Below are 449,595 nucleotides of genomic sequence, written 5' to 3' on the forward strand. Positions count from 1 at the left end.
TCATCTGCGTGCGACCCGCAACGCGCCGTCGATCCTGATCGGTCACAGCCTTGGCGGCGCCGCGATCCTGGCAGCCGCGGGAAGGATTCCGGAGGCCAGGGCAGTCGTGACGATCGCCGCACCGTCCGATCCCGCGCACGTCACCGGCCTGTTCAGCGGGCATCTCGACGACATCCGCACACGGGGCGAGGTCGACGTCTCGCTCGCAGGTCGCCCGTTCCGGATCAAGCGCGAATTCCTCGACGACATCGTCGAGCACGCGCTGATGAAGGACGTCACCGATCTCCATAAAGCACTGCTGATCATGCAATCTCCAGTCGACGATACCGTGGGCATCGATAATGCCACCAGGATCTTCGTTGCGGCGAAGCACCCCAAGAGCTTCGTCTCGCTCGATCACGCCGATCATCTCCTGACGAAACCCGCCGATGCGCTCTACGCCGCGGACGTGATCGTTGCCTGGGCGAGCCGCTACATCGACATCGCAAATCCGGTCAAAGCGGTGGATCTTCCGGAAGAACCTCGCAGGGTGGTGGTGCGGGAGACCCGCAAAAGCAAGTTCAACCAGATCATCACGGTCGGGCCTCATCATCTCGCGGCGGACGAGCCGGTGGCTGCCGGCGGCGAGGATGCGGGTCCAGGGCCCTATGATTTCCTGCTTGCCGGCCTCGGCGCCTGCACCTCCATGACCATGCGCCTTTATGCGGACCGCAAATCGCTGCCGCTCGATCGCGTCACCGTCACACTGAAGCATTCGAAAATCTACGCCAAGGACTGCGCGGAGTGCGAGACGCGGGACGGCATGCTCGACCAGATCGAGCGCGATATCGCGATCGACGGCGCGCTCGATGCCGAGCAACGCAAGAAGCTGATGGAGATCGCCGACAAGTGTCCGGTGCACCGGACCCTGACCTCGGAGATCCGCATCGTGACCAGGGCCGTGGACTAGCGCGCTAGAAGCACGACGCCATCGTCCGCAGCGCTGCGCTGATCTCGCTCTCGCGCCAGGCCGCAAAGCCGAGCAGCAGGCCATGATCACGCGGCCGTCCCAGCGCCAGACTGGATAGTGCCCGGGTTTCGACGCCTGCATCGACCAACCGCCTGACCACCGCTTGATCGGCGCGACCACGCCTGAGACGCGCGACGAGCTGGATACCGCCCGAGGGCACCTCGATCGAGAGCACCTCGCCGAGATGGCGCTCCAGCCCCGCGACGAGATGATCGCGCCTGAGGTGATAGAGCCGGCGCATCCGGCGCAGATGCGCGAGGAAATGCCCGTCGGCAATGAACTCGGCGAGCGCCTCCTGAATGTGGCTGGACGCGATCAACCCGATGTGCCGCTGCGCGATCTCCAGGGCACTGACCAGCGCCGGCGGCGCGACGAGATAACCAAGCCGGATATCCGACGTCATCGCCTTCGAGAACGTGCCGACGTAGAACACGCGGCCGTGGACATCGAGTCCCTGCAGGGCCGGCACCGGACGGCTGTCATAATGGAATTCGCCATCGTAGTCGTCCTCGATGATCCATGTCTTGCCGGGCCTGCTCGATCTCAAGAACTCGCTCCGGCGCGCCAGCGACATCAACCGCCCGGTCGGATGCTGGTGCGAGGGCGTCACGAAGATGAGCTTGGGCGCCGTCATTCCCGGCATTCGCTGCATACCCTGCTCGTCGAGCCCGATGCCGGTCACCCGCGCGCCCGACGCACGGAAGGCGGCTGCGGCACCGGGATAGCCGGGATCCTCGACCCAGACCTCATCGCCTGGCGTGATGAGCACGGCCGCGATCAGCGTCAGTGCGGCCTGCGCACTCGGCAGGATCATGATCTGGTCCACTGTGGCGCGAACGCCTCTGCTGGCCGCGAGATAATGCGCCAGCGCTTCACGCAGGCGCATTCGGTTGACCGGGCCAAGCTCTCGTCTGGCAGCGCGCACGGCGCTGCGGCGCAGGCAGCGCGCCCAGACCTCGTTCGGAAACTCGCGCGCATCGCCATGCCCCGGACGTAGCGGCTTGAGCGGCGCCTGGTAGGACATCGGCCAGTCGGTCTGCGTGAGCTTCGAGGCCCAGGGTGACAGCGGCACTTTGCCGGGACGGAGGCTCGAGCCGCCCCCGCGCGCCGCTGCAAAGCGCTCACCGCCATCGACTGTCACCACGGGACGGCGGCCGTGCGACGCCTCGAGATACCCTTCAGCGGCAAGCTGCTCGAATGCATAAGTCACGGTGTTGCGGGAGACGCCAAGCTCGCTCGCAAACCGGCGGCTCGACGGCAGCGCGCTGCCTTTGGCGAGGCGCCCGGCCGCAATCAGCCTTCGGAGCTGGCCGGTCAATTGCGCCACCAACCCCTCTTCATCAGCCCGGCCGAGTTCGACCAGGCCGGCGATCATGCTCTCCGAAACTGGCACCTTCATCTTCTCCGATCTGGCACTTTTTCGGGTGCCAGGCGAGATGCTATCCACCGGACCGGACTGCTTCAAGGATTTTGCGATGAACTCTTCCCTGTCACCCCGTGCGGCGATCGGCCTGTTTCTCATCGTCGTGCTTGCCTGGGGCGTGAACTGGTCGATGACGAAGCAGATCGTTCAATTCCTTCCGCCGCTGTGGACCTCGGCGATCCGCAGCTGGATCGCCCTGGCTGGACTGTTCGTGATCCTCGGATTGAGCAACAATCTGGTGATCCCGGAGCGGCGCGATATTCCGGTGGTGCTCAGCGTCGCGTTGCTGCACATGACGATATTCTCCGTGCTGGTTGCGGCCGGTGTGCGCTTCCTGCCCGCGAGCAAGGCCGTCGTGCTCGGCTACACCACGCCGCTCTGGGTCGCGATCGCGACGCCTCTGCTCGGAAAGGATACGCTGACCCTGGCGAAGCTTGCCGGCGCCCTGTTGGGATTGATCGGGCTTGCCGTGATCCTGAACCCGGCGTCGATCGACTGGACCAACAGCAACGTCGTGCTCGGTGCCGGCATGGTCATTCTGGCCGCGATCTCCTGGGCTGCGAACATCATCTATATCCGCGCGCACCGCTGGATCGCATCCCCGCTCCAGCTCCTGATCTGGCAGGTGCTCGTGGCGACGATCGTGCTGACAGTGTCAGCTATGGTCGTGGATGGCCTGCCGCATGCGGCATGGTCGTGGAAGCTTGTCCTGCTGTTCCTGTATTCCGGCCTGATCGGGACTGCGCTCGCTTATTGGGCGATGTCGATGGTCAACAAGAGCATCTCGGCGCTGACCACGGCGCTTGGCACCACCGCGACGCCGCTCGTCGGTATTGCCAGCGCGGCGATCCTGCTGGGCGAGCCGATCGACAGGAGCCTCGTCACCGCCGCGGCACTGATCGTCACCGGCATCGGCCTGGCGACGCTGGGCGACCGGCTGCTGCGCCGTCAGGCGACCGCGAGCGGTTGAACGCGCAAGCTGCCGCGCAGACCTGCCGCGGTGCCGAGCACGATGCCGGCGACCGCAACGAAGGAGCCCAGCGCGAGCGTCGACACGCCGGTGAGTCCCTGCCCGATCGAGCAGCCAAACGCCATCACGCCGCCGATGCCCATGAGCGCGGCGCCGCCGGCCGAGCGCAGCATGTGGCGCGGCGACGAATAGCCTTCGAGCCTGAAGCGGCCAGTGACGAGCGCAGTGACGAGGCTGCCGGCAAGAACGCCACCAACCGTCGCGATGCCAAAGTTCAGCGTCAGGCCGGTCGAGAGCATGGCGTATTGCAGGCTATCGGCGATCGGCGCGATGAAGGTGAGCGAGGTGACCGGGACGGGATTGAAATCGTCGGCGCCGACATAGCCGGTCACGTACCATCCGCCGGCGACGAGCAGACCGACAATGACCCCGGCCGCGATCTGGCCCGGAGAGCGGCGGAACGCCGTATGCGCGAAGGCAAACAGGATCAGCGCGAAGGCGATCACGGCTGCGGCCAAAGCTCGCGAAGCCCCCTCAGCGAGACCGAGCGTCGCCAGCACTGAGGGCAACGAATTGACGTTCACAGTTGTTTGCGAAGCCTGAACCAGCGCAATGCGAGCCGGCGCGATCAGGCCCTTGAGCGTCATCTGCGCGGCAATGGCAAGCACGGTCACGACGACGAACGAGCGGAGATTGCCGCGGCCCAGCAGCACCAGCGCCCGCGAGCCGCAACCGTTCGACAGCACCATGCCATAACCAAACAGCAGGCCACCGAGGAACAGCACAGGCAGCGAAAAGGTCTGTTGCAGGTAGATCGACTTGCCGAGATCGACCATGCCGGCGCCGGCGAGGAACTGGCTCGCCGCAATCGCCACCGCAATCGCCAACGCGTAAGACCGGACCAGCCGCCCGTCTCCCTCTGCCAACCAGGCGCGCATGCTGCTCATCAGGCAGAAGCCGCTGAGCAGGCCGACGGAGCCATAGACGAGGCCGATAACGAAGCCGGCGAGGATGACGGGATGGGTGGATTCCATTGAACGTTCTCAGACCTCTCGCCATTCTCCCGTCATTGCGAGCGCAATGACGAGCTTCATGGCCGCAGGATTACCCTATCGCGCGACGACCCGGCAACGGCGGCATAAGCCTCCTTCGCCCGCTGCAATGGGTAGATCGCATTCGCCCTGATCGGGAACGGCTTCAGGTGACCGCTCGCAAAGCCGGGGCCGAGCTCACGCAGCACCGCGCCGGTCGCAGCCGAGGACAGTCCAAGCGTGTCGATGCCGACATAGGTGTGTTGCCCGCGATAGAATTCGAGGATGTTGAACTGCACGATGCGGTCGATCGCGGCGATCAGGATCTGACGGCCGCGCAACGCGAGCGACTTGTGCGCAGCCTGGAAGTAGGGATCGCCGACGGTATTGAAGACGATGTCGGCGCCCTTGCCGCCGGTCAATTCGCGCACGCGCGCGGCGACGTCGACCGCAGAGGCGTCGATCACCTCGATCGGCGCATTGCCGTGGCCTTCATAGGCTTCGGACTTGCGCACCACGCCGATGACGCGTGCGCCGTGCCAGGTTGCGATCTGCACCGCGGCCTGACCGACCTTGCCATTGACCCCGAACACGAGAACCGTCTCGCCACTCTTCGGCACGCCGGCACGGCGAAAGCCCTCCATCGCGGTGACGAAGGGCACGCCGATGCCGGCAGCTTCTTCCCACGACAGCGCCTTCGGCTTCTCCACCGCCGCATCCGCCTCGACCACGAGATGGCTGGCATGGCTGCCATCGCGGCGGATGCCGAGATCGCCGGAAGAGCCGAACACCTCGCGGCCCATCGTGCCGGCCGGGCCATCGATCACCATGCCGGCATAGTCACGGCCAGGTGTGCGCGGGAACACCGCATAGGGCATCAGGCCGGTAGCGGCCTTGACGTCGGACGGATTGACCGCGGCCGCCTTCACCTCGATCAGCAGGTCGTTCGGGCCACGGCTCAGCCTATGTTGCTCGACCACGGGCGTAACCGCCGCGGCGCTCTCTGCCTTGGCATTGAGGCGCACGCAACGCGCTTCGACGGTTTTGCTATCGGATGGCGACATGAAAAAGACCCGCGATTTCTCGCGGGCCTTGTCGCCTCTGGAGGCGGTCGAGTCAATCGGTCAAGTCAGTCCGTCAAGTCAGTCCGTCAAGTCAGTCCTTGGGCCGCTTGTCATAGAGGCGCTTGGCCTTGCCGAGCGAGCGTTCCAGCGTGGCGGGCGCAACCACCTGCACCCTCGAGCTGATGCCGATCGTGTTCTTGATATGGGTCGAGATCCGGTCGGCATGGTCGATCAGACCACGGCCGTCCCAGCTTTCGGGTCGCGCCTCGGCGATGATGGTCAGCTCGTCCATGCGGCCTTCGCGGGTCAGTTCGAGGATGAAGTGTCCACCGCACCAGTCGGTCGCGAGCAGCACCTCTTCGATCTGGGTCGGAAACAAGTTGACGCCGCGCAAGATGATCATGTCGTCCGAGCGGCCCGTCACCTTCTCCATGCGCCGCATGCCGGGGCGCGCCGTGCCCGGCAGCAGCCGCGTCAGGTCACGGGTGCGGTAACGAATCACCGGGAACGCTTCCTTGGTCAGCGAGGTGAAGACCAGTTCGCCTTGTTCGCCATCCGGCAGCACCGCACCCGTTACCGGGTCGATCACTTCAGGATAGAAATGGTCCTCCCAGATGTGCAGCCCATCCTTGGTCTCGATGCATTCCTGCGCGACGCCCGGCCCGATCACCTCGGAGAGGCCGTAGATGTCGGTGGCATCCATGTCGAAGGCGTCCTCGATCTCGCTGCGCATCGCATTGGTCCAGGGCTCGGCCCCGAAGATGCCGACCCTGAGCGAGCATTGGCGCGGATCGAGCTTCTGGCGCTTGAACTCGTCGAGGATCGCCAGCATGTAGCTCGGCGTCACCGTGATGATATCAGGCCTGAAGTCGTTGATGAGCTGCACCTGCCGCTCGGTCATACCGCCGGAGATTGGCACCACCGTGCAGCCGAGCTTTTCGGCGCCGTAATGGACGCCGAGCCCGCCGGTGAAGAGACCGTAGCCGTAGGCATTGTGGATGATCATGCCGGTGCGGCCGCCGGCAGCACGGATGGAGCGCGCCATCACCTCCGACCAGGTGTCGATGTCGCGTTGCGTATAGCCGACCACGATCGGCTTCCCCGTCGTTCCCGAAGAGGCGTGCACGCGCACCAGCTTTTCGCGCGGTACGGCGAACATGTTGAAGGGATAATTATCGCGCAGATCCGTTTTCACCGTGAACGGAAACTTCGCGAGATCGGAGAGCTCGTGAAAATCGGCTGGATGCACGCCCGCCTTGTCGAAGGCCGTGCGATAATGCGCGACGTTGTCGTAGGCGTGCTGGAGCGACCAGGCCAGCCGCTGCTTCTGCAGCGCCATGATCTCGTCGCGCGACGCGCGCTCCTGCGCATCCATCTCGGCACGATAGGTGTTACCACCTTCCTTGCGCCTGGTCAGAGCCATTCTCGTTTCCCCACATCGGTTCGTTCTGTTATTTGTCTTGCTGCGGCAGCCATGTGCCGGGAACGACACGCGAATGCCCGCGGAATTCAGCAACGACGGTATCGCCGGCCGTGACGCGCACGTCATAGATGCCGGACCGACCGCCGCGCGTGACCTCGCGCGCCTTCGCCACCAGGCGGTCGCCGAGCTTGCCAGGTTTGATGAAGCTGATCTGGCCCTGCGCCGCAACAACGCGATCGTTGTGCGAGTTGCAGGCAAAGGCGAAAGCGGAGTCGGCGAGCGTGAAGATGAAGCCGCCATGGGCGATGCGTTGGCCGTTGACCATGTCGGGCCGCACCGTCATGGCGAGCGTCGCAAAGCCCGGACCGATCTCGACGATCTCCATTCCAAGTCCCTTGGAGGCATCGTCCTCCGCCCACATCGCCTCAGCGCAGGCGCGGGCAACATCTTCAGGCGACAGGGCGGCTTTGACGTTCACGCGCTTCTCCCGGCGAATTGCTTGCACATGATGTTCTGCCTGATGGTCAACACTGTCAAACGTGGTCGTAGTCGACCACGACGCGCTGGGACGATGGCTTGGCCTGGCACGTGAGGACGAATCCGGCCTTCAGCTCCCAGGGTTCCAGCGAATAGTTGAGGTCCATCGGCGCCTCGCCCTCGACCAGCTTGGCGCGACAGGTCGAGCACATGCCGCCTTTGCAGGCGAAGGGCAAATCGACGCCGGCGCGCAGCGCGGCATCGAGGATCGCCTCGTCCTCGGCGACCGGAACATCGCGGCGCTTGCCGTCGATGATCAGGGAGGCGATCGACTTCGGGGGCGCGTCGGGCGCAACGGCCTTCTTCGGTCGCGGCTTGCCGCCAAACTCCGAGACGAAGCGTTCGACGTGAATGCGGTCGTCGGCGATGCCGAGATCGCGACAGGTCGCCTCGATGTCTTCGCTCATGCCCGAGGGACCACAGACGAAGACGTGGTCGACGCTTGCGGCCGGTACCAGCGAGCGCAGCAGCACCCTCACCTTGTCGCCATCGAGCCGGCCATGCAGGATCGGAATGTCCTGCTCCTCACCGGAGATGACGTGGAAGATCGAGAGGCGGTCGATGAAGCGGTCCTTGAGCTCCTCGAGCGCCTCGAGGAACATGATGTTGTCCGTGGTACGGTTGCCGTAGAACAGGAAGAACCGGCTGTCGGGCTCGCGCGTCAAGACGCCCTTGACGATCGACAGGATCGGCGTGATGCCCGAGCCCGCGGCGAAGCCGACATGGATGCGTCCGGCATCATCAGGCGGGAGCACGCCGAAGCGGCCGGTCGGCGTCATCACATCGAGTTCGTCGCCGCGTTTGAGCTCGTCCGCCGCCCAGCTCGAGAACGCGCCACCGTCGACCTTCTTCACCGCGATACGGATTTCGCCATCATCGGGGCCGGAGCAGATCGAATAGGAGCGACGCACCTCTTCGCCATCGAGCATGGTGCGGAGCGTGAGATACTGGCCGGGCGTGAAGGCGTAGTCGCCCGCGAGTTCGCCGGGGATGGCGAAGGTCATCGAGACGGCATCAGACGCCTCGCGGCGGAGATCGTTGACGGCCAGGCGATGGAAGCGCGGTGCGGCTGCAGACATCTCGAATACCCTAGATTTGAGCCACAGCCGTCATTGCGGTCGGGTTGGCATCGTGCGCCTCAATGGCACTTGAAGTAGTCGAACGGTTCGCGGCAGGACTTGCACCGCCACAGCGCCTTGCAGGAGGTCGAGCCGAATTCCGACAACAGCTCGGTCTTCTCGGAGCCGCATTGCGGACACGCGACGGCTTGCTCACCAAACAGTGCGCGGCGCGAACCTGAAGCCTGCGGCGGTGCGATGCCGTAGGCGCGCAGCTTCCGACGGCCCTCCTCGCTCATCCAATCGGTGGTCCAGGCCGGCGACAGCACGGCGCGTACTTTCGGGCGACGGAAGCCGGCGCGCTCCAGCGCGATCTCGATTTCGAGCGCGATCATGTTCATCGCCGGGCAGCCCGAATAGGTCGGCGTGATCACGACCTCGGCATGGTCGCCGTCAACAATGACATCGCGGAGCACGCCCAGATCGGCGATGGTCAGCACGGGGATCTCAGGATCGACCACGCCCGCCGCAGCATCCCAGGCTCGCCGGCGCAGCTCGCTGTCGCGATCGAGCACCGTCACCATGTCTGCCCCGGAAACGTGCGCTGCATCGATTGCAACTCCGACAGCAGATGGCCGAGATGTTCGCTGTGCCGGCCGGAACGGCCGCCCTGCTGCATCCAGTCGTTCTGCGGCAGCGTCAGGGTTGCCTCGCTCACGACATCGGACAGCGTCGTCATCCAACGGCCGCGCAGCGTGCCTGGATCGACGGCAATGCCGGCCTCGATCAGGGCGCGCTCGCCGTCGTCGACGGCAAACATCTCGCCGGTGAAGGCCCAGAGATGATCGATCGCGCCTTGAGCGCGCGCGTGGCTCTCATCCGTGCCATCGCCAAGGCGGATGATCCATTCCGAGGCATGACGCAGATGATAGGCGCTCTCCTTCTCCGACTTCGCAGCAATGGCCGCGAGCGTCGCGTCGCGCGAATTCATCATCGCGCGCCAGTAAAGATCGGCGAAGGCGGAGTAAAAGAACTGCCGCACCAGGGTCTGGGCGAAGTCGCCATTGGGCTGCTCGACCAGCAGCAGATTGCGGTACTGCCTGACATCGCGCAAATACGCGAGCTTGTCCTCGTCGTTGTCCCCGCCTTCGGCCTTGGCGGCGTAGGTGTACAGTTCGCGCGCCTGGCCGATCAGGTCGAGGGCGATGTTGGAGAGCGCCATGTCCTCTTCCATCATCGGCGCATGCCCGCACCATTCCGACAGGCGGTGACCGAGGATCAGCGCGTCATCGGCACGGCGCAGCGCGTAGAGCACCAGCGGTGTTTCGGAGACGTCGATGTTGGCAACCGGCATCACATATGCCCCACTTCTTCCGGCACCTCGTAGAACGTCGGATGCCGGTAGATCTTCGATTCCGCCGGCTCGAACATCATGCCCTTCTCGGCGGGGTCGCTGGCGGTGATCGCGGTTGACGGCACGACCCAGATCGACAGGCCCTCGCCGCGGCGGGTGTAAATGTCGCGGGCAGCCTGCAGCGCCATGGTGGCGTCGCTCGCATGCAGCGAGCCGACATGCTTGTGCGCGAGCCCGTTGCGGCTGCGAATGAAGACTTCCCACAGCGGCGTATTCGGGGTGGCCATATCGATCTCCTTATTCCGCGGCTTGTGCGGTCTGACGCTGTGCGCGCTTGCTGGCGTAGGCGGCAGCGGCTTCGCGCACCCAGGCGCCCTCATCGTGCGCCTTGCGGCGCGCCGCCATGCGATCGCGATTGCAAGGGCCGTTGCCGGCGAGCACCTGCTTGAACTCGGTCCAGTCGATCCCGCTGTAGCGCCAGTGGCCCTCGGCATCCTGGGTCATGCCTGGATCGGGAATGGTGAGGCCGAGATATTGCGCCTGCGGCACCGTGGCATCGACGAACTTCTGCCGGAGTTCGTCATTGGAGAAACGCTTGATCTTCCACTTCGTCGATGTGTCGCTGTGCTGGCTCGTGGCGTCCGGCGGACCGAACATCATCAGAACCGGCCACCACCACCTGTTCAGCGCATCCTGCGCCATCGCCTTCTGCTCGTCCGAGCCGCGGCACAGCGTCAGCATGATCTCGTAACCCTGGCGCTGATGGAACGATTCCTCCTTGCAGACGCGGATCATCGCGCGCGCATAGGGGCCGTAGGAGCAACGGCACAGCGGGATCTGGTTCATGATCGCGGCGCCGTCGACCAGCCAGCCGATGGTGCCGATGTCGGCCCAGGTCAGCGTCGGATAGTTGAAGATGGAGGAGTATTTGGCCTTGCCCGCAAGCATGGCGTCCACGAGTTCCTCGCGCGAGGTGCCGAGCGTCTCGGCCGCGGCGTAGAGATAGAGCCCGTGGCCGCACTCATCCTGCACCTTGGCGAGCAGCGCGGCCTTGCGGCGCAGGGTCGGCGCGCGCGTGATCCAGTTGCCTTCGGGCAGCATGCCGACGATTTCGGAATGGGCGTGCTGGGAGATCTGGCGGGTGAGCGTCTTGCGATAGGCCGCCGGCATCCAGTCGTTCGGCTCGATGCGCTCTTCGGCATCGATACGGGCCTGGAACTGCGCAGCCTTGGCCGCATCCTCGAGACCGCGATCATCGCTCTCGGCCATGTTCAGCGCCTGGGTATACATGCGCATTCCTCCCGTCTCGTTGGGAAGCAATATATAACAGAATTTAAGTCATGCAAGATATTTCTGTAACATAAAAATCAGGCGCCGAATCTCCGTTCCAGGAGCTTTCGCGCCGCCGGCAACGCGCCCTTCTCATTGGTTCCATGGCTATCAAGCCATTGTTCGGACGGGACAAGCAGCGCCCGATAGATCTCGCCGCAGAGTTCGCGGGCAGCCTTGCCCGGCCAATCCGCCGGCAGCAGGCTCTCGGGAAGCAGCGGATCGCGCAGCACGACGCGGCGGTAATAGTGGATCAGCAGAATGCGCGCGGTGAACGCATCGGCCTCGGACAAATCCGTGCCGCGCGCGATCGCGGCGCGTAACGGCTCGAACGTCTTCATGAATTTCAGATAAGCATCGGCGGTGCGCCCCAGCGGCCAGCTCGCGCCGAGCAGTCGACGCCCATTGTCATCCTCGGCCGAGACCTCGAGACGGATGGCCCCTGCGGCCTGCTCCGGCACCGGCACGCCTGATGGTGCCACCCACACGCCCGGCAGCGGGCTGCCGAAACCGGCATTTCGCAGCGCCTCGCGTGAGACATCACGGTCTTCACCATTGCCGATCAGCAGCAACTCGAAGCGACCGGTCCAGTTCGACGGCGGCGGATCGTAGATGTGGCGTGTCGCCGCTTCGAATGTCTCGCGGCCCTTCTCGGCGAGGCGGTAAAAGCTGTTGCGGCCGACCTTTTCGCGCGTCAGCCAGCCATCGGCAGCCAGGCGCGACATCGCCGTTCGCACCACGCTGCCATCGATATCGATGCCCTCGAAAAACGCCAGCAACGTGCCGAGCCACACCGACCCGCCGCGCGGCACGATGGCATCGCCGAACATGGTGATGACGATGGAGCCGGTGCGTGACGGCTCACGCTTGAGCTGATCGATGATGCGAGAGAGCGGATGCGCCATGGGCGAGGCATAGCGCGTTTGGTGCGGGCGCCACAATGAGGGAGCGACGGGTGCCTCTCACGATGCGGCGGCATCGGCACTGGGCTCTCTCCCGCTTGCGGGAGAGGGTTGGGGAGAGGGTGTCTCCGCAACGGGACAATCCCCAACAGGAAACAACCCTCACCCGCCACGCTCTGCGAGCGTGTCGGCCTCTCCCGCAAGCGGGAGAGGCGAAGAAAGAGAGATCACCGATGCGGATCGGGATACACCAGGCTGCGCCAGCCGCTGCGATCGAACGGGCGCCACTGGCCTTCCTTCTGCGCGAGGCGGTCGGCTACGGCGTAGACGACGGCGGGGTGATGACCCATGCCGCAATGGCTGCTCTCGACCTCGATGCTCTCGGTCTGTGCGCCGGTCTTCTCCATGCAGCCCTGCCAGGCGCAGACGCCGTCGGTGCGGCTGAAGATGGCCGTGGTCGGCACCGGCGGCGGGGCGGCGAGCTCGCCGCCGAAGCGCGGATCGACCTCGTCGGACTTCCGCCCGCTCACCCATTCATAGACGCGCCAGGCATTGGTCGAATGAGGATTGCCTGCGAAGGGGCTGCCGAGCGTGATCACCTGGCGGACGCGCTCGGGCATCATCTTGGCGAGCTGGCGCGCATAGAGGCCACCGAGGCTCCAGCCGACCAGGCTGATCTTGCGGCCATGCTTGTCGTTGAGCTCCTCGACAAGATCGAGCATGGCATGCTGCACGCCCTCGCGGAGGCCGTAGTTGCGTCCCTGGCGCCAGCCGCTGACCGCATAGCCCTTGCTGGTCAGAAAGGTTCGCAGCGCGCGCGTGGAGCCGTCGGAGGCGACGAGGCCAGGCAGCACCAGCACCGGATGCCCGTCGCCACGCGGCGCCAGGCTCAGCAGCGGTAGCGCGCCGAGGAATGCGCCGAACTCGTGGATCGCACGTCCTTCGAGAAGCATCAGAGTCCGGGACGGCGGACGCAGCGTCTGGGCTGTAGCGGTCATCAATGGTTCCCCTGAACAGGCGCCGGCCGCGATGCCGGCAATGGGCATGAACTCCAACACGCCGGCGTCTTGATCGTTCCGCAGCGCAACATGAATCAGCTAGGCGGCCGGTTCCACACATTCAAGCGGGCGAGAGGCGAAGCGACAATAGGCCCGCGCGTTAATGCTAACGGCCGTGACGCAAAAGTCACAACAATCGGAGCAGGAATTCGATGGAGTAGAGCGCAAGACCAGCCAGCCCGCCGATCAGCGAACCGTTGAAGCGGATGTATTGCAGGTCGCGCCCGATGTTGATCTCGATCAGCGAAATCAGCTGCGCCATGTCCCACGCCTTCACCTGGTCGGAGATGAAGGTCGAGACGCCGCTCTTCTGGTCGGCCACGAACCTGCGCAGCACCGTCACCAGGCCCATGTTGATCTCGCCGCGCAGCTCGGCATCGCCGGCGAGCGCATCGCCCGCCGAAACGAACATGCCGGCGAGGTGATGCTGCAGCACCTGCGTCTCGCCGCTCGCGCTGCGCTCGATGAAAGAGCGCGTATTGGCCCAGACGGTCCGGGCGAGATCGGCAAGCTCGGGCCGCGCCAGCAGGTCGCGCTTCAAGCCGTCGATGCGGTCGATGTAGGCCTGGTCGGTGCCGAGCCGGTCGACGAAGGTCAACACCATGCGGTCGAACTCGGCGCGGAATGGATGCTTGGGATCGCTGCGCACCTCATTGAAGAAGGCGGTGGCGGACGAGACGATCTTGTTCACCAGAAACTTGTCGGCGCGGTAGAGATTGAGCAGGGTCGGCAACTCCGCGCGCACCTTCTCGCGGATCATCGCCATCGTCTCTTTCTGATTCAACGTCTCGTGCATCACGCGCAGGAGATCGTCGAACAGGATCTGGTGCCTCCCCTCGGCAACAAACCCGCGCAGCGTGCCGGCGGCGAGCGGCGCGAGGTCGATCGCCTGAAGCTGCGAGGACATGCGGCGGATGATGAAGGTCATCAGGCCGGAGCTTTCGGTCGCGGACACCGCTTCCGGCAGCAGGCGCAGCACAAAGCGCGCGAGGTCGTCGCTGCGCTTGCGGTCGCGCAGCCAGTCGGCGACGAAAGAGCCGAAATCGATCTCCTTCAGCTTGGCCTCCACCGGCCCTGCCTCGAGGAAATGGACCTGGATGAATTCGCCGAGCTTGTCGGCGATCCGGGCCTGGTTGCTCTGGATGATCGCGGTATGCGGGATCGGCAGGCCGAGCGGCCGCCTGAACAGCGCGACCACGGCATACCAGTCGGCGAGGCCGCCGATCGTGGCGGCCTCTGCGAAGGCCGCGATGAAGCCGAACACGGGATGCACCGGCAGCAGCCATTTCGCGGCGACGAACAGCGTCAAGGTCGAGGCCAGCACCAGCGTCGCCAGCGCTTTCACGCGGCGCAGCTCAGCCGCCCGTTCGGCATCGCCAGGGGTGTCGAAGGAGAAGGTGGCCGGTGGGGTCATCACGCGATCACAGTACTCGTCCTTGCGAGCGAAGCGAAGCAATCCAGAGTCTTTCCAAGAAGACAGACTGGATTGGCTCGCTTCGCTCGCAATGACGGCGGCGGCGCAAAACAAAAGGCCCGCCGAAGCGGGCCTCGAATTTCAGTTTGCTCTCGGATCGCCAGATCAGGCGGTCTTGTAGACCTTGGCAAAATTGTCCTGAGCGGACTTCGCACCGTTGGCAGCAAGCTTGCCGAGATAGTCGGCGGTCGCCTTGGCGCGCGAGACGAACACTTCGCCGCGGGTGCGGAGCAGGCTCGACTGGATCTCGACGGCTTCGCTGACCGACTTGGCGGAGGCGAGCTTGTCGATGCCCGAGAAGAAGGCCTCGGCGTCTTCGTAGATCGCCTGCTGGATGTTGCGGCTGATCTTGCCGGCTTCAGTGACGGACTCCGTCACCGCGTTCTCGACGGCGGCGGTCACGCGCTCGGAGCCGGCGAACACTTCAGCGGCGCGGTCCTTGGCGGTGTTGGCGGTCTTCTTGACGAATTCGCGGGCCGCCTCGGGAACTTCCAGGTTCTGGATGTTCTTGAAAGCGTCTTTGAAGCCGTCGAAAGCGGAGTTGGTCTCGGTGGTCATGGGGTTCTCTCCATCCTCAGGGGTTGAGCTATGGGCTCACCCCGTCCTCAATGGCCCGGGGCACAACTTATATGGCATAGTTGATTGTGCGATGCAATATTCATTGCTGCACCGCGATATCACGAAATCGTGAAAGCCTTATTTGGGGGCAATCTGCCGACGTCCTGGCCCGCCGCCTTCTGTGCATGGGGTTGATTTCCGGTTTCGATCGGCCCCTAGCGCTGGACGGCGTCCGGCAGCCCATAGGCCTCCATCTGGGCCTGGACCTGCGCGATGTTGTGGCCGAGCACGACGATGTCGTGGGTCTTACCGCCGACATCCCGGACATGGTCCCGCAACAGGGCCTCGGCCTTGAAGCCGAGGCTCTCGAACAGTGCGATCGCCGCCTGCTGGTCGACCGTCATCTGGACCGAAAGCTTCTCCAGCCCCGCCCGGAGGGCGAGCGCAAAGGTTTCCTGCGACAGCGCCTTCCCCACCCCCTTCCCGCGCACGTCCTGCGAGACCACCATGCGGATCTCGCCGACATGGGGCGACCAGGAGTGAGGATCGCGCACCAGGGTGCCGCAGCCGACCACCCTGCCATCTTTCACCGCAAGCAGACTCTGAATCGCACCGCGCTCGATCTCCTTGACCCAGGCGGACAGCACCTTCGGCTCGCTGATGTTGCGCGGCAGGAACAACAGATCATGGGTCGGCAGGCCCTTGCCGAAGGCGAGCACCGCAGTTTCGTCCATAGGCGACATCAGGCGGATCTCGACGTCGCCCGCGTCGGTTCTGACGTGGCGTGGATAGGAACGCTGCTCACTCATGTCGATCTTGTCCCCAGCCAGGAATCCAGTTTCGGCCACAGCCGCTTGACCGCGTTGGCGCCTGCGACCAGCGAGACGTGACCGCCTTTCAGCATCACCTCTTCCTTGTCCGCGGAGCCGATCTTCGCGATCAGATGCTTTGCCGCGTCATAGGGCACGATGTGATCGTGCTCGGCGACCGCATGCAGGATCGGCACCTTGATGTTCTCAAGCTTCGCCGTACGGCCACCGACCGACATGGTGTCGTTGTAGAGCTTGTTGTCCCACATCAGGTCCTTGGTGATGGTGCGGAAATACTCGCCCGCCAGCGGCAGCGTGTCGGTCGCCCAGCGGTCGAACATCCGGTACGACTTCACGAACTCGTCGTTCCAGATGTTTTCCCAGAGCTGGATCTGGCTGACCGTGCGCGACGCCGGACGCAGCATCTCGAACGAGGACAGGATCATCTCCGGCGGCACGTTGCCGACGCTGTCGACGAGGCGGTCGACGTCGAAATAGCGGCGGTCGGAGAAATTCGAGAACAGCTTCATCTCGCGGAAGTCGATCGGCGTGGTGAAGCAGATCAAATTTTTCATCGGCCCCTCCGGGAAGATCGAGCCGTAGAGCAGCGACAGCACCCCGCCAAAGCAATAGCCGATGAGGGAGACGTCCTGCTCGCCGGAATCGGCCTGCACGCGGCGGACGCAATCCGGGATGAAGTCGAGGACGTAGTCCTCCATACGCAGGCTCTTCTCCTCCGGCCGCGGTGCACTCCAGTCCAGCATGTAGACGTCGTAGCCGCGCTTCAAGAGGAACTCGATGAAGCTCTGGCCGGGCACGAGATCGAGAATGTAGCCGCGATTGGTGGTCGCCATCACGACCAGCACGGGCACCCGGTAGATCTCGTCCGTCATTGGCCGGTAGTGATAGAGGCTCATCGTGCCGCGCGAATGCAGCACGTCCTTTGGGGTCGATCCGAGCGTCGGGCCGGAGGTCGAGAAATATTCGACGCCCTTGATGCTGCGCTGGATGGCGCGCTGCACCTCGGCCTGGATGCGCTCCGGGATTGCTGCGAAATCAACTCCCGTCGGCGCGTTCATTTTGGCCCTCCGCTTTCGGACGGCGGGCGCTTTGTGCGCGGCGGCCGCGGCACGGCATCGATCGGCGCCCCCGTGGAATTGGCCGACATCTTGCTCAGCATCGAGCTGATCTCGCCGAGCTGCGCCTCGATCGACTGAAGCCGCTCGGCGATGCCGGTCATTTGCTCGCGGCTCGGCAGATTCATCGAGAGCAAATACTTCTCCATGAGATCGCCGAATTGCTTCTGCGCACCTGCAGCCGCGCCGCCAGCCCGATTCATGGCCTGCGAGAATTCGGGCGTCTCCATCGCCTTGGTGGCAAGCGAGTTGAACCCCTTCTCCATCTCGCCGACCATCTTCTGCCACAAGGCGACGGGGTCGGTGATCTTGTCGGTCATCGGCGTCCTCCAGGTCACGAGGGCTTCTTGCGCCCCTCTTTTGTCTCCATACCACACCGTTGCGACGGGCCGGTCAACGGCTAAGCGACAGGTCGATGTCGCACGCATGGCTTCTTTGCGGCGGCAAACCATGCAATACAATTCCCGCCTGGAAGCCAAGGGAGCACGCCGGTGAACGCCTCCGCCCATCAGCCGCCACAGACCGTCCGCGCCAACGGCATCGACATCTGCTATGAGATTTTCGGCAACGACAATGCCGAGCCGCTGCTGCTGGTCATGGGGCTCGGGGCGCAGATGATCCACTGGGACGATGGGTTCTGCGAGCAGCTTGCAACGCACGGCTTTCGCGTGATCCGTTTCGACAACCGCGATATCGGCAAGTCGAGCCATCTCACGGGCGGCAGGCGGCTGACGCCGCTCGAGCTGCTGAAGCTGCGCTTGCTCAGGATTCCCGTCGCCGCGCCCTACAAGCTGATCGACATGGCCAGGGACACGGTCGGCCTGATGGATGCGCTCGGCATCAAGTCGGCGCATCTCGTCGGGGCGTCGATGGGCGGCATGATCGCGCAGGAAGTGACGCTGTCATTTCCCGAGCGCGTGCGCTCGCTGACCTCCATCATGTCGACCACGGGCAATCCGCGTGTGCCGCCGCCGACGCGCGAGGCTGCCGCCATGCTGATGGCGCCGCCGCCGCGCAGCAAGGAAGAATTCATCACCCGCTTCGGCCAAACCTGGAAAATCCTGCGCGGCGGCTCCTTTCCGGAGGAAGAGGCGCTCGATCCTGATCGTGCCGAACGCGTCTTCGCCCGTGGGCTCAATCCGGCCGGCGTCGGCCGCCAGCTCCGCGCCGTGCTCGCCTCGGGCAGCCGCAAGGAAAGGCTGCACCACGTGACGACGCCGACACTGGTCATTCACGGCACTGTCGACCCGCTGGTGCGTCCCGAAGGCGGCAAGGACACAGCGGAGTCGATTCCGGGCGCAAAGCTGCTGATGATCGAGGGCATGGGCCACGCGCTGCCGATGCGGTTCTGGCCCGAGATCATCGGCGCCATCGACAAGCACGCGCATGGAGCGGCTGCAAAGGCGGCCTAGATCGGCGCAGCCGGTCTCCTCACGGTGACCATGTGAACTGCCGGTGACTCTCTTAACGCGAGCCGATGCAGGAGCTATAGAGGCTTCCCTCGATTACGATGCCTCTCGGAGTTCCCATGCATCTCATCGCTCGGTCGGCCGCAATGGCCGCCGTTTCGGTCCTCACGCTTTGCCTCGCCGGCGGCACCGCTTTTGCGGGTAGCGCGCAAGAAGAAGCCAATCGCAACGCCGTGCTGGCCTTCTACGAGAAGGGTCTCAATCAGAAAGACGTCGACGCAGCCCTCGCCTATGTCGGCGACCGTTACGTCCAGCACAATCCGAACGCGGCCGATGGACCGGAGGGTTTCCGAAAATTCATCGGCTTCCTGCGCGAAAAGTTTCCGAACTCGCACAGCGAGATCAAGCGCTCTTTCGTCGACGGCGACTACGTCATCCTGCACGTCAACGCGGTTCGCGAGCCCGGCACCAAGGGCAATGCGATCGTCGACATCTTCAAGCTGGAGAACGGCAAGATCGTCGAGCACTGGGACGTGGTTCAGCCGATCCCGGACAATCCGGCGAACAACAACACGATGTTCTAGCTTTTCTTCGCGATCCAGATCACGTGGCGAGCGCCGCCGCCTCTGCCGGTGGCGCGCACATTGACCTCGTTGACGTCGAAGCCGGCACGGCCAAGACGCTTGGTGAAGGCGGAGTTGGGTCCCGACGACCAGACAGCAAGAACGCCGCCGGCTCGCAGCGCCGCCTTCGCGGCCGTCAAACCGCTCGCACTGTAGAGCGCATCATTTCCCTTGCGGGTCAGCCCTTCCGGCCCGTTGTCGACATCGAGCAGGATGGCGTCAAACGCCGAGCTCTTGGCCCGGATCACTTCGCCGACGTCGGTCTCGCGGATGCTCACCCTGGCGTCATCGAGACTGTCGCCGAAAACTTCCGCCATCGGGCCTCGCGCCCAGGTGACGACCGCGGGCACCAGCTCGGAGACTACGATCTTCGCTTTGCTTCCGAGCACGGCAAGCGCCGCGCGCAGCGTAAAACCCATGCCGAGACCGCCGATGAGGACAGCCGGTTTTGCGACCTTCTCGATCTGTTTCGCGGCCAGCGTTGCAAGCGCGGCCTCGGAGCCCGACAGACGGTTGTTCATCAGCTCGTTGGTGCCGAGCTTGATCGAAAACTCCTTGCCGCGCCGCATCAAGCGGAGCTCTTCGTCGGAGCCGGGGATTTTGGCGGTGTCGATCTTTTCCCAGGGAATCATGGGAGTGCTTTAGCACGATCGGAAGAACAGTCACCCTCCCGCCCAGACGTCCAGCACATAGCGGTTGTTCGCGCCCATCTCCTCGATCCAGCGCGTGGCTGCGGCCGCATCGCTGCCGTTCTTTTCGCGATGGATCGCAACCAGCGCCGCCTTCACATCGGGCTCCATCTTGCCGCCGTCGCCGCAGACATAGATGATCGCGCCCTGCTCGATCAGCAGCCAGACCTTGTCCTTCTGGGCCGCGAGGACGTGCTGGACATAGGTCTTCGGCCCATCGGCGCGGGAGAACGCGGTGAAGAGCTCGGCGATGCCGCTTGCGGCGAGCGCCTTCAATTCGTCCGCGTAGAGAAAATCCTGGTCGGGATGGCGGCAGCCGAAGAACAGCATGGCCGGCCCAAGGCCGGCACCCATCGCCTTGCGCGCGGCGCGCTCCTGGAGGAAGCCGCGGAACGGCGCAAGTCCCGTGCCCGGGCCGATCATGATGATCGGTACTGATAAATCGTCGGGCAGCCGGAAACCGGCCTTGGTCTCGCGCACCGTGGCGTACATCGTATCGCCGGGGCGCCGGCTGGCAATGTAATTCGAGCAGATGCCTTTATAGACGCCGCACCCCGAAGCGGCTGGTCCCTCGACCACGCCAACCGTAACGCTGCAACGTGCCGGGTCGACCGAAGGCGAAGACGATATCGAATAGTAGCGCGGTGCCAGCAGCGAGAGCATTTCCAGATAGATGTGGAACGGCAATTCGCAGGCCGGATACTCGAGCAGCAAGTCGAACACCGATTTGCGTTTGCCCAGGATCTCACTACGGTATCGTTCGAGCATTTCAGGCTCTTCGCCAACGAAAGCCAGCAGCTTCGGCTTGGTGACCGGGCAGCGGGTGTGCTCAGCCATGATCTGGATCTGCTTCCGCGTCGCCACCTGCTGCAGCTCGACGAACTCGCTGAGCAGTCTGCCGACCGACACGGCTTCGCCGACCGGCAATTGCGCGCGGCGGCCCTCGGCGACCTTAAGCTTGATCTGATCGGCCGGCAGGAAGCCGAAGCGGCGGGCGACGGAATCCACCAGTGTCGGATCGTTGCGCGGGACGACGCTCAAGTGATCACCGACGCGGTAGCTGATATTGAGCGGCAGCCGCACCTCGATATGGCGTGTGGAGCGCTCCGATGGATTGGGGCCTGACTTGTTCTGAAGCTCGTCATTGACCAGCACTTTCATCGCGACAGCGCCGCCCTGGGCCACGATGGTATTGACAGCAGTGACCGCGACAGGCTCGATCGCATAGAGCGGATCGTCTTCGGCGGTGCGGGTGAAGTTCCAGTCGATGCCGAATTCCCTGGTCGCGACCTGGGCCGCCGCCGGGAACCACTTCTGGAACTGGCCGTCGAGATCGCTGCGCGCATCGCCCTCACCGCGCGGATAGACCGCGCGTGCGCCGTGCTTCGATAGTTGCTCGTCGATGAAGCGCGGCACCGATTGATAGGTCGCGGCCCAGTCACTGTTGCCGCAGCCGAACACGGCGTAGCGCACATTGACAAAGGCATCTTGCGGCAGATCTTCACCGAGCCACTTGACGAATTGCGTCGCATTGTCAGGCGGCGCGCCATTGTAGGAGGCGCAGATGATCAACACGCCGCCCTGCTGCGGCAGCTTGCCGACGAAATCGTCGAGCGGTCCGAGATGCACGGCAAAGCCGTTGATCTCGGCAAGATCAGCCATGCGCGTCGCGAGTTCCTCGGCCGTGCCCAGATTGGAGCCGTAAAGGACGAGCATCGGCGTGTTATGGCCGGGACGCGTGGTCGGCCGACGCGGCGCCCGCGGCGCAACAGCCACGGCCGCGACAGGCCCGCCATAGGCGCCGCGCTCGCGATCCGCCCGCGGCCGCACCTTGATCTTGAAGCCTTCCGGCTTCATCGTCAGCGTTTCCTTCAGGTGCATCTGATAGCGCCGATGGTCGATCAGCTTGAAGCGCTGGAGGATCATGCCGAGTGCAAGCGCCGCTTCGTGCATGGCGAAACCGCGGCCGATGCAGGCGCGCTGGCCGTTGCCGAATGGCTTCCACGCGTTGATCGGCCGCTTGGCCTCCGCTTCCTTGCTGAAGTTCTCGGGATCGAAAGCATCGGGATTGGGTCCCCAGACGGTGGGGTCGCGATGCAGCGCGGTTACCAGGATCGTGGTGAACGTGCCCTTCCTGAGCCTGTACTTGCCGCCACCGATGATTTCGTCATTCAACGGCGAGATGCCGTAGGCCGGCGCAGGTGGCCACAGCCGCAGCGCCTCTTTCAGGATCTGCGTGACATAGGTGAGCTCGGTCACCTGCTGGTAGGTCGGCTTCGCATTGACGTCGGGGCCCAAGACGCGATCGACCTCGTCATAGGCCTTTTTGAGAATGTCCGGGTGCTTCAGCAACGCATAGAGCGTGCAGGATAAGAGGCCGCTGGTGGTCTCGTGGCCCGCGATCAGGAACGTGTTGATCTGGTAACGGATGTTGACATCGTCCAGCTGCTCGCCGGTCGAGCGGTCGACGCCGGTCATCATCGCGGCCAGCATGTCCTTCTTGTGATCGATGGCTTCGGCGCTCTTGCGGCGCTCGGCGATGATCTCGTCGACCATCCTGTTCATGAAGTTGACGTCCTCGCCCAGTGTCTTACGCCGCTTCTGCATCCAGAGCTGCTCGAACGGCAGGCCGCGCGTCATCATGATGGTTTCGAGCGAACGCACCAGTGACTCGACGAAGGGGTGGTAGTCGCGCCGGTAGAACGAGTTGAAGCGGTAGTCGAAGCCGCAGAGGCCGATCGTGTCCAGCGTCAGCGCGGTCATGTCGTGGACGACGTCGATCTCGTCGTCGGCGTTCAGCCGCTCCCATTTGTGGACGAGCTGCTCGGCGATGTCGACCATGCTCGGATGGTAGGACTGCATGGCGCGGTTGCCGAACGGCTGCAGCAGGATGTTATGCGCCTTGCTCCAGTTCGGCTCCTTGGTGTCCGCCGTGAACAGGCCATCGCCGCCGACCGCACGCACACGCCGCAGCGCCCCGCGCACCGTCTTGTCGAAGCGCTTTTCGTCGGACAGCTCGTCGACGAGACCGTGGCCGGACACGACCACGATCGGTGAGCCCATCATGTCGAGCCAGAAGATCGGCCCGAGCTCCTTGGCCAGCCTCGTCAGATGCTGGACAGGCGCGGCCGAATCCAGCGACAGCATGTTTCCGATCACCGGCTTGGTCGGCGGCTGCGGAATCGGATCCAGACGGTTCTTGGATGACATTAAAAGTGCTTCCCCTGCCTCGGTCTTCAACGTCTTGCGAGGGAAGCGAAGCAATCCAGAAATCCGTCCGTGGACACTTTCCTGGATTGATCCGTCGCTTCGCTCCTCGCAACTAGCCAAACCGCCTTCTACGCCATTCGATCAAGACGGCGCTGACTTCTTCCGGCTTCTCCTGCTGCGTCCAATGGCCGCTATCCTTCACCAGGTATCTTTCGAGGTCCGCCACCAGCCCCTCCATGCCGTCGGCCGCCGACGGCGGCAGCACCGCGTCGTTCTCGGCCATGATCATCAGCGACGGCACGGTGATGTGGTGGTCGAGCCCTTGCGAGCGCTCCCAGTTGCGGGTGAAATTGCGGTACCAATTGATGCCGCCGGTGAAGCCGGTTTTCGTGAACGTGTCGACGAACACCTGCTTCTCCTCCGCCGTCAGGATCGGCGTCCGCGGATCGACCTTGGCATCGTAGGCCGCGATCATCTGGGGAAACGCCAGATTGGTCCTTGACGAGGCGCCGACGCCTGCGATCGGCGGCTCTCCTGATTTCTCTGCCGGCCGCGGCAGCGGCTTGCGCATGAAGGCGTCGAACGTCTGCTCGACACGGCTGCCGAAAATCCTGTCCGGTTCGCGCGCGGGATCCTGGAACTGGACGATGTACATCTGGTCGCCGAAGCGCTGGCGGAACAGCGCGATCGGATCCATCGGCGCACGGTCCCAATGCGGCGTGTTGACACCGACGACGCCGGCCGCGCGGCTGGGGTGCCGCAGCGGCATCTGCCAGACGACGAAGCCACCCCAATCGTGGCCAACGAAGATCGCCTTGTCGATGCTGAGATGATCCAGCAGGCCGACCAGATCGCCGGTCAGGTGCTCCATGTCATAGGCCTCGACCGGCTCGGGCCGATCGGTCGCCCCGTAGCCGCGCTGGTCCGGCGCGATCACACGGATGCCGGCCTCGCTCAGCGCCTTGATCTGGTGGCGCCAGGAGAAGGCGAGCTCCGGCCAGCCATGGCACAGCACCACCGGCGGCTTGTCGGTGACGGGACCCGCCTCGTAATAGCCCATGCGGATTCCGTTCGTCTGCGCGAACCTCAGCGGCGGCATTTCAATCATTGCGAACTTCCTGACAAACGACTTATTCGGCTGCGCCCTTGATGTCGGCCGCAGGCGGCGCGTAGGCCGCTTCGAGCGCGGCAAACTCCTCCGGCAGCATGTCGCACATCACCTGCACATGCGGAATGATGTTGGCACCTACGATGAAGCCGAAATCGAGCTGGTCGCGGTAGCTCTGCACGGTGATGTTGAGCGCCTGTCCGTGCGTCGAGATCGAAACCGGGAAAATGTGCAGCAGCTCGGCGCCAGCGGCGTAGAGCGTCTGCCTTGGCCCCGGCACGTTGGACACGGTGATGTTGGCCGCAGGCGGCAGCACGTCCGACAGGTCCGAACGGCTGTAGAGCAGTGCCAGGATCTGGACGATGATCGGCGCGCCCAGCATCGAGATGTTGGAGACCTGCGGCATCAAGGCTCGCAGCGGATGCGACATCTCCTTGGACTTGGTTGACTGCGCGATGATGGCCTCGAGCCGCGCCTTGGGATCCTCGATATTGGTCGCGATCGAACAGATCATGCCGAACACCTGGTTGTTGGCTTCGGTATTGCCCTCCTCGCGCAGCGAGATCGGCACAGCGGCGGTCAGCGACTTCGCCGGCAGCGTGCCGTATTGCAGGAGATAGCGCCGGACCACGCCGGAGGCGAGCGCCAGCACGACGTCATTGAGCTTGCCGCCCGCCGCCTTGGCCAGCGCCTTGGATCGCGACAGCGAGATCGACACGCCGGCAAAGCTGCGCTCCGACGAAATCGCCTTGTTGAGCATGGTCGGCGGCGACACCATGCTGGCTAGGCTCTCGCGCGACTTCGGGTCGGAGATCTTGCCGAGCACGTCGGAGACGCTCTTGACCACGGTCGGAATGTTGCCGGCGAAGCGCACCGCGCTTTCGATCTGATACATCGCGTTGTCGAACAGGATCGAACCGATGTCGCTCTTGCCGGTGCGCGGCAGTCGCAGGTTCTGGGCGGCCTTGCCGGCGTCGAGTGGCTGGTTGAACAGCTGCGCATAGGAATCGAGCAGATTGGCGGCGATGTCGCGCGGCTCCTGCCCCGGCTTCGATCCGCCGGTCGGCGGCTCGACCTTCCGCGGAATCGGCGAGATGTCGTAAATCATGTTGGTCAGGGCCGCACCGGCGCCACCATCGATGGCCGCATGATGCATCTTGGAATAGAGCCCGACCTCATTGTCCTTCATGCCCTCGAACACGTAGAACTCCCAGAGCGGGCGGGCGCGGTTCAGGAGCTTGGCATGCATCCAGCCGACGATGCGCTCGAGCGTGGCGCGGTCACGCGGCGCCGGCAGGCTGGCGCGGAAGATGTGACGGTCGATGTCGAACTGGTCGTCCTCGACCCAGGTCGGATGATCGATATCCAGCGGCGCCTTCTCGAGGCGCGCTTTCAGGATCGGCGCGATGTGCAGCCGCGAGACGATCATCGCCTTGAAGTCTTCGAAGAAGTCGCCCTTGTAGTCGTCAGGCAGACGAAAGATCGCCATGCTACCGACATGCATCGGCATCTCTGGCGTTTCCAGATAGAGAAACGACGCATCCAGCGACGAAAGCTTCTTACCGTCAGCCATAGTTCCCTCCGCTTGTGTGTGACTGGCGCCTTTGCTGGCGCTTCTCGTCAGGCCGATACTGCCCGCTCTGGCGGGGCATATGCAATGGCAAACGGCCCTGCCCGGTCGAATGGCCAGAACTCTCCCTCCGGTTGAGCCAGGCGATCTGCAACGGCCCACAACGCAGCCGGGTTCACCCCGAGCCCGACATGGCTCGCCAAATGCACCTCGATGTTCTCGGCCCGACCGGAGGCGTGCAGAAGGCAGGTACGCCAATTCACGACGCCGTCCGTGCGCGAATAGATCGAGGTCGCGGGCACGTTGAGATCGCCGGCAATCGCTGCGCGCTGCTCGGCGAAATCCTCGACCCGCTCGCCTGACAATGCCTCGTAGAGCGCGGTCGCGTTGGTCGCCCGCACGTCATTGGCGAAGGGGCTGCCAAGCGTGATCACGGACCGGACCATGTCCGGCGCATGGAGCGCGAGGTCACGGGCATAGACGCCGCCGAGACTCCATCCGACCAGGCTGACTTTCCTTCCACTGGCCGCGTGGATTTCGACGAGGCGGGCGCGAAGGACGTCCCGCATCCGCGCCAATCCGCCGAGATTGCGGCCCATCCGCCAGGCGTGGGGCTCATAGCCGAGTTCGCCGAGATAGCGCCGCATCGGCGCCATCGAGAGATCGCTGGCAAGAAAGCCCGGCAGCGCCAGCACCGGATGGCCGTCGCCCCTTGGCGCGCGCATCAGCAGCGGCGACAGCAGGAGGCTGGCGTTGAGTTCAAACAGCCCTCGGGCCTCGGCAAGCAACAGGCCAAGGCTCGGCGGACGAAGCCGGCCCGGCGGCTGCGGCCCGTCCGGCCCTGATGTCATTACTTCTTCTTGTCGCCGCTGCGCGGGCCACCGAGACCGGCCATGGTCACGAACATGTCCTGAAATCGTTCCGCGAGCTTGGGATCAAAGGTAAACCAGCTCTGGATCAGCGATTCCGGCGAGACCTTGTCGATGTTGCTCAGGACCTGCTGCTGCAGCTTGTCCATGACCGCCGTCTGCATCGGCGATACATCGGGCAATCCGAAGAACTGGCGGGCCTCGAGGGGAGTGCAGTCGATTTCGATGTTAACTTTCATGTCCCCTCCGGATGAGATTCGAGTGGCCTTACACAGTATCGCCGCGACATGGTCTGCGACGCAAGCGACCTGAGACGCGGGGCTGGGCGCCGTCTTCCGCAATCAGGGCATATGGTCAATCAAATCGCTCCGCCCCGATCGCGCGCCGCCGGGCCGCCGCAGAGGCTATTCCCGCCCCATTTTCGAGACCTCGCGGTCGAAAGTCGAATGTCGCCCGCGCGCCTCTCGCGCCAAAATGCCTGTCAGCATTGCTGCACAGCGGTGCAACTTGGCGCGTTCCTTGCTGGAATGGCGCTTGCACGGGTCGAGAACTCTGGGCAACATGGATCGATCAGCCCCGCCGAACAATCAAAAATGACGGCGCGGGTGAGTGGAGAGGGTCAAGAATGTCAGTCGGACGAAGTCTTTTTGCGGCGACGCTCGCCGCTGTGCTTGCGTTGGCAGTTTCGCCGGCGTCGAGCCAGACGCTGCGCTACGCCAACCAGGGCGAGCTGAAGTCGCTCGACCCCTACACACTCAACGAGTCGACCACCAGCGCGCATCTGGGCCACGTCTATGAGGGCCTGGTCGCCCGCGGCAAAGACCTGAAGGTCATCCCGGCGCTGGCCGAAAGCTGGGAGACGCCGGAGCCGACGCGTTGGCGCTTTCACCTCCGCAAGGGCGTCAAATTCCACAACGGTGACCCCTTCACCGCCGATGACGTGGTGTTCTCGGCCGAGCGCGTCCGAGCGAAAGGCTCGAACTTCCAAAGCCGCGTTCCCGCCGATGCCAAGGTCATCAAGGTCGACGATTACACCGTCGATTTCGTCCTGACCTCGCCCAACCCCATCCTGACCGCGCTGTGGGCGACCTGGTATATCATGGACAAGAAATGGGCAGAGGCGAACGATGCGGTGGCACCGACGCCCGCAGCCGCGACAACCCCGAGCTATGCCTCGCTGCATGAAAACGGCACCGGTCCCTTCACGATCGAGAGCCATCAGCCGGGTGTGAAGACCGTCTTCAAGGCCAACCCGAACTGGTGGGGCAAGCCGGAACATAATCTGAAGGAAATCGTCTTTACGCCGATCGCAAACCCCGCCACGCGCGTTGCGGCGCTGTTGTCCGGCGAGGTCGACGTGATCGAGCCGGTTCCTGTCCAGGACATCGAGCGCGTCAAAGCGAGCCCCAACGCCACCGTGCTGACGGGGCCTGAACTCCGCACCATCTTCGTTGGCATGGACCAGGCGCGCGACGAACTGCTGTACTCCAACGTCAAGGGCAAGAACCCATTCAAGGACGTTCGCGTTCGCGAAGCCGTCTACCGTGCGATCGACGTCGACCTGATCAAGAATCGCGTCATGCGCGGGCTGTCCACGCCGTCCGCGTTGATGGTCGCACCCGAGATCTTTGCGATGTCGAAGGACTTCACGCGACCGAAGCTCGATCCCGACGCCGCCAAGAAGCTTCTGGCGGACGCTGGCTATCCGGATGGTTTCGAGGTGACGATGGACTGCCCGAACGATCGCTACGTCAATGACGCCGCGATCTGCCAGGCCATCGTCGGCATGCTTGCCCGCATCAACATCAAGGTAGATCTGCTGGCGCAGCCCAAGGCCCAGTATTTCGCCAAGGTGCTGAAGCCCGGTGGCTACAAGACCTCGCTGTACATGCTGGGCTGGACTCCGGATACGCTCGACTCCCATAACGTGTTGCACGACATCATGGGCTGCCGCGACGATCCCAAGGATCCTAACCGTGGCGAAGCCAATCTCGGCGGCTATTGCAACAAGCAGTTCGACGAGCTCGCCGACAAGGTGCTCGTGGAATCCGATCCGACCAAGCGCGATCTCTTGATCAAGCAGGCCTTCGAGCTCTCCATGAAGGACTGGGCCTACATCCCGCTGCACCAGCAGGCGCTCGCCTGGGGCGTGTCGAAGAAGGTGAAGCTGACCCAGCGTGCGGACAACATGGTCATGCTCTACTGGGCGACCAAGCAGGACGAGTAGGTGTCGACATGTTGTGAAGTCCCGGAAGCCATCGCTTCAAGGTCCGGCTTCCGGGACTTGCTATTTCGAGCTAACGCAATGACGCGTGCTGCTGAAGAGATGTGAAAGGAACAGATGCTCGCTTTCACACTGCGCCGGGCCATCCAGGCCATCGGCGTCATGATCGCCGTCGGAATCATCGCGTTCTCGATGTTCCGCTTCGCCGGCGATCCCGTGAACCAGATGGTCGGGATGGATACGTCGGGCGCCGAACGCGCCGCGATCCGTCAATCGCTCGGCCTCGACGATCCCGTGATCGTGCAGTTCGGCCGATATATCGGCAACGCCGCGCAATTCAAGTTCGGCGTATCCTACCAATTTCGCCTGCCGGTCACCAACCTGCTGATGGAGCGGATGCCGGCGACGCTCGAGCTGGCCATCGTTGCCACCATCTTCGCCATGGTCAGCGGCATCCTGATGGGGGTCTATTCGGCGCTTCGCCGCGACAGCTGGCTCGCGCATGTCTTCCAGGCCGTCTCGCTGATCGGCATCTCGCTGCCGACCTTCCTGATCGGCGTCCTCATGATTTACCTGTTCTCGGTGACCCTCGGCTGGCTGCCGTCCTTCGGGCGGGGAGACGTCGTGCATATCGGCTGGTGGACGACTGGCCTTCTGACCTTGTCCGGCTTGAAAGCGCTGATCATGCCCGCGATCACACTTGGCCTGTTCCAGATGACGCTGATCATGCGCCTCGTCCGCGCCGAGATGCTCGAGGTGATGCGCACCGACTACATTCGCTTCGCCCGCGCACGCGGCCTCACCACGCGGGCGATCCATTTCGGGCACGCGCTGCGCAACACGCTGGTTCCCGTGATCACCGTGGCCGGCCTGCAATTTGGCTCGGTCATTGCTTTCGCCATCATCACCGAGACGGTGTTCCAGTGGCCGGGCATGGGGCTGCTGTTCGTGCAGGCCGTTCAGAACGTCGACATCCCGATCATGGCGGCCTATTTGATGATGGTGTCCCTGATCTTCGTCACCATCAATCTCGTGGTTGATATCCTCTACACCATCGTCGATCCGCGGCTGCGCTCGACGGTCAGCCGGGCGCACTAACATGAGCGAAGCCGTCGTTCCGCACACAACCGAGCGCCCTGCGGCCCCACCCGGCTGGTTCAGGCGCGCGCTCGACAGCGACCTGTTCTATTCGTTCCGCCGGTCCAAGGTCACCATGATCGCGGCGGCCGTGACGCTGCTGTTCTTCCTGGTCGCGATCTTCGCCTCGGTGCTGTCGGTACAAAATCCGTTCGATCCGGCACAACTCCAGCTGATGAATTCGCGCATCTCGCCGCTCTGGACCTCCGACGGCCAGAGCCCATTCCTGCTCGGCACCGACGAGCAGGGCCGCGACGTGCTGTCCGCAATTCTCTATGGACTGCGCATCTCGCTGCTCGTCGGCGTGCTCGGCGTGGTCCTGTCCGGCGCGATCGGCATCCTGCTCGGGTTGACGGCCGGCTATTTCGGCGGGGCCCTCGACGGACTGATCATGCGCATCGCCGACGTACAGCTTTCGTTTCCGGCTATCCTGATCGCGCTGTTGATCAATGGCATCGCCAAATCGGTCTTGGGCAACAAGCTCGACGAGATGAGCATGTTGGCGGTCCTGGTCTTCGCGATCGGGCTGAGCTTTTGGGTGCAATACGCGCGCACGGTGCGTGGCTCGGTCCTGATCGAGAAGAACAAGGATTATGTCGCAGCCGCGCAGTTGATCGGCCTGCCCGCCCCCGTGATCATGCTGCGCCACGTGCTGCCGAACACCACGGGGCCAATCCTCGTGATCGCCACCATCAACCTCGCGCTTGCCATCATCACCGAGGCGACGCTGTCGTTCCTCGGCTCGGGCATGCCCGAGACAATGCCGTCGCTCGGCACGCTGATCCGCATCGGCAACGGCTATCTGTTTGCCGGCGAATGGTGGATCGTCGCCTTCCCCGGAATCGCGCTCGCGGCGCTGATCCTGTCGATCAACCTGCTCGGCGATTGGCTGCGCGATGCGCTCAACCCCAAACTCCGATGAGCATGCAGCGTTCATGACCGAACCCGTTCTCTCCGTCCGCAATCTCCAGGTCGAGTTCGCCTCACGACGCGGCACGCTGCGCGCCATCAATGGCGTCTCGTTCGACATCGCCAAGGGCGAAGTGCTGGGCGTCGTCGGCGAATCCGGCGCCGGCAAATCCGTCACCGGTCTTTCGGTGATCGGCCTGATCGATCCGCCCGGCCGCATCGCCGGCGGCGAGATTCGCCTCGCGGGCCTGCGCATCGACAATCTGCCTCCGGAGGAGATGCGCCGCGTTCGTGGAAAGCGCATCGGCATGATCTTCCAGGATCCGCTGACCTCGCTCAATCCGCTGTACAAGGTCGGCGACCAGATCGTGGAGACGATCCGGACCCATCTCAATCTCTCCGAACAGGCCGCCCGCCGCCGGGCCATCGATCTGCTCGCCGAAGTCGGCATCCCCGCCCCGGAAAAGCGCATCGACGGCTATCCCCACGAATTCTCCGGCGGCATGCGCCAGCGCGTGGTGATTGCACTCGCGATCTGCGCCGAGCCGGAGCTGATCATTGCGGATGAGCCCACCACCGCACTCGATGTCTCCGTGCAGGCGCAGATCATCTCGCTGATCAAGCGGCTCGGGCGCGACCACGGCACCGCCGTGATGCTGGTGACCCACGACATGGGCGTGATCGCCGAGACCTCCGACCGCGTCGCGGTGATGTACGCCGGCCGGGTCGCCGAGATTGGCCCCGTGCAGGACGTCGTCAGGAACCCGCTGCATCCCTATGCCAAGGGCCTGATGGGCGCGATCCCGACACTGGCCGGCGACGACAAGCGCCTGGTGCAGATCCCGGGCTCGATGCCGCGCCTGTCGGCGATCCCGCGTGGCTGCGCGTTCAATCCGCGCTGCGACTCCGCCTTCGATCGTTGCCGGGTGGAACGGCCGGAGCCGCTGTCGCACGGGACGCAATCGGTTGCCTGTCATCTTTATGACAGCGAGCCGGCGGAGACCGCAGCATGAGCACGCCTTTCGTCCAGGCCACAAATCTGCGCCGCGTCTTCGACGTCTCTAAACCCTGGCTCAACCGCGTCCTCGAAGGTGGGCATCTTGAGTATCTCAAGGCCGTCGATCACGTCACCTTCGACATCAAAAAAGGCGAAACCTTTGCGCTGGTCGGCGAGTCCGGCTCGGGGAAAACCACCGTGGCGCGCATGGTCGTCGGGCTGCTGCCGCCAAGCTCCGGCGACGTCCTGATCGACGGCGTCTCGATGACCGATCCGCGGCAAGGCCACGCGCGCCGAAGGCTGCGCCGCCGCATCCAGATGATCTTCCAGGATCCCTATGCCAGCCTGAACCCGCGCTTCCGGGTCGACGCCATCATCTCGGAGCCGATCCGTGCCTTCGACCTGATCCAGGGGGAGCGCGACGTCCAGGCGCGCGTCGGCGAGCTCCTGACTCTCGTCGGCTTGCATCCCGACGACCGGTTGAAATTCCCGCACGAGTTCTCGGGCGGCCAGCGCCAGCGCATCGCGATCGCGCGCGCTCTTGCCTCCGACGCCGAATTCATCGTCTGCGACGAACCGACTTCGGCGCTCGACGTCTCCGTGCAGGCGCAGATCCTGAACCTGATGCGCGATCTCCAGGACAAGTTCGGCCTGACCTATTTGTTCATCAGCCACAACCTCGCCGTGGTCCGCCACATGGCGAGCCGGGTGGGTGTGATGTATCTCGGCCGCATCGTCGAGATCGCGGAAGGGCGCGAGCTGTTCACCCGTCCGCGCATGCCGTACACCAAGATGCTGCTCGGCGCCGTGCCTGATCTTGCCATGAGCGGCCGCCAGCGCATTCCGGTGAAGGGCGAGATCCCGAACCCGATCAATCCGCCGCCTGGCTGCGCCTTCAACCCGCGCTGTCCGCTGGCGTTCGACCTCTGCCGCAAGGAGACTCCGGAATTGATCGACGGCGTCGCCTGCCATGCGGTGAACACCGCGCCGGTCCCGGCATAACGCGCCCGTGCCATGCGGCGCACGCATTGGCGGCACGGCATGGCCTGTGATCAATTGCGCGCCGCAGATGAGGTAGCCCATGGCCAGCAACGTCAATCCGGATCCCTTCACAACGCGGCCCGAGATCGAGGGCACGTTCGGCGTCGTTGCCACGACCCACTGGATCGCGACCGCCATAGGCATGTCCATCCTGGAAAAGGGCGGCAACGCATTCGACGCCGGGGTCGCCACCGCGTTCACGCTTCAGGTGGTCGAGCCGCATCTGAATGGCCCCGGCGGCGATGTGCCTGTTATCGTGCATGACGCGAGGCGCGGCTGCACCGAGGTGATCTGCGGCCAGGGCCCGGCGCCGGCGCGCGCCACCATTGCCCATTACAAGAGCGAAGGCCTCGACATGGTGCCCGGCACCGGCCTGCTTGCGGCCTGCGTCCCCGGCACTTTCGAATCCTGGATGATGCTGCTGCGGGACTACGGCACGATGCGTGTGCGCGACGTGCTGGAGCCAGCGATCTCCTACGCACGCGACGGCTATCCGCTGGTCGAGCGCGCTTGCGCCACGATCCGGACCGTCGAGCAATTGTTCCGCAAGCACTGGCCGACCTCCGCCGCGGTCTACCTGCCGAACGGCGAGGTCCCGAAGCCCGGCACGATCTTCACCAACAAGACGCTGGCTGCGACCTACACCCGCATTCTCAACGAGGCCGAGAGCGGCGGCGGTGGGCGCGAGACCGAGATCGAGCGCGCGCGGAAATCATGGTCGCAGGGTTTTGTCGCGGAAGCCATCGACAAATTCTGCCGGACGCAGGAGGTGATGGACGTCAGCGGCTCGCCGCATCGCGGCGTGCTCTCGGCCGACGACATGGCGCGCTGGCAGCCAACGATCGAGGCGCCCCTCACCTACAACTATGGCCGTTACACCGTCTGCAAGGCCGGCGTCTGGAGCCAGGGGCCGGTGACGCTGCAGCAGCTCGCGCTACTCAAGGGATTCGCGCTGGACGGGCTCGACCCGACCGGGCCGGAATTCATCCATCTCCAGATCGAATGCGCCAAGCTTGCCTTCGCCGACCGCGAAAAATTCTACGGCGATCCGAAGTTCTCGGACATCCCGATAGAGACACTACTATCGGATGGCTACAACGACCAGCGCCGCAAGCTCGTCACCGAGAAGGCCTCGCTCGATTTCGTCCCCGGCACCGTCGAAGGCTTCGGCGGCGTGGTCAAGCTGCGCCGCGCCGACGGCCAGCGCGAAGCGGTCGGCGCGCTCGGCGCCGGCGAGCCGACCGTCGGACGCTTCGGCGAGGTGCGCGGTGACACCGTGCATTTCGACATCGTCGACAAGGCTGGCAACATGGTGTCCTCGACGCCTTCGGGCGGTTGGCTGCAATCCTCGCCAATCATTCCCGAGCTCGGCTTCTGCCTCGGCAGCCGTGCGCAGATGTTCTGGCTCGAGGAAGACCATCCCGGCTCGCTCGCCCCGGGCAAGCGGCCACGCACCACGCTGTCGCCGACCATGGCATTGCGTGACGGCGAGCCGTATCTCGCCTGGGGGTCGCCCGGCGGCGACCAGCAGGATCAATGGATCACGCAGTTCTTCCTGCGCCATGTCCATTGCAACCTCAATCTCCAGGAGGCGATCGACGCCCCGGCCTGGCACTCCGAGCACTTCCCGACCTCGTTCTGGCCGCGCACCGCACGTCCGGGTGTGCTCGTGGTCGAGAACCGCGTGCCCAAAGCGACGGTCGAGAACCTTCGCGAGCGCGGACATATCGTCGAGGTCGGCCCCGACTGGTCAGAGGGCCGCCTCACCGCGGCCTCGCGCGTCGGCGTGCGCCGCCGCGCCGCCGCCAATCCGCGGGGCATGCAGGGTTACGCCGCGGGACGCTGAAGGCAACACATGACCTGGTCGATCATCGCGCGAGACCCTGCCACCGGCCAGTTCGGCATCGCCGTTGCGACCCGCTTCTTCGCCGTCGGCGCGCGCGTGCCCTATATCGCGGCGGGCTTCGGCGCGATCGCGACCCAGGCCTTCGTCAACCCCTATTACGGCATCGACGGCGTCAAGTTGCTGCGCGAGGGCCTGAACGCTCACGATGTCCTCGCCACACTGCTCGCGTCCGATGACGGCCGCGAAAGCCGGCAGATCCACATCATGGATGCGAGCGGCGCGATCGCCGCGCATACCGGGCGCGACTGCGTCGATTGGTGCGGGCACATACGAGGCAGCGGCTTTTCGATCGCCGGCAATATGCTCGCGGGCCCCGACGTCCCAGCCGAAACAGCGAAGACTTATATCGCCAATGACAGCCTGCCCTTTCCGCGCCGGCTGCTGGCGGCGATGCGCGCGGGCGAAGCTGCCGGCGGCGACAAGCGTGGCAAGCAGTCCGCGGCGCTGCTGATCCATGGCGAGGAGGAATGGCCGGCGCTGGACATCCGCGCCGACGACCATCCCGACCCGCTCGGCGAACTCGACCGCCTCGAACGCGTCAGTCACGAGCTCTGGGTTCACTTCCGCTCGTCCATGCCGACGCGGCAGAACCCGGCCGGCAATACCGACCGCAGCGTCATCGAGGCCCGCATCAAAGCGGCGCAGGCAAGGCAAGCATGAGCGCGAGCCCCCTCCTCGAGATCAAGGATCTGCGCATCCGCTTTCACGGCGACGACGGCCGCATCACCCATGCGGTCGACAGCCTCGATCTCAGCGTGGCCAAGGGTGCGACGCTCGGCCTTGTCGGCGAATCCGGCTGCGGCAAGAGCGTGACTTCGCTGGCAATCATGGGCCTGCTGCCGAAGCACAGCGCCGAGATATCGGGCGCGATCCGCTTCGACGGTTTTGACCTGCTGAAGACACCGGACCAGACGCTGCGCGGCTTGCGCGGCAACCGGCTCGCGATGATCTTTCAGGAGCCGATGACCTCTCTCAATCCGAGTTTTACGATCGGCGACCAGATCATCGAGACGATCTTGCGCCACCGTGGCGGCGCCCGAAAGGGTGCGCGCGAGCGGGCAATCGAGCTGCTGCGGCGGGTCCATATCCCCTCGCCCGAACGGCGCATCGACGAATATCCCCACAAGCTCTCAGGCGGCATGCGCCAGCGCGTCATGATCGCAATGGCGCTGGCCTGCGACCCGCAACTGCTGATCGCGGATGAGCCAACCACCGCGCTCGACGTCACGTTGCAGGCCCAGATCCTGGAGTTGATGCGCGAGCTGAAGGCGGCGAGCGGCGCCGCCATCATCCTTATCACCCACGATCTCGGCGTCGTCGCCGAAGTCTGCGACGAGGTCGCGGTGATGTATGCCGGCGAGATCGTCGAGCGCGCCCCTGTCGACGAATTGTTCGCGGCGCCGCAGCATCCCTACACCGTCGGCCTGCTTGGCTCGATCCCGCGGCTCGACCATCGCGCCGAGCAACTGGCGACCATTGAAGGCATGGTGCCGAACATGGCACAGCCGCCCGCCGGCTGCCGCTTCGCCGCGCGCTGTCCCTTCGTGCTGGAGGCCTGCACAAAGGCGCCGCCGCCACTGATGGCCGTCAGCCCCGGCCACGTCTCGCGCTGCATCCGCGCACCGCTCGAACTGCTGGTGACGTGATGGCGCTGCTCGAAGTCGACGGCCTGGTCAAGCATTTCGTCGCCGGGCGCTCGTTGTTCGGCCGGGCCCGGGCGCATGTCAAAGCCGTCGATGGCGTGTCGTTCTCGCTCGAAGCCGGCAAGACGCTTGCCTTGGTCGGTGAGTCCGGTTGCGGCAAATCGACCGTCAGCCGCCTGGTGCTGCGGTTGATCGAGCCGGATGCAGGCAGCGTGCGGTTCGACGGCCGCGACCTGCTCTCGCTCGACGCCGATGCGCTCCGAAAATTCCGCCGCGAGGCCCAGATCATCTTCCAGGATCCCTACGCCTCGCTCAATCCACGCATGACCGTCGGCCAGGTCCTGACCGAACCGCTCGCGCTCCACGATCTCGTGCCGCCGGCACAGCGGCGCGAGCGCGTCGCGGAGCTATTGCGGCTCGTCGGCCTGGAGCCGCGGCTGGCGCGGCGCTATCCGCACGAGTTCTCCGGCGGCCAGCGCCAGCGTATCGCCATCGCGCGCGCGCTGGCGGTCGAGCCAAAACTGATCATCTGCGACGAGCCGGTCTCGGCACTCGACGTCTCGATCCGTTCGCAGATATTGAATCTCCTGCGCGAACTACAGGACCGGCTCGGCCTCGCCTACATCTTCGTCTCGCACGACCTCGCCGTGGTCAAGCACATCGCCGACCGCGTCGCAGTGATGAATCTCGGCTGTATCGTAGAAGAGGCCGATGCGGACGAGTTGTTCGCCGAGCCACGCCATCCCTACAGCCGTGCCCTGTTGTCCGCGATCCCCCTGCCGCAACCTCGCGCCAGGCGCGCGAAGGCCGTGCTGCAAGGCGAGATCCCGAGCGCGCTCAATCCGCCGGCGGGCTGTCGTTTCCATACCCGCTGCCCGTTCGTGATCGCGCGTTGCTGCACCGAGGCGCCCCCGTTGGCGGCCGACGGCGCAGGCCACGCCACCGCCTGCCATCGCGTCGATGAGTTGCCCCCAGCCGACGCCATCCTGCCGGCTGCGGCCGGATTTACGCCGGCGCTGGCGAAATTGGTCGCAGCTTTCAGCCGAAAGACGGAAGGCGCGGCCCCCTCGGGTGTTGGTATACAGAGTGCAAGGCCTACGACGACGTAGCCGGAGCAATGGGGACTGTCTGATGAAGAAGTTTCGCCTGGCCGCAGCGGTGGCCGCGTTCCTCCTGTCGCTTGGTGCCGTCCAGGCCCAGACCACGCTGCGCATCGGCCTTGCTGAGGACCCTGATATCCTCGACCCATCCATGGCGCGCACCTATGTCGGCCGCATCGTGTTCGCCGCCTTTTGCGACAAGCTGTTCGACATCGACGAGAAGCTCAACATCGTGCCGCAACTCGCGCTGTCCAGCGAAACGGTCGACCACGGCAAGGGCCTCGTCATCAAGCTTCGGCCCGGCGTGAAATTCCACGACGGGGAGCCGTTCGACGCGGAAGCGGCCAAGTTCTCGCTGGAACGCCACCTGACCTTCCCCGGCTCGTTCCGCAAGCCGGAGCTTGCCTCGGTCGACCACATCGACGTCGTCGATCCCCTCACCATCAAGCTGGTGTTGAAGTCGCCATTCTCGCCGCTGCTCGCCCAGCTTACCGACCGCGCCGGCATGATGGTCTCGCCGAAGGCGGCGAAGGCAGCCGGTGATAAGTTCGGCCTGCACCCTGTCTGCGCCGGCCCCTACAAATTCGTCGAACGCGTGCAGCAGGACCGCATCGTATTCGAAAAGTTCGCCGACTACTGGAACAAGGACAACGTCTTCATCGACAAGGTCGTGTTCCAGCCCATCGTCGATGCCACCGTGCGGCTGGCGAACCTGAAATCCGGCGGCCTCGATCTGATCGAGCGCGTGCTCGCCACCGACCTCAAGGAGGTCCGCGCAGACTCTCGTCTGAAGGTCGCGACCGCGATCGAACTCGGCTATCAGGGCGTCACGCTCAATATCGGCAAGGACAAAGCCAAGGGACCGCTCAGCCAGTCCGCAAAGGTTCGGCAGGCGCTCGACCTTGCCATCGACCGTGAAGCAATCGACCAGGTCGTGTTCAACGGCGAGTTCCAGGTCGGCAATCAATGGGTCAATCCCGATCATCCCTACTATCAAAAGGCCTTTCCGGTCCGCGCCCGGAACGTGGAGAAGGCCAAGGCGCTGCTGAAGGAGGCCGGCGTGACTCTGCCGGTCAGCATCGATTTCCTGGTGCCGAAGGGCGCGGAAAACGAGACACCCGCGCAGGTGATCCAGTCAATGGCCGCAGAAGCCGGGTTCGACATGAAGATCCGTGTCACCGAGTTTGCGACCGGGCTCAAGCAGGCCGAAGCCGGCGATTATCAGGCCTTCTGGCTTGCCTGGAGCGGCCGTATCGATCCCGACGGCAACACCTTCGTCTTCCTGCATAGCGGCGCACCACAGAACTACAGCGACTGGAATAATCAACAGGCCGACAAGGCACTGGAAGACGCGCGTCTCGTCACCGACCCCGCCAAGCGCAAAGCCACCTACGAAACCCTTGCAAAGCTGGTCCAGGACGAGGAGCCGATCCTCTACCTCTACCATCGCCGCATCATCATCGCGCATACCACCAAGCTCGAAGGCTACAAGCAGATGCCTGACGGCCTCGTGCGCGTCGTCGGCCTCAAGCTGAAGTGACACGGCGGGAATGCTGAACTTTCTCACCCGGCGACTTGCGCAGATCGTACCGACCTTGTTCTTCGTCTCGGTGCTGATCTTCTCGCTGCAGCAATTGCTGCCGGGCGATCCGGCACTGGTGATGGCGGGCGAAGAGCGCGATCCCGATGTGATCGAGCAGATCCGGCACCAATACCGGCTCGACCAGCCCGTTCCCGTGCAATACGCCTACTGGATCAAGGGCGTCCTTGTCGGCGACTTCGGCGAGTCCTTGCGCAACAAGATGCCGGTGCGCGAGCTGATCGCACAAAAGCTGCCGGTGACGCTGCAGCTCGGCTCGATGGCCATCATCATTGCCTTCCTGATCGGCATTCCTGCCGGGATCGTCGCGGCGGTGAAGAGAGGAACGGCCTGGGACTACGGCGCCAATTTCTTCGCGCTATGGGGCATCTCGACGCCAAACTTCTGGCTCGGCATCATGCTGATCTTCGTGTTTTCGATTGAGCTCGGTTGGTTGCCGGCCTCGGGCTACGTGCCGCTCACCGAGAACTGGCGCGCGAGCCTGGCTGCCACCATCATGCCCGCCTTCGTGCTCGGCAATGCCATTGCCGCGGTCCTGATGCGGCATACCCGCAGCGCCATGCTGCAGGTGCTGGAGAGCGATTATGTTCGCACCGCGCGCGCCAAGGGACTCTCCGAGCGCTCGGTCATCCTCAAGCACGCCATGCGCAACGCGCTGACGCCGGTCATCACGCTCGGCGCGCTCGAACTCGGCACGCTGTTGTCCGGGGCGGTGCTGACGGAGCAGATCTTCTCCATTCCAGGTTTCGGCAAGCTGATCGTGGACGCTGTGTTCAACCGCGACTACGCCGTCGTGCAGGGTGTCGTGCTGGTGACCGCCACCATCTACATCGCCCTGAACCTGGTTGCCGACGTCGCCTATATCCTCGTCAACCCGCGGCTGAGGGGCTAGGCCATGACCGACGCCGTGCTCACGGCCGATCCAGTCACGGATCCAGGCGAACTGGACAGCCCGGCGCGCCGGGCGCGGCGCCGCCTGTTCAAGCGCAAGGCGGCGGTTGGGGGCCTCGTGGTCCTGGCCATCTTCATCCTGCTCGCGCTGTCCGCGCCGCTTCTCGTGCCGTACGATCCCATCGCGACGAGCTGGGGCCTGGTGCGCAAGCCCCCTACCGCAGCGCACTGGTTCGGCACCGACGAGCTCGGCCGCGATATCCTGAGCCGCGTCATCTACGGGGCGCGCGCCTCGTTGCTGGCCGGTCTGATCTCGGTTGCGATCGCCCTCGGGATCGGCGTGCCGCTTGGCCTCGTCGCCGGCTATCGCGGCGGATTTGTCGATGCGCTGATCAGCCGGATCACCGATGCGATGCTGGCCTGTCCGTTCCTGATCCTGGCGATTGCACTGGCGGCGTTCCTCGGCCCCAGTCTCGGCAATGCCATGATTGCGATCGGTATCTCGGCCACCCCCGTCTTCATCCGTCTCACGCGCGGACAGGTGCTGAGCGTCAAGGCGGAGGACTATGTCGAGGCCGCCCGCGCCCTCGGCAATCCGCCCTGGCGGATTGCGGTCTCGCACATTCTGCCGAACATCCTGCCTGCATTGCTGGTGCAGGCCACGCTGTCGATCGCAGCTGCCATCATTGCGGAGGCCGCCCTATCGTTCCTGGGGCTCGGCCAGCAACCGCCGGCACCGTCCTGGGGCAGCATGCTCAATGCGGCGCAACGCTTCCTGACCCAGGCGCCCTGGATGGCGATCTGGCCGGGGCTTGCGATCTTCCTCGTCGTGCTGTCGCTGAACTTGCTTGGCGATGGCCTGCGCGATGCGCTCGACCCGCGCCAGCGCTAGATGACGGTCTCGCGCAAGACGCGGCGGCAATCCATTTCGTATTCGAGATCGACCACCGGCGGTCGTGCAAAGTGCCAGGTGAGCCCCGAGCGCAATGCGCCGCGCCTGACCAGCTCGTCGACCAGCGCGTGATGAAAATCGTGCACGGAATAGGCCTGCACGCCGGTCGTGTCCTTCCAACCGAAGCCAAAAGCCGTCATCCGGCTCTCCATCTGCGACGTGGTGGTGAACCGCACTTTCTCGCGCAAACCCTCGGGGCTGAGATCGCGGTACCGTACCGTGCGCTCGACGTAGGTGCCGCCGCCCTCGCGCGCCTCTGCACCGCCCGCAATGACAAAGGACGGCGCGCTGGAGCTCGTCGGCCGCGTGAAGGAGAACGCGTAGAATGACGGCTCGGGGGGCGGATCGACCTCGGGACAGACGTTGCTGCGCGCCACCGGATTGGTCGAGCCGTCGAAGATGCCCCATTCCGACAGCGTCTTGACGTAGTGCAGATTGAAGGCGCGAAAGCCCTCTTCGCTGAACGCCGCCGGCGAGCGCAACTCGCAGGCACAGAAGGCGGTCAGCGGACGTCCGACGCCCTGGATGTACTTTGCAGCCAGCGCAAACCCTTCGGCCAGCGGCACCAGACGATCGAACCGGACGCGCTCGATCTCGTAGCCGTCATCGGCGGCAGCGCCAGCGGAATACTGGAAGACGGAGGGAATGAACCGGTAGTTGCCGGTCGAGAATTCGCGCGTCATGTGGCCTCTAATCCAGTTGAATGCGGGCGCCCTTGCCGCCGTTGAGCAGGCGCTTCAGGTGAAAGCCGGCGAGAGGATCGTCGGCGTGCATACCGACCAACGCAGCAAAGGCCGGCATGGCGGCGGCATCGCCCGCTTCCATCCTGGCAAAGGCCTCGGAATATTGCGCTGTCGCGGGCGCCTCGAATTTTTCCTGCGGCAGCGGCTCGAATGCGCGGAGCGGCTCGCTGCGCCCGCGCAGCATCAGCTCACCCACCGGACGTCCCTGAAAATTCTCGGCGGCCTCGGCGACACTGGAGCTGACGCAGATGCGGGTCCCCAGCTGCTTGTTGGCAGCCTCCAGCCGCGCCGCGATGTTGATCGTATCCCCATACGCGGTGTAGTCGAAGAAGCGGTTGCCGCCAAAATTCCCGACCAGCGCGGAGCCTGCGTGAATACCGATGCGGGTGGCACCGAAATTCACGCCCCTGGCCTTCTGACGCACGCAAAAATCCTGCGCCCAGCGATCGAGGTCATGGGCGCACGCCACCGCACGTGTCGCATAATCAGGCTGATCGCCGGGCGCATTGAACAGCACATGGAGCGCATCGCCGATGATCTTCGCGACCGTCCCCTCATGCGCGAAGACGACCTCCGTCATGCCGCCAACATATTCGTTGAGGAGCGCCCCCAGCGTCTCGGGCGGCGCGCTTTCGACCAGCGAAGTGAAGCTGGTGATGTCGGTGAAGATGGCCGCGACATCGCGCCACTGGACCTCGATACCCTCACCCTCCCTGCTTGCCGCCAGGCGTTTGGCAAGCTCCGGCGAGAAGTGGCGCGACAACGCGGCGTGGGCCCGCTCGGCCTCTGCCTGGCGGCGCCGCACCTCGCGCAGCATCTCGATGTGGCGAAGGGTCTTCTCGATCGTAGCTTCGAGATCGGCGAAATCGATCGGCTTGGTCAGAAAATCGAACGCGCCGCGGTTCATGGCGGTGCGGATATTGCTCATGTCGCCATAGGCCGAGACGATAATGGTCGACTTCTTGTCCTCGGCTTCCTGCAGCTTCTGCAGCAGCGACAATCCGTCCATCCGCGGCATGTTGATGTCGGAGACCACCATGTCCACCTGCGGATTCTGCTCGAGCGACTCCAGCGCCTCCAGGCCGTCCCGCGCGAACATGATGGCGACGACCCCGTCGCGTATCTGCCTGCGGAATTTTTGCAGGATCAGCGCCTCGAGGTCGGGCTCGTCATCGACGAAGAGGATGGTCGGGGTCATGCCGCCTGCTCGAGCCTGGTATCGATCTCCTGGCGCAATTGCGCAAAGTCGATCGGCTTGGTGAGAAGCTTCGCGGCGCCGCGCTCGATCGCGGTCCTGCGCGTCTCGGCATCGCCATAGGCCGTGATCATGATGACCGGAACATGGGGATGATCGGCGCGTACCTTGGGGAGCATGTCGAGCCCGCTCATGCCGGGCATGTTGATGTCGGACAGGATCAGGATCAAGGAAGGGTCGCGAACTTCGGCCGCGCGCCTGATCGCATCGGGCGCCGACGGCGCGAACTCCATCTGGAATCGGCCGGCGCGCAAGTCGCGCCGGAACTGCTGCCGGAACAGCGCCTCGACGTCGGGCTCGTCATCGACGACCAGGATGTAAACGTTCAAGTCCTGCCTCCGGATGTGCCGCCAGCCGCCATCGTGCGCGGCAGCGTGATGATGAATTCGGTGAATGCACCGGGCGTGGTATTCACGTCGATCGTGCCGCCGTGCTGCTTCACGACGATGTCATGGCTCATGGACAAACCAAGCCCGGTCCCCTCGCCCGCCGGCTTGGTGGTGAAGAAGGGGTTGAACATCTTCTCCTTCACCTCCTGCGGAATGCCCGTGCCGTTGTCCCGGATCCGGATCTCGACGCTGGCGCCGATATTCTTCGTCGATGCGCTCAGGGTCGGCTCGAAGTCGGCAGCAGCGCTCTCCTTGTGCTTGGCCGCCGCATAGAAGCCGTTCGAAATCAGATTGAGGAAGACGCGGGTGATTTCCTGTGGATAGACATCGGCCATACCGGCGGCCGGATCGAAGTCGCGCGCGAGCGTCACGTTGAACGACGGCCTTTCCGCGCGCGCGCCATGATAGGCCAGATTGAGGCTCTCCTCCACGATCGCGTTGATGTCGGTGGGGCGATGCTCGCCGGAGCCTTCGCGCGAATGCAGCAGCATGTTCCTGACGATCGAATCGGCACGCTTGCCATGCTGCACCACCTTGTCGAGATTGCCCTTGAGCATGCCGGTGAGCTCGTCGACCTCTTCCTTCGTCTTGTCGTCGAGCGAAGCTGTTTGCAGGACCTCGTTGAGCTCGTCGATCAGCTCGGTCGAGACCGAGGAGAAATTGTTGACGAAGTTGAGCGGGTTCTTGATCTCGTGGGCGATGCCTGCCGTGAGCTGGCCGAGCGATGCCAGTTTCTCGGTCTGGATCAGGCGGCCCTGAGCCGCGCGCAGATCGTCGAGCGACTGCGACAGTTCTCTCGTGCGTTCCTGAACTTCGTCGAACAACCGCACGTTCTCGATCGCGATCAGGGCCTGATCCGCAAAGGTTGTCGCAAGCTCGATCTGTTTCTCGCTGAAGGGATGCACGACATGCCGAGTCAAGACGAACACCCCGATGGGCGTCCCCTCTCGAAGCAGAGGAACACCTAGCATCGTACGCACATTGGAGCGTCTTCGTGCAGACGAAGGTGCATATTCCGGATCGGCCTGCACATCCGGAACATGAACCGTCTTGCACTCGAGCAAGGTGCGTCCGACGACACTTCCGCGCTCCGGTACCGAAGCAAATGTCCGAAGCTTGGTCTCCTGCTCGGCATCAAGGCCGCAGCTTGCTGCCAGATAAAAGACGCCATCGCGGGGCCGAAAGATCGTACCTTCGTCCGCGTCGCACAGGCGGGCCGCCGACCCAACCAGGGTGTCGAGCACGGTCTGCAGATCGAACGTCGAGCGGCTGATTACCTTCAGCACATCGGCGGTGGCGGTTTGCTGCTGTAGTGCTTCCCGCAATTCGGCAGTCCGCTGCTCGACCTTGCTTTCGAGGCCGGCGTAGGATTCCTGCAGGCGCTCGCCCATGTGGTTGAACTGGTCCGCGAGCTCCTCCAGCTCGTCGCCGGTCTTGATCGCGATGCGTTGGGCGAAATCGCCGCTGCCGATGCGCACCGCGCCGCTGCGCAGTGCCTGGATCGGACCGACCATGCGGCGCGCGAGGAATACTCCGGCGAGCACCGCGAAGATCGAAGCTGCGAGCAGCACGATCGCAAGCCGTTCCAGCGAGGCATAGAGGGTCGCGTAGGCTTCCTCGACCGGCAGCTCGACGAACATGGTCCAGCCGAGCGGGGCAATCGGCGCGGACGCCGTCAGAACCTTCTGTCCCTGGATGTTGGTCGCTTCCTGCAAGGAGTCCGGCATGGCACCGCCGCCGGCGAGCGCCGCACGCACCTGCGCCAGGCCTGACAGGTCGGTATTGCGCAAGACCAGGCTGATATCGGGATGCGCGATCAGGCGGCCCTCTGGGCCGACCACATAGGCGTGCCCGTGCTGGCCGACCTTGATCTGGGAGACGACATCCCAGATGAGCTTCAGGTTGACCTCCGCGATACTGACGCCGGCGTCCTTTCTCGCGCCGGCCAGCGCCAGTGTCATGTAAGGTTCCGACTCGCGGCGGAAATACACCGGCCCGTAATAGACCTTGTGCGCAATCGCCTGCGTAAATTTAGGATCGTCCGACAGGTCGATGCCGCTGTCGATCGCATCCATCGCCAGCCGCGAGACACGAAGGCGCTCTCGGCCGGTCGAGTCGACCTGGGCGAGTTCGGTGATCGCAGGCACCTGACGCAGCAACCGCAGCGCGTCGAACCGGCGCGGCTCGATCGAGGCTTGGTCGCTTTTGTCCGGCTGGTGGCTCACCGACCACGGCAGTTGCGTGGTCCAGCCCAGCTGGCTCTCGATCTCTTTGACGAACTGGCTGATCTTCGCGGCGGCCGCCTCGGCCTGCTCGTGCTGGACCCGGATCAGCGCGGCCTTGTGCTCCCGGTAGTAGAACAAGACCTCGAACAGCCCGTTCGCCAGCAGGGCAATGGCGACCACGGCCACGAACAGCGCGACATATTTGGTGAACAGCCGGGTCTTGATCCCAGGCCCCGCCTCGCCGGACGCGACGCCGCCCTCGGCCGCACTCGGCAAGGTCCTGGTTTGCGGGGTATCGGGATGGACGGAAATGCTCATTCCCCCAAGCCTAGCAAGAAGGCCGGAGCTTGTCTCTCGGTGCAGCGCACAAGGCTATTCAATGACCCAGTCGGCAATTGCCAGCAAGGTGGGCGGAATTTCAAGCCGGTCGCCTTCGCCGTCTTGAGATCGATCGCCAGGGCATAGCGGGTCGGCAGCTCGAACGGCACATCCTGGGGTCTGCCCCATTGAATATGCGGCCCGCCAGCGCGCCGGTCCGCTCGAAGGATTCCGAGAAGTCGGCGCCAAACGAGATGAGCCCGCCGCCGCGGGCGAACTCGTCGAATTCATCGATCGCCGGCAGCTTCGCTCAAAGCCTTGGGTCAGGTCGGGCGCAGCGCCTTGGCGTCGAGGTCGAGCTCGTTGACCTGTTTGTTGCGCTCGGAATCTGCCGCCGCACGATGGTCGGTCGCCAGCACGACATAAACGGCGGGCAGCACGAACAGGGTGAACAGCGTGCCGATCGACATGCCGGCCACGACCACGAGGCCGATCGAGAAGCGGCTGGCCGCTCCTGCGCCCGATGCGGTCAGCAGCGGGATCAGGCCGGTGACCATCGCCGCCGTCGTCATCAGGATCGGCCGCAGACGGATGCGGGCCGACATCTCGATGGCCGAGCGGCGGTCGAGCCGTTCGTTGACCTGGAGCTCGTTGGCGAACTCCACCATCAGAATGCCGTGCTTGGTGATCAGGCCGACCAGCGTGAGCAGACCGACCTGGGTGTAGATGTTCATGGTGGCCACGCCGAAGAACAGCGGGATCAGCGCGCCGACAATCGCCATCGGCACCGAGATCATGATCACGAACGGGTCACGCAGGCTCTCGAATTGCGCCGCCAGCACCAGGAAGATGATGATCAGCGCGAAACCGAACGTGATCGCGAGCTGGTTGCCTTCCTGCACATACTGCCTGGAATCCGCGAGATAGTCGTGGCTGAATCCCTGCGGCAGCTTCTTGGCCTCACCTTCGAGGAAATCCACCGCAGCACCAACCGTCACGCCGGGCATCGGCACGGCCGAGAAGGTCGCCGAATTGAGCTGATTGTAGTGCGTCAGCGAGTTCGGGTCGGTCTTGGTCTTGATCGAAACCACGGTCGACAGCGGGAGCTGCTGCCCGGTGTTGGTCGTCACATAGTAGTCGCCGAGCGATTCAGGCGACAGGCGCTCGCTGCGCGGCACCTGCGGAATCACCTGGTACGAACGGCCCTGGAGATTGAATCGGTTGATGTAGTTGCCGCCGAGCAGAACCGCGAGCGTGGAGCCGAGATTCTGCATGTTGATGCCGAGGTCCTGCGCCTTGGTGCGGTCGATCGTGACGTCGACGTTCGGCTGGTTGTAGGCAAGGTCACTGTCGGAGACGATGAACATGCCGCTCTTGCGCGCGGCGTCCTTCAGCTTCTCCATCTGCTCGTAGACTGTCTGGAAGCCCGCGGTCGAGCTGATGACCATCTGTACCGGCAGACCGCCCGGTCCGCCCGGCAGCGGCGGCAGGTTGAATGCGAACGCCTGCACGCCTTCAATCTTGGAAAGTTCGGCCTGGACCAGCGGCTTCAGCGCGATCGACGAGCGCTTGCGCTCGTCCCACGGCTTGAGCAGCATGCCCGCGATGCCGCCCTGCGGACCGTTGATGCCGTTCAGCACGAAGCGCAGGTCGGTTTCGGGGAATTTCTGGAACTCCTTGTCGAGCTTGTCGCCGTAGAAATCGACATAGTCGATGTTGGCGTATTTCGGCGCCTTGGTCACCGCGAACACGATGCCCTGGTCTTCCTCCGGCGCAAGCTCTTTCGAGGTGTGCATATAGAGGAAGCCGACGAGCCCGAGGATCGTGATCGCGAACAGGCCGGTGATGGCCTTGTAGTCGAGCGAGCGGTCGAGCCTCCGCCCGTACCATCGCGTCACGGCGCCAAATACCCTGTTCACCAGTTTGGCGAACCGGCCTTCTTCCGTGTTCTTCAGCAGCACCGAGCACATCATCGGGGACAGCGTCAGCGCGATCACGCCCGACACGATCACCGAGCCCGCGAGCGTGAAGGCGAATTCGCGGAACAGCGAACCGGTGAGGCCGCCGAGGAAGCCGATCGGGGCATACACCGCCGCGAGCGTGATGGTCATCGAGATGACGGGGCCGACGATCTCGCGTGCGCCTTGCAGCGAAGCCTGAACCGGTGTCTTCCCCTCCTCCAGATGGCGGTGGATGTTCTCCACCACCACGATGGCATCGTCGACCACGAGACCGATCGCGAGCACCATCGCCAGCAAGGTCAGCAGGTTGAAGCTGAAGCCCAACGCCAGCATCAGGGTACAGACGCCGATCATCGACAGCGGGATGGTGACGACAGGGATAATGACCGATCGCAGCGAGGCCAGGAACAGGAAGATCACCACGATCACGATGATGACGGCTTCGCCCAGCGTCTTCTCCACCTCGTCGATCGAGGATTGGATGAACTTGGTCGAGTCGTAGGCGACCTTCATCTTCATCGACGGGGGCAGATTGCGCTCGAGTTCCGGGAACAGCGCCCGGACGCCCTTGACCAGCGTCAGCGGGTTACCCTGCGGCGTTGCCTGCACGCCGATGAAGATCGCGTGCTCGCCGTTGAAGGCGACGCTCGCGTCCGTGCTCTGAGCCGCAAGCTCGACGGTGGCGATGTCCTCCATCCGCACGAACCCGCCGTCCTTGGCTTTGACGATCATCTTCTTGAACTGGTTGACGTCGGTCAGGCCCGTGTTCGTCGAGACATTCGAGACGATGAGATAGCCCTTGGTCTGCCCCGCGGCGGACTGGAAGTTGTTGGCGGTGATCGCGGAAGCAACGTCCGCCGGCGACACGTTGCGGCCGGCCATCTTCACCGGATCAAGCCAAAGCCGCATCGCAAAGGTCTGGCCGCCCAGGATGTCGGCCGACGCAACACCGTCGACGGTGGACAACACGGGCTGCACCACGCGCGTCAGATAGTCGGAGATTGCCGAGCCCGACAACTCGTCGGACGAGAAGCCCAGATACATCACGGCCGTGGTCTGCCCCGTCGTCTTGGTGACGATCGGGTCGTTGGATTCCTTCGGGATCAGGTATTTGACCGAGTTCGTCTTCGCCAGCACCTCGGTGAGCGCCTGGTTCGGATCGAAGTTCAGCTTGATGTAGACCTGGATCGTCGAGGTGCCGAGCACCGAGGACGAGGTGATGTAGTCCACGCCTTCGGCCGAGGCGACCGCCTGCTCGATCGGTGTCGTGATGAAGCCCTGGATCAGGTCCGCGGACGCGCCGGGATAAACGGTCGTGATGTTGATGACCGTGTTCGACAGCTTCGGATATTGCCGGATCGGCAGCACCATCGCCGCGCGCAGGCCGATCAGCAGGATCAGCAGGCTGACAACGACCGACAGAACCGGGCGCTTGATGAAAATATCAGTAAAGGCCATCGCGGCGATCTCGATTTCTATGTCTCAAGAGACGTGATCCGGCCAGGCCCGATCACGTGCGTGTCTTGTCAGTAACGCGGCGGCTGCGCGGGGATCGGAGGAGCCGGGTCGGTCGAAATCGCAACAGCGGCGCCCGACTGCAGCTTGAGCTGACCGACGGCGACGACCTTGTCGCCCGGCTTCAGGCCCTTGATGATCTCGACGCGGCCGTCGACCCGGTTGCCGGTCTGCACGAAAGTTCGCACCGCGCTCAGGCTGGTTTTGCCATCGTCACCCTTCTTCTCGGCGATTACGAACACCGAGTCGCCGTACAGCGTGTAGTCGACCGCCGTCTCCGGCACGGTGGTTACGGCCGGCTTGTCCGGCATTACCACCGTGGTGCTCACGAACATGCCCGGCTTCAGGATCTTCTCCGGGTTGGCGATGGTCGCCTGCACACGGATATTGCGGGTGTCGGTCGCGATCTGCGGCTCGATCGTGGTGATCTTGCCGTCGAAGGTGCGGCCCGGATAGGCGTCCACCTTCAGCCGGACCACTTGTCCGACCTTCAAATTGGCCGAGTCCTTTTCCGTCACGGTGAAATTCGCCCACAGCTCCGAGAGATCGGTCAGCGAGACGATCGCGGTGCCGGCTGTGAGATATTGTCCAACCTCGACCTTGCGGACGCCGAGATCGCCGGAGAACGGCGCGCGCACCAGCTTCTGCGAGATCAGCGCTTCGGTCTTGGCGATGCCGGCCAGCGCCTGGTCATAGGCGGCTTGCGCGGAGTCGACGGTCGCCTGCGGACCGAACTGGCGCGATGCCAGCTGCTTGGCGCGATCGAGCGAAAGCTGCGCGACCGTTGCCTGCGCCTTGTAGTTGGCGAGGTCGCCCTGGTCCGGTCCATCGAACAGTTGAACCAGCGGCGTCCCGGCCTCGACATGGGTGCCCGGCTCGAACTTGATCTCGGTGACACGTCCGTTGACGTCGGCGCTGACGTCGACCTGGTGCACGGCAACGAGGCTGCCGACTGCGGTGAGCAGGTTCGGTACCACTTCGGACTTCGCGTCGGCCGCGCTAACCAAGGTCGGGGGCGGCTTGTTGTTGGCGAAGAACTGCTTGATCATCTGGCCCCGGAAATAGTTGAACCAGACGAGACCGCCGACCAGCGCGCCGAGGAGCGTGCCGACGATGATGAACCAGAGCACCGGCCGGACCGGACGCTTGGGAGCCTTGCTGTCGATCGGTTCGCCCGAAATCTTGTGTTCGGCCACGATGTTCATTGTCATGCGCTTTCTGCAATCGCCCTCTTGCCGGCATCCGCGGCCTGATCGTGGCCGAGATGCAAAGCAATTGCGGCGTCGTTAATTCCGATACCCCTCAAGAGAAACTCACAAAGCTGCCGCTCCAGATCGTTCGCCCGGCCATAAGCGAGGCAGGGCACGGAGGGCAGCCTGGTTAGCGCAGCGGTCATCACCGTATGATGCGCAAACCAGAACAGGTTGAGCGGCTTGCTGCCACAAGCCCGCGCATCGCCGGCCTCGACCGCGCGTTCGAGCGAGGCGACGAAGACCGCTCCGATCAGCGTCTCGATCTTGGCATATAGCAAACGCGCGAATTCGCCATCATCCAGATGACTAGTGGCCATCAGTCGCAGGCGCTGGGCCTCTTCCTGGTCGGGACCGTCGGCGATCTGCACGAAGTGCTCGACCATGCCGCGGATCAGCTCGACCAAGGTGGCCGTCGACGGCTCGCGCTCGAGCAGTTCGGTCAACGCCGGGTCCGCCTCGCACTCGTCGCTGAGGATTTCGGCATAGAGCGCCGCCTTGGACGGAAAATGCTTGAACAGCAACGCCTCGGAAATGGCAGCAGCGGCCGCCACGCTCTTCGTCGTGGTGCCGTTATAGCCGTGTCGTGCAAAGCAGCGTTTCGCGGCTCCGAGGATCAATTGACGCCTCAGGTCGCTCGTCATACGCAATGAGCTCATGCTAGTGAGTAATCACTCACCCACGCCAAAGTCAAGCAAATTGCTGCGTCGCAACCTAAGTGCGTGAGAATCCATCGGAAATCGGTCACAGGTTACCGCGGCGGGGCGCCCCCAGAGAGCCAAATCGACGGTCGGCCTCGGATTGGCTGGGAGCCGAGGTCGCCACAACCGCAGGATGGGAATCAGCGACAGAGTGCCATGCGATTGCCGCCGCCGGTCGACTTGCTAATCACCACATGACCGTAGACGGTGGTCAGCAGAGCTCGAAAAAGCGAAAACAGCATATCGCTGTCATCAGGTGAGTATGGCGCATGAACGCAGATGCGAACGAATTGGCGGCCAATTTCGATCTGGCGAAGCTGACGAGCGAATTCTACGACGATCCCTATCCGACCTATCGTGCACTGCGGGAGAACGAGCCGGTCAAGCGGCTCGCGAGCGGCACCGTATTCCTGACGCGCTACGACGACCTCGTCACCACCTACAAGAACACAAAGTCGTTCAGCTCGGACAAGAAGCGCGAGTTCGCGCCGAAATATGGCGACACCCCGCTGTACGAGCACCACACTACGAGCCTCGTTTTCAACGACCCGCCGGCGCACACCCGCGTGCGGCGCCTGATCATGGGCGCGCTGTCGCCGCGCGCGATCGCAGGGATGGAGGGCGATATCGTCAAGCTGGTCGACGGCCTGCTCGACGCCATCGCCGCCAAGGGGGCTTGCGAGCTGATCGAGGATTTTGCCGCCTCGATTCCGATCGAGGTCATCGGCAATTTGCTCGACGTTCCCCACGACGAGCGTGCGCCGCTGCGCGATTGGTCGCTGGCGATCCTTGGCGCACTCGAGCCTGTCGTATCGATCGAGGCCGCCACGCGCGGCAACAGGGCTGTGACGGATTTCCTGGCTTATCTCGAAACGCTGGTCGCGCGCCGACGGCAGAAGCCGGGCAACCCTGATCGCGACGTGCTGACCCGCCTGATCCAGGGCGAGGAGAACGGCGAGCGGCTGACCGAGAAGGAGCTGCTCCACAATTGCATCTTCCTGCTCAATGCCGGCCACGAGACCACGACCAATCTGATCGGCAACGGCCTCGTCGCGCTACATCGGAATCCTGACCAGAGGGAACGTTTGATCGACAATCCGGATCTGATCAAAACTGCTGTCGAGGAGATCCTGCGCTACGAAAGCTCGAACCAGCTCGGCAACCGCATGACGACCGAACCTGTCGAGCTCGGCGGCGTCATGCTCGAAGCGGGCACGTCGGTGACACTGTGCATTGGAGCTGCCAACCGCGACCCGGCGCAATTTCCCGACCCTGAACGCTTTGACGTCGCGCGCACGCCGAACCGGCATCTTGCCTTCGCCACCGGCGCGCATCAATGCGCCGGCATGGCGTTGGCGCGGCTCGAAGGCGCGATCGCGATCTCGCGTTTCCTGGCGCGCTTCCCCGACTACGCCGTGAGCGGGCAGCCGGTGCGCGGCGGCCGGGTGCGGTTTCGCGGCTTCCTGAGCGTCCCCTGCTCGATCGGCTGAGGCGTCATGAGCATCGATCAATTGCGCTGACGGCGATCCTGCGGATCAGATCCAAGGTCGACGAATATCGCCGGTCCGAAGACTTCCGGGCGGGCAGTCCGATACCCACATCGATTGAGTGCGGCCGGCGCAGTCGGTCAACGCCGGCGCCCAGCAATGGAGTGACGAAGATGAGCGCGTCGGTCATTGATGTTCTCGCAACGGAACGGCGCCTCGGCACCCACAATTACGAACCGATCGGGGTCGTCCTCTCGCGTGGCGAAGGTGTCTGGGTCTGGGACAGCGAAGGCAACCGTTATCTCGATTGCCTCTCCGCCTATTCCGCAGTCAGCCAGGGCCACTGCCACCCCAGGATCTTGGCGGCGATGGTGGAGCAGGCACAGCGGCTGACGCTCACCTCGCGCGCGTTCCACAACGACCAGCTCGCCCCCTTCTACGAAGAGATCGCGGCGCTCACCGGCTCCCACAAGGTGCTGCCGATGAACAGCGGCGCCGAGGCGGTCGAAAGCGCGATCAAGTCGGTCCGCAAATGGGGCTATGAGGTGAAGGGCGTGCCGGACGGCCAGGCCGAGATCATCGTCTGTGCCGACAACTTCCACGGACGTACGCTGGGCATCGTCGGCTTTTCGACCGACCCTGAGACCCGCAAGCACTTCGGGCCGTTCGCGCCGGGCTTCAAGATCATCCCGTTCGGCGACGCCGCTGCCCTCGCGGCGGCGATCACGCCCAACACCGTCGCCTTTCTGGTCGAGCCGATCCAGGGCGAGGCGGGTGTCATCATTCCCCCGGCCGGCTACTTTGCGAATGTGCGCCAGCTCTGCAGCACCAACAACGTGATGCTTGTGCTCGACGAGATCCAGACCGGGCTTGGCCGTACCGGCAAGCTGCTGGCCGAGCAGCACGAGGGAATCGAGGCGGACGTAACGCTGCTCGGCAAGGCGCTGTCCGGCGGCTTCTATCCCGTCTCGGCCGTGCTCTCGAACAACGAAGTGCTCGGCACGCTGAGGCCCGGGCAGCACGGCTCAACCTTCGGCGGCAACCCACTTGCCTGCGCGGTGGCGCGCGCCGCCATGCGCGTGCTGGTCGAGGAAGGTATGATCGAGAACGCGGCGACGCAGGGCGCACGCTTTCTGGAAGGCCTGAAAGACATCCGCGCCAACACGATTCGCGAGGTCCGCGGGCGCGGCTTGATGCTGGCGGTCGAGCTGCATCCCGAGGCCGGGCGCGCACGGCGCTACTGCGAGGCGCTCCAGGCCAAGGGCATCCTCGCCAAGGATACCCATGAGCATACGATCCGCATCGCGCCGCCGCTGGTGATCACCAGCGACCAGGTCGACTGGGCCCTGGAGCGGTTCGCCTCCACCCTGACGCAGGATTTCTCGTGAGGCTGCTTGCGTCGGAACACCGCAAGGCGGCGGCAATCAACAAACCAACGACTTCGCCACCTGCGCGTTTGCTTCCTATGGGCTGACGCCACGCGGCCGCCTGCGCGCCATGACGAACCGCGTCAGCACATCGGCTCACGCGTGCAGACTTCTTGGGCCATCTTCAGCAACCGCCGTGCGGCCGAATTCGCGATCAAGCAGCGCGGGGACACCGGCGGCCGGGACGGCATCACTGAACAGGTAGCCTTGTCCTTCTGTGCAGCCATTGGCCAACAGATAGGCCAGTTGGCCTGCGTCTTCGACGCCCTCGGCCGTGGTCGTCAAGCCAAATCCTTTTGCAAGGCCAAGGATAGCACGAACGATCACCCGGCTGTCGGTACTGTCGTCGAGATGCGACACGAAACTGCGATCTATCTTGATCTTGTCGAGGCGAAACGAAAGCAGCTGGCTAAGCGTCGCATAACCTGTTCCGAAGTCATCGAGCGCGATGCGGACACCGGCTTGACGGAGTTCATCAATCACAGCCTTCGCAACCCCGGTTTTTTCCACGAACGCGCTCTCGGTGATTTCAATTTCCAGGCGGCGCGGACTGAGCCCGGTTTGCCCAAGGATCGATAAAATGCGCTGTCCAAGCGCGGGATCACGCAATTGAATGGGCGAGATATTGAAGGCAAGCATAAACGCCTCCGGCCACGCATTGGCATCGAAACAGGCGCGGCGAAAAAGCTGATCTCCAAGCGCGTTGATGAGGCCCGTTTCCTCTGCAATCGGAATGAACACGTCTGGTGGAATACGCCCCAACGTCCTGTTTTCCCAGCGCGCCAGGGCCTCGAACCCGATGATGCAATTACCTTTGAGCGAAACCAGCGGCTGGTAGTGCGGTTCGATAATATCCGCCGTGATGGCGCTGCGAAGCTCTCGCTCGATCTGGATGCGCCGCTCGACATGCATGTCCATCTCTGGTTCGAAAAAGCGAACACACGGCCTGCCACCGCCTTGTGCGCGATAAAGTGCACGATCTGCGCGCCGGACCAATTCGCGGAGATTGACCCCGTTAGTCGGAGCGATGGCGATGCCAATTCCAACGCCAAGCTCGGCTGCCCCGGTCTCGATCGCGAAAGTGTCGGCGGCGGACGCCACAATACGGCGCGCCAGATTGGTGGGAACGTCGAGGGAGCTGATGTCTGGCAGGACAATCCCGAATTCGTCCTCCCCGATCCTCGCCAGCACGCCATCCTTGCGCAAGATGTCGGCGACCCTGTTGGCAAATTCGCACAATGCCTTGTCCCCTCCTGCGTGGCCATGCGTGTCCTTGATCCTCTTGAAGCCATCAAGGCCAAGCATCAGAACGGCCACCCGGTGCGTGTCGCTGGCGCGGCTGAGGCACGCGTCGAGTTTTTCATCAAACAGGCGGCGGTTAGGCAGCCCGGTCAACGGATCGTGTCGCGCCAGATCGCGCGCCTCTCCTTCAGCAGTGGCTCGTGCTTTGGTTTCGCAGACGAGCTCCCGATAGCGGCGAACACTGAAGATTGTCAGCGCAAGGCACAGGAAGAACGCGACGAAAATGATGAAAACGATGTCGTCGGGTGCCGAATCCGCATAGCCCAGGCCTAGCTGAAACAGACGAGGACCAAGCTCATAGACATGCGCCAAGATCGAAGCGAGAACGACGCCGCCAAAGAGAGCCATGAAATCCCTTGCGGCGGAGCTACGCCAATCGAACCAAACGGCGTGTAGTACGCGCGATCGTGGCGTTGACTTCATCACAGTCGAACCTTTGCCGACGCCGGCTGTTCCAGTGATGTTCTTAAAGGTAGCATAGATCTCAGCTTAATACCACATGTTGTGCGCTCGTGCGCCGATCGTCGGAACTCGATTGACGCTTCGCAAAGCCGCGACGGTAAAGGCTTGGCCGGATTGCATGGTCGTTCCGGCAAAAGCGTTGCAGCCTCCATCGGCACGCCTCAACCAGGAGCCGTGCTACCGGTGATCGCTACCGACCTCCCGTGAAGGTTGTAAGTTCTGGAATTAACGGTCAAGGCGTGTTAACGTTGACGCTATAGATCTTCCTCGACCGGCTGTGCGACTCCCGAACATCGTCCCGGTTTGACCGCGCTCTCGCGGCCGGCGAGCCACCGACAGTCCATCAAACGACTGCAGGTATCACCATGGGAGACGGTAGATGCATATGAGCACCGATCTTGCGGTATCCGAGCCGCCCAACGCGCTCCGGCTGGCCACACAGGCGTATACGAGCCTTCTCCTCATCGCCTTCGCCCTGATGCCTGCCCTGTTCATCGCCTACCTCTATTTCCAGCAGGATCCCACGCTAAAATTCGAAAATCATCTGTTCCACGAATTCGCGATTGCCGTCGCCACCCTCGAAGGGCTGTTCGTCACCTACGTGACATGGCGTTGCTACCGGTCTTCAGGCGAACCTCTGTTGCGTTGGATGACCCTGGGTTTTCTCGGCTTCGTGCTGATCTATGCGCCGCACGGCGCCTTCACGGGGATGGCACACCGAAATATATGGCTGTTTCTGCTCTATGGACCGGCGTCGCGTCTCGCGATGTCGATTCTGCTTTTCGTTGGGCTGCTCAGCTACAACCAGCCGTCGGACAAGGTCGAGAGGCGTTCGGATGCGCGCGCATGGCTGATTTGGATTGGCCTGTTCCTGACGATGGACATAGCCGTCGCTCTGATCGCCTACTCCCCCTTTGCCGGACACCCGGTGGTCCGCTTGTCCATGGAGGGCGGCGCACTGGTGTTCAACGCACTGAACGTCGCGGTCCTGCTCATGCGACGGATTCACTCGCCGCTCATGCTCATTTTCGGCATTTCGGTCGCGTGGTTTGCGCTATCGTCGCTCGCGTTCATTCTGGCGGCGCCGTGGAATCATATGTGGTGGCTCGCCCACGCGATCTTTGCTGGCGGCTTCTTCCTGCTCAGCTATGGCGTTGTCCAGGCTTTCCGAACGACGCAATCATTCTCGACTATCTATAGCCAGGAAGAAAATGGCGGCCCGCCTGGCCGCGTCGATGGCAGACACTCAAAGAGCCCTACAGCAGGTGCAGCTGAGCAATCAAAGACTGGAACGCCTGGCTGCCACCGACCCGCTGACCGGTGCCGGAAATCGGCGCCACTTCATCGAACATATCGGCGCCGAGATCGCGCGGGCCAGGCGAAGCGGTGCTCCACTATCCCTGCTGTCGCTCGACCTCGACCATTTCAAGGATATCAATGACTCGCGTGGTCACAGCGTCGGCGATGAGGTCCTCCGCGTATTCGTGCGCAAGTGTCTGGAGGCGATCCGCCCCTACGACTCCGTCGCGCGCGTCGGCGGTGAAGAGTTCATGGTGTTGCTGCCGGGGGCGACCCTCGACGCGGCTTGCGCTGTCGCGGAGCGCCTTCGATCGGCCATTGAAGGCACTGCATTCGACGTCGGCGCCCAGCCGTCGGTCGGCGTCACCATCAGTGTTGGAGTGTCGGAGTTCGGGCGCGATGGAGACACGGTTGACGGAATCCTGAGCGTCGCCGATCAGCGGCTCTATCGCGCAAAACATGAAGGTCGCAATCGTGTGATCGTCGCGTAGGGGCCATCTATGGAGGGCGCACCCTTCCGGTTTGAGCCGGCCAGCGACGGCATCTACATCGCACCGCCGCTGGTGATCACCGCTGACCAGGTCGACTGGGCCCTGGAGCATTTCGCAACGACGCTGACGCAGGATTTCGCGTGAGACTGCCTGCGTCGGAAGATCGCAGGGCGACAATCAACAACGAACCAATCCGCCATCTGCGCGTTGAAAGTTGTGGGCGATTACGAGCTGGGAGCGACAATCATGCTTCCGCGTGGCGTGTGCCTTTCGGCGTTTTTGGTTGGTGCTTCGTTGATCGCGGCGAGCGTCAACGCGGCCGCCCAAGACCACCATGGAAGGGGGGGACCACCGGCACCGGCTGCGCGTCCAGCCGCGCCACCTGCGATGGCTCGTCCGGCGGCGCCGCCGGCCATGGCCCGTCCCGCCGCGCCCGCGTTCCATCCACCGGCGATGGCGCCGCATCCGGCGCCGCACTTTGCCGCACCGCCACCGCGTCCGACCCCACACTTTGCTGCACCGCCGCCCCGTCCGGCCCCACACGTCGCTGCCCCGCCGCCGCGGGCTGCCCCGCACTTCGCGGCGCCGCGGCCCGAATTCCACCGGGCGCCGGCAGCGCCGCAACGTCCGGCCACGGCCTCGCGACCGATGCCGCATATCGCCGCCCCCTCACACCCGAACGCGGCACCCGCGGTGAGCGCACGGCCGTCGCGGCAGGAGCAGACGGAACAGCGCGCGCAACAGCATCAGCAGCAGACCGAGCAGCGACAGCAAGTCGCGCAGCAGCGGCAGCGCGAGATGCTCACACGCCAAAGCGCGGAACGGCAGAGCCGTATCGACCGGCTGCAACAGCGCGTGCAGCAATTGCAATCGCAAAAGCCGGAAGGCGCGCGGGCGCAACGTGCACAGGGGCGGATGCTGCAGACGCAGAACCGCCTGCTCCAACGCGAGCAGAGCATGCAACAGCGCGATCAGGCGCGGTTGCAGCGGCTGGGCCCTGAGCCGGCCACAGTCGGGCGAGCCGCCGCTTCCGCGGCCGGGCAGGCGGCTGAGCGCGGGCGATTTGCCGCGCACCTCGGTCAGCAGGCGAATGCACAAACCCAGGCTGCGCTCACCACCCGCGAGAACGGCTGGGCTCCCCGGCAAGCCTGGCGACACCGCCATCCCGCGGTGTTCGTGGCGTGGCTCGGGCCCGTGTTCTGGCCTTACGCCTATTCCGACATTTTCGATTACACATTCTGGTCCTATGCTTACGAGCCTGACTACTGGGCGTACGCGTATGACGACTTCGTCGATACCGTGTTCTGGGGTGGCGACAGCCCCTATTCCGCCTATGCCAGCACCAACTCTTATGACTATCCGCAATCCGGCGGCAGTCGCCGCCCGCATGCGCGCGCCAGCGTGAACCCGCAAACCCTACAGCAGATGTGTGGCACCCCGGACAAGGGCGTCACCGCCTGGCCGCTTGGCGATATCGAGAGGGCTGTGCAGCCGACGCCGGAGCAACGCGCGCTGCTCGACGAATTGAAGGCGGCGGCGGCCAAGGCTGCCGACGTATTCAAAAACTCCTGTTCAGAGACCTATGCGTTGACGCCGCCTGGCCGGTTGCGGGCCATGATGAACCGCATCAGCGCGACGCTGGAAGCGGTCAAGATCGTGCGACCGGCACTGGAGAATTTCTACAACTCGCTCAGCGACGAGCAGCAGGCGCGCTTCAACGCGCTCGGCCCCAATGTCGGCGACCGCGCGCAGCAGCAGCAAGCCAACGCCGAGAACTGTGGCGATCCGAAATCCGGCCTGACCCAATTGCCGATCCAAAGGATCGAGGCTGTGCTCCATCCCGCCGGAAAGCAGAAGGACGCGCTCGATCGCCTCAGTGAAGCGACAGCCAAGGGCGTTGAGGGCCTGCAGGCGGCCTGCCCGAACGATAGACCGCTGACGCCGGTCGGGCGGCTCGAAGCGATGCAGCACCGGCTCGAGGCCATGCTGACGGCCGCCAACCTGGTCGAGCCCGCGCTGGACGAGTTCTATGCCACGCTGAGCAGCGAACAGAAGGCGCGCTTCAACACGCTGCAGCAGGTTGCAGGCCCGTGAGGGCAGCGGCGCATTGCTTCGCGGCTCATGCCGAATCTCACGCGGCGGAGTTCGTTTCCCCTCGAGCGTCATTCGCGTTTGCGATCGCTTGAGGCCGTTCTATCTCATTCGAACCAGAGGCGTTGCATTGTTGGAAGTGAGCAGACAACTCAAGCTCAGCCAGATGATCCCAATATTCTGCTTCTGCGAGCAGCTTCCATTTGTTCATGCTGTTGTACGCGGCCTGTTGGCGGCACAGTGAGCCCATTGCACGCAACCGTTTCACTCTTTCCACTGCGAACCTCCCTTTGCGCTTGCTCGTTAACAGGCGCATTTGTGTTCTCGCAGTTTCGCAGGTCGGATCGACGACTGATAGTCCGATGTTTGCCGGTGATCGATGATAGCGCAATCGTCTGACTTTTCAGAGAATGGCCGGCCCGAAACGGCCTTGGATGGACGCTGCACCGGACCGGGGCCGACAAGCCGATCACAACAATGGCCCCGACGATTGCACGTCGGGGCCATTCAAGATCAACAGGCCCGGGTACATCCGCCGCGCCTGCTGATCGTTGATGCCAAGGCGCGCGCGCCGGGCGCGCGTGCCGTGATTACCGCATCCGATCCGGCACAGAGTGTGGCGAGGTGCGGCATCGGGACGACGATATTCCGCCCGAAAGCTGATGGCTGTCCACCTCATCATTGGTGGTACTCCAACCAGTTCGGTGCACCGCACGAGCTAACCGCTTCGGTGCCGTATACGAGATAGCCTCCCGTCCGCCGAGACATGACAATCCTCGCGTCCGGCCGCCGGCAAGCCGAAGGGTCGCTTCAACTCGCCGCAACTGGGTCGCAGGCCCGCGAGGGCTGCGCGCGAAATTTAAACCACGGTCTTGTGACGTTCGATACAGGTGCGCAGCACCTCATCCATCGGCTTTCCCCACCAGTCATTCGAAAAGATTTCGATCTCCGAATAGCCGGCAAAGCCCTGCGCCTCGACGGCGGCGCGCGCGGATTTGATGTCGATGACGCCGTCGCCCATCATGCCGCGGTCGTTGAGGATGTCCTTGGTCGGCACCAGCCAGTCGCAGACATGGAACGCGAGCAAGCGGTCCTTGCCGACGCGGGCGATCTGGCCCATCAGCTCCGGATCCCACCAGATATGATAGACGTCGAGCGCGACGCCGAGCATACCGGTGCGATCGGGGTCGAGCCGGTCGCAGATGTCGAGCGCCTGCTTCGTGGTGTTCACGCAAGCGCGGTCGGCGGCGTAAGCCGGATGCAGCGGCTCGATCGCCAGCGGAAGATTTGCCTGCTTGGCATAGTCGAGCAGCTCGGCGAGAGCTTCCTCGACCTGCCCACGTGCGGCCACAATATCCTTCGACGCCTCGCTGCCCGGGCGTGAATATTGCGGCAGGCCGCCGACCACGACCACAATGCAGGGCGCGCCCAGCGCCTTGGCTTCATCGACGCAGCGCCTGTTGTCGTCGCGCACTTCCGTGCGGCGCGAGGCGTCCGAGGTGAGCATGCCGCCGCGGCAATAGCCCGAAAGATCGAGGCCCGCATCGCGCACCGCGCGCGCGGCACGCTCCAGACCGACGGCGGCAACCTGGTCGCGCCAGGGATCGATGGCGCGGATGCCGTGACGTGCGCAGGCATCGATGATCTCGACGAGATCGCCCTGCTTGCGCACTGTCGCCGTATTCAGTGAAAGCCAGCGATGGTCGGACGAAAAATCGCGCATCAGGATTCGACACCATGGCTGGCGAGCACCGTCTTCATCCGCTGCGTCGCGAGGTCAGGATTGGCGAGCAGGCCGGCCTTGTCGGCCAGCCGGAACAGCTCCGCCAGATGCAGCGTGGAGCGCGTGCTCTCCTGGCCGCCGACCATGGTGAAGTGATCCTGGTGACCGTTGAGATACGCCATGAAGACGATGCCGGTCTTGTAGAAGCGCGTCGGCGCCTTGAAGATGTGACGCGACAGCGGCACCGTCGGCCCCAGCACGTCGTGGAAACCTGGCTCGTCGCCGGCCGCCAGCCGCGACATTGCGTAGGACGCCGCCGGCGCGATCGCATCGAAGATGCCGAGCAGCGCATGCGAAAAGCCTTCGCCGTCGCCGGCGATCAGCTCCGCATAATTGAAGTCGTCGCCCGTATACATCTTGATGCGCTTGTCGAGGCGACGGCGCATGTCGATCTCGCGCTGCTTGTCGAGCAGCGAGACTTTTACGCCATCGACCTTGGCCGCATTGCCATTGATGATGGCCACAGCCGTGTCCATCGCCTTGTCGAGATCCTTGGTGCCCCAATAACCGGTCAGCGCGGGATCGAACATATCGCCAAGCCAGTGGATGATCACGGGTTCGCGAACCTGCGACAGCACACGGTCATAGACCCTTGCGTAGTCGTCAGCGTTGCGGCCGAGCTTTGCCAGCGCACGCGACGCCATCAGGATGATGCGGCCGCCGACCTTCTCGACTGCCGAAATCTGCTCCTCATAGGCGCGGATCACATCGTCGAGGCTCCTGGCGTCCTCGACTGCGAGATGATCCGTACCGGCACCGGAGAACACCAGCGCGTTGCGGCGTTTCGCGGCGCTGACCGAACGCGTGATCAGCTCCAGCGAGGTCGGCCAGTCCAGTCCCATGCCGCGCTGCGCGGTATCCATGGCTTCGGCAACGCCGAGGCCGAGGTCCCAGATATGCTCGCGGAAGGCAATGGTCTTGTCCCAGTCGACGGCGACCGACAGCCAGGGATCGTTGTCGGCGAAGGGATCGGCCACCGTATGCACGGCCGAGAAAGCGATGCGGTTCAGCGGGCCCTCGAGCTTTGCGGGAAAAGTGCGCGAGGCAGCTAACCGGTAGGTCTCGATCGAGCGGTCGGGTTTCGGCAGCTTGAGCGACAATGACGATATCGGCTGGACGGGCTTATTCATGGTTTCGAACCTCTCCCCGTCATTGGGAGCGAAGCGAAGCAATCCAGCGACTGCCTCTGCGGAAAGACCCTGAATTGCTTCGCTTCGCTCGCAATGACGAAATTACTGGCATCGGAATATCAGGCCTTGATCGGGGCGACGTCGATCCAGCGCCGCTCCTTCCAGCTCTTCAGCGCGCATTCGGCGAGTTGCACGCCCTTGGCGCCTTCGAGCAGCGTGAACTTGTAGGGCGCATCCTCGTAGACGTGGCGGATGAACATTTCCCACTGCTCTTTGAAGCCGTTGTCGTAGATGACGTTATCAGGCAGCTTCTGCCAGTCGCCGTAGAAATCGTGCAGCCGCTTCTCGTCGGGATTCCAGACCGGCCTCGGGGTCGCCTGCCGCGCCTGGATCATGCAGTCGGTAAGGCCCGCGACGGCCGAGCCGTGAGTGCCGTCAACCTGGAAGGTGACGAGGTCGTCGCGATAGACGCGCGTGACCCAGGACATGTTGATGTGAGCGATGACACCGCCCTCGAGCTGGAACGTCGCGTAGGCGGAATCATCTGCGGTCGCCTTGTACGCCTTGGCCTGCTCGTCGAAGCGCTCGGGAATGTCGGTGTTGCCGATGCAGACCACGCTCTGGACGTTGCCGAAGAGATTGTCGAGCACGTAGCGCCAGTGGCAGACCATGTCCAGAATGATGCCGCCACCGTCCTCGCTGCGGTAGTTCCAGGACGGCCGCTGCGCCTCCTGCCAGCCCCCTTCGAACACCCAATAGCCGAACTCGCCCCGCACCGAGAGAATGCGGCCGAAGAAGCCGCTGTCGCGCAGGAAGGCGATCTTCTTCAGACCAGGCAGGAACAGCTTGTCCTGCACGGTGCCGTGCCTGACGCCCTTGGCATTGGCGAGCTTGACGACTTCCAGAGCTTCCCCGAAGTTCGTCGCGATCGGCTTCTCGCAATAGACGTGCTTGCCGGCATTGATGGCCTGGGTCAGCAGGCCGGGCCGCGCCTGGGTGGTCGCGGCGTCGAAGAACATGGTGTCGTTCTTGTCGGCAAGCGCCGCGTCGAGGTCCGTGGTCCAGCGCGTGATGTTGTAGCGCCTGGCGAGCGCCTCGACCTTCTCCGCGCTGCGGCCGACCAGGATCGGATCGGGCATAATGCGATCGCCGTTCTTCAGGCGCACGCCGCCCTGGTCGCGGATCGCAACGATCGAGCGGACCAGATGCTGGTTGAGCCCCATGCGGCCGGTGACGCCGTTCATGATGAGGCCGAGGCGTTGGGTGGTCATGCCGGATACTCCTGAAGTGATCTTGGCCGTTCGAGCGGGCGGAGCGCCGACCAGTCCGGATGGACCGAGGTCGCAAAGCCCTCGCAGTGAAGCGACCCCGTCAGGAGATCGCCGTTGTGAATGCTGAGGCGGATGCCCTGCCCGGCATCGGCGTAGAGATCGGGATGCGCGGCTGCGAAGGCCGCGGCTTCGGCGGCCGGCGCCTCGCCGAAGCCGTCGACATAGTGATGACCATTGCGCTCGGCATGGGTGATGCCGATAAAGGTGCCGAGCGCGAGATCTTGCTGCACGGCAAGGCCGGCCTGGCAGGTCAGGTCCTCGCCGGTGACGAAGAATTTCTCTCCGCTCGCGCTCCATTTCGCTGCACGCGTCGCGTTGACGATGGACTTGTAGAGCCCCTTGCAGGATTTCGAGGAGATGCCGCGATAGCCAAGCGCGCGCGCCGCGGGAAAGGCATCGTAGGAATCGTCGGCCTCGTCGATGATGAATCGGCGCGCGGCGAGCGAGCCGAGCGGCGCTTGCCTGGTGGTGTCTCGCGGCATCGGTTGCTCGACATAGAGCAATCGCGACGCGATCGACCGCAATGCGGGTTCGCGATCGAGCTGGTCGATCAGCGCCTTCAGTGCGGCAAGGTCCGCATATTGCTCATTGGCATCGAGCGACACCTTGCAGTGGCGACCAAGCCTATCGAGCTCTTTGCCGATCCGCGCCAGCCGCGCCGCATCGCCGGCGGGATTGCCCGACAGCTTCAGCTTGAAGTAATTCGCGCCGGCGTTCACGTCTGCGTCGGCGACGCCGCCCTCGCCTTCGATGGCATCATCGAGACCGACGGTATGCCTGATCGCAACGCGCGGCAGCGGCTTGCGGCCGGAGAGAAATGTCGTGAGATCCGCGTCCTTCAGGTCGGGCGAGAGCCGCACATCGATGCCGGCGATATTGCCGGCCATTCCGTCGAAGAAATTGGTCTCCGCAGCCCGAAGCAGCGCATCAAGGATCGCCTTGTCGATTTCCGCAGGACCAAAGGCCGCCGCGAGGGGCGGGATGTTGTTCTTGGCACAGGCCGCGACCTGCGCGCCAATGCATTCGGCGTGCAGATCGAACGCCGTCAGGAATCCCGTCTGCGCCAGATAAAGCCCACGCGCGATCTCCAGCGATCGGCGCAAGCCGTCGACGGTCTGCGCCGGCGACAGTTCCGGCCGCTTGTCGAACCATTTCGGCACCAGCAGTTCTGCGCTGGCGCCGGCCGAGGCTCCTCTGCCCTCGACCTCGATCTCGACCCGCACGAACAACTGCGGCGTCGCGTTGATCGTGATCGCGCCGAAGCGGAACGGCCGCGCGAACTGCACGGCACGTTCGAAGAAGGTGATGTCACTCAGCTTCAGGCGCGGGGACATGGTGTTACAGCAACGCGAGGTAATTTCGACAAGATCGGTGTAGCCGCGGGCGACTTGCCTCTCCTGCTCGCAGGAGAGGTCGGCGCGCAGCGCCGGGTGGGGGTACTCTCCTCTTGGGATTATCCCGTTGCAGAGGCAGCCTCTCCCCAGCCCTCCCCCGTAGGCGGGGGAGGGAGCGCACCTTTCGCGCGGTTAAGATCGGAAGTCTCACCAGGCCTAATCCAATGCACCTTGCGAGAAGAAGTGCTTGCGGATGCGTTGCACGAGTTCCGTAAACACAGGGTCGGCCATCACGTCGAGCGAGCGCGGACGCGGCAGCGGCACGTCGTAGATCGCGGCGATTGCACCGGGCCGCTCGGTCATGACAAGCACACGGTCGGCGAGGAACACGGCTTCGGGAATCGAATGCGTGATCAAGAGCACGGTCTTCCCGGTCTCGCGCTGGATCCGCATCAGCTCGACATTCATGCGCTCGCGCGTCAGTGCGTCGAGCGCGCCGAACGGCTCGTCCATCAGCATGATCCTGGGATCGTGCACCAGCGCACGGCAGATCGAGGCCCGCTGCTGCATGCCGCCGGAAAGCTGCCAGGGCAGCTTCCTCTCGAACCCTTCCAGCCCGAACCATCTTCAACAGCGCCTTGGCGCGCGGGAGATATTCGTCGCGGGCGAGGCGCTTCATGTCGATCGGCAGCATCACGTTGGACAGGATGTTGCGCCAGGGCAGCAGCAGCGCGTTCTGGAAGACGATACCGACATTGCCGTGCGGCTTCGTTACGGTCTCGCCCTCGACCAGCACCTCGCCTGATGTCGGCGGCAGCAGTCCGGAGATCAGCTTGAGCAGCGTGGACTTGCCGCAGCCTGATGGACCGACCACGACGAAGAACTCGCCGTCATTGATGTGGAAGTCGAGCGGCCGCAGCGACGGCACGTCGCCGTCGCGCGTCCGGTAGGTTTTCGACACGCCGGACAGTGTTATGCCCGACGCATCGCCGGCCCGATCGCTCACCAGTCTCAGATGCGCGGCGGGCTGCACGTCGTCACGCGATACAGTCGCAGGTTTCACGTGCCACTCTTCGGCAGGAAATCGTTGGTGTAGAAGGCCTTCGGGTTCTCCTTGGCCTTGGCGTCGAGCCCGCCATATTCGACCATCAGGTTGACCGAGTCCGTCATGTTCTGGTCGGTGACCTGGAACGGCCGCTTGTCCTTGGTCTCAGGCGTCCGGTACAGCGGAATGGTCAGCTCAAAGCCTTGGGTCAGCGTGTCGATCTTGCCGCCCTTGGGGTTGGCATCGAGGATCGACTGCGCGGCCGCCTTCGGCTCCTTCTCGGCAGCTTCGACCGCCTTTGTCGTCGCCGACATGAAACGGCGGACGAGATCGGCATGGGCCTTCACGTAGTCGGTGTTGGCGATGATGCCCGAGGAGACCATGTTGATGCCGTAGTCGGCGAACTTGATCGGATAGACGTCCTTGCCGGTGGCGTCTTTGATCTTCATCGACTGGTCCATGACGTAGCCGAGCAAGAGATCGGCCTGGCCGTTGATCACGGCGTTGAGCTTGGTCTGGCCGTCGCCGGCAACGGTCTTGAAATCGCTTTCCTTGAGGCCGGTCTTCTTCAGGAACAGCGGCCAGATCTGCGTCATGGAATCGGCCGGCGTGATCGCGACCGTCTTGCCCTTGATGTCTTCGGGCTTTCGGATGTTCTTGTCGACGAATCCCATGACGGACATCGGCGAGGTCTGGAGCAGCACGCCGGTCGCAATCACCGGCGCGCCCTTGATCGCGGCACGCATCATGGTGGGAACGTCGACATAGCCGAAATCGGCGGTCTTGGCGGCGACGGCCTGCGTGGTCGCGGCCGAGCCACGGCCCTCCTGGATCTCGAGGTCGATGCCTTCGGCGGCATAAATGCCCTTGGCCTTGCCGTAATAGAACGGCGCGTGCTCGCCATAGACGTACCAGTTGAGCATCAGCACGACCTTGTCGGCCGCCTGGGCCGGCGAAACTGCAAACGCCATCAGCGCCACGGATGCAGCCCCAATCCACCGCTTCATCGTCACTCTCCCTGTCGTTGTTTCGGCCATTGGTGGCCGTTCTCCTTACGATGCGAAAATCACGTCCTCGCGCTGGCTGACATGCCAGGGAATCACCAGCTTCTCGACGCTGTCGACGACCCAGAACAGGATGACGCCGAGCAGCGCGAGGATGACGAGCGCTGCGAACATCGTCGGCAGGTCGAACGTGCCGATCGAGCGCTGCATCACATAGCCGATGCCGGAATTGGAGCCGACGAACTCGCCGACCACGGCGCCGACCACGGCGAGCGTCACCGAGACCTTGAGCCCGGAGAAGATCGCCGGGAGCGCATGCGGCAGGTTCACCGCGCAAAACACCTGGAAGCGGCTGCCCTGCATGGCGCGGGCGAGATCGACCATGTCAGGATCGACCGACTTGAAACCCTGCACGGCGGAGACCACGACGGGAAAGAAGCCGAGCAGAAAGGCCGAGATGACCTTCGGCAGGATGCCAAAGCCGAACCAGACCACGAACAGCGGCGCGATCGCGATCTTCGGCACGGACTGGGAGAACACCAGCAGCGGATAGATATAGCTCTCCACCGTCTTCGAGCCCGCGATCAGCATCGCCACGGGAATGCCGAACAGCGCGGAAAGCGCGAAGCCCCAGATGGTCGCGTAAGTCGTCGGCCAGGACTGGCGCAGCAATTCCGGCCAATCATCGCGCAGCACGGCGAGGACATCGGCCGGCGCCGGGATCTGATAGGCGGGGATCTTGAACAGCCGGATCGAGAGATCCCAGGCGATGACGATGAACACCAGGAACAACAACGGCCGTACCCAGGCCGCATTCAGCATCTTGGACACTGCACCTTGGGGCTTCAGCTCGGCCACGCCTCTCTCCCGGACGTCTTCTTTGTTCGGGGGAGAAATTAACCCGTTGGATAAATACTGTCCAGAGCTTTCCCTGTGACGTTTTGTGCCGGTTCCCGGGAGGGGCGGTAAGTGGCGAGACAGACGTCTCCCGGAACTGGATTGGCGCGGGTCGGCCCTCGGCCGGTGCTGACTCGCAGTGAGGGAGGAAAAGCGGGCCGGGAAACTACGCCGTCTGCACCACCGCGGCGCGCGACTTCGATGCCTTGGCGATCTCGAACAGCGCGGCCGACTGCCCGGTCAGCGCAGCCAGCACGAGGCCGACCATGTGCGCGAGACGTTCGTCCTTGGCGTCCTTGGCGAGCAGGTCACGGCCGAAGATCACGCTTAAGGTCGCCGAGTTCGAGAGATAGAAGAAGCAGAGACCCGCGATCGAGATGTAGAGCTGCACCGGATCGACCGCGACCTGGAAATCGCCGCTGTCGACGCCGCGCCTCACCACGGTGCGGATCATCTCGACGAACGGGGAGTGCATCGACTTGACCCTGGTCGAGCGCTTCAGGTGCTTTGCGCGCGCGAGGTTCTCGGTCTGCAGCAGCGACAGGAATTCGGGATTGCGCAGGAAGTAATTCCAGGTGAATTCGATCAGCCGCTTGATTGCCTCGGGCGGATCGAGATGTTCGAGGTCGAGTCCCCGCTCCTCGCTGCGGATCTTGTCATAGGCGCCTTCCAGCACCGCGAGGTAGAGGTCGTCCTTGTTGCCGACATGGTAGTACAGCATCCGCTTGTTGGCGCCGGCATTCGCCGCAATGCGGTCGACGCGGGCACCGGCGAGCCCGTGCGCGGAAAACTCCTGCTTGGCAGCCTCGAGAATGCGCAGCCGCATCCCCTCGGGGTCGCGCTGCCATTTCTGAGTTCGCTTTGCCGTTGCTTTCGCCAAACCCGGTGCTCGCTTTGTGGTTTCGCTAGGGCATGTACCACGCCCCCGCCGTCATTGCGAGGAGCCCTTGCGACGAAGCGATCCAGAGTCTTTCCGGGAGCCAGCCTGGATTGCTTCGCTGCGCTCGCAATGAGGAGCGGAGAGCGGCGTCCTACTCCACCGGTTTCGGCGAGCGCTCCAGCAGCACGGTCTGGATGCCGCAGGTGCCATTGCGCACGGTCATGATCCGCGTGCCCGGCTTGCGGCCGTTGCGCACATCGCTGAGGTCGAGACCGGCTTCGAGGAGGCGCGCGCGCGTGGCGTCGATGTCGGCGACGCGCCAGCTCAAGCCCCAGAGACGATCGTGCCCGACATCCCCGCCCGCGACCGGGCGGCGCACCACCTCGACGATGAGATCGCCGCAGCGGAAGAACATCAGCTGGCCCCAGTCATGGTGGGAGCGGTCGAGCGCCAGATCGAGCCCGAGCCGCGCGCCGTAGAGCGCGGCGGCACGATCGGAATCCTCTGTGGTGATCACGACGTGATCGAGCCCCTGGATCGGCGCGACGTCCGAAGCGAGCGACTTCGGACGCTCCTCGGCCAACTCAAGGAAGAACATGCGCACGCCGCGCGTCAGCTCGGTTGCGGCCCGCGTGCGCTGCCAGTGCAGGGCCGCACCTGATACATCGTCGCGGCTCTCGACTGCGGCGACGGCATCCGGCTTCAGCGCCACCCGGTCCAGCCGGCGGTGCGTCTTGTTGATATCGGCGACGCGAAAGCACAGGCTGGCGAGCAGGCCTTCCTGGTCGGCGAGCAACGCGCGCATGCGGTCAGCGGTTGCGGTAAAGCCGCTCGGCGCCATCAATTCGAGGGTCGTGTTCTCGAGGGTGAACAGGACGCGATCGGCGCCCTCGCCGGAGTTCTGCCAGGCGGGCGCGCGCCCCAGCAGCGTCTGATAGGCCGCCTTGGCCGCACCGATATCCTTGACCAGAGCAACGATGTGATCGAGGCCGGTGATCATGTTTTTCCCTTTTTGATCGACTTGGAACCATGGATCGAAAAGCGGCATTTGTCCGGGCTTGGCATGGACCCGCCATGGTCGTATTCCCGCCATAGGCCGGCCTCAAGCGCTGCGGGGCGGTTTTGCGAATAATTTCAGCGTCAGAGAAGCGGAACCGGTGTTAGAATAAGCTGGTCGGCCGGACCACCACGCGCATCACGGACAAGCAATGCAGGCTCTCTTTATCGGACAGACCTATATCGACGTCGTCTTCATCACCGACCACATGCCGACCGGCGACGAAAAGCACGTGGCGACCGACTACGCGGTCTCTTTCGGCGGCAACGCTGTTACGGCGGCGTTCTGCTGCGCCAAGCTCGGCATCGTGCCCGACCTGATCGCCACCGCGGCGAATGACTGGCTGGGGCGCATGTTCCAGGACATGTGCGCGAAATACGCGATCTCGCTGCACGGGCGGAAGGTCAACCAGTCGTCGCTATCCTTCATCATGCCCAAGGATGGCAAGCGGGCCATCGTGCGCTGCCGCGACGACGAGCACATCCATCCCTTCCCGATGCTCAATCTCGGCGGCTGCCGCGCATTGCATGTCGACGGCCACCAGCCGGATGCGGCGATCCACTACGCAAAAGTCTGCCGTGAGGCCGGTATCCTGACGTCGCTCGACGGCGGCGGCCTGCGCACCAACACGCATGAGCTCCTGGAATTCATCGACGTCGCCATCGTCGCCGAGCGTCTCTGCGAGCAGATGGACCTGACCCCGGAGAAGATGCTCGACTACCTCAAGGGCCGCGGCTGCAAGATCGGCGGCGTCACCATGGGTGAGAAGGGCCTGCTCTGGTACGACGAGACAGGGACGGTCCAGGTGATGCCGGCGATGCCGATTCCGCGGGAGCGCGTGATCGATACCAACGGCGCCGGCGACGTCTTCCACGGCGCGTACGTCTATTCCTATCTCGCCCATCCGGGCAAAAGCTGGCGCGAGCATTTCGACTTTGCCCGGGCAGCTTCGACGTTCAAGATCCAGCGCCTCGGCAACGAGGCCGGCCTGCCGACCCTTGTCGACATCGCCAAAGTCAGGCACGAGTTCGAAGTCAGGGTCTAGGGATTTCATAAGGGCGGATCATGGGGCGTGTCTTCGTCGCCGGCAGCATCAACATGGATGTGGTGGCGACCGCCGATCGCCATCCGAAGGTGGGCGAGACCGTCGCCGGCCGGCAAGTGCTGTATTTTCCGGGCGGCAAGGGCGCGAACCAGGCGGTCGCATCGGCGCGTCTCGGCGTGAAGACCACGCTGATCGGGCGGCTGGGCAAGGATGCGTTCGGGGCGGAACTGCGGGCGTTCCTGGGCGACCAGGGCATCGATCTCGGCGGTGTGCGCGAGGCGGACACGCACAGCGGCACGGCCATCATCACGGTTGCGTCCTCCGACAACACCATCGTCGTCATTCCCGGCAGCAATGCCCTGGTCAGTGTGGATGACGTCGCGGATGCGCCGCTGGCAAAGGGTGATGTCGCGGTCAGCCAGTTCGAGATTCCGCTGCCGACGATTGCCGCGTTCTTCCAGCGGGCGCGTGCCGCCGGGGCCACGACGCTGCTCAATCCGGCACCGGCGCAAAAGATGTCCGGCGAGCTGCTCGCGCTGGTCGACATCCTCGTGCTGAACGAGACCGAGCTTGGCTTTCTCGCAGGTCGCGAACTCACCGACGAGGACGAAGCCGCAAGGATCGTCGACGTCGCCCGACAGCTTCAGGCGCGCGCGGACCAGACCATCTGCGTCACGCTGGGAAAACGCGGCGTGCTCGCGCTCGCCGGAAGCGAGGGATTTGCCGTGCCCGGGCGCGCCGTGAAGGCGGTCGACACCACAGGCGCCGGCGATTGTTTCGTCGGGGCGCTCGCCTCACAGCTGGCCGAGGGTGCCGCCTTGCGCGCCGCCCTCGCGTTCGCCAATGCCGCCGCCTCGATCAGTGTGCAGCGCATGGGCGCCGGGCCGTCGATGCCGACGGCCGCGGAAGTTAAGGCCGTTCTATAAGACAGAGCGGGCTAGTCTCCGCGAGTCTAACCGTCACCGTCGCCGTGGAGAGTCCCCCTCACCCCGCCCCTCTCCCCGCAAGCTGGGCGAGGCAGAAGAGACTCAGGCCAGCGCGCTCTTCAGGTCGAAGCTTTCGTCCGCGGCCTGCTCCGGCGTGATGGAGCGATCCATCGCCTGCAAGCGGCGGCCGAACATGTGATCGCCGGCGCGGTTGATCGATTCGATGCCGAGCAGTCTGTCGCCATGATAGCAGAACACGGAAAACGCCTTCTTCGCGGAATCGCCGCGCAGGACGACACGGTCGTAGCCGGTGGTGAGGCCTGATATCTGGAGCTTGTCGTCGCCCTGATCGCTCCAGAACCAGGGATGCCCGTCATAGGGTTTCTTGTCGCCGGTCAGCCGCGCGGCGAGGCAGCGGGCGTGATCGGTGGCGTTCTGCACCGATTCCAGCCGCAATGATCCGCCGAAGCGCGGGCTGGCAAACAGGGCGCAATCGCCGATCGCGGAGATGCCGGGATCAGCCGTCGCAAGATGTTCGTCGACGATGATGCCGGCCGCGACCGGCAGCCCGGCCTCGGCCGCCAGCTCGATGTTCGGCAGCACGCCGACGCCGACTACGACGAGGTCGGCAGGCAGATGCCGTCCATCGCTCAAGGAGACGCCGGTCACTTTGCCGTTCTCGGCTTCGATCGAGGTTGCCTGCACACCCAGATGAATGCGGATGCCGGCCTCGCGGTGCCGCGCCTGGAAATAGTCGGACACTTCCGCCGTCACCGCGCGCGCCATCACGCGCGGCGCCAATTCGAGCACGTCGACCTCGAGGCCTTTGATCCGCGCGGTCGCTGCGAATTCGAGGCCGATGAAGCCGGCGCCGATCACCACGACCCGCGTCTTCGATGGGATGATGCTGCGCAACGCCTCGCTCTCATCGAGGATGCGCAGATATTTCACGTCGGGCAGATTGGCGTTGGGCAGATCGAGCAGCCGGTTCCGCGCTCCGGTCGCCAAGATCAGGTGACCGTAGGACAGCGTTTCGCCCGAGGCGAGCAGCACTTTTCGCGCTGCGCGATCGATCGAGACGGCGCGGCCGGCGATCAGGTCAATCTTCTGGTCGTGATAGAATTTCTCGGGGCGGAACATCAGGCTATCAGGCCCGGCCGAGCCCTTGATGTAGGCCTTCGACAACGGCGGCCGCTGATAGGGCAGATGCGCCTCGTCGTTGACCATGCGGATGGGCTCCGAAAAGCCCGCCTGCCGCAGGGATGCCGCGACCTGGTAGCCACCATGGCCGGCACCGACAATGACCACCGGACCATCAGTCATCGGACAGGCCTTTTCTGCAAGACACGAGCGTACCCATGTCGTCTCCTCTCTCATACTGGCTTGGCTAGCCCAGGAGGAGCCGGCGCTCGTGTCCGTCCAACGAAGGCGCCCCATTTGAGCCTATGATTCCGCTCCGCGCAAGGGTGGCACGCGGGGATTGTCACCCCTCGCCTTCTGAGATTTAGTTGCAAAACGAACCTCATGCCGGGGATATTCACATGCCAGCTCCCGTCTCAAAGCCCGACGATCCCGCGCTGCTGCGGATCGACGGCCCGATCGCGACCATCACGCTCAACCGTCCCGCCGCGTTCAACTCGGTCAATCTTGCAATTGCGCAGAAGCTCGAACAGCTCGCGGCTTATATCGAGGGCGATGATGCTGTCCGCGTCATGGTGCTCGAAGGCGAAGGCCGCGCCTTTTCGGCCGGCGGCGATCTGCAGACGATCGGCGCAGCGGCCGAGGCCAACAATGTGACGGCTGTCGTCGGCGAGTTGCTCAAGCATTATCATTCGTTCATCGAGATCATCAAGCGTATGCCCAAGATCTCGCTGTCGAGCGTGCACGGCTCGGCCGCCGGCGCCGGCATGGGCCTCGCCTTCGTCACCGATCTCTGCATTGCCGCCGATGACGCCAAGTTCACGCCGGCTTACGCCAAGATCGGCGTATCGCCCGATGGCGGCTCGACGGTCGGAATCGTCGGCACGGTCGGTTCGCGCCGCGCGCTACAGATCTTCCTCGCCGAGGACAATTTTACAGCGCAGCAGGCCTATGAATGGGGCCTCGTCGCCCAGACCGTTCCCGCGACCGAGTTGAAGGAGGCCACGCGAAAACTCGCCGAACGGCTGGCACAGAACCCGCCCGCGGCCATATCCGGCACCAAGTCGCTGGTCTATGCGGCAGCGACGACGCCAGTCAGGCAGCAGCTCGATGCCGAGGAGCACAAGATCATCATGGCGATGAACACGGAAGAGTTCCGCGTCGCCGTGAAGAAGTTCACGAGCAAGAGCAAGTGACGTCTATTGCGGACAGATGTAGCCGGTCCCCGCCGGCGACTTGAAGCAGCCGACCGATTCGGGGAGAACCTTCTGCGGCAGCCACAGCACCACGCTCGGGAAGTAGATCACGAACGCGATGGTGGCGAAGAACACGACATAGATCGGCAGCGCCGCGCGGAGCGCCTTGGCAAAGCTGATGCCGACGAATTTCGACGCCATCAACAGCACCAGGCCGTAAGGCGGCGTGATCAGGCCGAAGGCGAGCGTGGCGATCAGCACAACGCCCATGTGCACGCCATTGATGTCGCCCGCTTCCGTCAGCGTGTTGACCAGCGGCATGAAGATGATGATGGTCGGCACCGGCTCGATGAAATCGCCGACCACGGTGAACAGCAGCACCATCAGCAGCATGATCAGATGCGGATCGTGCCCTGCGATCGAGGTGATCATGTCTGCGATGTAGCTGGCGCCGCGCAAATAGGCGAGCATCCAGCCGAAGGCGTTGGCGGCACCGATCGTGATCAGCGGTAGCGAGAAAATCAGCCCGGCGAGGCAGAAATCGTAGGGGATCTTCCTGAAATGCCCGCGGTTGAGCGCGGGGATCACGACCAGGATGATCCAGACCACCGCGACGACGCCGGCTTCGGTCGGCGTGAACCAGCCGGTCAGGATGCCCCCCAGCAGGATGACGGGGATCATCAGCGGCAGCGCCGCATCGCCCGCGGCGAACACCACCTGCCGCAGCGGCGCACGCGGCTTGCGCAGGCCCGAGGGGCCGAAGAAATAGCAATAGATCATCAATCCGAAGCCGATCATCAGGCCCGGCACGACGCCGGCCATGAACAGCCCGGCGATCGAGACGTTGCCGACGGCGCCGTAGACGACAGCGGTGATGCTCGGCGGCACCAGCGCGGCGATGGTCGAGGCCGACGCGATGATCGCGGCAATGAACGCCGGCTCGTAGCCCTCGCGCTTCATCGGCCCGCCGAGCGCGCGGCTCATCACGGCGACATCGGCCGTGGTCGAGCCCGACATCTCCGAGAAAAACATACTGAAGACGACCACGACCTGCGACAGCCCGCCCCTGATATGGCCGACCAGCGACACCGAGAGATTGGCTATTCGCACCACCACATTGGCCGAGCTCATGAGCTCGCCGACCAGCAGGAAGAACGGGATCGCCAGCAGCGCCTCGGAATCGACGCCATCGAATATCTTCTGGATGATCGCGGCGAGCGAAACGTCGGACAGGAACGCACCGACGAACACGCCGGCCATCAGCGAGAACGGCACGGGCACGCCGAGATAGCCGAATGACAGGAAGCAGATCGACATGATCGCGAGGACAACAGGTGCGCTCACGGCTGCGTCCTCGCCTGCGCCTCGGTCACGTCCGGCGGCGCATCCTGGTCCGGCGGCTCGGGATGGTCGAAGCCGTTGCGCAGACCGTTGACGAGCTGCTCGATGGTGAAGAGGCCGACCAGGATGCCGGACAGCGGAATGATGGCGTAGAGCGAGGCGATCGGCGTGCCCGACGGCAGGCGGAAACTGCCGAAGCCGCGAAGATAGTTCTGGTAGCCGTACCAGACGAGGCAGACGGCGACGCCGAGCACGATGAGGCGGATGATGATTTCGACGATGATCCTGGGCGTGCCGTGCATCGCCTCGGAGATCGCGGTGAGATAGAGATGATCGTTGCGCCGGGTCGCAGCCGCCATGCCGACGAAGATCGCATAGATGAACAGCGTCGAGGTGACCTCCTGCAGCCACAGCCAGGGATGACCGATGGTGCGGGTGACGATGTCGGCCGTGACCGAGAGCGAGAAGCCGAAGCACAGCACGCCGCAGAGGATCATCAGCGCGAGCTCGAGCCAGTCGAGCCAGCGCCATTTGAGATGACGTTGGCGTTGCAGGACGAGCTTGTCGGCGATGGGCATTGTTGTCGTCCCGGTTGGGGTTGGCTGCGCCTCTCCCGCTTCGGGAGAGGTCGGATCGCATCGAAGATGCGATCCGGGCGAGGGCTTTCTCCTCGCTGGAAATCCCTCTGCGGAGAAACCCTCTCCCCTACCCTCTCCCGCAAGCGGGACAGGGAGCGCACCGTCTTTCGGAATCGCTCTAGTTAATCGACCGGATCAGATCCTTGATCTTCTCGGCGTGCGGGCCGAGGTCCTTGGCGAGCTTGTCGAGATAGGGATCGGCGATCGCCGCAAAGCTCTTCTTGTCGACGTTGTCGACGATCTTGACGCCCATCTTCTTCAGCTTCTCCGCCGCGGCGCGCTCGAGATCGAATGCCTTCCCGGGCTCCTTGGTGCTGATCTCGTTCGCGGCCGCGAGCACCCAGCCCTTCTGCTCGGCCGAGAGGCTCTGCCAGAGCTTGTCGGAGACGAACACCAGTGCGTTGTTGGCCTCGTGCTCGGTGATATTAAGCACCGGCGCGACCTCGTAGTGCTTGTTGACGAGGTAGACGTTGATGCTGTTCTCGGCGACATCGACCACGCCGGTCTGCAAGCTCGTATAGACGCTGCCGAACGGCATGTGCACGGTCTGGGCGCCATAGGCCGGGAACATGGTGTCTTCGGTGGCGGTTGCCTGTACGCGGACCTTCAGACCCTTGATGTCTGCGACATTGTGAATCTCCTTCTTGGAGTACATGTGGCGGACGCCCTGGGAGCCCGTGCCGATGAGATGCAGGCCCTGCGTGGTCTCCTCGATCATGGCCCTGAGCGCTTCGAACACTTTTGGATCGGCGAGGCCCTTGATCACATGGTTCTCGTCGCGGAACAGATAATGCAGCGACATGACGCCCGCCTGCGGCGAGATCGTCGCGGTGTTCGCCGAGGAGACGATGGAGAATTCGACGTCGCCGGACTTGACGAGCTGGAGCACCTGCGGCTCCTGCCCGAGCTGCGCGCCGGGATACTGGTCGATGATCATGGTGCCTTTGCTCAATTCCTTGAGCTTGTCGGCAAAGAGGTCGCCGGCGATGGAATAGCCGGTGTTGCGGGGCTGGTCATAGGCGAAGCGATAATGCTTCACCTCCTGCGCCCCCGCGCCCGTGACGAACAGCATGGCGGCGCCTGCCACCAATGCACGCATGGATCGTGCAATCATCGTCTCCCCCTATGTTTTATCGCCAGCCGCGTTCAGCGGTCTCGGCGCTCGTTGGTGTTGATCAGCCCTTTTCAGTTCTCTGCTCGGTCTTCTTCCCAGTCCTCTGCATGAAGTCGAAGTCGCAGCCCTCATCGGCCTGCATGATGGTCTCGTTGAACAGCCAGGCATAGCCTCGCCGCGCTTCATCGGGCACGGCAGTCGGCTTCAAGGCGACACGCCGCCGCTCCAGCTCGGCCGCATCGACCAAAAGCTCGATGCTGCGCTTGGCCACATCGAGGCTGATCCGGTCGCCGTTCTGCACCAGCGCCAGCGGCCCGCCGACGGCGGCTTCCGGCGTGATGTGCAGCACGATGGTGCCGAACGCGGTGCCGCTCATGCGCGCATCCGAAATGCGCACCATGTCCTTGGTGCCGCCGCGAGCGAGCTTCTTCGGAATCGGCAGATAGCCCGCCTCGGGCATGCCAGGCGCGCCCTTGGGGCCAGCATTGCGCAGCACCAGCACATCGTCGGCCGTGACGTCGAGATCGGGATCGTCGACCCGCAAGGTCATGTCCTCGACGGATTCGAACACCACCGCGCGTCCCGTGTGCTGCAACAGTTTAGGGCTCGCAGCCGATTGCTTGATGACAGCGCCACGCGGCGCGAGGTTGCCGTGCAGGACGGCAAGGCCGCCCTCCTTCTTGATCGGATTGTCGCGCGAGCGGATCGCGTCCTGGCCGGGCACGTCTTCTGCATTTGCGACGACGTCGCGCAGCGTCTGGCCGCTGATGGTCTTCGCATCGAGATCGACGAGATCGCCGAGCTGTGCCAGCAATTTCGGCACGCCGCCGGCGTGGTGGAAATGCTCCATGTAATGTTCGCCCGACGGCTTGAGATCGACCAGAACAGGCACTTCACGGCCGATCTGGTCGAAGACTTCGAGATCGAGCCGGTGCGGCGAGCGATGCGCCATCGCGGTCAGATGGATCAGGCCGTTGGTCGAGCCGCCGATCGCCTGCAGCACGACCTGCGCATTCCTGAACGACGCCGGCGTCAGCACCTCACTCGGCTTCGGCCCCTTCGCCTTGGCCATCTCCGCCGCGACCTTGCCGCTGGCTTCCGCCAGACGGAAACGTTCCGCATGCGGCGCCGGAATGGTCGCACTCATCGGCATCGACAGGCCCATGGCTTCGATCATGCAGGCCATGGTGGACGCCGTGCCCATCACCATGCAGGTGCCGACCGACGGCGCGAGACGGCCGTTGACCGCCTCGATCTCGGCATCGTCCATTTCACCGGCGCGATATTTGGCCCAGAGACGGCGGCAATCGGTGCAGGCGCCGAGCACCTCCCCCTTGTGATGGCCGACCACCATGGGCCCGACGGGAATGACCACCGTCGGCAAATCGGCGCTGATCGCGGCCATCACCTGCGCCGGCAGCGTCTTGTCGCAGCCGCCGATCACGATCACCGCATCCATCGGCTGGGCCCGGATCATCTCCTCGGTGTCCATCGCCATCAGATTGCGCAGATACATCGAAGTCGGATGCGCAAAGCTCTCGGCGATGGAAATGGTGGGGAATACGAACGGCATCGCACCGGAGAGCATCACGCCGCGCTTGGCGGCCTCGATGATCTGGGGGACGTTGCCGTGGCAGGGATTGTAGTCGCTATAGGTGTTGGTGATGCCGACGATCGGGCGCTCCAGCGCGTCGTCGGAATAGCCCATCGCCTTGATGAACGCCTTGCGCAGGAACAGCGAGAAGCCGGCATCGCCATAGCTCGTCAGACCCTTGCGCAAGCCACCCGTCATCATGCCACTCCTTCTCGCTTGCCATTGTGCTACAGCCTGCCCCCTGATTGTCAATAAGACAGGCGTCTATCCTGCTTCTTTCTGGACCTTCGCACCGTTAAACAGTCGGATTATTGACAATCTGTCCCTTCCCTGCTCCACATCGCGGACCGGCAGACGCCGGAGGCCGAGGGCATGTCCGACATTCGCACCGCAGACGCCATGCCTGTCAGGCGCGACGATCCTGATGACGTCGTCGCGCGGCTGGAGGACGACATCATCTTCGGCCGCATGCCGCCGGGCGCGCGCCTGACCGAAGACGCGTTGATGTCGCGCTACGGCACCTCGCGCCACTTCGTGCGCCAGGCGCTGGTGGATGCGGAGCGGCGCGGCATCGTCCGCCGCGGAAAGAATGTGGGCGCCACCGTGCGGTTCTATTCCGCCGAAGAGGTCCGGCAGATCTACGAAGTCAGGGAGATGCTGACGCGGCAGGCCGCGCTCATGATTCCCCTGCCCGCGCCGCAAAGCCTGATCGACGAACTGACCTCCTTGCAGCGCGAGTATTGCGCCAAGGCTGACGTGAGGGACTTGCGCGGCATCCACGAAGCCAACGACGCCTTCCACCTCGCGCTGTTTTCCGCCTGCGGCAATCCTTATCTGGTGCGCTCGCTGCAGGACTACATGAACCTGACGCTGCCGATGCGCGCCAAAAACCTCGCCGATCGCGACGGGCTCGCGCAGTCGCGCCGCCAGCACGAGTTGATGATCGAGCTGTTGAAAGGCCGCGATAGCTGGGCATTGGCGCAGCTGAGCGTGGACCACATGCAGTTCAGCAAGAAGGATTACCTGGCGCGGATTGCGGGCGACGAGAGCTAGCGCGGCCCTCCCTTCGCCTATCCTCGTTTGCAGGGGACAGGAAGCGCGCACCTGCGGCGCGAGCGCGACCTGACGATCGGGCTTGTCGGCAAACCTCCTGCGGTAGCCGTCCATCACGGAACGCCGCTGCTCCGGGCGCGTTGGAAGGCGAAACCTTAGCCCTCGGTCTTGCTTCGGACGCGGCAGGTGGCCGTTTCGCCGACCATGTCACGTCCTGGGGAGTCCGACCGAGCAGCTTGAACAATGAGGGTCTGCGGAGCGATGCGGGCCGGTTTGTTCATCGCACTGGTTGCAGCGGCCTGGCTCGGCGGACAGGTCCAGGATTCCCTCGCGCAAAATCGGCCCTCCGCTGCTCGGAGCGAATCCACGAAGGTGTCTCCGAGAAAGGAAGCCCTCCTCAGGAAGGAAACGAGACGATCTGCGGACCCATTCACGGTGGGATTCGTAACCGGCTCTCCGCAATGCACCGAATTCGCGATGGCCCAGGACATTGCAACCACGCTCGCCGCCGGCCAAGAGACAGGCCCTCATGGCGAGGTCGCCCTGCGGGTTCTGCCCATCGTGGGAAACGGCGGCATTCGCAACGTCGTTGATGTGCTCACGCTCCCTGGTGCAGATGTGGCGATCGCGCCCGTCGCCCTCGTTGACCGGCTCCGGGAGGCAAGGACCTTCGGAGATATCTCCGAAAGGCTGACCTACATTGCCCCGCTCCATATCGAAGAGTTCCATCTTCTCGCGCGGCCGGAGATTGGAAGCCTGACAGAGCTGGCGGGCAAGAGGGTCAATCTCGGGGAGGACGGCAGTGCCAGCGCCATCCTCGGCCGCGACGTGTTCAACCGTCTGGGCGTCAAGATCAGCGAGTCGAACCTGGGGCCGGAGGCCGCGCTGGATGGTCTGAGGAAGGGAGATCTCGCCGCCGCTCTGTTGGTCTCGGGAAAGCCCGTGAGCTTGCTGACGCAGGTCTCGCAGCTCGATGGTATTCGCCTCCTGCCCATCCCCTACTCCAAAGAGCTGCTGCAACAAGAATACCTGCCATCGACGCTTCGCCATCAGGATTACCCGAATATCGTCGCGGCCGAAGCTAGCGTCGACACGATCGCGGTTAAATCCGCTCTCTTCGCCTACAACTGGCCGATCGGCAGCGAGCGATATCGGTTGCTGGATTTGTTCGTCCAGACATTCTTCACGCGCTTTCCCGAATTTCTCGGCGGAGCGCATCATCCCAAATGGCGCGAGGTGAACCTGGCCGCGCAGCTCCCCGGATGGCAACGATTTCGAGCGGCGGAGCGCTGGCTCCGGCAACAATCGGGAGGCGAGGCCGCGCTTCGCAAGGCGTTCGGCCGGTTCCTCGAGGAAAAGCCAACTGCCAATCCGCCCGACCGCGAAGAATTGTTCCGGGACTTCCTGCGCTGGAGAGAACGCAATCCGGCCAAGTGAGCAAACTTCTTGAGCAAACTTGGGCAGACAAAGCTCGGGAGATGTCGATGCGCAAATCGATCGTGAGCGCGACCCTTATCGCATTACTCGCCTTGATCGCCGACGTGAGGCGTCCCGCCGCCCAGTTTGCTCCCTTCTGGCCATCGGCGCCGCAGCAGCTCCCACCGGCCACCGCGGCACCGGCCGACAATGTCGAGCAGACCAGGACAGCTCCTCATCGAGGCCGCAAGGCGCACAGAAAGCATGAAGTCGTTCGTCCGCCGCCAAATCAGCGGGTGGTCGCGGAGAAAAACGGATACAAGCGGGTCAGCGATCTCGTGAACTTCCCGAAGTTCTTTCCGGGTCTGGGCATCATCTTCGTCAAGCCCGACACTTTGCCGCTGGGTCCGTTCCTGTGCTTCGACCGCAGGGATCGACCGGTCGCGACCGTGTACATGGTTCCGATCAAGGACATCGACGATCACAAGTCGTTGGAGGCGGCGGGGTCCGCGTGGCCCGTCGACCACGTCAGCTTCTACTTCAACCCGGGTCACCCCGGTGTGGATGTGCCACATTATCATGTGGTGCTCTGGCATGTGACCAAGAAGCAGGAAGCGCGCGTTGCGCAATGACGACTGGTCAAGAACGAAGCGCGATGGCTTCCCTTCGCTTCACCGATCCTGCGAGGCGCATCAGTACCGCCTCAGCAGACCACGATCGACACTGGCACTGCCATAATCGGCGCAGGCCCTTTCCGGATTCCTGATCAAGTCCGTGCGGACGCGGCTGAATGTTTTTCCGGCCGCGTCGGAAACCTCGGGGCGAAACTTGCCGGGATCATAGCTCTCGCCATTGCGGGCTGTGATGGCCGCCGAATAGGCGTCGATCATCGCCATCGCCGCATTGGGGGTGCCGAGCAGCCGCGCGCCGAGTTGAACACCGCCCGCGCCATCGGCCTCGTAGCCGACACATCGCTGCTCGAGCACAGCGGATGCGGTGACGAGCTGGTCGAGGAACGTCGCCTCGGCGTCGCTGAGTGTTGCGGCCTGCGACGATCCTGATACGAGCGCCGCGAGCGTTATGACGACTGACAATTTGATTTTCATTGGCGTGATTCTCAATTCCGAGCCGCTCGAATCGAGAGCCAGACGACGTCGGGCGTGAGTTGATCTGGATCAATGACGGCGAACCACAGGCTCGCTGGCGAGCAGTCGCGCCTCCAACTTTCACCAATCCTCTCAACGCGAGCGGTCGGGCGATTTGTCGCAGTCGCCCGCCGCTTAACCGCTCGTTAGAACCCGCCACCGTAAATGGTTTCGGTCACAAACAACAACCATGCCGGGTTCCATTACCCGGAACATTGACATGAATGTACCCGGTTTCCTGATCGCAGCCGCCTTCGGCGGAGCATTTTTCGCCGTCGAATACGGGTTGTACTACCAGCCAGACTTCATCAACGCAGACGTTCTGATCAGCAGGTTCTCCACGGAACATAAGCGGGCCCGAGCGGCGGTCCGACATGCGCTGATCAATCCGGACTCGGCTCAATTCGGCACATTGCGTTCGGTCGACGCCGACGCGGCGCGGTATGTCTGCGGCACCGTCAGCGCGAAGAACAAGTCCGGACACTCGGTCAGCGCCGCTTTCGTCTACAACGTGGCCGCCGATTTTGCGCGCATCGATGACGACGGACGGATCACGCAGTATCAATCGGGATACAGGCCCTGCCCCGCCGGAGAGGACAAGGCCAAGCAGCGACCGGCCGTATCGCCCGGCCTGACGTCGGTCGCAACGGCCGTCCAGAAAGTCGCCCCTGAAGCGCTGACCTCGGTTGCGCCCGCGCTGACGACGTCCGCGCCTTCGACGGGCGGATCGTCGTCCGGGGGGACGATGGAACAGCAGGTTCGCGAATTGGCCGGCCGGACGGTTCCGCCGGATGCGGCCAACAGGCAGCAACCAAATCCGCGTGCCACGCGTGAGGTTGCCAACACGCATGAGATTCCCAACGAGAGTGAATGGCAGGCCGAGCAGCCTCCCACCGCGTGGCCCAAATTCCGTGCGGATCACCCGCTTGCAAAGCCAACCCGGAAACGAACTCCGTCCGAAGCGCTGAAGCTCGCGAGAGACGTGGAGGACCGCTGGAAGCAGGCGGAGGCGTCGACCGACGTCTCGATGCGTCCTTCGGCGGAAGACGTCAACGAGGCCTGCCGCGCGCTGCTCATGATCGATCCAAAGGACGGCGACTATCCCGAGGCGTGGGCAGCTTTCACGCGATTGCAGAAGATGAGTCGCGATGTCGCCGCCGGTTGATGTCGATAGCGCTCGCGGGCATTCCGGGTGAGCGGGAGTCCCCGCGAGCCCCATGCCTGCTGGCGAGCAGGCGCTCCCTCAACACGTCGAACGCTACCGCTTGTTCCAATCGATGATCCGGCCCACATCGCCGTCGAACTCGTTGCTGCAGAACGCGCCGCCCTGGAAATGGTCGCCGACCGGATCGGGCTCCAGCTTGGCCTGCTCGGCCATGGCGTGCGCCACGTGATCCTCGGAGCGGCCGATGGGGCGATAGCCGAATTCGTAGGCGCGGTGGTTGTCCCACCAGGCGCGCTCGTTCAGCGACACACCATAGAATATCTCGAAATGAATGTCGGGATGTTCGAGGCCGATCCGGCAGAGCTGCACCAGATCTTCCGGCATCAGCCACATCGCGATGCGGCGATGGTCGAGCGGCCGCTCGTCGCAATTGCCGATGCGGATGCAGGTGACCTTCAGCCCGTGCTTGTCGGCATAGAGCGAGCCGACGGCTTCGCCGAACACCTTGCTGACGCCGTAGCGTCCGTCGGGGCGCACGGTGACGTCGGTGTCGATCCTGCGGTGACGCGGATAGAAGCCGACCGTGTGGTTGGACGAGGCGAATACCACGCGCTTGACGCCCTTGCGATACGCGGCCTCGAACAGATTGTAACCGCCGATGATGTTGGCCTGGAGAATGTCGTTCCATGGGCCTTCGACCGAATAGCCGCCGAAATGGAGGATGCCGTCGATGCCTTCGCAGATCGCTTCGCACTGCGCGAGGTCTGCCAGGTCCGCCGCCTTGAACTGCTCGTTCGGCCCGAGATCCTTGGGCGGACGGATGTCGCTAAGCAGGAGGTCCGGATAGATCGACGGCAGCAATTTGCGCAGGCGCGTTCCGATCCCGCCCGAAGCTCCCGTCATCAAGATGCGCGACATGTTTTTCCTCGTCTTTGGCGACCGATTTGCGGTCACGTGTCCCTAATGATAGCAGGATTGTCCAGAGGGAACGAAACGAGAGAACCGACATGAATGGGACATCGTCCCACACCCAGGAGCGGCCAGTCTGGCAGCCGGCGACCTATTACCCTGATCCCGCCATAAAAGCGCTCGACCCCCGCTTCGAAAAATACTGGTTGAAGCTTTCGGCGGTGGAGCGGCTGGCGAGCGGCCTGCGCTGGGCCGAGGGCCCGGTCTGGTTCGGCGACGGACGATATCTGCTCTGCAGCGACATTCCGAACCAGCGCATCATCAAATGGGAAGAAGAGACCGGCGCGGTCTCGAACTTTCGAAAGCCCTCCAATTTCGCCAATGGCAACACCAGGGATCGCCAGGGCCGGCTGGTCACTTGCGAGCACGGCGGCCGTCGCGTCACCCGCACCGAATATGACGGCGAGATCACCGTGCTGATGGATCAATTCAACGGCAAGCGTCTGAACTCGCCGAACGATGTCGTTGTTAAATCGGACGGCTCGATCTGGTTCACCGATCCCACCTTCGGCCTGCTCGGCAATTACGAGGGCTACAAGGCGGAGAGCGAGATCGAGCCGAACGTCTACCGGCTCGATCCCGTGACCCGCAAGGCGAGCATCGTCGCGGAGGGCGTGCTCGGACCGAACGGGCTGTGCTTCTCGCCCGACGAGACGATTCTTTACGTCGTCGAATCGCGCGGCGTGCCGAACCGAAAAATCCTCGCTTATGACGTCGCGGCTGATGGGACCACGATCTCCAACAAGCGCGTTCGCATCGATGCAGGGCCGGGCACGCCGGACGGCATGCGCTGCGACGTCGACGGCAACCTCTGGTGCGGCTGGGGCATGGGCGATCCCGAGCTCGACGGCGTCGTCGTGTTCGCGCCCGATGGCGTCATGATCGGCCGCATCGCGCTGCCCGAGCGCTGCGCCAATCTCTGCTTCGGCGGCGTTAAGCGCAACCGCCTGTTCATGGCGGCGAGCCAGTCGATCTACGCGTTGTATGTGAATACGCAGGGCGCCGTGGGGGGATAGGCGCGCCGCAGGCGATGCTCTCGTAGGGTGGGTTAGCCGAAGGCGTAACCCATCAACGCCTGCATCGCCGGCGAGAGAAGCGGTGGATTACGCCTTCGGATGATCCACCCTACGAACTACGAAGGACTGCAATAAAAAACGCCGGAGCAGTCTCCCGCTCCGGCGTCGCGTCGTTCAGCCGCGAAAACTTACGCCGCGTTGAAGCCGGCGACGGCCTTCACTTCGAGGAAGTCCTCGAGGCCGTACTTGCCCCACTCGCGGCCGTTGCCCGACTGCTTGTAGCCGCCGAACGGCGCGGTGCGATCGTTCGGCACGCCCTGGAGGTTGACGTTGCCGGCGCGGATCTGGCGGCCGATGCGCTTGGCGTCCTCGACCGAAGCACCGGAGACATAGCCGGCGAGACCATACGGCGTGTCGTTGGCGATGTGCACGGCCTCGGCTTCGTCCTTGGCACCGAGGATGGTCAGCACCGGTCCGAAGATCTCTTCGCGCGCAATCGTCATCTCGGGGGTGACGTCGGCGAAGATGGTCGGGCGGACATAGAAGCCCTTGTTGACGCCTTCGGGCAGGCCCGGGCCGCCGGCGACGAGCGTTGCGCCCTCGTCGATGCCCTTCTTGATCAGCGCCTGGATCTTGTCCCACTGGCCGCGGTTGACGACAGGGCCGATGGTGGTGCCTTCGGCGCGCGGATCGCCCGCCTTGGTCTTGTCGGCGACAGCCTTCGCGATCGCGGCGACTTCCTTCATCTTCGACAGCGGCACGATCATGCGCGAGGGCGCGTTGCAGGACTGACCGGAGTTGTTGAACATGTGCATCACGCCGCCGGTCACCGCCTTCGTGAGGTCGGCGCCTTCGAGGATGATGTTCGGCGACTTGCCGCCGAGCTCCTGGCTGACACGCTTCACGGTGGGCGCCGCGCGCTTCGCAACATCGATGCCCGCGCGGGTCGAGCCGGTGAAGGAAATCATGTCGATGTCGGGGTGCTCGCTCATGGCGGCGCCGACCTCGGGGCCGAGGCCGTTGACGAGGTTGAACACGCCCTTCGGCACGCCGGCTTCATGGAGGATTTCCGCAAAAATCAAAGCCGAGGTCGGCGTGAACTCGCTGGGCTTCAGGATCATGGTGCAGCCGGCGGCGAGCGCGGGCGCGACCTTGCAGGCGATCTGGTTCAGCGGCCAGTTCCATGGCGTGATCATGCCGACGACGCCGATCGGCTCGCGCAGCACCATGGCGGTACCGATGGGTTCCTCGAAATGATAGTTCTTGAGCACGTCGAGCGTGGTCATGAGATGGCCCAAACCAGCGCCGGCCTGGAGCTTCTCCGCCATCGGCAGCGGCGCGCCCATCTCGTCGGAGACGGCGGCGCCGATCTCCTTGAGGCGGCCCTTGTAGACTTCGATGATCTTTGAGAGCAGCGCGACGCGCTCCTCACGGCTGGTCTGGGAGAAGGTCGCAAAGGCGCGCTTGGCCGCAGCAACCGCCTTGTCCACGTCGGCCTTGGAGCCGAGCGCAACGTCGTACATTGCCTCTTCGGTCGCCGGATTGACGACCGGAGTCGACTTCTTGACGGCGGGATCGACCCAGGCGCCGTCGATATAGAATTGCATGCGATTGACCATCGTTAACCTCTTTTTGGGGGCTTGGGGCGTTTCGGCAGGCATCCTTGCACGAAAGCGCCAGCAATTGAACCCGCCATATGCAGGGCCAGCGTTGCGGAGGAGGAAGGCTATGTCAGCCGATGGCGGGAACGCGGCAAGGTGACCCTGCCGTCATTCCCGGGGCGCGCATTATCGCTCCGGTTACCTCGACTACACCGCCATCTTGCGATGGAGCACCGGTGCGCCGGTGGTGAGGCTTTCGGCCGCATCGATGATCGCATTCGCGTCGATGCCGTAGTGGCGGTAGAGGTCGGCGATGGTGCCGGTCTGGCCGAACTGCTCGACGCCGAGCGCCTCGACGCGGTTGCCCCGGACGCTGCCGAGCCAGCCGAGCGCGGAAGGATGGCCGTCGATCACGGTCACGATGCCGCAGTCGCGCGGTAGCGGCGCCAGGAGCTTTTCGACGTGGCTGAGATGCTGCACGCCGCGGCGGTCGCGCCGCAATTTCCGCGCGGCAGTCCAGCCCGAGTGAAGGCGATCCGCAGAGGTGATCGCCAGCAGGCCGACGTCGCGCCTGTCCTCGCCGATGAACCCGGTCGCCTCGATCGCTTCGGGCGCCACTGCGCCGGTATAGGCGATCACGACTTCGGCATTTGGGCCGGGCTTGCGCAACCAATAGGCGCCGTCGGTGATGCCTTGTTGCAGTTCCGGCGTCATGATCCGCTGCGCCTGCTCGATCGAGCGCGTCGACAGGCGGAGATAGACCGAGCCGCCCTCGCCCGGATCACGCTGCATGTGCTCGAAACCCCAACCCATGATCACCGCGAGCTCGTCGACGAAAGCCGGCTCGAAGGAGGCGAGCCCGTCCTGCGCCATGCCGATCAGCGGTGTCGCGATCGACTGGTGGGCGCCGCCCTCGGGCGCCAGCGTGATGCCTGACGGCGTCGCCGCCACCATGAAGCGCGCATCCTGGTAGCAGGCGTAGTTGAGCGCATCGAGCCCGCGTTCGATGAAGGGATCATAGAGCGTGCCGACCGGCAGCAGCCGCGCGCCATTGATCTGGTGCGACAGGCCGAGCGCCGAGAGCATGATGAACAGGTTCATCTCGGCGATGCCGAGCTCGAGGTGCTGGCCCTTCGGCGAGAACTCCCAATTGAAGGTAGACGGAATTTTCTCGCTGCGGAATAAATCCGCCTTCTCGCCGCGCGCGAACAGGCCGCGCCTGTTCACCCAGGGACCGAGATTGGTCGAGACCGTGACGTCGGGCGAGGTCGTGACGATGCGTTGCGCCAGCTCGCTGTCGCCGCGCGCGATCTCGTTCAGCACCAAGCCGAAGCCCTGTTGCGTCGACATCTGCGGCGACGGCTTGAACGCGAGCTGCTGTGGGACGTCGACAACGGGCGCGGTGAGCCTGCGGCCGTCCCTATTGAACGGTACGCGCGCGAGGAAGGCGTCGAGCTCAGCGGCGTCCTGCGTCAGGCCTTCATACTTGTCCCATTCGTGGCCGGGGCGGATGTTCTGGCTGTCGCGATATTTCTCCATTTGCGCGACCGTCATCAGGCCGGCGTGGTTGTCCTTGTGCCCCTGGAACGGCAGGCCGACGCCCTTGATGGTGTAGGCGATGAAGCAGACCGGGCGATCGTGGTCGATGGACTCGAACGCCTCGACCATGCTCGCCATGTCATGGCCGCCGAGATTCGACATCAGCGCCAGCAGCTCCTCGTCGCTGCGCTTGTCGATCAGCGCGGTGATCGGGCCCTGGTCGCCGATCTCGTCGTGCAGATGCTTGCGGAAAGCGGCGCCGCCCTGGAAGCACAGCGCGGCGTAGAGCGCGTTCGGGCAATTGTCGATCCAGCCCTTCAGCGCCTCGCCACCGGGTTCGGCAAACGCCTCGCGCATCAGCCGGCCGTATTTCACGATGACGACGTCCCAGCCGAAATTTCGGAACATGGTCTCGAACTTTTCCCAGAGACCTTCGCGCACGACGGCGTCCAGCGACTGCCTGTTGTAGTCGACCACCCACCAGGTGTTGCGCAGGCCATGCTTCCACCCCTCCGCAAGCGCCTCGAAGATGTTGCCCTCGTCCATCTCGGCGTCGCCGACGAGCGCGATCATCCGCCCCTCGCCGCGATCCCTCATCCAGCCATGGGCCTTGACGTAGTCCTGCACCAGCGAAGCAAACAGCGTCTGCGCGACGCCGAGACCGACCGAGCCAGTGGAGAAATCGACGTCGTCGACGTCCTTGGTGCGCGACGGATAGGACTGCGCGCCCTTGAAGCCGCGGAAATTCTCCAGCTTCTCGCGGCTCTGCCGGCCGAACAGATATTGAATGGCGTGGAACACCGGGCTCGCATGCGGCTTCACCGCGACGCGATCTTCCGGGCGCAGCACATGGAAATACAGGGCCGACATGATCGTCGCGAGCGAGGCTGAGGAGGCCTGATGGCCGCCGACCTTCAGCCCGTCCGTGTTGGGCCTGACGTGGTTGGCGTGGTGGATGGTCCAGGACGACAGCCACAGCGCCTTGCGGGCCAGCGCGGTCAAGGTATCGAGACGGGCGGAATCAACGGGCATGGCAAATGCTCCCGGAAAACAGGTCCGGCGATGATACCCCTGTGCGCGGCACCAGTTTTTTCAATTTTTCGCGCCGTACGCCCCGATATTGGGATACCTTACCAAGAACTTCGCCAAACCATGGGTTTTGTTCCAATGACCGAGCTCGACGCCATCGACCGCAAGATCCTCGCTTTGCTGCAGAACGACAGCCGGCTGACCATGCAGGAACTCGCAGACAAGGTCGGGCTCTCGGTCTCGCCCTGCCATCGCCGGGTCAAGCTGCTGGAGGAGCGCGGCGTGATCTCGCGGTACATCGCGACGGTGGATCAGAAGGCGCTGGGGCTGCATGTCAGCGTCTTCATCTCGATCAAGCTGGCGCGGCAGAAGGAGGAGGATCTCAATCGCTTCGCGCGCGCCATCTCGAAATGGGACGAGGTGCTGGAGTGCTATCTGATGACCGGCAACCGCGACTATCTCCTGCGCGTCGTCGCGGCCGACCTCGCCTCCTACGAGACCTTCCTGAAGACAAAACTGACCCGGCTCGACGGCATCGCCTCGATCGAATCGAGCTTTGCGCTCAGCCAGGTCAAATATTCGATCGCGCTTCCGGTATGAGGCGACGCTCCTTCCTCGTCATTGCGTGCGCAGCGAAGCAATCCAGACTGTCGGTGGAACAATTCCGGATTGCTTCGACGGACCAGCGCAAAATTGCTACGCAATTTTGTCGCGGGCTCCCCGCAATGGCGGTGCACTACCGCCACGGCTGCACGATGATCTTGGTGTGCGCCTCGGGATTGGCGAGATCGGCGAAGGCCTTTGCGACGCCGTCGATGCCCACTTCCGCAGTCACCATGGCGGCAGCGTCGACCCGCGATCAGGCGCAGCGATGCCGCAAACTCCTCCGGCGTGTAGCCGAGCACGTACTGGACGTTGAGCTCCTTCATGATGCCGAGCATGGGCTCGTTTCTGTCGTTCTCCATGCAGACGCCGACCACGACGATTTTGGCATCGCGGGGCGCGCCCTCGAACACTTGTTGCAGCAGGCCGGGTATGCCGACACATTCGAAGATCAGCGCAGGCTTCAGCGCCGGCAGCATGGCCTGGAACGGCGGCCGCGCCGCTTTCTCTGCCTCCGACATCTGCGCGTGCTCGGCCCAGGTCGCATAGGGCTGCGATAGCAGGGGATCGACGACGATGTCGGCACCGAGCTTTGCGGCAAGCGCACGCCGCGTCGGCGAATAATCGGCGGCGACGATCGGGTGCAGACCCTTGATCTTCAGCGCCGCAATCACCGCGAGCCCGACCGGGCCGCAGCCGATGACCAGCGGCACCTCACCGCCTTGGATATTTGCCTTCGCCACCGCGTGAACGCCGACCGCGAGCGGTTCGGTCAATGCGGCATGTTCCGGCGCGAGGCCATTGGGCACTTCCAGCAGCAACGGCTCGCTGAGCAGCATCGCTTCCGCATAGCCGCCGACAAAGTCGTTGGAATAGCCGATGCCTTTGATGCCATCCGGCGTCAGCAGCGCCGGGAGCGAGCACACATGCGTGCCCGGCTTGAGTTTTCGCGCTGTACCCGGGCCGTAGTCGACGATCTCGCAGCAGAACTCGTGGCCGAACACGACGTCGCGCGACAGATCCATCGGCGTACGTCCGGTCTTCCTGGCCATCTCCACCATCCGCGCCGCATGCTGGCGCGCGTGCAGGTCGGAGCCGCAAATGCCGCAAGCGAGCGTCTTGACCAGCACCTGGCCGGGGCCGGGCTTCGGCTCGGCCATTTGGCCAACCACAATCTCACCGTTCCTGAAAATCGCAGCCCGCATCCGGCTCCTCCCGTTACGTTGGTACCGTTGATACCACGTATCGGGACGCGCAATCTTGCGTCAGGGATTTGGAGAACGCGCGGCCTGCACCAGCAGCTGGGCACGGCGGATGCGCTCGCGATGGGCGATGTAGAGACCGCTGGCGACGATGAAGGCGGCGCCCGTGACGGTCCAGACATCAGGCACTTCACCGAACAGGAAGAAGCCCAGAATGCTGACCCAGAGCAATTGCGTATAGGAGAACGGCGCCAGCACCGAGGCATCGCCGTAGCGATAGGCCAGCACGATGATCCACTGGCCGACCGTGGAGGCAACACCGATCACGATGCCCAGGCCAATGCCGGTCCAGGTCGGCGTCACCCAGACGAAAGGCACCATCACGCTGAGGATCGCAACGCCCGTGAGCGCCGAGTATGCCATCGTAGTGAGAACCGCTTCGCGCCCGCTCATCATGCGCGTCATGATCAACGCGGCAGCCCAGCAGAAGGCAGAGACGATCGGAAAGAAGGCGGCGACGTGGAACGCGCTCGAGCCCGGCCGCAGGATGATCATAACGCCCACGAGGCCGATCGCTGTTGCGATCCAACGCCGCATCCCGACCTTCTCGCTGAGGAAGATGATCGACAGCGCGGTGACGAACAGCGGCGAGACGAAGCCGGTGGCAGACGCTTCCGCGATGGGAAGGAAACGCAGACCAGTGATGAAGAACAGCGAGGAGCCGAGCAATGCGACGCCGCGCATCAATTGCAGCCCTGGGCGTTCGGTGCGCATCGCATGCAGCGGCGAGCCCGGCACCATCACCGGCGCGAACATCAGCGCGAAAGTCAGGAAGCGGATCCAGGTGATCTCGATCGACGGCAGGCTCGACGAAAGATATTTGGCTGTGACGTCGGAGCAACCGAGGAACACGGTCGACAGCAGCACCAGCGCGATACCTTTGAAGGGATGATCGACGCGCGCAGGCGCACGGCGAGCCTTCTGCTTCTTCTCCTGCACGGCAGGCATGGCAATACTGTCGAGCCTTGCGGCTGCGGCGGGCGGCGGTGTCACGGCTAAACCTGGGAACTTCGATTCGGGAACGACTGTAAAAAACGACAAATAGGCCGCCTTCACAACTTCCGAAAACAGGATGCCGATATGCGCTCACGTCCGCGCGCGTCAATACTCCATTAATAATGCAGGATTGTGCACTACAGCATGGGCAGGCTGCGCGGCTTCGGACCGCGCGGAAACGCCGCCTCCAGCGCCGAAATCTCTTCTTTCGTCAGCACGAGATCGCCGGCGGCCGCATTTTCGCCGGCATGTTCCGCCGACGACGCCTTCGGGATCGCAAACACCGTACCGGTACGGGTGAGGAAACTCAGCGCGACCTGACGCGGGGTAGCGCGACGCGCCTCCGCAATGTGCGCCAGCACGGCACCGCCCTTGCTGCGCTCATCGGGAAAATCATCATGCCCGAACGGTGAATAGGCGACGACAGCGACACCGTTCCGCTCGCACCACGGGATCACCGCATGCTCGATCGCGCGCTCCCTCAGATGATAGAGCACCTGATTGCAGGCGATCTTGCCTTCGCCCGAAACCTCCAAGATTTCGTCGAGGTCTTCGGCGTCGAAATTGGAGACACCCCAGGATTTGATCTTGCCTGATGTCACCAGTTCCTCGAATGCGGCGACGGTATCTTCAAAATCATACGAACCGCGCCAGTGCAGCAGATAGCAGTCGAGCCGATCGGTGTTCAGCCGCTTCAGCGAGCGCTCGCAGGCCGTGATGGTGCCGCGGCGCGAGGCGTTGCTCGGCAGCACCTTCGAAACCAGGAACACCTCGTCGCGGCGGCCGGCAATCGCATCGGCAATGACAAGCTCAGCATCGCCATACATCTCGGCAGTGTCGATATGGGTCATGCCGAGATCGAGCCCGCGCCGAAGCGCCGCGATCGCGCGCTTGCGGTCACCGTGATCGAGATACCAGGTCCCCTGCCCGATGACGGAGACGTTGGCGCCCGGTTTTGCCGAACGGGTGCGTGTTCATGTTTGTCTCCGATCCCAGCTGCCCACGTCCTCCTGGCATAAGCCAGGATCCACAACACAGGAAAATGCTGTTGCAGTAGATAGTGGCCACACTGCGCTTCGACAACGCGGATCGAGGTCATGGGTCCCGACTTACGCCAGGACGACGATCGGCAGATACCGCATTCGACTGCCTCGGCACCGTCATTGCGAGCGCAGCGAAGCGATCCGGAATCTTTCCGAGGTGGGCCGGGCCTACCCTGCCGCGCCAGCGAGCTTGGCCTCTTTCACCGGCATTGCCTCCGTGGCCGCGATCAGGCGCTTCAGCTCGGGAATGCAGGAGCCGCAATTGGTGCCGGCCTTGAGCTTGGCTCCGATCTCGGCGGCGGTGCGCGCGCCTGATGCGATGGTATCGCAGATGGTGCCGCGGCCGACGCCGAAGCAGGCGCAGACGATCGGGCCGGTCGCCGCGGCGCCCTCGCCGGACTTGCCTGACAGCAGCATGCGGCGCTGATCATCGGTGACGCGATCGGCCGCGAACAGGCTCTTGACCACCTCCCAGTCGCCGGCATCGTGCGCCGGGCCGACGAACAGGCAGGTCTCGATGCGATCTCCCGCGAATGACGCCGCACGATAAACGCCGCCACCGAAATCGCGATAGTCGGCCACGTCCTCGCCAGCGAGGCCGTCGAGCCAGGCCGGCCAGCGCGACAGGTCGGCGTTGTCCGCGAAGAGATAGCCGAACCCGCCCGCGACGGTTGCGCGGGTCCACAGCAGGTTCGGCGGCAGTTCGAGCTGCTTCCGCGAGAGCGCAAAGCCGCGGAACACGAATTCATACGGCGCGATCGCCGCAGGTGTCGCCTTCGATTCCGGCTGACCGGAAAATGGATCCGTGAACGATGCGACCAGCGCACCGACGCGGCCGTGCGAGGCGTTCATCGCGCTCCAGTGGATCGGCACGAACAACGCGCCGCGCTGCTGCCCCTCACTGACGACGGCTTTCAAGATGCACTGGCCGCAATCGGTGGTGATGCGGGCATAGCCGTCATGGGCAATGCCGTATTTTGCGGCATCGTTAGGATGAATCTCGACGAACGGCTCGGGCAGGTGCGCGCCAAGCCGCTGGCTCAGCCCCGTGCGCGTCATGGTGTGCCACTGGTCGCGGATGCGCCCGGTGTTGAGCCTGAGGGGACGCGACGGCCCGGTCTCGCTGCGCAGCGCCGGCACTTCAGGCGCGACGAAGCGGCCCTTGCCGTCGTTCGTGAAAAAGCCCCCGGTCGCAAAGAAGCGTTCGCCCGGAGCCTCGCCCTCGCGCGCGGGCCACTGCACCGGCGTCAGGGCATCGAAGGCTTCATCGGACAGCGACGTCAGCGCGCCAATGTCGAAATCGCGGCTGCCATTGTTCTCGAACGCCGAGAGCGCGGCGTGCTCGCGGAAAATCTCGGCGGCGGATTTGTAATTGAAACTGTCGCCGAAGCCGAGCCGCTTGGCGGTCTCACTGAGGATCCACCAATCGGGGCGCGCCTCACCCGGTGCAGGCAGGAACGAGCGCTGGCGCGAGATGCGGCGTTCGGAATTGGTCACCGTGCCCGACTTCTCGCCCCAGGCGAGCGCCGGCAGCAGCACATGCGGGCCGGCTTCGACCGTGTCGTTGGAGAGCACGTTCTCGGAGACGACGAACAGCTCGAGCTTCTTCAGCGCCTCGCGCACGAAGTCCGCGTCGGGCAGTGACACCGCCGGGTTCGTGCCCATCACCCATAGCGCCTTGACCTCGCCGCGATTGATCGCCTCGAACAGCTGCACCGCCTTCAGCCCCTCATGGGTGGCAATGCGGGGCGCCTTCCAGAACCGCCTGACGCGGTCGATATCCGGCGGCGTGAAGCCCATATGCGCGGCCAGCATATTGGCGAGGCCACCGACCTCGCGCCCACCCATCGCATTGGGCTGACCCGTGAGCGAGAACGGCGAAGCGCCCGGCTTGCCGATGCGTCCCGTCGCGAGATGGCAGTTCAGGATCGCGTTGACCTTGTCGGTGCCCTGCGCCGACTGGTTGACGCCCTGCGAGTAGAGCGTGACGACGCGCTCGGTGTCGCGGAACATCCTGAAGAAGGTCGCGACGTCCTGCTCGGAGAGGCCTGTCGCCAGCGCAGTCGCCGCAACGCTGCCCGCGATGTTGCGCGCGCGTGCGAGTGCGTCGTCGAAGCCCGACGTGTTCTGCGCGATATAACGCTGATCCAGCGCGCCGCTGTCGGCGAGGTGGACGAACAGGCCCGAGAACAGCGCGGCATCGGTTCCGGGCTTGAGCCCGAGGAACAGATCGACGTCGCTCGCAGTATCGGTGCGCCGCGGATCGACCACGATCATCCGCGCGCCGCGCTCCTGTCGGTTCTTCAACATGCGCTGGAACAACACGGGATGGCACCAGGCCGCATTCGAGCCGACCAAGACCAGCAGATCGGCCTGGTCGAGATCCTCATAGCAGCCCGGCACGGTGTCTGCCCCGAAGGCTCGGCGGTGGCCGGCGACCGAGGACGACATGCAGAGCCGCGAATTGGTGTCGACATTCGCGGTGCCGACAAAGCCCTTCATCAGCTTGTTGGCGACGTAATAATCCTCCGTGAGGAGCTGGCCGGAGAGATAGAACGCGACCGCATCGGCGCCGTCGCGCGCGACGATGTGCTGCATGCGATGGGCGACGTGATCGAGCGCATCGCTCCAGGCAACGCGTTCCAGCACACCCTTGCAACGGATCATCGGATGGAGCAGCCGGCTCTCGAGTCCGACGGTCTCGCCGAGCGCGGAGCCCTTCGAGCACAGCCGGCCGAAATTGGCGGGATGGTCAGGATCGCCGGCGATCGCCGCACCGCCGGCGCCGTCGGGCGTTGCGAGCACGCCGCAGCCGACGCCGCAATAGGGACACGTCGTCTTGGCGGTGCGGAGCGCCGGATCGATCGCCGTCATATCAGGCAGCTTTCGAAGGAAGCGCGAGCGCGCGGCCGAACATCATGTCGGCGCGGAACGTCGCGATCTTCTCGCGGGTGCGGATCAACTCGAGATACCAGAGCGCTTCCGCAGTATCGCCGATCAGCACGGCGCCGGTCAGGCATCCGTCGGCGATCACGAGCTTCTTGTAGGTCCCGCGCCTGCGGTCCGACAGCACGAGGCTCTCGCTGCCGTCGGCGCCCATGAAGTCGCCGGCGGAGAACACGCTGACACCGGACACTTTCAGATTGGTCGAGACCACGCTGCCCGGATAGGCGGCGGGTCGGCCACCGAGATGCCGGGCCAGTACGCGCGCCTGCTCGTAGGCCGGTTCGACCAGGCCATAGCAGGTGCCGCGATGTTCGGCGCATTCGCCGAGCGCGTAGATGCCCGGTGACGCGGTCTGCATCTCGTCGTTGACGACGATGCCCCGGTTGACCGCGATGCCGGCTTCCCTGGCGAGCGCGATGTTGGGCCTGATGCCGGCAGCGAAGATCACGGCGTCCGCCTCGATCCGGCTGCCGTCGGCAAGCTCGACGGCCTCGACATGGCGCTCGCCGTGAATGCGGGCAGTCGAGGCATTGAGCATGATGCGGATGCCCTTGCGCTCGACCAGCGTCTTGAGCAGGCCGGCAGCCGCCGCATCGAGCTGGCGCTCCATCAGCCGGTCCATCAGATGCAGCAGCGTCACGGGCGCGCCGGCCTTGGCGAGACCATAAGCCGCTTCAAGGCCAAGCAGGCCGCCGCCGACCACGACGACGCGCTTCTTGGCCGCTGCAAGCGTCAACAGCAGATCGACATCGCGGGTGTCGCGAAAGGTGTGTACGCCGGCGAGATCGGCTCCGGGCACGTTCAGCCGCAGCGGCGTCGATCCCGTGGCGAGAACGAGCTTGGAGTATTCCATGCTCTCTTCGCCAGCGATCTTGAGCTCGCGGCGGCCGGTGTCGATCTCGGTGACGCGATAGCCATAGCGCACGGTGACGCCGCGATGGCGCCACCAGTCCGCAGGTCTCAGCTCGATCTCGTGCGAGCCGGTCTCGCCGGCCAGCACGGATGAGAGCAGCACGCGGTTGTAGGCGAGCCGCGGCTCATCGCCGATAACGGCAACCGCGTAGCGGCCGAGCGCGGTCTTGGCGAGTTCGTCGACCAGACGCGCTGCCGCCATACCGTTACCGACGATGACCAGCGGTTCACTCACGAGGCATCTCCTATTCGGCGGCCTGCGCCTGTGAGCCGTAGGCCTCGGATATCATGAAGCCGGACAGCACGCCGTAAGCGTCGGTCCAGGCGGTGGCGAGCTCGGGCGTCCAGGCCTCGCCAAGGCCCTTCTCCAGGGTCCACAGCAAGGTCGCGCCGACCACGGGATAGTGCTCGGCCTTGGCGCCGTAGGCGACGTGACGCTTGGCGAGCGCCGACGCCGCCGGAAGAATCGTTTCGAGATTCGACAGGCCGCCGACGACGGCGGCGAGCATGCCCATCAGCTTCTTGCGCTGCTCGGTCATGTCCTCTGGAAACATCGCGCGCACCGAAGGGGCAACTTCGAACAAGCGATCGTAGAACACCTGCGAGGCAGTTTCTGAAATCGGCGCGACTTTGGAAAAGCTTTGCTGCACGAGGGCGATCTGCTGAGGAGTCATGATGTTGTCCTGTCTGTTTCGGTCTGCCTTCGTCCGCGCCGCTGCGGAAAAAGTTCGTTGTTCAAACGTCATCAGAGCGGCTTCTCCCCGCGTACGGAGAGAAGCGATTTTGGTGCCGAGTGTCAGACCCGAGCCTCGGCGAGGCTTGGCGCGCCTGCAGCCTGCGGGCTGCGACGCAGATAGAACCACCAGGTCAATCCAAGGCAGACGGCGTAGAAGGCGAGGAAGACGGCGAGCGCGACCTGCGGTCCGCCCGTCATCGCGATCGACTTGCCGAAGCTGCTCGGGATCAGATAGCCGCCGACAGCACCGACCGCGCCGATGAAGCCGACAGCGGCACCGCTCTCGATGCTCGCGGTCTTCAGCGCCATCGCGCGCGCTGCATCGCCCTTGCCGCGTACCTTGAACAGGTTTTGTTCGCGGAAGATCGAGGGGATCATGCGGTAGGTCGAACCGTTGCCGATTCCCGTCGTCAGGAACAGGATCAGGAACATCGCGATGAATCCGGTGAAGTCCTTCTGCCCGACGAAGTAGAGCACCCCGATCGTAGCGGCCGCCATCGCGATGAAATTCCAGAAGGTGATGATGGAGCCGCCAACCTTGTCGGCGAGCCAGCCGCCGAACGGACGCGACAGCGAGCCAACCAGCGGACCGAGGAACGCGATCGAGATCGTGACCGTGGGAAACTGGGTCTTGATCAGCAGCGGAAACGCGGCGGAGTAGCCGATGAAGGAGCCGAACGTTCCGATGTAGATGAAGGCCATGATCCAGGTGTGCTTGCGCTTGACGATGGCAAGCTGGTTCTTGATCGACGACTTGGCCGAGGTCAGGTTGTTCATGAAGAACACGGCGCCGAACACCGCGATCGCGATCGGCAGCACCCACATCAGGCCTGCGTTCTGGAGATAGACGCCGCCGACCGGCGTTGCCTGGAACAGGTTGATGACGGCGAGCGTCATCAGGATCGGCGTCAGAAGCTGCACGCTGGAGACGCCGATATTGCCGCCGGCCGCGTTGAGGCCGAGCGCCCAGCCCTTCATGCGATCCGGGAAGAAGAAGGAGATGTTGGTCATGCTGGAAGCGAAATTGCCGCCGCCGAGACCGGCAGTCGAAGCAATGAGCAACATCAGCCAGAACGGCGTGTCGGGCTGGCTCACGAAGTAAGCAAGCGACAAGGTCGGAATGAACAGGATCGCCGCGCTGAAGATGGTCCAGTTGCGACCGCCGAAGGTCGTGACCGCGAAGGTATAGGGAAAGCGCATCAGCGCCCCGATCAGGCCGGGGACGGCGACAAGCTGGAACAGTTCGTCGGTCGAGTAGTGGAAGCCTGCCTGCGGCAGCTTGGTCGCGACGATGCTCCAGATCAGCCACACCGAGAAGCCGATATGCTCGGCAACGATTGACCAGATCAGGTTACGCCGGGCCACGGCTTTGCCGCCCGCGTTCCAGAACGCCTCATCTTCGGGGCGCCAGTCGGAAATCCACGTCTGACTCAGAGACGGATCCTTCGTCATTGATAATCCCTTTTGGTCGCACCGCTGCGTCGTTGCAGTCTGGGCCTACACGCGCGGAAGCATGCTCCGAGGCTTCACCCCGGCGGCGAGTTCACGATGCTGATTGATGATGTCGAGTGACGGCGTCGGTGGCGTCAGAGCCTGCTATTCAAGCTCTGTGCCAGCTCTCTCACTCTTAAGAAACACAAGAAATACAATCACTTGGATCGCCTGATGAAATCCTAGGCGCGCCTATAATTGCATCAAAAAGTCGCGACACGCCCAATTCTTGAATGACGATTCGCTCACTCCCTGTGCGGCGCACAACAAATGAGCGATTGCCTAAAAAGTGTCGTCAGGCGGGCTCGGCGGCCCTGGTTCCGAGCGGCTTGGGCGCGATGCCGCCGCCCGGCTTGAGATGGAACTCGTAGGTCATCAGATGCCATTGCCCGTTCGCCTTGGCACCGTCGGGCATCTCAGGGTCATTGCGCGGCTCGACCTTGGCGATGAGATCGTCCTTGACCCCGAACACGACGTCGGAATCGAGATATTTGTCGCCGTCCATGAAGACGTGCGTGATCAGCGGCTCATAACCGTTTGCATTGACCAGGAAGTGCACATGCGCCGGGCGCATCGGGTGGCGCCTGGTCTGCACGATCATCTCGCCGACCGGCCCGTCGGTCGGGATCGGATAGCTGCACGGCAGGATGGTGCGGAAGAAGAAGCGGCCGTCGCCGTCGGTGATGAAGCGCGCCCGTGCCGAGGCACCGACCTCGGCATAGTTCGCCTTCTGCGAATCGTAGAAGCCGTCATCGTCGGCATGCCAGACATCGACCGGAACGTTCGCAAGCGGCTTGCCCTGGAGATCGGTAACGCGGCTCTGCACGAACATCCGCTCGCCCGTGAGATTGTTCGGCGAGATGTCGGTGCCGTGCGCGGTCACCTTGTGCTCGCCGACATAGAACGGGCCGAGCACGGTGGTCTGGGTGGCGCCATCGCGGTCGCGATGGTTGACCGCGTCGACCAGCATGGAGACGCCGAGCACGTCGGAGAGCAGGATGAACTCCTGGCGGGTGTCGGTGCATTTCTGGCCGGTGCGGGTCAGGAAATCGATGGCGTATTCCCATTCCGCGAAGGTGAGACCAGTCTTGCTGACGTAATCGTGCAGCGACTTCACCAATTCTTGGAGAAGGAATTTCGCACGCGGATCTGGCGTGTTGTCGAAGCTCTTGACGACCGCTTCGGTGAGTTCTGTCTCGTTGAACTGGGTCATGGTGCGTTTGCCCTGATTTTCTCGTTGGCCCGGTCGGGCTCCTTGGCGTTCCCGGCTGAAATCTACACCTCGGGCAGCCCAGCGTTAAGCGCGACCGCTTGGAATGGGGCCATCATTTCGGCTATCAACGTGCGAGAAAAACAGCCTGGAGGAACCAATGCTCGCCCCGACCCCTGCCTCGCCCGAATCCGTGGGCATGTCCAAGGCCGCGTTCGACCGTATCGATGCGCATCTGAAGCTCAGGTACATCGATGCCGGCCGCTTCCCGGGCACGCATCTCCTGGTCTACCGCCGCGGCAAGATCGCCCACAGCTCGGTGCAGGGCCTTGCCGATGTCGAGCGCAAGGTACCCGTCAAGGACGACACCATCTATCGCATCTATTCCATGACCAAGCCGCTCACCAGCGTCGCTTTCATGATGCTGGTCGAGGAAGGCCTGGTCGCGATCGACGAGCCCGTCGCCAAGTACATTCCGGAATGGAAGAATCTGGGCGTGTTCGTCGCTGGCACCCACCCCAACTTCCTGACCCGGCCGCCGTCCCGGCCGATGCTGATCGTCGACCTGCTGCGCCACACCTCCGGGCTGACATACGGCTTCCAGCAGCGCTCCAATGTCGATGCCGCCTATCGCGCCGAGAAGATCGGCGAGGTCGAGAAATCGGGCACGCTCGATGGCATGATCGAGAGCCTCGCAAAAATTCCGCTGGAGTTCTCGCCGGGCGAGTCCTGGAACTACTCGGTCTCGACCGACGTGATCGGCTATCTCGTCGGCAAGATCTCGGGAATGCCGTTCGAGCAATTCCTGAAAACACGCATCCTCGATCCGCTCGGCATGACCGATACCGATTTTCATGTGCCGGCCTCGAAGGCGCATCGCTTCGCCGCCTGCTACAACGCCGATCCCGGCGGTGGCTTCACCATGCATGCCGGCCAGCGCCGGGAAGGGCTGACGCTCCAGGACGACCCGACCAAGAGCTCGTTCCTGTCCCCGCCATCCTTCATCTCCGGTGGCGGCGGGCTGTGCTCCACGATGGCTGACTATCTCACCTTCTGCCGCGCACTGCTCAACGGCGGCGAGCTTGGCGGCGTTCGCTTGATCGGACCGAAGACCCTGGCGCTGATGACCAGCAATCACATTCCCGGCGGACAGGCTCTGCCTGATGTGTCGCGCTCACTGTTCTCGGAGGCGACCTACAACGGCATCGGCTTCGGCCTCGGTTTTGCGGTGACGATGCGTCCCGCCGAGACCCTGATCGCCGGCAGCCCCGGCGAATACAATTGGGGCGGCGCGGCGACGACCTCGTTCTGGATCGATCCGGCCGAGGAGCTGATCACCATTTTCATGACGCAGGTGCTGCCGTCGAGCGCCTACCCGCTCCGCCGCGAGCTGCGCAGCATGGTCTACGCCGCCATCACCGACAGCAATCTCTGAGAATCCCGACATTTGTTGCAACAGGCTTTGCGAGCGATCGCGAAGCCTGTTGCTATTTTCCTAAAGCGCGATGAGATCGGGTCGAATCGTCATCGCGCTTCAGCTCCTTGTTTGAGCACGATCTTTTCGGAAAACCGCTTCACACTTTTCCGGATCATGCTCTAGTGGAAATGGCCAATCAAATAGATGCCGCCGCCGATCACCAGCACGGCGGGGACGGCCCACAAAATCAAAACCGGCATTTTTGTCGTCCTCCTCAGTTTGACGTGCAGACCTTGACGGTCTTCATGCTGCTCTCAGCCTCCGAGCGCGACTTGTAGACCGTGCCCGAGGGGCTGACGACGGTCATGCTGGTGTCGGTCGGCTTCTTGTCGACGACCGTGCACTTCTTGGTCTTGACGTCCTGCACGACGTAGAATTCGTCGGCCGCGAACGCCGGCACGGTGAATGCAGCAATCATCACGGCTGCGGTTGCGATCCTCAACTTCATTCTCTCCTCCTCCAATTGCCGGACATTCTGCGCCCGGTCGATCTACAAACGGGAAAAACTAGCAATTTGTTCCTATCGGCCGGGAACGTCATCTGCTGTGAGCTGTTGGTGCGGGGCTTATTCGTGAGGAGGACAAAATGAAGAAGCTGTTCCTGCTATCCGCAGCAGTGATGATGATCTCGACCGGCGCGTTCGCGCAATCGACCGTGGTCACGACGACTGGAACCAGTCATGCCGCGGCGGTTCAAATCGAGCCGCAATACCGGACGCGGATCAAATCCTACGTCACCGAACATCATCTGCGGCCGGTGACGACCAAGGAGAAGATCGTCGTCGGCGCCACGGTTCCGAGCGACGTCACGCTCGAGGCGGTTCCGGAGGATTGGGGTCCGGCTCTGACAAGGTATCGCTACGTCTATTCCGGCGATCGCGTGATGCTGGTGGATCCCGGCACGCGAGCCGTCGTGCAGGAAATTGATTAAGGCCTGATGCAGGGGCGGCCGCCCGCGAGGGCGGTCGCTCCTGCGGAGTTCATCACATGACATCGCATCGAGAAGCCCGCATCGCCGGGCTGAGCCTGGCAGCGGTGTATGCCGTGTGCCTGCTGCTCACCGCCGTAAGTATGAGCTGAAGCGCGGGCGACTGCGCTGCAAAATGTCGCCGATCCGCTACCCGGAGACGAAAATTCGTGGCGCCGCTCACACACTGACCGTATGGTTTGACAAAATCATAATCCGGCGCCACAGCGCCGGAACCGGGACGCCCGCTTTTGTCAAAGCTCTCCCTGCCGGTCCGGCTCGCTCTCCTGGTCACGGGAACGATGTTGCCGCTGATCGCCTTCGCCGTCGGCCTCGCTTATTCCAACTACCGTCAGGACCGCAGCGATGCGACACGCCGGGTGCTCGAGACGGTGCGAAGCATGCGCCTCGTGCTCGATTCCGAGGTGCAGCGGATGACGGGCGGACTGCAGGTGCTCGCGCTCAGCGAGTCCTTGCGCAACGGAGACTTCGAGGGCTTCCGCCGATTGGCCGTCGGCTTCATCAGTCAGTATGGCGAGGACAGCGTCCTGCTGCTGGCCGACCGGTCCGGGCACCAGCTGTTCTCGACGGCGACGACCGAAACGATGAACCTGCCGCCACGCAACAACCACGAGATCGTCGAGCGGGTGTTCGCGAGCAAGGCGCCGCAATATTCCGACCTGTTCGTCGGGGCGACGAAGAAACGGCCCATTGTGACGGTCGAAGTCCCCGTGCTGCGCGATGGCGAAGTCGCCTATGCGCTGTCCTTCAGTCCACCCATTGCGATATTCCAGAAGCTTGTCGAGCGGCAGCGGCCGAATGATCGATGGACCGTGTCGCTTCTGGACGCAAAAGGCCTGGTATTTGCTCGGGCTCCCAACCCGGCCGAGACGTTCGGCAAGAGGGCGTCGGGCGCGCTCTACGACACCATGTTTCGCACCCCGGAAGCCACCCTCTCGACTGTTTCGCTGGATGGTGTCGCACTGTCCTCCGCCTATACGCGGTCGCGGCTGACGGGCTGGACGGTCGTTGCCGGCGTCACCGAGAGTTCGCTGATCGCGCCATTGTGGCGCAACATCGCAATCACCAGCCTGATCGGCGGCGTGCTGCTGCTTGTCGGTCTGACCTTTGCGGTCCGGATGGCGACAACGATCGCGCGCGGGGAGATGCTGCACAGTCTCTTGATCGAGGAGCTCAACCACCGCGTCAAGAATACGCTCGCCTTGATGCAGGCCATCGCGGTGCAGACGTTTCGCAGCGCAAGCCGCGACGAGCGAACAAAGTTCGAGGGCCGCCTTGGCGCGCTTGCCGAAGCGCACAATCTCCTCAGCCAGGAGAAGTGGGCCGGCTCGGAGCTGCGGGACGTGATCGCGCGCGCGCTCCAGCCGTTCCTGCTCGCAAATCCCGATCGAATCCGGATCGCCGGCCCCGCGGTGCCACTGTCTCCACGGCTTGCCGTGGTGCTGTCGATGATCGTGCACGAGATCGCCACCAATGCCGCGAAATACGGCGCGCTGTCCAACCAGACCGGCCGAGTGACGCTGCAATGGGAGGTCATCGCCGACGCGCCGAAGCCGCGGTTGCGGCTGATCTGGACCGAGCTCGGCGGCCCGTTGGTGACGGCGCCCGTGCAGCGCGGCTTCGGCTCGCGCCTGATCGAGCGCAGCGCACGCGATCAGCTCGGCGGCGAGGCAACGGTGGACTTCTTGCCGCGCGGCGTGATCTGCACGGTCATTTGCGCGCTCGATGGGGAGCGGTGAACGGAGGATGTCGGCGATGAAGATCACGGGGATTCGCGGCCACTTCCTCGAGGCAAAGCTCTCGCAAGCTTTTGCCTATTCGCGGGCCTGGTACGACACCCGCACCGCGATGCTGGTCGAGATCGAGACCGATACGGGCCTGACCGGCTGGGGCGAATGCTACGGCCCGGCGCGGATGACGGCGGCCGTGGTGAACAACGTCGCATCCTGGCTGATCGGCAAAGATCCGCTACGCACGGATGTGTTGTGGCAGACGATCTACGCGCGTTTACGCGACCACGGCCAGAAGGGCGTCGTGATCCAGGGCCTCAGCGGCATCGACATCGCGCTGTGGGACATCAAGGGCAAGCATTTTGGCGTGCCCGCGCATCAGCTGCTCGGCGGCGCGGCGCGTAACGAGGTGCAGGCCTATGCCACCGGACTTTACCGGCGCAAATCGGGCGATCCGCTCGAATACCTGCCGGATGAAGCGGCCTCCTATGCCGGGGAAGGCTTTCGCGCCGTGAAGCTGAAGGTCGGCTTTGGCATCGCTGAGGACGCCGCGGTTACGCGCGCCGTGCGCGAGGCGATCGGTCCTGATGTCGCGCTGATGGTCGATGCCAACCACGCCTATGACGCCGTCGCCGCGATCCGGCTCGGACGGCTGATCGAGGCCCACGACATCGGATGGTTCGAGGAGCCGGTGCCGCCGGAGGACGTTGCGGGCTATCGCGCGGTGAAATCCGCGCTGACGATCCCGATCGCCGGCGGCGAGTGCGAGTTCACGCGCTTCGGCTTCCGCGATCTGTTCGCCTCGCACGCGCTCGATATCGCCCAGCCCGACACCTGCGCGGCCGGCGGCCTCACGGAATGCAAGAAGATCGCCGACATGAGCGAGGCCTTCGGCATCCGCTACAATCCGCATGTCTGGGGCACCGGCATCGCGATCGCGGCCTCGCTTCAGCTCCTCGCCGTGCTGCCCTCGCACACCCCGACCTCGCTGGCGCCGCTCGAGCCGCTGCTCGAATTCGACCGTACCGAACATCCGATCCGGCAGGAAATTCTGAAACAGCCGATCGAGCATGTGAAGGGCCTCGTTCGTGTGCCCGACGCTCCCGGCCTCGGTGTCGAGATCGACCGCAAGGCGCTGGCGCGATTTGGGGTGAGCTGGGACTGCAGTTAACGCTCATTGCGATTCGACCGGTGCGCCACAACGAAGGGACTGGAACCTTTTTGGAACTTTCCGGACCTCTCGCCAATCAACGGTCAGTGAAACCTGCCACGTCCTGGGAGGCGTCCCCTTGCCCACTGAGCCAGAGGCAGAACCCGATCCCCGCTGGCGTCCGAGTTCGAACTGATAGCGCTGGCCTCACTCCTGCCATGGTGCTTGAGCCTGCTCCTCGCCTCCCACGATGCCGTCATTGCACACGCATTTCTGCTCACCGCGCAGCTCGGCTGATCAGGCGCGCTCGAGGCGTTTCCGTTGGACCAGACGGACAATCGCCCGAAGCAACTTCCGGAGGCCGCCACGGGGAGAGCCGCGCGCCTACCCGATCGTCTGCAGTGCCGGAAACGTCTCCAGCAGCCAGATGCTCACATTGGAGACCGCGCCGGTGAGGAAGCCGATGCCGGTGATCACCATCAGCACGCCCATGGCGCGCTCCACATTGACGAGTTGGCCCTTCATGCGGGCGAATAGTTTCGAGAACTGCTCGATCATCAGCGCTGCGATCAGGAAGGGAACGCCGAGACCTGCGGAATAGACCGCGAGCAGCCCTGCGCCCTTCGTCACCGTCGCTTCAGCCGCGGCGATCGAGAGGATCGCGGCGAGGATCGGGCCGATGCAGGGCGTCCACCCGAATGCGAAGGCGAGTCCCATCACATAGGCGCCCCAGAGGCCGACGGGTTTTGGCGCGCTCAAGCGGCCCTCGCGCATCAACAGGCCGATCCGCGTCAGCCCGAGGAAGTGCAGGCCCATGATGATGATGACGATGCCGGCGAGGATCGACAGTTCCGCCGACCAGGCGCGGATCATCGAGCCGATCAGAGAGGCGCTGGCGCCGAGCGCCACGAACACCGTGGAGAAGCCGAGCACGAACAGCAGCGCCGCCATCATGATCGCGCGCTTCGAGGCCGTCTCCGGCTCATTGCTCTCGACATGCTCGATCGTGGCGCCGGTGAGATAGATCAGATAGGGCGGAACCAGGGGCAAGACGCAGGGTGAGAGGAAGCTGACGAGACCGGCAATCAGCGCGGCCGTAATCGAAACATGTTGCATGATGCAGTCGGAGCCATCCCGGGCCCTCGGGCCGGGCGCGGGGAATGCGCGCGGGACCGGAGCCGAACCGGCTCTGGTGTAGCCGATGCCGGGGAATGCGCAACAGAGGCGCAATCAAACCAGGGCTCCTCCCGATGCCGTCTGCGATCACAGATACGGCATCGGGACGCGCACAAATCTCGCCAAAAAGCGAGATCAGGCGGCGCGGCTATTTCACCACGCGGAGCAGCGGACGCCGGGGCTGGTCCTGCGTCTGCTTGGAGGGGGATAGCGGCTCGCTGGCAGCGCTCCGCAGCATTTCGTCGCACAGCGCCTTGAGGTCGGCACTGTCAATTCCTTTGAGCTTCATCCTCACGTCGAGGATGACGATCGAAAGCAACTCAGCCGATTCACGGCTGTTGCTCTCCTTGAGAACCTTGCGGCACTCCTCGAGCGTCTCGAGCACGGACTGCAATTGTTGGTCTGAATGCGACACCGGAGTTCTTTCAGTTAATTCGAGCTACGAGACGTGCTTGAAGCGATCCCCTCGGCCCCCAAAGCGAACCGAGGATAGCACGGAGAGTCCGTGCTCTCGAAGACGATTTCAATGCGTGTTCGCGTGGAAACTGCGGTTCCAGACAGCATCGCTCTGCGGTTGACGCGGCGAACGTCGCAACGGTCAATGACAAAACATTCGGCCGGATGCGATTGATCGATTCCGGGGACACGCCCAAATCCCGCACGCCGCCCTGCGGTCCGCATGGACCACGCAATTCCCGCAGCCATTCCTGGGCTCGCAACGGAATGCACGTCTACCCCTCTTCCGGGCAAGAATTAGCCCGATTCCCAGCGCCAGACACACCCCAATACCGTCTCGGGCGCGGTAAGTATGGCGTTCAAAACTCGCCACCCCGCAACCCGCCGTGGTTGTGGTTTGCGCTGGATTCTGCCAGTTTAGCAACCCGAAGGGACTTGTATGCACTCCTTAGCGGAAAGGGGCGTTCCACAGGAAGAACGCCTAAAGACAAACATCAGCGGCCTCTCCGATTGGGACGCGGCCCGCATTTTCCTGGAAGTCGTTCGACGCGGAAGTTTTCGCTCGGCGGCCGAACGCCTGTCCCTGTCGATCAATGCTGTACGCCGGCGAATCGACGATTTCGAACGCCAGACCGGCACAACCCTTTTCACCCGCGACGTCCACGGCACTCACCTCACCGATGAAGGCGCACTGGTCGTCTCCGCCGTCGAGCGCATGGAGGCGGCGGCCTTCGACGTGCTGCGCACCAGCGATTCGACGGCCAACGCGCTCACCGGCGAGGTCCGCGTCGCCGTCACGGAAGGGTTGGGCACGTTCTGGCTCGCCCCGCGGCTGGTCGAATTCCAGCAGGCCTATCCGAATGTCCTGGTCGACCTGCACTGCGCGATGCGCTCGGCCGACGTTTCCCGCCACGAGGCCGACGTCGCTATCCATCTGTCGCGTCCCTCGGCGCTCGACGTCAAGCTGGTGCGGCTCGGCCGCATGCATTTGATGTTCTGGGCCTCCAAGGGTTACGTCGAGAAATATGGCGCGCCGCGCTCGGCTCTGGAATTGATCAAGCATCGCCTTGTGCTGCAATTCGCCGATCAGATCGCCGCCAAGGAAACCTTTGAGAGCTTCTTCCCGGGCGTTCCGGAACGTGACCTTCTGGTCATGAAGACCAACGTCTCGAGCGCCAACTATTGGGCTGTCGCCAATGGCGCCGGAATCGGCGTATTCCCGAGTTACGCCATTGCGCTTGGCGGGAAGCTGATTCCACTGGAGGTCGAGTTGAACCGACCGCTGGATATCTGGTTGTCGTACCATCCTGGTAGTGGCCGGATTCCTCGCGTGCGGCACATGATTGACTGGCTGATCGAAGCTTTCAATCCGGCTCGCTTCCCGTGGTTTAAGGAAGAATTCGTGCATCCGCATGAATTCAAGGACTCTTATATGGGCGAACCCCTGACCCAGCTCTTCGGGGGATTTTCAACCGAAGAACAAAGGTGAAAACGAAAATGAAAGCAGCGGCGAAGAGAATGAAGCAGCGCAGCGCCGGCAAGCCGGACATCGAGCTTGGCAAGCGCATCCGTCTGCGGCGCGTCGAGATGAAGATCTCGCAGGCCGAGCTCGGCGAAAAGCTCGGCGTGAGCTTCCAGCAGGTGCAGAAGTACGAGAAGGGCGTCAATCGCGTCGGCGCGGCTCGGCTTCAGCAGATCGCCTCCGCCCTCGACGTGCCGGTGACCTTCTTCTATGACGGCGACAACAAGGCCCGCGAAGTCGAAAGCCTCCTGTTCCTGGACTCGGCTTTCAGCCTCCGCCTGCTGCGCGCCTACAGCAAGATCAAGGATCAGACGGTGCAGCGTCAGCTCGTCTCGCTGATGGAATCGATCGCGGCCAACGAGAGCTGAGCCGGTCGAAGGTCCGGCCTTCATGGCCGATGTTCAATCCGCCGCGTCGCGGGGGCGCGGCTGGATTGGCGAGACCTGATGCCTGAGACATGATGTCTGGGAGCATGATGTCCGGAACATGAGGAGATCAGATTTGGTCCGCGCCACGTGTGCGCGAGCTTTGGTTGTTGGGGCGGCGTGGCCGCCTTTTTTTTATTGCCTTCATTCGCTTTTGACGGCCATCGATCGCTGATTTCGCGAACCCGCCCCAGCCTTGCTGCGACCCAGTCGAGAGAGGCCCGGCGAGCACGCCCGGGCGCTTCGAGACGACTTGCTTAGTGGGACCGTAACCCCGATGCCCTAGCGTCCCGCCGATTTCAGCGAATCGGCGTTGGCCGCATGGGCTGCCGAACATTGCCGATGCGAGCGCCCGACGGGGCCTCGACCTCATGGGAAAGACCAGACAGATGCCGAAATGCCATGCCTTGATCATTGCCGTGGGCCTCCTCGCCGGCGCGTCCGCATTCGCGCAGTCCGAGACCACCGGTCAGGCCGGGCCCAAGACGGCCGCCCCGTCCGGCACTGTCCCGGCCGCCGCCAACCCGGCCCACGCTGCCGTCCCGAAGACCGCGGCTGCGGCATCGGCGTCGACGCCCGAGAGTCGCTCGGCCGCAGCGCTGGCGCTGACCCATGAGCCGACCTTCGACGAGGGCACCGCCCAGCGGATCAAGGACGCGGCGCTGAGCTATTCCGATCTCGCGGTGCGCGGCGGCTGGCCGACGATCCCCGCGGACGCCAAGTTCGCACTCGGCGTCCAGGGCGCCAATGACGATCTGCTGCGCAAGCGCCTGATCCTCACCGGCGATCTCGCGGCCGAGAAGGCGAGCGGTGCTTTCGACCAGGATCTCGCCGACGGCGTGAAGCGCTTCCAGGCCCGCCACGGTCTTGCGCCGACCGGCCTGATGACGCCGCGCACCTTCGCCGCGATGAATGTCCCGGTGCAGAAGCGCATTCGCCAGCTCGAGGCTTCGCTGGAGCGGCTCGAGAACACCAATTTCAGCTTCGGCCGGCGCTATGTCGTGGTCAACATCCCCGCGGCCTTTGCCGAGGCGGTCGAGAACGACGTCGTGGTGCGGCGCTATCGTGTCATCGTCGGCAAGACCGAAAAGCCCTCCCCCACGCTGACGGCGGAGATCACCGGCGTCGTCCTCAACCCGACCTGGACGGTGCCGTCCTCGATCGCCCAGACCGAGATCTCCGCGCACATGCGCAAGGACCCCACCTATCTGTCGCGCATGCACATGGAGGTGCTCGACGGCCACGACAATCCGATCGATCCGCATTCGGTCGACTGGTCGGGCACGCACACGCCTAATTTCACCGTGCGCCAACAGAACGGCAGCTTCAACGCGCTAGGCGCCGTGAAGATCGACATGCCGAACTCGTACTCGGTCTATATGCACGACACCAACCAGCGCAGCCTGTTCAGCGACGATTACCGCTTCGATTCCCACGGCTGCTCCCGTGTCGACAATGTGCGCGATCTCGCCGCCTGGCTGCTCAAGGACCAGCCGAAATGGACGCGCGCAGCGATCGACGCCGAGATCGCGACCGGTCAGCATCAGGAGGTCGCCATGGCCAGGAGGGTGCCGGTGACCTGGATTTATCTGACGGCCTGGATGACCAAGGACCAGACCATCCAGTTCCGCAACGACGTCTATAACCAGGACGAGCAGTTGCTGGAGGCGACGGCCGAAGAAGCGGCGTTCTTCAGCAATGCCGGCAACCATCCGCTGACCGCGCACATGGCCCAATAGGATGCCGCAATAGGCATGCAATGGCGGCACGGCCGGATGCAAGCCCGCATCCCCGCCACGATTGACCCGGGCCTCGGCCTGACAGCACATTACGCCTCGCCAACCGAGGAGCGAGCGCGCGATGCCTGATCTGTCCCAAGAAACTCCCCACGCCGACGGCAAGATCCTCAAGCAGGTGACCGACGGCGTCGGCATCATCACCTTCAACAATCCCGACAAGCGCAACGCGATGTCGCTGGAGATGTGGGAGGGATTTGGCGAAGCGCTGACGGCCTTGCGCGACGACGACGCGGTGCGCGTCGTGATCCTGCGTGGCGCCGGCGGGAAGGCGTTCGTGTCAGGCGCCGACATCAGCCAGTTCGAGAAGGTCAGGCACAACGCGGCAGCCTCCGAAGAGTATGGCAAGCGCAGCGCCGCCCAGCGCGCGCTGCTCGCCGATTACCCGAAGCCGACGATCGCATGCATCCAGGGCTTTTGCCTCGGCGGCGGCATGCAGCTCGCGATGCTCGCCGACATCAGGATATCGGCGCACGACAGCCAATTCGGCATTCCCGCTGCGAAGCTCGGCATCGCCTATGGCTATGACGGCTTGAAGCACCTGGTGTCGCTGGTCGGTCCGTCCTGGGCACGGCTCCTGATGTACACGGGCATGCGCATCGATTCCACGGAAGCGCTGCGCATCGGTCTCGTGGAACGCGTGATCCCGGACGACCAGCTCTGGGGCGAGACCATGGCGATCGCCATCACGATCTCGCAGAACGCGCCGCTCGCGATCAAGGCGGCCAAGATCACCATCGCCGAGGTGCTGAAGGACGAGAGCGCGCGCGACATGGACGCCATCAAGGCGATCGGCACGGCATGTATGGACAGCACCGATTTCCGCGAGGGCCGGCAGGCCTTCATGGAGAAGCGGAAGCCGCAGTTTTCGGGGAAGTGACGCCGAGAAGCTGAACCTTCATTCACGAAGATTAAATTCCTCGCCGCACAGCGCCGCGATTGCAACCAACTGATTTGCCGCAAGTTCTCCCGGCACCAACGAGGGAGATCGCGATGAAACTCAAATTGGCTGTTCTTGGTCTGGCTGCCCTCGGCAGCGTGGCGCTGGCGTCGGGACAAGCGCTCGCGGCGATGCCGAACGGCATTCCGCAGGCCGACAAGGTCGCCAGCGGTCCGGCCGCCCATGTCGATCAGGTGCGCTGGGTTTGTAATCCATGGGGCCGCTGCTGGTGGCGCCCGAACTATTACGGCGCCTACGGCTTCTACGCCCCTCGGCGTTTCTACGGCCCGCGTCCGTGGGGCTGGGGCCATCGCCACTGGCGCCGCTGGTAACGACGAAGGGGCCGCGAGGCCCCTTTCTCTCGCGGGGGCGGCTACAGGGCCGCGAGCACGGCCTTCGTGATGTCGGCCGTGCCGTTGCTGCCACCAAACTCCATCGGCTTGAGCCCGTCGGCATAGACCTGATCCACCGCGCGCTCGATTCTTTCGCCCGCCTCCATCGCGCTCTCGACGCCGTGCTTGTCGGCAAGCCAGTCCAGCATCATCGCCGCCGACAGGATCATCCCCGTGGGATTGGCCTTGCCCTGTCCCATGATGTCGGGCGCGGTGCCGTGGCACGGCTGGAACACGGCGTAGGTGTCACCGATGTCGGCTGAGGGTGCCATGCCGAGGCCACCGATCAGGCTCGCGGTGATGTCGGACACGATGTCGCCGAACATGTTCTCCATCACCATCACGTCGAAATCCCAGGGACGCTTGACCAGCATCGCCGAGCACGCGTCGACATAGAGCCGATCGGTCTTCACACCAGGATGTTTCTTCGCGATCTCGTCGAAGATGCCGCGGAAGAACGCGAACGCCTTGAACACGTTCGCCTTGTCGACGCAGGCAAGCGAGCCCTGCTTGCCGCGCGCCTTGCGCCGCTCGGCCAGGCGGAACGAGAAGTCGAACAGGCGCTCCGAGGTCTTGCGCGTGATCACCATGGTCTCGCGCGCATCGTCATGAGTGACGACGCCTTTGCCCATCGAGGCGAACAGGCCCTCGGTGGATTCGCGGATCACGACGAGATCGATACCGCGCTTGTCGGCACCGACGATCGGGCTCGGCACGCCGGGTATCAGCCGCGCCGGCCGCACGCCGGCATAGAGATCGAAGATGAAGCGCAGCTCGATCTGCGGCGCGATCTCGGTATTGTCGGGGTAACGCACCGACGGCAGGCCGCAGGCTCCGAGCAGGATAGCATCCGCCTCCTCGCAGAGCTTGATGGTCGAGTCAGGCATCGACTTGCCGGTCGCCAGATAATTGTTGGCGCCGGCGGGCGCCTCGGTGAAGCGGAAGCGCAAATCCGACTTCGCCCCGATCTTGCGCAGGACTTCGAGCGCGGGCGCCATGACTTCGGGACCGATGCCGTCACCGGCGAGCACGGCAATGTGGAAGGCGTTGTTTGCGGACATTTAAGAGGCCTCGAGGAAGGAGCGAGCATCATTGCGAGGAGCCCGCGACAAGATTGCGAAGCAATTTTTCGCTGGCGACGAAGCAATCCAGACTGTCTCCGCGGAGGGATTTCTGGATTGCTTCTTCGCTTCGCTCCTCGCAATGACGGAGGAGAGAGTGCGCAATTACGGCGTCAGCACGGTGCGCCCGACCACTGCGCCCTGCTGCAGCTGCAATAGCGCATCGTTGGCTTTGCTCAGCGGCGCCGTCGTCACCGGGATCGGCGCGACGTTCTTGGCGCGGACGAGGTCGAGCAGCTCCTGGGTCTCGCGCAGGTTGCCGACATAGCTGCCCTGGATCGTCACGGCCTTGATCGGGATCAGCGGCAGCGCCCAGGTCGCGCCGCCGCCGAACAGGCCGACGATGACGAGCTTGCCGCCTTTGGTCAGGCAATCGAAGCCGAGCTGCGTCGTTGCGGCATTGCCGACGAGGTCGATCACCGCGCGGATGGGCCCGCCCGCTTTCTTGGCCAGTTGCTCCAGCGCATCGCCCGCCTTGGGATCGACGGTCGCAAGCGCGCCGGCCTTCTCGGCGGCTTCTCGCTTTTTGGCGTCGATGTCGACCACGATCGCGCCCTTGCCGCCCATTGCCTTCAGCAGCGACAGCGCCATCAGGCCGAGGCCGCCGGCGCCGAACATCACGATGGGCGTGTCAAAGTACTGCTCGACCTTCTTCAGCGCGCTGTAGGTGGTGACGCCCGAGCAGGCGTAGGGCGCGGCCGACGCCGGATCGAGCCCTTTGAGATTGAGCAGATAGCGCGGATGCGGCACCAGCATGTGATCGGAATAGCCGCCGTCGCAATAGACGCCGAGCGAGCGCGGTGTCAGGCACATGTTCTCGTCACCGGCCAGGCACGTCGTGCATTTGCCGCAGCCGATCCAGGGATAGACCAGGCCGGTATCGCCGAGCCTGAGCTCGCCTTGATCGGTCGGCTTCACGTCCGGACCGAACGCCAGCACCTCGCCGACGGTTTCATGCCCCATGGTCAGCGGCAAATTGATGCCGCGTTCCTTCAGCGACAGCGGCTTGCGGCCATGGCCGAGATCGTAGCCGCCTTCCCAGATGTGGAGATCGCTGTGGCAGACGCCGGCGGCCTTCACCTTGATCAGGACCTGCGTGCCCGAAGGTTGCGGCGTCGCCTCGTCGAACTCCTGCAGCGGCGCCTTGAAATCGGCGACCTTGAAACTCTTCATCGGAATCCTCCCGGCATGCTTCTCGTTATCGCTACCACCATGCCATGGCTGGTGGAACGAGACAAACCCGTTAGCCGCGCCGCTTAAACTGACGGGGCCTCGCGGAGGCCGATCTCCTCGCGCAGTGCGCGCGTATGCTCACCGAGCTCGGCCATGGTCTTGCCTGGCGTGGTGTCGGCTCCCGTCATTCGGAATGGCAGATTGATCACCCTGAACGCGCCGCCTCCATCCTCCACCGATGAGAGTGCCTGCCGGTGCGCGAGCTGCGGATCATCAAGGGCTTCCTTGATGGTGCGATAGGCCGAGGCCGGCACGCCGGCTGCGCTCAGCGCGACAAGACATGTGTCGGTCGACAGTTGTCGCGACCACGCTTCGACGCCGTCCATCATGTCGGCCCAGTTCTCGCGCCGCGAGGCATAGGAAGAGAAGCGTGGATCGGAGATCCATTCGGGCCGGCCGATTACGCCCATCAGGGCCCGGAACGTCTTCTCGCTGGCGACCGTGATCATGACAAAACCGCTGGCGGTCTCGGTCGGGCCGAACATCGGGCGCGGCGGCGGCTTCACCGCGAATTGCGAGCTCTGCAATTCGATCACCGTCAGCGTCAGCATCGATTCAAGCATGGAGACGTCGATGTGCTGGCCGAGCCCGGTCGCCGTGCGCTGGTAGAGCGCGGAGGCGATCGCGCCAAAGCCGTAGGTGCCGGTGACGACGTCGGCATGGTAGATGCCGCAATAGTCCGGCCTGTTACGGCCGGGCTGGTAGGCGAGATGCGCCATGTCGTAGCCCGAGGCGGCATGAATCACCGGCGCATAGGCCGGCAGCTCGGCGGACGGACCGCTCTGGCCGTAGCCGGAGATCGAGCAGTAGATCAGCCTCTCGTTGGCCGAACGCAGGCTGTCGTAATCGAGCCGCAGGCGGCGCATCACGCCCGGGCGAAAATTCTCGACCAGGATGTCTGAAGTCGCCGCCAGCCGGCGCGCCGCCTCTCGTCCGTCCTCGGACTTGAGATCGAGCACCACGCTCTTCTTGCCGACATTCAGCTGGCCGAACACGGTGCTGCAGCCGTTGCGCAGCGGGGGCCGGGTCCGCATCGTCTCTCCGCCATCGGTCTCGATCTTGATGACCTCGGCGCCCATGTCTGCCAGCATCCGGGCGCAGTGGGGGCCGGCGATGGTGGTCGAAAAATCCAGGACCCTGAGGCCCGCAAAGGGCTTTGTCGTCGTCCCCTCATGCCTATCTGCTGGCTGCATGCCGGCCACGTCTCCCCTTGTGTCCCCGTAGGAACCATCGATGTTCCCCGTCGTTGTCGCCCGACCCTAAAGGGCGGCGGCTGAGTAGGAAAGTCTTTACCGAACCGATGCGTCTCGTGGGGGGCTTGGGACAACTGGACCCGATCTTGCATAGCAGCAATCGGGATCAGCAGGGGGCATTTGTTCTTGAGGGTCTTATTCGTCACGACAGAGATGGACGACTTCGTCCGCGTCGGCGGACTCGGTGCCGTCTCTGCTGCCCTTCCCCGAGCGCTACGCCCCTTCGCCGATATCCGGATCATGCTGCCCGGCTATCGCGACATCATCGAACAACTCACGCATATTCAGGTCGTTGGCCGCTGTCCGGCGTTTGCGGAGATGCCGGCCTGCTCGCTCGGCCGGGCCGCGACCAAGGACGGAATGCCGGTCTATGTGCTGTTGTGCTCACAGCTCTACGACCGGCCCGGCAACCCCTACGGCGACGAGTCCGGACGCGACTGGCCTGATAACGATATCCGTTTCGCGCGTTTTGCCTCGGCTGCCGCCGAGCTTGCCATGGGCAAACTGGACAAGAATTGGGCAGCAGACCTGATCCATGCCAATGACTGGCAGGCTTCGCTCGTGCCGGCCTATCTCGCCTGGCGCGGCAGCAATCTGCCGTCGGTCCTGACCATCCATAATCTCGCCTATCAGGGTCTCTTCCCGAAGGAGTCGCTGCGCCGGATCGGTGTCCCCGAAAGCTCATTCCACATCGACGGCGTCGAGTTCTACGACCAGCTCTCCTTCCTCAAGGCAGGGCTGGTCTATGCCTCCCACCTCACTACCGTCAGCGGCACCTACGCCCGCGAGATCACCACGGCGGAATTCGGCTGCGGCCTGGAAGGCCTGCTGCGCGTCCGTTCCGATGCGGCCGAACTGACCGGCATCCTCAACGGCATCGACGAGAGCTGGGACCCGCGCTCCTGCGCCCAACTCGCACAGCAATTCGGCGCCGGCGACTGGGTCGGCAAGCAAGCCAATGCGGATTATGTGCGCAAGCAGTTCGGGCTCGCGGTCTCGCGCGGGCCGATGTTCGCGATCGTCGCGCGTCTCGTGCACCAGAAGGGGATCGACCTCGTGCTGTCGGCCGCAGACGAGATTGTCGACGCCGGCGGGCAGATCGTCGTCACCGGCTCCGGCGAGCCCGCTCTCGAGCAGGCGCTGGTTGAGGCCCATCGCCGCCGCCCCGACGCGATCGGCGTCACTATCGGCTTCAACGACGCCCACGCGCGCCGCATTTTTGCCGGCAGCGATTTTACGCTGATGCCGTCGCGCTTCGAGCCATGCGGACTCAGCCAGATGTATGCGCAACGCTTCGGCTCGCTGCCGATCGGCCACCAGACCGGTGGCCTGGCCGAAACCATCACCGACGGCGAGACCGGCTTCCTGTTCAAAAAACCCTCACACGAATCCTTCCTGGGCGGCGTCCGTCGCGCCTTCGAGGCTTTCATGACGCAAGATCAGCTCGACACCATGCGCCGCAGCGCCATGGGCCGCTCGTTCTCGTGGAGCATCTCGGCAGGAAGCTATAGCAAGCTGTATCGGAAACTGGCGACGGTGTGAGGCCGGCCCGAGGCGCCTCCGCACGCTCCGTTGCGAGCGCTTATCCCTCACCGTCACCCTGAAGGTGCTCGCCTCTTCGGCAACCCTCGAAGGGCGACGGCCCGGTTACAACAGCGGCGCCGTACATCCTTCGAGGCTCCCGGCGCGATGCTTTGCATCGCGCCACTCGCACCTCAGGACGACGGAGCTGAGCGCGAAAACCCTCACTCCTTCCCGCGCACATCCATTTGCGGCCGGCCGATCCAGGCGCGGTTCAGGCAACGTGTCATCCAGTCGGGCTGAGCCTCGCCTCGCAGGCGCGCCTGCGCTTCCTGATACGGGCCGACGTAACGCAGCCGATCCGGCAATTTCGGATAGACACGCTTGATCCACCGCAGCGCGTTGTCGGCTGCCCTCTTGTCGCGCGGGTCGAGCTCAAATCCAAAACCTGCTCGCAGGCGTTCCGGCAAGAGGCTTGCCGTCAGCGCGCCGTACCATCGCGGCGGCCGCAACCACGGTCGCGCGCCGCCAAAAATCTGCGCGGCGATCTCCCGCGCGGCCGGGCTGACGGTCAGCGTGTCCGACCGCGTCATCGCTGCGGTGTACGCTGCGAAGCCGGACCAGTCGGCGGGTAGATCATTCGGCGTCAATCCGAACAAGGCGCCAAACGTCCGGCTCTCGACCCAATAGCGCTCGCGCTCCTCGGCCGAGAACGGCGGCAGGACCAGATCGTGCGCCATCAGCGCGGTCTCGACCAGCGTCGCGTGAACCCAGCGCAGCGACGGGATGTCGTTGGCGCAGTAACGCGAGCCGGCCGCGAATGGGCCAACGGTCTCCGGAATCTCGCCGACTATCATGGCGTGGCGCCGGTGCAACTGCCGCGACGACAGCATGGCCCGATCGAGCGACCCGAACACCATGGCGAAGACGATGTCGAAGGTGCGATGGAAGCGGCCGATCGGATCGGCAAAGGTGTTGGAATGCTCGGCGATGGCAGCGGCGACCCAGGGATGCGAGAGTTGCAGCAGCAGCGCACGACCGGCGCCGAGGAAGATCACGGCCTCCCGATCGATCCGCCAGGTCATCGTGTCAGGACCGAACACGCCCGGCACCGGCCCTGCCGCGTGAGCGCAGACCCGATCGAGAGCCGCTTCCAGATCGTTCGCGGATACCACTTGCAGAGCCTCGCGACGGCGGATCGGCCACGACAATCCGCACGGCCTGTGGCAATTCGATGAAGCGGACGCTATTCCGCGGCCAGCTTCATCTCGTCGATGTACTCGTGCAGCACCACGCCCGACAGCGGATCGAATTCGCCGATCCACGGCGCGCGCGCCAGCACCGACCTCGTATGCGCATAGCCGGCGTCCCAGCGCTGCATGATGCCGGACGGGCTGAAGTCGATGTCCTTGGTGTGGGTCTCGCGGTCGAGCTGCGGGGCCAGCATTCGGACCACATGCATGCGCGTCGAACAGCCATAGCCGATCAACTCCCTCACCGCGGGATCATTGCGCTCGCCCTCGGGCAATCGCGCCGCAAGCTGGTTGATGACGTGGCGCAGCCGATGAGCCTGCTGCTGGCGCTCGATCTGGCTCGCAATCCGGCTGGAATATTGCACGTCCTTGTGGCGGGTCAGCACCTCTCCCATCGTGGTCGGCTCGGCGCCGGCGGGATTCCACAAATGCACCGAGAAGATCAGCGAATCCCTGCGCGGATTGTCGTCGAACACGGCTTCCGTCGGTGAGTTCGACAGGATGCCACCATCCCAATAGAGCTCGCCATCGATACGCACCGCCGGAAACGCCGGCGGCAGCGCGCCCGAGGCCATCACGTGCTTCACCGTCAGCTCGTCATCTCGGCTGTCGAAATAACGCATCCGGCTGGAGCCGACATGCGCAGCACCAACCGTCAGGCGCGGCGCGCCGCGATTGGCGAGGCCGAAATCGACGAGTTCGCGCAGCGTGCTCTCCAGCGGCGCCGTCGAATAATAGCCTGCGCGATCGGCCCCGAGCGGGAAGGACCAGCCGGCATGCGCCAGCGGATTGGGCTGGAAGAAGCCGGCAATGCCGCGGGCGATGGTCGACCAACATGCAAGCATGTCGTCGAGGCCGGGAATGCCCGTCGGTAGAGGCCAGGCCGGCCTCTGCTCCATCCGTTTCCAGAATTCCCTCAGGCGCGCGAGCCGATTTCCAGGCGTATTGCCTGCGATCAGGCTCGCATTGATGGCGCCGATCGAGGTGCCGATCACCCAGTCGGGCTCGATCCCCGCCTCGAGAGGGCCTGGTAGACGCCCGCCTGATAGGCGCCGAGTGCGCCGCCCCCTTGCAGCACCAGGACGATCTGGCCCGGCAGGTTGTTGGGCCTGCACACCCCGGCATTTGCCTGCATGCCTGTCGCACTCCCGCTCCTGAGAGCCTTACGCAATATCCTCAGGCATTGTTACGCCCGAGGACCATCGGCCGTCCAGCAAACATGGTCCGGGAGGGGGTGCGGAAATGTGAGCGCTTCCGACGTGACCGGTCTTGGAGACCTGATATTTCACCGAACCCGCGAGACCAGCGCCGGCTGACCTGGCTCAGCCGGCCATTTCTTTTGTCGCGATCCCCATGCGCCGCGTCTCCGGCATGACGAAAAGGATCAGCAAAAGCCCGGCCGCCGCGATGCCCGCGAGCCCCAAGAAGGCGGTGGCATTGCCGAACTTGTCGCTGACATAGCCGCCGAGCGCGGTGCTCAATGACGCACCGATGCCGGTCGCCGTGCCCACGATGCCCTGCGCCAGATTGAAGTGCCCGCTGCCAAAGGCGATATCAGCCACAACAAGCGGTATCATCACCGCGAACACCGCGGCCGTGAACCCGTCGAACACCTGCACCAGCACCAGCAGATACGGATCGCGCACCGTCGCGAACAGCAGGCCGCGAATCGTCAGCGCGCCGAGCCCGATCAACAGCAGCGGCCGCCGACCCCAGAGCTGCGCCTTGCGCCCGACCGAAGGTGACAGCAGCGCCACGATCGCCTGGGGCACGACGATGCAGAAAGCAACCAGCACCGTCGCCCACTGGCTCGAACGCGCCGTCACCGCGCTTGCCATCAGTGGCATCATCGAGGCGTTGGCAAGCTGCAGCAGCAGGACGCTGAGCGCAAAGACGATGAGCGGCCGCTGTCTGACCAGATGCCAGACATTGGTGTCGCCGGGAACAGGCGCCTCGCGCGGCATCTCGCCGTGACACCGGGCGATGTCGACCTCCTCCTCGCGGATGCGCGACAGCGCGATCAAGGTCGGAATCGCGAGCACGAAGGTGACCAGGAACACCGAACGGCTCGAGAGCAGATAGCCGGCGGTGCCCATGACCGCGGCCGCGACGCCGTTTCCGAGCGAGGCGAAGCGCGCATTGCGGCCGAGCCGCTCACCGATCGCGAGCGGGCCGACCAGGCCCAGGCTGATGGCCGCAATCGCCGGCCCCAGCACGCAACTCGCCGCCGCATGCAGCGCGGCTGCGGTCACCACGACGGGGAAGATCGGCATCGCCGCATAAGCGAGCGCGCAGCAGCCGATGGTCGCGATCGCAAGGCCTGCGACCAGCCGCTCGGATTTCGCAGCATCGATGATGGCCCCGCCTGGCATCTGCCCGATCAGCCCGACGATGCCGCCGATCGAGAGCACGAGTCCGATCTCGACCTGGGTCCATTTCTGCGTGGTCAGATAGACTGCGATGAAGGGGCCGAAGCCGGTCTGCACATCGGCGAGAAAGAAGATGAACCAGTCAAGGCCCCGGAGACTCCGGCGGGACGGCGCCGGAATGCCCGCAAGCACGGCCGCGGCGACGTTGTCCTGTTCAACGCGTCCCCGGTGCTTTTCATGATCAGGCTTTCTCGACACGAGCACAGGCGGTCAGCCCTCCCCCCTCCTCACTGGATGGCTTGCAGCGGTTGAAGACTGCCGGACGCTCCCAGCACGACCATCGGCGTGTCTTCCTTGTACTCCGGCGCGGCCGCGACCTGGGCCTTGGTCAATTCCAGCGTGATGCTGTCCTTCTTGTTGGCTATCTTGCCGAAACGAAGCGCATTCCAGTCGACCACGATCTTGCGACTTCCGACGCCGAGGAAGCCGCCGAAATCGATCACGGCGGCACGGACATGACCCTCGCGATCGACGATGACGTCGACGATGCGTCCCATATCCTCGTCCGCGGCGCTGCGCACGTCGCGGCCAAGCACGCCGTGGGCATCGCTGGCGCCAATAATGGTCACAGACGGCGGCGGCGCGGCATCCTTCGGCGTCACCGGCACGACCGAGGCCGGCGGCTGCACCGGCGTCGGCGCCTTCGCCTCGCTTGTGGCCGCAGGCGGCTCCTCGGCGGCCCGCGATACCGTAACCGTCATTCCCGCGACCAGCGCCGCGCTCAAAGCCAACCACCCGGCGGTGCGCATGAACTCCTCCTTGCGACGCGCCGCTAGCGCGCCAGCACGATCGACACCTGGATCTGGCCGCGCGTACGCAGCACCTCCAGCGCCACGTCATGGCCATGGCGGCTGACGCGCAAATCGACGCTGGACTCGCCCAGCCGCAGATCGCGCAAGATGACCTCGTTCAAGAATGCCGGCAGATGCGGATTGCGGAGGCGTATCTCGCAGCGTGCGACGTCGAACTCGATGCCGAGCGCGGCCTCCAGAAGCGTGAACGGCGTCGCACTGGCCCAGGCCTGCGGCGCGCAGGCCACCGGGTAGAGTGTCGGCCCGCGCCGTTTCTCGCGGCGGAAGCCGCAGAACAATTCGGGCAGGCGGCGCAGATCCATGTAGGTCGCGGCGTCGAACAGGCCCTTGAAGACATGCGCGACCGAGTGCTTGAGACCGTAATGGGCAAGCCCGAGCGCGATCAGCGCGTTGTCGTGCGGCCAGACCGATCCGTCATGGTACGACATCGGGTTGTAGCGCACCTCGCCGCGCGCGACCGTGCGAATGCCCCAGCCCGAGAAGAAGTGCGGCTGCATCAGATCGGCGGCAACGCGACGGGCGCGGTCCTCGCGGATCATCCCGCTGAACAGCACCTGACCGGCATTCGAGGTCCGGACCTCGCACCGCTGCTTCTGGCCGTCGAGCGCGAGCGCATAGGTGCCGAGTTCCTCGCACCAGAACGCCTTCTCGAACCGCTCTGCCAGCGCCTTGGCCTCCGTCTCGAGCTTCCTGGCGACGTCAGGCTTGCCGAGCCGCAGTGCGCATCGCGCGGCGAGTTGCTTGGCCGCGTAAACGTAGCCCTGGACTTCGGCGAGCGCGATATTGCCTTCGGCCAGCTTGCCGTCGGCATGGAAGATCGCGTCGTAGGAATCCTTCCAGCCCTGGTTGGCGAGGCCCTTTTCGGTGGCGCGCTGGTATTCGACGAAGCCGTCATGATCGGGGTCGCCTGGTCCATCGATCCAGGCGAGCCCCGCCTCGATCGCGGGCCATAGCTCGACCAATGTCTTCTCGTCGCCGGTGCGCTCGAAGTAACGTCCGGCAAGCATGACGAACAAGGCCGTCGAATCGACGCTGCCGTAATATTGCGAGAACGGCACTTCGCCCAGCGCGGCCATTTCGCCGCCGCGCATCTCGTGCAGGATCTTTCCTGGTGCAGCATCCGCTGACGGATCGGCGGCCTTGGCCTGGAAATGCGCGAGCCGCCGCAGCACACCCTTGGCGACGCGGGGATCGACCCACAGCATCTGCAGCGCGGTGATCAGGCCATCGCGGCCGAAGGTCGTCGAGTACCAGGGAATGCCGGCATAGGGATAACGCCCCTGCGGCGTCGCGGTCATCAGCATGTTGAGGTCGGCCATGGCCTGGCACAGCACCTCGTTGAAGATGTTGTTGGAGGTCTCGATGCTGGCCGTGCCGATCGTGGACTGCCGCATCTCGCGGCGATGCGCCAGCAGTCCCCTGAAGAAGCGCGCCGGCTTCTCCCCGACGGGACGGTTGCAGGACGCCGCCACGAACAGCGATTTCGACTCATGCGGCTCCAGCTCGAGCTGCCAGGTCGCGGCATTGACCGAAAGCCGCGTCGGACGCGGATCGAAATGCAAGCCGGTGGTGCGCTCGGCATCGTCGAGACCACGATACTCGAACAGCACGTCGGTCGGCCCGAGCAGCTTGCTGGTGCCGGTGCCGCGCCGCGCCCGCCGCTCGCCGCGCACTTCGAACAGATCGGCAAAGTCGTTGTCGAACAGCAGCGTGAGCTCGAAGGCTGCCGCCTGCTCGCCGTGGTTCTGCAGCCCGATGCGTTGATAGGCCGTGCCGCGCCACAGAAAGATCGTGCGCACGATGTGCAGCAGATCTTTTTGCAGGACGATCCGGCCCTCGCGATAGATATCGGGGTTGGTGAGATCGACGGTCAATCCCGAATTGTCGTCGCGCAGGTTCGACCCGAGCAGCAACGGCTGGAGATCGTCGAGCACGAGCTCCAGCCGCGCCAGATAGCGCGTGTCGTGGTTGAACAGGCCATCCGGGCCGCCGGCGGAAGCGCCGATGTCTCCGTGGCTGTCCAGCACGATGAAGGTGTCGTCGTGCTTGAGCGACCGCCGCGGTCGCGCGGCGGGACCGGTCATCGGAATGTAGAACGGCTGTTCCGCGACGGGCTCCATCGCCTGCGGCACGGATTTGATCTTGGTTGCGGCTTCGGCTGCCATGAGCTGCTCCCCTGCGGCTTGTTTTTCGAACGCGACCAACGCAAACGCGACTGTTGGGTTTACGCGGCGAACTTCGCGAGCCGGCTCATTTCCTGCGTCACCAGTTCACGGTACGGACCATGAGCCTGCATCAGACGGTCAGGCGCGCCGTCCTCGATGATCTTGCCGTGCTTGAGCACGATCACCCGGTCGAAATTGCGCAAGGTCGCCAGGCGGTGCGCAATCGCGATCACGGTGCGCCCCCGCATCAGCCGCGTCAGCGCCTCGCGGATGGCTTCCTCGGACTCACTGTCGAGCGCAGCCGTCGCCTCGTCAAGCAGCAGGATCGGGGCGTCCTTCACGAAGGCGCGCGCGATCGCGATGCGCTGGCGCTGGCCGCCGGACATCTTGACACCGCGGTCGCCGACCATGGTGTCGAGACCTTCCGGCAGGCTGTCGATGAAATCGCAGCGCGCTGCAATTGCCGCCCGCAGCACCTCGTCGTCGGTCGCATTGGGCCGGCCGTAGCGGATGTTCTCTCTGATGGAGCGATGGAACAGGGAAATATCCTGCGGCACCACGGAGATCGCTTCGCGCAGGCTCTGCTGCGTCACCATGGAGATGTCCTGGCCGTCGATCGTCACGCTGCCCTCGTCCACGTCGTAGAACCGCTGCAGCAGCGTGAACAGGGTCGACTTGCCGCCGCCGGACTGGCCGACCAGTCCGACGCGCTGGCCAGGCTGCAGCCGCAGGCTGAACCGCTCGAAGATCTTCTCCGCCCCGGGGTAACCGAACGTGACATTGTTGAACGCGATCGCCGCGCCGGTCTTGACCAGGGGCCCGGCCGCGGGATGATCGCGCAACTCGTGCGGAACGAGCAACGTCGCGATCGCCTCGGTCAGTCGGGCGACATGCTGGGTCACGTCGACCAGCGCCACGGCGAGGTCGCGCGTGGCATTCAGAATCGAGAGGCCGAGCGTGCAGACCAGCACGACGTCGCCGGTCGTCGCCTCGCCGTCCTGCCAGAGCACGATGGCCCAGGCCATCAGCGCCACCGTCAGCACGACCGTGATGGCTGCATGCGTCAATCGCAGCTTCTCGAGATAGCGCAGACTGCGGCTGCGTGCGGTGAGTTCCCGGTTGACGGTAGCGTCGAACCGCTCATGCTCGTGGCCGATGCCGCAGAATGCGCGGACCAGGGGCATGTTGCTGATGACGTCGATCATCTCGCCGTCGACGACGGCGGCCTTGTCGGCGAAATCGTCATGGAGCGGTTTGCCGGCTGCGGCCAGACGGAACATCGCGAATACCATGCCACCGGCGATCACGATCAGGCCGAGCGCCATATAGGGACTCACGGTTCCAATCAGCGCAATGGCCGCCACCGTTGCGATGCAAGGCGGCAACACATTCCAGACGAACATGTTCTCGACGGTGAACACGGCGTTGGAAGTGGCCGTAATGCGGCTCGTCAGCATCCCCGGCATGCGGTCAGAGAAATAACTCGGTGCGTGACCGGTCAGATGACGGAATATGTCACGGCGTAAATCGCCCGTGACCCGGACGAACGTGAAGCTCGCGGTCCAGCTCGCGATCCGCCACAGAAAATTGTCGGCGGCGATCAGCGACATGAGCAAAATGAATGCCAGCCATACGCTGCCGCCATGCGAAGTGCCCGCAGACAAGCTGTCGACGAGAGATTTGACGCCGTACTGCGTGCCCACGGAACAGGCAACGGCCGCGGCGACGGCGCCGAGGATCACCAGATGCGACGCCCATCGACGTCGCAGGTAGCGCAACACAAAGGCAAATGGCCTGCGCGCATATCCAGAAAGATGATCCATGTGACACCGACCCCGTCGTGATGATTCAACTGTTCTGCTGATCGACTGAAACATCGACCAGTTCGCCTCGGTTCCCGGGCAAGCTCATCACGACATGCGGATGCGGACGATCTGAGAAGATCAGATGGCAGCATCGAGACACGCGCGATCGAATAAGTAACGTTTGAGAAAAGGAACTTCGCAACTGCGGGAACGTTCCCTTGTCGGCATGCCGGTGCCGAGACACGGCGGGGGTTTCAACGTTCATGATCGCAGAGGAGATGGTGAGATGCGCATCGCGCAGGTAGCTCCGTTGACGGAGGCTGTTCCACCCAAGCTGTATGGCGGCACCGAGCGGGTGGTGCATTGGTTGACGGAAGAGTTGGTTGCCCTCGGACACGACGTCACCCTGTTCGCCAGCGGCGACTCGCAGACCTCGGCAAAACTCGATGCATTATGGCCGCGGGCGTTACGCCTCGACGGTTCCGTGCGCGATCCCAATGCGCTCCACATGGTGCTGCTGGAGCACGTGCGGCAGAAATGTGACGACGAGGAGTTCGACTTCGTCCATTTCCATCTCGACTATTATCCGTGGTCGCTGTTCTACCGGCAGCCGACGCCGTTCCTGACCACGCTGCACGGACGGCTCGACCTGCCGGAGCATCAGCCTGTTTTCAACACCTTCTCCAAGATGCCGGTGATCTCGATCTCGAACGCACAGCGGCGGCCGGTGCCACAGGCCAATTGGGTGTCGACGATTCATCATGGGCTGCCGGAGCGTTTGCTGACGCCGAAGCCGGCGAAACAGGAATATCTCGCCGTGCTCGGCCGCATCGCGCCGGAGAAGGGCGTCGACCGCGCCATCAAGATCGCGATGCATTGCGGCATTCCGCTCAAGATCGCGGCCAAGGTCGACCGCGCCGACCAGGACTATTATGACGAGCTGATCAAGCCGATGATCGCAGGCAATCCGCTGGTGGATTTCATCGGCGAGATCGGCGACCATGAGAAGTCGGACTTCTTGAGCGGTGCGCTCGGCCTGCTGCTGCCGATCGACTGGCCGGAGCCGTTTGGTCTCGTGATGATCGAAGCCATGGCCTGCGGCACGCCGGTGGTCGCCTTCAACCGCGGTTCGGTGCCCGAGATCATCGACGAAGGCCTCACCGGTTTCGTCGTCGAGGACATCCTCAGCGCCGCCGGCGTCGTCGGCCGTCTCGCGCAATTGGACCGCTCTGCCATCCGCAAGCAGTTCGAGCGGCGCTTCACGGCGCGGCGCATGGCGCTGGACTATCTCGCGGCCTATCGTAGCCTGACCGAGGCCCAGGCGCCGCGGATCAAGCTGGTGAGCAGCGCGGAGTAGCAGGCCTTTCGAAGGCGATTTGCGTCGTGGCCGGGCTCGTCCCGGTCATCGACATTTTGGGCCTGCTCCAGCGACCGGCTTCATCGCACCGGCGCAAATTGCTCCGCAATTTTGTCGCGGGATCCTCGCAACGACGGAGGATGCGGCGCGTCGCGTCGACCTACACCACCACCGACCGCTTCGGCTCCACGATCTCGAACATCCGCGGAAATTCGTCCATCAGTCCCATGAGCTCGGCGAGCTTCATCGGATTGCCCGACAGCTTGACCTTGCCGTCGGCGACCGCTTCCGGAAAGCTCGTCAGCTTTGCGATCACCTCGTCCAGCGTCGCCCGCGCGAGCGTGAAGCTGGCATCGGCGTTTCCGGCCTGCACACCTTCGGTGTAAGTCAGCGCGCTGTTTTCGAGGTTGAGCACGAACGTCTCGCCGGTATCCGAAAAGCGCCAGTTCAGCACGATGTGCTTGCCTTCCGCCTTCGGTCCGTTGAGGCGGATGCCGAGCACGTCCCAGAGCTGTGAGGTGCGAAGAGCGGCCAGCGTCTCCCGCGGCATCGGTGCGCGGGGCGGCGTCCGGGGCATGCCTTGGCGGAGCTCCTGGGCGCCGAACAGATAGGCGTTGCGCCAGGTCGAGCTCTCGGCGGCATAGCCGAGCTGCTCCAGCGTGTCGGCGAGCAGTGCGCGCGCCGCCGCATTGTCCGGCTCAGCGAAGACGAGATGGCCGAGCGCCTGCGCCACGAAGCGGAATTCGCCCTTGTCGAAATCCGCGCGCGCACGCGAGAGGATCGCATCCGCGCCGCCCATATACTCGACATATTTCTTGCCGGACTCGACCGGCGGCAGCGGATCGAGGTTGACCGGATTGGCGTCGTACCAGCCGAGATATTTCTGGTAGATCGCTTTCACATTGTGCCTGACGTGACCGTAATAGCCGCGGCCGTGCCAGGCACCGTCGAGGCTGCCAGGCAACCGGATCGCCTCGGCGATCTCGGCGGCATTCAGGCCGTGATTCATCAGGCGAATGGTCTGGTCATGCGTGAATTTGTAGAGGTCGCGCTGCTCGCGGATCATGGTGTCGATGCGCTCGCGCCCCCACACCGGCCAGTGATGCTGGCCGCACATCGCCTCGGCCTTGCCGCCCCAGAGATGCAGGGCTTCGTTGAGGTACTTCGACCACGCCAGCGCATCGCGCACATCGGCGCCGCGGAACGGCAGCAGATTGTGGAAATTATGCGTGCAGTTCTCGGCGAGGTTCAACAGCTTGTATCGCGGCAGGAAGAAGTGCATCTCCGCAGGCGCTTCGCTGTTGGGCGCCATCTGGAATTCGAACGCGACACCGTCGATCACGCGCTTGTCGCCGGTCGCCATGATCAGATCGGTCGGGCGCAGCAGCGCGACCGTGCCCGCGGCCATGGTCTTGCCGAGGCCGCAATCGACATGGCCGCGCACGCCTTTGGCGAGGAACGGTCCGAACTGGTATTGCGCCCGGCGCAGCATCGCGGGACCCGCGATGATGTTCTCGGAGACGGCGTGCTCCATGAACAGATCAGGGGCGATGATGGGCACGCTGGCACTGGCGAGCGCATCCGCTTCCAGCACGCCGCGCGCGCCGCCCCAGTGATCGGTGTGGGTGTGGGTGAAGATCACGGCTGCGACCGGCCTCATGCCGCGGTGCTTGTAATAGAGATCGAGCGCGGCGCGCGCGCCTTCGATCGAGGTCAGGGTGTCCACGACGATGACGCCGCTGTCGCCCTCGATCAGCGTCATGTTGGCAATGTCGAGCCCGCGCACCTGGTAGACGCCCGGTACCACCTCGAACAACCCGTGCTGCATGTTGAGCCGTGACTGCCGCCACAGGCTGGGATTGACGGTCGGCGGCGCCTGATCCGTAGACAAAAAGCCATAAGGCTCGAGGCTCCAGACCGTCCGTCCCTGCCTGTTCACGATCTTCGCATGCTCGATCGTGCCGAGAAAGCCGCGCGCAGCGTCGTCGAAATCCCGCGTATCGGAAAACGGCAGCGCATTCAGCACCGCCTGATGCTGCGCAATGACGGACGGCGTTGCGCCCTTCGGCTCGCTGCTGGAGATCTCGGTCATCGGCTGGCTCCTCCCCTGCTCAGGTTGCAGCCATCTAAACCCATTCGTGCATCGGTTCCAACAGCCAACGGCCGGCTCCGCCGGTCGCTTGAAGCCTCAATGCATCCCCAGCACCCGCGGCAGCCACAGCGTCAGATCGGGCCAGTAGGTCACGATGACGAGGAAGCCGAGCATGGTGAGCAGCCACGGCATCACCGCGCCTGCGAGATCCGTGATGCGCATGCGTGCGATCATCGAGGCGACGTAGAGGTTCAGGCCGACAGGCGGATGGCAGAGGCCGACCTCCATGTTGACGTCCATGACGATGCCGAAATGGACGAGGTCGATGCCGAGCTTCTTGGCCGCCGGCGCCAGGATCGGCGCCATGATCAGGATGATCGAGTTCGGCTCCATGAAGTTGCCGGCGAGCAGCAGCAGCACGTTGACGACCAGCAGGAAGCCGACCCAGCCGAGATTTTGCGCCGCGATCCAGTCCGCAAGGATCGTCGGGAGGTTCTCGTTGGCGAGCACGAAGGAGAACAGCACCGCGTTGGTGACGATGTAGAGCAGCATCGCGCTGGTGTTGGCGGCGCGCAGCAGCACCCGCGGCACGTCCTTCATGCCGATCGCCTTGTAGACGAACACCGCGATGATGAAGGAATAGACCGCGGCCATCGCGGCGGCCTCGGTTGCGGTGAACAGGCCGCTGTAGATGCCGCCGATGATGATGACGACCAGCATCAATCCCCAGACGCTCTCGCGGAAGGCACGGATGGTCTCGCCCCAGGTCGCCTTCTTCAATCGCGGATAGTCGCGCGTTCGCGCGAGCCACCAGGTGACGATGCACAGCATCGCCGTCAGCAGGATGCCGGGCAACAGGCCTGCGACGAACAGCGCGCCGATCGAGGTGTTGGTGGACACCGCGTAGACGATCTTCGGGATCGACGGCAGCATCAGGATGCCGAGCGAGCCGGCGACGGTGATGATGCCGGCGCCGAAGCGCATGGGATAGCCGTGGCGGACCATCTCGGGCAGCACGATGGCGCCGATCGCAGCGACGGTGGCCACGCTCGAGCCGCAGACCAGGGCGAACATCGCGCAGGCGACGATGCCGGCGAGCCCAAGGCCGCCGTGCCAATGACCGATCAGCGAGGTCGCGAAATTGATCATGCGCCGGGCCACGCCGCCATGGGTGAGGAAGTTGCCGGCGAGGATGAAGAACGGGATGGCCATGATCTCGAAGCCTTCGATGCCCGTGAACAGCTTCATCGAGACGGCTTCGATCGGAACCGCGGTCAGCGTGAACAGGAACGTCATGACGGTGAGACCGAGCGCGATCGAGACCGGGATGCCGGTCAGCATCAGCGAGATCAGGAGCCCGAACACCGTTGCAGCGCGCATCCATTGCGGCAGTGCGAACACGCCGAACTTCTCGGCCAGGCACATCGCGAAAATCAGGACCGGCGCCAGGATCAGGATCACGCCGAGCGGCGAGACTTTTCGCGAAGCCGCTCTGGTTGCGGCGCCGGCGGGCTGCGGATGCAGCGCCGGAGAGACATCGGCCTCCACGCCCTCGACGTGGGTCTCGTCGTGATGCGGCAGCTCGCCGGTCCGGAAGTAGGACCATGAGACCTGGAGGAAACGGAAGCACATCAATCCGGAGCCGAGCGGGATCGCCAGATAGACGAACCACATCGGTGCTTCCAGATCGTTGGACTGCTGCCCGGTATGGAACATCTCTCGCACGAAGGAGGCGCCGAAGGCGGCGATCATGCCGGTGAAGAGCGCGCCGCACAGCAGCGAGAACAGGATGACATGCTTGCGCGAATGTTCGGGCAATCGGTTGACGAGCAGATCGACGCCGACGTGGATGCCGGTTCGCACGCCATAGGCCGCGCCGAACTTCGCCATCCAGATGAACATGTAGATGCAGAGTTCCTGCGCCCAGGACAGATCCAGCTCGGACATGAAGGTGAACACGGCCATCGACGCCGATGCCAGCCAGGTCAGCCCGTGAGCGGCGGCCCATCGCGACAGATTGATCGATTCGCCCGCACCGTAACGGTGCACGACCGCAATGAAGATCAGTCCGGTTGCAGCCGCAATGAGCGTCGCGATCAACCATTCTTCGAGATGGTTGAGCAGCTGGTTGAGCACGCGCAGCAAATCAGAATCCCCCTATCGATACGAAACGGTCGGGAGCCTTCACTCCCGACCGTTGGTACTGTTCTCCACGAAGGCGCGTCAGTTCATCTTGACGTCGAGTTCCTTGGCAATGACATCGAGCACTTCCTGCCCGACGCGGCCTTTTGCCCATTTATAAGTCGGCTGCATCGCTTCCTGCCATGCCTTGCGGTCCGCGTCGCTCAGATAATGCAGCTGCGTCTTGCCGGTTTTCTTGATCTCGGCCAGCGCATCATCGTTCTCCTGGTGCGCGATCTGGTTGGTGTAGTCGGTGGCGTCCGCCATGGCCTTCTCGAGCTGGGTGCGGATATCAGGCGGCAATCCGGACCAGAATTTCGAATTGACGATGACAGCGTATTGCAGATGCGCGTGATAGGACACGGTGATGTCCTTCTGCACCTCGTAGAATTTCTGCGTCAGATAGTTCGACGCGGTGTTCTCGCAGCCGTCGACCACGCCGGTCTGCAGCGCCTGGTAGACTTCGGAGAATGCCATGATCTGCGGGATCGCGCCGAGGATGCGGAAATACTGGTCCGCGATCTTGGACCCGGATATCCGGAATTTCAGGCCCTTGAAATCCTCCGGCTTGATCAGCGGTCGGTTCGACGACACCATGTGGAAGCCATTGTCCCAATAGGCGAGCCCGGTGATGCCCTTGGTCTCCAGCTTCTGGAACAACCACTTGCCGACCGTGCCCTTCATCGCGGCGGAGTAGGTCGCTTCGTCCTTGAACAGCCAGGGCAGGTCGAGTGCCTCGAACTCCTTGATACCGAGCGGGGCGAATTTCGCAGTCGAAGGCGCGAGCATCTGCACCGAGCCGAGCTGGAGCGCCTCGATCTCCTCCTTGTCCTTGTAGAGCGAGGAGTTCGGATAAACTTCGACCTTGACCTTGCCGTCCGTATACTTCTCGGCGAGCTCCTTGAACTTCAGTGCGCCCTTGCCTTTCGGCGTATCATTGGCGACGACGTGGCTGAACTTGATGATGATCGGGCTCTGGGCCTGGGCAACAGCCGGAGCCAAAGCGAACGCGGCCGCAGCGACCGCAAAGAGCAATTTGCGCATGAAGGACCTCCCCAACAACCCTGGAAACCAGGTTCTTTTTTTGTTTTGCAGGTCAGTAGTGGCAGCAATCGGCACCCCGAACAACTAGACCTAAGCCCAATTTGCCGCGGCGGTGCCATGCCGCACCGAGGCTATCTCGGCGGCAATCGCATGCGCAACCCGGGGCCGGCTTCCGGTTGGTGAAGCGAGCGCTTATGTCGCATCGCCGAAGCGCGTTAACCCTTGCGCTGGGCGACCATGAACAGGCGCCGGAACGGAAATAGCGTCTGCCCCGCCTCGTTCTTCGGATAGGCCTTCGCGACCCGCATCCCGTAGGCCGCTTCAAACTCGATCTTCTCGGCGCCCTCGAGCACGTCGAGATAACGCGTCAGCCAGGTGCCCTTGGTCCATTCCTTCACGGGATTGTCGCCTTCGAGCACCTGGAGATATTCGGTCTCCCAGATGTCGATATTCGCAGACAGCGGTGCGAGTACATCGTGATAGAAGGCGGGCCCCTCCACCGGCGGCGGCGTGACGAGGTGCTCGACCTTGGACCGCCATGGCCCGTTCAGGGCCGTCTCGCCGATCAGCACGTGCGATGGCGCCAGGAAGTTGCGTGGCATCTGCACTGCCAGCATGCCGCCGGGCGCGACCTTCTCCATCACCGAAGGGAAGAGCGCCGCGTGATGGGGCAGCCAGTGCAGTGCGGCATTGGAATAGACGACGTCATATCGCTTCGCGGGATGCCAATGGCCGAGGTCTTCATGTGACCATTCCACATCAGGCGCGGCTTTGCGCCCGGCAGCGACCATCTCGGCCGAGCCCTCGACAGCCGTGACCGCAGCGGACGGCCAGCGCTCCTTGATCAGTTTTGTGACGTTGCCGGCGCCGGCGCCGAGATCGGCGACCGTGCGCGGGCCGATGTCGGGAATGCGCATCAGCAGGTCGACCGCGGGCCGGAGCCGGTGACCGGAGAATTTCAGATATTGCTGCGGATCCCAGACCATTGGTCGAGCCTTTTCTTTTTGGTGTTTCCTTCGCGAGGCGACTTGGTTACCACTGCTCGTCCCGCTCAGGCAATTCGCTAGAGCTGCAGGACGGGCGGGAAGCGAAAGCAAGAAGCAAGAACCGATCAAGAGAGCGTGTCACCATGGATCTCGGGCTGAAATCGAAAACCGCTGTTGTCACCGGCGCCAGCATCGGCATCGGCCGCGCCATCGCCAAGGGCCTCGCTGCCGAAGGCGTCCGCGTGGTGGGCGTGGCGCGCCGCACCGACCTGCTCGCCGAGCTGGTGAAGGAGGTCGGCGGTGGGCTGATCACGCCGTTCGAGCAGGATGTGATGGCGACAGACGCGGCGGAGAAGATTTCCGCTTTCGCGCTGAGGGAGCTCGGCCATGTCGACATCCTCATCAACAATGCCGGCGGCAGCCGTCCCCTCCCCATCGATGCGCCCGACAGCAAATGGGACGAGGCCATCGCGCTGAATTTCACCAGCTACCGCCGCATCGCGCATGCGCTGCTGCCGCAGATGATCGAACGCAAATGGGGCCGCATCGTCAACATCACCGGCAAGTCCGAGCCGGAAGGCCTCAACGCCGCGTTCGCCGCGAAGGCCGCGGTGCACGCCTGGGCCAAGGGCCTGTCGCGCGAGATCGGCGAGCACGGCATCACCATCAACTGCATCCCGCCCGGCCGAATCATGAGCGAGCAGATCCGCCGCAACTACGCGCCTGATTATCGCGAGCGTTTTGCCGAGGAAGAGATTCCGGTCGGCTACTGGGGCGAGCCGGAAGACCTCGCCGCGCTCGCCGTGTTTCTGGCGTCACCGGTGGCGCGCTACATCACGGGAACGGTGATCCCGGTGGATGGCGGGTTGAGACGGTATCAGTTCTAGGAGGCTGCTGATTCCGATGCAGCCCTGCGGCTCGCCGACATCCCATCACGCGACATCGCTGGCTTAACCTGATCTGTTGATGGAGCAGACGGGCGGCTGCATCGGATCCAAAGACGGCCCCTGAATTCGCCCAAACATCCGCCGAAATTATCGCTGTCACGCCACGTTGCCCAAGCGGAACTCCGGGGAACATGGGTCGTTTCCTCCCCTGGTTCGAACCGGGGAGATCCAAGCGTGAACCGCCGTCAACTTCTTCGCGCGTCGGCTGCTGTTTCAGCTGTCACTATACTGCCGCGTGCAATGGCGGCCGAGACGGGCTCCACCCCGTCCTTCAGTCCTTCCTACGTACGCGAGCTTGCCCGCGCGCTTGCGGCCAAGCCGTTCGCGCCTGCCGACGAGAAGCTGCCGGATGCGCTGACGAATCTCAACTATGACCAATACCGGTCCATTCGTTTCGCGCCGGAGAAGGCGCTATGGCGTGATGAGAAACTGCCGTTCGAGGTGCAGTTTTTTCATCGCGGCTTCTTCTACAAGAACAGGGTCGAGATCTTCCAGGTCGCGGACAAAAGCGTCATGCCGATTCCCTATCGGCGCGATGACTTTTCTTTCGGGGACGGCCTGGGGCAATGGCCGGATCTCGACATCGGCTTTTCCGGATTCCGCGTCCACGCTCCCATCAACCGGCCGGATTACTACGACGAAGTTTGCGTATTCCTGGGCGCAAGCTACTTTCGGGCCGTCGCGAAGGGCCAGACATACGGCCTGTCGGCGCGCGGGCTGGCGATCAATACCGGCGAAAGCAAGGGCGAAGAGTTTCCGGTGTTCAAGGCGTTCTGGCTCGAAAAGCCCGCGCCCAATGCCTCCTCCCTCGTGGTGCATGCGCTGTTGGACAGCAAGAGCGCGGCGGCAGGCTACCGGTTCACCATTCGACCCGGCCAGACCACGGTCTTTGACGTCGAGATGGCCCTCTATCCGCGGGTCGACGTCGAGCATGCCGGACTCGCGCCGATGACCAGCATGTTCTTCTTCGGGCCAAACGACCGCAAGGATTTTGACGATTTCCGCCCGGCGGTTCACGATTCGGATGGACTTGCGATCTTCAACGGCAGGGGTGAGCAGCTCTGGCGCCCGCTCAACAATCCGCACGATCTGCAGGTCAGCACCTTTGCCGATCGCAATCCAAGCGGCTTCGGCCTGATGCAGCGGGAGAGGAATTTCGCCGCCTATCAGGATCTCGAATCCAGCTTCGAAAAGCGCCCAAGCCTCTGGTTCGAGCCGATCGGCGATTGGGGCGAAGGTGCCGTGAAACTGTTCGAAATTCCGACCAAGGAGGAGGTTCACGACAACATCGCCGCGCTTTGGCAACCCAAGCAGCCGTTGATGGCCAAGAGCGAGCACATCTTCACCTACCGGCTCCACTGGGGGCCCGACGCGCCGAAACCCGAAGCGCTGGCGCGGTTCACGCGAACCGGGATCGGCAGCCGGGGCGACGACAGCAAACTGTTTGTCCTTGAACTGATGGGCGAACAACTCAAAGGCGTGGATCCCAAGACCATCAAGGGCGTGGTGACCGCTGAAAAGGCCGAGATCAGCAACATCGTCACCCAACCGAATCCCATGACAGGCGGATGGCGTCTGAGCTTTCAATGTGCGGTCAAGGGGCAGACGGCGATCGAACTGCGAGCCTTCCTGGCGCAGGGCGATGCGCCGGTCTCCGAGGTGTGGATCTATCGATGGACGCCGTGAAGCAGTTCCCGCCACCGCGGAGCGCCCTCGGCAGCCCGTTCCTGCCGCCCGAAAGTCCGCTCCCGATGTTGCCGTGCCGACTGGGCCGCGCGGCAGACTCCGGCCGGGATCCGGTTCGTCCCGGGGCCGCCCTGATCGTTCGACGCCTCTTCATCTTCGTCGGCACGGCCTTGCTGACGGCTGCCGGCGGCTACGGCATGTACGACGTGGTCGAAGTGGGTGGCGTGACCTTTCTCGAAGCGGTGCTGCTCGGCCTTTTTCTCGTGCTGCTCGCCTGGGTCGCGTTCTCCTTCATGTCCGCGCTTGCCGGATTTTTCGCGCTGCTGACGCGTCGGCCTGCCGGATTGCCGCTCGACACCACCGGCTCCCTGTCAGCGGTGACGTCGCGCACGGCCATGCTGATCCCGACCTATAATGAGGATCCGCATCATGTCATGGCGCGACTGCGCGCGATGTATGAATCGGTCGACGAGACGGGATATGGGGAAAAGTTCGACTGGTTCCTGCTGAGCGACACGACTGACCCGGACATCTGGATCTGCGAGGAGATGACCTTCATCCAGCTGCGCCGCGCCTGCGGCCTGGATCGGTTGTACTACCGCCATCGCTCCGACAATACCGCACGAAAATCCGGCAACATCGCCGACTGGGTCAGCAGGTTCGGCGCAGCCTACGATCACATGATCGTTCTCGACGCAGACAGCCTGATGGAAGGCAATACCATCGTGCGCCTTGTCCACGCGATGGAAACCGATCCCCTTGCCGCGCTGATCCAGACGCAGCCGGTCATCGTCAACGCGCGGACGCTGTTCAGCAGGCTGCAGCAGTTCTCGGGGCGCGTATACGGCCCGATCGTCGCAGCCGGTAACGCCTGGTGGCACGGTGGCGACAGCAACTACTGGGGCCACAACGCCATCATCCGCGTGCGGGCCTTCGCTGCGGAGGCCGGCTTGCCGGAGCTGCGCGGCCGCAAGCCTTTCGGAGGCCACATCCTCAGCCATGATTTTGTCGAGGCTGCGTTGATGCGCCGCGCCGGCTGGAGGATCTATATGGCACCGAACATTGGGGGCAGCTTCGAAGAGGTCCCTCCGTCGGTGCTGGACTTCGCGGGGAGAGACCGTCGCTGGTGCCAGGGTAACCTGCAGCACCTCGCGGTCCTGCCGGTGCGCGGGCTATACTGGGTGTCGCGGCTGCATCTGCTGACGGGCATCGGCTCTTATCTCACCGCGCCGCTGTGGCTTCTGTTCCTGGTGCTCGGCCTGCTCATCTCATTGCAGGCGCACTTCATCCGCCCCGAATACTTTCCGAAGGGATTCAGTCTGTTTCCCACCTGGCCGCAACAGGACCCGGTGCTCGCGGCCCGGGTCTTTGCCGCGACGATGGGACTTCTGATCTTGCCCAAGCTGCTGGCCTATGTCTTGGTGATTGGCCATCGCGAGGGACGCATGGGTTTCGCCGGAAGCGTTCGCCTGCTGCTGGGGGTGTTTTGCGAAACTGTTCTCGCGGCACTGATCGCGCCGTGCATGATGATCTTCCAGAGCAAGGCGGTCGTGGAAATTCTCGTCGGGCGGGACGCGGGATGGCAGGTGCAGCGCCGAAGCGATGGAGAGCTTGCGCTCGGCGAGATCTATCGCAAGTTCGCCGGGCCCACCCTGTGCGGCCTGGTCCTTGCGCTCAGCGCCTATGCGGTCTCCTTGCCGCTGCTGCTTTGGATGTCGCCTGTGGTGCTGGGTCTCCTGCTTGCAATTCCGCTGGGAATAATAACGTCGTCGCGGTTGAAGGCGCCCGGAGTCTTTGCAACGCCGGAAACCAACAATCCCCCCGCTGTGGTGCTCCGCGCGAATGAATTGGCCGCATCGGAGCCCATCGAAACGACCAAAGCCCTGCACCAGCTCAGCCGGGATCCGGAGTTGCTGGGCGAGCACCTGGGTTCGCTCTCGCTTGCGAGCCCCCGCAAGTTCGGCCCTGTCCATGTGCCTCTGGCGACGGCGCGCGCCAAGGTCGAAGAATGCGAAAGCTTCGAGGATGCGGCCGCGTGGCTCGACAAATCTGAATTGCACGCGGTTCTCAGCCATCCCACGCTGCTCCGGAGAGTCCTGGAGATGCCTCGTGGCAGGCAGGGATAGGGCGATGGCGAGATCGGCGAGCACGGCATCACCATCAACTGCATCCCGCCCGGCCGCATCGTGAGCGCGCAGATCCGCCGCAACTAACAACAGCCGCCCAGGATCGATTCATGTCATCCGCACCAACCATGTTCGCGCAATCGTTCTTCCACGGCACACGCGCCGATTTGAAGCCCGGCGACCTCATCGTCGTCGGCCATCCCTCCAACTTCACCGACATCAAGCCGCTGTCCTGGGTTTATTTCACGGCCACGCTGGACGCGGCGATCTGGGGCGCGGAGCTCGCCGCAGGCAGCGGACCGGGGCGGATCTACGTCGTGGAGCCGACCGGGCCGATCGTCGACGATCCGAACGTGCCGGACAAGAAGTTTCCCGGCAATCCCACGCAGTCCTATCGCTCCCGCGATCCGCTGCGGGTGATTGCCGAGGTGACGCAGTGGCAAGGCCACGCGCCCGAGCGGCTGCAGCAGATGACGGACAATCTCGCCCGCCTGAAGGCGGAGGATATCGACAACATCGTCGACTAGCGTCGCGAGGGTGGCCGCTCAGCACGAGCTGGCTTTGCCGCCATGATGACATCGTGCCGGTGTTTTGCCCGACGTGTCAACTTGTCCGGCGCCGCTGAGGTCGCAACCGAGCCGGCTGAAAAACCCCTTCTCCATCAAGGGGCCTTCTACGGTGCATGGGGTTGTTTTCGAGCGCGCGGCTCACGCGGCCTGCAATATCCCGGCGATCGCAGCGCCCTTTGCGCATACAATGCATGCAAGCATATGCCTGTGGAAGGCGCCGCAAGCGTAGTACACGCCAGAGATCATCGACGCCGATCGCCGGAGCAAAGCGCAAGGCATGACCATCACGTTACCTGCCGCTGCGCGCGAGCCCGATCATCTCAAAGCCGATGGCCTGCCGGCCGAACAGCGCCGCTGGGCGATCGCGGCGATCTTCACGGCGTTGGCGATGGCCTCGCTCGATACCGCGATCGCCAACATCGCGCTGCCCGCCATTGCCGCGAATCTGCATGTCAGCCCGGAGCAGTCGGTCTGGGTGGTCAACGTCTACCAGATCGCGCTGGTGGCCACGCTGCTGCCGCTCGGGGCGCTCGGCGAGATCGTCGGGCACCAGCGCATCTATCTCGGCGGTCTCATGCTGTTCACCATCGCCTCGCTGTTCTGCGCAGTGGCGTGGTCGCTGGACAGTTTGCTGGTCGCACGGACGCTGCAAGGCCTGGGTGCCAGCGGCATCATGAGCGTCAACACGGCGCTGGTGCGTTTCGTCTATCCCGGCCGGATGCAGGGCCGCGGCTTCGGCCACAATGCGCTGGTGGTCGCAACCGCCTTCACCTTCGGTCCCTCGATTGCGTCTGCGATCCTTGCGGTCGGCCCATGGCCGTGGTTGTTCGCGGTCAATATCCCGTTCGGCCTCGTCGCAACAGGCATCGGCTTCACGATGCTGCCGAACACGCCGCGCGCCGATCACGGCTTCGATTTCCTCGGCGCGCTGCTCGCTTCTGCCTGCCTCGGCCTGTTCATTACAGGCATCGGCAGCGCCGCGCACGATATGTCGCCGGTCGTCGTGGCCGTCGAGCTCGTCACGGCATTCGCACTCGCCTTCATCCTGACGCGGCGTCAGGCCGATCATCCCGCGCCGATGCTGCCGATCGACTTGTTCGCCAGGCCGATGTTTGCTCTGTCGGCGGCGACCGCGGTCTGCTCCTTCGCGGTGCAGGGTCTCGCTTTCGTCTCGCTGCCGTTCTATTTCGAGGACGTGCTCGGACGCTCGCAGGTCGAGACCGGCTTCTTCATGACTCCGTGGCCGCTGGTGGTTGGCATCATGGCGCCAATCGCGGGCCGCCTCTCTGATCGCCATCCGGTTGGCCTGCTGGGTGGCATCGGTCTCATTCTGCTAGGCCTCGGCATGGCGCTGCTCGCATGGCTTCCCGCGAGCCCGAGCATCCCTGACATCGTCTGGCGGATCATGATCTGCGGCATGGGGTTCGGTTTCTTCCAGGCACCGAACATGAAGGCGATCATGTCGAGCGCGCCACCGCATCGCGGCGGCAGCGCCTCGGGCATCGTCGCAACTGCGCGACTGACGGGGCAGACGACCGGTGCTGCGCTGGCCGCGGCCTGCTTTGCCATGGCGGGCCACAACGGCGCCACCGTGGCGCTGACGTTGGGCGCAGGCTTTGCCGCACTCGGCAGTGTCATGAGCTTCCTGCGGCTGGCGGTGAAGTAGGACGGCGGGGCGCACACGACACCGCCCGCTTCATAACGTTCCTGGAGATGCGAGAATCTTCGCTAGCTGCCCCTCAGACTCTTGATCTGAACGGTTCCGGTTTGGCGGACACATTGCGCCGCTGTGCCGGCGCCGCAAGGCGTCTATCGCGGCATCGCGCAGGTCATGGGTTATGGCAGCTACGTTGCCGGCGCCGCCGAAATCTCGGTGGCGGACGGCAACAAGATCAAGGTGCTTCGCATCGTCGCCTCCACCGACCCCGGCTACGTCGTCAATCCGGCCCAGGTGGAGCGGCAGATCGCAGGCTCCTTCGTCTATGGCCTCTCGGCGCTGTTCCATGGTGGCTGCACCGTGAAGGACGGCCGCATCGAGCAAACCAACTTCGACACCTTCAAGTCGATGCGCATCAACGAGATGCCGAAAGTGGAAGCGCGCAACGAGGTAATCGCGGGCCTGCGTGACATCGAAGCGCAGCAATTTGAATATGACAGGCTCGCCGCCTAGGGCGTCGCCGTGATCGGCCAGGCGGTGTCCGCCATCGAACCACAGCTGCGCAGCTGCCATTCCGGCCCGTTCCCGGAACGCGTTTCCAGGGCGACCTCGCGCCGGATCTCAGTGGCGCCGGGAACCGCTGGACGGTCAGCCAGTTGCGGCTTCGAATGGTTGACGCCTCGCGCTTCAACCCGGACACCATCGTGCCGTCCTATTACCGTGCGGACGGCCTCGTCCGCGTCGGACGCGGTTTCATGGGCAAACCGATATTGTCGGCCGCAGAGATCGAGGACATCCTGGCCTTTCTTGCAACGCTCCGAGACTGAGCTTTGCCGGAGGCGTTACGGCGCGCCCGAGCTGGTCGCGCTCGAACTCCATCTGATGTCGCGGGCCCGCGGAATGCCGATGGAAACGCCGGCGGTGCGACCGTAACGCCCAAATTAGGGCTAGGCAGGCGTCGAACGGTCGCTAGTATCCCCCCAAATTGAGTCACAGGGAGGAATTAAGGTGACTGACCACAAAATCTCGCGCCGTACGCTTTTGACCGGCACCGCGGCAGCTGGCGCGCTCAGCCTGACGGGATGGCCGGCGCGCGCCGAGGTCAACTGGAAGAAATATGCCGGGACCAAGCTCGAGGTGATCCTCGCCAAGGGCCCACGCGGCGATAATCTGCAAAAATACGTCAAGGAATTCACCGAGCTCACCGGTATCGAGGTCGAATCCGAGCAGATCCCGGAGCAGCAGCAGCGCCAGAAATGCGTCATCGAGCTCACCTCCGGCCGACCAAGCTTCGACGTCGTCCATCTCAGCTATCACGTGCAGAAGCGGCAGTTCGAGAAGGCCGGCTGGCTCGCCGACATGACGCCCTTCATGAAGGACCCGACGCTGACGGCGCCCGACCTCGTCGAGAGCGATTTCTCGGCCGCCGGCCTGCAATACGCCAAGAATGACAAGGGCCAGATGCTGTCGCTGCCCTGGTCGGTCGATTATTTCATCCTCTACTACAACAAGGAGCTCTTCCAGAAGAAGGGTGTGGCCGTCCCCAAGACCCTCGACGAGATGGTCGCGGCCGCCGAAAAGCTCACCGACCCCAAGGAGGGAATCTACGGATTCGTCGGGCGGGGTTTGCGCAACGCCAACATGGCGTTGTGGGGCAATTTCTTCCTGGACTACGGTGGGGAATTCCTGGACAGCAAGGGCAACATCCTCACCGACGGGCCGGAAGCCGTCGAGGCGACGAAACTGTACCAGACCCTGCTAACCAAATTTGCTCCACCCGGCGTCGCCGGCTTCAACTGGATGGAGTCGATGGCCTCTTTCACGCAGGGGCGTTCGGCGATGTGGATCGACGGTGTCGGCTGGGCCCCACCGCTTGAGGATCCCGCTGCGTCGCGCGTGGTCGGCAAAGTCGGCTACACCGTCGTGCCTGCAGGCCCGAAGGGGCACTATTCGGCCACCTATGGTGACGGCGTCGGCATTGCCGCTGCGAGCAAGAACAAGGAAGCGGCCTATCTGCTCTGCCAATGGATCGTCTCGAAGAAACAGGGTGCGCGGTTGTTGCAGGCCGGCGGCGGCGTGCCGTTCCGCAACTCGATCCTCGGTGATTCCGAGGTGCAGCAGGGTGTGAAGATGCCCAAGGATTGGCTGCAGTCGGTGATCGATTCCAGCAAGATCAGCAAGCTTGGTCTTCCCGTCGTGATCCCGGTCGCCGAATTCCGCGACATCGTCGGCGCAGCGCTCACCGCAACCTTGTCCGGTGCCGATCCCGCCGCCGAGCTGAAGAAAGCGAACGATCAATTTCGTCCGATCCTGGAGCGTAGCGAAAAGGCGTGAGTGCGTTGACACAATCGACTCCGGCCGCGGCACGGTCTGATGCCGGGCCGGAGAAGGAGCTGCGGCCGCCGTCCTATTGGCCGTTCGTGGTGCCGGCGTTGCTCGTCGTGCTCGCGATCATCATCTTCCCGTGGGTGTTCACCATCTGGATGAGCCTGAACGAATGGAAGGTCGGCTCGCCGACGACCTTCGTCGGATTCTCCAACTATCTGCGATTGACCAGCGATCCCCGCTTCATCGAGGCGATCGGACACACGCTGGTCTACACGCTGCTGTCCGTACTGTTGCCGCTCGTGTTCGGCACATTCGCAGCCGTGGTGTTTCACCAGAAATTCGCCGGACGCGGTTTTCTGCGCGGTATCTTCATCATGCCGATGATGGCGACGCCGGTGGCGATCGCCCTGGTCTGGACCATGATGTTCCACCCGCAGCTCGGCATACTGAATTACCTGCTGTCGCTGGTCGGACTCCCCCCGCAGCTGTGGGTATTTCATCCGGCAACCGTCATTCCGTCGCTGGTGCTGGTCGAAACCTGGCAATGGACGCCGCTCGTAATGCTGATCGTGCTCGGCGGTCTGGCCGCGATCCCGACCGAACCCTATGAGAGCGCCCAGATCGATGGCGCCAATCTCTGGCAGGTGTTCCGCTTCATCACGTTGCCGCTGATCATGCCGTTCCTGTTCATCGCCGGCATGATCCGCATGATCGACGCGGTGAAAAGTTTCGACGTCATCTTCGCGATCACGCAGGGCGGACCAGGCACGGCGTCGGAGACGATCAACATTTATCTCTATAGCGTCGCCTTCACCTACTACGATCTCGGCTATGGCTCGGCGATCGCGGTCATATTCTTCCTGCTGATTGTCCTGCTTGCTGCGGTAATGCTCTACGCCCGGCAACGCATGTTGTGGACCGAAATCGCGAGCGACGCATGACGCCACGTCAAATCATCGGCAAGATCAGCCTGTGGTTCGCGGTACTCGTCATCGTGTCGCCGGCGATCCTGTTCTTTCTCTGGATGGTGTCGCTCTCGCTGAAATTCGAGGTCGACAATGCGGCCTACCCACCGGTGTTCATCCCCGAGCATTTCGCCTGGAAGAACTATGCTGACGTGCTCGCCTCCAACCGCTTCGTCACCTATTTCTTCAACAGCCTGATCGTTACCGGCAGCGCGACCGCGCTCGCGCTGATGGTCGGCGTCCCCGCCGGCTATGGTATCGCGCGCATGGCCGCCCACAAATCCGCGATCGTGATCCTGATCGCCCGCATCACGCCCGGGCTGTCCTATTTGATCCCGCTATTCCTGCTGTTTCAATGGCTGGGACTGCTCGGCACGCTGGTGCCGCAGATCATCATCCATCTCGTGGTGACGGTGCCGATCGTGATCTGGATCATGATCGGCTATTTCGAGACGACCCCATTGGAGCTGGAAGAAGCCGCGCTGATCGACGGCGCCACGCGCTGGCAGGTGTTCCGGCATGTCGCTCTGCCGATCGCCAAGCCCGGCATCGCGGTCGCTTTCATTCTCGCGGTGATCTTCTCCTGGAACAATTTTGTGTTCGGCATCGTGCTGGCCGGACGTGAGACCCGCACCCTGCCCGTCGCCGTCTACAACATGATCTCGTTCGACCAGCTGAGCTGGGGCCCGCTTGCCGCCGCCGCGCTGATCGTCACCCTCCCGGTGCTGTTGCTCACGGTGTTCGCCCAGCGGCAGATCGTGGCCGGGCTTACGGCCGGCGCCGTCAAGGGCGGTTAGAAAATGAAACCAGCCGGGCCATCAAACATGGCCCGGCCGCTTTTTATGTTTTGCCTACCCTACTCCGCCGGTGCGGCCTGCATCTCCGGGGGCGCGGCATAGCGTTCGGTGGCGCCGAGCTTGCTGGCTGCGAACAGGCCCGCTGCCATGACGGCATAGGCGAACGCCACCGCGGGCGTCACGCCGAAGCCGCCACCGACGCCAACAGCTTCACCATGCATGAAGCCGAAATAGGTCAGCACCGCGCCGACGAGCGCGAAGGCTGACGCCTTTTCGAAGTCACGCTCGATGATGAAGACGCCGATCGCACCCAGAATGAGCCCGCCGAGGATGGAGCCGCCGCCCATGACCTCGAGCCCGTGATAGAACACGCCCTGCTGCGGCAGAGCGGCGATCGCTGCACTCTTCACTGCGGCGGCCTTGTCGGCGGCCATGCCGCCGACGGTAGCCGCAGCATTCACGGTCGAGCCGAGCATGGTGTCGATCTGGAGCTTGGCCCATGCGGCGAGATGCGGCGTGAAAGCCAGCGCCACGGCGGGCGCGTGCTTCGACGGCGTGGTCTGGAAAGCCTGGGCGGTCATCAACATGCCGATATAGAGCAGGATCGGCGAGATCGCGACGACAGGCACCAGGGCCAGCAGCACCGAGATGACACCGAACCAGGACAGCACCACAACCATGATGCCGGTTGCGGCCGAATAGCCGATCCGGCCGCCCATCGCCTTCCAGCCGGGATGGCCGATATAGACCGCGTTGATGAAGGGATTGCCCATCAGGCAGCCGATCAGGCTGACGACGCCGTCGGCGGTCAGCACACGCGTGGTCGGATATTCGTCCCCCGCGGCTTCCGCGCTCTCGACGTTGTCCATGGCCTCGACGAGATCATAGATGCCGAAGGGAATCGCGGTCACCAAGATGACGCCGAGATATTCGAAGCCGGAGAAGACATGGTTCACCGCAGGGATCGGCACCGAGAAGCCGAAATTGGCGAAGGCATCACCGACGCCCTTGACGCTCAATCCCCCGAGGCCGAGACCGAACAGGTTCGAGCCCCATGCGATGATCATGCCGACCACGATCGCGATCAGACCGGCCGGAACGCTCTTCGGATATTTCACGCCGCCGAACCAGCTCACCAGAATGATGGCGAAGCAGACCAGACCGATCTGCGGAGTCATGTACATCTCGAGCGCCGGGCGCATCGCAATGAAGGTGAGCGAGACGCCTGCAAGCGTGCCGAGCAGCGCCGCGCGTGGCGTGATCTTGCGTATGAACGGTGCGATAAAACCGCCGATCATCAGGATGAAGCTCTGGAAGAATACCCAGACCAGACCCGCCGACCAGCCCTTGAGCGGGTCGCCGGTCTTCAGGGTAACAGGCAGCATGATCACGAAGGTGACAATGAACATGTGCGGCACGCTGACGCCGGACGGCAGCGCGCAGACATCGCTGCGGCCGGTCTTCTGCGCGAGCCGGTAGGCGAGGTATGCGTAGTAGAAGGTGGAGAGGCACATCATCAGCCCCAGCGCGGGCAGGATACGGCCGAACACGAGACTATCAGGCATTTTCAGGACGAAGCGGAGCAGGCCCGTGAGCACCAGCATGTTGACGAGGATGTTGGTGCCGAAGCCGAAAAACGCGTTCCAGTCACCCGATGTCCAAAGTGCCGGCTTGAACTCGGACTTGTTGATCTCAGATTTGGCGGCCGTCCCCGTAAACGTGCTCATGGTCATACCCCTATGTGGTCGAAGTCTTCATCGCCTCCAGAACTGCGGCCGAGTCTGCGACCCAGCCGAAGATGCCGCCCTGGGCCTTGATCATCTTCAGGCCCATCTCGTGGAATTCGGGGAAGTAGGACGCGCAGCCGTCCGAAATGACGACGCAGCGATAGCCGCGATCATTGGCCTCGCGCACAGTGGTGTTGACGCATACCTCTGTGGTGACACCGCACACCAGCAAGTTCTCGATGCCGTATTTCTCGAGCACGTCTGTCAGCTCGGTGGCGTAGAACGCGCCCTTGCCGGGCTTGTCGATCACGACCTCACTGTCGAGCGGATAAAGCTCGGGGATGATGTCGTGACCGGCTTCACCGCGAATGAGAATGCGGCCCATCGGACCGGGATCGCCGATGCGCAACGACGGCGCGCCGCGCTCGACCTTTGCAGGAGGCGCGTCGGAGAGGTCAGGCAAATGGCCCTCGCGCGTGTGGATCACCAGCATGCCGGTGTCGCGCGCGGCCTTCAGCACCGCACCGATCGGCTTTACCGCGCGCGCAAGCTGGCTGACGTCGTTGCCAAGCGTCTCGCCAAAGCCCCCGGGCTCCATGAAGTCGCGCTGCATGTCGATGATCACAAGCGCCGTCGACAACCAATCGAGCTTGATCGGCTCGGGCTCGGCGCTGATGACGCCCAGTGTCGGCTTGGTTGAGTTCAACATGACGAGGCCCCGCGAGAACTCTCTGTCTCAGGAGTTCTGCAAGCGCCGTGCCATTGTGTACAATCGCGGGAGCGTCAGGGAGACAAGGGAAATCGCTGCGCACTCAGAAGGTTACGCCAGAGATCGACGTCTGCTTATTCCCTGTGCGTCGGCTTTTGCGACGTGCATTTGCTCAAACGATGAGCGGCCGTGAGGCGCACTTCTTAGCGGCCAGTATCTCCATACAGCTGTCGATACTCCTCCTCATACCGCGCATAGGAGTCCTTCAGTGTCGCCATGTTGAGCAGCATCGTCGCGACCATTGTGCCTGCCTTGTCGAACACGCGTGTCTTGACCCACGCGCTCTCGGTGCGGCGGCTGCCGGACAGCGCGACCACCTCGCGCTCCACCTCGTACTCCTCGCCGACGAAAAGCGGTCCCCCCACGAGCCGGATCTCCTGGTCGGCGAACAAGCCGACGGCCGGCCCCTTCGCCGGCAACGGATCGTCCTTGGAGCGGTACTGGAACAGCACGCTCAGCATCTCCATCGGAATGATGGCCTGCCCCCACGGATTTTCGGCGCCCGAATAATAGGCCGAGCTCTCGGTGATGACAGCGAGCTTCTGCCGCAGCGAAAACGGATAGAGGTCGCCCATGTTCTGATCGAACGCCATCCGCACCGTCTGTCGCGTGCTGGTCTGCGCCACCTTGACGTCGCGCAGGATCACGGGATCGACGAGCGGCTTGAGTTCGGTCAGGCGCGCCTCGAGCGCTGTGGCAATGCCGGGATCGCCGACCGACGCCGTGCCCCGCAGCACCTCGGTGCCGTCGCGCTTCACCATCTGGATCTGGCACTGGCTCGTTCCGGACAAAGGCTTTGACAGGATCGCCTGCACCTCCTCGCCCTCATAGCAGACGCTGCGATAATGCGCGGAGAGACAGCCGCTCTCAAACCACGCCTGGCCCCAGAGACGCGCACCGAGCGGCGCAAACTGGCTGAAATGCGTCGGCCCTTCGATGGTGCCCCCCTTGAAGCCGAGCTTCTGCGCGGTGGCATCGTCGTGGATGGAGGCATGCGCATCGTAGACTTGCTCGTGCAGCATCTGGCGCGGCTGGCGCCACGGCCCGATCAGGGCCTCGGCGGTCTCCGTGATCTCAGTCTTGAACGCACTTGCAGTCATGGGCTCCTCCACGGGCAGCCATGACTAGCAGGCCCGCCACCGATGCGGCCAGCGATATTGACTTCGGTGCCCCATGCTTTTGAGTGCCAGCACCCGCTTCGCAAGTCGCCCCCTCTTTCCGCGGCGCAAAATTCCTCCCGGACACGACGACAAGGACGCCTGAAATGACGCTGTTGCAGGTCGAGCTGGACGACAAATACCGGCTCGAATCGAAACGGATCTTCCTGTCCGGCACCCAGGCCCTGGTCCGCTTGCCCATGTTGCAGCGCGAACGCGACCGGCTCCAGGGGCTCAACACCGGCGGCTTCATCTCGGGTTATCGCGGTTCCCCGCTCGGCATGTACGACCACGCGCTGTGGCGCGCCAAGTCGCACCTCGAGCAGCACGACATCGCTTTCGTCCCCGGCCTGAACGAGGACCTGGCTGCGACCGCCGTCTGGGGCAGCCAGCAGGTCGGGCTGTTTCCGGGCGCCAAGGTCGATGGCGTGTTCGGCATCTGGTACGGCAAGGGCCCCGGCGTGGACCGGTCCGTCGATGCGCTCAAGCATGCCAACGCAGCCGGAACCTCGCTCAATGGCGGCGTACTGGCGCTCGCCGGGGACGACCATGGCTGCCAGTCCTCGACGCTGGCGCATCAGAGCGAGCAGGTGTTCGCGGCGGCAATGATCCCCGTGATCAATCCGGCCACGCTGCAGGATTACCTCGATCTCGGCCTCTACGGCTTTGCGCTATCGCGCTTCTCCGGCTGCTGGGTCGGCTTCAAGGCGATCAGCGAGACCGTCGAGAGCTCCGCATCGATTGACAGCGACCCTGAACGTATCAAGATCGTGCTCCCGGACGATTTCGAGATGCCGCCGGGCGGCCTCAACATCCGCTGGCCCGATCCGCCGCTGGAGGCGGAGAAGCGCCTGTTCGGCCCGAAGATGGCGGCGGTGCAGGCCTTTGCCCGCGCCAACCAGCTCGACCGCATCGTGCTCGATTCCAAGCCGGCGCGGCTCGGCATTATCGCGACTGGCAAGGCCTATCTCGATCTGCGCCAGGCACTCGCTGAGTTAGGCATTACCGACAAGGATGCGCGGGATCTGGGCTTGCGCATCTACAAGGTCGCGCTGACCTGGCCGCTGGAGGAAAGCGGTGCCAAGCGTTTTGCCGAAGGGCTCCAGGACGTGCTCGTGGTCGAGGAGAAGCGCGGCTTCATCGAAGACCAGCTGATGCGCATCCTCTACAATATCGATGCCTCAAAGCGTCCGACGGTCACAGGCAAGCGCGACGAAAGTGGTGCGCCGCTGCTCCCGGGCGAAGGCGAACTGACGCCGACGATTGTCGCCGGTGCGCTGGTCGCGCGGCTGCGCAAGCTCGGGCATCACAGCCCGGTGCTGGAGCAGCGCCTCGCCCGGCTCGAAGCGTTCGACAATCCCGTCACCACCGGCACGCAGATCAAGCTCGCGCGTACGCCCTTCTTCTGCTCCGGCTGCCCGCACAATTCCTCGACCCGCGTGCCCGAGGGAAGTCGCGCCATGGCCGGCATCGGCTGCCACGCCATGGCCCTGAGCATGCCGACCCGCCGCACCGATCTGATCTCGCATATGGGCGCCGAGGGCGTGAACTGGATCGGCCAGTCGCCCTTCACCACCGAGAAGCATATCTTTCAAAACCTCGGCGACGGCACCTACACTCATTCCGGCCTGCTGGCGCTGCGCGCGGCATCGGCCGCCGGCATCAACATCACCTACAAGATTCTGTACAACGACGCGGTCGCGATGACCGGGGGCCAGCCGGCCGAGGGCGCCTTCAACGTTGCGCAGATCGCGCATCAGGTCTGGGCGGAGGGCGTCAAGCGGCTCGCGATCGTCTCGGACGACCCGACCAAATACCCTGAGGGCAACTACTTCCCGCAAGGCGCGACCATCCATCACCGCCGCGAGCTCGATGCCGTGCAGCGCGAGCTGCGCGATATCAAGGGCCTGACGGTCGTGATCTACGACCAGACCTGCGCCGCCGAAAAGCGCCGGCGCCGCAAGCGCGGGCTCTATCCCGATCCCGCCAAGCGCGCCTTCATCAACGAGCTCGTTTGCGAGGGCTGCGGCGATTGCTCGCAGGCGTCCAACTGCGTCTCTGTGCAACCGCTGGAGACTCAGTTCGGCCGCAAGCGGCAGATCGACCAGTCGAACTGCAACAAGGACTTTTCCTGCGTCGAAGGCTTTTGCCCGAGCTTTGTCACCGTGCATGGCGGCTCGCTCAAGCGCATGAAGAGTTCGGCGGTCGATTCCGGGCAGCTCTTCGCGGACCTGCCGCTGCCGCCGGCGCGTGAGCTTGACGAACCCTACAACATCCTGGTCACCGGTATCGGCGGCACCGGCGTCATCACCATCGGCGCCCTGCTCGGCATGGCCGCCCATGTCGACGGCCTCGGCTGTTCGGCGCTGGACTTCACTGGTCTGTCGCAGAAGAACGGCGCGGTGATGAGCCATGTCCGCATCGCGCGGAAGCCGGAGGATATTTCGGCGGTCCGCATCACCACCGGCGGCGCCGACGTCATCCTCGGCTGCGACATGATCGTCTCGGCCGGCCCGACGGCGCTGAGCCGCGCCGAGCGTGGCGTGACCAGGGCCTATGTCAACGCCGACCTCCAGCCGACGGCGAGCTTCGTGCAAAATCCAGACATCGATTTCGAGATGGGCGCGATGCAGGCCGTGCTGCGCGACGCCGTCGGCGACAAGAACCTCGACATCATCGACGCGACAGGCATTGCCGCGGCGCTGATGGGCGACAGCATCGCGACCAATCCATTCATGCTCGGCTTCGCCTTCCAGAAGGGCGCGATCCCGCTCTCGCTGGAGGCCCTGCTCCGCGCCATCGAGGTCAACGGCGCCGCGATCGAGATGAACAAGCTCGCCTTCACCTGGGGCCGCCTCGCCGCCCACGACATGTCGCGCGTGCGCAGCGTGCTCCAGTTCAAGAGCCGCGCCTCCGTTTCGACCCCGTCGCTCGACGACATCATCGCGACGCGCGCGGAATTTCTGACCGGCTATCAGGACAAGGCCTACGCGGACCGCTATCTCGCGGCCGTTGCCAAGGTCCGGAAGGCGGAGAGCGCCGCCTCGCCTGCGTCCACGGAGCTGACCGAGGCGGTGGCGAAGAACCTGTTCAAGCTGATGTCTTACAAGGATGAATACGAGGTCGCGCGGCTCTATACCGACGGCAGCTTCGCCAAAAAGGTGTCGGAGAAATTCGACGGCGATTTCACGTTGAAGTACCATCTCGCTCCGCCGATTTTTGCGAGGCGCGACAAGACGAATGGCCGGCTTCAGAAGCAGGAGTTCGGCGGCTGGATGATCCACGCCTTCCGCATTCTAGCAAAGCTGAAGTTCTTGCGCGGCGGGGCGTTCGACCCGTTCGGCCGCACCGAGGAGCGCCGCAGCGAGCGGAAATTGGTCGCGGATTACCTTGAGATGATCGATCGGCGGATCGTTGGGCTGAAGCCCGAGCAGATTCCGCTGCTGGCGCGGCTCGCCCGCGTGCCAGAGACGATCCGCGGCTTCGGCCACGTCAAGGAAGCCAACATCAAGCTGGCTGCGGCGGAGAAGGCGCGGCTGGAAGCAGAGCTGGAGAACAGCCGGTTTGCGGCGGCCGCGGAGTAATAGTTAGGGCTCGCCCGCCCTCCGCGCATCATTGCGAGAAGCCCTTGCCTTCGCGGCACTTGGCAGGGTCACCACCCCCTCGGCCAAATGCCGTCCCGCGATATACCCGAACGTCAACGCCGGCCCGAGCATGATCCCCGGCGCCGGACAGTTCAGTTCATGATCGAGCCCATGTCATTGCCGCAGGCGTAAAGCCCCGCAATCGGCGTGCCGTCCTGGCGCAGCACGCGCGCCTGCGCATCGACCTTCATGCCGATCGCCGTGCCGAGATCGGCGGGGTAAATTCGCAGCGCGAAGAAGGGTGCCTCAAGGATCGGCGCGACGCATGGATTGGGCTTGTGGCTGGTATCACCGAGATGCCGCTGATAGATGGTGCTGCCGCGACCGAACTCGGGATCGCGCCCCTCCTTCGCATCGGAATTGTAGCTCGCAATCGTCGCTGCGAGCACGGTCGGCTTGATGCCGGTCTTCGCCGCGAGCTGTGCGATGTCGGGCGCCTCGATCAACTCGCCGTTCGCCACATGGCGCCGGAAATTGCGCATGAACGGCTTGATGCGACCAAGGCCGTAGGTCCACAGGAACTGGCGATCGCAGACCAGATAGAACGGACGGTCCGGTTCGTCACTGCCATCGCGTAGCATCGCGAGCACGAACTCATGGTAGGACAGCGCCTCGTTGACGAAGCGGCGGCCGGCAGCGTTGACAGCGATCACGCCGGGCTTGGCGCGATCGGTGACCGTGTGCGGAAACACGCCGCGGCTACCGTCGGCGCGACGGAACAGCGAGACGGGCACCCAGTAGGCCGGGCTCGTCGCGTCGACGTTGAGCGCAGCGCCCACTGCCGTCGCGAGGCGAAGACCATCCCCCCTGGCTGACGTGTTCGTTGCCGAGACAAATCCAGCAGCAGGCGGGAAGCAGCGCTTGCGCAGGGTTGCATCGTGCGAGAAGCCGCCAGTTGCGACCACCACGCCGCGGCGCGCCGCAATCCACCGGTCACGTGAGCCATGGCGGATCACCACACCGCTGACGCCATCGCCCTGCACCGACAGATCCTCGACGTCGGCGCTGAAGGGGATCTCGACCCGCCGCGTCAGCAGCGAGGCATAGAGCCGCGCCGCGAGCGCATTGCCGAGATGCAGCGTCGTTCCCCGCGGGCTGCGCAGCCGCTGCAGCGCGTATCCGGAAACGAGCCGCGCCGCGCGCAAGGTCGAGCGCAGCGATTTTCCGGCCCGGCGCAGATGCAGGATGTCACGTCGATCGACCATCATCCCGCCGAATATCGTCGACTCCGGCATCGGCGCGCGCAGTCGCGCGAAATGCGCGCCCAGCCGCGTGCCGTCGAAGACGACCGGCTCGAGCACACGCCCGGCCGACGTCGCGCCCAGCCGCTCCGGATAATGATCCGGACAGGCCTTTAACGGTTGAAGGCGCACTTCGGTGTTGGCCTCGAGCCAGGCGACCGCCTCCGGCCCGCGGGCGAGGAAGGCAGCGCGCAAGCCGGCATTGGCCGGCTCCGGCACCGTGCTCGACAGATAGCGAACGGCATCCGTAATGCTGTCAGACAGCCCTGCCTCTTTCATCTTTGGATTGGCGGGAATCCACACCATGCCGTCGGACCACGCCGTGGTGCCGCCGACAAAGGCGGTCTTCTCGATCATGAGCACGCGCAGACCTTCGGTGGCGGCGACCGCCGCAGCCGTCATGCCACCGGCGCCAGCGCCGATGACAATGACGTCGTAGGTCTCATGCGCCGGCATCATGCGGCGGGTTTCCGAGGACAAGGCATGGCACCGTCATACCTCGCCCGAGGGCACCCACGCTAGCGGGCCGGCTTGCGCTCGATCGGATCGATATCGATCGCCCGGAGGCGGCCGAGCCGCAGCACGTCCATGGCGAGGCTGCGGCCGATGCGGTCGCGGTCGAGCACGCGGATCAGATCGTCGACGCCGTTGATGTCGACGCCATCGAGCTTGATCACGACGTCACCGGGCAGCAGACCCGCTTTCGCCGCAGGTCCATCCGGCTCGATCTGCATCAAGAGTGCGCCCATCTTGTTCTCGACGCCGGCCAGCACCGCGTGCCGCCTCGGGACCGGCGCGGTCTGTCCGGCGACGCCGATAAAGGCGCGGCGGACGTAGCCGTGGCGGATGATTTCCGACAGCACGAATTGCGCGGTGTTGCTGGCGACGGCGAAGCAGATGCCTTGCGCACCATTGATGATGGCCGTGTTGATGCCGATCACCTCGGCATTTGACGACACCAGCGGTCCGCCGGAATTGCCGGGATTGAGCGCGGCGTCGGTCTGGATCACGTCCTCGATGGTGCGGCCGCTGACCGAGCGGATCGAGCGCCCGAGCGCCGACACCACGCCGGCGGTGACGGTCGATTCAAAACCGAGCGGATTACCGATTGCGATCACGAGCTGGCCGCGCCGCAGCGTCTTGGAATTGCCAAGCGCGGCATAAGGCAGGTCGCGTACGCCGTTGGCGCGCAACAACGCGAGGTCCGTATCAGGATCGACGCCGAGCACCCGGGCGTCGCCCACGTTACCCTCGACGTCGCGCAGCCTGATCTCCTTGGAGGCGCCAACCACATGGCTGTTGGTGAGCACCAACCCGTCCGGCGAGATCACGATGCCGGAGCCGAGCCCGCCGCGCCCGCGGCCGTTCGGCGTCTTTGGCCCGGTCTCGACACGCACGACGGCGGGGCCGACGCGGTCGGTCACGTCGATCACGGCATTGGAATAGGCGTCCAGCAGGGTCCGGTCATCGACCGGAGCAGACGCTGTCGTTCGCGATGACGGCGCGTCATCGACGATATCTGAAGTGAAATCCAGCATGGTAGAAGCCCTTGAGGCTCACACAGATGGTGGCCTGTTCCCGCCTGCGCAAGGTGCCTGCCCTGGACGCCGGGCTGGACTGCCCAGATGGCTAGGGCGGTCGCCGCAGCGTGCCGCCCCTTGCCTTGACGGGATCGAGCAGCGACCAGTCGCCGTCCGGGAGCACATGGCCCCTCGGGAACGGTGCACGCAGCTCGAGGCCGAGCGAGCGCAGCACGCGGTCGTCGCGATAGTAGCATTGCAGAACGACGCGAACGAGCGTTGCCGCGGCCGCGCCGCCGTGGTTGCGAAACTCCTGCGCCACTGCATCGCGCCCCGCGCTATCGAGATCCGCGAGCGGCTGACCTGCGAGCCGCGCCAGATGGTCCAGCGCCGTCGCGACCAATTTGGTGTCGCGGCCGAGCGTCGCAAGGATATCGGCCTGGATCGCGGCGTCGTCGGCGCCGGGCACCTTGTACTCGTCGCTGGCGGGAACGATCATCCCGGCGACGGTGCGGAGGTCGTCGCGCTGCGCGCGCGTGAGCTGAAGACTTTCAGACATGACGGCCTCAGTCGAACAAATTGGCGAGACGCTGCTTCATCTGGTCGGCGATGTAGAGCGCGAGGGCCTGGATGGTGGACGTCGGGTTCACGCCGCCCGAGGTGACGAAGATGCTGCCGTCGACGATGAACAGGTTTTTGACGTCGTGCGTGCGGCCCCACTCGTTGACCACTGAGCGCTTGGGATCGGTGCCCATCCGCGCGGTACCGAGCAGATGCCAGCCACCCCAGGGGATCGGCGAGTTGACGCAGATGTCGGTTGCCCCCGCCGTCTCGAGGATCTCGCGTCCGCGGGCGAGCGCATGGTCCATCATCCTCCGGCTGTTCTCGCTGATGGTGTAGTTGATCTTCGGCGCAGGGATGCCGTGGCTGTCCTTCAGCACGGGATCGAGCGTGACCTGGTTGTGCTCCTCCGGCAGATCCTCGCAGATCGCGGAGAAGCCCAGCCGATGGCCGTTGAGCTTGCGGAAAACGCGGTGATGGTCCTCGCCCCACGGCAGAATACCCTTCTGCTCGCTGACGACAGCCTCGAACACCGGCCCAGCCCCGCGCACGAACTGGACGCCATAGCCGCGCACGAAGCCGCGCGACAGGTCCGTGTCGTACCACTCCTTGCTCCACAGGCAGGTCGGCGGTGCACGGTTGGAGTCGGTCGGCTCCTTCACGTAGCCGTAGATCTGCGCGTAGGGATGGAACATCAGATTCTTGCCGACGAGGCCCGACGAATTGGCAAGACCGTTCGGAAAGCGGTCGGACTTCGAGTTGAGCAGCAGCCGCGGCGTGCCGACGCCGTTGCAGGCGATGATCACGACATGCGCCGGCTGGAACTGCTCGACGCCGTCCTTGTCGTAATAGACCACGCCGGTGGCCATGCCGTTCTCGTCGGTGGTGATCTCGCGCACCCGGCAATGCGTGCGCAGCTCGACGCCGGCCCGGATCGCATGCGGCCAATACGTGATGTCGGTCGAGGACTTTGCGCCTTGCGCGCAGGCTGGTGTGCAATGACCGAGATTGATGCAGCGCGCGCGGCCCTCATAGTCCATCGTCGCCACCGTCGTGTCCGACGGCCACCAGTGCCAGCCGAGCTCGTTCATGGCCTTGGCGATGATGGCGCCGGACAGTCCCAGCGGCTGCTGCGGCATCGGCGGATGCGTCAGGGGCGATCGAGGATCGCCTGACAGGCCTGATGTGCCCATCATGCGGTCGTTCTCTTCGAAGAACGGCGTCAGCGTGTCATAGTCGATCGGCCAGTCGTCGGCGACGCCGTCGAGCGTCTTCACCTTGAAGTCAGAGGGATGCAGCCGCGGCCAGTGCGCGGTGTACATCACCGTCGAGCCGCCGACCGCGTTGTAATTGACGAGCTTGATCGGCGAATTGTCGTCGTTAACAGGATAGTCCTCGGGCCGGCCGCGGACGTTGGGGCTCGACGACCATTCGCCGTAGAACTTGGCCTCCCAGTCCCGGCCCGTGCTGGGGTATTCCGCCGGGTTCATCCAGCCGCCCTGCTCCAGGCAGAGGATGTGCATCTTGGTATCGGCCAGCGACCACGCCGCCGCAGCGCCCGAAGCGCCGGCGCCAATGATGAGGACGTCCACGGGGTCTTTCATCGAAACGCTTTCCTCCCGCCCTCGCCGTTTCCCGGGCGATTCGGCCATCACGGCTCACAAGCTGGCCAAACGATAGGTGCAGATCGGGCGGCGAGTAAAGGCTGGCGCGCGAATGTCGCACTTCGCACAGCGCAGACCATTGGTCTCGCGACGACCGGATGCTAGGAACAAGGGGGTAAGAGCAATCATAGCGAGAAATTATGTCCTCGAGGAATTCGTTTGCCACCGCCCGCGCGTTCGCCCTTGTCTCGTTTCTCGCTCTGTCCGGATTCCTGGAGACTTCCAGCCCCGCCGCCGCGCTGACTGCGGCTGCGACGGTTCGGGATGCCAATTCGATCCAGCTCGGCGATGTCACCTACCGGCTCGACGGCGTCGACGCGCCTGAGCTGGACCAGGTCTGCATCGACGACCACGCCGATCCCTGGACATGCGGCATCGAGGCCCGCGAGCAGCTCACCAAGCTGATCGGTGGCAAGCCCGTGCACTGCGACGATGTCGGGCCCGAGAAGAACTTTGGCAAACGCCATCGCGCGATCTGCACGGTGGAGGGTGACAAGGTCTCGTTGAACGAGCAGCTGCTCAAACTCGGCTTTGCCATCGCGCGCGAGCCGATCAAGGCCAACGTCAAGCCGGCGGCCGCTGAGGCGAAAGCCGCGTCAGCCGGCATCTGGAAAGGCTGCTTTATTGCACCGCAAGAATTCCGCACTGGCAAGAAGGACGGCCAGCTGCTCGGCAGCGCCTGCCGCTCCGATCGCGACAAGGAAATCCGCGCAGTCCTGTTTCCGGAGGACCTGACGGCCCCGCCGAGTTGCGCCATCAAGGGCAAGCTCGCAGTGCGGGCGCGGGTCACCGGCAATATCGGCATCTATCATTTGCGGGGTTGTCCGAGCTATGCCGCGACCACCAAGCCGGACCGCTGGTTCTGCTCGGAGGATGACGCGCAGGCCTCGGGCTTCCGCAAGGCCTACAATTGCCGTCGGCCAAAGTGAACATTTGGCTCACGCACTCTTGAGTGGTAGTCCGAGACCGTATTGATCCGGAATTGAACCCAAACGGGAGTTGCTGCACCTATATGTGTACGCAAGCGCTTTGCGCGAGCGTTTCCTTGGCGACGATCCGGGCTTCGGTCCGATTGTTTTGCTCAGGCGTTTCCTCCCTAGACTTGGGCCGCTTGTCAGAAACAAGCGGCCTTTCTTTATGGCCCGGCGCATCGCGATCGATCCCAGCCATTCGGCTCTAGCGGCTCAAGCCCGACCGCGGATGAAGCGGAATGCGAGAGCAAGCATGACCTCGACGACGACAATGCCGATGATGGCGGTGGAGGCCGCCGCCGACGGATCGATATGACTTTCGCGCAAACCATAGCCCAACATCAGAAAAGGCGCGTTCCAGGCAAGAGCCCCGACGAAGGTCGCCGTCGTGAAGCACGTCAGTGGAATGGCCACCACCCCGGCAGGGAAAGCCATGTAGACACGGACCAGGGGAATGACCTGGGAGCTCGCGGTGATCCGGAACTGGTTGCGGTGGTATGAGCCCGTCAGCTGGCGATATTTTTCAACCCGAAGGCTCAGATAGCGTCCGGCGCTTTGCACGAATGCCTCACCGCGCCGAGGGCCGAGCCACCGCCCCGCGGCGTACCAGATCAGCGAGCCGAGCGTAGAGCCGGCTGTCGTTGCCGCAAGGGCCCAGGGCAAACCGGCCAAATCCGGAACGACGAACATGCCGAGCACGATCAGCACGCCATAGGACGGTACGATCGGGACAAGCTTTTCCATGGCCGCACACAACGTCAAGCCAGTCAGCCCCCAACCGGCCAGATCGGAGACGAAGACCGGCAAATCGGACAGGCCGGTCATATTCGGCCCTCGCGCGATGGCAGCCGTTTGCGCCGGACGATCTTGTAGACCTGGGCGGGCGGAAAATTCCGCAGCACCCGGCCATGGAGACTCGCCTTGAGGCCGAGACGGTCGAGCAAGCGCCGCGGCACCGGGCAACGAACCCCATAGGTGAACTGGTAAAGTGCGCCGCCGTTGCGCAGCAGAGAAAACACGCCGATCAGGATGGCAGTGACCTTTCTGGCCGACATGTTCAGCAACGGCAGTCCGCTGATCGCGCAACCCAAAGGCGCGTTGCCGAGCAGGCGGCTGACGCCTAGCCGCGCTGCATCCATCCGGAGCACGCGGGCTTCGGGGAAGCGCAATCGGAGGACACGGGCAAAATCGGAGCCGGATTCGATCAGCGTCAAATCGGTCTGACGGACGCCGCGCGCGAGCAGGGCCTCGGTAAAGATTCCGGTGCCGGGCCCGAGTTCGAGGACTGGTCCATCCGACGGATCGACCTCCCTCGTGATGAGATCTGCAAGCACCGGCCCCGAGGGAGCGATGGCACCGACCATCAACGGATTGGACGCGAGCGCCTTGAAGAAAAGAAACGTATTGGACATGGAACTCCATCCGCGCACGCCGATCGATTCGGCAGCCTCAGCCAATGAGGGTTAAGGTGAGCGGATTGTGAGAACATTGCGCTTCTGCGCCACTTCGCCAGCCGGCGTCCCCAGCGCCCGGGTCTGAACTGTTGAGCCGGTCCGCGCTCTCGCCTCTTGTCGTGGTCGGGAGAGACGACATTCCGGATCGCCATGGCTTAAACTTCAGCGCGGCATCTGCATGATCTGGTCCATCGGCGGCATGTTCTGGTTGAGATGCGCCATGATCCAGACGGTCCCCCCGACCACCAGGAAGACGACCAGAAGGCCGAAGGCCAGCGCCAACACGTTGTTGGTGTTGTCGGGCCCCGTGGTGATGTGCAGGAAGAAGACGAGGTGCACGCCCATTTGCGCGATGGCCAGCACGATCAACGCGACGGGAATCGAAGGCTGCCAGACCAGATCGGTGCCGGCAATGAAGAACGAGGTCGCGGTGAGCAGCAGCGCCAGGCCGAGACCGACGACATAGCCGAGAATGCGCTCGCGGACACTGTGTTGCTCTTCATCGCCAGGCGCGATGTCGTGTTCGACGTGCATGTGCGCCTGATCGCTCATGCCCCACCTCCAAGCAGGTAGACGACGGAAAATACCCCGACCCAGATGATGTCGAGCGCATGCCAGAACAGCGCAAAGCACTTCATCCGGCGCAGGACGTCGGCGCGAAAGCCCTTTGCGAATACCTGGGCCATCATGGTGAGCAGCCAGAGCACGCCAGCGGACACGTGCAATCCGTGGCACCCGACCAGCGAGAAGAATGCAGTCAAGAAGGCGCTACGCGAGGGGCCATAGCCGCGGGCGACGAGATCGGCGAATTCCTTGAACTCGATGGCCAGGAAGATGAGGCCAAGCACGCAGGTGACAGCCATACCGAGATAGAACCAGAGCCGGTTGCGAACGTCGGCCGCGATGCTGGCCATGCCGCAGGTGAAGCTCGACAGTAGCAGGCAGACGGTCTCGATCGCGACGTTGCGCTGCTCGAAGATCTCCGAGCCCTTGGGGCCGCCGGCGGTCTGGTTGACCAGCACGGCATAGGCCGCAAAGAAGCAGGAGAACATCACGATGTCCGAGAGCAGGAACACCCAGAAACCGTAGGCGGTGACGATGCGCTTCGGCGCCGGCCCCGGATGCTCGGTGGCGCGGCCAATATGATGCGGGTCGGCGTGAGCGTGCCCGAGAGTCGCGGTCATCGTCATCAGAGCGTCCCCGCCAGGCTTACGAGGTTGCGACGCTCCTCGATGTTGACGCGATCAATTCGTTCGACCTCGGCTGCCGGTATGACGTATTCGTCGTGATCGCGCCACGCGAACACGACAAAGGTCGCGAACGCACCAACACCGCCAAGAACGACCATCCACCAGATGTGCCAGATCAACGCAAAGCCCATCACGGTGGCAAAGAATGCGCAGACAAAGCCGGTCGGCGAATTCTTGGGCATCTCGATGTCCTGGTATTCCGGCCCGGAATGATCCTCGAGCTGCTGCTCCTTGGCGTGGTGCTTCAACGCCCAATAGGCATCCTCGCCACGAACATCGGGATAGAAGGCGAAGTTAAAGACCGGCGGCGGGGACGACGTCGCCCATTCGAGTGAACGGCCATCCCAGGGATCCCCGGTGCGATCCCGCAACGCTTCCCGGTTCCGGATACTGACGACGATCTGAGTGACCTGCGCCAGCACGCCGATCGTCAGCAACAACATGCCGAACGCGGCCACCAGCATCCAGGGCCGCCACTCCGCCACGTCGTAATGCTGCATGCGCCGGGTCATGCCCAACATGCCGGCGATATAAAGCGGCATGAACGTGACCCAGAAGCCGATAAAGGTGAACCAGAATCCCACCTTGCCCCAGCGCTCGTCGAGCCGGAATCCAAACGCCTTCGGGAACCAGTATTCGAAGCCCGCGAAAGCGGCGAAGAGGACGCCGCCGATGATAACGTTGTGGAAATGAGCAACCAGAAACATGCTGTTGTGAAGCATGAAATCGGCTGGGGGTACCGCGACCAGAACACCCGTGAGTCCGCCGATGATGAAGGTCACCATGAAGCCGACAGACCACAGCATCGGCGTCGCGAAGCGGATTCGACCGCCATACATGGTGAACAGCCAATTGTAGATTTTCACGCCCGTGGGCACCGCGATGATCATGCTGGCGATGCCGAATATGGCGTTGACGTCAGGCCCAGCCCCCATCGTGAAGAAGTGATGCAGCCAGACCATGAAGGAGATAATGCAGATCGCCATGGTGGCGAGCACCATCGAGCGATAGCCGAACAGTGGCTTGCTGGAGAAGGTCGATACCACCTCCGAATAGACCCCGAACGCCGGCAGCACCAGGATATAGACCTCGGGATGCCCCCAGGCCCAGATCAGGTTCATGAACATCATGACGTTACCGCCAGCTTCGTTGGTGAAGAAGTGGAAGCCGAGATAGCGATCGAGCAGCAGCATCGCCAGCGTCGCGGTGAGGATCGGGAAGGCCGCAACGATCAGGAGGTTCGAAGCCAGCGTAGTCCAGCAGAACATCGGCATGCGCAGATAGTTCATGCCCTTGGTGCGCAGCTTCAGCACGGTGGTGACGAGATTGATGCCGGCGACCAGCGTGCCCACGCCGGAAATCTGCAGCGACCAGGCGTAATAGTCGACGCCGACGCCCGGCGAGTAGGACAGCTCCGAAAGCGGCGGAAAGGCGAGCCAGCCGGTCCGGGCAAACTCACCGATCACGAGCGACAGATTGACCAGCAGCGCACCGGTCGCAGTCAGCCAGAAGCCGACGGAATTCAATGTCGGGAACGCGACGTCGCGTACGCCGAGCTGGAGCGGCACCACCAGGTTCATCAGCCCGATCACGAACGGCATCGCCACGAAGAAGATCATGATGGTGCCGTGCGCCGAGAAGATCTGGTTGTAGTGCTCCGGCGGGAGATACCCCTGTGACTGGTAGGCGATCGCCTGCTGGATCCGCATCATGATGGCGTCGCTGCCGCCGCGCAGCAGCATCACCGAGGCCAACAGGATGTACATGACGCCGATGCGCTTGTGGTCGACGCTCGTGATCCATTCGTGCCAGAGATAGGGCAGATGCCCCTTCACCACGACCCAGGCCAACACGCCCAGGATCACAAGGAGCACCACGCCGCCCGCCGCAAGCGGAATGGGTTGATCGAATGGGATGGCCGACCAATCGAGCTTACCGAGCATCGTGGCCTCCGGTGTGGGGACGGCCGGCATCGGAGACGAGCTCCGGTCCCGGTCCTGGCGGAATGTGCTGGGTGGCGATCAGGTCGAACAGGCGCGGGTCTTCCAGGCGATAGGTCGGTCTGCCCTTCTCGATTCCCTGCTGCATCAGCTTCTTGTAGCTATCTTCGTTCAGCACGGCGTCGGTCCTGGCCGTGGTCGTGACCCAGTCTGGAAAGGCCAGCGGCGAGACGACGTTGACGTCGAACATCATGTCCGGAAAGCCGTCGCCGGAGAAATGCGCCGACAGGCCCTGCAGCTTGCCCTGATTGTCGGCGCGCAGGTTCAGCTTCGTCACCATGCCGTTCATGGTGTAGATCATGCTGCCGAGCTGCGGGATGAAGAACACGTTCATTACGCTCGACGACGTCAGCTGGATGTTCAGTTCGGCGCCGGCCGGCACCGTCAGCGAGTTGACCGTGGCGATGCGCTGGTCCGGATAGATGAAGAGCCATTTCCAGTCGAGCGAGACGGCCTGGATGCGCACGGGGCTGCCTGTGCCGGGAACGGGCGCTGCGGGATCGAGCTGGTGCGAGCCGATCCAGGCCACGCCACCGAGCAGGATTACGGTAAGCGCGGGGATCGCCCACACCACCATCTCGACGCGGCCGGAATAGACGAAATCAGGCCGGTAGCGCGCTTTCGTGTTCGACGCCCGAAACCAGAACGCAAAAGCCAGGATCGCGAAGATGGTCGGCACCACGATCGCGAGCATGATGAAGACGGAATCAACCAATATGGTGCTGTTGGCCGCAGCCACGGGGCCTTGTGGATCAAGCAGATTCATCGGCAAGCCACTGGTGGTTGGGGATCCCCGGGATGGAGCCTAGCGCAGGACAGGCTCCGGCAGCAAACGCGGTCGCGTGAAGTCGGTTCCTGCGCGGCAGCAAGTCGTTGGCCCGCATGTGCTTTCAACGCCGTGACACAGCCATGCATGGTCAGTCGGACGGCCTGCGCCTGCCGGCCATCCCGCCGCATGATCCGTCTTCCGCTGCGATCGGCCCGTGCTATCGTGATGAAAAAGCAGGGAGAAAACGTAATGCGTCTGAAAGACAAGGTTGCGATCGTCGTCGGTGCCGGCCAGAGTCCGGGCGAAGGCATGGGCAATGGCCGCGCCACCGCGCTCACCTTCGCGCGCGAGGGCGCCAAGGTGCTGTGTGTCGACCATCATCTGGAGTCGGCCCGGGAAACCGTCGATCTGATCGCTGCAAATCGAGGCACCGCCGCGGCCTTCAAGGCCGACGTGACGAGCTCGGCCGACATCAAGGCGATGGTCGCCGATGCCACATCGCGTTGGCGCCGCATCGACGTGCTGCACAACAATGTCGGCGTCAGCCTGTCGGGCGGTGATGCCGAGCTGCTTCAAATCACCGAGGAGGCGTTCGATCGCGTCGTCGCCATCAATCTGAAGAGCTGCATCTTCGCGGCGAAGGAAGTCATTCCGATCATGCGCGCGCAGAAGAGCGGGGCCATCATCAACATTTCCTCGATGGCTGCGATCACGACCTATCCTTACGTCGCCTACAAGGCGACGAAATCAGCGATGATCGCCTTCACTGAACAGCTCGCCTATCAGAACGCCGAATACGGCATCCGCGCCAACGTCATCCTGCCCGGACTGATGAACACGCCGATGGCTGTGGACACCCGCGCCCGCGAATGGTCCAAAACCCGCGCCGAAGTCGAAGCCGAGCGCGACAGCAAGGTGCCGCTGCGCAAGAAGATGGGCACCGCGTGGGACGTGGCGAATGCGGCGCTGTTCCTGGCGTCGGATGAGGCCAATTTCATCACCGGCGTGACGCTGCCCGTCGATGGCGGAGCGAGCGTCAGGCGGGGGTAACGCTCATCTATTCCCTCGCCCTCGCTAATGAGTCACGCGCCAGATCGTGCCGCTGGTATCTTCCGAGATCAGCAGGGCGCCATCCTTCGCGACCGCGATGCCGACCGGGCGTCCCCAGACCTGGATCTCGTTCACGACGAAGCCCGTCACAAAGTCCTCATACTCGCCGGTCGGCTTACCATCCTTCATCCTGATACGGATCACCTTGTAGCCGGTGCGCTTCGAGCGGTTCCAGGAGCCGTGCTCGGCGGCGAAGGCGTCGCCCTGATATTCCGATGGAAACTGCGTGCCCTGGTAGAAGGTCAAGCCGAGCGAGGCCGAATGCGGCTGCACCAGCACATCAGGTATGGTCACCTTGTCCTTGAGGTCCGGCCGCGCGCCTGAAAGGCGCGGGTCTTCGTTGTTGCCGATGTAGAACCAGGGCCAGCCGTAGAAGGCGCCCTCCTTCACGCTGGTGACATAGTCGGGCACGAGATCGTCGCCGAGACCATCGCGCTCGTTGGTCGAGCACCAGGGCAATCCCGTCTGCGGCTGGATCGCAAGGCCGACGCAGTTGCGGATGCCGGTGGCGTAAAGCTTGCGATCCTTGCCGTCGGGGTCGAACGATAGCACCGCCGCGCGCCCGGCCTCATATCCCCAGGACGCACCGAGCGCCTGCGTGCGCGACCAAGCCTCTAAGCCGCCTGGCGGGCTGCCCATGCCTTCGCCAACATTGCTGGCGGAGCCAACCGACACCAGCATGCGTTTGCTTTCAGGCGTGAACACGATGTCGCGGGTCGAATGGCCCGATCCCGGCGCAAGGTTCGCGACGACGAGGTCAGGCTTGGCCGACGCCTTCAAGTCACCGGTGCGATACGGAAAGCGAACGACATTGCTGGCATTGGCGACATAGATCCATTGCGGATTGTCCCCGTTCGGGAAGAAGGCGATGCCGAAAGGACGGGTGAGCCCGCTGGCAAAGACATCGTTGGTCGCAACCTCGCCGCCCTCCCCGAGACGCAGCACGCGAATGCGCCCGGGTCCGGTCTCGGCAACGAAGATATCGCCATTCGGCGCGACGCGCAGCACGCGTGCGTCGGAGAGGCCCTCAGCCAACAGCCCGATCTTGAATCCCTCCGGCACGAGCGGCGTCATACGTCCGCGTGCGGTCACGCGCCCCGGGTTTGAGACCGACCGCGAGGCGCCGGGTTTGGCCAGATCCTGCGGGCGGATCAGCCTGACCGTGCCGGGCTTGTCGGCCTGCCAGCTGCCATAGGCGTCCCTGCCCAGCAGAACGGGTTCGGCTTGCGCGCCGGCGCTGGCGACCAAGAGCCATGCCGGCACCATCATCTGCGAAACACGAGATATCACGTCGCCTTCCCCCCCGGACTTCCCTGCCAAATCCCACGTCAGCTCGTGCCCGCACGATGTGCATTGGGGATGGCCCATCGTACTGGAAAATGGCGCGGATCGGTGCAACACATTGTGAGGGCACGGTCGCCGGCTGCATCATCAAGCTGGCGCATCGACACCACGATTTGATGGGGTGATCATGTGGGGATCGATCGTATCCGAATGGGCGAGCCTGCTGCTGCGCTGGCTGCACGTGATCGCTGCGATCGCCTGGATCGGCAGCTCGTTCTATTTCATCGCGCTCGACCTCAGCCTCAAGCAAAAGAGCGACCTGCCTGATGGCGTACAGGGCGAGGCCTGGCAGGTCCACGGCGGCGGCTTCTACCGGATCATGAAATATCTGGTGGCACCAAGCCAGATGCCGGACGAACTGACCTGGTTCAAATGGGAGGCCTACACCACCTGGCTGTCCGGCTTCGCTCTGATGGTGGTGGTTTATTATCTCGACGCCGATCTGTTCCTGATCGACAAGTCGACCCTCGACCTCACGCCATTCCAGGCCGGTCTGTTCAGCTTTTCGAGCCTCGCGCTGGCCTGGCTGCTCTATGAGGCCGCGTGCCGCACCGGGTTGGCGCAGCGGGAGCTTCCCTTCGCCATCGGCGGCTATCTGTTCCTGGTAGCGCTGACCTACGCCTTCACCCATGTGCTGAGCGGGCGCGGCGCCTTTAACCAGATCGCGGCGATCATCGGCACCATCATGGTCGCCAATGTCTTTGCGCTGATCATCCCGAACCAGAAGAAGATCGCCGCCAGCCTGATCGCGGGACAGGCGCCTGATCCCAAACTCGGAAAAGCCAGCAAGGAGCGCTCGGTCCACAACAACTATCTGACCTTGCCGGTCGTCGTGCTGATGATCAGCAACCATTATCCCCTGCTCTACGCCACCCGCTTCAACTGGATCATCGTCGCGATCGTGCTGGCATTGGGTCCCGTGATCCGCCATTTCTTCAACGAGGGCCATGCCGGCCGCAAATCGCCATGGTGGGTGTGGGGCGTGGCAGCAGCGGGCGCGATCGCGATCCTCTTTCTGTCCGCGGCCGGGCCGCGCGAGGTCACGACAGGCGCGCTGTCGGGACAGCCGACGGCGTCCGACGTCGAGGAGATCGTGATGTCCCGTTGCAGCATGTGTCACGCGGCCGAACCGGTATGGGCGGGCATCGTGACCGCGCCGAAAGGCATCTTGCTCGACGCGCCCGAGCACATCCATCGCAACATCCGCCTGATCGGCCGTGTCGCCGCATGGTCCAACGCGATGCCGCCGGGGAACGTCACCGAGATGACCGGCGAGGAGCGCGCCGTCCTCGCCGCCTATATCGGCGAGCAGGATCGCTGACGCCACAACGCGTCACGCGGCGTTTCGCGGAATGAAATTCCCTGATCTCCCGCCGAATTGAAAATGACTTGATCGCCTATCCGGCGTAGACAGGGCCAGCGGTCGCTCAGGCCGTCCAACGTCATTTGCATTCGGGGAAATCACAGTGGCGCTCAAGAACGTCATCGGTATCGACCACGCGGTGGTCATGGTGCGGGACCTCGACAAGGCCGCCGAAAACTACAGGCAGCTCGGTTTCACCCTGTCGCCGCGCGGCACCCACAGTGCACATATGGGCACCGGCAACTACACCATCATGTTCGACCCTGACTACATGGAGCTGCTCGGCGTGCTGGTGCCAACCGAACACAACGCACCTGCACGCGCCTTTGTCGAGCGGCACGGCGAAGGCATCGAGCGCATCGCTTTCACCGCGATCGATAGCGCCGCCGGCGCCGAAGAGATCCGCGCGCGCGGCTTCCCCCCGATCGGTCCGACGGATTTCGAGCGGCCGGTAACGCTGCCCGATGGCACGGTCTCGGCCGCGAAATTCCGCACCTTCATGTGGCCGACCGCGGAGGCGCCCGGCGGCGTGCGCATCTTCGCCTGCCAGCACAAGACGCGCGAGACGGTGTGGATCCCCGAGCTGATGAGGCACGCCAATGCGGCGAAGCGGATCAGCGAGGTGCTGATCGCAACACCCGAGCCCGCGAAGGACGCAGCGCATCTGGCGCGGCTGATCGATCGGGAGCCGAAGGCAGAGGCCGACGGCGCGGTGACGGTGCCGTCGGGCAGCGAGCGCGCCGCCTTCGTCTATCTGACGCTGGACCAGCTCGGCAAACGCTATCCCGGCGTGCCGCTCGCAGGCCTGTCCGAACGCGGCGGCGCGGCGCTGGTGCTCGTCAGCGGCGATCTCGCCGCAACCGAGAAAGCGCTGGGTCCGGCGGGTGTCCGCAGCGGAGCCGCGATCGTCGTGCCCCCGGCCAGGGCCAACGGCACCCTGCTCGCCTTCATTACCTGATGATTTGAACCAATTCTTCAACGCGCGTTTACCCGGCGACCCTAGGATGGCCCTGAAGTCCACGCCGCCTGGGGCACGCGCATGTTCAAAGAGGGATCGCCGATCGCTTACGACGCGCCGGCGGAGCTGAAGAAGTGGCCGTCGCTGAAAGGCGAGCGGCAGAAGGATCGCGGTCCGCCCTATCTCGTCTACAACGGCACGCTTGCCGACTGCGTCCGCGAGCTCATGGGCAAGCCCATCAAAGGCATCTCGCTCTACGACATCATGACGACGCCGCAAGCAGCCTTCGACCAGACCGTGCTCTCGCCGGGCGACGCCGCAGAGATCGCGATGCGCAAGGATTTTCCCAAGGCGTAAGCGCCGTCGGCCTCCGGCGATCCCGAGCTTCCCTTCGGTTCCCGCAGAAGCGCGGGACCGACACCGCATGGCAGCGCCGGGAACACCGTACTAACACCGGCGGCCGCCCGCAATCGCAGCTTCGCCGCAATTACGGTTAAGAAGTCCTTGTCCCCGGCACTCCGCCGGTCGTTCCCCACAGTTCGAGGACTTTCACCGAGATGCGATTTCTCGTCGCGGCTTGCGCTGCGTTCCTGATTCTGATGTGCGACGTCAGCGCACCGCCATCCCCGCCAACCTCCTATTTCGACAATGCGACAGCAAAGTCCGATCGCGCGCCCTCGCTGGTTCCCCTCGTCGAACTGTTCCTCGCAAGCGTGCAGGCCATCGAGCTTGCCAATGCGCGCGCCTCGTACGAGGAGACGATCGAGCCGCCGCTCGCAACTGAAACCGCCGAGCAGGCGCCGGTGTCGCCTTCGGAGCAATTCTGCCGCGCGCTGAAGCAGGCGGCCGAGGAGAGCGGCATTCCCGTGCCGTTCTTTGCCCGCCTGCTCTGGCAAGAGAGCCGGTTCAAGTCCAACGAGGTCAGCCAGGCCGGCGCGCAAGGCGTCGCGCAATTCATGCCGGAGACCGCCGCCGAGGTCGGGCTCGACGATCCCTTCGATCCCATGAAGGCGCTGCCGGCGTCGGCAAAATTCCTGCGCAAGCTCCGCGACGATTTCGGCAATCTCGGCCTCGCCGCAGCCGCCTACAACGCGGGTCCCGGGCGCATCCAGAAATGGCTCGCCAAGGAGAGTGAGCTGCCGCGCGAGACGCGCGACTATGTCCGCATCATCACCGGCACCAAGGCCGAAGACTGGACCGAGCGCTCGCAGGCGCTGGCGATCCGGATCGACCTGCCGCGCGAAGCGCCGTGCGAGGGTGTCGGCAGTCTGTCCAAGACCAAGGACGTCGCTTGGGTCCCGGTGAACCTCACGCCGTCGACTGCGACCACCATCCGGAAGGCCGAACAGCTGGCGGCGCGGCTGTCGGCAAACCGCGCCCGCAAGCGCCTCGTTGCCCTGCTCCACAAGAACGGCACAGCCCACGGCAAGGCGCGCAGCATGATCGCCGCGCGCGCAAAGGGTGCGAAGGCCCACGCGATCCGCGTCGCGGCGCGCGAGCGCTCTTCGGGCTAATGGAGAGACCAGGAAGCCGCTCGATGGAGCGGCTTCCTGCGGCGGCTAATCGATTTCCTCGATCACGCGACGCTCGTGCGGCTCGATGACATAAGTCCTGGTGTCGCGATGGATGTAGCGGTACTCCCGCAGGTCCGGCGCATCCCGGTAGACGGTGCTCGGCAGTTCCTCGACTTCGACGCTCTCAGGAACGCGATCACCGACATGGATCTCGGTGCGCGCGGAGCTGCCGGTGGTCCGCGGTTCGCGCCGCTCCTCTATGCGGGCCTTGGCATGCTTGCGGATCACCTCGCGATCGCGATCGGAGAACTTGCTGGCGCTGCGCTCGCGAGTCGTCGTCGTCGCGGTGGACTGCCCCGAATATGGAAGCACCGTTACGATCTTGTAGGTCGAGGGATCGACCACGACGATCTCGTCCTTGACCAGCGCAAAGCTGTAGCCGCGATATTGCGGCGCGATCTCGACGACATCGGGCGGCAGCGTCGACAGCTGCACGTCGCGCGGCACCACCGTGCCGACGCTCAGCGAGAAATTCACGTTTGTCAGCGGCCGTACGTTCAGGTGCGAGATCGACGCACTGATCTTGGTCTCCTGCTGCCGATCGAGCTTGGCGTCGGGTCGGGCAGCCATTTGCGAATTGGTCCCTGTCCGCTCGCCCTGCGCCTGGTTGCCGGCCGGCGCCTGCTGCGCCTGATTGGCTCCGGTCGCGCTCGGCGCCTGCTGCGCCTGATTGCTGGTGGCGGGGGATTGACTGGAGCGATCCTGCGCCTGGTTCGTGCCGGTCGCCGGCGGATTGGCGCTCTGCTGGGTCGCGGGCGGATTGGTCGTGCTCGAGCTTGCCGTACCGTTCTGCGGCCGTGACTGATTGTCCGCACTGTTGGCAGCATTGGTGCTGGAACCGCCGGCTCCCGACGATGGTGCGGTGCTCTGCGTATTCTGCGCCGATGACCCCGACGTCGAGGATTGCTGCGGCTGCGACGGGGTCTGCTGCGACTGCGCCGCACCCGATGGCGCGGTGGTCGACGGCGTTGCCGATTTGTCCTGGGATGGCGAGGATTGCTGAGACGTCGTGTTCGCGCTCGGCGACGATTGCGCGAAGGCGGCGCTCGCCAGCACAAGTCCCAATGCGGTGGTTGCCAGCAGGCGGATCATGGTTCACTCCCTTTTGTCCGATCAAGCGTTGGCTACTAACCTGCGCTAAGAGGCGCGGTTCCATTTTTCGCGATCGCTTGACGCCTCGCCTGCACGGAACCTTGCGATGCCTTCGAGAAGCGCCGGAATCCTTGCCTATCGAAAACGTCGCATATGCGAGGTGCTCCTCGTCCATCCCGGCGGCCCCTTCTGGCGCAACAAGGACCTCGGGGCGTGGTCGATTCCGAAGGGCGAATATGCCGACGACGAGGACGCAGAGCTTGCGGCCCGACGGGAGTTTGCCGAAGAGCTCGGAGTTGAGGTGTCCGTGCCGCTGATCGCGCTCGGCGAGGTCAAGCAGCGCGGCGGCAAGATCGTCACCGCCTTCGCGGCCGAGCTCGATGTCGAGGCGACCGAAATCCGCAGCAACAGTTTCGAGATCGAATGGCCGCCGCGCAGTGGCAAGCGGCAACGCTTTCCCGAGGTGGATCGCGCCGAATGGTTCACCCTCGAGGAGGCGTACGCGAAGATCAACGAAGGCCAGCGCCCGCTGCTCGCGCGCCTGCCCCGCAGCAAGTGAGCGCGGCCGATCGGGCCAAACGACGAAAACAACCCCATGCACAGTAGCCGGCGCCAGGGGGACCGAGGCTTCGCACGGGTGAAGATGCTGAATATCAGAAATTTCGTTTGACCCGTCGGGCAAAACAGGTGCATGGTGGCATCATCGCGCGATCAGCCTGTGGTCACCGCACGCCTCCCGGGCGTCCCTCGACCTGGCTTGCACGAAAATTCCTCGCCGAAATCTGAAAATCAAAACCGCCGCGTCAGCAAGCGCGCGATCGGCTTCGCTCACGGCGAGCCTTCGCGCTTTGCGCCGGCAAAGGACCCATCGCATGACGACATCCCTGACGACCACCGAAGCCATGCCCATCGTGGCCAACGATCGCGCCCCGATCACCGCAGTCCCACAGGTCAAGCTCCGTCGCAGGCGCGTCGTGATCGACCACGCCGATCCGCACACCGGCGAGAAGCTGCTGGCCGAGGCGCTCGGCGCCCCCGACCGCGACGCGCTGCACGGCCTGCTGAGCCAGCTCGTGAAAGCCAGCGCCGTCGCGCTCAAGCCCGACCAGGGCAATCTCTCCTTCATGGTTTCGATGCTGAAGAGCATCGCGCCAAAGGATTCGCTCGAGGCGATGCTGGCGGCGCAGATGGTGAGCATTCAGGTCGCGACAATGCGCTGCGCCTGCCGCCTCGCCTGCACCACCGAGGTGACGCAACAGGAAAGTCTGACGCGCGCCCTGACCCGGCTGTCGCGCACCTTCGCGAACCAGATGGAGGCCCTGAACCGCCATCGCAGCAGCGGCGCGTGCGCGATCACGGTGCAGAATCTGTCGGTGCAGGATGGCGGCAAGGCCGTCGTCGGTCATTTCGCACAACACGCGAACCTGATCGCCGCGCAGCCGGGCCTTGTGGACGCCGTCGGCGCATGAGCCACGCCCGCAACACCGCCGCGATGCAAGCGAGCCGGCGCTGCGGCGCGCAAACACGCGACGGTCAGACCTGTCGCGCGCCGGCATTGCGCGGCAAGGCGCGCTGCCGCATGCATGGCGGGGCATGGGGATCGGGAGCGCCTGATGGAAACGGCAATGCGGTCAAGCACGGCTACTATACCGGTGAGGCCATGAACGAGCGCAGGCAAATCCGCGACTTGTTGCGCGAAACGCAAAAACTTCTTCGGGAGCTGAAGTGAGCGGCGTCCGATGTTTCAGACAGGACCATGGGAGCCCGGTGGGACCAGGTAAAGTGTCATCGCGAAGATGGCATAGATACACAATAGCAGCGCACCGACAAACCAGGCCGACCGTCCACCGTTGGTGACGAAGCATGCGACGACGCTGGCGATCATCACCATGGTCACGGCGCCCGGCCAGAATTGCAGATCCATCGGCTTCGGTCCGACGAGATAGCTGAGGAGCACAAGGAGGGGCGCAACGAACAAGGCGATCTGGGAGGCACTCCCCAACGCAATGCTCACGCTCATGTCGAGCCGGTTCCGCCGAGCGGCCGAGAATGCCACGGCCATCTCGGCTGCCGCGCCGACAAGGGCGACGACGATGAAGCCGACGAACGCCGGTGTCATACCCAGTGTCTCGGCCGCCTTCTGGACCGACTCGACGAATACCTCGCTCACGAGCGCGACCAGAACGGTCACGACCAAAAGCGTCGGAACAGCTATCGAGATCGGCAGCACGAGGCCAGCCGCTTCGGCGTGCTCGCCGCTCGCAAACAGCTCCTTGTGCGTGCGCAGCGAGAACAACAGGCTGAGACCGTAGGCAACAATCAGGAGAACAGCCAGCGCTGCGCTCAGACGATGAACGGCGGCCTCGCTTCCTTGAAAGTTGAGGTCAGCGACCGCGGAGGGCGAAAGCAGGGCAATCGTGGCCATCAGGAGCAACGCGGAGTGCAGCCGTCCCCCTGCGCGGTTATAGTCCTGCACGTGATGCCTCAGTCCGCCCAGAAGCAATGATGCTCCCAGCATGAACAGCGAATTGGTGACGATGGCGCCGGCGATGGACGCCTTGACCAGCATGTACTCACCGGCACGCAAGGCAGTCACCGCAATGATGAGCTCCGTCAAGTTCCCAAGCGTCGCGTTCAACAGCCCGCCGATGGCGTCACCGGTCTTCTCGGCAACGGCCTCGGTCGCGTGGCTCAACAGGCTTGCGAGCGGAACGATGGCGATCACCGCCAGGACGAACAGCAGCGTGTGCGCGTTCGGCATGAGGTGGGCCAACACGATGACCACGGGAACGAAGACCAGCAGCCACAGCAGCGGACTGTGCCGGATTTCCTTGAGCAGCAGGTTCATGGACCGCCCTCCTGCGCTATCCTGGCGACTGTGACCTGCCGGACGTTGATCTATCTCAACCGGCCGTTCCGGGAGGTTTGGACCGGACTCTCGAGACCCGAAACATTTGCAGGATCGCGGTTCGAGCAACTCGAGCCGGGTGCTGCGGAACATATTCGCCGCCTTGCACTTAACATTTGTTACGAAGCGAGGTGCAACCATGGGCCAATCGAAGCCGATCCGCCCGACCGCAATCGTCGTCGAGGATGACGACATCCAGCGCGAAATGCTGGCGATGCTGCTCGAGGACAACAACTTCGACGTGCTCCAGTGCGAGGACGCAGAGACCGCCGCTCTGGCGTTGAAAGCGCGGCATCCCAGCCTGATGGTCACGGACATCAATCTGGTCGGAAAGATGGACGGGGTGGATCTGGCGCACTTCGCCAAGCAGCATCATGCCGACGTGCGGATCATCGTGATCTCCGGCCGTCCGCTGCCCCGCCCCTTGCCGCCTGGTGCAAAATTCCTCACCAAGCCGGTCTATCCGGCAGCCCTTCTGACGGAAGCGGCGCCGTAGAAGAGGCATCCGCCGAAACCCTTCCCGCGTCGTGGTCCGCGGCGCGCGCAACATCGCGCCGCTGCTGAGCCGTCACTCCGCCGCGAGGACCCGGCGGTGACGGCAACGCTGATGATCATGTGAGGCGCGCGATGAGGAGCAATCAACCGAACCTCGGAGGAAAGAATCGCCTAACGGGCGTGCGGCGTGGCGACCTCGACCACATAAGGAACGGGCGCCCGCCCATCGTAACCAGGCAGTCCGACGCTGCCGGGATTGACGATCATTCGCGAGCGGCGCCCATGGAAATGACGGCCGCGGGCGGAACTTCCCGCGACTGCGCCACTTCTCCTCGGCAACGGGAAGTCGTCCGATGAACGCAGAAACGGAACTGAAATTCCAGCTTTCACCGGGGAAATTGTCGTCCGTGCTGCCCGACGACGCTTCGCGTCAGCGGCGCCGCGACACGTCGCGGCACACGCTCGTGTCGACCTATTTCGACACCCCCAAGCGCAAGCTCAGACGACATGGCCTGACGCTGCGGGTCCGCGAGGTCGACGGCCAGTTTGTCCAGACCGTGAAAGCGGGGGGCTCCGGCGGCATGACGCGCGGCGAATGGGAGGACGCAATTGCCGGCATGAAGCCGGACCTCGCCAAGACGAAGAATTCCCCGCTCGGTGACCTCGCCCGCAGCAAGCAACTTGCTCGCAAGCTGAAGCCGGTGTTTCGGACCGATGTTCATCGTACGACCCAGGCAAGGCGGGTCCGAAGCAGCCGGATCGAGCTTGCAATCGATCGCGGCCGCATCGAGGTTGGGCGCCGCTCGCGTCCCGTTTCCGAGCTGGAGCTGGAATTGAAGTCCGGACAGCTCGCCGATTTGTTCCGTCTGGCGCGGACTCTCGAACGCAGAACGGGTGCCGAGCTCGATCTGCGCTCGAAGGCTGATCGCGGCTTCCAGCTCGCGACCGGAACCGGTTTGGGTGCGCAGCGCGCCGAGCCGATCACGTTGAAGGGGGCGCTGTCCCCTCGCGAGGCGTTTTCCGTCATCGCACATTCGACGATGCGGCAGATCACGGCGAACGCCGATCCGGTGCGCACGATGCAGTCCGAAGGGGTCCACCAGATGCGTGTCGGCTTGCGGCGGCTGCGAGCCGCCATCTCCCTGTTCAAGGACGTGCTGCCGCGCGCGAGCACCGCGCGCATCAAGGCCGAGCTGAAATGGCTCACGAACGAGCTGGCGCCGGCGCGCGAGATCGACGTATTCCTGAAGGAGAGCATCCAGCCGGTCGCCGACCAGGGCGTCCCGAAGCGCGGCCTTCATGCGATCCAGCGGAGGTTCGCCGGGCGGAGAGCGGAAGCCTTCGACCGCGCCCGCAACGCGGTCGCATCCGCCCGGTACCGCCGCATGCTGATCGACGTGCTGCAATGGATCGAGGCCGGACGTCCTCACACCGGCGACGATCGATCGATCGCCGCCTATGCCGCCGACGTGCTTGACCGGCGGATCCGGAAGGCGCGGAAGCAGGGCAGGCAATTGGCCGAGCTTGACCCGCGACAACGCCACAAGCTGCGCATCCGGATCAAGAAAATCCGCTATGCCGTCGATTTCTTCGAGAGCCTCTATCGCGGTCGCGACCAGAACGAGCTCGCGTCCCTCTCGGGTGTGTTGAAGCGGATCCAATCCGCGCTGGGATCGCTCAACGACTTCATGGCACACCGCGAGCTGGCGACGCAGGCCGCCTTGACCGCGCCGCCGGCGAACCGGCGCGCGCAGGCTTTCGTGTCAGGCTTCATCGCCGGCGAGGAACGTGAGGCAGCACGTGGCCTGATGAAGGATGCCGCAAAGGAGCTGCATCGGTTGCACCGGCTGCGCATCGCGCCGGCCGGATGATCTTGGAGAACCGGCATGGCAACCGTGGGGTCCTCTCCGTGGCAAGTTTGATCCCGCTTGCCACTCCCCACCGGCGCAAGAAAGGACATCCGGCGGCGCCAGCCTCGGGCCAGCAGCCGAAGTGCAATCTTACTCCGAAATGGCGACGGATGACGCCGCAGCGATCTTCGGCGCGTTCCGCGCGATTACGGACTTGATCTTGTTGAACACATGGATGGCGATACCGATCGGGGAATGGCGCAGGAAGGCGATCTTCCTCACATAGCCCTGAACGTGCCATTTGGCGTGCGCGCCTCTGCGAAAAATGAGCACATCGCCAACCCCATAGCGCTTCGGCGGCATCCCCTCGCTCTCAAGCATTATCCATCCTTCGAGGATCACGCTCGTCTCGTCACGATCGTAGTACCAGTTGAATTTGCCCTCGGTGCACGACCAGATCACGGTTTTGGCAGTGTTGCATGCGTTCGCCGACAGCAGGCGCAAGCGGGCTTCCGGATTGCCTTCAATGATCCAGGATGGCTCGATCGGCGACGGCGCCAGATCATCCATTCTCCAATTCCAAATTTCAATTGGCACAGGCATTGGTCCAACACCTCCGAATTCATTCACATGACTTCAAACATGCCCGTAGCGCTGGCTGCCGACTTTTCCCGGGCGCCTGCATCATTGGATTTTAGGCGAAAGGCGTGAAGAGCCAAGTTGTCGCAAGAGAGCCTTTCATCGTCGCTCTGAAGGGGTAGTCATTCTCCGCTCAAAAAAATAGGAACCAAACTACAAATCCGTTTCGCCAAGCCGAGGCAGAAGAGGAGCCGCTGCCTGCTCTGGCGGATCATCACCTTGGAACGCGCGTCTGCCAGAGTTCCCTGCTCCTTCATGTCCGCTTTGGATATGTCCGAGCGGATCACAACCGCGGATTTAGTCCCGTGCGCAACTCGAACAACGGCGAAGTCGGTCGTCTGTCGTGGACCTCTCGATGGGGGGTACTCCTTCTGACTGGTCATTCCCTCGCGACTTTGCAGTAGACTCTTCGAGGACCGGAGGTGGACCTGAGTGCGGCGGCCCGTCGTGGCGGGCGTTCTGGCTGCGCGCGAACTGAAGCGACATCGGGTGCCCAGGTGCAGAACATGCGATCCAGACCGGCAAAATCGTGGATCGGCTTGGCCTTTGCAGCCAACCTGCTTTTGGCGGCTATCATACTCGTGGTCCGCGGCGCCGACGTTCACGGCACCAATGCCGCACTTTTCGCGACAGGACGCCTCCAGTTCCTTTGGTTCTTGGCGGCATATGCTGGAGGGCCATTGACGACGCTGTTTGGTGCGACGTTTCTGCCGCTGAAGCAGCGTGGGCGCGAACTTGGCCTTGCCTTCGCAGCCGCACTCATTGTTCATCTCGCCCTTGTCAGCTGGCGTTGCTGGATTGGCGCAGTCCCGACCCTGGCCGTGTTCATCCGTTTCGGAGCCGCCGCGGCTTTGACCATTCTTCTTGCAGTTCTCTCCTTTGGAAACCTGCACGCGCTGCTCGCCCCAAAGAGCTGGAAATTACTGCGAATCATCGGAATGAATTACATTCTCTACGTGTTCCTCGTCGACTTCCAAGATCCGTTGAATCGAGGAATCATCCTGTATTTGCCGTTCGACGTGATGGCCACCGCTGCCGCCTTGCTGCAGCTGGCCGCTTGGGGCGTCCAGCTACGCTCCGCTCGAGCGACGGTCGGAGCCGTGACGCGGGACCCGGCACAGCCTTGATGACATTGCGACGAGCGAAGCAGGTCGAGTCAGCGCCTTCAAAACCGCAGGCGAGATCAGCGGCCAGATGATCTGCTCGAATGCCGGTTGCCGGCCTGTCAAGCCCGGGTGTCATGTCGAGCAGCGGGAGCATTCCAGCACATCCGTTAACGCCGCTACAGACGTGTGCGACTAGCCCTTGGCGACGGCCGCATTTCAGAACTCGAGCCAAAGCTTGAAGCGTGGTCAGCGAACTGGGGTGTGTACTGATTAAGCGACGGGCCGACGGAAGTCGCAGAACGGACAGGCGCAGACATTGGCGCCGAGCGGCGAGTTGGGCCCAAGCCTACGCCGTCGTATCGAAAACGGCGGGATTTTTCCGTACAGCGACTGACGAAACTGGCAGTCGGATCGAGGCACGGCACGCTTGGCAGTTGATCTCGCCTCCTCAAGGCTCAGGCAGATCTAGAGTTCTTCCAAATCCTGAATGCGAGTGCAGAGCGTAGCTGCGTTGTGCTGAGCTTCCCTAGATCGTTGATCGCGCTGGCTTTAGCGAGCGCGATATTTGGAAACGCGCTTCAGCGGATGTCTCGACAATTAGATTGATTCCAGGTGAGCTATATTGTCTCAGGCAGCCTCTACAGTTTATCTCCATCAGAAGTCGAGCTGATTGCTCGCGGAGTCGAGTTGCGAACTCCACCGGGCAACCAGTGGCGCGACTGAAGAATCTGAGATTGGACGGACACGTCCGGCCGACGGGTTTTCGCGATCGCGTCGGTGGCCGAGATGTCTGTTGGGTGACGAATGTGCGCGGGACGCCAATGACCGACAAGCCACCTCACGGCGGGGGATTGCTCGCTGTGCAATTTTCACCACCCGCGCCGCGCACGATCAGCAGCCGCGACCTCCTGCAAGGCGCGAGGCTACTGATCATTAGGCATGACGAGGAGATCTATCGCCTGCAGTTGACGGCGGCGGGCAAGCTCATTCTGACGAAGTAGAGGCCGCCGGCCGTGAATCGGGAGATTCCGAGCCGCCGCGGACAAGGCAATTCACGTTCCCAGCCAGCCACCTCTGCGCGCAGAGGAAGCCAGCCACAGAACAAATCTTGGCAAGAGCCCAAAAGGGGGTGGCGATGGTTGGAAGACTGCACCTGGATTCATTTCGAAAGTCGACGGCGCAATCCGGCAGGGAGGCGCGACGTGGGTGTCGGTCGAAGCCGGCGAGACGCAGGAGCGTTCCGGCTCGCCGCTACGTACGCTGCGCATTGCTCGCGACGACACTGTGGTTGGCCGGTTCAGCCGCGTTCGCCGAAGAATCCGCTTTCGCCTTCGTCTACACCACCGATCTCCTGCCGCAGGGTGGCAAGGAGGTCGAGCAATGGGTGACGTGGCGGCATCAGAAGAACAGTGGCACCTATGACCAGATCGAGGGGCGAACTGAATTCGAATATGGTCTCGCCAGTAACTTGCAAGCCGCGATCTATCTCAACTATGCCTGGACGCAGGCCTATCACAACGGTCCGTTCGGCGCGACGACACCACCGGAACAGTTCTCGGATTACGCGGCCGGGCCGGACGATTTCTTCAATGCAAAGCGCTTCACCGGTGTCTCGGGCGAGTTGATTTACCGGATCCTCAGTCCCTACACCGACGGCATCGGGCTTGCGCTGTACACCGAGCCGACGGTGGGTCCGAATTTCTTCGAGGTGGAAAACAAGATCATCGTCCAGAAGAACTTCATGGACGATCTCCTGACCGTGGCGTTCAACTTCACCTGGGCGCCAGAGTTCCGCAACACGTTGGCTGATCCAATTGACCCTACTTCTGCCAAAAGCTGGGGCATGGAGACCGACATCAATTTCGGTTTCGCGGCCTCCTACCGATTTATGCCGAACTGGTCGGCGGGCTTCGAATTCATGAACGAACACGAGGTCAATAGCTTTTGGTTCAATCACGAGTCGAACAACGGCTACTATCTCGGCCCCACCTTGCACTATGGCGGCGAACGCTTCTTCCTGACGGCAACCGCGCTCTGGCAGATGCCCTGGGCAACCAATCATACGGACACAGTTCCGGGCGCTCTGGTAAACGGTTACATCGGGGACAACGATTTCGAAAGATTCCGCTTCCGGATGAAGGCCGGCTATACGTTCTGAGGGGCTGAGTTATGAAAGCGAGTCATTGGGTTTGGCTTCCGGTCGCAGCGATCTCCACGCCTGCCTATGCGGCGACCTATTTCTCCGTCGAGCAGGCGCAGCATGCGATTTTCCCGGGGGCGACGTTCTCTACCACCGGGCAGCCGAACACGTGGCGCACGTCCGGCGGCGGCTATTTCGTCGTCGAGCGCGTGGTGGGGAAGCACGAATACATCACCGTCGCAATCGGCATCAATCCGAACGGAACGGTCAAGCAGATCGAGATCATGGACTACCGGGAGTCCTACGGCTACGAGGTGCGCGACGCCTCATGGCGCGCGCAATTCGTCGGCAAGAGCGCAAGCTCACCGCTGCAACTCGGCGCCGACATCAAGAACATCAGCGGCGCGACGCTGTCATCCAAGCACATCACCGATAGCGTCAAGCGAGTCCTGCAGAATTTGAAGGCCAAAGGATGAGCAGGGAATGAGCATCCGATGAGACGCGCGCGTCCGCTGCTGGGAACGTTCGTCGAGATCGAGGCCACTGGCCTGGCCGAGCCGGTTCTGGAGCGTGCGGTCGACGCCGCATTCGCGGCGATCGAGCGGGTTCATCGCCTGATGAGCTTCCACGATCCGGACAGCGACCTGTCGCGTCTCAACCGCCATGGCGTATCGGGGCCGGTGGCTGTCGATCCCTGGACGATGAAAGTCCTGCATCGGGCGCGCATTCTGTTCGATGCGACGGAAGGCTTGTTCGACTGCGCTGTCGGCTACGAGGCGATGCGACGCGGGCTGCTACCGTCGCAAGGCCTCGATGACATCGAGGGTGGAACGTTCTCGGCGGTCTCATTCCTGTCCGACAACAGGATCAGATTCTCGACGAGGGTCGGCCTCGATCTCGGAGGCATCGCGAAGGGATTCGCGGTCGATCGCGCCATCGCGATGTTGCGTGCCCACGGCGTGCGCGGCGCGTTGGTCAATGCCGGCGGCGACATGCGCGTCATCGGCGAAACGGCGCAGCCCGTCTACATCCGCTGCGGACGCGATGATGGTCATGTCATGCAGGCAGGCTTGCTGCGCAACGCCGCGATCGCGACATCCGCGGCCGACAGGACCGTGCGCAAAGGCCCCCTGCCAACTTCGGAGCTGTCGCCCCCGGACGCAGCCTATTCGGTGGTAGCGCGAACATGCCTGCTGGCCGACGCGCTCACGAAGGTTCTAGTCCAGATCGGACGCACGGATGCGAATTGCTTCGCCAGGTTCGGCGCACTGGCCTTCATCACGTCGGGCGGTGCGGTCGTCGAAAAGGCGGCTTGACGGATGCGTCTTGGATTCTGGCAGAGAACGGCGGTGTTCGCGAGCATGACAGCTGTCAGCCTGTCCGGCCTGGCCTGGTTCTTCCTGCATGATATCGCTACCGGTGATTTCAGCGGTGCCGCGCACCTCCTGCTGACGTTGCACGGCATTTCGTCCTACGCCGTGCTGGTCGGCGTCGGCTCGCTGCTGCCGCTGCACGTCCGGGCGGGATGGCGGAGCCGGCGCAACATTGTCACCGGCACCTTGGTGACCGCAACCATGACGGTTTTGTGCGTGACCGCACTGATGCTGTACTATGGTGAGGAAGAGACGCAAGGAGTGGCGAAATGGGTCCACCTGGTGTTCGGCTTTGGTTGTTTGGTCCTTTTTCCTGCGCATGCCTTTCTGAAAGCAAAAGCAAGGGAAGCCGAGTTGCGGACTGAGCCGACCTGAGGGCGATCGCCGGAATTGGTCGCGAAGGGCGATGTGTGGACGAACAGTCGTACAGCATCAGGCGGCAGAGACAAAGGCTCCCTGAGCAAGCGTTGGGTAGAAATTGTCGACAACGACGCCGTGATCCGACCCAACCAGTGCCGCCGGGACCCCGCCTTCACTTTAGGATGAAGGAGGAAGTGTAATATGGATCATCTGATCGTATAGTTGATTCAAGCGAATGCCGGACACCCGGTTGGAGCAGGGTTGCATCGGCGCGTGATGTGGGACGAGAGTCCTCACTGGTAAGGACCAACTGCATGACCAAGATAGTGAATTTGGCTCTACTCTCGTCCATGGCATTGTTGACGCCGAGCATGCGGGGACCGGCGGAAGCCCAGCAAAGCAGCATGGGTTTCTTCATAACCAGTGTCGGTCTTGGAAAGGGCGGCGACCTCGGTGGGCTCGACGGGGCGGATCGACATTGCCAGACCCTCGCCCAGGCCGCAGGCGCGGGCGGCAAGACATGGCATGCCTATCTTTCGACGCAGGGGCCGGGCGCGATCAACGCCAAGGACCGGATAGGTAGCGGTCCTTGGTCCAACGCCAAGGGCATCCAGATCGCGGCAAACGTGGCCGACCTGCACAGCGACAACAACAAGATCAACAAAGAGACCGGACTCGACGAGAAGGGCATGGTGGTCAAGGGACGCGTCGACAATCCCAATCAACATGACATGCTCACCGGCACACAACAGGATGGCACGGCCATTCCCGGTGCCGACGCGACTTGCAGTAACTGGACCAGCAGCACTGACGGACAGGGCAGCGCGATCGTCGGACACCATGACCTGATCGGCAACACTCAGGGTCCCAATTTGTGGAACTATTCGCACAAGACGCCGGGTTGTTCCCAGGCGAACTTGCAGCGCGTCGGCGGCGCGGGATTGTTTTACTGCTTCGCCACCAACTGAGCGGCTGGATCGCGATCCGCACATCACTCGTGCCAACGCCTGAGGCTGAGCACCCGGGCATCCGGCCCGGTCCGGCTTGCCGAGCCGACCGAGAGGATCGGAAAAGCAGATTACGTGCCGCCTGATCCTCGCGCCATTGTCGTTGCCGCTCGCACCGTCTCGACATTGGCACGTGGCAACGTCGCCCGCCTCTCGGCGATGGCGTTGCGCAACAGATCGAGAACCAGCCCGAATGCCGCGAGCTCCTCCTCCTCGATTGCGCCGTCGTCGTAGCACGCGAGTGTTTCACGGATGATCTCGTCGGCCTCATGCTGCAGAGTCAGGAGCTGCTGGTTGGACTCCGCGGTCCGCGCAGTGGAAACCATCGCCAGGATTTTCTTGCGATGGCTGGTGTTTTCCTCCCTTTCGTCGCGGTTCAAATAGCGGCGCAGCCAGGCGGCCGCCGAGCCGATGCCGGAGAGAAGCAGGAGCCCGAACCAGAAGTAATCGCCGTAGCGGTCGAGAAAGCTGCGTTCATTGCCGTCGATCACGGCCGCCGCTCCCCGATGCACCGGCAACTCGGTGTCCTTCTCGAGGTCGGGCTTGGTGATGTGAGAGGCGCCAGGAACCTGCTTCGCGATCGCCTGACGAACGGCAAAGAGCTGCCGGAAGAAAGCGGCGACCGTCGTTTCGGACAGGGTCTTTCTCGCCACGATGAGGTGGCTCACGCTGACCGTCTCGACCTTGTCATCCGGCCATGCCGGGTCCGCATTGAAGACGCTCGGCGGAATTTCCTCGGATTCATACCGGGGATGCTTCAAGGCGATCGCTTCCGATGTCTCGATGGCGAGAAACTTCGGCTCGCCTCGTATCCGCGCCGTTGCGGCGATGGCATCAGATGTGATTTTGCTGTCGAGCGGCCCGACCGCCATGAATGCATCGAGCTGGAGGTCGCGCGCCAGTTCGTCGAGGTGGTCCGTGCCAAAATGCGTCACGGTGACCTTGTCCGCCTCGATCCCGGAGGCGCTCAGGATGACTCGCAGCAACGCGGCATTCGCCGCGGTTTTCCCGATGATACCGATATGACGCCCCGCGAGATCGGCAACCTCCTTGATTTTCGGCGTCTGCTTTCTTTTCGAGGTCCTGGTTCCACGTCCGGACGGTGTCCACAGAACGGCGAAGTTCTTGCGCAAGACCGCGACGGTCTGTGCTTCGGCGGGCATGTCCAGGTCGCCGCGGCCAACGGCCAGATCGGCCTTGCCAGCTCCAAGCAGGGCAAGGGACTCCACCGCTCCCGCGGTTTTGATCGGCGACAGCCTGACGGTCCGGCTCTCGGTGCTGAAGGCATCGGCCATCGCCTGAATGACCTTGTCGTCGTCGCTGCCAGCCGGTCCAACGGCGATCCGGAGCGTGTCCGGCCGCAACACGAAATAAAGTGCACCCGATGCCACGGCAAAAACAAGAAATCCAACCCCGAGAACCAACAATAAGGAATTGCGTCTTCTCCGCACTCGGCGGGCCGCGTCACTGGCTGTCTGGCTTGCACTCTCGGATACAGACATCACCGCTGCCAATCGCAGATGCTTCCCGTCACGCCACCTTCTCCCGAGTACAACGTCCTGACGGCCGCCGCGGTTCATCGGCCCGAGGCCTGGAATGGCCGCCACCCGGGATGGCGGCACGTGGTGGACGGCTCTCAAGCCCCTCGTGATCTGTCCCCAGGTCTGGTCGGCCCTGCGCCAGCGCCTCGCCCCCAGCTGTTGGCATGGGCCGTCCGATCGTGTAACGGCACGAAAAAGCGCGTTGGGACGGGACGCTGATGAGTGCGGTTGCGACTGAAGAAGTGGGAAACGGCACCCGCGCACTGATCCTTGCGCTGCTGGCGCTGGCCTGCGGGCACATGCTCTCGACCTTGCTGCGCACCATTCCGGCGGTCAGCCTCGACCTGATGGCCGCGGATTTCCGGATGGAGCCGCAGGCACTGGCGAGCCTGACCTCGGTCTATCCCTTCGCCTTTGCCGCCGCGCAGATTCCGGTTGGCGCTGCGATGGACCGCTTCGGCGTGCGGCCGGTGTCGCTGAGCCTGCTTGCGGGAACCGTGATCGGTGCGATCGCCTCGGGCTTTGCCACGGGGCCTTCGAGCTTCGCGATGGGGCAAGTGCTGCTCGGCATCGCCACCTCAGGCATGCTGATGTGCCCGATGACGCTGGCAGCCAAGCAATTGTCGGCGGCGCGGTTCGGGCTGTGGTCGGGCGCGATCCTCTCGATCGGCAATATCGGCATGCTGTTGTCGTCGAGCCCGCTGGCCTTCGTGGTCGATCATTACGGCTGGCGCGCCGGGTTCTGGATCGCAGGCCTCGGCGGCGTCCTCGTCGCGCTCGCCGTCTTCACGCTGGTGCCGAGCCAGCCGGCCGAGCACAAGGACGATTCCTCAGCCCTGTCGCAGATGATCGCGGTGCTCAGGCTCGGCTTGTCGCGGCCCTTGCGCGGCCTGATCGCGCTGGCGCTGGTGTCGCTGTCGAGCTCGCTGGTGCTGCGCGGCCTGTGGGGCGGCCCGTGGCTGATGGACATCAAGGGATTGTCGCGGGTCGAGGCCGGCAATCAGCTCGGCGCGTTCACGCTGGCGATGATCGCCGGTCCGCTTCTCGTCGGCATGATCGACCGCAAGCTCAGTCGTCGCCGCGAGCTGGTGGCAAGCACGCATATGATCGGAGGTTTGCTGCTGGCCCTGATGGCGCTCGGCGCGCCGCATGATCTGGTCTCGATGCTGTTCGGCGTGGCTGTAATGCCGCCGCTCTATGATCTCGTACTGTTCGTGCTCATTGGCATCGCGACCTCGGCGCAGCCATTGCTGTTCGGCATGTCGCGGCAGCTGGTCGACGCGCAGACCGCGGGCAAGGCGCTCGCGGCGATCAACCTCGCCTTCTTCCTCGGTGCCGCCTTGATGCAATCGGTCACCGGTGCGGTGGCGGCATTCGCGGGGCTGCCGGCGGTGCTGCTGTTCATGGCCGCGGCGCTGCTGCTGGGTGCAACGATCTTCCTCGCCTCTACGCGCAGCGTCTGAGGCCCTTGCACAACGCATCGGCGCGGGAGATGCTGGCGCAACCGTCCAGCAAGGGAATGATTTTCATGCCTGTCGACACCAAGGCCGCGACCGACCGCCTCATGCGCTTCCTCTCCGTGGAAGGCATCACCGGACAGGAGGCGGCGATCGGGCGGGAGCTCACGGCCGCACTGAAGGACAGCGGCGTGCCGGCAAAGGCGATCCGGCTCGACGACGCCAACACCCGCATTCCCGTGCCGACCGAAACAGGCAATCTGATCGTCGACCTGCCCGGCCGCGGCGCGCTGCACAACCAGCCGCGCATCATGTTCATGACCCACATGGACACCGTGCCGCTCTGCGCCGGCGCCAAGCCGAAGAAATCCGGCCGCAGAATCGTCAACTCCGCCAAGACCGCGCTCGGCGGCGACAACCGCTGCGGCTGTGGCGTGCTGGTGACGTTAGCGGCGGAGCTGGAAAAGCAGAAGCTCGATCATCCACCGATCACGCTGTTGTTCTGCGTGCGCGAGGAAAGCGGGCTCTATGGCGCGCGCCACGTCAAGCTGGACGAGCTGGGGTCACCGGTGATGGCGTTCAACTATGACGGCGGCTCGGCCTCCAACGTCGTGATCGGCGCCGTGGGCGCGGACCGCTGGACGGCCGAGATCATGGGCCGCGCCTCGCATGCCGGCGTCGCGCCGGAGCGCGGCATTTCCGCCACCATGATCATGGCGCTCGCGCTTGCCGACGTGAAGGCCGGCGGCTGGTTCGGCAAGGTGGTGAAGGGCAAAAGACAAGGCACCAGCAATGTCGGCCCCGTCACCGGCGGCGCAGGCCGTCCCGCGGGCGATGCCACCAACGTCGTCACCGACTATGTGCATGTGCGCGGCGAAAGCCGCAGCCATGACGGAAAATTCTTCAAGGAGATCACCAAGGCCTACAAGGCCGCCTTCGAGAAGGCGGCGAAGAAGGTGACGAACGCCCAGGGCAAGTCCGGCAGGGTCAAGTTCAAGGCCGAGACCGATTATTATCCGTTCCGCATGAAGGACAGTCAGCCCGTCATCAAGCGCGCGGTCGAGGCGGTATCTGCCGTCGGCGGTACGCCGAACGTCCGCACCGCCAATGGTGGCCTCGATGCCAACTGGATGGTTCGTCACGGCATTCCGACCGTGACCTTCGGCGCGGGGCAGAACGAGGCGCACACCATCGACGAGTGGATCAATCTCGACGAATATGACCGGGCGTGCGCGCTGGCCGTGCAGCTCGCGACGATGCGGTGAGCTGCCTGAGAGGCCGTCATGCGCAGCCGATCGGCGAACGGCTTGAGCTCAATCCTCAGCGCGACCGGCGGTATCGCCCGCCTCGCCTGCGCCTATCTGCGCCGCAAAGGCAGGGATCCGGCGCCGGTGCTCGAGCAAGCGGGCCTCACGCTCCAGGACATCGCGGATCCCAAGTGCCGCGTCGCCGCCGCAGCGCAGGTCAGGTTGCTCGAGCTGGCAGCCGCGGAGCTGGAAGACACGCATTTCGGCTTGCACCTCGCGCGCGACTTCGAGCTCGGCGAGATCGGTCTGGTTTATTACGTCATGGCGTCGTCCGAACATCTGGCGGACGCGCTTGCGAACGCTGCGCGGTATTGCGCGATCAACAATGAGGGCGTGCGATTGGAGGTGTCCGCCGGCCGCACGCTTTCGATCGGGCTGGAATACCTCAACCTCGATCGTCGCTTCGGTCGTCATCATGCTGAATTCTGGGTGGTGACCCTGGTGCGCATCGCGCGTGCGTTGACCGGCGGCAGGGTCTCACCAAAACAGATCACATTGAGATACGGCAGGCCACAGCTCCGCCCCGGCATCGACCTTGGCTGCGCCATCGACTATGGCGCCAATCGGGACGAGATCGCGTTTCCCGAACAGAGTGCCGCACTGCGGGTCGCGGGCGCTGATACCCATCTGAACCGGATACTGCTTGAGTATGCCGATGAGGCCTTGGGCCGACGCAAGGCGCAGCGCAGCAGCTTGCGCTCGCGCGTCGAGGACGAGCTGATCCAGCTGCTCCCCAATGGCAAGGCCCACGTGTTGGAGGTGGCGCGCCGCACAGGAATGAGTGGTCGCACGCTTGCCCGCGCTCTCTCGGACGAGGGCACGACGTTTTCCGCCGTGCTTTCCGAGTTGAGACAAGCCCTCGCCAAGCGCTATCTGCGCGATCAAGACCTGCCGATCTCGGAAATCGCCTGGCTGCTGGGCTATCGGGAAGTCAGCTCCTTCAGCCACGCCTTCACCGGCTGGACGGGAGTGACGCCGCGGCAATTCCGGACTGCGGGCTCCTGATGTCGCGCTGCTTGGCGCGAAATCCCAAAATATGGGCGGAAACCGACAAGAAAGCCCGGGGTGAAGGCTCTATTGAGTTGGCCGTGTTCTGAGGTCAACGGCGGCGGCGCGGGTTCATGCACCAATCTCTCGAAAGAACGCCGCCGCGATGTTCGCGCTGCGGCTCCGAAACGCTCCGCCTGATCGTACGCTACAGCGATCCGCGGACGGACCACATCGTGCGCCTGTTCAAGTGCCGGTGCGGCAACGAAGTTCGAGACGAAGGGGCTTCGACATGAGGTCCTGGGACGCCTGGTTCACGGCCTCGCTCGTGTGGGTCTTGCTTCTGCTCGCCATGGTCATCTGGATCGCAGCGGCAGTCTGACGAACGGAACGTTCGCATCGAGATCGGTCATGAAGGATTTTGTCAGTTCGCTGGAGAAGCTGCGCAAGGACGCGGCCGAGGCGGCCTTGATCCGCGACCTCGCCACCCAGACCTCCAAGCGAGACCTGTTCGACCGGTTGCATCGGCACTTCAGCCGGCTGGCCGACGAGGTCGAGCGGGCGATGAAGCAGGCGCGCCGGCCGTAACGGATCGATCCGGGCGCCCGCGCGGTTCCCGCGCGCATGAGGACGCAGCAGCATTGCCGCGAACGCAGTTGCCCGAGGCTCCACGTCAGCCTAGCCTGCAACGAAAATGCAGGGAGCAAACATGCCGCGCATCGCTGATATCGAATCCGGGCTCTACCGGATCCCCCTCCCCGTTACGCTGTCGGATTCCACCCATGGCGACATGTCGGCTTTCGAGCTGATCACCTGCCGCGTGCGCGATGCCGATGGCGCGGAAGGCACTGGCTACACCTACACGGTCGGGCGCAACGGCGGCGCCGTCGCAGACATTCTCAAGCGCGAGATTCCGCCGCTGGTCGAGGGGCGCGAGGCTGAGGACACGGAAGCCCTCTGGCATCACGTCTGGTGGGGCCTGCATTATGGCGGGCGCGGCGGGCCTTCCGTGCTCGCGCTGTCCGCGCTCGACATCGCGCTGTGGGATTTGAAGGCGCGGCGGGCGAAGCTGCCGCTGTTCCGGCTGCTCGGCGGTTTCGATGCGCGCGTGCCGTGCTACGCCGGCGGCATCGACCTCGATCTGCCGGTCGAGGCGCTGTTGAAGCAGACCGACGGCAATCTCGCAAAGGGCTTTCGCGCCATCAAGATGAAGGTGGGCCGGCCCGACCTCAAATCCGACCTCGCACGCGTCGCGGCGATGCGCCAACATCTCGGCGACGGCTTTCCGCTGATGGCGGACGCGAACATGAAATGGACGGTGGAGGAAGCGATCCGCGCCGCCCGCGCCTTCGCAGCCCACGATTTGACCTGGCTGGAAGAACCCATCATCCCTGATGATGTCGCCGGCCACGCGCGCATCGTGCAGGCCGGCGGTGTGCCGATCGCGGCGGGTGAGAATCTGCGCTCGCTGTGGGAGTTCAAGAACTACATCGCATCAGGCGCGGTGTCCTATCCCGAGCCCGACGTCACCAATTGCGGTGGGGTCAGCGCCTTCATGAAGATCGCGCGGCTGGCGGAGGCCTTCAACCTGCCGGTCACCAGCCACGGCGCGCACGACATCACCGTGCATCTGCTCGCCGCCTGCCCGAACCGCTCTTATCTCGAGGCGCACGGGTTTGGGCTCGACAGGTACATCGAGCATCCGCTGCTGCTCGAAGACGGCAAGGCGCTGGCGCCGGACCGCGCGGGACACGGCATCAGCTTTGACTGGAAGGGGCTAGCTAAGTTGGCGGCGTAGGGCGGCTCCGCGGCCGGAGGTGCGCCCCCTCTCCCGCAAGCGGGAGAGGTGAAGTGGAGGACGCGGCGCGGTCGTCTGCCCAGCAATCATCGAACCTGCCGATGCACGCGAGGCATTCCGAGGCACTTGATGCGGCACGCGGATAATCGGCTAGAGTGGTGACGGCCGTCATCATGCGAGAGATTCCTGCCTTGACCCCAGAGTTGCACCAGACACTGACCACGTGGCGCCGGCATCTGCATGCCTGCCCCGAACTGTCCTTGCAGGAAAAAGCGACCGCGGCCTTCGTGCAGGAGCGGCTCACCGAGTTCGGCATTCCCTTCGAGGCCAATATCGGCGGCCACGGCGTGGTCGCGACGCTGACGCGCGGATCGGCGCAAGGGCGCGTCGGCTTGCGTGCCGACATGGATGCACTGCCCATCACCGAGCATACTGGGCTGGCCTACGCCTCGAAAAATCCGGGCGTGATGCATGCCTGCGGGCATGACGGGCACACCGCCTCGCTGCTGGGTGCGGCCGCGCTGCTGGCGGCGGACACGGACTGGAGCGGCACCGTCGATTTCATCTTCCAGCCGGCCGAGGAAGGTTTTGGCGGCTCGCGCGCGCTGGTCGCTGCCGGGCTGTTCGAGCGCTTCCCGATGGATCGCGTGTTCGGCTTCCACAACTGGCCCGGATTGGAGGCCGGCACCATCGCGGTCCACGACGGCGTGGTGATGGCGTCAGGCGGACGCGTCACCATCACCATCGAGGGCCATGCGGGACATGCCGGCATGCCGCATCTGACGCGTGATCCGGTGGTGGCGGCCGGCCATCTGATCGTGGCGATGCAGGGGATCGTGTCGCGCAGCGTCGATCCGCTCGACACCGCCGTGCTTTCGCTGTGCACGATCGAGGGCGGCACCGCGCCCAATCAAATCGCGGGCAAGGTCGTGATCCGCGGCACGCTGCGGCATCATCGCAACGACGTGAAGGACGTCATCCTGGCGCGGATCGGCGAGATCTGCGCCGGCATCGCCACGAGCTTCGACGTCAAGGTCACCCCTGATATCGTCATGGGCGTCGGCGCCACGGTCAATTCGACGGAGGAAGCGGGCCTCGCGCGCATGGCCGCTGAGAAGGTGCGGGCACCGGTCAGGCGCGATCTCGCACCCAGCATGGCCGCCGAGGATTTTGCGTTCTATCTCCAGCACCGGCCCGGCGCGTTCGTGTGGATCGGCAACGGGCCCCTGCGCGACGGCGCCGAACTACATGGCCCGCGCTACGATTTCAACGACGCGATCCTCCCGGTCGCATCGAGCTGGATGGCGGAGGTCGCCAAGACGGCGCTGTCGGCGAATTAGAGCGGCGCGTGCTCACGCCGGTGCGGACCAGGAGATTGCGTAAGTCGTTCATCGTTCGGCTCCCCGAAGGGCGGGGCCCGCCGAGTCTCTCGGTAGTGTAAATGCGGCGGGAAGAGCCTCGGCAGCGAGAGCTTGGAGGGCGGCCTGCTCCTCGGCAAGGCGCCGCTCGATGAATTGACGTTCAAGCTCCGACAGCTTCGTCTTCAGCAGGCGTCGATAGCGGGAGATGTTGTTTCGGTGCGTGCGAATGCGGGCCAATTCCAGATCGAGCATCGTCGTCGCTCCTGACGGTCTTTCAAAATCCTTTTCGATTGTCCGGGGTGGAAGGGCAGACTTCCGGCGCAAAAAAATATTCGCGCCTCTTGTGCTGTCAAGATTCTCTCACATCGCTCGTTCGGGTTCCCAAGCCGCCTCTCAATTTTTTTTACTGCCCCCTCTTGCAAGGCTCTTCCGTCGCTCTAAGTCGTTTTTCGCCGCGAGAGCGGTGTGCCGGATGCCCGCCAGGGGTCCGGTGCGGGCGCCGGGCCGGGGTCCGCCGGATTCGGTCTGAACCCCGTCTTGCGCTCCTTCTTAACCATCTTGCTCCTAGGAGGACTTGGTATGAGGACCACCTTTGACTTCGCGCCCCTCTGGCGCTCCACCATCGGCTTCGACCATCTTGCCGACCTCGTGGACAGCACGTTGCGTCAGGCCGGCGAAGAGAACTATCCCCCCTACAACATCGAGCGCTTCGGCGAAGACCAGTACCGGATCACACTTGCCGTGGCAGGCTTTGGCGCCAACGACATCACGGTGACTGCCGAACAGAACACGCTGACCATCGAGGGCAAGAAGCCCGAGTCAGCCTCCGGCGAATATCTGTACCAGGGTATCGCGGCGCGGCCGTTCCGTCGTGTGTTCAATCTCGCCGACTACGTTCAGGTCAAGCAAGCCGCTTTCCAGGACGGTCTCCTGGTCATCGATCTCCTGCGCGAGATTCCAGAGGCCATGAAGCCGCGCCGCATCCAGATCGCGAGCACGCCGCCGCAGATTGACCAGCAGAAGGCGGCCTGAGCGTCGAAAGCTCTGCCATTACGGACCAGCATGGCGGACGGCGCGGCTCGCCGTCCGCCGGTGACGGCATCCCTTTTCGAAAGGAGTGGTGAGGGAGACGACCGATGAATGCCAAAGCGCCAATGAATGCCAAAGCGAACGTGACCGGTTTCAAGCCGCTATTCCATCCCGCAGCACACTATGCCTCTGCGAGCGCCGTTCTCGACGACGCCGGTCTTTCAACGCCGGAAAAACGGATCATCCTGTCGTCCTGGGCTTCGGATATGTACGCCGTCGAATCCCAGCCCGCGCTACGCGAGATCCCCGGCATGGGCCATCCGATCCGACTGACGGACATCCTCGCTGCACTGCGCAAGCTCGATGACGACGATCCGCCGCCGCGCGGCGGCGCGGCCATGCGGTTGCGGCGGCCATCGGCCGCCGCCTCGGGCACTGAGCCGGCTCACGTCGGCACGACGTAACATCCGCCTCGCTGGAACCTCATCAATATCAGGAGGAGATGACCGTCCGCCGGGTCGCCGCCCCGCGGGCGCGGACGCGTGCGCTTGACGCACCGCCCGCGGCCGGGTTTAATGAACTCCAACAACAATTGTTCGCATTCCGAACATTTTGCACGCCGGGCGAAAGCGGGCCTCGACACCGCGTCCCGCGCCACCAGAGGAAACGTTGGAGATGCAAGCCCTGCTCAACGGCGAAAGCACGCTCATCGTCACGATGATCGTAGCCTACATCGCCTTCACGTCCTGGCTCACGCTGAAGCTGCGCAGCCGAACCAGCGATCAGTTCATGACCGCGTCGCGCGCGATGCCCGCCGTCGTCGTCGGCGTGCTGATGATGAGCGAATTCGTCGGCGCCAAATCGACCGTGGGCACGGCACAGGAAGCGTTCCAGTCAGGCATGGCGGCCGGATGGGCCGTGCTCGGCGCCTCGATCGGCTTCCTGCTGTTCGGCCTCCTGATGGTGAAGAAGCTCTACAATTCCGGCGAATACACCATCTCGGCTGCGATCGCGCAGAAATACGGCAGGTCGACCATGCTCACCGTCTCCGTGATCATGATCTACGCGCTGCTGCTGGTGAATGTCGGCAATTACGTCAGCGGCGCGGCTGCGATCGCCACCGCGCTGCATGTCAGCCTGCCGGTCGCGATGTGCGTCATCGCCGTGGTCTCGACCTTCTATTACGTGTTTGGCGGGTTGAAGGGCGTCGCCTGGGTGACGATCCTGCACAGTGCCTTCAAGGTCGTCGGCGTCATCATCATCTTCGCGGTCGCGATGTCGCTCACCGGCGGCATCGCGCCGATGCAGGCCAAGCTGCCCGCCTATTATTTCAGCTGGGACGGCAAGATCGGCTTCACCACCATCTTCGCCTGGACGTTCGGCACCGTCGGCGCGATCTTCTCGACGCAATTCATCGTGCAGGCGATCTCCTCGACCCCGAGCGCCGATGAGGCCCGCAGGGCGACCTATTACGCGGCGGCGTTCTGCCTGCCGCTCGGCTTCCTGCTCGCGCTGATCGGCGTCGCCGCAAAATATCTCTACCCTGACATGAACAGCCTCTACGCGCTGCCGGTGTTTTTGGAAAAGATGCCGCCGCTGGCCTCCGCCTTCGTGACGACGTCGCTGGTCGCCTCGATCTTCGTCAGCGTCTGTACCGTCGCGCTCGCGATCGCCTCGCTGGTGGTACGCGACTTCTACGTGCCCTATTGGCAGCCGACGCCGGAGCGCGAGCTGAAGATGACGCGTGTGTTCTCGGTTCTGATCGCGATCGCGCCGCTGCTCTTCGTGTTCTTCATTCCGGAGATCCTGAAACTGTCGTTCTTCACGCGCGCGCTGCGCCTGTCGGTCACGATGGTGGCGATGATGGGCTTCTATCTGCCGCTGTTCGCCAGCAATCGCGGCGCCACCGCGGGCCTGATCGGCGCCGCAATCTCGACCACGGTCTGGTACCTGCTCGGCAACCCCTTCGGCATCGACAACATGTACATCGCCGCCGCGACCCCGCTGCTGGTGATGGCGATCGAGCGCGTGGCGATGGGCCAGGCCCCCGCCATGCCGCAGGCCGCGCAACCAAATGCATTCGTCGAAAGGACTTCGACATGATGGCCGACCTCGAGATCGCCGCCGACGGCGCCGTGCGTCAGGCCACCGGCGACCCTGACAGGTTCGACGCTTTCATTCCCTCGCCCTGCGTGCAGAACCACGCCGCCAATCTGATGCCGCTCGCCAATGGCGATCTCGCCTGCGTCTGGTTCGGCGGCACGCAGGAGGGCATGTCCGACATCTCGGTGTATTTCTCGCGGTTGCCCCGCGGGGCGACAGAGTGGTCAGCGGCGGAAAAGCTGTCCGATGATCCCGGCCGCTCGGAGCAGAACCCCGTGCTGTTCCCTGCTCCCGGCGGCACGCTGTGGCTGATGTGGACGGCGCAGCTGGCCGGCAACCAGGATACCGCCATCATCCGCCGCCGCCTCTCGCACGACGACGGCAAGAGCTGGAGCCCGATCGAGACGCTGTTCCCTGAATATCGCGGCCGCGGCACCTTCATCCGCCAGCCGATCGTCGTGCTCGACAATGGCGACTGGCTGTTGCCCGTATTCTATTGCCACAGCACGCCGGGCCGGAAATGGAACGGCGACGGGGACACCAGCGCGGTGAAGATCTCTTCCGATGCGGGCGCCACCTGGCGCGACATCGAGGTGCCGGGCAGCCGCGGCTGCGTGCATATGAGCATCGCGCGCCTCGACGACGGCTCGCTGCTGGCGATGTATCGCAGCCGCTGGGCGGACAACATCTATCAAAGCCGCTCCACCGATCACGGCCGCAGCTGGTCGGCGCCCGAAGCGACCGCACTGCCCAACAACAACTCCTCGATCCAGCTGACCCGGCTCGACAACGGCCATCTCGCGCTGGTCTTCAACGATTCCAGCGCCAAGGATGCGACCGGCCGCCGGCTCTCGCTCTATGACGAAATCGAGGACGATCTTCCGCCCGTGCTCGCCGGCGACGGCGGCAACGCGGACGGACGCACCGCGTTCTGGGGCGCGCCAAGAGCGCCGATGACGCTGGCGATCTCGACCGACGGCGGTCGCTCGTGGGCCAAGCGCGATGTCGAGACCGGCGACGGCTATTGCATGACCAACAATTCGCGCGACCAGACCAATCGCGAGCTGTCCTACCCTAGCGTCAAGCAGACCGCCGATGGCGCGATCCACATGGCCTTCACCTTTCATCGCCGCGCGATCAAACATGTGAGGGTGACCGAAGCATGGGTGAAGCAGGGCTGAGGCGATGGACAAGAGGCCGCACGCGCTCGTCACCGGCGCCAGCTCAGGAATCGGCGCGGCGATCGTCGAGCGCCTGCTGCGCGACGGCTGGCGCGTTACCGGTATCAGCCGGCGCGCTGTAACGTTCGATCATCCGGCATTCGAGCACTTGTCGCTCGATCTCGCCGATGTCGATGCGATTGCAGCCGCCGTCGCCGATCTCGCGCCGACCGCGCTGGTTCATGCGGCCGGCATGCTGAAAGTCGCCCCGCTCGGATCGCTCGACCATGACGCGGGCGCCGCGATGTGGCGGCTGCATGTCGACGCGGCCGAACGCCTCGCCGATGCGCTGGCGTCACGCTTGCCGCAGGGCGGCCGCATCGTGTTCATCGGCAGTCGCACCGCAGCTGGCGCAGCCGGCCGCGGTCAATATGCCGCGACAAAAGCCGCGCTGGTCGCACTCGCGCGATCCTGGGCAGGTGAACTGGCGCCCCGCGGCATAACAGTGAATGTCATTGCGCCCGCAGCGACCGAAACGCCGATGCTCCACGATCCGACGCGCGCCAACGTCACACCAAAGCTGCCACCGATCGGCCGCTTCATTCGGCCGGAGGAAGTCGCGGCTGCCGTCGCCTTCCTGCTTTCGGCGGATGCGGCCGCCATCACCGGGCAGCAGCTCGTGATCTGCGGCGGCAGCTCGCTTTGAGCCAGGGCATGTACTCCTCAAGCGGCAGGCCGACTGATGTTCAACTTCGAACACCGGATCGAGACCGGACATTCCCTGAGCGTCGCAACCGGGCCATCAACGGAAGTCGCTGGCCTATTCGATGACTTCGTCCGCGAGCGCCGCCAGGGTCGACGGAATTTCGAGCCCTATCGACTTCGCAGTCTTCAGATTGATGACGAACTGGTAGCGTGTCGGCTGTTCCACCGGGAGGTCGGCCGGTGTCGTACCCTTGAAAATGCGAGCGACCATCGCTGCAGCGCGTTCGAAGGATTCGCTTGAATCGGCTCCATAGGACATCAAGCCGCCGTCGCGAACGATCGATTCTGCCTCGTAGATCGCCGGCAGCCGGTGTGTGGCAGCATAGTCGATCACTCGCTTGCGATTGAGCAGAGTTAGTGAATCCGAAACCATCAAAATGGCGTCGGGCGGATCGCGCGTCATCGCCTCGAAAGCTTCGTTGAAGTCATCGGGTTCCCGAACGCCAAGCGGCTGAACTGTAATTCCGAGCCCCTGCGCAGCCTTTGCTGACGTCTCGTAACGCATGGACATGCCGAGATCATCCTTATTCCAAATCATCGCGACGTGGTGAAGTCGGGGCAACAAGGCCGTCAGCAAGGAAAGGCGTTTGGTGGAAAGTGTCGATGCGTCATCCGCTATTCCTGTCACGTTCCCGCCCGGATGCGCGAGACTTTCGACCAGGCCGGTCTTGACCGGATCGCCGGAGCCGGACGCCAGGACCGTCGGAACGCCCGATACTTTGGCGGCGGATGCTGCCGGATAGCTGATCGTGACAACAACGTCCACTCCCGCGGCCTTGAGCTCCTGCATCAGCTGCGGAACCAGCTCAAGCTTGCCCGACGCGCCACGCGCCTCGTGGACCAAATTGCGTCCAATCACGTAGCCACGTTTCGCCAGTTCGTTGAAGAACACCTCACCACGGTCCGCTGCAGCAGAGATTGGGGGGCCCGCAGTGAGTGTCCCAACGCGATAAATCCTCGCGGTCTGAGCACGCGCGGCAAGGGGGCAAGCTGCTGCCACGCAGCTTACAAGAGCAAGGAACTCCCGTCGTCGCATGTCCGCCTCCCAGGTACGAACGGCCAGTGTATCCGTCTGAACTTAGCAGGTGCGGTAGCCATCGAGCGAAATATGTCTGGTGCTCGCCGACTACACGCCCTGGCTCACGACTCGTCGAGAAGCTCCAGCAATTCGTCGACCCGCTCAAACGGCGCATCCCGCATCGGGCTGTGATAGACGACGCGATCGCCATCGCGCTGCAGCGACTTGCCCTTGGACTTCCGCAGCCGTCCCGGCAGGAACGTCGCGGCGACGGCGCTTTGGCCGACGTCCAGGCGAATGATGCCCCGGCGTTTGCAATCCAGCCTCAGTCGCGCAGCCGCAAAGACATCGCGGGCGGCCTGCGGCAATGGCCCGAAGCGGCGGGCGGTTTCCTCCTCGAGATCGTCGAGCTCGTCCTCGCTGGCGCAACGCGCGGCGCGGGCATAGAGCTCGAGCCGTACGGGCGCGGATTGCACGTAGCTTGCGGGAAGCATGTCCGCGACCGGCAAGTTGAGATCGGGCACCCACACCACGGACATGCCGTCATCGACCTTCTCCGAGGCCATCTTCAGCAGATGACTGTAGAGCACGGGGCCGAACACCTGGACGTGGCCGGATTGCTGCTCCGAGAACAGATCGCCCGCGCCGCGGAGGTCGAGATCGCGCTCGCTGATGGCGAAGCCCGCGCCGGGCCGGCTGAACTCCTCCAGCACGGCGAGTCGCTTCTCTGATTGCCCCGAGGTCGATTCCGTCAGGAGATAAGCGAAGGCGCGGATGCCGCCGCGGCCGACGCGCCCGCGCAGCTGATGAAGCTGGGCGAGACCGAAATTTTCCGGCCAGCACACCACGATGGTGTTGGCGCGCGGGATGTCGAGGCCGCTCTCGACGATGTTGGTGGCAAGCAGCACATCGGCCTTGCCTTCGACGAATGTCATCATGCGCTCGTCGATCTCGTCGGCCGGCAGCTTGCCGTGCAGACAGACGATCTTGAGATCGGGCGCGACCGCCTGTACGCGCGCCAGCATCGGCTCCAGATCCTGGATGCGCGGGCAGATCAGGAAACTCTGCCCATGCCGTCGCTGCTCGCGCAGCAAGGCCGAGGCGATGGCGGCATCCGACAGCGGCGCGATCTTGGTCGCGACCGGAAGACGGTGAACCGGCGGCGAGGCAATGACGCTGAGATCCCTGAACCCGGCAAGGCCCGCGGCGAGCGTGCGCGGGATCGGCGTGGCGCTCATCCAGAGCGTATGGAGATTCTTGGCGAGACCGGAGAGCTTTGCCTTCTCGGCGGCGCCGAAATGCTGCTCCTCGTCGATGATGACGAGGCCGAGATCGTCAAACTTGACGTCCTTCGAGGTCAGCGCCTGCGTGCCGACCACGACCTTGATCCGGCCGCTGCGCAAGCCTTCCTTGGTCTCCCTGACCTCCGCAGCCGATGTCGCGCGCGACAGGCTGCCCACCTCGATATCAACCGCCGCGAAGCGCTTGCGGAAGGTCGCGACGTGTTGTCGCGCCAGCACTGTGGTCGGCACCGCGATCGCCACCTGCTTGCCTGACAGCACCACGGCCGCCGCCGCCCGAAGCGCCACCTCGGTCTTGCCGAAGCCGACGTCGCCGCAGATCACCCGGTCCATGGGATGGCCGGATGCCAGATCATCGAGCACGTCGTTGATGGCCTTGGCCTGATCGATGGTGGTGAAATAGGGAAAGCGCGACACGAATTTTTCGTAGGCCGAGCCAGGCGGCACCAGCTTTGCCGCCTTCCGCCGCTTGCGCTGGCTGATGTGCTTGGCAAGCACCTTGCCCGCGACCTGGATCTCCTGCTCAGCCTCGCTGCGGCGGGCCCACCATGTGCTGCCATCCGCCTTGTCGAGGGCGAGCTTGCCGAGTTCCGTCGCATAGGGCCACATCAGCGCCAGATCGGGCGGCGGCACCAGGACCGCGTTGTCTCCCGCGAAGGACAGCCTGACCATCTCGCGCAATGCGCCGCCGCCGGTGTTCACCGTCTGCAGGCCATCGAGCACGGCGAGACCGCGCTGAAGATGCACCACCACTGTACCCGGTTCCGGCACGTCGGCATGGTCGAAGGCCGCGCTCCAGCTTCGCGCCATCGGTTGCGGATGATGCGCACGGCTGCCGAGCACGTCGGTTGCCGTCAGAACGACCGTGGATTTCCTGCCTGGAATGACGAAGCCGCCGTCGAGATCGGCCAGCAGCGCCACGTCGCGATGGCGCGCGTCCTCGGCCTCCGCCCAGTCCGCGACGCGCTCCACCCGCACGCCGCTCATGCGCTCCATCGCACGCAAATCCTCCTCCTGCGCCGCGGCGAAGATCAGGCGCGAACCGTCGTGCCTGACATCCTCGACGAAGGCGCGAAGCGCTTTCCGGGCGGATGACAGTTTTGAGAATTCCGGCGTCGGCTGGAACGGAGCGTTGCGCGGCAGCACCTTCATGCCGCGGGTCGCCTGCTTCCAGTCAGGGCGTCCCAGATATTCGCGCTCCCTGTCGGCGCGGCCCGCGGCCTCCTCGATCGTGCTCAGCCAGGCATCGGCATGCACCGACACGCCGGCATCCGCGATCCACTTGGCCTTTCCGCAATAGTCGAACAGCGTCGCGCGCCTGGCCCGCGCGCCTGACAGGGCTGTTCGTTCCGACATGGGATCGACGAGAAGCTCACTGGTCTCGAAGATGATGTCGTGCTCCTGCGGATCGAACGCCACGATCCGCTTGATGGTGCGCGCCGAATGCTCCACCCGGAACGGACCCAATGCGCCGGCCGGAAATATCTCGAAGGTCTGGCCGTGAAACAGGGCGCCGCCCGGATAATCCGGCTCGTCGTCGAGGTCATAGCCCAGTTCTTCGAGACGAACGCGAAGCTCGCTCTCGGAGAAGGTGCCGCCGACTTTCAGAGCCGTGTTCAGCCGCAACAGGCTCGCGGGCGGCGGCAAGCGCTCCATCACGGCTTCCGCGGTCGAGACGAGAAAGATTGGATGCTTCGATTTCGCAAGCCGCCGCAGCACCGAGGCTCTGCGGCCGGCGATCTCGCGCGATGGTTCCAATTGATCGAACGGCAGGGTGTTCAGCCGCGGAAACACCAGAACTTCGCAGGACGGGTCGAGCGCATGAATGACGCTGCCGAGCCGCTCCGCCCTGTTCTCGCTTTCAGCGAGGAACACGAGACCATTGCGGCCGGACTCCTTCCACTGCCCCAGCAGATGCAGGGCCATCATGCCGAGCGGCGATGACGATGCGATGGTGGCGCGTTGCGAAGCCTTGCCTTGCTTCGGCGCCGCCTTGCCTGGCGCGCGTCTGCCTGTCGAGCTCTTGGCCGGCGCGCGCTTCTTCGGCGAACGCCTGACTGACGAATTCTTCTTGAGCGCGCTCTTGTTCGGAGCACCTTTGGCCGCTGGCCGCGCTTTTTTGGAATGCCGCACGTTAATCCGTTTCTGGTCGCATACAGGCGTCAAAAGGCGCGCCGGATCCATCGCGATTCGGCTGCGCCTCGTCATCCATAGGGGATTTGCCGCGCGAACGCACGTGTCCAGACTTCACATCGGAACCCCAAACCGCCCCCGCGGCCTCGGCCGGGCACCTTCTATTCCTGCCAAAACTCCGTCAGCTCCTCCGCGGTCGCCAGATCGACCTGACCGTGGAATCGGGTGCGGTACATCGTCATGAGTGCGTCGTGGCCGACGTCGGACGAGCTGCATAGCGCGTCCTGCACGATCACGACCCTGAAGCCGAGATCGACGGCGCTCAGCACCGTCGAGAGGACGCAGACATCCGTCTCCGCACCGGTGATCACCACCGTGCCGACGTTCTTTTCCATCAGCAGGCTGCAGAGGCCCGGATTGCTGAATGCGGAATAGGCCGGCTTGTCGACCATGCGGGCCGGAGGAACGTAGCGCGCGAGCGCCGGCACCAGTTCGAGCGCGGATGCCGGGAGCTGCCGGCGGGTTGCCTGCCGCCAGTGCCGAAAATAACTCTGCCACTGTCCGGGACGATCTTCGGGATCCTGCGGCGTGATGAAGCGCGAGAAGACGGTCCTGATCTGATGGCGGGACACGATCGAGACGATCGTCGGCAACACCCTCTCCATCCACGGCGTTGCCCAGAGACCGCCGGGCGCAAAGATATTCTGCATGTCGACGCAGAGGTGAACGGCATCACTGATCGGAGCGATCTCCGAGGTGCTGTCTCTCATCGCCCACCACCATTCGCTGATTTCTGCGCCAGCTGATCCATGCGGCATTGCGAGGGCTTCTTGTCGGGGCGCCAGCGCACGATTTTCGTGCCGTGGCGAAACCGGCCACCGCTGACGTGGTCATAGGAAACCTCGACGACATGAATGGGGCGCACCGGCTGCCACTCGGCGGACCGCTTCGTCGACCATCGGCTCGGACCGCCGGGCGTCTTGCCGGTAAAGCTGCTTCCGCTCGCGATGGCCTCGAACGTCTCGGTCAAGCCCGGCCGATCGGCCGTTTTGATGGCCGAGGTGAAGCCGACGTGGTGCAGCAGTCCGGAGTCGTCGTAGAGTCCGAGCAGCAGCGAGCCGATCACCTTTCGCCTCCCCTGCTTTTTCTCGCCATACCTGAAGCCGCCGACCACGCAATCGGCCGACCGCATCAGCTTGATCTTCTGCATTCCGTCGCGCGCACCGCCGCGATAGGCGAGATCGAGACGCTTCGCGACCACCCCGTCGTGACCTTCCCTGACGGATTGCAGCCACTTTTTCGCGCCGGCGAGGCTGCGGCTGGCCGGCGACAGCGCAAACACGCGGTTGCCCCTGAAATAGCGCCGCGCGAATTGCTCGAGTGCGGACCGTCGCTCGTCGAGCGGAAGCCCGGTGAGGTCCCTGTCCTCCGATCGCAGCAGGTCGAAAGCCATGAAACTGGCCGGCGTCTCCACGGCCAGGCGCTTCACGCGGCTGGCCGCCGGGTGGATGCGTTGAAGCAAGGCATCGAACGAGTATCCGCCCTCCAGCTCAATGATCAGCTCCCCATCGAGGATGAACGAGCTGGCGGATAGAGCTGATGCCGCGGATGCGATTTCAGGAAAATAGCGCACGAGATCGCGACCACCCTTCGACTGCATCCTGACGCGCCTGTCGTCACGGACCAGCAGGCAACGGAAGCCATCCCATTTCGGCTCGTATTGCCATTGCGTCCCGCGGGGAAGCTCGGCGACAGACTCGGCTTCCATCAGCTCCATGTTCGACACTCGACGCAGGCTTGAAACGTCAACGCGCGTCCGCTCCTCTCAGGCCGGCTTGGCGGGATGGGCCGTCCGCGGGTGGCGATCATGCAGCAGCCGCGCAAGGGCTTCGCGCTCGGAGGCGCGGCCTTTCATCGCCGTCTCGAACAGCGCCTCCTGAACCTCGCGCGGCATATCGCCCCAGACGTCCATGGCGGCGCGGCCCAGCAATTCGGCAAAGCGGTCGTCGGCCATGTCGATACTCCCTGTGTGCGCGCGCGCGCGCCTCGAGTGTAGGAACGGCAAGCGGCCGCCTGTGTTCCACGGCTTTATCGGGCGATCGACGGACAGAGAGGGATCGGCGGCTGCGCAAGCAGCGCCGCTCGCGCGGCTAGATGATGCCGCTCTGCCGCAGCGTTGCGATCGCCGCCTTGTCGTAGCCGAGTTCCGCCAGGACGGAATCGGTGTGCTCACCGAGCGTCGGCGGACGCGATGCGATCTCGCCCGGCGTTTCCGACAGCCGGACCGCGGCGCGCGCGACGGGCGCCTGTTTCGGCAGACCGGGATAGTCGACGTCCTGGAGGAAGCCCGCGGCGCGGATGTGCGGATGATCGAGCGCCTGCTGCGGGCTCAGAACAGGCCCGGTCGGAATCATTGCCTTGCCGAGCGTGTCGACCGCCTCCTGCGTGCTGCGCTCGGCGCACCAGCGTGCCATCCGCTCGCTGATGACAGGGCCATTGTTGCCGCGGCTGATGTCGTCGGCAAAGCGCGGATCGTTCAACCACAGCTCCTCCTCCCCCATCAGCCTGGCCCAGCGCTTGAAGAGCGGATGGCCCGTGACCTGGCACAAGACCCAACCATCCTTCGTGCGGTAGATATCCGCAGGCGCCGCAGTCTGGCCGAGATTGCCGGTCGGGACACGATTGACGTTGATGACGGCCTGCTCGATCAGCGTCGCATTGGTGAAGGACAAAGCGGTCGCCAGCAACGCGCCCTCGACGATCTGCCCGCGCCCGGATTTGCCGCGCTCGATCAGGGCCGCGAGCGTTCCGAACGCGCAATGCAGCGCAGTGCCGAAATCGACCCAGTTCACCGCCGCGCGGTAAGGCGGGTCGCCGGCACCGGTCATGTAGACCGAGCCCGACATGACCTGGCCGACGCCATCGAAGCCGACGCGATCGGACCAGGGGCCAGGCCCGCCGAATGCGGTGGCGGTGGTCAGGATGATGTCCGGCTTGATCGCTCTCAGCGAGTCGTAATCGAGCTTCATCGCATGAAGCGTCTGCGGCGGCAGATTGGCGACGACGACATCGGCGGTCGCCACAAGCTTGCGCATCACCTCCTGCCCCTCCGCCTTCATCGGATCGAGCGTGATGCACTTCTTGTTGCGGTTGACCTGCAGGAACAGGGCGCCCTCGCCGCCTTCGCCGACCGGCGCCACGAAGCGATCCTCGCTGCCGTCGCGCTTTTCGACGCGAATGACCTCGGCGCCGAATTCGGCCAGCAAGGTCGCGCAATACGGCCCCGCGATATAGCGCCCGAAATCAAGGACGCGCACGCCCTGCAGTACTCCCCCCATCGACCTCATTCCCTATCTGTTTCCGTCGAGATTACAGGGAATTGGTGCGACGGCAAGGTGGCAGCACTCGCCACGCCCTGCCGACAAGATCTGATCGGCCAAATGTTTCGGCTGGCGGAAATTCTGCTCTAGTATGGCGCCAGCAGTCCCTCCAGCGAGAAGCGCACAGCCATGCCGCAACAATTCGATCGATCCGCAGAAGATCTCGGCAACGCCATCCATTTCGAGCACGTCAATATCACCGTTCCGGACCAGCGCCTCGCCACGCTGTTCTACGTCACCGGACTCGGGCTGACGCGCGATCCCTATCTGATGGTGTCGGACACCAACATGTGGGTCAACGCTGGCCGGAGCCAGTTTCATCTGCCCCAGGGCAAGCCGCAGGTCCTGCGCGGCCATACCGGGCTCGTCATCGAGGGCCGCGAAGCGCTGCTGGCACGCCTGGCTTCGGTCAAAAACAAGCTCGAAGGCACAGCCTTCGCGTATGCCGAGCATAACGATTATGTCGAAGCAGTCTGTCCCTGGGGCAACCGGATCCGCGTCCACGAGCCCGATGCGGCGCGCTTCGGGCGCATCGCGCTCGGCATCCCCTATGTCGAGTTCGACGTACCGCCCGGAGCGGCGCAGGCGATCTGCGTCTTCTATCCTGAGATCATGGGCATGCCCGCGACCCTTCGGAACGGTGACGGCAAGGTTGCGGCGGTGCAGACCGGCCGCGACCAGCATCTCCTGTTCCGCGAGACCGATCGGCCACAGCCCGATTACGACGGCCACCATGTGCAGATGTACATCACCGATTTCTCCGGCCCCTATCGCAAGCTGCTGGCGCGCGACCTGATCTCCCGCGAGGACAATCAATATCAATACCGCTTCTGTGACATCGTCGATCTCGACAGCGGCAAGCCTCTGTTCACGGTCGAGCACGAGGTGCGCAGCGCGACGCATCCGATGTTCATGCGGCCGATGGTCAATCGCAATCCTGCGGTCAACAACCGCAACTATGCCTACGGCCACGATCAGGCATTCTGGGCGATGGGGCCGGATCAATACGAAGGGTAGGACTGCGGCCGCAAAACCGGCACCTCAGTTCAGGCTCCAGATCGCGGCATTCAAGACGCCGGCGAAGGCAACCCAGGCGGCATAGGGCACAAACAGTGCGGCCGCCAGCCTGTCTCGTGACAGCTCGAGAGCGATATAGGCGACGATCGCTGCGAACAGACCGCACAGGATCGCGAGCGCAGTTCCGATCCGGTGCATGGTGAACATGAGAGGAGACCAGGCGAAGTTCAGGACGAGCTGCGCGATCCAGAACGCCATGGCTCTCCCTCGGGGCTCGCGTCGGAGCGTTCTCCAGCCGGCGACGGCGATCAGGATGTAGAGGATGGTCCAGGCGACCGGAAACGCCCAGTTCGGCGGCACGAAGGAAGGCTTTGCCAGTTCCGCATACCAAGGACCAGGAAGATTGGTGACGCCGATGAGCCAGCCGAGTCCGACCACGACGAGGACCAGGACCAACAGCTGAAGCACGGGCCACCTCGCGATTCTCTCGGCCGGATTGTATCATTGGCGTATGAGAGAATCCGGCATCATGGAAGGCGAGGCAGCGCGCGTTCGCAAGATCATCCATATCGACATGGATGCCTTCTACGCGTCGGTGGAACAACGCGATCATCCTGAGCTGTGCGGCAAGCCGGTCGCCGTCGGCGGCTCGGCCGAGCGCGGCGTGGTCGCGGCGGCGAGCTATGAAGCGCGCAAATTCGGCGTTCGCTCCGCGATGCCGTCGGTCACCGCGAAACGGCAATGTCCCGACCTGATCTTCGTGAAGCCGCGCTTCGAAATCTACAAGGCGATCAGCCGGCAGATCCGCGCGATTTTCGCCGAGCACACCGAGATCATCGAGCCGCTGTCCCTCGACGAGGCCTATCTCGACGTGACGGAGAACCTGCAGGGCATTCCCCTCGCTCGCGATATCGCGCTACGAATCCGCGAGAAGATCAAGGCCGAGACCGGCCTCAACGCGTCGGCGGGCATCTCCTACAACAAGTTCCTGGCCAAGCTCGCCTCCGATCACCGCAAGCCCAACGGGCAGTTCGTGATCTCGCCCGAGATGGGAGCCGCCTTCGTCGAGACGCTGCCCGTCGGCAAATTCCATGGGATCGGACCGGCGACGAGCGCGAAGATGAATGCGCTCGGCCTGTTTACCGGTCTCGACATCCGCAACCAGACGCTGGAGTTCATGAACGCGAATTTCGGCAAGTCGGGCGCCTATTACTACTGGATCTCCCGCGGTGTCGACGAACGGCCGGTGCGGGCCAACCGGATCCGCAAATCCATCGGCGCGGAGACCACGTTCTCGACCGACCTCGACGACTTCGACACGCTGGTCGTCAAGCTCAGTCCTCTCGTCGACAAGGTCTGGCGCCATTGCGAGACATCAGGCAGCCGCGGCCGCACCGTCACCTTGAAGATCAAGTTCGCCGATTTCGAGATCATCACGCGCAGCAGGTCCGTGCCTGCGCCGGTCGGAGGCCGGGACGAGCTGGAGCGCCTCGCCTGCGGCCTGCTCGAAATCGAGATGCCGTTGCCGAAGCGCGTCAGGCTCCTGGGGGTGTCGCTGTCGTCCCTGCAGGTCGGAGACGATGCCGAGCCGCAACTGACCTTCGGCATTTGAGCGAAACCGGGGCGCCAGGCGCAAATCGTGCTGCATCGGCGGATTGCTTTCGACGTGGCACTGATCACGATGGATCATCAGGCGAATAACGACGCAGCGCGGGAGTGGCAGACCACCGAGTGCTTCAACACGGCCCCATGGAATTACCGAGCGATTTCACGGATTTGCGAGTCCGTGGCTGGGGCGGGAGGGTACTCAGCTAGAAAGCGACTGCTAGCGGGCTACCTAAATAACTCAGAAAATCCGCGCGACACGACGGATGTGTAGGCCGGCTCCATAGCTTGAGCGTCATGCTGTATGTAGTTGTCAGTTGAAGCGGGAGGATTGGAGAAATGCGGCGAGGCGCTCGGTCTTCGGGGCCGCGAACATCTCGCGCGGGTTCCCCTCCTCGCCGATGCGCCCGCCGTTCATGAAGATGACGCGGCTCGACACCTCGTAGGCGAAACGCATTTCGTGGGTGACGAGAAGCATGGTCATGCCGTCCTCGGCGAGCGAGCGCACCACCTGCAGGACCTCCGCCACGAGTTCGGGGTCGAGCGCCGAGGTCACCTCATCAAACAGCATCAGGCGCGGGCTCATGGCTATGGCGCGCGCGATGGCCACACGCTGCTGCTGGCCGCCGGAGAGCTTGGCGGGGTAGTGGTCCTTGCGCTGGAGGAGACCGACGCGGTCGAGCCATTTTTCGCCGAGGGCGCGCGCCTCCTCGCGGCCCATCTTGCGCACGAGCGTCAGGCCGAGCGTGACGTTCTCCAGCGCCGTCATGTGCGGGAACAGGTTGAACTGCTGGAAGGCCATGCCGGTGAGCGCGCGCTGGCGGGCGATCTCCTTCTCGGCCTTGCGCTTGCGCTGGCCGCCGGCGGTGGAATAGCCGATCTCCTCGCCGTCGACTCGGATTGTGCCGCCATCGAACTCCTCCAGCATGTTGACGCAGCGCAGAATCGTGGTCTTGCCGGAGCCCGACGAGCCGATGATCGAGATCACCTCGCCCGCCCGTACGTCGCAGTCGACGCCCTTGAGCACCTCGACCGGACCGTAGCTTTTGCGTAGGTCCCGGATTTCCAGAAGGTTCGCGGTCATGGAATCGCCTTTCACGCGAGGCTCACGCGGCGCTCGACGTACCGGCCGAGGCGCTCGATGGCGAAGTTGACGAGGAAGTATAGGAAGCCGGCGAGGAGATAGAACTCGAGGCTGTGGAAGGCGCGGCTGATGACCCTCCTGCGTGCGCAGGAGAAGCTCGGCAACACCGATGACCGAGAGAAGCGTCGACGCCTTCACCATCTCAGCCGCTGTGTTGATGAGCGGCGGGAGAGCCAGACGCAACGCTTGCGGGCCGAGCACGTAGCGAAAGGTTTGCCCGAACGTCAAGCCGATCGCCTTGGCGGCCTCCGTTTGTCCCTTGTGCAGGGTTTGCAGCGCCCCGCGTGTGATCTCGCCGACATGCGAGGCGCAAAACAGGGTGAGCGCAAGGACGCCAGCTTGGAAGGCGGACAGGTCGAGGCCGACCGTGCCGAGAATGTAGAAGCTCGCAAGCACCAGGACGAGGACCGGCGTCCCCCGGATCACGTCTGTGTAGACGCGGGCGATCCCCCGCACGGAACGGTTGCCATAGGTGAGAGCGAGGCCAAGGCCGGTGCCGAGCACCGTGCCGCCCAGAATGGCGAGGGCGGAGATCGCGACCGTGGTGCCGAGGCCATAGAGCAACGGCCAGCGCGCGAGCCAGACGATCTCGAAGAAGGAGAGAGGAGGGTTCACGCGGCCTTACCTCGAAACGGCGAGCCGCACTTCGGCGCGGCGCAGAAGGGCGGCCAGGATCGAGCAGGTCGCGATGTAGAGCCCGCTCGCCACGATCCACGTCTCGATCACGCGGAAGGTCTCGACGTTGATCTTGCGCGCCTCGAAGGTCAGCTCGGGCACCGCGATCGCGGCGGCGAGCGAGGTGTCCTTGAACAGGCCGATGAAGGTGCTCCCCAGCGCCGGCAAGACGGCTCGGAACATCACCGGCAGGACCAGGTGCCAGCGGATCTGCCCTTCCGTCAGGCCGATAGCGAGGCCCGCCTCGCGCAGGCCCTTGGGGACGCCCAGAAGGCCGCCGCGGAACACCTCGGCCAGATAGGCCGCCGAATACAGGGCCAACGCCAGCACGAACGAGTTCCCCTTCGACAGGCGCAGCCCAAGCTGGGGCAGCGCGAAGAAGGAGAACAGGACGATCACGAGAAGCGGCAGGTTGCGGAACAGGGTGACGTAGGCGCCCGAGGGCACCGACAGGAGCCGCGATCGGCTGATCCGCCCGAAGGCGAGTATCAGGCCGAGGGCGCAGCCGATCCCGATCGCCACAAAGGCCAGGGTGAGACTGAGGCCCAGACCCCAGAGGAGGTCGTCAAAGTTCCGCCAGACGGCGTTGAAGTTCAGGGTGTATCCCATCGGGATCACTCGCTCGGGCGTGGGGGCGGTGCGGGCGCGGAGCCTGGACCTCCGGCCCAGTCGGTTACTTGAACTCGACCGGGAAGCCGATCGCCGGGGGAGGCAGATCCTTGCCGAACCACTTCTTGAAGGAGGCCGCATAGGTGTCGAACTCGACGCCCGTCATCGCCTCGTGCAGAGCGGTGTTGACGAAGTTCAACCAGTCCTGATCGCCCTTGGCGACGGCGCAGGCGTAGGTCTGCGGGCTCCAGCCGTAACCGGCATCCTTGTACTGGCCGGGGTTCTGCGTGACGTACCAGGCGATGGACGACTGGTCGGTGGCGGCGGCGTCCGCGCGGCCCGACTGGAGCGCCTGGTAGAGCAGGTCCTGCGATTCGTATTGGTCGACGCTCGCCTCGGGAAGCGCCTTGTGGACGAGTTCCTTGGCATAGACGTTCTGAAGAACGGCGATGGTCGCGGACGAGCCGGCCGCCTTCAGTGCGGCATAGTCGGCGTACTGGCCGCCTTCCCTTAGCAACAGGCCAACGCCCTCGCGGTAGTACGGGATCGTGAAGTTGACCTGCTGGGCGCGCTCGCCGGTCACGGTCATGAATTGGCAGGTCATATCGACCTTGCCGGTGGTGATGTTGGGGATGCGCGCGTCAGACGACTGGTTGACGAACTCGACCTTCTTCGCGTCGCCGAACAGTGCCTTGGCGATGATCTTGGCCATGTCGATGTCGAAGCCCTGAAGGGTATCGGACGCGTCCTTGAAGTGCCAGGGCGCGTTGGTCGAGCCGGTGCCCACCACGAGCTTGCCGCGTGCCAGCACGTCGTCGAGCTTGGCCGCCATCGCGCCGTTCGGGAGAAGGGCGACGGACGCGGTCGCCATGAGACCCAGCACTACTGCCTTCACATTCATTGCCATATGTCACACCTCTATGTCCATTATAGCAGACACATAGCCGCTACAGCAGATTGCCTTATCAATGGTCATGCCTTGATCTTTGTCAACTGCTTTGGGCGCACACGGTGGAAGCTGAAGTTGACACTCGGCGGTGGGTGATCGATCTCGCCGTCGCACTGCGGAACATCGCCCGCGCACAAGGTCATTTGACCGAGCAGGTCTGGCCGTTCGCCCCCACATCAAAACCTACAAGCTGGCCAAGCTCGCCGAGGCGAGTTCATCCAACGCGGTGCGATGGGGTTCGAAATAGGCTTGCGGCGGCGGGACCTGAACGTAGTCTTCGACTGTTGCAAAATGCGCGATCCGACGAGCACCAGATCAAACAACTCTAGCGCAGGTCAGGAACGTCGTCGTACGCTGGCGCACCCCACAGGAATTTCGTGTTAAAACACCGCCAGTGGCGACATTGAAGGGTCGGGCGTCTTTATTGCTTGTTGCGGTTCCTGCTCGCTCCCTTCAGAGGACTCGTCGGCGACAACGCACTTGCCGTGTCGGCCATCTCGATGCAGGTGAGAAGGTCGACATAGCTCTGGAAGCCGCCGGCCGTGGCCTCGCCCTCGCACCGATTGCGGAGTGCAACGGACGTGGCCTGCCAAATGGAATCAAGCTGTTGCTTGGCAGCGGTCTCGTCCCGCATGCAATTGGCTGCGCTTTGAGGCTCGGCAAGGTTCATCGCCTTGTCAGTGTCGGCTGTCGCCTTGCAAAGCGCCTCGACATTCAATGAAGGAACGCGGTCGGAAACAGGTGTCACGGGCACACTTGCTGACAAAGCGGTGGCAAACAGCGCAAGTAGCATTTTACTCTCCCTTGACCAGAGACGAAATGCGTCGTGATGATGTTATCTGCCCAGACGCCGCAGAAGTTGACCTAGCGCAAACGAACCATCGGAAAATCACGACACTCCGCACGCACGCGGAGACGCGACGAGCAGCGCCGTTGACTTGCATCAACGCGCGACATGTTTCGCAGGCCTTCACTACAAGCGTGCAGTTACGCGCCAGGTCAGCGTGCGCCTACAACGAATGAAAGTTCGCTCGAAGACCTCAGGTCTGACTCTCTCATGCCGTATCTATAGTCAAAACACCGGAGCAAGCTCATGCATTTCACACGCCGCCGTCTTATGACCGCTGCTTTGAGCACCGCGCTTTCCACTCTCGCGCTATCTTCGAGCCGCGCCGACTTTGAAGGTCCGCTACTTCGTGCGATCGAGGGCGGTGAAGACTTCTGGCTCGCCACCGATGCCTATGTCTATGGCTATCCGCTGGTGACGATGGAGGTGACCCGCCGGGTGATCACGAACGTCTCCGCGGTCGAGGGCACACGAGGTCCGATGGGGCAATTCATCAAGCTCCGCTCCTATCCCGATGCCAGCTTCCGGGATGTCACAGCTCCGAATGCCGACACACTCTACACCACGGCATGGCTCGATGTCGGAGACGAGCCGTGGGTCCTGAGCATGCCCGACATGAAGGACCGTTATTTCCTGTTTCCGATGCTTGATGGATGGACGAACGTCTTCCAGGTCCCCGGAAAACGAACCACGGGCACCAAGGCTCAGACGTACGCAATCACGGGCCCCGGATGGAAGGGGACGCTTCCGGCAGGCGTCAAGGAGTACAAGTCGCCGACCAGCATCGTCTGGATTCTGGGGCGCATCTATTGCACGGGCACACCCGAAGACTATGCGGCCGTTCATGCTGCGCAGGATGAGTTCAAGCTCGTGCCGTTGAGCTCCTATGGCAAGATGTTCGCGCCGCCAGCGGGCAAGGTCGATCCTTCCATCGACATGAAGACGGCGGTGCGCGATCAGGTGAACCGCATGGACGCTGTTGCCTATTTCACGCTTCTTGCTCAGTTGATGAAGCGCAATCCACCCGCCCCGGCTGATGCAGCGGAAATGGCGAAATTCGCGGGGATCGGCCTGGTTCCCGGCAAAGATTTCGATGCCAGCAAGCTCGACGCCGCATTTGCCAAGCGCATTCCGCAGGTCGCCTTCGACCGGATCATGCTGCAGTTCAAGGCCAACAAGGCGGTCAAGAACGTCAATGGCTGGATGTTCGACACGGAAACCGGCATCTACGGCACCGAGTATCTCAATCGCGCCTTCGTCACGGCAATTGGTCTCGGTGCCAATCGCATTCAGGACGCCTGCTATCCGACGTCTCAGAAAGGGGCCGATGGTAAGGCTTACGTCGGAAGCAACAGGTATGTCCTGCGTTTTCCCAAGGGACAACTTCCGCCGGTTGGCGGCTTCTGGTCCCTCACAATGTACGACGAGAACTATTTCTTCGTGGCGAATCCGATCAACCGCTACTCGATCAGTGCCCGGCAAAGCCTCAAGCCCAATGCAGACGGTTCCACGGATATTTACATTCAGAAAGAATCGCCTGGAACTGACAAGGAATCGAACTGGCTGCCGGCGCCAGCCGGCAAGTTCGTGTTGATGTTGCGGATGTACTGGCCGAACGAGAAGTCGCCATCGATCATTAACGGCAGCTGGTCGCCGCCCGGCGTTCAAAAGGTAGCCGGCACTTAGGCTCAAGCATGTGAGCCCGAACAGGCCGAAGCGCTCATCGGGCTCACTGCGATTTCGATTATCATGGAAGCGGCGCGAGACCCGGATTTCGTTGCACGAGTATGAGATGCATAGTTGACGCCGGACGATTGAACATTGTCGTCCCTTATCGACGAACTTCGCCGACAAGCATCAGGCCGCTGACGGTCGCGCGCGCTCAGTTGCGCACGAAATAAAGCGGCGTCCTGAAAGTGACTTGGTAGGCCGGCTTTGGCACCCACATGATCTCTGCGGTCACGCCGAACAGGCGGTTGTCATTGTCATCCATACGATCGAGGTCGAATCGCACGACGGGCTCGGTAAAGGACCGTACACGTACGAGACTCAGAAGCTCAGCGCCCCCGAACGACTGTACACCGACGCGGCCGATGAATTTCCAGTTGTTGGGCCATTGGTAGTAGCCGCCGACATAGCCAGTGATGCTCGGATGGATGCGAGCCAGTTGGCTGCCGATTGCAACATGTACATCTTGAACTCCGGCGAGCAATCCGCGGGTCTCGTCCTTGTCGAATGCGTAGTCGAACTCGAAGATGTTGTTGAACGTCGTCGTGGCTAGCGGCCCGTTGGGGATCGCCTGTGTGATGGTTGATTGCCAAGTCAGGGTTGGAATGGCCCCACCATTCTGCTTGTGGAGATCGGCCTGAAACCCGATGTTCCAGCTGCTTAATGTCAATGGCGACCAGCCGGCCAGGTCGGTACTGGTCGAACTGGCTGACAAACCGGCATAGAGTGAGACGCCATCAGTTACATCAACGGTCATCGGAAGATCGACCACAGCGCTCTGAGCCGACGGCAGCGAGAAGGCGCCTAGGGGCGCCGAACTGTTGGCTCTGGATAGCGCAAGTGATTGCAGTGCCGTGACGAGAGCAGGGTTGCCAAAACCGATCGGCAGCGCGCCGGCAGGTACGCGAGCGTACGACGTTCTCAGATCTAGGTAAATGTTGGGGGTCTTCGCGGCGCCATCGCCATCATCGTCATCCTTGGCAAGGACAAAGCCTGTTGAGCAGAGGCAGATTGCGCCGGCGAGGGCCGCCTTCAGGCAGGCCGAAGATTCGGCACCTCTTCGGCCTCGGCGTGCCGCGGCAACCTGCATGACGCTTCTCCCAGATGCGATTCCAGCGAGCCAATGGATGCCAAGGACGGAATCTACTGCCACCAGCCCATGTCCGCAATCGGGCGGGACCGTTCGTCCAACGCTCACCCTTCAGGCCCGATGCAGCCTAAGATGATTTCGGATCGGGAATCGAAACCTCCTCCAAATGCGCGTCAAATGTTTGGCTGAAATTCACCTGTTTCGACAATGAATCGAACCGCTTAGAATCTGGCTGGGGCGGGAGGGATCGAACCTCCGAATGGCGGAATCAAAATCCGCTGCCTTACCGCTTGGCTACGCCCCATCAGGCCACGAAGGGCACTGCGGACGGACCGACACCCGCAGAATCCCTCTGGTCGCAGCCGGTCTATAGGGTGCGACGCGGCATTTCAACCGCCTGGACGGGCAAAATACCACGGGGCCGGGGCCGGCCCGGCCACACTCATCACGGCCCGATGCCGCCGCCCGCGCCTGCCCTGCCCGGCCCATTGAGACATCCCCCGTTTCATGGGAATACGGCGCCAAACCTGTCCTCGGGAGTGAGCCATGACCTACCGCGCGCCGATCTCTGACATGCTGCTGTCGCTCAACCACGGCGCCGGCCTCAAGGCCGCGATGGACGCCGGCCATTACGGCGATTTCGACGGCGATATCGTCGCGGCCGTGCTGGAGGAAGCCGGCAAGTTCGCGACCGACGTGCTGGCGCCGCTCAACAAGGTCGGCGACGAGCACGGCATCAAGCTCGATGACGGCAAGGTCACGACCGCGCCGGGCTGGCCCGATGCCTACAGGCGCTGGACCGAGGGTGGCTGGAATGCGGTCTCGGGGCCTGAGGATTTCGGCGGCCAGGGCCTGCCGCTGGCGATCAACGCCGCCTGTACCGAAATCTGGAGCGCCTCCAACATCGCCTTCGGCCTCTGCCCGCTGCTGACGGCCTCGGCCATCGAAGCGCTCGAGGCGCATGGCAGCGACGAGCTCAAGTCGATCTATCTCGAGAAGCTCGTCTCCGGCGAATGGACCGGCACGATGCAGCTCACCGAGGCGCAGGCCGGCTCCGACGTCGGTGCGCTGCGCACCCGTGCGGAAAGGCAGGCCGACGGCACCTATCGCATCAAGGGGACGAAGATCTTCATCACCTATGGCGAGCACGACATGACCGACAACATCGTGCATTTCGTGCTGGCGCGCCTGCCGGACGCGCCCGCCGGCACCAAGGGGATCTCGCTCTTCCTCGTTCCGAAATTCATGGTCAATGAAGACGGCTCGCTCGGTGCGCGCAACGATATCTTTGCGAGCGGCGTCGAGCACAAGCTCGGCATGCACGCTTCGCCCACCTGCACCATGACCATGGGCGATCATGGCGGCGCGATCGGCTTCTTGATCGGCGAAGAGAACCAGGGCATGCGCTGCATGTTCACGATGATGAACCAGGCCCGCCTCGGCGTTGGCCTCGAGGGCGTCGGCATCGCCGATCGCGCCTATCAGCAGGCGCTGGCTTATGCGCAGGAGCGCAAGCAGGGCCGCGCCGTTGGGAAGAAGGGCGACGGCTCGGACGCGATCTTCGTGCATCCCGATGTCAAGCGCATGCTGATGCGGATGCGGGCGCAGACCGCCGCCGCCCGCACCATCTGTTACGCCACCGCCGTCGCGCTCGACGTCTCGCTGCGCGCCAAGGACCCCAAGGTGCGGGCTGACGCCGCCGCGCGCGCGGCGCTGCTGACCCCGATGGCCAAGGGCTATTCCACCGATATCGGCAACGAGGTCGCCTATCTCGGCGTGCAGATCCATGGCGGCATGGGCTTCATCGAGGAGACCGGCGCCGCGCAGCATTATCGTGATGCCCGCATCACCACGATCTACGAGGGCACCAACGGCATCCAGGCCATCGACCTCGTCACGCGCAAGCTTGCGGCCAATGGCGGCGCGTCGGTGTGGACGCTGATCGAGGAATTGTCGGCAATCGTGAAGCAGGTCGAAGCCTCAAACGATCCCGCCTTCGGCACCACGGGCGTGAAGTTGCGCGAGGCGCTGGAGGCGCTGACGCGCACCAGCAAATGGCTGCTCGAACGCGTCACGACGGCACCGAACGAGGCGCTCGCCGGCGCGACGCCCTATCTGCAACAGTTCGGCGCGACGCTCGGCGGCTGCATGCTGGCCTCCGAAGCACTCGCCGCGAAGTCCGACGGCAACACCCATGCCGCGCGCTACGTCGCGCTGGCGCGCTTCTTCGCCGAGAACATCACCGTACAGGCCGGCAGCCTCGAGCGCACTGTGACTGAGAGCGCGGAGTCGGTCGCGGCGGCGGATGCGGTGCTGCTGGGGTAAGTTGCAGCCGCGTCGCGCAGCGTCGTTCGGCTACGAGGCTGCGAGCTTCGCGCGTTTCCCCGGCCGCCACAGCACAATGCCGGCCGCGATCACATCCAGCACCACGCACATCGCGAACGCCGTGGTGTAATTGCCGGTCATGCTGTGCACGAGGCCGACGATGCCGGGTCCGAATGCGCTGACGATGCCGCTGATCGACGTCCCCAACCCCATCGCGGCCGCGAAGGTCGCGCTGCCGATCTCGCGCTGGATGATCAAGGGGGGAAACGTGATCATGTTGCCGATCGAGAAGCCATAAGCGGCGCAGCAGGCGAGCAGAACGATCGGGTTCTGGCTTTGCAGGAGAACGAACAACGCGGCCGCCTGGCTCGTCATCGACGCGGCACACGCGAGCCGCGGTTCGAGCCGGTCCACGAACGCGCCGAGCGTCAGCCGGCCGACCACGGCCATCGTCGCCATGACGGTGACCGCGAGACCTGCACTGGCGCGGCCGATCAGCGGTTCGAGGAACGACACCTGATGGATGATGAAACCCATCTGCGCCAGCAGCGCGATCGCGATCGGCAGCACCATGGTCCAGAAAGACGCGCTGGCGAGCAAGGCCTTGCGGGAATGTCGGGCTGCCCGATCCCCGGGGACAGTTGCCGCCGCATGCCGCGGCGCCTCGACCGGCCAGCTGGTGAAGACGACAATCACGGGCAAGACCAGCACCACCATCACGGCGGTGGCCGCCAGCATGGCGGAGCGGAAGCCGATACTGGCGCTCAACGCCAGCAAGGCGGGAACCAGAATGATGCCCCCGCAGGTGGCGCCATTGAAGGCAAGGCTCAGCGCGAGCCCGCGGCGCCGCTCGAACCAGGAGTTCAGCACCGTCGCGATCACCACCGAGCCCATTCCGGTCCAGCCCACCGACATCAGCGCATAGGCGAGATAAAGCTGCCAGGGCGAGTGCATCAGCCCCAGCAGCGCAGTCGATGCACCGAGCGCCGCCAGCCCGAACAGGATCAACGCCCGCAGCCCGATGCGGGCGAGCAGATCGTCGGTGAAGATGACGAGCACGGAGGTCAACAGGAACGAGAATGTGCTCGCCGCCGACACCAGCGTGCCGGGCCAGCCATGAGCGCGCTGCAGTTCGGCAAGATAGACGCCCTGGCCGTAGAGGCCGAAGCCGAACATGAAGAAGGCCATCAGGAAACAGGCCAGCACGACGCGCCAGCCGCGATAATGCAGCGAGGATTCGTCGGCCTCCGTTGCGACAATCATCGATCAAGTATCGGCATAATGGAACGAGACGCTGATCGTGCCGCACAACCACCGGTTTTTCAAATGAAAGATGTAGCCGATTGTTGCAACGCGCAAAACCTCACGGACTATGCGACCCCGTTTGGGCCGCAGTTCGCCGGGACGAAATGCAATCTTCGCGTGGGTGTCATGCAACCGCTCACGGGTGTGACGGCCGAAATTGGTCAGCCGCAGGATTGGCACGCCTGACGGATCATGTAGGCTCAACATCGCAAGACTCGCCGTTGGCAGGCGCCGCGGCGGCCCGCAGGGAGTGCTCATGCCGAACGGCAACATCATCGTCACGGAGGAGCGCGCGACCCGCGTGATCACCCTGCGCCGTCCGGGCAAGAAGAACGCGATCACGCAGGACATGTATCGCGAGATGAGCCGCGCGATCGATACCGCGCAGAACAATCCCGACATCCGCTGCATGATCATCACCGGCGGCTCGGGCGTGTTCACGGCCGGCGACGACGTCGACGATTTCATGAGGGCCGACGCCTCGCGTCCAGAAACGTTGTCGGACGGCGTCAATTTCCTCTATTCGCTGGCGCTCAACGTCAAGCCGATCATCGCAGCCGTCGACGGCGCCTCGATCGGCATGGGCACCGTGATGCTGTTTCACTGCGACTACGTGCTCGCCTCGAACGCCGCGACGTTCTCGGCGCCCTACATCAATCTCGGGCTGGTTCCGGTCGGCGCCGCCAGCCTGCTGATGCCGCGCACCATGGGCTACCAGCGCGCCTTTGCCATGCTGGTGATGGGCCGCAGCTTCACGGCCGCCGAGGCCCATGCCGCCGGCTTCGTCAACACCGTGGTCTCGCCTGGACATACCGAGGTCGAGGCCCGCAAGGTGGCACGCGAGATCTGCCGGCTGCCGGCCGAAGCGGTCGCGACCTCGCGCAAGCTGCTGCGGGCTCCGCCGGAAGAGCTCACCCGCCGCATCGACCAGGAAGGCCATCTGTTCGGCGAGAAACTGAAATCGGGCGAGGCCGTCGCTGCGTTCAATGCGTTCGCGAACAGGAAGAAGCGGTAGACAACGAGAACTTCGTGAAATCTTCGCGCGGAACGACTAATCTGGTTCCATGCGACATCTTCTCCGCCTGTCCGGCTTCGCTTTCGCGCTCGCCGCCCTCCCCGCCGCGGCCCAGACCGCAGCACCCGTCGAGTTGCGCATTCTCGCGATCAACGATTTCCACGGCAATCTCCGTCCGCCGCCGGGCGGCATCCGCATCAATGACCCGGAAGACAAGAGCAAAAAGGTGATGGTGGCCGCCGGGGGCGCCGAATACATGGCGACGCTGGTGAAGCAATTGCGCGAAGGACACAAGAACACGATCTTCGTCGCGGCCGGCGACCTGATCGGCGCGAGCCCATTCCTGTCGGCGATGTTTCACGACGAGCCGACCGTCGAGTCGCTCTCGATGATGGGGCTAGCGATCACGTCGGTCGGCAACCATGAATTCGACGAGGGCAAGGCCGAGCTGCTCAGGATGCAGAACGGCGGCTGCCATCCGGAGGACGGCTGCCGGGGGCCGCACCCCTTCACCGGCGCAAAATTCCACTATCTCGCGGCGTCCACCGTGGAGACTGCGACCGGCAAGAGCGTGCTGCCGCCCTACGAGATCCGGGAATTCGAGGGCATCCCGGTCGCCTTCATCGGGCTGACCTTGAAGGAGACCGCCGGCATCGTCTCGCCCAAAGGCATTGCGGGACTGGAGTTTCGCGACGAGGCCGAGACGGTGAATGCGCTCGTGCCGCAACTGAAGGCCCGCGGCGTCGAGGCCATCGTGGTGCTGATCCACCAGGGCGGCGAGCCCTCGGGCGACTACAATGAATGTCCTGATATCACCGGGCCGATCGTCGACATCGTGAAAAAGTTCGACCGTGCGGTCGACCTCGTCGTCAGCGGTCATACGCATCGCGCTTATGTCTGCAATATAGACGGGCGGCTCGTCACCAGCGGCGACAAATACGGCACGCTGGTCACCGCGATCGACCTCAAGCTCGATCCTGTGACCCGCGACATCGTCGGCGCGAGAGCCGAGAACATCATCGTCGCCACCGCCTCGCTCGCCAGGGATCCCGAGCAGACCGCGCTGATCGACGCCTATGACAAGCTTTCGGCGCCGATTGCCAACCGTCCGGCCGGATCGGTGACGCAGACGCTGTCCCGCGTGCCTGATGACGCCGGCGAAAGCGCACTGGGCGACGTGATCGCCGATGCCCAGCTGGCCGCGACCAGGGACGCCAAGGATGGAAGCGCCGTCATCGCGTTCACCAATCCCGGCGGCATCCGCACCGACCTCGTCCCGAAGGAGAACGGTGCGGTGTCCTACGGCGATTTGTTCGCGAGCCAGCCCTTCCGCAACCGCCTTGTCACCATGACGCTGTCAGGCGGCCAGCTCAAGGACCTGCTGGAGCAGCAATGGCTCGATCCGAAGCGGCCGCGGATCCTCCAGGTGTCGAACGGATTCAGTTATACCTGGGACGCATCGAAGCCGTTCGGCGAGCGCGTCATGGCCGACAAGATGATTCTCAACGGCAAGCCGATCGAGCCGGCCGCAGGCTATCGCGTCACCCTCAACGACTATCTGGCCGCCGGCGGCGACGGCTTTTCGGCCGCGAAACAGGGCGTCTCGCCGCAATATGGCGGCTATGACGCCGACGCGCTGTTTGCCTTCTTCAAGGCACACGGTCCGATCGGTCCGCTGCCGCCGACCCGCATCCTGCGCGTGAATTGATCCGGATCAAAGGGGCCGTTGCCGACCACTCTTTGCCATTCCCGTGGGAACGCCTAGATTGGGTTTGGCATTGCGTTTGGACGCCGGATGCGCCAAGCGACGTCGAGAGTTCGTTCCCTGTGAGGCCGACCTGATGAGCACGCTTCTTCTCTCCCACAAGGCTTGCCTCGACCATGTCACGCCGCCGGGACACCCTGAGAGGCCCGACCGCCTGCGCGCGGTGGAGGAAGCGCTGTCGCACGAACGCTTCCAGTTCCTGGCGCGCGACCTCGCGCCGGAGGGCGACCTCGATCTCGTCACGCTCTGCCACAACGAGCATTACGTCACCGAGCTGCGGCACATCGCGCCGACCAGCGGCCAGGTTTATGTCGACGGTGACACCTCGATGTCCCCTGGGACGTGGGAAGCGGTGATGCGCGGCGTCGGCGGCGCGGTGGCGGCGACCGAAGCCGTGATGAATGGCGAGCACCGCAACGCCTTCGTCGCGGTGCGACCGCCCGGCCATCACGCCGAGATCGGCAAGCCGATGGGCTTCTGCTTCTTCGACAACGTCGCGATCGCCGCCCGCCACGCGCAGCGCAAATACGGCATCAAACGTGCGGCCATCGTCGATTTTGACGTTCATCACGGCAACGGCACGCAAGACATCTTCTGGTCGGACCCATCAGTGATGTACTGCTCGACGCACCAGATGCCGCTGTTTCCGGGCACCGGCGCCAAGGGCGAGCGCGGCGATCACGACACCATCGTCAACGCACCGCTCGCCTCCGAGGACGGCGGTCCCGAATTCCGTTCCGCGTTCGAGGATCTGATCCTGCCGCAATTGAGGAAGTTCAGCCCGGAGCTGCTCATCATCTCAGCCGGCTTCGACGCGCATTACCGCGATCCTCTCGCCTCGCTGAACCTGCGCGCCGAGGATTACACCTGGGTCACGAGGAAGCTGATGGAGCTCGCCGACAAGAGCGCGGGGGGCCGCGTTGTTTCTGTGCTGGAAGGCGGCTACGACCTGCAAGGATTGAAAGAATCTGTTACGGCGCATGTCGGCGCCTTGATGGGCGCTTGATCGACCCGCCACATTAAGCCCGCAAAACCCTGCTGTTTTGCAACAGCAGCGAAACGGGCAATCGGAAACTTATATGGCCGAAAACACCCAAATCGACGTCTCCAGGCTCACCTTCGAGCGCGCGATCGAGGAACTCGAAACGATCGTGAAGCGGCTCGAAGACGGCAAGGTGCCGCTCGAGGAATCCGTGACGATCTACGAGCGGGGCGAAGCCCTGAAGCGGCGTTGCGAGGAGCTTTTGCGTCAGGCCGAAGCCCGCGTTGACAAGATCACCACCGATGCAAGCGGCCAGGCCGCCGGCACCGCACCACTCGACGTGCAATAAGGACGCGAGCAGCCACCCGTCCTGCGCATCGGCAGCCCGCAATTTCCGAGATCACACGCCGCGTTTCCGGGCTCGGACCGGGCGAGCCGGCCTCAGGACTGAAGGATACCCGCGCCGGCGGCCTTTATCGTCCGAATCCCACCAAAAATGCTGTTCTTCCCGCCAGAATCCTGCCAAGGAACCTGGCAGGATTGGAACTTCCCCTCCGGCGCCGCGATTAACCAACTTGGCCCGCCGGTTGCAGGTGCATACCCGTAATCGGCCGGGCGGGTTGGCTTTGGGCAAAGCTTTGGTGTAAAGCTGCGCGCAGTGTGGCTTTTTGTTAGCCTTGCGTAGGCATTGAACTCCGACGACAAGCGCTTCAAATTGCTGATGAAATTGGCTGGGACGGACGAAGCCGATCTAAATGGCTGGGATCACACAGGGATCACAGAGACTGAACCGAAGCGCACTTAAGCTCACCTAAGCTTGAAGACGGGGCTCTGCCCCATGCAGGTGGCTCCGACGGTTTAAGGACTCGCGCTGCGCCGATATTGTGCAAACCCATCGCGCACCGGAACGAACTTCCGGCGCTGACAAATTGGAAATCGCTGTGAACGCATACAGTAAAACGCCGCTTCTCGACACCATCCGGACACCGGAAGACCTGCGCAAGCTCAAGATCGAGCAGGTTCGCCAGGTCGCCGACGAGCTGCGTCAAGAGACCATCGACGCCGTCTCGGTGACCGGCGGTCACTTCGGCGCGGGCCTCGGCGTGGTCGAGCTGACCACCGCGATCCACTACGTCTTCGATACCCCGCGTGACCGGCTGATCTGGGACGTCGGCCATCAGGCCTACCCGCACAAGATCCTGACCGGACGGCGCGACCGCATCCGCACACTCCGCACCGGCGGTGGCCTGTCCGGCTTCACCAAGCGCACCGAGAGCGACTACGATCCGTTCGGCGCCGCGCATTCCTCGACCTCGATCTCGGCCGGCCTCGGCATGGCGGTCGCGCGCGACCTTTCCGGCGGCAAGAACAACGTCATCGCCGTGATCGGTGACGGCGCGATGTCGGCGGGCATGGCCTATGAGGCCATGAACAATGCGGGTGCGATGAACTCGCGCCTGATCGTGATCCTCAACGACAACGACATGTCGATCGCACCGCCGGTCGGCGCAATGAGCGCATATCTGTCGCGCCTCTACTCCGGCAAGACCTATCGCACGCTGCGCGATGCGGCCAAGCAGATCAACAAGCGCCTGCCCAAGATCCTCGCCAACCGCGCCAACCGCGTCGAGGAATATTCCCGCGGTTTCATGATGGACGGCGGCACGCTGTTCGAGGAACTCGGCTTCTATTACGTCGGCCCGATCGACGGCCATAACCTCGACCATCTTCTGCCCGTGCTGAAGAACGTTCGCGACATGGAGACCGGCCCGATCCTGGTTCACGTCGTGACGCAGAAGGGCAAGGGCTACGGCCCGGCGGAAGCGTCCACCGACAAGTACCACGCCGTCGCCAAGTTCGACGTCGCCACCGGCACCCAGGCGAAAGCCAAGCCGAACGCGCCGGCCTACCAGAACGTGTTCGGCCAGAGCCTCGTCAAGGAAGCGCAGAAGGACGACAAGATCGTCGCCATCACCGCGGCGATGCCGTCAGGCACCGGCGTCGATATCTTCAACAAGGCCTTCCCCGACCGCACCTTCGACGTCGGTATCGCCGAGCAGCACGCGGTGACCTTCGCCGCCGGCCTTGCGACCGAGGGCTACAAGCCGTTCTGCGCGATCTACTCGACCTTCCTGCAGCGCGGCTACGACCAGATCGTCCATGACGTCGCGATCCAGAACCTGCCGGTGCGCTTCGCCATCGACCGCGCCGGCCTCGTCGGCGCCGACGGCGCGACCCACGCCGGCTCGTTCGACAACGCCTATCTCGGCTGTCTGCCCAACATGGTGATCATGGCCGCGGCTGATGAAGCCGAGCTCGTGCACATGGTGGCGACCCAGGTCGCGATCAACGACCGTCCTAGCTCGCTGCGCTATCCGCGCGGCGAAGGCCGCGGCATCGAGATGCCCGACGTCGGCGTTCCCCTTGAAATCGGCAAGGGCCGCATGATCCGCCAGGGCAACAAGATCGCCCTGCTCTCCTTCGGCACGCGTCTGGCCGAATGCGAGAAGGCGGCCGACGAGCTCGCCGCACACGGCCTCTCCACCTCGATTGCCGACGCGCGCTTCATGAAGCCGCTCGATACCGAGCTGGTGCTCAAGCTCGCCCGCGACCACGACGTCCTCATCACCATCGAGGAAGGTTCGATCGGCGGCTTCGGCTCGCATGTCGCGCAGTACCTGACCGATCAGGGCGTGCTCGATACCGGCCTGGTCAAGTTCCGTACGATGGTCCTGCCCGACGTGTTCCAGGATCACGACACGCCGACCGCGATGTACGCTCGCGCCGGCCTCGACGCCAAGGGCATCGTCGCCAAGGTGTTCGAAGCGCTCGGCAAGGACGCCAAGGCCGAGACGGTCAAGCTCGCCTGATCTGGTCACCTCTCCCGCTTGCGGGAGAGAGCTCGGCGCAAAGCGCCGGGTGAGGGTTTTCTCCTCCGGGGGTCTCGCGAGCGGAGATGCCCCCTCCCGCCCCTCCCCCGCGACCGGGAGAGGGAGCAGAGCACGCGATGCGGCTCGCACCTTGATCCAAACTTGTCCGGCTTAGCTCCATGAAAATCTATCTGGCAGGTCCTGACGTGTTCCTGCCGGATGCGGTCGAGATCGGTCGCCGTAAGGCCGCCATCTGTGGCCGCTACGGCATCACCGGCCTCTATCCGCTCGACAACACGGTCGACCTCACTGCGCCCGACGCCTCGCGGCAGATCTTCTGCGGCAACGAGGCGATGATGGATGCAGCCGACGCCATCATCGCCAACCTCACCCCGTTTCGTGGCGCCGGCGCCGATCCTGGCACCGTGTACGAGCTCGGCTACATGGCGGGCCGCCGCAGGGTTTGCCTGGCCTATTCCAACGATGGCGCCACCTATGCCGACCGCGTCGGCCGCTTCATGCATGTCGCCTTCGAGGAGGGGCGGCTGGTCGATGCGCAGGGGCTGACGGTCGAGGATTTCGGCCTCGTCGACAATCTCATGATGATCCATGCGCTGGAGCTGCATGGCTGCCCGCTGGTGACGCCGGCCAGGCAGCCGGTCGACATCTGGCACGATCTCGCCGCGTTCGAGACTTGCGTCCGGATGGCAGCCGCGCGATTGATCGCACCATAAATCGTTCAGTCGGAGATCCGATGTCCCCTGCCCGCAAGCGCGCGGATGTTCTGCTGGTCGAGCGTGGCCTGTTCGAGAGCCGGGCGCGGGCGCGCGCGGCGATCGAGGCCGGGCTGGTCACGGCTGACGACAAGCAGGTGGCAAAGCCGTCGGAGACGATCGCCGAGGATGCTGTGATCCAGGCTGAGCCAGCGCACCCCTATGTCTCGCGCGGCGGCGTCAAGCTCGCCGGCGCGCTGGAGCGGTACCCGATCGAAATCGAGGACCATGTCTGCCTCGACGTCGGCGCCTCCACCGGAGGCTTTACCGAAGTGCTGTTGGCGAATGGCGCGAGCCTGGTGTTTGCGGTCGACGTCGGCACCAGCCAGCTGCACGCTTCGCTCCGCGGTCATTCAAAAATCGTGTCGATGGAAGAGACCGATATTCGCAGCTATGAAGGCAAGCGGCTGCCGGCACGGCCCGATGTCGTCGTCATCGACGTCAGTTTCATCTCGCTCAAGGCAGTGCTGCCGGTGGCGTTATCGCTGGCTGCCGCCCCGATGAGCCTGCTGGCGCTGATCAAGCCGCAGTTCGAGGCTGACCGGAAGCACAACAAGAAGGGCATCATCCGCGACGCCGCCGTGCAAAAGGAGATCTGCGACGACATCGCGGCCTTTGCCGCTTCGCTCGGCTGCAGCGATATCGAGGTGTTTCCCTCCTCGATATCAGGCGGCGACGGCAACATCGAATTCTTCCTGGGCGCGCGCCGTGGTTGAACGCGTCACGATCGATCACGTCGGCCATCGCGGCGACGGCGTCTCGCTCACGACGGGCGATGCGGTCTATGTGCCCTATACGCTTCGAGGCGAGATCGTCGAGGTCGATCACGTCGCCGGTCACCATCCTGACCGCCGCAAGCTTCTGGCGGTCGACGTGGCAAGCCCCGAGCGCGTTGAGCCGTTCTGTCCGCATTTCGGCATCTGCGGCGGCTGCGCGATCCAGCATTGGGCCGCGGAGCCGTATCAAGCCTGGAAGCGCAACATCGTGGTCGAGACGCTGGCGCAGGCCGGCATCGCATGCGAGGTGACGCCGCTGGTCGATGCCCACGGCGCGGGCCGCAGGCGCGTCACGCTGCACGGACGGTTCGGTACGCATGACGTGCTCAAGGTCGGCTTCTCGGCCGCGAGCTCACACGACGTCATCCCAATTCATCGCTGCCCGATCCTCGATCCTGCGCTCGAAGGCGCCCTCGATGCCGCCTGGGCCCTCGCCGAGCCGCTGACGTCAAAAATGCCGGTGACGAAGCCGCTCGACATCCAGGTCACCGCGACAGCCAACGGCCTCGATGTCGATCTGCGCGGCTCCGGCCCGCTGCCGACGCCGATGGTTACGGCGCTGTCGCGCGTTGCCGAGCAGCATCGCCTGGCGCGGTTGACGCGGCATGGCGAGCTGGTGCTGCAGCGGCTGCCGGCGACGGTCACGATGGGCCGCGCGGAGGTGGCGCTGCCGCCGGGCTCGTTCTTGCAAGCGACCATTGCGGGCGAAGTGACGCTGGCGGCACTCGTTGCCGAACGCGTCGGCAAGGCCAAGGACGTTCTCGACCTCTTCTGCGGTGTCGGTCCGTTTGCGCTCAGGCTCGCAGAGAAGGCGCGCCTCACCGCTTACGACAACGATGCCGGCGCGATTGCCGCGCTCGCAAAGGCGGCGCGCACGCCCGGGCTGAAGCCGATCAGGGCCGAGCCGCGCGATTTGTTCCGCCGCCCGCTGGTGCCGCCGGAACTACGCGATTTCGACGCCGTGGTATTCGACCCGCCGCGCCAGGGCGCACAGGCGCAGGCGCTGAAACTCGCGGCGAGCAAGGTGCCTGTGGTGATCGCCGTGTCCTGCAACGCCGCCACTTTCGCGCGCGACGCGCGGCTGCTGATTGACGGCGGCTACAAGATCGAGAGCGTCGTGCCGGTCGACCAGTTCCGCCACACGCCGCATGTCGAACTGGTGGCGAAGTTCACGCGCTAGCGCCGAAGCACGCCAAGCGCCGGCGACTCGCCGGGCAGCATGTCTGACCTGATATCGCTGTCCATGCGGCCCGAGTCCCGCTGGGTGAATCCGGCACCGAACGACAGGCTGAGGTTGGAGGTCGGCTTGAACTCGACGCCCGCAAATGCGCCGTAGCCAGGCGCGGCCGCGGAGGTCAGCGGCGCGACCGAGCTGCCGATGCCATTGCCGTATTTCATGGTGTCGACCCCGGCAAAGAACGTCACGGGCGAGCCGCCCGCGGTCTTCATGTTGTAACCGAACCGCGTGCTGTCGTAGGAGAGCGCGCTGAAATTGCCCGAAAATCCTGCCTGGCTGAAACCGCTCGAGGCGAGATCGGCGTGTTGGCTTCCGACAAAGAAGCCGGGGCGGAATTCATAACCGCTGTTGGCGTCGCCCGTATTGAATCCGGGAAAATTACCGTAAGTGTCGGCGCTGCCGCCATAGCCGAATGCCCCGCCCGGAATCCAATATTGCAGGGGCGCGACCTGCGCATGAGCCGGTGTTCCACCGAGGCAGAAGCAGAGCACTGCGAGAAGGGTTGCAAGACCGCAGGGACGAAGAAGGCCGGGCATTCAGGTAACCGTCGGAGTGAGCGCGAATTATACTCTCAGCCCCGTGCGAATGCCAGCGTTTGCGATCATGCCGATCACGCCTCAGGTTCCGGATCGGTTCTTGCTGGGGGCTTGAACCTCCTTCCGGGCCGGACTGACACATCGAAAGGACGTGCAAGCTGAGGCCGGCTTTGACCGCAGAGGGCCTGGCACAGTCCGACCACGCGCAATTGCGCAGACCTTTGAAAATGCCTGACATTGCATGGAGGCTGTCATGGAGGTCAATTCCGACAGGTTGAATGCCTTTATGGGCAAGATGGTCACCGAATTCGGTGCGGCGATGAACGCATCGCTGGTTCTGCTCGGGGACAAGCTTGGCCTGTACCGCACTCTCGCCGCCAAGGGGCCGATGAGTTCGGCCGAACTCGCGAGCGCCACCGGAACGACGGAGCGCTATGTTCGCGAATGGCTGTCGAGCCAGGCGGCATCCGGCTACATCGAATACGATTCCGGATCGCGAAAGTTCTCGATGCTGCCCGAGCAGGCGATGGCGCTCGCCGACGAGGACAGTCCGGTCTTCCTCGGCGCCTTCGGCAACCTCATTGCTTCGACATTTCTCGACGAGCCGAAGATCTCGGATGCATTCAAGAGCGGCAAGGGCGTCGGATGGAACCGCCGCAGCGAATGCCTGTTCTGCGGCACCGCCCGCTTCTTCCGCACCGGCTACATGCATCACCTCGTGCAGGAGTGGCTGCCCGCGCTCGACGGCGTCGTCGACAAGCTGAAGCGCGGCGCCAAGGTCGCCGATGTCGGCTGCGGGCACGGCGTCTCGACGAGATTGATGGCGGAGGCTTTCCCGAACTCCCGCTTCTACGGCTTCGACTACCACGAGGGCTCGATCGAGGCGGCACGCAAGGCGGCAAGCGAGGCCAAGCTCGGTGATCGAGTCAGCTTTGCCGTTCATTCGGCCAAGACCTATCCCGCCGAGGGCTACGATCTCGTCTGCTTCTTCGACTGCCTGCACGACATGGGCGATCCCGTCGGCGCCATCAGCCATGTGCGCCAAACGATGGCGAAGGACGGCACCTGCATGCTGGTCGAGCCGTTCGCGGGCGACCGTCTCGAGGACAACCTCAACCCGGTCGGGCGCGTCTATTACGCGGCGTCGACGATGATCTGCACGCCGGCCTCGCTCGATCAGGAGGTGGGCCTCGCACTCGGCGCGCAAGCCGGCGAAGCGAGGCTGCGCAAGGTCGCCAGCGAAGGCGGCCTGTCGCGCTTCCGCCGCGCCGCGGAGACACCGTTCAACCTGATCCTGGAAGCACGGATCTGATCCCCACCGGACGCCGCGGTCTGACCATGTCAGGCGGCGGCGCCCGTCGCCATCCCAAATGTGACCCGGTTGCCGTCGGCATCGACCGCGTCGAAGTCGCGCATCCCATAATCGCGATCCTGCGGTTGGCTGATCAGCTTGGCGCCGCGTCCAGACAACTCGGTGTAAAGCCGGTCCACGTCCCGGACGAAGATGCAGAGGCCGCCGTGCCCGGGCAAACGTTTCGTTGCCGCAGCCGCGAGCAAATGCAGGGCCACCTCGTCGCGGCACAGGCAACTGTAGGACAAGGGCGCGCCATATTCGAAGGTGACCTGAAAGCCGAGCACATCACGGTAATAAGCGAGACTCGCTTCGATGTCGGAGACGACGAAGACTGTCGCGGCGCCGACCATCATAGCAGGCTCGTTCGTCATGAAATTCTCCATCTCGCAAGCGTTCTCGTTTTGACACCATGATAGATATCATGGGCCTGATCGGCTCATAAGTTCTGGTCTCGATGACACTGATCGCGAAGCAAGCGGAAGCACGGAAACGACAGCGTGCCGCCGCTGGCGGCGAGATAGTCGAACCCACACCGCCCATGCCGCCGTGGATCGTCGACGCCGCGTGGCTTTCGGTTGACGGACACAGGCACGATGAGGCGAATCGTCCTATCGGGATGGCCTCAGCGACCCGAGCGGTCCGACCAGATCTTCTCGCCGATCAAGCAGCTGACGCGCGGCTCCTTGTCCGCGACGCGCATCACCGGTCTCTCGGGCATGCGGCCGGCAACCTCCATCAGCAGCTTGGTGCGGATCGCCTCCTTGAACTTCTCGCGATCCTTGATCGGAATCACGAAGGAGCCGGGACCGCCGATGACGCAATCCTCGTAGTAGTAATCGAGATTGTCGATATCCATGGTCGAATAGGACGGCTCCTTCACCATGATCGGCAGACCGTTGATGATGATGCCCTTCTCGATCGCGAGATCGCGTGCGACGGTGACCGGACCACCACTGTTGTTGGGGCCATCGCCTGAAATGTCGATGACGCGGCGGAGCCCGTGATAGGGATCCTCGTCGAACAGCGGCATCGCAAATCCGATCGCACCTGATATCGAGGTGCGCGAGGCGCGGCGGATCGGCGTCTTCAAGATCTCACCGGCAACCGCGTCCGCGCTCTCCGGCCCGTCGATGAGCCGCCAGGGGATGATGATCTTCTGGTCGCTGGATGCGGCCCATTCGAAATAGGTCACCGCGATCCTGCCGGTGGGCCCGGCCTTCAGCGCCTGCAAGAATTCCTTGGACTGGATCGCCTGCGCGTAACCCTCGCGCTGGACCGCAAGCTCATCCATGTCCATGGAGTAGGAGACGTCGACCGCGAGGATCAGCTCGATATCGACCGCTTGCGCATCACGGTCGGCCGCCTGTCGCGGCTGTATTGGCGGTTCGAATTTCGGCGGTTCAAGTTTGGGACTTGGTGCCGCGACGCCCGCGACGTCCCCTCCGGCAAGCATGCCGGCCACCAGCACAGCCCCGATCGAGAACAGCAACCGCATCGCAGTCTCCCGTCGTATGACGCGATGGTGACATGCAAACGCCTTGCCGCAAAGCGCGAAGATCGCCCTTGCTTCACATTCGAGTGCATCACTGCCGCACGTTGCCCGTCGTTTGGCCATAGCGATGACGCGGAAATATGCGGGCAAAACACGAGCACCGTCATTGCCCGCGATACGCCGCATCGATCCGAACGACATGCGGAGACAGATCCCCCGCCATTTATTCCCCGCCAATTCCATGCTACGTTGACGACACAGATGGGGATGGAGTCCCCCGATAACCGCCCGGCGGTCGAATGACTGTGATGGGCTGATGACTCCTGCTCGAGGTGAGGCCATCGGCCTCTCTTTGGCGGGAGCATGGACAAACCCGCAGCTGGCGGGTTTTTTGTTGCCTGAAAGCGTAGGCGAAGGAGAAGTCTGCGAACGTGACGACCACATCGAATGCTGCGCGCGCGGGGCTGCCCAGAGCAATCTGGGTGCTCGGCCTCGTCTCGATGCTGATGGACATCTCTTCCGAGATGATCCACGCGCTGCTGCCGGTCTATCTCGTCACCGTGCTCGGGGCCTCCACCCTCGCCGTCGGCTTCATCGAGGGCGTCGCGGAGGCGACCGCCTCGATCACGAAGATCTTCTCCGGAGCGCTGTCGGACCGGCTGGGCCGCCGCAAGCTGCTCGCCGCGCTCGGCTACGGACTGGCCGCGGCGACGAAGCCGCTGTTCCCGCTGGCCCCCAGCGTCGGCTGGCTGGTCGCGGCGCGTTTCATCGATCGCGTCGGCAAAGGCATTCGTGGCGCACCCCGCGATGCGCTGATCGCCGATATATCCCCTGCCGGCCTGCGCGGCGCGAGCTTCGGCCTGCGACAGTCGCTCGACACGATCGGGGCCTTCATTGGGCCGCTCGCCGCGATCGGCCTGATGTGGTGGACGTCGGATCATTTTGCGACCGTGTTCTGGGTGGCCGTGCTGCCCGCGTTCCTGTCCTTCGGACTGATCGCGTTCGCCGTGAGCGAGCCGGAGCCGGACGCGGACCGAGAGCCTGCGAAGAACCCGCTCAACACCGCCGCGATGCGGCAACTCGGGCCCGTCTACTGGCGCGTCGTCGCGGTGGGCGTCGTCTTCACGCTCGCTCGTTTCAGCGAAGCCTTCCTGATCCTGCGCGCGCAGAACATCGGCCTCAATGCGATGTGGGTGCCGGCGGTGCTGGTGCTGATGAACGTCACCTACGCGCTCTCGGCCTATCCGGCGGGCGTGCTGTCGGACCGCATCAACCGGACCGCCCTGCTCGCGCTAGGCCTCGTCTGTCTTGCCGGCGCCGACCTCGCGCTGGCGCTGCTGCCTCATCTCCCCGGCCTCGCCCTCGGCGTCATCCTGTGGGGCCTGCACATGGGACTGACGCAGGGCTTGCTCTCGGCACTCGTCGCCGATACTGCACCGTCGGCGCTGCGCGGCACCGCGTTCGGCTATTTCAATCTGTCCACTGGCCTTGCAATGCTGGCCGCGAGCGTGATCGCCGGCGCGCTATGGGATGCCTTTGGTCCGGCGGGCACGTTTCTCGCCGGGCTCGGCTTCGTGCTGGCGGCATTGGCGGGACTGCTTACCGTCGGCAACGGGCTGGCGATGGAGAACAAGTCATGACGGGAGACCATTCATCGTGCTGAGCGGGGTGATCGCCATCGTGATCGGCAGCGTGCTGGGCGGCTGCGCCCGCTATTTCGTCTCCGGCGCGATCGCGCGGCGGCTGGGCGAGACGTTTCCCTGGGGTACCATGACGATCAATGTCAGCGGCGCCTTCCTGATCGGTATTTTCGGCGCGCTGGCGACACATCCCGGCTCTGTATTCGCCTCGCCCAATCCGTGGCTGTTCGCGGTAACCGGCTTCCTCGGCTGCTACACCACGGTATCCTCGTTCAGCCTGCAGACGCTGACCCTGGCGCGCAACGGCGAGCCGCTTCACGCGCTCGGCAATGTCGTATTCTCCGTTGGACTGTGCCTCGCGGCGGTGAGCTGCGGTTTCCTCCTTGCAGACAGTCTCGGGGGATAGAGGCAAATGAAGCCCTCCTCCGCCGACCGCTGGCGTACCGCAATCCTCTATGCCTGGGTCTCTGCCGGCAGTATCGTCGGCGGGCTGACGCGCTATCTGGTCGGGCTTGCCCTCGATACCGGCCCCGGCTTCCCATTCGCGACGCTGTTCATCAACGCGACGGGCTCGCTCGTCATCGGGTTCTACGCGACGCTGACCGGCCCCGACGGCCGCGTGCTGGCAAGGCCGGAGCACCGGCAGTTCGTGATGACCGGCTTCTGCGGTGGCTACACCACCTTCTCGACCTTCAGCCTCGAGACCTTCCGCCTATTCCATGGCGGCATGAAATATACTGCCCTCGCCTATATCGCCGCGTCCGTCGTCTGCTGGCTGGTGTCGGTATGGGCGGGGCATATGATGGCCAACCGCTACAATCGCTTGACGAGGAGCTGACCATGCAAATCCCCAATCAGGCTCTTTCGCTCCGGATCTTCATCGGCGAGAGCGACCATTACGGCGGCAGGCCGCTCTATGAAGCCATCGTGACAACGGCGCGCGAGCGGCATCTCGCCGGTGCCACCGTGCTGCGCGGTCCCATGGGCTTCGGCAAGTCGAGCCGGCTTCACACCTCGAAAATCCTGCGGCTCTCGGAGGATCTGCCGCTCCTGATCGAGATCGTGGACAGCGAAGACAACATCAACGCATTCCTGCCCATCCTGGATGGCATGATGTCGAGCGGGCTGATCACCTTGGAGAAGGTGAAGGTCCTGCAATATGGTACGAGGGCCGTGAGCTGATCGCTTCGGCCCGGAACCGAGCCCCGCCGTATCAAGGAGGCGGAATGAACGACACCGTCACCACACCCAAGACGCGGACCAGGACCAAGGTCGAGCGGCCGAAGCTGCACAAGGTCATCCTGATCAACGACGACTACACGCCGCGTGAGTTCGTCACGATGATCCTCAAGGCGGAATTCCGCATGACCGAGGACCAAGCCTACAAGGTCATGATCACCGCGCACAAGCTAGGGGCCTGCGTCGTCGCCGTGTTCACCAGGGACGTCGCCGAGACCAAGGCCACCCGCGCCACCGACGCCGCCCGCACCAAAGGCTATCCGCTGTTGTTCACGACGGAGCCGGAGGAATAGCCGCACCTCTCAAGACGCTGAGGGGTCGTTGCTCCGGCCGGAGCTTTCAATGACATGGCGGATCATGCGCTACCGCCCGATCTGCCCGCGGTCCCGCAAAAAGTGGTCGGCCAGCACGCAGGCCATCATGGCTTCGCCGACGGGGACCGCGCGGATGCCGACGCAGGGGTCGTGACGGCCCTTGGTGAAGATCTCGGTATCGGCGCCCTTGCGATCGACGGTGAGGCGCGGCTGCAGGATCGACGAGGTCGGCTTCACCGCGAAACGCACCACGATCGGCTGTCCCGTGGAGATGCCGCCCAGAACGCCGCCGGCGTGATTGGACAGGAAGCGCGTGCCGTCATTGCCGGTGCGCATCTCGTCGGCGTTCTCTTCGCCGGTGAGCTCGGCGGCGCCAAAGCCGGCGCCGATCTCGACGCCCTTCACCGCGTTGATGGACATCATCGCGCCCGCCAGATCGGAATCGAGCTTCGCATAGATCGGCGCGCCAAGTCCTGCCGGCACCCCCTCGGCGACGATCTCGAGCACCGCGCCGATCGAGGAACCGCTCTTGCGGATGCCGTCGAGATAGGTCTCGAAGAAAGCCGCCTTGTCCTTGTCAGGACAGAAGAAAGGATTGTTCGCAATCTCGTCCCAGTCCCACTTCGCGCGGTCGATCTTGTGCGGGCCGATCTGCACCAGTGCACCGCGCACCTTCACATCGGGCAGCACCTTTCGCGCGATCGCACCGGCCGCGACGCGCATCGCCGTCTCGCGCGCCGAGGAACGACCGCCGCCGCGAAAGTCGCGCAGGCCGTACTTCGCCTCATAGGTGAAGTCGGCGTGACCGGGGCGAAACTTGTCCTTGATCTCCGAATAGTCCTTCGAGCGCTGGTCGGTGTTCTCGATCAGAAGCCCGATCGGCGTGCCCGTGGTCACCTGCACCCCGGTCTCCGGATGCGCCATCACGCCAGACAGGATCTTGACCTGGTCCGGCTCCTGGCGTTGGGTCGTGAAGCGCGACTGGCCCGGCTTGCGGCGATCAAGGTCCCGCTGAATGTCGGCCTCGGTGAGCGGGATCATCGGCGGGCAGCCGTCGACCACGCAGCCAATCGCCACGCCATGGCTCTCGCCAAAGGTGGTGACGCGGAACATGTGGCCGAAGGTGTTGAAGGACATTGCTGCTCGCTGGCTCGTAAGTCAGTTCTGATTTGTGGTAGCGCCGGGAAACACGGCGTTCAACCCCTAGCATGACGGCCAATTGACCTGGCTGAACTTCTCCAGCCGGCCGTCACGGAACACGTAGACGACGCCCTGCTCGATGTAGAGCTCGGCGGCGCTGGCCGGCGTCTCGAGGCCGAGCGAGACCATCAGGGCCCGGCAGGTGCCGCCATGGGCGACCGCGACGGTGTCGGTCCGGATTTCGTCGTACCAGGCGCGGACGCGGACCTGGACGTCGGCATAGGTCTCCGCCCCCGCAGGACCCACCGTCCATTTATCGGCCAGACGTCTCGCGTAGATCTCGGGATCCTTCGCTTCGCTCTCGGCGAGCGTCAGCCCTTCCCAGACGCCGTAGCCGATCTCGCGCAGGCGATCGTCCAGCATATAATCGGTCGCTGGCAATTCGAGCTTGCTGCGCGCGAGCTCCATGGTTTGGCGCGCACGGCCGAGCGGGCTCGACACATAGCGCAGCGCCGCCTTGTCGCGGCCGTCGCGCTCGAGGAGATCGGCCAGAATGACGCCTGCCTGCAAGGCCTGGCCGCGGCCGCGCGCGTTCAGCGGAACGTCCCTGGTGCCCTGGAGCCGTCCGAGCGCATTCCACTCGGTCTCGCCGTGGCGAAGATAATAGATCGTGGGCACGGGCATTGCCGGTGGCGGTCAGTCCTTGCCGCCGAGCGAGACATCAGGCGCGTCGGGCCGCTTCATGCCGAGCACGTGGTAGCCGGCATCGACGTGATGCACTTCGCCGGTGACGCCGCGCGACAGGTCGGACAAGAAATACAGCGAACTGTCACCGACCTCCTCGATCGTCACGTTGCGGCGCAGCGGCGCGTTCACCTCGTTGTATCTGAGCAGAAGGCGTGAATCCGCGATGCCGGCGAATGCCAGCGTCTTGATCGGGCCCGCCGAGATCGCGTTGACGCGGATCGCCTTCTCGCCGAGATCGGCGGCCAGATAGCGAACGCTCGCCTCCAGCGCCGCCTTGGCAACGCCCATGACGTTGTAGTTCGGCATCCACTTCTCGGAACCGTAATAGCTCAGCGTGATGATGGAGCCGCCGTCGGGCATCAGCTTCTCGGCACGCTGCGCCACCGCAGTCAGCGAGTAGCAGGAGATCAGCATCGACTTGGAGAAATTGTCGGCGGTGGTGTCGACGTAGCGGCCCTCGAGCTGATCCTTGTCGGCGAACGCGATCGCGTGCACGACGAAATCGATCTTGCCCCATTTCTCCTTCACCACGTCGAACACCGCATCGATGGTCGCGGCATCGGTGACGTCGCAATGGCCGAGCATGAGCGCGCCGAGCTCGGCGGCGAGCGGCTCGACGCGCTTCTTCAGCGCATCGCCCTGATAGGTGAGCGCGATCTCGGCGCCGGCCGCCTGGCATGCCTTGGCGATGCCCCAGGCGATCGAGCGGTTGTTGGCAACGCCGAGGATGACCCCGCGCTTGCCCTGCATCAGACCTGAATTCTGCGCCATTTCTTCATGTCCCGTCGAGCTGGATCGAGGTTTGGAGGTACACCAGCCCTCCCCTGCGGTACAGTCCTAATACGCGGCGTTAACGCTGTTTCCAGCGCCGGAATAGGCGTTCCGTTCGGGTGTTATGATCGCTATGGGCGCTCGCGCCTGATGTGAAGGACGTCATCAAGGCAATGAGTGCGTTTCGCCAGAGCGTGGAAGCCATGATCCCGGCGTTGCGCCGCTACGCCCGCGCGCTCACGCGCGACGCGGATGCGGCCGACGATCTGGTGCAGGACACGCTGGTGCGCGCATTGCGCTCGGAGCGATTGTTTCTCGGAGGCGACGTCAGGAGCTGGCTCTACACGATCCTGACCAACCTCAACAAGAACCGGCGGCGCTCGCTGGCAAGGCGCCCGCAATTCATGCAGCTGACGGAGAACAATCCGGATGCCAGCGGGACGGAGGCCGAAGGACGCGATATCGAACGGGCACTCTCGACGCTGGTCGAGGAGCAACGCTCGGTGCTGCTGCTGGTGATGCTGGAAGGCATGAGCTACCGAGAGGTCGCCGACATCCAGGCCGTGCCGATCGGCACGGTCATGTCGCGCCTGGCGCGCGCCCGCGCCCACGTCAAAGCCTCTCTGGAGGGTGAGCGCCCCGCACTCAGGCGGGTGAAATGATGGCAGGATTGATGCGCCGCGCACGCCGCATGCGCTGCGCGAAGCGAGAAGCAGCGCAGTCGAACCGCGTGGAATATTTTGGGCCGCAGAGCCAGAGACGACCGATATGAACGACCAGAGAATTTCAGTGACCGAGGACGAACTCCACGCCTATGTCGACGGCGAACTGCCGGCCGAGCGCCGCGCAGACGTCGAGGCCTGGCTCGCCGCCCATCCCGAGGATGCCGAGCGGGTGCAGTCATGGCGCGCCATGGCCGAGATGCTGCACGCGCGCTACGACAGCGTGGCCCAGGAGCCGGTACCAGTCCGGCTTGAGCTGGAACGGCTGGAGCGCCGTCCCCGGCAATGGTTCTACCGCGCCGCAGCCGCCGTGCTCGTCGCTTTCGTCGCCGGCGGCACGGCCGGCTGGGTCGCGCATGGCGTCAAGGCCGCCCCATCGACCTTTCAGAGCTTCACGGAGGACGCGCTCGACGCTCACCGCCTGTATGTCGTGGAGGTCCGCCACCCCGTCGAGGTGCCCGGCAATGAGCGCGACCATCTCCAGGCCTGGCTGACCAAGCGGTGCGGCTGGACAGTGTTCGCACCGAACCTCGAGGCGAGCGGGTTGAAGCTCGTCGGTGGCCGGCTGCTGCCGGGGCCGAGCGGCCCGGCGTCGTTCCTGATGTATGAGGGTCCCTCCGGCGAGCGCTTTACGATCTACACCGCCAAGACCGAGAGCGGTGCCACCCAGATGCGCTATGCCAGGGAGGACAAGGACGGATCGCTGTTCTGGGCGGATCGCGGCGTCGGCTATGTCGTCACTGGCGGCACCGATCGCGATCGGCTGACCAAGGTGGCGCAGTCCGTGTACGACCAAGCCGAGAAGAACGGCGGCTAGACAACTGCGCAAGCGCAATGCCCTGATTCCGTCATCGAAAATTTGGAATCAAGACATGTATGCGTCTCATTATCGTACCGGGTGCTCACGCGATATGAGTGGCGTTCGATCCGCCGATCGACGCGGGCGGCCTCGATTGGGGTTTTTGGTACCGCGCTGGTCCCCCTCTCGAGGCCGCACCTTTTTGTCGGCGGCCCCGCCGGACAGCCGATAGGTCGAGTACATGAAGCGCTACCACGCTTCAGGCATATGATCAGCATCATGTCCCGGATGATGCCGTAGGCCTTTAGGAGAACCCCTTGGGTCGATCTCTAGCCAAGCCCGCTACGTGGATTGTAGGGGTGCTGGTTCCGCCACTTCTCCATCAATGCTTCAAGCTCGGCGTCGTTCCCGTCCGGTAGCATAATCCTGACGGTGACAAAAAGATCCCCGGTTCCGCCGGATTTCGGCAAGCCCTTACCTTTGAGGCGGAAGGTCCGGCCGCTGGAGGTATTTTTCGGGACCGACAGTTCCACCGCATTGCCGAGCGTAGGCACGCGGACCTTGGCCCCGAGGACGGCCTCGTAGAGCGTGACCGGCAGCTCGATCCTGAGATCGGCGCCCTCGACCTTGAAGAACGGGTGCGGCGCGATGCCGATGGTGATCAGGAGATCGCCGGGCGGATGGCCCTGTGCGGTCTCGCCCTGCCCCCGCAACCGGATCTGCTGACCCTCGATGACGCCGGCCGGAATCTTGACGTTCAGTTCCTTGCCATTCGGCAACCGGACGCGCTTCTCGCCGCCCTTGACCGACTCTTCCAGCGAGACGGACATCGCGACGTTGACGTCGAGATCGAGACCGATCCCGCCGGTATCGAATTCGAACTGGGCGCCGCCGGCCCCGGGCCGTGCACCGCGCATCCCGCCGCCGAACATGCTGTTGAGGATATCCTCGAACGCGCCCGCGCCCTGGCCGGGGCCCGCGCCGCCGCCACGGAAACTGTAGCTTTCGAACCCGCCGGGACCCGCACGTCCGCGCGGCCCGCCGCCCGGAAAGCCCTGGAAGCGCGGCTTGCCCTCGGCGTCGATCTCGCCGCGATCGAACTGCTTGCGCTTGTCCTCGTCGCCGATGATCTCGTTGGCCGAATTGATCTCGGAGAAGCGCTCTGCGGCCTTGGGATCACCCTTGTTACTGTCGGGATGATGCTTCTTGGCCAGCTTGCGATAGGCGCTCTTGATCGCGGCAGCGTTCGCGCTCCGCGGCACCCCCAAGACCTCATAGGGGTCGCGCATCCGTCACGTCTCCTTCAAGAAATCGAATTGTTCAAAGGGCTCGCCGCCCCACCTGCGATCAATGTGGGGTTTGAGTGGTATTTTTGCAACTAGTCAGTCGAGCCGAATCCTAGCTGCGCCACGGCTTTAGCGTATGAATCTCCCAACGGCCATGGCTGCTTTGGCAGCCCGCGCCCTCGAGCCAGCTTTCGGTGTTGCCGTTGACGTAGCTCGCCAGGAAGTCGCGGCACCTGCGACCGTCCTCGGCGGCATAGGACTGCGCGATCGGCGTCACCGAACCGCGCGCGCCGGTTTCCGGATTCTCCCAGTGCTGGCTGGCGTCCTTGTCGCCCATGCTCAGCACGTCCGATGCGGCGTTGCGGGCGAAGGCGAGATCGCTCTCGGTTGGCGGAGCATCCTTCGCCCGTCGCGAGATCGAGCCGGTGAGGTCGTTGCCGTCGGTCTTGGCGTAGGCATTGATGTCCGGACGGGACAGGCTGCAGCCGCCGGCGCCGAGCCCGACCAGAATCATCGCCATGGCGAGGCTCGAAAGCCGCATCGCCGATAGGCCAACGCGTTCCCATGCCCTATATAGGGCAGTAGCCGACAACAGCGCGCTTTGGGCCGCGGGACGCAATTCGGACTCCAGGCATGACCGACACGACCTCGATGAAACACCAGACACCCTTAACATCCGGTGATTTTACCGCCGCCGACGAGCCGTTCGCGCTGTTCGAGGCCTGGCTGAACGAGGCGATCAAGAGTGAGCCGAACGATCCCAACGCAATGGCGCTCGCAACCGTCGATCCGGAGGGCCTTCCTGACGTACGCATGGTGCTGATGAAAGGCTTCGATACCGGGGGTTTCGTCTTCTACAGCCACATCGCGAGCCAGAAGGGCCGCGAACTCGCCGCAAACCCTAAGGCAGCGTTACTGTTTCACTGGAAGTCGCTGCGCCGTCAGGTCCGCATCCGCGGCAACGTGACGCCGGTGACCGATGCCGAGGCCGACGCCTATTTCGCGACGCGCCCAAAGCAGGCACAGATCGGCGCCTGGGCCAGCAAGCAGTCGCAAGAGCTGGAGAGCCGTTTCGCCTTCGAGCAGGCCATCGCCAAGGTCGCGGCCAGGCACGTGATCGGCGAGGTGCCGCGGCCGCCGGGCTGGAGCGGCTGGCGTATTGTGCCTTCGCGCATCGAGTTCTGGCACGACCGCCCATTCCGCCTGCACGACCGCATCGAATTTCGTCGTGACGCGGCCGGCCAGAAATGGTCCAAGACACGGATGTATCCCTAGCGCCTTCTCTCGATCCTCATCTTGATCTTTGGGCCGACCTGAAAGATGTCCATGCCGCATTCGTCCAATGCGCCGCGCCGCACGCTGCTCCTGACCGGAGCGAGCCGCGGTATCGGCCACGCCACGGTGATCCGCTTCTCGTCGGCGGGCTGGCGCGTCATCACCTGCTCGCGGCATCCGTTCCCGGAGGATTGCCCGTGGGATGCAGGCCCCGAGGACCACATCCAGGTCGACCTCGGCAACCCCGCCGACACCGCTCGCGCGATCTCCGACATCCGCAGCCGGCTCGAAGGCGGCATGTTGCACGCGCTGGTCAACAACGCCGCGATCTCGCCGAAAGGTCCCGGCGGCTCAAGGCTCGGTTCCGTCGACACCGATCTCGATACCTGGACTCATGTCTTCCACGTCAACTTCTTCGCGCCAATCATGATCGCGCGCGGATTGATCGATGAATTGAAGGCGGCCAAGGGCTCGGTCGTGAACGTCACCTCGATCGCGGGCTCGCGCGTGCATCCCTTCGCGGGCGCGGCGTATGCAACCTCGAAGGCCGCGCTCGCATCGCTGACACGCGAGATGGCCTCGGACTTCGGCCGCATCGGTGTCCGCGTCAACGCGATCGCGCCGGGCGAGATCGATACCTCCATCCTGTCGCCGGGCACCGAGAAGATCGTCGACCAGCAGATTCCGATGCACCGCCTTGGTACGCCCGACGAGGTCGCCAAGATCATCTACGTGCTGTGCACGGACACCAGCTCCTACGTGAACGGCGCCGAGATCCACATCAACGGCGGCCAGCACGTCTAGGGTCCGGTCACTGCGAGCGAAGCGAAGCAATCCAGACGGCCTCAACGGAGACAGTCTGGATTGCTTCTCGCTACTCGCAATGACGAATGGTGACGTGGTCGGGGAAGCCAGGCCATCCAGAGAACGCCGCCGCAACACTGGATCGCCTGCCGTTCCTTCCGCTGCTCAATCCAGGCGAATGCGACGCGACCGGTCGCGCAACCGTGGTGCAGCTTCGTTGAATGCCGTCGAACAGTCGTCATCGCTCTCGCCATCGAGCAGCGGCGCACCACAGTGCCGGCACATGCGCGTCGACAACGACGGCGCCTTGCCGCTCGCCATGAGCTGGCGATAGCTCGTCAGATCAATGACGTTGCGGGGCGTCGTTATTCGTTTTTCAACCATGGCTGTTCCTCGCGGCTAACCGGCTGCTTATCGCAGACAAGTTTCGCGCAAACGTTCAGCCCACCGCTCAAATTTTACCGGAGGAATTGGGGCACGGCCCACACATCACGGCGCAGCCGCAATGACGATCTATTCTGCGACACCATCCGCCCTGTCTCTGCAACCGGCGTAAGGTCTCGCTCACTATTTTCGAAAGCGCACGCTCACAGCCACTTCTTCCACTTGAAGATCCAGTACGGGACGATCGCGGCAAGCACCATCAGCACCAGCGCGAACGGATAGCCGTGCGCCCATTCCAGCTCCGGCATCGACTTGAAGTTCATGCCGTAGATCGAGGCGATCAGCGTCGGGGGCATCAGGACAACAGCCATGACCGAAAACAGCTTGATGATGTTGTTCTGCTCGAGATTGACGACGCCGAGCATGGCGTCGAGCACGAAGGTGATCTTGCTGGAGAGATAGGAGGCGTGGTCGGTCAGGGAAGCGACGTCGCGCTGCATGGTCTTGAGCTGCTCGCGCATGTCCTTGGACCATTTCACGCCCTCCACGACCGCGGAGAGGAAGGTGACGACGCGGCCGATCGAGACCAGGCTCTCACGAACCTTGGAGGTCAGATCGCCCTTGCGGCCGATCGAGATCAGGATCTGCGAGTATTGCTTGGCGTGGCCGTGCCGCTCGCTCTCGGGCTCGAAGATGTCGTGGCTGACCTGGTCGATCTCCATGCCGCAGCGTTCGAGAATATCGGCGCAGCGGTCGATTACGGCATCCAGGAGCTCCATCAGCACCATCTCGCCTGTGATCGCGGGGGTGCAGGACCGCGCCAGCTTGTTTTCGACCAGGGCGAACGGCTTGGGCTGGTCGTAGCGCACCGTGACCAGGCGGTGGTCGCCGAGGATGAAGGTCACCGCCGTGGTGCGGGGCATGTCGGTATCGGAGTGGCACATCAGCGTCGCGGTCATGTAGCGCGCGCTGTTCTCGATATAGAGGCGGCTGGAGATCTCGATTTCCTGCATGTCCTCCCGGGTCGGGATCGCAATGCCCAGGAGGCGCTCCACAGCCTTGTCCTCGGCCGCGGTCGGGTTGACCAGATCAACCCACACGGCGTGATCAGGCACGGCCTCGAGATCGTCGACGACGGCCTTCTTCAGGGAGGAGTCGGAGGGAACGAACACAGAAAACATGAACAACTCCAGGAGAGCGCCTGCGACAGAATGACAGCCCCTTAGCGCGATTCTGACAAGTTCATGATGAGAAGCACATTAACGGGGCGGCTGCATTTGTGGCGACAAAGCGGCGTAACTGTGGCACGGAATCGACAGCTGTGCTTTTCGCGCCAAAAAGGCCGCCTAAAGACGCAAAACTTGCGGCAAAAAAGCCACAGGTTGGGTCTCGCAGCGCGGGATAAGCCCCTAAATGCTGGAATTGTGGCAGATTTCAAAGATAATGAAATCAACGGAGTCGAAGGCCTTGGCGCTACGCTTGAGGACCTGCGCGGTATTGTCTTGATTGGAACCAAACCATGTCGTCGCTGAAGGTTATGTTGGGAGTTTTGGCTGCCGGCTTCATGCTGTCGGGCTGCATGCAGGCCACGCATTACGAAGCCACCAACACTCAGAATTTCAAGCCGAAGGACAAGGAACTCCTTGCCAAGATCCGGTACGAGAATACGCCGGTCGCAGAGCCTTTCCGTCGTGCCATCGTTGACTACCACCGCAAGGAGTCGCCGGGCTCGATCGTGGTCGATTCCGACAACCACTACCTCTATTACGTCATGGATGGCGGCAAGGCGATCCGCTACGGCATCACCGTCGGCGAAGAGGCCATGGCCTGGTCCGGCATTGCCAAGGTCGGCAGCATGACCGAATGGCCGGCGTGGCACCCGACCCCGGGCGAGATCTCGCGCCTCGGCGTTCCGACCTACGTCGCCCCCGGTCCGGACAATCCGATGGGCTCGCGCGCGATGTACCTGTACTCGGGCGGCAAGGACACGCTGTTCCGCATTCACGGCACCAACCAGCCTGAATATATCGGCGCCTCGATCTCGTCGGGCTGCATCCGCCTGACCAACGAGGACGCGATCGACCTCTATAACCGCGTCAAGATCGGCACCATCGTCGTGGTGCTGGAGCCGAAGCACGGCGACTCGCCCTACAATTCGCGTCTCGCGCTCCAGGGCGGCGGTGTTCCGACGCCGAACTAACCTTCGGCTGATCAAAAGATTTTTGAAAAGCGCCGGTTTACCGGCGCTTTTTTGTTGTCGGCTTGCTCCTGCCGGACTCGGCTGCCGGTTTGTCCGCCGGCGCAGCAGGGTTGGTGCTGTCCCGATCGTCGGCTCCATCCTTGCTGCCCTCGGATTTTGCTGCGACCTCGCGCGGCGGGGCCTCCTCGGGGCGCTCGGTCGGCAGGAGGGGGGCAACCTGGGGCAAGGGATCCCAGACGTTCCACTGGCAGATCCGGTAGTCGTTGCGGCGCTGCGCGAGATCGAGATGGATGTGGTCCTCGTGGTACCAGTCCGAGCCGGGCCCTAGCACCGTGGAAAAACGCGAGCAGACCGAATGCAGCACGCGCTCGCGCACATCGCGCGATACGGTGCGGTCAGTCAGACCGATCGACTGCCCGTTGGCTAGTTTCAGCGAACGGACGTCGAGTGCATTGGCCTTGCCGTGCTCGGACAGCATCGCGCCGACGACGCGGTTGCGGCCGCGGCACTCGAAGCTATCGAAATTGTCGAGTTCGGTGATGGTCGAGCCGAGGCTTGTGGCCAGCGGCACCATGTCGGTACGCACCCAATCCGCGATCGCCGAGGCCATCGTGCAGCGCAGGATCGCGGCCGGCTTGACCGCGACCCTGCGCTTGTCCGGCAGCACGATCGCCTCCAGCCGCACCAGATCCACACCGCCGCAGGCGCCTGGGCCGCGGATATCGGGAATGGAAGGCGCGATCGCGATGTCTTCGGTCAGCGCCGATCGACAGGCCGACAGCTGCTTCTCGGGAGGCGGCGCAACCTCCGCCGGCTTGCTGACGGCGGGCTTGTCTGGAGAAGGCTTGTCGGGGGCCTCCGGCGCGGCCTCAGCCGCTGCCTTGGGAGCCTCCTCAGGGCGCGGTCTTGGGAGTGGTACCTTGGTGAAATGAACGGACTTATGCCGGCGTGGTGCACCAGGACCAAAGATATCGAGCAGTGCAGCATGGTTTCTCGCCTCGGCCCGATCCGCGAGCACGAGCGTGAGCCCGACCGCAGCGGTAACCATCGCCGCGCCGGCGGACATATTGCCGCGACAAGACCATTTGCGGCGAAAGTCCGGCAGGCTAAAACTCATGACAATTCTTTGGCCCTGCGCTGAGAGCGACAATGCGCCCAGCGATTTCTCGGAGGAACGTCTGAATGCTCGGTTTGATGCAAGATTGGCCCCTGCTCTGCCACCGGATCATCGAACACGCCGCCAAGATTCACGGCAAGCAGGAGGTCGTCACGCGGTCGGTCGAGGGACCCATCCATCGCACCACCTACGCCGAAATCCACAAGCGCGCGCTCAAGGTCTCGCAGATGCTGGACCGCGACGGCATCAAGCTCGGCGACCGTGTCGCCACGATCGCCTGGAACACCTGGCGCCATCTCGAGGTCTGGTACGGCATCATGGCTATCGGCGCCATCTGCCATACCATCAATCCCCGACTTTTCCCCGAGCAGATCGCCTGGATCATCAACCATGCGCAGGACCGCATTGTGATGGTCGACCTGACCTTCGTGCCGGTGCTGGAGAAGCTCGCCGACAAGCTGCCGAGCGTCGAGCGGTACGTCATCCTCACCGACAAGGCGCATATGCCCGAGACCAATTTGAAGAACGTCGTGGCCTACGAGGACTGGATCGCCGAGGCCGACGGCAAATTCAAATGGAAGGACTTTGACGAGAACACGGCGGCCGCGATGTGCTACACGTCGGGCACCACGGGCGACCCGAAGGGTGTGCTGTATTCGCATCGCTCCAACGTGCTGCACGCACTGATGGCCAACAACGTCGATGCGCTCGGCACCAGCGCCTCGGAGACGATGCTGCCGGTGGTTCCGCTGTTCCACGCCAACAGCTGGGGCATCGCCTTCTCCGCACCTTCGCAGGGCACCAAGCTCGTCATGCCCGGCCCCAAGCTCGACGGCGCCTCGGTCTACGAGCTGCTCTCCACCGAGAAGGTGACGCACACGGCCGGCGTGCCGACGGTGTGGCTGATGCTGCTCCAGCACATGAGTGCCAATAACCTGAAGCTGCCGGACCTGAAGATGGTGATCTGCGGCGGCTCGGCGATGCCGCGCTCCATGATCAAGGCATTCCTCGACATGGGCTCGAACGTCCGGCACGCCTGGGGCATGACCGAGATGAGCCCGATCGGCAGCGTCTCGGCGTTGAAGCCGCCGTTCCAGAACGCGACCGGCGATGCGCGTCTCGACGTCCTGCAGATGCAGGGCTATGCGCCCTTCGCAGTCGAGATGAAAATCACCGACGATGCCGGCAAGGAGCTGCCCTGGGACGGCAAGACCTTTGGCCGCCTCAAGGTCGCCGGCCCCGCCGTCGCCAAGGCCTATTTCCGTGTCGATGCCAACATCCTCGACGAGGAAGGCTTCTTCGATACCGGCGACGTCGCGACCATCGACGAGGGCGGTTACATGCGGATCACCGACCGCTCCAAGGACGTGATCAAGTCCGGCGGCGAGTGGATCTCCTCGATCGACCTCGAGAACCTCGCGGTCGGCCACCCGGCCGTGGCGGAGGCCGCCGTGATCGGCGTCTTCCACCCCAAATGGGACGAGCGTCCACTGCTGATCGTGCAGCTCAAGCAAGGCCAGCAGGCGACGCGCGACGACATCCTCAAGTACATGGACGGCAAGATCGCCAAATGGTGGATGCCTGACGATGTCGCCTTCGTCGAGGGCATACCGCACACCGCGACCGGCAAGATCCTGAAGACCGCGCTGCGCGACCAGTTCAAGGACTACCGCTTCCCGAACGCGGCAGCTTAACGCCCGCAAACATACCAAAGTCGAATTCGGCCCCTGCCATCGCGGAGGGGCCTTTTTCGTTTGCGGGCCACGCGACCAAAGACGAATTGGAGGCGCCGCGGCGGCTCCCTAACGTCGCCGCCGCACTCCAAGCCAATAAGAGGAACGCTCAAGATGAAATTTTCGCTGCGAATGCTGCCGTGGCTGCTGGCCGCGTCCATGGCGGCCGTCACCGCCGCAAAGGCGGCCGATAACAAGGTCGTGATCGGTGATATCGATGATATGTCCGGTCTCTACGCCGACGTGATCGGCCCTGGCGGGGTCGAAGCGGCCAAGATGGCAATCGAGGATTTCGGTGGCAGCGTCCTCGGCAACAAGATCGAGTTCATGGTCACCGACCATCAGAACAAGCCGGATCTTGGTGCGCAGAAATTCCGCGAATGGGCCGACCGCGACGGCGTCACCATGATCCTGGGCGGCTCGAACACCGGCGTCAGCCTGGCTATGAACAATGTTGCCAAGGAGAAGAAAATCCCGTTCATCGCGATCGGCGCCGCCGGCGCATCGCTGACCGGCAAGGACTGCACGCCCTACACCGTGCACTACGTCTACGACACCACGGCGCTCGGCAACGGCACCGCCAAGACCATGGTGAAACAGGGTGGCAAGACCTGGTTCTTCCTGACGGCAGACTATGCGTTCGGCACCCAGTTGCAGGAAGCCGCCTCGAACGTCGTCGAGGCCAATGGCGGCAAGGTGGTCGGCGCGGTGCGCGTGCCGCTTTCGACCTCCGACTTCTCCAGCTATCTGCTTCAGGCCCAAAACTCGGGTGCGCAGGTGCTGGGCCTCGCCAATGCGGGCAACGACTTTACCAACTCGATCAAGGCCGCCGACGAATTCGGCATCGCCAAGACGATGAAGCCGGCCGCATTGCTCGCCTTCATCAGCGACATTCACAGCCTCGGGCTCAAGACCGCGCAGGGGCTCTATCTGACGACCGGCTGGTACTGGGATCTCAATGACAAGACCCGCGCCTTCGCCAAGCGCTACTACGAGAAGACCAAGCGCGAGCCCACCATGAACCAGGCCGGCTACTATTCGGCCACCATGGCCTATCTCAACGCGGTCAAGGCTGCCGGCACCACCAACTCCGACAAGGTGATGGCCGAGCTCAAGAAGATGAAGATCGACGACATGTTCACCAGCAACGGCAAGATCCGCGCCGACGGACTGATGGAGCATGAGATGTACATCATGCAGGTGAAGAAGCCCGAGGAATCCAAGCAGCCCTGGGACTACTACAAGCTGGTGCAGACCATGTCCGGCGAGGAGGCATTCGGCAAGCTGTCGGATTCGGCCTGCCCCCTGGTCACGCACTGAGGCCTGGTCGAAAATCGAGAGCACATGAGCGAGGCGCACCTGTCGGTGCACCTCTCTCACGCGGTCCCTTCAAGGGGCCGTGTTCGTTTTCGGGCCGCACAATTGCGAACAGCCCCTCGCTTTCGAACCGCCATACACACCCATGTGGCTCGTCGCGGCCCTTGGATCGATCGCTCCCACCCGAACTTTCACCGGTTCAGAACCGGGACAAACCGCTTCACAGCCCTGCGGAAAATGCGCTAGGTCAGCTTGCTCCCGTCGTCAGGCTTTCGCCCGGCGGCTCACATCGTTGATGGAACAGCATGGCCCGCAGGTTTTCCGCTCCCTACCAGTCGGAGCCCGTGTCCAGCCTCGCGAACTGGGCGCGCAATCTCGCCGTGTTCGCGGTGGTGGCGGTGGTGGTGTCGATCATCATCGTCCGTTTCGACTTCCTGGAGATGAAGCCGGCGCTGGCCACCTTCTTTGGCGGGCTCGCGATCGCTGGACTGTCCATCCTGTTCGGCCTCGCCGGCTTTGCCGCGATCTGGCAGAACGGCTCGCGCGGCATGGCGCGCATCCTGCTCGCCTTCCTGATCGACGGGGCGATCCTTGCCTATCCCGCGTATCAAGCCCTGCTCTATCGCAAGCTGCCGCCGATCCACGACATTACGACCGACCCGATCGACCCTCCACGCTTCGACGCGCTGTCGCGCCTGCGCACCGGCGATGGCACCAACACCGCCGTTTATGCCGGCCTCTATTCGGCCGAGCAGCAGCGCCATTTCTACCCCGATATCGAGCCGATCGAGCTTGAGATCCCCGTCGACCGGGCGTACGCGATCGCGCGCCGGCTCGTCATCAAGCGCAAATGGACCATTATCGACGAACGCGAGCCGCAGCCGCCGCGACGCATGGGCCGCATCGAGGCGGTGGCGCGCACGCCGATCATGGGCTTTCGCGAGGACGTCTCGATCAGGGTGGTGCCTGATGGTGACGATTCCCGCGTCGATATCCGCTCGGCCTCGCGCTATTTCGAGAGCGACCTCGGCAGCAACGCGGCGCGGGTGACCAAGTTCATCGACGATCTCAACACCGCAGCCGATGCCGACGCGCTGAAACCGGTGAAGAAGACGCCAGTGGCGCCGCCGAAGGCGCCCGCGAAGACGGTGAAGAAATAGCGAATAGCCAGTCGCGAATAGCGAGTGAAAGCCCTCTTATTCGCCACTCGCCTCAAGCCATCCGGTACGTCCCGCCAATCACGGGATCGCCGTCAGTCACGACAATTCCGCGCGCGACCAGGTCCTCCAGATGGGCCAACACGGAGTAGCCGGCGGCCGTCGTCAACCTCGGATCGATGCCGATATAGATCGCGCGGACCATGGTCGGGATGTCGGTCTCACCCTTGCCGAGGCGGTGCAGGATCGAGGCCTCGCGCGCCTTGCGGTGACGGATCAGAAAGCGCACGAAGCGCGGACCATCCGGGATTTCAGGGCCATGGCCGGAGAAATACAGATCCTCCCCGCGCGCAGCCAGCCGATCGAGCGAGTCCATGTAGTCGATCATCGAGCCGTCGGGCGGCGCCACGATCGAGGTCGACCAGCCCATCACGTGATCGCCGACAAAGTTGAATTTTCGCTCGGGCCAGGCGAAGGCGAGATGGTTTGCGGTGTGACCGGGCGTGGCCACGGCCTCGAGCCGCCAGCCGGCGCCTTCGACGACATCGCCATGGGCGAGCCTGACATCGGGCACGAAATCGCGATCAGACCCGGATTCCGGATTGTGCTTCTCGCTCTCGAAGCGCGGCCGCGAGGCGCGGTGCGGGCCTTCGGCATACACGCGCGCGCCGGTCGCCCGCTTGATCCGCGCCGTGTTGGGCGAGTGGTCGCGGTGAGTGTGAGTGACGAAGATATGACTCACCGTTTCGCCGCTGACAGCATCGAGCAGCGCGGCCGCATGCGCCTCGTCATCTGGACCGGGATCGATGATCGCGACGTTGCCTTGGCCCACGATGTAGCTGACGGTGCCGGTGAAGGTGAACGGGCTCGGATTGCTGCAGAGCACCCGCCGCACTCCGGGGCGGACTTCCTCGACGACGCCGGCTTTCAGCGGAAAGTTGCGGTTGAACGGGACGTCGTCATTGTCGGACATGGCTTGCTCATACCTTGCTGGCGTCGTCATGCCTGGCCGTGTGCCGAGCATACAGGTTCTTCGCGTGGTCCAAGACGTGGACGGCCGGGACGTCAGCGCGAAGACGCGCTCGCGCTTTTCCCGGCCATGACGCAGTTTGAAATCTCACTCCACGCTCAGGCGGCTTGCTCAGAAAAACGCCTGAATGCCCGTGATCGCGCGGCCCAGGATCAGGGCATGGACGTCGTGCGTGCCCTCGTAGGTGTTGACAGTCTCGAGATTATGGACGTGGCGCATCACGTGGTACTCGGCCGAGATGCCGTTGCCGCCGTGCATGTCGCGCGCGACGCGGGCGATGTCGAGCGCCTTGCCGCAATTGTTGCGCTTCATGATTGAGATCATCTCGGGGGCGAACTTGCCCTCGTCCATCAGGCGGCCGACCCGCAGCGAACCGAGAAGGCCGAGCGCGATCTCGGTCTCCATGTCGGCGAGCTTCTTCTGCACCAGCTGGGTCGCGGCAAGCGGCTTGCCGAACTGCTTGCGGTCGAGCGTGTACTGGCGGGCGCGGTGCATGCAATCCTCCGCCGCGCCGAGCGCGCCCCAGGAGATGCCGTAGCGGGCGCGGTTGAGGCAACCGAACGGACCCTTGAGGCCGGAGACGTTGGGCAGCAGCGCGCTTTCGGGAACCACGACGCCATCCATCACGACCTCGCCGGTGATGGAAGCGCGCAAGCTGAGCTTGCTTCCAATCTTCGGGGCGGAGAGGCCCTTCATGCCCTTTTCCAGCACGAAGCCGCGGATCTGGTTGTCGTGCTCGGCCGACTTGGCCCAGATCACGAAGACATCGGCGATCGGCGCGTTCGAGATCCACATCTTGCTGCCGGTCAGGCGGTAGCCATCCGAGACTTTCTCGGCGCGTGTCTTCATGCCGGCCGGATCGGAGCCGGCATCGGGCTCGGTCAGGCCGAAGCAGCCGACCCACTCGCCGCTGGCGAGCTTGGGCAGGTACTTCTTGCGCTGGCTGTCGTCGCCATAGGCGTAGATCGGGTACATCACCAGCGAAGACTGCACCGAGTTCATCGAGCGATATCCGGAATCGACCCGCTCGATCTCGCGCGCGACGAGGCCGTAAGCCACGTAGCTCGCATTGGCGCAGCCATATTCCTCAGGCAGCGTGATGCCGATGAGGCCGAGCTCGCCCATCTCGTTGAAGATCTCGCGGTCGGTCGTCTCTTCCAGATAGGCTTTGGTGACCCGCGGCAGCAGCTTGTCCTGGGCGTAGGCGCGCGCCGTGTCCCGCACCATGCGCTCGTCTTCGGTCAGCTGCTCGTCGAGCAGGAACGGATCGTCCCACTGGAAGGAGGCCGCAGCCGGCTTGTCCTTGGTCTGAGGGCGCACGCTCATGAAACGTCCTTTCGGGTCTGGTTCCGTCAAGAAATTGCCGGACAAATTAAAACGCCGCGGCAACAAGTGCAATTACATCCTGGTCTCGTCATTCCAGGGCGCGCAAAGCGCGAGCCCGGAATGACGCTGCATGTCAGCTTTCGAGCTGCTCGTTGGCGACGATCTCGATGCCGAAGCCCGAAAGGCCCTTGTAGTCGTGCACCGACGAGGTGAGATGGCGGATCGAGGTGACGCCGAGATCGCGCAGGATCTGCGCGCCGACGCCAACCTCGCGCCACTGGCGGTTGCGGTCGGCTTCGGTCTGCGTCTCGTCCGGCAGCGGCGACACGGGCACGCCGGCCGCGCCGTCGCGCAGATAGACCAGCACACCGCGACCGGATTTCTTGAAGTGCTCGAGCACCGCCGCCATGCGCTTGTGGCCGGTAAACGTGTCCTTGACGATATTCGGCTTGTGAAAGCGCGTCAGCACGTTCTTGCCGTCGCCGACGCCGTTATAGACGAAGGCAACATGGGCGATCGAATCGAACGGCGAGCGGTAGGCGTAGCCCTGGAGCGGCCCGATCGGGCTTTCGGTCGTGAACGTCGCGACCCGCTCGATCAGCTTTTCGCGCGCCTGCCGGTAGGCGATCATGTCGGCGATGGTCACGTGCTTCAGCTTGTGCCTGGCGGCGAACTGCGCGACCTGCTCGCCCTTCATCACGCTGCCGTCGTCGTTCATCAGCTCGCTGATGACGCCGACCGGCGGAAGCCCTGAGAGCTTGCAGAGATCGACCGCCGCCTCGGTATGGCCGGAGCGCAGCAGGACGCCGCCATCCTTGGCGATCAGCGGGAAGATGTGGCCGGGACGGGCGAAGTCGTTGGCGCCGGCATTGGGATTGGACAGAGCGCGGCAGCAGGAGGCGCGCTCTTCCGCCGAAATGCCGGTGCCGCCGTCAGGCTTGTAGTCGATCGAGACCGTGAATGCGGTGGTGTGGGCGGAATCGTTATGGGCGACCATCGGATCGAGCCGCAGCCGGCGCGCGTCCTCGGTGGTGATTGGCGCGCAGACGATGCCGGAGGTATGGCGGATGATGAAGGCCATCTTTTCCGCCGTGCAGAACGAGGCGGCAACGATCAGATCGCCCTCACCCTCGCGATCATCGTCGTCGGTCACCACGACGAGTTCGCCTCGGGCAAAGGCCTGCAAGACTTCCTGGACGGTATCGGGCATGTCCCAATCTCTATCGGTTATGGCCGGAGGCCTGACGGACGCCTTAGCTGGACTTGGGCCCAAGCGCTAGTGTCCTGGATGCAACCGCATATGCCCGCCGGCCGCCGTCGGACGGGCCTTTGGGCTTGCATCGAAGAGGCCGATCATGAACAGCATGAAGATCAGGCCGAACTCCGCGATGGCGCTGATGGAGAGCCGCTAGCACAGCCGGCACCGAATGGACCTGTGCAGAGGCCGGCGATAAGGTAGGGCGGGATCAGCGGTTGCCGGCAGAATGGGCGAGCAGGCCCAGCATCCGGGCAGACAGGATACAGAGAGTGTCGCGAATGAGCTCGTGCATGCCAGATTGGTCCGTTTTGCCGCACCCTGGAGACCGGGTGCAGCGCGGCAAACGAGCAATTCGTCACATTCATGCGGCTCTCGCCACCGCAATGCTGCTAGGCCCGCTCGCCTTCGCCGGGCAAGCCTCCGCGCAGCCCAAAGTGAACCTCGAACAGACTTTTGCCGATTCGCTTCAAGCCATGCCGAATGAGCCACTCGCCGTGACCGGCGGCTTCTACGTGCCGGCCTATTCCAGCGTCGCGATGAGCCAGGGCAAGCTGCGGGTCGATTTTTCGGTGACGCTGAGCGTCCACAATGCGTCCGAGACGCAAGCACTGGTGGTCAGGCGCATCGCCTATTTCGACACCGCGGGCAAGCAGGTCGAGAGCTATCTGAAGGCGCCGGTCGCCGTGAAGCCGCTCGCCACCATCTCGATCTTCATTCCGACCGATGACGTGCGCGGCGGGACCGGGGCCAATTTCATCGTCGACTGGGCCGCCACCGGCGAGATCGCCGAGCCGGCGGTCGAGGCCTTGATGGTTGGCGGCGTCGCCAATGCGCATTACGCTTTCATCAGCCAGGGACGCCCGACCAGGACGGTCGGCAAAAAGTAAAGCAGCTCGTGCGAGCGCTGTCGCGGCCCAGATCGAAACACGAAAACAACCCCATGCACAGTAGCCGGATCTAAAAATCAACGGCATAGCGGCCGCGCATGACATGAATGCTGATTTTACGAATTCCGTTTGACGCGTCGGGCAAAACACTGGCATGATGACATCATCGAAATCGCGGCGCCCGGCCCGGATCAGGCCGGCCGCCCAATAAAAACAACGAGGAGCGCTCCCATGACGTTCAGCTTCGATTTCGGGCCCCTGTTTCCCGCAGGGCTGCCGGCCCCCTCTGCACGCTGGACGGGCCTCGCCAAATACAGCTTCGTCGGCGGCAACAACGATTCCGAGCAGGTGCCGGTCGATGAGCTGATCGAGGCGGCCACTCTGGCCCTGCAACGCGAGGGCCGTTCGCTCGCCACCTACGGACTGGCGCATGGGCCCCAGGGCTACGTGCCGCTCCGCGAATTCCTGGTGACAAAACTGAAGCGCGACGCCGGAATCAGCTGCACGGTCGACGACCTCATGATCGTCTCCGGCTCGCTGCAGGCGCTCGACCTCGTCAACAACGCCCTGCTGGCGCGCGGCGACACCGTGATCGTCGAGCAGGAAACGTATCAGGGTTCGCTCGACCGGCTCGCACGGCTGGGCGTCAACGCCGTCGGCGTTCCCCTCGACGAGCACGGCATGCGCATGGACGTGCTGGCCGCGGCCCTGGCGGAGCTGAAGAACCGCGGCATCCGGCCGAAATACATCTACACCATTCCGACCGTGCAGAATCCGACCGGCACCATCATGCCGGAGACGCGCCGCGCCGAGTTGCTGCGACTGTCCGCCGCGTACGGCGTCCCCGTCTTCGAGGACGATTGCTATAGCGATCTGGTCTGGTCGGGACAACGGCCACCGGCGATTTACGCGATGAGCCAGCACGGCGGCGTGATCCATATCGGCTCGTTCTCGAAGTCGATCGCGCCGGCGCTGCGCGTCGGCTTCATCGTGGCACCCTGGGATGCGATGTCGCGAATGCTGGCGCTGAAGACGGATGCAGGCTCCGGGGCGCTGGAGCAGATGGTGCTCGGCACCTATTGCCTTCAGCATTTCGCGAGCCATGTGCCGACGCTGACGAAAGCGCTACGCGCCAAGCTCGATACGCTGATGGAAGCGCTCAACGAACAGTTCGGGACCGCGGCCGAATTCGAGGAGCCGAAGGGCGGCATCTTCCTCTGGCTGAAGCTGCCCGACCAGGTCGATACGCTCAAACTCCACAAGGCTGCGCTTGCCGCCGGTGTCGCGATCAATCCCGGACCGGAGTGGTCGACCAACAAGGCTTACGCCGGCTCACGCCTCCGGATGTGCTTTGGGAGCCCGTCGCATCAGCAGATCCGGGAGGGGGTCGCCGTACTCGCCGAGGTCTGCCGCAAGGAGTTCGGCGTGCCGGCGCGCAGCGCCAATGTCGAGAAGCGCGCCTAGAGGTCGCGACCGCGTCGGGATATACACTTTGGAATTCTTCGAGGCGGGGCCTTTCAGGATATGACGCGTTGTTTGAGCCGCTGGGCCACGGCCGCGGTGCTCTGGATCGTGTTCGCGCCGCTCGCGCATGCCGAGACGCTCGCGGCGACGGTCGAGCAGTGGGGGTTGCTCGGCTCGTGGGCCGTCGACTGTGCTGTCAGGCCAGACCGCGACAAGGGCGCGCTGCTGACTTACGAGGTCCGGAAGGACGGCCGGGTGATGTACGGGCGCAATTTCGGCGACGCCAAGGATGAGAACGAGGTGGTGTCCGCCACCGTCGACGCCGAAGGCCTGCTCAATCTGATGGTGTACTTCCCTTCGCTTCGGCAGACGCGCGAATTCGGACTGATGCTTTCGCAGGACGGCAGCCTGCGCGCGATCTATAATCGCAGCGAACGCGGCGAGTACACGATCAGGGACGGCAAATACGTCAAGACCGGCGCGCCGACGCCGCTGCAGCAGCGCTGCGATTAACCATTGTTTGATCCTGAACATCCATTCAGAATTCTCTTGCCGTTCCTCCGGAACGTTCATGCGAATGCGCCGTTTAAATTTGCATTCGATTGGAGGAGGACATCATGAAGAAGCTTGGTTATGTCGTTGCCGCTCTGGGTGCGCTCGCGGTTGCGGCGCCGACGCTGGCAAGTGCTGAGACTGTGATCGTCAAGCACGGCCATCACGGCCCGTACGGCGCCCGCGCCGAATTCCGCGAGCATCGTGACTACGGCTGGCATCGCGGCTGGCACCATCGCGACAATGTCGTCGTGATCAAGCGTCATCATCGCCACTGGGACTAATGCGCAACGCAAACTGGAAATGGCCCCGCAAGGGGCCATTTTCTGTGCGCGCAAATCGGTACGCATCAATCTGCCAGGCCTGCTCTGCTCCAACAGCGGCGAACAGCCGGCATCGATCTGCGTCGGCTATGGGCCAAGCTGACCTCGCGATTTGTTTATGGGCCCGGCACCATCATGGTCGGCTCTTCCAGCAGGGAAAAGTCGTAGCCCTCGCAGCTAACATTCGGATTGGTGGGCGCAAACATGCCGAGCGGGTTCTCTTTGAACAACCAGGCATGCAAATCATAATGTACAAACTCCTTTGGAATGAGCGGCCAGTGTCCTTCCATCGGGCCCATGAAGGGCTGGTCGAAGAGAGAGGGGCGCTGCTTGGTATCGGCCGTTAGAGGCACCAGCCACTCGACAGCCACGAGCTTCAATTCCTTGCCCACGGGTTCGTAGATCAATACGTTGGGCTTCATCGGATCAGGAGCGCCCTGCACTGTGACATTGGCAAAGTGCACTCCCATAGCGCCTTTGGCATACTCCATGCGGTGCGGTACTTTCTCCCCGGAATAATGCACGCAGCCCACCGTCGACAGGTAGCGGTCGCGCACGGCTGCCTTGTAGTCCTGATATTTCTCCAGCGATTTTCGCAAGGTGTCGAGTTGAGCCTTGTAAGGCTCCTCTGCTGCAATTGGTGTGAGGGTTGCACCGATAAAGGCAACACCTAGCACGGCGACAAAGGTACCACGGACGGATTTGCGCATGTTCCCTCCTTGCTTTTCATCAATACGATGTCGGAATGAGCCGGCCTAACGCGACCGCGCTCCTGCGCCAGCAATGGCATCAGCCAAAGCCCCCTCGCCGCGATCAGCGAAATCCAACGCAGCACCAGCACGGCACACTCTCCTACTGTCCCCGAATCAATATTAGCGTCCATGAATGTGAGTATGGTTCGGCTGCTGCGAGGTTCACGTATCAACTCAAGGCGCAGCAGGAACCGTTGCGCGCGGGATTTCGACCCGACCGATGTCGGGTTTGGGTCAAACTGCGAAGAACTCAGGTTGAGCAAATCAGGTCCGCTCTGCCGCGATGAGCGGACTTCCGTCGGACGCGGCGCAACTTCGCAGATGGGCCAACAGCTGACCTTACCTACTGAAAGGATCGCAATGGTCAGCGCCCTCGCCGCGTGTTAGTCTTTCGTCGCCATCGCATTTCGAGGGCATTGCACCATGATTAGCAAGGCCGACGCGATTGTCATTGGTTCTGGCGCCCTGGGCGCGGCGACTGCCTACTACCTGAGTAAACGCAAGGGTTTCAGAGGCGTCCTCATCGATAAGCATGATATCGGATCGCAAACGTCGCCTCGCGCCGCTGGTATGGTGAGCTGCGTTCGCAAGGGCGACTTGATGATAGGCCTCATCAAGGACGCATGCCGGAAGATCGAAACGTTCACGGAAGAAACCGGCCAGCCTCTAGATTGGGTGCATTCGGGCAGCCTGAGGATCGCGCGTCGCCCGCAAGATGCGGAGGTTATCAAGGACGACCTTGAGCGCGGCCGCCGCATGGGGCTTGATGTCGATCTGATCTCTCCAGAGCAGGCCAGTCGCCTCAATCCATTCTTGAAGCCGACAGGCGTGGTAGCGGCGATGAGAATCGGTGACGACAGGTATTTCGATCCGGCGCAGGTGGCTGTCGGGTTTGCCAGAGCCGCTGCGGCTCAGGGCGCCACCTTACTTCCGAAGACGGACGTACTTGCTGTCAATATTACGGCCGGCAACGTGACCGGCGTAACCACCGCGAAAGGTATCATTGAAAGCCCGATCGTTGTCGATGCGGCCGGTGCATGGACGCGACAGGTAGCGGAGGCAAGCGGGATTGGCGTGCCGTTGGTGCCGACCCGACAGCAACTGATCATCACGGAGCCTTTGGATGGCGTGCGTGCTGATCTGCCCATGGTTCGAATCATGGATGCCGCCGTGTATGCGCGTCCCTGTCACGGTGGCTTGCTTTGGGGCGTCTACGAGGAAAGGCCCCAATTTTTCGATATGCAGTCGTTGGGAGCGAGCTTCGATGTGAAGGATATGCCGCTCGACATCGAAGTGCTTCGTGCCGCCGCGACTGACGTCAAGGATCAGCTCCCAGTCCTGGAAACCGCTCAGGTGCGGGAATTTCGTGGCGGCATTCCGACAATGACCGCTGACGGCCATCATGTTCTCGGCCCAGCTCCCGGAGCAACAGGTTTCTATTTTGCGAGTGGATGTAATGTCGCCGGCCTTTCGATCTCGCCAACGCTCGGAGAGGCACTTGCGACCTGGATTATAGTTGGCAAGCCGCCCGTCGATCTCTCACCTATGTCTGTCATGCGCTTCCAGAACCAGTCGTGGTCTGAATCTCAATTGCAAAAGGAAGCCGCTTGGCAATATCGACACTTCTATGGTGCGGTCTGACGTCGGCAATGGGTCAAACTGCGACTTCAACCCTATTTCAGGGCTGATCCGGTTTACGCCGGATAGCGGACGCTGCGGGGGTGCGCGTGAAGGTCAGCAGCGGGCCAACAGCGGAAGTCCGAACTCTATTCGACCAGCTCATTGGCGAGCAGTTGAAGACGTGCTGGCAACTCGACACCAATCGCCGTTGCAGTCTTGACGTTGATGATCAGATCAAACGTCTCCGGACGCTGTAGCGGTAACTCGCTTGGTTTTGCACCGTGCAAAACCTTGCCGACGTACTCTCCGCATCTTCGATACAAGTCGTCCAAGTTCGGTCCATAACCCATGAGGCCGCCGTTTCTTGGAAACTCGGCGAACAAGGAAATGAGCGGGAGCCGTTTGGCGCGCGCGAATTCCGCGATCAGCTTCGAATACTGGAACGTGAAAGGGGATGGCAACAAGATACCGGCTTCGACCGGCCGCACTCTGGCCTCCTCCAAAGCGCCCTCTAAATCATCAGCGACCTTGACCTCCAGAACTTCGGCCTTGACCCCGACCGCCCCCGCCGCCGCCTCAGTTGCTGCGAATTGCGGCGCGTTGTGGCCGGGGATGCCAAAGATGGCTATGCGAGATAGCCCGGGAACGATTTCCTTCAGCAGACCTAGCTGCTTTCCGCACAGCTCAGGGATATCTAAAAACACTCCCGTGATATTGCCGCCTGGGCGGGCAATACTTTGAACGTATCCTTTCGCAACGGGGTCGCTCTCCAAATCCATTCCAACCACAGGTATGCTGGTCGTGGCTTTGATGGCGGCGGAAAGCGCGCCCGGGTTTGACGCGAAAATGACGTTCACCTTACGACGAACCAGATCAGCCGCAGCTTCAGGCAATGACTGCGGCTTGTGTCGGTCCTCGATTAGGAGGTTTTTGCCTTCTACGTAGCCTAACGCAGCCATCCCCCGCAGGAAGGCCGCGTGTAAATTTGCCGAAAGAGTGTTCTCAGATAGATAGCCGATCACCGGCATTTCCGCTGGCTGCGCACGCGCCGCAAGCGGCCACGCCACCGCACCTGCAAGAGTTAGAAAGTCCCGCCGCCGCATACCGCCCTCATCCCGGTGGCACTCTACCGACTTAACCGACCAAGTGATAGTCCGCACAGCCCATGTCCGAATTGGGTCAAACTGCGACTTGAAACCTGCTTCAGGGCTGGTCCGGTCTACGCTGGATAGCGGATGCCGTGTTGGTTCGCGTGAAGGTCAGCGATGGGCCAGTAGGCGACGTCGCGTCCTTCGATCACGTTGGTCGCTATTGCTGGACCGGCTCATTCGATGATGGTGTCGGCGAATTGCTGAACTTGCAAAGGCACATCAAGCCCAAGCGCTTTCGCGGTCTTAAGATTGACCACAATCTCGAATTTCGTCGGATACTGCACAGGTAGTTCGGCGGGCTTTGCGCCCCTTAGGATCTTATCGACATAGACGGCGCCTTGCCGAAATTGCTCGCGCTCGTCGAACCCGTAAGAAATCAGCCCACCCTCCCTGGCAAAAAAAGCAAACGGATAAATCGAGGGCAACCGATACTTCGCGGCCAACGCTACAATGAGAGCGCTATTCGCGAAGCTGACGATATTGGGCGCGACGATCAAACCGCTGCGAGCGTCGCCTACAAATGTCGTGAAAGCGCTTTCAATTTCGGCGCGGTCATGCACCCTGAGGTCAACCAGCCTCAAATTAAGCAACGGCGCTGCCTCTTGAGCCGACTTGAGATACCCGAGATTTGGCGGCTCCGGGTGCAGAAGCAGTCCGACGCGCTCGGCCTGCGGCGCCACCTCGTGCAGTTTCTCCAGCCATTTGCTTCCCATGGAAGGCGGGAAATTGGCAAAGCCGGTGATGTTGCCACCCGGCCTCGCCAGATCCTTGACAAAGCCACTACCGACAGGATCGGAGACTGATACGAACACAAGCGGGATCGTGCGGACCTGCGTCTGAAGTATGGTAGTGACCAGGTTGGAATTGGACACAATCAAGTCGAGCCTCTGCCGGAGCAGCTCGGCAGCCATTTCCCGAGCGCGCGCCGGATCACCCCTTGCATATCGAACGTCAATGGTGACATTGCTGCCCTCGATCCAGCCAAGTTTCGGTAGATGTTCTCGGAAGGCCCCGATCTGTATCTGCCCGTTGGGGTCCTCCTCCGCGTAGGCCATCACGACACCGATCCGCCGCATGCGTTCGGGCGCCTCGGCGAAGGTGAGCAGCGGCCATGCCGCTGGCACGCTTCCGAGCAGAGCCAAGACGTCTCGCCGCTTCACTTGATGCATTCGGTCCCCCCGGCGGCCGCGTGGGATGACGATCAGCGGGACATCGTGGGCAATCTACAGCTTATTGGGACCCATGGGTAGATGGGCAGATGTCCGTTCAGGGTCAAACTGCGACTTCAAACCTGTTTCAGGGCCGGCCCGGTCTACGCCTGATAGCGGACGCAGCGGTGGTTCGCGTGAATGTCAGCAGCGGGCCACAAGCCAACATGTATCAGCTGAATTGTGGAGGCTCAATCGCCCGCAAGTCTTTGGCCGACTGCGTTCTGCCACGTGCGCTCCTGGGTGTGGGAAAAGGTGGCGCGAAGCGCCGGATGAGGAGTTCTTTCCATTCGAAAGATTGTCCGTAAGGATAGAGACCCCTTACCCGGCTTCGCAAAGCTACCTCTCCCACAAGGAAGAGGGTAAAAGGCACTAATCCCATGCCGGCGCGAACCCGGGATTGACGCAACGCTTGTCCTTCGGGAGAGAAGCGATCTTCTTGCGATCGGCATCGTCCAGCTTGATCTTCAGGGCGTCGAGATTGGCCTGCTGGCTCTCGCGGCGTGACGCCTTCGGGATGGCGGCGACGCCGTCCTGGTCGAGCAGCCATTTCAGCGCGACCTGCGCGGCGCTCGCATTGTGCTTCGCGCCGATTTCGACAAGCACCGGATCGGTCGCAAAACGTCCCTGCGCGAGCGGGCAATAGGCGACGAGCGGGATCGACGTCGCCTTGAGATAGGCCAGCACCTTCGATTGATCCAGCATCGCGTGATATTCGACCTGATTGCAGGCGATCGGCGCCCTGACGTCCTCGACCGCGATCTTGAGCAGCGCCGTGGTGAAATTGGCGACGCCGATCGCGCGCGTCCGCCCCTCTTCCTTCAGCTTCATCAGCGCCTCGAATACCGCGCCCCAGTTCGCCGATCTCGACGGCCAATGCACGAGATAGAGGTCGACGTGATCGAGCCTTAGCTTGGTCAGGCTGGCATCGAAGGCGCGGCGGATCGCATCCGGCGTGAGATTCTCGTGCCAGACCTTGGTCGTGACATGCAGTTCGCCGCGCGGCACGGAGGCCGTCGCGAGCGCGGCACCGATCGCATCCTCGTTGGCATACATTTCGGCGGTGTCGATGTGGCGATAGCCGATCGACAGCGCGCCCTCGACCGCATCGCGGCAGGCATCGCCCTGCATGCGGAAGGTGCCGAGGCCGAGCTTGGGCATGCTGATGCCCCGTGTTTTCAGATGGTCCATTGAACAGGCTCCTGAGGTATTCCAGCCGCCGGATGCACGCGGCGATGCCGCGTGAGCAGACTCTTCGATGATGGAAAAGAGGTGGCGGGAACGGGCATCATAGCGCGACAGGCACGTGACGGCCAATCAAGATCGGGTTAGGAGCCTCCCTGCCGCTTGCGGGGCAGGCCATCGCATACGAACGCATCGTGCGCGGGCTCCGCCTCTCCCGCTTGCGGGACAGGGAGCCCGCTGCCGATGCTGCATCCTGCACACCGTGTGCGATTGCCCCGCGCTCGCGGGAGAGGTTGGACAACCAGCGGCCCCTCACGAATGCTGCGCCACCACGGCCGGACGGGCCTGCGGCTGCGGCACGAGGTCGACCGACCAGAGGTCGCGGTTGCCGACGTCCTTCAAGGTCACGGTCATCACGCCGCTCCCACCGTCGATGTCCACACGGCCGAAGAATTGCAGGCCGAAGCAGGGCGCGAGGTTCTCGCCCTGGCTTTCGCTGGCGCCGTTCCGGTACATCGCGACCGGGCCAAACGTGTCGTCGAGTTCGCCCGGCCCCCAGGTGCCGGCATGCAGCGGACCGGAGACGAACTCCCAGAACGGCTCGAAATCGCTGAATTGCGCTCTGTTTGGATCATAGTAGTGGGCAGCCGTGTAGTGCATGTCGGCGGTGAGCCAGACGATGTTGCGGACCCCGGCGCGCTTGATGGATGCGAGCAGATCGGCGATCTCGTGCTCGCGCCGGTCAGGCGGGCCGTCGCCGAGGGCCACGGCATCGAGACTGATCAGGCCAATCGGCAAATCGGCCGCAATCACCTTCCAGGTCGCGCGCGAGGCGGCGAGCTCGCGCTTCAGCCAGGCGAGCTGCTCGGCACCCAGAATCCAGCCACGATGATCATGGCCCTTGTTCCAGGTTTCGTCGCGATAGCTGCGCATGTCGATCATGAAGACGTCGAGCAGCGGGCCGTAGGGAATCTCGCGATACACGCGCCCCGGCCGCGCGCCGACATTGCGGATCGGCATGAAATCGAAGAAGGCGCGACGGGCGCGGGCGACCAGGCGCGGCGTGCCGTCGTCCTCATAGCCGGCGTCGTCGTAGCTGCCGGTCGGCGACCAATCGTTGGTGACCTCGTGATCGTCCCATTGCGCGAACATCGGCACCTCCGCATGGAACGCGCGGAAGTTCTCGTCGAGGTGGTTGTATTTGTAGTTGCCACGGAATTGCGCCAGCGTATGCGCGACTTCCGATTTTTCCTCGGTCACGACATTGCGCCAGATCTCACCGTTCGGCAGCTTCTGCTCGCACGGGATCGTGCAATCGGCATAGATGTGATCGCCGGAGTGGATGAAGAAATCCGGACGGTTCTCAAGCATGGTGCGATAGCTGCGATAGCCGCCGCGCGAGCTATCGATGCCCCAGCCTTGTCCTGCGACGTCGCCCGACCATACGAACGAGATTGATTGTCCTGCAAGCGGCGCGGTGCGGAAATGGCCGACGCGGCTTTCGCCGGCGAGACCGGTCGCGAGGTCGTCGAACCGCACGCGGTAGAAGATGTCCTGCCCGGCGGGCAAATCGTCGAGCCGCAGCTTTGCGGTGAAATCGGCATCCGGCAGAGCGTCGCGCGACGCTGACGCAATGATCGTCCTGAAGCTCTCGACGGTCGAGCACTCCACCCGCATCCGGGCGGGCCGGTCGGAACGGGCCCAGATCACGGCAGCGCCGTCCGAGACGTCGCCGGATTGAATCCCGCCCGTGACCTGCGGGCGGTCAGCGGCGCGACTGATGGAAGGTTTTGCGAGCGAGGCGGTGGCGAGTGAGGACGCGGAGCGAACCAAGAACTGCCGCCGAGTCCATGCGCCCGGGGCGCGGAGCGTTGCCATTCAGGAGACCTTCGTCGATTCGCGACGGAAGGTGCCTGCGCCGTTTGACGGCTAGCTTACGTTTCCTTGACTCCGCGCCGACGGTTTTGCGACGCGGAGGTGACGGTCTCGGACCGGCTCAGTGCTTCCAGTTGCAGATGCCGCCGGAACGGCACGGCCAGGTCTGGATGCGCGCGTCCATCGCCTGCGCGTCCAGCGGATTGCCGTGGCGGTGCGCGAGCCTGGTGCGCGCTGCACCGCGCGGCTGAGTGCCCTTGGTGCGAGCGATCTTCGGCTCCGACACGTGCACGCGTTCGGCCGCAACCTTCTTCGGCACGTCGACGGGCTGGGCATGGGCCTGTGCTTCGTTGCCGCCCTTCGCCTCCAGCGCGACCGGCGCGAACTGCGTCTCGGGCCCGAGCCGCTTCGGCGACAGGACCGCCTTGGAGAGATCGAGACCAAAATATTCGTCAGGCTTGTAGTCGTCCGCGCGCGCGAAACCGCCCACCGCAAGCACGAGCGCAAGGGCAACCGCAACGGGAACGCTTTTCAGGACCACAGACGCCTCCTGAAATTGATCGTCAAGGAGTAATTTGCTCCTATTTAGGAGGCGCCGCGCGTAATTCCAGCGGTCAACTGCCGCCTTGGTTAAGAAGTTTGGCGGTGTCACGCGACCTTTCGCGTCGTACCTGTCCCATCCAGGAACCCTATCAGACGGTTGCGGATGATTTGTTCCGCTTCATCCATGATGCGATCCACGAGTTCCTTGCAGGAGGGGATATCGTGGATGAGTCCCGCGACCATGCCGCAGCTCCAGGCGCCGGCATCCATCTGCCCATCCAGCATGATCTTGGGATAGACGCCCGCGACCTGGTCGTGGATGTCGTCGATCGTGAGCTTGTCACCCCGGGCATGCTCGATCTCGAGCAGGCGATCGACATTGGCGTTCTTCAATACGCGCTCGGTATTGCGCAGCGCCCGCATGATCAGGCGGGTGTCGAGCTCGGTCGCCGCCACCAGCGCGTTCTTCACGTTCTGATGAACAGGCGCTTCCCTGGTCGCGATGAAACGCGTGCCCATGTTTATGCCTGATGCACCCAGCGACAGCGCCGCGACGAGGCTGCGCCCATCGGCCATGCCGCCGGACGCCACGAACGGGATCTTCAACTCCTCCGCCGCGCGCGGCAGCAGGATCATGTTGGGGATGTCGTCCTCACCGGGGTGGCCGCCGCACTCGAACCCGTCGACGCTGACGGCATCGCAGCCGATGCGCTCGGCCTTCAGCGAGTGGCGAACCGAGGTGCATTTGTGGATGACCTTGATGCCGGCAGCCTTCAGGGCAGGCATGTATGCTTCCGGGCTGCGCCCCGCGGTCTCCACCGCCTTGATGCCGCCCTCGACGATGGCTGCGATGTATTCCGGATAAGGCGGCGCCGCAAAGGTCGGCAGGAAGGTGAGGTTCACACCGAACGGCTTGTCGGTCATGTCACGGCAGCGGGCGATCTCCCTGGCGAGGAGCTCCGGCGTCTTCTGCGTGAGCCCGGTGATGATGCCGAGGCCGCCGGCATTGGAGACGGCGGCGGCCAGCTCGGCAAAGCCGACGAAATGCATGCCGCCCTGGATGATGGGATGCTCGATGCCGAACAGTTCGGTGATCGCGGTCTTCACTTACAGATCCTCCAAGAATTTTGCTCGAGATCAGTCTAGCCGGACTTTGGCGCCGTGTTCACCATTTCTCGCCGAACGGGCGGATCTCCATCTCGAAGGTCCAGGCGCTCTTCGGCTGCTGATAGAGCTGCCAATAGGAATCGGCGACCGCGGAGGGCGGCATCAGCAGATCGGGATTGTCGAGCGCGTTGGGCCCGAGCGACTCGAGCCGACGCTGCCGCACCCATTCGGTGTCGACACCGGAATCGATGATGAGATGGGCGACATGGATGTTCTTCGGCCCAAGCTCGCGTGCCATCGCCTGCGCCACCGCGCGCAGTCCGAATTTGGCGCTGGCAAACGCGGCAAAGCCGCTGCCGCCGCGCAAGGACGCCGTCGCACCGGTGAAGAAGATCTTGCCGCCGCCGCGCGGCAGCATCAGCCGCGCCGCCTCGCGACCCGCGAGAAAGCCGGAATAGCAGGCCATCTCCCAGACCTTGCGAAACACGCGCTCGGTGGTGTCGAGGATCGGGAAATTGACGTTGGCGCCGACATTGAAGATGCAGACCTCCAGCGGCGCATGCTTGTCGGCGTCGTCGAGGAAGGAGATGATCTCCTCCTCCTTTCGCGCATCCAGCGAGCGCGCGTGGATCTCGCCGCCGGCCGCTTCGATGTCCCTCACCAGCGCCGCGAGCTTGTCGCCGTTGCGGCGGCCGGCGTAGATCGAAAAGCCTTCGGCTGCGAATTTCTTCGCGATCTCGGAGCCGATGAAATCGCCGGCCCCGATCACGGCCACGGTCGCATTTCGCTTGGGCAAGGTCGCCTCCTCCGGTGAAAGTCTGTGCTTGGAGCGAAGGCTATAGTTCTAAAATAGAACTGTCAAATTCAGGCCCCGGATGATAAGCTTGTTTTAGAATATCGCTGATCATTCAAGTCAGTTCCTTTTTCAGACTTAGGCGATCGAGGCCGGAGACCGGATCATGAAGTGGGACATGCTGGAGGAAGAGCCCTGCTCGCTCTCGCGCACCGTGGCGGTGGTCGGGGACCGCTGGACGCTCCTGATCCTGCGCGAATGCTTCCTGCGCGTGCGCCGCTTCGAGGCGTTCCAGTCCTCGCTCCAGATCACCCGGCATCTTCTCTCGGAGCGACTGAAGAAGCTGGTGCGCTTCGGCATCCTGCGGCGCGTGCCCTATTCCGAGGCGCCGAAACGCTACGAATACATCCTCACGCAGAAGGGCCTCGAGTTCTACCCTGTCATCATGGCGATGGTGCATTGGGGCGACACCCATATGGGCGACGAGCGCGGCCGCCCGCTGCTGCACCAGCACAAGACCTGCGGCAAGCTGTTCGATCCTGTCATGGTGTGCTCCGAATGCGGCGAACCGCTGCATGCGAAACAGGTGCATGTGCATGCGGGGCCGGGGCAGAAGGAAGCGGTGGGGTGAGTTCCGTCTCGCACCATCGTCCTTGCGAGGCGAACGCGGCAGAGTCCTTTCGCGGAGCGACTCCGGATCGCTTCGCTGCGCTCGAATGACGGAAGGAGCTCAATGCCCCCGCGACGGTGCGCCGAGATCGATCGGACGCAGCACGGCGGCCGTCGGGATCATCAGCACCGCGATGATGGCGAGCGTCCAGAACACGTCGATATAAGCGAGGAAGTCGACCTGCTGCTGCAAGGTTTTGCCGACCCAGGCCACCGCTTGCGAAGCGGCATCACTCGCATTCGAGCCCTGAGCCTGGAAGTACCGGGTCATCGCATCGATGGTCTGCTGGTAGCCGAGATCGGACGGCGCGGCGTGCTCGATCAGCCGGCTCTGATGGAATTGCTGGCGCTGCGCCAATACCGTCTGCGCCAGCGCGACACCCATGGAGCCGCCGATGTTGCGGGCGACGTTGATCAGCGCCGAGGCCTGGTTGGTCTTGTCCGGCGGCACACCGTCATAGGACGCCGTCGTCACCGGCAGGAACAGGAAGGGCAGACCCATCGCGAGGAAGATGCGCGACAGCGCCGCATAGCCGTAGGTGATGTCGCCATTGATTCCGGTCAGATGCCACATCGACAGTGCAACGATGGCGGCACCGAACATGATCAGATATTTCGGCTGAACCGTGCCGACGAGGCGGCCCACCACCGGCATCAATATCAACGTCGCGATCCCGCCGGGCGACAAGGCGAGTCCGGCCAGCGTGGCCGTGTAGTTCAACTCGGTCTGGAGCAGCTGCGGCAGAATCTGGGTTGTCGAGATCAGCACCGCGCCAGTGGCGAGCATGACCAGGAAGCAGGCGGCGAACTGGCGGCGGCCGAGCAGACGGAGGTCCACGATCGGATCCTCACGCGTCAGCTCCCATGGAATCAGCGCGAGCAGCGACACAGCCGACAGCACCGCGAAGACGATGATCATGTTCGAGCCGAACCAGTCGTTGCGCTGGCCTTCGTCGAGAACGAATTCGAGCGAGCCGAGCCCGATCGCGACCAGCGCGAAGCCGACATAGTCGACGCGCAGGCCCCTGCTCAGCAGTTCCTGCCGCTCCTCTTCCGCGCCGGACGGCTCCTTGACCAGCGTGCCGACCAGGAACAGCGAGAGCAGCCCCATCGGCACGTTGATCAGGAACACCCAGTGCCAGCTGTAGGTGTCCGTGATCCAGCCGCCGAGCGTCGGGCCGATCACCGGCGCGACGACCACGGCGACGCCGTAGATCGCAAAGGCCTGTCCACGCTTCTGCGGCGGAAAGGAGTCGGCGAGGATCGCCTGCTCGCTGGTGGCCATGCCCCCGCCGCCAAGGCCCTGGAGAATCCGGAACAGCACCAGCGCCTCCAGATTCCAGGCGAAGCCGCACAGCAGCGACGCCACCGAAAACGTCGCCACGCACATCATGTAGAAGCGCTTGCGGCCGATCACGGTCGACAGCCAGCCCGAGATCGACAGCACGATGGCGTTGGCGACGAGATAGCTGGTGATGACGTAGGTGCTCTCGTCGATGCCGACGGCAAGACCGCCGGCGATGTGGCGCAGCGCGACGTTGGCGATGGTGGTGTCGAGCACCTCCATGAAGGTCGCGATCGAGACCACGAAGGCAATGAGATAGGGATTGTGCCCGCCGGCCGCCGAGCGTTCCGGCGACCAACCTCCGGCGGATGCGCCGTCCTGCGTCGCGTCCGTCATCGCACCCTGGTCCAGGGCACGACCGACATGCCGGGACCAACAGGCAGATCGGCTGGCCAATTGTCGACCACGATCTTCACCGGCACGCGCTGCACCACCTTGACGTAATTGCCGGTGGCGTTCTCGGCCGGCAGCAGGCTGAACGCGGTGCCGGAGCCGGGCTGCACGGAATCGACATGGCCGGTCAGCTTGCGTGCGGGATAGGCATCGATGCGGATCTCGACCGGCTGGCCGGGCCGCATGTCGGCAAGCTGGGTTTCCTTGTAGTTGGCGACGATCCAGACCTCGTCAGGCACGAACATCATCAGGCTCTGTCCTGCCGTGACGAAGGTGCCCTTGGCGCCGGAGAGCTTGACCACGCGGCCGGACTGCGCGGCGACGACGCTGGTGTATTGCAGGTTCAGCCTGGCCTGATCGAGCTGCGCCTGCGACTGCTCGAGCTGCGCCTTGGCGCCTTCGAGCTGGGCTTGCAGCGTCTTGATGCCGACCTGCGCCGCTATCACCGCCGTGTTGGCGCGTTCGGTGTTGGCCTGCTGGGCCTGCAGATCGGAGCGGGTCTGCTGCTGGCGCTGCACGGTGCCCGCGCCCTTCTCGACCAGATCCTGGGCGCGCGCGGATTCCTCCTGCGAGAATTGGAGCTGGGCCCGGGCCTGTTCGAGTTGGGCCTGCGCCTGCTTGATCTGCTCCTGTTGGGAATCGATTTGCGCCTCGACATTGGCAATGTTGGCCTTGGAAACCTCGACCTGCGCCGCGGCCTGATCGACGGCGATGCGGTAATCGCGCTCGTCGATCTTGGCGAGAAGATCGCCGGCGCCGACGTGCTGGTTGTCCGTGACCGGAATGTCGGTCACGTAGCCGCCGACCTTCGAGGCCACGGAAAAGCTGCGCGCGGCGACGAAAGCATCGTCGGTCGATTCATAATGGCGGACATCCAGCCAATAGAGCAGACCGCCGACCAAGGCTGCGATCAGCACGATGGCGCCGACGGTTGCGAGCAACCAGTGCTCGGCAAGCCGGTCGCGCAGCGACGGCGTCTTGTCCGCCTTGCCCGATTGCTCCCTGGTCGGCTGCTTTGATTCCGGCGAGTTCTTCGGAGCTTCGACCTTCTGCGGTTGCTCCGCGGACGGCCCATGCTCCCGGGTTTGAGCATCCACTGCGAGCACCTCGATCGGGACTTTTTTCGGCAAACGGCCTGGCCGTGCGCCCACGCCGGGAGGCCTAACCGCAGCATTGAAGCATGGTTCCGCGGCTCGGGAGCCACGCCGCTATTCGTGATTGCATTGCGCAAAAAAGAAGCGCGTCACCGGGGTGCCCGCGCTTCACCAGCTCCGCGCACTCATCAGTGCGTGTTCGATTCCTGCCATTTCTCGAGGTCGGGCTTTACCTTGTCCGATCCCTGTTCTTTCTCCGGAGTGCCCTTCCAGGGTGTGTCCGTCTGCCTGTGCGAACCCCAGTCGGTCCGATCCCGGGGATCGTCAGTGGGCCGTTCCTTGCTCATCGATGTTCCTTTCTGCAGAAACGTTCAGGCGACGGGAACGCCGTAATAGGCATTGATCCCGCGCAGCGCAGCATCGTCGCCCCAGTTCCAATCGCTGGTCTCAGCATATTTCGGGGCGCCTTCGAGCGACTTGGCGGTGATGCCGGTGACATAGCCGCCGAGCTCGGTGTCGTATTTCAGCGATTGCCACGGCAGGGGATAATGGTCGTTGCCGAGGCCCAAAAATCCGCCGAAGCCGAGCACAGCGTAGGATACCCTGCCGTTGACCTTGTCGATCATCACACGTTCGATTGAACCGATCTTGTTGCGATCGGCGCCGTAGACCGACGTTCCCTCGACCTTGTCGCTGCCGATCAATCGGCCCATCTCGCTGCGGTCCAGCTCACCTTGATTCAACATTTCGATTCTCCACTCAGACAATGTGTGAATCAACGGGCTCGAACGGGCGATCGTTCCTGATGGCATCTGCGACCACGCAGGAACATCGCCGGGAACGCGCTGTTCTTGGTTTCAGCAAAGACGCCCGCAATGTCCCGGGAACGAGGTGAACCATGAGCGATTTTCGTGACACCCAGCATGGCGTGAATGACCCCGTCGGCGGCCTCGACGTGAAGCGGCAGATCAACGACAACCGCACCTCGCATGAGCAGGCGCAGCACCACGCGGATGTACGCGCCGAAGCGACGGCGACCCCCGCCGAACCGTTCCTGCCGGAACGGCTGCGCCGGAAGGCCACCGATCCCATCAACCGACGTACCGGCCGGAATCCGAGGGATTAGCTGATAGGAACCTCCGCCTCAAGGCGGTGTTGGTCGGCGCAACATCGCGCGGCCCTGACGGCCGCGCTCAATCTGGAGGGTCCGCCCGTGAAACGATCCATCATCGTCGCCGCCTGCGTGCTGCTCGCAACCCCTGCCCTCGCCCAGTCGCTCGGTGAGAAGACCGGCGTCAACTCCGCGCTGGGAGTCGCGCCGGCCACCGCTGACTTCGTCAAGGAAGTCGCCATCAGCGACATGTTCGAGATCGAATCGAGCAAGCTCGCCGAGCAGAAGGGCAACGCGCAGGAGAAAACCTTCGCGCAACAGATGGTCACTGACCACACCAAGACCAGCAGCGAGCTCAAGGCGCTCGTCAATGATGGCAAGGTGCAAGCCACGTTGCCGACGGCGCTCGACAGCTCGCACCAGAGCAAGCTCGACAAGCTCAAGAGCGCCTCGGGCAAGGATTTCAGCTCGGACTACAATTCCTACCAGGTCAGCGCACACGAGGACGCGATCTCGCTGTTCGATCGCTACGCCAAGGGCGGTGACAATTCCGCGCTGAAGGACTGGGCCGGCAAGACCCTGCCGACGCTCAAGCACCATCTCGATATGGCCAGGGAACTCGGCAAGGCGCCGAGCGTCGGTCAGTCCAAGTAATCTTTTTGAAGGGCCCCTCGAGGACGCCGGCTCGGCCGGCGTCCTTGCTTTCCCAGCAACGTTGCGGCTCCCGGCGCATTGAGATCGCGACATCGCGGAGAGCAGCATGGCCCAGCAAGACAAGACCTCACTATCCCGCCGGCACATCGTTCAGGCCGCGAGCGCCACGCTCGCTGCGGCCTCGCTGGCATCTTCGACAGCGAAAGGAAACACGATGGCCGAGCAGGACCTGATCGATCCCGTCACCCGCTATCCGAAGCCGCCGTTCAAGAAGCAGTCGCAGCCGTGGCCCGGTCTGGCCGGCAAGATGGAGCCGCCGCCCGACCACGGCGAGACCAGCTACAAGGGCTCTGGCCGCCTTTCTGGCCGCAAGGCGCTGATCACCGGCGGCGATTCCGGCATGGGCCGGGCTGCGGCGATCGCCTATGCGCGCGAAGGCGCCGACGTCGCCATCAACTACCTGCCGGCCGAGGAGCCGGACGCCCAGGAGGTGATCGCGCTGATCAAGAAGGAGGGACGCACCGGGCTTGCGATTCCCGGCGACCTCAAGGACGAAGCTTTCTGCAAGACGTTGGTCGAGCGGGCCGTGCAGGGCCTCGGCGGGCTCGATATCATCGTCAACAACGCGGCGCGGCAGCAGACGCGCGCTTCGATCCTCGACGTCTCGTCGGAAGATTTCGACGCGACCATGAAAACCAACATCTATGCGCCATTCTGGATCATCAAGGCGGCGCTGCCGCATCTCAAGCCCGGATCATGCATCGTCGGCACGACATCCGAGCAAGCCTATGATCCCTCACCTGATCTCTACGACTATGCGCAGACCAAGGCCGCGACCATGAATTACGTGAAGTCGCTGGCCAAGCAGCTCGCATCCAAGGGCATTCGCGTCAATGGCGTAGCCCCGGGACCGATCTGGACGCCGCTGCAGGTGTCGGGCGGCGCCACGATGGAGAAGCTGGAAAAGTTCGGCGGCATGACGCCGCTCGGCCGCCCCGGTCAGCCTGCCGAACTCGCTTCGATTTACGTGCAGCTCGCGGCCGCCGATGCGAGCTATGCGACGGGACAGGTGTATGGCGCAGCCGGTGGATCCGGGCAGCCATAAGGGAACCGGTGGGCCAGAAGATCCGTTGTCACACGAGCGTAACGCAACTGTCATGATGATAGCTCGTTCACATTGGATCAATGGCCCTCTTCACCGTAACACCGACACGCGTGGATAATGCGATCGCCACGGAGATCGCGAACCACACAAACGCGAAGCTGGAGCATGCAGCCGAGACGCTGACCTGGGGAGCCGATGAGCATGTCTTGATGGGGCTTGCCCTGGCTGGATGGGTCTATGCCCAGCTGCGCGAGCCCAGGCAGCGTCCGACCGCAAATCACATCGTGCTGGTGTCGCTGGTCACCGCCGCGCTGCCGCATGTGCTGAAGTCGGTGTTCGATCAGACGCGGCCGGATCGGCTGACGGCTCTGGGCCATTGCCACGGGGTTCCCTTGTCGGGGCGATCGCGAGATGCATTTCCGTCCGGCCACGCCGTCCACATGGGCGCCCTCGCCTCCGCCGCTGGCCTGCTTCCGACAGCGCCGCGGCGGATCGTTCGCGCTCTCGCCGTGGGGCTTTCGCTGACGCGCGTCGTCCTGCTTGCGCATTGGGCGAGCGATGTGCTGGCCGGCTTCAGCTTGGGCATCGCCATCGAGAGAATTCTACGTCCGCTCACGCTCGGCCGATCACGCATGGCGTCCCGGGCTCGGCGATGACCGAGTATCTCCTCCGCTTCATCGCCGGCGGCATGATCGTGTCAGCCTTCGCAATTCTCGGCGACATCTTGCGGCCCAAGAGCTTTGCCGGCCTCCTCGCCGCGGCGCCATCGGTTGCGCTGGCCACGCTGAGCATCGCCGTCGTCCAACACGGCCCCCGATATGCTGCGGCAGAAAGCTGGACCATGATCTATGGGGCAATAGCCCTCGGCTGCTACAGCCTCGCCGTCTGCCATCTCCTGATGAGATTTCATCTCGCGGCGCTGCCTGCGACCCTCGTCGCGTCAGTCGTGTGGCTTGCGGTCGCCTTCGGTCTGCTCGCGGGCCTCGGGGGCAACGCCTGATGCCGGTCAAACTATCATCGTCGGCCCTGAAGCAAAAGCGGTGGTACGAGTACGGCATTCGCTTCCTGCTGGGCGGATTGGCGACGGTTTTCGCGGGCGCCGTGACTGCACGCTTTGGCCTCGCCGTCGGAGGGCTCTTTCTCGCGCTCCCTGCGATCTTCTGCGCCAGCGCGACGCTGATCGAAAGCCATGAGCGCCAGGCCAAGGAGAAGGCGGGTCTCTCGGGGCGAAGGCGCGGGCAGCAGGCCGCAGCTCTCGATGCTGCGGGGGCCGGCTTGGGGAGCATTGGTCTTGTGGCGTTCGCCGCTACCTTCTACGCTCTTGTCGCGGCCAGCGCGATCGGGGCATTCGTGGCCGCCATCCTGGCCTGGGCGGTCGTCTCGGTCTCCGCATGGTTGTTGAGACGAAAGCTCCGCATCACTTCACGCAGCGTCCAGGCGGAACGCTCAGAGCGCGCTCAGTGAGGCGTGACAGGCTCGTCCCGCGGCATCAGAAAATCGTACATCGCCGCAGCAATCTGAAGCTGCTCGATGCGTGCGGCAACGGCATCGCGCTCACTGCCCTCCGACAGGCGCGACAACTCCTGCTCGAGCCGCAGTCTCTGTCCGTCGAGTTGCTGTTCGAAGGTGTGGGGCTCAGACCGCTTTCGCATCTTCCTTCCTCGGTGGCTGCAGGCCAGGGCTATTGGCCCAGCGCTCGACCTGATCGATGACCTTCTGGTGACTGGGACGGACCGGCTTTGATCCTTCCGGCTCATCGGCAAGCTTGCGGGGTAACCTGACTTCGTCTGTCATGGCCTATCTCCCTTTCCTAGAGAATGCGCCACGGCACAACTGGTTTCAATAATAACCCATTGATTTACTTGAGATTGTTACTCAGCTAGCGAACTTTCGGAGTTTTGCGGAACTCGCATCAAGTTCGTCCGTTGAGTAGGCTACTCAATCGGCTCAATTTGTGTGATTGACCATGAACGACCTTCGCGCCGAGCGCCTTCAGGTCATGCTGGCACCGGAAGAACTGGCCGCCATCGACGATTTCCGATTCAAGCACCGCATGCCGACGCGAGCGGCAGCAGTCCGCGAACTGCTCAAGCTTGGGCTGGCCGCGGCCGGCATCGACGCCGTCGCGGGCGTCAAGTCGAGCGATTTCGGCGTCTTCGGCCGGGGGCCCGACGGGCATGTGCAAAGCAACGGCGATTCCGAGGATTGATCCCGCGAACGGCAAACGGCCCCGGCACGGGGCGTGCCAGGGCCGCTCTTGGAAATTGCTTCCGGAGCACCGGGGGCATGTCACCGGAAGCAATCTGTCGACTCCTCGTCAGAGGAATCGTTCCTCGCCTGATTAGCCGCTCGGCGCCGCTCCGGAATCGTCCGATGTCATGCCGGAGCCCGGCGTCTTGGTGTCGTCGTTGAGCTTGGGATCGCGCGTCGCCTCACGCGACGGCGATCCCTTTTGGTCGGTCTTGTGCACGGTCTGCGCGCGCCGCTTGTCGCGCGGCTGCTCCTCCGCGCGGTTGTCCTTGATGATGCCTTGGTCGGAATGTGCCATGATGTCCTCTCGCTTCTTCCGATAGTCGAAGCGCCTACGCTTCGACGCGTCGAATGTTCCGAGGGAAGCGCGAGAGAGGCGGGCGCTAACTATGCGCCGAATGCACCGCAACGGATGCATTTTCGTGATGCACCTGGCGAACCGTCGTCACCGCCGCAAACGCGACCGAGACACCGAAGGCCAAGATGAATGAAAGAAGTGCCAGACGTGGAGTCATCGCGAAAACCTCCTTCTGGAAACAAAAATCAGGCGATCGACCGTTCCCGGATGATCGTAGATCGGCGCCGCCCATTCCGTGAGCGGCCTCACACGCAGATTCACGAAAAAGAGAGTGGTCAGGCGCTCCGGCTTTCCAGGATTCCAACCTTAAGGGGCGGGACTTCGCCATCGAGCCAATCCTGCTCCTTGGCCAAAGCCGTCCAGGCGTCCGCCATGCGCAAATAGCGCCGATAGGCGGGTTTCCCTTCCGAGCGCTCGGCCAGTTGCAGGCAGTTCTCGGCATTATCCCTGAAGATGTCAGACTGTTTCATGGACGACACGTGGGTACTGAACCCCTGCCCTGCAACCGCCGTTACGGGATCGTAACGTCCGCTGGAACTTCGCGCACCAGCGGTCATTGGTCCGCATGCGGATATTTATCGCCGTTGTCCTGGCCCTCATCAGCACCGCGGCGTTTGCCGACAGCACCGGCGAGCAAGTCCGCGGCGATCGCGCGCCGGATGCAACCGACGTCATCAGCGGCCTGTACGCGTTCAGCCGCTTCCAGCAAGGCCTGCTGGAGAGCACCGATCTCAAAGGCAATGCCGAGGTCAAGAACCTCGCCGCGCTCCGCGCCGATGAAGCGCTCAAGCGCGACAAGGCATTGAAGCAGATTCAGGACGCCATCGGGACCGAACCGCGCGTCAGCAAGACAAAAGCAGCCGGCGTCGGCATCGCCAAGCCCGATGACACGGAGGGACCGGCTTACGTCCGAAGTTTCTATGCGGCGCAGATCCCCGAGTATGAATCCGTCATCAGCCTGCTCGAACGCTATTTGAAGGTCGCCGACAATTCAGCCCTTGCAGCCTTCGCGCGCGACCAGCTCCCGACGCTCCGCTCCCAACTGAAGGATGCGGAGCGCACCATGGCCGACAAATAGCGGCCTTACTTGTTGTCCTCAGGATGAGGCTGCTGGTTCGTCGGCCGCACGTTGCGATCGCTGTCGGGCATTCTGTCCCGGCCGGCGTCGCCATTTGCATCCTTCCCGCCGGAGGTCGACGTGCCGCTGCCGCTGGGGTTCGACCGGGCGGCAGTCCCCGTGGTTGGCGAGCCCGCTGGCGGGGTGGCGGAGCTGGCCGCGGGATCGCCCGTCACGGCCCCGCGCCCGCTTGGCGCCCCGGTCTGGGCGAGCGCCGCCCCGGTGGCGAACAGTACGGCGATGAGAACGGCCAGTCCGGCTTTCATTGAGCTCTCCCTGTCTTTGCGAGCTAACCTCCCGGCCCGTGCGGGCGTTCCTGGGCAAGTAGACCCGGAGTTTCGGAATTGGAACAATCTTAACCCGTGCTAAGGGGAGAGAATTTTTACGTAATCCATTGGAACTCTCGGCAACCCTCGCGGTTACTTTAGCCGGGCTGAGCACGGCGAGTTCCAATTCCTCGCGTCGCAACCGTGGCGCTTGATTTCGAATTTGGCTGACGCTCTATTTGAACAGTCGCGTCACGCCATTGGATTCGGCCGGCGCCTGCGGGGGAAATGAGAATGAGCGACCTCGATTCCGGAACAGCATCACGCTCCGGTCGTCGCGTCCCAAAAGCCAAACCCAATGGCACCTCGGAGCCGGATTCCCGGGCCGAACTGCTGCTCGCGCTTCAGGCGATGCGCAGCGGCGATTTTTCGGTGCGCATGAGCGGCGATTATCTCGGCATCGACGGCAAGATTGCCGACACTCTCAACGACATCATCGCGGCCAACCAGCGCATGGCGCAGCAGCTCGAGCTGGTCGGCCAGGTGGTCGGACGCGAAGGCAAGACCCGGCAGCGCGTGAAGTTCGGGCTCGCCAGCGGCTCCTGGGCCGACATGGAAGGCTCCGTCAACACGCTGATCGACGATCTGTTGTGGCCAACCCGCGAGGTGACCCGCGCGGTCGCGGCCGTGGCGCAGGGCGACCTGATCCAGACCGTCAAGCTCGACGTCGAGGGCCGCCCGCTGCGCGGTGAATTCCTGCAATCGGCAACCATCGTCAACACGATGATCAAGCAGCTCGGCGTGTTCACCTCCGAGGTGACGCGCGTCGCGCGCGAGGTCGGCACCGAGGGCAAGCTCGGCGGCCAGGCCCAGGTGCCTGAGGTGACCGGCGTCTGGAAGGACTTGACCGAGAGCGTCAACTCGATGGCGAACAACCTGACCAACCAGGTTCGCAACATCGCCGAGGTGACGATCGCGGTCGCCAACGGCGACTTGTCCAAGAAGATCACGGTCGACGTCCGCGGCGAGATCCTTCAGCTCAAGGAAGCCATCAACACGATGGTGGACCAGTTGCGCTCCTTCGCTTCCGAAGTGACGCGCGTCGCGCGCGAAGTCGGCACCGACGGCAAGCTCGGCGGTCAAGCCATCGTGCCAGGTGTCGCCGGCACCTGGAAAGACCTCACCGACTCGGTCAACGCGATGTGCGGTAACTTGACCGCACAGGTCCGCAACATCGCCAACGTGACCACCGCCGTGGCGCGCGGCGACTTGTCCCGCAAGATCACGGTCGACGTGCGCGGCGAAATCCTCGAGCTGAAGGACACCATCAACACCATGGTGGACCAGCTCAACTCCTTCGCCTCCGAAGTGACGCGCGTGGCTCGCGAGGTCGGCACCGAAGGCAAGCTCGGCGGCCAGGCGCAGGTGCCGGGCGTCGCCGGCACCTGGAAGGACCTCACCGACAACGTCAACTTCATGGCGTCGAACCTGACCGCGCAGGTCCGCAACATCGCCGACGTCGCCACCGCGATCGCGGGCGGCGACTTGTCGAAGAAGATCACCGTGAACGTGTCGGGCGAGATCCTTCAGCTGAAGGAGACGCTCAACACCTGCGTGGACCAGCTCAATGCGTTTGCCGGCGAAGTCACGCGTGTCGCCCGCGAGGTCGGCACCGAGGGACGATTGGGTGGCCAGGCCAACGTGCTCGGCGTTGCCGGCACCTGGAAGGACCTCACGGAAAGCGTGAACTCGATGGCGTCGAACCTGACCGCACAGGTTCGCAACATCGCCGAGGTGACGACAGCCGTCGCCGGCGGCGATTTGTCCAAGAAGATCACCGTGGACGTGCGCGGCGAAATTCTGGAGCTGAAAGACACCATCAACACAATGGTGGACCAGCTCAACGCCTTCGCCGGCGAAGTCACGCGCGTCGCGCGCGAGGTCGGCACCGAAGGCAAGCTCGGTGGTCAGGCCCAGGTGCGCGGCGTCGCCGGCACCTGGAAGGATCTGACCGACTCCGTCAACTCGATGGCCTCGAACCTCACCGGTCAGGTCCGCAACATCGCCGAGGTCGCCACTGCCGTCGCCAAGGGCGATCTGTCCAAGAAGATCACGGTGAACGTATCGGGCGAGATCCTTCAGCTGAAGGAAACGCTCAACACCATGGTGGACCAGCTCAACGCTTTCGCCGGCGAAGTCACGCGCGTCGCGCGCGAGGTCGGCACCGAAGGCAAGCTCGGCGGTCAGGCCCAGGTGACGGGCGTCGCCGGCACCTGGAAGGATCTCACCGACAACGTGAACTCGATGGCGGGTAACCTCACGGCCCAGGTCCGCAACATCGCCGAGGTCGCGACCGCGATCGCCGGCGGCGACCTCTCGCGCAAGATCACGGTGGACGTTCGCGGCGAGATCCTTCAGCTGAAGGACACCCTCAACACCATGGTCGACCAGCTCAACCGCTTCGCCGGCGAGGTGACGCGCGTCGCGCGCGAGGTCGGCACCGAGGGACGTTTGGGAGGCCAAGCCAACGTGCCCGGCGTCGCCGGCACCTGGAAGGATCTGACGGACTCCGTGAATTCGATGGCCGGCAACCTCACCGCGCAGGTCCGCAACATCGCCGAGGTGACGACGGCCGTGGCGCGCGGCGACTTGTCGCGCAAGATCACCGTGGACGTGAAGGGCGAAATCCTCGAGCTGAAAAACACCATCAACACCATGGTGGACCAGCTCAATGGCTTTGCCGGCGAAGTCACGCGCGTCGCACGCGAGGTCGGCACCGAAGGCAAGCTCGGCGGCCAGGCCGAAGTGCCGGGGGTTGCCGGCACCTGGAAGGACCTCACCGACAACGTCAACTTCATGGCCTCGAACCTGACGGCCCAGGTCCGCAACATCGCCGAGGTCGCGACCGCGATCGCCGGCGGCGATTTGTCCAAGAAGATCACGGTGGACGTGCGCGGCGAAATCCTGCTGCTCAAGGACACCCTCAACACCATGGTGGAGCAGCTCCGCTCCTTCGCCGCCGAAGTGACGCGCGTCGCGCGCGAGGTCGGCACCGAAGGCCGGCTGGGCGGTCAGGCCGTCGTGCCCGGCGTCGGCGGCACCTGGAAGGACCTCACCGACAACGTCAATCTGCTCGCCGCAAACCTCACCACGCAGGTCCGCAATATCGCCGAAGTCACCACCGCCGTGGCGCGCGGGGACTTGTCGCGCAAGATTACCGTGGACGTGAAGGGCGAAATCCTCGAGCTGAAAAACACCATCAACACCATGGTGGACCAGCTCAACGCCTTTGCCGGTGAAGTCACCCGCGTGGCGCGCGAAGTCGGCACCGAAGGCGAGCTCGGGGGTCAGGCGCAGGTGCCCGGAGTGGCCGGCACCTGGAAGGATCTCACTGATACCGTCAACTTCATGGCGGCGAACCTGACCGAGCAGGTCCGCGGCATCGTCAAGGTGGTGACCGCGGTCGCCAATGGCGACCTCAAGCAGAACCTCACGGTGAAGTCGAAGGGCGAAGTCGCGGCGCTCGCCGACACCATCAACAACATGACCGAGACGCTCGCGACCTTTGCCGATCAGGTGAGCTCGGTGGCGCGCGAGGTCGGCGTCGAAGGTCGATTGGGCGGTCAGGCCGACGTGCCCGGCGCGGCCGGTACCTGGAAAGATCTCACCGGCAACGTCAACCTGCTGGCAGCCAACCTCACCTCGCAGGTGCGCGCGATCGCGGAAGTGGCGACCGCCGTGACCAAGGGCGACTTGACGCGGTCGATTCAGGTCGACGCCCGCGGCGAAGTCGCCGAGCTGAAAGACAACATCAACACGATGATCACGAACCTCCGTCTGACGACGGAGCTGAACACCGAGCAGGATTGGCTGAAGACCAACCTCGCAAAATTCACCAACATGCTGCAGGGCCAACGCGATCTGACCACCGTCGGCCGATTGCTGCTGACCGAGCTGTCGCCATTGGTGAACGCACACACCGGCGTGATCTACCAGGTCGAGAGCGAGGACAATCCGCAGTTGCTGCTGCTCGCCTCGTATGCCGGCGACGGCGTTTATCCCTATCCACGCGTGTTGCCGTTCGGCGACGGCCTGATCGGCCAGTGCGCGCTCGACCGGCGTCCCCGCGTGGTCGCCGACATTCCCGCCGACGTGGTGCCGATCAATTCGGCGCTGATCCGCGTCGCACCGAAGAACCTCGTGGTGCTGCCTGTGCTGTTCGAGGGCCAGGTCAAGGCGGTGATCGAGCTCGCCTCGCTCACCACGTTCACAACGTCGCAGATGACGTTCCTGGAGCAGCTGACGGACTCCATCGGCATCGTGCTCAATTCGATCGAAGCGACCATGCAGACCGAAGGCCTGCTCAAGCAGTCGCAGCAGCTCGCCGGCGAGCTGCAGACGCAGCAGCGCGAATTGCAGCAGACCAACGACCAGCTCGAGCAGAAGGCCCAGCAGCTCGCCGAGCGTAACGTCGAGGTCGAGCGCAAGAATCAGGAAATCGAGCAGGCCCGCCGCGCGCTCGAGGAAAAGGCGACCGAGCTCGCCCTGACCTCGAAGTACAAGTCGGAATTCCTGGCCAATATGAGCCACGAGCTGCGCACGCCGCTGAATTCGATCCTGATCCTCGGCCAGCAGCTCACAGACAATCCGGACGGCAACCTCTCCGCCAAGCAGGTCGAGTTCGCCCGCACCATCCACGGCGCCGGCACCGATCTCCTCAACCTCATCAGCGACATTCTCGATCTCTCCAAGATCGAATCCGGCACGGTGACTGTTGACGCCGAGGAAATCCTCACGACGAACCTGCTCGAGACGGTCGGGCGGCCGTTCCGCCACGAGGCGGAGAACCGCAATCTCTCGTTCAAGATCGACGTCGATCCGAACCTGGCGCGCAGCATCGTCACCGACTCCAAGCGCTTGCAGCAGGTGTTGAAGAACCTGCTCTCCAACGCCTTCAAGTTCACCGCCGAAGGCGAGGTACGGCTGAAGGTCGCCGGCGCGCTCGGCGGCTGGAGCACGGATCATCCGGTGCTGAACTCTGCGCCGGCCGTCATCGCCTTCGAGGTCTCCGATACCGGGATCGGCATTCCGCCCGAGAAACAAAAGCTGATCTTCGAGGCGTTCCAGCAGGCGGATGCCGGCACCAGCCGCAAATACGGCGGCACCGGTCTCGGCCTTGCCATCAGCCGCGAGCTCGCGAGCCTGCTCGGGGGCGAGATCCATCTGCGCAGCTCCCCGGGCATAGGCTCGACCTTCACGCTGTATCTGCCGCTGAAATATTCGGGCCCGACATTGGCGCCCCGCGCGACGCCGGCACCGCAGCAATACAATCAGACGCCGGCGCTTCAGCCGATCGCCGCTGCGCCCGAACGCGTCATCGAGCAGCTACCCGACGACCGGCTCAATCTCGAACCCGGCGACAGCATCCTCCTGATCGTCGAGGACGATCCGCACTATGCCCGCATCCTGGTGGATCTTGCACGCGACAAGGGGTTCAAGGTGCTCGTGGCCGCGCGCGGCGCCGAAGCGCTCGAGCTTGCCAAGCAATACCAGCCGAGCGCCGTTTCACTGGACGTGTTCCTGCCCGACATGCTCGGCTGGACGGTGTTGAGCCAGCTCAAGCACAACCCGCTGACGCGCCACATTCCCGTGCAGATCATTACCCTCGACGAGGACCGCCAGCATGCGCTGGCCCGCGGCGCGTTCTCCTTCGTCAACAAGCCGACGACGACCGAGGGCGTCGCCGCGGCGCTGACCCAAATCAAGGAATATGCGCGTCCCAGGCGCAAGCGGCTCCTGATCGTCGAGGACAACGCAGCCGAGCAGCTGTCGATCCGGGAGCTGCTGCATCACGACGACATCGAGATCGTCACCACCGACACCGGTGCCGGCGCACTCTCGACGCTGCGCGAGGTGCCCTGCGATTGCGTGGTGCTCGATCTCAGGCTGCCCGACATGAGCGGCTTCGAGGTGCTGGACCAGATCCGTCGCGACGATGCGCTGTCGAACGTTCCCGTGGTGGTGTTCACCGGCCGTGAACTCTCCGCGGAAGAGGATGCCGAACTCCACACCATGGCGCGCAGCATCGTGGTCAAGGGCGTGGAATCGCCCGAGCGCCTGCTCGACGAGACTGCGTTGTTCCTGCATCGCGTGATCACGGAGCTGCCGGTCGAGAAGCAGCGCATGCTGGAGAAGCTGAATAGTTCCGACGAGGATCTGATCGGCAAGACCGCACTGCTCGTCGACGACGATGCCCGCAACATCTTCGCGCTATCGAGCGTGCTGGAGCGCCGCGGCATGAAAGTGCTGACGGCGACCACCGGCCGCGAGGCGGTGACGCTGGTCGAATCCAACCCTGAAATCGCCATCGTGCTCATGGACATCATGATGCCGCAGATGGATGGCTATCAGACCATCGGCGTGATCCGGGAGAACCCGTCGTTCCTGCGCCTGCCGATCATCGCGCTGACGGCGAAGGCGATGAAGGGCGACCGCGAAAAATGCCTGGAGGCCGGCGCCTCGGATTATCTGGCAAAGCCCGTCAATACCGATCAATTGCTGCTTGCAATCCGCATGTGGCTGCATCGCTGAGTGGGATCCGCGAATGGACCATGAAAAGGTCAATATCCTCCTCGTCGACGACCAGCCGGCCAAGCTGCTTGCTTACGAGGTGATCCTGAAGGAACTCGGCGAGAACCTCGTGATCGCCTCGTCAGGCCGCGAGGCGCTGGAGGTGCTGCTCAAGACCGAGATCGCGGTGATCCTGGTCGACGTCTGCATGCCCGAGCTCGATGGCTTCGAGCTCGCCGCGATGATCCGCGAGCATCCGCGCTTCCAGAAGACTGCGATGATCTTCATCTCGGCGATTCAAGTCAGCGACATCGACCGCTTGCGCGGCTACGAGATGGGCGCGGTCGACTACGTGCCGGTGCCTGTCATACCGGAGGTGCTGCGTGCCAAGGTCAAGGTGTTTGCCGAGCTGTACCGCAAGACGCGCGAGCTCGAACGGCTGAACCAGGATCTCGAGGATCGCGTCCGCGCCCGCACGGCTGAGCTCGAGAATTCCACCGCAAAGCTGCGCGAGAGCGAAGAGCGTCGCAGCATGGCGATCGCTGCCGGCAAGATGGGATCCTGGGATTGGGATTGGATCAACGGCGACTGGATGTGGGACGAGGGCCAGTACCGCATTTTCGGCGTGACGCCGGAGACCTTCAACGTCACCTCGGCCAGCGTCCAGGCACTGCTGCATCCCGACGACGCCGACCAGTTCAGCCGGGCCATTGCCGCCTTCAACACCGGCTCTCACGCCTATGAAGGCGAGTTTCGTATTCGCCGGCCTGATGGCGAGGTGCGCTGGTGCGTCGGCACGGCGGCCGCAACCGTCGATCCCAACGGCCGCGTCGTGCGGGTGAGCGGCGTCACGGTCGACATCACCGAACGCAAGCGCGCCGAGGAGCGACAGAACCTGCTGGCGCGCGAGGTCGATCATCGCGCCAAGAACGCACTCGCGCTCGCACAGTCGATCGTGCGCCTGACCCGCGCCGACGAGGTCAAGGCTTATGTCAACGCGGTCGAGGGCCGCATCAACGCGCTCGCGCGCGTGCACACCATCCTGTCGCTGTCGAGCTGGCGGGGCGCCGAGCTATCGAGGCTGATCGAGGAGGAGCTTGCACCCTACTCGGTGGGCGGACAGATCAAGTTTGCGGGCCCGGAGGTGCAATTGCTGCCGGCGACGGCGCAGACACTGGCGCTGGCGCTGCACGAGCTCTTCACCAATTCGGCGAAGTATGGCGCGCTCTCGACACGGTCGGGACGGCTCACGATCGGCTGGCAGGCCGAGAACGATCTCCTCACCTTGACTTGGGAAGAAACCGGCGGTCCCCGGGTCAGAGCGCCGAAAGCGCGTGGCTTCGGAACGAGAAGCCTGCTGGCCAGTGTGGAATCCCAACTCGGCGGACAGGCGCAATTTGATTGGCGTCCGGAGGGCCTGTTGTGCCGCCTCGACGTTCCGTTGACGCGCAAGAGCGCGGCAACATCGGAAGCGCAGGACAAGTTCGAAGCCAGCGACTCTCTGGAGCTTCAGCGCGCCTCCGGTTAACGCGACGCAGCGAGTTTCAATCGCGGCATCGGCCGCGGCTCGTCGGCGACGCGCCCCTCGAGCCAGGCTTCCGTCTGCGCAAGATCGCGCAAGGCCGTCGCATAACGGCGGGCGGCGCTGCGCTCGGCACCGCGCGGCAGCTTGCGCGCCTTGCGCAGCATGTCGGCCGCCGCGTTACGGTACGCCAACGAGCGATAGAGAAAGACCACTTTACCCATATCAAATGTTCCCGTGTTGACGGTGATCCATCTTCGCAAGGCCCGGATGAACGCCGGATGAAGCGGGTCGTGACAATTCTTTCACGGGGCTGGAACCCGCGATCGCCGCTCGCGTTTGCCTGCCAGTTCGAGCGGCAGAGCCATGCGCGCAAAAAAATCGTCAAGCCTCATCTCTTCCACCGGCATCATCAAGTTGATGACGCACGCGATGATGGGCGCGGCACTCGGTCTTGCATTCACGCTCGCGCTCATCCTGGCCAATCCTGCGGTCGCCGAGTTGCTGAACCAGAGCGGGCGTTCGGCGGCATTCGTTTTTGCCGCGACTCTGGTGACGACGTTTGCGATTGGCGCAGCGCTGACGGGAATTGTATTCATCCTCAGCGAGGACAAGCAATCTTGACACTTTGTTCGGAACTCCTGCGACCGAAAGCGGTTGGCTGCCTGCGTCAATTCAACTCAGGGAGTTCCTTCACATGAAGACGATCAAGCTCGCTCTTGCCGTGATGCTGGCAACCGGCCTCGCCGCCGCGCCGTTCGCCGCGCAGGCCAAGTCGCACAAGAAGCACCATTCCTCCATGTCGCAGACCACGACGGGAGCGAACATGAAGAAGAACGTTGCTCCCGACGCGTCGGGCCAGGGTGGCGCCGGCCCCGGCAGCGACCAGGGCGGCAGCATGACCAAGCCCCAGAACGGTACGAGCAAGTAAGCGCCGCAATAGGAGCCCCGCGGTGACGCGGGGCTTTCCGGCCGGACGTCCCTTAACGCCACATCGTCGGCGTGCGGGTCAGTGCGCGGCGGCCGACCTGTTTCAAATCCTCGAGAGAGCAATCATCCTCGCGCGCGGCTGCACGCAAGCTCGCGGCGACGCGCTCGCGCAACGTCGTATCCCCCGGGGGAATGTCCGCGCAGACTTCATCGAGCACCGCCTGCAGCGCGGCGGTCATGTCGGCATGCGGCATGGACGAGCTCCAGCATGTCGCGTTGCGCGACTGCTTTAGCTGCGTCGGATGTCAGTGATGTTAAGGCAGCCGCCGGCGGAGGCTGTCTTCACGAGGTGGTCAAGCCGGGCCCGCTTGCGCATGATCAGGATCTGGGCCGCAGCATCGTCGAGGCCCTCGCGCTGCAACTGCCGGATCGCGGAGCCCAATTCGAGGATCTCGGCGCGCAGTTTCAGAATCCGGTAGGTGTCCGGGTCTTCCTCCACCACAAGCCTCCATCCAGCACATGCATCGTCTGCTTCAGCGCGGCGCAGCCACGCTTGCCGCCTTGCTCTCGCTCTTCGGCGGACGAAGGCGCACCCGGTCACGGCTGTCGGGCAACACCTCGCCGCCGCCTGCGGCTTTCCATTCGGCGATCAGCAGAGTGATTTTCCGGCGCAGATCCATCTGCGCCTGAACCCGCTCGGTGCAGTCTCGATCGCGATTGACGAGATCGCGCACGGTCGCCTCGATATCGGCCATCTCAAGCCTCAAGGCCCTGATTTTGCGTCGAATTTCATTAATCCGGTTGTCCATGGCTTGTTAGAACAAAATAAGAACATATAGTCAAGCCACGAATTCGAGATGGAGAGCGGACATGCAGGTTCACGGTAAATATGAGGCCAAGGCTTTTCTCATGGATCAGATGACCCGGGCCCAGGGGCTGCGGCTGAAACGGCTCAGCGAAGAGGCCTATCAGCCAGCCCAGTACGATCGCGCTCTGTCCTTTGCCGAAGCCGCGCGCCGCATCCAGGTGCTGGAGGCGGAAATCGAGCTCGCGAACTCCTTCTGAAGCGCGACCCGCGCCGTTGGAACGTTGCGTCAGCAATACGGTTCTTTCCTTGGGCCAAGGGAGAGAGTTGATGGCACGCAAGGCAAAGAAGCGCCGCTACTCACGCAGTGCCGGCAGCGACGTCGAGCGCGAAATGCGCCGTTACAAGAAGGGGACCGCCAAGAGCGGACCGGGCGGTCGCGGCGGACGCGTGAAGAGCCGCAAGCAGGCGATCGCAATCGGTTTGTCCGAAGCGCGCGCGAAGGGCAAGAAGGTCCCGAAGAAGGCGTCGAAGCGGAAGACGTCCAAGAAGAAGACGTCCAAGAAGGCGACCAAGAGAAAGACGACCAGGAAGAGCTCGAAGCGCAAATCCAGCAAGCGATGACGCGGCGTCAGATCATGCTGCCAGGCATGAAGCAGCGGATCGAAACACCGAACACAGTCTTGACCGGCCAGACCATGGTGCGGCCGGCGCGGTTCGGCTCGGTGATCACGGCTTCATCGGGGACCTCCACCCACTCCCCGTCGAGACGGACTCGATAGTGCCCATTGTGGGACTCCCAATCGGGGTCGGCCACGGCGACGCCGTCGGCATCGGAGCAGCACGGACCAAGATGGCTGCGCAGGCTGTCGAACCAGGGCTTGAGCGGCGAGTCGGTGAAGCGGCCGTCATCGCGCCCCGAGGCGCTTCCGGTCCACAGCACAAGCGGCGCTACGAGCAGCGCAAGCTTCAGCGAGAGCTTCAATCGATCCATGTCGGCACCGATCAAATGCGAACCGCCGGTCGGTTCCACAAAACAGCCGGCCGTGACGTTTCACTCTTGCAATTCACCTCGGCGGCTTCATTGCAGCCGAAGCACAACACACTATTCCGAAGTCTGACTTGCGAACGCGGCTTTTTCGGGCGAACCGGTCACCATTGCTGCCGTTAACGAGAATGTTATCGGTGCCCTGTGGGTATCTCGCGCGCGCGCACGAAAAAGGCGGCCCACAGGCCGCCTTTTGACTTTGCCGTCGAGCGCGCGGCTATGCGAGCGGCACCGCGACGAAGCGGGTCGCCTCCGCGTTCTTCACCTGCAACAGCACGCTGTGCTTGCCCGACGATTTGGCCTGGGCCAGTTCGGAGCGAACGTCGCCGACATTGGCGACCGCCTTGCCGCCGACATTGAGAATGACGTCGCCGGTCTGGATGCCATGCTGTGCCGCCGGTCCCTGCGGGTCGACTTCGGTGACCACGACGCCCTTCTGGCCTGCACCCTGAACCTCGCCGGCCGGCGCCAGGCTGAGGCCGAGGCGCGGCGTGCCGGGGGCCTGCTGCGTTTTGCCCTCGTCGGCTTTGGCCTGTTGTTCATTCGGCAGCTCGCCGAGCGCAAGTGTCACCGTCTTGCTGTCGCCCTTGTGGAGGACGTCGAGCTTCACCGATGTGCCCGGCGCCAACCCGGCGATGGTGCGGGCGAGATCGCGCGAGTCCTTGATCGCCGTGCCGTTGACGGCGGTGATGACGTCGCCCGCCTCGATGCCGGCCTTCGCCGCCGGGCTGCCATCCTGCGGGTTGTCGACGATCGCACCGCGCGCCGCCTTGAGGCCGAGGCTGTCGGCGATCTCCGCGGTCACCGGCTGCACCTGCACGCCGAGCCAGCCGCGGGTCACCGCACCCTTGTCCTTCAGCTGGGCGACGACGAGCTTTGCAGTCGCGGACGGAATATCGAAACCGATGCCGACCGAGCCGCCCGACGGCGAATAGATCGCAGTGTTCACGCCGATCACATTGCCGTTCATGTCGAAGGCCGGACCGCCGGAATTGCCCTTGTTGATCGGCGCATCGATCTGGATGAAGTCGTCGTAAGGACCGTTGCCGATATCGCGGCCACTGGCCGAGACGATGCCGGCCGTCACGGTGCCGCCGAGGCCGAAGGGATTGCCGACAGCGACCACCCAGTCGCCGATCCGCGGCTTCTGATCGGAGAATTTCACGAACGGGAAGTTCGTCTTGCCCTCCACCTTGATCAACGCGAGATCGGTCTTCGGGTCGGTGCCGACCACCTTCGCGGTGTAAATCGTGCCGTCGTCCGTCGTCACCTGCACCGACTCGGCGTGGTCGACGACATGGTTATTGGTCACGGCATAACCGTCTGCGGAGATGAAGAACCCGGAGCCCTCGCCCGTGATCACCTGGTGATGCTGGCGCGGCATGCCATTCATCCCGCCCGGGAAGCGGAAGCCGAACTGCTCGAACGGAGAATCCTCGTCCTGATCCATCCGGTTCTGTTGCAGCATCGCGCTCTTGTCGTTGTCGCGGTCGATCTTCACCCGCACGGAGATGACGGCCGGCTTGACCTTGCTGACGAGGTCGGCGAAGCCCGGCGGCGTCGCTGCGCTGTCAGCTGCCTGCGCCGGCGAAATCAGGGAAGTCACGCCGAACGGCGTTGACGCGGGAGAAGCAACCAGCACGGCCACGCCAAGCGCGGCCACGGTGCCGAGCAGCGCAATCCGGCGCGGCTTCAGAATCCTACGGGTCCTGGTGGTGTCGGAATTCTCGCGATGGGTCATGTCGAAATCTCCATGTTGGGTAAGTCGCCTTGCACCCAACATGGAGATCGTCACCTTACGACGTCCCGTCCACGCGATTAATTCTTGGCAAAGGTCGTGCGGCGGGCCGCCGCAGGGGAATTCTTCCGAGCAATGACGAAAGCCCCCTCAGGCCGCAGCTGGATGTTCCCATGCCGCGTCTCCGGTGGCGTCCTCTTCCGGTTGCGCATTGCAAGCGTCGAAATGCGCCTTCAATGCGATCTCGGCGAGATGTTCGAAATGTTCGGCCTGACCGAGCAGCTGCCAGTTCTGGAGCGGCCGATAGGCCGCCTGCTGGCGACAGAGGGACGCCAGCGCGCGGTAGCGACGTACGTTCTCCATGAGACCCTCCCTCGCAATTGCAGGTCTTATTACCCTGATTTGCGTCACGCCGATGGCGGTTGTGCAAAACATTTTTGCGCGCCCGCGCTTAACCTGCGTTAACTTTTAGGAAATGCGCAGAGGCGCGTTGGTTCCTATCGGGCCACGCGATCGGAACTCACAAGGTGTTTAGGCGTAACGGCGACGTTCGACGTCGATGCCGATCAAATCGAAATAATGTTCCATCGGTTCGGGGCGGCCGATGAGATAGCCCTGCATCTCCTCACAAGTCTCACCTGCCAGGAAGGCGCGCTGCGACTCCGTCTCCACCCCTTCCGCAACGACCGGAATGTGCAGGGCGTGTGCAAGGCTCAGGATCGCACGGACGATCTCCGCCGACTGCGGCGTCGCCCCGAGGTTCAGGATGAAGCTGCGATCGATCTTGATCTTGTCGAACGGGAACGACTGCAAATAAGACAACGATGAATACCCTGTGCCGAAATCGTCCATCGCGATGCGGATGCCGAGCGCCTTCAGCCGCCGCAGCAGGTTGACGGCGCGGCCGAAATCGCCGATCAGCACGCCCTCGGTGATCTCGACTTCGAGCCGTGTCGGCGCGAGCCCCGTCTCCAGCAGGATTTGATGGATAGATCGTTCGAGATCGCCAGCCTGGAACTGGACCGGCGACAGATTGACGCCGACCTGCAACGGCCGCGGCCAGGAAGCTGCCTCCCGGCACGCCTCGCGCAAGACCCATTCGCCAATCTGGATGATCAGCCCGTTCTCCTCGGCAAGCGGAATGAACTGGTCCGGCGGCACGAAACCGCGCGTCGGATGCTTCCAGCGCAGCAGCACCTCGAATCCGATGATCTCGCCGTCCATCCGCGCCTGTGGCTGGAAGTAGATCAGGAGTTCGTTCTGCTCCATCGCCTGACGCAGATCGTGCTGCAGCAGCCGGCGGTCGCGCAGTTCCCGGTCCATCTCGGTTTCAAAGAAGCAGACCCTGCCCCGCCCCTCGCGCTTGGCGCGATACAGCGCCGAATCGGCGTTCGCCAGCAGCGTCGCGGCATCGGGGCCGTCATCGGGATAAACTGCGATGCCGACGCTGAGGCCGACATGGGGCAGATAGTCGTCGACCTCGAGTTCCTTGCCGATTGCCTCGACCAGGCGCTCGGCCAGCGACAGCACGTCTTCGCGCCTGGCGTCGTCGGGCATCAGGATCATGAACTCATCGCCGCCGATGCGGGCGACGAAGGCGCCGTCGGCTTCCGCGGCAAGACGCTCGGCGGTTGCCCGCATCATCATATCGCCGACGGGATGGCCGAACACATCGTTGACGTCCTTGAAGCGGTCGAGATCGAGGCTCAGCACCGCAAAGCTGGTCGACGCCTTCTGCGCGCGTTCCAGCCGCTCGGCGAGCGCCGCGTTGAATGCGCTGCGGTTCGGCAGGTCGGTCAGCGCGTCATGTTGCGCAAGGTGACTGATGCGCTCCTGGGTGTTGACGCGCTCGGTCACGTCCTCGATTACGCCAACGAGATATTGCGGATCGCCTGAGCCGTCCGTGATCAGCATCTTGCGCGAGTTGATGACGCGGTCATGGCCCTTCACGCCGACCTCGATCAGATGTTCCTCGAGGAACATCGGCATGCCGCTGGCGACAACCCTGCGGTCCTGCTCGTTGACCATGCGGGCGACGTCAGGCGGGAATATCTCCTCCGGCGTCCGGCCCAGCATCTGCTCGCGCGTCAGGCCGTAATAGTCCTCGCCGGCGCGGTTGAGCAGGATGTAGCGGGAATCCTTCGCGCATTTCGCGAACACGGCAATCGGAATGTTCTCGACGATGGTATCGAGGAATTCCTGGGTCCGCAGCAGATCCTGCTCGACCTCATCGGGCGAGTGGGCGCTTGCCTCGATAACCCGCTGGCGCTCGCGATCGCTGGCCTCATAGGCCGCGCTGACGAGCTCGCCCAGCTTGGCGAGATCAACCTGTCCGGACTCATCGGTGGCGCAGCGAAGCTGCTCGACGAACAAGCGGTGCATGCTCAAACCATCGCTTGACGCCGCGTGCGGGCGTCATGCCCGCAAATGTCTTCGATCCGCATCCCCACGCTCTCTCGGCGCCCCTGGACTGCAGGTTGCGGCGCTTAGGATTGCGCGACCGTTAATCGAAAGTTCGTCTCGGGCGCGTTGGTTACCGCGGCCTGAAAGAGGTTGATTGTCTCAGCGGCAATCCCCGTAGCACACCGGGGAAGTGACATGCCTTGGCAAAACCGGCGGCACGCGGCAACGAGACCGTCAAGCAGGCGGCGATCGCGGGGCTCGGCATCGCCTTTCATCCTGGCGCACACGGTGGCGCCGAACTCGCCGAAGGCCGCCTCATCGTGCTCGACGCCGCGGGCCTGCCGATCGTGCGGCAATGGCATCTGATCCGCCGCAGCGACAAGGTGCGCCTGCCGCCGGCGCAGGCGATGTTCGATTTCCCGGGCTCGGAAGGCTCGAACCATCTGTCCGAGGTGCCCGTTCTCGGCGAGCGATGGCGCTCGGCGAGCGTTCAGCCCATCAGCTTCATCGCGATCGTCGCCGCCAGGATGACGATGATCTGGAGCAGGCGTTCTGTCGTGAAAATGCGGTTGAAGGTGGTCATCGCGCGTCCCGGCCGTCGTGGAGATCCCGGCAAGTCGCTAGCACACGCAGATGCCGGGGTAACTCCGTAGTCGCCACGGGTATGGCCCAATGCTTCAGGCAGCCAGCGGAGCCGCGTGATCGGCGCGGGCCGCGAAATAGGCTTCCAGCTCCGAGAGCGCGCGAGCTTCCCACTCGCCGGCCTGCTCCAACAGCGACCAGCGCTGGCCCGGCCGAAACGCCGCGGTCTGGCGATAGAGCGATGCGATGCCGCGATAGCGGCGCACGTTCTCGAAAATGGCGAGTCCGTTCATGTCGAAAACTCCCTCGTAATCCCGCGGGAGAAATTGCGGCCAAATCTTTTTTGAAAAGTTAGCGGCGCGATGCAGCTGTGCGGATGGTTGCCGGACTGTTGCGCAAGCGCAACGCGCTGCTCGCGCGCCGCCGTTCATTGCGAATTCGTTGCCGCGCTCTCGCCCGAAGGCTTCAACCCGCCGCCTCGATTGATCATCATGCTCGCGCGGCAGAGATCGGCGAGGCCGATCGCGAGCACGGCGAGCAGGAAGAACAGGTTGATGGAATCCGCATCGGCGGTGCTCAGCGGGGTGATCTCGAAGAAGGGCGGCATGAAGGCCCACCATACCAGGGGAACGGTGATCAGCGCGGCGAACGCCGCCGCCGGTGCGCCGGCGAGGATGCCAACGACGAAAATGCTGGGCACGAACGCCGCGAAATAGAGCTTTACGCCGAGGGCGACGCAGATGCCCTGAAGTGCAGCCGATGATGCGACCAAAACGAATCCGAGCAGAAATGCCTGCCACGACCATGGCCGTAGTCGCGCTACGTCAACCAGTCCCGCACGCCTCATAGCGCCTCCCCTGCCGCCGTTGACCCGGCCGCTTGCGACCAAAGTACTACAGCTGCAGGGAATCTGCGAGGCGGAAACTGCACCCGCGGGACCGCCCGATCCAAGGCGTGGTAAACGGCCTCGGAATACAATCATACCGCTATTCGGTGGCCGCGTAGAGCAGACTGGCGACCGGCAGCACAAGGCCAATGGCCGAGGCCAGCGTCCAGCCGCCTTGCGCGAACGCCCAGGTGCCGAGCGCGGATCCGGCCGCACCGGCGGCGAAGAACGTCGCCATATAGAGCCCGTTGAGGCGGCTGCGATGCTCGTGCCCGAGCACGAAGATGGCGCGGAAGCCGAGCACGACATTGCCCTGCACGCCGAAATCGATCGCGATCGCGGCCACAGTGAGACAGGCGAGGTTGAGCATCGATCCGGCCGCGCCGATATGGGTCACCAGGAAGCCAAGCGCGACGGACAGCATCGCGGCAATCGTGGCGCTGCGGCTATGACCACGATCGGCCAGCCGTCCCGCGATCGGCGCCGCGAACACACCGGAGACGCCGGCCAGCGCGAACAGCGCGATGCCGCTCTGGGCGAAGCCGAATTGGCTCGCGAGTTGCAGCGGCACCACCGTCCAGAACAGGGTGAAGGCGCCGAACAGGCCGGCCTGGTAGAGCGCGCGCCGCCTGAGCAGCGGCATGGTGCGCACCAGATGCGGCATCGACAGCAGCAGCGTGCCGTAATGCATCCGCGCAACCGGCTTGCGCTTCGGCAGCGTGAGGCGAAGCACAGCAATCAGTGAGACCATCAATGCCGCCGAGCAGAAGAACACCGCGTGCCACGACAACGCCGCGGTGACGAAGCTCGAGGCCGGTCGCGCCAGCATGATGCCCAGCATCAACCCGGTCGAAACGTTACCGACGACGCGGCCGCGAATGGCTTCCGGCGCGAGATGCGCGGCATAGGGGATGATGATCTGCACCGCGACCGAGCCGAGCCCGATGAACAGTGCCGCGATCAGGAACGGCAACGCATGGGTCGCAAACCCGGCCGCGACGAGTGCCGCCGCGCCGAGCGCAATGACGGTGCAGATCAACGTTCGGTTCTCGACGAGATCGCCGAGCGGCACGATGAAGAGCAAGCCCGTGCCATAGCCGATCTGCGTCATCGTCACGATGAGGCCGGCGGCGGCATGCGACAGGCCGAGCGCGGCACTGATCGGGGCGATCAGTGGCTGGGCGTAGTAGATGTTGGCGGCGACCATGCCACAGGCCGCGGCGAGCACGAAGGTCAGTCGCTGCGACACCGCATCCCTCCCGGGCGTGGCGTCGATCGTGGCATTCATCGTCATTGCAGCGTCTCCGATTTCCTCATATAGGAAACGTTCATTTCCTAATTTGGCAAAAATTCAGGCAAGCAGCTTCATCGCGACGCCGACCAGGCGTTCGCCGTCGAGCGGCACGCGTGCCTTGCCGACGACGCGCAGGCCCTGCGTCACGCAGATCATCAGCCGCGCGGTGTCGTCGGCTTCGACATGGTGGGCAATCGAGCCGTCAGCCTGCCCTTCGCGAATCAGACCGGCGAGGAAGGCCTCGTTGGTCTTGAGCTGCGCCGTGACGCGCGCACGCATCACCGGATCGACCGCCGACAGCTCGATCGCACTGCCGACCACGATGCAGCCGCGGCGTCCCTCGCTGCCCTGGGAGTGCTCGACATAGGACAGGAGCACACGGCGCACCTTGTCGCGGCCGTTCGCACCGCGCGCGGCCGCCCTGCGGGTTTGCTCCCCACGCACCGCGACGTAACGCTCGAACGCGGCCAGGAAAACGGCATGCTTGTCGCGAAAGGCCTTGTAGACGCTGCCCGTCGCAAGGCGCATGGCCGCGGTGAGGTCTCCAATCGAGGTGGCATGATAGCCGCGCTCGCAAAATACCCTGATGGCACCGTCCAGCGCGGTATCCATGTCAAACTCCCGGGGCCGGCCGGGCGGATGGACCGATGGCTCGGATTTTGCGACGGCTTTTTGCATTGTGACATATTAGGAAATGATCGTTTCCGAATAAAGACACGACGTTGTGAATTCCGTCCTCGGAACCACTCCGAGCGCCGTTCGCCCGAGCTTTTGGCTGATCTGATCACCGCCGCGCCCCTCCAAATTTCGGCAAAATGGAATATTCCAGGGAGGACGAGGCAGCTGCCGCGCGGTGCGCACCGCCGCTTTCGTTGCCGATCTGCAACGGTTCCAGACGATCTAAGACTGGACAAAAGAAACGCCCATTGCCGCCACGAACCCTGCTCACAAGGCCGTGAGACTATCAGGGGAATGAGAATGCGTGCACAGCGCGTTTGGAACGTGAATGGGGCCGCCAGCATCGGGCAGCTTCAGTCGAAATTGGACGATTTGAATAAGCGTCTCAGCCAGCTCGAAAAGCAGCATCCGGAAAGCTGGAAGATCGACGAGCTGAAATCCAGCGCGCTCAGCCTGTCGCGGGAGATCGACGACATCCGCTGCGCGGAGGCGACGGCGGCGCTGGGGGAATTGCTGCGGAAGTAGTCAGGCCTCGATGATTCGGCTCGGCTCAAGGAACCAACATCCAGCCCGGCCATTTCCATGGTGAGCATGGAGCAGAATCATGACCAGGCACCTGACGCGAGCCCATCTCGCACGCGGTGTGGCCGGCGCGGTTTCCACGCTGGTCCTGTGTGCGACGATGGTTTTCACCATCGCGCGCCACTTCGCGCTGTGAGGAAACAATCGCATGACCTCCGACCCCGAGGAATTGGTACGGCTGCAAGGCTACGGCGAGATGACGTTGCGCACAGCGATTGCGACGGTGATGCCGCTTGCGCCCCGCGACCGTGCGGATGCGGCGATCTTCCGTGTGCGTGACGGCGTGCGCCTGGCCTCAAGCGAAATCGCCGACCTCGCGTCAGAGTGGGGTATCAAGCCGGTCGCCGAAGTCAGGTCGCCGAGACTCGTTCCGGATCAGCACTGGTCCGACATCGTTCGCGGCATGGTGCGTGAGGCCCCGCTGCCATCTTTGATGGTGGCGTTCCTGGTGGGGGTATTGGTGGCGCGCAGATGATGTCGCGCGTTCGCACCAGACGAGTACTGACGCTCTGTACTGGAAGCTCAGGACGGCGCGGTCGATCTCGGCCGCGCCGTTTGCCTGAACATACCTATTCGTGGCGGTTCATCGCAGACATCGTCCTCGTGTCACGCATCGTCAGGTAGACCAGCAGCGACACTGCGATGCAGCCGGTCAGGTACCAGTAAAACCAGCTTTCGTGACCAACGGACTTGAACCACAACGCAATCGATTCGGCGGTGCCGCCGAAGATCGAGACCGTCAGCGCATAGGGCACCCCGACCCCCGTCGCGCGGACGCTGGTCGGAAACAGCTCGGCCTTCACCACCGCATTGATCGCGGTGTAGCCCGATACGATCATCCAGGCGGCGGCAATCAGCAGGAACGCCGAAAATGCATCGTGAGCGGCCTGCAGTGACGTCAACAGGGGGATGGTGAACACCGTGCCCGACACACCGAAGCCGATCAGCAGCCATTTGCGCCCAATGCGGTCGGATATCGCACCATAGACCGGTTGCAGCACCATCGCGAAGACGAGGCTGCCCGCCGTCACCATGGTGGTCTGATCGTCGGTCAGCTTCACCGAGAGACGGAGAAATTTCTGCATATAGGTGGTGTAGGTGTAGAACGCCGCCGTGCCGCCCATGGTCAAGCCCACCACCAGCATCAGCTCGCGCGGATAGTTCAGCAATGCGCGGATGGAGCCTGATCTCTTCGTCGCACCCTGGCTGCTCCTGAAGGCATCGGTCTCGTGAAGGTTGCTGCGCATCAGTGCAGCGACGACCGCGAGCACGGCGCCGAACGCAAACGGCACGCGCCAGCCCCAGGCGCGGATCTCGTCGGTCGAGAGAAACACCTTCTGCAGGAGAAGCAGCACGAGGATGGCGCAGAGCTGTCCGCCGATCAGCGTCACGTACTGGAAGCTGGAGTAGAAGCCGCGATTCCTCTCGTCGGCGACCTCGCTGAGATAGGTGGCGCTGGTGCCGTACTCGCCGCCCAGGCTCAGCCCCTGCAGGACTCGCGCAAGGCCGAGGACGATGGGAGCGGCCAGGCCAATCGAGGCATAGGTCGGCGTCACCGCGATGATCAGCGAGCCGAAGCACATCATCACGACAGACAGTGTCAGCGCATTGCGCCGGCCGTGGCGATCAGCGAGATAGCCGAACAGCCAGCCACCGAGCGGGCGCACCAGAAAGCCCGCCGCGAACAGCAGCGCCGCGTTGAGCTGTTGCACCACCTCGTCGCCGTCAGGGAAAAACGCCTTGGCAAAATAGAGCGAGAACGCCGCATAAGCGTAGAAATCGTACCACTCGACGAGATTGCCGACCGAGCCGACGAAGATCGCGCGCAGCCGGCGCTTCATGTCGGCGGTGTTCGCGCGCCTCTCCGTGACGGGTGCGCCGACAGTTTGAATTGAGGCTTCCTGTGAACTCACGACATTCCTCCGCTGATTTATTGGAAAACCGGATGGTTTCGTCGCTGCTCCAGCAACGGCCATGCCAAGCGTGAGGGGCGCGTCGGAAATACGGAAAGCTGCTGGAAATAGGGTAGATCTTCGAGGAGGATCGCCTCGCGAGGGCCAAGGCATCGGCAAGAATCCGCCGATGCGACGGCCGCCATCAGCGGATTTCCGCCGACGGCTTCCCGGCTCAGGGCTCCTTGCGGCCGGGCCGCGCCAACGCGTATTTCGCCATCTTCTCGTTCAGCGTCCGGCGCGGCACGCCGAGCTCCTCGGTGACGGCGGCAATCGACCAGTCGTGCTCGCGCAAGGCGGCCTCGATCAGCGCGCGTTCATAGGCCGCGACACGATCGGCGAGCGTCCGCTGCGGCGCTCCCGGCTCGCCGCGCCGAAGGATCTCGGCAACGCTGCGGCCGGTCGCCGCGAGCCCCAGCGCGTAGCGCTCGGCAACGTTCTTCAACTCGCGCACATTGCCCGGCCAGTCATGGGCGAGCAGCGCATCGAGATCGTCCGCCCGCAGCGGCGACAGCGCGCGACCAGCGCCCCTGGCAGCAGCGGCGGCAAAATGCTCGAACAGCAGCAGGACGTCGTTGCCGCGCTCGCGCAGCGCCGGCAGGTGGATCTCCGCCGCCGCAAGCCGGAAATAGAGGTCGGAGCGAAAGCGTCCCTGGCGGCTCGCGGCCGCGAGATCGTCCTTGGCGGCGGCGACCACGCGAACATCGACGGGCAGGAGCTTGTTGGAGCCGACCCGCTCGATCGTGCGCTCCTGGAGGGCGCGCAGGATCTTGGCCTGGAACGGAAGCGGCATGCTCTCGATCTCGTCCAGCAGCAGCGTGCCGCCATGGGCGTGCTCGAATTTCCCGATGCGCGGGCCACGTGCGCCGGTGAAGGCGCCGGCCTCATGGCCGAACAATTCGCTCTCGAACAGCTCGGCCGGAATCGCAGCGCAGTTCACGGCGACAAAGGGGGCGTTCGCGCGCGGCCCGAAATCGTGCAGAGCCCGCGCCACCACCTCCTTGCCGGTCCCGGTCTCGCCGGTGATGATCACGTCGCGATCATGGCCGGCGAGTTCGAGCACGCTGGCCCGCACCGCTTGCGTCGGCCTGGCAGGCCGATCAGGCGCGCATCGATCGCGCCGGGCGCGGCGAGACGATCTGCGAGCTGGCGAAGCTGCAATTTCAGCTGCCGCCGCTCGACCGCGCGCGTCATGACCGCCGAGAGCAGCTCGGGATCGTGAGGCTTCTGCAACAGATCGTAGGCGCCGTCGCGCATCGCGGCCACCGCCAGCGGCACGTCGCCATGCGCGGTCAGGAGCACCACGGGAATGTCCGGGTCGGCGCGGTGAATGTCGCCCATCAATTCAAGGCCGGATCGCTGCGGCATGCGAAAATCGGTCAGGACGGCGTCTGGCGGGAGGTCTTTCACCAGGCGCATGGCCTCGTCGGCGCCGGCCGCGGCGCGGACCGTGAAGCCGCCGAGTTCCAGCCATTGCCGCACCGAATTGCGGACGATCTCCTCGTCGTCGACGACGAGCACGGAGCCGCTCATGCCTGCAATTCCTGCCGCTGCGCACCCGGCGCGATATCCATGAGCGGGATGACGACCTTGAAAGTCGAGCCCTTGCCCGGCGCGCTGTCCACCAAGATATCTCCTCCGAATTCCCTGACGATCCCGTACGAGATCGAGAGCCCGAGGCCAAGCCCCTCGCCGGTCTCCTTGGTGGTGAAGAACGGATCGAACAGCGCTTTGAGGTGCTCGGGTGGGATGCCGGCGCCGGTGTCGCCGACCTCGATCATGGCACTGGTGCCTTCCTTGCAGAGCGCGACCCGGAGCACCCGCCGGTCGGACCCGCGCATGGCATCGATCGCATTCGACAACAGATTGACCACGACCTGCTCGAGCCGGATCGGGTTGGCGAGGCTATGGAGCGGCTCGGCAGGCGCGAGGCGCTCCACCTCGATCTGCTCGTGGTCGATGCGGTAGTGCAGCAGGCGGACCGCATTGTCGATGACGGGCGCGAGCGCGACGGCGCTGCGCGTGCCGGTCTCCTTGCGCGCGAACGTCCGCAAATGATCGATCAGCGCTTTCATGCGCTCGGCGATCGACGACATCAGATCGAGGTTTGCGGCCGCCCGATCGACCTCGTTGCGGCGGAGCAGGACGCGGCTGCTCGCGAGGTACGTGATCAGCGCCGCCAGCGGCTGGTTGATCTCGTGCGCGACACCGGCAAGCGCCTGACCGAGGCTGGCGAGCTTGGCGCTCTGCACGAGGCTTTCGAGGGTGCGGCGCAGCTCCTCCGTGCGCTCGGCTACCCGTCGCTCGAGAACGTCATGCGCGTCGAGCTTGGCCCTGACGACCTGACGCCGCTGATAGGCAACCAGCACCACCAGCAGCGACGCGATGAGGGCGAACATGCCGGCGATCGCGACCGTCGCCGCGTTGCGCCTGGCGTCCACCACGTCAGAGAACAGCAGCAGCTTCCAGCCCTGGTCGCCGGGACGGATCTGAAGCGCGTACTCACCGAGCTCGATATCGCCGCGGCCGCGCGCGTGACCGATCTGGATGCGCTGACGATTGCCCTTGGGCACGAAGACCGGCGCCGGGTCGACGGCCTGACCGAATTGCTGCACGGCGTTCAGCTCTGCGAGGCGCGCGGCGGGGACCGGCACCAGCGGGCGATATTTCCAGTCCTCGCGGCTGGCGAGAAAGATCACGCCGTTCTCATCCTCCATCGCCACGAGGTCGCCCGCACGCGCCCACTCGGCCTCGAGCGCGGAGAGATCGATCTTGACCACGGCGACGCCGAGGGTCTTGCCGCCCTCGGTGATCCGATGCGACAGGAAATAGCCGGGCTGTCCGGTCGTTGCACCGACGGCGTAATAATGGCCCTCGCCGAAGCGCATGGCATCGACGAAGTAGCCGCGGAACGCGTAGCCGTGCCCGACGAAACTCGACTCCTGGTCGAAATTGCTCGCTGCCAGCGCGAGGCCGGTACTGTCGAGCACATATAGCTCCGCGGATCGCGCACGCTGGTTGAGGGATTGAAGGTAGCGATTGGCGGCGGCGATCGCCGCGGCGTCCCTTGGACTGCGATAAAGCTCACGGATGGGATCGGCGAGCGACAGCACCGCCGGCAGATAGCGATAGCGCGCGACCGTCGCATCGAAGGTGCTGGCAATCAGCGCAAGCCGGTCATTGGCCTCGCGCTGCATGCGCGCAAAGCCGGCATCGAGCGCCAGAACGTAAGCCAGCCAACCCGCCGCCCCGATCGCCGCGAGTGCGAATATTGCGATCAGCGTGTGTCGAAGCAGGGCTGGACGAGGAGGTTGCATCGAGTCTCCGGACCGAGGCGATATCGCTAGGTAGCACATCGCGAGACCGGCGCCGATTGCCGGGGCTCTCTGGTGGAACGCCCGGGCGGTCGGTCATTGGCCGTGGAGTTGTCAGGCTTTGGCGCCATGCCCGCCGAACAGGTCGCCCTGCGAGGGCCAAATCGGCCCTGACCCGGCGCCGAAATCCTTGCAGAAAGGCGCCTCGAGGCGCTGGCGGCCGGTCCGCCAAGCCTTTCATCGCCGCGGCCAACAGAAACCTGGCGAGGGCTGGACCCGACGAGCGCCGCCGAACGAGGCGACAGCAAAATTGTCCAGACGGTAAGTCGACGTCAACGTCGATCCTCGTGTGGGCGAGGGCCGCGGGCTGGATCCTGCTTCGCGACGAGGCTTGGCGCCCCTAATGCGACATCATAACCCAGCACGGCGGCTTGCCGAGGATGGTCTTGGTGACGCCGCCCCAGATGTTCTCGTTGAGCCGAGAATGGCGGTAGGCCCCCATCACGATAATGTCGATCCCGTTAAGGTGTGCCCAGTTCGCGAGCACCTTGCCGATCGAGCTACCGTCGATCGGCACGGTTTCAAATTCCGCAGAGACGTCATGTTCCCTGAGGTGATCGAGCACCTGCGCTCCGGACTGCATGATGGCATCGCTCTTCTCATCCGTGACAGTGACCAGCCGAACCGAGTTCGCCTCCTGAAGGATCGGCAATACATCACCGACTGCCCTAGCCGCACGCGCCGAACTGTCCCAGGCGATCATGACATCGTCGAAGGTCGGCCGCAATTCGCCCGCGCGGTCCTCCGGACAGAGGAGAAGGGGACGACCGGATTCGAACAGCAACGCCTCGACGATTGCTTCCGTCCGGCTGTCGTGTGATTTGACGGGTATCAACGTGAGATCACTGAATCTTGCGCATTCTGCCAGGACCGGCGCAACCATTTGTGGCGCAACTTTACGCAAACGGCTTGCGGCCCGGACTCCGACGCGCGAAGCGCCGCTCTCGAACGCCTTCAGAAGACTTCTCGCATCTGTGACACTGCGAAAGGCTTCAGTTTCTGCGGCATTGTCCAGGTCGGCGGAGATCACCACTTTCGGTCGCGCCACTATGTCTTGTTCAGCTGCAACCGCTGTGATCCTCGCGCCTAGATGGGCTGCGACGGCCACGCATTTCTCGATTGCAGCAAGCGCCGGGGCGGTGGGTTCATCGACCAGCGGCAAAAAGACGTCCTTGATGGCCATCTGAGTTCTCCTTGCCCGCCAAGCTAAGCCTCGTCCAGCCCGACCAATTGATCCTCATCAAGACAAGCGTCGCATTCCCAGCCCTGGCAGAGACTGTCATCGGAGGTCGTGCACTGGACGCTCTACGATTATGATTCTGCTGACGGACGTGTCCGGGTGGTGGCTCGCATCCTTCCGTGGTTGGTCTGTCTCGACGAATTGTGGTGGACTTCGCTCGCCCTATCCGCGGAGAGCGAGCTAGGTTTTCACCACTGATGATACCGTCCAACTGATCAGGCTCTTCACGATTCGTGCGAATGCCACATCGAATGCCGCGACTGCGGCGGCTGGCTCGATCTTCTCGAGCTTCTCGTTCGCTTCCATCAACCGCGATGCTATTGCCTTGCCCTCCTTGTCAACGATCCTCGCGGAGAATTCGATCTCGACCTGCGGGGTGTCCGTGGAGATGCCAAAGCGCCTGATATCGATCAAGAGCTGGTAGTCAGCCTGGCTCAAATCGGCGGTACGCAAGGGAGCATGTGCGATATCGAAATTCTCAAAGCTGTCGATCAGCCGCGCCTGTAGCAGCTTTGGAACGCTATCGGCCCACAGGAAATCGGCAAAGCCTGCATTGTCGTAGCCCGGGGCAAATAACATGCGCTGCGTCTGCAGCATTGCAACGGCAGTGGGCTCCGGAACCGCCAATGAAGCGGTCAGGGCCTTTCCTGCCAATCCGAGATCTCTTGGAGCATGTAGATCATAAGTGACCTTCGGACCTTGCGCTCCGCCCGCGGTCATTCTTTCCAGCCCCGCGACGATGCCGTCGAGCTTGCCTGTGTTGCGCGCCAGTCCGTCCGAGAAGGTCCTAACATTGGCTATCGTATCCTTCAGCGGACCAGAGTTCTCAGCTAGTACAGTGTCAACCCGCCGCAGCGCATCGCGCGCGGCCTGGGTCACGCTCTGCCCCGCCCCGGCGTCGGCGATCAAGGTCACTACCTCGCCCGATTTGGCGACGCTCGTGCCGCCTTCCAGCGCCACCACCGGCACGCCGGTCAGCCCCTGGAAATCGAGGCCAACCCTCGTGTCGGCCCGCACGGGGGTCGCAGACGCGACCGAAATCGTCGCATTGACGAAACGCGGATTGTCCTGGGTGAGACCCAGTTCTGTGACCTCGCCGACCCGGATGCCGTTGAACAACACGCCGGCGCCGACCAGGAGGCCGGGCACCGGCCCCTGAAACTGTACCCGATAGGTCGTGCGAGGCCCAATGCCGCCCGTATTGTTCAGCCAATAGACGAAGCCGAAGACCGCAAGGATCGCAGCCAGCACGAAGGCGCCGATCAACACATAGGGAGCGCGGGTTTCCATGTCTCATCTCATGTGGGGTTGCAGCATCTGGGAACGCTTGCCGTGGAAATAGGCTCGCACCCAGGGATGCTCGGATTGAAGAAGTTCGCGCATCGGACCGATCGCCACGATCTTGCCGTCGGCCAGCGCCGCGACGCGGTCGCAGACTGTGGTCAAGCTTGCGAGATCATGGGTCACCATGAGCACAGTGAGCCCCAGGGTCTTCTGCAAGGTCTGGATCAGGGCATCGAAGTCACCGGCCGCAATCGGATCGAGACCGGAGGTCGGCTCGTCCAGGAACAGGATCGGCGGATCGAGCGCCAGGGCGCGTGCCAGCGCAACGCGTTTGGTCATGCCGCCGGACAGCTCGGACGGATATTTGTCGGCGTCCTCCGCCCGCAGCCCAACCATCTCAAGCTTAGCGATCGCGATTTCATCCATCAGATCCTGAGACAGGACGAGGTTTTCGCGTAGCGGGAACTGGACATTCTGCCGGACCGTCAGCGAGGAGAACAGCGCGCCCTGCTGGAACAAGATGCCCCATGTGCCGGCCGCGCCATGTGCGCTGCGGTCGTGCGCACTGCCGATCGGCTGTCCCATGACTTCGATAGTGCCCCCTCGCCGCGGGACGAGCCCGATGATGGTGCGCATCAGGACCGACTTGCCGCCGCCGGACGCTCCGACCAGTCCCAGGATTTCCCCGCGGCGGACGTCAAGCGACAGATTGTCCAGCACGGTCTGCCGACCGAAGCGGACCACGAGGTCACGGACGCGGATCGCAGGCTCCTGCACTGAATCCAACATCGTCACATTCCGATCGAGGCAAAAAAGATCGCGAACAGGCCGTCGAGAACGATCACCAGAAAGATCGACTTCACCACCGAGGTCGTCGTCTGCCTGCCAAGCGATTCGGCGCTGCCTTTGACGCGCAATCCCTCGCTGCAGGCGAGGATCCCGATCACCAGCGCCATGAACGGCGCTTTCAGGATGCCGACCTCGAAATGGGTGACGGAAATGGCCTCATGCAGGCGCGCAATGTAGATTGCCGGGCCCATGTCGCCGTAAAACTGCGCGACCAGCCCGCCGCCATAGAGCGCCGCGATCGAGCCCATGAAGGCGAGGATCGGCAATGAAATCACGAGGGCGGCCACCCGCGGCAGGATCAGGACGTCGACCGGATCGAGCCCCATGGTCGAGAGCGCATCGATCTCCTCGCGCATCTTCATGGAACCGAGCTCGGCGGTGTATGCGCTTCCCGAACGGCCAGCGACGATGATCGCAACGATCAGCACGCCCAACTCGCGCAGCACGAGGATGCCGACCATGTCGACCGTGTAGGACTCCGCGCCGAACCGGCGGAAATGAAAAAAGCCCTGCTGCGCGATGATCGCGCCGATCAGGAAAGTGATGAGCATGACGATCGGGATCGCCTGCCAGCCGATGCGGTAGAGCTGGTAGACCAGTGACGTCAGCCGCAACGACCGCGGGCGGCGTAGGACCCCCGCCACAGACATGAACAGTGCGCCGAGCATCTGAAGGAAGATCCTGATGTCCTCCCGCGCATCGACCGTGGACTTGCCGAGATCGTGCAGCCCGTGCAGAACCGGGTTGGGCATAGGTGTCGGCAGTGGATTGTGCCGGTTGACCTGACGCACTTCGTCCAACAGGCCGGCGAAATTGTCGGCTATTCCGACCACCTCGACCGATCGGCTGGAGGATTCTGCCCGACGCGACAGTTTCTCCAGAAGCCAGGCGCCGAGCGTGTCGAGTTCGCTGACACCGGCCATATCAAGCGTCACTGCCTTCGATCGATCGACAGCCGCTCTTGCCGCTAGAGAGAGCGCTTCGAGCCTCGACACGTTGGCGGCGATCCATGACCCCTCGGGCCGCAGTTCGAGCCCGTCGCCAGACGGCGTCGTCAGCAGCATTGGTTCCGAGTTCACGCTTGCATCCTCACGGGATCGCTCCTGATCCGTCTAGGTTTCTAGGTCGCCGCCACGCACCTGGATTGACCTGCGTCAAACCGGGAACACGCCGTTGACGCAAATCAATCGCTCACGAACCGGCTCGCATAGGCTTCTTCCATTCAATGGAGGCCGCCAATGTTCGACACCGGCAGCATGACCGACGAACTGCACGCGATGAAGATCGATGTTACGCAGCTGCTGAACAAGGCCGGGGAGCAGACGCTCAATGCGCCGGAAGACCGTGTCGAGGCCTTGGCCGACCAGATCAAGGCCGCGCTGACCGAACTCGGCGAGACCGTCAGTGAGGAGCAAGAGGAGCTCCATAGCCTCCTCGCAGAGCGTCCGGCGGCGTCGCTCGCTTCGGCGTTCGCACTTGGCGTCGTCGTCGGATTCATGCTGAGGAGACACTAGGTGGCTACGGAAAATATCATCAAACACCTGCGCGTGCTCTGGCGCACCGACAGGATCATCGCCGACATCAGACTGCGGCACCTCCTGATCGGGCTCGGCCTGCGGACTTTCGCAGCGCTGATCGCCACCTTCGGTCTGCTGATGCTGGAATTGTCGGCCTATTTCGCCCTGGTCCAGATCTGGAGCGCAATCGTCGCGGCGGCCGTTCTCGGCACCATCAATTTCGGCATCGCGGCAATGCTGTTCCTCGTCGCGAGGCGGCCGCCGTCAGGACGCGAGATCGAGCTCGCCAATGAAATCCATGGTGCAGCAATCGAAGCCATTCAGCTCGAGGCGCGCGCGCTCCACGCTCAAGTGACGGGAACGATCCACCACCCGCTGAGCGGCCTGCTCCCGCTTCTCACGCCGCTAGTTGCGATCGCAGTCAAGAGCCTGCGGAAGCCGCCTGTTGCACCCCCCTAGCGGATGGCGCGCAGCGGAAGACAAAATGACGGAGATCGGCAACATCGGCAGTTGGGCCGCCCCGCATCATGCGTGCGGTCCCATCAGAAGCACCTTTAGGCTGACCTGCGGGATTCTACGTAAGTAGAGCCCCTTAAGATATCGTTCGAAATTTTCCCGCGCCTCGTTCCGGCGTAAGCATCGGTCATCACAACGGAGATGGCTCAGATGCTGACCCAGTCACTCGACACCAAGGCAATCAACACTCCGATCAGCGGCAGCAAGGTTGCCGTTACCCTCCATCCCGTCGCCGATCGGCTCGGCGCGATCCCCGGCCATGTCGGCCTTGTCGCCACCGAATTCTCGTACCGCAAGGACGAGGAGATTTACGGCGAGGATGAGCCGGCCGAATATGTCTACCAGGTCATCACCGGTGCGGTGCGCAGCTACAAGCTTCTTTCCGACGGCCGCCGCCAGATCGGCGCCTTTCACCTTCCCGGCGACGTGTTCGGTCTGGAATCCGGCGCCAGCCATCGGCTCGCCGCCGAGGCCATCATCGACACCACGGTGCGCCTGGTGAAGCGCGCGAGCCTTGAGAAGGCCTCCGGCACCGACGCCCAGGTCGCCCACAAGCTCTGGACAATGACCGCCTCGGAGCTGCGCCACGCCGAAAACCACATGCTGCTGCTCGGACGCAAGACCGCGATGGAGCGCGTCGCGACCTTTCTGCTCGAAATGGACCGCCGTCTCGCCGTCGCGGGCATGATGGCACTGCCGATGTGCCGCCGCGACATCGGCGACTATCTCGGCCTCACCCTCGAGACCGTGTCCCGCGCGCTGTCACAGCTGCACGCACAGGGCATTCTCGGTTTCTCTGGCGCCCGCCAGATTGTGCTGCGCAACCGCCAGCGCCTGCACAATCTCGACGCCTGATTCATCCTCGTGCGCCGCGAACCTGTGGGAAGTCGGATGTTGCGCTGGCGTAGCGAACGGCGCACACTGACTTCCAGATCCGGCGAGACAAGACCGGACGACGCACGACGAGCCGCGGGAATGCGACATGTACGCGATGGTTCTCTCCGCGCGCGGCGAGCGGTTGACATTCCAGCAACGCCCCGACCCGGTCCCCGGCCCCGGCGAGGTCCGCGTCAAGGTCAGCGCGTGCGGCGTGTGCCGGACTGACCTGCACGTGGTGGATGGCGAGTTACCCGACATTTCCTATCCGATTATCCCGGGGCATGAAGTCGTGGGCCGCATCGATGCACTCGGTGCGGGCGTCAACGAGCTGGAGCTGGGCATGCGCGTAGGTGTTCCATGGCTCGGCTTCACCTGCGGTGAGTGCATTTATTGCCGCACCGACAAGGAAAATCTGTGCGATCGCCCTGAATTCACCGGCTACACGCGCGATGGCGGCTTTGCCAGCCACCTCGTCGCCGATGCCCGATATTGCTTTCCACTCGGCGAGCACGGCGAGGACGCCGCCCTTTCACCCCTGCTCTGCGCCGGGCTGATCGGCTGGCGATCCCTTGTGATGGCCGGCGACGGCAAGACGCTCGGCATTTATGGCTTTGGCGCGGCCGGCCATATCGTCGCGCAGATGGCCCGCTCACAGGGACGGAAAGTTTACGCCTTCACCCGTGGCGACGACAAGGAAGCGCGGCAACTTGCCTTTTCGCTCGGCGCCGACTGGGCCGGCGCTTCAGAGGACGTTCCGCCGACCGAACTCGATGCCGCCATCATCTACGCGCCGGTCGGAGCGTTGGTGCCGCTTGCCCTGCGCGCGGTGCACAAGGGCGGTCGCGTTGTTTGCGCCGGCATTCATATGTCCGACATTCCGACGTTCCCCTATCGTATCCTTTGGGGCGAACGGCAGATCGTATCGGTTGCGAACCTCACGCGAAGCGACGGCATCGATTTTCTCGCCGCCGCCGCAAAGATCAATATCCAGACGCACACGACTGTATTCCCGCTCGTCGAGGCCAATGAAGCGCTTGCCCGTCTGAGGGCGGGCAAGCTGACTGGCGCGGCGGTTTTGCAGCCGTGACCCCCGCGTCTACTGCTCGAGCACATAAGAGCCCGGCGCGTCATCCGAGGCCGCGCTCTTCTGTCCCGAATCTGCCGCCAAGGAGCTCGGAACAAACTGACCGGAATGCGCGGCGAGAAATCGCGTCCACTCCGTCCACCACGATCCTTCGTGAGACGGCGCGCACTTGATCCATTCGTCCGGACCGAGATACGGATCATGAGCCTTCTTTGTGCACACCTGGTAGCTGCGCCCCTCTTCGCCTGGCGGTGCGACAATGCCGGCGTTGTGTCCGCCACTCGTCAGAACGTAGGTGACGTCTGCATCGGCAAGGAAGTTCATCTTGTACGTCGACTTCCACGGCGCGACATGGTCGCGCAACGTGCCGACGACAAACATCGGTATGTGCAGATCCGCGAGCGAGACTGGCCTGCCATTGACCTGATAGCGTCCCTCGGCGAGATCATTGTTGAGGAACAGGCGCCGCAAATAGTCTGAATGCATTTGGTAGGGCATGCGCGTGGCATCGGCGTTCCACGACATCAGCTCGCTTGGCGCGGCCCGCTCTCCGATCAGATAGTCCCGCACGACGCGCGACCAAAGCAGGTCATTTGTCCGCAACATCTGAAAGGCCCCTGCCATCTGTGCCGTTGCGAGCAGCCCCTGCCGCCACATCATGTCCTCCAGGAACGCGACCTGGCTTTCATTGATGAACAAGGTGAGCTCGCCGGCTTCCGTGAAATCGGTTTGCGCCGCGAGCAACGTCACCGTTCGCAGGCAGTCGGGCCGCTCGCGGGCCAGCCGGGCCGCCGCGATCGACAACAGGGTACCGCCGAGGCAATAGCCGGCGGCGTGAATCGCCTGTCCAGGCCGAAGCGAGTTGATGGTCGTGATCGCGGCATCCACTCCGAGCTCGCGGTAATCTTCGAGACCGAAATTGCGATACTGTGGCGTTGGGTTCTTCCACGAAATCATGAAGACAGTGAAGCCGCTTTCGACCAGGTAACGGACGAGAGAATTGCGCGGCGTCAGATCGAGAATGTAATACTTCATGATCCAGGCAGGCACGATCAGAACGGGTTCGGGCCGCACGGTCGGCGTCGTCGGGGAATACTGGATGAGCTCGATCAGCTCGTTGCGATAGACGACCTTGCCGGGCGTGATGGCAACGTCTTTACCCACCACATAGGTCTGATCGCTCCTGAGCCTTGCGCCAGCGAGCAGGGCCTGCCAATCCTCGACAAAATTGTGCAGGCCATAGACGAAGTTGCCGCCGCCGGTCTCCATGATCTTGCGCAGAACTTCAGGATTGCTGACGGCAAAATTCGTCGGCGCCACCGTATCCAGGCATTGGCGAAGCGCGAAGTCGGCGATCGCCGCGTTCGAATGGGCCAGTCCGTGAATACCGGTCGTCGTCGAATGCCACCATTGTTGGTTCAGCAGGAAAGCCTGGGCCAGGAGATTGAAGGATGGCAGCTCCCAATCGGGTCCTGTGAAACGGCGATCGTTCTCCAGCGGCCGGATCACGGACCAAGGCTTGAATACCGCATGCCTCGGTACCATGGCATCGACAAGGTCAAACGCATTCTGGATCGCCCGGCCGGCAAGACTGGCCTGCTTGCCCGGCGAGGCCAGAAGGTGCAGCTGCCAATCGGCAAAAGCTAAGGCCAGCGCTGCCGGCGAGACCCCGCCGGTCAACCGCGCCAGCGCCGCGTGGAAGGATCGATCGATGTCATCGACCGCGGCATCGGAGCTGGACGGCTGCGCTGTCGTCTGTGCCTCGATAGCCATGGGCTCGACGAGGATCCGGTCAGAATTTGAAGCAACCGGAATACGGCCGACGGATGCTGGAGGCGACATGGTGAACTCCTTTGGCCCCACGCAAGCTAACCGCGTTGTCCGGGAACGAATTGAGCTGCATCAACTCGGAGATTGAGCTGCCTCTTACCTTCCTGGCCTAGTGACCAACGGCTCGGCGAGGCCTTCGATGATCGAGCAGCCCAGCGCGGCCGACGCTTTGGCCGCTGCCGAATTCTGGCAAGCACCAAGTGACGTCCTCTGCCGCGCGCTAGGGTCCGGTTCGAACGGGCTATCGCAGGTCGAAGCGGACCGGCGCCTGGCGATCTTCGGCGCGAACCGCGCCGACTCCTCTCAACGCCGGTCGGTCCTGCACAAACTCGGCCAACGCCTTTGGAACCCCCTGGTTGCGATGCTGCTGGCGGCTGCGCTCGTATCTGGGCTAAGCGGCGACATTGGCAGTTTCGCAATCATCGCGACCGTGCTGTCTCTGTCCCTCACGTTGGACATCGTTCAGGAACATCGCGCCGAACTGACGGCCGACGCGTTGCGGGAATCGGTCGCCATTCAAGCCGACGTCGTCCGGGATGGCAAAGACGTTACGATACCGGTGACGTCGCTCGTCCCCGGAGACATCGTGAAACTCCGCATCGGTGACCTCATACCTGCCGATGGCATCGTCCTCGACGCCCATGAATTGCAGGTCAATGAGGCCTTGATGACGGGCGAACCGTTTCCGGCCTTCAAGACGAATGCCCCCTGCTCCGCGGCCATGCCAGCAGAAGCAACGAATGCCCTGTTCGCCGGAACCAGCACTGTCGGCGGAGGCGGCGAGATGATGGTGGTGAAAACCGGAAGCGGCACGCGATTTGGTGCGATCGCTGCAGCACTGGCAGCCAACGTGCCGCCAACATCGCTCGAGGAGGGTGTCCGAAAGCTTGGACTGCTGATCCTTCGGCTTACACTGTTTCTCACCCTGTTCGTATTGATGGCGCATCTCGTCGCGCAACGTCCTGCGATGGAGTCCTTCTTGTTTGCGGTGGCACTCGCCGTCGGCCTGACACCCGAACTGCTGCCCATGGTGATGACTGTAACGCTCGCCCGAGGCGCTCTGCGCATGGCGGAACGAAAGGTTATCGTCAAGCGACTGTCGGCCATTCACGATCTTGGCGCGATGGACACGCTTTGTGTGGACAAGACGGGAACGTTGACGGACGCCACAATCACGCTTGACGCGCATGTCGATCCGAGAGGGCGACCTAGTGATCGCATTCTGCGCCTCGCGTACCTCAACAGCACCTTCCAAGCCGGGGTCAGAAGTCCGCTCGACCGGGCGATACTCTCAGCGAAAGACGGCGGCATAGATGGCTGGGTTCGACTCTCGGAAGTACCGTTCGACTTCGAGCGGAGGTGCCTGTCGGTCCTGGTGGCACGGGGCGACGAACACATTTTGATCGCAAAAGGGGCTCCGGAAGCCATTTTAGCCCGCTGCGTCGCCGTGGACATCGATGGTCTGGCCCATCCGCTCGACTCCGCCTGGCAGAAAAGAATGGGCGATATTCAGGACCGATATGCCCGGGACGGCTTTCGGCTTCTAGCTGTCGCCGTCAGATCCATTTCTCCGGCACAGCAGACGATTGCCATTGGCGACGAGGCGGATCTGACAATGATTGGGTTCTGTGTCTTCGCTGATCCACCGAAGCAGGATGCAGCCTCAGCCATTGAAGCTCTTACCTCGCTGGGCATAGCAGTAAAGATACTCTCGGGTGACCATGGCGCCGTCGTCTCTCACGTCGCTCGTTCGGTCGGTCTTCAGTCGGATCGTGTCATGACCGGAGTTGAGATCTCCGGGCTCACCGATGCAGCGCTCGCGGCCCGGGTCGATAATATCGATCTGTTTGCCCGCATCGATCCTGATCAGAAGCGACGGATCATTGCCGCACTCCGCCATCGCAACCATGTGGTCGGCTTCATGGGAGACGGCGTCAACGACGCCCCGGCGATCCACGCAGCCCATGTCGGCATATCCGTCACGGGCGCGACCGAAGTCGCCCGCGCAGCCGCCGACATGATCCTGCTCGCTGCCGACCTTTCAGTCCTTGCGGCCGGCGTGCGCGAAGGCCGCAGGACGTTTGCCAACATCCTGAAGTATGTCCGAATGGGAACAAGCTCCAACTTCGGCAACATGCTTTCGATGGCCTTGGCCTCGATCGTTCTTCCGTTTCTGCCACTGCTACCCCTGCAGATTCTGTTGAACAACCTGATCTACGACCTCTCCGAAGTTGGCATTCCTTTCGATGAGGTCGACCATGAAGACGTCGCGCGACCGGAAACCTGGAACATGGCAGAGATCCTTCGCTTCACGATCGTGATGGGAATGGTCTCTTCCCTGTTTGACGTGGTCACCTTTGCCGTTCTTCTCAAGCTATTTGAAGCCGACGCGGCACTGTTTCAGACCGGATGGTTCGTGGAATCAATATCGACGCAGATCCTGGTGATTTTCGTAATCAGGTCTCGCCGGAGACCGTGGCGCGCAATCCGCCCCCACGCCATCTTGATCGCAACGTCCTTCGGCGCCCTCATCTTGGGCGTGGGACTTGCGCTCGGCCCATGGGCACACCTATTCGGCTTTACCGCTCCTTCTGCCGCACTCGTGGCGACGATATTCGCTATCGCGGCCGCTTATCTCGTCTCCGCGGAGATTGCCAAGCGCCTCGCAGTTTCGATTCTGTAAGGCCCGGGAGTGAGCGTCTTGGCGAGTTGAAAGCGGTAGGTCGGGCGACCTTCAGATCATGTACTGACCGCCATTGATCGACAGCGTCGATCCGGTGATGAAACCCGCCTCTTCTGCCGCCAAAAATACGACGGCGCGCGCAATCTCTTCTGGCTGTCCAAGACGGCCGACCGGAATTTGCGGCAGGATGCTCTTCTCCAGAACGTCTCGCGGCACAGCATCCAGCATCTCGGTATGGATATAGCCCGGGCAGATGGCGTTGACCGTGATTCCCAGGCGCGCCGTTTCCAGCGCCAACGCCTTGGCGAACCCAAGCTCGCCGGCTTTCGCCGCAGAATAGTTGGTCTGACCAAACTGGCCTTTTTGTCCGTTGATCGACGAGATATTGATGATTCGACCATATCGTCGCGCACGCATGCCGTCGATGACCTGCCGGCACATGTTGAACGCACCGTCGAGATTGGTGCGGATCACGGCATCCCATTGCGTCCTGCTCATCTTGTGAAGCGTCGCGTCACGAACGATCCCGGCATTGTTGACGAGAACGTCGATCGGCCCGAGCGAGGTCTCAACGGACTTCACTCCGATGGCGCAAGCATCGAAATCACCAATGTCCCATTGATAGGACGAGATGCCCGTTCGGTTCATGAAGGCCTTGGCCGCCTCGGCGTTTCCGGCGTAGGTGGCAGCTACCCCGTAGCCCGCCGTCTGAAGCGCTTGCGATATGGCGGCACCAATGCCTCTGGTACCGCCCGTAACCAATGCCACCCGCGCCATGTTTAGCACTCCCGCCTGCGCGGTTAGGACGATATCCGGCGTTCCTGCTGCCGCTTTGACGTGCGTCAAGTCTCCCAACGGCGACATGTGCTGATCTGTGACGGCAAGACCGAAACGGGAGGCACGCATGTTCAAGGATCTACTGGTGCATATTCCAACAGAGCGCTCGCCGCGCCCCGCCATCGATGCGTCCGTTTCCCTGGCGATCAGTGCCGGCGCGCATCTGGATGCACTTGCAACAGGATATGCCTCGACGAATGTGCCGTTTGTGGCGGAAGGCGGCGCGGCCATCGCAGCATCTCTGCAAGTCGAGTATGAACGTGCGCTGGAACGCGCCCAAGCTGCGCTGCGAATTTTCGAGATCGAGGCGAAGAACGCCCGAATCAACTACGGGAAATACGCACTGAGCGAGACAACTGCCGAGATCGTCTTGAAAGCTGGGGCAGCGGCTCGCCTCTATGATCTGACGATCGTGTCACAAGGCGACCCTGATTGCGAGACGTTCGACAATCAGCTTCCTAAGGAACTCCTGCTGCAGTCGGGCGGGCCCATGCTGTTCATTCCTTATACCTTCCGGGGTACGTTTAAGGCGGCACGTGTCGGTATTTGCTGGGACGGTAGTCGCCTTGCCGCCCGCGCCTTACGGGACGCGATGCCGTTCATCACCCTGGCAGACGCTCTGACCATCATCACCCTCAATGCATCCGAGGCGCCGCCCGACGCATCGCCCGAACGCCTCCTGACGCACCTAGCGCGGAAGGGCTTGCCGGCAAAGACCGTTTCACTTCAATGCGACCGCAGTAATCTGCAAGCGAGCATCCTTTCGATCGCTGCGGATGAAAGCCTCGATCTACTGGTCATGGGCGGTTACGGCCATTCTCGATTTCAGGAAACGGTGTTCGGCGGTGTCACGCAGGAGACGTTCCGCAGCATGACTGTTCCTGTCATGATGTCGCATTGATGGAGCACGATGTGAGGAGGACTGTGCGTGCGATAGCAGGCGCCATACTTGCCGCGGACTTGCTTCTCCCCTCGAGCCCAGCTACGGCTTCAAGCGTCGAACAAGGCCGGCGTCTTGCGCTGCTGTATTGTGCGAAGTGCCACTCGACCGACAAGGTCAGCCCCAGCCCTCTCAAAATCGCTCCCCCGTTCAGGACGTTACACGAACGATATCCGATCGAGATGCTGCAAGAGGCCTTGGCCGAGGGCATCGTCACGGGGCATCCGGCAATGCCGGAATTTCGTTTCGATGCCGATCAGGTCGGCGATTTCATGGTGTTTTTGAAGACATTGGAGCAATGAGGGCTCGTGGTGCGGCTCGAGGCAGGCCTGATCGGAATTGGCCCGGCATCTCCGACCCGACTTGGTAGGGACTTCGGCGAGCACCCCACCAGCTGCCTCAAGGAAACGACATTTCTGGAGACCAGTTAAATGACTCTACGGAACTCGTGCTTGGCTCTTGCGATCTTGGCAGGCGCTGGCACATCCGCGACTGCCCAATCGGACTTCGAACCTTCTCCAACTGTCAGACAATACACGCCCCGCCTGGTCGAAGTTATGAACGCGGCGCAGCTTCAGCACCTGAAACTGTGGTTCGCGGGCAAGTCAAAGAACTGGGAACTTGCCGCGTACGAATTGCGCCAGTTGACGGATAGTCTGGCCCAAGCTGCCGTATTCTACCCCGGCATTCCGGTAACCAACGTAACCACGATGAAGGATCCGCTGCTCTCGATCGCAGCTGCGATCGACGCTGGGGATGGTCGCAGGTTCACCGCCTCCATGCGCGCACTGACCGACGGCTGCAATGCCTGCCACACCTCGCTGGAACGCAGCTTTATCGCGATAGGCCTGCCGAGCGACCAGCTGCCGCCCGCCAATCAGATATTCGCACCAATGGGCAAGGCTCAGAAGAAATGATTGGGGTTTGACGCACCCCAAATTGCGCGCGCGCCCGCTCCCCGCAGCAATCATGCGGCGACCGGCTCGCTTTCCTTGCTATGCGTGCCGCGCAAGGGGGCGAACTGGTCCGACGTTATCGTTTCATTTGCGATGAGTAGTTCAACACCGGCTTCGAGCTCGGTGCGTCGTCGTAGCAGGATCTCCCGGGCGCAACGGTCACCCTCCTCGATCAGGTTACGCACGGCGAGATCGATCTCGCGGCCGGTCGCTTCCGCAGCCGCAACGACCGCATCCTGCGCCGCCGCGAGGAAGGCCTGCGGCTTTGGGGCGTAGGTGCGCTGCCCCACGGTCTCATCCATGCCGTACTTGGTCACCATCTCGATTGCGACTTCGGTCGCACGTTGAAGATCATCGGCCGCGCCGGTCGAAATGGCTCCGTCGAAGATCATGCGCTCCGACGCGCGTCCTCCCATCAGCACAGCAATGCGGTTCTTCAGCTCGGCGGTCGTAAGCAAGAACCTGTCCTCGGTCGGGCGCTGGATGGTGTACCCCAGTGCACCGATTCCCCGCGGAATGATCGATACCTTCTGGACAGGGTCGACGCCGGGCAGGCTGGCCGCAACGAGGGCGTGGCCCATCTCGTGATAGGCAACCCTCCGCCGCTCGTCCTTGCTGAGCACCCTGCTCTTCTTCTCAATCCCGGCCACGATCCGTTCGATCGCCGTGACAAAATCGGTGAACGCGACCTCCGTGCCGCTCCGCCTGGTCGCTGCGATCGCGGCCTCGTTGACGAGATTTGCGAGGTCAGCACCCGTGAACCCCGTCGTAAGACCTGCTACCTTGTCGAGGTCGACATCCTTGCCCATGCGGATCTTGCGGACGTGCACCTTGAGAATGGCAACGCGCCCGATCTTGTCGGGACGGTCGACGAGAACCTGTCGGTCGAATCTCCCCGCCCGCAGCAGCGCGGGATCCAGGATCTCGGGTCGGTTGGTCGCGGCCAGCAAAATGACGCCGGCGCTCGGATCGAAGCCGTCGAGTTCGGACAACAGCTGATTAAGGGTCTGCTCCTTCTCGTCGTGGCTCCCGAACGACATCGGTCCGCGGCTTCGTCCCAGCGCGTCGAGTTCGTCGACGAAAATGATGCAAGGTGCCGCTTTGCGGGCCTGCTCAAACAGGTCCCGAACGCGCGCAGCACCAACCCCAACGAACATCTCGACGAATTCCGAGCCTGAGATCGAGAAGAACGGGACGCCGGCTTCCCCCGCCACGGCGCGGGCAAGCAGGGTCTTTCCGGTCCCTGGCGGTCCCACCAGCAAGATTCCCTTCGGCACATGCGCGCCCAACCGGCCGTAACTCCCGGGGTCCCTGAGGAACGAGACCACCTCCTGGAGTTCAAACTTCGCCTCCTCCACTCCGGCCACATCCGCAAAGGTGACCTTGATGTCATTCTCGACGTAGACCTTAGCACGGGACTTACCGATCGCCATGAGCCCTCCGAAGCCCTGCCGACCGGTCATGCCGCGACCGACCCAGAACCAAATCACGAAGAAGACGATGACCGGGAAGATCCAGGATAGCAATGTTTGCAAAAGGCCGTTTCCGGGAACGCCAGTAACACTTGCTCCCTTTGCTCCAATCCGGTCAGCCAAGGCCATATCGACCCGCGCTGTAACGAATGCGGATTTTCCGCTGGGGAGAGGCTCCTTCAATTTTCCATTGATGGTATCTGGAGCGACGGAAACCTCGGCGACCTTTTCCTGGGCGAGCAATTGCTCAAATTGACTATAGGGAATGGCCTCGATTGAATTGTACGTCGACAAGACAAACTGCAGGACCACGAGCAGCATACCACCCACGAAAATCAGGCCCATCGCTATGGCCTGCTTGCGCGAAACGTTATCGGGCTCCACCTGCTGCTCCCATCGGCGTCGACCAGAGGTTCAATGGTAACCAGAGCCGAGGGTCTCGGCTTGATTCACGTCAAAACCGCGATGTGCCAACGAGGGGAAACTGAATTCAATGATCCGCGATCCGGCCGTCGATCACCTGGATGATGCGGTCACAGCGGCGCGCAAGGTCGAGGTTATGGGTGACGAGTAGAAAGCTCGTGCCGCTCTCCCGGTTGACTCGCCGCATCAGCTCAAAGATGGCATCGGCCGACTTCGTATCGAGGTTGCCGGTCGGCTCGTCCGCCAACACGAGATCCGGGTTCATGGCAAGCGCTCTGGCCACCGCTATCCGCTGCTGCTGACCGCCCGACAAGTTGTTGGCCAGATTGCTCCCAAACTTTTCCAGACCGACCTGGACCAGCAGATGATCAGCCCGCGCCTCGATATCCGCGGCTGGAAAGCCACGATCTACCAGCAGCGGCATCATGATATTTTCGCGCGCGGTGAACGCCGAGATCAGCAGATGATACTGAAACACGAAGCCGATGGTGTGACCTCGCAGACGCGTGAGTTCGTCATCACCGAGCAATGCCGTATCCCGCCCCTTGATCAGAAGCCGGCCGGACGTCGGCCGATCGAGCAAACCGACGATATTGAGCAGGGTGCTCTTGCCCGAGCCGGACGGGCCGATCAGCGCCAGGAACTCGCCATGATCAAGCTGAAGATCGATATCGTGCAGCACCTCGACCTCGATTGGCAGGCCGACATTGTAGGCCTTGCAGACACCCTCGAGCTTCAGGAGCTCGTCAGCCACGGATCGCCTCCAGCGGATCGAGCTTCGCGGCACGCACCGCCGGTGCCATCGCGGCCAGCAAGCCCGTGAAGGTGGCGAGTAGCGCCGTGTAGAGGAAGAGGCTTCGCTCAAGGATCAGCGGAAAGAATTCCGTACCATCCGCTTGGCGGGCGACGGCGTGCCAGTAGATTAGAGCAAGTGCGCCCATTGCGGCGCCGAACAACGAGCCGACGAAGCCGAGTAGCCCACCCTGCAACAGGAACACACGCAGTATCTGTCCACGCGAAGTGCCCATTGCCCGAAGGATGCCGATCTCCTTGGAGCGTTGGATCACAGAGACGACAAGAACCGCAGCAATACCGAAGGCTACCGACAAGCCGACGAACAGACGGATCAGCGTGTTCGTGTAGATCTGCGCCTGCACCGCGGTGAAGAACTGCGCGTTGGTGGCAATCCAGCTATCGGCCTCCACAACCGTCGATGCTTGTATCCGCTTGGCGAGTATTTCGGCCGCGTAGATGTCCTTGATGGCCATGTCGATAGTGGTGACGCCGCCGATCATGCCGAGCAGAGACTGCCCGGTGCGCAGCGCGACGAATGCCGCACGCTGATTGACGCCCTTGTTACCGAAATCGACCAGCCCGGAAATGGTCAGGACTCGATTGGCGCCAGGAGACGCCTGCAGGTTCAGCTTGTCGCCGACGGTCGCTCCGAGATTCTTGGCCAGCTCGGTGCCAATGATGATGTCTTCACTGGTCAACCGTGCCTCGCCCGCGGCGATGTAGTCCGGCACCCTGACAATCACAAAATACGTTTCCGGTTCGATCCCCGTCAGCGTCACGGCACGGCTGGCGTCTCCACGGACTGCAAGAACCGACCCGGTGATGGTCGGCGAGACTGCAGTGACTTCGGGCATCGCAAGCATCTGGGTCCTGACCTTCGGCCACTGGTCGATCGAGATCACCCGCTGGCTCGGCCGCTGCACCACGGCGTCCTCGATCTCGCCGGCGCCATTGCGCAAGGAGCGCGCGACCTGATCCGGCGTGATGAGCTGAATCTGCGGCTGCGACGTCAACACACGCTTGATGAAATTTGCTTCCATGCCCGCGAGCATCGCCGACATGAAGACAATGACGCCAACGCCGATCGAGATGCCGCCGATAATGAAGATGGTCTGCAATCTTCCCTCGCGCAGGAAGCGTACGGCGGCGATCCACTCGAATGGGAGCCAGTGGTTCATGGCAGGACGGCCCGCACGCGCTGCCCGGTCAGTACGCCGGAGCTTTGCGGGATCGCAACGTCGCCGGGCTCCAGCCCCTCGACGATCTCGACCTGGCTGTTGCCGCGCAAGCCGAGCTTCACCGGATGCTTGGTTGCCCGCCCATCCTTCATGGCCAACACCCAGGGTTGACCGGAGAGGATGTCGTGCACCGAGCGCACAGGCAGTACCTTCGCGTTGTCTTTCGCTGCGACCTCGATGTCGACCGAGACGGTCATGTCCTGACGCAGGTCCTCGGGTGGGTCCGCCACGGTGAGCTTTACTTGGACAGTCGCGCGGGAAATATCGACGCCCGGATTGATGTAGGAGACCGCGGCGGCAAAATGCCGGTCCGGATAGGCATCCGCGGATGCCAGCGCGTTCTGTCCAAGTGCGAGTTTGCCGAGATTGCGTTCGTCGATTTGCAATACCAGTTGCAAGTCACCCGACGGCGCAAGCACCATGAGCGCCTTTCCAGCCTGTACCACGGTGCCACGTTCGACGCTCCGGGTGATCAGAACGCCGTCGCGAGGAGCTACGATCGTCGCATAGCTCAAGCGGGATTCCGCCGTGTCCAGGTTGGCCCGCGCCTGATTGAGCTGTGTCTGGGCCATGACATAGTCGCTGCCGCCCGGGCCCGCGGTGTAGACTTGGAATTCAGCCGCTCGTTTTACGGCACGCGCGACGTCAAGCGTCTTCTGTGCGTCGTCTAAGGCGGCCCTTGTCGCATAACCATTGCGTTCGAGCTGCGCCGTACGGTCATAGGTCAGTTGAGCGTTCAGAAGCGTCGCTTGGGCCTGCGTCAGCGCTTCCTTGGCCGAAGGAAGCGTGAGCTCCTCGAGCTGCCTGATCCGGGCTTCGGACTGGGCCACCGCACTCCGGCTCTGGACCACCGTGGCTTTCAATTCGCGCGCTTCCAGCGCAATCAAAGGCTGCCCCTTGGCGACCTTCTCGCCCTCCTGCACCAGCACATCCTCTACCGTCCCGGTGATCTGGCTGCCGATCTCGACCCGGTAGGGTGTCTCGACATGCCCGCTTGCCACCACGGTTTCTATCAAGCGCGCACGCAAGACCTGGTCGACTACGACGGCGGGACCAAGTAGGACCCGGACACCCTGCCAGGCACCTAGGCCGAGCAGCACAACGACCGTCAGGATAAACCATCTGTGAGCGATGAAGCCTGACCACGCCGATGCCGCCGAGAACCGGCCCATGTTCTTCTGTTTCGGGTATGGCAGTGCTTGTTCGACCATGACCGCGCCATCCAAATCGCGACAAAACGATCGGCGGGCTTCCGCTTCATGTTTCGATGGTCGAACTACCGTACCGGTGCCGTGGACAGATTGCGCTAGGTCAATACCCTGAGACGAACCTATCCCCGGCTGGCCGCACGGAGGAGGATCGACGACCTTAGCCTGCGTTGGCCAGGATCAATTCAAGCCAAGCGTACAAGCAAGTCTTGTTCGGCGGGCCGAACGGCTTGGGCTGCTGTGAAGCGCGCCTACGTGCAACTTGGCGATCAATGGTTCCCAAGGGGATCGGATGCATAGCCGGCGGTGCTGCCCCCGACATCGAGAAGCGTCTGCCTTACTGCCTCATTGATCGGATGCACGCTCTTCAACGAACTCGCACCGCGTCGAACACGCACTACTCGCATTCCTTTCCATCGCCTCCAAGACTCCGAAAAGTTGGGGGCATCGTTTTCGAGTTGAGCGAAATCAAGTCCGGCTCGATGGCCGAGACTATTCTTCGCGGCGACCGAGATGGTCACACCTCGAAGGAGACATGATCATGGCAACCGAGACAAAGCTGCCCGTCACAAAATCGTCCACTACGCCCGCAACCGCTGGTGAGACGTGGCGGCCGTTTGAAGCGTTGAGAAACGAAATCGACCAGATCTTCGACGATTTCGGCAACGGCTTCTGGAATCGACCGTTCCGATCGCTCGCGCGACTCGAACGCGACCTCTCCAAGTCGATTTCAGCGCCGGCCGTCGACGTCGCCGAAAGCGACAAGGCCTACGAGATCACCGCTGAACTTCCTGGCCTCGACGAGAAGAACATCAACATCACCCTCGCGAATGGCAGCCTCACCATTAAAGCCGAGAAGCGCGAGGAAACGGAGGAAAAGAAGAAGGACTACTACGTCTCCGAGCGCCGTTACGGCACCTTCGAGCGCTATTTCACCCTGCCGGACGGCGTCAACGCCGACAAGATCGAGGCGACCTTCAAGAACGGCGTACTCAAGCTCACGCTTCCGAAGACGGAGGAAGCCCAAAAGCCGGCAAAGACGATCAACGTGAAAGCCGCCTGATAACGTCGCCGGTGCGAGGCTGCCTTAGTCGCAGCCTTGCGCCGATGCCGGACCCATACCCCATCATCTGCTTCCGGAGGGCACACAATGCACGCAATTCATGTCATGACGAGAGACGTCGTCGCCGTAACGCCGCACACCACAATCGAAGAAGCCGCCAAGATCATGCTTCGGATGCATATCAGTGGGCTGCCCGTTATCGACGATACCGGCAATCTGGTCGGCGTGGTCTCGGAGAGCGACTTTCTCCGCCGCAGCGAGATCGGCACGGGACGGAATCATGCGGCCTGGTTGAAATTCTTCATGGGACCCGGACGAGCGGCCGCGGAGTTCATTCACGAGCGCGGACGAAAAGTCGAGGATGTCATGACGCGGAAGGTCATCACAGTCCGGGAAGAGACGTCGTTGGCGGATATCGTCGCTTTGATGGAGAAGCACGATATCAAGCGAGTTCCTGTGATGCGGGGCAAGAGTACGATCGGCATCGTGACGAGAAGCAATCTCCTGCAAGCCATGGCGAGTCTTGCGCACGAAATCCCGGACCCGACTGCTGACGATGAGCACATTTGCCAGCGCGTTACGCGTGCCGTGGATGCCACCGACTGGCGTCCCATCGGCTTCAGGGTGACTTGCCGCCGAGGGATCGTCCAACTGCACGGCCTGATCACGACCGATGAGGCGCGGCGCGCGACGATCATCGCCGCCGAGAACACCAGCGGCGTCAAGCAAGTTCACGATCATCTCTGCCTCGTTGATACCTACTCCGGCTATTGTGTGGAGTCCCCGGAAGATATGGAGGCGGCGGGCTGAGCATCCTCAGATCGGAGCGATCATGCTCGGATGAATCGTCCGCATTCTATTTGTCATAGCAGCGCCGATCACGGCGCTGTTCATTGCGCGCGGCGCGGTGAACTTCGGCTTAAGATGCTCAGAAACTCTCTTCCTATTGGGCAGCCACAAAAAGCCTCGTGATCGCGTCGACCGACGCCGCAAAAGCAAATCCGTCCCTTCGCGCAACGATCACGCCGATGAGCTTGCCATGTAGATTCACGAGCGCACCTCCTGAGCTTCCGTGACCCACAAGTACGTCTGATTGGATCAGATTGCGATTGGCTATGCCAGGACAGGCACGATGCAGCCCCGAAACGATGCCGAAGGTCACGGTCTGTCCCCAATCATCGGGATCACCGATGGCCAAAACCGGCTCTCCCACATCAAGCGCGCCAGGCTTCTCCAGATCCAACGCATGAAGGTTGCCGGCCTCGATCCGGAGTAGCGCAACGTCGTCGCGATCGGATCGGACAAGCACGACGGCGTTCAATGCTCGTCCATCCTGAAGCAACGCCTCTACAGTCGTTGCGTTTGCAACCAAGTGATTTGCGGTCACGATCAGGCCTGCCAGGGCGTCCACGATGACGCCCGCTCCTTGCCACTCTCGAGGCGTGGGTGGATCCGGGAAGACTGCTTCCGGGTCGAATATTCGCCGTTCCGACGGCACGCCCCAGCCTTGTACCCGCACCACAGCGGGCGAGATGCGCTTCACCAGGAGAGCAAGGCTCGTCGTCTGGTAAGTCTCGCCTTGTTCTCTATGGACGTCGTTGCCCCAAGAGGCACCGGACTCGAGGACGAGCGCCAGACTGCAGGCCGAAACGCTTATCCATCTTAGACATCGGCAAGAGATGCTGCGTGACATAGGACACCCGTCCAGCGATCAGAGCTACATTGCCTAACGAGCTTAATGATCTGGATCCGGTGCTATTTGAGGATCCTCAAATATCGCCTCGCCATCCTCGCAAATCTCCCGGCGAATGTTGGATGACCGCGAGCCGTGCCATCTCTCTTCCGAGCCCACGGATACTTCCTTAGGTGAAACCCCAGAATTTCGGCCGTTCGGCCGATGCTCTAGAACGATTTCACCAGCACGCATCTGGCTCGTTGACAAAGGGGCCTGCAATGAACCACTCGATTTACTCGGCTGACAGGGCAACGCACCTGAAGGTGGTCGCTGCTGTGCTGCTCGCCAGCACCGCCATGATCGCGACCACACTGGCTGCCCGCCCGAGCCATCCGGAGATGAACGTAAAAGCGACGGCCCAGGCCGTCCACGAGACCCGCCCGGGACATGCTCTTACCGCGATCGCGCAGCACGAGAGACACTCGATCTAGATCGACTGTTGGAGGATCGTGAGATGACTAGCGAAGCAATCAGGGCGCTGATGATACATGAGGACTAACGAGGCATCACAAAGGTTCGTCGTCGAGTGTCGATGGCTCGGCGTGCAGCGACACGAAGTCGCCTCCGCCATAGTCGTCCTCCGGGTCGGGATGGGCGGAGCGAAGACAAAGGCGGTCAACCACGTCTCGAACACCTGGAACGTTCTCGCATGTCACGATAACAGCCCGATGAGCGTTTTCGCCCTTGACGACGCCCCGTAGCGTCACCGCGCCTTTGTTGACGCTAACGTTTAGGCCGATGGGTTGCCATGGTCTCCCGGCCAACGCCGCGAGAACGGACCGACGGATCTGATTATCATCCTGCGAATAGCCGGACGTGCTGGTCAGCGGACCGGCAACTGCCGAGAGGAAATCCGACCGAGTAATGATGCCGACGATGCGATCGCCGCGCGTCACCGGAACATGATTCAGATGCCGGCGCTCCATCAGATCGGCGACTTCTTCGACCGACGCCTGCTCGCTGGTCGTCGCCGGCTCGCGCGTCATCAGCTGCTCGACCTTGCGACCGTGCTCCTTGACGAATTCGCCCGCAATCCGTTCGCCCCCAAGCAGGACTGACAGCACTCGGTTGCGCGCATGTTCCGTTCCAATTTCGCCTCGCCTGAGGAAATCGCTCTCACACAGGACTCCGACAAGCTTTCCGGCGGAATCCGTAACCGGCAGACCGCTGATGTGATGATCAAGCATTAACTTGATGGCGTCGACAATCGGGGCATCGGGTCGGATCGTCATCACCCGTTGAGACATTATCTGGTACGCGCGCATGTCTCCACTCCGGAAAGACTTAAGAGGTATTTGCCGCGTCAAATGACGTCTTGATTCAGATCAACACCGGGACGGGTCAGAATGTCATTCTGATGAACAACATCGGAGAGATCGACCATGCGCCTGCGAACGCTGTTGTCGGTCGCGATCCTCGCATCACTCTCGGTCTCCGGCGCAGGGGCGCCTGCCGACGTTTCTGCTGCACTATCCGATCTTATGACCAGACTGCAACTTCAGCACGCCAAGCTATGGTTTGCGGGCAAGCTGAGCAATTGGAGCCTGGCAAACTATGAGGCTGAACAGATCGACAGCAGTCTCGAAACCGCAGGCAAGCTGTTGACCGATGCATCGCGCACCAGTCGCGCCGAGGAGAAGCTCCAAGGCGTACGTGAGGCGATACAATCGAAAGACGTGCCTGCCTTCACGAAGGCGTACTCAGCGCTGACAAACGATTGCAACGACTGCCACCGGGCGAGCGGGTATGCCTCGATTACAATTCAGGTGCCGCTCACGTTGCCCGTTCCCAATCAGCTGTTTACGGACCAGGTGGCTGAAGGACGGGCGCTCGCTCGCGCATCCTGCGGAACGTGCCATGTCGTTTCCGACGCCGCAAAGGAAGCGCCGGCACCCCGGCCCTCGGCACCGAACTTCTTGGAGATCATCAAGCGGCCGTCGTTTTCCGCAGACGAGCTCCGGCAATTTCTGGTTTCAAGGCACCGCTGGCTAGGGCCTGACCAGGCAATGCCAAATCCAAGGCTCACCGAATACCAGATCGAGGCACTTGTCGCGTACCTGGAAACGTTAGAACCGAACGGGTCTCGCTGAGGCATCCGCAGCGCCGGCTTATCCAAGCCCGCGCCAGAGAGCAGGCGGCCGATTGATCTGTCGCAAACCGGTCTCGTCGGCAGCCGCCTATCGTTGCTTCACCCGCGAGAATCTTCATTGATGAACGCCATTCCGCCCGGCCGCGCGCAGCTCAAATCCCGGTGTGTCAATCTCGACACCGGCCGGGAGAACGTCGTTGTGATCTCCCGCCGTTCAACGGCGCTGCGGCCGGACCTGTTTCGTGGCTTTTCCAGGGTCGAGCTGCGCAGCGGCTCGAAGACGCAACTGGCAACTGTGCTTCTCACCGATGATGACGGCCTGGTCGGGCCCGACCAGCTTGGCATGGCGGAGCCGGCATTTCGGCGCTTTGGACAGCCGGCGGGCACCTACGTGGAAGTTACCCCTGCTCCGTCCCCGCCGAGTTTGGACGCGGTTCGCGCCAAGATCCAGGGCAAGACACTTGAGGCTCCCGAGATCAGCGCAATTGTCGACGATCTCACGCATTACCGCTATTCGGACATGGAGATCGCTGCCTTCCTCGTCAGCACCGCAAATTTCATGACATCCGGGGAGCTGATCGCGCTCACAGAGGCCATGGCCAGAGCCGGTACGCAGCTCAGATGGAATACAAAAACTGTCGTCGACAAGCATTGCATTGGCGGCATTCCCGGCAATCGCACGTCGATGATCGTGGTGCCGATTGTAGCCGCGCACGGACTGACAATCCCGAAGACGTCATCGCGCTCGATCACGTCGCCAGCCGGAACGGCCGATACCATGGAGGTGCTGGCCCGGGTCGACCTCAGCGTCGAAGCCATGAAGGAGGTCGTCGCCTCGTGCAATGGCTGCCTTGTATGGGGCGGGCACGTCAACCTATCCCCGGCAGACGACATTCTGATCGGCGTCGAGCGCCCCCTGGCGCTGGATACGCACGAACAGATGGTTGCATCCATTATGTCGAAGAAGCTGGCCGCCGGCTCGACACACCTTCTCGTCGACCTCCCGGTGGGTCCCAATGCCAAGCTTACGACTGCGTCGCAGGCTATGCGACTTCGCAAGCTGTTTCAGTTCGTCGGCGATCGGTTTGGCCTCGAAGTGGAGGTCGTGACCACCGATGGACGGCAGCCAATCGGCAATGGTATCGGCCCGGCGCTTGAGGCACAGGACGTCATGGCGGTCCTCGCCAATGAGCCCCAAGCCCCGCGCGATCTTCGTGAGAAGTCGCTACGCCTTGCCGCCTACCTTCTGGAATACGACCCTGATTTGCGGGGGGGCACCGGCTATGCGCGGGCAACTGAGCTCCTGGAAAGCGGGGCGGCGCTTCGACAGATGGTGAAGATCATCGAAGCCCAGGGCCCTGCGCCTTCCGCGAGCAAAATTGGCAGCCTTGCCATCGACGTTCGCGTCGAACGAGATGGTGTCGTTGCAGCGATCGATTGCTTGCGTCTCAACCGCCTGGCGCGGACGGCCGGCGCCCCGCTCGACAAGGGCGCGGGAATCAAGTTGTTCAAGAAGATCGGCAATCGGGTCGAGCAAGGCGAGCCGCTCTATCGCATTCACGCGTTCGAGCCCTCGGGATTTGACCTTGCCGTGGGCATGGCCCAGCTGGAGTCCGCTTACCGGATCGAAGCGCAAGCCGAGGCCGCACCATGATCCCAACTGCGGTTCAATGGCTGCCCACGTCAGCTCATTTTGGGCCTCGGCTCGCCGAGGCCCTCGGCATCCCAGGCCATGCGATCAACTTGCATCGATTTCCGGATGGAGAGCTGCGGGCAACTGTAGGCCCGGCGGCAAACACCACAATAGTCTGTTGCTCGCTCGATCAGCCCAATGACAAGCTGATTGCGCTGCTGTTCGCTGCGGAAGCCTTACGGCGCAACGGCGCGAGGCGCTTGGTGCTCGTTTCGCCCTATCTCGGCTACATGCGCCAGGATGCTGCGTTCCAGCCGGGTGAGGCGATCAGCCAGCGCGCAGTCGGTACTCTTCTCGCGAGCACCTTCGATCGCGTTATCACGGTTGATGCACATCTCCATCGCACGCCCAGCCTCGCCGGCGTGTTCCCTGGAATAGATGCGGACAATCTATCGGCGGCTCCTGCGATCGAGGCCAAGCTCCATGCCGAGGCAGTCGCTCCCGCGACGGTCGTGGTCGGCCCCGATGAAGAGTCGCGACCTTGGGTGGCCGACATCGCCGGCCGCCTCGGACTTGCCTACAGCGTGGCGCGAAAAGTACGCCGGGGTGATCAATCGGTGCACATCGCATTCCCGAACACGAAGCTGTTCGTCGGCCGTCCGGTGCTTTTCATCGACGACATCGTGTCGTCCGGTGGGACGCTTACCGCCTGCGCGGAAGCTCTTGTCGCCTCGGGAGCCTCTTCCATCGGGGCCATCATCGTCCACGCACTATTTCCACCGGCGCTTATGACCGCGTTCGGTCGCGCCGGCATTCGTTCCGTCCGATCCACCAACAGCGTGCCGCATCCAACCAACGCCATCAGCCTCGACGATCTTCTCGCTCGCGCATTGCACCGAGACGTGGTTGGCATACCGGAAAGTGGGAGCCCCCCTTGAGCGTTACCGTCCAATTCTGCGGCGCGGCCCGCACCGTTACCGGCTCCTGCTATCTCTTCAAAACGCCGGCAGGACGATTCCTGGTGGATTGCGGCCTGTTCCAGGGACAAAAGACGCTGAAAGCGCTGAATTATGGCGCGTTCCCGTTTCGCCCGGCCGACATCGATGCGGTATTGCTGACCCACGCCCACATCGACCATAGCGGGCTCCTGCCCAAGCTGAAGCGCGAAGGCTTTTCAGCCCCGATCCTAGCAACGCGAGGTACCATCGAGCTCTGCTCGTATATGCTTCCCGATGCGGGCAACATCCAGGAGACGGAGGTTGCCGCCCTGAATCGCCGCAACGCAGCCCGAGGGCGTGCTGCCGTCGCGCCCATCTACACGCAAGCCGATGCGATTGCGATTCTCGATGCCTTTCGGCCGGTCGAGTACCAGGCGTGGTACACGGTGATACCGGGCGTCCGCGCCCGCTACTGGAATGCCGGCCATTTGCTTGGCTCGGCTTCGATCGAGTTGGAATTCGCCGCTCAAGGCAGAGATGAAGGACCCTTGCGCGTTCTGATGTCGGGTGACATCGGGCCCGACGCCAAACTACTGGAGCCGGACCCGGAAGGCCCGACCAGCCTCGATTACGTGTTCTGCGAGTCGACCTACGGCGACAGCGACCGGCCGTCCACAACACCCGCACTGCGTCGTTCCCATCTCGCCCAGGAGGTGCGAGATGCCGCCAGTGGACGCGGCGCGCTGCTAATCCCCGCTTTTGCGGTTGAACGGACCCAAGAGCTGATCGTTGACCTGGCCGACTTGATGGCCCGCGGGGAGATACCGACGGCACCGATCTTCCTTGATTCGCCTTTAGCGATCCGTTCCACGGAGGTCTTCAGGAACAACGCGGCGAGCCTCGATCCGGCCGTCGATCTGGACCGGCTGCTTGGTTCCAGTCAGCTGCGCTTCACGGAAACCGTTGACGAGAGCAAATCGATCGCCAGGCTCTCCGGCTTCCACATCATCATTGCCGCAAGCGGCATGTGCGACGCAGGTCGCATCCGCCATCATCTGAAGCGATGGTTATGGCGCAGGGAGGGCACGGTCCTTCTCACCGGATTCCAGGCCCAGGGCACCCTGGGCCGCTTCTTGCGCGATGGCGCGAAGGCGGTGAGGATCCAGGGCGAGGAGATCAAGGTCGCCGCGAGAATTCGGTATATCGACGAATATTCGGGACACGCTGACGGCCCCGAACTCGCGCGCTGGATAGCCTCGCGCCGTCCCATTCATCGTGGCCTTTTCATCGTGCACGGTGAAGAGCACGCGCTCGAAGGCCTTCTGAACCGAATCGCCGAGCGAACCGTTCCAACAGCGCGGATCTTCACGCCAATACTGGACGATGTCTACGAGCTGTCGACTGCCGCGCCGACGCCGATCGAAGTGGCTCGCCGCCGCAGGCTCGCGCCCGAAGCGGTTGTCAACCTGGACTGGCACAATGATATGTCCAAATTGGTTCTCGATATCAATGACCAGATCGAAGCCGCGGCCGACGATCGATCGCGCGGCGTCATCATCCGGAAATTGCGCAAAGCGCTCGAAGGGGGATGAACGGTGCTCGCCGATACGGCCTCGGAAGAGAGATCGAGTCAGAGCAATCTCAGTCGAGACGCGGCTCGGTCTGTGGTTCGGGTCAACACGGTGGCAAAGACTGTGAGAACCGCGATCCCCATGCCGCTGACCATGATTTGTGCAAGCACGCCGCCGGATGCAGTCCTCAGAAGGAAGTAAGCGAAAAGCGACAGCAGAACTCCAACACAGTAAACCTCGAGCGAATTCTCTCCACAACGAACGGCGCCCAACACCGCGCGCGACCGTAAGGCGGCCCGATGCGCGGGCACGATATTGGCGACGCAGACCGCAAGCGCAAGGAAATGCAGAAGCCGCAGCGGATCAAGATCCGACTTGTCTATCGGATAGACCAAGGCTTTCAGGAATCGAGGAACTACGAGCTCAAGAGCCGGATTGATCCAACTCATTGTAACAGCCAGTGACCAAATCAGGTATGCGGCCGAAAGCATGATCGCCGGACGCGACATCACGAAGGGCGCCAACCGCCCATGCCCCACCACCGCCCACCATCCACCGATCGTGACGAGGAATTGCCAGGCGAACGGGTTGAAATACCAGTCGTTCGTCGGCCATCCCCGAAGGTTCCAGCCGTAAGCCTGGACCAAGCCGTACAGGAGAGCCGAAACGGCCAAGGTCGCATTGGGCCATCTGAGCAAAAGCAGGAGCCACGGCGCAAACAGCAAATGAAAGAGCACGAAGGTCGGCAGCACGTCCGTATTGACGGGGCGGTACTGCAGGATTGCCGCACGCGACAGCGCTTCTCCCGGTTTCTGCAGGACGATCGCCACATTTGCCTCGTCTGCGAGGTCGGCATCCATCCAATGAACGGCCACGACCAGAAACAGCGTCAGCAGGAGAAATGCCGAATAAATCTCCCAGCTCCGCCGAACCGTATGACCGATCGTCGCCCAAGTCCCGGCGCTTCTGAACACGTGTCCATATGCCATCGTGCACGTCAGCCCCGAGACAAACATGAAGACTTCAGTGGTGTCGCTGAATCCATAATGGCTCAACGTAAGCCAGCTACAGATATTCCCTGGGATGTGGTTGATGAAGACGAACCAGAGTGCAATGCCCCTGCAGGCATCGAGCCGAATATCTCGGTGTGGAATCTTGTCGAGTGGACCCATCGCAAAAGCTCGAATCCCGCCGCTCGGCTGACCTATTTCCTTAAGGCTTGCCGGGCTTGCCAAGACAGCTTGCCAGCGCCGTGAGCATCTGCATCCGGCCAACGATACCCACGACCTTTCTCTTGCGGAGCACCGGCAGCTGCGAGATCTGGTAGACATCCATTTCCTTGACGACAGCATCGATCGTGGCATTCTCCTCGACGCAAACGGGATGACGGCTCATGACTGCTTCGACCCGAAGTCCCCTGGTTCGCTCGCGAGCCAGTTCGCCTTCCTGCTTCCCCAGCAGCCATTCGAGCCAACACCCTTCGGGATAAGTGACGCCCAGCTCGCGACGATGGAGGAAGTCGCCTTCGGCAATAATGCCGACCAAGGCCCCTTCGCGATCGAGGACCGGCAGGCCACGTTGATTGGTCTCGAGAAGGAGATGGAGGGCCTCCAGAAGCGGTGCTTCCGGCCTCACAGTTGCGAACGAGGTCCGCATGATATCTGACGCCCGCATTGTTTCTCTCCCATCGGAACCGCCAACGCCGGCAGTCGGAGCTGCTACCTCACGCGAGGCCGCACCAACACGGCCCGCCCTACTCGTCCAGCAAATGCTTTTCGATGTCGCCGACCGGATGCCTGGTGAGATCCTTCGCAAGCTCCGCCACGATCCGTCTCTTCACATCACGATGAAAATCCGACCGAAGCGCTGCCAGGGTTCGAGGCGGAGCGACGATGATCAGTGCAGTCGACGCATCGCCGCGCACAAGACCTTCCGCGGCAGCCGCCACTTGCTTCACAAAGCGGCGCTCCTCAAGCTCGTGCCAGTCAACCGTCTCCACGGCGCTTCTCTGCCCTGAATGCAAGGCCTTGCTCACCCTGCCAGGCCGATCGCTCCCTTGGTCGTGAGCCGGGGGATTCTCGTCCTCGAAGACAGCCTCCACCTTCAGGCTCGGGAGCTTTTCGCTGCCTTCGTTGCGGAAGAATAGCGCCTTTCGTCCGTCGCCGACGAACACTACGGCACCATGCGGTATCAGCATTCGGATCTACTCCCTCGGAAGTCGATGATTCCTACCGCTTGGCGGACCCCCGTCGTTGATCCTGATCAATCTCGATCGCTCGCAAATCCGGCAAGATGACGGGCAAATCGCCTGCCTGAAACGCCCGCCTTTGTCCACGCGAATGGAGCCGGCGGATTTTGCAAGCTGAGCACCGCCATCACCAATCGCGCTACTGTGGCGGAGCAGGCTCCTCGTCCGCCAACGCGACACGCTTATGAAACAGTATGGCAGTGTCCGCGAAACTCGCCACGCATTGGTGACCGCGGGCGAAATTGCGGAGACGACCGAGCGCAGCATCGTTCAATCCAAACAGGCGCTCGTAGTCGCTGCGGCTGATCTGAACAAGCGCGCCTTCCTGCAACTCTTGCAGCCGCTCCTCCAAGTCGGGCAATGTCAATTTGGGGGGCATCATTCAGCTCACCTGCCAAGACTGTACGATATTGAAGCGAGTTTGATCGGCCTCACAGGACTCCTGGAAGACTTTAGCCTCTAGCGCCGCGAAGGGATTGAGCGAGATCAATTGAGAGCTGCTGGCGACCCACAGGGGCGGTTAAGGCACTCGCGGCTCCATAAATCCGCCGCATCTCAAACCACCTATGAGCTCAAGCCGAAAGCCAGACTTGATGCGAATCAAAACTGTCGGGATGCGAAGCCGCTAATATTTTACATCTTACCAGCCTGCGTCGGAGCACGACATGGTACGCTTTGGTGGAACATTTTTGGTAGTGGCCAGTCTGACCACTGGTTTCGCCGCCGCGGCCGAGGCTGAAGACCTCGACATCGGTAGGTCAGAATTTCGATCCTCGTGCGCCAGCTGTCACGGTGCGGATGCGAGGGGCAAAGGACCGGTTAGCAACCAACTTAAGTTACCGCCTCCCGATTTGACGATGTTGGCCAAGAACAACAACGGCGTATTTCCTACGAACGCTGTTTATGAAACCATAGATGGATCGAAGACAATTCCAGCTCACGGCACTCGTGAAATGCCAGTTTGGGGAGAGCGATTCAACCCCATCGTCAACTTGCCCCATTATGTTGATCCGTATTATTGGAAGATGGCTGGACCAGAGCAAAGCCCGGACGTCGTCGTGCGAAAACGCATTCTCGCTGTTATCGATTATCTCGGCCGCATTCAGCAAGAGTAGCAGGCGACAGCCGCGCGGCACGTGCGCCGATGCCGAACAACGCTGGAGAGAAAGTAGCAAGTCCTCGGCCAGATCGCGCTCTAACGAAGAAGGCCCTTTTACTTGGCCTCGGGCTGCCTAAAGCTCGCCAGACTGATTACTGCGCGGCCACGGCTTCGTAAATGTCCTCCTCTTGAGCCGTATGCATGCGCACCAGCGTTTCGATCGCCTCGATTACGCGTTGGGCGTCTCGGACAAGATAGCGGTCGATTTTTTCCGACGGCAGATCAGCCGAGATCCGCGCGAGCAACCGCGCAAGGTGCAAGATCTCACGATGCGCGCGACTCATTGCCGAAAGGCCGTGGCGTTCACGCAGCACCCCTGCAATCTTCGGATAGACGCTGCGCTCGTCCTCGCGCTCGTGCTTGACGACGCTGCCCTGAACCAGGCGATGAGCCTCTTCGATCAAGCCCGCCGCGGAGTCTGGCGTCGCATCGTCGATCGCATCGGCGATCTTGCGGAGCCGGTCGAGATCCCTGAACAGCGTCTGATGGTCGTGATGCAATGCCAGGCCCTGCTCTGCGGATATCCGACGACCCGTGCTCCCATGAGCTGGAGTGAGCGCGCGCAGCGCGTTCAGGATGACGGCAACATCGATCACCTCCTGTGCGATCGCCGCCGGGACTGGACCCAGCCAGCCGACGGTGGCGGCCACCATCGCCCCTATCGACAATCCCATCCCAATAATGATGCTTTGGAGTGCGATACGCCACGCTCGCTGCGCGATTATGATCGCTTCGCCGACGCGATCAAGCCGATCGGTCAGGATCACCACATCCGCCGCCTCGGACGAGGCGCTCGCGCCGCGCGCGCCCAGCGCGATGCCGATATCGGCTACGGCCAACGCAGGTGCATCATTGATACCATCGCCGACCATGATGGTCGGATGCAGCCGCTGTTCGGTGCGCACGGCCTCGACCTTGTCCGAGGGAACGCGGTCGGCCAGCACGGCATCGAGGTCGAGCGCGGCTCCGATGGCCTGCGCCGCTGCGGCGCGATCGCCCGTGACCATCACCAATCGCGCGATGCCGGCGTCGCGCAGCAGCCGGATCGCTCGCGGCGTATCAGGCCGCAGCTCGTCGGCCAGTAGCAGCGCGCCGATCGCACGGCCGTCCACGGCAACAAAGACGATCAGTGCCGAGCGCCACGATGCGCGTCGGATTGCCCGCAGCTCCCACGGCGACAGCTCGGCACTCGAGCGGAGCAGCTCTCGCGAGCCAGCGGTTATCTGCCGGCCGTCGATCAGGCCAGACAGGCCGGTGCCCATGGTCTCTTTGACCTGCTCCGGCGCTTTCAGCTCCAGGCCGCGATCAACGGCCGCAGCAACGACGGTCTTGGCGAGCACGTGATGCGAGGCCTGCTCCAGCGATGCCCCAAGCGTGAGGACCTCGTCCGGATTTTCCCCCGGCGCGACTTCGACCGAAAGCAACCGCGCACCTCCGACCGTAAGGGTGCCGGTTTTGTCGAACAGCACGGTGTGCGCGCGCGCCAGCGCCTCCAGTGCCCCTCCGCCCTTGGCCAAGATGCCGCGACGGGCCGCTTGCGCCACGCCGGCGATGAAGGCGACGGGTGCGGCCAGAATCAGCGGACAGGGCGTTGCCGCCACCAGCACAGCGAGGCTGCGGGTCAGATCACCCGAGATCAGCCACGCCAGGAAGGCAATGACGAGCGTCACCGGCAGAAAGATCAGCGCATAGCGATCGGCCAACCGCACAAAGGGAGCCTTCGCCGTTTGTGCCGCCGTCACCATGCGCACGATACCAGCGTAAGTACTCTCCGCGGCCGGGGCGGTAACGGTCAACTCGAACGTCTCACCCGCATTCAGCGAACCTGAAAAGACGGCGCTGCCGCGTGTCTTCTCGACGGGGATCGGCTCTCCCGTAACCGCGGACTCGTCGATAGTGGCCGTGGCCGAACAGACGATGCCGTCAACCGGCACGATCTCGCCGGCCCTTACGAGGAGCTCTTCGCCGACCAAGACCGCCTCGATCGGAGCCTCTTCGATCCGCTCACCGGTCTTGCGCTGTGCCCGGCGCGGCGCACGATCGACGAGTGACCGCAGATCGTGTTCAGCCCGCGCGATTGCGATTTCCTCCAGCACGTTGCCGCCGGAATACATCAGTGCGACGACAGCCCCGGCAAGCGGCTGGCCGAGCGCCAGCGCCGCGCTCATCGAAAGGAGTGCGATCGCGTCGACGCCAAGGCGGCCGCCCAACAAGTCCCTGACGATCGAGACGGCCAGTCCTCCTATCACGGGCGCCGTGCCGATTGCCCATGCGAGGCCGGCCAGATCAGGCCGACCCGCGGCTCGCGCAAGAATACCCGCGGTCAATCCCGCGATTGCGATCGCAACCAGGGCCCATCGCAGAACCCGTTCAAACGACATGGTCTCATTCCGCAGCTACTTGCGTACCGGCTTGGGTGGTTCCTGAATTGATTCCCTGCAGTCCAGGGCTGCTACCGCATCATCCCTGTTGAAGCGGAAGGTCGGCAACGACGGGTGAATGCGCATCGTCGCAGTCGTTCCCGCGAAACAGTTCACCAGCGCGAGGTTGTCTTGCCGTAGACATAGAGCGCAACCAACCCGACGGTTACCGCCGTCGAGAAGATCAAAATATTTCGATCCCAATCGACCCGCTCCTTCTCGGCTCTTCTGAAAGCCAAGGCCGCAAATAGAGCCTTCAGGGCAAATCGGCGCATCAGAGCAGTCCTCCCAACTCGCACGATGTCACCGCTGTTGAAAGCCAGCTTGATGCAGCTCAACGAATCAGCTCGGTGGATGGGTCCGCTATTGCGACAAACGTGCCGCCAAATAAGCAGCGCCTCCTCCCGGAGCATTGGCACAATCGCCTCGGGCGATGAATGGGCCGACTGCGCCCAGGCCTGGCGGCCGGCTTCAACGATACTTGACCTGCCTCAAAACCTGCCCGCGGGTCGGGAGCTAGACTGCTGTAAATCGGAGGCGAGCAATGGACGAAAAGTTCAAGCGGAAAATCCTTCGGCTTTTGAACCAGCACCGGACCGCGAGGATCGCTACGGTACGACCTGACGGCTGGCCCCAGGTGACTAGCGTCGGCTACGCCAACGATGGACTCGTCATCTATTTTCTTTGCGGAGCGGACAGCCAGAAGGCAGCCAACCTTGCGAGGGACGATCGGGTCTCGCTAACGGTGGACGACGATCCCGCCCAGGTCATGGACATCGCGGGTCTATCGATGGCGGCACGCGCGAATCTCGTAACGGATCCCGCCGAGTTCGAAAAAGCCCTGCGGCTCCTGATCTCGCGATATCCGAACCAGAAAGGCCTCGATCTCCCCATGCCGAAAACCTCGGAGATCTGCGTCTTTCGCCTGACACCCACGATCGTCTCACTGCTCGACTACTCAAGGGGATTTGGACATACCGACCTGATCGCGTGCTAAGCAGCCGCGGCTTCCGCCAGCGCTTTCGCTCGCCGAGCCTTTGCCCTGGCGAAACTCATTTCACCGTTCGTGGCTGCATGCCAAATCTGACCATATTTGATCTGTCGCAAAGCAGATACGGGCGAGAAGATCATTCTTCAAAAGGGTTCACTCAGTGGAGTGTTGCCATGATCATCGAACGCCTAACCCGAGAGCATCGCAATATCGAGACGCTGCTCGCCATCCTCGAGCGGGAACTCGAGGTGTTCGACCGCGGAGAACGTCCCGACTACGAGGTCATTCGCGGGGTGATCAGCTATTTCGAAGTCTACCCGGAAGTGTATCACCATCCCCAGGAAGACCGCGTCTTTGCCAAGCTAAAAACACGCGATCCAGCTGCTGCTGCGAAGGTCGGTGATCTGGCTCGCGAACACCAGAAAGGGGCCCAGCTTTTACGCCGCGTCGCTCGCGCGGTCGACGGCGTACTCGCAGATCAGGAAATCCTTCGTGAAAATGTGGATCTCATCGTTCGCGATTTCATTGCGCACGAGCGCCGCCACGTGATGATGGAAGATCGCGATTTCTTTCCCGCGGCGCTCAATGCACTCAAGCCGCAGGATTGGACCGAGATCGCCTCGGCGGAAACCGGTCTCAAGGATCCGCTGTTCAGCGATGTTGCCGAAGAGCGGTTCGACGCGCTACGCGCACATATTCTGCGGCTGGAGCAAGAGGCTGAAGCCGAACGAAAGTAGCCGCGTTTTCTCTGGCCATGGGCTTCCTGATAGCGAATACGCCGGCCAAATGCAGAAGGACTGATAAGCCATCTAGCCGAAACGTAAAAGACCCGCCATGTCCGAAGCACTCAAATCTTCCTTCGTCGTATTTCTCGTGTTCGCGATTCTGGCGCAATCCGCGGTGGCCGATCCCCAACACGGCAAGGACATCGCAAAACGCTGGTGCTCAATCTGTCATGTCGTCGAGTCCGGCCAGACGATTGCCATCGACCATGCGCCGCCATTCAGCCAAATCGCGCGAACGCCCGAGTTCGATCAGAACAAACTCGCGTTCCTGCTGCTCAAGCCGCACCCCAATATGCCAAGCCTGTCGCTCCAGCGATCAGAAATATCGGATTTGGCCGAATACATCCGCTCACTCAGGTAACCGACGAGATCGTCGAGCTGCCGCGCTCACGAGGCATCGATCATTCCCTCGTCGACATGGGCGAGATCCGCGATCCCGAGTTCTCGGAGCGAACCTTGGTCATCTGAAGTCAGCTTCTTAAGCATGCTCCCTCCGTCCGCTTCGCGGCCAGCAACGAACACTCTACATCCCGGCTCCGGGCGCACCGAGCCCTGGTCACGCCCCAGTCGGATTGAAAACCGGGCTGGAGCGTTGGCGCGCGATCCGCACGCCCCGCTTGGCCAGGTCGCGTAACTGCAAGAACATCATCGCAGTCATCAACGCATCGTCGAAAGCATCATGCTGTTCCAGCAGAGGAATGCAGAGGTCACGGAGGATCGCAGCGAACGAGAGGTCGATTGACGTGTTGGGAGGGGCATCACCGTATTTGCGCTCGTAATACAGCCGCGAGATTTCAATACGCTCGTTAGGCAGCTCGATTCCCACCAGCGGAAGAATGTACTTGTCCAGCATAGCGATGTCGAAATCGACATAGTAGCCGATCAGGGGACGCGTCCCGATGAAGTGCAGAAAACTCGGCAGAACTTTCCAGACGATTGGCGCTGCCTCGACATCGGACCGACGCAAACGATGGATCTTGATCGCCTCTGCTCCCATCTCCCTGTCGGGACGGACTACGGCTTCGAAGTGCATGCTGGTCAGTATGCGGTTGCCGCGGATTTTGATTGCGGCAATCGTGACGACGTCGTCCTTCCGCACATTGAGACCGGTCGTCTCACAATCGATGACGACGAACTCGTCGTCTGGCGCTCGACCGAACATGAAGCGGTACGACTGGTCGCTCAGGGTCGCCTGGTGGAGCAGCCGCTTGATTGCACGTGGCAGCATTCTAAAATATGCCGAGCTTGAAATGATGACGGACAATTTCGCGAAACTGCTTCACCACATGGAGCGCGTCGCGCAGCAATTGACGCTCCATACTGGACAAATGCGCCGGTCTCACCAGAGTACCCGACGCGCCGGCCGACGCAGCCAGCTGCCCGTCGAGCCGGAGCATCAGCAGGAATCGAAACGCCTGGTTCAAGTCGCGTCCAAAGTCGGTTCGCAGCACGCCCAGGTCACATAGACGGGAGATTCTCTTGTCCGTGGAGGTCTCGTGCAGGCCCTGTCCGAGCGCCAGGCTGCGAACGCCGTGTACGATGGGAAAGATGCCGCCTTTCTTGAGATCGAGCGCGTCTCCCGTGCCCTCGGACGTGATCAGGTTGTTGAAGAGGCCGATCGGTGTCTCGAAGGCGTCGACCGCGCGAGCGAAGTGGGCCAGGAACGCCTGCTCGCCTCGGATCATGTCGATCAGCGCCGTCTTGGCGCTATCAAGCAGTTGCGCGTTGCCCGCGATCGCTTGCGCATCATAGATGATAGCTACATTCATGTGCGCGGTCTGGTCTGGAAGTACGATCCAGCGGCGAAAGTCCGCGAGATAGTCGGCGAGCGGCCTGGACCAGACCGGATTGCGCACCATGATATCACCGGGACAGGGCGGAAAACCGAAGCTCTCCAGCGCACCCGAGAACTCGTTCCGGAAGAACTCCAGTGTCGCACTTTCGGCCGGTCCCTCCAGGATGAGACCGTTGTCCTGGTCGGTGCGCATCGTCTGCTCGCCGCGGCCCTCGCTGCCCATGACGATCAGACAACCGCTGGTCCGCAGCTCGGCGGGCGCGACCATTTCGAACAGTCTGGAGAGAAGGCGCCGGTTGAGGTCCGAAACGATCTCCGCGATCACCTCCACCTTGACGCCCTGCCTTCGCAGCGCCCGCGTTTGCGCCTCGATCTCGCGCGCAGCGATCGCCAGATCCTGCAGGCTGGAGCCGCGATCGATGCGGCCGGCGACGACCTGGGCGCTACCTGCCAGAAATCCAAGGAGGTCGATGTCCTCGAGAATACCGACGAACCGCTCGCCATCGTGCACGGCGAGACGCCGCTTATTGTGTTTCGTCATCAGTAGAAGGGCCGAAGAGACGAAATCGTCGGGTCTGACCGACACGATGTCGAAATTGGCAAACTCGCCCACGGGCGTCTGGATCGGCTGGCGCCGCAACACGACCGCCTTTGACAGGTTCATGCCTGTTATGATGCCGATCCGCTCGCCATCGCGAACAAACAGCGCGTTGCTGTCGATCTCGTGCATCAGGTGACCGGCGGCTTCAACCGTGTCCCTCGCCGCCACGAACGATGGAGGATGCAGAAACAGCTCGCTGACCCTGGCGTGCATCAGCGAGCCGTAACGCTTCGCCTCCTCGTCATTGGCAAGCTCATCCAGCTTCTGAGAGATCTCGCGGTAGAAGAAAGCCGCAAATCGCGGATTGGCCTTGATCAATTTGAGGGCGACGGCCTTGGGGATTATATAGCAAAGCGTTTCATCGCGGGCGAGAAAGTGGTGCCCGTTGTGGTCGTGAACGAGCACGCGACTGTCGAACGTGTCCTTGGGACCGAGCAGCGCGAGCAGATCCGCCTCGCTCCGCTCCTCGACCGTGCCCTTGATCACGACATAGAGGGCATCCGCCGGAGCGTCCCTGCTGATGATCGCTTCTCCCGGGCTGAAGTAGCCTATATCGAGCGCCGCCCGCAATGTTTCGGCCTCGTGCGGCGTCAGACGATCGAACGGAGGGTTGGTGATATCGAATGCCTTGGGCATTTCGGTCTTCCGAGGATGCAGACAATCCAGAGGCCTGACGATCGACCATCGAAAGATGGCACCGGCCGTCCGGTGACCCGGCCGGCGCCAAGCGCCGTCCAGCCGGCCTTATTCAGTGAGTAGTCGCCGAGGCAGCTCCGATACCGGTCTGCGACCGAACATATTGTGCATCAAAACCGTCGCGGTCGAGCGCGGCCCGCTTGCTGCGATCCAGAATGGAGACCAGCCAGATACCCGCAAACGCCAGCGCCATCGAGAACAAGGCCGGATTGTCCAGCTTGACAGGCGCGGACCCCTTGGCGAAGCCCAGCGTGACCTCCCAGACGGCCGGCGAGAGAATGACCCCGACGACTGCGCTGACGAGACCCAGGAAGCCGCCGACCAGCGCTCCCCGCGTCGTCAGGCCCCTCCAGAAAATCGACATCACCAGCACGGGGAAATTGCAGGACGCCGCGATGGCGAAAGCGAGGCCAACCATGAAGGCTACATTCTGATTCTCGAATACGATGCCGAGGAAGATGGCCAACACGCCCAGAACCAGTGTCGCGATCTTCGAGACACGGATCTCGTCCTGCTCATTGGCGGTCCCGCCCTTGATCACCATGCCGTAGAGGTCATGGCTGATGGACGATGCCCCGGCCAGGGCCAATCCCGACACGACGGCTAGGATCGTGGCGAAGGCGACGGCCGAGATAAAGCCCAGAAACAGATTGCCGCCGACCGCGCTGGCGAGATGGATGGCGGCCATGTTGGAGCCGCCCCTGATCGCCGCGATGCCGCTCTTGGTCTTTTCCAGAATGGTCCCGTCCAGGAACATCGCGTCGGTCGAAACCAGCGTGATCGCGCCAAAGCCGATGATGAAGGTCAGGATGTAGAAATATCCGATAAGGCCTGTGGCGTAGAACACCGACTTACGGGCCGCCTGAGCGTCCTTCACGGTGAAGAAGCGCATCAGGATGTGCGGCAGGCCGGCCGTCCCGAACATCAGCGCCAGGCCGAGCGAGATTGCCGACAGCGGGTTCGAAATAAGGCTGCCTGGCTCCATGATTGCGAGCTTCTTGGGGTGCACCTCGGTTGCCTTGGTGAACAGGCTTTCGGGACTGAACCCGTACTTGTAGAGGACAGCTCCGGCCATGAAGGTTGCGCCCGAGAGCAGCAATGCGGCCTTGACGATCTGCACCCAGGTTGTCGCCTTCATCCCTCCGAAGGTCACGTAGATCATCATCAGGCCGCCGACCAGTACGACTGCGATCCAGTAATCCAGACCGAACAACAGCTGGATGAGCTTGCCGGCTCCGACCATCTGGGCAATCAAGTAGAACGCGACGGTCACCAGCGAGCCGCACGCCGCCAGGATACGGATGTCGGTCTGCCCCAGCCGAAACGACGTGACGTCGGCAAAGGTGAACTTGCCGAGATTGCGCAGCTGCTCGGCGATCAGAAACGTGACGATCGGCCAGCCCACGAGCCAGCCGACCGAGTAGATCAAGCCGTCGTAGCCGGAGGTGTAGACGAGGCCGGAGATACCGAGGAATGAAGCCGCCGACATATAGTCGCCGGCAATTGCAAGACCATTCTGGAACCCGGTAATTCCGCCGCCGGCCGAGTAGAAGTCCGCAGCCGACGCGGTCCGTTTTGCGGCCCAATAGGTGATTGCAAGCGTGAGCGCGACGAACCCGACGAACATGCCGATCGCTGACCAGTTGGTCGGCTGCCTGGAGCCACCCTCGATGGTGCCAGCGGCAAGCGCGAGCGTGGGGATGCTTGTGAATAGGATCACCAGCACCGACGAGAACTTCTTCATGAGCGGTTCTCCTCAACAATCTTGCGGATCAGTACATCGTAGCTGGAATTCGCCTGACGCACGTAAATGCCCGTCAGCACGAAGGCGAGCACGATGACGGACAAGCCTATGGGGATTCCGATGGTTGTCACGCCGCTGCCGAGTGGAATGCCCAACACTTTGGGAGCGTAGGCTACCAGCAGGATGAAGCCGAAATAGATGACCAGCATGATCACCGACAGCGTCCAGCCCAGCGACGAACGCCGGCGCACAAGCTCCTGGTAGTTCGGGTCGCGTTCAATCCTTGCAAGGTTGCTCACATCAATGATCCCTGGAGTTCTTCCCGTTGAAATGCCCCTTGTCTGACAAGGCTCGCCCACGCTTTAAGCGTTGGCGGACCAAACTCCATGATTCAGATCAAATTCCGATGATTCAATGCGAGCCTCGGGTGAAGCGGCCGCAGAAATGAAGACAATGCCTTGTCCGCGGTGACGGCACCTGACCCGAACAACCCGGTTGCGCGGCTCTCCCATAGCGGATTTCCTTGCTCGTAAGGCCTGCGAGGCCTCCATATCATCGCCCGTTAGGCTGCCTTGGCATTGAGGGGGATCAATGCAGCGGTCCCGCACACGTCGTAGTGTGCGAGGGCTGCGTAAGCGAAAGCCGGGATGAGGATCAATATCACTCGTGCCGAACTTAATGAGGCAGGCGACACGTTTCGGAGGAGGTTCGAAATGTACACGCGCATTCCAAGGCTCACAATATCCGCTCTCATCCTGACGTGCAGCGTGGTCGGCGCGACTGCACAGGACCGAATGACGCCCCAGCCAGATCAGCCACAAATGCAATCCCAGCCCACCGGCCATGAAGGCGCGAGCACGATGGGGCAAGGCAGCATGATGGGGCACGGAATGATGGAGGGACGCGTGATGGGGCGCGGCATGATGGGTGGGAGCGCGATGGGACCACCTTTTATGATGCGTATGATGTTCGCTCTGATGGACGCCGATGGCGATGGGACCATCTCACTGCAAGAATTTCAGGCAGCTCACGAACGACTTTTCAAGGCGATGGACAGCAACAAGGATGGCAAGCTGACGCTCGAGGAGATGCAAGCGTTCATACACGGGACCAGGTGACCGGCTCCGACACCAAGCCAGCGCGTGATATCCTTTGCGGCCTGTGGTTTGAGCGGCGGTCGGCCAAGTTTGCCGTCGGCGGCGCGCTGATGCCTGTGCGGTCTCGCGCCCCTCGTCAGATCGCCAGGCGCAAGATCGATATCCTCGTTTATCGCAGCGACGACGCGGTGCGGGTCTTCACTGCGCTGAACATGGGCAAGGAAGGCGGTATCTTCCCCCGTTTCGAGAAAGTGCTGGAGCAAGGTCGCGATGCGCGTGCAACGGGCACTGAACGCAGTTGCCTCACGTATTCGACGTGGTTCGTCCGCGTCGTCCTCGATGCGCTCGATGTTTTCGAGAGCGCAGATCCAACTTCGAACGATTGGCTCCTTCGGCAGCGAAGCGCTTTGGAAAGAGTAGCCCGGCACACGGGCCAAGGCTCTAAGCGTCGCCTTCTCGATGTCCTTATCAAGCAGAGATCGCAATTGATGACGTACGGGATCAAGCTGCCGTGGCCCAATCCGTAATCCCTGGGCGCCCGGGCTTCGGCGCACCGGGACTGCGCTCGCTTCTCGGGCGCCTGCTCACCAAACCAACGACCCCTTAGGTATCATAACACCAGCAGCAGAGTCGATTCGGCGGAAGATCTGGAGACCGAATCTTTCGTGCAATTTCGTTTGAATCCTCGCGGCCGAATCCAAACCAAGAATTCCAAGACGGCGATGCGCAACCTCCCTACGCGCCGGACTACATGAGCAACGCCATCGGCGCGGTCGAGCCAACGTGCGTGAGGTCAACAGGCACACCAAAAAGCGGGACCTTGGAGAAGCCCGACACGATCAAGCCGGGCTGGAAGGGGAGGAAAGAATGGTCGCCGTTGCCCAGCACCGACACGGCGACATGGCTGCTTCCCGCGACAGCAAGACGGTGCGTGCATTTTGCGAGCAAATGGGGCAGAAGAGCGCGGTCCGGTCCTCGCGCGAGGCTGGGCAAGCCATTGAAATGATGGTCGGAGTGGCAGGATTCGAACCTGCGACCCCTGCGTCCCGAACGCAGTGCTCTACCGGGCTGAGCCACACTCCGACAAGAGGCCGGCTTATAGCGTCGGGTTTGGCGCACCGCAAGCGGCCGTTATGAGGAATTTTGTCCCTGTGAAAACCGGTCTTGAAACGTCGATTTTGCCGGCCGGCCAAGCCGGCGCGGAAGCCGCCGCCCGGACTTTGGCTGCCGGCGGGCTGGTCGCGTTTCCGACCGAGACCGTCTACGGGCTCGGCGCGGACGCGGCGAACGCGACCGCGATCGCCCATCTCTATGCCGCCAAGGGCCGGCCAGCCTTCAATCCGCTGATCGCCCACGTCGCAGATCTCGCCGCGGCACGGCGGATCGGGCGGTTCGACGCGCGCGCGTTGCAGCTTGCGCAAGCGTTCTGGCCGGGGCCGTTGACGCTGGTGGTGCCGAAGGCCGACGATTGTCCGGTCTCCGATCTCGCCACGGCGGGCCTGGACACGGTCGCGATCCGCATGCCCGCCCACCCCGTGGCGGAAGCGATCCTTCGCGCCTTTGGCGGCGCGGTGGTGGCGCCCTCCGCCAATATCTCCGGCCACGTCTCGCCGACGCTGGCCGCGCATGTCGCGAGCGACCTTGGCGGGCGGATCGACCTGATCATCGACGGCGGGCCCGTTACGGTGGGCGTGGAATCGACCATCGTCGGATGCTTCGAGGCGCCGATGCTGCTGCGGCCCGGGGGGCTATCGCGGGAGCGGGTCGAGGCCGTGCTGGGCATGCCCTTGGCGCGAGCGGCCGTAGAGACCGAGAGCGACGACAGCCAGCCGCTGGCGCCGGGCATGATGGCTTCGCATTACGCGCCGCGCGCCCATGTGCGGCTCGATGCGCGGGACGTTGCCGCCGATGAAGCGCTGCTGGCGTTCGGGCCTGATCGCCTGCCTGGCCAGGAGGCGACCGCCGCTGTCATGAATTTGTCCCCCACGGCTGACCTCGATGAGGCCGCGGCCAATCTGTTCGGCTATCTTCGAGCGCTTGATGCGAAAGCACCGCGAGCGATCGCGGTGATGACGATCCCCGAAGAAGGCCTGGGTGAAGCGATCAATGACCGGCTGCGCCGGGCCGCGGTGGCGAGATAAGAAGCAGAGACGAGACGATGAACATCAATCAATCCGCCATTCCGCCGCTTGCGCCCGAACTGATCGACCAATTCCGCGAGATCGTTGGCGATCGCCACGCGATCACCGACGCCGCCGACATCGAGGCTTACGTCACCGAGGAGCGCAATCTGTTCCACGGCCGCTCCCCCCTGGTGCTGCGCCCGGGCTCGACGGCGGAAGTGTCCGCGATCTGCAAGCTCGCCTCGCAGCACAAAATCGCGCTGGTGCCGCAGGGTGGCAACACCGGGCTCGTCGGCGGGCAGACGCCGCACAATGGCGAGGTGGTGGTGTCGCTGCGGCGCCTGGACAAGATCCGCGAGGTCGACACCGCCTCCAACACCATGACGGTCGAAGCCGGCGTGGTGCTGCAGATCGCGCAAGCGAAGGCATCCGACGCCGACCGGCTGTTTCCGCTGTCGCTCGGCGCGGAAGGCAGCTGCACCATCGGCGGCAATCTCTCGACCAATGCCGGCGGCACCGCCGCGCTCGCCTATGGCGTCGCGCGCGAGATGGCGCTGGGGCTGGAAGTGGTGCTCGCCGACGGCCGCGTGCTCAACGTGCTGTCGAAGCTGAAGAAGGACAACACCGGCTACAATCTGCACAATCTGTTCATCGGCGCGGAAGGCACGCTCGGCATCATCACTGCGGCAACATTGAAGCTGTTTCCGAAGCCGCGGGCGGTCGAGACCGCCTATGTCGGGCTGAAGTCGCCAGCGGCGGCGCTGAAACTGCTGACCATCGCGCAAGGCGAGGCTGCGAACGCACTGACGAGCTTCGAGCTGCTGTCGCAGATGGCGGTGGACTTCTCCGTTCGCCACGGCATCGACGTGCGCGATCCCCTCGCTGACAAGCATCCGTGGTACGTGCTGATGGAATTGTCATCGCCCGGCGACGACGCGCGCACGCCGCTGGAGACGATCCTCACCCGCGCCATGGAAGACGAGATCGTCGACGACGCCGTGATCGCGGCCAACCTGACCCAGCGCAACGCCTTCTGGAAGCTGCGTGAAGAGATGTCGGCGGCACAGAAGCCGGAGGGCGGCTCGATCAAGCACGACATCTCCGTTCCCGTAGCCGCCGTGCCCGAATTCATCGCGGAGGCGAACGCCGCCGTGGTCAAGCTGATCCCGGGCGCGCGGCCGGTGCCGTTCGGCCATCTCGGCGACGGCAATCTGCACTACAATGTCAGCCAGCCCATCGGCGCCGACACCGCGGATTATCTGGCGCGCTGGCACGAGGTGAACGCCGTCGTGTTCGCGATCGTGCTGCGCATGGGCGGCTCGATCTCGGCCGAGCACGGCATCGGCGTACTCAAACGCGACGAGCTGCCCGAGGTCAAGGACAAGACCGCGATCGAGCTGATGCGCTCGATCAAGGCGATGCTCGATCCGCACGGCATCATGAATCCGGGGAAGGTGCTGTGAGCATGCTTGCGATTGACGCCATCAATGATGCCGATGTCGAGAACGTCGTTGCGCTGTGGCAGCGTTGCGGCCTGACCCGGCCGTGGAACGACCCGCATGCCGACATCGCGCTGGCGCGGCGGCGCGAGAACTCCACCGTGCTGATCGGCCGCGACGCCGGTGCGATCGTCGCGTCCGTCATGGTCGGCCATGACGGACATCGCGGCTGGGCCTACTACGTCGCCGTCGATCCTGATGGGCGCAAGCGCGGTTATGGCCGCGCCGTCATGGCGGCGGCCGAAGACTGGCTGCGCCAAGCCGGCATCGCAAAGCTGCAGCTCCTCGTGCGCCGCGAGAATGCGCAGGCCAATGCGTTCTACCAGTCGCTCGGCTTCGAGGAATCGACGTCGGTGATGTTCCAGAAGTGGCTCGACGGCCGCGAGACCACTGCAAGCAACTGAGATCAAGTCATGACCATTTCCGACCGCGTCCGCATCAAGGACGTCCGCGTGCTCTCGGACGGCTGGACCCCGCTGAGGACCACGACATTCGACTACCGCCGCGCCAATGGCGAATGGCAGACGCAGCACCGCGAGACCTATGAGCGCGACAATGCGGCCGCCGTGCTGCCCTATAATCGCGCGGGCCGCACCGTGATCCTGGTGCGCCAGTTCCGCCTGCCCGCCTTCCTCCGGGGCTACGACGATCTGCTGATCGAGGCAGCCGCCGGCGTGCTGGACGACGCCGCGCCCGAGGTGCGCATCCGCGCCGAGGCCGAGGAGGAAACCGGTTATCGCCTGCACGACGTCCACAAGGTGTTCGAGGCGTTCATGAGCCCCGGCGCCATCACCGAGAAGCTGCATTTCTTCGTCGCCGAATACGAGCCCTCGATGCGCGTCAGCGCCGGCGGCGGCCTCGCGCATGAGGGCGAGGATATCGAGGTGCTGGAGCTCGGTATCGACGAGGCGCTCGCGATGATCGCCGACGGCCGGATCATCGACGCCAAGGCGATCATGCTGCTGCAATACGCGGCGCTGCATATTTTCAGATAGCCCCACCGGGACGGCAATTCTGGCCTGCGCGCCCGTGGCACCTGTTGAGCAAACCACCGACTATCTCTAGTCTGGCCTCAACAAGAACCTGGAGACGCGCCCATGTCCGCTCCGCGCGACGACGAATTCGGCTTTGCGCCCGACCATGATTCCCCCGTCCCCTATATGCAGCGCACGCGGGATTATTACGGCGCGATCGGTTACACCACGCCGTATCGCTGGGCGCATTACACCGAAGCGCCGTTCCAGCCGCTGAAGAAGAAGCTGGCGCAATCGCGCGTCACCATCATCACCACGGCGGCGCCCTACGATCCCGCCAAGGGCGACCAGGGACCGGGCGCGGCGTATAATGGCAGCGCGAAATTTTATCAGGTCTATGACGGCGACACGTCGCAGCAGCACGATCTGCGCATCTCGCATATCGGCTACGACCGCAAGCACACCACGGCCACCGACAACGGCACCTGGTTTCCGCTGCCGCAACTCTTGAACGCAGGCGCCGCGGGTCGCATCGGCGAAGTTGCGCCGCGCTTCTTCGGCGCGCCGACCAACCGCAGCCATCGCGTCACGCTCGACACCGATGCGCCGGAGATTTTGGCGCGCTGCCTTGCCGACCAGGTCGACGCCGCCGTGCTGGTGCCGAACTGCCCGGTCTGCCATCAGACCACGGCGCTGGTGGCGCGGCATCTGGAGGCCAATGGCATTCCGACCGTGATCATGGGCTGCGCCAAGGACATCATCGAGCACGCCGCCGTCCCGCGCTTTCTGTTCTCGGATTTCCCCCTCGGCAATTCTGCCGGCAAGCCGCATGACGTGCCCTCGCAGGCGCAGACGCTGGAGCTGGCGCTCACTCTGTTGGAGACCGCGAGCGGCCCGCAGACGACCATGCAGTCGCCGCTGCGCTGGAGCGAGGATGCCTCCTGGAAGCTCGACTACAACAATGTCGCGCAGCTCTCGCCGGAGGAGCTGGCGCGCCGTCGCGCCGAGTTCGACAAACAGAAGGAGATCGCGCGCGGCAACCGCGCCGCCTGACGTCCTCCAATAACAACAAACAACGGGAGAGAGACGTGACGCGACCGTTCGAGGGCGTGAAGATCCTGGACTTCACCCAAGTTCTGGCCGGCCCCTATGCGAGCTATCAGCTCGCGTTGCTGGGCGCCGATGTCATCAAGGTGGAGCGGCGCGAGGGCGAGGACATGCGCCGGACGCCGCTCTCACGCGAATGGGCCGAGCGCGGGCTGGCGCCGGCGTTCCAGGCCATCAACGGCAACAAGCGCAGCCTCACGCTCGATCTGCAGAAACCTGACGCGATTGCGATCGTGACGAAGCTTGCTGCCCAGGTCGACGTCGTCATGGAAAACTTCCGCCCGGGCGTGATGGACAAGCTCGGCATCGGCTATCAGGCGCTGTCGGCGATCAATCCAAAACTGATCTATTGCGCGGTCTCGGGCTTTGGCCAGACCGGCCCGGATCGATTGCGGCCGGGCTATGACGGCAAGATGCAGGCGCTATCGGGCATCATGGCGATCACCGGTCACCCCGAAACGGGGCCGACGCGCGCGGGTTTTGCGGTGTGCGACGTGCTCTCGGGCGCGACGGCCGCGTTCGGGGTGTCGAGCGCGCTCTATCAGCGCGACCGCACCGGCAAGGGCCAGCTCATCGACGTCTCCATGCTGGAGGCAACCATGGCATTTCTCTCGGGGCAAATCGCGGACTGGTCGGTCGCCGGCCATCGGCAGCAACTCTCGGGAAATCAGGCGGTCAGCCGCCGGACCACCGCAAACCTGTTCAAATGCGGCGACGGTCACATCCTGCTCGCCGTCAACAATGAGAAGCAGTACCGCGTGCTGATGTCCACGCTGGGCCGCGAGGATACGCTCGCCGATCCACGCTTCGCCGACTGGTTTTCCCGCAACGAGAACGAGCCCGCGCTACGCGCCATCATCGAGGAAGCACTTGCGGCAAAGCCGGCACGCGAGTGGGAGAAGGTTCTCGAGGACGCCGGCGCGCCCTGCGCCAGCATCTGGAAGATCGAGGAGATCATCGATCATCCGCAGATCAAGGCGCGCGGCGCGATCCAGGAGCTCGACACACCCTATGGCCGCCTGCGCTTTGCCGGCAGCGGGTTCAAGCTCGCCCATGGCGGCGGCAAGCTCGACCGGATGGCGCCGGAGCTTGGCGCGGATACGGATGCGGTGCTGGGTGAGCTCGGGTTTGATGCAGCTGGCATCGCCGATCTGCGGAAGCGTGAGGTCGTCTGAGAACTAGATCGCTTTCGCCGCGATCTTCGCCGCGGCAAGGATCTCGCGCCTGATGGCATCGTCCTTCACCGCACGCGCCATATCGGCCGCGCCTGTCAGGATCGCCAGCAGCGCCAGCGCCCGCTCACGCGCATGGGCACCGCGAAAGCCCTGCGCGACGAGGTCCACGAGACGCTCCAGCTCGCCCTGGTAAACGGCGCGCGTTGCCGGGTCCGAGCGCGCAACGTCGGAGGAAAAGCTTGGGAGCGCGCAGGCCTCGTCCAGGCCGACCTCCATCCGCGCACCCAGATAGAAATCGATGAACGGATCGCGCCAGCCGCTGCCGTGTTGGGCCTGAAACTGGGCGATGCCGCCGCGCAGGAACGCGAGCCCGTCCGCCACGGCGAGCCGGAACGCATCCGCCTTCGACTCGAAATGAGCGTAAAATGCTCCCGACGTGAGCCCTGCCCCCTTCGCAAGCGCGTCCACGCCGGCGCCCCCAAACCCGCCGGTGCGAAAGCCGCGCCCGACCGCATCCGCCAGCCGCCTGCGGGCGTCACCCTCGCTCTTCTTCGGTCGCGCCATCGCCGATCACCTCTCGATAGCGATCGTTATATTAGGCTTGACGATATAACGATCGTTATGTTTCATATAACGGCCGTTATCTCACGGTGCAAAGCAGGAGACTTCAAATGCCCATCCAAATCATCGTACCTGAAGGCACGCTGACGCCATCGGGAGAAGCCGAGGCATTCGCCAAGCTGACCGAGCTGCTGCTGCGCCTGCACGGCCTCGCCGGCAACCGCTTCATGACACCGAACGTCATCGGCGAAGTGACCGTGGTGCCGAAGAGCCGCACCTATTCCGGCGGCAAGCCCGCTGACATCGCGGTGTTCGAACTCAAGGTGCCGTCATTCGTGCTGCCGACGCAGGAGCTCAAGGACGCCTGGATTTCCGAGGGAACTGATATCATCGAGAGGGCCGCCGGGGGTCGCATCAAGCGCGAGCACATCTTCGCCAATGTCAGCTACGCCGTCGACGGCGGCTGGGGCATTGGTGGCGAGGCGTACAGCAACGCCGCGCTCGGATCGGCCGTCGCGGCGGCTTGAACCATTGATCGAACAGAAGGTGGGCATGGCGCGTTGCGTCTTTGCCCACCGGCAGCCTGCCTAAAACAAAGACCCCTGCCCGTCTTCCGGCAACGCGCCTGCCGCCTTGCGCGCGGGCTTTTTCGGTTTCGACGTCTCGGCTTCCATCTCCTCGGCGCTGATCGGCAAGAGCAGCTGCTCATCGTCATTGGCGACGCGATTGACGCGGGAGGAGACCGGGTGCCAGGCGAATTCGCCGATACGTGGTGACGCCATCAGCGGCAGGACCGGACCGATCTCGTCGCTCCGGCTGTCGAGCCAGCGCTCGAAATCGCGCGGGCTGATCGTCACGGGCACGCGGTCATGCAACGCGGCGAGATCCTCGCCTGCCGCCGCCGTGACGATCGCCACCGTGTCGAGCTCCTCGCCGTTCGGGCCGATCCAGGTCTCGAACACCGCAGCGAAGCCGAGCGGCGCACCGTCCGCGCGATGGATGAAGAACGGCTGCTTGCGGCCGTCGAGAGACTTCCATTCGTAATAACCATCGGCCGGGATCAGCCCACGGCGCCTGCGTATGGCCTTCTTGAACGCAGGCTTCTCCAGCACCGTCTCGGAACGGGCGTTGATCAGCAGCGTGAAGCCTTTGGGGTCCTTGACCCAGCTCGGCAACAGGCCCCAGCGCATCAGGCGGAAATGGCGCGCGCCGTTCTCGAGCAACACGACCGGAATCGGTTGCGTCGGAGCGACATTGTACCGGGGCGGGAAATTCGGCTGCTCGATGTACCCGAACAGTTGCCGTAAAGCCGCGGGGGCCGAAGTTATGACGAAGCGTCCACACATCTCAGGGCGTCTATATAGGGTCCGTTCAGGTCCTTTTAACCCCGAACGTTAACACTGCGGCGGATGAGCTCAATGGCCTCGCAATCCGCGCGGACGCCTGCAGAGACGGCCTCCGAGGCGCAAGCCTGGGCCGAACGACTACGCGTGGCCAACATCAACCCGCGGACCGGGCTTGCCACCGACTATCTCAACCATTTCAATTGAAGCCGTCATGCTCCTGGAGATGATCCCGGATATGCCGGAATGCGCTGAGGATTTTCTGACCTGGTCGCCGCTGTCCTATGCCGAGCATTTCACGGCCTCGAACTTCAAGGCGCGGGACCTGGCCATCGAAGCCTATGAGAAGGCCGATCCGAACGTGCGCGCCCAGTTCGACCACCTCACCGACACCATGACCTCGATCCTGATTGCGGTCGGTTCCGCCATGCGCGACGTGGAGAAGGACACGACCCGCGTTCGGCTGGCGGAGCAGGCCACCCTCTGGGTCAAGCCGCTGATCGCGGCCTGCGGCGGCATCATCAATGGCGGCGCGGAAGCCGACGTCGACACCATCATGGCGAATTAGCCAGGGTTGCTGAAAAGATGCCCCCGGTCGCCCAGCCCACCCATCCCCAGATCGCGGTCAGCGCGGCGATTTTCCGCGAGGGCAAGGTGCTGCTGACCCGGCGGGCCCGTTCGCCCGCCAAAGGGTTCTATTCGCTGCCGGGCGGCCGCGTCGAATTCGGCGAATCGCTGTACCAGGCCCTGAGCCGCGAGGTCGACGAGGAGACCGGGCTCGAGATCGAGATCGTCAGCCTGGCCGGCTGGCGCGAGGTTTTGCCGGCCGTTCCGGGCGCCGGTCACTACCTGATCATGTCCTTTGCCGCCCGCTGGGTGGGCCGGGAACCGGCCCTGAACGACGAGCTCGACGATTTCAGGTGGATCGCTCCGGATGCGCTGGGCAGCCTCGGCGACCTCAAGATGACCGGGGGCCTGGAGGAGATCATCCAGGCGGCTGCGAGGCTGATCGGCCTCTGAGCGAGCCACGAGCTTCGACACCTCTCCGCAAGCCCGAGAGGCAGCGCACCGCCAGCGCGGCTCGCCTTGCTTCCCCGGCCGCGACGGGGCATACAGCCCGCCGATGTCGATGCGATTTCTGGCCATCCTTGCCCTGATCCTCGCCTGCGCCTCTGCGCCTACCCGGGCCCAGGACGTGGCGGCACCGTTCGACGGCGATTTGCAGCGGCTGGCCGAGATCCTCGGCGGCCTGCACTATCTGCGCGGCATCTGCGGCACCAACGAGGGCAACAAATGGCGCAGCGAGATGCAGGCGCTGATCGATGCCGAAACCCCCTCCGGCGAGCGCCGCACCCGCATGATCGCGGGCTTCAATCGCGGCTACAACGGCTTTCAACAGACCTATCGCAGCTGCACGCCGGCCGCGACGGTCGCGATCCGCCGTTCCATCGAGGAGGGTTCGAAGATCTCGCGCGATCTCACGGCCCGCTACGCGAACTGAGTTTGCGGGAACTCTGTCACCGACTTTATTCACAGCCGTTAACCGTTCTTAAAGATGTGGCCTAGCGGACGTTAATGCGCGTGCTACACCTCTTGCACAGCGCATCGCCGTGGATCGCGCCCAGCCTGATCGAGTTTCATGAGCCAGCCGATTTCCTACGCCCCCGCCCGTGCGCCGCTGCCCGATCATGAGCAGAAACAGGCAGCACTGAGTTATCTCAACGAGGCCTGGGCCGAAGCACGCCATGACGGCGTCGACGGTGACTGCCTGGCGCAGGCCAGTCTGTTTGCGGCACTCGCCGAGCTCGTCGGCACCTATGGCGAGGACGCGGTGGCGAAATTCGTCGAGGGTTTTCCCGCGCGCATTCGCAACGGCGAATTCTCGGTCTGCCTCGCAAGGCAGTAAGCCGCTTTGAAGATGCCTCGCCGCGCCGGCGGGGCCATTCATCACGGCTCGATCTTGAGCGTCGCTTTCATGTTGGGGTGATAGCGGCAGTAATAATCGACCGTTCCCGCCTTCTTCACGAGAAGCGTCGCCGACTTCTTTGGCGGCAGCGCGACGTCGAAATCGCCGTTCGTCGCAGTCGCGGTGTGGGCCAAGACATCCTTGTTGATCCAGGTAATGGTGTCGCCGATCCTCGCCGAAACCTCGGCCGGTGAGATCACGAGATTTTCCATCGTGATCTCGATGGTCGCGGCTTGCGCCGGGACTGACATCGGCAGGAAAGCGACCGCGAGCGCGATCACAGCTAGGCGTCCCGGCTTCATCGCACGCTCCCTATTTCAGCTCGGCCGCGACGTGCTCGGCATGTTGCTCATGGCCCTGGAAGATCTTCAGGCCGGTCTGCAACAGGTTCTTCAGCTCGGCATTGCTGGCGGACGGGATGAGCTGGGTTTCCAGCGCGGTATTGACCGTCTTGTGGTAGGCGACCTCGTTGGCGACATAGGCCTCGTCGAAGGCAGCGCCGTTCAGCTTGTCGAGCTCGGCCAGCTTGTCGCTCGCCTGCTTCGACAGCGCCTTGCTGGTATCGTTGTCCTCAGGTGTGACGTTGAGCTTCTTGACCAGCGCGAGCGCCTGCTTGTTGACCGCCTCGTGGTCGCGCAGCATGTCATCCGCAAATGCCTTGACGTCCTTGTTCTTGGCCTTCTTCTGCGCCTGCTTGGCCGCGTTGATGTCGATCACCCCGGCGGTGTATGCGATATGGGCGATCTGCGGATCGGTGAGCTTGTCGGCAGCGCGCGCCTTGCAGCAGCACGGGGCTGGCGTGCAAGGCGGTAGAGCCTGCGGTTGTTGGCCTGCATGATCTCGCGGAGCGCGGCCTCGTCCCGGCCCCGCGCCCGGTCGATCAGCTCGGCTTCCGATGCCCTGATGCCGGCTGTCTGGCCGGCTGCGGTCCGTTGCATGGCGGTCACCTGCTCGTTCAGCTTGGTTCCAGACATTGGATGCAGGGTGGCGACGAAGGTTCCCGACTTTTTTCTCACCTCTCATCCGTCTCGATCGGCAGCGCCGCGTCCCTCGCCCATTCGCCCATCGAGGCATCGTACAGCATCAGCTTGTCGTAGCCGAGCTGCGTCAGCATCAGCAGGTCGATCGTCGCGGAAATGCCGCCGCCGCAATAGAGGATCACGTTCTTATCGCGCGTGACGCCCACCGCAGTGAATTTGGCTTCGGCGTCCGCAAGCGTCGTCAGCGTCTTGTCGGCATTGGTGAGCGTTGCAGCTGGTACGTTGACGCTGCCGGGGACGCGACCCGGCCGGCCGTAACGGCTCGGCTCGAGACCTCCGTGAAATTGCGGTCCGAGGGCATTGACGGTAACGGTCGAGGGGTCGCCGATCCGCGCCTTCACAAAGGCCTTGTCGACGAAGAAGCCAGCGCGCGGCGCGGCTTTGAAAACCGTGGCTGGATAGCCCTCCGGAGCACCAGTCTCGACCGCCCGCCCCTCGTCCTTCCATTTGTCGAAGCCACCGTCGAGTACCTGCGCATCGACGCCAAGCGAGCGCAGCATCCACCAGAATCGCGTTGCCCACATCATGGTGCCGATGCTGTAGAGCACGATGGTCTTCGTGGCGTCGAGCCCATGGCGGCCGAAGGCGGTTTCAAGCTGGGCCACGTCAGGCATCATGAAAAACTGCTGTGCGGAGGTGTCGGAGAATTCGCCTTGCAAATCGAGGAAATCGGCGCCCGGGATGTGGCCGGCGGCAAAGGTCTTGTCGCCGGGGACGGCGCGATACGGCACGTCGCTGCCCGGCGGGACAGGTTCGTTGTAGGTCGTGCAATCGTAGAGGCGGAGGTCGGGATGGCCGATGATCGCGGCGAGTTGCTCGGTGGAGATGAGAGATGATGGCTGCGACATCGGACTGCACTCCCGTTCACGAGGGAGTGTAGCTCTCTCCCCTCGTCATTGCGAGCGCAGCGAAGCAATCCAGACTGCCGCCAACCATTCTGGATTGCTTCGCTGCGCTCGCAATGACGGGGGATGGTATGCCGGCCCCTCTGACAGAAACCGCTACTGCTTCAACGTCTCCAGAAACCGCACTGCCTCGCCCTGCGAGGGCGTGACCAGTTCGCCCTGCCACATCACGCGCTTGCCACGCACGAACGTGCCGACGGGCCAACCCGTCACCCGAACGCCGTCGTACGGCGTCCAGCCGGCCCTCGACGCCACCCATTTGTTTGTGATGATCTCGCTGCGCTTGAGGTCCACCACCGTGAAGTCGGCATCGTAGCCGGCGGCGATGCGGCCCTTGCAGGCCATGTTGTAGAGACGCGCGGGGCCGGCGCTGGTGAGATCGACGAACCTTGCCAGCGACAAGCGGCCGGCATTGACGTGATCGAGCATCAGCGGCACCAGCGTCTGCACGCCGGTCATGCCGGAGGGCGACGCCGGATAGGTCTTCTGCTTCTCTTCGAGCGTATGCGGGGCGTGGTCGGAGCCGAGCACATCGATGATGCCCTGCTCGATGCCGCGCCAGATGCCGGCGCGATGATCGGCACCGCGCACCGGCGGGTTCATCTGCGCCAACGTGCCGAGGCGCTCGTAACATTCAGGCGCGACCAGCGTGAGATGATGCGGCGTCGCCTCGCAGGACGCGACGTCCTTGTGGTCGCGCAGAAACTCGATCTCTTCCTTGGTCGAGATGTGCAGCACGTGGATGCGTTTTCCCGTCTCGTGCGCGAGCTTGACCAGGCGCTGAGTCGCCATCAGTGCCGCGGTCTCGTCGCGCCAGACCGGATGCGAGCGCGGATCGCCCTCGATGCGCAGCGACTTGCGGTCGTTGAGACGATACTCGTCCTCGGCGTGGAAGGCGGCTCGGCGGCGGATCACCTGGAAGATGCGGCGCAGGCTTTCGTCGTCCTCCACCAGCAGCGCGCCGGTCGAGGAACCGATGAACACTTTTACGCCAGCGCAGCCTGGCGCACGTTCCAGCGCCGGCAGGTCCTGCACGTTCTCGCGGGTGCCGCCGATGAAGAACGCGAAATCGCAATGCATGCGGTGATGGGCGCGCTTTACCTTGTCGGTGAAGGTGGCTTCCGTCACGGTCAATGGCGAGGTGTTCGGCATCTCGAACACGGCGGTGACGCCGCCCATGACCGCGCTGCGCGAACCGGTCTCGAGGTCTTCCTTCTGCTCCAGCCCGGGCTCGCGGAAATGCACCTGCGTGTCCATCACGCCGGGCAGGATGTGGAGGCCCTTGCAGTCGATCACCTCGGCGGCGGAGCCTTGCGACAGCGGGCCCAGCTCGGCGATGCGACCGCCTGTGATGCCGATATCGCGAACATTCTCGCCGTCCTGGTTGACGACGGTGCCGCCTTTGAGGATCACATCGAAGCGCTGGGTCATGGCTGGAGGCCCCTCTCATCCCCAAGCGCAGGGCTCGAGGTCTTGTCGTTTATGCCTTGCGGGCTTACGTTCCGAAGCACCATGTCGCAAGAGATTTTCGCATGAAATCAGCGTTTCTTCCCGACCGGGGCGTGATCAAGGTCGCGGGCGAGGACGCGCGCAACTTCCTCAACGGCCTCATCACCACCGATGTCGACAGGCTCAAGCCGGGCCTGGGGCGATTCGGCGCGCTGCTGACGCCGCAGGGCAAGATCATCGTGGATTTCCTGATCACGGAAGCGCCGGCCGGCCATGGCGGCGGGTTCCTGATCGACTGCCCGAAGGCCCTGGCCGAGGGCCTGGCCACCAAGCTGAAATTCTACAAGCTGCGCGCCAAGGTCACGGTGGACAACCTCTCCGACGATCTCGGCGTGCTCGCGGCCTGGGACGGCCACCCCGCTGCGCAGCCGGATCTTGCCTTCACTGACCCGCGCAATGCCGAGCTCGGCACGCGCATCCTGATCCCTGAGGATCTCAAGCAGAAACTGTCCGATTTGATCGGCGCCGAGCTGGTCGACGCCGCTGACTACGAGGCGCACCGGATCGCGCTCGGCGTGCCGCGCGGCGGGCTGGATTTCATGTACGGCGATGCGTTCCCGCACGAAACCAACATGGATCGCCTCGCCGGCGTCGATTTCGACAAGGGCTGCTATGTCGGCCAGGAGGTCGTCTCGCGGATGCAGCATCGCGGCACTGCGCGCACCCGCAGCGTGAAGGTGCTGCTCGAGGACTCCTCGCCCGAAGCCGGCGTCAGCGTCATGGCCGGCGACAAGTCCGTCGGCACGATGGGCTCGTCGGCGAAAGGCAAGGGCATTGCGCTGGTGCGCATCGACCGCGTTGCGGACGCACTCGATGCCGAACAGCCGCTCACCGCCGGCGGCCTCGCGTTGAAGCTGGCCGAACCTGACATCGTCCGTATTCCCGCAAAGCAGCCCATCGCATGAGCCGCGCTCCCCGCCTGCATCCCGACGGGAAGACCCGCTGCCCCTGGCCGGGCGAAGATCCGCTCTACGTCGACTATCACGACACCGAATGGGGTGTGCCGGAGTACGACGACCGCGCGCTCTACGAAAAGCTGATCCTCGACGGCTTTCAGGCCGGCCTGTCCTGGATCACCATCCTGCGCAAGCGCGACAATTTCCGCAAAGCCTTCGACGATTTCCAGCCGGAGAAGATCGCGCGCTACACCGACAAGAAGGTGCACGCGCTGATGAACGACGTCGGCATCGTGCGCAATCGCGCCAAGATCGAAGGCACGATCCTCAGTGCAAAATCCTATCTCGATATCATGGAGAAGGGGCCGGGCTTCTCGAAACTGCTGTGGGACTTCATGGGCGGACGGCCCAAGGTCAACACTTTCAAGACCACCGCGAGCGTGCCGGCCTCGACGCCGCTGTCGGTGCAGATCTCCAAGGAACTGTCCTCGCGCGGCTTCAAGTTCGTCGGCCCGACCATCGTCTATGCCTTCATGCAGGCAACCGGCATGGTCAACGACCATCTCGTCGACTGCCACTGCCATTCGACGTGCAGCAAGCTGCAGCGCAAGCCGCGCCTCAAGTCCAAATGACGGCCAGGAAGACCTCGCGCGATGCGGCGTCCCGCGCCTGGCAGCGTATGCTGTCGGGCCGGCGGCTCGATCTGCTCGATCCCTCTCCGCTCGATGTCGAGATCGGCGACATCGCGCATGGGCTGGCGCGCGTCGCGCGCTGGAACGGGCAGACCACCGGGGCTCATATCTTCTCGGTCGCGCAGCACACGCTGCTGGTGGAAACCGTGCTGCGGCACGAGATGCCGCGCGTCGACGCGCGCATGCGGCTGGCAGCACTGCTGCACGATGCGCCTGAGTATGTGATCGGCGACATGATCTCGCCGTTCAAGGCCGTGCTCGACGGTCACTACAAGGCGGTGGAGAAACGCCTGCTCGGCGCCATCCACATCCGCTTCGGGTTGCCGCCGGAACTGCCCGAGGAGATCACGGTGGCGATCAAGGCCGCCGACCGCGGCGCGGCTTATCTGGAGGCGACTGAGCTTGCCGGTTTCAGCGAGAGCGAGGCGAAGCGTCTGTTCGGCAGGGATCCCGGCCTGTCCGAAAGTATCAGGCGCGACTATCTGACGCCCTGGACCGCGGCCCGGGCCGAGAAGCAGTTTCTGGAGCGGTTCGGCGCCGTGTTTGCGTAGGTACGAGACGGTGGGTACGGCGCGATGCGCCTTTGCCCGCCCTGCGGCCGGGGTTATAATCAGCGGCAAAAAGGTTTGCCATGATCCACGTCTGCTCGCTCGCCGCTCTTCCCGAAACCGTCCGCTGCACCGGGGCCAGCCATGTGCTGACCGTAATGGCCAATGTCGAGCAGGTGGCACGGCCGGTATCGGTGCTGCCGGCCAATCATCTCAAGGTCTCGATGGACGACATCACCGAGGAGATGGACGGCTTTGTCGCGCCGTCGGAAGCACATATCGGCCAGGTGCTGAATTTCGTGCGCGGGTGGGACCGCAGTGCGCCGCTGGTGGTGCATTGCTATGCCGGCATCAGCCGCTCCACCGCGAGCGCATTCACAGCCGTCTGCGCGCTCAACCCTGAACGTGACGAGATCGAGATCGCGAAGAAGATCCGCGCGGCGTCTCCGATCGCCTCGCCGAACCGGCGCATCGTCAGCCTCGCCGACCGCGCACTGGGGCGCAACGGCCGCATGTTGCGCGCGCTCGACGAAATGGGCCCGGGCGAGATGATGGTCGAAGGCCGCCCCTTTGCCATCGAGCTCGAATGACACCAGCAATCACCGCCGCATGAGCGACAAGCTCCTCACGCCGATCGAGATTGGCCTGACTGCCGCGATCGTCGCGATCGAGGATCATGAGCCGCTGGTGCTGACCTCCCGTGGCGGCGACGGGCTCGCTGGCCTGCCGTTCGGTCCGTTCGATGCGCCGAGCCATCGCACCTTCGAGATCGGGCTGCGCGCCTGGGTCGAGGAACAGGCGGGCCTGCGGCTCGGCTATGTCGAGCAGCTCTATACGTTTGGCGATCGCGGCCGCCATGCGGAGACCGGCGACACCGGTGCGCATATGGTGTCGATCGGCTATCTCGCGCTGACGCGCACTGCCGAGACAGCTGCGACCACGGCGAGCTTCGAGCCCTGGTATCGCTTCTTCCCCTGGGAAGACTGGCGCGAGGCGCCGCCCGCGATCATCGGCCGTGACATCATCCCGGCGCTGACTGCCTGGGCCGAGGAAGAGACGCCGGAGACCACGCGCGCATTGCCGCGCAGGGATCGCGTGCGATTCTATTTCGGGCTCGACGGCGCGGCCTGGGACGAGGAACGCGTGCTCGATCGCTATGAGCTGCTATACGAGGCCGGGCTGGTCGAGGAGGCCAGACGCGACGGCCGCCCGGCAGCAAGGGCGCGCAAGACACTGCCCGCGCTCGGCACCTCGATGCGGTTCGACCATCGCCGGATTCTCGCCACGGGGATCGCGCGGCTGCGTGCGAAACTGAAGTATCGCCCTGTGGTGTTTGAACTTTTGCCCGCTGAGTTCACACTCACTGAGTTGCAGTACACGGTGGAGGCGATCTCCGGCCGCCACCTGCACAAGCAGAATTTCCGCCGTCTGGTCGAAACCGAAGCCCTTGTCGAACCGACCGGCGTGATGTCGACACAGACGGGCGGGAGACCGGCGGCGCTCTATCGCTTCCGCCGTGAGGTGCTCCAGGAGCGGCCCGCGCCGGGCTTGCGCCTACGCTCCCGGCGCTAGATCAAGTTTGCGGTCGGCCCCTGCCCGCCGATCGCCAGGAGGCCCCATGTTCGACGCCCCGTTCGACGTCTTTGCAGTGATGATTGCGATCGCCGCGTTCCTGATCGCGCTGAAAGCGTCGAATCAGGCGACCGAGCTGCGCCGGCGGCTCGGCTCGCTGGAGGCCGCACTGCTGGCGCTGCGGCAGGTCCAGCCGCCGCCACCGCTGCCTGTGCAGGAGCAAGCGAGCACGCCTGCAGCAGAGCCGCCGCCGCTTGCGCCGGAAGCCGAGGCCGCACCGCCACCCGTCACCGAAGAGGCCGCGCCGCCCCCGATCGAGGCGAGCCCCTCAACCGAGGCGCCGCCGTCGCTGCCGACGCCGGCCCCCGGCTTCGAAGAACGGCTCGGCACGCGCTGGGTGGTGTGGATCGGCGGGCTTGCACTCGCGCTCGGCGGCTTCTTCATGGTGCGCTATTCGATCGAGGCCGGCCTTGTCGGCCCCGGCGTCCGCGTATTCCTCGGTGGTTTGTTCGCGCTCGCGCTGCTCGGTGCGGGCGAATGGACGCGGCGCAGGGAGAGCATCTCCAACATCCAGGCACTGCCGATCGCTGATATCCCCGCGATCCTCACCGCCGCCGGAACAGCGGTGGCATTTGCGACCGTCTACGCCGCCTATGCGCTCTACGGGTTTCTCGTGCCCGCCACCGCCTTCGTGCTGCTCGGCCTCGTTGCGATGGGCACGCTTGCGGCCGCGCTGCTGCACGGGCCGGCGCTGGCGGGCCTCGGCGTGGTCGGTGCCTTCGCGACGCCGGTGCTCGTCTCGAGCGGCAAGCCGGACTATTGGGCGCTCTATATCTATCTTGCCATCGTCACCGCCGCGAGCTTTGGTCTCGCCCGCATCAGGCTGTGGCGCTGGCTCGCGGTCACGACGATCGTCTTCGCCGTACTCTGGATCTTCCCTGGCCTTGATACCGGCGACCGGCACCTCGCGCCGCACGCGTTCCACGTGATGTCAGGGTTCGTGCTCGCCGCATTGCTCGTCGTCTGCGGCTTCATGTTCGGTCCTGATATCGAGGACGGACAGATCGAGCCGGTCTCGTCGAGCGCGCTCGGGGCCTATCTGTTCGGCGCAATGCTGATCGTGCTGTCGAGCGCGCATGCCGATCTCTCGCTGATCGCCTTTACACTGCTGATCGCGGCGACGCTGGCCGTCGCCTGGCGCGCGGAGGCCGCCGCCGGCGCGCTGGGCGCGGCGGCTGCGACCGTCTTCATCGTGTTCGCCGAATGGGCGGTGCGCGCCAACCCTGATATGCTGGTGCTGCCGGGCGGCCCCATGGCCGGCGTGGCGCCGACCGCAATCGACAGCGCGGTGACGCAGCATCTGGTGATGGCCGCGATCTTCGCCGCCGGCTTCGGTCTCGCGGGCTTTTTCGCACAAGGACGCTCGAATTCGGCGATCATTCCCGTGGTGTGGTCGGCGGCAGGCGTCGCCACGCCGATCGCGCTCCTGGTCGCGCTCTATGCCCGCATCGCTCATCTCGACCGCTCGATCCCGTTCGCGATGCTCGCGGTGTTGCTCGCAGCCGCCTTTGGCGCGGCGACAGAAGCGCTCACCCGCCGCGAGACCCGGCCGGGCCTGGCGATCTCCACGGCGTTGTTTGCAACCGGCACGCTCGGCGCCCTGGCGCTGGCGCTGACCTTCGCGCTCGAAAAAGGCTGGCTCACCATCGCGCTGGCGCTGGTGTCGCTCGGCACCGCGTGGATTGCGATGCGGCGGCCGATTCCATTCCTGCGCTGGCTTGCCGCGATGTTCGCCGGCATCGTCACCGCACGCGTCGGCTATGATCCGCGCATCGTCGGCGATGCCGTCGGCACCACGCCCATCTTCAACTGGCTGTTGTGGGGTTATGGCCTGCCGGCAGCCTCGTTCTGGGGCGCAAGCCTCTTCCTGCGCCGCAGGGGTGATGACGCACCACTGCGCATGGTGGAGGCCGGGGCCATCCTGTTCACGGCCCTGCTCGCCTTCATGGAGGTGCGCCATCTCGCCACCGGCGGCGACATGATCGCCGCGCCGTCGCTGTTAGAGGCTGCCCTGCAGGTCTTGATGGCGCTGGCGATGGCGATGGGGCTGGAACGCTTGCGGCTGCGCAGCCACTCGATCGTGCACAATGTGGGCGCGGTCGTGCTCACGGCGATTGCCGGATTCATCAGCGTGTTCGGCCTGCTGTTCCTGCAGAACCCGCTGATCTGGCACATCGATGTCGGCGGCGCCGTTTTCAACCTGTTGCTGCTCGGCTACGCACTGCCGTCGGTGCTGATGCTGCTGCTCGCCTATGCCGTGGCCGGCGAACGCGGCAAGATCTACGCGAACGTGATCGCAGGCACGGCGCTGGTGTTTGCACTGTCGTACCTGACGCTCGAGATCCGCCGCTTCTATCACGGTCCGTTCCTCGACAGCGGTGAGACGACCGGGGCCGAGCAATACACCTATTCGATCGGCTGGCTCGCCTTCGGCGTGGTGCTGCTCGGTATCGGCATAGCGGTCAATTCCGAACGCGCCCGGCTGGCGTCGGCAGTCGTCATCGCGCTGACGATCCTGAAGGCCTTCGTGATCGACATGTCGACGCTGACAGGCGTCTACCGCGCGCTGTCGTTCATGGGCCTCGGCATCGTGCTGGTCGCAATCGGCTGGCTCTACCAGCGCATCCTGTTTCGGCGGCAGGTCACGCCACCGCCGGTGCCACAGACGAGCGGTTGATCATGCCGCGCGGACCGAATCCAGGAACTGCGCGACTTCGACCCTGAGGCGGGTGCTGTCGGTCGCGAGCGATTTCGCGGCCGATAGCACCTCGCTCGAGGCCTCGCCGGTCTCGATCGCTCCGCGTTGCACATCGGTGATGTTCGACGAAACCTCTTGCGTGCCGTCCGAAGCCTGCTGCACGTTACGCGAGATTTCCTGCGTGGCCGCGCCCTGCTCCTCGACGGCCGCGGCGATGGCTGCGGACACCTCCGACAGCCGCTCGATCGTGCCGCTGATCTCCCGGATGGCATTGACCGATTCCTGCGTCGCGGTCTGGATGCCCGCGACCTGCGCTCCGATTTCTCCGGTCGCCTTCGCGGTCTGCTCGGCCAGCGCCTTGACCTCGGAGGCGACGACCGCGAAGCCGCGGCCGGCTTCGCCGGCACGCGCGGCCTCGATGGTCGCGTTCAGCGCCAGCAAATTGGTCTGGCCCGCGATGGTGTGGATGAGCTCGACGACGTCGCCGATGCGGGCGGCCGCCTGCGACAGCTCGTTGACGCGCTCGTTGGTCCGTGTCGCCTGCTCGACGGCTTCCGCGGCCATCCGCGCCGAATCCTGCACGCGGCGGCTGATCTCGGTGATCGAGGACGACAACTCCTCCGAAGCCGACGCCACGGCCTGAACGTTGGTGGAGGCCTCCTCGGACGCGGCGGCGACGACGGTCGCAAGCTCCTGTCCGCGCTGCGCCGTGTTGGTCAGCGTCAAGGCGGATGCCTCGAGCTCGGTCGAGGCCGACGACACGGTCCCGACAACCTCACCGATCATCGCTTCGAACTTGCGGGTGATGGCGTCGACGCGGCGGCCGCGCTCGATCTTGGCTTCGGCATCGCGCGCGGCCGCTTCGTCAGCAGCCCTCTTGGCGATCAGCGCCTCCTTGAAGATCTGAAGCGCGTCGGCCATCGACCCGATCTCGGTCTTCTCGCCGCGATGCGGCACCTCCGCCGAAAGATCGCCTTCACCGAGCGACTGCATCGGGCGAATGATCGAGGCGATGCCGCGTGACACGTCGCGAACGAGATAATGGGCCGCCGCGATCGCGATGACGACCGAGAGCACGATGATGCCGACCAGCACGCGGAAGATCGAGGCGTAGCCGTCAGCCGCCTGCTTGGTCTCGATCTCGGCGCCTTGGTTGTTCAGCTCGATGTCCTTCGTCAACAACGGATCGGCGGCCTGCGCCATCTTGGCGACCTTGGTCTGCAACAGCTCGTTGGCTTCCGTCGGGAACTTGCCCGGGCTCTTGCGCGACAGCGCCATCACCTCTTGCACGCCGTTGAGATACTCGCCCCACGCCGCGGTCCATTGCCCGTAGATCGAGCGCTCCTCGGCGGACGTGATCAGCGGCTCGTAGGTCTTACGGGTTTGCTCGATGCGTTCGCGCAGCGAGGCGAGGCGTTTCTCGGCAGCTTGCTTGCCCTCGGCCGTATCCTGCATCAGATGCAGACGGAGCGCGACGCGCAGTTCGTTGACATCGGCGCGGATCGAGCCCAGCGCACGCACGCTCGGCAGCCAGCTCTCTGCGATCTCGACGGTATGGGAATTGATGTTCTGCATCGCGCCGATCGCCACCACGCCGACACCGGCGAGCGAGAGCACGAGGACCGACAACACGGTCAGAAGCTTGAAGACGATCGACAACTTCGACATCACAAAATCCCGATGATAGCCAACGCACGAACCTTCCCCGGCGCGACCGTCACGAACGACGGGGGCGGAAGTCATTCCAACAATGCCGGCTGGTTGTTATCCGAAACGATTGCGCCCATTGTCGCAAACACCCGTTAACAGCGACCTAGTGAAACCACTGAATTCGCCGCCGCCGATCTTGTCCGCTCCACAAGCATGTGCTGCAGCGCGACAAATATCCGCCTGATGGCGCACCGTCGCGCCGGCGGATGCGGCTCGAACAGAACGGCCGGCGACCCTCAGGCCGCGCGCACCGTCTCGAGGAACTTGCTCACTTCCAGCTTCAGGCGGTTGCTGTCGCCGGAAAGCATCTGCGCGGCCGACAGCACCTGCGAGGACGCCGATCCGGTTTCGCTCGCACCGCGCTGCACGTCGCCGATGTTGGACGAGACCTGATGCGTGCCTTGCGCAGCCTGCTGCACGTTGCGCGAAATTTCCTGCGTCGCCGCGCCCTGCTCTTCCACGGCCGCTGCGATGGTCGAGGCAATCTCGGACAGCTTTTCGATGGTGTCGCTGATGTCCTTGATGGCCCCGACCGATTCCTGGGTCGCGGTCTGAATGCCTGAGATCTGTTGGCCGATCTCGCCGGTCGCTTTGGCGGTCTGCTCGGCCAGCGCCTTGACCTCGGAGGCGACGACGGCAAAGCCCCGGCCGGCTTCGCCGGCACGCGCCGCCTCGATCGTGGCGTTGAGCGCCAGCAAATTGGTCTGGCCAGCGATGGTGTTGATCAGTTCGACCACGTCGCCGATCCGCGTTGCCGCCTTGGACAATTCGCTGACGCGCTCGGTGGTGTTGCGCGCCTGGCCGACCGCCTCGCTCGCCACGCGTGCGGATTCCTGTACCTGGCGGCTGATCTCGGTAATCGAGGACGACAGCTCCTCTGTTGCAGAGGCCACCGATTGCACATTGGTCGAGGCTTCCTCCGAAGCCGCGGCGACCACGGCGGTGAGCCGCTGCGCGCGCTCGGCGGTCGACGTCAGCGTCGTGGCAGAGGCTTCGAGCTCGGTCGAAGCCGACGACACCGTGCCGACGATCTCGCCGACGGCGGCTTCGAAACCGTCGGCGAGCTTTCGCATTTCCACCTTGCGCTGTTCGGCCGCGATCTGATCCTGCCGCATCTTGGCTTCCGCTTCCTCGCGCGCCTTGCGCTCGGACACGACCTTGAATTTCTCGACGGCGCCGGCGACCTCGCCGAGCTCGTCCTTGCGGCCGAGCCCAGGCAGTGCCACCGAGAAGTCGCCGCCGGCGAGCTTCTCCATCGCAACCGTCAGGGCGCGCATCGGCCGCGCGATGCTGAAGACGGAGAAGATGCACGACCCGATGAGGAGCAGCGCGACCAGCAGGCCGGTGATGAACGACGTCCGCGCAACGGACGTGGCCTCCGCTTCCGCGTCGGCGCGCGCATCGGCGCTTTTCTGCTTGGCGAAGTTGGCGATCTGGTCGGCAAGGACGGATATCTCTTCGTTGATCGGCGCCAGCGTTCCCATGCGGAGTTGGTCAATTTCGGCGGCCAGCTTGGCGGCCGCCTCGCCATCCGTCCTGGTGTCGAGCGCAAGCGCCTGCTTGCGGAGCGCTTCGATCTGTTGCTCACCCTTGCCGAATTCGCCGATCAGCACCGTGAGGCGATCCATCCGCTTGCGATTCTCCGGCGAGCGCGAGAGCTTGGCCATTGCTGCCGCGAACTGCAGCGCTGAGTTCTGCCGGTCGTTGAAATAGGTTACGGCCTTCTGCATTGCGGCCGGCGAGGATGATGTCAGGATGTCGCGAATGCCGATCTGCATCCCCCGCACCGAGGCCTTGGCATCCGTGGCGTTGATCGCAATCGTCTGCTGCTGCGATGCTGACGCTCCGAGCTTCTGGACCTCGGCATCTCCGCTCATCTGGAGGAAGATCATCAGCCCGACGAGACCGATGGTCAGCGCCGAGGTCACGGCGAGCTTGGTGCCAATTCGCAGGTTCTGAATGAAGATCATTGACGGATTCCCCGGGTACGAATTGCCGTGGCGAAGCGCGTAAGCGCCGCGGGATGCTAACCGACAGGTTTGCTCATTAACGTTAAGCGGGGATCCTCGCCGCGTGGGTAGAACTACGGAAATGATGCTCAAGCAATGGAAGCTGCACAGCTTTCACGTGCAGAGAATCGCCCTTCGCGGATTTGCAGATGCCGCATTCGTTAACGTCAGTCAGCGATCGTGTCGGCGCAGCAAACGGCCTCGCCGTCCAGGCTGATGCGAAAGACCGGTTTCTTGTTCTCGTCGAGCAGCTCCATGCTCCACTTCGCATTCGGCTTCAGGTTGCGCGCGATGCCGCCGAGCAGATTGGCGCACACCTCGGTCATCTCGGTCCAGGCCGCGGCGCGATCCTCGAACTCGTACGGCTGATCCGCGGCGCCTGAATAGCGGCCGGTGCTGATGCGGAAGAAGTACAGCGACATCATTGAAGCCTTGCGTAGGGCCGCTTTCCGGCCGTTGCGCAAGGCTGCGGCCTCAGTCGCTACCAAGGCATGAAAACCGCAGGCCGTATGATTACGGCGCAGCGGCTTGGCGTGCGATGCATTCGTCAAAGACGGGTAAATTGCGCGCGCGGTTTTGCGCGGGATATCACTCGGTCGAGCGTCGCAGCTCGAGCGGGCCTTCGTTCTTGGACTCGGATTTGGGTTCGGGCTTCACTTCCGACTTCACCGGCTCGATCCGGCTGCTCTCGACCCGCGGTGTTTCGACGCGCGCAGCGACCTCGGTGCTCGGTGCGTTGACCGAACCGGTCTGCTCCCGCGCACGGAGCGAGCGCGGCCGCGCAACCGCGCGCGCCATCAGCATCTGGTTGCCGCCCTGATGGTGGAAGTCGCAATAGGCGAAACCCATGCCCGAGACCGAGCCGCGGAAGCTGCGGTCATCGGTCTTCTCCAGGTTGAAACAAGGCTCGAACGGGATTCCCTTGATCGAGGCGCAGACGTTCTGGCCACGGATCTGGAGGGTGTTGCCCGGCAGGCGGAGGTGGCGGACCGGACCCGAGCCCGAGAACTGCACCGCGCCGGCGGCGCCGAGATCGTCGAGGATACGCCCTGCACCGCGGGTGCCGTCGAAACAGGTGAAGGCGAACACCTTGCCGGCGACGAAGCGGCGTGCCTCATCCGCGTTCATATTCCCGGCCAAGGCGATGGCCGGCGCAAACGTCACGACTGCCGTAACAGCCCCCAACACAATACGCGCAAGCATGCTCAACTCCGAACCAACCCCGCAGCGGGCGATGCCTTATCTCTTTACCCGCTGCTTACCATACCAACCATGGCGACATTGAAGCAGCTTGGTTGGTAAAGTCTGAACGCCGTTAGACAATTTTTACCACGATGCGACCGCGGACCTCGCCGGCGAGGATTTTTGCGCCCCACTCGGGAACCTGGTCCAGCGCAATTTCTGTAGTTATTTCAGACAGTTTTGAACGATCCAGATCGGAGGCGAGGCGCTGCCAGGCGGCTTTTCGCGGCGGAAGCGGGCACATGACGGAATCGATGCCGAGAAGGCACACCCCACGCAAAATGAAGGGCGCGACCGAAGACGGCAGGTCCATGCCCGCCGCCAGACCGCAGGCGGCAATGGCGCCACCATAGCTTGTCATCGACAGCAAATTCGCGAGCGTGGTCGAGCCGACGCTATCGATACCGGCCGCCCAGCGCTCCTTGCCCAGTGGCTTTGCCGGCCCCGACAGTTCATTGCGGTTGATGACTTCGGCGGCACCTAGGCTCTTCAGGTAATCGGCCTCCGAGGCGCGGCCGGTCGAAGCGATGACATGGTAGCCGAGCTTCGACAGCACGGCGGTCGCCACCGAGCCGACGCCGCCGGCCGCGCCCGTCACGACGACCGGACCGCTTTTTGGCGAAACGCCGTGCTTCTCCAGCGCCAGCACTGAGAGCATCGCGGTGAAGCCGGCGGTGCCGATCGCCATCGCATCCCGTGCCGACAGGCCCTGCGGCAGTGCGACCAGCCAGTCGCCCTTCACCCGCGCCTTCTCGGCATAGGCGCCGAGATGGGTTTCACCCATGCCCCAGCCGGTGCAGACGACCTTGTCGCCCGCCTTCCATTGCGAATGGGAGGAGGCTTCGACGGTGCCGGCGAAATCGATGCCAGCGATCATCGGGAAGCGGCGCACCACCGGCGCCTTGCCTGTCAGCGCAAGGCCGTCCTTGTAGTTCAGCGTCGACCATTCCACGCGGACGGTGACGTCGCCATCCATCAGCTCGGCTTCGTCGAACTGCGTCAGCTGCGCGGTGGTGCCCTTGTCGGCCTTGTCGATCCGGATCGCCTTGAAATTGGCCACGGCTGAACTCCCTGACTTGTTTGACGGGGATGTTTAACCGATCAGGCAGGCTGCGCAACCGCCCGCGCGACCGGCTTTTCGACGATCGGAAGATTGATCAGCGCCGAGAGCACCCCGAACAGGATCGAGAGCCACCAGATCGGCGTATAGGAACCGTATCGCTCGAACACGATGCCCCCTAACCAGACGCCGAGGAAGCCGCCGACCTGATGGCTGACGAAGGCGAAGCCGTAGAGCGTCGCAAGCCAGCGCGTGCCGAACATCAGCGCCACCAGCGCCGAGGTCGGCGGCACCGTCGAGAGCCAGGTCAGCCCGGACACCGCGCCGAACGCGATCGCCGAGAACGGCGTGATCGGGAACGAGATGAATGCGAGCGTCGCGAGCGCACGAATGAAGTAGATCGTCGAGAGGATGTAGCGCTTCGGCAAGCTGTTCTGGAGATAGCCGACGCTCAGAGAGCCCATGATGTTGAACAGGCCGATCGCCGCGATCACCCAGCCGCCGGTTTGCGCCGAGACGCCGCGGTCGACGAGGAACGCCGGCAGATGCACGGTGATGAAGGCGAGTTGGAAGCCGCAGGTGAAGAAGCCGAGCACCAGCAGCACGTAGGAACGATGGCCGAACGCCTCCGTGAGTGCCCCGGCGATGGTCTGCTCATCCGCAGGCGCCGCATTGGCCATGCTTGCGACGGGCGGGGTCGAGATCGCCAGCGCCAGCGGGATGATCAACAGCATCATGAAGCCGAACACCGCGAGAGTTTGCTGCCAGCCGAAATTGTCGATCAGGGCAACGCCGATCGGCGCGTACAGGAACTGGCCGAGCGAGCCCGCGGCCGTGCCGGCCCCGAGCGCAAGACCGCGCTTCTCGGCCGGAAGCAGCTTGGTGAACGCCGACAGCACCAGGTTGAACGAGCAGCCCGCGAGACCGAAGCCGATCATCACGCCCGCACCGATGTTGAGCGACAGCGGCGTCGAGGAATAGCGCATCAGCAACAGACCCCCGGCATAGAGCAGCGCACCGACGCACATCACGCGGTACAGGCCGAAGCGATCGGCAATCGCGCCGGCCAGGGGTTGGCCCAATCCCCACAACAGGTTCTGCACGGCGATCGCGAGGCCGAACACGTCGCGGCCCCAGGCGAATTCATGGCTCATCGGCTGCACAAAGAAGCCCAGCGCCGAGCGCGGCCCGAAGCCCAGCATGCCGATCGCGCAGCCACAGAGGATGACGACGGCCGGCGTGCGCCAGTTGGAGGAACGTGAGGGAGTGAGTTCGCCCGTTTGGATCGACATGGTGCTCCTCATCCCTCGCTCGGCCAGTCCGCTGATCAGCGGCCGCAGTCAGGCATTTAATGCAGATGCATGAAAATCCAAAATGGAAAATGATTGCATCCCAGGAGGGGCTGCTGCGGGAGCAATGCGTTTTATCGCGTCCTTTGACGCGCGCAGCGCGACTTGACGGGAATGTGTGCGAGAGCCCCTAGCGGTCCCCTCTGCGGCGTGTTATCTCGGATTTACTCACATTGAGCATATTTAGTCCTGGTGAAATCTGCCCCGGCCTCGCGGCCGGATTTCTCAGGCTCAATATATGCTCACACTGAGCATATGTATTTACATGGGAGGCTTCGATGCCGATCGCTGGAATTTACGGTCCCGACGACTTTGCCAATCGGCCGCAGGGCCGGGCCACCTCCACCCCACCAGCGCCGGCGCAAACTGGTTCTGCGCTGCCGCGGCCGTCGCTGGACTGGACCGACGATGTCGAGCGCGCGACCGCGCCGATTTACGAGCGCCTCAAGCATGTCATCCCGCCGATCGAGTGGCCACTGATGGCGCCGGCGATTCACGCGATCAATCAGCTGAAGCGCGCGCGCAACGCGGTGATCCTCGCCCACAACTACCAGGCACCGGAGATCTTTCATGGCGTCGCCGACATCGGTGGCGATTCGCTCCAGCTCGCCATCGAGGCCACCAAGGTGAGGGCGGATGTCATCGTCCAGTGCGGCGTGCACTTCATGGCGGAGACGTCAAAGCTGCTCAATCCCGACAAGACCGTGCTGATCCCGGATTCTCGCGCCGGCTGCTCGCTCGCCGCCAGCATCACCGGCGCGGACGTGCGCCTGCTGCGTGAAAGATTTCCCGGCGTGCCCGTGGTTGCCTATGTCAACACGTCGGCGGAGGTGAAAGCCGAAGTCGACATCTGCTGCACCTCGTCCAACGCGGTGCAAGTGGTGGAGAGCCTGGACGCACCCAGCGTGATCTTCCTGCCCGACCGTTATCTTGCGACCTATGTCGCCTCGAAGACCGATGTCAAAATCATCGCCTGGAAGGGCGCCTGCGAGGTGCACGAGCGCTTTACCGGCGACGAGCTGCGCGCGTTTCGCGAGGCCGATCCCTCCGTGCAGATCATCGCGCATCCCGAATGCCCGCCTGACGTGCTGGCGGAAGCCGACTTCACCGGCTCGACCGCGCACATGATCAGCTGGGTGCGCGAGCGGCGGCCGCGACGCCTGGTGATGATCACGGAGTGCTCGATGGCCGACAATGTCCGCGCCGAGTTGCCAGACGTCGAGATGCTGCGGCCCTGCAATCTCTGCCCGCACATGAAGCGCATCACCCTCGCCAACATTCTCGAGAGCCTGCTGACGCTCGGCGAGGAAGTCACGATCGATCCGTCGCTCGCGGCGCGCGCGCGGCGATCGGTCGAACGGATGATCAATTTGAACAATTGAGGCGTGACATGATCGACAACATCCACAACCTCACCCGCTCCACCGATGACGTCGTCATCGTCGGCGGTGGGCTCGCAGGATTGTTCTGCGCGCTGAAGCTGGCGCCGCGGCCGGTGACGCTGATCGCGGCGGCGCCCCTCGGACAGGGGGCGTCCTCCGCATGGGCGCAAGGCGGCATCGCGGCTGCCGTGGCCGAAGGCGACAGTCCCGAAGCGCATGCCGCGGATACCATTGCGGTCGGCGGAGGTATCGTCGACGAAGCGATCGCGCTCGGGATCGCCCGCGAGGCGGGCTCCCGGATTCACGATCTGCTCGCTTACGGCGTGCCGTTCGACCGCGATCTCGAGGGACGGCTGGCCGTGGGCCGGGAAGCGGCGCATTCCGCGCGGCGGATCGTTCACGTCCGCGGCGACGGCGCCGGCGCGGCGATCATCGCGGCGCTGAGCGAGGCGGCGCGCCGCACCCCGTCGATCCGCCTGATCGAAGGTTTTGTCGCCGAAGCGCTGCTCACCGAGGACGGCGCGGTCACCGGCCTTCAATTGCGCGAGGCTGGTAACTGTGCAGCAATGCCCATGATGATCGCCTCGCGCGCCATCGTGCTTGCAACCGGCGGCATCGGCCATCTCTACGCCGTCACCACCAATCCAGCGCAGGCCAACGGATCGGGTCTTGCGATTGCGGCGCGCGCAGGCGCCGTGATCGCCGATACCGAATTCGTGCAGTTTCACCCGACCGCCATCATGGTTGGCCGTGATCCAGCACCACTTGCGACCGAGGCGCTGCGCGGCGAAGGCGCCACGCTGATCAATGGCAATGGCGAGCGCTTCATGGCGGCGCAGCATCCGCTCGCCGAACTCGCCCCGCGCGACATCGTGGCCCGCGGCGTGTTCGCCGAGATCGCGGCCGGGCGCGGCGCCTTCCTCGATGCACGGCAGGCCTTGGGCGCGCACTTCGCAGAAAAGTTCCCGACCGTGCATGCAAGCTGCATCGCCGCGGGCATCGATCCCGCGATCGAGGCCATTCCGATCGCGCCGGCCGTGCACTATCACATGGGCGGAATCGCGGTGGGACGCACACGGCCGCAGCTCGATCGCCGGGCTGTGGGCCGGCGGCGAAGTCGCCTCAACCGGTGCGCATGGCGCCAACCGGCTTGCGTCCAATTCGCTGCTGGAAGCGGTGGTCTATGCCGCACGTATCGCCGACGACATCGCCGGCCACACGATCCCCTCGCCGAGCCGCCTGCCGGAGGCGCTGGTGACACCGCGCGGCGGTGCCCCGGATGCAGCCGCTGTGAAACGCCTGCGCAACATGATGAGCGCGAATGTCGGCGTGATCCGCGATGGTGACGGGCTTGCGGAAGCTGTGCGGAGTTTCGCCACCCTCGAACGCGCGGCTGCGAGCATCGCCGTCCGCAACATGGCGACGGCGGCCCTGCTCGTCGCGGCCGCAGCTTGGAGCCGCCGCGAAAGCCGCGGCGCGCATTTCCGCTCGGACCATGCCGCGGAGATACCCGCGCTGGCGCAGCGAACCATGACCACGCTCGCTGCGGTGCGCGCGATCGCGGACGGCCTCACCGAACATACAACCACGCACCTCGCGCAATCCATGATCGCCTGACGGAGTTTTCCATGATCACCCCGACCTCCCTGCTCTATCCCGACGCCTTCCTCTCCCCCCTCGCCATCGATGACGCCGTGCATCGCGCGCTCGACGAAGATCTCGGCCGCGCCGGTGACATCACTTCACTCGCGACGATCCCGGAAGCAACAAAGGCGCAAGCGGTCCTCGTCGCGCGCCAATCCGGGATCATCGCCGGCTTGCCGCTGGCGCTGGCGACGCTGCAAAAGCTCTCGCCGGATATCGAAATACGCGCCCATGTCCGCGATGCCGCGCGGGTCGTCCGCGGCCAGCAGGTGCTGACGATCTCGGGCCCCGCTCGCGCCATCCTCACCGCGGAACGCACCGCGCTGAACTTCGTCGGCCGCCTCTCGGGTATCGCCACGCTCACCGACGACTACGTCGCGCGCACCCAGGGCACCAGGATGCGCATCTGCTGCACGCGAAAGACCACGACGGGATTGCGGGCGCTGGAGAAATACGCGGTGCGGTGCGGCGGCGGCTTCAACCACCGTTTCGGCCTCGATGATGCGATCCTGATCAAGGACAATCACATCGCGGTCGCCGGCGGCATCCGGCCCGTGCTGGAGCGCGCCCGCGCTCATGCGGGTCACCTCGTCAAGATCGAGATCGAGGTCGACACGCTCGCGCAGCTGCGCGAGGTGCTTGCGACCGGCCTTGCGGAGGCGGTGCTGCTCGACAACATGGACCTCGCGACGCTGCGCGAGGCCGTCCGGATCACGGAAGGCCGCCTCACGCTCGAAGCGTCCGGCGGCGTCACGCTGGACTCGATTGCCGCGATTGCGGCAACCGGCGTCGACTACGCCTCCTCAGGCGCGCTGACGCATTCCGTGCCCAACTTCGACTGCGCGCTGGATATCGAGACCTGAGGCGCGGTCAGCGCCGCTCGGTCACGCCCATCTCGGCGGAGCTCTTGGCTTCCTGCGCGAGCTCTGCCGAGAGTGCGGCGGTCTGCGCCGGCGTGCCCCAGCTCGGCTCCTCCTCGCCGTTACCCCAGGCGCGCGGACGATAGAAGGTGTGCACGCCTGTCTTGTACATCTTCTTCATCTCGGCCACCCAGGACGGACGCACCCAATAGGCATGGTAGTGCGTCGACTTGCCGACCTCCGGCAACCAGATCTGGCCATCGAGCATCGCCTTGGAGATCTTCTTCGCACGATCCCACATCTCGGGCTCGCGGATCACGTCGGGATTGTTGTCGCAGGCGAACGTGAACTGGCAGGCGAAATGACGGTATTTGTTCTGATAGACCACGCCGCACACCGTATCAGGATATTTGCCGGAGAAGACGCGGTTCATCACCACTTGCGCGACCGCGATCTGGCCGCGCACGGCCTCGCCGCGGGATTCGAAATAGACGGCTTCAGCGAGACACTTTTCAGACTTCGCCCGTGACTTGCCGTCCAGTGCCAGCCGTTCGGCCGGCGATTTGGAGCGCTGGTTGTCGGCGTTGACCTCGCCTTTCGGCGCGACGCTCTCGCCGCTCTCGGTCGCGTTTCCGACGTCGTCGGTCGGCGGCGACAGCGAGGCCAGCTTCATGTCGGGGTCGGGCATCACGATCAGCGGCTCGGCACCGGGCTGCCAGCTCTCGATGCTCTCGACGGCGCCGCCGAGCGAGGAGCTGCCGAAGAACAGGTTCGACGTCTTCACACTGAAGGGATCGCGCGGCGGGGCGACCGTCGCCGGCTTCAGCGCGTTGAGCGGCTGTGCCGCGTAGGACAGCGCACTCTCGTCGGCCTTCGGATTGGCATATTGCGTCAAAGGCGGCGCGCGCAGCGCCTCCTGAAGCTCGGGATCGAGTGCCGCCGCAGACTCCGGCGACATTGCCTGTGGCTGCTCGACCGGTCGCTGGGCCGTCTTGGCACCGAAGACAGAGCTGTTAGACGTGGCGGGATCCTGCTGCGCCGGCGTCGCGGAGGGCGCGGGCCTCTCGGGCGGAGGCGCAGGCGTCACGGTGGCGAGACGGTCGCCCTTCAGCGCCCGTTCGACCTTGGGGAAATCGGAGGCCTGATAGCGCGTCGGGGTCTGGAGCGCGGGATTGCCGCGAGAGATCGTGCCGGTGACGTCGCGGCCATCGAGGCTCGCGAGGCGAACCATCGCGCTCTGCGGAATGGACGTGCCGATCGGACGCGAGAAGCTGTAAGTCGCAAGCTGAATCGACGAGGCCGCGGAGAACACCTGTTTCTGCCAGCGCTCGGCAACGCCGGGCTGACGCGCCAGCAGGGAGCCTATGTCCTGATAGCCGGTCTCTCGCGGCATCAAGGCGAAGATGAAGAGGCCGATTCCGAAGGACGCGAACCGCGCGCCCTTCGGATGGTTACGCAACACCAGCATCGTTACGCTCACGCTACGCTTACGCCCGTTTCCGATCGAACCCAGTACATCCGTGCAGTTCGATCTTTATTGTAAGTATCTAATTTAGGTTGCCGGGGCGTTAATCGGCGTTGCGCGGCAGGCACACTCAAGCAATGTCGGGTGTTTTCGGCCGGCGGTGCTGCGCGTTGGTAAACGCCGCGTCATCTGAAGCGGTAAACATCCGGTCAACGCGAATGGTGAAGGAACTCTTGCTGATCAGGTCTTGCGCGCACTTATCATTGCGCGACGCGTACGGTTCCCTCTCCGTCCGAGCGAAACGAAGCATTCCAGAATCCCGCTTGCTTCGTCGCATCTGCGCAAAATTGCTGCGCAATTCTGTCGCGAGCTCCTCGCAACGACGCGGATCGGGCGTCGCGTAAAACAAAGAGGCGGGGCAAGCCCCGCCTCCTTCGCATCCCGTCTATCGCGACAGCTTACGCCTGGCTCGCAATCGCCTTGCCGAGCGCGGCCTGCGCGGCGGCGAGGCGCGCTATCGGCACGCGGTACGGTGAGCACGACACGTAGTCGAGGCCGACATTGTGGCAGAAGGCGACGGAGGCCGGGTCGCCGCCGTGCTCGCCGCAAATGCCCATCTTGAGCTTCGGGCGCGCCTTGCGGCCGCGCGCGACGCCGATCTTGACGAGCTCGCCGACGCCTTCCTGGTCGAGCGAGATGAAGGGATCGATCGAGAGGATGCCCTTGGTCACGTAGGGACCGAGGAAGCTCGCGGCGTCGTCGCGGCTGATGCCGTAGGTCGTCTGCGTCAGGTCGTTGGTGCCGAACGAGAAGAACTCGGCGCTCTCGGCGATCTGTTCCGCGAGCAGGCAGGCGCGCGGCAGCTCGATCATGGTGCCGACCTGATAGGCGATCTTGGTGTTGGTCTCGCGCATCACCGACTTCGCGGTGGCGTCGATGCGGGCCTTGACCAGATCGAGCTCGGCCTTGGTCGCGATCAGCGGCACCATCACCTCGAGGCCGACCGCCTTGCCGGTGCGCTTCTCGGCCTCGACCGCGGCTTCGAAGATCGCGCGTGCCTGCATCTCGGCGATTTCAGGATAGGCGATCGCGATACGGCAACCGCGGAAGCCGAGCATCGGATTGAACTCCGACAGCTCGCGCGCGCGGTCCGCCAGACGCCGCGGATCGGTGTTCATGGCGCGCGCCACTTCCTCGACCTCGGCATGGGTATGCGGCAGGAACTCATGCAGCGGCGGGTCCAGCAGGCGGATCGTGACGGGCAGGCCCTTCATGATCTCGAACAGCTCGACGAAGTCGGCGCGCTGCATCGGCAGCAACTTGGCAAGCGCGGCACGGCGCGACTGCTCGTCCTCGGAGAGGATCATCTCGCGCACCGTGCGAATGCGCGTCTCCTCGAAGAACATGTGCTCGGTGCGACAGAGGCCGATGCCCTCCGCGCCGAACTTGATCGCGGTGCGGGCGTCATCCGGCGTGTCGCCGTTGACGCGGACGCCGATCTTGCGGACCTGGTCGGCCCAGTTCATCAGCGTGCCGAACTCGCCTGACAGTTCCGGCTCGATCATCGGCATGCGGCCGGCCAGCACCTGACCGAGCGAACCGTCGATGGTGATGACGTCGCCGGCCTTGAAGGTGCGCGAGCCGATGCTCATGGTGCCGCGGCCGTAATCCACGCGAATGGTGCCGCAGCCTGAGACGCAGGGCTTGCCCATGCCGCGCGCGACGACCGCCGCGTGCGAGGTCATGCCGCCGCGGGTGGTCAGGATGCCTTCGGCGGCGTGCATGCCGTGGATATCTTCGGGGCTGGTCTCGATGCGAACCAGAATGACCTTGCGTCCGTCGCCCTGAAGCTTGGCCGCTTCATCGGACGAGAACACGATCTCGCCGGAGGCCGCACCCGGCGACGCCGGCAAGCCGGTCGCGATCACGTCGCGATTGGCTTCGGGATCGATGGTCGGATGCAGGAGCTGGTCGAGCGAGGCGGGATCGATGCGCGTCACCGCTTCGTTCTTGCTGATCAGGCCTTCGTTCGCAAGCTCGACCGCGATGCGCAGCGCGGCCTTCGCGGTCCGCTTGCCGCTACGGGTCTGCAGCATCCACAGCTTGCCCTGCTCGACCGTGAACTCCATGTCCTGCATGTCACGGTAGTGCTTCTCGAGGAGCGTGTAGATCCGCGTCAGCTCCTTGAAGGCCTCCGGCATCGCCGCCTCCATCGACGCCTTGTCGGAGCCCGATTCCTTGCGCGCCTCTTCGGTGATGTCCTGAGGCGTGCGGATGCCCGCCACCACGTCCTCGCCTTGCGCATTGATCAGGAATTCGCCGTAGAGCTTGCTCTCGCCGGTCGAGGGGTTGCGGGTGAAGGCGACACCGGTTGCCGAGGTCTCGCCCATGTTGCCGAACACCATGGCCTGCACGTTGACCGCGGTGCCCCATGATTCCGGAATGTCGTGCAGCTTGCGGTAGGTCACCGCGCGCGCGTTCATCCAGGATGAGAACACCGCGCCGACCGCGCCCCAGAGCTGGTCATGCGGATCCTGCGGGAAGTCCTTGCCGGTCTCGCGGGCGACCGCGTCCTTGTATTTGCCGACCAGATCGACCCAGTCGTCGGCGGTGAGGTCGGTGTCGAGCGTGTAGCCCTGGCTGTCCTTGAAGGTGTCGAGGATTTCCTCGAAGTGATGATGCTCGAAACCGAGCACCACGTCGGAATACATGGTGATGAAGCGGCGATAGCTGTCATAGGCGAAACGGCGGTCGCCGGAGAGTTCCGACAGTGCTTCCACGGTTTCGTCGTTCAGGCCGAGATTGAGCACGGTGTCCATCATGCCCGGCATCGAGGCGCGCGCGCCGGAGCGCACGGAGACGAGCAGCGGGTTCTTGGTGTCGCCGAACACCTTGCCGGTCAACTTGCCGACGTAGTCGAGCGCGCTCTCGACCTGCGACTGCAGTTCCTTCGGATAGGATTTGTCGTGGGCGTAGAAATAGGTGCAGACCGAGGTCGGGATCGTGAAGCCGGGGGGCACCGGCAGGCCGAGATTAGCCATCTCAGCGAGGTTGGCCCCCTTGCCGCCGAGCAGGTCGCGCATCTCCGTGCGGCCCTCGGCCTTGCCGTCGCCGAAAGTGAAGACCCACTTGTTTGCAGGAACCTTGGCTGGTGCCGCCTTGGTCGAGGCGCTCTTGGCCGGAGCGCTCTTGGCCGGAGCGCTCTTGGCGACCTTGGGCGCAGCCGACTTGGTCGCAGCCTTCGCGGCGGGCTTCGCAGACGCCTTGGCCGCCGGCTTCGGGACGTTCTTCACGGCGCTCTTGGCAAGCGCCTTCCGGGCCGCGGGCGCGGCTTTGGTCTTGGCGGAGCCCTTTGATTTCGCTGGAGATTTATTCGGCTTCGAGGCGGCTTTGGCCATGGCTTGCACACAACCTGCGAGAGGGACGGGAAATTGCGGGCCTTACACCATTTTGGGCGGGCCCGCGCAAGTCGAAGAGTTCCGGAAAATGAAGGCCTAGAGATGGAGCCACTTCAACAAACCGAGCCCGATCGCACCATTGACGATGAGAAAGATCGCCACGATCAGGTTCAGCAGGCGCGGCATGATCAGGATGAGCACACCCGCGAGCAGGGACAGGATCGGCGAGATGTGGGCGACAGTGAGGTGCATGAATTGTCTTTCCGAACGTTGAGGCGAATCGCGGGCGGATCATAGCGGACCGGGTTCCGCGGGTAGAGACGCGCTGGCACCTCGGCGAGTTCCCCAGTTCGCGAAAACTGCCCGAAATTGCCGCCGATGCGGCAGGGCTTTTTTCGGAACATCGCGCGCGGCGCAGCATTGGCAACCGGTCGCGCCATTGGCGCGTCCGGTAAAACCATGTCGCAAGCACGTCGAAGGAGTTGCCCATGCGAAACAGGATTCTTGCCCTTGCAGCGCTCGCGGCCGCGATCGGCTCGCCGGTCGCAGCGCAGGCGCAAACCGGGATCACAGTGGGACGCGCGCCGGTCGTGGTCGATAGCGGCCCGACGATTGCGGTCGAGCAGCGCCCGGCTTTCCGCGACTACGTCGTCGAGCAACGTGTGCCGGCCTTCCATATTCCGGATCGCGTGGTCGTCGGCGCCACCTTACCCGAAACCGGCATCACTTATTATGACGTGCCGCAACGTTTCGGTGCGACGACCTACCGCTACACCGTCGTGAACGGCTCGACCGTGCTGGTCGAACCGCGCTCGCGGCGCATCGTCGAGGTGATGGACTAAGGAGAATCAGTTCAACTCGATGTCCGGCGCGCCACGTCAATCATTCTGGCGCAGCAGTGAAAATCGGACATCAGGCCCCGCCCGGTCTTCCCCCCGCCGGGCGGGGCATTTTTATCCCGCCTCAATCCTGGATCTTCGAGAAGTCCGCGACCGCACGCGTGGCGCTGCGGATCTCGTTGAGCAGCTTCAGCCGGTTCTCACGCACCTTGGCATTGTCGTCGTTGACACGCACCTTGTCGAAAAACGCATCGACCGGCGGACGCAGCTTGGCCATCGCGCTCATCGCGGCGGAAAAGTCCTCCCTGGCAACGGCGGCACCAGCTTCCCCCTTCACCTCGTCGATCGCCTTCGCCAGAGCCTTTTCTTCTGCAAGGCTATAGAGCGCCGCATCCGGCGCACCGTCGAAGGTACGCTTGTCTTTCTTCTCCTCGATCGAAAGGATGTTGCTGGCGCGCTTGGTACCGGCGAGCAGGTTCTTGCCGTCGTCAGTATCGAGGAACTTTCCGAGCGCCTCGACGCGGCGAACGATCATCAAGAGATCGTCCTGCCCGCCTAGCGCGAACACAGCGTCGACGAGATCGTGACGCGCGCCCTGCTCGCGGAGCTGGACTTTCAGGCGATCGGCGAAGAAGGCGACGAGATCGCTTGGGATCCTCTCGGCCTCCGCAGACTTCACCGACAAGCCGGCGAGTGCGGACGCTGCCACCTTCATGAGCGACAGCCGAAGCGCGTTCTCTGCAATCAGCCTGATCACACCGAGCGCCGCGCGACGCAGCGCATACGGGTCCTTGCTGCCCGTCGGCTTCTCGTCGATCGCCCAGAAGCCGACGAGCGTATCGATCTTGTCCGCGAGCGCAACCGCGACACTGACCGGATCGGTCGGCACGCGATCGGCCGGCCCCTGCGGCTTGTAATGCTCTTCGCAGGCGGCGGCGACGGATGCATCCTCGCCCTGAGCCAGCGCGTAATACTTGCCCATCAAGCCCTGCACCTCAGGGAATTCACCGACAACCTCGGTCAGCAAATCCGCCTTCGCCAGATGCGCGGCACGCGTCGCCTTGGCGACATCGGCGCCGACCAGCGGCGCGATCTCGGCGGCGAGGCGCTCGATGCGCTTGATGCGCGCGGCCTGAGTTCCGAGCTTCTCGTGAAACACGATCTGCTCGAACTTCGGCAGCCGATCCTCGAGCCTCGTCTTCAGGTCGGTCTCGTAGAAGAACTTCGCATCCGACAGGCGAGGACGGATCACGCGCTCATTGCCCGATACGATGACCTTGCCGCCGTCTGCTGCCTCGATATTTGCTGTAAGGACGAACTTGTTGGTCAGCTTCCCGGTCTTGGGATCCCTAACGACAAAACACTTCTGGTTATTGCGGATGGTGGCGCGGATCACCTCGTCGGGTATCGCGAGGTATTCTTCTTCGAACGATCCCATCATGACGACGGGCCATTCGACGAGCCCTGAGACCTCGTCGAGCAGCACCTGATCCTCGACCAGCTCGAAGCCTTGCGCAAACGTCAATTCCTTGGCGTCGGCGAAGATGATGTCCTTGCGCGCCTGCGGATCGAGAATGACCTTTGCCGCCTTCAGCTTCGCTTCGTAGTCTTCGAAGCGGCGCACAGAAATCGCCGATGGAGCCATGAAGCGATGGCCATACGTCGTCTGCCCGGTCTCGATGCCGTCGACCTCGAACTTCACGACATCGGGCTCTTCCGTCTCGGGCCCGAAGGTCGCGATGATCGCGTGCAGCGGACGTACCCAGCTCAACGAACCCGGTTTTCCAGAGCGCGCGCCCCAGCGCATCGATTTCGGCCAGGGGAAGGTTCTGATGATGACGGGCAGGAATTCCGCGAGCACGTCGATGGCGTCGCGGCCGGGCTTCTCGATCAATCCGATGTAGAAGTCACCCTTGGGGTCGCGCTGGATCTTGGCTTCTTCCAGCGATTTCAGGCCGGTCGCCTTGAGGAAGCCCTGCACGGCCGCATCGGGCGCGCCGACTTTCGGTCCGCGGCGTTCGGTCTTCAGGTCGGGCTGGCGCGCGGGGATGCCGTGCACGGTGAGTGCGAGCCGGCGCGGCGTCGCGAACGCTTTCGCGCCCTCATAGACGAGGCCCTCGGCGACGAGCTTCTCGGTCACGAGGCGGCGCAGATCGTCGGCCGCCTTGGCCTGCATGCGCGCGGGGATTTCTTCCGAAAACAGTTCAAGCAAAAGATCGGGCATCAGGCCGCTCCGCCCGCTTCAGTATGGATCCAGGCCTCGCCGCAGGCTTTTGCCAGCTCGCGCACGCGAAGAATGTAGCTTTGCCGTTCGGTTACAGAGATCACGCCGCGGGCGTCGAGCAGGTTGAAGACGTGGCTCGCCTTGATGCACTGGTCATAGGCCGGCAGCGCCATCAGATGCGCCTCGCGCTTGTCGTCCTTCCAGCCGGCGTCGAGGTACTTCCGACAGGCCGCTTCCGCCATCTTGAACTGCTCGAACAGCATCGCGGTGTCGGCGACTTCAAAATTGTGCTTCGAATATTCCCGCTCGGCCTGCAGGAAGACGTCGCCATAGGTGACCTTCTGGTCGCCCTCGCGGCCGTTGAAGTTGAGATCGTAGACGCGATCGACGCCCTGCACATACATCGCGAGACGCTCGAGCCCGTAGGTGAGCTCGCCCGCAACAGGCGCGCATTCGACGCCCGCGACCTGCTGGAAGTAGGTGAACTGGCTGACTTCCATGCCATCGCACCAGCACTCCCAGCCCAAACCCCAGGCGCCGAGCGTCGGGCTCTCCCAATCGTCCTCGACGAAGCGGATGTCGTGAACGGCGGAGTCGATGCCGATCGCGGCCAGCGACTTCAGGTAAAGCTCCTGAAGTTTCGGCGGCGACGGCTTCATGATCACCTGGAACTGGTAGTAGTGCTGCATCCGGTTCGGATTCTCGCCGTACCGGCCGTCCTTGGGCCGGCGCGAGGGCTGCACATAGGCGGCGTTCCAGGGCTTCGGCCCGAGCGCGCGAAGCGTGGTGGCCGGATGGAAGGTCCCCGCGCCCATCTCCATGTCGTAGGGCTGCAGGATCACGCAGCCCTGCTCGGCCCAGAACCGCTGGAGCGCGAGGATGAAGCCCTGGAACGAGCGTTCCGGGCGCATATGGGCGGGCAATGAGGCGTCCATCGTCAGATCAGGCTCTCGCGGGGGTTTGAATCGCGCGGGACCGTATCGACGGCGGGGATGGGAATCAAGGCAAAGGGGCCTTTCTTACCTCTCCCGCCTGCGGGAGAGGTCGCGCCGAAAGCGCGGGTGAGGGCTTTCTCCTCTTGGGTTTCTCGCGTGTGGAAAGACCCGACCCGGCCTCCTCCGCAAGCGCGAGAGGCAGCGCACCTTCCGTGCGGAGACTATCCCGGCCTATACGCTCCGGTCACCGGGTCACGCTTCAGCGTCTGGACGGCCCCCGTATGGGCGGCCTCGGCGACGCGCGACAGGCGCATCTCCTCCAGCTCCTGGTTGATCCGGAGTGCGGTCTTGTACGCCCAGCGGACCACGGCAAGCCCACCCAGGACGCCCGCGAATGCAACGAACGGCGGCATCGGTCGATCCTTGTCTACTGCTCAACCCCCACGCACATTCTCGCGCAGTCCGGGCTGCGCCGCAATTGGCTCAAGACGGACCAAATGGCGCGGCAGGGGATTCGCCTAGAACCCGAATTTCGCCCAAATCGCCCGCGTCTCGACCGCCGAGATCAGCTCGTCCGGCAGGCTGGCCATTGATTCCATGGCCGAAAGCTGCCCTGCGCCTGGCGATTTCCGTCCCAACAGGCCGGACAACAGCCCGGTCGGCTGCGCGATCACGGGGGTGAGAACCTTGTCGCCGTAGCGGGCACGAAGAGTTGAGCGGAGATCGCCGAGGCCGTCGGCAAGTCCCAGCGCGATCGACGTCTCGCCGGCCCAGTACTCGCCGGTGAACAGGGTGTCGTCGGCGCCCTTGAGCCTGCTACCGCGGCTCTCCTTCACCAGCGCGATGAAGATCTGATGGATCTCGCGCTGAAGCGCCTTCAGCTTGGCCACGTCATCAGGATTTTCGGGCAGGAACGGATCGAGCATCGCCTTGTGCGCGCCGGCCGTGTAGAGGCGCCGCTCGATGCCGAGCCGCTTGATTGCCTCCTGGAAACCAAAACTGCCGCCGACCACGCCGATCGAGCCGAGAATCGATGACGGATCGCAGAAAATCTCGTCGCCGGCGCAGGCGATCATGTAGCCGCCCGAGGCCGCGACATCCTCGACGAACACGAGCACGGGCAGCTTCTTCTCCGCCGCGAGTTGCTTGATGCGCAGATAGATCTGGCGCGACTGCACCGGCGAGCCGCCGGGCGAATTGATCACCAGCGCCACCGCCTTGGCGTTCCGATACGAAAACGCCCGCTCCAGCACCCGCGCGACGCCCGCGAGTGTCATGCCCGGACGCAGCGGCGTCACCGCGCCGATGACGCCTGACAGCCGCACCACCGGCACCACCGCCGTACCCGGTCGGAAGCGCGCCGGCAGGTATTGCAAGAGCTTGTCGGCCAGGCCGGAATTCTCGCGATCGTTCAATTGTTCGGCCATGCCGTTACTCCTGATTAACCAATTCTTATCACGCGACTGTCATTGAAAGTGCCTGGAACGTGTTTTGCAGAATCCGCGGCGGGAAGCTGCAATGAGGCAGCGGAGGAAACGACATGAAGATCTATCTGCTGTTGATGCTGATCGCCGCGCTCCTCACCGCGATTCGCTATACGTCCCCGCAGGAACAGCAGTCGGAATCGCTTCCCCAGTAAGCCGTCACGGCTCCGCCAGCGGCAAGACCGCTTTTCCCTCGAGAATATCCCTCACCTCTTTTTTGGGCACGTGTGACTCGTTATTGAGCATCAGGCCCGGCAGCAATCGCGTCGGCGCGCGGCCGCCCTTGACGGCACGCACCAGCACGCGGATCGCAGGCCGTGCCGCTTCGCCATGAACCGGCAGAATCGACAGGCTGCCAAAACCGCGTGACAGCGCTGCCAAAACGTCTGCGATTCCATCCGCTCGCCAGATCAGCGTCAGCGCACCGTTCGACCGGAGGACGCGCCGCGCTGAATGCACCCAGGCATGCAACGTCTCCTCGGTTGCGACATGCGCGGTGTGACGCGCCTGATGCGGCGAACCGCGATGCCTGATGGCATCGTTGAAAGGCGGGTTCATCAACACGCAATCGGCACTATCAGGCACGAGCCCATGTGCCGCAAACGGCTGCGCGTCATCAGTGACGTCGAGCACGATCACGTCAGCGGTAATCGCATTCGCGGCTGCATTGGCGCGTGCGAGCTCTGCCAATTCCGCATCGATCTCCACCAGGCAAAGATTGAGGCCGGCCACGCGGCGGGCCAGCGCCAGGCCGGCGGTGCCGACGCCTGCCCCGAAATCGACCACCCGATCCCCCTCACGGGCTGCCGTCGCGGCCGCAAGCAGGATCGCATCGTGCCCTGCGCGGTGGCCGGATCGCTTCTGCTTGAGGCGCAGCTGTCCGCCGAGAAAGGCGTCCTCGGTGAGATCTGTGACGACGTCAATCATCGCCGCGCAGTTCGTGGCTGAGCCCGGCCTCGGTCAGGAGTTGCCGGGCTTCGCTGGCGTCGTCCTCGTGGACCAGGATTCGCCGCGGCAGGACGCCGAGCGAGCCCTCGATGATGCTCATGTTCTGGTCCAGCACCAGATGGTGGATGGTGGCGCCGTCGAGCAGCGCACCGATCGCCGACACCAGCACGATATCATTGGTCCGAACCAGTTCACGCAAACGAGCCTCCTGGGCTGAAAGGGGTTGAGCGGCAGAAGTCAATGGTTCCACAGGCCCTTGCCGCATCCCCGTCCAGTTTCTATTGTGTTTCCATCAGAATAGCCCCTCCGGGGCAAATATTGGAGACCGGCGTGGCCGTCATCGTACCTTTCGAAACCCCCGGCGCGTCGATCGAAGAGCTGGTTACCCTTGTCGCCGGTGACATGGAGCGCGTCAACGCCACGATCCTGTCGCGGACCGGGTCAGATGTGACCATGATCCCGGAGGTCGCCAACCATCTGATCTCCTCGGGCGGCAAGCGGCTGCGGCCGATGCTGACACTCGCCATGGCCAACCTCGCCGGCTACACCGGCGACGGTCACATCAAGCTCGCTGCCTCGGTCGAGTTCATGCACACTGCCACGCTGCTCCACGACGACGTCGTCGACGAGAGCGAAATGCGCCGCGGCAAGCTCTCGGCACGCATGCTCTGGGGCAACGAGGCCAGCGTGCTGGTCGGCGACTTCCTGCTCGGACAAGCCTTCCGCATGATGGTCGAGGTCGGCTCGCTGCGCGCGCTCGACATCCTCTCCGCAGCCGCCGCCACCATCGCCGAGGGCGAGGTGATGCAGCTCGCCGCCGCCAAGAACACTGCAACCACCGAGGACGAATATCTCGCCGTGATCCGCGGCAAGACCGCCGAGCTGTTCGCCGCGGCCTGCGAAGTCGGCCCCGTGATTGCCAACCGCCCGAAGGCGGAGCAGACGGCCTGCCGCTCCGTCGGCATGAATCTCGGCATCGCCTTCCAGCTCGTCGACGACGTGCTCGATTACGGCGGCAAGAGCGCAAAACTCGGCAAGAACACCGGCGACGATTTCCGCGAGGGCAAGATCACCCTTCCCGTCGTGCTCGCCTTCCGACGTGGCAATGACACCGAACGCGCGTTCTGGATCAAGGCGCTGGAGCGCGGCGAAATCGGCGACAGCGATCTCGACCACGCCATCGGCCTGATGAACAAGCACCGCGCTCTCGAGGACACGCTCAGCCGCGCGCAGCACTACGGCGCCATGGCGGTCGATGCGCTGGCGCTGTTCCCGTCCTCGCCGATGAAGAGCGCGCTGGAGCAGGTGGTGGCGTTCTGCCTGGCACGATCGCATTAGGCTTTCGCGCTTAGGCGCGACTGCCGGCGAGACACTCCGTGTCGTCTCGGCGTTCGCCGGGAGGACGCCGTTGAGATAGGCGCGACGGCATCAGCACCGTCATTGCGAGTTAGCACCGGCCGAAGGCCGACCCGCGCTTGATGTAAGGGCCCGAAAGACTCTGGATTGCTTCCTGCGCTCGCAATGGCGGCGTATGTCGCGCACAATCGCTCACGAGCGTGCATCTGAAACCGCAGCCGCCGCTCTGATCGGAGCAGCGGCTCTCGCCGGAGCAACAGCCTCATAGTCGCGGCCCTTTCAACCCACACCCGTCCGCTGCCCTGCAGTAACTTGCTTTTTGCAAGCCACTCCCCTACCTTTCCCTGATGCAACCTAAGTCCCCCTCGATCCTGGAATGCCCGGTCGGCCGTGCCGTGGAGACGGTTGGCGAGTGGTGGAGTATCCTGATCCTGCGGGATGCGTTTCAGGGTTCGACGCGGTTCGACGAGTTCGAGCGCAATCTCTCGATCGCGCCGAACATCCTGTCACGGCGCCTGGCCCATCTCACCAAAACAGGCATGTTCGTCCGCCGCCGCTATCACGAGCGGCCGCCACGCTACGAATATGTGCTGACGGACAAGGCGCGGGATTTCTTCCCCGTCATCGCCACGCTGCTCGCCTGGGGCAACAAGCACCTCGCGCCGAAGGGCGAATCCATCCTGCTGGCGAACCGGGACGATCGTCGGCCGCTCGATCCGATCGTGGTCGACGCCGCCGACAGGCAACCGATCACGCTCGCCAATGCGGTGGTGATCGCAGGGCCTGGCGCGAGCCGCCTGATGCGGCGTCGGCTCACCTCGCTCAAAGCTATGAACCCGGCGGTCGCGCCGGCTGGAGACTGACATGCGTCGTATCGTCGTCACGGGAATGGGCGCGGTGTCGCCGCTCGGCTGTGGTGTGGAGACATCCTGGCGCCGGCTGCTTGCCGGACAGAGCGGACTGCGTCCCCTGCCCCAATGGTCGGAGGCGCTGCCGGCGCGCATTGCCGGGCTCGTGCCCGACAAGGCAGAGGATGCTGACGGCGGCTTCGACGCAGCGCAGGCCGCCACGCCGAAAGATCAGCGCAAGATGGACCGCTTCATCCTGTTCGCATTGCTCGCCACCGCAGAAGCCGTCGCGCAAGCTCAATGGGCGCCGCAGGATACGACATCGCTGGAACGGACCGCGACGATCATCGGCTCCGGCGTCGGCGGGTTTCCGGCCATGGCGGAGGCCGTGCGCATCACCGAGCAGCGCGGCCCGCGCCGGCTGTCGCCGTTCACGATTCCCTCGTTCCTCGCCAACCTCGCGGCCGGCCATGTCTCGATCAGATACGGCTACAGGGGCGCGCTGGGGACGCCTGTTACGGCGTGTGCCGCCGGCGTGCAGGCAATCGGCGATGCCGCGCGCATCATCCGCGCGGGTGAGGCCGATGTCGCGATCTGCGGCGGCGCAGAAGCCTGCATCGATATCGTTAGTCTCGGCGGCTTCGCGGCGGCACGTGCGCTGTCGAGCGCGTTCAACGACACTCCCGCGCGCGCCTCGCGCCCGTTCGATCGCGATCGCGACGGCTTTGTCATGGGCGAAGGCGCCGGCATTCTGGTGATCGAGGAGCTGGAACATGCGGTTGCCCGCGGCGCCACGCCGATCGCGGAGATCGTCGGATATGGCACCACCGCGGACGCCTATCACATGACGTCGGGCCCACCTGATGGCCACGGCGCCCGCCGCGCCATGGAGATCGCGCTGCGCCAGGCGCAGCTCGCACCTTCCGATTTGCAGCACCTCAACGCGCATGCGACCTCGACGCCGGCCGGCGACGAGAGCGAACTCGGCGCCATCGGTGCGCTGTTCGGCCGCAACCGCAGCATCGCCGTCAGCGCGACCAAATCGGCTACCGGCCATCTGCTCGGCGCGGCCGGTGGGCTCGAAGCGATCTTCACCGTGCTGGCCTTGCGCGACCAGATCGCACCGCCGACGCTCAATTTCGAGGACCCGGATCCTGGCGCCGACGGCATCGACATCGTGGCCGGCAGCGCGCGACCGACGCCGATGCAGCATGCGATCTCGAACGGGTTCGGCTTCGGCGGGGTGAACGCCAGCGCCATCTTCCGCCGCATAGGCTAGCGGGCAGGCTTGCAATCACGCTGGCCATTGCTACGACAGCAGGATGAGCGATACGAACTTCTGGCTATTCCTGGGCGCCGCCCTCGTCATTGCCGCCATTCCCGGGCCCGGCATCTTCTACGTCACGGCACGAACCTTGTCGGCAGGCCGCACGAGCGGCTTTGCCTCGACAGCGGGGACCGCGCTCGGCGGGCTGGTTCATGTCGTCGCCGGCAGCCTCGGCATCTCCGCGATCATCCTGGCCAGCGCCGAGCTGTTTACCGCCCTCAAATTCGTCGGCGCGCTCTATCTGGTCTGGCTCGGCATCAAGACCTTTCGCGGCGCCGGCCGAATGCTGCCGCTCGAGAGCGAGCCCGCCGGCGACAGCAGGGCGTTCCGCGACGGCATGCTCGTCGAGGCGCTGAACCCGAAAACCGCGGCGTTCTTTCTGGCCTTCATTCCGCAATTCCTGGATCCCGCGGGAGCGAGTCCCACGCTGCAATTCATCATGCTCGGCGCCCTCTCGGTGACGCTGAACACGCTCGCCGATGTCATCCTGGTGCTCATGGCATCGGCGACCCGCACGCGATTGATCGGACGGCCGCTTCTGACGCGTCGTCTCACCCAAGGCTCCGGCGTCTTCATTGCAGGCCTTGGCCTGTGTCTTGCGCTGGCGCGGAGACCGGCGAATGGCTGACACCCCGCAAAGCCGCTTCTACGAATCCCACGGCCTGCGCCTGCATTATGCCGATTGGGCCAACGTGGAGGCACCGCCGCTGATCCTGATCCATGGCGGCCGGGATCATTGCCGGAGTTGGGACGCCATTGCCCGCTCGCTGCAGCCGAATTTTCATGTGATCGCACCTGACCTGCGCGGCCACGGCGATTCCGACTGGACCAAAGGCGGCAGCTACGCGCTGACTGAGTATGTTTACGATCTCGCCCAGCTCGTCCGCAGCATCGCGGCCCCCCAGGTGACGCTCATCGGCCACTCGATGGGCGGCATGGTGAGCCTGATCTTCTCTGGGGCATTCCCCGAACTGGTCTCCAAGCTCGTCGTGCTCGACGGTGTGACGATGCTGCCGGATTCACCCAAGCCGCCGGCGCATGAACGCATCGGCAGATGGGTCGGCCAGCTCGACAGGCTGCACGACCGCACACCGCGCCGCTATGCGACCCTCGCGGACGCGGCGGCGCAGATGGTCTTGCACAACAAGCGCCTCAGCCGCGAGCTCGCGCTTCACCTCGCAACGCACGGCGCGCGGCAGAATGACGACGGCACCTATAGCTGGAAGTTCGACCCCTACCAGCGCGCCTCCGCACCGCACCGGCTCTGGCCGGACGACCATGTCGCGCTGTGGTCGCGCATCGCCTGCCCGACGCTGCTGCTCAATGCCGGCGAAAGCTTTCTCGCCGGAGCAAAGGGCCTGGAGCAGTATTTCCAGCACGCCCGCATCGCAACCATCGCCGGTGCCGGACACTGGCTGCAGCATGACAAGCCGGATGAGGTGCTGGGCGAGATCAGGCGGTTTCTCGGGCTTTCGGAGGAAAGCGGCGCCTAGCTCAGCGTCCCCGCATGCACCCACCAGCCGAGGTGGTCGCGCCGAATCCTCTCGGCGGCGGCCTGTGCATCACCGGGCACGCCATAAATCGCAAAGCACGTCGCGCCGGAGCCGGACATGCGCGCGAGCTTGACGCCAGCGGAGTCGCGCAAACTTTCCAGCACCGTCCCGATCACAGGTTCGATCCGCAGCGCAGGGGCTTCGAGATCATTGGCGGCGGTTTCGAGAACATCGACCCAATCGGTGATCGATCCGCCCGCCTCCGGCCACGCCGGAGCTTCAAGCACATCGGTCGCGCCGACCAGCAATTCGCCGTTGCGCAGGCCCAACTCCTTGAACACGTCCTTGGTCGCGACCGGCACGCGCGGATTGACCATCACGCACGGCATGCTCGGCAGCGCCAGCGGCAGCAATTGCTCGCCGACGCCGGTCATGTCGCAGGCCCGCGACAGCAGGCACACCGGCACGTCGGCGCCGGTCGCAAGCGCGACCTTCTGGAGCCTGGGATCATCGAGCGGCAGATCGTTGAGGCGCGCCAGCAGGCGCAGCGCCGCTGCAGCGTCGGCCGAACCGCCACCGATGCCGGCTGCAACCGGCAACACCTTGTCGAGCGCGAAAGCGCCGAGCTTCAAATTCGGCACAGCATCGGCCAGCAGCTTGGCGGCCTTGAGCACGAGATTGTCAGCTGTCTCGCCGCAGGCTGCCGCGAGCGGTCCCGTGGTCGCAAGCCGGAGCTCACCGCCCGGATCCAGCGTGAGCCGGTCGGCACAATCGGCAAACGCAACCACGCTTTCGAGATCATGATAGCCGTCGGCGCGACGGCCGACTACGCGAAGGCTCAGATTGACCTTCGCGCGCCCTTCTTCAACCAACGCCGGCATCGGCGATACGCCCCCAGTTACCCGTCCAGTGACTTCGATCAACCGCCCTTGCCGTCGTCTTTCTTCTTGTCCGCCTGCGCGGCCGAAGAGTTCGAGGTCTCATCGGTCATGCCATTGGCGATCTTGGCCTCGATTTTCGGCAGCTCCTCCGGCTCCGGCTTGAGATCGCGGGCATGTGCCCACTGGAATTTGGCCTCGAGCGTGCGGCCGACGCGCCAATAGGCATCGCCGAGATGGTCGTTGATGGTGGGATCCTCGGGCTTCAGGTCGATGGCGCGCTCGAGGTTCTTCACCGCCTCTTCGTAGTTGCCGATGCGGTAATAGGCCCAGCCGAGAGAGTCGACGATGTAGCCGTCGTCTGGACGCTGCTCGACGGCACGCTTGATCATCTTCATGCCTTCATCGAGATTCACCCCCTGGTCGATCCAGGAATAGCCGAGATAATTCAGGACATGCGGCTGGTCGGGTTGCAGCTCGAGCGCCTTCTTCATGTCGGCTTCCGCCTTACTCCATTCCTTGGAGCGCTCCTCGCAAATACCGCGATAGTAATACCAGACGCTGTTGGCCTTGTCGTTGCCGGCAGGCAGCACGTCGATGCCTTGCGAATAGGTCGCCCCGCAGTCGGCGAACTTCTTGCGGCCGCGTTCGAGATTGCCAAGCGCCATGATGGCTTCGAGGTCCTTGGAATCCTCTGATATCACACCCTTGAGGATCTTGATCGCCTCGTCGGTTCGATCAGCGGAATCCAGGTCGATGGCGAGCTGGATCTGCGCATTGCGCTTCAAGGGCGAGCTCGACGGCACGCGCTCATAGATCTTGATCGCCATCTGCGGCCGCTTCACCGATTCGTAGAGGTCGGCGAGCGAGAGCAGGGCCAGCGGATGCGTCGGCTGGAGGTAGAGCGCGAGCTGGAGATAGACCAGCGCCAGATCTTCGCCGCCGCGGCGGGTCAGCGTGGCGCCGATGCCGTAGAGCGCCTCGGCCGCACCGGCCTGCGCGGAATCGACCAGCGGCGGCAGCTTCTTGCCGGCCTTGGTCTCGCGCAGACCTTCAACGATCAGCGGATGACGGGCGAGCTTCTTGTCGAAAGCCTCATAGACAGCTGTCGCCGAAGCCGCGTCCTTGTTGCGCGAGAGCCAGCGCGCATAAGCTTCACTGACGCGCAGCATGGAATCGTCGAGCTTGTAGGCGCGCTCGAAGCGGACGCCTGCCTCTTTCTCCTTGCCGGCATTCTCGAGGATCATGCCCGCGTGCAGGTCCTTGAACAGCGGATACCATTCCGGACCAGTCAGCTTGTCGATGGACGCAACTGCGCCCTTGGCATCGCCCGCGCCATAGGCGGCCCAGCCGGACAGCAGGGTCGCGACGAGATCGGTGATCGGCCCGCGAATCGACTGGTTGATGTTGCTCTGCGCGCTCGGATATTTCTTCAGCTTCAAATCATGCACGCCGACCACGAGGCGCGCGACGCGATTGGTCTTGTCGACGGTGAGGATGCGCTCGGCGAGCTTGACCGCTTCCTCGATGTCGCCATCGTCGACCGACGAGATGAAGGCGCGATCAAGCAGCTCGTTGTTCTTGGGATCGGACCGCAGTGCCGAGCGGTAGAAGGCGGCGGCGGAGGCCGCGTCGCGCTCGACGCTGGCGTGGCGAGCGGCGAGATAGCTGCCGGCCGTGGTGAGCGACTTCAGATCGTTTCGGGTCGGAAACTGTGCCGCCGTGTCGGCCGGATGATCCGGCGTCTGCGCCAGCACCGCGCCTGGGACCGCCAACATCGCGGAACCCGCAAGGGCGATGGCAGCAGCAGTCCAGCGGTTGAAGCGATTTGAAAACATCAGGGCTCGCCTTGAGTTGGTAGTGCCTGGGTTTGAAGCGAAAGGCCGTCTCGCGCGCACGCGGCCGGCGACACGGGACCCGGAACCGTCAGGTCCGGACAATGCCGCTTTTGGCGCTTCACCGCAAGGATTCGGACCGGGCGATCCCCTCCGCACGCCCCAAATCGGCCAAGTCACCTTTCAAGTCACCGTTAAAGTGACCTCGAGAGAGCCCCAAGACGCCGCCACTATGGCCTTATCGTGGCCGGGGGCCCCCGTGATGCCCCCGTTCTCACGCGAACGTGCGTTACATCGCCCTCCGGACCTGTTTGGCCGCTGGGCGCGTCCTTACATCGCCTCGTAGTTCGGTCCGCCGCCGCCCTCCGGAGGGACCCAGGTGATGTTGCCGTTGGGGTCCTTCACGTCGCAGGTTTTGCAATGGACGCAGTTCTGCGCGTTGATCTGGTAGCGCGGGCTCCCGCCGTCCTCGACCCATTCGTAGACTCCGGCCGGGCAATAGCGATTCGACGGACCGGCGAACACATCATGCTCGGAGGTCTTCTGCAGGTTCATGTCCGTCACCTTCAGATGGACCGGCTGGTCCTCCTCGTGATTGGTGTTGGAGAGGAACACCGAGGAGAGCTTGTCGAAGGAGATCTTGCCATCCGGCTTCGGGTAGTTCTTCGGCGCATGCTGTTTGGCCGGATCGAGCGTGGCGCGATCGGGCTTCACGTGCGACTGGGTGCCGAACAGCGAGGTGCCGAACAGCGTGTTGAACCACATGTCGAAACCGCCGAGCGCAACGCCGAGCACGGTGCCGAACTTCGACCAGAGCGGCTTGACGTTGCGGACCAGGAACAGGTCCCTGCCGACCGACGAGGAACGCCAGGCGTTCTCGTAATCGATGACCTCGTCGTTGGCGCGATCAGCCGCGAGCGCGGCTGCGACATGCTCGGCAGCCAACATGCCGGTGCCCATCGCATTGTGCACGCCTTTGATGCGCGGCACGTTGACGAAGCCGGCCGCGCAGCCAACCAGCGCGCCGCCGGGGAAGGTCAGCTTCGGCACCGACTGATAACCGCCTTCGGTGATGGCACGCGCGCCGTAAGCGAGGCGCTTGGCGCCTTCGAAGGTACCGCGGATCGACGGGTGCGTCTTGAAGCGCTGGAACTCGTCGAACGGCGACAGATACGGATCGTCGTAGTTCAGATGCACGACGAAGCCGACGGCGACCAAATTGTCGTCGTAGTGATAGAGGAACGAACCGCCGCCGGTCTTCAGGTCGAGCGGCCAGCCGAACGAATGCTGGATCAAGCCCTTCTGATGCTTGCCGGGATCGATCTGCCAGACCTCCTTGAGGCCAATGCCGAACTTGGGCGGCTCGCTCTTCGCATCGAGCGCGAACTTGGCGATCAGTTGCTTGCTCAGGCTGCCGCGCGCGCCTTCGGCAAACAGCGTGTACTTGCCGAGCAGCTCCATGCCGCGGGTGAACGAGTCCTTTGGCTTGCCGTCGCGGCCGATGCCCATGTCGCCGGTGGCGATGCCCTTCACCGCGCCCTTTTCGTCATAGAGCACTTCGGCTGCGGCAAAGCCCGGATAGATCTCGACACCGAGCGCCTCGGCCTTGCGCGCCAGCCAGCGGCAGACATTGCCGAGCGAGCCGATATAGCAATGATGGTTGTTCATGAGCGGCGGCATCATGAAATTCGGCAGCTTGATGGCACCGCCACCCGTCATCCAATAGAAGCGGTCGTCCTTGACCTGCGTCTTCAGCGGGCAATCCGCATCGTCGCGCCAGTCCGGGATCAGCTTGTCGAGCCCGGCCGGGTCGATCACCGCGCCGGAAAGAATGTGCGCACCGACCTCGGAGCCCTTCTCCACGACGACGACGTTGAGATCGGCATTGATCTGCTTCAGCCGGATCGCGGCCGCCAGACCCGAGGGACCGGCGCCGACGATGACGACGTCGAATTCCATGGATTCGCGCGGGGGAAGTTCTTCGGTGCTCATCTGATCTCAGCCCTTGAGACGGTTCCTTGTCATTTGCGCTCCCTTGTTTCCGATTTTTCCGGGTAGGACAACTACGGAAATGCGTTCCGCTGGGATGCAAGGCGTCCTAAGATGAACTAATAGTCTGACTTTCCCAATGATCCCCGAGCCCGCACCCACCGTCCGAGAGCTTCTTGCCTTCTACCTGGAGGCCGGTGTCGACTGCGCGCTCGCAGAGCAGCCGATCGACCGCCTGGCGGAATTAGATGCCCCGCCGCCCGCTCCTCGCGCTGCGCCGGCCGAGCCTCCGCGAGCTGTCGCCGCGCCTGTGGTGACGCGCGGCGAGGCCGCACCGGCGCCCGACGTCGCGATCTCCGCTGCGCGCGAGGCTGCCCGCGGCGCGCCGACTCTCGAGGCGCTGCGCGAACTGATGCAGGGGTTCGAGGGCTGCGCGCTCAAACACACGGCGACGCGGCTGGTGTTCGCCGACGGCAATCCGCAAGCGCGCATCATGTTCGTCGGCGAGGCACCGGGCCGGGACGAGGACATCGAGGGACTGCCCTTCGTCGGGCGCAGCGGCAAACTGCTCGATTTGATGATCGGCGCCATAGGCCTCAACCGCAGCACGGCCTACATCACCAATGTCATCCCCTGGCGGCCGCCCGGCAACCGCACGCCGACCCCGCAGGAGACGCAAATCTGCCTGCCCTTCATCCGGCGTCATATCGAGCTGGTGAATCCCGACGTGCTGGTGACGCTCGGCAATCCCTCGACGCAGACGCTGCTGTCGACGCGCGAAGGCATCATGCGTACGCGCGGGCGCTGGTTCGAGTACGACACGGGCACACGCACCATACGGGCGCTGCCGACGTTTCATCCGGCCTATCTGCTGCGCTCGCCGTCCTACAAACGCCTCGCCTGGCAGGATCTGCGGGCAATCGCCAAGGCGCTGGCGGGCTAGCAAGCGCTCGTACTCACGTCGCCTTCGGCCGCACAATGGCCCAGCCGATGCGCAGCAATTGCTGGCGTCCGGTGACAAGCCATTCGAAAGCCCGCGGCACTTCGGGCACGATGCCGGGGAAGCGCGCGAGGATGTCGGGCGGCGGGGTGCCGGCGGTGTCGGACGCGCGCCAGACCACGACGCCGCCACTCTCGTTGAACTTTGCCTGTGACATCCACGGCGTACGCGCGGGATCAGCATCGATGAAGAGATGCGGCCGGCCGGAATGCAGCGCGATCAGGCTTGCAAGCTGCGTGTCGCCGGCCACCGCGCGCAGGCGATGGTTGGTCCGGCGGGCAAAGCTGTCGTCGAAGAAGTCGGAGATCGCACGGGCCGGCATCGAGGTCGCGATCTCGCCAGTGCCGCTCCAGGGCAGCAACAGCACGGCCAGTACGACGCCGACAGCGGGTGCCAGGACGGCCGCCGCCCACACCGTGCGCAGCATACGAGCGCGGCGCATCGCGATGAGATCGCCCGATACCACGACCGTCGCGAGACCCGACATGATCAACACGATACCGGCGCCGCCGACGACGGCATCGAGCCCGAACAGGCCGGCGAGCAGGACGCCGCCGAGCGCCGGCGCCAGCGCAAAGAAATAGACGAAGTGGCGGGCCAGCGGCTCGACCGGCGGCCGGTAGATGATCGGCGCGTCCTCGCACTTGCCGGCGAACAGGGGGGTGTTGAGGAAGGTCAGCACCGGGACTGCGATGGCGCCGAGCACGAGGCCGCCAAGCAGCCAGGCGGCATGGTTCGCACGGGCGCCGATGTCGGCCACTTGCGGCAAGGCTGGCAGCACAAGGGTCTCGGCGCGCATCAGCCAGACCGCATAGGGTAGCGCCAGCACGGCGACGACGATGACCGCAAACAGCGGATCGAGCGCGTGCAAGGTCCGGCGACCGCCGGCGGTCGCGAATGCGAATACGACGAGCAACGCGAGCAGGAAGATCGCGGCCGGCGTGGTCAGGAGCAGCAGGCCGGCCTCGATCGACCAGGCGAACCAGGCATTATTGCGGCGCTGGCCGATGATCTGCCAGGAATGCAGCAGCAACAGCGCCCACAACGGCCGGGCCAGCACCAAAGGTCCGAAGTCGAGCGCCGACGAGGAAAAGACCAGCAGCGTCATGGTCAGAAGAACGACGAGCACCGCCTGCTGGCCGCCGACGACGGCGCGTGCCAGGTGGTAGAGCGCGATGAAGGTGGCGATCTCGCAGATCTCGGCCAGGACGTAGACGCCGAACATATGGCCCCCGGCGGCCCGGTAGGCGATATCGGCGAGCCAGATTGACAGCGGCGGCCCCAGATCGGTGCCGACCTGGTATTCCCTGCCGAAGGCCAGCAGGGTCGCGAGGCTGCCCGGCGGGCTGCGATAGAACAGCAGCGCCACCAGCAACCACATCGCGGCTTGAAGCAGCACGGCAATCCAGACGATCAGCCGCGGCCGGGCGCGAATGAGCTCGATGACCAGGGAGGTAAACCGCATGCAACGCCCGCAAGATGCAGCCAACCCGTCCAGCCGGCCCTATTCGCTCACACCTGTTTTGATAAAGGGCGACACGCGTCGTGGCAACGACCGTCTGGTCTAGAGGCCCGCGGACGCATCGATTTCAACTGTCGTCTGGACCTGCACCTCGATCGCGGTGACATCGAACAGTTCCCGCTCGGGCAAGACTGTCCAGGGCATGTGCTTGGCGCGTGCGGCGGCGACCGGGGCGAAGAAGCTGCGGTGGTGAACGGTCGGTCCGAGGCGGTTCAGCGCGTCGAGATGTTCGGGGACCCCGTAGCCCTTGTGCTGCTCGAAGCCATAGCCGGGGCAATCCTGCGCCAGCGCGCACATTAACCGGTCACGCGTCACCTTGGCGACGATGGAAGCGGCCGCAATCGAAAGTACGATGCCGTCGCCGCCGATCACGGCCTCGCAGTCGCAGGGCGTGTCGAGCCGGTCGCGGCCATCGACGAAGACGTGCTTCGGCGCCTCTGGTAGAGCAACCACCGCGCGCTTCAGCGCCCAGAGCGAGGCACGCAGGATGTTGTCGCGGTCGATGCGCGCGGGCGAAGCCACGGCGACCGAGACTTGCGCGGTGGCGCAGATCTTGTCGAACAGCTTTTCGCGCTCTTCCACAGTCAATCGCTTGGAATCGTCGATGCCACGCGGGATGCGGTCGGGATCGAGAATCACCGCGGCCGCCACCACGGGACCGGCGAGCGGCCCGCGGCCGGCCTCGTCGCAGCCCGCGATCGGCCACACGCCGCGCTTGATCAGCGCGCGCTCGCGGCGGAAGCTGGCTTTGGCAGGCGGCGCCTTGGCCGCCTTTTGCGCAACCGCGTTCTGCGGCGCATCTTTGGCCGGCGTCTTACTGGACTTGTCCCGAATCATGGCCGGGATCGTGCGCAAGCCGGCCCGCCCGCGCAACCGGGAACCCCAGACAATTCCCGTTATTCAGATGAACCGCCCTACTCGGTCAGATGCACGCGCCTGTCGTCGCCGACCTCGATGCCGGGCGCCACGACGACCTCCCAGGGATGGCCATCGGGATCGGCAAAATACCCGGAATAGCCGCCATAATCGGTCTCGTGCGCAGCCTTCAGCAAGACCGCGCCCGTCCGAAGCGCAAAAGCCAGCACGGCATCGACCTCCTCGCGCGAGGCGCAGTTCCAGGCGAGCGTGATGCCGCGGAACGTCGTCGGCCTCGGCTGGTCCGGCAGTCTGGCGTCATCGGCGAGCTGGGCCCACGGAAACAGGCCGAGCACCGGGCCGCCGGTGTCGAAGAACGCCACGGCCTCGCCTGTTACCTTCAGCCGGCGCGAAAAACCGAGTGCGGCGTAGAAGGCGATGCTGGCGCGGATGTCACGCACACCAAGCGTGATCACCGTCAGTCGCGGCACGGGAGCCGGCAGTTCCTTGCTCATCACACACCTCGCTCGTCCCGCTCAGAACAGGCTGAGCTGCTCGCCGTTCAACTTCGGCCGCGCAAAATGATCCGTGGTCAGCTTCGAGCGGCGCTTGTTGAGCCCGAGCCGATCGCAGGCGATCTCGAAGCGGCGGCCGATGGTCCAGGCCATCGGGCCGGTCCCCTTCATGCGCTCGCCCCATTTCGAATCGTAGTCGCGGCCGCCGCGCATGTCGCGGATCAACGTGAAGACGTGGCGATAGCGGTCCGGATAATTCGCCATCAGCCATTCGCGGAAGAGATCGCGCACCTCGAGCGGCAGCCGCAGCAGCACGTAGGAGGCTTCCTTGACGCCGGCATGCGTGGCGGCATCGAGAATGCGCTCGATCTCGGAATCGTTCAGCGCGGGGATCACGGGCGCGACCATCACGGTGGTGGGAATGCCGGCCTCCGAAAGCTGCTTCAGCGCCTGCAGCCGCTTCGGCGGCGTCGAGGCCCTTGGCTCCATGGTGCGCGCCAACTTCGGATCGAGCGAGGTCACCGAGATTGCGACCTTGGCCAGGTTGCGCTTGGCCATGCGGGCGAGAATGTCGATGTCGCGTGTGACCAGCGCAGATTTGGTGACGATGCCGACGGGATGGCCGGTGCGCTCCAGCACTTCGAGAATCCCGCGCATGATTTTGCGCTCGCGCTCGATCGGCTGATACGGATCGGTGTTGGTGCCGATCGCGATCATCCGCGGCTCGTAGCCTGAGGCCGCGAGTTCCTTCTCGAGCAGAACTGGCGCCTCCGGCTTGGCAAACAGCTTTGACTCGAAGTCGAGCCCCGCCGACAGGCCGAGATAGGCATGCGTCGGCCGCGCGAAGCAATAGACGCAGCCGTGCTCGCAACCACGGTAGGGATTGATCGAACGGTCGAAGCCGATGTCGGGAGAATCGTTGCGGGTGATCACCTTGCGCGAGGTGTCCACCGCGACCGTGGTCTTGAACGGCGGCAACTCTTCAAGGCTCTGCCAGCCATCGTCGAAGGCGACGCGGGCCTCGGCCTCGTAGCGGCCGCTGGCGTTGGACTGCGCGCCCCGCCCGCGCCTGCGCACGCGATCGATGGCGAGGCCGAGCTCGGGGAAATCGGAAGGCGCACCCGCCGGCTCGGAGGGCGCCGTGACCGGCGGGTGCTTGAGAGCAGAAGAAGATGCTGGACTCATGCCATCAAGATAGCACGACAAAGGAACAAATCAAGAACAAGAATCCAAAAGACGAAAACAACCCCATGCACAGTAGCGCTGCCCAAAGTTCGGGCGCACGCCGTTGACCTCACGCAACACCGCGTGACCTCGGTCCGGTTTGATGCAGGAGAAGGATCGATCTCGCCGGAACCCGGTTGGTGACGATCCCTGGTAAAGGTCGGCAGGATCATGACATCTCGACGACAACAGGCTGCTGCAAGCAGTGACCTCGATCTCCTTGATCGCTACTGGCGCGCGGCGAACTATCTCTCTGTCGGGCAAATCTACCTTCTGGACAATCCGCTGCTGCGCGAGCCGCTCCGGCCCGAGCACATCAAGCCGCGCCTGCTCGGCCATTGGGGCACGACGCCGGGGCTGAACTTCATCTACGCCCATCTCAACCGCGTCATCCGCGCGCTGGACGTCGACATGATCTATGTCTGCGGTCCCGGCCATGGCGGCCCGGGAATGGTCGCCAACGCGTATCTCGAAGGCAGCTACAGCGAGATCTATCCTGATATCGGGCGCGATGCGGACGGATTGCGGAAACTTTTCAGGCAGTTCTCCTTCCCCGGCGGCATTCCGAGCCACGCAGCACCGGAAACGCCAGGCTCGATCCACGAAGGCGGCGAGCTCGGCTACGCGCTGGTGCACGCGTATGGCGCGGCGTTCGACAATCCTGATCTGATCGTGGCCTGCGTCGTCGGCGACGGCGAGGCCGAGACCGGCCCGCTCGCCGCGTCCTGGCATTCGAACAAGTTCCTCAATCCAGCGCATGACGGCGCGGTCCTGCCGATCCTCCACCTCAATGGCTACAAGATCGCCAATCCGACCGTGCTCGGCCGGATGCCCGACAGCGAGATCCGTGAACTCTTCCGTGGGCTCGGCCATGAACCGCTGCTCGTCAAGGGCCACGATCCCAAGCTGATGCACCGCGCCATGGCAGATGCGCTCGACCTTGCGCTCGCCAGCATCCGCTCGATCCAGCAGCACGCCCGAGACGGCCGCAACACGATCGAGCTGCCGCGCTGGCCGATGATCGTGCTGCGGAGCCCGAAGGGCTGGACCGGCCCGAAGGAGGTCGACGGCAAGAAAGTCGAAGGCTTCTGGCGCGCCCATCAGGTGCCCGTGGCGAACTGCCGCGAAAATCCAGCGCATCTGAAGATTCTCGACGACTGGATGCGCAGCTACGAGCCGGAAAAGCTGTTCGACGAGAGCGGCGCGCTCGTTGCCGAGCTTCAGGCGCTCGCACCCGAAGGCAACAGGCGCATGGGCGCCAATCCGCACGCCAATGGCGGGCTCCTCAAGAAGGAGCTGAAGCTGCCGAACTTCCGAGAGTTTGCAGTCGAGGTGCCGGAGCCCGGCGGAGTCACGGCGGAAGCGACGCGCGAACTCGGCAAATTTTTGCGCGACGTCGTTCGTCTCAACGCGGACGAGCGCAACTTCCGCATCATGGGCCCGGACGAGACCGCCTCAAACCGGCTCGATGCCGTGTTCGACGCGACCGAACGCGTCTGGATGGAGCCGACCGTGCCTTACGACGTCCATCTCGCGCAAGACGGCCGCGTCATGGAGGTGTTGAGCGAGCATCTCTGCCAAGGCTGGCTCGAGGGCTATCTCCTCACCGGCCGGCACGGCTTCTTCTCCTGCTACGAGGCCTTCATCCACATCGTGGATTCCATGTTCAATCAGCACGCCAAATGGCTGAAGGTGACGCGGCACCTGCCCTGGCGGCGGCCGATCGCCTCGCTGAATTATCTCCTGACCTCCCATGTCTGGCGCCAGGACCATAACGGCTTCAGCCACCAGGACCCTGGCTTTGTCGACCTCGTCGCCAACAAGAAAGCCGACATCGTCCGCATCTACCTCCCGCCTGACGCCAACACGCTGCTGTGGATCGCCGATCATTGCCTGCGCACCTATGACCGCATCAACGTCATCGTCGCCGGCAAGCAGCCGGCGCCGCAATGGCTCCCGATGCAGGAGGCCGCAACGCATTGCGATGCCGGCATCGGCATCTGGACCTGGGCCGGCACCGAGGACGCCAAGGGCGAGCCCGACGTGGTGATGGCCTGCGCCGGCGATGTCCCCACGCTGGAGACGCTCGCGGCGGTCGAGCTGCTGCGCAAGGCGCTGCCGGATCTCAGGATCCGCGTCGTCAACGTCGTCGACCTCATGACGCTGCAACCGAATGAGCAGCATCCGCATGGCCTGAGCGATCGCGACTTCGACAGCCTGTTCACGAAGGACAAGCCGGTCATCTTCGCCTATCACGGCTATCCCTACCTCATCCACCGTCTCACCTACAGCCGCACCAACCATGCCGGCATGCATGTGCGCGGCTTCGCCGAGGAAGGCACCACGACGACGCCGTTCGACATGGTCGTGCTCAACGGACTCGACCGTTACCACCTCGCGATCGAGGCGATCGAGCGCGTGCCTGATCTGGCCACCAAGGCCGCGCATGTGAAGCAGCAATTTCGCGACAAACTGATCGAGCATTCGCGCTACGTGCGCATGCACGGCGAGGATATGCCGGAGATTCAGGAATGGATCTGGCAGAACAGCTCCGGCGGCACCACACCGGCCGAAGCCGGCGATTGAGCGCCATGTCCGATCTGGTCCTCGTCCTCAACGCAGGCTCGTCGAGCATCAAGTTCGGCCTGTTCGAGATCGTGCGATGCGAGCCCTCACTGCTTTGCAAGGGCCTGCTCGATGAGCATGAAACCAGGCCGCGACTGGTGGCGAAGAGCCCAACGGGCGAGACGCTGTTCGAGAAGCAACGCACGGCATCGGATGATGACGGCGGCCGTCTGTTCGCTGATGTGCTCGCCTTCATCGAGGACCGTTTCGGCGAAGCTTCCTTGCGGGCCTTAGGTCACCGCATCGTCCATGGTGGTCCGGACTATTCGGGTCCTGTGACCCTGACCGACCAGGTCTATGCCCGGCTGGACGCGCTCACGCCGCTTGCGCCGCTACATCAGCCGCGTTGCCTTGCACCGGTCCGTGCCATCAGGGCGATCCGCCCCTCCCTGATGCAGATCGCCTGCTTCGACACCGCCTTCCATCACGGCCTGACGCCGCCCGCGAGCCGCTTCGCGATTCCGAAGCGCTATGAGGCGCGCGGGCTGCGACGCTACGGCTTTCATGGGCTCTCCTTCGAATATGTCGCGGGCAGGCTCGCGGACATCGCGCCGGAGCTTGCCGCCGAGCGCATCGTGATTGCCCATCTCGGCAATGGCGCGAGTCTCTGCGCACTTCGCGATGGCTGCAGCCTCGACACCACGATGGGATTGACGCCGCTCGACGGCCTGGTGATGGGCACCCGCTGCGGCACGATCGATCCCGGCGTGCTGCTCTATCTGCTGCAGCACGAAAGGATGTCAGCCGAGGATTTGCAGCACCTGCTCTACCACGAGTCAGGCCTGCTCGGCGTCTCCGGTCTCTCCGCGGACATGCGCACGCTGCTCGCAAGCAGCGAGTCCGGAGCACGAGAAGCCGTCGATCTCTTCACCTTCCGTGCGGCGCAGGAGATCGCGGTGATGGCGAACACGCTCGGCGGACTGGACGGTCTCGTCTTCACCGGCGGCATCGGCGAGCACGCGAAGGAGATCCGCAGCGCGATCGGCGAACGGCTTGGGTGGCTCGGGCTGCGCATCGATGATGCGGCGAATGATCAGGGGCGCGAACGCATCAGCGACGAATACAGCGCGGTCGACGTGTTCGTGATCCCGACCAACGAAGAGCTGGCAATCGCGCGGCATTGCGTTGCAGTGCTGCGGTCGACGGACGCTGCAAGCACATTCGTGAGATGATACGATGGGCAGCCGCAGAGTTCGGCTCTGCCCGGCGGGGAGAGCGGGTTGCGCAGCAATGCGAGTGATGGGACGCGCAATTCAGCGACTCCGTAACCCCTCACCCGGATCGCATCTTACGATGCGATCCGACCTCTCCCTGCGGAAGAGGTGAACCGCGTCCTCGGCTTGCAGCGCCACCAAACTCGCCTCGCTCAGTGAATCCCTTCAAAAATCTGGAAACACCCGATCGCCACCTCGATCACGATCAGCACGACCACTGCAATCTCGAGCCGCAGCGAGCGCTGGGTGTCGATGATATCGGTCAGCGCATCGGCCGTCTCCGCGATGACGGTGATCTTGCGCTCGAGCGTGTCGAGACGCTCCTTCAACTCGTATTCGTCTTCGAGCCGCGCGTAGAGGCGGTCGAGTTGCGGCTTCTCCCAGAGCGCATCGGGCTTCTCGGCAACAGCGACGCGGCCGGCGACCCGCTGCTGGACCAGCAGCGCATTGCCGATCAGTTGCAGAATGCCCTTCCGCCGCCGCGAGGTCCGCCCCTTCTCGGCGAGTTCCCGCGCGAAGGGCTCGATGACATCGAAGACGGCAGCGACACGCCGCTCGTCGCGCGCCAGCGAGGTGCTCTTGGCGAGCGCGTCGGCGATCAGCAGCAGCCGTTCGTCGGAAAACTTGGCGAGGCAGATCGGCCCGCCCGGCTGGATCGCCTCGGCGTTTTCGTCCTTGCAGAGCTGCGCCTGCGCGGTTTCCTCCTCGATAGGGCTGAACTCGCCGGTGATACGGGACTTCAGGCCGTCGAGCAGAACCTTCTCCTCGGAGGGAAGCAGGCCGATCAGCACCACGACGCCATAGCGGAAGATCACCACAAGGCCGGCATGGACGCGAAAGGCGGCGGGCGTCGAGGACACCAGCGTGCCGAGTTCGAGGTTCGACGCGTTGATGCGTTCGCCCAGCATCACGGCGCGGATCCGCAAGGTCGGCGCGACGTCCGGCTTCGGCGATGTTGGCGTGGTGCCAACGGGAAGTTGATCGGCGTTCATAGACACATCTTGCTCAGCGCAGTGGCGTCCTCACCCTGATGATATCGGCCGAGAAAGGCGCAGTTTGAAGGTCACGAACATTGGATTTGCCGAAACATTCGGCAACATCGCCACCCCACGCGCGACACATTCAGCTGCGATAGACGAGCGGCCGTTCACCATCGCACGCCGAACTGCCCGCGGAAAGTTGCGCTCGGCAACGCCGCGTGTTTATGACAAGATCATAACAAGTTACGCTTCTCCCGAAGTGCGGACATTGAAGCCTCAATCATGCTGAGCGTCATCATACCGACCGAAGGCGTCGAACAGACGGCGGTCGCAACTCTCGCCGCGCTGGTACCCGGCGCGGCGACCGGCATCGTCAAGGAAGTTCTGCTGGTCGACGGCACCGGCAATGGCGTCATCGAGCGCGTTGCCGACGTCGCGGGCTGCCGGTTCATCGGCTGCGAGGGATCTTCGCAAGGCGCAGCGCTTGCCGCCGGCGCGCTCCAGGCCCGCTCGCCCTGGCTGATGTTCCTTCCCGCCGGGGCCGTGCTGGAAACCGGCTGGATCGAGGAGACCACCCAGTTCATCCAGGCGGTCGCGGCCAGCGGCCGGGATCGTGCGGCCGTGTTCCGCTACGCCCGCTCGCCTTACGCCGATACCGACTTCGGCGACTTTCTGCGCGCCGTGGCGCGCAAGCTGATCGGCCCGCTCGGCGACCAGGGGCTTTTGATTGCGCGTGATCATTACGACCGGATCGGGGGCTATCCGCCGCAGGCCCATCGTTCCGAGGCCAAGCTGCTCAGACGGCTCGGCCGGTCCTCCCGGACGCTGCTGCGCAGCCGGATCGTCATGGTGGGATGAGCGCATCAATACTTGCCAAAGTCAAATAGTTGTTTGACAATGGCAAGTATCGAGGTGTCTCATGGCAATTGACGGTATCGACGACCAGATCGCAGCAATTCGCGCCTTCAACCGCTTCTATACCCGCAAGCTCGGTGTGCTCGACCAGCATCTTGGAAGGAGCGCGTTTTCTCTCAGCGAGGCTCGCGTCATCTACGAGCTGGCGCATCGCGACGACGTTTCGGCGAAGGAGATCGGCAACGAGCTCGGTCTCGATCCCGGCTATCTCAGCCGCATCGTCCAAAACTTCGAGGAAAAGGGGCTCATCACGCGACGGCCCCTCCCTGTGGATCGCAGGCAATACCAGCTCAGCCTCACCGCCAAGGGCCGCCAGGCCTTCGCCGAGCTGAACCTGAGCTCGCAAAACGAGGTCGCCGCGATGCTGGCCCGGCTTCCGGCCGGCGATGCAACGCGGCTCACGCAGGCCATGGCGACCATCGAGACGGTTTTGGAGCAACGTCGAAGCCAACCCGCTTCCGTCGTGCTGCGCAGCCATCGCGTCGGTGACATGGGCTGGGTCATCTCCAAGCAGGGCGCCGCCTATGCTGCTGACTACGGTTGGGACATCAGCTACGAGGCACTGGTCGCCGAGATCTGCGCAGAGTTCATCAAGAAATACGACGCCGCGCGCGAGCACTGCTGGATCGCGGAAGTCGGCGGCGAGCCGGTCGGCTCGATCTTCCTGGTGAAGGCGACCGGGGAGATCGCCAAGCTCCGGCTGTTGCAGGTGGAGAAGAATGCACGCGGCCTCGGCGTCGGTCGCGCGCTGGTCGAGCAATGCATCCAGGGCGCGCGCGAGCGCGGCTACAGCAGGATGACGCTTTGGACGCAGAGCATTCTGGTGGCGGCACGCAGCATCTACAAGAGCGCCGGCTTCGAGCTGGTCGCGTCCAAGCCGCATCACAGTTTTGGGCACGATCTGATGGGCGAGACGTGGGAAATGGATCTGTAGCTGCGCGATGCCCGGCGCACTCTGGTAGGGTGGGTTAGCGTCACGACGGCGCGAAGCGCGGTCGCGATGCGTAACCCGCCTCTTTGGTTTCCGCGGTGACGGAAGTGGCGGGTTACGCCCCGCGGTCTGCGCTTCGCGAACCGCAGGGCTACCCCACCCTACGATGCCCAGCGCTTGGTTGCGAATGATGCTCGCCGCCAGCGCGCCTACACCGTCGCACCCTGCGCTTTCGGCCTTCGCAGATGCTCGTCCAGCCGCGGCATGATCTCGACGAAATTGCAGGGGCGCGTGCGGTAGTCGAGTTGTGCCGCGAGGATGCCGTCCCAACCGTCACGGCAAGCGCCCGGCGAGCCAGGCAGGCAGAAGATGTAGGTCGCAGCCGTCACGCCGGCGGTGGCGCGGCTCTGGATCGTCGAGGTGCCGATCTTGGCGTGGCTCAGCATGTGGAAGGCGATTGAGAAACCGTCCATGCGCTTCTCGAACAGCGGCTCGACTGCCTCGGGCGTGACGTCGCGCCCGGTGAAGCCGGTGCCGCCGGTGGTGATGACGACGTCGACGCCGGCATCCGCGATCCAGCGGCGGATGACGGCGCGGATCGCCTCGACATCGTCGGTGACGATCTCGCGCGCAGCAAGATGATGGCCGGCCGCGGTGAGCCGATCGGCGAGCGTCTGGCCGGATTTGTCATCCGCAAGCGCACGCGTGTCGGAGACGGTGAGCACCGCGATGTTGAGCGGGATGAACTGCTTGGATTCGTCGATCGAGGCCATTGCAACATACCTTCTTTCCCAGCCAGCGCCGTCATCCCGGGACGAACGCACTTGCGTTCGCCCCGGGATGACGCCACTGCGTCCGGGCACGAGACCGGCTACGGCCCGCCGCCGCCGAACGTGTTACAGGCCTGCAGCGTGCCCTGCTGATAGCCGGTCATGAACCACTGCTTGCGCTGCGCGGCCGAGCCGTGGGTGAAGGAGTCAGGCACCACGCGTCCCGTGGCCTGGCGCTGCAGCGTATCGTCGCCGATCGCGCTCGCTGTGGTCAGGGCGGCATCGATGTCGCCGGCCTCGAGGAAGTTCGGGCGCTTCTTCGCCTCGCGATTGACCCAGACGCCGGACAGACAATCGGCCTGGAGCTCGACCTTCACCTGCAGCGCATTCGACTCGGCCTTGCTGCCGGCCTGCTGCTGCAGCCGCGTCACTTTCGGAATGATGCCGAGCAGGTTCTGGATGTGATGGCCGGCCTCATGCGCGATGATGTAGGCGGTGGTGAAATTGCACGCCGACTTGCCGGAGCAGCCGTGGAAGCGCGTCTCGACCTCGCGGAAGAACGAGGTGTCGAGGAAGATGGTACGATCAGGCGGGCAGTAGAACGGCCCCATCGCCGACTCGGCCCGGCCGCAGCGGCCGCCATTGGTGACGTTGCGGAACAGCACGACCTTCGGACCGGTGTAGGACTGCCCGCTGGCCTGGAAGATCTCGCTCCAGCGATCGTCGATCTCGCCGAGGATGCCCGAGATCATGCTGCCCATCTCGTCGGTCGGCGCGCCGCGCTTGGCCTGGCTCGACGGACGGTCGCTCTGGTAGCTCGGCGCCTGGCCGCCGCCGGTGAGGATCTCGGCGCCGCCAATCAGGATGCGCGGATCGATGCCGAAGGCATAGCCGACCAGGCCGAGCACGATGATGGTGCCGATGCCGAGACCGCCGCCGCCCATCGGCAGGCCAAACCCGCCGCCACCGCCGCCAATTCCTCCGCCACCATCGTCGCGACGATCCTCGATGTCGTCGCTGCGGCGGAAATCATCGTAGCGCATGGCGGGCTTCCCTTAAGATCGGCAATGATACGGCGTCGGCACGCGGAAACGCAAAAACCTCAACGCGTCACATAGCTAAAATTTCCATTGTGTTAATCAATATCCCGCTCGGCAATTATTGCCTAGTGCGGCAGCCTGCGACGCCAGCAATTTTTTCCGAGGGCCAAGCATTTTTTTCCGAGAGAATTTTGGAGCGATCGGCAGATTCAACCACGCCCGCAACGCGAAAAAATACGAAACACACTATGAAATACGGCAAATGCGTTCAGCTTCTCGCGTGCAACACGCGATGCGGGGCCTGCTCGCGAAAGCAGCGAGTTAAGCCGATTTTTACTTTGCGGCTTCATTGTAACGGTCAGTCGGTTGTTTGGTCCCGCGTCGCCGACAGCGTCGCCTGAGTCAGAGTTCTTGAGTCATGGTAGTGTCGCGTCGCGGGGCGTCTGCAAAGGCGCCCCGCACAAATTTTGAGTCTCCGTCGCACAACATCGTCATCGGTGATTGCGTCGCCGAGATGTCGAAGCTCCAGGCCAGCTCGGTCGATCTCGTGTTCGCCGATCCGCCCTACAATCTCCAGCTCAAGGGCGACCTCAAGCGGCCCGACGAGTCCCACGTCGACGCCGTCAACGACGACTGGGACAAGTTCGATTCCTTCTCCGCCTATGACGATTTCACGCGCGCCTGGCTGCTGGCCGCGCGCCGCGCGATGAAGCCGTCGGCGACGATCTGGGTGATCGGCTCCTATCACAACATCTTCCGCGTCGGCGCGATCATGCAGGACCTCGGCTTCTGGCTCCTGAACGACATCGTCTGGCGCAAGTCGAACCCGATGCCGAATTTCCGCGGCCGCCGTTTCACCAACGCGCACGAAACCATGATCTGGGCCGCGCGCGACGAGAAGGCCAAGGGCTACACCTTCAACTACGAGGCGCTGAAAGCCGCCAACGAGGACGTGCAGGCACGTTCCGACTGGCTGATCCCGCTCTGCACCGGTGAGGAGCGCCTCAAGGGCGCCGACGGCAAGAAAGTGCATCCGACGCAGAAGCCGGAAGGCCTGCTCGCACGCGTACTGCTGTCATCGTCCAGGCCCGGCGACCTCGTGATCGATCCCTTCAACGGCACCGGCACCACCGGCGCCGTCGCCAAGCGACTCGGCCGATCCTATATCGGCTTCGAGCGCGACAAGACCTATGCGAAGGCCGCCGAAGCGCGCATCGCCGCGGTCGAGCCGCTACCGGAAGAAAGCCTCGCCCCGTTCATGACCGCGCGCGAAGCGCCTCGCGTGGCGTTCTCCGAGCTGATCGAGCGCGGCATGATCATGCCCGGCACGAAACTGTTCGACGCCAAGAAGAAGCTCGGCGCACTGGTTCGTGCCGACGGCGCCATCATGTTCGGCGACAAGGTCGGCTCGATCCACCGCATGGGCGCGGTGGCGCAAGGCGCGCAGGCCTGCAACGGCTGGACCTTCTGGCACGTCGAGACCACGAAGGGGCTCAAGCTGATCGACGAGCTCCGCGCCGAGATCCGCGCCGGCATGGCGGCGGAATAGCGACGCTCCCCCCTACGGCACCTGCCAGGACGCGAGCTGGTCTGCGCCGCGCGCAGAGACCGTACGGCAATCTCGCCGGTTGCGTCCCTTGACAAGGTTCGGGCATGAGAGGGCCGCCCGTGACCACCAGAACTGGGGAGACGCCAGATGCTCAAATTCTATTTCAACGGATCGCCGAACCCGACCAAGGTCGCGCTCTTCCTCGAGGAGGCCGGGCTGGCGTACGAGCCGGTGAAGATCGACACCCGCAAGGGCGAGCAGTTCACGCCTGATTATCTGAAGATCAATCCGAACGCCAAGGTGCCGGCGATCGACGACAACGGCACGATCGTGTTCGATTCCAACGCGATCCTGCTCTATCTCGCCGAGAAGACCGGCAAGTTCCTGCCCGCCAACCGCGCCGAGCTGCTGTCCTGGCTGATGTTCGTGGCCACGGGCGTCGGGCCGTATTCGGGCCAGGCGGTGCACTTCAAGCATTTTGCGCCAAAGGACCAGAACCACGACTACGCCCATAACCGCTACCAGTACGAGACCGATCGCCATTACAAAATACTCGACGGTCACCTCAATGCGCGCAGCTACATGGTCGGTGACGCCTACTCCATCGTCGACATGGCGCTGTGGGGCTGGGCACGGATGGTGCCGTTCAAGCTCGGCGACGACGCCTTTGCGCGCTACCCGAACGTGAAGCGGCTGATCGACTGGATCTCGGCGCGGCCGGCCGCCGGCCGCGCGCTCGCGCTGAAGGACAAGTTCGCCTTCAAGGCCGAGATGGACGACGAGGCGCGCGCCAACATGTTCAAGCACATGACGGCGAAACTGGCCTGATCACATCGCGTCACGATGAAAGGCCACGCGCACGCGCCGGCCTTTTCGTTGTTGCTTGAGCTTCAGGCGACGCGGACCGAGTTCAGGAATTTTGCGACCTCGACCTTCAGACGGTTGCTGTCCGTAGACAGCGAGCGCGCCGCCGTGAGCACTTGCGAGGAGGCCGAGCCGGTCTCGGTCGCGCCGCGCTGGACGTCACCGATATTGGTCGCGACACGCTGGGTGCCATGGGCCGCCTGCTGGACGTTGCGGGAGATCTCCTGCGTGGCGGCGCCCTGCTCCTCCACAGCGGCGGCGACGGCCGATGAGATTTCCGAGAGACGCTCGATGGTGCCGCTGATCTCGCGGATCGAACCGACGGACTCCTCCGTGGCGGCCTGAATGCCGGAGACCTGCTGGGCGATCTCGCCGGTGGCCTTTGCGGTCTGCTCGGCCAGCGCCTTCACTTCGGAAGCGACCACGGCAAAGCCGCGGCCGGCTTCGCCGGCGCGCGCCGCCTCGATGGTGGCGTTGAGCGCCAAGAGATTGGTCTGGCCGGCGATGGTGCTGATCAGCTCCACAACGTCGCCGATGCGGGCGGCCGCCTTGGAGAGCTCGCCGACGCGGGCATTGGTCTTGGTCGCCTGCCCCACGGCCTCGCTGGCGATGCGGGCCGATTCCTGGACCTGACGCGCGATCTCGCTCACGGAGGAGGACAGCTCTTCGGTGGCGGAGGCAACGGCGTGGACGTTGGCGGTGGCTTCCTGCGAGGCGGAGGCGACGTCCGTCGAGAGATCCTGGGCGCGGGTCGCGGTCGCGGTCAGCGTCCCGGCGGAGACTTCGAGCTCGCTCGAGGCCGACGACACGGTGTCGACGATCTCTCCGACCGCCTGCTCGAACTGGTCGGCGAGCCGGACCATGTCTTTCTTGCGATCCTCGGCCTGCCGCGCCTCGGCCTCGGTCTGCTCATGCCGCAGCCGCTCGGTGTCGATCATGTTGGTCTTGAACACGTCGATCGCCTTGGCCATGTCGCCGATCTCGTCCCTGTTGCCGCGCCCGGGAATCTCGACCGCGAGATCGCCGCCGGCGAGACGCCCCATCGCGCGCGTCATCGCGGTCAGGGGCCCGACGATGCTGCGGGCGATCAGGAAGGCGACGATCGCGCCGAACAGAACGGCGAGACCGCCTGCCGCCTCCTGAATCCATGTCGTGCGGGCGATCACGCCGGCGGCGATCGTCCGCGTGTTCTGGGACTCGGCCGTGAGTTCGGAATCCGCCACCTTGAGCTTGTCGATACTTGCAGCGATCAGGGGCGCGATGTTGTTGCGGAAAGTCTCGTCGGCCACAAGGATCGCGGCGGACGTCGCCTCGAACGCCGCCTGGTAGGCAGTCAGCGAGGTCTTCACCGGGGCGAGCGCAGACTTGACCTGCTCGGGCAGACTGGCCTCCTGGAGCGCCGTGATCCGTTGCTGCGCCCTCTCGGTATTGGCTCTGAAGGTCGAGGTTGCCTTGGAATCGCGCATGGCGAGGAAGCGCCAGCTCGCGAGACGAGCTTGCAATATCTTGGATTCGAGGTCGCCAACGGGCCCCGTGATCTCAGTATCGTGGGTTCCATGGGCCGCGATGACCAGCTTGCCGGCGTTGGCGTTGAGTTCCTCGCCACCTGGCAGCAGGGCGGCCTTGCCTTTCGTCGTCTCCTTGACCGCGGCGCCCATGCGCTCGCGCAGCGACTGCAGCTTGGTGATATCGCCGATCAAACCATCGTAGATCTTGCGCCGCTCCTCCGAGAACGACTCCGCCGATTGCGCTTTCAGCAACGCGACCGTCTCCGCCTCGTGTTCTGCGGCCTCCTTGAAGGCGGGCTCGTTGGCATCGTAGATATAGCGCAGATTGGCCCGCTGCAGCGCCTGGAGATGGATCGATATCTCCCGAACGCGCGCTGCATGGTCCGAGAAAGCCGACATTCTCGCGACCTGGTCCTGGACGGCCCGAAGGTTCCAGACCGCAACCAGGGCCATGACCAGCCCCACCGCGGCAAGAGCCGTAAACCCGGCGTAAAGACGTCCCCTGATCCTCAAACGAATGCCCGGCATGATGCCGCCCCCAAGAAGTCGAGCAGCCGAACGCCCCCACGGCGACTCGCGCTCCGCGGCAGCACCATGAAGTACACTTGTTAATGGTATCCTTCCTGATCGGGCCGGGCTTGCGGGAACCGGCCCAGCGCCGTCTCGGTCAGGACCGAGTCGCAGTATTCGCGGATCTCCTTGATCTTGCCGTCCTCCAGGCGGAACACGAGGCAATAGTCGTTGTCGTAGCGGACGCCCTCGGGCGTGACGTTGTCGCCCTTGGCCTCGACCACGACGATGTCGCCATCGGCGATGAAGCGCTCGGCGATCGTGCGCGTGCGGTCGCGCAGGCGGGAGCGGACATAGCCGTGCAGATCGTTGAGGATCGCGTCCTTGCCCGCGAAGGTTCGCGACCAGGAATACTGACCGGTGACGATCCATTTGGCGTCGTCGGCGAGGCTTGCGGTGAACAGCGCGCGATCGCGCGCCGACGGATCGGGGTCGGCGGCGGCGGCGAAAATATCCTGCATCAGTTTCTTGTTGGCGTTCGCGCTCATGGCGGCATCTCCTGAAGTGGCAACCCGGAGAACATCACTGCGCGACGAGAATTCTGCAAATCGATAGTAGATATGATATCTATTCACCTCATGAATTTGAATTCGCTCGACCTCAATCTGTTGACCGCGCTCGACGCGCTGCTGCGCGAGGCCAATGTCAGCCGTGCCGCCATGCGCATCTCGCTGTCGCAGCCGGCAACGAGCCATGCGCTGCAGCGCCTGCGCGACATCTTCGGCGATCCGCTGCTGGTGCGTACCGGCGCGCGGATGGAGCTGACGCCGCGGGCGCAAGCGCTGCGCGCGCCGCTGGCGCAGGCGCTCGACCAGGTGCGCGGGCTGTTCGTGCCTGACGAGTTCGACGCCGGGCGCAGCGAACGGCCCTTCCGTCTGATGATGCCTGACCTCGCGGTGGAACTATTGATGCCGCCGTTGATGGAGAAGGTCACGCGCCTTGCGCCCAACGTCCGCATCGACGTCGTGCCGTGGCGGGGACCGGCGATCTTCCACGCCGAGTTCGCCCGCACCATCGACCTCGTGATCTCGATCGGCAATGCCTTCAAGGGCTTTCACCGCCAGCTGCTCTACACCGACAGCGACGCATTGGCGGTGCGGCGCGGCCATCGGCTTGCGCCAAAGCTGAAGCGCCGCGAGACGTTCCTCGCTGCGCGCCATGTCGGCGTGGTCATCCGCGGCAATGCTGAGGATCTGATCGACACCTGGCTGCGCAGCAAAGGCATCGAGCGGCATGTCTCGCTGGTGGTGCCGAGCTATCTCGAAGCGCTGCACGTCGCCGCGCGCACCGACCTCGTCGCCTTCGTGCCGCGCCGGCTGATCACGGCGCTGGCGAAGCAGCTCGGGCTGGTCACCGTGACGCCGCCGCTCGATCCCGGCATCGACGAGCAGTTCATGTTCCACCCGACGCGGGCGCAGATGGATCCCGGCTCGATCTGGTTGCGGCGGCTGATGCTCGAGACGGGACGGGAGCTGGACAAGAAGGGCGCGTAGGGTGGATTCCACCCTACGAGACCTGCGCTCTCACGCCTTCTGCGCGTCCATCACCTTGCGCACGGCGCGCCGGTCCGACATGCGCTTGAAGTGATCCGCGATCTTCGGGGTGGCGTTGATGTCGACGCCGTCGCCCTCGAGCCAGGTCGAGAGCGTGTAGAGATAGGGGTCGCAGACGGTGAACTGATCGCCCATCACCCAGGGCCCCCTGAACATCCTCTGCTCGATCAGGGAGAAGCAGGCGCCCATGGTCTTCGGCACCATCGCCTTCATATCGGCGAACGAGCTTTCCTGCGTCGCCCAGCGCGCGCCGCGTAACTTGTGGGCATGGTTGATATGAACGGTCGAGCAGAGGTAGGAGTTGAACGACTGCGCCTGCGCAAACTCAAAGGGATCGTCGAGCGGCGCGAGTTTCGCCTTGGGGAAGATTTGCGCGATGTAGGCCAGCATCGCCGGCGTCTCGGTGAGGACGCCGCGGTCCGTCACAAGGGCCGGCACGCGGCCCTTCGGATTGATGGCGAGATATTCAGGGCTGTTCTGCTGGTTGTCCTTGAAGCTCAGCCGTTCAGCCGTGTAGTCCGCGCCGACTTCTTCCAGGGTGATGTAGGTGGCGAGCGCACAGGTGCCGGTGGCGTAGTAGAGCTTGAGCATGTCGAACCTCATGGGAAAGCCGGAAGTTAACGGCTGTGGACCATCAGGTCCATAGCACGGCTGCTCTTCGCAGTTGCCCACCGCCGCCCGCCTGTGCCAAGACGCCTGCTATCGGAGGGGTTTGTCATGACGGTACTCATCGCCGGCGGCGGCATCGGCGGGCTGACGCTTGCGCTCAGCCTGCATGGAATCGGCGTTCCCGTGAAAGTGTTCGAGAGCGTGGCCGCGCTGAAGCCGCTCGGCGTCGGCATCAACGTGCTGCCGCATGCGGTGCGCGAGCTGATCGAGCTCGGCCTGATGGACAAGCTCGATGCCAGCGGCGTGCGCACCCGCGAGCTCGCTTATTTCTCCAAGCACGGCAAGCCGATCTGGAGCGAGCCGCGCGGGCTGGAAGCCGGCTACAAATGGCCGCAATTCTCGATCCATCGCGGCACGCTGCAACAGCTGCTGCTCGATACCGCGGTCGAGCGGCTCGGCCGCGACAATATCCTCACCAGCCATCATCTGGCCGGCTGGACCGAGACGGCCAATGGCGTGCGCGCCGACTTCGTCGACCGGGCAACCGGCAAACCTGCCGGCACCTGCGACGGCGCGATCATGGTCGCCGCCGACGGCATCCATTCCGCCGCGCGAGAAAAACTCTATCCCGACGAGGGACCGCCGATCTGGAACGGCCGCATCCTCTGGCGCGGCGTGACGCCGTCAAAGGCCTTCCTCACCGGCCGCACCATGATCATGGCCGGCCATGAGATCCTGAAATTCGTCTGCTACCCGATTTCCAAGGAACCGGACGCATCAGGCAATCATCTGATCAACTGGGTCGCCGAGCGCCACATGCCGCCGACCTACCAGTGGCGGCGCGAGGACTATAACCGCACCGCGCGGCTGGACGAGTTCCTGCCCTGGTTCGAGAGCTGGCAGTTCGACTGGCTCGACGTGCCCGGCCTGATCAGGAACTGCCCGCACGCCTATGAATATCCGCTGGTTGATCGCGATCCGGTGTCGCAATGGACCTTCGGCAAGGTCACGCTGATGGGCGATGCCGCGCATCCAATGTACCCGATCGGCTCGAACGGCGCCTCGCAGGCGATCCTCGATGCCCGCACCATCACCCGCGAGATCCTGGCGCACGGCCCGACACAGGCGGCGCTGCAAGCCTATGAGGCCGAGCGACGGCCGGCAACCACTGATCTCGTGCTGCTCAACCGCAGGAACGGCCCGGAGCAGGTGATGCAGCTCGTCGAGGAACGCGCGCCCGACGGCTTTGAAAACGTCACCGACGTGCTGTCGCAAAAGGAGCTGGAAGACATCGCCGCCAACTACAAGCGCGTCGCGGGCTTCCAGGTCGAAGCGCTGAATGCGAAACCGCCGATCGTGAGCAAGGACGCGCGCGTGGGGGTGTGAGTTTTCTGCACGGAGCGAGATGCGAGTTGATGCGCCCTCGCCCTTGTGGGAGAGGGCAGCGACGCTGGTGGACGCAGGCTCACTTGGGTGAGCGGTTGCCTCCAATGACGCGCTTGCATTTGAGCTTGCTGAAGCAACCCTCATCCGGCGCTTCGCACCGCCTTCTCCCAGGAGGGGAGAAGGAAGTGGAGCGCGTGACTAGCTCTCAGTCACTTCACCACCCGCGCCGCCTCCAGCAACCGCTCGCTCGCGCTCGCCGTCGCCAGCACCGTGCCGTCCTCCGCCATCAGCCTGGCCTCGACGAACGCAATCGTCTTGCCCAGCTGCGTCACCTTGGCCTCACCGATGATCGGTCCGGGCTTTGCGGGCCCGAGAAAGTTCACGGTCATGCTGATGGTCGTGGTGTAGAGCCGGCCCTCGCTCATCACCAGCACGGCCGGGCCCATCGTGTCATCGAGCATGGCGGAAAGCATGCCGCCCTGGATGAAGCCGGCGGGGTTGCAGAACTCAGGCTTGCCCTCGAAGCCGAGCCTGATCCAGCCGTCCTCGGGACGGGCATCGAGCAGGCGCCATCCGAGCAGCTCGGCGCAAGGCGGCCTCTTGAAATTGTCGAGCGCAGTCTTGACCATTGGCAGCTTCCGTTTCGCGCGCTGATAGCGCAGCGCTGCTGCCAGCGTGTTGTCAGGACGATCGACCCGACGACAGCGCGTGCGCAATCACCTTGCGCATGACGTTGGGCAGCGCCTCGTCTGCCAACGTCGCGATCGGCACCCAGCGCATGCCCTCGGGCGCGCGGGTGCGCGCTTCGGCCTTCGCGGTGTAGACCACGAGCTCGAGCGGGAAATGCGTGAAGACGTGGGCAACCACGCCGACCTTGCGCTGCCAGCGCGACAATCCCTTCAGTTGAGGCGCCTGCTGTTTTGCCGCCACGTCATCTTGTTCGACGCGCCATTCCGAGCCGGGCACTTCCGTCATGCCACCGAGCAAGCCCCTTTCAGGCCTCGAGCGGACCAGCAGTTCGTCGCCGCGTGTGACGACGAAGGCAGCGCCACGCCGCAACGTCCCGCCCTTCTTCGGCGCCTTGCGTGGAAACGTCTCCTGCGTTCCCAGCGCGCGCGCCGTACAATCAGCAGTGAACGGACACAACGCGCAGGCCGGCTTCCTCGGCGTGCAGATCGAGGCGCCCAGATCCATCAGCGCCTGCGCACTGTCGCCGGCGCGGGAGTTCGCCAGCAGCGTTGCCGCCAGTTGCCGGATCAGTGGCTTCGCCTGCGGCAGCTCTTCCTCGACCGCAAACAGGCGCGACACCACCCGCTCGATATTACCGTCGACAGGCATGGTGTGGCGATCGAACGCGATCGCCGCAACCGCTGCCGCGGTGTAAGGACCGATGCCCGGTAGCGCACGCAGCCCCTCCTCCGTATCGGGAAAGACACCGCCGTGCTCGCGCGTCACCGCCACCGCACAGGCATAAAGATTGCGCGCGCGCGAATAATAGCCGAGCCCGGCCCACATCCGCAGCACCTCGTCCAGCGAGGCGTTTCCCAACGCCGTCACCTCAGGCCAGCGCGCGACGAATTTTTCGAAGTAAGGGCCGACCGCCTTCACCGTGGTCTGCTGGAGCATGATTTCGGAGAGCCAGACGCGATAGGGATCGGACGTTTCCCCGGGCGCCGCGCGCCAGGGGAGCTTGCGGCGATGACGGTCGTACCAGGCGAGCAGCAGTGCGGGGCGGGCCGAAGCTCCCGACAGAACTGGTTCCGACTTTGCCTTGAGGGCGGATTTCGGGCTCATGCTGTTACTGTAGCGACCTGATACCGATCTCTCCACGTCACGCGCGCGCTTGTCGCGGGCATCCACGTCTTTCTTCGCAGGAAGAACGTGGATGGCCGGGCCTCCGCCTCGCCGAAGCGGCTTCGGCCGCGCAGGCGGCACAAAGCCCGGCCATGACAGCGAAGCGCATGCGGCCAAACCGCTAAAGTGCTATAAAGGCCCATGTCCAAATTCGGCTCCAAATTCGGCCCCATCTTCAAACCCGGCCCCGTCAGCGCCAAGCCGCTCGGCATCCTGCTCAATGACGTCTTTGCCGAGGCCTACGCCAAGCAGGGGTTTGCCGCGCGCGAGCTGGTGACGCGGTGGGAGCAGATTGCTGGACCGGAGATCGCCGCCCATGCCGAGCCGCTGAAGATGCAATGGCCCCGGCCGGTCGAGGGCCAGCCGCAGGAGCCGGCGACGCTGGTGCTGCGGGTCGAGGGCCCGATGGCGCTGGAGATCCAGCATTCCGCCGACGTGATCCTGGAGCGGGTCAACCGTTTCTTCGGCTGGAGCGCCGTCGGCAAGCTCGCCTTCCGCCAGGCCCCGCTGTCGCGTCCGCCGCGCCCGGTGCGGCCCGGGCCGCCGGACCCCAAGGCCGTCGCCAAGGTGGCGGAAAGCCTGGGAGACATCGAAGATGAAGAACTGAAGACGGCGCTGGCGCGGCTCGGAGCCGCCATCAAGCGAAATTGAGCCTCATTCCCTGGCTAATCTGGACCCGTCCTTGCCGCTCGCCATTGCCTCAAACCACGTTTCGAGCTAGCGACAGGCCGCCCGGATGGGAACTTCGGGCAAGACCAGCCAATTCGGGAGCCGACCTTGATCCTCACCCGCCGCGCCTTCACCACGATGCTGTCGCTGACCGGTCTTGCCGCGCTCGCCGGGCTGTCGCCGCTGCGGTTCATCTCGGAAGCAATGGCGCAGTCCGCGGCCGACGTTGCCAAGCCGGTGTCGCTCCCCGACATGGCGCTGGGTCCGAAGGACGCCGCCGTCACCGTCACCGAATACGCCTCGATGACCTGCCCGCACTGCGCGGCCTTCAATGAGCAGGTGTTCCCCAAGATCAAGTCGGAGTACATCGACACCGGCAAGATCCGTTACGTCTTCCGCGAGTTCCCGCTCGACATCAAAGCCGCCGCCGGCTCGATGCTGTCGCGCTGCATCGCCAAGGACGACGCGGCCAAGTACTTTGCGGTGACCGACATGCTGTTCCGCCAGCAGAGCGACTGGGTGGTGAAGAACACCACGGAGACGTTGACGCGGATCGGCAAGCAGGCCGGCCTCACCCAGCAGCAGGTCGAAGCCTGCCTGAAGGACCAGTCGCTGCTCGACAAGATCGCCGCCGACCAGAAATATGCCAGCGACGTGTTGAAGGTCGATTCGACGCCGACCTTCTTCATCAACGGCGAGAAGATCAAAGGCGAGGCCTCGTTCGAGGAGTTCGCGAAGAAGATCAACCCGCTGCTGAAGAGCTGATTCGCTCGTCAAGATCCTGATTCGCATCTCGAAAGCCGTATCTTCCCCCGGCATAAATCCCTTGGGAAAAGCGGCTTTCGCCGGTTGCCCTCGCGGCACACCGCGGCCATTGTCCGCCGCATGAGGCGCCCCGCGCGACTCGCCCAGACAGCGACATTGCCTTTCATGGTATTGTCCAGGCAGGGGGATTCGCGCCTGCCAACAGAGATGCGTGCTTATGAAAATCACCCGCCTGCGCCTTCACGGCTTCAAGTCTTTCGTTGAGCCCACGGACTTCGTCATCGAGCCGGGCCTCACCGGCGTGGTCGGCCCCAACGGTTGCGGCAAGTCGAATCTGGTCGAAGCGCTGCGCTGGGCGATGGGTGAAACCTCGTACAAGAGCTTGCGCGCCGCCGACATGGACGCGGTGATCTTCGCCGGCTCCGGCAACCGTCCGGCGCGCAACCACGCCGAAGTGACGATGACGATCGACAATGCCGATCGCACCGCGCCGGCGGCGATGAACGACAGCCAGATTCTCGAAATCTCCCGCCGCATCGAGCGCGAAGCCGGTTCGGTGTACCGCATCAACGGCCGCGACGTGCGCGCCCGCGACGTGCAGATCCTGTTCGCGGATGCCGCGACCGGCGCACGTTCACCGGCCCTGGTCCACCAGGGCAAGATCGGCGAGATCATCCAGGCCAAGCCCGAGCAGCGCCGCCGCGTGCTGGAAGACGCTGCCGGCGTCGCCGGCCTGCACGCCCGCCGCCACGAGGCCGAGCTGCGGCTGAAGGCGGCCGAGACCAACCTCACCCGCGTCGAGGACGTGATCGGCCAGCTCTCGGGGCAAATGGAAGGCCTGAAGAAGCAGGCCCGCCAGGCCGTGCGCTATCGCGAGGTCGCGGCCAAGGTCCGCAAGGCCGAAGCCACGCTGTTCCATCTGCGCTGGATCGGCGCGCATGCCGACGTCAACGAGTCAGGCCGCACCCATGATCTCGCCGTGCGCGAGATGGCTGAGCGCACCCAGCACCAGGCCGAAGCCGCCCGCATCCAGGCGATCCGCGCCGCCGAAATGCCGGCGCTGCGCGATGCCGAAGCGCGCGCCGCCGCAGGCCTTCAGCGCCTGACCAATGCCCGCGAGCTGCTCGACCGCGAGGAAGAGCGCGCCAAGGAGCGCGTCGCCGAGCTCGAGCGCCGCCTCGCCCAGTTCGAAGGCGACATCTCCCGTGCTCAGCAACAAACCATGGACGCCGACGTCGCGCTGCAGCGGCTCGACACCGAAGACGCCGAGCTGAAGGAGGAGATCAAGTCGCGCGTCGAGAAGCGCTCCGGCGTCGACGAGCGCGTCGGCGAAGCCGAGGCGGTGCTGAGCGAAACCGAACAGCAATTCGCCGAGCTCACCACCGCGCTCGCCGACCTCACCGCCAAGCGCAACCAGTTAGAGGCCAACGTCCGCACCCACCGCGACAAGCTCTCCCGTCTCGACCAGGAGATCGCGAATGTCGCAGCGGAAGAGCAGAAGCTGGCCGCCGACACCGGCGGCTTTGGTGACCTCGACGAGCTGACCGCCATGGTCGAGACCGCCGAGCAGACCCTTGCGGCATCCGAAGCCGCGGCCCAGGCGAGCGAGGCCGCACATGTCGCCGCGCGGCAGGCGCTGGAATCCTCGCGCTCGCCGCTGGTCGAAGCCGACAAGCGCGTGCAGCGGCTCGATACCGAAGCGCGCACGATCTCCAAGATCGTCAACGGCGAGACCAAAAATCTGTGGCCGCCGATCATCGACGGCATCACCGTCGACAAGGGTTTTGAAAAGGCGATCGGCGCAGCCCTCGGCGATGATCTCGACGCGCCGGTCGATCCGTCGGCGCCGATGCGCTGGACCAACGCCGGCGTCACCGAGGGCGATCCGGAGCTGCCCGAAGGCGTCACCCCGCTCGCAAACCACGTACAGGCGCCCGCCGAGCTGACACGCCGCCTGGCGCAGATCGGCGTCGTGCCGCGCGAGCGTGGTGCCGAGCTGGTTTCGCAGCTCAAGACCGGCCAGCGGCTGGTCTCGCCCGAGGGCGACGTCTGGCGCTGGGACGGCTTTGTCGCCGCCGCCCACGCCCCGACCGGGGCCGCACGGCGCCTTGCCGAACGCGCCCGCCTCGTCGACATCGAGAACGAGCTGGAGCAGGCCCGCATCGACGCGCAGATCAAGCGTCAGGCGCTTGAAAATGCCGAGTCCGAATTGCAGATGGCCGCCAGCACCGAAGGCGCTTCCCGCGAAGCCTGGCGCGCCGCGCAGCGCGAGCTGAACGTCGCGCGCGAGCGCCATGCCAACGCGGAGCGCGAGATCAGCCGTCATGCCGCGCGCAAGGCGACGCTGTCGGAAGCGCACAGCCGGCTCGCCGCCGACCGGGCCGAAGCCGAGGCCGCCTATGAATACGCCGAGGCCGGCATCAGCGAGCTGCCCTCGAGCGAGGACACCGAAACCCGTCTCGCCGCCGTCCGCAGCGACATCGAAGGCCAGCGCCGCATCGCAGCCCAGGTCCGCGCCGAAGCGCAGGCCCTGGCGCGCGAGGCCGAGCTGGCCGACCGCCGTGTCCAGGCGATCCTCGCGGAGCGCACCGAGTGGCAGAACCGCAAGGAAAGCGCGGCCTCCCACATCGACACCATCCAGGCGCGTATCGCCGAGCTCACGATCGAGCGCAGCGAACTCGAAAACGCGCCCGCTGTCTTTGCTGAAAAGCGCAGCGCGCTGATCACCGAGATCGAATACGCCGAGAACGACCGCCGCATGGCCGCCGACGCGCTCGCCACTGCGGAGACCGCGATGGCCGAGACCGATCGCGTCGCCAAGCTGACGCTCGAAGCGCTCTCCAGCTCCCGCGAGGCCACGGCGCGGGCCGAGGAGCGCATGGAAAGCGCGCGGCGCCGGCTCGAGGACATCGAGCGCGAGATCCGCGACATGCTCGAAGTCGAGCCGCAGGCCGTCGCCGGCCTTGCCGAGATCGAGCCCGGCGCCGAGCTGCCGCCGCTGCATGACATCGAGGAAGACCTCGAAAAGATGCGCCGCGACCGCGAGCGCCTGGGCGCCGTCAATTTGCGCGCCGAGGAAGAGCTGCGGGAGGTCGAGACCCAGCACACCGGCCTGGTCACCGAGCGTGATGACCTCGTCGAGGCCATCAAGCGGCTGCGCCAGGGCATCCAGAGCCTCAACAAGGAGGCGCGCGAGCGGCTGCTGACCTCGTTCGAGGTCGTCAACAACCACTTCAAGCGCCTGTTCGTCGAGCTGTTCGGCGGCGGCGAGGCCGCGCTGCATCTGATCGAGAGCGACGATCCGCTCGAAGCCGGTCTCGAAATCATCGCCAAGCCGCCGGGCAAGAAGCCGCAGACGCTGTCGCTGCTTTCGGGCGGTGAGCAGGCCCTGACGGCGATGGCGCTGATCTTCGCGGTGTTCTTGACCAACCCCTCGCCGATCTGCGTGCTGGACGAAGTCGACGCGCCGCTCGACGATCATAACGTCGAACGGTACTGCAACCTGCTGCACGAGATGACCAGCTCGACCGACACGCGCTTCGTCATCATCACGCACAACCCGATCACGATGGCGCGGATGAACCGGCTGTTCGGTGTCACCATGGCCGAGCGCGGCGTCTCCCAGCTCGTCTCGGTGAGCCTGTCCGAGGCCGTGGACATTCTCGACCAGAACGTGGCGTGATATCTCTGCCGTCATTCCGATCCTCGCGACGCGAGCACCCGGATGACGGTAGGCCAACATGATCGCACCCACCCTCCCCACCGAACTCAAGGCCGCGCTCGAGGCCAGGCTGCAGGGTTTTTCGCGCAACGACGCTGCGCAGCGCTCGCAGAAAATCTCGACCACCTATCGCGCCGGTGGCGGCTCCGGCACGATCAAGTCCGAAGCTGATGCCCTCGCTTATGCGCTGGCGCGGATGCCGGCAACCTACGCCGCCGTCGCCGCAAGCCTGAGCGCGTTCGCCGAAATCGCGCCAGACTTCGCGCCGGAAACCCTGCTCGACGTCGGCGCGGGTCCGGGCACCGCAAGCTGGGCTGCCGCAGAGGCGTTTTCGTCGCTGCGGGATTTCACCCTGCTCGACGCCAACGCCACACTGAGCCGGCTCGCGCTCGAACTCGCGCAGGACAGCACGCGCCTGTCGGATTGCCGCTATCTGCCCGACGATGCAGTCACGAGCCTCGCCGAGGCCTCGCAAGCCGATCTCGTCGTCGCGAGCTACGTCATCGGCGAGCTCGGCGAGAGCGACCAGCGCAAGCTTACGGAGACAATGTGGGCCAAAGCGCGCCACGCGTTGGTCGTGATCGAGCCCGGCACGCCCGCCGGCTATGCCCGCATCCTCGCGCTGCGCCAACACCTGATCGCGGCAGGCGCCCATGTCGCGGCGCCCTGCCCGCACGAAAAGCCCTGCCCGCTCGTCGCGCCCGACTGGTGCCATTTCAATCAGCGCCTGCCGCGTTCGCAGGCGCATCGCCAGATCAAGGGCGCCGAGGTGCCGTTCGAGGACGAGCGCTTCATCTATGTCGCGCTGACTCGCTCCGCGCCGGCAATCCGCGCCGCACGCGTGCTGGCGCCGCCCGATGTCGGCAAGGCCGAGATCACGGCAAAACTCTGCACCGGCCACGGTGTCGAACTCGCCAAGGTCCCGCGGCGCGACAAGGCTGCCTATGCGGGCGCACGGCGGTGGCGCTGGGGCGACGCCGTCCTGTCCGAAAGTTAACGTCGTTGCCCGCTTTTCCCTTGAACTCGGATGGCGCCCGATCCGACCAAGTCTTACCTTCCCTCCGCGCGGGGCTCTTCCCGGGCCCATTTTAGTTTAGGCTGTCCGCTCCAATTTCCTTCCAGGAGTTCTCCATGTCGACCGGCTGGATCGTTCTCGGCGTCATCGTCGTCCTCGTGCTGTTCGCCTTCAGCGCCTACAACCGGCTGGTGGCGCTGGGACAGCGCGTCGGCCAGGCCTTTGCCGATGTCGACGTCCAACTCAAGCAGCGTCATGACCTGATACCGAACCTGGTCGAGACGGTGAAGGGTTATGCGGCGCACGAGCGCGGCACGCTCGACGACGTCATCAAGGCGCGCAATTCGGCGATGTCGGCACAAGGGCCGGCGCAGGTGTCCGCCGCGGAGAACCAGCTCTCCGGCGCGCTGGGACGGCTGATCGCGCTGTCGGAGGCCTATCCCGACCTCAAGGCCAACGCCAATTTCCAGCAGCTCGCATCCGAGCTCTCCGACCTCGAGAACAAGATCGCGGCGAGCCGCCGTTTCTTCAACAACGCGGTCCAGGAATACAACACCGGCATCCAGCAGATGCCGGCCGCGCTGTTCGCCGGAATGTTCGGCTTCACCAGGAAGGACTTCTTCGATCTCGGCGCCAGCCGCACCGAAGTCGAGGCTGCGCCCCAGGTGAAATTCTGATCTGAGCCGATCGGCCGGCAGGACAACGCGTCATGGCCGCGTATGGTCTCTACACGCACATCGCCTCGAACAAGTTACGTTCGATGCTGCTGCTCGCCGGCCTGTTCGCGCTGGTCTATGTGCTGGTTTATGCCGGCGCATTGGTCGCCGAGGTCGTCATCAACGGCAACCAGACCGTCGCCTATTATCTGAGCCGCGCCTTCCACGACCTCATCGTCGCCCTCCCCTTTGCGACGGCTGGCGCGATCGCCTGGATCGTCATCGCCTATTTCTTCCACCAGTCGATGATCGACGCGGTGACCGGCGGCCGTGACGTGACCAGGCAGGAGGAGCCGCGGCTCTACAATCTGCTGGAAAATCTCTGCATCTCGCGCGGCATCACCATGCCGAAGCTGAAGATCATGGTCTCTCCGGCGCTGAACGCATTCGCGACTGGCCTCAATCCGCGGCAATATGCCGTCACCGTCACCACAGGCCTCCTGAAGGCGCTGAACGACCAGGAGATCGAGGCGGTGCTCGGCCACGAGCTGACCCACATCAGGAACGGCGACGTGCAGCTGATGGTGGTCGCCGTGATTATAGCCGGCGTGGTCGGCTTCTTCGGCGAATTGTTCTTCCGCCTGTTCACCAATCTGAGCTGGAGCTCCGGCGGCGGCTCGTGGTCGTCAGGTTCTTCCTCCTCATCGTCGTCCCGCTCGTCCTCGTCGTCGAACGACAACAAGAATTCCGGCGGCGGCGCGATCATCGTGATCATCATCGCTGTCGTGCTGATCGTGGTGGCCTGGCTCGTATCGCAGGTGGTCAAGCTCGCGCTGTCGCGCTCGCGCGAATATCTCGCCGATGCGGGGTCGGTCGAGCTGACCAAAAACCCTGACGCCATGATCTCCGCGCTGCGCAAGATCGAAGGCCGTGGCGAACTACCGGGCGCGACCTCCGCGGTGATGGAGATGTGCCTGGACAATCCGCGCGAAGGCTTTTCGGATCTGTTCGCGACCCACCCGTCGGTGCAGTCCCGCGTCGACGCGCTGGTCAAATTCGCCGGCGGCCATGATCCCGGTCCGCTGCCACCGCCATCCGATGACGATGAGACGGAACAGTCCGCCGCGGGTCAATCGGAGGCGCAGGCCGATCAACGGGACGCCCCGCCGCCGCTGCCACAGGGACCGTGGAACGATGCAGGCAGCCGGGCCACGCCACCGCCCGTGCCCGCGCCGGGCGCTTCCGGAACTGCGGCCGGCAATCCGTTGGGCAATCCTTCCAGCAACACCATGGGTCCTTGGGGTCGCCACTGAGCGTGAATCTTCTGCAATTTGCAGCGAAATCACAGCGCCCGAGAAAAACTCCGGGAATTGCAGCTACTGCGTGCCGCAGGATTTGAATTCTCCCTTGTTTCTGCCATGTTCGCGCCCAACAGCAGACTCGGGACACCGATTTGGGCCCGGCCGATTGCAATCTCGCGATCGGGGGCGCGTGAGGGGACAGCGATGGCAAAGCCGGCAGTGGTGGTGGTGGGCGCGGACAAGGGCGGGGTCGGCAAGACCACGGTGTCACGTACCTTGCTCGATTATTTTTCCGCCAACAACGTGCCGACGCGCGCCTTCGATACGGAGTCGCCGCGGGGAACGCTGAAACGCTTCCACCCTGACATCACCGAGATCGTCGACATGACGACGACCGCGGACCAGATGAAGATCTTTGACACGCTCAACGCTGTCAGCCCTTCCGTCACCGTGATCGACGTGCGCGCCGGCCTGCTCTCGCCCGCGCTCGCCTCGCTGCGCGACATCGGCTTCCTCGACGCCGCCAAAGCCGGGCAGATCACTTTCGCCGTGTTCCACATCCTCGGACCCTCGATCGCCTCGCTCGAGGAAATCGCGGAGACGGCCGGCTTCATGTCCGGTGCGAAATATTTCCTGGTGAAGAACTTCATCAACGACACCCAGTTCTTCCAGTGGGACCAGGCGACCTACAATTCCTACTTCCACCGCATCAAGGACGCGACCGAGCTGACCATTCCGAAGCTCAACGAAATGGCCTATGAGCAGGTCGAGGTGTCCTCGGTGCCGTTCCTGAAATTCGTCGCCAACAAGGGCATCCAGGACGAGGCAGCGAACTACTCCTTCGTGCTGCGCGGCTATGTCCGGCACTGGCTGGCCAACGTCTGGAGCGAATTCGACCGCATCCGCCTCACCGACATCGTCGGCTCGAAACCCGTCACCCGCAACAGCGAAAAATAGTTGCGAAGGCCGGGCTGATACGGCTGGATTGGGCGGTGACTTGGCCTGATATAGCAGCCGATGCCAGCGACACCCGTTTACATCATCTGCTCGCCCCGCCCGCAGGTCGGCAAGACGCTGCTGGCGCGGCTATTGAGTGAATTCCTGCTGCTCAAGAACGGCAACGTCGCCGCCTTCGACGTCAATCTGAAGGAGCCGTCGCTGCTCGATTACCTGCCGAAGGTCACTGAAACCGCTGATGTGATCGATACCTACGGCAAGATGCAGCTGATGGACCGCGTCATCGTCGATGACGGTCTCGCCAAGGTCATCGACCTCGGCTTCCACGCCTTCGACGAGTTCTTCAAGATGACGGACGAGATCGGCCTGCTGAAGGAGGCGGCGCGCCGGCATGTCGCGCCTCAGATCCTGTTCGTCGCCGAAACCGACCGCGTCTCGGCCCGCGCCCATGAGATGCTGCGCGGGCAGATCCCGCGGATGAACCTGATCACCGTCGACAACGAGTTCGTCATTCGCGGCGAGCTGCCACCCGCGATGGAAGGCGGCCGCCTGTTCCGCCTGCCCGCGCTGCCCGGCTTCCTCAAAACCTATATCGACCGCCTGAGCTTCTCCTTCACCGGCTATCTGCGCCAGGAGAAGGATTCCTCGACCGAGTTGCACCAGTGGATCCGGCGGAATTACCTCGCCTTCCGCGAGCTCGAGCTCAGCCTGATCCTGCAGCGGCCCTGAATATTTTATCCGGGTGATATTTACACCGACCGTCCCTCGCGCAGCCTCCAGGCCGCCTGAAACGCCCATGGCAAGGCCGGCCCGACATTCGGCCAATGCGAGCGTCTGGAGGACGAGGAGAGCGGTTATCTCAGGAACGCGCTGCTGAAGCAACGCAGGGCACAACTGGCGGGCCGAGCTGAAGGCCGAAGCGATCGGCGATCGCCACGATTTCTCAATGCCCTTCGAACGTCATCAGCGTGCGCACCGGCACGTCCATGGCGCGCAGCTTGGCGGCGCCGCCGAGGTCGGGCAGGTCGATGATGAAGCAGGCGGCCACGACATTGGCGCCGATCTGGCGCAGCAGCTTCACCGCGCCTTCCGCGGTGCCGCCGGTGGCAATGAGATCGTCGACGAGGATGACGCGCTCGCCGGGCTGGATCGCGTCGATGTGCATCTCCATCTCGTCGATGCCGTATTCGAGCGAATAAGCGATCCGCACGGTGGTGTGCGGCAGCTTCCCTTTCTTGCGGATCGGCACGAAGCCGGCCGAGAGCTGATGCGCCACGGCGCCGCCGATGATGAAGCCGCGCGCCTCCATGCCGGCAACCTTGTCGATCTTGTTGCCGGCCCACGGATTGACCAGCTCGTCGACCGCACGACGGAAGGCGCGCGCATCCGCGAGCAACGTCGTGATGTCGCGGAACATGATCCCCGGCTTGGGATAATCGGCGATGGTGCGGACGCTCGCCTTCAAATCGTGCTCAAAGGTCATTGGTGCCTCTCAATTGACCGGCGCATCCAGCCGGAACGCATTCTCGACAATTCGCAAGCCCACCTCGCCGCCGAGCGACATCAGCGATTCCGGGTGGAATTGCACGCCGGCGACCGGCAGGGTCTTGTGCTCCAGCGCCATGGCAACACCGTCCTCGGTGCTGGCGGTGACGTTGAGCACATCAGGCATGCTGTCGCGCTCGACGAACAGCGAGTGATAGCGGCCGATGACGATCTCGTTCGGCAGATTGCGCATCAGCCGTCCGCCCCGCACCTGGACCCGCGACGGCCTTCCGTGCGCCGGATGGGTGAGCTGGCCGAGCTCGCCGCCGAAATATTCGCCGATCGCTTGCACGCCCAGACACACGCCGAACACCGGTAGCTTGTTCTCCAGCGCCGCGTCGATGGTTTTCTTGATCCCGAAATCCTCCGGGCGGCCCGGCCCTGGCGACAACACCAGCAAATCCCACCTCTTCTGCTTGAGCATGGCGAGCGCATGCACATAGCGGACCACGGTGACTTCGGCGCCGACCTGGCGGAAGTAATCGGCGAGCATGTGCACGAAGCTGTCGTCGTGATCGATCAGCAGCACGCGCTTGCCCGAACCGGTGGCGTCAGGCGCAAACGCCGACAGCGGTTTCGGCGGGTCGCCGCGCAATGCCTGGAACAGCGCTGCCGCCTTGACCTGGCATTCCCGGTCCTCGGCAGCCGGATCGGAATCGAACAGACAGGTGGCGCCGACGCGCACCTCGGCCAGACCATCCTTCATGCGGATGGTGCGGATGGTGAGACCGGTATTGATGCTGCCGTCGAAGTTCACGGCGCCGATCGCGCCGGCGTACCAGCGCCGCGGCGAACGTTCGTGATCCTCGACGAACTGCATCGCCCAAAGCTTGGGCGCGCCAGTCACCGTCACCGCCCAGGCATGGGTGAGGAACGCATCAAGCGCGTCGAAGCCGGGGCGCAGCATGCCCTCGACATGATCGACGGTGTGGAAGAGCTTCGAGTAGGTCTCGATCTGCCGTCGCGCCAGCACCTTGATCGTGCCGGGGACGCAGACGCGCGCCTTGTCGTTGCGGTCGACGTCCGTGCACATGTTGAGCTCGAACTCGTCCTTCTCCGAGTTCAGCAGCTGGCGGATCTGCTCGGCATCGCCAATTGCATCTGTGCCGCGCGCGATCGTCCCTGATATCGGGCAGGTCTCGACGCGGCGCCCGTCGGAGCGCACGAACATTTCCGGCGAAGCGGAGACGAGGAATTCGCCCTCGCCCAGATTCATCAGCGCGCCATAGGGCGACGGGTTGATGACGCAGAGGCGCTGAAACACTTCGGCCGGCGAGCGCTCGCAGGGCTCGGCGAAGAGCTGGCCCGGCACCGCTTCGAACAGATCGCCGCGGGCAAAGGCCGCGCGCGCGGTCTCGACGGTGGCCTGATATTCGCCGGGCGCGTGATCGGCAAAACCCTGGCGATCCGTCTTCACATACGGGCTCTCGGCTGTCTCGCGCGGCAGGCCTTCGGTCGACTTCCCTTTCCAGGCGAAATCGTAGGAGAGCGCGACGCCACGCCCGGTGGCGCGGTCATAGGCGAGCAGGCGATCCGGGACATAGAGCACAATGTCGCGCTGGTCATTTTCGCGCGGACGCTTCTGCACGAGATCCTCGATCTGGAAGACGAGGTCATAGGCGAAGGCGCCGAACAGACCGAGCAGCCCGTCGTCATTGGCCGAGAAGGCGGCAATGATGTCGCGCACCAGCGACATCACGCTCGCGCGACGCGTGCGCTGATCTTCCTCGACCGGCGCATCACCACGGATGATGCGACCGGCAAGGCGCGCGGCTGATTTCTCGGAGATCACGACGCAGGGTTCGCGCAGGACGTCAGCGAGGAAGGCGATCAGCACCTCGCCGCGCGCATTCAGCGCTTCCAGCCTGAAATTGGTGCCAACGGTCTCGAGCTTGAGCGGGGGATCGGAGAAGCCGAGGTCAAAGCTCTCGTAGCGGCCCGGCACGGTCGTGCCCGAGGACAATACCACGCCACGGCGGCGGTCGAGCAGGTTGATGAGATCGTCGAGCCGGTCGGCGTGACCGGTGAACTGCTCGGCCACGCGGGTGATCGCAAGACCCCCCCGGGTGACGTAGTCGCTTCTGGGCGGAAGAGCAAAGACTGTCCTGTTCATGGGGTCCTCTTACGAAACTTGCCGAGGGAACGCCACACAGGACAAACGATCAGGCCGCCGCGCTGTGCCGGCGACCTCAGACGATTTTAGGAGAATAAATCGCACCGGCCACCTCTTAGGAGGTGCGCCACCAACGACGGGATGGGCGGGCTGCGGTGCTCATGGGCGGATACTCACCATGGCGCGGGGGCTGCGTCAAGGGCAGCTCCCCGCATCACGGCCAAGGGCGGTTAACCCAGATGCTTCCTGAGAAACTCCGTCGCCCGACCCCAGGCGAGCTCGGCGGCTTCGCGGTCATGCACGGCCTGGCGTTGCTCGTTGACGAAGGCGTGCTCGGCGTCATAGCGGAACAGCTCCAGCGACTTGCCGGCGGCCTTCATGGCCTTCTCGAAGCCGTCGACCAGCTCCGGCGTGCACCAATCGTCCTTGTTGGCAAAGTGGGCCTGGAGCGGGATCTTGACGTCGGCGGGCTTGGCCGCCTGCTCCGGCGGAATGCCATAGAACACGACACCGGCGGCAAGCTCCGGTACATGCACCGCGCCGATGATGGTGACGGCGCCGCCGAGGCAGAAGCCTGTCAGCCCGACCTTGGCGCCGTTGCGCGACAGGTATTGCGTAGCGCCGCGCACCGTCTGCGTGGTGGCGTCCATGAAGTCGAGCGAGTTCATCTCTTTGCCGGCTGCATCCGTATCGTGATACGGCACCACCTTGCCCTTGTAGAGATCGGGCGCCAACGCGTCGAAGCCGGCAAGCGCGAAGCGGTCGCACAGGCCCTTGATCTGCTCCGACAGGCCCCACCATTCCTGGATCACGACCACGCCCGGCGCGTTGCCGCGTGCGGCGTTGGCGAGATAGCCCGAGGCATCCTTGCCGTCCGGACGCTTGAAGGTGATCGTGGTTCCCATGGTGTCCTCCGATGGTTTGTGAGGGAGAGGCTGGCGGTACTTTGGCGGCTGGGCACGCGATAGGCAATCGCATCGAACAACACACGCGCGTGTCCAATAAAAAAGCCCCCTTGCGGGGGCTTCTTCATTCTCGTTTCGCGTCCGGCGCTCAGTGCGAGTCGGCCCAGACCTTCTTCTTGGTGAAGTACATCAGGAACGCGAACAGGATCAGGAACACGAACACCTGGAGGCCGAGGCGCTTGCGCGCTTCCATGTGCGGCTCGGCGGTCCACATCAGGAACGTGGTGACGTCGTGAGCGTACTGCGCAACCGTCGCCGGCGAGCCGTCATCGTAGGTCACCTGGCCGTCGCTGAGCGGCTTCGGCATCTTGATGGCGTGGCCCGGGAAGTACTTGTTGTAATATGAGCCTTCCGGGATGGTCACGCCTTCCGGCACCTTGTCCTCGAAGCCCTGGAGCACGGCGGCGACATAGTCTGGGCCCTGCTCCTGATACTGGCTGAAGAAGTCGACGATGAACATCGGGAAGCCGCGGCCATAGGAACGCGCCTTGGTGATCAGCGACAGGTCGGGCGGCGCCGCGCCACCGTTCGCCGCACGAGCCGCCTGCTCGTTCGGGAACGGCGAGGGGAAGTAGTCGGCCGGCCGGCCCGGGCGCTCGAACATCTCGCCCTGATCGTTCGGACCGTCCTTGATCTTGTAGTCGGAGGCAAACGCCGCTGCTTGCGCCTCCGAATAGCCGGGACCACCGGCTTCCGCGAGGTTGCGGAAGGCGACGTAAGACAGCGCGTGGCAGTTCGAGCAGACTTCCTTGTAGACCTTCAGGCCGCGCTGGAGTGCACCACGGTCATAGTGGCCGAACGGGCCTGCGAACGACCAATTGTTGCCCGGCGGCTTGGTGCCGCCTTCCTCGGCGCGGGCGTCCTGCACGGTGCCGACGAACAGCGTACCAGCAGCGACGAGCGCGACCGCGATCGAGGCGACGGCCTTGCCGCTCCTGGCAAGGATCGCTTCCGAGATCGAGTTCGGCACCGGCCGCGGCGTCTCGATGCGCGACAGCAGCGGCAGCACGATCAGGAAGTAGGCGAAGTAGCAGACCGTCAGGACCCGGCCGGCGATCACGTAGATGCCTTCCGGCGGCTGCGCACCGAGATAGCCGAGCAGGATGCAGACCACGACGAAGATCCAGAAGAACTGCTTGGCGAGCGGACGATACTTCGACGAACGCGTCCTCGCGCTGTCCAGCCAGGGCAGGAAGCACAGGATGATGATCGCCGAGAACATCGCGATCACGCCCGCGAGCTTGTTCGGAATCGAGCGCAGGATCGCGTAGAACGGCAGGTAATACCATTCCGGCACGATGTGCGGCGGCGTCACGCCGGGGTTCGCCGGAATGTAGTTGTCGGCATCGCCGAGATAGTTCGGCATGTAGAAGATGAACCAGGCGTAGAGCAGCAGGAAGCAGGCGACGCCGAAGCCATCCTTGATGGTCGCGTGCGGCGTGAACGGCACCGTGTCCTTTTCCGTCTTCGGCTCGACGCCGTCAGGATTGTTCTGGCCGGCGACGTGCAGTGCCCAGACGTGGAGCACGACGACGCCCGCGATCAGGAATGGCAGCAGATAGTGCAGCGAGAAGAAGCGGTTCAGCGTCGGATTTCCAACCGAATAGCCACCCCACAGCAGGGTCACGATACTCTCGCCGACGTAAGGAATGGCCGAGAACAGATTGGTGATGACGGTGGCGCCCCAGAAGCTCATCTGGCCCCAGGGAAGCACGTAGCCCATGAAGCCGGTTGCCATCATCAAGAGGTAAATGATGACGCCGAGGATCCAGAGCACCTCGCGCGGCTCCTTGTAGGAACCGTAATAGAGGCCGCGCAGCATGTGGACGTAGACCGCGAAGAAGAACATCGACGCGCCGACCGCATGCATGTTGCGCAGCAGCCAGCCATAGTTCACGTCACGGACGATCAGTTCCACCGACTTGAAGGCGAGATCGGCATGCGGCGTGTAGTGCATCGCCAGGATCACGCCGGTCAGGATCTGCATCCCCAGCATGAAGGACAGGATGGCGCCGAAGGTCCACCAATAGTTCAGGTTGCGCGGGGTGGGATAGACGACGAAGGAGGAATGGACGAGACCAAAGATCGGCAGGCGCCGCTCGATCCATTGCAGTGCCGGATTGCTCGGCTGGTAGTCGGATGGTCCGCTCATGATGCGATCCTGAGGAAATAAAACGACGAGACGGTTCGAGGCTTCGGACGCGGGTCCGAAGCTCAGCCGATCTGGATTTTGGTGTCCGAAACGAAAGTGTACGGCGGCACGGCCAGGTTCGCGGGCGCGGGCCCCTGGCGGATGCGGCCGGACGAATCGTACTGCGAACCATGGCAGGGACAGAAGAACCCGTCGTAATTGCCTTCATGGGCGATCGGGATGCAGCCGAGATGGGTGCAGATGCCGATCACGACCAGCCACTGATCGTGCCCTGACTTGACCCGGGCCTCGTCGGACTGCGGATCGGGCAGGCTCGCCACAGGAACGGCGCGCGCCTCGTCGATCTGCTTCTTGGTGCGATGGCTGATGTAGATCGGCTTGCCGCGCCAGAACACCTTGATGTCCTGCCCCTCGGCAACCGGGCTCAGATCGACCTCGATCGGCGCACCCGCGGCGATGGTCGAGGCGTCCGGATTCATTTGCGAAATGAAGGGCCAGAGCGCGGCGGCGCCCCCTACTGCTGCGGCTGCCCCCGTTGCAACGAATAAGAAATCACGGCGTGTCGGATGGTCCGCCGAAGACGCTGTCGTCACGATTCCAACCCTTTCTTCTTATGCAGCCGGTGGAACCACCCCAGGGGCCCCCAAGGTCCCCGGAACAGTCTGCCGGCGCCCGCGGCCCCCCGCGGCGGCAGAACTTCACTTGTCGCCGCCAGAACAAGGCGAAAACAGCAGTCCAGAATCGTTCTATTGGCACCCTTGCAGGGCGAGCGCAAGCCCGCTAACGGCGCGGGAGCGTGCAATGCACGAATTCCGCGGCCAGCGATGTTTTATTGAGACATTTCCGGCCCACAACCAACCCCGTAACGCCCATGCAGATCGCACTTTTCCAACCCGACATCCCCCAGAACACCGGTACGATTCTTCGCCTGTGCGCTTGTCTGGGAATCGCCGCCCACATCATCGAACCGGCCGGCTTTCCGGTCTCCGACCGGCATTTCCGCCGGGCGGGAATGGACTACCTCGACCATGTCAGTATTGCCCGCCACGATTCCTGGGCGAAATTCGAGGCATGGCGGGAAAGCCAGGGCGCCCGCCTGCTGCTGTTCACCACCAAAGGCGCCACGGACTACCGCGATTTCCGTTACCAGACGTCGGACATCCTGCTATTCGGGCGCGAGAGCGCCGGCGTCACCGACGCGGTGGTCGAGGCTGCGGATGCGCGACTGGTGATCCCGATCGCCGAAGGGTTGCGGTCGCTCAATGTCGCCATGACCGCAGCGATGGCCGCCGGCGAGGCGCTCCGGCAGGTCCGGAACCCGCACCTTTAGAGATGACGAGGAGAGGCCAGTGAGTTACGCGGTCAAGGAAATCTTCCTGACCTTGCAAGGCGAAGGCGCCCATGCCGGGCGCGCATCGGTGTTTTGCCGGTTTGCCGGCTGCAACCTCTGGAGCGGCCGCGAGGCCGATCGCGCCAGCGCGACATGTCAGTTCTGCGACACGGATTTCGTCGGCACCGACGGCACGCTCGGCGGCCGCTACGCCTCGGCCGTGGAACTCGCCGACACCATCGCCGCGCAATGGACCGCAACCGCCGCCAACCGCTATGTGGTGCTGACCGGGGGCGAGCCGCTGCTGCAGGTCGATGACGCCCTGGTCGCGGCGCTGCACGCCCGCGGCTTCGAGATCGGCGTCGAGACCAATGGCACGGTTATCCCGCCTGAGGGGCTCGACTGGATCTGCGTCAGCCCCAAGGGCGGCAGCGAGTTGGTCTTGCGCCGGGGACACGAACTCAAGCTGGTCTATCCGCAGGCCCTCGCCGCGCCCGAGACGTTCGAGAGCCTCGCCTTCGAGCGGTTCTCGCTGCAGCCGATGGACGGGCCGGAGGTCATCGAGAACACCGCGCGCGCGATCGACTATTGTCTGCGCCATCCGCAATGGCGGCTGAGCGTGCAGACGCATAAATCGCTCGGCATCAGATAGGACTGAACGGACAGATGTGGGAATTGACGAAACAGTTCCGCTTCGAGGCGGCGCATACGCTGAAGGGAACGACCTTTGGTGAGGCGAGCGAAGAGATCCACGGCCACTCCTTCCGCGCCGAGGTGACGGTGCGCGGCATGCCGGACCCTGCGACCGGCATGGTGGTCGATCTCGGCCTGCTCCAGCGGTCCATCGAGGACGTGCGCTTGATGCTCGACCACAAGTTCCTCAACAAGATCGAGGCGCTGGGCGCACCGACGCTGGAGAACCTGTCGCGCTTCGTCTGGGAGCGGCTCGCGCATGTCGGCAAGCTCACCCGCGTCAGCATCCACCGCGACAGCTGCAACGAGAGCTGCACCTATTACGGTCCGCAAGGCTAACGACATGACATCGGCAATCGACCCGACCGTCATCGAAGACCGCAAAGCCCGCGCCCGGAGCTGGTTCGAGCATCTGCGCGACGACATCTGCGCGAACTTCGAGCGGCTCGAGGACGACGCGCCGGAAAGCCTCTATCCCGGCGTGTCAGGCCGCTTCGCGCGCAGGCCATGGCAGCGCACCGACCACTCCGGCGCAGCCGGTGGCGGCGGCGTGATGTCGATGATGTCGGGCCGCCTGTTCGAGAAGGTCGGCGTGCACTGCTCGACGGTGCACGGCGAATTCGCGCCCGAGTTTCGTGCGCAGATCCCGGGCGCGGCCGAAGACCCGCGGTTCTGGGCTTCCGGCATCTCGCTGATCGCGCACCTGCGCAATCCGCATGTGCCGGCCGTGCACATGAACACCCGCTTCGTCGTCACCACCAAGGCGTGGTTCGGCGGCGGTGCAGACCTGACGCCGGTGCTCGACCGCCGCCGCACGCAGGAGGATTCGGACACGCTCGCCTTCCACGCCGCGATGAAGGAAGCCTGTACGGGTCCGAACGGCGTTGCCGATTACGACAAGTACAAGAAGTGGTGCGACGAGTATTTTTATCTGCCGCATCGGAAAGAGGCGCGCGGCGTCGGCGGCATCTTCTACGACTGGCACGACAGCGGCGACTGGGATGCCGACCTCGCCTTCACCCAGGATGTCGGCCGCGCCTTCCTGAAAATCTATCCCGACATCGTGCGCCGCAATTTCGCGACAAGCTGGACCGCCGAGGACCGCGAGGAGCAGCTGATCCGCCGCGGCCGCTATGTCGAGTTCAACCTGCTCTATGACCGCGGCACGATCTTCGGGCTCAAGACCGGCGGCAATGTGGACTCCATCCTGTCGTCGCTGCCGCCCGAGGTGAAATGGCCATGACGGCGAAGCCCCTCCCCCGCGCGATGCTGATCGACATGGACGACACCATCCTGTCGGCCTATGGCCGGCCCGAGATCGCCTGGAACACGATCGCGGAAGAATTCGCCGAGGAACTCGCGCCGCTGCCGCCGGCGCTGGTCGCCACAGCCGTACTGGCCTATGCGCGGCAGTTCTGGTCGACCGCCGAGCCGATCTGGCGGATGAAGCTCGGCGAGGCGCGGCGGCTCACGGTGCGCGGCGGTTTTGCCGCGCTCGCCGCACGCGGCCATCACGCCCTGTCCGACAATCTCGCCGACCGCCTCGCTGACCGCTTCACCAGCTACCGCGAGGAGGCGATCTTCGTCTTCCCCGGCGCGCATGATGCGATCGACGCATTCAAGGCCCATGGCGTCAAGCTCGCGCTGGTCACCAACGGCGCTGCCGACATGCAGCGCGCCAAGGTCGAGCGCTTCGAGTTGACCCATCGCTTCGACCACATCCAGATCGAGGGTGAGCACGGCTTCGGCAAGCCCGAGGAGCGCGCCTATCTGCACGCGATGGAGGCGCTCGGCGTCACACCGGCGGACACCTGGATGATCGGCGACAATCTGGAGTGGGAAGTCGTGACGCCGCAGCGCCTCGGCATCTATGCGATCTGGCTCGACGCGCATGGCGACGGCCTGCCCGAAGGCTCGACCGTCAGGCCCGACCGCATCATCCGCTCGCTGACAGAGCTCGTGCCGGACTGAATTCTCGAAAACGACCCCATGCACAGTAGCGCGCTGCCGCAATCCCGACGGCCTGCGGATTTTTCGAAGAAGCGTTGACCCGTCGGGCAAAACAGGCGCATGATGTCATCCTCGGATGTTGGCGATGGAGGCCTCTCCCGCGAACGGCCTGCGGCCACCGCTTCAACGGAAGCGATGGGCCCGATTGCAGACTACCAATCACCTACCGGCAGCAGCGATGTTCCGGACTTCTCGACGAGCTCGAGACCCGGTGCGGGGTGATGCGGCCGGGTGAAAACGAAACGAGTTGCTGCTGGTATATCCGCTCCGGCTCTGCCGTCTTGGCCGATGAGGATCAGTCCGGCTCCGCCATTTGCCACATTCAGAATGATGAGATCGCCACCCCACGTCCTGATCGGCTCCATTCCGATGGTGAGAAATTCACCCATGGGCTGATCGACATACTGGATGCGCAATTGCGGGCCGACCTCGGCCGCAGCAAGTTCAAGGCCGAGCGATCGAGCGCGCGCGTAAATGTTTGCCAAGGGCACCCTATCGGACGTGAATCCGAGCTGGGCCGGCGATACGCTGACAAGCTCTACATCCATTTTTTGAGAGCTGACGGTGAACGCCGGCCGCGCCAGGATTTCGGCGGCCTGACCACCGACACTGCAGCCCTTGGCATCCAGCGCATCGCGCAGCGTTATCGAGTCGGCGAAGCTGCCGATTGTAATCGTCTTCCATGCGGGGATATCGCGGGCGGACTTGATAGGCCGTTGGGACGTTAGGGTCGCGCTGGTCCTGAACTTCAGCTGGTTCTGCAATACATCGCGAGCTGCGCATTGAGCCGAAGCGGTGCCCGCGAATGAAATAGTGCAAGCTGCACATATCAGGGGAGCCACGACGTAACGACACATCCGTCCGGCGATCGAACGATCATGACCTGCTCTGCGATCATTGCTTGCCCTGCGATGGGGCCGGCCTATCAGAACAGACATGGCGAAACTCTTTCTTGGAGTTCGACAGAAAGAGCCCGCCTCCGAGTCAAGGGGAAGAACGGAGGGAAATGACGTCCATGACATTTCCCGGCCGACTTTGAAAAGCGTCCGGAGGCGGAGCCAGGGGCCTCAAGTATTCCAATTTCCAAACGGTGGGCGGCAGTCCGTAAGCCTGGTCGCCCGCCCCATCACTCACAGGAATGATGTGGTTGGACACGTACCATCACGGCCACCTCGTCTCAATGTCGAGCGTCCGCTCTGGTCACACTGCGAATGGATCAAAAGGGGTATGTCAAACGGAGTATATCTCGTCTGCCATGCTCACTGAGCGGAGCGCAGCACCGTGCGCCGCTGCTTCGCTGCTGGTCGAAAAGCAGGGTGATGCCGGGGATGTGAGCGGTCGTGAAGCCGGGATACGTTGGGGCTTTGCGGCCGAGCGTTATCTAGCGAGATTGCGGCGTCCGGAGATCGAGCGATGCGTTCCATTTTGGCTTTGAGCGTTTTGATCGCGTTGTCGGGCGTTGCGAACGCGGCGCCGGTGCATCATCCCCACCGGCACGCCGCCGTTGGCTCCCAGCAGCGCCTGGTCACGCCGGGTCCAGCATCGAGCTTTGCCTACGCGCCAGCTCGGCCGCCGGGCCAGGTCCGATCCACCCCGTCCTGCGACGAGCCTGAACCATATTTCGGCGCTTGCCAGGGTTATGCGCCCGGCGAGAAGGAGCGGTTTCTTCACAGCTTGTTCAGCCCATGATTGCTTCCACAGGGCACCCGATCATGCCAGGCACGCCACTGCGCGAAGGCTTGCCGGATTGGATGTGATCGCAACTGCAGGCGGGTATGCGGACAGCAGGTCGAGACTGTTCGGAGGCGAAATCCAGCTGACAAGTTTGCGCTTTGCTGACCGGAAGGACTTAGCCAATGAACAGCATTTCGCCGGATATGATACCCAAGCACTTCTGGGACATTCGATACGATCAAAACCACGATCCGAATACGCCGACGCTGCCAAGCATCTCCGAGAGCCCCAATTGCCAGAACTTTGCGTACAGTTTGCTCAAACATTTCGGATTTGAAGTCTCGCCGTTTCGGTCCAGCGACTTATGGCAGGACAGCAGCGAGACCCATGTGGTGTCGGGCGCATTGAGACCACTCGATCTCTTGCTGTTCAATCGAAAGGAAAAATCCTTGGGGCGCGCACGTCGCACTTTATCTCGGCGCCGACCGCGCCATACATCTTAGCAAGCAGCAGTCCGAACCGGTCACCTGGCCGTTGGCCCAGTTTCAAGAGCTTGCCGCGTATCGAAGCTTCATCGGCGCAAAGCGGCTCCGAAATATTGCCCTCTCGCCTCAGGTAGATCTGAACGCTGGATAGCAGCGGCCGCAGCCAACGCATTGATTGCCAGCGCCGCGCGCAACAGCAAAGGAGGTGGCGTGCTCATCGACGCCTGAGGAGGCCGATGACGATCAGCAGCTTGCCGATCGAAAAGATACCGGGCAAGAGCGACCATCCCGACCAGCCTCCCGACAGGCGAAAAGGGCGAGGAGCCGGCATGTCACTCTCGTCAATGTGTGATACGCTCGATAACGCCTCTGCCGGAGCACGGTAATGACCCTTGCCATCATTTGAAGCTGCCGAGCAGCGATCAAGCCGGTCGCTCTCATAGGTTTGGAGTTAAGGCGGGCGGGCACGATCGTGGGATCAGTTCAGGCGGGACGAATGGCATGCTCGCAATGAGGGAGGTCGATATGGCTAGAATGTTTGTGGATTGCCGAGATTATCCTAGCGAGATGAACTGCACGGTCGCGATTTCAGCCGATTCCAAAAAGGAACTTTTGGAAGCGGCGGTTCAACACGCCACCGCGGTACACGGCCATCAAGATAGCCCGGAATTGCGCCATGAGTTGGCAAAGATGATCAAGACTCAGTAGGCCCGGGCTGATCGGTCCGTGATCGCAACAAGGCGAGCGGCGAATGCGTGCGCTTCAACTCACGCGAACACATAGACGCGATTCGTCTTCGAGAATGTCAGGGTATCATGGGAGAAGACCGTGACCGCTTTCAATGCAGTGCGTTTTCGAGTGAAGCCGGGGCGCGATCAGGAGTTTTTGGACGCGCACAAGACGATTGGAGCAACTTGGCCAGGCTTATTGCATGCCAACATGATCAAGACAGGTGACCGCTCCTACTGCATTATTGCCGAGTGGCAAAGCATGGACGCGTGCATCAAGGCGCGGCCGGATATGATTTCCACTCTCAATTCTTTTCGCGATGCGCTCGAAGACCTCGGCGGCGGTATCGGGGTCACCGATCCGGTTGCGGGTCCGGTTATCTTGTCATTGAAATAAAGGCTGTCGCGAGCCGAGATGGCCGGGCTTGATGCTCAAAAGCGTATCACACCGACGGTGCGCTCAGTTCGACAGCTTGGCGGGTCGAATCGAAGAAGCAGCGGATTTTGGTGGTGATAGCGTCTTCCGACGCGGCGCGCCACGGCCGATGAAGATGGGCACTGCTGTTTCGCCACAGAGGACGGACTGACAATCCAAGCCTTCGTCTCTAACCTGATGGGGGACGGCGGATACGTGTTGGTTGAGACGAATGATCCGACAGTCATCGTCTCTTTCGTTTCTAAGTTTTCCTACTGGAATGATGCCGAGGTAATTCCTGTCATTGATGTAAGGGAAGCTGCTGCCACAGGTGCAGGTTCTCTTGAGTGGGCGCGAAACGCGTCGAAAAATTGAGCCCATAAAAAAGCCGGGAGGAGCATTCCTAGCGCATTCTCCCGGCAGCCAAAGTCCGTTATGGGGCAAACTGCGAAGAACTCGGGTTGAGCAAATCTGGTCTGCTCTGGCGCGGTGAGCGGACTCTCGTCAGACGCGGCGCAACTTCGCAAACGGCACACTATGCGACATCGCCCGGTCCTCCGCCGTGCCGATAGCGTGGGACGCAATGTCGCAAAACGCGCCCCGCCCTTGGCGAAACTCGCTGCAGCAACCAGTGCGTGTAGAATTTGTCACGAGTTGCCGTCATACTCAGTTTGACCCGCACGGCAACACCCAAGCTTCTTACCCCCCCCCCAAGGCCGAAAGAGAGGCAACCATGCGTCGCAAAACCCCGATCACGGCAGCGTTGCTGGCGGCCATCCACTGCCTCCAGGGACCGGCCGCGTTTGCTGGCGAGGTTGCCGCTCAACCCACCCCGGAGATTCCCTGGCCGACGAAATCCTGGAAGGTGTCGACCCCGGAGGAGCAAGGGATGGACTCGGCCATGCTAGCTCGGCTGGTAGAGAATGTGGGCGGCTACAAGCAAGACAGCGCGATGATCATCCGGCATGGAAGGATCGTTGCCGAAGCCTATTACGCGCCCTATGTCGCAGGGATTAGCCATGATCTCCGATCGGTGACAAAAAGCGTCGTCAGCACTCTGACTGCGATCGAAATCCAGCATGGGCTGCTGGACAGCGTCGATCACCCGGTCCTGGATCTGTTTGGTGACAAGAATGTCGCGAACGTCGACGACAACAAGCGCGCGATGACCGTTCAGACCCTGCTCGACATGACGTCGGGGCTGGCGTGGCAGGAAAGGGCATATACGCCAGATGAGACGATCATCCGGATGTACAAAAGTCCTGACCGCACCAAATTCGTCCTGGACCAGCCGATGTCGGGCCCTCCCGGGAGCAACTTTTACTACAACAGCGGAAATCCTTACGTGCTGTCAGCGCTGATCACCAGAACGACGGGTCTCAGCGCGTTTGATTTTGCAAAGAAGGAGCTGTTCGAGACGGTTGGAATCACCAGCGCGAAATGGGGCAGCGTCGATGCGCAGGGCGTGACTGACGGCGAAGCGGGGCTATTCCTGAACCCCCACGACATGGCGAGGATCGGCTATCTCTACCTTCACAATGGTGCTTGGGAGGGTAAGCAGATCATTCCATCTGCATGGGTCGAGCGGGCGCAGGAGGGAAAGATTGCGGCTTCATTCGGCTTTCATTATGCCAATCTGTGGTGGTCGCTCCCGGAAAAAGGCGCCTACATGGCGCGAGGCCGCCATTCGCAGCTTATCGTAGTGCTTCCGAGACTCGATATTGTGGCGGTCATGACGGGGGTTTTGCGAGACGACGAATTCTATTCAGTGTCGCGGTTCATCGACGACATCACGATGGCCGTCAAATCGGACCAGCCACTACCTCCCGACCCGATCGCGAAGGCACTGCTCGATGCGGCTATCCGCCGGGCCGCAACGGAGCAGCCAATTGCGATTGCGGGTATTCCCGAGTTTGCAAAGGAGATTTCGGGCAAGACATTTCAGCTCGGAGACAACGCGTTGCACGCAAAAAGCTTCTCATTGAATTTCTACGACACCGATTCATCGTGGGTGATCACGACCAGCAGCGAAAGGCCGGGTCGCTCCATCGAGCGGTTCACCGGACTGATGGGACTTGATGGGACCTTTCGCAAAAGTCCGCCCGCGCCGTACGGCATCAATGCCTGCAGAGGGCGCTGGCTGAACCAGCATACCTTTTTTCTCGAGCGCCGAATTCTCGGACACAGCGAGATCCAGACCTGGACACTTGCCTTCGATGGCGGGAAGGTGAACATCGTATTTCAAGATACCGATGGTGCGAAGTTCGAGCTGCACGGAGAGATGCAAGATTGATCTGCGCGTCGGAAGCGAGGGTACGAGGCCGTCTTTGGGTCAACTGCGTCGATCTTGCTGATGCTCCGTGAGATCCGGTTTACGGCGTTAGCCGACACGCGGACGAACGCCAGGTTTGGCTGACATGGGCCAAAAACAAACCACCGGCCCTCCCACGGTTGCGAGGTACCTGCGGGATCTCTCGGCGCCTGCCTGAGCGAATGCTCGCCAGAGGAGAGCAACGCCACGAGCACGTCTGAACGGAATGGAACATGTGCCGTTCCGGTAACAGTCCGCGTCAGAAAATGGCGTGCGCGCCTGTCCGCCTTATTCAATCGCATTTTGTGCGGAACGTTCGGCCGAGCGCTCGACGTTGAACCGGCCGTCGAACCCCGTTGTGTTGCCCTGGGTGAGCCGCGCGGAATTGAAAGCGACAAGGAGATCATCGTGACGAAGCTAGCCAAGCTGCTTGCAGTTACCGCCATACCCGCATTGTTGATCGCAACGTCTGGACCGCTGCTCGCTGGTGGCGGCGGTGGCGGTGGCGGCGGTGGTGGCGGCGGTGGTGGCGGCGGTGGTGGCGGTGGCGGTGGTGGCGGAGGCGCCGGAGGCGGAGTTGGAGCAGGTGCCGGAGTAGGAGCCGGCGTTGGTGCATCTGGTATGGGTGGAGGACATGGCGGCGGCGTGGGTGCAGGGCACGGCGGCGGAGGAGGTGTCGGCCACGGCAGTTCGGCATCAGCTCCGGGGCACGCGATGCAAGCAGCGTTTGCGAGCCCGCACGCGCATGGAACGAATCATGGCGCTTCGAGCCTTAGCCCAGGACACCTGGGACACGCGATACAGGCGGCGTTTTCAGCGGTGTTTTCGAGCTCGCACTCACATGCCGGGCATCATGGTTCATCAAGCCATGCCGGGCATCCCGGTGCATCCGGTTTCAGCCCAGGGCACCAAATGCAGGCGGCAAGTTCAAGCCCGGCCCCCGGGCATCCGGGCGCATCCGGCTTCAGCCCGGGGCACCAAATGCAGGCGGCAACTTCAAGCGCGGCTTCCGGGCAGCCGGGGGCATCCGGCCTCAGCCCGGGGCACGAAATGCAGGGCGGCAACGTCAAGCCCGCCCTCCGGGCAGCCGGGCGCATCCGGCTTCAGCCCGGGGCACGAAATGCAGGCGGCAACGTCAAGCCCGCCCTCCGGGCAGCCGGGCGCATCCGGCTTCAGCCCGGGCCACGAAACGCAGGCGGCAACGCCAAGCCCGCCCTCCGGGCAGCCGGGGGCATCCGGCTTCAGCCCAGGGCAGGACATGCAAGCGACGCCGAGCCCTTGAACGGCGACGACAAGCAACGAGCCGAGCTTCGCTCCAAGGCCGGACGCAGAACGTCCTGGCCGTTCCGGAGTAGCGAACTCCCGGGCCGACAGACGACGCGACGGATGCGAGCGACGCAGCTCACGGCCTCATCGCTCTGACGTTTCGCAGCGCTCAGGTCGAAGGCGATCGCTACACAGGTGCTTCTGCCGTGTGCGCACGCAGGAAGCCCCTGGCCAGCGCGTGGTAGATTCCTTCAGGACACAGCAGGCGCGATGTCGCCTGGGCGATCAGCGCGGCGGCCATCAGGGGCACCACCATGGCGTGATTGTCGGTCATCTCGGTCACGATGACGAAAGCGGTGATGGGAGCCTGCACGACGCCGGCAAAATAGGAAACCATCCCGAGCAGCATGAACGCGCCGAGCGGGGCGCCCGAAAACAGATGCGCGACGTTCGTGCCGATGCCGGCGCCGACGGCAAGCGACGGCGAGAAGATTCCGCCGGGGATGCCGCTGACCGCTGATAGCGCGGTTGCAGCGAGCTTCAACACGCCGAAATCCTGGGGCAGCGGAATGCCGGTCTCCAGGGCCGACTTCACTTGCGCATATCCGGTGCCGTAGATCATGTCGCCCGAGACCAGGCCGCAAAGGGCAACCCCAAGGCCGCAGATCGCGGCAAACGGCAGAGGATATTGCCTGGTCAATGGCCCCAGCCGGCCGGGCAGCCCGCGCGCGACCTCGATGAGGAGCCTGCTGAACGCACCACCGGCCAGCCCACCGGCGATGCCGCACAACGGCACCGCAAGCCAGTCGGTGCCGTTGCGCAGCATCGTCGAACTGCTGCCGAAATAATCGTAGTTTCCGACCAGAGCCAACGAGGTCAGGCCCGCCGCAATCACCGCGCCGATGACCAGGCTGCTCGTTCGGGTCTCATAGGCTCGGCTCATCTCCTCGATGCCGAACACGATGCCGGCCAACGGCGTGTTGAATGCGGCTGCAACACCCGCCGCGGCGCCGGCGAGGATCAGGCCCGGCTGACGGCGTGGCGACATGCGGCCGAGCGCGAACATGACGGACGCACCGACCTGCACGGTCGGCCCCTCCCGGCCTGCGGAAGCACCGCAAAGCAGCCCGAGCAGCGTCAGCAACACCTTTCCGATGGCGATGCGGATGGAGACGAGCCTCTCGCGCGCCGTGTGCTCGGAGAGCTGACGGGCGGCGATCGCCTGCGGGATGCCGCTACCTTGCGAATTCGGAAAGAAGCTGATGGTGAGGTAGACCGACAGCGCAAACCCCAGTGGCGTCACCAGCAGGGCGGCATATCGCGATTCCGACAGCAGCAACGCGAATGCCTGCTGCGCCCAGTCGGCGAGCCTGGCCAGAGCGACGGCTGAGGCGCCGACCGCGAGCCCGCCGAGCAGAAAGGTCAGACGCCTGCGCCAGCGGACCGATACGACCCGTATAAAGCGAAGGCGGCGATAGTCGAGCATTTTGGACATGTATCAGCCGGTGGCTTGGCGAACGAGACAAGGCGAGGTCAGTCACGTGCTGTAAGCGCCTCGCGCGGATTGCGCTACGTGATTTCGAGGTCCCCGGACGAGATTCGCAGTTCTGCCGCCAGTCCCAGCTACCCCATCAGCTGCCTTGCCGCGGCCGAGACCATCACCAGCCCGCCGGTGATCACGGCGACATCGAGGATCGCCGTGTGGATATGCACCGGCATCCGCTCGACGAAGGCCTTTGCGAGGAACGCGCCGGGGATGGCGATGCCGCCGATCAGGAGCGCGAAGGCGAGCACCTGCGCGGTGACGGCACCGGCGATGCCGAACACCGAGATCTTGATCAACCCCGTCCCGAGCGAGATCATCGCATCGGTTGCGATCACGGCCGCGCCTTCGAGGCCCGCGGCCATCAGCAGCGAGAGCAGGATCACGCCCGAGCCCGACGTGCCGCCGACCAGCACGCCATAGCCGACCGAGCCGGCCGCCAGGCCCGTGTCGCCGATCTTGACCTGGCGCCGCCGCAGCACGCGGCGCAGCGGCACGCTCAGGATCAGCATGGTGCCGATCACCAGCGCGGCTCCGGCATTGGTGAGACGCGTGTAGCCGTAGGCACCGAGCGCCGTCGTGAGCGCGGCACAGGCCAGCACGACGGCCGCACGACGGCGGTCGGCGTAGCTGATATAGGCGACGGCGCGGCTGGAATTGGTGAACAGCGCCGAGATCGCGATGATCGGCACCACCGGTTCGGCGCCGACCAGCGGCAC

General features: G+C 63.8%; 414 protein-coding genes, 2 tRNA genes, 17 pseudogenes and 1 riboswitch (2 of these 434 cut by a window edge). Of the genes and pseudogenes, 207 read left to right on the forward strand and 226 right to left on the reverse strand.

What is annotated here, in order from left to right; translation table 11 throughout:
* Positions 1 to 949, forward strand: partial view of a bifunctional alpha/beta hydrolase/OsmC family protein gene (locus ACVWZ4_RS00780; RefSeq protein ID WP_456739648.1) — the 3' portion only. Its footprint begins 275 nt before the window's first position; only the last 949 of its 1,224 coding nucleotides appear in the window; its start codon lies beyond the left edge, outside the window; the stop codon is at positions 947 to 949.
* 4 nt (positions 950 to 953) lie between these two features.
* Here ACVWZ4_RS00780 and pdxR read toward each other — a convergent pair whose 3' ends face one another.
* The gene (pdxR, locus tag ACVWZ4_RS00785; RefSeq protein ID WP_456739649.1) at positions 954 to 2,408 is read right to left on the reverse strand and encodes a MocR-like pyridoxine biosynthesis transcription factor PdxR; all 1,455 of its coding nucleotides are present in this window, start codon (positions 2,406 to 2,408) and stop codon (positions 954 to 956) included.
* Positions 2,409 to 2,484: 76 nt separating this feature from the next.
* Between pdxR and ACVWZ4_RS00790 the strand changes: the two genes are divergently transcribed.
* Positions 2,485 to 3,402 carry a DMT family transporter gene (locus tag ACVWZ4_RS00790; protein ID WP_456789945.1) on the forward strand — a complete coding sequence of 306 codons (918 nt, stop codon included), beginning with the start codon at positions 2,485 to 2,487 and terminating at the stop codon, positions 3,400 to 3,402.
* On the opposite strand, the gene ACVWZ4_RS00795 is transcribed toward ACVWZ4_RS00790, so the two are convergent.
* The 16 genes from ACVWZ4_RS00795 to ACVWZ4_RS00870 all read right to left on the reverse strand — a co-directional run bounded on the left by ACVWZ4_RS00795 (position 3,381) and on the right by ACVWZ4_RS00870 (position 17,455).
* Positions 3,381 to 4,436, reverse strand: a complete 1,056-nt coding sequence (locus ACVWZ4_RS00795) for a YeeE/YedE family protein (RefSeq protein WP_456702467.1) — start codon at positions 4,434 to 4,436, stop codon at positions 3,381 to 3,383. The two genes, ACVWZ4_RS00790 and ACVWZ4_RS00795, sit on opposite strands and share 22 nt — an antisense overlap.
* Before the next feature lie 56 nt (positions 4,437 to 4,492).
* Positions 4,493 to 5,497, reverse strand: coding sequence for a quinone oxidoreductase family protein (locus tag ACVWZ4_RS00800; protein WP_456739650.1), 1,005 nt, complete (start codon positions 5,495 to 5,497; stop codon positions 4,493 to 4,495).
* A gap of 91 nt (positions 5,498 to 5,588) precedes the next feature.
* A complete protein-coding gene (paaK, locus tag ACVWZ4_RS00805) occupies positions 5,589 to 6,920 on the reverse strand; it encodes a phenylacetate--CoA ligase PaaK (protein ID WP_456738075.1) in 1,332 nt (443 codons plus the stop codon).
* Positions 6,921 to 6,948: 28 nt separating this feature from the next.
* Positions 6,949 to 7,398 carry a hydroxyphenylacetyl-CoA thioesterase PaaI gene (paaI, locus tag ACVWZ4_RS00810; RefSeq protein WP_456702464.1) on the reverse strand — a complete coding sequence of 150 codons (450 nt, stop codon included), beginning with the start codon at positions 7,396 to 7,398 and terminating at the stop codon, positions 6,949 to 6,951.
* A gap of 55 nt (positions 7,399 to 7,453) precedes the next feature.
* On the reverse strand, positions 7,454 to 8,536 hold the full coding sequence (gene paaE, locus ACVWZ4_RS00815) for a 1,2-phenylacetyl-CoA epoxidase subunit PaaE (protein WP_456702463.1): 1,083 nt from the start codon (positions 8,534 to 8,536) through the stop codon (positions 7,454 to 7,456).
* A gap of 59 nt (positions 8,537 to 8,595) precedes the next feature.
* Positions 8,596 to 9,099 (reverse strand): 1,2-phenylacetyl-CoA epoxidase subunit PaaD, encoded by a 504-nt coding sequence (gene paaD, locus ACVWZ4_RS00820; RefSeq protein ID WP_456702462.1) that lies wholly within the window; start codon positions 9,097 to 9,099, stop codon positions 8,596 to 8,598.
* Positions 9,093 to 9,869 carry a 1,2-phenylacetyl-CoA epoxidase subunit PaaC gene (paaC, locus tag ACVWZ4_RS00825; RefSeq protein WP_456702461.1) on the reverse strand — a complete coding sequence of 259 codons (777 nt, stop codon included), beginning with the start codon at positions 9,867 to 9,869 and terminating at the stop codon, positions 9,093 to 9,095. The genes paaD and paaC overlap by 7 nt, the downstream gene beginning before the upstream one ends.
* Positions 9,869 to 10,156 carry a 1,2-phenylacetyl-CoA epoxidase subunit PaaB gene (paaB, locus tag ACVWZ4_RS00830; protein ID WP_008136594.1) on the reverse strand — a complete coding sequence of 96 codons (288 nt, stop codon included), beginning with the start codon at positions 10,154 to 10,156 and terminating at the stop codon, positions 9,869 to 9,871. Before paaB ends, paaC begins: the two co-directional genes overlap by 1 nt.
* Before the next feature lie 10 nt (positions 10,157 to 10,166).
* The gene (paaA, locus tag ACVWZ4_RS00835; protein WP_456705217.1) at positions 10,167 to 11,159 is read right to left on the reverse strand and encodes a 1,2-phenylacetyl-CoA epoxidase subunit PaaA; all 993 of its coding nucleotides are present in this window, start codon (positions 11,157 to 11,159) and stop codon (positions 10,167 to 10,169) included.
* A 77-nt stretch (positions 11,160 to 11,236) separates the two neighbouring features.
* Positions 11,237 to 12,103: a phenylacetic acid degradation operon negative regulatory protein PaaX gene (paaX, locus tag ACVWZ4_RS00840; protein ID WP_456702460.1), complete on the reverse strand. Its 867-nt coding sequence runs from the start codon at positions 12,101 to 12,103 to the stop codon at positions 11,237 to 11,239.
* A 224-nt stretch (positions 12,104 to 12,327) separates the two neighbouring features.
* Positions 12,328 to 13,098, reverse strand: a complete 771-nt coding sequence (locus tag ACVWZ4_RS00845) for an esterase/lipase family protein (RefSeq protein ID WP_456739651.1) — start codon at positions 13,096 to 13,098, stop codon at positions 12,328 to 12,330.
* Between the two features lie 187 nt (positions 13,099 to 13,285).
* The gene (locus ACVWZ4_RS00850) at positions 13,286 to 14,572 is read right to left on the reverse strand and encodes a DUF445 domain-containing protein (RefSeq protein WP_456739652.1); all 1,287 of its coding nucleotides are present in this window, start codon (positions 14,570 to 14,572) and stop codon (positions 13,286 to 13,288) included.
* A 165-nt stretch (positions 14,573 to 14,737) separates the two neighbouring features.
* A complete protein-coding gene (locus ACVWZ4_RS00855) occupies positions 14,738 to 15,190 on the reverse strand; it encodes a phasin (RefSeq protein ID WP_456702457.1) in 453 nt (150 codons plus the stop codon).
* Positions 15,191 to 15,405: 215 nt separating this feature from the next.
* The gene (locus tag ACVWZ4_RS00860) at positions 15,406 to 15,999 is read right to left on the reverse strand and encodes an N-acetyltransferase family protein (protein ID WP_456702456.1); all 594 of its coding nucleotides are present in this window, start codon (positions 15,997 to 15,999) and stop codon (positions 15,406 to 15,408) included.
* On the reverse strand, positions 15,996 to 17,078 hold the full coding sequence (locus tag ACVWZ4_RS00865) for a PHA/PHB synthase family protein (protein WP_456738071.1): 1,083 nt from the start codon (positions 17,076 to 17,078) through the stop codon (positions 15,996 to 15,998). Before ACVWZ4_RS00865 ends, ACVWZ4_RS00860 begins: the two co-directional genes overlap by 4 nt.
* The gene (locus tag ACVWZ4_RS00870; protein ID WP_456739653.1) at positions 17,075 to 17,455 is read right to left on the reverse strand and encodes a hypothetical protein; all 381 of its coding nucleotides are present in this window, start codon (positions 17,453 to 17,455) and stop codon (positions 17,075 to 17,077) included. The genes ACVWZ4_RS00865 and ACVWZ4_RS00870 overlap by 4 nt, the downstream gene beginning before the upstream one ends.
* Positions 17,456 to 17,626: 171 nt before the next feature.
* On the opposite strand from ACVWZ4_RS00870, the gene ACVWZ4_RS00875 reads away from it, so the two are divergent.
* The gene (locus ACVWZ4_RS00875; protein ID WP_456739654.1) at positions 17,627 to 18,547 is read left to right on the forward strand and encodes an alpha/beta fold hydrolase; all 921 of its coding nucleotides are present in this window, start codon (positions 17,627 to 17,629) and stop codon (positions 18,545 to 18,547) included.
* A 116-nt stretch (positions 18,548 to 18,663) separates the two neighbouring features.
* On the forward strand, positions 18,664 to 19,128 hold the full coding sequence (locus tag ACVWZ4_RS00880; RefSeq protein WP_456702452.1) for a nuclear transport factor 2 family protein: 465 nt from the start codon (positions 18,664 to 18,666) through the stop codon (positions 19,126 to 19,128).
* Here ACVWZ4_RS00880 and ACVWZ4_RS00885 read toward each other — a convergent pair.
* From ACVWZ4_RS00885 to ACVWZ4_RS00910, 6 genes are all read right to left on the reverse strand, one after another.
* On the reverse strand, positions 19,125 to 19,799 hold the full coding sequence (locus ACVWZ4_RS00885) for a spermidine synthase (protein ID WP_456702451.1): 675 nt from the start codon (positions 19,797 to 19,799) through the stop codon (positions 19,125 to 19,127). The genes ACVWZ4_RS00880 and ACVWZ4_RS00885 overlap by 4 nt on opposite strands.
* Positions 19,800 to 19,829: 30 nt before the next feature.
* Positions 19,830 to 23,066: a bifunctional cytochrome P450/NADPH--P450 reductase gene (locus ACVWZ4_RS00890; RefSeq protein WP_456763589.1), complete on the reverse strand. Its 3,237-nt coding sequence runs from the start codon at positions 23,064 to 23,066 to the stop codon at positions 19,830 to 19,832.
* Positions 23,067 to 23,178: 112 nt separating this feature from the next.
* On the reverse strand, positions 23,179 to 24,174 hold the full coding sequence (locus ACVWZ4_RS00895; RefSeq protein WP_456739655.1) for an alpha/beta fold hydrolase: 996 nt from the start codon (positions 24,172 to 24,174) through the stop codon (positions 23,179 to 23,181).
* A gap of 22 nt (positions 24,175 to 24,196) precedes the next feature.
* Positions 24,197 to 25,747 carry a WS/DGAT/MGAT family O-acyltransferase gene (locus tag ACVWZ4_RS00900; RefSeq protein ID WP_456702448.1) on the reverse strand — a complete coding sequence of 517 codons (1,551 nt, stop codon included), beginning with the start codon at positions 25,745 to 25,747 and terminating at the stop codon, positions 24,197 to 24,199.
* A gap of 47 nt (positions 25,748 to 25,794) precedes the next feature.
* Positions 25,795 to 26,595 (reverse strand): lipase family alpha/beta hydrolase, encoded by an 801-nt coding sequence (locus ACVWZ4_RS00905; RefSeq protein WP_456739656.1) that lies wholly within the window; start codon positions 26,593 to 26,595, stop codon positions 25,795 to 25,797.
* A complete protein-coding gene (locus tag ACVWZ4_RS00910) occupies positions 26,595 to 26,852 on the reverse strand; it encodes a DUF6489 family protein (RefSeq protein WP_456738066.1) in 258 nt (85 codons plus the stop codon). Before ACVWZ4_RS00910 ends, ACVWZ4_RS00905 begins: the two co-directional genes overlap by 1 nt.
* Positions 26,853 to 27,238: 386 nt before the next feature.
* Between ACVWZ4_RS00910 and ACVWZ4_RS00915 the strand changes: the two genes are divergently transcribed.
* The 12 genes from ACVWZ4_RS00915 to ACVWZ4_RS00970 all read left to right on the forward strand — a co-directional run bounded on the left by ACVWZ4_RS00915 (position 27,239) and on the right by ACVWZ4_RS00970 (position 40,953).
* Positions 27,239 to 28,840 (forward strand): ABC transporter substrate-binding protein, encoded by a 1,602-nt coding sequence (locus tag ACVWZ4_RS00915; protein ID WP_456702446.1) that lies wholly within the window; start codon positions 27,239 to 27,241, stop codon positions 28,838 to 28,840.
* Positions 28,841 to 28,954: 114 nt separating this feature from the next.
* Entirely contained in the window at positions 28,955 to 29,935 is a 981-nt protein-coding gene (locus ACVWZ4_RS00920) for an ABC transporter permease (RefSeq protein ID WP_456702445.1), read from the forward strand.
* A 1-nt stretch (position 29,936) separates the two neighbouring features.
* Positions 29,937 to 30,896 (forward strand): ABC transporter permease, encoded by a 960-nt coding sequence (locus tag ACVWZ4_RS00925; protein ID WP_456739657.1) that lies wholly within the window; start codon positions 29,937 to 29,939, stop codon positions 30,894 to 30,896.
* Positions 30,897 to 30,909: 13 nt separating this feature from the next.
* Positions 30,910 to 31,896: an ABC transporter ATP-binding protein gene (locus ACVWZ4_RS00930; protein ID WP_456702443.1), complete on the forward strand. Its 987-nt coding sequence runs from the start codon at positions 30,910 to 30,912 to the stop codon at positions 31,894 to 31,896.
* Positions 31,893 to 32,882, forward strand: a complete 990-nt coding sequence (locus ACVWZ4_RS00935) for an ABC transporter ATP-binding protein (RefSeq protein ID WP_456739658.1) — start codon at positions 31,893 to 31,895, stop codon at positions 32,880 to 32,882. The genes ACVWZ4_RS00930 and ACVWZ4_RS00935 overlap by 4 nt, the downstream gene beginning before the upstream one ends.
* Positions 32,883 to 32,961: 79 nt before the next feature.
* Positions 32,962 to 34,767 (forward strand): gamma-glutamyltransferase family protein, encoded by a 1,806-nt coding sequence (locus ACVWZ4_RS00940; protein WP_456739659.1) that lies wholly within the window; start codon positions 32,962 to 32,964, stop codon positions 34,765 to 34,767.
* Between the two features lie 9 nt (positions 34,768 to 34,776).
* Positions 34,777 to 35,487, forward strand: a complete 711-nt coding sequence (locus tag ACVWZ4_RS00945) for a DUF1028 domain-containing protein (protein ID WP_456739660.1) — start codon at positions 34,777 to 34,779, stop codon at positions 35,485 to 35,487.
* Entirely contained in the window at positions 35,484 to 36,473 is a 990-nt protein-coding gene (locus ACVWZ4_RS00950; RefSeq protein ID WP_456739661.1) for an ABC transporter ATP-binding protein, read from the forward strand. The genes ACVWZ4_RS00945 and ACVWZ4_RS00950 overlap by 4 nt, the downstream gene beginning before the upstream one ends.
* Entirely contained in the window at positions 36,473 to 37,579 is a 1,107-nt protein-coding gene (locus tag ACVWZ4_RS00955; protein ID WP_456739662.1) for an ABC transporter ATP-binding protein, read from the forward strand. The genes ACVWZ4_RS00950 and ACVWZ4_RS00955 overlap by 1 nt, the downstream gene beginning before the upstream one ends.
* A gap of 22 nt (positions 37,580 to 37,601) precedes the next feature.
* Entirely contained in the window at positions 37,602 to 39,110 is a 1,509-nt protein-coding gene (locus ACVWZ4_RS00960) for an ABC transporter substrate-binding protein (protein ID WP_456739663.1), read from the forward strand.
* A 10-nt stretch (positions 39,111 to 39,120) separates the two neighbouring features.
* Complete coding sequence (locus ACVWZ4_RS00965; RefSeq protein WP_456739664.1) at positions 39,121 to 40,062, forward strand: ABC transporter permease; 942 nt, start codon at positions 39,121 to 39,123, stop codon at positions 40,060 to 40,062.
* A gap of 3 nt (positions 40,063 to 40,065) precedes the next feature.
* Entirely contained in the window at positions 40,066 to 40,953 is an 888-nt protein-coding gene (locus ACVWZ4_RS00970) for an ABC transporter permease (protein WP_456702435.1), read from the forward strand.
* Here the strand turns inward: ACVWZ4_RS00970 and cnbZ are convergent.
* From cnbZ to ACVWZ4_RS01005, 7 genes are all read right to left on the reverse strand, one after another.
* Positions 40,950 to 41,696: a 2-amino-5-chloromuconate deaminase CnbZ gene (gene cnbZ, locus ACVWZ4_RS00975; protein ID WP_456738061.1), complete on the reverse strand. Its 747-nt coding sequence runs from the start codon at positions 41,694 to 41,696 to the stop codon at positions 40,950 to 40,952. The two genes, ACVWZ4_RS00970 and cnbZ, sit on opposite strands and share 4 nt — an antisense overlap.
* A gap of 7 nt (positions 41,697 to 41,703) precedes the next feature.
* On the reverse strand, positions 41,704 to 42,954 hold the full coding sequence (locus ACVWZ4_RS00980; RefSeq protein WP_456702433.1) for an adenylate/guanylate cyclase domain-containing protein: 1,251 nt from the start codon (positions 42,952 to 42,954) through the stop codon (positions 41,704 to 41,706).
* Positions 42,951 to 43,340 carry a response regulator gene (locus ACVWZ4_RS00985; protein WP_092227706.1) on the reverse strand — a complete coding sequence of 130 codons (390 nt, stop codon included), beginning with the start codon at positions 43,338 to 43,340 and terminating at the stop codon, positions 42,951 to 42,953. The genes ACVWZ4_RS00980 and ACVWZ4_RS00985 overlap by 4 nt, the downstream gene beginning before the upstream one ends.
* The gene (locus tag ACVWZ4_RS00990) at positions 43,337 to 45,943 is read right to left on the reverse strand and encodes an ATP-binding protein (protein ID WP_456702432.1); all 2,607 of its coding nucleotides are present in this window, start codon (positions 45,941 to 45,943) and stop codon (positions 43,337 to 43,339) included. The genes ACVWZ4_RS00985 and ACVWZ4_RS00990 overlap by 4 nt, the downstream gene beginning before the upstream one ends.
* Positions 45,944 to 46,266: 323 nt before the next feature.
* On the reverse strand, positions 46,267 to 49,362 hold the full coding sequence (locus ACVWZ4_RS00995) for a MexW/MexI family multidrug efflux RND transporter permease subunit (protein WP_456738059.1): 3,096 nt from the start codon (positions 49,360 to 49,362) through the stop codon (positions 46,267 to 46,269).
* A gap of 68 nt (positions 49,363 to 49,430) precedes the next feature.
* Complete coding sequence (locus ACVWZ4_RS01000) at positions 49,431 to 50,624, reverse strand: efflux RND transporter periplasmic adaptor subunit (RefSeq protein ID WP_456705215.1); 1,194 nt, start codon at positions 50,622 to 50,624, stop codon at positions 49,431 to 49,433.
* Positions 50,625 to 50,626: 2 nt separating this feature from the next.
* Complete coding sequence (locus tag ACVWZ4_RS01005) at positions 50,627 to 51,313, reverse strand: TetR/AcrR family transcriptional regulator (protein ID WP_456702431.1); 687 nt, start codon at positions 51,311 to 51,313, stop codon at positions 50,627 to 50,629.
* A gap of 326 nt (positions 51,314 to 51,639) precedes the next feature.
* On the opposite strand from ACVWZ4_RS01005, the gene ACVWZ4_RS01010 reads away from it, so the two are divergent.
* Entirely contained in the window at positions 51,640 to 52,860 is a 1,221-nt protein-coding gene (locus tag ACVWZ4_RS01010) for a cytochrome P450 (RefSeq protein ID WP_456739665.1), read from the forward strand.
* Positions 52,861 to 52,864: 4 nt separating this feature from the next.
* Here the strand turns inward: ACVWZ4_RS01010 and ACVWZ4_RS01015 are convergent, their stop codons facing one another.
* Positions 52,865 to 53,047 carry a hypothetical protein gene (locus tag ACVWZ4_RS01015; protein WP_456739666.1) on the reverse strand — a complete coding sequence of 61 codons (183 nt, stop codon included), beginning with the start codon at positions 53,045 to 53,047 and terminating at the stop codon, positions 52,865 to 52,867.
* Between ACVWZ4_RS01015 and rocD the strand changes: the two genes are divergently transcribed.
* A complete protein-coding gene (rocD, locus tag ACVWZ4_RS01020) occupies positions 53,031 to 54,245 on the forward strand; it encodes an ornithine--oxo-acid transaminase (RefSeq protein ID WP_456739667.1) in 1,215 nt (404 codons plus the stop codon). The two genes, ACVWZ4_RS01015 and rocD, sit on opposite strands and share 17 nt — an antisense overlap.
* Before the next feature lie 135 nt (positions 54,246 to 54,380).
* Here rocD and ACVWZ4_RS01025 read toward each other — a convergent pair whose 3' ends face one another.
* Positions 54,381 to 55,934 carry a putative bifunctional diguanylate cyclase/phosphodiesterase gene (locus tag ACVWZ4_RS01025; RefSeq protein ID WP_456702427.1) on the reverse strand — a complete coding sequence of 518 codons (1,554 nt, stop codon included), beginning with the start codon at positions 55,932 to 55,934 and terminating at the stop codon, positions 54,381 to 54,383.
* 493 nt (positions 55,935 to 56,427) lie between these two features.
* Between ACVWZ4_RS01025 and ACVWZ4_RS01030 the strand changes: the two genes are divergently transcribed.
* The 4 genes from ACVWZ4_RS01030 to ACVWZ4_RS01045 all read left to right on the forward strand — a co-directional run bounded on the left by ACVWZ4_RS01030 (position 56,428) and on the right by ACVWZ4_RS01045 (position 59,932).
* Entirely contained in the window at positions 56,428 to 57,489 is a 1,062-nt protein-coding gene (locus ACVWZ4_RS01030; RefSeq protein WP_456763588.1) for a hypothetical protein, read from the forward strand.
* Positions 57,392 to 57,838, forward strand: coding sequence for a GGDEF domain-containing protein (locus ACVWZ4_RS01035; RefSeq protein WP_456763745.1), 447 nt, complete (start codon positions 57,392 to 57,394; stop codon positions 57,836 to 57,838). The genes ACVWZ4_RS01030 and ACVWZ4_RS01035 overlap by 98 nt, the downstream gene beginning before the upstream one ends.
* A gap of 9 nt (positions 57,839 to 57,847) precedes the next feature.
* Positions 57,848 to 57,982 (forward strand): hypothetical protein, encoded by a 135-nt coding sequence (locus tag ACVWZ4_RS01040; RefSeq protein WP_456742315.1) that lies wholly within the window; start codon positions 57,848 to 57,850, stop codon positions 57,980 to 57,982.
* 504 nt (positions 57,983 to 58,486) lie between these two features.
* Positions 58,487 to 59,932, forward strand: coding sequence for a Spy/CpxP family protein refolding chaperone (locus ACVWZ4_RS01045; protein ID WP_456739670.1), 1,446 nt, complete (start codon positions 58,487 to 58,489; stop codon positions 59,930 to 59,932).
* Between the two features lie 37 nt (positions 59,933 to 59,969).
* Here ACVWZ4_RS01045 and ACVWZ4_RS01050 read toward each other — a convergent pair whose 3' ends face one another.
* The 10 genes and pseudogenes from ACVWZ4_RS01050 to ACVWZ4_RS01095 form a co-directional block, all read right to left on the reverse strand.
* Positions 59,970 to 60,206 (reverse strand): hypothetical protein, encoded by a 237-nt coding sequence (locus ACVWZ4_RS01050; protein ID WP_456702424.1) that lies wholly within the window; start codon positions 60,204 to 60,206, stop codon positions 59,970 to 59,972.
* Positions 60,207 to 60,788: 582 nt separating this feature from the next.
* Positions 60,789 to 61,652 carry a sugar phosphate isomerase/epimerase family protein gene (locus tag ACVWZ4_RS01055; RefSeq protein WP_456702423.1) on the reverse strand — a complete coding sequence of 288 codons (864 nt, stop codon included), beginning with the start codon at positions 61,650 to 61,652 and terminating at the stop codon, positions 60,789 to 60,791.
* Positions 61,652 to 62,842 carry a dihydrodipicolinate synthase family protein gene (locus ACVWZ4_RS01060; RefSeq protein ID WP_456738054.1) on the reverse strand — a complete coding sequence of 397 codons (1,191 nt, stop codon included), beginning with the start codon at positions 62,840 to 62,842 and terminating at the stop codon, positions 61,652 to 61,654. Before ACVWZ4_RS01060 ends, ACVWZ4_RS01055 begins: the two co-directional genes overlap by 1 nt.
* A 119-nt stretch (positions 62,843 to 62,961) precedes the next feature.
* A complete protein-coding gene (locus ACVWZ4_RS01065; RefSeq protein ID WP_456739671.1) occupies positions 62,962 to 64,113 on the reverse strand; it encodes a Gfo/Idh/MocA family protein in 1,152 nt (383 codons plus the stop codon).
* Positions 64,110 to 65,507, reverse strand: a complete 1,398-nt coding sequence (locus tag ACVWZ4_RS01070) for a hypothetical protein (protein WP_456739672.1) — start codon at positions 65,505 to 65,507, stop codon at positions 64,110 to 64,112. The genes ACVWZ4_RS01065 and ACVWZ4_RS01070 overlap by 4 nt, the downstream gene beginning before the upstream one ends.
* A 216-nt stretch (positions 65,508 to 65,723) precedes the next feature.
* Positions 65,724 to 66,570, reverse strand: a pseudogene (locus ACVWZ4_RS01075) (ABC transporter ATP-binding protein).
* Entirely contained in the window at positions 66,567 to 67,559 is a 993-nt protein-coding gene (locus ACVWZ4_RS01080; protein ID WP_456738050.1) for an ABC transporter substrate-binding protein, read from the reverse strand. The pseudogene ACVWZ4_RS01075 and the gene ACVWZ4_RS01080 overlap by 4 nt, the downstream one beginning before the upstream one ends.
* Positions 67,560 to 67,604: 45 nt before the next feature.
* On the reverse strand, positions 67,605 to 68,414 hold the full coding sequence (locus tag ACVWZ4_RS01085; RefSeq protein ID WP_456702417.1) for an ABC transporter permease: 810 nt from the start codon (positions 68,412 to 68,414) through the stop codon (positions 67,605 to 67,607).
* A 205-nt stretch (positions 68,415 to 68,619) separates the two neighbouring features.
* Positions 68,620 to 69,279, reverse strand: a complete 660-nt coding sequence (locus tag ACVWZ4_RS01090; RefSeq protein WP_456705214.1) for a TetR/AcrR family transcriptional regulator — start codon at positions 69,277 to 69,279, stop codon at positions 68,620 to 68,622.
* A gap of 205 nt (positions 69,280 to 69,484) precedes the next feature.
* The gene (locus ACVWZ4_RS01095; protein ID WP_456739674.1) at positions 69,485 to 70,333 is read right to left on the reverse strand and encodes a VOC family protein; all 849 of its coding nucleotides are present in this window, start codon (positions 70,331 to 70,333) and stop codon (positions 69,485 to 69,487) included.
* 208 nt (positions 70,334 to 70,541) lie between these two features.
* Here ACVWZ4_RS01095 and ACVWZ4_RS01100 point away from each other — a divergent pair, with 208 nt between their 5' ends.
* On the forward strand, positions 70,542 to 71,435 hold the full coding sequence (locus tag ACVWZ4_RS01100; RefSeq protein WP_092227688.1) for a sugar kinase: 894 nt from the start codon (positions 70,542 to 70,544) through the stop codon (positions 71,433 to 71,435).
* A gap of 20 nt (positions 71,436 to 71,455) precedes the next feature.
* Positions 71,456 to 72,361: a ribokinase gene (rbsK, locus tag ACVWZ4_RS01105; protein WP_456702415.1), complete on the forward strand. Its 906-nt coding sequence runs from the start codon at positions 71,456 to 71,458 to the stop codon at positions 72,359 to 72,361.
* A gap of 102 nt (positions 72,362 to 72,463) precedes the next feature.
* Here the strand turns inward: rbsK and ACVWZ4_RS01110 are convergent, their stop codons facing one another.
* The gene (locus ACVWZ4_RS01110; RefSeq protein WP_456738048.1) at positions 72,464 to 73,684 is read right to left on the reverse strand and encodes an NAD(P)/FAD-dependent oxidoreductase; all 1,221 of its coding nucleotides are present in this window, start codon (positions 73,682 to 73,684) and stop codon (positions 72,464 to 72,466) included.
* A gap of 218 nt (positions 73,685 to 73,902) precedes the next feature.
* Here ACVWZ4_RS01110 and ACVWZ4_RS01115 point away from each other — a divergent pair, with 218 nt between their 5' ends.
* Positions 73,903 to 74,697 (forward strand): enoyl-CoA hydratase/isomerase family protein, encoded by a 795-nt coding sequence (locus ACVWZ4_RS01115; RefSeq protein WP_456738047.1) that lies wholly within the window; start codon positions 73,903 to 73,905, stop codon positions 74,695 to 74,697.
* A 3-nt stretch (positions 74,698 to 74,700) separates the two neighbouring features.
* Here ACVWZ4_RS01115 and ACVWZ4_RS01120 read toward each other — a convergent pair whose 3' ends face one another.
* The 4 genes from ACVWZ4_RS01120 to ACVWZ4_RS01135 all read right to left on the reverse strand — a co-directional run bounded on the left by ACVWZ4_RS01120 (position 74,701) and on the right by ACVWZ4_RS01135 (position 79,582).
* Positions 74,701 to 76,041: a TRAP transporter large permease gene (locus tag ACVWZ4_RS01120; RefSeq protein ID WP_456702412.1), complete on the reverse strand. Its 1,341-nt coding sequence runs from the start codon at positions 76,039 to 76,041 to the stop codon at positions 74,701 to 74,703.
* Positions 76,038 to 76,616 (reverse strand): TRAP transporter small permease, encoded by a 579-nt coding sequence (locus ACVWZ4_RS01125; RefSeq protein WP_456738046.1) that lies wholly within the window; start codon positions 76,614 to 76,616, stop codon positions 76,038 to 76,040. Before ACVWZ4_RS01125 ends, ACVWZ4_RS01120 begins: the two co-directional genes overlap by 4 nt.
* A gap of 178 nt (positions 76,617 to 76,794) precedes the next feature.
* Positions 76,795 to 77,790, reverse strand: coding sequence for a TRAP transporter substrate-binding protein (locus ACVWZ4_RS01130; RefSeq protein WP_456702410.1), 996 nt, complete (start codon positions 77,788 to 77,790; stop codon positions 76,795 to 76,797).
* 61 nt (positions 77,791 to 77,851) lie between these two features.
* Positions 77,852 to 79,582, reverse strand: coding sequence for an IlvD/Edd family dehydratase (locus tag ACVWZ4_RS01135; RefSeq protein ID WP_456763744.1), 1,731 nt, complete (start codon positions 79,580 to 79,582; stop codon positions 77,852 to 77,854).
* A gap of 174 nt (positions 79,583 to 79,756) precedes the next feature.
* Between ACVWZ4_RS01135 and ACVWZ4_RS01140 the strand changes: the two genes are divergently transcribed.
* The 3 genes from ACVWZ4_RS01140 (at position 79,757) to ACVWZ4_RS01150 (ending at position 82,485) form a co-directional block, all read left to right on the forward strand.
* Positions 79,757 to 80,437: a GntR family transcriptional regulator gene (locus tag ACVWZ4_RS01140; protein WP_456739675.1), complete on the forward strand. Its 681-nt coding sequence runs from the start codon at positions 79,757 to 79,759 to the stop codon at positions 80,435 to 80,437.
* Positions 80,438 to 80,698: 261 nt separating this feature from the next.
* A complete protein-coding gene (locus ACVWZ4_RS01145) occupies positions 80,699 to 81,874 on the forward strand; it encodes a TAXI family TRAP transporter solute-binding subunit (RefSeq protein ID WP_456739676.1) in 1,176 nt (391 codons plus the stop codon).
* Positions 81,875 to 81,921: 47 nt separating this feature from the next.
* The gene (locus ACVWZ4_RS01150) at positions 81,922 to 82,485 is read left to right on the forward strand and encodes a hypothetical protein (protein WP_456739677.1); all 564 of its coding nucleotides are present in this window, start codon (positions 81,922 to 81,924) and stop codon (positions 82,483 to 82,485) included.
* A gap of 60 nt (positions 82,486 to 82,545) precedes the next feature.
* Here ACVWZ4_RS01150 and ACVWZ4_RS01155 read toward each other — a convergent pair whose 3' ends face one another.
* Positions 82,546 to 82,959: a hypothetical protein gene (locus ACVWZ4_RS01155; RefSeq protein WP_456702405.1), complete on the reverse strand. Its 414-nt coding sequence runs from the start codon at positions 82,957 to 82,959 to the stop codon at positions 82,546 to 82,548.
* Between the two features lie 259 nt (positions 82,960 to 83,218).
* On the opposite strand from ACVWZ4_RS01155, the gene ACVWZ4_RS01160 reads away from it, so the two are divergent.
* A complete protein-coding gene (locus ACVWZ4_RS01160) occupies positions 83,219 to 84,163 on the forward strand; it encodes a hypothetical protein (protein WP_456789946.1) in 945 nt (314 codons plus the stop codon).
* A gap of 93 nt (positions 84,164 to 84,256) precedes the next feature.
* On the opposite strand, the gene ACVWZ4_RS01165 is transcribed toward ACVWZ4_RS01160, so the two are convergent.
* Complete coding sequence (locus tag ACVWZ4_RS01165) at positions 84,257 to 85,081, reverse strand: NAD-dependent epimerase/dehydratase family protein (protein ID WP_456739678.1); 825 nt, start codon at positions 85,079 to 85,081, stop codon at positions 84,257 to 84,259.
* 89 nt (positions 85,082 to 85,170) lie between these two features.
* Here ACVWZ4_RS01165 and ACVWZ4_RS01170 point away from each other — a divergent pair, with 89 nt between their 5' ends.
* On the forward strand, positions 85,171 to 86,148 hold the full coding sequence (locus tag ACVWZ4_RS01170; protein ID WP_456789947.1) for an SMP-30/gluconolactonase/LRE family protein: 978 nt from the start codon (positions 85,171 to 85,173) through the stop codon (positions 86,146 to 86,148).
* A gap of 188 nt (positions 86,149 to 86,336) precedes the next feature.
* On the opposite strand, the gene ACVWZ4_RS01175 is transcribed toward ACVWZ4_RS01170, so the two are convergent.
* Both ACVWZ4_RS01175 and ACVWZ4_RS01180 read right to left on the reverse strand, forming a co-directional pair.
* Positions 86,337 to 87,767, reverse strand: coding sequence for an aldehyde dehydrogenase family protein (locus ACVWZ4_RS01175; protein WP_456739679.1), 1,431 nt, complete (start codon positions 87,765 to 87,767; stop codon positions 86,337 to 86,339).
* 189 nt (positions 87,768 to 87,956) lie between these two features.
* Positions 87,957 to 90,320 carry a transketolase gene (locus ACVWZ4_RS01180; protein ID WP_456739680.1) on the reverse strand — a complete coding sequence of 788 codons (2,364 nt, stop codon included), beginning with the start codon at positions 90,318 to 90,320 and terminating at the stop codon, positions 87,957 to 87,959.
* A gap of 135 nt (positions 90,321 to 90,455) precedes the next feature.
* On the opposite strand from ACVWZ4_RS01180, the gene ACVWZ4_RS01185 reads away from it, so the two are divergent.
* Entirely contained in the window at positions 90,456 to 90,917 is a 462-nt protein-coding gene (locus ACVWZ4_RS01185) for an Lrp/AsnC family transcriptional regulator (RefSeq protein ID WP_456789948.1), read from the forward strand.
* Here the strand turns inward: ACVWZ4_RS01185 and ACVWZ4_RS01190 are convergent.
* The 8 genes and pseudogenes from ACVWZ4_RS01190 to ACVWZ4_RS01225 all read right to left on the reverse strand — a co-directional run bounded on the left by ACVWZ4_RS01190 (position 90,809) and on the right by ACVWZ4_RS01225 (position 101,519).
* Positions 90,809 to 92,125 carry a zinc-binding dehydrogenase gene (locus tag ACVWZ4_RS01190; RefSeq protein WP_456789949.1) on the reverse strand — a complete coding sequence of 439 codons (1,317 nt, stop codon included), beginning with the start codon at positions 92,123 to 92,125 and terminating at the stop codon, positions 90,809 to 90,811. The two genes, ACVWZ4_RS01185 and ACVWZ4_RS01190, sit on opposite strands and share 109 nt — an antisense overlap.
* A 60-nt stretch (positions 92,126 to 92,185) precedes the next feature.
* Positions 92,186 to 93,130, reverse strand: coding sequence for a DMT family transporter (locus tag ACVWZ4_RS01195; RefSeq protein WP_456705213.1), 945 nt, complete (start codon positions 93,128 to 93,130; stop codon positions 92,186 to 92,188).
* Between the two features lie 185 nt (positions 93,131 to 93,315).
* Positions 93,316 to 94,156: pseudogene (locus tag ACVWZ4_RS01200) on the reverse strand (aldo/keto reductase).
* A 233-nt stretch (positions 94,157 to 94,389) separates the two neighbouring features.
* Complete coding sequence (locus ACVWZ4_RS01205) at positions 94,390 to 97,095, reverse strand: nitrate reductase (RefSeq protein WP_456739683.1); 2,706 nt, start codon at positions 97,093 to 97,095, stop codon at positions 94,390 to 94,392.
* A 1-nt stretch (position 97,096) separates the two neighbouring features.
* Positions 97,097 to 98,314, reverse strand: coding sequence for an NAD(P)/FAD-dependent oxidoreductase (locus tag ACVWZ4_RS01210; RefSeq protein ID WP_456739684.1), 1,218 nt, complete (start codon positions 98,312 to 98,314; stop codon positions 97,097 to 97,099).
* A gap of 10 nt (positions 98,315 to 98,324) precedes the next feature.
* Positions 98,325 to 98,753: a globin family protein gene (locus tag ACVWZ4_RS01215; RefSeq protein ID WP_456739685.1), complete on the reverse strand. Its 429-nt coding sequence runs from the start codon at positions 98,751 to 98,753 to the stop codon at positions 98,325 to 98,327.
* Positions 98,754 to 98,875: 122 nt separating this feature from the next.
* On the reverse strand, positions 98,876 to 100,267 hold the full coding sequence (locus ACVWZ4_RS01220) for an MFS transporter (RefSeq protein ID WP_456738032.1): 1,392 nt from the start codon (positions 100,265 to 100,267) through the stop codon (positions 98,876 to 98,878).
* A 334-nt stretch (positions 100,268 to 100,601) separates the two neighbouring features.
* Entirely contained in the window at positions 100,602 to 101,519 is a 918-nt protein-coding gene (locus ACVWZ4_RS01225; protein WP_456702392.1) for an intradiol ring-cleavage dioxygenase, read from the reverse strand.
* Between the two features lie 157 nt (positions 101,520 to 101,676).
* Between ACVWZ4_RS01225 and ACVWZ4_RS01230 the strand changes: the two genes are divergently transcribed.
* On the forward strand, positions 101,677 to 102,951 hold the full coding sequence (locus ACVWZ4_RS01230) for a serine hydrolase domain-containing protein (RefSeq protein WP_456739686.1): 1,275 nt from the start codon (positions 101,677 to 101,679) through the stop codon (positions 102,949 to 102,951).
* Positions 102,952 to 103,207: 256 nt separating this feature from the next.
* Here ACVWZ4_RS01230 and ACVWZ4_RS01235 read toward each other — a convergent pair whose 3' ends face one another.
* Entirely contained in the window at positions 103,208 to 103,441 is a 234-nt protein-coding gene (locus ACVWZ4_RS01235; protein WP_456702390.1) for a hypothetical protein, read from the reverse strand.
* 137 nt (positions 103,442 to 103,578) lie between these two features.
* Between ACVWZ4_RS01235 and ACVWZ4_RS01240 the strand changes: the two genes are divergently transcribed.
* The 3 genes from ACVWZ4_RS01240 (at position 103,579) to ACVWZ4_RS01250 (ending at position 106,881) form a co-directional block, all read left to right on the forward strand.
* On the forward strand, positions 103,579 to 103,923 hold the full coding sequence (locus tag ACVWZ4_RS01240; protein ID WP_456702389.1) for a DUF1236 domain-containing protein: 345 nt from the start codon (positions 103,579 to 103,581) through the stop codon (positions 103,921 to 103,923).
* Between the two features lie 338 nt (positions 103,924 to 104,261).
* A complete protein-coding gene (locus tag ACVWZ4_RS01245; RefSeq protein WP_456705212.1) occupies positions 104,262 to 105,719 on the forward strand; it encodes a sensor histidine kinase in 1,458 nt (485 codons plus the stop codon).
* Positions 105,720 to 105,735: 16 nt separating this feature from the next.
* Complete coding sequence (locus tag ACVWZ4_RS01250; RefSeq protein WP_456739687.1) at positions 105,736 to 106,881, forward strand: mandelate racemase/muconate lactonizing enzyme family protein; 1,146 nt, start codon at positions 105,736 to 105,738, stop codon at positions 106,879 to 106,881.
* Positions 106,882 to 107,244: 363 nt separating this feature from the next.
* On the opposite strand, the gene ACVWZ4_RS01255 is transcribed toward ACVWZ4_RS01250, so the two are convergent.
* Both ACVWZ4_RS01255 and ACVWZ4_RS01260 read right to left on the reverse strand, forming a co-directional pair.
* On the reverse strand, positions 107,245 to 107,976 hold the full coding sequence (locus ACVWZ4_RS01255) for a cytochrome c biogenesis CcdA family protein (protein WP_456702388.1): 732 nt from the start codon (positions 107,974 to 107,976) through the stop codon (positions 107,245 to 107,247).
* 208 nt (positions 107,977 to 108,184) lie between these two features.
* Positions 108,185 to 108,451, reverse strand: coding sequence for a hypothetical protein (locus ACVWZ4_RS01260; RefSeq protein ID WP_456702387.1), 267 nt, complete (start codon positions 108,449 to 108,451; stop codon positions 108,185 to 108,187).
* Between the two features lie 480 nt (positions 108,452 to 108,931).
* Between ACVWZ4_RS01260 and ACVWZ4_RS01265 the strand changes: the two genes are divergently transcribed.
* The 5 genes from ACVWZ4_RS01265 (at position 108,932) to ACVWZ4_RS01285 (ending at position 113,507) form a co-directional block, all read left to right on the forward strand.
* Positions 108,932 to 109,981: a LysR family transcriptional regulator gene (locus ACVWZ4_RS01265; protein ID WP_456702386.1), complete on the forward strand. Its 1,050-nt coding sequence runs from the start codon at positions 108,932 to 108,934 to the stop codon at positions 109,979 to 109,981.
* A gap of 29 nt (positions 109,982 to 110,010) precedes the next feature.
* Positions 110,011 to 110,382, forward strand: a complete 372-nt coding sequence (locus ACVWZ4_RS01270; RefSeq protein ID WP_020608151.1) for a helix-turn-helix domain-containing protein — start codon at positions 110,011 to 110,013, stop codon at positions 110,380 to 110,382.
* 428 nt (positions 110,383 to 110,810) lie between these two features.
* Positions 110,811 to 112,178 carry a L,D-transpeptidase family protein gene (locus ACVWZ4_RS01275; RefSeq protein ID WP_456739688.1) on the forward strand — a complete coding sequence of 456 codons (1,368 nt, stop codon included), beginning with the start codon at positions 110,811 to 110,813 and terminating at the stop codon, positions 112,176 to 112,178.
* Positions 112,179 to 112,299: 121 nt separating this feature from the next.
* Positions 112,300 to 113,115: an enoyl-CoA hydratase gene (locus tag ACVWZ4_RS01280; RefSeq protein ID WP_456739689.1), complete on the forward strand. Its 816-nt coding sequence runs from the start codon at positions 112,300 to 112,302 to the stop codon at positions 113,113 to 113,115.
* Between the two features lie 113 nt (positions 113,116 to 113,228).
* Positions 113,229 to 113,507: a hypothetical protein gene (locus tag ACVWZ4_RS01285; RefSeq protein WP_456702384.1), complete on the forward strand. Its 279-nt coding sequence runs from the start codon at positions 113,229 to 113,231 to the stop codon at positions 113,505 to 113,507.
* A gap of 41 nt (positions 113,508 to 113,548) precedes the next feature.
* Here ACVWZ4_RS01285 and ACVWZ4_RS01290 read toward each other — a convergent pair whose 3' ends face one another.
* From ACVWZ4_RS01290 to ACVWZ4_RS01300, 3 genes are all read right to left on the reverse strand, one after another.
* A complete protein-coding gene (locus ACVWZ4_RS01290; RefSeq protein ID WP_456702383.1) occupies positions 113,549 to 114,628 on the reverse strand; it encodes an isocitrate/isopropylmalate dehydrogenase family protein in 1,080 nt (359 codons plus the stop codon).
* Between the two features lie 165 nt (positions 114,629 to 114,793).
* Positions 114,794 to 115,861, reverse strand: a complete 1,068-nt coding sequence (locus ACVWZ4_RS01295; protein WP_456739690.1) for an alcohol dehydrogenase — start codon at positions 115,859 to 115,861, stop codon at positions 114,794 to 114,796.
* A gap of 83 nt (positions 115,862 to 115,944) precedes the next feature.
* Complete coding sequence (locus tag ACVWZ4_RS01300) at positions 115,945 to 117,114, reverse strand: CaiB/BaiF CoA transferase family protein (RefSeq protein WP_456739691.1); 1,170 nt, start codon at positions 117,112 to 117,114, stop codon at positions 115,945 to 115,947.
* Positions 117,115 to 117,300: 186 nt separating this feature from the next.
* On the opposite strand from ACVWZ4_RS01300, the gene glgA reads away from it, so the two are divergent.
* Entirely contained in the window at positions 117,301 to 118,716 is a 1,416-nt protein-coding gene (glgA, locus tag ACVWZ4_RS01305) for a glycogen synthase GlgA (RefSeq protein WP_456702380.1), read from the forward strand.
* Positions 118,717 to 118,919: 203 nt separating this feature from the next.
* Here glgA and ACVWZ4_RS01310 read toward each other — a convergent pair whose 3' ends face one another.
* The 6 genes and pseudogenes from ACVWZ4_RS01310 to ACVWZ4_RS01335 form a co-directional block, all read right to left on the reverse strand.
* Positions 118,920 to 119,870, reverse strand: coding sequence for an oxygenase MpaB family protein (locus tag ACVWZ4_RS01310; protein ID WP_456738023.1), 951 nt, complete (start codon positions 119,868 to 119,870; stop codon positions 118,920 to 118,922).
* A 71-nt stretch (positions 119,871 to 119,941) separates the two neighbouring features.
* Positions 119,942 to 121,083, reverse strand: a pseudogene (locus ACVWZ4_RS01315) (patatin-like phospholipase family protein).
* 187 nt (positions 121,084 to 121,270) lie between these two features.
* Positions 121,271 to 122,581: an MFS transporter gene (locus tag ACVWZ4_RS01320; protein WP_456702377.1), complete on the reverse strand. Its 1,311-nt coding sequence runs from the start codon at positions 122,579 to 122,581 to the stop codon at positions 121,271 to 121,273.
* Positions 122,582 to 122,604: 23 nt separating this feature from the next.
* Positions 122,605 to 123,126 carry a PRC-barrel domain-containing protein gene (locus tag ACVWZ4_RS01325; protein ID WP_456739692.1) on the reverse strand — a complete coding sequence of 174 codons (522 nt, stop codon included), beginning with the start codon at positions 123,124 to 123,126 and terminating at the stop codon, positions 122,605 to 122,607.
* A gap of 23 nt (positions 123,127 to 123,149) precedes the next feature.
* Positions 123,150 to 125,354: an amylo-alpha-1,6-glucosidase gene (locus tag ACVWZ4_RS01330; RefSeq protein WP_456739693.1), complete on the reverse strand. Its 2,205-nt coding sequence runs from the start codon at positions 125,352 to 125,354 to the stop codon at positions 123,150 to 123,152.
* 59 nt (positions 125,355 to 125,413) lie between these two features.
* Complete coding sequence (locus tag ACVWZ4_RS01335) at positions 125,414 to 127,177, reverse strand: ABC transporter ATP-binding protein (protein ID WP_456738020.1); 1,764 nt, start codon at positions 127,175 to 127,177, stop codon at positions 125,414 to 125,416.
* Between the two features lie 268 nt (positions 127,178 to 127,445).
* Between ACVWZ4_RS01335 and ACVWZ4_RS01340 the strand changes: the two genes are divergently transcribed.
* Positions 127,446 to 128,516 carry a glycosyltransferase family 4 protein gene (locus ACVWZ4_RS01340; protein ID WP_456702373.1) on the forward strand — a complete coding sequence of 357 codons (1,071 nt, stop codon included), beginning with the start codon at positions 127,446 to 127,448 and terminating at the stop codon, positions 128,514 to 128,516.
* A gap of 160 nt (positions 128,517 to 128,676) precedes the next feature.
* Here the strand turns inward: ACVWZ4_RS01340 and ACVWZ4_RS01345 are convergent, their stop codons facing one another.
* The 5 genes and pseudogenes from ACVWZ4_RS01345 to ACVWZ4_RS01365 form a co-directional block, all read right to left on the reverse strand.
* Positions 128,677 to 130,608, reverse strand: coding sequence for an alkyl/aryl-sulfatase (locus ACVWZ4_RS01345; protein ID WP_456702372.1), 1,932 nt, complete (start codon positions 130,606 to 130,608; stop codon positions 128,677 to 128,679).
* Between the two features lie 96 nt (positions 130,609 to 130,704).
* Positions 130,705 to 131,988, reverse strand: coding sequence for a TRAP transporter large permease (locus ACVWZ4_RS01350; protein ID WP_456705211.1), 1,284 nt, complete (start codon positions 131,986 to 131,988; stop codon positions 130,705 to 130,707).
* 225 nt (positions 131,989 to 132,213) lie between these two features.
* Positions 132,214 to 132,573, reverse strand: a pseudogene (locus ACVWZ4_RS01355) (TRAP transporter small permease); the annotation flags it as partial.
* A 258-nt stretch (positions 132,574 to 132,831) separates the two neighbouring features.
* Positions 132,832 to 133,833, reverse strand: coding sequence for a DctP family TRAP transporter solute-binding subunit (locus ACVWZ4_RS01360; RefSeq protein WP_456702371.1), 1,002 nt, complete (start codon positions 133,831 to 133,833; stop codon positions 132,832 to 132,834).
* Between the two features lie 215 nt (positions 133,834 to 134,048).
* Positions 134,049 to 134,819, reverse strand: a complete 771-nt coding sequence (locus ACVWZ4_RS01365; RefSeq protein ID WP_456739694.1) for a methyltransferase domain-containing protein — start codon at positions 134,817 to 134,819, stop codon at positions 134,049 to 134,051.
* Between the two features lie 143 nt (positions 134,820 to 134,962).
* Here ACVWZ4_RS01365 and ACVWZ4_RS01370 point away from each other — a divergent pair, with 143 nt between their 5' ends.
* From ACVWZ4_RS01370 to ACVWZ4_RS01420, 11 genes and pseudogenes are all read left to right on the forward strand, one after another.
* A complete protein-coding gene (locus ACVWZ4_RS01370) occupies positions 134,963 to 135,706 on the forward strand; it encodes an SDR family NAD(P)-dependent oxidoreductase (protein WP_456738017.1) in 744 nt (247 codons plus the stop codon).
* Positions 135,707 to 135,940: 234 nt separating this feature from the next.
* On the forward strand, positions 135,941 to 137,452 hold the full coding sequence (locus ACVWZ4_RS01375; protein ID WP_456789950.1) for a glucan biosynthesis protein G: 1,512 nt from the start codon (positions 135,941 to 135,943) through the stop codon (positions 137,450 to 137,452).
* Positions 137,440 to 139,578, forward strand: a complete 2,139-nt coding sequence (gene mdoH, locus ACVWZ4_RS01380) for a glucans biosynthesis glucosyltransferase MdoH (RefSeq protein WP_456739695.1) — start codon at positions 137,440 to 137,442, stop codon at positions 139,576 to 139,578. The genes ACVWZ4_RS01375 and mdoH overlap by 13 nt, the downstream gene beginning before the upstream one ends.
* A 110-nt stretch (positions 139,579 to 139,688) precedes the next feature.
* A complete protein-coding gene (arr, locus tag ACVWZ4_RS01385) occupies positions 139,689 to 140,105 on the forward strand; it encodes an NAD(+)--rifampin ADP-ribosyltransferase (RefSeq protein ID WP_456789951.1) in 417 nt (138 codons plus the stop codon).
* 319 nt (positions 140,106 to 140,424) lie between these two features.
* A complete protein-coding gene (locus ACVWZ4_RS01390) occupies positions 140,425 to 141,813 on the forward strand; it encodes an MFS transporter (protein ID WP_456739696.1) in 1,389 nt (462 codons plus the stop codon).
* A gap of 126 nt (positions 141,814 to 141,939) precedes the next feature.
* Positions 141,940 to 142,245: pseudogene (locus tag ACVWZ4_RS01395) on the forward strand (molybdopterin cofactor-binding domain-containing protein); the annotation flags it as partial.
* A 126-nt stretch (positions 142,246 to 142,371) separates the two neighbouring features.
* Positions 142,372 to 142,631 (forward strand): annotated as a pseudogene (locus tag ACVWZ4_RS01400) (sulfur oxidation c-type cytochrome SoxX); the annotation flags it as partial.
* Between the two features lie 16 nt (positions 142,632 to 142,647).
* Positions 142,648 to 142,737: pseudogene (locus ACVWZ4_RS01405) on the forward strand (sulfur oxidation c-type cytochrome SoxA); the annotation flags it as partial.
* A gap of 75 nt (positions 142,738 to 142,812) precedes the next feature.
* Positions 142,813 to 144,138: an ABC transporter substrate-binding protein gene (locus tag ACVWZ4_RS01410; RefSeq protein WP_456738013.1), complete on the forward strand. Its 1,326-nt coding sequence runs from the start codon at positions 142,813 to 142,815 to the stop codon at positions 144,136 to 144,138.
* Positions 144,135 to 145,073 (forward strand): carbohydrate ABC transporter permease, encoded by a 939-nt coding sequence (locus ACVWZ4_RS01415; RefSeq protein WP_456702365.1) that lies wholly within the window; start codon positions 144,135 to 144,137, stop codon positions 145,071 to 145,073. Before ACVWZ4_RS01410 ends, ACVWZ4_RS01415 begins: the two co-directional genes overlap by 4 nt.
* Positions 145,070 to 145,894, forward strand: coding sequence for a carbohydrate ABC transporter permease (locus ACVWZ4_RS01420; protein WP_177243057.1), 825 nt, complete (start codon positions 145,070 to 145,072; stop codon positions 145,892 to 145,894). Before ACVWZ4_RS01415 ends, ACVWZ4_RS01420 begins: the two co-directional genes overlap by 4 nt.
* A 59-nt stretch (positions 145,895 to 145,953) precedes the next feature.
* Here ACVWZ4_RS01420 and ACVWZ4_RS01425 read toward each other — a convergent pair whose 3' ends face one another.
* The 3 genes from ACVWZ4_RS01425 to ACVWZ4_RS01435 form a co-directional block, all read right to left on the reverse strand.
* Positions 145,954 to 147,621 (reverse strand): regulator, encoded by a 1,668-nt coding sequence (locus ACVWZ4_RS01425; protein ID WP_456738012.1) that lies wholly within the window; start codon positions 147,619 to 147,621, stop codon positions 145,954 to 145,956.
* A 10-nt stretch (positions 147,622 to 147,631) separates the two neighbouring features.
* Positions 147,632 to 148,330 (reverse strand): cysteine hydrolase family protein, encoded by a 699-nt coding sequence (locus ACVWZ4_RS01430; RefSeq protein ID WP_456738011.1) that lies wholly within the window; start codon positions 148,328 to 148,330, stop codon positions 147,632 to 147,634.
* A 203-nt stretch (positions 148,331 to 148,533) separates the two neighbouring features.
* Positions 148,534 to 149,490, reverse strand: coding sequence for a hypothetical protein (locus ACVWZ4_RS01435; RefSeq protein ID WP_456739697.1), 957 nt, complete (start codon positions 149,488 to 149,490; stop codon positions 148,534 to 148,536).
* A 164-nt stretch (positions 149,491 to 149,654) separates the two neighbouring features.
* On the opposite strand from ACVWZ4_RS01435, the gene ACVWZ4_RS01440 reads away from it, so the two are divergent.
* Positions 149,655 to 153,131 carry an indolepyruvate ferredoxin oxidoreductase family protein gene (locus tag ACVWZ4_RS01440; protein WP_456739698.1) on the forward strand — a complete coding sequence of 1,159 codons (3,477 nt, stop codon included), beginning with the start codon at positions 149,655 to 149,657 and terminating at the stop codon, positions 153,129 to 153,131.
* Positions 153,132 to 153,134: 3 nt separating this feature from the next.
* On the opposite strand, the pseudogene ACVWZ4_RS01445 reads toward ACVWZ4_RS01440, so the two are convergent.
* The 4 genes and pseudogenes from ACVWZ4_RS01445 to ACVWZ4_RS01460 all read right to left on the reverse strand — a co-directional run bounded on the left by ACVWZ4_RS01445 (position 153,135) and on the right by ACVWZ4_RS01460 (position 158,117).
* A pseudogene (locus tag ACVWZ4_RS01445) lies at positions 153,135 to 154,891 on the reverse strand (FAD-dependent oxidoreductase).
* 59 nt (positions 154,892 to 154,950) lie between these two features.
* On the reverse strand, positions 154,951 to 155,970 hold the full coding sequence (locus tag ACVWZ4_RS01450) for a S1C family serine protease (protein ID WP_456739699.1): 1,020 nt from the start codon (positions 155,968 to 155,970) through the stop codon (positions 154,951 to 154,953).
* Positions 155,971 to 156,061: 91 nt separating this feature from the next.
* Positions 156,062 to 156,511, reverse strand: a complete 450-nt coding sequence (locus ACVWZ4_RS01455; protein ID WP_456702359.1) for a hypothetical protein — start codon at positions 156,509 to 156,511, stop codon at positions 156,062 to 156,064.
* A 7-nt stretch (positions 156,512 to 156,518) separates the two neighbouring features.
* A complete protein-coding gene (locus tag ACVWZ4_RS01460) occupies positions 156,519 to 158,117 on the reverse strand; it encodes a GMC family oxidoreductase (RefSeq protein ID WP_456739700.1) in 1,599 nt (532 codons plus the stop codon).
* Between the two features lie 200 nt (positions 158,118 to 158,317).
* Here ACVWZ4_RS01460 and ACVWZ4_RS01465 point away from each other — a divergent pair, with 200 nt between their 5' ends.
* Positions 158,318 to 159,106: a thermonuclease family protein gene (locus ACVWZ4_RS01465; RefSeq protein WP_456702357.1), complete on the forward strand. Its 789-nt coding sequence runs from the start codon at positions 158,318 to 158,320 to the stop codon at positions 159,104 to 159,106.
* 255 nt (positions 159,107 to 159,361) lie between these two features.
* Here the strand turns inward: ACVWZ4_RS01465 and ACVWZ4_RS01470 are convergent, their stop codons facing one another.
* The 6 genes from ACVWZ4_RS01470 to ACVWZ4_RS01495 form a co-directional block, all read right to left on the reverse strand.
* Positions 159,362 to 159,973: a DedA family protein gene (locus ACVWZ4_RS01470; protein ID WP_456738008.1), complete on the reverse strand. Its 612-nt coding sequence runs from the start codon at positions 159,971 to 159,973 to the stop codon at positions 159,362 to 159,364.
* On the reverse strand, positions 159,970 to 160,560 hold the full coding sequence (locus ACVWZ4_RS01475; protein WP_456705208.1) for a class I SAM-dependent methyltransferase: 591 nt from the start codon (positions 160,558 to 160,560) through the stop codon (positions 159,970 to 159,972). The genes ACVWZ4_RS01470 and ACVWZ4_RS01475 overlap by 4 nt, the downstream gene beginning before the upstream one ends.
* A 204-nt stretch (positions 160,561 to 160,764) precedes the next feature.
* Positions 160,765 to 161,154, reverse strand: coding sequence for a cytochrome o ubiquinol oxidase subunit IV (gene cyoD / locus ACVWZ4_RS01480; protein ID WP_456739701.1), 390 nt, complete (start codon positions 161,152 to 161,154; stop codon positions 160,765 to 160,767).
* The gene (locus ACVWZ4_RS01485; protein ID WP_456789952.1) at positions 161,151 to 161,792 is read right to left on the reverse strand and encodes a cytochrome (ubi)quinol oxidase subunit III; all 642 of its coding nucleotides are present in this window, start codon (positions 161,790 to 161,792) and stop codon (positions 161,151 to 161,153) included. The genes cyoD and ACVWZ4_RS01485 overlap by 4 nt, the downstream gene beginning before the upstream one ends.
* Entirely contained in the window at positions 161,792 to 163,795 is a 2,004-nt protein-coding gene (gene cyoB, locus ACVWZ4_RS01490) for a cytochrome o ubiquinol oxidase subunit I (RefSeq protein ID WP_456702353.1), read from the reverse strand. The genes ACVWZ4_RS01485 and cyoB overlap by 1 nt, the downstream gene beginning before the upstream one ends.
* Entirely contained in the window at positions 163,785 to 164,618 is an 834-nt protein-coding gene (locus ACVWZ4_RS01495; RefSeq protein WP_456702352.1) for a cytochrome ubiquinol oxidase subunit II, read from the reverse strand. Before ACVWZ4_RS01495 ends, cyoB begins: the two co-directional genes overlap by 11 nt.
* A gap of 252 nt (positions 164,619 to 164,870) precedes the next feature.
* Here ACVWZ4_RS01495 and ACVWZ4_RS01500 point away from each other — a divergent pair, with 252 nt between their 5' ends.
* On the forward strand, positions 164,871 to 165,671 hold the full coding sequence (locus tag ACVWZ4_RS01500) for an SDR family NAD(P)-dependent oxidoreductase (protein ID WP_456702351.1): 801 nt from the start codon (positions 164,871 to 164,873) through the stop codon (positions 165,669 to 165,671).
* A gap of 24 nt (positions 165,672 to 165,695) precedes the next feature.
* Here ACVWZ4_RS01500 and ACVWZ4_RS01505 read toward each other — a convergent pair whose 3' ends face one another.
* A complete protein-coding gene (locus tag ACVWZ4_RS01505) occupies positions 165,696 to 166,997 on the reverse strand; it encodes a PQQ-dependent sugar dehydrogenase (protein WP_456742173.1) in 1,302 nt (433 codons plus the stop codon).
* 205 nt (positions 166,998 to 167,202) lie between these two features.
* Here ACVWZ4_RS01505 and ACVWZ4_RS01510 point away from each other — a divergent pair, with 205 nt between their 5' ends.
* The 4 genes from ACVWZ4_RS01510 (at position 167,203) to ACVWZ4_RS01525 (ending at position 170,910) form a co-directional block, all read left to right on the forward strand.
* Complete coding sequence (locus ACVWZ4_RS01510; protein ID WP_456739702.1) at positions 167,203 to 168,396, forward strand: urate hydroxylase PuuD; 1,194 nt, start codon at positions 167,203 to 167,205, stop codon at positions 168,394 to 168,396.
* Positions 168,397 to 168,541: 145 nt separating this feature from the next.
* Complete coding sequence (locus ACVWZ4_RS01515) at positions 168,542 to 169,396, forward strand: VOC family protein (RefSeq protein ID WP_456739703.1); 855 nt, start codon at positions 168,542 to 168,544, stop codon at positions 169,394 to 169,396.
* 81 nt (positions 169,397 to 169,477) lie between these two features.
* A complete protein-coding gene (locus tag ACVWZ4_RS01520; RefSeq protein ID WP_456702348.1) occupies positions 169,478 to 169,753 on the forward strand; it encodes a hypothetical protein in 276 nt (91 codons plus the stop codon).
* Positions 169,754 to 169,953: 200 nt separating this feature from the next.
* Positions 169,954 to 170,910 (forward strand): lytic transglycosylase domain-containing protein, encoded by a 957-nt coding sequence (locus tag ACVWZ4_RS01525; RefSeq protein ID WP_456738006.1) that lies wholly within the window; start codon positions 169,954 to 169,956, stop codon positions 170,908 to 170,910.
* Positions 170,911 to 170,955: 45 nt separating this feature from the next.
* Here the strand turns inward: ACVWZ4_RS01525 and ACVWZ4_RS01530 are convergent, their stop codons facing one another.
* Positions 170,956 to 172,062 (reverse strand): DUF1236 domain-containing protein, encoded by a 1,107-nt coding sequence (locus tag ACVWZ4_RS01530; RefSeq protein WP_456702346.1) that lies wholly within the window; start codon positions 172,060 to 172,062, stop codon positions 170,956 to 170,958.
* 106 nt (positions 172,063 to 172,168) lie between these two features.
* On the opposite strand from ACVWZ4_RS01530, the gene ACVWZ4_RS01535 reads away from it, so the two are divergent.
* The 3 genes from ACVWZ4_RS01535 to ACVWZ4_RS01545 all read left to right on the forward strand — a co-directional run bounded on the left by ACVWZ4_RS01535 (position 172,169) and on the right by ACVWZ4_RS01545 (position 173,791).
* Entirely contained in the window at positions 172,169 to 172,621 is a 453-nt protein-coding gene (locus tag ACVWZ4_RS01535) for an NUDIX domain-containing protein (RefSeq protein ID WP_456739704.1), read from the forward strand.
* Between the two features lie 313 nt (positions 172,622 to 172,934).
* Positions 172,935 to 173,531, forward strand: coding sequence for a hypothetical protein (locus ACVWZ4_RS01540; protein ID WP_456739705.1), 597 nt, complete (start codon positions 172,935 to 172,937; stop codon positions 173,529 to 173,531).
* Positions 173,528 to 173,791 carry an HGGxSTG domain-containing protein gene (locus ACVWZ4_RS01545; RefSeq protein WP_456702343.1) on the forward strand — a complete coding sequence of 88 codons (264 nt, stop codon included), beginning with the start codon at positions 173,528 to 173,530 and terminating at the stop codon, positions 173,789 to 173,791. The genes ACVWZ4_RS01540 and ACVWZ4_RS01545 overlap by 4 nt, the downstream gene beginning before the upstream one ends.
* A gap of 15 nt (positions 173,792 to 173,806) precedes the next feature.
* On the opposite strand, the gene cax is transcribed toward ACVWZ4_RS01545, so the two are convergent.
* Complete coding sequence (gene cax, locus ACVWZ4_RS01550) at positions 173,807 to 174,910, reverse strand: calcium/proton exchanger (protein ID WP_456739706.1); 1,104 nt, start codon at positions 174,908 to 174,910, stop codon at positions 173,807 to 173,809.
* A gap of 199 nt (positions 174,911 to 175,109) precedes the next feature.
* Here cax and ACVWZ4_RS01555 point away from each other — a divergent pair, with 199 nt between their 5' ends.
* Positions 175,110 to 175,466 carry a response regulator gene (locus ACVWZ4_RS01555; protein WP_456738002.1) on the forward strand — a complete coding sequence of 119 codons (357 nt, stop codon included), beginning with the start codon at positions 175,110 to 175,112 and terminating at the stop codon, positions 175,464 to 175,466.
* A gap of 173 nt (positions 175,467 to 175,639) precedes the next feature.
* On the opposite strand, the pseudogene ACVWZ4_RS01560 reads toward ACVWZ4_RS01555, so the two are convergent.
* Positions 175,640 to 175,744, reverse strand: a pseudogene (locus tag ACVWZ4_RS01560) (metallophosphoesterase family protein); the annotation flags it as partial.
* Positions 175,745 to 175,818: 74 nt separating this feature from the next.
* On the opposite strand from ACVWZ4_RS01560, the gene ACVWZ4_RS01565 reads away from it, so the two are divergent.
* Complete coding sequence (locus tag ACVWZ4_RS01565) at positions 175,819 to 177,336, forward strand: CYTH and CHAD domain-containing protein (RefSeq protein WP_456739707.1); 1,518 nt, start codon at positions 175,819 to 175,821, stop codon at positions 177,334 to 177,336.
* Between the two features lie 129 nt (positions 177,337 to 177,465).
* Here the strand turns inward: ACVWZ4_RS01565 and ACVWZ4_RS01570 are convergent, their stop codons facing one another.
* The gene (locus ACVWZ4_RS01570; protein WP_456738326.1) at positions 177,466 to 177,918 is read right to left on the reverse strand and encodes a cupin domain-containing protein; all 453 of its coding nucleotides are present in this window, start codon (positions 177,916 to 177,918) and stop codon (positions 177,466 to 177,468) included.
* A gap of 458 nt (positions 177,919 to 178,376) precedes the next feature.
* Here ACVWZ4_RS01570 and ACVWZ4_RS01575 point away from each other — a divergent pair, with 458 nt between their 5' ends.
* The 7 genes from ACVWZ4_RS01575 to ACVWZ4_RS01605 all read left to right on the forward strand — a co-directional run bounded on the left by ACVWZ4_RS01575 (position 178,377) and on the right by ACVWZ4_RS01605 (position 183,901).
* Complete coding sequence (locus ACVWZ4_RS01575; protein WP_456739708.1) at positions 178,377 to 179,081, forward strand: hypothetical protein; 705 nt, start codon at positions 178,377 to 178,379, stop codon at positions 179,079 to 179,081.
* 800 nt (positions 179,082 to 179,881) lie between these two features.
* A complete protein-coding gene (hemP, locus tag ACVWZ4_RS01580; RefSeq protein ID WP_456739709.1) occupies positions 179,882 to 180,061 on the forward strand; it encodes a hemin uptake protein HemP in 180 nt (59 codons plus the stop codon).
* Positions 180,062 to 180,348: 287 nt separating this feature from the next.
* A complete protein-coding gene (locus ACVWZ4_RS01585) occupies positions 180,349 to 181,218 on the forward strand; it encodes a hypothetical protein (protein ID WP_456789953.1) in 870 nt (289 codons plus the stop codon).
* 11 nt (positions 181,219 to 181,229) lie between these two features.
* Positions 181,230 to 181,676, forward strand: coding sequence for an FMN-binding protein (locus tag ACVWZ4_RS01590; RefSeq protein WP_456702335.1), 447 nt, complete (start codon positions 181,230 to 181,232; stop codon positions 181,674 to 181,676).
* An 18-nt stretch (positions 181,677 to 181,694) separates the two neighbouring features.
* Positions 181,695 to 182,516 (forward strand): FAD:protein FMN transferase, encoded by an 822-nt coding sequence (locus ACVWZ4_RS01595; protein ID WP_456739711.1) that lies wholly within the window; start codon positions 181,695 to 181,697, stop codon positions 182,514 to 182,516.
* A gap of 3 nt (positions 182,517 to 182,519) precedes the next feature.
* Positions 182,520 to 182,948 carry a hypothetical protein gene (locus ACVWZ4_RS01600; RefSeq protein WP_456739712.1) on the forward strand — a complete coding sequence of 143 codons (429 nt, stop codon included), beginning with the start codon at positions 182,520 to 182,522 and terminating at the stop codon, positions 182,946 to 182,948.
* Positions 182,949 to 183,247: 299 nt separating this feature from the next.
* Positions 183,248 to 183,901 carry a hypothetical protein gene (locus ACVWZ4_RS01605; RefSeq protein WP_456739713.1) on the forward strand — a complete coding sequence of 218 codons (654 nt, stop codon included), beginning with the start codon at positions 183,248 to 183,250 and terminating at the stop codon, positions 183,899 to 183,901.
* Positions 183,902 to 184,011: 110 nt separating this feature from the next.
* Here the strand turns inward: ACVWZ4_RS01605 and ACVWZ4_RS01610 are convergent, their stop codons facing one another.
* Positions 184,012 to 185,442, reverse strand: a complete 1,431-nt coding sequence (locus tag ACVWZ4_RS01610) for a TAXI family TRAP transporter solute-binding subunit (RefSeq protein ID WP_456742174.1) — start codon at positions 185,440 to 185,442, stop codon at positions 184,012 to 184,014.
* 257 nt (positions 185,443 to 185,699) lie between these two features.
* Between ACVWZ4_RS01610 and ACVWZ4_RS01615 the strand changes: the two genes are divergently transcribed.
* From ACVWZ4_RS01615 to ACVWZ4_RS01640, 6 genes are all read left to right on the forward strand, one after another.
* On the forward strand, positions 185,700 to 186,944 hold the full coding sequence (locus ACVWZ4_RS01615; RefSeq protein WP_456737996.1) for an MFS transporter: 1,245 nt from the start codon (positions 185,700 to 185,702) through the stop codon (positions 186,942 to 186,944).
* A 65-nt stretch (positions 186,945 to 187,009) separates the two neighbouring features.
* Positions 187,010 to 188,203, forward strand: coding sequence for a M20/M25/M40 family metallo-hydrolase (locus ACVWZ4_RS01620; RefSeq protein WP_456739714.1), 1,194 nt, complete (start codon positions 187,010 to 187,012; stop codon positions 188,201 to 188,203).
* 18 nt (positions 188,204 to 188,221) lie between these two features.
* Positions 188,222 to 189,250, forward strand: coding sequence for an AraC family transcriptional regulator ligand-binding domain-containing protein (locus ACVWZ4_RS01625; RefSeq protein ID WP_456739715.1), 1,029 nt, complete (start codon positions 188,222 to 188,224; stop codon positions 189,248 to 189,250).
* A gap of 393 nt (positions 189,251 to 189,643) precedes the next feature.
* Positions 189,644 to 189,820 (forward strand): hypothetical protein, encoded by a 177-nt coding sequence (locus ACVWZ4_RS01630; protein ID WP_456702328.1) that lies wholly within the window; start codon positions 189,644 to 189,646, stop codon positions 189,818 to 189,820.
* 121 nt (positions 189,821 to 189,941) lie between these two features.
* The gene (locus ACVWZ4_RS01635) at positions 189,942 to 191,030 is read left to right on the forward strand and encodes a mandelate racemase/muconate lactonizing enzyme family protein (protein ID WP_456737995.1); all 1,089 of its coding nucleotides are present in this window, start codon (positions 189,942 to 189,944) and stop codon (positions 191,028 to 191,030) included.
* Between the two features lie 191 nt (positions 191,031 to 191,221).
* On the forward strand, positions 191,222 to 192,370 hold the full coding sequence (locus tag ACVWZ4_RS01640) for an amidohydrolase (RefSeq protein WP_456702326.1): 1,149 nt from the start codon (positions 191,222 to 191,224) through the stop codon (positions 192,368 to 192,370).
* Between the two features lie 48 nt (positions 192,371 to 192,418).
* Here the strand turns inward: ACVWZ4_RS01640 and ACVWZ4_RS01645 are convergent, their stop codons facing one another.
* Positions 192,419 to 192,643: a hypothetical protein gene (locus tag ACVWZ4_RS01645; RefSeq protein ID WP_456737994.1), complete on the reverse strand. Its 225-nt coding sequence runs from the start codon at positions 192,641 to 192,643 to the stop codon at positions 192,419 to 192,421.
* Positions 192,644 to 192,970: 327 nt separating this feature from the next.
* On the opposite strand from ACVWZ4_RS01645, the gene ACVWZ4_RS01650 reads away from it, so the two are divergent.
* From ACVWZ4_RS01650 to ACVWZ4_RS01670, 5 genes are all read left to right on the forward strand, one after another.
* The gene (locus tag ACVWZ4_RS01650; protein WP_456702324.1) at positions 192,971 to 193,423 is read left to right on the forward strand and encodes an Hsp20 family protein; all 453 of its coding nucleotides are present in this window, start codon (positions 192,971 to 192,973) and stop codon (positions 193,421 to 193,423) included.
* 104 nt (positions 193,424 to 193,527) lie between these two features.
* Positions 193,528 to 193,884, forward strand: coding sequence for a hypothetical protein (locus ACVWZ4_RS01655; protein WP_456739716.1), 357 nt, complete (start codon positions 193,528 to 193,530; stop codon positions 193,882 to 193,884).
* A gap of 211 nt (positions 193,885 to 194,095) precedes the next feature.
* Positions 194,096 to 195,523 (forward strand): sodium:solute symporter family protein, encoded by a 1,428-nt coding sequence (locus ACVWZ4_RS01660; RefSeq protein ID WP_456739717.1) that lies wholly within the window; start codon positions 194,096 to 194,098, stop codon positions 195,521 to 195,523.
* Positions 195,520 to 196,704 carry a sialidase family protein gene (locus ACVWZ4_RS01665; RefSeq protein ID WP_456739718.1) on the forward strand — a complete coding sequence of 395 codons (1,185 nt, stop codon included), beginning with the start codon at positions 195,520 to 195,522 and terminating at the stop codon, positions 196,702 to 196,704. The genes ACVWZ4_RS01660 and ACVWZ4_RS01665 overlap by 4 nt, the downstream gene beginning before the upstream one ends.
* Positions 196,705 to 196,708: 4 nt before the next feature.
* Complete coding sequence (locus ACVWZ4_RS01670; protein WP_456739719.1) at positions 196,709 to 197,389, forward strand: SDR family NAD(P)-dependent oxidoreductase; 681 nt, start codon at positions 196,709 to 196,711, stop codon at positions 197,387 to 197,389.
* A gap of 114 nt (positions 197,390 to 197,503) precedes the next feature.
* On the opposite strand, the gene ACVWZ4_RS01675 is transcribed toward ACVWZ4_RS01670, so the two are convergent.
* The 6 genes from ACVWZ4_RS01675 to ACVWZ4_RS01700 all read right to left on the reverse strand — a co-directional run bounded on the left by ACVWZ4_RS01675 (position 197,504) and on the right by ACVWZ4_RS01700 (position 205,238).
* Positions 197,504 to 198,340: an ABC transporter substrate-binding protein gene (locus ACVWZ4_RS01675; RefSeq protein ID WP_456739720.1), complete on the reverse strand. Its 837-nt coding sequence runs from the start codon at positions 198,338 to 198,340 to the stop codon at positions 197,504 to 197,506.
* 248 nt (positions 198,341 to 198,588) lie between these two features.
* On the reverse strand, positions 198,589 to 201,696 hold the full coding sequence (locus ACVWZ4_RS01680; protein ID WP_456742175.1) for a DEAD/DEAH box helicase: 3,108 nt from the start codon (positions 201,694 to 201,696) through the stop codon (positions 198,589 to 198,591).
* A gap of 365 nt (positions 201,697 to 202,061) precedes the next feature.
* Complete coding sequence (locus ACVWZ4_RS01685) at positions 202,062 to 202,670, reverse strand: cysteine hydrolase family protein (RefSeq protein ID WP_456702318.1); 609 nt, start codon at positions 202,668 to 202,670, stop codon at positions 202,062 to 202,064.
* Entirely contained in the window at positions 202,667 to 203,677 is a 1,011-nt protein-coding gene (locus tag ACVWZ4_RS01690) for an ATP-dependent DNA ligase (RefSeq protein WP_456737991.1), read from the reverse strand. Before ACVWZ4_RS01690 ends, ACVWZ4_RS01685 begins: the two co-directional genes overlap by 4 nt.
* A gap of 48 nt (positions 203,678 to 203,725) precedes the next feature.
* Positions 203,726 to 203,914 (reverse strand): hypothetical protein, encoded by a 189-nt coding sequence (locus ACVWZ4_RS01695; RefSeq protein WP_456702316.1) that lies wholly within the window; start codon positions 203,912 to 203,914, stop codon positions 203,726 to 203,728.
* A gap of 136 nt (positions 203,915 to 204,050) precedes the next feature.
* Positions 204,051 to 205,238: a CaiB/BaiF CoA transferase family protein gene (locus ACVWZ4_RS01700; RefSeq protein ID WP_456702315.1), complete on the reverse strand. Its 1,188-nt coding sequence runs from the start codon at positions 205,236 to 205,238 to the stop codon at positions 204,051 to 204,053.
* Between the two features lie 171 nt (positions 205,239 to 205,409).
* Here ACVWZ4_RS01700 and ACVWZ4_RS01705 point away from each other — a divergent pair, with 171 nt between their 5' ends.
* Positions 205,410 to 206,297 (forward strand): VOC family protein, encoded by an 888-nt coding sequence (locus ACVWZ4_RS01705; protein WP_456702314.1) that lies wholly within the window; start codon positions 205,410 to 205,412, stop codon positions 206,295 to 206,297.
* 24 nt (positions 206,298 to 206,321) lie between these two features.
* Here ACVWZ4_RS01705 and ACVWZ4_RS01710 read toward each other — a convergent pair whose 3' ends face one another.
* On the reverse strand, positions 206,322 to 206,765 hold the full coding sequence (locus ACVWZ4_RS01710; protein WP_456739721.1) for a TspO/MBR family protein: 444 nt from the start codon (positions 206,763 to 206,765) through the stop codon (positions 206,322 to 206,324).
* A gap of 43 nt (positions 206,766 to 206,808) precedes the next feature.
* Here ACVWZ4_RS01710 and dinB point away from each other — a divergent pair, with 43 nt between their 5' ends.
* Positions 206,809 to 207,909, forward strand: coding sequence for a DNA polymerase IV (dinB, locus tag ACVWZ4_RS01715; RefSeq protein ID WP_456739722.1), 1,101 nt, complete (start codon positions 206,809 to 206,811; stop codon positions 207,907 to 207,909).
* Positions 207,910 to 208,215: 306 nt separating this feature from the next.
* Here dinB and ACVWZ4_RS01720 read toward each other — a convergent pair whose 3' ends face one another.
* From ACVWZ4_RS01720 to ACVWZ4_RS01745, 6 genes and pseudogenes are all read right to left on the reverse strand, one after another.
* Positions 208,216 to 208,986: an amino acid ABC transporter ATP-binding protein gene (locus tag ACVWZ4_RS01720; protein ID WP_456702311.1), complete on the reverse strand. Its 771-nt coding sequence runs from the start codon at positions 208,984 to 208,986 to the stop codon at positions 208,216 to 208,218.
* An 11-nt stretch (positions 208,987 to 208,997) separates the two neighbouring features.
* Positions 208,998 to 209,661: pseudogene (locus ACVWZ4_RS01725) on the reverse strand (amino acid ABC transporter permease).
* Positions 209,662 to 209,667: 6 nt separating this feature from the next.
* Complete coding sequence (locus ACVWZ4_RS01730; RefSeq protein WP_456702309.1) at positions 209,668 to 210,330, reverse strand: amino acid ABC transporter permease; 663 nt, start codon at positions 210,328 to 210,330, stop codon at positions 209,668 to 209,670.
* A 64-nt stretch (positions 210,331 to 210,394) separates the two neighbouring features.
* Positions 210,395 to 211,201, reverse strand: coding sequence for a transporter substrate-binding domain-containing protein (locus ACVWZ4_RS01735; RefSeq protein ID WP_456738323.1), 807 nt, complete (start codon positions 211,199 to 211,201; stop codon positions 210,395 to 210,397).
* 276 nt (positions 211,202 to 211,477) lie between these two features.
* Positions 211,478 to 211,576 (reverse strand): annotated as a pseudogene (locus ACVWZ4_RS01740) (antirestriction protein ArdC); the annotation flags it as partial.
* A gap of 124 nt (positions 211,577 to 211,700) precedes the next feature.
* Entirely contained in the window at positions 211,701 to 212,072 is a 372-nt protein-coding gene (locus tag ACVWZ4_RS01745) for a hypothetical protein (protein ID WP_456702308.1), read from the reverse strand.
* Positions 212,073 to 212,372: 300 nt separating this feature from the next.
* On the opposite strand from ACVWZ4_RS01745, the gene ACVWZ4_RS01750 reads away from it, so the two are divergent.
* Positions 212,373 to 213,812 carry a DUF1254 domain-containing protein gene (locus ACVWZ4_RS01750; protein ID WP_456739723.1) on the forward strand — a complete coding sequence of 480 codons (1,440 nt, stop codon included), beginning with the start codon at positions 212,373 to 212,375 and terminating at the stop codon, positions 213,810 to 213,812.
* 196 nt (positions 213,813 to 214,008) lie between these two features.
* On the opposite strand, the gene ACVWZ4_RS01755 is transcribed toward ACVWZ4_RS01750, so the two are convergent.
* A complete protein-coding gene (locus tag ACVWZ4_RS01755) occupies positions 214,009 to 214,944 on the reverse strand; it encodes a hypothetical protein (protein WP_456739724.1) in 936 nt (311 codons plus the stop codon).
* 229 nt (positions 214,945 to 215,173) lie between these two features.
* Positions 215,174 to 215,248, reverse strand: a tRNA-Gln gene (locus ACVWZ4_RS01760).
* Positions 215,249 to 215,490: 242 nt separating this feature from the next.
* On the opposite strand from ACVWZ4_RS01760, the gene ACVWZ4_RS01765 reads away from it, so the two are divergent.
* Positions 215,491 to 217,269 carry an acyl-CoA dehydrogenase gene (locus ACVWZ4_RS01765; protein ID WP_456739725.1) on the forward strand — a complete coding sequence of 593 codons (1,779 nt, stop codon included), beginning with the start codon at positions 215,491 to 215,493 and terminating at the stop codon, positions 217,267 to 217,269.
* A gap of 30 nt (positions 217,270 to 217,299) precedes the next feature.
* On the opposite strand, the gene ACVWZ4_RS01770 is transcribed toward ACVWZ4_RS01765, so the two are convergent.
* Both ACVWZ4_RS01770 and ACVWZ4_RS01775 read right to left on the reverse strand, forming a co-directional pair.
* Positions 217,300 to 218,532, reverse strand: a complete 1,233-nt coding sequence (locus tag ACVWZ4_RS01770; RefSeq protein ID WP_456739726.1) for an MFS transporter — start codon at positions 218,530 to 218,532, stop codon at positions 217,300 to 217,302.
* Between the two features lie 3 nt (positions 218,533 to 218,535).
* The gene (locus ACVWZ4_RS01775) at positions 218,536 to 218,781 is read right to left on the reverse strand and encodes a hypothetical protein (RefSeq protein WP_456739727.1); all 246 of its coding nucleotides are present in this window, start codon (positions 218,779 to 218,781) and stop codon (positions 218,536 to 218,538) included.
* Between the two features lie 49 nt (positions 218,782 to 218,830).
* On the opposite strand from ACVWZ4_RS01775, the gene ACVWZ4_RS01780 reads away from it, so the two are divergent.
* From ACVWZ4_RS01780 to ACVWZ4_RS01815, 8 genes are all read left to right on the forward strand, one after another.
* Positions 218,831 to 219,589, forward strand: coding sequence for an enoyl-CoA hydratase-related protein (locus ACVWZ4_RS01780; RefSeq protein ID WP_456789954.1), 759 nt, complete (start codon positions 218,831 to 218,833; stop codon positions 219,587 to 219,589).
* A gap of 49 nt (positions 219,590 to 219,638) precedes the next feature.
* Positions 219,639 to 221,297, forward strand: coding sequence for a bifunctional metallophosphatase/5'-nucleotidase (locus ACVWZ4_RS01785; RefSeq protein WP_456739729.1), 1,659 nt, complete (start codon positions 219,639 to 219,641; stop codon positions 221,295 to 221,297).
* Between the two features lie 133 nt (positions 221,298 to 221,430).
* Positions 221,431 to 222,360, forward strand: a complete 930-nt coding sequence (locus tag ACVWZ4_RS01790; protein ID WP_456702300.1) for a histone deacetylase family protein — start codon at positions 221,431 to 221,433, stop codon at positions 222,358 to 222,360.
* 73 nt (positions 222,361 to 222,433) lie between these two features.
* Complete coding sequence (locus ACVWZ4_RS01795; RefSeq protein WP_027554315.1) at positions 222,434 to 222,685, forward strand: exodeoxyribonuclease VII small subunit; 252 nt, start codon at positions 222,434 to 222,436, stop codon at positions 222,683 to 222,685.
* A 592-nt stretch (positions 222,686 to 223,277) separates the two neighbouring features.
* Positions 223,278 to 225,206, forward strand: a complete 1,929-nt coding sequence (gene dxs, locus ACVWZ4_RS01800; protein WP_456702299.1) for a 1-deoxy-D-xylulose-5-phosphate synthase — start codon at positions 223,278 to 223,280, stop codon at positions 225,204 to 225,206.
* A gap of 179 nt (positions 225,207 to 225,385) precedes the next feature.
* Positions 225,386 to 225,940 carry a nucleoside 2-deoxyribosyltransferase gene (locus tag ACVWZ4_RS01805; protein ID WP_456739730.1) on the forward strand — a complete coding sequence of 185 codons (555 nt, stop codon included), beginning with the start codon at positions 225,386 to 225,388 and terminating at the stop codon, positions 225,938 to 225,940.
* A gap of 20 nt (positions 225,941 to 225,960) precedes the next feature.
* Positions 225,961 to 226,695: a TlyA family RNA methyltransferase gene (locus tag ACVWZ4_RS01810; RefSeq protein ID WP_456737977.1), complete on the forward strand. Its 735-nt coding sequence runs from the start codon at positions 225,961 to 225,963 to the stop codon at positions 226,693 to 226,695.
* The gene (locus ACVWZ4_RS01815) at positions 226,688 to 227,935 is read left to right on the forward strand and encodes a class I SAM-dependent RNA methyltransferase (RefSeq protein ID WP_456763581.1); all 1,248 of its coding nucleotides are present in this window, start codon (positions 226,688 to 226,690) and stop codon (positions 227,933 to 227,935) included. The genes ACVWZ4_RS01810 and ACVWZ4_RS01815 overlap by 8 nt, the downstream gene beginning before the upstream one ends.
* On the opposite strand, the gene ACVWZ4_RS01820 is transcribed toward ACVWZ4_RS01815, so the two are convergent.
* Positions 227,932 to 228,528, reverse strand: coding sequence for a hypothetical protein (locus tag ACVWZ4_RS01820; RefSeq protein ID WP_456739732.1), 597 nt, complete (start codon positions 228,526 to 228,528; stop codon positions 227,932 to 227,934). The genes ACVWZ4_RS01815 and ACVWZ4_RS01820 overlap by 4 nt on opposite strands.
* Before the next feature lie 253 nt (positions 228,529 to 228,781).
* Between ACVWZ4_RS01820 and ACVWZ4_RS01825 the strand changes: the two genes are divergently transcribed.
* A complete protein-coding gene (locus tag ACVWZ4_RS01825; protein ID WP_456702294.1) occupies positions 228,782 to 229,840 on the forward strand; it encodes a methyltransferase domain-containing protein in 1,059 nt (352 codons plus the stop codon).
* A gap of 29 nt (positions 229,841 to 229,869) precedes the next feature.
* Here the strand turns inward: ACVWZ4_RS01825 and ACVWZ4_RS01830 are convergent, their stop codons facing one another.
* Entirely contained in the window at positions 229,870 to 230,235 is a 366-nt protein-coding gene (locus ACVWZ4_RS01830) for a VOC family protein (protein WP_456739733.1), read from the reverse strand.
* Positions 230,236 to 230,504: 269 nt separating this feature from the next.
* Positions 230,505 to 231,377, reverse strand: coding sequence for a DUF1194 domain-containing protein (locus tag ACVWZ4_RS01835; protein ID WP_456702293.1), 873 nt, complete (start codon positions 231,375 to 231,377; stop codon positions 230,505 to 230,507).
* 251 nt (positions 231,378 to 231,628) lie between these two features.
* Positions 231,629 to 231,707: riboswitch (Fluoride riboswitch) on the forward strand.
* Between the two features lie 98 nt (positions 231,708 to 231,805).
* Between ACVWZ4_RS01835 and ACVWZ4_RS01840 the strand changes: the two genes are divergently transcribed.
* From ACVWZ4_RS01840 to clpS, 5 genes are read left to right on the forward strand one after another with little or no spacing between them, the layout of a single operon-like run.
* Entirely contained in the window at positions 231,806 to 233,014 is a 1,209-nt protein-coding gene (locus ACVWZ4_RS01840) for an MFS transporter (protein ID WP_456737975.1), read from the forward strand.
* Positions 233,015 to 233,030: 16 nt separating this feature from the next.
* Complete coding sequence (gene crcB / locus ACVWZ4_RS01845) at positions 233,031 to 233,420, forward strand: fluoride efflux transporter CrcB (RefSeq protein ID WP_456702292.1); 390 nt, start codon at positions 233,031 to 233,033, stop codon at positions 233,418 to 233,420.
* A 6-nt stretch (positions 233,421 to 233,426) separates the two neighbouring features.
* Positions 233,427 to 233,852, forward strand: coding sequence for a fluoride efflux transporter CrcB (crcB, locus tag ACVWZ4_RS01850; protein ID WP_456702291.1), 426 nt, complete (start codon positions 233,427 to 233,429; stop codon positions 233,850 to 233,852).
* Between the two features lie 2 nt (positions 233,853 to 233,854).
* Entirely contained in the window at positions 233,855 to 234,196 is a 342-nt protein-coding gene (locus ACVWZ4_RS01855) for a DUF190 domain-containing protein (protein WP_456702290.1), read from the forward strand.
* Positions 234,197 to 234,240: 44 nt separating this feature from the next.
* The gene (gene clpS / locus ACVWZ4_RS01860) at positions 234,241 to 234,546 is read left to right on the forward strand and encodes an ATP-dependent Clp protease adapter ClpS (RefSeq protein WP_354086251.1); all 306 of its coding nucleotides are present in this window, start codon (positions 234,241 to 234,243) and stop codon (positions 234,544 to 234,546) included.
* 69 nt (positions 234,547 to 234,615) lie between these two features.
* Here the strand turns inward: clpS and aroC are convergent, their stop codons facing one another.
* The 3 genes from aroC to fabI form a co-directional block, all read right to left on the reverse strand.
* Positions 234,616 to 235,704, reverse strand: a complete 1,089-nt coding sequence (gene aroC, locus ACVWZ4_RS01865) for a chorismate synthase (protein ID WP_456702289.1) — start codon at positions 235,702 to 235,704, stop codon at positions 234,616 to 234,618.
* 66 nt (positions 235,705 to 235,770) lie between these two features.
* Entirely contained in the window at positions 235,771 to 236,391 is a 621-nt protein-coding gene (locus ACVWZ4_RS01870; protein ID WP_456702288.1) for a histidine phosphatase family protein, read from the reverse strand.
* Positions 236,392 to 236,403: 12 nt separating this feature from the next.
* Positions 236,404 to 237,225 (reverse strand): enoyl-ACP reductase FabI, encoded by an 822-nt coding sequence (gene fabI / locus ACVWZ4_RS01875; protein ID WP_456737973.1) that lies wholly within the window; start codon positions 237,223 to 237,225, stop codon positions 236,404 to 236,406.
* A 173-nt stretch (positions 237,226 to 237,398) separates the two neighbouring features.
* Between fabI and ACVWZ4_RS01880 the strand changes: the two genes are divergently transcribed.
* Complete coding sequence (locus ACVWZ4_RS01880) at positions 237,399 to 237,887, forward strand: sigma-70 family RNA polymerase sigma factor (protein WP_092227756.1); 489 nt, start codon at positions 237,399 to 237,401, stop codon at positions 237,885 to 237,887.
* Between the two features lie 106 nt (positions 237,888 to 237,993).
* Positions 237,994 to 238,764, forward strand: coding sequence for an anti-sigma factor family protein (locus ACVWZ4_RS01885; protein WP_456702286.1), 771 nt, complete (start codon positions 237,994 to 237,996; stop codon positions 238,762 to 238,764).
* A gap of 311 nt (positions 238,765 to 239,075) precedes the next feature.
* Here ACVWZ4_RS01885 and ACVWZ4_RS01890 read toward each other — a convergent pair whose 3' ends face one another.
* Positions 239,076 to 240,035 (reverse strand): DnaJ C-terminal domain-containing protein, encoded by a 960-nt coding sequence (locus ACVWZ4_RS01890; protein WP_456737972.1) that lies wholly within the window; start codon positions 240,033 to 240,035, stop codon positions 239,076 to 239,078.
* 109 nt (positions 240,036 to 240,144) lie between these two features.
* Positions 240,145 to 240,552, reverse strand: a complete 408-nt coding sequence (locus tag ACVWZ4_RS01895; protein WP_456702284.1) for an RT0821/Lpp0805 family surface protein — start codon at positions 240,550 to 240,552, stop codon at positions 240,145 to 240,147.
* 113 nt (positions 240,553 to 240,665) lie between these two features.
* Between ACVWZ4_RS01895 and pdxH the strand changes: the two genes are divergently transcribed.
* Both pdxH and ACVWZ4_RS01905 read left to right on the forward strand, forming a co-directional pair.
* A complete protein-coding gene (gene pdxH / locus ACVWZ4_RS01900) occupies positions 240,666 to 241,307 on the forward strand; it encodes a pyridoxamine 5'-phosphate oxidase (RefSeq protein ID WP_456702283.1) in 642 nt (213 codons plus the stop codon).
* 51 nt (positions 241,308 to 241,358) lie between these two features.
* Complete coding sequence (locus ACVWZ4_RS01905; protein WP_456739734.1) at positions 241,359 to 242,111, forward strand: SDR family NAD(P)-dependent oxidoreductase; 753 nt, start codon at positions 241,359 to 241,361, stop codon at positions 242,109 to 242,111.
* A 165-nt stretch (positions 242,112 to 242,276) separates the two neighbouring features.
* Here ACVWZ4_RS01905 and ACVWZ4_RS01910 read toward each other — a convergent pair whose 3' ends face one another.
* On the reverse strand, positions 242,277 to 242,495 hold the full coding sequence (locus tag ACVWZ4_RS01910) for a hypothetical protein (protein WP_456739735.1): 219 nt from the start codon (positions 242,493 to 242,495) through the stop codon (positions 242,277 to 242,279).
* A gap of 203 nt (positions 242,496 to 242,698) precedes the next feature.
* Positions 242,699 to 243,676 (reverse strand): magnesium transporter CorA family protein, encoded by a 978-nt coding sequence (locus tag ACVWZ4_RS01915; protein WP_456739736.1) that lies wholly within the window; start codon positions 243,674 to 243,676, stop codon positions 242,699 to 242,701.
* 338 nt (positions 243,677 to 244,014) lie between these two features.
* Between ACVWZ4_RS01915 and ACVWZ4_RS01920 the strand changes: the two genes are divergently transcribed.
* Positions 244,015 to 244,695 carry a L,D-transpeptidase gene (locus ACVWZ4_RS01920; RefSeq protein ID WP_456702279.1) on the forward strand — a complete coding sequence of 227 codons (681 nt, stop codon included), beginning with the start codon at positions 244,015 to 244,017 and terminating at the stop codon, positions 244,693 to 244,695.
* A gap of 37 nt (positions 244,696 to 244,732) precedes the next feature.
* Here the strand turns inward: ACVWZ4_RS01920 and ACVWZ4_RS01925 are convergent, their stop codons facing one another.
* A complete protein-coding gene (locus tag ACVWZ4_RS01925; protein ID WP_456739737.1) occupies positions 244,733 to 245,812 on the reverse strand; it encodes an extensin family protein in 1,080 nt (359 codons plus the stop codon).
* A gap of 65 nt (positions 245,813 to 245,877) precedes the next feature.
* On the opposite strand from ACVWZ4_RS01925, the gene ACVWZ4_RS01930 reads away from it, so the two are divergent.
* The 3 genes from ACVWZ4_RS01930 to ACVWZ4_RS01940 all read left to right on the forward strand — a co-directional run bounded on the left by ACVWZ4_RS01930 (position 245,878) and on the right by ACVWZ4_RS01940 (position 250,022).
* Entirely contained in the window at positions 245,878 to 247,506 is a 1,629-nt protein-coding gene (locus tag ACVWZ4_RS01930) for a fatty-acid--CoA ligase (protein ID WP_456739738.1), read from the forward strand.
* 153 nt (positions 247,507 to 247,659) lie between these two features.
* The gene (locus tag ACVWZ4_RS01935; RefSeq protein WP_456739739.1) at positions 247,660 to 248,865 is read left to right on the forward strand and encodes an ABC transporter substrate-binding protein; all 1,206 of its coding nucleotides are present in this window, start codon (positions 247,660 to 247,662) and stop codon (positions 248,863 to 248,865) included.
* 302 nt (positions 248,866 to 249,167) lie between these two features.
* On the forward strand, positions 249,168 to 250,022 hold the full coding sequence (locus tag ACVWZ4_RS01940; RefSeq protein ID WP_456702275.1) for a DUF1499 domain-containing protein: 855 nt from the start codon (positions 249,168 to 249,170) through the stop codon (positions 250,020 to 250,022).
* 52 nt (positions 250,023 to 250,074) lie between these two features.
* Here the strand turns inward: ACVWZ4_RS01940 and ACVWZ4_RS01945 are convergent, their stop codons facing one another.
* The 3 genes from ACVWZ4_RS01945 to ribB all read right to left on the reverse strand — a co-directional run bounded on the left by ACVWZ4_RS01945 (position 250,075) and on the right by ribB (position 253,585).
* On the reverse strand, positions 250,075 to 250,992 hold the full coding sequence (locus tag ACVWZ4_RS01945; RefSeq protein WP_456737968.1) for an MBL fold metallo-hydrolase: 918 nt from the start codon (positions 250,990 to 250,992) through the stop codon (positions 250,075 to 250,077).
* A 168-nt stretch (positions 250,993 to 251,160) separates the two neighbouring features.
* On the reverse strand, positions 251,161 to 252,375 hold the full coding sequence (locus ACVWZ4_RS01950) for an acyl-CoA dehydrogenase (protein WP_092227544.1): 1,215 nt from the start codon (positions 252,373 to 252,375) through the stop codon (positions 251,161 to 251,163).
* Positions 252,376 to 252,508: 133 nt separating this feature from the next.
* A complete protein-coding gene (gene ribB / locus ACVWZ4_RS01955; protein WP_456702273.1) occupies positions 252,509 to 253,585 on the reverse strand; it encodes a 3,4-dihydroxy-2-butanone-4-phosphate synthase in 1,077 nt (358 codons plus the stop codon).
* Between the two features lie 431 nt (positions 253,586 to 254,016).
* On the opposite strand from ribB, the gene ACVWZ4_RS01960 reads away from it, so the two are divergent.
* From ACVWZ4_RS01960 to ACVWZ4_RS01975, 4 genes are all read left to right on the forward strand, one after another.
* A complete protein-coding gene (locus ACVWZ4_RS01960) occupies positions 254,017 to 254,520 on the forward strand; it encodes a DUF3124 domain-containing protein (protein ID WP_456705203.1) in 504 nt (167 codons plus the stop codon).
* A 231-nt stretch (positions 254,521 to 254,751) separates the two neighbouring features.
* On the forward strand, positions 254,752 to 255,984 hold the full coding sequence (locus ACVWZ4_RS01965; protein WP_456737966.1) for an aminotransferase-like domain-containing protein: 1,233 nt from the start codon (positions 254,752 to 254,754) through the stop codon (positions 255,982 to 255,984).
* A gap of 60 nt (positions 255,985 to 256,044) precedes the next feature.
* Positions 256,045 to 256,497, forward strand: a complete 453-nt coding sequence (locus ACVWZ4_RS01970; RefSeq protein WP_456737965.1) for a hypothetical protein — start codon at positions 256,045 to 256,047, stop codon at positions 256,495 to 256,497.
* 104 nt (positions 256,498 to 256,601) lie between these two features.
* A complete protein-coding gene (locus ACVWZ4_RS01975) occupies positions 256,602 to 256,820 on the forward strand; it encodes a hypothetical protein (RefSeq protein ID WP_092227754.1) in 219 nt (72 codons plus the stop codon).
* A gap of 155 nt (positions 256,821 to 256,975) precedes the next feature.
* On the opposite strand, the gene ACVWZ4_RS01980 is transcribed toward ACVWZ4_RS01975, so the two are convergent.
* A complete protein-coding gene (locus ACVWZ4_RS01980) occupies positions 256,976 to 257,569 on the reverse strand; it encodes a hypothetical protein (protein WP_456737964.1) in 594 nt (197 codons plus the stop codon).
* Positions 257,570 to 258,034: 465 nt separating this feature from the next.
* Between ACVWZ4_RS01980 and ACVWZ4_RS01985 the strand changes: the two genes are divergently transcribed.
* Positions 258,035 to 259,252 (forward strand): NAD(P)/FAD-dependent oxidoreductase, encoded by a 1,218-nt coding sequence (locus ACVWZ4_RS01985; RefSeq protein ID WP_456739740.1) that lies wholly within the window; start codon positions 258,035 to 258,037, stop codon positions 259,250 to 259,252.
* 125 nt (positions 259,253 to 259,377) lie between these two features.
* Here the strand turns inward: ACVWZ4_RS01985 and ACVWZ4_RS01990 are convergent, their stop codons facing one another.
* The 7 genes from ACVWZ4_RS01990 to ACVWZ4_RS02020 form a co-directional block, all read right to left on the reverse strand.
* Positions 259,378 to 260,334, reverse strand: coding sequence for an ABC transporter substrate-binding protein (locus ACVWZ4_RS01990; protein ID WP_456737962.1), 957 nt, complete (start codon positions 260,332 to 260,334; stop codon positions 259,378 to 259,380).
* A 221-nt stretch (positions 260,335 to 260,555) separates the two neighbouring features.
* On the reverse strand, positions 260,556 to 261,551 hold the full coding sequence (locus ACVWZ4_RS01995; protein WP_456737961.1) for an ABC transporter substrate-binding protein: 996 nt from the start codon (positions 261,549 to 261,551) through the stop codon (positions 260,556 to 260,558).
* 411 nt (positions 261,552 to 261,962) lie between these two features.
* On the reverse strand, positions 261,963 to 262,781 hold the full coding sequence (locus ACVWZ4_RS02000; protein WP_456737960.1) for an aldo/keto reductase: 819 nt from the start codon (positions 262,779 to 262,781) through the stop codon (positions 261,963 to 261,965).
* Positions 262,782 to 263,087: 306 nt separating this feature from the next.
* Positions 263,088 to 264,653, reverse strand: a complete 1,566-nt coding sequence (locus ACVWZ4_RS02005; RefSeq protein ID WP_456702268.1) for an alkaline phosphatase D family protein — start codon at positions 264,651 to 264,653, stop codon at positions 263,088 to 263,090.
* Positions 264,654 to 264,771: 118 nt separating this feature from the next.
* Positions 264,772 to 265,191, reverse strand: coding sequence for a hypothetical protein (locus tag ACVWZ4_RS02010; protein ID WP_456739741.1), 420 nt, complete (start codon positions 265,189 to 265,191; stop codon positions 264,772 to 264,774).
* 107 nt (positions 265,192 to 265,298) lie between these two features.
* Positions 265,299 to 266,300: an NAD(P)H-dependent flavin oxidoreductase gene (locus tag ACVWZ4_RS02015; protein ID WP_456739742.1), complete on the reverse strand. Its 1,002-nt coding sequence runs from the start codon at positions 266,298 to 266,300 to the stop codon at positions 265,299 to 265,301.
* Positions 266,301 to 266,358: 58 nt separating this feature from the next.
* Positions 266,359 to 267,096 carry an SDR family oxidoreductase gene (locus tag ACVWZ4_RS02020; RefSeq protein ID WP_456737957.1) on the reverse strand — a complete coding sequence of 246 codons (738 nt, stop codon included), beginning with the start codon at positions 267,094 to 267,096 and terminating at the stop codon, positions 266,359 to 266,361.
* Between the two features lie 163 nt (positions 267,097 to 267,259).
* Here ACVWZ4_RS02020 and ACVWZ4_RS02025 point away from each other — a divergent pair, with 163 nt between their 5' ends.
* Positions 267,260 to 267,724, forward strand: coding sequence for a winged helix-turn-helix transcriptional regulator (locus tag ACVWZ4_RS02025; RefSeq protein WP_456739743.1), 465 nt, complete (start codon positions 267,260 to 267,262; stop codon positions 267,722 to 267,724).
* Between the two features lie 99 nt (positions 267,725 to 267,823).
* On the opposite strand, the gene ACVWZ4_RS02030 is transcribed toward ACVWZ4_RS02025, so the two are convergent.
* From ACVWZ4_RS02030 to ACVWZ4_RS02040, 3 genes are all read right to left on the reverse strand, one after another.
* Positions 267,824 to 269,443, reverse strand: a complete 1,620-nt coding sequence (locus tag ACVWZ4_RS02030) for a DHA2 family efflux MFS transporter permease subunit (protein ID WP_456739744.1) — start codon at positions 269,441 to 269,443, stop codon at positions 267,824 to 267,826.
* Positions 269,440 to 270,597, reverse strand: a complete 1,158-nt coding sequence (locus tag ACVWZ4_RS02035) for an HlyD family secretion protein (RefSeq protein ID WP_456705202.1) — start codon at positions 270,595 to 270,597, stop codon at positions 269,440 to 269,442. The genes ACVWZ4_RS02030 and ACVWZ4_RS02035 overlap by 4 nt, the downstream gene beginning before the upstream one ends.
* A gap of 368 nt (positions 270,598 to 270,965) precedes the next feature.
* A complete protein-coding gene (locus tag ACVWZ4_RS02040; RefSeq protein WP_456739745.1) occupies positions 270,966 to 271,340 on the reverse strand; it encodes a PRC-barrel domain-containing protein in 375 nt (124 codons plus the stop codon).
* A 152-nt stretch (positions 271,341 to 271,492) separates the two neighbouring features.
* Between ACVWZ4_RS02040 and ACVWZ4_RS02045 the strand changes: the two genes are divergently transcribed.
* The 6 genes from ACVWZ4_RS02045 to ACVWZ4_RS02070 all read left to right on the forward strand — a co-directional run bounded on the left by ACVWZ4_RS02045 (position 271,493) and on the right by ACVWZ4_RS02070 (position 274,928).
* Positions 271,493 to 271,720 carry a hypothetical protein gene (locus ACVWZ4_RS02045; RefSeq protein ID WP_456702261.1) on the forward strand — a complete coding sequence of 76 codons (228 nt, stop codon included), beginning with the start codon at positions 271,493 to 271,495 and terminating at the stop codon, positions 271,718 to 271,720.
* Positions 271,721 to 271,807: 87 nt separating this feature from the next.
* Complete coding sequence (locus ACVWZ4_RS02050; protein WP_456702260.1) at positions 271,808 to 272,359, forward strand: DUF4142 domain-containing protein; 552 nt, start codon at positions 271,808 to 271,810, stop codon at positions 272,357 to 272,359.
* 214 nt (positions 272,360 to 272,573) lie between these two features.
* Positions 272,574 to 273,464 (forward strand): SDR family oxidoreductase, encoded by an 891-nt coding sequence (locus tag ACVWZ4_RS02055; RefSeq protein ID WP_456705201.1) that lies wholly within the window; start codon positions 272,574 to 272,576, stop codon positions 273,462 to 273,464.
* 80 nt (positions 273,465 to 273,544) lie between these two features.
* A complete protein-coding gene (locus ACVWZ4_RS02060; protein WP_456739746.1) occupies positions 273,545 to 274,120 on the forward strand; it encodes a phosphatase PAP2 family protein in 576 nt (191 codons plus the stop codon).
* A complete protein-coding gene (locus ACVWZ4_RS02065) occupies positions 274,117 to 274,464 on the forward strand; it encodes a DUF3147 family protein (protein ID WP_456737954.1) in 348 nt (115 codons plus the stop codon). Before ACVWZ4_RS02060 ends, ACVWZ4_RS02065 begins: the two co-directional genes overlap by 4 nt.
* Entirely contained in the window at positions 274,464 to 274,928 is a 465-nt protein-coding gene (locus tag ACVWZ4_RS02070; protein ID WP_456789956.1) for a DUF3147 family protein, read from the forward strand. Before ACVWZ4_RS02065 ends, ACVWZ4_RS02070 begins: the two co-directional genes overlap by 1 nt.
* On the opposite strand, the gene ACVWZ4_RS02075 is transcribed toward ACVWZ4_RS02070, so the two are convergent.
* Both ACVWZ4_RS02075 and ACVWZ4_RS02080 read right to left on the reverse strand, forming a co-directional pair.
* On the reverse strand, positions 274,922 to 275,116 hold the full coding sequence (locus tag ACVWZ4_RS02075; RefSeq protein ID WP_456739748.1) for a hypothetical protein: 195 nt from the start codon (positions 275,114 to 275,116) through the stop codon (positions 274,922 to 274,924). The genes ACVWZ4_RS02070 and ACVWZ4_RS02075 overlap by 7 nt on opposite strands.
* Positions 275,100 to 275,258, reverse strand: a complete 159-nt coding sequence (locus tag ACVWZ4_RS02080; RefSeq protein ID WP_456702255.1) for a hypothetical protein — start codon at positions 275,256 to 275,258, stop codon at positions 275,100 to 275,102. The genes ACVWZ4_RS02075 and ACVWZ4_RS02080 overlap by 17 nt, the downstream gene beginning before the upstream one ends.
* A 172-nt stretch (positions 275,259 to 275,430) precedes the next feature.
* On the opposite strand from ACVWZ4_RS02080, the gene ACVWZ4_RS02085 reads away from it, so the two are divergent.
* Positions 275,431 to 275,673 carry a hypothetical protein gene (locus ACVWZ4_RS02085; RefSeq protein ID WP_456702254.1) on the forward strand — a complete coding sequence of 81 codons (243 nt, stop codon included), beginning with the start codon at positions 275,431 to 275,433 and terminating at the stop codon, positions 275,671 to 275,673.
* 132 nt (positions 275,674 to 275,805) lie between these two features.
* Here ACVWZ4_RS02085 and ACVWZ4_RS02090 read toward each other — a convergent pair whose 3' ends face one another.
* Together ACVWZ4_RS02090 and ACVWZ4_RS02095 are read right to left on the reverse strand one after the other, a co-directional pair.
* Positions 275,806 to 276,012, reverse strand: coding sequence for a hypothetical protein (locus tag ACVWZ4_RS02090; RefSeq protein ID WP_456702253.1), 207 nt, complete (start codon positions 276,010 to 276,012; stop codon positions 275,806 to 275,808).
* A gap of 335 nt (positions 276,013 to 276,347) precedes the next feature.
* On the reverse strand, positions 276,348 to 276,542 hold the full coding sequence (locus tag ACVWZ4_RS02095; protein WP_456763580.1) for a hypothetical protein: 195 nt from the start codon (positions 276,540 to 276,542) through the stop codon (positions 276,348 to 276,350).
* Positions 276,543 to 276,637: 95 nt separating this feature from the next.
* Between ACVWZ4_RS02095 and ACVWZ4_RS02100 the strand changes: the two genes are divergently transcribed.
* Positions 276,638 to 277,150, forward strand: a complete 513-nt coding sequence (locus ACVWZ4_RS02100; RefSeq protein ID WP_456737950.1) for a DUF4142 domain-containing protein — start codon at positions 276,638 to 276,640, stop codon at positions 277,148 to 277,150.
* A gap of 5 nt (positions 277,151 to 277,155) precedes the next feature.
* Here ACVWZ4_RS02100 and ACVWZ4_RS02105 read toward each other — a convergent pair whose 3' ends face one another.
* Positions 277,156 to 277,455 carry a hypothetical protein gene (locus tag ACVWZ4_RS02105; protein WP_456702249.1) on the reverse strand — a complete coding sequence of 100 codons (300 nt, stop codon included), beginning with the start codon at positions 277,453 to 277,455 and terminating at the stop codon, positions 277,156 to 277,158.
* Between the two features lie 294 nt (positions 277,456 to 277,749).
* Between ACVWZ4_RS02105 and ACVWZ4_RS02110 the strand changes: the two genes are divergently transcribed.
* Entirely contained in the window at positions 277,750 to 284,046 is a 6,297-nt protein-coding gene (locus ACVWZ4_RS02110; RefSeq protein ID WP_456739750.1) for a HAMP domain-containing protein, read from the forward strand.
* A gap of 13 nt (positions 284,047 to 284,059) precedes the next feature.
* Positions 284,060 to 285,553 carry an HWE histidine kinase domain-containing protein gene (locus ACVWZ4_RS02115; protein WP_456739751.1) on the forward strand — a complete coding sequence of 498 codons (1,494 nt, stop codon included), beginning with the start codon at positions 284,060 to 284,062 and terminating at the stop codon, positions 285,551 to 285,553.
* Here the strand turns inward: ACVWZ4_RS02115 and ACVWZ4_RS02120 are convergent.
* Complete coding sequence (locus ACVWZ4_RS02120) at positions 285,550 to 285,771, reverse strand: hypothetical protein (RefSeq protein WP_456702246.1); 222 nt, start codon at positions 285,769 to 285,771, stop codon at positions 285,550 to 285,552. The two genes, ACVWZ4_RS02115 and ACVWZ4_RS02120, sit on opposite strands and share 4 nt — an antisense overlap.
* A 142-nt stretch (positions 285,772 to 285,913) precedes the next feature.
* Here ACVWZ4_RS02120 and ACVWZ4_RS02125 point away from each other — a divergent pair, with 142 nt between their 5' ends.
* The gene (locus ACVWZ4_RS02125; protein WP_456702245.1) at positions 285,914 to 286,171 is read left to right on the forward strand and encodes a hypothetical protein; all 258 of its coding nucleotides are present in this window, start codon (positions 285,914 to 285,916) and stop codon (positions 286,169 to 286,171) included.
* Positions 286,172 to 286,244: 73 nt separating this feature from the next.
* Entirely contained in the window at positions 286,245 to 286,478 is a 234-nt protein-coding gene (locus tag ACVWZ4_RS02130) for a hypothetical protein (RefSeq protein WP_456702244.1), read from the forward strand.
* Between the two features lie 52 nt (positions 286,479 to 286,530).
* Here the strand turns inward: ACVWZ4_RS02130 and ACVWZ4_RS02135 are convergent, their stop codons facing one another.
* The 3 genes from ACVWZ4_RS02135 to ACVWZ4_RS02145 are packed head-to-tail and all read right to left on the reverse strand — an operon-like array spanning position 286,531 to position 287,232.
* The gene (locus ACVWZ4_RS02135) at positions 286,531 to 286,731 is read right to left on the reverse strand and encodes a hypothetical protein (protein WP_456702243.1); all 201 of its coding nucleotides are present in this window, start codon (positions 286,729 to 286,731) and stop codon (positions 286,531 to 286,533) included.
* A 35-nt stretch (positions 286,732 to 286,766) separates the two neighbouring features.
* A complete protein-coding gene (locus ACVWZ4_RS02140; protein WP_456737948.1) occupies positions 286,767 to 286,976 on the reverse strand; it encodes a hypothetical protein in 210 nt (69 codons plus the stop codon).
* Between the two features lie 34 nt (positions 286,977 to 287,010).
* Complete coding sequence (locus ACVWZ4_RS02145; protein WP_456737947.1) at positions 287,011 to 287,232, reverse strand: hypothetical protein; 222 nt, start codon at positions 287,230 to 287,232, stop codon at positions 287,011 to 287,013.
* Between the two features lie 115 nt (positions 287,233 to 287,347).
* Here ACVWZ4_RS02145 and ACVWZ4_RS02150 point away from each other — a divergent pair, with 115 nt between their 5' ends.
* Complete coding sequence (locus ACVWZ4_RS02150; protein WP_456702240.1) at positions 287,348 to 287,542, forward strand: DUF3072 domain-containing protein; 195 nt, start codon at positions 287,348 to 287,350, stop codon at positions 287,540 to 287,542.
* 70 nt (positions 287,543 to 287,612) lie between these two features.
* The gene (locus ACVWZ4_RS02155; RefSeq protein ID WP_456702239.1) at positions 287,613 to 287,906 is read left to right on the forward strand and encodes a DUF6496 domain-containing protein; all 294 of its coding nucleotides are present in this window, start codon (positions 287,613 to 287,615) and stop codon (positions 287,904 to 287,906) included.
* Positions 287,907 to 287,913: 7 nt separating this feature from the next.
* On the opposite strand, the gene ACVWZ4_RS02160 is transcribed toward ACVWZ4_RS02155, so the two are convergent.
* From ACVWZ4_RS02160 to ACVWZ4_RS02175, 4 genes are all read right to left on the reverse strand, one after another.
* Positions 287,914 to 288,276, reverse strand: a complete 363-nt coding sequence (locus ACVWZ4_RS02160; RefSeq protein ID WP_456737946.1) for a hypothetical protein — start codon at positions 288,274 to 288,276, stop codon at positions 287,914 to 287,916.
* 271 nt (positions 288,277 to 288,547) lie between these two features.
* Positions 288,548 to 290,071 carry a Do family serine endopeptidase gene (locus ACVWZ4_RS02165; protein WP_456739752.1) on the reverse strand — a complete coding sequence of 508 codons (1,524 nt, stop codon included), beginning with the start codon at positions 290,069 to 290,071 and terminating at the stop codon, positions 288,548 to 288,550.
* A gap of 147 nt (positions 290,072 to 290,218) precedes the next feature.
* Complete coding sequence (locus ACVWZ4_RS02170) at positions 290,219 to 290,431, reverse strand: hypothetical protein (RefSeq protein ID WP_456702236.1); 213 nt, start codon at positions 290,429 to 290,431, stop codon at positions 290,219 to 290,221.
* A 168-nt stretch (positions 290,432 to 290,599) separates the two neighbouring features.
* The gene (locus ACVWZ4_RS02175) at positions 290,600 to 292,450 is read right to left on the reverse strand and encodes a putative bifunctional diguanylate cyclase/phosphodiesterase (protein WP_456739753.1); all 1,851 of its coding nucleotides are present in this window, start codon (positions 292,448 to 292,450) and stop codon (positions 290,600 to 290,602) included.
* Between the two features lie 245 nt (positions 292,451 to 292,695).
* Between ACVWZ4_RS02175 and ACVWZ4_RS02180 the strand changes: the two are divergent.
* Positions 292,696 to 292,944: pseudogene (locus tag ACVWZ4_RS02180) on the forward strand (LysR substrate-binding domain-containing protein); the annotation flags it as partial.
* A 204-nt stretch (positions 292,945 to 293,148) separates the two neighbouring features.
* Here ACVWZ4_RS02180 and ACVWZ4_RS02185 read toward each other — a convergent pair.
* The 4 genes from ACVWZ4_RS02185 to ACVWZ4_RS02200 all read right to left on the reverse strand — a co-directional run bounded on the left by ACVWZ4_RS02185 (position 293,149) and on the right by ACVWZ4_RS02200 (position 295,845).
* A complete protein-coding gene (locus tag ACVWZ4_RS02185) occupies positions 293,149 to 293,346 on the reverse strand; it encodes a hypothetical protein (RefSeq protein WP_456702234.1) in 198 nt (65 codons plus the stop codon).
* Between the two features lie 134 nt (positions 293,347 to 293,480).
* Entirely contained in the window at positions 293,481 to 293,825 is a 345-nt protein-coding gene (locus tag ACVWZ4_RS02190; RefSeq protein ID WP_456702233.1) for a DUF4118 domain-containing protein, read from the reverse strand.
* A gap of 214 nt (positions 293,826 to 294,039) precedes the next feature.
* Positions 294,040 to 295,233 (reverse strand): MFS transporter, encoded by a 1,194-nt coding sequence (locus ACVWZ4_RS02195; protein ID WP_456702232.1) that lies wholly within the window; start codon positions 295,231 to 295,233, stop codon positions 294,040 to 294,042.
* Between the two features lie 57 nt (positions 295,234 to 295,290).
* Complete coding sequence (locus ACVWZ4_RS02200) at positions 295,291 to 295,845, reverse strand: TetR/AcrR family transcriptional regulator (protein ID WP_456702231.1); 555 nt, start codon at positions 295,843 to 295,845, stop codon at positions 295,291 to 295,293.
* A 366-nt stretch (positions 295,846 to 296,211) separates the two neighbouring features.
* Here ACVWZ4_RS02200 and ACVWZ4_RS02205 point away from each other — a divergent pair, with 366 nt between their 5' ends.
* Together ACVWZ4_RS02205 and ACVWZ4_RS02210 are read left to right on the forward strand one after the other, a co-directional pair.
* Entirely contained in the window at positions 296,212 to 296,436 is a 225-nt protein-coding gene (locus tag ACVWZ4_RS02205; protein ID WP_456702230.1) for a hypothetical protein, read from the forward strand.
* 205 nt (positions 296,437 to 296,641) lie between these two features.
* Positions 296,642 to 296,968 (forward strand): hypothetical protein, encoded by a 327-nt coding sequence (locus tag ACVWZ4_RS02210; protein WP_456702229.1) that lies wholly within the window; start codon positions 296,642 to 296,644, stop codon positions 296,966 to 296,968.
* A 94-nt stretch (positions 296,969 to 297,062) separates the two neighbouring features.
* Here ACVWZ4_RS02210 and ACVWZ4_RS02215 read toward each other — a convergent pair whose 3' ends face one another.
* The 7 genes and pseudogenes from ACVWZ4_RS02215 to ACVWZ4_RS02245 form a co-directional block, all read right to left on the reverse strand.
* Positions 297,063 to 298,334, reverse strand: a complete 1,272-nt coding sequence (locus tag ACVWZ4_RS02215) for an MFS transporter (RefSeq protein WP_456705200.1) — start codon at positions 298,332 to 298,334, stop codon at positions 297,063 to 297,065.
* Between the two features lie 286 nt (positions 298,335 to 298,620).
* A pseudogene (locus tag ACVWZ4_RS02220) lies at positions 298,621 to 299,978 on the reverse strand (sigma-54-dependent transcriptional regulator).
* Entirely contained in the window at positions 299,975 to 301,762 is a 1,788-nt protein-coding gene (locus ACVWZ4_RS02225) for a sensor histidine kinase (protein ID WP_456739754.1), read from the reverse strand. The pseudogene ACVWZ4_RS02220 and the gene ACVWZ4_RS02225 overlap by 4 nt, the downstream one beginning before the upstream one ends.
* Positions 301,763 to 302,159: 397 nt before the next feature.
* Entirely contained in the window at positions 302,160 to 303,002 is an 843-nt protein-coding gene (locus ACVWZ4_RS02230; RefSeq protein WP_456739755.1) for a universal stress protein, read from the reverse strand.
* Positions 303,003 to 303,239: 237 nt separating this feature from the next.
* The gene (locus tag ACVWZ4_RS02235) at positions 303,240 to 304,349 is read right to left on the reverse strand and encodes an ABC-type transport auxiliary lipoprotein family protein (protein ID WP_456702225.1); all 1,110 of its coding nucleotides are present in this window, start codon (positions 304,347 to 304,349) and stop codon (positions 303,240 to 303,242) included.
* Between the two features lie 3 nt (positions 304,350 to 304,352).
* Positions 304,353 to 305,132: an ABC transporter ATP-binding protein gene (locus ACVWZ4_RS02240; RefSeq protein WP_456739756.1), complete on the reverse strand. Its 780-nt coding sequence runs from the start codon at positions 305,130 to 305,132 to the stop codon at positions 304,353 to 304,355.
* 2 nt (positions 305,133 to 305,134) lie between these two features.
* A complete protein-coding gene (locus ACVWZ4_RS02245) occupies positions 305,135 to 306,271 on the reverse strand; it encodes an MlaE family ABC transporter permease (RefSeq protein WP_456739757.1) in 1,137 nt (378 codons plus the stop codon).
* Positions 306,272 to 306,430: 159 nt separating this feature from the next.
* On the opposite strand from ACVWZ4_RS02245, the gene ACVWZ4_RS02250 reads away from it, so the two are divergent.
* The 4 genes from ACVWZ4_RS02250 to ACVWZ4_RS02265 all read left to right on the forward strand — a co-directional run bounded on the left by ACVWZ4_RS02250 (position 306,431) and on the right by ACVWZ4_RS02265 (position 309,191).
* Positions 306,431 to 306,706: a hypothetical protein gene (locus ACVWZ4_RS02250; protein WP_456739758.1), complete on the forward strand. Its 276-nt coding sequence runs from the start codon at positions 306,431 to 306,433 to the stop codon at positions 306,704 to 306,706.
* Complete coding sequence (locus ACVWZ4_RS02255) at positions 306,707 to 307,168, forward strand: phage holin family protein (RefSeq protein ID WP_456702221.1); 462 nt, start codon at positions 306,707 to 306,709, stop codon at positions 307,166 to 307,168.
* A gap of 207 nt (positions 307,169 to 307,375) precedes the next feature.
* Positions 307,376 to 308,080 (forward strand): helix-turn-helix domain-containing protein, encoded by a 705-nt coding sequence (locus tag ACVWZ4_RS02260; RefSeq protein ID WP_456739759.1) that lies wholly within the window; start codon positions 307,376 to 307,378, stop codon positions 308,078 to 308,080.
* A gap of 127 nt (positions 308,081 to 308,207) precedes the next feature.
* The gene (locus ACVWZ4_RS02265; protein WP_456739760.1) at positions 308,208 to 309,191 is read left to right on the forward strand and encodes a zinc-dependent alcohol dehydrogenase family protein; all 984 of its coding nucleotides are present in this window, start codon (positions 308,208 to 308,210) and stop codon (positions 309,189 to 309,191) included.
* A gap of 9 nt (positions 309,192 to 309,200) precedes the next feature.
* On the opposite strand, the gene ACVWZ4_RS02270 is transcribed toward ACVWZ4_RS02265, so the two are convergent.
* Entirely contained in the window at positions 309,201 to 311,030 is a 1,830-nt protein-coding gene (locus tag ACVWZ4_RS02270) for a PHA/PHB synthase family protein (RefSeq protein ID WP_456739761.1), read from the reverse strand.
* Positions 311,031 to 311,157: 127 nt separating this feature from the next.
* Between ACVWZ4_RS02270 and mgtA the strand changes: the two genes are divergently transcribed.
* Positions 311,158 to 313,701 carry a magnesium-translocating P-type ATPase gene (mgtA, locus tag ACVWZ4_RS02275; RefSeq protein WP_456789957.1) on the forward strand — a complete coding sequence of 848 codons (2,544 nt, stop codon included), beginning with the start codon at positions 311,158 to 311,160 and terminating at the stop codon, positions 313,699 to 313,701.
* A 51-nt stretch (positions 313,702 to 313,752) separates the two neighbouring features.
* Here the strand turns inward: mgtA and phbB are convergent, their stop codons facing one another.
* Complete coding sequence (phbB, locus tag ACVWZ4_RS02280) at positions 313,753 to 314,478, reverse strand: acetoacetyl-CoA reductase (protein WP_456742176.1); 726 nt, start codon at positions 314,476 to 314,478, stop codon at positions 313,753 to 313,755.
* A gap of 127 nt (positions 314,479 to 314,605) precedes the next feature.
* Here phbB and ACVWZ4_RS02285 point away from each other — a divergent pair, with 127 nt between their 5' ends.
* The 3 genes from ACVWZ4_RS02285 to ACVWZ4_RS02295 all read left to right on the forward strand — a co-directional run bounded on the left by ACVWZ4_RS02285 (position 314,606) and on the right by ACVWZ4_RS02295 (position 316,395).
* Entirely contained in the window at positions 314,606 to 315,439 is an 834-nt protein-coding gene (locus tag ACVWZ4_RS02285; protein ID WP_456702217.1) for a universal stress protein, read from the forward strand.
* Positions 315,439 to 315,780, forward strand: coding sequence for a c-type cytochrome (locus tag ACVWZ4_RS02290; protein ID WP_456702216.1), 342 nt, complete (start codon positions 315,439 to 315,441; stop codon positions 315,778 to 315,780). The genes ACVWZ4_RS02285 and ACVWZ4_RS02290 overlap by 1 nt, the downstream gene beginning before the upstream one ends.
* A 255-nt stretch (positions 315,781 to 316,035) precedes the next feature.
* Complete coding sequence (locus ACVWZ4_RS02295) at positions 316,036 to 316,395, forward strand: hypothetical protein (RefSeq protein ID WP_456739763.1); 360 nt, start codon at positions 316,036 to 316,038, stop codon at positions 316,393 to 316,395.
* A gap of 50 nt (positions 316,396 to 316,445) precedes the next feature.
* Here the strand turns inward: ACVWZ4_RS02295 and ftsH are convergent, their stop codons facing one another.
* From ftsH to ACVWZ4_RS02315, 4 genes are all read right to left on the reverse strand, one after another.
* Positions 316,446 to 318,251, reverse strand: coding sequence for an ATP-dependent zinc metalloprotease FtsH (gene ftsH, locus ACVWZ4_RS02300; protein ID WP_456738469.1), 1,806 nt, complete (start codon positions 318,249 to 318,251; stop codon positions 316,446 to 316,448).
* A gap of 145 nt (positions 318,252 to 318,396) precedes the next feature.
* Complete coding sequence (locus ACVWZ4_RS02305; RefSeq protein WP_456739764.1) at positions 318,397 to 319,083, reverse strand: ABC transporter ATP-binding protein; 687 nt, start codon at positions 319,081 to 319,083, stop codon at positions 318,397 to 318,399.
* A complete protein-coding gene (locus ACVWZ4_RS02310) occupies positions 319,076 to 320,302 on the reverse strand; it encodes an ABC transporter permease (RefSeq protein ID WP_456702213.1) in 1,227 nt (408 codons plus the stop codon). Before ACVWZ4_RS02310 ends, ACVWZ4_RS02305 begins: the two co-directional genes overlap by 8 nt.
* The gene (locus tag ACVWZ4_RS02315; protein WP_456739765.1) at positions 320,299 to 321,573 is read right to left on the reverse strand and encodes an efflux RND transporter periplasmic adaptor subunit; all 1,275 of its coding nucleotides are present in this window, start codon (positions 321,571 to 321,573) and stop codon (positions 320,299 to 320,301) included. The genes ACVWZ4_RS02310 and ACVWZ4_RS02315 overlap by 4 nt, the downstream gene beginning before the upstream one ends.
* A 538-nt stretch (positions 321,574 to 322,111) precedes the next feature.
* Here ACVWZ4_RS02315 and ACVWZ4_RS02320 point away from each other — a divergent pair.
* Both ACVWZ4_RS02320 and ACVWZ4_RS02325 read left to right on the forward strand, forming a co-directional pair.
* A complete protein-coding gene (locus ACVWZ4_RS02320) occupies positions 322,112 to 322,633 on the forward strand; it encodes an Hsp20/alpha crystallin family protein (protein WP_456702211.1) in 522 nt (173 codons plus the stop codon).
* A gap of 87 nt (positions 322,634 to 322,720) precedes the next feature.
* Entirely contained in the window at positions 322,721 to 323,443 is a 723-nt protein-coding gene (locus ACVWZ4_RS02325) for a CBS domain-containing protein (protein WP_456739766.1), read from the forward strand.
* A gap of 133 nt (positions 323,444 to 323,576) precedes the next feature.
* Here ACVWZ4_RS02325 and ACVWZ4_RS02330 read toward each other — a convergent pair whose 3' ends face one another.
* The gene (locus ACVWZ4_RS02330; protein ID WP_456737931.1) at positions 323,577 to 324,176 is read right to left on the reverse strand and encodes a S1C family serine protease; all 600 of its coding nucleotides are present in this window, start codon (positions 324,174 to 324,176) and stop codon (positions 323,577 to 323,579) included.
* Positions 324,177 to 324,586: 410 nt separating this feature from the next.
* Here ACVWZ4_RS02330 and ACVWZ4_RS02335 point away from each other — a divergent pair, with 410 nt between their 5' ends.
* Positions 324,587 to 324,799, forward strand: a complete 213-nt coding sequence (locus ACVWZ4_RS02335) for a hypothetical protein (RefSeq protein ID WP_456737930.1) — start codon at positions 324,587 to 324,589, stop codon at positions 324,797 to 324,799.
* 75 nt (positions 324,800 to 324,874) lie between these two features.
* On the opposite strand, the gene ACVWZ4_RS02340 is transcribed toward ACVWZ4_RS02335, so the two are convergent.
* Positions 324,875 to 325,633 (reverse strand): CBS domain-containing protein, encoded by a 759-nt coding sequence (locus ACVWZ4_RS02340; RefSeq protein ID WP_456739767.1) that lies wholly within the window; start codon positions 325,631 to 325,633, stop codon positions 324,875 to 324,877.
* A 117-nt stretch (positions 325,634 to 325,750) separates the two neighbouring features.
* On the opposite strand from ACVWZ4_RS02340, the gene ACVWZ4_RS02345 reads away from it, so the two are divergent.
* From ACVWZ4_RS02345 to ACVWZ4_RS02360, 4 genes are all read left to right on the forward strand, one after another.
* Positions 325,751 to 326,458: a c-type cytochrome gene (locus tag ACVWZ4_RS02345; RefSeq protein ID WP_456702206.1), complete on the forward strand. Its 708-nt coding sequence runs from the start codon at positions 325,751 to 325,753 to the stop codon at positions 326,456 to 326,458.
* 120 nt (positions 326,459 to 326,578) lie between these two features.
* Positions 326,579 to 328,111 (forward strand): thymidine phosphorylase family protein, encoded by a 1,533-nt coding sequence (locus tag ACVWZ4_RS02350; RefSeq protein ID WP_456739768.1) that lies wholly within the window; start codon positions 326,579 to 326,581, stop codon positions 328,109 to 328,111.
* The gene (locus ACVWZ4_RS02355; protein WP_456739769.1) at positions 328,108 to 329,028 is read left to right on the forward strand and encodes a ribose-phosphate pyrophosphokinase; all 921 of its coding nucleotides are present in this window, start codon (positions 328,108 to 328,110) and stop codon (positions 329,026 to 329,028) included. Before ACVWZ4_RS02350 ends, ACVWZ4_RS02355 begins: the two co-directional genes overlap by 4 nt.
* Positions 329,025 to 330,620 carry an MBL fold metallo-hydrolase RNA specificity domain-containing protein gene (locus tag ACVWZ4_RS02360; RefSeq protein ID WP_456739770.1) on the forward strand — a complete coding sequence of 532 codons (1,596 nt, stop codon included), beginning with the start codon at positions 329,025 to 329,027 and terminating at the stop codon, positions 330,618 to 330,620. The genes ACVWZ4_RS02355 and ACVWZ4_RS02360 overlap by 4 nt, the downstream gene beginning before the upstream one ends.
* Positions 330,621 to 330,658: 38 nt before the next feature.
* Here ACVWZ4_RS02360 and ACVWZ4_RS02365 read toward each other — a convergent pair whose 3' ends face one another.
* The 3 genes from ACVWZ4_RS02365 to ACVWZ4_RS02375 form a co-directional block, all read right to left on the reverse strand.
* A complete protein-coding gene (locus ACVWZ4_RS02365; RefSeq protein WP_456739771.1) occupies positions 330,659 to 331,771 on the reverse strand; it encodes an OpgC domain-containing protein in 1,113 nt (370 codons plus the stop codon).
* Between the two features lie 40 nt (positions 331,772 to 331,811).
* A complete protein-coding gene (locus tag ACVWZ4_RS02370) occupies positions 331,812 to 332,273 on the reverse strand; it encodes a CBS domain-containing protein (protein ID WP_456789958.1) in 462 nt (153 codons plus the stop codon).
* A gap of 79 nt (positions 332,274 to 332,352) precedes the next feature.
* On the reverse strand, positions 332,353 to 332,796 hold the full coding sequence (locus ACVWZ4_RS02375; RefSeq protein ID WP_456739772.1) for a baeRF12 domain-containing protein: 444 nt from the start codon (positions 332,794 to 332,796) through the stop codon (positions 332,353 to 332,355).
* Positions 332,797 to 333,031: 235 nt separating this feature from the next.
* On the opposite strand from ACVWZ4_RS02375, the gene ACVWZ4_RS02380 reads away from it, so the two are divergent.
* Both ACVWZ4_RS02380 and ACVWZ4_RS02385 read left to right on the forward strand, forming a co-directional pair.
* A complete protein-coding gene (locus ACVWZ4_RS02380) occupies positions 333,032 to 333,310 on the forward strand; it encodes a hypothetical protein (RefSeq protein WP_456739773.1) in 279 nt (92 codons plus the stop codon).
* A gap of 202 nt (positions 333,311 to 333,512) precedes the next feature.
* Positions 333,513 to 333,962 (forward strand): c-type cytochrome, encoded by a 450-nt coding sequence (locus ACVWZ4_RS02385; RefSeq protein ID WP_456702199.1) that lies wholly within the window; start codon positions 333,513 to 333,515, stop codon positions 333,960 to 333,962.
* A 136-nt stretch (positions 333,963 to 334,098) separates the two neighbouring features.
* Here the strand turns inward: ACVWZ4_RS02385 and ACVWZ4_RS02390 are convergent, their stop codons facing one another.
* Together ACVWZ4_RS02390 and ACVWZ4_RS02395 are read right to left on the reverse strand one after the other, a co-directional pair.
* Positions 334,099 to 336,387 carry a heavy metal translocating P-type ATPase gene (locus tag ACVWZ4_RS02390; protein WP_456739774.1) on the reverse strand — a complete coding sequence of 763 codons (2,289 nt, stop codon included), beginning with the start codon at positions 336,385 to 336,387 and terminating at the stop codon, positions 334,099 to 334,101.
* Positions 336,388 to 336,539: 152 nt separating this feature from the next.
* The gene (locus ACVWZ4_RS02395) at positions 336,540 to 336,701 is read right to left on the reverse strand and encodes a hypothetical protein (protein ID WP_456737922.1); all 162 of its coding nucleotides are present in this window, start codon (positions 336,699 to 336,701) and stop codon (positions 336,540 to 336,542) included.
* Positions 336,702 to 336,970: 269 nt separating this feature from the next.
* Between ACVWZ4_RS02395 and ACVWZ4_RS02400 the strand changes: the two genes are divergently transcribed.
* From ACVWZ4_RS02400 to ACVWZ4_RS02410, 3 genes are all read left to right on the forward strand, one after another.
* The gene (locus tag ACVWZ4_RS02400) at positions 336,971 to 337,423 is read left to right on the forward strand and encodes a pyridoxamine 5'-phosphate oxidase family protein (RefSeq protein WP_456702196.1); all 453 of its coding nucleotides are present in this window, start codon (positions 336,971 to 336,973) and stop codon (positions 337,421 to 337,423) included.
* Positions 337,424 to 337,590: 167 nt separating this feature from the next.
* Entirely contained in the window at positions 337,591 to 338,154 is a 564-nt protein-coding gene (locus ACVWZ4_RS02405) for a hemerythrin domain-containing protein (RefSeq protein ID WP_456702195.1), read from the forward strand.
* A gap of 97 nt (positions 338,155 to 338,251) precedes the next feature.
* Positions 338,252 to 338,563, forward strand: coding sequence for a cytochrome c (locus ACVWZ4_RS02410; protein WP_456737920.1), 312 nt, complete (start codon positions 338,252 to 338,254; stop codon positions 338,561 to 338,563).
* Positions 338,564 to 338,758: 195 nt separating this feature from the next.
* Here ACVWZ4_RS02410 and ACVWZ4_RS02415 read toward each other — a convergent pair whose 3' ends face one another.
* The 4 genes from ACVWZ4_RS02415 to ACVWZ4_RS02430 all read right to left on the reverse strand — a co-directional run bounded on the left by ACVWZ4_RS02415 (position 338,759) and on the right by ACVWZ4_RS02430 (position 343,337).
* Positions 338,759 to 339,466 carry a 3'-5' exonuclease gene (locus ACVWZ4_RS02415; RefSeq protein WP_456738465.1) on the reverse strand — a complete coding sequence of 236 codons (708 nt, stop codon included), beginning with the start codon at positions 339,464 to 339,466 and terminating at the stop codon, positions 338,759 to 338,761.
* On the reverse strand, positions 339,432 to 341,234 hold the full coding sequence (locus ACVWZ4_RS02420; RefSeq protein ID WP_456737918.1) for a putative nucleotidyltransferase substrate binding domain-containing protein: 1,803 nt from the start codon (positions 341,232 to 341,234) through the stop codon (positions 339,432 to 339,434). The genes ACVWZ4_RS02415 and ACVWZ4_RS02420 overlap by 35 nt, the downstream gene beginning before the upstream one ends.
* A gap of 112 nt (positions 341,235 to 341,346) precedes the next feature.
* A complete protein-coding gene (locus tag ACVWZ4_RS02425; RefSeq protein WP_456702191.1) occupies positions 341,347 to 343,038 on the reverse strand; it encodes a cation acetate symporter in 1,692 nt (563 codons plus the stop codon).
* A complete protein-coding gene (locus ACVWZ4_RS02430) occupies positions 343,035 to 343,337 on the reverse strand; it encodes a DUF485 domain-containing protein (protein ID WP_456702190.1) in 303 nt (100 codons plus the stop codon). Before ACVWZ4_RS02430 ends, ACVWZ4_RS02425 begins: the two co-directional genes overlap by 4 nt.
* 414 nt (positions 343,338 to 343,751) lie before the next feature.
* On the opposite strand from ACVWZ4_RS02430, the gene ACVWZ4_RS02435 reads away from it, so the two are divergent.
* Together ACVWZ4_RS02435 and ACVWZ4_RS02440 are read left to right on the forward strand one after the other, a co-directional pair.
* On the forward strand, positions 343,752 to 344,156 hold the full coding sequence (locus ACVWZ4_RS02435; protein ID WP_456739775.1) for an EF-hand domain-containing protein: 405 nt from the start codon (positions 343,752 to 343,754) through the stop codon (positions 344,154 to 344,156).
* Positions 344,153 to 344,662 (forward strand): hypothetical protein, encoded by a 510-nt coding sequence (locus ACVWZ4_RS02440; RefSeq protein WP_456739776.1) that lies wholly within the window; start codon positions 344,153 to 344,155, stop codon positions 344,660 to 344,662. The genes ACVWZ4_RS02435 and ACVWZ4_RS02440 overlap by 4 nt, the downstream gene beginning before the upstream one ends.
* Positions 344,663 to 345,141: 479 nt before the next feature.
* Here the strand turns inward: ACVWZ4_RS02440 and ACVWZ4_RS02445 are convergent.
* A tRNA-Pro gene (locus tag ACVWZ4_RS02445) sits at positions 345,142 to 345,218 on the reverse strand.
* A gap of 68 nt (positions 345,219 to 345,286) precedes the next feature.
* Here ACVWZ4_RS02445 and ACVWZ4_RS02450 point away from each other — a divergent pair.
* The 6 genes from ACVWZ4_RS02450 (at position 345,287) to ACVWZ4_RS02475 (ending at position 351,013) form a co-directional block, all read left to right on the forward strand.
* Positions 345,287 to 346,276, forward strand: coding sequence for an L-threonylcarbamoyladenylate synthase (locus ACVWZ4_RS02450; RefSeq protein WP_456789959.1), 990 nt, complete (start codon positions 345,287 to 345,289; stop codon positions 346,274 to 346,276).
* A 17-nt stretch (positions 346,277 to 346,293) separates the two neighbouring features.
* The gene (locus ACVWZ4_RS02455; RefSeq protein ID WP_456739778.1) at positions 346,294 to 347,721 is read left to right on the forward strand and encodes an FAD-binding oxidoreductase; all 1,428 of its coding nucleotides are present in this window, start codon (positions 346,294 to 346,296) and stop codon (positions 347,719 to 347,721) included.
* 2 nt (positions 347,722 to 347,723) lie between these two features.
* Complete coding sequence (locus ACVWZ4_RS02460; protein WP_456702144.1) at positions 347,724 to 348,161, forward strand: GNAT family acetyltransferase; 438 nt, start codon at positions 347,724 to 347,726, stop codon at positions 348,159 to 348,161.
* A 9-nt stretch (positions 348,162 to 348,170) separates the two neighbouring features.
* Positions 348,171 to 348,752 carry an NUDIX domain-containing protein gene (locus tag ACVWZ4_RS02465; protein ID WP_456702143.1) on the forward strand — a complete coding sequence of 194 codons (582 nt, stop codon included), beginning with the start codon at positions 348,171 to 348,173 and terminating at the stop codon, positions 348,750 to 348,752.
* A gap of 102 nt (positions 348,753 to 348,854) precedes the next feature.
* A complete protein-coding gene (locus tag ACVWZ4_RS02470; protein ID WP_456739779.1) occupies positions 348,855 to 349,784 on the forward strand; it encodes a glycine reductase in 930 nt (309 codons plus the stop codon).
* A gap of 35 nt (positions 349,785 to 349,819) precedes the next feature.
* Positions 349,820 to 351,013, forward strand: a complete 1,194-nt coding sequence (locus tag ACVWZ4_RS02475) for a CaiB/BaiF CoA transferase family protein (protein ID WP_456737910.1) — start codon at positions 349,820 to 349,822, stop codon at positions 351,011 to 351,013.
* 3 nt (positions 351,014 to 351,016) lie between these two features.
* Here the strand turns inward: ACVWZ4_RS02475 and ACVWZ4_RS02480 are convergent, their stop codons facing one another.
* Positions 351,017 to 351,577, reverse strand: coding sequence for a TetR family transcriptional regulator (locus tag ACVWZ4_RS02480; protein ID WP_456739780.1), 561 nt, complete (start codon positions 351,575 to 351,577; stop codon positions 351,017 to 351,019).
* 107 nt (positions 351,578 to 351,684) lie between these two features.
* On the opposite strand from ACVWZ4_RS02480, the gene ACVWZ4_RS02485 reads away from it, so the two are divergent.
* The gene (locus tag ACVWZ4_RS02485; RefSeq protein ID WP_456737908.1) at positions 351,685 to 352,101 is read left to right on the forward strand and encodes a Tautomerase enzyme; all 417 of its coding nucleotides are present in this window, start codon (positions 351,685 to 351,687) and stop codon (positions 352,099 to 352,101) included.
* 60 nt (positions 352,102 to 352,161) lie between these two features.
* Here ACVWZ4_RS02485 and ACVWZ4_RS02490 read toward each other — a convergent pair whose 3' ends face one another.
* On the reverse strand, positions 352,162 to 352,920 hold the full coding sequence (locus ACVWZ4_RS02490; RefSeq protein ID WP_456702138.1) for an SOS response-associated peptidase: 759 nt from the start codon (positions 352,918 to 352,920) through the stop codon (positions 352,162 to 352,164).
* 63 nt (positions 352,921 to 352,983) lie between these two features.
* Between ACVWZ4_RS02490 and ACVWZ4_RS02495 the strand changes: the two are divergent.
* The 4 genes and pseudogenes from ACVWZ4_RS02495 (at position 352,984) to ACVWZ4_RS02510 (ending at position 354,823) form a co-directional block, all read left to right on the forward strand.
* A pseudogene (locus ACVWZ4_RS02495) lies at positions 352,984 to 353,485 on the forward strand (hypothetical protein).
* A gap of 17 nt (positions 353,486 to 353,502) precedes the next feature.
* The gene (locus ACVWZ4_RS02500; protein WP_456739781.1) at positions 353,503 to 353,937 is read left to right on the forward strand and encodes an NUDIX hydrolase; all 435 of its coding nucleotides are present in this window, start codon (positions 353,503 to 353,505) and stop codon (positions 353,935 to 353,937) included.
* Positions 353,938 to 354,040: 103 nt separating this feature from the next.
* Positions 354,041 to 354,418, forward strand: a complete 378-nt coding sequence (locus ACVWZ4_RS02505) for a TIGR02301 family protein (protein ID WP_456702135.1) — start codon at positions 354,041 to 354,043, stop codon at positions 354,416 to 354,418.
* Positions 354,419 to 354,556: 138 nt separating this feature from the next.
* The gene (locus ACVWZ4_RS02510) at positions 354,557 to 354,823 is read left to right on the forward strand and encodes a hypothetical protein (RefSeq protein WP_092227477.1); all 267 of its coding nucleotides are present in this window, start codon (positions 354,557 to 354,559) and stop codon (positions 354,821 to 354,823) included.
* A 41-nt stretch (positions 354,824 to 354,864) separates the two neighbouring features.
* On the opposite strand, the gene ACVWZ4_RS02515 is transcribed toward ACVWZ4_RS02510, so the two are convergent.
* The 5 genes and pseudogenes from ACVWZ4_RS02515 to ACVWZ4_RS02535 all read right to left on the reverse strand — a co-directional run bounded on the left by ACVWZ4_RS02515 (position 354,865) and on the right by ACVWZ4_RS02535 (position 358,259).
* Positions 354,865 to 355,185, reverse strand: a complete 321-nt coding sequence (locus ACVWZ4_RS02515; protein WP_456737905.1) for a cupredoxin domain-containing protein — start codon at positions 355,183 to 355,185, stop codon at positions 354,865 to 354,867.
* A gap of 10 nt (positions 355,186 to 355,195) precedes the next feature.
* Positions 355,196 to 355,688 (reverse strand): annotated as a pseudogene (locus tag ACVWZ4_RS02520) (DUF4142 domain-containing protein).
* Positions 355,681 to 355,821, reverse strand: a pseudogene (locus ACVWZ4_RS02525) (RNA polymerase sigma factor); the annotation flags it as partial. The pseudogenes ACVWZ4_RS02525 and ACVWZ4_RS02520, both read right to left, overlap by 8 nt.
* A gap of 74 nt (positions 355,822 to 355,895) precedes the next feature.
* Complete coding sequence (locus ACVWZ4_RS02530; protein WP_456737902.1) at positions 355,896 to 356,771, reverse strand: sulfurtransferase; 876 nt, start codon at positions 356,769 to 356,771, stop codon at positions 355,896 to 355,898.
* 153 nt (positions 356,772 to 356,924) lie between these two features.
* Entirely contained in the window at positions 356,925 to 358,259 is a 1,335-nt protein-coding gene (locus tag ACVWZ4_RS02535; protein ID WP_456737901.1) for a dihydroorotase, read from the reverse strand.
* A 101-nt stretch (positions 358,260 to 358,360) separates the two neighbouring features.
* Between ACVWZ4_RS02535 and ygfZ the strand changes: the two genes are divergently transcribed.
* From ygfZ to ACVWZ4_RS02565, 6 genes are all read left to right on the forward strand, one after another.
* Positions 358,361 to 359,242 carry a CAF17-like 4Fe-4S cluster assembly/insertion protein YgfZ gene (gene ygfZ, locus ACVWZ4_RS02540; RefSeq protein WP_456702129.1) on the forward strand — a complete coding sequence of 294 codons (882 nt, stop codon included), beginning with the start codon at positions 358,361 to 358,363 and terminating at the stop codon, positions 359,240 to 359,242.
* Positions 359,239 to 359,865 carry a DNA-3-methyladenine glycosylase I gene (locus tag ACVWZ4_RS02545; RefSeq protein ID WP_456702128.1) on the forward strand — a complete coding sequence of 209 codons (627 nt, stop codon included), beginning with the start codon at positions 359,239 to 359,241 and terminating at the stop codon, positions 359,863 to 359,865. The genes ygfZ and ACVWZ4_RS02545 overlap by 4 nt, the downstream gene beginning before the upstream one ends.
* The gene (locus ACVWZ4_RS02550) at positions 359,862 to 360,476 is read left to right on the forward strand and encodes a YfbR-like 5'-deoxynucleotidase (RefSeq protein ID WP_456737899.1); all 615 of its coding nucleotides are present in this window, start codon (positions 359,862 to 359,864) and stop codon (positions 360,474 to 360,476) included. Before ACVWZ4_RS02545 ends, ACVWZ4_RS02550 begins: the two co-directional genes overlap by 4 nt.
* Before the next feature lie 80 nt (positions 360,477 to 360,556).
* The gene (locus tag ACVWZ4_RS02555; protein WP_456739782.1) at positions 360,557 to 361,063 is read left to right on the forward strand and encodes a tyrosine phosphatase family protein; all 507 of its coding nucleotides are present in this window, start codon (positions 360,557 to 360,559) and stop codon (positions 361,061 to 361,063) included.
* A 19-nt stretch (positions 361,064 to 361,082) separates the two neighbouring features.
* On the forward strand, positions 361,083 to 362,045 hold the full coding sequence (locus ACVWZ4_RS02560) for an NUDIX hydrolase (protein ID WP_456702125.1): 963 nt from the start codon (positions 361,083 to 361,085) through the stop codon (positions 362,043 to 362,045).
* A gap of 46 nt (positions 362,046 to 362,091) precedes the next feature.
* On the forward strand, positions 362,092 to 364,782 hold the full coding sequence (locus tag ACVWZ4_RS02565) for a DUF2339 domain-containing protein (RefSeq protein ID WP_456737898.1): 2,691 nt from the start codon (positions 362,092 to 362,094) through the stop codon (positions 364,780 to 364,782).
* Here ACVWZ4_RS02565 and ACVWZ4_RS02570 read toward each other — a convergent pair whose 3' ends face one another.
* The 6 genes from ACVWZ4_RS02570 to ACVWZ4_RS02595 form a co-directional block, all read right to left on the reverse strand.
* Positions 364,783 to 366,471: a methyl-accepting chemotaxis protein gene (locus ACVWZ4_RS02570; RefSeq protein ID WP_456739783.1), complete on the reverse strand. Its 1,689-nt coding sequence runs from the start codon at positions 366,469 to 366,471 to the stop codon at positions 364,783 to 364,785.
* Positions 366,472 to 366,749: 278 nt separating this feature from the next.
* On the reverse strand, positions 366,750 to 368,483 hold the full coding sequence (locus ACVWZ4_RS02575; protein ID WP_456737896.1) for a methyl-accepting chemotaxis protein: 1,734 nt from the start codon (positions 368,481 to 368,483) through the stop codon (positions 366,750 to 366,752).
* Between the two features lie 206 nt (positions 368,484 to 368,689).
* Positions 368,690 to 368,944, reverse strand: a complete 255-nt coding sequence (locus ACVWZ4_RS02580; protein WP_456705195.1) for a DUF6894 family protein — start codon at positions 368,942 to 368,944, stop codon at positions 368,690 to 368,692.
* A gap of 166 nt (positions 368,945 to 369,110) precedes the next feature.
* Positions 369,111 to 369,725, reverse strand: a complete 615-nt coding sequence (locus tag ACVWZ4_RS02585; protein ID WP_456702121.1) for a hypothetical protein — start codon at positions 369,723 to 369,725, stop codon at positions 369,111 to 369,113.
* Between the two features lie 112 nt (positions 369,726 to 369,837).
* Complete coding sequence (gene acuI / locus ACVWZ4_RS02590; RefSeq protein WP_456702120.1) at positions 369,838 to 370,824, reverse strand: acrylyl-CoA reductase (NADPH); 987 nt, start codon at positions 370,822 to 370,824, stop codon at positions 369,838 to 369,840.
* 41 nt (positions 370,825 to 370,865) lie between these two features.
* Positions 370,866 to 372,116, reverse strand: coding sequence for an MFS transporter (locus ACVWZ4_RS02595; protein WP_456702119.1), 1,251 nt, complete (start codon positions 372,114 to 372,116; stop codon positions 370,866 to 370,868).
* A gap of 335 nt (positions 372,117 to 372,451) precedes the next feature.
* On the opposite strand from ACVWZ4_RS02595, the gene nadA reads away from it, so the two are divergent.
* The 3 genes and pseudogenes from nadA to nadC all read left to right on the forward strand — a co-directional run bounded on the left by nadA (position 372,452) and on the right by nadC (position 376,062).
* Complete coding sequence (gene nadA, locus ACVWZ4_RS02600; RefSeq protein WP_456737895.1) at positions 372,452 to 373,555, forward strand: quinolinate synthase NadA; 1,104 nt, start codon at positions 372,452 to 372,454, stop codon at positions 373,553 to 373,555.
* An 8-nt stretch (positions 373,556 to 373,563) separates the two neighbouring features.
* A pseudogene (locus tag ACVWZ4_RS02605) lies at positions 373,564 to 375,172 on the forward strand (L-aspartate oxidase).
* 11 nt (positions 375,173 to 375,183) lie between these two features.
* On the forward strand, positions 375,184 to 376,062 hold the full coding sequence (gene nadC / locus ACVWZ4_RS02610; protein WP_456737893.1) for a carboxylating nicotinate-nucleotide diphosphorylase: 879 nt from the start codon (positions 375,184 to 375,186) through the stop codon (positions 376,060 to 376,062).
* Positions 376,063 to 376,069: 7 nt separating this feature from the next.
* Here the strand turns inward: nadC and ACVWZ4_RS02615 are convergent, their stop codons facing one another.
* From ACVWZ4_RS02615 to ACVWZ4_RS02625, 3 genes are all read right to left on the reverse strand, one after another.
* A complete protein-coding gene (locus tag ACVWZ4_RS02615; protein WP_456739785.1) occupies positions 376,070 to 377,527 on the reverse strand; it encodes a cell wall hydrolase in 1,458 nt (485 codons plus the stop codon).
* 455 nt (positions 377,528 to 377,982) lie between these two features.
* Positions 377,983 to 380,922, reverse strand: coding sequence for a pyruvate, phosphate dikinase (gene ppdK, locus ACVWZ4_RS02620; RefSeq protein WP_456763576.1), 2,940 nt, complete (start codon positions 380,920 to 380,922; stop codon positions 377,983 to 377,985).
* Positions 380,923 to 381,018: 96 nt separating this feature from the next.
* Positions 381,019 to 381,174: a DUF3096 domain-containing protein gene (locus ACVWZ4_RS02625; RefSeq protein ID WP_354135512.1), complete on the reverse strand. Its 156-nt coding sequence runs from the start codon at positions 381,172 to 381,174 to the stop codon at positions 381,019 to 381,021.
* Between the two features lie 236 nt (positions 381,175 to 381,410).
* Between ACVWZ4_RS02625 and ACVWZ4_RS02630 the strand changes: the two genes are divergently transcribed.
* Positions 381,411 to 381,764 (forward strand): DUF1236 domain-containing protein, encoded by a 354-nt coding sequence (locus tag ACVWZ4_RS02630; protein WP_092227456.1) that lies wholly within the window; start codon positions 381,411 to 381,413, stop codon positions 381,762 to 381,764.
* Between the two features lie 121 nt (positions 381,765 to 381,885).
* Here ACVWZ4_RS02630 and glyS read toward each other — a convergent pair whose 3' ends face one another.
* The 6 genes from glyS to ACVWZ4_RS02660 form a co-directional block, all read right to left on the reverse strand.
* The gene (glyS, locus tag ACVWZ4_RS02635) at positions 381,886 to 383,985 is read right to left on the reverse strand and encodes a glycine--tRNA ligase subunit beta (RefSeq protein WP_456739787.1); all 2,100 of its coding nucleotides are present in this window, start codon (positions 383,983 to 383,985) and stop codon (positions 381,886 to 381,888) included.
* Positions 383,985 to 384,920: a glycine--tRNA ligase subunit alpha gene (locus ACVWZ4_RS02640; RefSeq protein ID WP_456739788.1), complete on the reverse strand. Its 936-nt coding sequence runs from the start codon at positions 384,918 to 384,920 to the stop codon at positions 383,985 to 383,987. Before ACVWZ4_RS02640 ends, glyS begins: the two co-directional genes overlap by 1 nt.
* A gap of 221 nt (positions 384,921 to 385,141) precedes the next feature.
* Positions 385,142 to 385,333: a hypothetical protein gene (locus ACVWZ4_RS02645; RefSeq protein WP_456702110.1), complete on the reverse strand. Its 192-nt coding sequence runs from the start codon at positions 385,331 to 385,333 to the stop codon at positions 385,142 to 385,144.
* A gap of 105 nt (positions 385,334 to 385,438) precedes the next feature.
* Positions 385,439 to 386,347 (reverse strand): S49 family peptidase, encoded by a 909-nt coding sequence (locus ACVWZ4_RS02650; protein WP_456702109.1) that lies wholly within the window; start codon positions 386,345 to 386,347, stop codon positions 385,439 to 385,441.
* 216 nt (positions 386,348 to 386,563) lie between these two features.
* On the reverse strand, positions 386,564 to 387,331 hold the full coding sequence (locus tag ACVWZ4_RS02655) for a tRNA1(Val) (adenine(37)-N6)-methyltransferase (protein ID WP_456702108.1): 768 nt from the start codon (positions 387,329 to 387,331) through the stop codon (positions 386,564 to 386,566).
* Positions 387,324 to 387,551, reverse strand: coding sequence for a putative signal transducing protein (locus ACVWZ4_RS02660; RefSeq protein WP_456739789.1), 228 nt, complete (start codon positions 387,549 to 387,551; stop codon positions 387,324 to 387,326). Before ACVWZ4_RS02660 ends, ACVWZ4_RS02655 begins: the two co-directional genes overlap by 8 nt.
* A gap of 131 nt (positions 387,552 to 387,682) precedes the next feature.
* Between ACVWZ4_RS02660 and ACVWZ4_RS02665 the strand changes: the two genes are divergently transcribed.
* The 5 genes from ACVWZ4_RS02665 (at position 387,683) to ACVWZ4_RS02685 (ending at position 392,376) form a co-directional block, all read left to right on the forward strand.
* Positions 387,683 to 388,690, forward strand: coding sequence for a polyprenyl synthetase family protein (locus ACVWZ4_RS02665; protein ID WP_456702107.1), 1,008 nt, complete (start codon positions 387,683 to 387,685; stop codon positions 388,688 to 388,690).
* A gap of 365 nt (positions 388,691 to 389,055) precedes the next feature.
* Positions 389,056 to 389,571, forward strand: coding sequence for a winged helix-turn-helix transcriptional regulator (locus tag ACVWZ4_RS02670; protein ID WP_456702106.1), 516 nt, complete (start codon positions 389,056 to 389,058; stop codon positions 389,569 to 389,571).
* A 1-nt stretch (position 389,572) separates the two neighbouring features.
* A complete protein-coding gene (gene fabF, locus ACVWZ4_RS02675; protein WP_456739790.1) occupies positions 389,573 to 390,835 on the forward strand; it encodes a beta-ketoacyl-ACP synthase II in 1,263 nt (420 codons plus the stop codon).
* A gap of 43 nt (positions 390,836 to 390,878) precedes the next feature.
* A complete protein-coding gene (locus ACVWZ4_RS02680) occupies positions 390,879 to 391,511 on the forward strand; it encodes a LysE family translocator (RefSeq protein ID WP_456739791.1) in 633 nt (210 codons plus the stop codon).
* The gene (locus ACVWZ4_RS02685; protein WP_456737884.1) at positions 391,504 to 392,376 is read left to right on the forward strand and encodes an alpha/beta fold hydrolase; all 873 of its coding nucleotides are present in this window, start codon (positions 391,504 to 391,506) and stop codon (positions 392,374 to 392,376) included. Before ACVWZ4_RS02680 ends, ACVWZ4_RS02685 begins: the two co-directional genes overlap by 8 nt.
* Here ACVWZ4_RS02685 and ACVWZ4_RS02690 read toward each other — a convergent pair.
* The 3 genes from ACVWZ4_RS02690 to ACVWZ4_RS02700 form a co-directional block, all read right to left on the reverse strand.
* On the reverse strand, positions 392,373 to 393,257 hold the full coding sequence (locus tag ACVWZ4_RS02690; RefSeq protein WP_456739792.1) for a 4-(cytidine 5'-diphospho)-2-C-methyl-D-erythritol kinase: 885 nt from the start codon (positions 393,255 to 393,257) through the stop codon (positions 392,373 to 392,375). The genes ACVWZ4_RS02685 and ACVWZ4_RS02690 overlap by 4 nt on opposite strands.
* Positions 393,258 to 393,295: 38 nt before the next feature.
* Positions 393,296 to 395,092, reverse strand: coding sequence for a tetratricopeptide repeat protein (locus ACVWZ4_RS02695; protein ID WP_456739793.1), 1,797 nt, complete (start codon positions 395,090 to 395,092; stop codon positions 393,296 to 393,298).
* A gap of 327 nt (positions 395,093 to 395,419) precedes the next feature.
* A complete protein-coding gene (locus ACVWZ4_RS02700) occupies positions 395,420 to 397,081 on the reverse strand; it encodes an electron transfer flavoprotein-ubiquinone oxidoreductase (protein WP_456739794.1) in 1,662 nt (553 codons plus the stop codon).
* A gap of 136 nt (positions 397,082 to 397,217) precedes the next feature.
* Between ACVWZ4_RS02700 and ACVWZ4_RS02705 the strand changes: the two genes are divergently transcribed.
* The gene (locus ACVWZ4_RS02705) at positions 397,218 to 398,021 is read left to right on the forward strand and encodes a uracil-DNA glycosylase (RefSeq protein WP_456739795.1); all 804 of its coding nucleotides are present in this window, start codon (positions 397,218 to 397,220) and stop codon (positions 398,019 to 398,021) included.
* A 13-nt stretch (positions 398,022 to 398,034) separates the two neighbouring features.
* Here the strand turns inward: ACVWZ4_RS02705 and ACVWZ4_RS02710 are convergent, their stop codons facing one another.
* The 4 genes from ACVWZ4_RS02710 to ACVWZ4_RS02725 all read right to left on the reverse strand — a co-directional run bounded on the left by ACVWZ4_RS02710 (position 398,035) and on the right by ACVWZ4_RS02725 (position 402,155).
* Positions 398,035 to 399,543: a glycosyltransferase family 39 protein gene (locus ACVWZ4_RS02710; RefSeq protein WP_456739796.1), complete on the reverse strand. Its 1,509-nt coding sequence runs from the start codon at positions 399,541 to 399,543 to the stop codon at positions 398,035 to 398,037.
* A 99-nt stretch (positions 399,544 to 399,642) separates the two neighbouring features.
* The gene (locus ACVWZ4_RS02715; protein WP_456737880.1) at positions 399,643 to 400,437 is read right to left on the reverse strand and encodes a ribonuclease HII; all 795 of its coding nucleotides are present in this window, start codon (positions 400,435 to 400,437) and stop codon (positions 399,643 to 399,645) included.
* Positions 400,438 to 400,514: 77 nt separating this feature from the next.
* Positions 400,515 to 400,970 (reverse strand): VOC family protein, encoded by a 456-nt coding sequence (locus ACVWZ4_RS02720; protein ID WP_456702096.1) that lies wholly within the window; start codon positions 400,968 to 400,970, stop codon positions 400,515 to 400,517.
* Between the two features lie 21 nt (positions 400,971 to 400,991).
* The gene (locus ACVWZ4_RS02725; protein ID WP_456789960.1) at positions 400,992 to 402,155 is read right to left on the reverse strand and encodes a PA0069 family radical SAM protein; all 1,164 of its coding nucleotides are present in this window, start codon (positions 402,153 to 402,155) and stop codon (positions 400,992 to 400,994) included.
* Between the two features lie 210 nt (positions 402,156 to 402,365).
* Here ACVWZ4_RS02725 and ACVWZ4_RS02730 point away from each other — a divergent pair, with 210 nt between their 5' ends.
* Both ACVWZ4_RS02730 and ACVWZ4_RS02735 read left to right on the forward strand, forming a co-directional pair.
* Positions 402,366 to 404,780: a phosphoketolase family protein gene (locus ACVWZ4_RS02730; protein ID WP_456737878.1), complete on the forward strand. Its 2,415-nt coding sequence runs from the start codon at positions 402,366 to 402,368 to the stop codon at positions 404,778 to 404,780.
* Between the two features lie 5 nt (positions 404,781 to 404,785).
* Positions 404,786 to 405,991: an acetate/propionate family kinase gene (locus tag ACVWZ4_RS02735; protein ID WP_456739797.1), complete on the forward strand. Its 1,206-nt coding sequence runs from the start codon at positions 404,786 to 404,788 to the stop codon at positions 405,989 to 405,991.
* A gap of 194 nt (positions 405,992 to 406,185) precedes the next feature.
* Here ACVWZ4_RS02735 and ACVWZ4_RS02740 read toward each other — a convergent pair whose 3' ends face one another.
* A complete protein-coding gene (locus tag ACVWZ4_RS02740; RefSeq protein WP_456702092.1) occupies positions 406,186 to 407,025 on the reverse strand; it encodes an RMD1 family protein in 840 nt (279 codons plus the stop codon).
* A gap of 270 nt (positions 407,026 to 407,295) precedes the next feature.
* Between ACVWZ4_RS02740 and ACVWZ4_RS02745 the strand changes: the two genes are divergently transcribed.
* Both ACVWZ4_RS02745 and ACVWZ4_RS02750 read left to right on the forward strand, forming a co-directional pair.
* Positions 407,296 to 407,871, forward strand: a complete 576-nt coding sequence (locus tag ACVWZ4_RS02745; protein ID WP_456702091.1) for a glycosyl transferase — start codon at positions 407,296 to 407,298, stop codon at positions 407,869 to 407,871.
* Positions 407,872 to 407,932: 61 nt separating this feature from the next.
* Entirely contained in the window at positions 407,933 to 408,862 is a 930-nt protein-coding gene (locus ACVWZ4_RS02750; RefSeq protein WP_456739798.1) for a bifunctional helix-turn-helix transcriptional regulator/GNAT family N-acetyltransferase, read from the forward strand.
* 206 nt (positions 408,863 to 409,068) lie between these two features.
* On the opposite strand, the gene moaB is transcribed toward ACVWZ4_RS02750, so the two are convergent.
* Positions 409,069 to 409,632, reverse strand: a complete 564-nt coding sequence (moaB, locus tag ACVWZ4_RS02755; protein ID WP_456739799.1) for a molybdenum cofactor biosynthesis protein B — start codon at positions 409,630 to 409,632, stop codon at positions 409,069 to 409,071.
* A 98-nt stretch (positions 409,633 to 409,730) separates the two neighbouring features.
* Positions 409,731 to 410,672, reverse strand: a complete 942-nt coding sequence (gene ypfJ / locus ACVWZ4_RS02760; protein ID WP_456702088.1) for a KPN_02809 family neutral zinc metallopeptidase — start codon at positions 410,670 to 410,672, stop codon at positions 409,731 to 409,733.
* A 415-nt stretch (positions 410,673 to 411,087) separates the two neighbouring features.
* Between ypfJ and ACVWZ4_RS02765 the strand changes: the two genes are divergently transcribed.
* Both ACVWZ4_RS02765 and ACVWZ4_RS02770 read left to right on the forward strand, forming a co-directional pair.
* Positions 411,088 to 412,218 carry a DNA methyltransferase gene (locus tag ACVWZ4_RS02765; protein ID WP_456739800.1) on the forward strand — a complete coding sequence of 377 codons (1,131 nt, stop codon included), beginning with the start codon at positions 411,088 to 411,090 and terminating at the stop codon, positions 412,216 to 412,218.
* A 147-nt stretch (positions 412,219 to 412,365) separates the two neighbouring features.
* Positions 412,366 to 413,046 (forward strand): glutathione S-transferase family protein, encoded by a 681-nt coding sequence (locus ACVWZ4_RS02770; protein ID WP_456739801.1) that lies wholly within the window; start codon positions 412,366 to 412,368, stop codon positions 413,044 to 413,046.
* Between the two features lie 62 nt (positions 413,047 to 413,108).
* Here ACVWZ4_RS02770 and ACVWZ4_RS02775 read toward each other — a convergent pair whose 3' ends face one another.
* Positions 413,109 to 415,118, reverse strand: coding sequence for a HAMP domain-containing methyl-accepting chemotaxis protein (locus tag ACVWZ4_RS02775; RefSeq protein WP_456737873.1), 2,010 nt, complete (start codon positions 415,116 to 415,118; stop codon positions 413,109 to 413,111).
* Between the two features lie 80 nt (positions 415,119 to 415,198).
* Entirely contained in the window at positions 415,199 to 415,648 is a 450-nt protein-coding gene (locus ACVWZ4_RS02780) for a nuclear transport factor 2 family protein (RefSeq protein ID WP_456737872.1), read from the reverse strand.
* A gap of 90 nt (positions 415,649 to 415,738) precedes the next feature.
* Here ACVWZ4_RS02780 and ACVWZ4_RS02785 point away from each other — a divergent pair, with 90 nt between their 5' ends.
* On the forward strand, positions 415,739 to 416,653 hold the full coding sequence (locus tag ACVWZ4_RS02785) for a LysR family transcriptional regulator (protein WP_456739802.1): 915 nt from the start codon (positions 415,739 to 415,741) through the stop codon (positions 416,651 to 416,653).
* Between the two features lie 30 nt (positions 416,654 to 416,683).
* On the opposite strand, the gene ACVWZ4_RS02790 is transcribed toward ACVWZ4_RS02785, so the two are convergent.
* Positions 416,684 to 417,304 (reverse strand): glutathione S-transferase family protein, encoded by a 621-nt coding sequence (locus tag ACVWZ4_RS02790; RefSeq protein ID WP_456702082.1) that lies wholly within the window; start codon positions 417,302 to 417,304, stop codon positions 416,684 to 416,686.
* Between the two features lie 126 nt (positions 417,305 to 417,430).
* Here ACVWZ4_RS02790 and ACVWZ4_RS02795 point away from each other — a divergent pair, with 126 nt between their 5' ends.
* Positions 417,431 to 418,708, forward strand: coding sequence for a flavin-dependent oxidoreductase (locus tag ACVWZ4_RS02795; protein WP_456739803.1), 1,278 nt, complete (start codon positions 417,431 to 417,433; stop codon positions 418,706 to 418,708).
* 209 nt (positions 418,709 to 418,917) lie between these two features.
* Here ACVWZ4_RS02795 and ACVWZ4_RS02800 read toward each other — a convergent pair whose 3' ends face one another.
* Together ACVWZ4_RS02800 and mutY are read right to left on the reverse strand one after the other, a co-directional pair.
* Positions 418,918 to 419,337, reverse strand: coding sequence for a PaaI family thioesterase (locus ACVWZ4_RS02800; protein WP_456739804.1), 420 nt, complete (start codon positions 419,335 to 419,337; stop codon positions 418,918 to 418,920).
* A gap of 52 nt (positions 419,338 to 419,389) precedes the next feature.
* On the reverse strand, positions 419,390 to 420,502 hold the full coding sequence (gene mutY / locus ACVWZ4_RS02805) for an A/G-specific adenine glycosylase (RefSeq protein WP_456739805.1): 1,113 nt from the start codon (positions 420,500 to 420,502) through the stop codon (positions 419,390 to 419,392).
* A 201-nt stretch (positions 420,503 to 420,703) separates the two neighbouring features.
* On the opposite strand from mutY, the gene ACVWZ4_RS02810 reads away from it, so the two are divergent.
* The 8 genes from ACVWZ4_RS02810 (at position 420,704) to ACVWZ4_RS02845 (ending at position 430,375) form a co-directional block, all read left to right on the forward strand.
* Positions 420,704 to 421,213, forward strand: a complete 510-nt coding sequence (locus tag ACVWZ4_RS02810) for a DUF721 domain-containing protein (protein WP_456702079.1) — start codon at positions 420,704 to 420,706, stop codon at positions 421,211 to 421,213.
* 126 nt (positions 421,214 to 421,339) lie between these two features.
* The gene (locus tag ACVWZ4_RS02815) at positions 421,340 to 421,996 is read left to right on the forward strand and encodes a DsbA family protein (protein ID WP_456702078.1); all 657 of its coding nucleotides are present in this window, start codon (positions 421,340 to 421,342) and stop codon (positions 421,994 to 421,996) included.
* A 217-nt stretch (positions 421,997 to 422,213) separates the two neighbouring features.
* The gene (gene smc / locus ACVWZ4_RS02820; RefSeq protein ID WP_456739806.1) at positions 422,214 to 425,678 is read left to right on the forward strand and encodes a chromosome segregation protein SMC; all 3,465 of its coding nucleotides are present in this window, start codon (positions 422,214 to 422,216) and stop codon (positions 425,676 to 425,678) included.
* A gap of 58 nt (positions 425,679 to 425,736) precedes the next feature.
* Entirely contained in the window at positions 425,737 to 426,714 is a 978-nt protein-coding gene (locus ACVWZ4_RS02825; protein ID WP_456789961.1) for a small ribosomal subunit Rsm22 family protein, read from the forward strand.
* A 134-nt stretch (positions 426,715 to 426,848) separates the two neighbouring features.
* Positions 426,849 to 427,409 carry a LemA family protein gene (locus tag ACVWZ4_RS02830; protein WP_456702075.1) on the forward strand — a complete coding sequence of 187 codons (561 nt, stop codon included), beginning with the start codon at positions 426,849 to 426,851 and terminating at the stop codon, positions 427,407 to 427,409.
* Between the two features lie 32 nt (positions 427,410 to 427,441).
* Entirely contained in the window at positions 427,442 to 428,701 is a 1,260-nt protein-coding gene (locus ACVWZ4_RS02835) for a M48 family metalloprotease (protein ID WP_456739807.1), read from the forward strand.
* A gap of 192 nt (positions 428,702 to 428,893) precedes the next feature.
* On the forward strand, positions 428,894 to 429,646 hold the full coding sequence (locus ACVWZ4_RS02840) for a P-loop NTPase family protein (RefSeq protein WP_092227416.1): 753 nt from the start codon (positions 428,894 to 428,896) through the stop codon (positions 429,644 to 429,646).
* Positions 429,647 to 429,706: 60 nt separating this feature from the next.
* Positions 429,707 to 430,375 carry a hypothetical protein gene (locus ACVWZ4_RS02845; protein WP_456702073.1) on the forward strand — a complete coding sequence of 223 codons (669 nt, stop codon included), beginning with the start codon at positions 429,707 to 429,709 and terminating at the stop codon, positions 430,373 to 430,375.
* A gap of 214 nt (positions 430,376 to 430,589) precedes the next feature.
* On the opposite strand, the gene ACVWZ4_RS02850 is transcribed toward ACVWZ4_RS02845, so the two are convergent.
* The 5 genes from ACVWZ4_RS02850 to petA all read right to left on the reverse strand — a co-directional run bounded on the left by ACVWZ4_RS02850 (position 430,590) and on the right by petA (position 437,014).
* Positions 430,590 to 431,129 (reverse strand): adenine phosphoribosyltransferase, encoded by a 540-nt coding sequence (locus ACVWZ4_RS02850; protein ID WP_092227414.1) that lies wholly within the window; start codon positions 431,127 to 431,129, stop codon positions 430,590 to 430,592.
* 9 nt (positions 431,130 to 431,138) lie between these two features.
* Positions 431,139 to 433,304, reverse strand: coding sequence for an anthranilate synthase component I (locus ACVWZ4_RS02855; protein WP_456702072.1), 2,166 nt, complete (start codon positions 433,302 to 433,304; stop codon positions 431,139 to 431,141).
* A gap of 230 nt (positions 433,305 to 433,534) precedes the next feature.
* Complete coding sequence (locus tag ACVWZ4_RS02860) at positions 433,535 to 434,209, reverse strand: dienelactone hydrolase family protein (protein WP_456702071.1); 675 nt, start codon at positions 434,207 to 434,209, stop codon at positions 433,535 to 433,537.
* Between the two features lie 148 nt (positions 434,210 to 434,357).
* Positions 434,358 to 436,421, reverse strand: coding sequence for a cytochrome b/c1 (fbcH, locus tag ACVWZ4_RS02865; RefSeq protein WP_456702070.1), 2,064 nt, complete (start codon positions 436,419 to 436,421; stop codon positions 434,358 to 434,360).
* A gap of 62 nt (positions 436,422 to 436,483) precedes the next feature.
* A complete protein-coding gene (petA, locus tag ACVWZ4_RS02870) occupies positions 436,484 to 437,014 on the reverse strand; it encodes a ubiquinol-cytochrome c reductase iron-sulfur subunit (RefSeq protein WP_092227410.1) in 531 nt (176 codons plus the stop codon).
* A gap of 278 nt (positions 437,015 to 437,292) precedes the next feature.
* Between petA and ACVWZ4_RS02875 the strand changes: the two genes are divergently transcribed.
* From ACVWZ4_RS02875 to ACVWZ4_RS02895, 5 genes are read left to right on the forward strand one after another with little or no spacing between them, the layout of a single operon-like run.
* Positions 437,293 to 437,751 (forward strand): tRNA (cytidine(34)-2'-O)-methyltransferase, encoded by a 459-nt coding sequence (locus tag ACVWZ4_RS02875; protein ID WP_456702069.1) that lies wholly within the window; start codon positions 437,293 to 437,295, stop codon positions 437,749 to 437,751.
* Positions 437,752 to 437,770: 19 nt separating this feature from the next.
* The gene (gene queE, locus ACVWZ4_RS02880; RefSeq protein WP_456702068.1) at positions 437,771 to 438,403 is read left to right on the forward strand and encodes a 7-carboxy-7-deazaguanine synthase; all 633 of its coding nucleotides are present in this window, start codon (positions 437,771 to 437,773) and stop codon (positions 438,401 to 438,403) included.
* Between the two features lie 14 nt (positions 438,404 to 438,417).
* Entirely contained in the window at positions 438,418 to 438,783 is a 366-nt protein-coding gene (locus ACVWZ4_RS02885; RefSeq protein ID WP_456702067.1) for a 6-pyruvoyl trahydropterin synthase family protein, read from the forward strand.
* Positions 438,784 to 438,787: 4 nt separating this feature from the next.
* Positions 438,788 to 439,687, forward strand: a complete 900-nt coding sequence (gene hemF / locus ACVWZ4_RS02890; RefSeq protein ID WP_456739808.1) for an oxygen-dependent coproporphyrinogen oxidase — start codon at positions 438,788 to 438,790, stop codon at positions 439,685 to 439,687.
* Positions 439,678 to 440,415: an HAD family hydrolase gene (locus ACVWZ4_RS02895; protein WP_456739809.1), complete on the forward strand. Its 738-nt coding sequence runs from the start codon at positions 439,678 to 439,680 to the stop codon at positions 440,413 to 440,415. Before hemF ends, ACVWZ4_RS02895 begins: the two co-directional genes overlap by 10 nt.
* Positions 440,416 to 440,606: 191 nt before the next feature.
* Here the strand turns inward: ACVWZ4_RS02895 and ACVWZ4_RS02900 are convergent, their stop codons facing one another.
* Positions 440,607 to 441,218, reverse strand: coding sequence for a hypothetical protein (locus ACVWZ4_RS02900; protein WP_456739810.1), 612 nt, complete (start codon positions 441,216 to 441,218; stop codon positions 440,607 to 440,609).
* A gap of 1,092 nt (positions 441,219 to 442,310) precedes the next feature.
* Between ACVWZ4_RS02900 and ACVWZ4_RS02905 the strand changes: the two genes are divergently transcribed.
* The 5 genes from ACVWZ4_RS02905 (at position 442,311) to ACVWZ4_RS02925 (ending at position 446,049) form a co-directional block, all read left to right on the forward strand.
* Entirely contained in the window at positions 442,311 to 442,631 is a 321-nt protein-coding gene (locus ACVWZ4_RS02905; RefSeq protein ID WP_456739811.1) for a hypothetical protein, read from the forward strand.
* Between the two features lie 507 nt (positions 442,632 to 443,138).
* The gene (locus tag ACVWZ4_RS02910) at positions 443,139 to 443,321 is read left to right on the forward strand and encodes a DUF1059 domain-containing protein (RefSeq protein ID WP_456737860.1); all 183 of its coding nucleotides are present in this window, start codon (positions 443,139 to 443,141) and stop codon (positions 443,319 to 443,321) included.
* Positions 443,322 to 443,441: 120 nt separating this feature from the next.
* Entirely contained in the window at positions 443,442 to 443,738 is a 297-nt protein-coding gene (locus ACVWZ4_RS02915) for an antibiotic biosynthesis monooxygenase family protein (protein WP_456702061.1), read from the forward strand.
* Between the two features lie 186 nt (positions 443,739 to 443,924).
* Complete coding sequence (locus ACVWZ4_RS02920) at positions 443,925 to 444,131, forward strand: DUF3303 domain-containing protein (protein WP_456742177.1); 207 nt, start codon at positions 443,925 to 443,927, stop codon at positions 444,129 to 444,131.
* 358 nt (positions 444,132 to 444,489) lie between these two features.
* Positions 444,490 to 446,049 carry a serine hydrolase domain-containing protein gene (locus tag ACVWZ4_RS02925; RefSeq protein WP_456739812.1) on the forward strand — a complete coding sequence of 520 codons (1,560 nt, stop codon included), beginning with the start codon at positions 444,490 to 444,492 and terminating at the stop codon, positions 446,047 to 446,049.
* A 435-nt stretch (positions 446,050 to 446,484) separates the two neighbouring features.
* Here ACVWZ4_RS02925 and ACVWZ4_RS02930 read toward each other — a convergent pair whose 3' ends face one another.
* The 3 genes from ACVWZ4_RS02930 to ACVWZ4_RS02940 form a co-directional block, all read right to left on the reverse strand.
* Positions 446,485 to 446,751: a hypothetical protein gene (locus tag ACVWZ4_RS02930; protein WP_456789962.1), complete on the reverse strand. Its 267-nt coding sequence runs from the start codon at positions 446,749 to 446,751 to the stop codon at positions 446,485 to 446,487.
* A 769-nt stretch (positions 446,752 to 447,520) separates the two neighbouring features.
* Positions 447,521 to 448,828 (reverse strand): chloride channel protein, encoded by a 1,308-nt coding sequence (locus ACVWZ4_RS02935; RefSeq protein WP_456702058.1) that lies wholly within the window; start codon positions 448,826 to 448,828, stop codon positions 447,521 to 447,523.
* A gap of 128 nt (positions 448,829 to 448,956) precedes the next feature.
* Positions 448,957 to 449,595: the 3' portion of a TSUP family transporter gene (locus ACVWZ4_RS02940; protein WP_456739814.1), read on the reverse strand. 132 nt of this gene lie beyond the right edge of the window; only the last 639 of its 771 coding nucleotides appear in the window; its start codon lies off the right edge, out of view; the stop codon is at positions 448,957 to 448,959.

The organism is Bradyrhizobium sp. USDA 4472 (assembly GCF_054058595.1).

Excerpts from the sequence above, each read along its gene's own strand:
- ACVWZ4_RS02295 (WP_456739763.1), top strand. The coding sequence starts at position 316,036 with ATGAACGCGGCGCAGCTTCAGCACCTGAAACTGTGGTTCGCGGGCAAG.
- ACVWZ4_RS02340 (WP_456739767.1), bottom strand. The coding sequence starts at position 325,633 with ATGCGCGCGTACCAGATAATGTCTCAACGGGTGATGACGATCCGACCC.
- ACVWZ4_RS01705 (WP_456702314.1), top strand. The coding sequence starts at position 205,410 with ATGCCGCAACAATTCGATCGATCCGCAGAAGATCTCGGCAACGCCATC.
- ACVWZ4_RS01180 (WP_456739680.1), bottom strand. The coding sequence starts at position 90,320 with ATGCCCGTTGATTCCGCCCGTCTCGATACCTTGACCGCGCTGGCCCGC.
- ACVWZ4_RS01570 (WP_456738326.1), bottom strand. The coding sequence starts at position 177,918 with ATGCCTGTGCCAATTGAAATTTGGAATTGGAGAATGGATGATCTGGCG.
- ACVWZ4_RS02260 (WP_456739759.1), top strand. The coding sequence starts at position 307,376 with ATGCTGACCCAGTCACTCGACACCAAGGCAATCAACACTCCGATCAGC.
- ACVWZ4_RS01145 (WP_456739676.1), top strand. The coding sequence starts at position 80,699 with ATGCGGGCCGGTTTGTTCATCGCACTGGTTGCAGCGGCCTGGCTCGGC.
- ACVWZ4_RS01930 (WP_456739738.1), top strand. The coding sequence starts at position 245,878 with ATGCTCGGTTTGATGCAAGATTGGCCCCTGCTCTGCCACCGGATCATC.
- ACVWZ4_RS01620 (WP_456739714.1), top strand. The coding sequence starts at position 187,010 with ATGCCTGTCGACACCAAGGCCGCGACCGACCGCCTCATGCGCTTCCTC.
- ACVWZ4_RS01945 (WP_456737968.1), bottom strand. The coding sequence starts at position 250,992 with ATGTCCGACAATGACGACGTCCCGTTCAACCGCAACTTTCCGCTGAAA.
- ACVWZ4_RS02630 (WP_092227456.1), top strand. The coding sequence starts at position 381,411 with ATGCGAAACAGGATTCTTGCCCTTGCAGCGCTCGCGGCCGCGATCGGC.
- ACVWZ4_RS02785 (WP_456739802.1), top strand. The coding sequence starts at position 415,739 with ATGAATTTGAATTCGCTCGACCTCAATCTGTTGACCGCGCTCGACGCG.
- cyoD (WP_456739701.1), bottom strand. The coding sequence starts at position 161,154 with ATGAGCGATCAGGCGCACATGCACGTCGAACACGACATCGCGCCTGGC.
- ACVWZ4_RS02210 (WP_456702229.1), top strand. The coding sequence starts at position 296,642 with ATGACCTCCGACCCCGAGGAATTGGTACGGCTGCAAGGCTACGGCGAG.
- ACVWZ4_RS02735 (WP_456739797.1), top strand. The coding sequence starts at position 404,786 with ATGTCCGATCTGGTCCTCGTCCTCAACGCAGGCTCGTCGAGCATCAAG.
- ACVWZ4_RS02725 (WP_456789960.1), bottom strand. The coding sequence starts at position 402,155 with ATGAGTCCAGCATCTTCTTCTGCTCTCAAGCACCCGCCGGTCACGGCG.
- ACVWZ4_RS01185 (WP_456789948.1), top strand. The coding sequence starts at position 90,456 with ATGACCGAGCTCGACGCCATCGACCGCAAGATCCTCGCTTTGCTGCAG.
- fbcH (WP_456702070.1), bottom strand. The coding sequence starts at position 436,421 with ATGAGCGGACCATCCGACTACCAGCCGAGCAATCCGGCACTGCAATGG.
- ACVWZ4_RS02455 (WP_456739778.1), top strand. The coding sequence starts at position 346,294 with ATGAACATCAATCAATCCGCCATTCCGCCGCTTGCGCCCGAACTGATC.
- pdxR (WP_456739649.1), bottom strand. The coding sequence starts at position 2,408 with ATGAAGGTGCCAGTTTCGGAGAGCATGATCGCCGGCCTGGTCGAACTC.
- ACVWZ4_RS02500 (WP_456739781.1), top strand. The coding sequence starts at position 353,503 with ATGCCCCCGGTCGCCCAGCCCACCCATCCCCAGATCGCGGTCAGCGCG.
- ACVWZ4_RS01765 (WP_456739725.1), top strand. The coding sequence starts at position 215,491 with ATGACCTACCGCGCGCCGATCTCTGACATGCTGCTGTCGCTCAACCAC.
- ACVWZ4_RS01605 (WP_456739713.1), top strand. The coding sequence starts at position 183,248 with ATGACCAAGATAGTGAATTTGGCTCTACTCTCGTCCATGGCATTGTTG.
- ACVWZ4_RS01005 (WP_456702431.1), bottom strand. The coding sequence starts at position 51,313 with ATGACGAGCGACCTGAGGCGTCAATTGATCCTCGGAGCCGCGAAACGC.
- ACVWZ4_RS01690 (WP_456737991.1), bottom strand. The coding sequence starts at position 203,677 with ATGGAGCTGATGGAAGCCGAGTCTGTCGCCGAGCTTCCCCGCGGGACG.
- mdoH (WP_456739695.1), top strand. The coding sequence starts at position 137,440 with ATGGACGCCGTGAAGCAGTTCCCGCCACCGCGGAGCGCCCTCGGCAGC.
- ACVWZ4_RS01205 (WP_456739683.1), bottom strand. The coding sequence starts at position 97,095 with ATGACGGCGATCGATCCGGCGCTCCGCACCGCCAAGACGACGTGTCCC.
- ACVWZ4_RS01910 (WP_456739735.1), bottom strand. The coding sequence starts at position 242,495 with ATGGTTGAAAAACGAATAACGACGCCCCGCAACGTCATTGATCTGACG.
- rocD (WP_456739667.1), top strand. The coding sequence starts at position 53,031 with ATGAGCGCGTCGGTCATTGATGTTCTCGCAACGGAACGGCGCCTCGGC.
- ACVWZ4_RS01325 (WP_456739692.1), bottom strand. The coding sequence starts at position 123,126 with ATGCGCACCGCCGGGTGGTTGGCTTTGAGCGCGGCGCTGGTCGCGGGA.
- ACVWZ4_RS02530 (WP_456737902.1), bottom strand. The coding sequence starts at position 356,771 with ATGTCGCAGCCATCATCTCTCATCTCCACCGAGCAACTCGCCGCGATC.
- ACVWZ4_RS02490 (WP_456702138.1), bottom strand. The coding sequence starts at position 352,920 with ATGTGTGGACGCTTCGTCATAACTTCGGCCCCCGCGGCTTTACGGCAA.
- ACVWZ4_RS02065 (WP_456737954.1), top strand. The coding sequence starts at position 274,117 with ATGACCGAGTATCTCCTCCGCTTCATCGCCGGCGGCATGATCGTGTCA.
- ACVWZ4_RS01015 (WP_456739666.1), bottom strand. The coding sequence starts at position 53,047 with ATGACCGACGCGCTCATCTTCGTCACTCCATTGCTGGGCGCCGGCGTT.
- ACVWZ4_RS02585 (WP_456702121.1), bottom strand. The coding sequence starts at position 369,725 with ATGCTTGCGCGTATTGTGTTGGGGGCTGTTACGGCAGTCGTGACGTTT.
- ACVWZ4_RS01370 (WP_456738017.1), top strand. The coding sequence starts at position 134,963 with ATGGATCTCGGGCTGAAATCGAAAACCGCTGTTGTCACCGGCGCCAGC.
- ACVWZ4_RS02460 (WP_456702144.1), top strand. The coding sequence starts at position 347,724 with ATGCTTGCGATTGACGCCATCAATGATGCCGATGTCGAGAACGTCGTT.
- glyS (WP_456739787.1), bottom strand. The coding sequence starts at position 383,985 with ATGCCCGATCTTTTGCTTGAACTGTTTTCGGAAGAAATCCCCGCGCGC.
- moaB (WP_456739799.1), bottom strand. The coding sequence starts at position 409,632 with ATGGCCTCGATCGACGAATCCAAGCAGTTCATCCCGCTCAACATCGCG.
- ACVWZ4_RS01495 (WP_456702352.1), bottom strand. The coding sequence starts at position 164,618 with ATGAATCTGCTTGATCCACAAGGCCCCGTGGCTGCGGCCAACAGCACC.
- ACVWZ4_RS01240 (WP_456702389.1), top strand. The coding sequence starts at position 103,579 with ATGAAGAAGCTGTTCCTGCTATCCGCAGCAGTGATGATGATCTCGACC.
- ppdK (WP_456763576.1), bottom strand. The coding sequence starts at position 380,922 with ATGGCCAAAGCCGCCTCGAAGCCGAATAAATCTCCAGCGAAATCAAAG.
- ACVWZ4_RS02835 (WP_456739807.1), top strand. The coding sequence starts at position 427,442 with ATGGCCGCGTATGGTCTCTACACGCACATCGCCTCGAACAAGTTACGT.
- ACVWZ4_RS01530 (WP_456702346.1), bottom strand. The coding sequence starts at position 172,062 with ATGATCCGCCTGCTGGCAACCACCGCATTGGGACTTGTGCTGGCGAGC.
- ACVWZ4_RS01470 (WP_456738008.1), bottom strand. The coding sequence starts at position 159,973 with ATGACCGGCCTGTCCGATTTGCCGGTCTTCGTCTCCGATCTGGCCGGT.
- ACVWZ4_RS01975 (WP_092227754.1), top strand. The coding sequence starts at position 256,602 with ATGAAGAAGCTTGGTTATGTCGTTGCCGCTCTGGGTGCGCTCGCGGTT.
- ACVWZ4_RS02285 (WP_456702217.1), top strand. The coding sequence starts at position 314,606 with ATGTTCAAGGATCTACTGGTGCATATTCCAACAGAGCGCTCGCCGCGC.
- ACVWZ4_RS00970 (WP_456702435.1), top strand. The coding sequence starts at position 40,066 with ATGACCGACGCCGTGCTCACGGCCGATCCAGTCACGGATCCAGGCGAA.
- ACVWZ4_RS01095 (WP_456739674.1), bottom strand. The coding sequence starts at position 70,333 with ATGATCACCGGCCTCGATCACATCGTTGCTCTGGTCAAGGATATCGGT.
- ACVWZ4_RS01070 (WP_456739672.1), bottom strand. The coding sequence starts at position 65,507 with ATGTCCCCGCGCCTGAAGCTGAGTGACATCACCTTCTTCGAACGTGCC.
- ACVWZ4_RS00995 (WP_456738059.1), bottom strand. The coding sequence starts at position 49,362 with ATGGCCTTTACTGATATTTTCATCAAGCGCCCGGTTCTGTCGGTCGTT.
- ACVWZ4_RS01805 (WP_456739730.1), top strand. The coding sequence starts at position 225,386 with ATGAAAATCTATCTGGCAGGTCCTGACGTGTTCCTGCCGGATGCGGTC.
- ACVWZ4_RS01625 (WP_456739715.1), top strand. The coding sequence starts at position 188,222 with ATGCGCAGCCGATCGGCGAACGGCTTGAGCTCAATCCTCAGCGCGACC.
- ACVWZ4_RS02910 (WP_456737860.1), top strand. The coding sequence starts at position 443,139 with ATGGCTAGAATGTTTGTGGATTGCCGAGATTATCCTAGCGAGATGAAC.
- ACVWZ4_RS02850 (WP_092227414.1), bottom strand. The coding sequence starts at position 431,129 with ATGACCTTTGAGCACGATTTGAAGGCGAGCGTCCGCACCATCGCCGAT.
- ACVWZ4_RS01915 (WP_456739736.1), bottom strand. The coding sequence starts at position 243,676 with ATGTTTTCTGTGTTCGTTCCCTCCGACTCCTCCCTGAAGAAGGCCGTC.
- ypfJ (WP_456702088.1), bottom strand. The coding sequence starts at position 410,672 with ATGCGCTACGATGATTTCCGCCGCAGCGACGACATCGAGGATCGTCGC.
- ACVWZ4_RS02690 (WP_456739792.1), bottom strand. The coding sequence starts at position 393,257 with ATGCCGGCGTTGGTTGAAGAAGGGCGCGCGAAGGTCAATCTGAGCCTT.
- ACVWZ4_RS00965 (WP_456739664.1), top strand. The coding sequence starts at position 39,121 with ATGCTGAACTTTCTCACCCGGCGACTTGCGCAGATCGTACCGACCTTG.
- ACVWZ4_RS02200 (WP_456702231.1), bottom strand. The coding sequence starts at position 295,845 with ATGGATACCGCGCTGGACGGTGCCATCAGGGTATTTTGCGAGCGCGGC.
- ACVWZ4_RS00880 (WP_456702452.1), top strand. The coding sequence starts at position 18,664 with ATGCATCTCATCGCTCGGTCGGCCGCAATGGCCGCCGTTTCGGTCCTC.
- ACVWZ4_RS01215 (WP_456739685.1), bottom strand. The coding sequence starts at position 98,753 with ATGACTCCTCAGCAGATCGCCCTCGTGCAGCAAAGCTTTTCCAAAGTC.
- ACVWZ4_RS02250 (WP_456739758.1), top strand. The coding sequence starts at position 306,431 with ATGTTCGACACCGGCAGCATGACCGACGAACTGCACGCGATGAAGATC.
- ACVWZ4_RS02470 (WP_456739779.1), top strand. The coding sequence starts at position 348,855 with ATGTCCGCTCCGCGCGACGACGAATTCGGCTTTGCGCCCGACCATGAT.
- ACVWZ4_RS02025 (WP_456739743.1), top strand. The coding sequence starts at position 267,260 with ATGAAGTGGGACATGCTGGAGGAAGAGCCCTGCTCGCTCTCGCGCACC.
- ACVWZ4_RS01885 (WP_456702286.1), top strand. The coding sequence starts at position 237,994 with ATGAACGACCAGAGAATTTCAGTGACCGAGGACGAACTCCACGCCTAT.
- ACVWZ4_RS02030 (WP_456739744.1), bottom strand. The coding sequence starts at position 269,443 with ATGACGGACGCGACGCAGGACGGCGCATCCGCCGGAGGTTGGTCGCCG.
- ACVWZ4_RS02090 (WP_456702253.1), bottom strand. The coding sequence starts at position 276,012 with ATGGCACATTCCGACCAAGGCATCATCAAGGACAACCGCGCGGAGGAG.
- ACVWZ4_RS00945 (WP_456739660.1), top strand. The coding sequence starts at position 34,777 with ATGACCTGGTCGATCATCGCGCGAGACCCTGCCACCGGCCAGTTCGGC.
- ACVWZ4_RS01060 (WP_456738054.1), bottom strand. The coding sequence starts at position 62,842 with ATGAATAAGCCCGTCCAGCCGATATCGTCATTGTCGCTCAAGCTGCCG.
- ACVWZ4_RS01870 (WP_456702288.1), bottom strand. The coding sequence starts at position 236,391 with ATGCCCGTGCCCACGATCTATTATCTTCGCCACGGCGAGACCGAGTGG.
- ACVWZ4_RS00890 (WP_456763589.1), bottom strand. The coding sequence starts at position 23,066 with ATGTCATCCAAGAACCGTCTGGATCCGATTCCGCAGCCGCCGACCAAG.
- ACVWZ4_RS02060 (WP_456739746.1), top strand. The coding sequence starts at position 273,545 with ATGGCCCTCTTCACCGTAACACCGACACGCGTGGATAATGCGATCGCC.
- ACVWZ4_RS00845 (WP_456739651.1), bottom strand. The coding sequence starts at position 13,098 with ATGACCGCTACAGCCCAGACGCTGCGTCCGCCGTCCCGGACTCTGATG.
- ACVWZ4_RS01360 (WP_456702371.1), bottom strand. The coding sequence starts at position 133,833 with ATGCGCAAATTGCTCTTTGCGGTCGCTGCGGCCGCGTTCGCTTTGGCT.
- ACVWZ4_RS02845 (WP_456702073.1), top strand. The coding sequence starts at position 429,707 with ATGCCAGCGACACCCGTTTACATCATCTGCTCGCCCCGCCCGCAGGTC.
- ACVWZ4_RS02055 (WP_456705201.1), top strand. The coding sequence starts at position 272,574 with ATGGCCGAGCAGGACCTGATCGATCCCGTCACCCGCTATCCGAAGCCG.
- ACVWZ4_RS02515 (WP_456737905.1), bottom strand. The coding sequence starts at position 355,185 with ATGAAGCCGGGACGCCTAGCTGTGATCGCGCTCGCGGTCGCTTTCCTG.
- ACVWZ4_RS01090 (WP_456705214.1), bottom strand. The coding sequence starts at position 69,279 with ATGCGGCTGCGCATTCTCGAGGCTGCCAAGCAGGAGTTTTCCGCGCAC.
- ACVWZ4_RS01835 (WP_456702293.1), bottom strand. The coding sequence starts at position 231,377 with ATGCGGTTGCTGTTCTCGATCGGGGCTGTGCTGGTGGCCGGCATGCTT.
- ACVWZ4_RS01555 (WP_456738002.1), top strand. The coding sequence starts at position 175,110 with ATGGGCCAATCGAAGCCGATCCGCCCGACCGCAATCGTCGTCGAGGAT.
- fabI (WP_456737973.1), bottom strand. The coding sequence starts at position 237,225 with ATGGCGCAGAATTCAGGTCTGATGCAGGGCAAGCGCGGGGTCATCCTC.
- ACVWZ4_RS01290 (WP_456702383.1), bottom strand. The coding sequence starts at position 114,628 with ATGTCCGCAAACAACGCCTTCCACATTGCCGTGCTCGCCGGTGACGGC.
- ACVWZ4_RS02235 (WP_456702225.1), bottom strand. The coding sequence starts at position 304,349 with ATGGAAACCCGCGCTCCCTATGTGTTGATCGGCGCCTTCGTGCTGGCT.
- ACVWZ4_RS01440 (WP_456739698.1), top strand. The coding sequence starts at position 149,655 with ATGACGCTGTTGCAGGTCGAGCTGGACGACAAATACCGGCTCGAATCG.
- ACVWZ4_RS01830 (WP_456739733.1), bottom strand. The coding sequence starts at position 230,235 with ATGATGGTCGGCGCCGCGACAGTCTTCGTCGTCTCCGACATCGAAGCG.
- ACVWZ4_RS01030 (WP_456763588.1), top strand. The coding sequence starts at position 56,428 with ATGCATATGAGCACCGATCTTGCGGTATCCGAGCCGCCCAACGCGCTC.
- ftsH (WP_456738469.1), bottom strand. The coding sequence starts at position 318,251 with ATGGGCCTGATTTTCGTGGGTGGTATGCTGCTCGTGGTCCTGCAGTTT.
- ACVWZ4_RS01630 (WP_456702328.1), top strand. The coding sequence starts at position 189,644 with ATGAAGGATTTTGTCAGTTCGCTGGAGAAGCTGCGCAAGGACGCGGCC.
- ACVWZ4_RS02205 (WP_456702230.1), top strand. The coding sequence starts at position 296,212 with ATGCGTGCACAGCGCGTTTGGAACGTGAATGGGGCCGCCAGCATCGGG.
- ACVWZ4_RS00980 (WP_456702433.1), bottom strand. The coding sequence starts at position 42,954 with ATGACCCCGACCATCCTCTTCGTCGATGACGAGCCCGACCTCGAGGCG.
- ACVWZ4_RS02625 (WP_354135512.1), bottom strand. The coding sequence starts at position 381,174 with ATGCACCTCACTGTCGCCCACATCTCGCCGATCCTGTCCCTGCTCGCG.
- ACVWZ4_RS00800 (WP_456739650.1), bottom strand. The coding sequence starts at position 5,497 with ATGTCGCCATCCGATAGCAAAACCGTCGAAGCGCGTTGCGTGCGCCTC.
- ACVWZ4_RS01510 (WP_456739702.1), top strand. The coding sequence starts at position 167,203 with ATGTGGGGATCGATCGTATCCGAATGGGCGAGCCTGCTGCTGCGCTGG.
- ACVWZ4_RS01250 (WP_456739687.1), top strand. The coding sequence starts at position 105,736 with ATGAAGATCACGGGGATTCGCGGCCACTTCCTCGAGGCAAAGCTCTCG.
- ACVWZ4_RS01275 (WP_456739688.1), top strand. The coding sequence starts at position 110,811 with ATGGGAAAGACCAGACAGATGCCGAAATGCCATGCCTTGATCATTGCC.
- ACVWZ4_RS02840 (WP_092227416.1), top strand. The coding sequence starts at position 428,894 with ATGGCAAAGCCGGCAGTGGTGGTGGTGGGCGCGGACAAGGGCGGGGTC.
- ACVWZ4_RS00930 (WP_456702443.1), top strand. The coding sequence starts at position 30,910 with ATGACCGAACCCGTTCTCTCCGTCCGCAATCTCCAGGTCGAGTTCGCC.
- ACVWZ4_RS02685 (WP_456737884.1), top strand. The coding sequence starts at position 391,504 with ATGGCTGACACCCCGCAAAGCCGCTTCTACGAATCCCACGGCCTGCGC.
- ACVWZ4_RS01960 (WP_456705203.1), top strand. The coding sequence starts at position 254,017 with ATGCTGCTAGGCCCGCTCGCCTTCGCCGGGCAAGCCTCCGCGCAGCCC.
- ACVWZ4_RS01665 (WP_456739718.1), top strand. The coding sequence starts at position 195,520 with ATGATGGCCGACCTCGAGATCGCCGCCGACGGCGCCGTGCGTCAGGCC.
- ACVWZ4_RS00905 (WP_456739656.1), bottom strand. The coding sequence starts at position 26,595 with ATGACATCAGGGCCGGACGGGCCGCAGCCGCCGGGCCGGCTTCGTCCG.
- ACVWZ4_RS02240 (WP_456739756.1), bottom strand. The coding sequence starts at position 305,132 with ATGTTGGATTCAGTGCAGGAGCCTGCGATCCGCGTCCGTGACCTCGTG.
- ACVWZ4_RS01990 (WP_456737962.1), bottom strand. The coding sequence starts at position 260,334 with ATGCGGCGGCGGGACTTTCTAACTCTTGCAGGTGCGGTGGCGTGGCCG.
- ACVWZ4_RS02770 (WP_456739801.1), top strand. The coding sequence starts at position 412,366 with ATGCTCAAATTCTATTTCAACGGATCGCCGAACCCGACCAAGGTCGCG.
- ACVWZ4_RS02335 (WP_456737930.1), top strand. The coding sequence starts at position 324,587 with ATGAACCACTCGATTTACTCGGCTGACAGGGCAACGCACCTGAAGGTG.
- ACVWZ4_RS02775 (WP_456737873.1), bottom strand. The coding sequence starts at position 415,118 with ATGCCGGGCATTCGTTTGAGGATCAGGGGACGTCTTTACGCCGGGTTT.
- ACVWZ4_RS02225 (WP_456739754.1), bottom strand. The coding sequence starts at position 301,762 with ATGCAACCTCCTCGTCCAGCCCTGCTTCGACACACGCTGATCGCAATA.
- ACVWZ4_RS01645 (WP_456737994.1), bottom strand. The coding sequence starts at position 192,643 with ATGCTCGATCTGGAATTGGCCCGCATTCGCACGCACCGAAACAACATC.
- ACVWZ4_RS01170 (WP_456789947.1), top strand. The coding sequence starts at position 85,171 with ATGAATGGGACATCGTCCCACACCCAGGAGCGGCCAGTCTGGCAGCCG.
- ACVWZ4_RS00960 (WP_456739663.1), top strand. The coding sequence starts at position 37,602 with ATGAAGAAGTTTCGCCTGGCCGCAGCGGTGGCCGCGTTCCTCCTGTCG.
- cax (WP_456739706.1), bottom strand. The coding sequence starts at position 174,910 with ATGAACCTGCTGCTCAAGGAAATCCGGCACAGTCCGCTGCTGTGGCTG.
- ACVWZ4_RS02935 (WP_456702058.1), bottom strand. The coding sequence starts at position 448,828 with ATGTCCAAAATGCTCGACTATCGCCGCCTTCGCTTTATACGGGTCGTA.
- ACVWZ4_RS01985 (WP_456739740.1), top strand. The coding sequence starts at position 258,035 with ATGATTAGCAAGGCCGACGCGATTGTCATTGGTTCTGGCGCCCTGGGC.
- ACVWZ4_RS02375 (WP_456739772.1), bottom strand. The coding sequence starts at position 332,796 with ATGCTGATACCGCATGGTGCCGTAGTGTTCGTCGGCGACGGACGAAAG.
- ACVWZ4_RS01730 (WP_456702309.1), bottom strand. The coding sequence starts at position 210,330 with ATGGGATACACCCTGAACTTCAACGCCGTCTGGCGGAACTTTGACGAC.
- ACVWZ4_RS02125 (WP_456702245.1), top strand. The coding sequence starts at position 285,914 with ATGCGCGCAAAAAAATCGTCAAGCCTCATCTCTTCCACCGGCATCATC.
- ACVWZ4_RS01140 (WP_456739675.1), top strand. The coding sequence starts at position 79,757 with ATGTCCGACATTCGCACCGCAGACGCCATGCCTGTCAGGCGCGACGAT.
- ACVWZ4_RS01390 (WP_456739696.1), top strand. The coding sequence starts at position 140,425 with ATGACCATCACGTTACCTGCCGCTGCGCGCGAGCCCGATCATCTCAAA.
- ACVWZ4_RS02830 (WP_456702075.1), top strand. The coding sequence starts at position 426,849 with ATGTCGACCGGCTGGATCGTTCTCGGCGTCATCGTCGTCCTCGTGCTG.
- ACVWZ4_RS02695 (WP_456739793.1), bottom strand. The coding sequence starts at position 395,092 with ATGTTTTCAAATCGCTTCAACCGCTGGACTGCTGCTGCCATCGCCCTT.
- ACVWZ4_RS01980 (WP_456737964.1), bottom strand. The coding sequence starts at position 257,569 with ATGCGCAAATCCGTCCGTGGTACCTTTGTCGCCGTGCTAGGTGTTGCC.
- ACVWZ4_RS01435 (WP_456739697.1), bottom strand. The coding sequence starts at position 149,490 with ATGACTGCAAGTGCGTTCAAGACTGAGATCACGGAGACCGCCGAGGCC.
- ACVWZ4_RS01950 (WP_092227544.1), bottom strand. The coding sequence starts at position 252,375 with ATGAGCGTGCGCCCTCAGACCAAGGACAAGCCGGCTGCGGCCTCCTTC.
- ACVWZ4_RS01245 (WP_456705212.1), top strand. The coding sequence starts at position 104,262 with ATGTTGCCGCTGATCGCCTTCGCCGTCGGCCTCGCTTATTCCAACTAC.
- ACVWZ4_RS00850 (WP_456739652.1), bottom strand. The coding sequence starts at position 14,572 with ATGACCCCACCGGCCACCTTCTCCTTCGACACCCCTGGCGATGCCGAA.
- ACVWZ4_RS02825 (WP_456789961.1), top strand. The coding sequence starts at position 425,737 with ATGATCGCACCCACCCTCCCCACCGAACTCAAGGCCGCGCTCGAGGCC.
- mgtA (WP_456789957.1), top strand. The coding sequence starts at position 311,158 with ATGATCGAGCAGCCCAGCGCGGCCGACGCTTTGGCCGCTGCCGAATTC.
- ACVWZ4_RS01820 (WP_456739732.1), bottom strand. The coding sequence starts at position 228,528 with ATGCCCGGCCTTCTTCGTCCCTGCGGTCTTGCAACCCTTCTCGCAGTG.
- ACVWZ4_RS00940 (WP_456739659.1), top strand. The coding sequence starts at position 32,962 with ATGGCCAGCAACGTCAATCCGGATCCCTTCACAACGCGGCCCGAGATC.
- ACVWZ4_RS00870 (WP_456739653.1), bottom strand. The coding sequence starts at position 17,455 with ATGACCGACAAGATCACCGACCCCGTCGCCTTGTGGCAGAAGATGGTC.
- ACVWZ4_RS01650 (WP_456702324.1), top strand. The coding sequence starts at position 192,971 with ATGAGGACCACCTTTGACTTCGCGCCCCTCTGGCGCTCCACCATCGGC.
- ACVWZ4_RS02155 (WP_456702239.1), top strand. The coding sequence starts at position 287,613 with ATGGCACGCAAGGCAAAGAAGCGCCGCTACTCACGCAGTGCCGGCAGC.
- ACVWZ4_RS01080 (WP_456738050.1), bottom strand. The coding sequence starts at position 67,559 with ATGAAGCGGTGGATTGGGGCTGCATCCGTGGCGCTGATGGCGTTTGCA.
- cnbZ (WP_456738061.1), bottom strand. The coding sequence starts at position 41,696 with ATGACGCGCGAATTCTCGACCGGCAACTACCGGTTCATTCCCTCCGTC.
- ACVWZ4_RS02070 (WP_456789956.1), top strand. The coding sequence starts at position 274,464 with ATGCCGGTCAAACTATCATCGTCGGCCCTGAAGCAAAAGCGGTGGTAC.
- ACVWZ4_RS00910 (WP_456738066.1), bottom strand. The coding sequence starts at position 26,852 with ATGAAAGTTAACATCGAAATCGACTGCACTCCCCTCGAGGCCCGCCAG.
- ACVWZ4_RS01780 (WP_456789954.1), top strand. The coding sequence starts at position 218,831 with ATGCCGAACGGCAACATCATCGTCACGGAGGAGCGCGCGACCCGCGTG.
- ACVWZ4_RS02350 (WP_456739768.1), top strand. The coding sequence starts at position 326,579 with ATGAACGCCATTCCGCCCGGCCGCGCGCAGCTCAAATCCCGGTGTGTC.
- ACVWZ4_RS02535 (WP_456737901.1), bottom strand. The coding sequence starts at position 358,259 with ATGACCCAGCGCTTCGATGTGATCCTCAAAGGCGGCACCGTCGTCAAC.
- ACVWZ4_RS01685 (WP_456702318.1), bottom strand. The coding sequence starts at position 202,670 with ATGAGAGACAGCACCTCGGAGATCGCTCCGATCAGTGATGCCGTTCAC.
- ACVWZ4_RS01350 (WP_456705211.1), bottom strand. The coding sequence starts at position 131,988 with ATGCGCGCTGCAACGGTGTTCGGGCTCCTGATCTCGCTGATGCTGACC.
- ACVWZ4_RS01295 (WP_456739690.1), bottom strand. The coding sequence starts at position 115,861 with ATGAAGAGTTTCAAGGTCGCCGATTTCAAGGCGCCGCTGCAGGAGTTC.
- ACVWZ4_RS01450 (WP_456739699.1), bottom strand. The coding sequence starts at position 155,970 with ATGCTGGATTTCACTTCAGATATCGTCGATGACGCGCCGTCATCGCGA.
- ACVWZ4_RS02860 (WP_456702071.1), bottom strand. The coding sequence starts at position 434,209 with ATGGGAACCACGATCACCTTCAAGCGTCCGGACGGCAAGGATGCCTCG.
- ACVWZ4_RS02420 (WP_456737918.1), bottom strand. The coding sequence starts at position 341,234 with ATGCCCAAGGCATTCGATATCACCAACCCTCCGTTCGATCGTCTGACG.
- ACVWZ4_RS02195 (WP_456702232.1), bottom strand. The coding sequence starts at position 295,233 with ATGACGATGAATGCCACGATCGACGCCACGCCCGGGAGGGATGCGGTG.
- ACVWZ4_RS02085 (WP_456702254.1), top strand. The coding sequence starts at position 275,431 with ATGAACGACCTTCGCGCCGAGCGCCTTCAGGTCATGCTGGCACCGGAA.
- ACVWZ4_RS02650 (WP_456702109.1), bottom strand. The coding sequence starts at position 386,347 with ATGGCCGAACAATTGAACGATCGCGAGAATTCCGGCCTGGCCGACAAG.
- ACVWZ4_RS02615 (WP_456739785.1), bottom strand. The coding sequence starts at position 377,527 with ATGCTGGTGTTGCGTAACCATCCGAAGGGCGCGCGGTTCGCGTCCTTC.
- ACVWZ4_RS01655 (WP_456739716.1), top strand. The coding sequence starts at position 193,528 with ATGAATGCCAAAGCGCCAATGAATGCCAAAGCGAACGTGACCGGTTTC.
- ACVWZ4_RS02895 (WP_456739809.1), top strand. The coding sequence starts at position 439,678 with ATGGCCATGACGGCGAAGCCCCTCCCCCGCGCGATGCTGATCGACATG.
- ACVWZ4_RS02105 (WP_456702249.1), bottom strand. The coding sequence starts at position 277,455 with ATGAAAGCCGGACTGGCCGTTCTCATCGCCGTACTGTTCGCCACCGGG.
- ACVWZ4_RS01040 (WP_456742315.1), top strand. The coding sequence starts at position 57,848 with ATGGAGGGCGCACCCTTCCGGTTTGAGCCGGCCAGCGACGGCATCTAC.
- arr (WP_456789951.1), top strand. The coding sequence starts at position 139,689 with ATGTCATCCGCACCAACCATGTTCGCGCAATCGTTCTTCCACGGCACA.
- ACVWZ4_RS01935 (WP_456739739.1), top strand. The coding sequence starts at position 247,660 with ATGAAATTTTCGCTGCGAATGCTGCCGTGGCTGCTGGCCGCGTCCATG.
- ACVWZ4_RS01500 (WP_456702351.1), top strand. The coding sequence starts at position 164,871 with ATGCGTCTGAAAGACAAGGTTGCGATCGTCGTCGGTGCCGGCCAGAGT.
- ACVWZ4_RS01895 (WP_456702284.1), bottom strand. The coding sequence starts at position 240,552 with ATGGCGATGATTCTGGTCGGGCTCGGCGCCGGCGGCTGCAGCCTGTCC.
- ACVWZ4_RS01430 (WP_456738011.1), bottom strand. The coding sequence starts at position 148,330 with ATGTTGAACTCAACCAAGCCGACACTGGGCGTCATCAGCGCCGAGCCC.
- ACVWZ4_RS02135 (WP_456702243.1), bottom strand. The coding sequence starts at position 286,731 with ATGCCGCATGCCGACATGACCGCCGCGCTGCAGGCGGTGCTCGATGAA.
- ACVWZ4_RS02565 (WP_456737898.1), top strand. The coding sequence starts at position 362,092 with ATGTTCGACGCCCCGTTCGACGTCTTTGCAGTGATGATTGCGATCGCC.
- ACVWZ4_RS02925 (WP_456739812.1), top strand. The coding sequence starts at position 444,490 with ATGCGTCGCAAAACCCCGATCACGGCAGCGTTGCTGGCGGCCATCCAC.
- ACVWZ4_RS00925 (WP_456739657.1), top strand. The coding sequence starts at position 29,937 with ATGAGCGAAGCCGTCGTTCCGCACACAACCGAGCGCCCTGCGGCCCCA.
- ACVWZ4_RS02730 (WP_456737878.1), top strand. The coding sequence starts at position 402,366 with ATGACATCTCGACGACAACAGGCTGCTGCAAGCAGTGACCTCGATCTC.
- ACVWZ4_RS02145 (WP_456737947.1), bottom strand. The coding sequence starts at position 287,232 with ATGGCCGATATCGAGGCGACCGTGCGCGATCTCGTCAATCGCGATCGA.
- paaA (WP_456705217.1), bottom strand. The coding sequence starts at position 11,159 with ATGTATACCCAGGCGCTGAACATGGCCGAGAGCGATGATCGCGGTCTC.
- ACVWZ4_RS02110 (WP_456739750.1), top strand. The coding sequence starts at position 277,750 with ATGAGCGACCTCGATTCCGGAACAGCATCACGCTCCGGTCGTCGCGTC.
- ACVWZ4_RS01485 (WP_456789952.1), bottom strand. The coding sequence starts at position 161,792 with ATGACGATGACCGCGACTCTCGGGCACGCTCACGCCGACCCGCATCAT.
- ACVWZ4_RS01545 (WP_456702343.1), top strand. The coding sequence starts at position 173,528 with ATGAGCCACGCCCGCAACACCGCCGCGATGCAAGCGAGCCGGCGCTGC.
- ACVWZ4_RS01750 (WP_456739723.1), top strand. The coding sequence starts at position 212,373 with ATGCATTTCACACGCCGCCGTCTTATGACCGCTGCTTTGAGCACCGCG.
- ACVWZ4_RS02705 (WP_456739795.1), top strand. The coding sequence starts at position 397,218 with ATGATCCCCGAGCCCGCACCCACCGTCCGAGAGCTTCTTGCCTTCTAC.
- ACVWZ4_RS01455 (WP_456702359.1), bottom strand. The coding sequence starts at position 156,511 with ATGTCTGAAAGTCTTCAGCTCACGCGCGCGCAGCGCGACGACCTCCGC.
- ACVWZ4_RS01825 (WP_456702294.1), top strand. The coding sequence starts at position 228,782 with ATGGAGGTCAATTCCGACAGGTTGAATGCCTTTATGGGCAAGATGGTC.
- ACVWZ4_RS02215 (WP_456705200.1), bottom strand. The coding sequence starts at position 298,334 with ATGAAGCGCCGGCTGCGCGCGATCTTCGTCGGCTCGGTCGGCAATCTC.
- ACVWZ4_RS01720 (WP_456702311.1), bottom strand. The coding sequence starts at position 208,986 with ATGACCGCGAACCTTCTGGAAATCCGGGACCTACGCAAAAGCTACGGT.
- ACVWZ4_RS01270 (WP_020608151.1), top strand. The coding sequence starts at position 110,011 with ATGAAGCAGCGCAGCGCCGGCAAGCCGGACATCGAGCTTGGCAAGCGC.
- ACVWZ4_RS01940 (WP_456702275.1), top strand. The coding sequence starts at position 249,168 with ATGGCCCGCAGGTTTTCCGCTCCCTACCAGTCGGAGCCCGTGTCCAGC.
- ACVWZ4_RS00885 (WP_456702451.1), bottom strand. The coding sequence starts at position 19,799 with ATGATTCCCTGGGAAAAGATCGACACCGCCAAAATCCCCGGCTCCGAC.
- ACVWZ4_RS02170 (WP_456702236.1), bottom strand. The coding sequence starts at position 290,431 with ATGGAGAACGTACGTCGCTACCGCGCGCTGGCGTCCCTCTGTCGCCAG.
- ACVWZ4_RS02655 (WP_456702108.1), bottom strand. The coding sequence starts at position 387,331 with ATGATTGACGTCGTCACAGATCTCACCGAGGACGCCTTTCTCGGCGGA.
- ACVWZ4_RS01745 (WP_456702308.1), bottom strand. The coding sequence starts at position 212,072 with ATGCTACTTGCGCTGTTTGCCACCGCTTTGTCAGCAAGTGTGCCCGTG.
- cyoB (WP_456702353.1), bottom strand. The coding sequence starts at position 163,795 with ATGCTCGGTAAGCTCGATTGGTCGGCCATCCCATTCGATCAACCCATT.
- ACVWZ4_RS01130 (WP_456702410.1), bottom strand. The coding sequence starts at position 77,790 with ATGATTGCACGATCCATGCGTGCATTGGTGGCAGGCGCCGCCATGCTG.
- ACVWZ4_RS01460 (WP_456739700.1), bottom strand. The coding sequence starts at position 158,117 with ATGAAAGACCCCGTGGACGTCCTCATCATTGGCGCCGGCGCTTCGGGC.
- ACVWZ4_RS02570 (WP_456739783.1), bottom strand. The coding sequence starts at position 366,471 with ATGTCGAAGTTGTCGATCGTCTTCAAGCTTCTGACCGTGTTGTCGGTC.
- ACVWZ4_RS02510 (WP_092227477.1), top strand. The coding sequence starts at position 354,557 with ATGAGCCAGCCGATTTCCTACGCCCCCGCCCGTGCGCCGCTGCCCGAT.
- ACVWZ4_RS00860 (WP_456702456.1), bottom strand. The coding sequence starts at position 15,999 with ATGAGTGAGCAGCGTTCCTATCCACGCCACGTCAGAACCGACGCGGGC.
- ACVWZ4_RS01535 (WP_456739704.1), top strand. The coding sequence starts at position 172,169 with ATGCCTTCGAGAAGCGCCGGAATCCTTGCCTATCGAAAACGTCGCATA.
- ACVWZ4_RS02185 (WP_456702234.1), bottom strand. The coding sequence starts at position 293,346 with ATGAACGGACTCGCCATTTTCGAGAACGTGCGCCGCTATCGCGGCATC.
- nadC (WP_456737893.1), top strand. The coding sequence starts at position 375,184 with ATGATCACCCCGACCTCCCTGCTCTATCCCGACGCCTTCCTCTCCCCC.
- ACVWZ4_RS01635 (WP_456737995.1), top strand. The coding sequence starts at position 189,942 with ATGCCGCGCATCGCTGATATCGAATCCGGGCTCTACCGGATCCCCCTC.
- ACVWZ4_RS01735 (WP_456738323.1), bottom strand. The coding sequence starts at position 211,201 with ATGGCGACCGCGTCCGTCGCCCTTCTCCCGAACGGCGCGATGGCGGCC.
- ACVWZ4_RS02120 (WP_456702246.1), bottom strand. The coding sequence starts at position 285,771 with ATGGGTAAAGTGGTCTTTCTCTATCGCTCGTTGGCGTACCGTAACGCG.
- ACVWZ4_RS02780 (WP_456737872.1), bottom strand. The coding sequence starts at position 415,648 with ATGAGCGCGAACGCCAACAAGAAACTGATGCAGGATATTTTCGCCGCC.
- ACVWZ4_RS01330 (WP_456739693.1), bottom strand. The coding sequence starts at position 125,354 with ATGGCAGCCGAAGCCGCAACCAAGATCAAATCCGTGCCGCAGGCGATG.
- ACVWZ4_RS01335 (WP_456738020.1), bottom strand. The coding sequence starts at position 127,177 with ATGGATCATCTTTCTGGATATGCGCGCAGGCCATTTGCCTTTGTGTTG.
- ACVWZ4_RS01280 (WP_456739689.1), top strand. The coding sequence starts at position 112,300 with ATGCCTGATCTGTCCCAAGAAACTCCCCACGCCGACGGCAAGATCCTC.
- ACVWZ4_RS02230 (WP_456739755.1), bottom strand. The coding sequence starts at position 303,002 with ATGGCCATCAAGGACGTCTTTTTGCCGCTGGTCGATGAACCCACCGCC.
- aroC (WP_456702289.1), bottom strand. The coding sequence starts at position 235,704 with ATGTCCTTCAACACCTTCGGCCACATGTTCCGCGTCACCACCTTTGGC.
- ACVWZ4_RS02575 (WP_456737896.1), bottom strand. The coding sequence starts at position 368,483 with ATGATCTTCATTCAGAACCTGCGAATTGGCACCAAGCTCGCCGTGACC.
- ACVWZ4_RS01225 (WP_456702392.1), bottom strand. The coding sequence starts at position 101,519 with ATGACCCAGTTCAACGAGACAGAACTCACCGAAGCGGTCGTCAAGAGC.
- ACVWZ4_RS02160 (WP_456737946.1), bottom strand. The coding sequence starts at position 288,276 with ATGGATCGATTGAAGCTCTCGCTGAAGCTTGCGCTGCTCGTAGCGCCG.
- ACVWZ4_RS01220 (WP_456738032.1), bottom strand. The coding sequence starts at position 100,267 with ATGACGAAGGATCCGTCTCTGAGTCAGACGTGGATTTCCGACTGGCGC.
- ACVWZ4_RS01695 (WP_456702316.1), bottom strand. The coding sequence starts at position 203,914 with ATGGCCGACGACCGCTTTGCCGAATTGCTGGGCCGCGCCGCCATGGAC.
- ACVWZ4_RS01155 (WP_456702405.1), bottom strand. The coding sequence starts at position 82,959 with ATGAAAATCAAATTGTCAGTCGTCATAACGCTCGCGGCGCTCGTATCA.
- ACVWZ4_RS01810 (WP_456737977.1), top strand. The coding sequence starts at position 225,961 with ATGTCCCCTGCCCGCAAGCGCGCGGATGTTCTGCTGGTCGAGCGTGGC.
- ACVWZ4_RS01785 (WP_456739729.1), top strand. The coding sequence starts at position 219,639 with ATGCGACATCTTCTCCGCCTGTCCGGCTTCGCTTTCGCGCTCGCCGCC.
- ACVWZ4_RS01160 (WP_456789946.1), top strand. The coding sequence starts at position 83,219 with ATGAATGTACCCGGTTTCCTGATCGCAGCCGCCTTCGGCGGAGCATTT.
- ACVWZ4_RS02100 (WP_456737950.1), top strand. The coding sequence starts at position 276,638 with ATGCGGATATTTATCGCCGTTGTCCTGGCCCTCATCAGCACCGCGGCG.
- ACVWZ4_RS02080 (WP_456702255.1), bottom strand. The coding sequence starts at position 275,258 with ATGACAGACGAAGTCAGGTTACCCCGCAAGCTTGCCGATGAGCCGGAA.
- ACVWZ4_RS01465 (WP_456702357.1), top strand. The coding sequence starts at position 158,318 with ATGTCCTCGAGGAATTCGTTTGCCACCGCCCGCGCGTTCGCCCTTGTC.
- paaD (WP_456702462.1), bottom strand. The coding sequence starts at position 9,099 with ATGGTGACGGTGCTCGATCGCGACAGCGAGCTGCGCCGGCGAGCCTGG.
- ACVWZ4_RS02005 (WP_456702268.1), bottom strand. The coding sequence starts at position 264,653 with ATGGCAACGCTCCGCGCCCCGGGCGCATGGACTCGGCGGCAGTTCTTG.
- ACVWZ4_RS02045 (WP_456702261.1), top strand. The coding sequence starts at position 271,493 with ATGAGCGATTTTCGTGACACCCAGCATGGCGTGAATGACCCCGTCGGC.
- ribB (WP_456702273.1), bottom strand. The coding sequence starts at position 253,585 with ATGCCCGATACCGTCCAGGAAGTCTTGCAGGCCTTTGCCCGAGGCGAA.
- ACVWZ4_RS02265 (WP_456739760.1), top strand. The coding sequence starts at position 308,208 with ATGTACGCGATGGTTCTCTCCGCGCGCGGCGAGCGGTTGACATTCCAG.
- ACVWZ4_RS01540 (WP_456739705.1), top strand. The coding sequence starts at position 172,935 with ATGACGACATCCCTGACGACCACCGAAGCCATGCCCATCGTGGCCAAC.
- ACVWZ4_RS02790 (WP_456702082.1), bottom strand. The coding sequence starts at position 417,304 with ATGCTCAAGCTCTACTACGCCACCGGCACCTGTGCGCTCGCCACCTAC.
- ACVWZ4_RS02325 (WP_456739766.1), top strand. The coding sequence starts at position 322,721 with ATGCACGCAATTCATGTCATGACGAGAGACGTCGTCGCCGTAACGCCG.
- ACVWZ4_RS01925 (WP_456739737.1), bottom strand. The coding sequence starts at position 245,812 with ATGAGTTTTAGCCTGCCGGACTTTCGCCGCAAATGGTCTTGTCGCGGC.
- ACVWZ4_RS01365 (WP_456739694.1), bottom strand. The coding sequence starts at position 134,819 with ATGGTCTGGGATCCGCAGCAATATCTGAAATTCTCCGGTCACCGGCTC.
- ACVWZ4_RS01300 (WP_456739691.1), bottom strand. The coding sequence starts at position 117,114 with ATGCAGCCAGCAGATAGGCATGAGGGGACGACGACAAAGCCCTTTGCG.
- ACVWZ4_RS01340 (WP_456702373.1), top strand. The coding sequence starts at position 127,446 with ATGCGCATCGCGCAGGTAGCTCCGTTGACGGAGGCTGTTCCACCCAAG.
- ACVWZ4_RS02355 (WP_456739769.1), top strand. The coding sequence starts at position 328,108 with ATGATCCCAACTGCGGTTCAATGGCTGCCCACGTCAGCTCATTTTGGG.
- ACVWZ4_RS01520 (WP_456702348.1), top strand. The coding sequence starts at position 169,478 with ATGTTCAAAGAGGGATCGCCGATCGCTTACGACGCGCCGGCGGAGCTG.
- ACVWZ4_RS02385 (WP_456702199.1), top strand. The coding sequence starts at position 333,513 with ATGGTACGCTTTGGTGGAACATTTTTGGTAGTGGCCAGTCTGACCACT.
- ACVWZ4_RS02765 (WP_456739800.1), top strand. The coding sequence starts at position 411,088 with ATGGTAGTGTCGCGTCGCGGGGCGTCTGCAAAGGCGCCCCGCACAAAT.
- ACVWZ4_RS01175 (WP_456739679.1), bottom strand. The coding sequence starts at position 87,767 with ATGGTCAATCGCATGCAATTCTATATCGACGGCGCCTGGGTCGATCCC.
- ACVWZ4_RS02555 (WP_456739782.1), top strand. The coding sequence starts at position 360,557 with ATGATCCACGTCTGCTCGCTCGCCGCTCTTCCCGAAACCGTCCGCTGC.
- ACVWZ4_RS01920 (WP_456702279.1), top strand. The coding sequence starts at position 244,015 with ATGTCGTCGCTGAAGGTTATGTTGGGAGTTTTGGCTGCCGGCTTCATG.
- ACVWZ4_RS02315 (WP_456739765.1), bottom strand. The coding sequence starts at position 321,573 with ATGGTCGAACAAGCACTGCCATACCCGAAACAGAAGAACATGGGCCGG.
- ACVWZ4_RS01615 (WP_456737996.1), top strand. The coding sequence starts at position 185,700 with ATGAGTGCGGTTGCGACTGAAGAAGTGGGAAACGGCACCCGCGCACTG.
- ACVWZ4_RS00795 (WP_456702467.1), bottom strand. The coding sequence starts at position 4,436 with ATGGAATCCACCCATCCCGTCATCCTCGCCGGCTTCGTTATCGGCCTC.
- ACVWZ4_RS01125 (WP_456738046.1), bottom strand. The coding sequence starts at position 76,616 with ATGCCCATCGCCGACAAGCTCGTCCTGCAACGCCAACGTCATCTCAAA.
- ACVWZ4_RS01475 (WP_456705208.1), bottom strand. The coding sequence starts at position 160,560 with ATGTCCAATACGTTTCTTTTCTTCAAGGCGCTCGCGTCCAATCCGTTG.
- ACVWZ4_RS02640 (WP_456739788.1), bottom strand. The coding sequence starts at position 384,920 with ATGGACGCCTCATTGCCCGCCCATATGCGCCCGGAACGCTCGTTCCAG.
- ACVWZ4_RS00955 (WP_456739662.1), top strand. The coding sequence starts at position 36,473 with ATGGCGCTGCTCGAAGTCGACGGCCTGGTCAAGCATTTCGTCGCCGGG.
- ACVWZ4_RS00895 (WP_456739655.1), bottom strand. The coding sequence starts at position 24,174 with ATGATTGAAATGCCGCCGCTGAGGTTCGCGCAGACGAACGGAATCCGC.
- ACVWZ4_RS01595 (WP_456739711.1), top strand. The coding sequence starts at position 181,695 with ATGAGACGCGCGCGTCCGCTGCTGGGAACGTTCGTCGAGATCGAGGCC.
- ACVWZ4_RS01680 (WP_456742175.1), bottom strand. The coding sequence starts at position 201,696 with ATGATGGCCCTGCATCTGCTGGGGCAGTGGAAGGAGTCCGGCCGCAAT.
- mutY (WP_456739805.1), bottom strand. The coding sequence starts at position 420,502 with ATGAGCCCGAAATCCGCCCTCAAGGCAAAGTCGGAACCAGTTCTGTCG.
- ACVWZ4_RS01100 (WP_092227688.1), top strand. The coding sequence starts at position 70,542 with ATGCAGGCTCTCTTTATCGGACAGACCTATATCGACGTCGTCTTCATC.
- ACVWZ4_RS02075 (WP_456739748.1), bottom strand. The coding sequence starts at position 275,116 with ATGCGAAAGCGGTCTGAGCCCCACACCTTCGAACAGCAACTCGACGGA.
- hemP (WP_456739709.1), top strand. The coding sequence starts at position 179,882 with ATGACCGACAAGCCACCTCACGGCGGGGGATTGCTCGCTGTGCAATTT.
- smc (WP_456739806.1), top strand. The coding sequence starts at position 422,214 with ATGAAAATCACCCGCCTGCGCCTTCACGGCTTCAAGTCTTTCGTTGAG.
- ACVWZ4_RS01775 (WP_456739727.1), bottom strand. The coding sequence starts at position 218,781 with ATGTTGAGCCTACATGATCCGTCAGGCGTGCCAATCCTGCGGCTGACC.
- ACVWZ4_RS01345 (WP_456702372.1), bottom strand. The coding sequence starts at position 130,608 with ATGACCGAGATCTCCAGCAGCGAGCCGAAGGGCGCAACGCCGTCCGTC.
- ACVWZ4_RS02875 (WP_456702069.1), top strand. The coding sequence starts at position 437,293 with ATGCAGATCGCACTTTTCCAACCCGACATCCCCCAGAACACCGGTACG.
- ACVWZ4_RS01000 (WP_456705215.1), bottom strand. The coding sequence starts at position 50,624 with ATGAACATCGTGGCCGAACACAAGATTTCGGGCGAACCGATCGACAGC.
- ACVWZ4_RS02745 (WP_456702091.1), top strand. The coding sequence starts at position 407,296 with ATGCTGAGCGTCATCATACCGACCGAAGGCGTCGAACAGACGGCGGTC.
- ACVWZ4_RS01265 (WP_456702386.1), top strand. The coding sequence starts at position 108,932 with ATGCACTCCTTAGCGGAAAGGGGCGTTCCACAGGAAGAACGCCTAAAG.
- paaE (WP_456702463.1), bottom strand. The coding sequence starts at position 8,536 with ATGTCTGCAGCCGCACCGCGCTTCCATCGCCTGGCCGTCAACGATCTC.
- ACVWZ4_RS01855 (WP_456702290.1), top strand. The coding sequence starts at position 233,855 with ATGCAAATCCCCAATCAGGCTCTTTCGCTCCGGATCTTCATCGGCGAG.
- ACVWZ4_RS01670 (WP_456739719.1), top strand. The coding sequence starts at position 196,709 with ATGGACAAGAGGCCGCACGCGCTCGTCACCGGCGCCAGCTCAGGAATC.
- ACVWZ4_RS00900 (WP_456702448.1), bottom strand. The coding sequence starts at position 25,747 with ATGGCTGACGGTAAGAAGCTTTCGTCGCTGGATGCGTCGTTTCTCTAT.
- ACVWZ4_RS01150 (WP_456739677.1), top strand. The coding sequence starts at position 81,922 with ATGCGCAAATCGATCGTGAGCGCGACCCTTATCGCATTACTCGCCTTG.
- ACVWZ4_RS00790 (WP_456789945.1), top strand. The coding sequence starts at position 2,485 with ATGAACTCTTCCCTGTCACCCCGTGCGGCGATCGGCCTGTTTCTCATC.
- paaK (WP_456738075.1), bottom strand. The coding sequence starts at position 6,920 with ATGGCTCTGACCAGGCGCAAGGAAGGTGGTAACACCTATCGTGCCGAG.
- ACVWZ4_RS01285 (WP_456702384.1), top strand. The coding sequence starts at position 113,229 with ATGAAACTCAAATTGGCTGTTCTTGGTCTGGCTGCCCTCGGCAGCGTG.
- ACVWZ4_RS02550 (WP_456737899.1), top strand. The coding sequence starts at position 359,862 with ATGACGGCCAGGAAGACCTCGCGCGATGCGGCGTCCCGCGCCTGGCAG.
- ACVWZ4_RS01055 (WP_456702423.1), bottom strand. The coding sequence starts at position 61,652 with ATGCGCGATTTTTCGTCCGACCATCGCTGGCTTTCACTGAATACGGCG.
- ACVWZ4_RS02390 (WP_456739774.1), bottom strand. The coding sequence starts at position 336,387 with ATGTCGTTTGAACGGGTTCTGCGATGGGCCCTGGTTGCGATCGCAATC.
- ACVWZ4_RS01110 (WP_456738048.1), bottom strand. The coding sequence starts at position 73,684 with ATGACTGATGGTCCGGTGGTCATTGTCGGTGCCGGCCATGGTGGCTAC.
- ACVWZ4_RS01065 (WP_456739671.1), bottom strand. The coding sequence starts at position 64,113 with ATGACCACCCAACGCCTCGGCCTCATCATGAACGGCGTCACCGGCCGC.
- ACVWZ4_RS01965 (WP_456737966.1), top strand. The coding sequence starts at position 254,752 with ATGACGTTCAGCTTCGATTTCGGGCCCCTGTTTCCCGCAGGGCTGCCG.
- ACVWZ4_RS02885 (WP_456702067.1), top strand. The coding sequence starts at position 438,418 with ATGTGGGAATTGACGAAACAGTTCCGCTTCGAGGCGGCGCATACGCTG.
- ACVWZ4_RS02095 (WP_456763580.1), bottom strand. The coding sequence starts at position 276,542 with ATGAAACAGTCTGACATCTTCAGGGATAATGCCGAGAACTGCCTGCAA.
- ACVWZ4_RS01970 (WP_456737965.1), top strand. The coding sequence starts at position 256,045 with ATGACGCGTTGTTTGAGCCGCTGGGCCACGGCCGCGGTGCTCTGGATC.
- ACVWZ4_RS02130 (WP_456702244.1), top strand. The coding sequence starts at position 286,245 with ATGAAGACGATCAAGCTCGCTCTTGCCGTGATGCTGGCAACCGGCCTC.
- ygfZ (WP_456702129.1), top strand. The coding sequence starts at position 358,361 with ATGAAATCAGCGTTTCTTCCCGACCGGGGCGTGATCAAGGTCGCGGGC.
- ACVWZ4_RS02115 (WP_456739751.1), top strand. The coding sequence starts at position 284,060 with ATGGACCATGAAAAGGTCAATATCCTCCTCGTCGACGACCAGCCGGCC.
- ACVWZ4_RS02905 (WP_456739811.1), top strand. The coding sequence starts at position 442,311 with ATGAACAGCATTTCGCCGGATATGATACCCAAGCACTTCTGGGACATT.
- phbB (WP_456742176.1), bottom strand. The coding sequence starts at position 314,478 with ATGGCGCGGGTGGCATTGGTTACGGGCGGTACCAGAGGCATTGGTGCC.
- ACVWZ4_RS02710 (WP_456739796.1), bottom strand. The coding sequence starts at position 399,543 with ATGCGGTTTACCTCCCTGGTCATCGAGCTCATTCGCGCCCGGCCGCGG.
- ACVWZ4_RS01770 (WP_456739726.1), bottom strand. The coding sequence starts at position 218,532 with ATGATTGTCGCAACGGAGGCCGACGAATCCTCGCTGCATTATCGCGGC.
- ACVWZ4_RS01425 (WP_456738012.1), bottom strand. The coding sequence starts at position 147,621 with ATGAGCACGTTTACGGGGACGGCCGCCAAATCTGAGATCAACAAGTCC.
- ACVWZ4_RS00935 (WP_456739658.1), top strand. The coding sequence starts at position 31,893 with ATGAGCACGCCTTTCGTCCAGGCCACAAATCTGCGCCGCGTCTTCGAC.
- ACVWZ4_RS01190 (WP_456789949.1), bottom strand. The coding sequence starts at position 92,125 with ATGCGGGCTGCGATTTTCAGGAACGGTGAGATTGTGGTTGGCCAAATG.
- clpS (WP_354086251.1), top strand. The coding sequence starts at position 234,241 with ATGAACGACACCGTCACCACACCCAAGACGCGGACCAGGACCAAGGTC.
- ACVWZ4_RS02595 (WP_456702119.1), bottom strand. The coding sequence starts at position 372,116 with ATGTCGATCCAAACGGGCGAACTCACTCCCTCACGTTCCTCCAACTGG.
- ACVWZ4_RS02345 (WP_456702206.1), top strand. The coding sequence starts at position 325,751 with ATGCGCCTGCGAACGCTGTTGTCGGTCGCGATCCTCGCATCACTCTCG.
- ACVWZ4_RS02165 (WP_456739752.1), bottom strand. The coding sequence starts at position 290,071 with ATGACCCATCGCGAGAATTCCGACACCACCAGGACCCGTAGGATTCTG.
- ACVWZ4_RS02800 (WP_456739804.1), bottom strand. The coding sequence starts at position 419,337 with ATGGTCAAGACTGCGCTCGACAATTTCAAGAGGCCGCCTTGCGCCGAG.
- ACVWZ4_RS00915 (WP_456702446.1), top strand. The coding sequence starts at position 27,239 with ATGTCAGTCGGACGAAGTCTTTTTGCGGCGACGCTCGCCGCTGTGCTT.
- paaB (WP_008136594.1), bottom strand. The coding sequence starts at position 10,156 with ATGGCCACCCCGAATACGCCGCTGTGGGAAGTCTTCATTCGCAGCCGC.
- ACVWZ4_RS00855 (WP_456702457.1), bottom strand. The coding sequence starts at position 15,190 with ATGACCACCGAGACCAACTCCGCTTTCGACGGCTTCAAAGACGCTTTC.
- pdxH (WP_456702283.1), top strand. The coding sequence starts at position 240,666 with ATGACCGACACGACCTCGATGAAACACCAGACACCCTTAACATCCGGT.
- ACVWZ4_RS01255 (WP_456702388.1), bottom strand. The coding sequence starts at position 107,976 with ATGCAACATGTTTCGATTACGGCCGCGCTGATTGCCGGTCTCGTCAGC.
- ACVWZ4_RS00990 (WP_456702432.1), bottom strand. The coding sequence starts at position 45,943 with ATGAGCATTTCCGTCCATCCCGATACCCCGCAAACCAGGACCTTGCCG.
- ACVWZ4_RS02000 (WP_456737960.1), bottom strand. The coding sequence starts at position 262,781 with ATGGACCATCTGAAAACACGGGGCATCAGCATGCCCAAGCTCGGCCTC.
- ACVWZ4_RS02545 (WP_456702128.1), top strand. The coding sequence starts at position 359,239 with ATGAGCCGCGCTCCCCGCCTGCATCCCGACGGGAAGACCCGCTGCCCC.
- ACVWZ4_RS01420 (WP_177243057.1), top strand. The coding sequence starts at position 145,070 with ATGACGCCACGTCAAATCATCGGCAAGATCAGCCTGTGGTTCGCGGTA.
- ACVWZ4_RS01010 (WP_456739665.1), top strand. The coding sequence starts at position 51,640 with ATGAACGCAGATGCGAACGAATTGGCGGCCAATTTCGATCTGGCGAAG.
- ACVWZ4_RS02700 (WP_456739794.1), bottom strand. The coding sequence starts at position 397,081 with ATGAGCACCGAAGAACTTCCCCCGCGCGAATCCATGGAATTCGACGTC.
- hemF (WP_456739808.1), top strand. The coding sequence starts at position 438,788 with ATGACATCGGCAATCGACCCGACCGTCATCGAAGACCGCAAAGCCCGC.
- ACVWZ4_RS01590 (WP_456702335.1), top strand. The coding sequence starts at position 181,230 with ATGAAAGCGAGTCATTGGGTTTGGCTTCCGGTCGCAGCGATCTCCACG.
- ACVWZ4_RS02855 (WP_456702072.1), bottom strand. The coding sequence starts at position 433,304 with ATGAACAGGACAGTCTTTGCTCTTCCGCCCAGAAGCGACTACGTCACC.
- ACVWZ4_RS01235 (WP_456702390.1), bottom strand. The coding sequence starts at position 103,441 with ATGAAGTTGAGGATCGCAACCGCAGCCGTGATGATTGCTGCATTCACC.
- ACVWZ4_RS02715 (WP_456737880.1), bottom strand. The coding sequence starts at position 400,437 with ATGATTCGGGACAAGTCCAGTAAGACGCCGGCCAAAGATGCGCCGCAG.
- ACVWZ4_RS00950 (WP_456739661.1), top strand. The coding sequence starts at position 35,484 with ATGAGCGCGAGCCCCCTCCTCGAGATCAAGGATCTGCGCATCCGCTTT.
- ACVWZ4_RS02290 (WP_456702216.1), top strand. The coding sequence starts at position 315,439 with ATGGAGCACGATGTGAGGAGGACTGTGCGTGCGATAGCAGGCGCCATA.
- ACVWZ4_RS01905 (WP_456739734.1), top strand. The coding sequence starts at position 241,359 with ATGCCGCATTCGTCCAATGCGCCGCGCCGCACGCTGCTCCTGACCGGA.
- fabF (WP_456739790.1), top strand. The coding sequence starts at position 389,573 with ATGCGTCGTATCGTCGTCACGGGAATGGGCGCGGTGTCGCCGCTCGGC.
- ACVWZ4_RS02505 (WP_456702135.1), top strand. The coding sequence starts at position 354,041 with ATGTCGATGCGATTTCTGGCCATCCTTGCCCTGATCCTCGCCTGCGCC.
- ACVWZ4_RS01660 (WP_456739717.1), top strand. The coding sequence starts at position 194,096 with ATGCAAGCCCTGCTCAACGGCGAAAGCACGCTCATCGTCACGATGATC.
- ACVWZ4_RS02645 (WP_456702110.1), bottom strand. The coding sequence starts at position 385,333 with ATGCCGCCGTTCGTTGCATTCGCGGGCGTCCTGGGTGGGCTTGCCGTG.
- ACVWZ4_RS01755 (WP_456739724.1), bottom strand. The coding sequence starts at position 214,944 with ATGCAGGTTGCCGCGGCACGCCGAGGCCGAAGAGGTGCCGAATCTTCG.
- ACVWZ4_RS01600 (WP_456739712.1), top strand. The coding sequence starts at position 182,520 with ATGCGTCTTGGATTCTGGCAGAGAACGGCGGTGTTCGCGAGCATGACA.
- ACVWZ4_RS01195 (WP_456705213.1), bottom strand. The coding sequence starts at position 93,130 with ATGCCTGCCGTGCAGGAGAAGAAGCAGAAGGCTCGCCGTGCGCCTGCG.
- ACVWZ4_RS01045 (WP_456739670.1), top strand. The coding sequence starts at position 58,487 with ATGCCGCATATCGCCGCCCCCTCACACCCGAACGCGGCACCCGCGGTG.
- paaC (WP_456702461.1), bottom strand. The coding sequence starts at position 9,869 with ATGCCGGTTGCCAACATCGACGTCTCCGAAACACCGCTGGTGCTCTAC.
- ACVWZ4_RS00865 (WP_456738071.1), bottom strand. The coding sequence starts at position 17,078 with ATGAACGCGCCGACGGGAGTTGATTTCGCAGCAATCCCGGAGCGCATC.
- ACVWZ4_RS01565 (WP_456739707.1), top strand. The coding sequence starts at position 175,819 with ATGAACGCAGAAACGGAACTGAAATTCCAGCTTTCACCGGGGAAATTG.
- ACVWZ4_RS02395 (WP_456737922.1), bottom strand. The coding sequence starts at position 336,701 with ATGCGCCGATTTGCCCTGAAGGCTCTATTTGCGGCCTTGGCTTTCAGA.
- dinB (WP_456739722.1), top strand. The coding sequence starts at position 206,809 with ATGAGAGAATCCGGCATCATGGAAGGCGAGGCAGCGCGCGTTCGCAAG.
- ACVWZ4_RS01135 (WP_456763744.1), bottom strand. The coding sequence starts at position 79,582 with ATGACGGGTGGCTTGCGCAAGGGTCTGACGAGCTATGGCGATGCCGGC.
- ACVWZ4_RS02175 (WP_456739753.1), bottom strand. The coding sequence starts at position 292,450 with ATGCACCGCTTGTTCGTCGAGCAGCTTCGCTGCGCCACCGATGAGTCC.
- ACVWZ4_RS02750 (WP_456739798.1), top strand. The coding sequence starts at position 407,933 with ATGGCAATTGACGGTATCGACGACCAGATCGCAGCAATTCGCGCCTTC.
- ACVWZ4_RS02425 (WP_456702191.1), bottom strand. The coding sequence starts at position 343,038 with ATGAAGAAGTTCTCGTCGGTGCTGGTGATCCTATTCACAAGCATCCCC.
- ACVWZ4_RS01525 (WP_456738006.1), top strand. The coding sequence starts at position 169,954 with ATGCGATTTCTCGTCGCGGCTTGCGCTGCGTTCCTGATTCTGATGTGC.
- ACVWZ4_RS02380 (WP_456739773.1), top strand. The coding sequence starts at position 333,032 with ATGAAACAGTATGGCAGTGTCCGCGAAACTCGCCACGCATTGGTGACC.
- ACVWZ4_RS01700 (WP_456702315.1), bottom strand. The coding sequence starts at position 205,238 with ATGGGGGGAGTACTGCAGGGCGTGCGCGTCCTTGATTTCGGGCGCTAT.
- ACVWZ4_RS02680 (WP_456739791.1), top strand. The coding sequence starts at position 390,879 with ATGAGCGATACGAACTTCTGGCTATTCCTGGGCGCCGCCCTCGTCATT.
- ACVWZ4_RS02400 (WP_456702196.1), top strand. The coding sequence starts at position 336,971 with ATGGACGAAAAGTTCAAGCGGAAAATCCTTCGGCTTTTGAACCAGCAC.
- ACVWZ4_RS02310 (WP_456702213.1), bottom strand. The coding sequence starts at position 320,302 with ATGAACCACTGGCTCCCATTCGAGTGGATCGCCGCCGTACGCTTCCTG.
- ACVWZ4_RS01610 (WP_456742174.1), bottom strand. The coding sequence starts at position 185,442 with ATGTCTGTATCCGAGAGTGCAAGCCAGACAGCCAGTGACGCGGCCCGC.
- ACVWZ4_RS02270 (WP_456739761.1), bottom strand. The coding sequence starts at position 311,030 with ATGTCGCCTCCAGCATCCGTCGGCCGTATTCCGGTTGCTTCAAATTCT.
- rbsK (WP_456702415.1), top strand. The coding sequence starts at position 71,456 with ATGGGGCGTGTCTTCGTCGCCGGCAGCATCAACATGGATGTGGTGGCG.
- ACVWZ4_RS02465 (WP_456702143.1), top strand. The coding sequence starts at position 348,171 with ATGACCATTTCCGACCGCGTCCGCATCAAGGACGTCCGCGTGCTCTCG.
- ACVWZ4_RS02365 (WP_456739771.1), bottom strand. The coding sequence starts at position 331,771 with ATGGGTCCACTCGACAAGATTCCACACCGAGATATTCGGCTCGATGCC.
- crcB (WP_456702291.1), top strand. The coding sequence starts at position 233,427 with ATGAAGCCCTCCTCCGCCGACCGCTGGCGTACCGCAATCCTCTATGCC.
- ACVWZ4_RS02410 (WP_456737920.1), top strand. The coding sequence starts at position 338,252 with ATGTCCGAAGCACTCAAATCTTCCTTCGTCGTATTTCTCGTGTTCGCG.
- ACVWZ4_RS01505 (WP_456742173.1), bottom strand. The coding sequence starts at position 166,997 with ATGGTGCCGGCATGGCTCTTGGTCGCCAGCGCCGGCGCGCAAGCCGAA.
- ACVWZ4_RS01115 (WP_456738047.1), top strand. The coding sequence starts at position 73,903 with ATGCCAGCTCCCGTCTCAAAGCCCGACGATCCCGCGCTGCTGCGGATC.
- ACVWZ4_RS01880 (WP_092227756.1), top strand. The coding sequence starts at position 237,399 with ATGAGTGCGTTTCGCCAGAGCGTGGAAGCCATGATCCCGGCGTTGCGC.
- ACVWZ4_RS01790 (WP_456702300.1), top strand. The coding sequence starts at position 221,431 with ATGAGCACGCTTCTTCTCTCCCACAAGGCTTGCCTCGACCATGTCACG.
- ACVWZ4_RS02150 (WP_456702240.1), top strand. The coding sequence starts at position 287,348 with ATGCAGGTTCACGGTAAATATGAGGCCAAGGCTTTTCTCATGGATCAG.
- ACVWZ4_RS01995 (WP_456737961.1), bottom strand. The coding sequence starts at position 261,551 with ATGCATCAAGTGAAGCGGCGAGACGTCTTGGCTCTGCTCGGAAGCGTG.
- ACVWZ4_RS02480 (WP_456739780.1), bottom strand. The coding sequence starts at position 351,577 with ATGGCGCGACCGAAGAAGAGCGAGGGTGACGCCCGCAGGCGGCTGGCG.
- ACVWZ4_RS01025 (WP_456702427.1), bottom strand. The coding sequence starts at position 55,934 with ATGGCTCTCTTTGGCGGCGTCGTTCTCGCTTCGATCTTGGCGCATGTC.
- ACVWZ4_RS01795 (WP_027554315.1), top strand. The coding sequence starts at position 222,434 with ATGGCCGAAAACACCCAAATCGACGTCTCCAGGCTCACCTTCGAGCGC.
- ACVWZ4_RS02405 (WP_456702195.1), top strand. The coding sequence starts at position 337,591 with ATGATCATCGAACGCCTAACCCGAGAGCATCGCAATATCGAGACGCTG.
- nadA (WP_456737895.1), top strand. The coding sequence starts at position 372,452 with ATGCCGATCGCTGGAATTTACGGTCCCGACGACTTTGCCAATCGGCCG.
- ACVWZ4_RS02740 (WP_456702092.1), bottom strand. The coding sequence starts at position 407,025 with ATGAACGCCGATCAACTTCCCGTTGGCACCACGCCAACATCGCCGAAG.
- ACVWZ4_RS02810 (WP_456702079.1), top strand. The coding sequence starts at position 420,704 with ATGTCCAAATTCGGCTCCAAATTCGGCCCCATCTTCAAACCCGGCCCC.
- ACVWZ4_RS02485 (WP_456737908.1), top strand. The coding sequence starts at position 351,685 with ATGCCCATCCAAATCATCGTACCTGAAGGCACGCTGACGCCATCGGGA.
- ACVWZ4_RS01165 (WP_456739678.1), bottom strand. The coding sequence starts at position 85,081 with ATGTCGCGCATCTTGATGACGGGAGCTTCGGGCGGGATCGGAACGCGC.
- ACVWZ4_RS02580 (WP_456705195.1), bottom strand. The coding sequence starts at position 368,944 with ATGTCGCTGTACTTCTTCCGCATCAGCACCGGCCGCTATTCAGGCGCC.
- paaX (WP_456702460.1), bottom strand. The coding sequence starts at position 12,103 with ATGGCGCATCCGCTCTCTCGCATCATCGATCAGCTCAAGCGTGAGCCG.
- ACVWZ4_RS02370 (WP_456789958.1), bottom strand. The coding sequence starts at position 332,273 with ATGCGGGCGTCAGATATCATGCGGACCTCGTTCGCAACTGTGAGGCCG.
- ACVWZ4_RS02320 (WP_456702211.1), top strand. The coding sequence starts at position 322,112 with ATGGCAACCGAGACAAAGCTGCCCGTCACAAAATCGTCCACTACGCCC.
- ACVWZ4_RS02795 (WP_456739803.1), top strand. The coding sequence starts at position 417,431 with ATGACGGTACTCATCGCCGGCGGCGGCATCGGCGGGCTGACGCTTGCG.
- ACVWZ4_RS02560 (WP_456702125.1), top strand. The coding sequence starts at position 361,083 with ATGAGCGACAAGCTCCTCACGCCGATCGAGATTGGCCTGACTGCCGCG.
- ACVWZ4_RS02670 (WP_456702106.1), top strand. The coding sequence starts at position 389,056 with ATGCAACCTAAGTCCCCCTCGATCCTGGAATGCCCGGTCGGCCGTGCC.
- ACVWZ4_RS02720 (WP_456702096.1), bottom strand. The coding sequence starts at position 400,970 with ATGAGCAAGGAACTGCCGGCTCCCGTGCCGCGACTGACGGTGATCACG.
- ACVWZ4_RS02040 (WP_456739745.1), bottom strand. The coding sequence starts at position 271,340 with ATGTTGAATCAAGGTGAGCTGGACCGCAGCGAGATGGGCCGATTGATC.
- ACVWZ4_RS01230 (WP_456739686.1), top strand. The coding sequence starts at position 101,677 with ATGCTCGCCCCGACCCCTGCCTCGCCCGAATCCGTGGGCATGTCCAAG.
- ACVWZ4_RS02435 (WP_456739775.1), top strand. The coding sequence starts at position 343,752 with ATGTACACGCGCATTCCAAGGCTCACAATATCCGCTCTCATCCTGACG.
- ACVWZ4_RS00920 (WP_456702445.1), top strand. The coding sequence starts at position 28,955 with ATGCTCGCTTTCACACTGCGCCGGGCCATCCAGGCCATCGGCGTCATG.
- ACVWZ4_RS01890 (WP_456737972.1), bottom strand. The coding sequence starts at position 240,035 with ATGCGCGACCCCTATGAGGTCTTGGGGGTGCCGCGGAGCGCGAACGCT.